The 461,373-nt window shown below is 29.2% G+C and carries 441 protein-coding genes, 3 tRNA genes, 9 rRNA genes, 1 other RNA gene, 1 pseudogene, 3 riboswitches and 5 other annotated features (2 of these 463 only partly in view); of the genes and pseudogenes, 43 read left to right on the plus strand and 412 right to left on the minus strand.

The features are described from left to right. The 58 genes from aroQ to KXZ80_RS12780 form a co-directional block, all read right to left on the minus strand. Positions 1–421, minus strand: partial view of a type II 3-dehydroquinate dehydratase gene (gene aroQ, locus KXZ80_RS12495; RefSeq protein WP_332840796.1) — the 5' portion only. 32 nt of this gene lie to the left of the window's left edge; the window shows 421 of its 453 coding nt (coding positions 1–421); the start codon lies at positions 419–421; its stop codon lies beyond the left edge, outside the window. A 49-nt stretch (positions 422–470) separates the two neighbouring features. After that, a complete protein-coding gene (locus KXZ80_RS12500) occupies positions 471–977 on the minus strand; it encodes a shikimate kinase (RefSeq protein WP_021433792.1) in 507 nt (168 codons plus the stop codon). Continuing rightward, complete coding sequence (locus tag KXZ80_RS12505; protein ID WP_021433793.1) at positions 974–1,501, minus strand: hypothetical protein; 528 nt, start codon at positions 1,499–1,501, stop codon at positions 974–976. The genes KXZ80_RS12500 and KXZ80_RS12505 overlap by 4 nt, the downstream gene beginning before the upstream one ends. After that, positions 1,491–1,913 carry a hypothetical protein gene (locus KXZ80_RS12510; RefSeq protein WP_021433794.1) on the minus strand — a complete coding sequence of 141 codons (423 nt, stop codon included), beginning with the start codon at positions 1,911–1,913 and terminating at the stop codon, positions 1,491–1,493. The genes KXZ80_RS12505 and KXZ80_RS12510 overlap by 11 nt, the downstream gene beginning before the upstream one ends. A gap of 21 nt (positions 1,914–1,934) precedes the next feature. Then, a complete protein-coding gene (locus tag KXZ80_RS12515) occupies positions 1,935–2,432 on the minus strand; it encodes a hypothetical protein (RefSeq protein WP_021433795.1) in 498 nt (165 codons plus the stop codon). Next, positions 2,429–2,797: a type II secretion system protein gene (locus KXZ80_RS12520; RefSeq protein ID WP_021433796.1), complete on the minus strand. Its 369-nt coding sequence runs from the start codon at positions 2,795–2,797 to the stop codon at positions 2,429–2,431. The genes KXZ80_RS12515 and KXZ80_RS12520 overlap by 4 nt, the downstream gene beginning before the upstream one ends. After that, positions 2,790–3,641: a shikimate dehydrogenase gene (aroE, locus tag KXZ80_RS12525; protein WP_021433797.1), complete on the minus strand. Its 852-nt coding sequence runs from the start codon at positions 3,639–3,641 to the stop codon at positions 2,790–2,792. The genes KXZ80_RS12520 and aroE overlap by 8 nt, the downstream gene beginning before the upstream one ends. A gap of 138 nt (positions 3,642–3,779) precedes the next feature. Continuing rightward, positions 3,780–6,062, minus strand: a complete 2,283-nt coding sequence (locus KXZ80_RS12530) for a sensor histidine kinase (RefSeq protein ID WP_021433798.1) — start codon at positions 6,060–6,062, stop codon at positions 3,780–3,782. Between the two features lie 31 nt (positions 6,063–6,093). After that, a complete protein-coding gene (locus KXZ80_RS12535) occupies positions 6,094–8,466 on the minus strand; it encodes a PAS domain-containing sensor histidine kinase (RefSeq protein WP_038285357.1) in 2,373 nt (790 codons plus the stop codon). Positions 8,467–8,589: 123 nt separating this feature from the next. Beyond that, the gene (gene sigK, locus KXZ80_RS12540) at positions 8,590–9,240 is read right to left on the minus strand and encodes an RNA polymerase sporulation sigma factor SigK (protein ID WP_021429616.1); all 651 of its coding nucleotides are present in this window, start codon (positions 9,238–9,240) and stop codon (positions 8,590–8,592) included. A gap of 79 nt (positions 9,241–9,319) precedes the next feature. Then, positions 9,320–11,017: a peptidoglycan D,D-transpeptidase FtsI family protein gene (locus tag KXZ80_RS12545; RefSeq protein WP_021433800.1), complete on the minus strand. Its 1,698-nt coding sequence runs from the start codon at positions 11,015–11,017 to the stop codon at positions 9,320–9,322. Between the two features lie 61 nt (positions 11,018–11,078). Further along, on the minus strand, positions 11,079–11,708 hold the full coding sequence (gene udk / locus KXZ80_RS12550; RefSeq protein ID WP_021429643.1) for a uridine kinase: 630 nt from the start codon (positions 11,706–11,708) through the stop codon (positions 11,079–11,081). Positions 11,709–11,737: 29 nt separating this feature from the next. Next, positions 11,738–12,673, minus strand: a complete 936-nt coding sequence (locus KXZ80_RS12555; protein WP_021433801.1) for a peptidase U32 family protein — start codon at positions 12,671–12,673, stop codon at positions 11,738–11,740. Continuing rightward, positions 12,666–13,334, minus strand: coding sequence for an O-methyltransferase (locus KXZ80_RS12560; RefSeq protein WP_021429657.1), 669 nt, complete (start codon positions 13,332–13,334; stop codon positions 12,666–12,668). Before KXZ80_RS12560 ends, KXZ80_RS12555 begins: the two co-directional genes overlap by 8 nt. A gap of 102 nt (positions 13,335–13,436) precedes the next feature. Next, entirely contained in the window at positions 13,437–14,492 is a 1,056-nt protein-coding gene (gene mltG, locus KXZ80_RS12565) for an endolytic transglycosylase MltG (protein WP_021433802.1), read from the minus strand. Between the two features lie 138 nt (positions 14,493–14,630). Further along, on the minus strand, positions 14,631–15,956 hold the full coding sequence (locus tag KXZ80_RS12570) for a pyrimidine-nucleoside phosphorylase (protein WP_021433803.1): 1,326 nt from the start codon (positions 15,954–15,956) through the stop codon (positions 14,631–14,633). Between the two features lie 51 nt (positions 15,957–16,007). Beyond that, positions 16,008–16,829, minus strand: a complete 822-nt coding sequence (locus KXZ80_RS12575; protein ID WP_021429593.1) for a purine-nucleoside phosphorylase — start codon at positions 16,827–16,829, stop codon at positions 16,008–16,010. 20 nt (positions 16,830–16,849) lie between these two features. Then, a complete protein-coding gene (locus tag KXZ80_RS12580) occupies positions 16,850–18,019 on the minus strand; it encodes a phosphopentomutase (protein WP_021433804.1) in 1,170 nt (389 codons plus the stop codon). Between the two features lie 25 nt (positions 18,020–18,044). Continuing rightward, positions 18,045–18,926 (minus strand): tyrosine-type recombinase/integrase, encoded by an 882-nt coding sequence (locus KXZ80_RS12585; protein WP_021433805.1) that lies wholly within the window; start codon positions 18,924–18,926, stop codon positions 18,045–18,047. 12 nt (positions 18,927–18,938) lie between these two features. After that, complete coding sequence (locus tag KXZ80_RS12590; protein ID WP_021433806.1) at positions 18,939–19,538, minus strand: hypothetical protein; 600 nt, start codon at positions 19,536–19,538, stop codon at positions 18,939–18,941. 65 nt (positions 19,539–19,603) lie between these two features. Beyond that, positions 19,604–20,134, minus strand: coding sequence for an NUDIX hydrolase (locus tag KXZ80_RS12595; protein ID WP_021429595.1), 531 nt, complete (start codon positions 20,132–20,134; stop codon positions 19,604–19,606). Continuing rightward, a complete protein-coding gene (locus KXZ80_RS12600; RefSeq protein WP_021433807.1) occupies positions 20,106–21,203 on the minus strand; it encodes a DUF3866 family protein in 1,098 nt (365 codons plus the stop codon). Before KXZ80_RS12600 ends, KXZ80_RS12595 begins: the two co-directional genes overlap by 29 nt. Before the next feature lie 4 nt (positions 21,204–21,207). After that, complete coding sequence (locus KXZ80_RS12605; protein ID WP_021433808.1) at positions 21,208–22,032, minus strand: glycosyl transferase 4 family protein; 825 nt, start codon at positions 22,030–22,032, stop codon at positions 21,208–21,210. Between the two features lie 5 nt (positions 22,033–22,037). Beyond that, positions 22,038–22,730 carry a glycosyltransferase family 2 protein gene (locus tag KXZ80_RS12610; RefSeq protein WP_021429728.1) on the minus strand — a complete coding sequence of 231 codons (693 nt, stop codon included), beginning with the start codon at positions 22,728–22,730 and terminating at the stop codon, positions 22,038–22,040. 19 nt (positions 22,731–22,749) lie between these two features. Further along, complete coding sequence (locus KXZ80_RS12615; RefSeq protein ID WP_021429594.1) at positions 22,750–23,619, minus strand: copper transporter; 870 nt, start codon at positions 23,617–23,619, stop codon at positions 22,750–22,752. A gap of 19 nt (positions 23,620–23,638) precedes the next feature. Next, entirely contained in the window at positions 23,639–24,760 is a 1,122-nt protein-coding gene (steA, locus tag KXZ80_RS12620) for a putative cytokinetic ring protein SteA (protein ID WP_021433809.1), read from the minus strand. Positions 24,761–24,850: 90 nt separating this feature from the next. Then, positions 24,851–26,053: a CCA tRNA nucleotidyltransferase gene (locus tag KXZ80_RS12625; protein ID WP_021433810.1), complete on the minus strand. Its 1,203-nt coding sequence runs from the start codon at positions 26,051–26,053 to the stop codon at positions 24,851–24,853. 96 nt (positions 26,054–26,149) lie between these two features. Further along, entirely contained in the window at positions 26,150–26,968 is an 819-nt protein-coding gene (gene spo0A / locus KXZ80_RS12630; protein WP_021433811.1) for a sporulation transcription factor Spo0A, read from the minus strand. Positions 26,969–27,088: 120 nt separating this feature from the next. Further along, the gene (locus KXZ80_RS12635) at positions 27,089–28,072 is read right to left on the minus strand and encodes a SpoIVB peptidase S55 domain-containing protein (protein WP_021433812.1); all 984 of its coding nucleotides are present in this window, start codon (positions 28,070–28,072) and stop codon (positions 27,089–27,091) included. A 102-nt stretch (positions 28,073–28,174) separates the two neighbouring features. After that, entirely contained in the window at positions 28,175–29,860 is a 1,686-nt protein-coding gene (recN, locus tag KXZ80_RS12640; RefSeq protein ID WP_038285359.1) for a DNA repair protein RecN, read from the minus strand. Positions 29,861–29,878: 18 nt separating this feature from the next. After that, positions 29,879–30,688, minus strand: coding sequence for a TlyA family RNA methyltransferase (locus KXZ80_RS12645; RefSeq protein ID WP_021433814.1), 810 nt, complete (start codon positions 30,686–30,688; stop codon positions 29,879–29,881). Positions 30,689–30,701: 13 nt separating this feature from the next. Further along, positions 30,702–32,564, minus strand: a complete 1,863-nt coding sequence (gene dxs / locus KXZ80_RS12650; protein ID WP_021433815.1) for a 1-deoxy-D-xylulose-5-phosphate synthase — start codon at positions 32,562–32,564, stop codon at positions 30,702–30,704. Positions 32,565–32,607: 43 nt separating this feature from the next. Then, entirely contained in the window at positions 32,608–33,045 is a 438-nt protein-coding gene (locus KXZ80_RS12655; RefSeq protein WP_021433816.1) for a divergent PAP2 family protein, read from the minus strand. 9 nt (positions 33,046–33,054) lie between these two features. Further along, complete coding sequence (locus KXZ80_RS12660; protein WP_021433817.1) at positions 33,055–33,942, minus strand: polyprenyl synthetase family protein; 888 nt, start codon at positions 33,940–33,942, stop codon at positions 33,055–33,057. A 2-nt stretch (positions 33,943–33,944) separates the two neighbouring features. Next, positions 33,945–34,160, minus strand: a complete 216-nt coding sequence (xseB, locus tag KXZ80_RS12665) for an exodeoxyribonuclease VII small subunit (protein WP_021433818.1) — start codon at positions 34,158–34,160, stop codon at positions 33,945–33,947. A gap of 12 nt (positions 34,161–34,172) precedes the next feature. After that, entirely contained in the window at positions 34,173–35,369 is a 1,197-nt protein-coding gene (gene xseA, locus KXZ80_RS12670; protein ID WP_021433819.1) for an exodeoxyribonuclease VII large subunit, read from the minus strand. 2 nt (positions 35,370–35,371) lie between these two features. Beyond that, a complete protein-coding gene (locus KXZ80_RS12675) occupies positions 35,372–36,337 on the minus strand; it encodes a Kae1-like domain-containing protein (protein ID WP_021433820.1) in 966 nt (321 codons plus the stop codon). Then, positions 36,318–36,824: a transcription antitermination factor NusB gene (nusB, locus tag KXZ80_RS12680; RefSeq protein WP_021433821.1), complete on the minus strand. Its 507-nt coding sequence runs from the start codon at positions 36,822–36,824 to the stop codon at positions 36,318–36,320. Before nusB ends, KXZ80_RS12675 begins: the two co-directional genes overlap by 20 nt. 93 nt (positions 36,825–36,917) lie before the next feature. Continuing rightward, positions 36,918–37,265: an Asp23/Gls24 family envelope stress response protein gene (locus tag KXZ80_RS12685; protein WP_021430087.1), complete on the minus strand. Its 348-nt coding sequence runs from the start codon at positions 37,263–37,265 to the stop codon at positions 36,918–36,920. 156 nt (positions 37,266–37,421) lie between these two features. Further along, entirely contained in the window at positions 37,422–38,066 is a 645-nt protein-coding gene (locus KXZ80_RS12690) for a SpoIIIAH-like family protein (RefSeq protein WP_021433822.1), read from the minus strand. A gap of 78 nt (positions 38,067–38,144) precedes the next feature. Beyond that, complete coding sequence (locus KXZ80_RS12695; RefSeq protein WP_021430047.1) at positions 38,145–38,693, minus strand: stage III sporulation protein AG; 549 nt, start codon at positions 38,691–38,693, stop codon at positions 38,145–38,147. 15 nt (positions 38,694–38,708) lie between these two features. Further along, positions 38,709–39,278 (minus strand): stage III sporulation protein AF, encoded by a 570-nt coding sequence (locus KXZ80_RS12700; RefSeq protein ID WP_021433823.1) that lies wholly within the window; start codon positions 39,276–39,278, stop codon positions 38,709–38,711. Between the two features lie 12 nt (positions 39,279–39,290). Then, a complete protein-coding gene (spoIIIAE, locus tag KXZ80_RS12705; RefSeq protein WP_021433824.1) occupies positions 39,291–40,463 on the minus strand; it encodes a stage III sporulation protein AE in 1,173 nt (390 codons plus the stop codon). A 14-nt stretch (positions 40,464–40,477) separates the two neighbouring features. Continuing rightward, on the minus strand, positions 40,478–40,855 hold the full coding sequence (gene spoIIIAD, locus KXZ80_RS12710) for a stage III sporulation protein AD (RefSeq protein ID WP_224170712.1): 378 nt from the start codon (positions 40,853–40,855) through the stop codon (positions 40,478–40,480). A gap of 21 nt (positions 40,856–40,876) precedes the next feature. Then, positions 40,877–41,074, minus strand: a complete 198-nt coding sequence (spoIIIAC, locus tag KXZ80_RS12715) for a stage III sporulation protein AC (RefSeq protein ID WP_021122904.1) — start codon at positions 41,072–41,074, stop codon at positions 40,877–40,879. Positions 41,075–41,084: 10 nt separating this feature from the next. After that, positions 41,085–41,606, minus strand: coding sequence for a stage III sporulation protein AB (locus tag KXZ80_RS12720; protein WP_038285362.1), 522 nt, complete (start codon positions 41,604–41,606; stop codon positions 41,085–41,087). After that, positions 41,596–42,564, minus strand: coding sequence for a stage III sporulation protein AA (spoIIIAA, locus tag KXZ80_RS12725; RefSeq protein WP_021433825.1), 969 nt, complete (start codon positions 42,562–42,564; stop codon positions 41,596–41,598). Before spoIIIAA ends, KXZ80_RS12720 begins: the two co-directional genes overlap by 11 nt. 246 nt (positions 42,565–42,810) lie before the next feature. Next, the gene (gene fabF, locus KXZ80_RS12730) at positions 42,811–44,049 is read right to left on the minus strand and encodes a beta-ketoacyl-ACP synthase II (RefSeq protein WP_021433826.1); all 1,239 of its coding nucleotides are present in this window, start codon (positions 44,047–44,049) and stop codon (positions 42,811–42,813) included. 13 nt (positions 44,050–44,062) lie between these two features. Beyond that, positions 44,063–44,287 carry an acyl carrier protein gene (gene acpP / locus KXZ80_RS12735; protein ID WP_021433827.1) on the minus strand — a complete coding sequence of 75 codons (225 nt, stop codon included), beginning with the start codon at positions 44,285–44,287 and terminating at the stop codon, positions 44,063–44,065. Positions 44,288–44,334: 47 nt separating this feature from the next. Beyond that, on the minus strand, positions 44,335–45,084 hold the full coding sequence (gene fabG, locus KXZ80_RS12740; protein ID WP_021433828.1) for a 3-oxoacyl-[acyl-carrier-protein] reductase: 750 nt from the start codon (positions 45,082–45,084) through the stop codon (positions 44,335–44,337). Then, positions 45,084–46,034, minus strand: a complete 951-nt coding sequence (gene fabD / locus KXZ80_RS12745; RefSeq protein ID WP_021433829.1) for an ACP S-malonyltransferase — start codon at positions 46,032–46,034, stop codon at positions 45,084–45,086. The genes fabG and fabD overlap by 1 nt, the downstream gene beginning before the upstream one ends. 1 nt (position 46,035) lies before the next feature. After that, on the minus strand, positions 46,036–46,977 hold the full coding sequence (gene fabK / locus KXZ80_RS12750) for an enoyl-[acyl-carrier-protein] reductase FabK (RefSeq protein ID WP_021433830.1): 942 nt from the start codon (positions 46,975–46,977) through the stop codon (positions 46,036–46,038). Positions 46,978–46,987: 10 nt separating this feature from the next. Then, positions 46,988–47,974, minus strand: coding sequence for a beta-ketoacyl-ACP synthase III (locus KXZ80_RS12755; protein ID WP_021433831.1), 987 nt, complete (start codon positions 47,972–47,974; stop codon positions 46,988–46,990). Between the two features lie 25 nt (positions 47,975–47,999). Continuing rightward, positions 48,000–49,013, minus strand: a complete 1,014-nt coding sequence (gene plsX, locus KXZ80_RS12760) for a phosphate acyltransferase PlsX (RefSeq protein WP_021433832.1) — start codon at positions 49,011–49,013, stop codon at positions 48,000–48,002. Between the two features lie 12 nt (positions 49,014–49,025). Further along, positions 49,026–49,583 carry a transcription factor FapR gene (fapR, locus tag KXZ80_RS12765; RefSeq protein WP_021430034.1) on the minus strand — a complete coding sequence of 186 codons (558 nt, stop codon included), beginning with the start codon at positions 49,581–49,583 and terminating at the stop codon, positions 49,026–49,028. 191 nt (positions 49,584–49,774) lie between these two features. Then, complete coding sequence (gene rpmF / locus KXZ80_RS12770; protein ID WP_021430121.1) at positions 49,775–49,951, minus strand: 50S ribosomal protein L32; 177 nt, start codon at positions 49,949–49,951, stop codon at positions 49,775–49,777. Between the two features lie 13 nt (positions 49,952–49,964). Next, positions 49,965–50,492 carry a YceD family protein gene (locus KXZ80_RS12775; protein WP_021433833.1) on the minus strand — a complete coding sequence of 176 codons (528 nt, stop codon included), beginning with the start codon at positions 50,490–50,492 and terminating at the stop codon, positions 49,965–49,967. Between the two features lie 144 nt (positions 50,493–50,636). Continuing rightward, positions 50,637–51,833 carry an acetate/propionate family kinase gene (locus KXZ80_RS12780; protein WP_021430090.1) on the minus strand — a complete coding sequence of 399 codons (1,197 nt, stop codon included), beginning with the start codon at positions 51,831–51,833 and terminating at the stop codon, positions 50,637–50,639. Between the two features lie 312 nt (positions 51,834–52,145). On the opposite strand from KXZ80_RS12780, the gene KXZ80_RS12785 reads away from it, so the two are divergent. Beyond that, the gene (locus tag KXZ80_RS12785; protein ID WP_021433834.1) at positions 52,146–53,414 is read left to right on the plus strand and encodes a nucleotidyltransferase; all 1,269 of its coding nucleotides are present in this window, start codon (positions 52,146–52,148) and stop codon (positions 53,412–53,414) included. Positions 53,415–53,581: 167 nt separating this feature from the next. After that, a complete protein-coding gene (locus KXZ80_RS12790; protein ID WP_021433835.1) occupies positions 53,582–54,772 on the plus strand; it encodes a nucleoside recognition domain-containing protein in 1,191 nt (396 codons plus the stop codon). A gap of 27 nt (positions 54,773–54,799) precedes the next feature. Here the strand turns inward: KXZ80_RS12790 and KXZ80_RS12795 are convergent, their stop codons facing one another. The 6 genes from KXZ80_RS12795 to KXZ80_RS12820 form a co-directional block, all read right to left on the minus strand. Beyond that, on the minus strand, positions 54,800–55,318 hold the full coding sequence (locus KXZ80_RS12795) for a hypothetical protein (protein WP_021433836.1): 519 nt from the start codon (positions 55,316–55,318) through the stop codon (positions 54,800–54,802). A 1-nt stretch (position 55,319) separates the two neighbouring features. After that, positions 55,320–55,817 (minus strand): pantetheine-phosphate adenylyltransferase, encoded by a 498-nt coding sequence (gene coaD / locus KXZ80_RS12800; protein WP_021433837.1) that lies wholly within the window; start codon positions 55,815–55,817, stop codon positions 55,320–55,322. Between the two features lie 2 nt (positions 55,818–55,819). After that, positions 55,820–56,374: a 16S rRNA (guanine(966)-N(2))-methyltransferase RsmD gene (gene rsmD, locus KXZ80_RS12805; RefSeq protein ID WP_021430067.1), complete on the minus strand. Its 555-nt coding sequence runs from the start codon at positions 56,372–56,374 to the stop codon at positions 55,820–55,822. A gap of 41 nt (positions 56,375–56,415) precedes the next feature. Beyond that, entirely contained in the window at positions 56,416–58,476 is a 2,061-nt protein-coding gene (gene recG / locus KXZ80_RS12810) for an ATP-dependent DNA helicase RecG (protein WP_021433838.1), read from the minus strand. Between the two features lie 73 nt (positions 58,477–58,549). Then, on the minus strand, positions 58,550–60,172 hold the full coding sequence (locus KXZ80_RS12815; RefSeq protein WP_021433839.1) for a DAK2 domain-containing protein: 1,623 nt from the start codon (positions 60,170–60,172) through the stop codon (positions 58,550–58,552). A gap of 15 nt (positions 60,173–60,187) precedes the next feature. Next, complete coding sequence (locus tag KXZ80_RS12820) at positions 60,188–60,538, minus strand: Asp23/Gls24 family envelope stress response protein (protein ID WP_021429975.1); 351 nt, start codon at positions 60,536–60,538, stop codon at positions 60,188–60,190. 208 nt (positions 60,539–60,746) lie between these two features. Here KXZ80_RS12820 and rpmB point away from each other — a divergent pair, with 208 nt between their 5' ends. Beyond that, a complete protein-coding gene (rpmB, locus tag KXZ80_RS12825) occupies positions 60,747–60,935 on the plus strand; it encodes a 50S ribosomal protein L28 (RefSeq protein ID WP_021122933.1) in 189 nt (62 codons plus the stop codon). Between the two features lie 155 nt (positions 60,936–61,090). Here the strand turns inward: rpmB and KXZ80_RS12830 are convergent, their stop codons facing one another. From KXZ80_RS12830 to dapF, 19 genes are all read right to left on the minus strand, one after another. Then, positions 61,091–61,237 (minus strand): hypothetical protein, encoded by a 147-nt coding sequence (locus tag KXZ80_RS12830; protein ID WP_021430102.1) that lies wholly within the window; start codon positions 61,235–61,237, stop codon positions 61,091–61,093. 129 nt (positions 61,238–61,366) lie between these two features. After that, positions 61,367–62,017 (minus strand): thiamine diphosphokinase, encoded by a 651-nt coding sequence (locus KXZ80_RS12835; RefSeq protein WP_021433840.1) that lies wholly within the window; start codon positions 62,015–62,017, stop codon positions 61,367–61,369. 9 nt (positions 62,018–62,026) lie between these two features. Then, positions 62,027–62,683, minus strand: coding sequence for a ribulose-phosphate 3-epimerase (gene rpe / locus KXZ80_RS12840; protein ID WP_021430069.1), 657 nt, complete (start codon positions 62,681–62,683; stop codon positions 62,027–62,029). Between the two features lie 2 nt (positions 62,684–62,685). Next, positions 62,686–63,570: a ribosome small subunit-dependent GTPase A gene (rsgA, locus tag KXZ80_RS12845; protein ID WP_021433841.1), complete on the minus strand. Its 885-nt coding sequence runs from the start codon at positions 63,568–63,570 to the stop codon at positions 62,686–62,688. Positions 63,571–63,711: 141 nt separating this feature from the next. After that, a complete protein-coding gene (gene pknB, locus KXZ80_RS12850; protein WP_021433842.1) occupies positions 63,712–65,553 on the minus strand; it encodes a Stk1 family PASTA domain-containing Ser/Thr kinase in 1,842 nt (613 codons plus the stop codon). A gap of 12 nt (positions 65,554–65,565) precedes the next feature. Then, positions 65,566–66,315, minus strand: coding sequence for a Stp1/IreP family PP2C-type Ser/Thr phosphatase (locus KXZ80_RS12855; RefSeq protein WP_021433843.1), 750 nt, complete (start codon positions 66,313–66,315; stop codon positions 65,566–65,568). Between the two features lie 16 nt (positions 66,316–66,331). Beyond that, positions 66,332–67,360, minus strand: a complete 1,029-nt coding sequence (gene rlmN, locus KXZ80_RS12860; protein ID WP_021433844.1) for a 23S rRNA (adenine(2503)-C(2))-methyltransferase RlmN — start codon at positions 67,358–67,360, stop codon at positions 66,332–66,334. Between the two features lie 8 nt (positions 67,361–67,368). Then, the gene (rsmB, locus tag KXZ80_RS12865) at positions 67,369–68,694 is read right to left on the minus strand and encodes a 16S rRNA (cytosine(967)-C(5))-methyltransferase RsmB (protein WP_021430006.1); all 1,326 of its coding nucleotides are present in this window, start codon (positions 68,692–68,694) and stop codon (positions 67,369–67,371) included. A gap of 58 nt (positions 68,695–68,752) precedes the next feature. Beyond that, on the minus strand, positions 68,753–69,451 hold the full coding sequence (locus tag KXZ80_RS12870; protein ID WP_021433845.1) for a zinc metallopeptidase: 699 nt from the start codon (positions 69,449–69,451) through the stop codon (positions 68,753–68,755). A 2-nt stretch (positions 69,452–69,453) separates the two neighbouring features. Next, on the minus strand, positions 69,454–70,188 hold the full coding sequence (locus tag KXZ80_RS12875) for a DUF116 domain-containing protein (RefSeq protein WP_021433846.1): 735 nt from the start codon (positions 70,186–70,188) through the stop codon (positions 69,454–69,456). Between the two features lie 4 nt (positions 70,189–70,192). Next, complete coding sequence (fmt, locus tag KXZ80_RS12880; protein WP_021433847.1) at positions 70,193–71,125, minus strand: methionyl-tRNA formyltransferase; 933 nt, start codon at positions 71,123–71,125, stop codon at positions 70,193–70,195. 15 nt (positions 71,126–71,140) lie between these two features. Then, on the minus strand, positions 71,141–71,581 hold the full coding sequence (gene def, locus KXZ80_RS12885; RefSeq protein ID WP_021430007.1) for a peptide deformylase: 441 nt from the start codon (positions 71,579–71,581) through the stop codon (positions 71,141–71,143). Between the two features lie 20 nt (positions 71,582–71,601). Continuing rightward, on the minus strand, positions 71,602–74,058 hold the full coding sequence (priA, locus tag KXZ80_RS12890) for a primosomal protein N' (RefSeq protein WP_021433848.1): 2,457 nt from the start codon (positions 74,056–74,058) through the stop codon (positions 71,602–71,604). 130 nt (positions 74,059–74,188) lie between these two features. Continuing rightward, positions 74,189–75,388, minus strand: coding sequence for a bifunctional phosphopantothenoylcysteine decarboxylase/phosphopantothenate--cysteine ligase CoaBC (coaBC, locus tag KXZ80_RS12895; RefSeq protein WP_021433849.1), 1,200 nt, complete (start codon positions 75,386–75,388; stop codon positions 74,189–74,191). A gap of 4 nt (positions 75,389–75,392) precedes the next feature. After that, complete coding sequence (gene rpoZ / locus KXZ80_RS12900; protein ID WP_021430086.1) at positions 75,393–75,662, minus strand: DNA-directed RNA polymerase subunit omega; 270 nt, start codon at positions 75,660–75,662, stop codon at positions 75,393–75,395. Between the two features lie 2 nt (positions 75,663–75,664). Next, on the minus strand, positions 75,665–76,279 hold the full coding sequence (gmk, locus tag KXZ80_RS12905; protein ID WP_021430076.1) for a guanylate kinase: 615 nt from the start codon (positions 76,277–76,279) through the stop codon (positions 75,665–75,667). Between the two features lie 14 nt (positions 76,280–76,293). Then, positions 76,294–76,554 (minus strand): extracellular matrix/biofilm regulator RemA, encoded by a 261-nt coding sequence (gene remA, locus KXZ80_RS12910; protein ID WP_021430041.1) that lies wholly within the window; start codon positions 76,552–76,554, stop codon positions 76,294–76,296. Between the two features lie 11 nt (positions 76,555–76,565). Then, positions 76,566–77,447, minus strand: a complete 882-nt coding sequence (locus tag KXZ80_RS12915) for a YicC/YloC family endoribonuclease (RefSeq protein ID WP_021430081.1) — start codon at positions 77,445–77,447, stop codon at positions 76,566–76,568. Positions 77,448–77,450: 3 nt separating this feature from the next. After that, on the minus strand, positions 77,451–78,281 hold the full coding sequence (gene dapF, locus KXZ80_RS12920) for a diaminopimelate epimerase (RefSeq protein WP_021433850.1): 831 nt from the start codon (positions 78,279–78,281) through the stop codon (positions 77,451–77,453). Positions 78,282–78,461: 180 nt separating this feature from the next. On the opposite strand from dapF, the gene KXZ80_RS12925 reads away from it, so the two are divergent. After that, positions 78,462–80,231 carry an Rqc2 family fibronectin-binding protein gene (locus KXZ80_RS12925; RefSeq protein WP_021433851.1) on the plus strand — a complete coding sequence of 590 codons (1,770 nt, stop codon included), beginning with the start codon at positions 78,462–78,464 and terminating at the stop codon, positions 80,229–80,231. A 28-nt stretch (positions 80,232–80,259) separates the two neighbouring features. Here the strand turns inward: KXZ80_RS12925 and KXZ80_RS12930 are convergent, their stop codons facing one another. From KXZ80_RS12930 to KXZ80_RS13205, 56 genes and pseudogenes are all read right to left on the minus strand, one after another. Continuing rightward, positions 80,260–81,507 (minus strand): uracil-xanthine permease family protein, encoded by a 1,248-nt coding sequence (locus KXZ80_RS12930; RefSeq protein WP_021433852.1) that lies wholly within the window; start codon positions 81,505–81,507, stop codon positions 80,260–80,262. A gap of 100 nt (positions 81,508–81,607) precedes the next feature. Beyond that, complete coding sequence (gene pyrR / locus KXZ80_RS12935) at positions 81,608–82,141, minus strand: bifunctional pyr operon transcriptional regulator/uracil phosphoribosyltransferase PyrR (RefSeq protein ID WP_021433853.1); 534 nt, start codon at positions 82,139–82,141, stop codon at positions 81,608–81,610. Positions 82,142–82,398: 257 nt separating this feature from the next. Beyond that, positions 82,399–83,310: an RluA family pseudouridine synthase gene (locus KXZ80_RS12940; RefSeq protein WP_021433854.1), complete on the minus strand. Its 912-nt coding sequence runs from the start codon at positions 83,308–83,310 to the stop codon at positions 82,399–82,401. 8 nt (positions 83,311–83,318) lie between these two features. After that, on the minus strand, positions 83,319–83,762 hold the full coding sequence (gene lspA / locus KXZ80_RS12945; RefSeq protein ID WP_021433855.1) for a signal peptidase II: 444 nt from the start codon (positions 83,760–83,762) through the stop codon (positions 83,319–83,321). Between the two features lie 111 nt (positions 83,763–83,873). Continuing rightward, on the minus strand, positions 83,874–84,608 hold the full coding sequence (locus KXZ80_RS12950) for a polysaccharide deacetylase family protein (RefSeq protein ID WP_021433856.1): 735 nt from the start codon (positions 84,606–84,608) through the stop codon (positions 83,874–83,876). 15 nt (positions 84,609–84,623) lie between these two features. Beyond that, positions 84,624–85,115 (minus strand): TraR/DksA C4-type zinc finger protein, encoded by a 492-nt coding sequence (locus KXZ80_RS12955; protein ID WP_021433857.1) that lies wholly within the window; start codon positions 85,113–85,115, stop codon positions 84,624–84,626. A gap of 9 nt (positions 85,116–85,124) precedes the next feature. After that, positions 85,125–85,526, minus strand: a complete 402-nt coding sequence (locus KXZ80_RS12960; protein ID WP_021433858.1) for a DUF5665 domain-containing protein — start codon at positions 85,524–85,526, stop codon at positions 85,125–85,127. A 155-nt stretch (positions 85,527–85,681) separates the two neighbouring features. Beyond that, entirely contained in the window at positions 85,682–86,686 is a 1,005-nt protein-coding gene (gene trpS / locus KXZ80_RS12965) for a tryptophan--tRNA ligase (RefSeq protein WP_021430009.1), read from the minus strand. A 12-nt stretch (positions 86,687–86,698) separates the two neighbouring features. Then, entirely contained in the window at positions 86,699–87,397 is a 699-nt protein-coding gene (locus KXZ80_RS12970) for a 5'-methylthioadenosine/adenosylhomocysteine nucleosidase (protein ID WP_021433859.1), read from the minus strand. A gap of 64 nt (positions 87,398–87,461) precedes the next feature. Next, positions 87,462–87,692, minus strand: a binding site (T-box leader). Between the two features lie 241 nt (positions 87,693–87,933). Then, the gene (gene ileS, locus KXZ80_RS12975; protein ID WP_021433860.1) at positions 87,934–90,585 is read right to left on the minus strand and encodes an isoleucine--tRNA ligase; all 2,652 of its coding nucleotides are present in this window, start codon (positions 90,583–90,585) and stop codon (positions 87,934–87,936) included. A 56-nt stretch (positions 90,586–90,641) separates the two neighbouring features. Next, the gene (gene ltrA, locus KXZ80_RS12980; protein ID WP_021433861.1) at positions 90,642–92,609 is read right to left on the minus strand and encodes a group II intron reverse transcriptase/maturase; all 1,968 of its coding nucleotides are present in this window, start codon (positions 92,607–92,609) and stop codon (positions 90,642–90,644) included. Positions 92,610–93,525: 916 nt separating this feature from the next. Further along, complete coding sequence (locus KXZ80_RS12985) at positions 93,526–93,741, minus strand: hypothetical protein (protein WP_021433862.1); 216 nt, start codon at positions 93,739–93,741, stop codon at positions 93,526–93,528. Positions 93,742–93,880: 139 nt separating this feature from the next. Beyond that, positions 93,881–94,369, minus strand: a pseudogene (locus KXZ80_RS12990) (class I tRNA ligase family protein); the annotation flags it as partial. Positions 94,370–94,421: 52 nt separating this feature from the next. Continuing rightward, positions 94,422–94,655, minus strand: a binding site (T-box leader). Between the two features lie 61 nt (positions 94,656–94,716). Then, complete coding sequence (locus tag KXZ80_RS12995) at positions 94,717–95,226, minus strand: DivIVA domain-containing protein (protein WP_021430014.1); 510 nt, start codon at positions 95,224–95,226, stop codon at positions 94,717–94,719. Positions 95,227–95,238: 12 nt separating this feature from the next. After that, positions 95,239–96,024 carry a YlmH family RNA-binding protein gene (locus tag KXZ80_RS13000; RefSeq protein WP_021433864.1) on the minus strand — a complete coding sequence of 262 codons (786 nt, stop codon included), beginning with the start codon at positions 96,022–96,024 and terminating at the stop codon, positions 95,239–95,241. A 22-nt stretch (positions 96,025–96,046) separates the two neighbouring features. Further along, complete coding sequence (locus KXZ80_RS13005) at positions 96,047–96,298, minus strand: YggT family protein (protein ID WP_021429989.1); 252 nt, start codon at positions 96,296–96,298, stop codon at positions 96,047–96,049. Positions 96,299–96,320: 22 nt separating this feature from the next. Further along, a complete protein-coding gene (locus KXZ80_RS13010) occupies positions 96,321–96,791 on the minus strand; it encodes a cell division protein SepF (RefSeq protein ID WP_021430031.1) in 471 nt (156 codons plus the stop codon). A 28-nt stretch (positions 96,792–96,819) separates the two neighbouring features. Further along, positions 96,820–97,524 carry a YggS family pyridoxal phosphate-dependent enzyme gene (locus KXZ80_RS13015; protein ID WP_021433865.1) on the minus strand — a complete coding sequence of 235 codons (705 nt, stop codon included), beginning with the start codon at positions 97,522–97,524 and terminating at the stop codon, positions 96,820–96,822. Positions 97,525–97,528: 4 nt separating this feature from the next. Beyond that, the gene (locus KXZ80_RS13020) at positions 97,529–98,752 is read right to left on the minus strand and encodes an HlyD family efflux transporter periplasmic adaptor subunit (protein ID WP_021433866.1); all 1,224 of its coding nucleotides are present in this window, start codon (positions 98,750–98,752) and stop codon (positions 97,529–97,531) included. Positions 98,753–98,870: 118 nt separating this feature from the next. Further along, positions 98,871–100,343 carry a stage IV sporulation protein A gene (spoIVA, locus tag KXZ80_RS13025; RefSeq protein ID WP_021433867.1) on the minus strand — a complete coding sequence of 491 codons (1,473 nt, stop codon included), beginning with the start codon at positions 100,341–100,343 and terminating at the stop codon, positions 98,871–98,873. Between the two features lie 91 nt (positions 100,344–100,434). Beyond that, entirely contained in the window at positions 100,435–101,448 is a 1,014-nt protein-coding gene (locus KXZ80_RS13030) for an NAD(P)H-dependent glycerol-3-phosphate dehydrogenase (RefSeq protein WP_021433868.1), read from the minus strand. 29 nt (positions 101,449–101,477) lie between these two features. Then, positions 101,478–102,083: a glycerol-3-phosphate 1-O-acyltransferase PlsY gene (plsY, locus tag KXZ80_RS13035; RefSeq protein WP_021433869.1), complete on the minus strand. Its 606-nt coding sequence runs from the start codon at positions 102,081–102,083 to the stop codon at positions 101,478–101,480. Between the two features lie 17 nt (positions 102,084–102,100). Beyond that, positions 102,101–103,423 carry a ribosome biogenesis GTPase Der gene (gene der / locus KXZ80_RS13040; protein ID WP_021433870.1) on the minus strand — a complete coding sequence of 441 codons (1,323 nt, stop codon included), beginning with the start codon at positions 103,421–103,423 and terminating at the stop codon, positions 102,101–102,103. Between the two features lie 14 nt (positions 103,424–103,437). Further along, complete coding sequence (locus KXZ80_RS13045) at positions 103,438–104,766, minus strand: DUF512 domain-containing protein (protein ID WP_021433871.1); 1,329 nt, start codon at positions 104,764–104,766, stop codon at positions 103,438–103,440. Positions 104,767–104,858: 92 nt separating this feature from the next. Next, on the minus strand, positions 104,859–105,050 hold the full coding sequence (locus KXZ80_RS13050) for a capping complex subunit for YIEGIA (RefSeq protein ID WP_021429980.1): 192 nt from the start codon (positions 105,048–105,050) through the stop codon (positions 104,859–104,861). Between the two features lie 3 nt (positions 105,051–105,053). Further along, a complete protein-coding gene (locus tag KXZ80_RS13055; RefSeq protein ID WP_021433872.1) occupies positions 105,054–105,980 on the minus strand; it encodes a YIEGIA domain-containing protein in 927 nt (308 codons plus the stop codon). Positions 105,981–105,991: 11 nt separating this feature from the next. Continuing rightward, entirely contained in the window at positions 105,992–106,924 is a 933-nt protein-coding gene (locus KXZ80_RS13060) for a YIEGIA domain-containing protein (protein ID WP_021433873.1), read from the minus strand. Positions 106,925–106,985: 61 nt separating this feature from the next. Then, positions 106,986–108,272 carry a HAMP domain-containing sensor histidine kinase gene (locus KXZ80_RS13065; RefSeq protein ID WP_021433874.1) on the minus strand — a complete coding sequence of 429 codons (1,287 nt, stop codon included), beginning with the start codon at positions 108,270–108,272 and terminating at the stop codon, positions 106,986–106,988. A gap of 13 nt (positions 108,273–108,285) precedes the next feature. Continuing rightward, positions 108,286–108,978, minus strand: coding sequence for a winged helix-turn-helix domain-containing protein (locus KXZ80_RS13070; RefSeq protein ID WP_021433875.1), 693 nt, complete (start codon positions 108,976–108,978; stop codon positions 108,286–108,288). A 17-nt stretch (positions 108,979–108,995) separates the two neighbouring features. Further along, positions 108,996–109,706, minus strand: a complete 711-nt coding sequence (gene pgeF, locus KXZ80_RS13075; protein WP_021433876.1) for a peptidoglycan editing factor PgeF — start codon at positions 109,704–109,706, stop codon at positions 108,996–108,998. Between the two features lie 6 nt (positions 109,707–109,712). After that, positions 109,713–110,168, minus strand: coding sequence for a transcriptional regulator NrdR (nrdR, locus tag KXZ80_RS13080; protein WP_021430012.1), 456 nt, complete (start codon positions 110,166–110,168; stop codon positions 109,713–109,715). A 29-nt stretch (positions 110,169–110,197) separates the two neighbouring features. Further along, the gene (locus KXZ80_RS13085; RefSeq protein ID WP_021430001.1) at positions 110,198–110,461 is read right to left on the minus strand and encodes a YlmC/YmxH family sporulation protein; all 264 of its coding nucleotides are present in this window, start codon (positions 110,459–110,461) and stop codon (positions 110,198–110,200) included. 73 nt (positions 110,462–110,534) lie between these two features. Next, positions 110,535–112,217 (minus strand): bifunctional diguanylate cyclase/phosphohydrolase, encoded by a 1,683-nt coding sequence (locus KXZ80_RS13090; RefSeq protein WP_021433877.1) that lies wholly within the window; start codon positions 112,215–112,217, stop codon positions 110,535–110,537. Between the two features lie 67 nt (positions 112,218–112,284). After that, positions 112,285–112,404, minus strand: coding sequence for a cyclic lactone autoinducer peptide (locus KXZ80_RS13095; protein WP_021433878.1), 120 nt, complete (start codon positions 112,402–112,404; stop codon positions 112,285–112,287). A 23-nt stretch (positions 112,405–112,427) separates the two neighbouring features. After that, positions 112,428–113,069 carry an accessory gene regulator ArgB-like protein gene (locus KXZ80_RS13100; RefSeq protein WP_021433879.1) on the minus strand — a complete coding sequence of 214 codons (642 nt, stop codon included), beginning with the start codon at positions 113,067–113,069 and terminating at the stop codon, positions 112,428–112,430. Between the two features lie 19 nt (positions 113,070–113,088). Next, positions 113,089–113,544 carry a hypothetical protein gene (locus KXZ80_RS13105; protein WP_021433880.1) on the minus strand — a complete coding sequence of 152 codons (456 nt, stop codon included), beginning with the start codon at positions 113,542–113,544 and terminating at the stop codon, positions 113,089–113,091. A 126-nt stretch (positions 113,545–113,670) separates the two neighbouring features. After that, positions 113,671–114,444 carry an RNA polymerase sporulation sigma factor SigG gene (sigG, locus tag KXZ80_RS13110; RefSeq protein WP_021430119.1) on the minus strand — a complete coding sequence of 258 codons (774 nt, stop codon included), beginning with the start codon at positions 114,442–114,444 and terminating at the stop codon, positions 113,671–113,673. Positions 114,445–114,534: 90 nt separating this feature from the next. Beyond that, on the minus strand, positions 114,535–115,266 hold the full coding sequence (gene sigE, locus KXZ80_RS13115; RefSeq protein ID WP_021433881.1) for an RNA polymerase sporulation sigma factor SigE: 732 nt from the start codon (positions 115,264–115,266) through the stop codon (positions 114,535–114,537). Positions 115,267–115,286: 20 nt separating this feature from the next. Next, positions 115,287–116,123: a sigma-E processing peptidase SpoIIGA gene (locus KXZ80_RS13120; RefSeq protein WP_021433882.1), complete on the minus strand. Its 837-nt coding sequence runs from the start codon at positions 116,121–116,123 to the stop codon at positions 115,287–115,289. 134 nt (positions 116,124–116,257) lie between these two features. Further along, a complete protein-coding gene (gene ftsZ, locus KXZ80_RS13125; protein WP_021433883.1) occupies positions 116,258–117,439 on the minus strand; it encodes a cell division protein FtsZ in 1,182 nt (393 codons plus the stop codon). A gap of 104 nt (positions 117,440–117,543) precedes the next feature. Continuing rightward, complete coding sequence (locus KXZ80_RS17925) at positions 117,544–117,726, minus strand: DUF1290 domain-containing protein (protein WP_114543618.1); 183 nt, start codon at positions 117,724–117,726, stop codon at positions 117,544–117,546. A gap of 281 nt (positions 117,727–118,007) precedes the next feature. After that, positions 118,008–118,742, minus strand: a complete 735-nt coding sequence (locus KXZ80_RS13135; RefSeq protein WP_021433884.1) for a cell division protein FtsQ/DivIB — start codon at positions 118,740–118,742, stop codon at positions 118,008–118,010. Positions 118,743–118,886: 144 nt separating this feature from the next. Then, positions 118,887–120,140 carry a UDP-N-acetylglucosamine 1-carboxyvinyltransferase gene (gene murA, locus KXZ80_RS13140; RefSeq protein ID WP_021433885.1) on the minus strand — a complete coding sequence of 418 codons (1,254 nt, stop codon included), beginning with the start codon at positions 120,138–120,140 and terminating at the stop codon, positions 118,887–118,889. Positions 120,141–120,224: 84 nt separating this feature from the next. After that, on the minus strand, positions 120,225–121,433 hold the full coding sequence (gene murG, locus KXZ80_RS13145; RefSeq protein WP_021429984.1) for an undecaprenyldiphospho-muramoylpentapeptide beta-N-acetylglucosaminyltransferase: 1,209 nt from the start codon (positions 121,431–121,433) through the stop codon (positions 120,225–120,227). Between the two features lie 17 nt (positions 121,434–121,450). Next, positions 121,451–122,581, minus strand: coding sequence for a putative lipid II flippase FtsW (gene ftsW / locus KXZ80_RS13150; protein ID WP_021430094.1), 1,131 nt, complete (start codon positions 122,579–122,581; stop codon positions 121,451–121,453). 33 nt (positions 122,582–122,614) lie between these two features. Beyond that, positions 122,615–123,973 carry a UDP-N-acetylmuramoyl-L-alanine--D-glutamate ligase gene (murD, locus tag KXZ80_RS13155; protein WP_021433886.1) on the minus strand — a complete coding sequence of 453 codons (1,359 nt, stop codon included), beginning with the start codon at positions 123,971–123,973 and terminating at the stop codon, positions 122,615–122,617. 18 nt (positions 123,974–123,991) lie between these two features. Then, positions 123,992–124,957, minus strand: a complete 966-nt coding sequence (gene mraY / locus KXZ80_RS13160) for a phospho-N-acetylmuramoyl-pentapeptide-transferase (RefSeq protein ID WP_025162704.1) — start codon at positions 124,955–124,957, stop codon at positions 123,992–123,994. A 39-nt stretch (positions 124,958–124,996) separates the two neighbouring features. After that, positions 124,997–126,370, minus strand: coding sequence for a UDP-N-acetylmuramoyl-tripeptide--D-alanyl-D-alanine ligase (locus KXZ80_RS13165; RefSeq protein ID WP_021433887.1), 1,374 nt, complete (start codon positions 126,368–126,370; stop codon positions 124,997–124,999). Between the two features lie 247 nt (positions 126,371–126,617). Next, positions 126,618–128,597: a stage V sporulation protein D gene (locus tag KXZ80_RS13170; RefSeq protein WP_021433888.1), complete on the minus strand. Its 1,980-nt coding sequence runs from the start codon at positions 128,595–128,597 to the stop codon at positions 126,618–126,620. 11 nt (positions 128,598–128,608) lie between these two features. After that, a complete protein-coding gene (locus KXZ80_RS13175) occupies positions 128,609–128,965 on the minus strand; it encodes an FtsB/FtsL family cell division protein (protein ID WP_021430038.1) in 357 nt (118 codons plus the stop codon). A gap of 133 nt (positions 128,966–129,098) precedes the next feature. After that, positions 129,099–130,034 (minus strand): 16S rRNA (cytosine(1402)-N(4))-methyltransferase RsmH, encoded by a 936-nt coding sequence (gene rsmH / locus KXZ80_RS13180; protein ID WP_021433889.1) that lies wholly within the window; start codon positions 130,032–130,034, stop codon positions 129,099–129,101. A gap of 3 nt (positions 130,035–130,037) precedes the next feature. Continuing rightward, a complete protein-coding gene (gene lgt / locus KXZ80_RS13185) occupies positions 130,038–130,793 on the minus strand; it encodes a prolipoprotein diacylglyceryl transferase (RefSeq protein WP_021433890.1) in 756 nt (251 codons plus the stop codon). A 10-nt stretch (positions 130,794–130,803) separates the two neighbouring features. Further along, a complete protein-coding gene (locus KXZ80_RS13190) occupies positions 130,804–131,583 on the minus strand; it encodes a tyrosine-protein phosphatase (RefSeq protein WP_021433891.1) in 780 nt (259 codons plus the stop codon). Positions 131,584–131,824: 241 nt separating this feature from the next. Next, complete coding sequence (yfmH, locus tag KXZ80_RS13195; protein WP_021433892.1) at positions 131,825–133,111, minus strand: EF-P 5-aminopentanol modification-associated protein YfmH; 1,287 nt, start codon at positions 133,109–133,111, stop codon at positions 131,825–131,827. A 9-nt stretch (positions 133,112–133,120) separates the two neighbouring features. Continuing rightward, a complete protein-coding gene (yfmF, locus tag KXZ80_RS13200; RefSeq protein ID WP_021433893.1) occupies positions 133,121–134,383 on the minus strand; it encodes an EF-P 5-aminopentanol modification-associated protein YfmF in 1,263 nt (420 codons plus the stop codon). A 9-nt stretch (positions 134,384–134,392) separates the two neighbouring features. Then, complete coding sequence (locus tag KXZ80_RS13205; RefSeq protein WP_021433894.1) at positions 134,393–135,499, minus strand: cbiX family protein; 1,107 nt, start codon at positions 135,497–135,499, stop codon at positions 134,393–134,395. Positions 135,500–135,612: 113 nt separating this feature from the next. Here KXZ80_RS13205 and ychF point away from each other — a divergent pair, with 113 nt between their 5' ends. Next, positions 135,613–136,710, plus strand: a complete 1,098-nt coding sequence (ychF, locus tag KXZ80_RS13210) for a redox-regulated ATPase YchF (RefSeq protein WP_021433895.1) — start codon at positions 135,613–135,615, stop codon at positions 136,708–136,710. Positions 136,711–137,055: 345 nt separating this feature from the next. Here ychF and KXZ80_RS13215 read toward each other — a convergent pair whose 3' ends face one another. From KXZ80_RS13215 to deoC, 3 genes are all read right to left on the minus strand, one after another. Further along, entirely contained in the window at positions 137,056–138,510 is a 1,455-nt protein-coding gene (locus KXZ80_RS13215) for a UDP-N-acetylmuramoyl-L-alanyl-D-glutamate--2,6-diaminopimelate ligase (protein ID WP_021433896.1), read from the minus strand. A gap of 197 nt (positions 138,511–138,707) precedes the next feature. Beyond that, entirely contained in the window at positions 138,708–142,247 is a 3,540-nt protein-coding gene (gene nifJ / locus KXZ80_RS13220) for a pyruvate:ferredoxin (flavodoxin) oxidoreductase (RefSeq protein WP_021433897.1), read from the minus strand. Positions 142,248–142,474: 227 nt separating this feature from the next. Beyond that, positions 142,475–143,149, minus strand: coding sequence for a deoxyribose-phosphate aldolase (deoC, locus tag KXZ80_RS13225; protein WP_021433898.1), 675 nt, complete (start codon positions 143,147–143,149; stop codon positions 142,475–142,477). 250 nt (positions 143,150–143,399) lie between these two features. Here deoC and KXZ80_RS13230 point away from each other — a divergent pair, with 250 nt between their 5' ends. Beyond that, positions 143,400–143,795: a winged helix-turn-helix transcriptional regulator gene (locus KXZ80_RS13230; RefSeq protein WP_021430030.1), complete on the plus strand. Its 396-nt coding sequence runs from the start codon at positions 143,400–143,402 to the stop codon at positions 143,793–143,795. Between the two features lie 139 nt (positions 143,796–143,934). On the opposite strand, the gene pduL is transcribed toward KXZ80_RS13230, so the two are convergent. The 7 genes from pduL to KXZ80_RS13265 form a co-directional block, all read right to left on the minus strand. Next, on the minus strand, positions 143,935–144,504 hold the full coding sequence (gene pduL / locus KXZ80_RS13235) for a phosphate propanoyltransferase (protein ID WP_021430061.1): 570 nt from the start codon (positions 144,502–144,504) through the stop codon (positions 143,935–143,937). Positions 144,505–144,587: 83 nt separating this feature from the next. Further along, on the minus strand, positions 144,588–145,850 hold the full coding sequence (gene aroA, locus KXZ80_RS13240; RefSeq protein WP_021433899.1) for a 3-phosphoshikimate 1-carboxyvinyltransferase: 1,263 nt from the start codon (positions 145,848–145,850) through the stop codon (positions 144,588–144,590). Further along, positions 145,843–146,871, minus strand: coding sequence for a 3-dehydroquinate synthase (aroB, locus tag KXZ80_RS13245; RefSeq protein WP_021433900.1), 1,029 nt, complete (start codon positions 146,869–146,871; stop codon positions 145,843–145,845). Before aroB ends, aroA begins: the two co-directional genes overlap by 8 nt. After that, a complete protein-coding gene (gene aroC / locus KXZ80_RS13250) occupies positions 146,856–148,028 on the minus strand; it encodes a chorismate synthase (protein ID WP_021433901.1) in 1,173 nt (390 codons plus the stop codon). The genes aroB and aroC overlap by 16 nt, the downstream gene beginning before the upstream one ends. A gap of 43 nt (positions 148,029–148,071) precedes the next feature. Continuing rightward, the gene (locus KXZ80_RS13255) at positions 148,072–148,662 is read right to left on the minus strand and encodes a flavodoxin family protein (protein ID WP_021433902.1); all 591 of its coding nucleotides are present in this window, start codon (positions 148,660–148,662) and stop codon (positions 148,072–148,074) included. A gap of 10 nt (positions 148,663–148,672) precedes the next feature. Continuing rightward, positions 148,673–150,442 (minus strand): GAF domain-containing SpoIIE family protein phosphatase, encoded by a 1,770-nt coding sequence (locus tag KXZ80_RS13260; protein ID WP_021433903.1) that lies wholly within the window; start codon positions 150,440–150,442, stop codon positions 148,673–148,675. A 32-nt stretch (positions 150,443–150,474) separates the two neighbouring features. After that, positions 150,475–150,963 carry a hypothetical protein gene (locus KXZ80_RS13265; RefSeq protein WP_021433904.1) on the minus strand — a complete coding sequence of 163 codons (489 nt, stop codon included), beginning with the start codon at positions 150,961–150,963 and terminating at the stop codon, positions 150,475–150,477. Between the two features lie 98 nt (positions 150,964–151,061). On the opposite strand from KXZ80_RS13265, the gene KXZ80_RS13270 reads away from it, so the two are divergent. After that, on the plus strand, positions 151,062–151,535 hold the full coding sequence (locus KXZ80_RS13270; RefSeq protein WP_021433905.1) for a hypothetical protein: 474 nt from the start codon (positions 151,062–151,064) through the stop codon (positions 151,533–151,535). A gap of 29 nt (positions 151,536–151,564) precedes the next feature. On the opposite strand, the gene KXZ80_RS13275 is transcribed toward KXZ80_RS13270, so the two are convergent. From KXZ80_RS13275 to hpt, 10 genes are all read right to left on the minus strand, one after another. After that, positions 151,565–151,762, minus strand: a complete 198-nt coding sequence (locus KXZ80_RS13275; RefSeq protein ID WP_119472409.1) for a hypothetical protein — start codon at positions 151,760–151,762, stop codon at positions 151,565–151,567. 126 nt (positions 151,763–151,888) lie between these two features. Beyond that, a complete protein-coding gene (locus KXZ80_RS13280) occupies positions 151,889–152,104 on the minus strand; it encodes an alpha/beta-type small acid-soluble spore protein (protein WP_021430022.1) in 216 nt (71 codons plus the stop codon). Positions 152,105–152,302: 198 nt separating this feature from the next. Continuing rightward, entirely contained in the window at positions 152,303–153,526 is a 1,224-nt protein-coding gene (locus KXZ80_RS13285) for a BaiN/RdsA family NAD(P)/FAD-dependent oxidoreductase (RefSeq protein WP_021433906.1), read from the minus strand. 5 nt (positions 153,527–153,531) lie between these two features. Continuing rightward, positions 153,532–154,377 carry a phosphatase PAP2 family protein gene (locus KXZ80_RS13290; protein WP_021433907.1) on the minus strand — a complete coding sequence of 282 codons (846 nt, stop codon included), beginning with the start codon at positions 154,375–154,377 and terminating at the stop codon, positions 153,532–153,534. Positions 154,378–154,453: 76 nt separating this feature from the next. Then, on the minus strand, positions 154,454–154,858 hold the full coding sequence (locus KXZ80_RS13295) for a PTS sugar transporter subunit IIA (protein ID WP_021433908.1): 405 nt from the start codon (positions 154,856–154,858) through the stop codon (positions 154,454–154,456). 12 nt (positions 154,859–154,870) lie between these two features. Continuing rightward, positions 154,871–155,710, minus strand: a complete 840-nt coding sequence (locus KXZ80_RS13300) for a PTS system mannose/fructose/sorbose family transporter subunit IID (protein ID WP_021433909.1) — start codon at positions 155,708–155,710, stop codon at positions 154,871–154,873. Further along, positions 155,700–156,467 carry a PTS mannose/fructose/sorbose/N-acetylgalactosamine transporter subunit IIC gene (locus KXZ80_RS13305; RefSeq protein ID WP_021433910.1) on the minus strand — a complete coding sequence of 256 codons (768 nt, stop codon included), beginning with the start codon at positions 156,465–156,467 and terminating at the stop codon, positions 155,700–155,702. The genes KXZ80_RS13300 and KXZ80_RS13305 overlap by 11 nt, the downstream gene beginning before the upstream one ends. A 15-nt stretch (positions 156,468–156,482) precedes the next feature. Continuing rightward, positions 156,483–156,959, minus strand: coding sequence for a PTS galactosamine transporter subunit IIB (agaB, locus tag KXZ80_RS13310; protein WP_021433911.1), 477 nt, complete (start codon positions 156,957–156,959; stop codon positions 156,483–156,485). Positions 156,960–157,135: 176 nt separating this feature from the next. Next, entirely contained in the window at positions 157,136–158,074 is a 939-nt protein-coding gene (locus KXZ80_RS13315) for an ROK family protein (protein ID WP_021433912.1), read from the minus strand. Positions 158,075–158,176: 102 nt separating this feature from the next. Beyond that, positions 158,177–158,698 (minus strand): hypoxanthine phosphoribosyltransferase, encoded by a 522-nt coding sequence (gene hpt / locus KXZ80_RS13320; protein ID WP_021433913.1) that lies wholly within the window; start codon positions 158,696–158,698, stop codon positions 158,177–158,179. A gap of 222 nt (positions 158,699–158,920) precedes the next feature. On the opposite strand from hpt, the gene KXZ80_RS13325 reads away from it, so the two are divergent. Beyond that, a complete protein-coding gene (locus KXZ80_RS13325) occupies positions 158,921–159,997 on the plus strand; it encodes a pyridoxal phosphate-dependent aminotransferase (RefSeq protein ID WP_021433914.1) in 1,077 nt (358 codons plus the stop codon). A gap of 50 nt (positions 159,998–160,047) precedes the next feature. On the opposite strand, the gene KXZ80_RS13330 is transcribed toward KXZ80_RS13325, so the two are convergent. The 15 genes from KXZ80_RS13330 to uppS all read right to left on the minus strand — a co-directional run bounded on the left by KXZ80_RS13330 (position 160,048) and on the right by uppS (position 174,716). After that, positions 160,048–161,649 carry an S-layer homology domain-containing protein gene (locus tag KXZ80_RS13330; RefSeq protein WP_021433915.1) on the minus strand — a complete coding sequence of 534 codons (1,602 nt, stop codon included), beginning with the start codon at positions 161,647–161,649 and terminating at the stop codon, positions 160,048–160,050. An 87-nt stretch (positions 161,650–161,736) separates the two neighbouring features. Beyond that, entirely contained in the window at positions 161,737–162,123 is a 387-nt protein-coding gene (locus KXZ80_RS13335) for a YkvA family protein (RefSeq protein ID WP_021433916.1), read from the minus strand. Positions 162,124–162,194: 71 nt separating this feature from the next. After that, on the minus strand, positions 162,195–163,199 hold the full coding sequence (asnA, locus tag KXZ80_RS13340) for an aspartate--ammonia ligase (RefSeq protein ID WP_021433917.1): 1,005 nt from the start codon (positions 163,197–163,199) through the stop codon (positions 162,195–162,197). A gap of 114 nt (positions 163,200–163,313) precedes the next feature. Next, positions 163,314–163,573 (minus strand) — a binding site (T-box leader). 197 nt (positions 163,574–163,770) lie between these two features. Then, entirely contained in the window at positions 163,771–164,340 is a 570-nt protein-coding gene (locus KXZ80_RS13345) for a COG2426 family protein (protein WP_052011337.1), read from the minus strand. Positions 164,341–164,418: 78 nt separating this feature from the next. After that, positions 164,419–165,747, minus strand: a complete 1,329-nt coding sequence (locus KXZ80_RS13350) for a glycosyltransferase family 39 protein (protein WP_021433919.1) — start codon at positions 165,745–165,747, stop codon at positions 164,419–164,421. Beyond that, on the minus strand, positions 165,725–166,111 hold the full coding sequence (locus KXZ80_RS13355; RefSeq protein ID WP_052011340.1) for a DUF2304 domain-containing protein: 387 nt from the start codon (positions 166,109–166,111) through the stop codon (positions 165,725–165,727). Before KXZ80_RS13355 ends, KXZ80_RS13350 begins: the two co-directional genes overlap by 23 nt. 2 nt (positions 166,112–166,113) lie before the next feature. Beyond that, on the minus strand, positions 166,114–166,833 hold the full coding sequence (locus KXZ80_RS13360; RefSeq protein WP_021433921.1) for a glycosyltransferase family 2 protein: 720 nt from the start codon (positions 166,831–166,833) through the stop codon (positions 166,114–166,116). Positions 166,834–166,838: 5 nt separating this feature from the next. Further along, complete coding sequence (locus KXZ80_RS13365; RefSeq protein ID WP_021433922.1) at positions 166,839–167,288, minus strand: GtrA family protein; 450 nt, start codon at positions 167,286–167,288, stop codon at positions 166,839–166,841. A 166-nt stretch (positions 167,289–167,454) separates the two neighbouring features. After that, entirely contained in the window at positions 167,455–169,167 is a 1,713-nt protein-coding gene (ptsP, locus tag KXZ80_RS13370; RefSeq protein ID WP_021433923.1) for a phosphoenolpyruvate--protein phosphotransferase, read from the minus strand. Between the two features lie 81 nt (positions 169,168–169,248). Next, positions 169,249–169,509: an HPr family phosphocarrier protein gene (locus KXZ80_RS13375; protein WP_021429993.1), complete on the minus strand. Its 261-nt coding sequence runs from the start codon at positions 169,507–169,509 to the stop codon at positions 169,249–169,251. A 59-nt stretch (positions 169,510–169,568) separates the two neighbouring features. Beyond that, positions 169,569–170,774: a patatin-like phospholipase family protein gene (locus KXZ80_RS13380; RefSeq protein ID WP_021433924.1), complete on the minus strand. Its 1,206-nt coding sequence runs from the start codon at positions 170,772–170,774 to the stop codon at positions 169,569–169,571. 199 nt (positions 170,775–170,973) lie between these two features. Then, entirely contained in the window at positions 170,974–171,318 is a 345-nt protein-coding gene (locus KXZ80_RS13385; RefSeq protein WP_021430017.1) for a hypothetical protein, read from the minus strand. A 48-nt stretch (positions 171,319–171,366) separates the two neighbouring features. Further along, positions 171,367–173,103 (minus strand): Eco57I restriction-modification methylase domain-containing protein, encoded by a 1,737-nt coding sequence (locus KXZ80_RS13390; RefSeq protein WP_021433925.1) that lies wholly within the window; start codon positions 173,101–173,103, stop codon positions 171,367–171,369. Between the two features lie 110 nt (positions 173,104–173,213). After that, positions 173,214–173,999, minus strand: a complete 786-nt coding sequence (locus KXZ80_RS13395; protein WP_021433926.1) for an N-acetylmuramoyl-L-alanine amidase family protein — start codon at positions 173,997–173,999, stop codon at positions 173,214–173,216. A 72-nt stretch (positions 174,000–174,071) separates the two neighbouring features. Beyond that, positions 174,072–174,716: a polyprenyl diphosphate synthase gene (uppS, locus tag KXZ80_RS13400; protein ID WP_021433927.1), complete on the minus strand. Its 645-nt coding sequence runs from the start codon at positions 174,714–174,716 to the stop codon at positions 174,072–174,074. Between the two features lie 154 nt (positions 174,717–174,870). Here uppS and KXZ80_RS13405 point away from each other — a divergent pair, with 154 nt between their 5' ends. Together KXZ80_RS13405 and manA are read left to right on the plus strand one after the other, a co-directional pair. Further along, the gene (locus tag KXZ80_RS13405; protein ID WP_021433928.1) at positions 174,871–175,338 is read left to right on the plus strand and encodes a DUF4358 domain-containing protein; all 468 of its coding nucleotides are present in this window, start codon (positions 174,871–174,873) and stop codon (positions 175,336–175,338) included. A gap of 132 nt (positions 175,339–175,470) precedes the next feature. Next, entirely contained in the window at positions 175,471–176,415 is a 945-nt protein-coding gene (gene manA / locus KXZ80_RS13410; RefSeq protein ID WP_021433929.1) for a mannose-6-phosphate isomerase, class I, read from the plus strand. Positions 176,416–176,515: 100 nt separating this feature from the next. Here the strand turns inward: manA and KXZ80_RS13415 are convergent, their stop codons facing one another. The 3 genes from KXZ80_RS13415 to KXZ80_RS13425 all read right to left on the minus strand — a co-directional run bounded on the left by KXZ80_RS13415 (position 176,516) and on the right by KXZ80_RS13425 (position 178,791). Next, complete coding sequence (locus KXZ80_RS13415) at positions 176,516–177,352, minus strand: class I SAM-dependent methyltransferase (protein ID WP_021433930.1); 837 nt, start codon at positions 177,350–177,352, stop codon at positions 176,516–176,518. Positions 177,353–177,731: 379 nt separating this feature from the next. Beyond that, entirely contained in the window at positions 177,732–178,253 is a 522-nt protein-coding gene (locus KXZ80_RS13420) for an amidase domain-containing protein (protein ID WP_021433931.1), read from the minus strand. Positions 178,254–178,257: 4 nt separating this feature from the next. Continuing rightward, positions 178,258–178,791: a PdaC/SigV domain-containing protein gene (locus KXZ80_RS13425; RefSeq protein WP_021433932.1), complete on the minus strand. Its 534-nt coding sequence runs from the start codon at positions 178,789–178,791 to the stop codon at positions 178,258–178,260. A 242-nt stretch (positions 178,792–179,033) separates the two neighbouring features. Here KXZ80_RS13425 and KXZ80_RS13430 point away from each other — a divergent pair, with 242 nt between their 5' ends. Next, on the plus strand, positions 179,034–180,008 hold the full coding sequence (locus KXZ80_RS13430) for an LCP family protein (RefSeq protein WP_021433933.1): 975 nt from the start codon (positions 179,034–179,036) through the stop codon (positions 180,006–180,008). A 115-nt stretch (positions 180,009–180,123) separates the two neighbouring features. On the opposite strand, the gene KXZ80_RS13435 is transcribed toward KXZ80_RS13430, so the two are convergent. The 23 genes from KXZ80_RS13435 to KXZ80_RS13545 form a co-directional block, all read right to left on the minus strand. After that, positions 180,124–181,065, minus strand: a complete 942-nt coding sequence (locus KXZ80_RS13435; RefSeq protein ID WP_021433934.1) for an SGNH/GDSL hydrolase family protein — start codon at positions 181,063–181,065, stop codon at positions 180,124–180,126. A gap of 14 nt (positions 181,066–181,079) precedes the next feature. Next, complete coding sequence (locus KXZ80_RS13440) at positions 181,080–182,567, minus strand: MBOAT family O-acyltransferase (RefSeq protein ID WP_021433935.1); 1,488 nt, start codon at positions 182,565–182,567, stop codon at positions 181,080–181,082. A gap of 18 nt (positions 182,568–182,585) precedes the next feature. Next, positions 182,586–183,692, minus strand: coding sequence for a non-hydrolyzing UDP-N-acetylglucosamine 2-epimerase (gene wecB, locus KXZ80_RS13445; protein ID WP_021433936.1), 1,107 nt, complete (start codon positions 183,690–183,692; stop codon positions 182,586–182,588). A gap of 29 nt (positions 183,693–183,721) precedes the next feature. Beyond that, the gene (locus KXZ80_RS13450) at positions 183,722–184,444 is read right to left on the minus strand and encodes a WecB/TagA/CpsF family glycosyltransferase (protein ID WP_021433937.1); all 723 of its coding nucleotides are present in this window, start codon (positions 184,442–184,444) and stop codon (positions 183,722–183,724) included. A 6-nt stretch (positions 184,445–184,450) separates the two neighbouring features. Beyond that, the gene (locus KXZ80_RS13455; protein ID WP_021433938.1) at positions 184,451–185,590 is read right to left on the minus strand and encodes a glycosyltransferase; all 1,140 of its coding nucleotides are present in this window, start codon (positions 185,588–185,590) and stop codon (positions 184,451–184,453) included. Positions 185,591–185,622: 32 nt separating this feature from the next. Further along, the gene (locus tag KXZ80_RS13460) at positions 185,623–186,336 is read right to left on the minus strand and encodes a glycosyltransferase family 32 protein (RefSeq protein ID WP_021433939.1); all 714 of its coding nucleotides are present in this window, start codon (positions 186,334–186,336) and stop codon (positions 185,623–185,625) included. 28 nt (positions 186,337–186,364) lie between these two features. Continuing rightward, the gene (locus KXZ80_RS13465; RefSeq protein WP_021433940.1) at positions 186,365–187,540 is read right to left on the minus strand and encodes a glycosyltransferase family 2 protein; all 1,176 of its coding nucleotides are present in this window, start codon (positions 187,538–187,540) and stop codon (positions 186,365–186,367) included. After that, positions 187,509–188,954 carry an O-antigen ligase family protein gene (locus tag KXZ80_RS13470; protein ID WP_021433941.1) on the minus strand — a complete coding sequence of 482 codons (1,446 nt, stop codon included), beginning with the start codon at positions 188,952–188,954 and terminating at the stop codon, positions 187,509–187,511. The genes KXZ80_RS13465 and KXZ80_RS13470 overlap by 32 nt, the downstream gene beginning before the upstream one ends. Then, positions 188,948–190,465, minus strand: coding sequence for an O-antigen ligase family protein (locus KXZ80_RS13475; RefSeq protein WP_021433942.1), 1,518 nt, complete (start codon positions 190,463–190,465; stop codon positions 188,948–188,950). The genes KXZ80_RS13470 and KXZ80_RS13475 overlap by 7 nt, the downstream gene beginning before the upstream one ends. Positions 190,466–190,651: 186 nt before the next feature. Further along, the gene (gene csaB / locus KXZ80_RS13480) at positions 190,652–191,716 is read right to left on the minus strand and encodes a polysaccharide pyruvyl transferase CsaB (RefSeq protein WP_021433943.1); all 1,065 of its coding nucleotides are present in this window, start codon (positions 191,714–191,716) and stop codon (positions 190,652–190,654) included. Positions 191,717–191,786: 70 nt separating this feature from the next. Beyond that, a complete protein-coding gene (locus KXZ80_RS13485; RefSeq protein WP_021433944.1) occupies positions 191,787–192,401 on the minus strand; it encodes a sugar transferase in 615 nt (204 codons plus the stop codon). Positions 192,402–192,617: 216 nt separating this feature from the next. Next, on the minus strand, positions 192,618–194,117 hold the full coding sequence (locus KXZ80_RS13490; protein WP_021433945.1) for an S-layer homology domain-containing protein: 1,500 nt from the start codon (positions 194,115–194,117) through the stop codon (positions 192,618–192,620). Between the two features lie 268 nt (positions 194,118–194,385). Then, positions 194,386–196,716 carry a preprotein translocase subunit SecA gene (secA, locus tag KXZ80_RS13495; RefSeq protein ID WP_021433946.1) on the minus strand — a complete coding sequence of 777 codons (2,331 nt, stop codon included), beginning with the start codon at positions 196,714–196,716 and terminating at the stop codon, positions 194,386–194,388. Positions 196,717–196,826: 110 nt separating this feature from the next. Further along, positions 196,827–198,506: a family 10 glycosylhydrolase gene (locus KXZ80_RS13500; RefSeq protein ID WP_021433947.1), complete on the minus strand. Its 1,680-nt coding sequence runs from the start codon at positions 198,504–198,506 to the stop codon at positions 196,827–196,829. Positions 198,507–198,610: 104 nt separating this feature from the next. Beyond that, positions 198,611–200,281, minus strand: coding sequence for an N-acetylmuramoyl-L-alanine amidase (locus tag KXZ80_RS17835; protein ID WP_021433948.1), 1,671 nt, complete (start codon positions 200,279–200,281; stop codon positions 198,611–198,613). A gap of 299 nt (positions 200,282–200,580) precedes the next feature. Then, positions 200,581–202,278, minus strand: a complete 1,698-nt coding sequence (locus KXZ80_RS13510; protein ID WP_021433949.1) for a phospho-sugar mutase — start codon at positions 202,276–202,278, stop codon at positions 200,581–200,583. A gap of 32 nt (positions 202,279–202,310) precedes the next feature. After that, positions 202,311–203,126 carry a polysaccharide deacetylase family protein gene (locus KXZ80_RS13515; protein ID WP_021433950.1) on the minus strand — a complete coding sequence of 272 codons (816 nt, stop codon included), beginning with the start codon at positions 203,124–203,126 and terminating at the stop codon, positions 202,311–202,313. 149 nt (positions 203,127–203,275) lie between these two features. After that, an RNA gene (gene rnpB / locus KXZ80_RS13520) (RNase P RNA component class A) lies at positions 203,276–203,613 on the minus strand. 161 nt (positions 203,614–203,774) lie between these two features. Further along, positions 203,775–204,653 carry a UTP--glucose-1-phosphate uridylyltransferase GalU gene (gene galU / locus KXZ80_RS13525; RefSeq protein WP_021433951.1) on the minus strand — a complete coding sequence of 293 codons (879 nt, stop codon included), beginning with the start codon at positions 204,651–204,653 and terminating at the stop codon, positions 203,775–203,777. 548 nt (positions 204,654–205,201) lie between these two features. After that, positions 205,202–205,318, minus strand: a 5S ribosomal RNA gene (rrf, locus tag KXZ80_RS13530). 126 nt (positions 205,319–205,444) lie between these two features. Continuing rightward, positions 205,445–208,359: ribosomal RNA gene (locus tag KXZ80_RS13535) — 23S ribosomal RNA — on the minus strand. Between the two features lie 144 nt (positions 208,360–208,503). Continuing rightward, positions 208,504–210,005 (minus strand): 16S ribosomal RNA (locus tag KXZ80_RS13540). Together the 16S, 23S and 5S rRNA genes form the textbook arrangement of a ribosomal RNA operon. A gap of 437 nt (positions 210,006–210,442) precedes the next feature. After that, positions 210,443–211,687, minus strand: coding sequence for a serine hydroxymethyltransferase (locus tag KXZ80_RS13545; RefSeq protein WP_021431790.1), 1,245 nt, complete (start codon positions 211,685–211,687; stop codon positions 210,443–210,445). A 259-nt stretch (positions 211,688–211,946) separates the two neighbouring features. Here KXZ80_RS13545 and KXZ80_RS13550 point away from each other — a divergent pair, with 259 nt between their 5' ends. Continuing rightward, on the plus strand, positions 211,947–212,732 hold the full coding sequence (locus KXZ80_RS13550; protein WP_038284816.1) for a threonine/serine exporter family protein: 786 nt from the start codon (positions 211,947–211,949) through the stop codon (positions 212,730–212,732). Further along, positions 212,732–213,322 carry a threonine/serine exporter family protein gene (locus KXZ80_RS13555; RefSeq protein WP_021431788.1) on the plus strand — a complete coding sequence of 197 codons (591 nt, stop codon included), beginning with the start codon at positions 212,732–212,734 and terminating at the stop codon, positions 213,320–213,322. The genes KXZ80_RS13550 and KXZ80_RS13555 overlap by 1 nt, the downstream gene beginning before the upstream one ends. A gap of 35 nt (positions 213,323–213,357) precedes the next feature. On the opposite strand, the gene KXZ80_RS13560 is transcribed toward KXZ80_RS13555, so the two are convergent. The 23 genes from KXZ80_RS13560 to KXZ80_RS13670 all read right to left on the minus strand — a co-directional run bounded on the left by KXZ80_RS13560 (position 213,358) and on the right by KXZ80_RS13670 (position 235,573). Next, positions 213,358–213,798, minus strand: coding sequence for a SoxR reducing system RseC family protein (locus KXZ80_RS13560; RefSeq protein ID WP_021431787.1), 441 nt, complete (start codon positions 213,796–213,798; stop codon positions 213,358–213,360). A 10-nt stretch (positions 213,799–213,808) separates the two neighbouring features. Then, positions 213,809–214,099, minus strand: a complete 291-nt coding sequence (locus tag KXZ80_RS13565; RefSeq protein ID WP_021428502.1) for a metal-sensitive transcriptional regulator — start codon at positions 214,097–214,099, stop codon at positions 213,809–213,811. A gap of 102 nt (positions 214,100–214,201) precedes the next feature. Then, positions 214,202–215,992, minus strand: coding sequence for an aspartate--tRNA ligase (gene aspS, locus KXZ80_RS13570; protein ID WP_021431786.1), 1,791 nt, complete (start codon positions 215,990–215,992; stop codon positions 214,202–214,204). A gap of 38 nt (positions 215,993–216,030) precedes the next feature. Further along, positions 216,031–217,293 (minus strand): histidine--tRNA ligase, encoded by a 1,263-nt coding sequence (gene hisS, locus KXZ80_RS13575; RefSeq protein ID WP_021431785.1) that lies wholly within the window; start codon positions 217,291–217,293, stop codon positions 216,031–216,033. Further along, positions 217,283–218,758, minus strand: coding sequence for a coproporphyrinogen dehydrogenase HemZ (hemZ, locus tag KXZ80_RS13580; protein ID WP_021431784.1), 1,476 nt, complete (start codon positions 218,756–218,758; stop codon positions 217,283–217,285). Before hemZ ends, hisS begins: the two co-directional genes overlap by 11 nt. 37 nt (positions 218,759–218,795) lie before the next feature. Next, on the minus strand, positions 218,796–219,413 hold the full coding sequence (locus tag KXZ80_RS13585; RefSeq protein ID WP_021431783.1) for an MBL fold metallo-hydrolase: 618 nt from the start codon (positions 219,411–219,413) through the stop codon (positions 218,796–218,798). A gap of 13 nt (positions 219,414–219,426) precedes the next feature. Beyond that, a complete protein-coding gene (gene dtd, locus KXZ80_RS13590; protein ID WP_021431782.1) occupies positions 219,427–219,876 on the minus strand; it encodes a D-aminoacyl-tRNA deacylase in 450 nt (149 codons plus the stop codon). 9 nt (positions 219,877–219,885) lie between these two features. Continuing rightward, on the minus strand, positions 219,886–222,093 hold the full coding sequence (locus tag KXZ80_RS13595; protein ID WP_021431781.1) for a RelA/SpoT family protein: 2,208 nt from the start codon (positions 222,091–222,093) through the stop codon (positions 219,886–219,888). 74 nt (positions 222,094–222,167) lie between these two features. Next, complete coding sequence (locus KXZ80_RS13600) at positions 222,168–222,680, minus strand: adenine phosphoribosyltransferase (RefSeq protein ID WP_021428377.1); 513 nt, start codon at positions 222,678–222,680, stop codon at positions 222,168–222,170. A gap of 10 nt (positions 222,681–222,690) precedes the next feature. Beyond that, positions 222,691–225,135, minus strand: a complete 2,445-nt coding sequence (gene recJ / locus KXZ80_RS13605; protein ID WP_021431780.1) for a single-stranded-DNA-specific exonuclease RecJ — start codon at positions 225,133–225,135, stop codon at positions 222,691–222,693. Between the two features lie 12 nt (positions 225,136–225,147). Beyond that, complete coding sequence (locus KXZ80_RS13610) at positions 225,148–226,812, minus strand: ABC1 kinase family protein (RefSeq protein WP_021431779.1); 1,665 nt, start codon at positions 226,810–226,812, stop codon at positions 225,148–225,150. A gap of 85 nt (positions 226,813–226,897) precedes the next feature. After that, a complete protein-coding gene (locus tag KXZ80_RS13615; RefSeq protein ID WP_021428394.1) occupies positions 226,898–227,398 on the minus strand; it encodes a gamma carbonic anhydrase family protein in 501 nt (166 codons plus the stop codon). A gap of 5 nt (positions 227,399–227,403) precedes the next feature. Further along, positions 227,404–228,777 (minus strand): thioether cross-link-forming SCIFF peptide maturase, encoded by a 1,374-nt coding sequence (scfB, locus tag KXZ80_RS13620; protein ID WP_082435263.1) that lies wholly within the window; start codon positions 228,775–228,777, stop codon positions 227,404–227,406. 143 nt (positions 228,778–228,920) lie between these two features. After that, positions 228,921–229,064: a six-cysteine ranthipeptide SCIFF gene (gene scfA, locus KXZ80_RS13625; RefSeq protein WP_021122491.1), complete on the minus strand. Its 144-nt coding sequence runs from the start codon at positions 229,062–229,064 to the stop codon at positions 228,921–228,923. 67 nt (positions 229,065–229,131) lie between these two features. Beyond that, a complete protein-coding gene (locus KXZ80_RS13630; RefSeq protein ID WP_021428396.1) occupies positions 229,132–229,494 on the minus strand; it encodes a TIGR04086 family membrane protein in 363 nt (120 codons plus the stop codon). Positions 229,495–229,558: 64 nt separating this feature from the next. After that, the gene (yajC, locus tag KXZ80_RS13635) at positions 229,559–229,831 is read right to left on the minus strand and encodes a preprotein translocase subunit YajC (protein ID WP_021428480.1); all 273 of its coding nucleotides are present in this window, start codon (positions 229,829–229,831) and stop codon (positions 229,559–229,561) included. 78 nt (positions 229,832–229,909) lie between these two features. Further along, entirely contained in the window at positions 229,910–231,031 is a 1,122-nt protein-coding gene (gene tgt / locus KXZ80_RS13640) for a tRNA guanosine(34) transglycosylase Tgt (protein ID WP_021431777.1), read from the minus strand. Between the two features lie 19 nt (positions 231,032–231,050). Further along, positions 231,051–231,551, minus strand: a complete 501-nt coding sequence (locus KXZ80_RS13645; RefSeq protein WP_021428403.1) for a phosphate-starvation-inducible PsiE family protein — start codon at positions 231,549–231,551, stop codon at positions 231,051–231,053. Between the two features lie 19 nt (positions 231,552–231,570). Beyond that, complete coding sequence (gene queA, locus KXZ80_RS13650) at positions 231,571–232,596, minus strand: tRNA preQ1(34) S-adenosylmethionine ribosyltransferase-isomerase QueA (RefSeq protein WP_021428515.1); 1,026 nt, start codon at positions 232,594–232,596, stop codon at positions 231,571–231,573. Positions 232,597–232,701: 105 nt separating this feature from the next. Beyond that, positions 232,702–233,715 carry a Holliday junction branch migration DNA helicase RuvB gene (ruvB, locus tag KXZ80_RS13655; RefSeq protein WP_021431776.1) on the minus strand — a complete coding sequence of 338 codons (1,014 nt, stop codon included), beginning with the start codon at positions 233,713–233,715 and terminating at the stop codon, positions 232,702–232,704. 17 nt (positions 233,716–233,732) lie between these two features. Further along, positions 233,733–234,335 (minus strand): Holliday junction branch migration protein RuvA, encoded by a 603-nt coding sequence (gene ruvA / locus KXZ80_RS13660; protein ID WP_021428368.1) that lies wholly within the window; start codon positions 234,333–234,335, stop codon positions 233,733–233,735. Next, the gene (gene ruvC / locus KXZ80_RS13665; protein WP_021428405.1) at positions 234,328–234,837 is read right to left on the minus strand and encodes a crossover junction endodeoxyribonuclease RuvC; all 510 of its coding nucleotides are present in this window, start codon (positions 234,835–234,837) and stop codon (positions 234,328–234,330) included. Before ruvC ends, ruvA begins: the two co-directional genes overlap by 8 nt. A 136-nt stretch (positions 234,838–234,973) precedes the next feature. Next, positions 234,974–235,573, minus strand: coding sequence for a hypothetical protein (locus KXZ80_RS13670; RefSeq protein WP_021431775.1), 600 nt, complete (start codon positions 235,571–235,573; stop codon positions 234,974–234,976). Positions 235,574–235,743: 170 nt separating this feature from the next. Between KXZ80_RS13670 and KXZ80_RS13675 the strand changes: the two genes are divergently transcribed. Continuing rightward, positions 235,744–236,061: a hypothetical protein gene (locus KXZ80_RS13675; protein ID WP_021428491.1), complete on the plus strand. Its 318-nt coding sequence runs from the start codon at positions 235,744–235,746 to the stop codon at positions 236,059–236,061. A gap of 100 nt (positions 236,062–236,161) precedes the next feature. Continuing rightward, a complete protein-coding gene (locus tag KXZ80_RS13680) occupies positions 236,162–236,485 on the plus strand; it encodes a DUF1540 domain-containing protein (RefSeq protein WP_021431774.1) in 324 nt (107 codons plus the stop codon). Between the two features lie 30 nt (positions 236,486–236,515). On the opposite strand, the gene KXZ80_RS13685 is transcribed toward KXZ80_RS13680, so the two are convergent. Beyond that, positions 236,516–237,238: a YebC/PmpR family DNA-binding transcriptional regulator gene (locus KXZ80_RS13685; RefSeq protein WP_021428503.1), complete on the minus strand. Its 723-nt coding sequence runs from the start codon at positions 237,236–237,238 to the stop codon at positions 236,516–236,518. Positions 237,239–237,395: 157 nt separating this feature from the next. Beyond that, complete coding sequence (gene nadE, locus KXZ80_RS13690) at positions 237,396–238,151, minus strand: NAD(+) synthase (RefSeq protein WP_021431773.1); 756 nt, start codon at positions 238,149–238,151, stop codon at positions 237,396–237,398. A 108-nt stretch (positions 238,152–238,259) separates the two neighbouring features. Here nadE and KXZ80_RS13695 point away from each other — a divergent pair, with 108 nt between their 5' ends. Together KXZ80_RS13695 and KXZ80_RS13700 are read left to right on the plus strand one after the other, a co-directional pair. Continuing rightward, the gene (locus KXZ80_RS13695; RefSeq protein ID WP_021428490.1) at positions 238,260–238,628 is read left to right on the plus strand and encodes a sulfite exporter TauE/SafE family protein; all 369 of its coding nucleotides are present in this window, start codon (positions 238,260–238,262) and stop codon (positions 238,626–238,628) included. After that, positions 238,628–239,005: a sulfite exporter TauE/SafE family protein gene (locus KXZ80_RS13700; protein ID WP_021428429.1), complete on the plus strand. Its 378-nt coding sequence runs from the start codon at positions 238,628–238,630 to the stop codon at positions 239,003–239,005. Before KXZ80_RS13695 ends, KXZ80_RS13700 begins: the two co-directional genes overlap by 1 nt. A gap of 49 nt (positions 239,006–239,054) precedes the next feature. On the opposite strand, the gene KXZ80_RS13705 is transcribed toward KXZ80_RS13700, so the two are convergent. From KXZ80_RS13705 to hflX, 4 genes are all read right to left on the minus strand, one after another. Further along, a complete protein-coding gene (locus tag KXZ80_RS13705) occupies positions 239,055–239,693 on the minus strand; it encodes a YigZ family protein (protein WP_021431772.1) in 639 nt (212 codons plus the stop codon). 98 nt (positions 239,694–239,791) lie between these two features. After that, complete coding sequence (locus KXZ80_RS13710; protein WP_021431771.1) at positions 239,792–240,220, minus strand: NUDIX domain-containing protein; 429 nt, start codon at positions 240,218–240,220, stop codon at positions 239,792–239,794. Positions 240,221–240,332: 112 nt separating this feature from the next. Continuing rightward, on the minus strand, positions 240,333–240,998 hold the full coding sequence (locus tag KXZ80_RS13715) for a HEAT repeat domain-containing protein (protein WP_021428486.1): 666 nt from the start codon (positions 240,996–240,998) through the stop codon (positions 240,333–240,335). An 8-nt stretch (positions 240,999–241,006) separates the two neighbouring features. Next, positions 241,007–242,290 (minus strand): GTPase HflX, encoded by a 1,284-nt coding sequence (gene hflX, locus KXZ80_RS13720; RefSeq protein WP_021431770.1) that lies wholly within the window; start codon positions 242,288–242,290, stop codon positions 241,007–241,009. A 97-nt stretch (positions 242,291–242,387) separates the two neighbouring features. Between hflX and KXZ80_RS13725 the strand changes: the two genes are divergently transcribed. Further along, positions 242,388–242,654, plus strand: a complete 267-nt coding sequence (locus tag KXZ80_RS13725; protein ID WP_021428445.1) for a cysteine-rich small domain-containing protein — start codon at positions 242,388–242,390, stop codon at positions 242,652–242,654. An 81-nt stretch (positions 242,655–242,735) separates the two neighbouring features. Here KXZ80_RS13725 and KXZ80_RS13730 read toward each other — a convergent pair whose 3' ends face one another. From KXZ80_RS13730 to KXZ80_RS13745, 4 genes are all read right to left on the minus strand, one after another. Then, the gene (locus tag KXZ80_RS13730) at positions 242,736–243,380 is read right to left on the minus strand and encodes a TIGR01906 family membrane protein (RefSeq protein WP_021431769.1); all 645 of its coding nucleotides are present in this window, start codon (positions 243,378–243,380) and stop codon (positions 242,736–242,738) included. 14 nt (positions 243,381–243,394) lie between these two features. After that, complete coding sequence (gene abc-f, locus KXZ80_RS13735) at positions 243,395–244,945, minus strand: ribosomal protection-like ABC-F family protein (protein WP_021428418.1); 1,551 nt, start codon at positions 244,943–244,945, stop codon at positions 243,395–243,397. Between the two features lie 133 nt (positions 244,946–245,078). After that, positions 245,079–245,789 (minus strand): zinc dependent phospholipase C family protein, encoded by a 711-nt coding sequence (locus KXZ80_RS13740; protein WP_021428398.1) that lies wholly within the window; start codon positions 245,787–245,789, stop codon positions 245,079–245,081. 96 nt (positions 245,790–245,885) lie between these two features. After that, complete coding sequence (locus KXZ80_RS13745) at positions 245,886–246,701, minus strand: N-acetylmuramoyl-L-alanine amidase (RefSeq protein ID WP_021431768.1); 816 nt, start codon at positions 246,699–246,701, stop codon at positions 245,886–245,888. 154 nt (positions 246,702–246,855) lie between these two features. Here KXZ80_RS13745 and KXZ80_RS13750 point away from each other — a divergent pair, with 154 nt between their 5' ends. Both KXZ80_RS13750 and KXZ80_RS13755 read left to right on the plus strand, forming a co-directional pair. Further along, positions 246,856–247,170: a hypothetical protein gene (locus KXZ80_RS13750; protein WP_021431767.1), complete on the plus strand. Its 315-nt coding sequence runs from the start codon at positions 246,856–246,858 to the stop codon at positions 247,168–247,170. A gap of 160 nt (positions 247,171–247,330) precedes the next feature. Beyond that, on the plus strand, positions 247,331–248,284 hold the full coding sequence (locus KXZ80_RS13755) for a SpoIVB peptidase S55 domain-containing protein (protein ID WP_021431766.1): 954 nt from the start codon (positions 247,331–247,333) through the stop codon (positions 248,282–248,284). 19 nt (positions 248,285–248,303) lie between these two features. Here KXZ80_RS13755 and yunB read toward each other — a convergent pair whose 3' ends face one another. Then, positions 248,304–249,002, minus strand: a complete 699-nt coding sequence (yunB, locus tag KXZ80_RS13760; protein WP_021431765.1) for a sporulation protein YunB — start codon at positions 249,000–249,002, stop codon at positions 248,304–248,306. A 41-nt stretch (positions 249,003–249,043) separates the two neighbouring features. Next, complete coding sequence (tyrS, locus tag KXZ80_RS13765; protein WP_021431764.1) at positions 249,044–250,264, minus strand: tyrosine--tRNA ligase; 1,221 nt, start codon at positions 250,262–250,264, stop codon at positions 249,044–249,046. A gap of 192 nt (positions 250,265–250,456) precedes the next feature. Here tyrS and KXZ80_RS13770 point away from each other — a divergent pair, with 192 nt between their 5' ends. Beyond that, complete coding sequence (locus KXZ80_RS13770; protein ID WP_021431763.1) at positions 250,457–253,204, plus strand: transglycosylase domain-containing protein; 2,748 nt, start codon at positions 250,457–250,459, stop codon at positions 253,202–253,204. Positions 253,205–253,247: 43 nt separating this feature from the next. On the opposite strand, the gene spoVAE is transcribed toward KXZ80_RS13770, so the two are convergent. From spoVAE to spoIIAA, 6 genes are all read right to left on the minus strand, one after another. After that, entirely contained in the window at positions 253,248–253,604 is a 357-nt protein-coding gene (gene spoVAE / locus KXZ80_RS13775; protein ID WP_038284810.1) for a stage V sporulation protein AE, read from the minus strand. A gap of 18 nt (positions 253,605–253,622) precedes the next feature. Next, complete coding sequence (gene spoVAD / locus KXZ80_RS13780; RefSeq protein WP_021431761.1) at positions 253,623–254,636, minus strand: stage V sporulation protein AD; 1,014 nt, start codon at positions 254,634–254,636, stop codon at positions 253,623–253,625. Positions 254,637–254,651: 15 nt separating this feature from the next. Then, positions 254,652–255,089 (minus strand): stage V sporulation protein AC, encoded by a 438-nt coding sequence (gene spoVAC, locus KXZ80_RS13785; protein WP_021431760.1) that lies wholly within the window; start codon positions 255,087–255,089, stop codon positions 254,652–254,654. A gap of 85 nt (positions 255,090–255,174) precedes the next feature. Further along, on the minus strand, positions 255,175–255,939 hold the full coding sequence (gene sigF / locus KXZ80_RS13790; RefSeq protein WP_021431759.1) for an RNA polymerase sporulation sigma factor SigF: 765 nt from the start codon (positions 255,937–255,939) through the stop codon (positions 255,175–255,177). A 10-nt stretch (positions 255,940–255,949) separates the two neighbouring features. Further along, on the minus strand, positions 255,950–256,384 hold the full coding sequence (gene spoIIAB, locus KXZ80_RS13795) for an anti-sigma F factor (protein WP_021428483.1): 435 nt from the start codon (positions 256,382–256,384) through the stop codon (positions 255,950–255,952). Continuing rightward, positions 256,377–256,733 (minus strand): anti-sigma F factor antagonist, encoded by a 357-nt coding sequence (spoIIAA, locus tag KXZ80_RS13800; RefSeq protein WP_021431758.1) that lies wholly within the window; start codon positions 256,731–256,733, stop codon positions 256,377–256,379. Before spoIIAA ends, spoIIAB begins: the two co-directional genes overlap by 8 nt. Positions 256,734–256,896: 163 nt before the next feature. On the opposite strand from spoIIAA, the gene KXZ80_RS13805 reads away from it, so the two are divergent. After that, positions 256,897–258,132, plus strand: coding sequence for an LL-diaminopimelate aminotransferase (locus KXZ80_RS13805; protein WP_021431757.1), 1,236 nt, complete (start codon positions 256,897–256,899; stop codon positions 258,130–258,132). A 56-nt stretch (positions 258,133–258,188) separates the two neighbouring features. Here KXZ80_RS13805 and KXZ80_RS13810 read toward each other — a convergent pair whose 3' ends face one another. Together KXZ80_RS13810 and KXZ80_RS13815 are read right to left on the minus strand one after the other, a co-directional pair. Further along, a complete protein-coding gene (locus tag KXZ80_RS13810; RefSeq protein ID WP_021431756.1) occupies positions 258,189–259,781 on the minus strand; it encodes a DEAD/DEAH box helicase in 1,593 nt (530 codons plus the stop codon). Positions 259,782–259,930: 149 nt separating this feature from the next. After that, entirely contained in the window at positions 259,931–260,887 is a 957-nt protein-coding gene (locus KXZ80_RS13815; RefSeq protein ID WP_021431755.1) for a calcium/sodium antiporter, read from the minus strand. A 279-nt stretch (positions 260,888–261,166) separates the two neighbouring features. On the opposite strand from KXZ80_RS13815, the gene pflB reads away from it, so the two are divergent. After that, the gene (pflB, locus tag KXZ80_RS13820) at positions 261,167–263,398 is read left to right on the plus strand and encodes a formate C-acetyltransferase (RefSeq protein ID WP_021431754.1); all 2,232 of its coding nucleotides are present in this window, start codon (positions 261,167–261,169) and stop codon (positions 263,396–263,398) included. Between the two features lie 264 nt (positions 263,399–263,662). Next, entirely contained in the window at positions 263,663–264,397 is a 735-nt protein-coding gene (pflA, locus tag KXZ80_RS13825; protein ID WP_021431753.1) for a pyruvate formate-lyase-activating protein, read from the plus strand. Between the two features lie 41 nt (positions 264,398–264,438). Here the strand turns inward: pflA and thiI are convergent, their stop codons facing one another. Both thiI and KXZ80_RS13835 read right to left on the minus strand, forming a co-directional pair. After that, entirely contained in the window at positions 264,439–265,617 is a 1,179-nt protein-coding gene (thiI, locus tag KXZ80_RS13830) for a tRNA uracil 4-sulfurtransferase ThiI (RefSeq protein ID WP_021431752.1), read from the minus strand. A gap of 16 nt (positions 265,618–265,633) precedes the next feature. Continuing rightward, complete coding sequence (locus KXZ80_RS13835) at positions 265,634–266,785, minus strand: cysteine desulfurase family protein (RefSeq protein WP_021431751.1); 1,152 nt, start codon at positions 266,783–266,785, stop codon at positions 265,634–265,636. Positions 266,786–267,472: 687 nt separating this feature from the next. On the opposite strand from KXZ80_RS13835, the gene KXZ80_RS13840 reads away from it, so the two are divergent. Next, positions 267,473–268,468, plus strand: a complete 996-nt coding sequence (locus KXZ80_RS13840) for an asparaginase (protein ID WP_021428513.1) — start codon at positions 267,473–267,475, stop codon at positions 268,466–268,468. Positions 268,469–268,511: 43 nt separating this feature from the next. Here KXZ80_RS13840 and KXZ80_RS13845 read toward each other — a convergent pair whose 3' ends face one another. Beyond that, positions 268,512–270,554, minus strand: coding sequence for an ATP-dependent helicase (locus tag KXZ80_RS13845; protein WP_021431750.1), 2,043 nt, complete (start codon positions 270,552–270,554; stop codon positions 268,512–268,514). 77 nt (positions 270,555–270,631) lie between these two features. Here KXZ80_RS13845 and KXZ80_RS13850 point away from each other — a divergent pair, with 77 nt between their 5' ends. Continuing rightward, positions 270,632–271,537, plus strand: a complete 906-nt coding sequence (locus KXZ80_RS13850; RefSeq protein WP_021431749.1) for a ribonuclease H-like domain-containing protein — start codon at positions 270,632–270,634, stop codon at positions 271,535–271,537. Between the two features lie 53 nt (positions 271,538–271,590). On the opposite strand, the gene KXZ80_RS13855 is transcribed toward KXZ80_RS13850, so the two are convergent. From KXZ80_RS13855 to KXZ80_RS13975, 25 genes are all read right to left on the minus strand, one after another. Then, a tRNA-Ser gene (locus KXZ80_RS13855) sits at positions 271,591–271,682 on the minus strand. A 112-nt stretch (positions 271,683–271,794) separates the two neighbouring features. Then, positions 271,795–272,082: a hypothetical protein gene (locus tag KXZ80_RS13860; RefSeq protein ID WP_021431748.1), complete on the minus strand. Its 288-nt coding sequence runs from the start codon at positions 272,080–272,082 to the stop codon at positions 271,795–271,797. A 12-nt stretch (positions 272,083–272,094) separates the two neighbouring features. Then, positions 272,095–272,511, minus strand: coding sequence for a DUF3842 family protein (locus KXZ80_RS13865; RefSeq protein ID WP_021428408.1), 417 nt, complete (start codon positions 272,509–272,511; stop codon positions 272,095–272,097). Positions 272,512–272,556: 45 nt separating this feature from the next. Next, a complete protein-coding gene (locus KXZ80_RS13870) occupies positions 272,557–272,748 on the minus strand; it encodes a CooT family nickel-binding protein (protein ID WP_021428376.1) in 192 nt (63 codons plus the stop codon). 162 nt (positions 272,749–272,910) lie between these two features. Continuing rightward, positions 272,911–273,726: a lipoate--protein ligase family protein gene (locus KXZ80_RS13875; protein WP_021431747.1), complete on the minus strand. Its 816-nt coding sequence runs from the start codon at positions 273,724–273,726 to the stop codon at positions 272,911–272,913. Then, the gene (locus KXZ80_RS13880) at positions 273,708–274,685 is read right to left on the minus strand and encodes a radical SAM protein (protein ID WP_021431746.1); all 978 of its coding nucleotides are present in this window, start codon (positions 274,683–274,685) and stop codon (positions 273,708–273,710) included. The genes KXZ80_RS13875 and KXZ80_RS13880 overlap by 19 nt, the downstream gene beginning before the upstream one ends. Continuing rightward, entirely contained in the window at positions 274,682–275,548 is an 867-nt protein-coding gene (locus tag KXZ80_RS13885) for a radical SAM superfamily protein (protein WP_021431745.1), read from the minus strand. Before KXZ80_RS13885 ends, KXZ80_RS13880 begins: the two co-directional genes overlap by 4 nt. Before the next feature lie 4 nt (positions 275,549–275,552). Further along, a complete protein-coding gene (gene acsV / locus KXZ80_RS13890; protein ID WP_021431744.1) occupies positions 275,553–277,481 on the minus strand; it encodes a corrinoid activation/regeneration protein AcsV in 1,929 nt (642 codons plus the stop codon). A gap of 171 nt (positions 277,482–277,652) precedes the next feature. After that, on the minus strand, positions 277,653–278,030 hold the full coding sequence (gene gcvH / locus KXZ80_RS13895) for a glycine cleavage system protein GcvH (RefSeq protein ID WP_021428363.1): 378 nt from the start codon (positions 278,028–278,030) through the stop codon (positions 277,653–277,655). Between the two features lie 31 nt (positions 278,031–278,061). Next, entirely contained in the window at positions 278,062–280,197 is a 2,136-nt protein-coding gene (gene acsB / locus KXZ80_RS13900) for an acetyl-CoA decarbonylase/synthase complex subunit alpha/beta (RefSeq protein ID WP_021431743.1), read from the minus strand. Between the two features lie 47 nt (positions 280,198–280,244). Then, the gene (acsE, locus tag KXZ80_RS13905; protein ID WP_021431742.1) at positions 280,245–281,057 is read right to left on the minus strand and encodes a carbon monoxide dehydrogenase/acetyl-CoA synthase methytransferase subunit; all 813 of its coding nucleotides are present in this window, start codon (positions 281,055–281,057) and stop codon (positions 280,245–280,247) included. A 37-nt stretch (positions 281,058–281,094) separates the two neighbouring features. After that, positions 281,095–282,465 carry an acetyl-CoA decarbonylase/synthase complex subunit gamma gene (gene acsC, locus KXZ80_RS13910; RefSeq protein ID WP_021431741.1) on the minus strand — a complete coding sequence of 457 codons (1,371 nt, stop codon included), beginning with the start codon at positions 282,463–282,465 and terminating at the stop codon, positions 281,095–281,097. A 28-nt stretch (positions 282,466–282,493) separates the two neighbouring features. Next, a complete protein-coding gene (acsD, locus tag KXZ80_RS13915) occupies positions 282,494–283,438 on the minus strand; it encodes an acetyl-CoA decarbonylase/synthase complex subunit delta (protein WP_021431740.1) in 945 nt (314 codons plus the stop codon). Positions 283,439–283,456: 18 nt separating this feature from the next. Next, entirely contained in the window at positions 283,457–284,227 is a 771-nt protein-coding gene (locus tag KXZ80_RS13920) for an ATP-binding protein (RefSeq protein WP_021431739.1), read from the minus strand. A 45-nt stretch (positions 284,228–284,272) separates the two neighbouring features. After that, entirely contained in the window at positions 284,273–285,667 is a 1,395-nt protein-coding gene (gene lpdA / locus KXZ80_RS13925) for a dihydrolipoyl dehydrogenase (RefSeq protein WP_021431738.1), read from the minus strand. A 21-nt stretch (positions 285,668–285,688) separates the two neighbouring features. Beyond that, positions 285,689–286,570 carry a methylenetetrahydrofolate reductase gene (locus KXZ80_RS13930; protein ID WP_021431737.1) on the minus strand — a complete coding sequence of 294 codons (882 nt, stop codon included), beginning with the start codon at positions 286,568–286,570 and terminating at the stop codon, positions 285,689–285,691. 31 nt (positions 286,571–286,601) lie between these two features. Next, complete coding sequence (locus KXZ80_RS13935; RefSeq protein ID WP_021431736.1) at positions 286,602–287,273, minus strand: methylenetetrahydrofolate reductase C-terminal domain-containing protein; 672 nt, start codon at positions 287,271–287,273, stop codon at positions 286,602–286,604. Positions 287,274–287,299: 26 nt separating this feature from the next. Further along, positions 287,300–288,172: a bifunctional 5,10-methylenetetrahydrofolate dehydrogenase/5,10-methenyltetrahydrofolate cyclohydrolase gene (locus KXZ80_RS13940; protein WP_021431735.1), complete on the minus strand. Its 873-nt coding sequence runs from the start codon at positions 288,170–288,172 to the stop codon at positions 287,300–287,302. Between the two features lie 59 nt (positions 288,173–288,231). Further along, positions 288,232–288,864, minus strand: coding sequence for a cyclodeaminase/cyclohydrolase family protein (locus KXZ80_RS13945; protein ID WP_021431734.1), 633 nt, complete (start codon positions 288,862–288,864; stop codon positions 288,232–288,234). A gap of 242 nt (positions 288,865–289,106) precedes the next feature. Continuing rightward, positions 289,107–290,786, minus strand: coding sequence for a formate--tetrahydrofolate ligase (locus tag KXZ80_RS13950; protein WP_021431733.1), 1,680 nt, complete (start codon positions 290,784–290,786; stop codon positions 289,107–289,109). 49 nt (positions 290,787–290,835) lie between these two features. Then, a complete protein-coding gene (locus KXZ80_RS13955; protein ID WP_021428422.1) occupies positions 290,836–291,609 on the minus strand; it encodes an ATP-binding protein in 774 nt (257 codons plus the stop codon). Between the two features lie 37 nt (positions 291,610–291,646). After that, positions 291,647–293,569 (minus strand): anaerobic carbon-monoxide dehydrogenase catalytic subunit, encoded by a 1,923-nt coding sequence (gene cooS, locus KXZ80_RS13960; RefSeq protein WP_021428464.1) that lies wholly within the window; start codon positions 293,567–293,569, stop codon positions 291,647–291,649. Positions 293,570–293,728: 159 nt separating this feature from the next. Next, a complete protein-coding gene (locus KXZ80_RS13965; protein ID WP_021431732.1) occupies positions 293,729–294,640 on the minus strand; it encodes a bifunctional enoyl-CoA hydratase/phosphate acetyltransferase in 912 nt (303 codons plus the stop codon). Between the two features lie 155 nt (positions 294,641–294,795). Continuing rightward, entirely contained in the window at positions 294,796–295,941 is a 1,146-nt protein-coding gene (locus tag KXZ80_RS13970) for a tetratricopeptide repeat protein (RefSeq protein ID WP_021431731.1), read from the minus strand. A gap of 9 nt (positions 295,942–295,950) precedes the next feature. Then, positions 295,951–297,711, minus strand: coding sequence for a B12-binding domain-containing radical SAM protein (locus KXZ80_RS13975; protein WP_021431730.1), 1,761 nt, complete (start codon positions 297,709–297,711; stop codon positions 295,951–295,953). Positions 297,712–297,888: 177 nt separating this feature from the next. On the opposite strand from KXZ80_RS13975, the gene KXZ80_RS13980 reads away from it, so the two are divergent. After that, positions 297,889–298,089: a hypothetical protein gene (locus KXZ80_RS13980; RefSeq protein ID WP_021428472.1), complete on the plus strand. Its 201-nt coding sequence runs from the start codon at positions 297,889–297,891 to the stop codon at positions 298,087–298,089. Here KXZ80_RS13980 and KXZ80_RS13985 read toward each other — a convergent pair. From KXZ80_RS13985 to KXZ80_RS14000, 4 genes are all read right to left on the minus strand, one after another. Continuing rightward, a complete protein-coding gene (locus KXZ80_RS13985) occupies positions 298,086–299,009 on the minus strand; it encodes a hypothetical protein (RefSeq protein ID WP_021431729.1) in 924 nt (307 codons plus the stop codon). The genes KXZ80_RS13980 and KXZ80_RS13985 overlap by 4 nt on opposite strands. Before the next feature lie 275 nt (positions 299,010–299,284). Then, positions 299,285–300,985 carry an arginine--tRNA ligase gene (gene argS / locus KXZ80_RS13990; RefSeq protein ID WP_021431728.1) on the minus strand — a complete coding sequence of 567 codons (1,701 nt, stop codon included), beginning with the start codon at positions 300,983–300,985 and terminating at the stop codon, positions 299,285–299,287. A gap of 70 nt (positions 300,986–301,055) precedes the next feature. Beyond that, positions 301,056–301,505, minus strand: a complete 450-nt coding sequence (locus KXZ80_RS13995; RefSeq protein WP_021431727.1) for a DUF523 domain-containing protein — start codon at positions 301,503–301,505, stop codon at positions 301,056–301,058. Positions 301,506–301,516: 11 nt separating this feature from the next. Beyond that, on the minus strand, positions 301,517–303,895 hold the full coding sequence (locus KXZ80_RS14000; protein WP_021431726.1) for an endonuclease MutS2: 2,379 nt from the start codon (positions 303,893–303,895) through the stop codon (positions 301,517–301,519). Between the two features lie 142 nt (positions 303,896–304,037). Between KXZ80_RS14000 and KXZ80_RS14005 the strand changes: the two genes are divergently transcribed. Then, positions 304,038–305,486 (plus strand): aminoacyl-histidine dipeptidase, encoded by a 1,449-nt coding sequence (locus tag KXZ80_RS14005; RefSeq protein WP_021431725.1) that lies wholly within the window; start codon positions 304,038–304,040, stop codon positions 305,484–305,486. A gap of 36 nt (positions 305,487–305,522) precedes the next feature. Here the strand turns inward: KXZ80_RS14005 and mprF are convergent, their stop codons facing one another. The 11 genes from mprF to infC form a co-directional block, all read right to left on the minus strand. After that, complete coding sequence (gene mprF, locus KXZ80_RS14010) at positions 305,523–308,057, minus strand: bifunctional lysylphosphatidylglycerol flippase/synthetase MprF (RefSeq protein ID WP_021431724.1); 2,535 nt, start codon at positions 308,055–308,057, stop codon at positions 305,523–305,525. Positions 308,058–308,378: 321 nt separating this feature from the next. Beyond that, positions 308,379–310,778 (minus strand): DUF3656 domain-containing U32 family peptidase, encoded by a 2,400-nt coding sequence (locus KXZ80_RS14015; RefSeq protein ID WP_021431722.1) that lies wholly within the window; start codon positions 310,776–310,778, stop codon positions 308,379–308,381. Between the two features lie 73 nt (positions 310,779–310,851). Beyond that, a complete protein-coding gene (zapA, locus tag KXZ80_RS14020; RefSeq protein ID WP_021431721.1) occupies positions 310,852–311,430 on the minus strand; it encodes a cell division protein ZapA in 579 nt (192 codons plus the stop codon). A 28-nt stretch (positions 311,431–311,458) separates the two neighbouring features. Continuing rightward, positions 311,459–313,849, minus strand: a complete 2,391-nt coding sequence (gene pheT / locus KXZ80_RS14025) for a phenylalanine--tRNA ligase subunit beta (RefSeq protein ID WP_021431720.1) — start codon at positions 313,847–313,849, stop codon at positions 311,459–311,461. Between the two features lie 15 nt (positions 313,850–313,864). Further along, entirely contained in the window at positions 313,865–314,884 is a 1,020-nt protein-coding gene (pheS, locus tag KXZ80_RS14030; RefSeq protein ID WP_021431719.1) for a phenylalanine--tRNA ligase subunit alpha, read from the minus strand. A 55-nt stretch (positions 314,885–314,939) separates the two neighbouring features. Further along, positions 314,940–315,171, minus strand: a binding site (T-box leader). Between the two features lie 60 nt (positions 315,172–315,231). Beyond that, positions 315,232–316,029: a TrmH family RNA methyltransferase gene (locus tag KXZ80_RS14035; RefSeq protein ID WP_021431718.1), complete on the minus strand. Its 798-nt coding sequence runs from the start codon at positions 316,027–316,029 to the stop codon at positions 315,232–315,234. A 3-nt stretch (positions 316,030–316,032) separates the two neighbouring features. Continuing rightward, the gene (locus KXZ80_RS14040; protein WP_021428431.1) at positions 316,033–316,704 is read right to left on the minus strand and encodes a potassium channel family protein; all 672 of its coding nucleotides are present in this window, start codon (positions 316,702–316,704) and stop codon (positions 316,033–316,035) included. A gap of 20 nt (positions 316,705–316,724) precedes the next feature. Continuing rightward, positions 316,725–318,101: a TrkH family potassium uptake protein gene (locus tag KXZ80_RS14045; protein ID WP_021431717.1), complete on the minus strand. Its 1,377-nt coding sequence runs from the start codon at positions 318,099–318,101 to the stop codon at positions 316,725–316,727. Positions 318,102–318,413: 312 nt separating this feature from the next. Then, positions 318,414–318,770 carry a 50S ribosomal protein L20 gene (gene rplT / locus KXZ80_RS14050; RefSeq protein ID WP_021431715.1) on the minus strand — a complete coding sequence of 119 codons (357 nt, stop codon included), beginning with the start codon at positions 318,768–318,770 and terminating at the stop codon, positions 318,414–318,416. Positions 318,771–318,828: 58 nt separating this feature from the next. Continuing rightward, a complete protein-coding gene (rpmI, locus tag KXZ80_RS14055; protein ID WP_021428430.1) occupies positions 318,829–319,026 on the minus strand; it encodes a 50S ribosomal protein L35 in 198 nt (65 codons plus the stop codon). Positions 319,027–319,053: 27 nt separating this feature from the next. Further along, complete coding sequence (gene infC / locus KXZ80_RS14060; RefSeq protein ID WP_082435262.1) at positions 319,054–319,563, minus strand: translation initiation factor IF-3; 510 nt, start codon at positions 319,561–319,563, stop codon at positions 319,054–319,056. Between the two features lie 353 nt (positions 319,564–319,916). Between infC and KXZ80_RS14065 the strand changes: the two genes are divergently transcribed. Beyond that, on the plus strand, positions 319,917–321,317 hold the full coding sequence (locus KXZ80_RS14065) for an ATP-dependent metallopeptidase FtsH/Yme1/Tma family protein (RefSeq protein WP_021431713.1): 1,401 nt from the start codon (positions 319,917–319,919) through the stop codon (positions 321,315–321,317). A gap of 39 nt (positions 321,318–321,356) precedes the next feature. On the opposite strand, the gene thrS is transcribed toward KXZ80_RS14065, so the two are convergent. From thrS to queG, 13 genes are all read right to left on the minus strand, one after another. Then, complete coding sequence (gene thrS / locus KXZ80_RS14070; protein WP_021431712.1) at positions 321,357–323,276, minus strand: threonine--tRNA ligase; 1,920 nt, start codon at positions 323,274–323,276, stop codon at positions 321,357–321,359. Between the two features lie 54 nt (positions 323,277–323,330). Beyond that, positions 323,331–323,551 (minus strand) — a binding site (T-box leader). Between the two features lie 90 nt (positions 323,552–323,641). Further along, positions 323,642–324,244: a DUF445 domain-containing protein gene (locus tag KXZ80_RS14075; RefSeq protein WP_021431711.1), complete on the minus strand. Its 603-nt coding sequence runs from the start codon at positions 324,242–324,244 to the stop codon at positions 323,642–323,644. Between the two features lie 81 nt (positions 324,245–324,325). Beyond that, a complete protein-coding gene (locus KXZ80_RS14080; protein WP_021431710.1) occupies positions 324,326–325,126 on the minus strand; it encodes a putative sporulation protein YtxC in 801 nt (266 codons plus the stop codon). Between the two features lie 5 nt (positions 325,127–325,131). Beyond that, positions 325,132–325,896, minus strand: coding sequence for a DUF6873 family GME fold protein (locus KXZ80_RS14085; protein WP_021431709.1), 765 nt, complete (start codon positions 325,894–325,896; stop codon positions 325,132–325,134). 144 nt (positions 325,897–326,040) lie between these two features. Beyond that, positions 326,041–326,976, minus strand: a complete 936-nt coding sequence (locus tag KXZ80_RS14090; protein ID WP_021431708.1) for an ABC transporter permease — start codon at positions 326,974–326,976, stop codon at positions 326,041–326,043. Beyond that, on the minus strand, positions 326,976–328,070 hold the full coding sequence (locus KXZ80_RS14095; RefSeq protein ID WP_021431707.1) for an ABC transporter permease: 1,095 nt from the start codon (positions 328,068–328,070) through the stop codon (positions 326,976–326,978). Before KXZ80_RS14095 ends, KXZ80_RS14090 begins: the two co-directional genes overlap by 1 nt. Beyond that, positions 328,063–329,631, minus strand: coding sequence for an ABC transporter ATP-binding protein (locus tag KXZ80_RS14100; protein WP_038284778.1), 1,569 nt, complete (start codon positions 329,629–329,631; stop codon positions 328,063–328,065). The genes KXZ80_RS14095 and KXZ80_RS14100 overlap by 8 nt, the downstream gene beginning before the upstream one ends. Positions 329,632–330,091: 460 nt before the next feature. Next, positions 330,092–331,120, minus strand: coding sequence for a BMP family lipoprotein (locus tag KXZ80_RS14105; RefSeq protein WP_021431705.1), 1,029 nt, complete (start codon positions 331,118–331,120; stop codon positions 330,092–330,094). 215 nt (positions 331,121–331,335) lie between these two features. Further along, on the minus strand, positions 331,336–331,806 hold the full coding sequence (gene trmL, locus KXZ80_RS14110; RefSeq protein WP_021431704.1) for a tRNA (uridine(34)/cytosine(34)/5-carboxymethylaminomethyluridine(34)-2'-O)-methyltransferase TrmL: 471 nt from the start codon (positions 331,804–331,806) through the stop codon (positions 331,336–331,338). A 105-nt stretch (positions 331,807–331,911) separates the two neighbouring features. After that, positions 331,912–333,279, minus strand: coding sequence for a VanW family protein (locus KXZ80_RS14115; protein ID WP_038284776.1), 1,368 nt, complete (start codon positions 333,277–333,279; stop codon positions 331,912–331,914). A 2-nt stretch (positions 333,280–333,281) separates the two neighbouring features. Next, on the minus strand, positions 333,282–333,935 hold the full coding sequence (gene nth, locus KXZ80_RS14120; RefSeq protein ID WP_021431702.1) for an endonuclease III: 654 nt from the start codon (positions 333,933–333,935) through the stop codon (positions 333,282–333,284). A 223-nt stretch (positions 333,936–334,158) separates the two neighbouring features. Continuing rightward, positions 334,159–336,372 carry a Lon protease family protein gene (locus KXZ80_RS14125; protein WP_021431701.1) on the minus strand — a complete coding sequence of 738 codons (2,214 nt, stop codon included), beginning with the start codon at positions 336,370–336,372 and terminating at the stop codon, positions 334,159–334,161. Between the two features lie 99 nt (positions 336,373–336,471). Then, the gene (gene queG, locus KXZ80_RS14130) at positions 336,472–337,365 is read right to left on the minus strand and encodes a tRNA epoxyqueuosine(34) reductase QueG (RefSeq protein WP_021431700.1); all 894 of its coding nucleotides are present in this window, start codon (positions 337,363–337,365) and stop codon (positions 336,472–336,474) included. Positions 337,366–337,430: 65 nt separating this feature from the next. Between queG and KXZ80_RS14135 the strand changes: the two genes are divergently transcribed. Continuing rightward, on the plus strand, positions 337,431–337,835 hold the full coding sequence (locus KXZ80_RS14135; protein WP_021431699.1) for a RusA family crossover junction endodeoxyribonuclease: 405 nt from the start codon (positions 337,431–337,433) through the stop codon (positions 337,833–337,835). A 27-nt stretch (positions 337,836–337,862) separates the two neighbouring features. Here KXZ80_RS14135 and KXZ80_RS14140 read toward each other — a convergent pair whose 3' ends face one another. The 9 genes from KXZ80_RS14140 to KXZ80_RS14180 all read right to left on the minus strand — a co-directional run bounded on the left by KXZ80_RS14140 (position 337,863) and on the right by KXZ80_RS14180 (position 346,099). Beyond that, positions 337,863–338,858 (minus strand): aldo/keto reductase, encoded by a 996-nt coding sequence (locus KXZ80_RS14140; protein WP_021431698.1) that lies wholly within the window; start codon positions 338,856–338,858, stop codon positions 337,863–337,865. Positions 338,859–338,976: 118 nt separating this feature from the next. Continuing rightward, a complete protein-coding gene (locus KXZ80_RS14145) occupies positions 338,977–339,816 on the minus strand; it encodes a deoxyribonuclease IV (protein WP_021428448.1) in 840 nt (279 codons plus the stop codon). A 75-nt stretch (positions 339,817–339,891) separates the two neighbouring features. Continuing rightward, the gene (locus KXZ80_RS14150) at positions 339,892–340,455 is read right to left on the minus strand and encodes a winged helix-turn-helix domain-containing protein (protein WP_024619966.1); all 564 of its coding nucleotides are present in this window, start codon (positions 340,453–340,455) and stop codon (positions 339,892–339,894) included. 80 nt (positions 340,456–340,535) lie between these two features. Continuing rightward, entirely contained in the window at positions 340,536–341,453 is a 918-nt protein-coding gene (glsA, locus tag KXZ80_RS14155) for a glutaminase A (RefSeq protein WP_021431697.1), read from the minus strand. 95 nt (positions 341,454–341,548) lie between these two features. After that, a complete protein-coding gene (locus KXZ80_RS14160; RefSeq protein ID WP_021431696.1) occupies positions 341,549–343,204 on the minus strand; it encodes a nucleoside kinase in 1,656 nt (551 codons plus the stop codon). Positions 343,205–343,258: 54 nt separating this feature from the next. Then, on the minus strand, positions 343,259–344,002 hold the full coding sequence (locus tag KXZ80_RS14165) for a TIM barrel protein (RefSeq protein WP_021431695.1): 744 nt from the start codon (positions 344,000–344,002) through the stop codon (positions 343,259–343,261). 9 nt (positions 344,003–344,011) lie between these two features. Continuing rightward, the gene (gene lepB / locus KXZ80_RS14170) at positions 344,012–344,554 is read right to left on the minus strand and encodes a signal peptidase I (RefSeq protein ID WP_174514606.1); all 543 of its coding nucleotides are present in this window, start codon (positions 344,552–344,554) and stop codon (positions 344,012–344,014) included. Further along, positions 344,529–345,359 carry a hypothetical protein gene (locus KXZ80_RS14175; RefSeq protein WP_021431693.1) on the minus strand — a complete coding sequence of 277 codons (831 nt, stop codon included), beginning with the start codon at positions 345,357–345,359 and terminating at the stop codon, positions 344,529–344,531. Before KXZ80_RS14175 ends, lepB begins: the two co-directional genes overlap by 26 nt. Positions 345,360–345,373: 14 nt before the next feature. Then, entirely contained in the window at positions 345,374–346,099 is a 726-nt protein-coding gene (locus KXZ80_RS14180) for a PrsW family intramembrane metalloprotease (protein WP_021431692.1), read from the minus strand. A gap of 123 nt (positions 346,100–346,222) precedes the next feature. On the opposite strand from KXZ80_RS14180, the gene sleC reads away from it, so the two are divergent. Next, positions 346,223–347,494 (plus strand): spore cortex-lytic germination protein SleC, encoded by a 1,272-nt coding sequence (gene sleC / locus KXZ80_RS14185; protein WP_021431691.1) that lies wholly within the window; start codon positions 346,223–346,225, stop codon positions 347,492–347,494. A gap of 35 nt (positions 347,495–347,529) precedes the next feature. Here sleC and KXZ80_RS14190 read toward each other — a convergent pair whose 3' ends face one another. From KXZ80_RS14190 to KXZ80_RS14200, 3 genes are all read right to left on the minus strand, one after another. Further along, positions 347,530–348,885: a DUF3298 domain-containing protein gene (locus KXZ80_RS14190; protein WP_021431690.1), complete on the minus strand. Its 1,356-nt coding sequence runs from the start codon at positions 348,883–348,885 to the stop codon at positions 347,530–347,532. A gap of 162 nt (positions 348,886–349,047) precedes the next feature. After that, positions 349,048–350,706 carry a PTS transporter subunit EIIC gene (locus tag KXZ80_RS14195; RefSeq protein WP_021431689.1) on the minus strand — a complete coding sequence of 553 codons (1,659 nt, stop codon included), beginning with the start codon at positions 350,704–350,706 and terminating at the stop codon, positions 349,048–349,050. 249 nt (positions 350,707–350,955) lie between these two features. Continuing rightward, positions 350,956–351,792 carry a PRD domain-containing protein gene (locus KXZ80_RS14200; protein WP_021431688.1) on the minus strand — a complete coding sequence of 279 codons (837 nt, stop codon included), beginning with the start codon at positions 351,790–351,792 and terminating at the stop codon, positions 350,956–350,958. Between the two features lie 292 nt (positions 351,793–352,084). Here KXZ80_RS14200 and fba point away from each other — a divergent pair, with 292 nt between their 5' ends. Continuing rightward, on the plus strand, positions 352,085–352,948 hold the full coding sequence (gene fba / locus KXZ80_RS14205) for a class II fructose-1,6-bisphosphate aldolase (RefSeq protein ID WP_021431687.1): 864 nt from the start codon (positions 352,085–352,087) through the stop codon (positions 352,946–352,948). 56 nt (positions 352,949–353,004) lie between these two features. Here the strand turns inward: fba and rlmD are convergent, their stop codons facing one another. The 10 genes from rlmD to KXZ80_RS14255 form a co-directional block, all read right to left on the minus strand. Further along, complete coding sequence (gene rlmD, locus KXZ80_RS14210) at positions 353,005–354,363, minus strand: 23S rRNA (uracil(1939)-C(5))-methyltransferase RlmD (protein WP_021431686.1); 1,359 nt, start codon at positions 354,361–354,363, stop codon at positions 353,005–353,007. A 23-nt stretch (positions 354,364–354,386) separates the two neighbouring features. After that, a complete protein-coding gene (locus KXZ80_RS14215; protein ID WP_021428518.1) occupies positions 354,387–355,109 on the minus strand; it encodes a pseudouridine synthase in 723 nt (240 codons plus the stop codon). Between the two features lie 15 nt (positions 355,110–355,124). Then, entirely contained in the window at positions 355,125–355,454 is a 330-nt protein-coding gene (locus KXZ80_RS14220; RefSeq protein ID WP_021431685.1) for a DUF1904 domain-containing protein, read from the minus strand. Positions 355,455–355,602: 148 nt separating this feature from the next. After that, a complete protein-coding gene (locus KXZ80_RS14225) occupies positions 355,603–356,088 on the minus strand; it encodes a hypothetical protein (RefSeq protein WP_021431684.1) in 486 nt (161 codons plus the stop codon). A gap of 23 nt (positions 356,089–356,111) precedes the next feature. Then, positions 356,112–356,672 (minus strand): 5' nucleotidase, NT5C type, encoded by a 561-nt coding sequence (locus tag KXZ80_RS14230; RefSeq protein WP_021428469.1) that lies wholly within the window; start codon positions 356,670–356,672, stop codon positions 356,112–356,114. Positions 356,673–357,077: 405 nt separating this feature from the next. Beyond that, positions 357,078–357,869 (minus strand): hypothetical protein, encoded by a 792-nt coding sequence (locus tag KXZ80_RS14235; protein ID WP_021431683.1) that lies wholly within the window; start codon positions 357,867–357,869, stop codon positions 357,078–357,080. A gap of 72 nt (positions 357,870–357,941) precedes the next feature. Then, complete coding sequence (locus tag KXZ80_RS14240) at positions 357,942–358,634, minus strand: metallophosphoesterase (RefSeq protein WP_021431682.1); 693 nt, start codon at positions 358,632–358,634, stop codon at positions 357,942–357,944. A 199-nt stretch (positions 358,635–358,833) separates the two neighbouring features. Continuing rightward, positions 358,834–359,628 carry a GTP pyrophosphokinase gene (locus KXZ80_RS14245; RefSeq protein ID WP_021428441.1) on the minus strand — a complete coding sequence of 265 codons (795 nt, stop codon included), beginning with the start codon at positions 359,626–359,628 and terminating at the stop codon, positions 358,834–358,836. A gap of 58 nt (positions 359,629–359,686) precedes the next feature. Further along, positions 359,687–360,592 (minus strand): MBL fold metallo-hydrolase, encoded by a 906-nt coding sequence (locus tag KXZ80_RS14250; protein WP_021431681.1) that lies wholly within the window; start codon positions 360,590–360,592, stop codon positions 359,687–359,689. 10 nt (positions 360,593–360,602) lie between these two features. Next, the gene (locus KXZ80_RS14255) at positions 360,603–361,331 is read right to left on the minus strand and encodes a YkgJ family cysteine cluster protein (RefSeq protein ID WP_021431680.1); all 729 of its coding nucleotides are present in this window, start codon (positions 361,329–361,331) and stop codon (positions 360,603–360,605) included. Positions 361,332–361,418: 87 nt separating this feature from the next. Between KXZ80_RS14255 and KXZ80_RS14260 the strand changes: the two genes are divergently transcribed. Together KXZ80_RS14260 and KXZ80_RS14265 are read left to right on the plus strand one after the other, a co-directional pair. Continuing rightward, complete coding sequence (locus tag KXZ80_RS14260; protein ID WP_021428389.1) at positions 361,419–361,667, plus strand: hypothetical protein; 249 nt, start codon at positions 361,419–361,421, stop codon at positions 361,665–361,667. A 222-nt stretch (positions 361,668–361,889) separates the two neighbouring features. Next, entirely contained in the window at positions 361,890–362,228 is a 339-nt protein-coding gene (locus KXZ80_RS14265) for a hypothetical protein (protein ID WP_021428442.1), read from the plus strand. A 109-nt stretch (positions 362,229–362,337) separates the two neighbouring features. On the opposite strand, the gene adhE is transcribed toward KXZ80_RS14265, so the two are convergent. Both adhE and KXZ80_RS14275 read right to left on the minus strand, forming a co-directional pair. Further along, positions 362,338–364,968, minus strand: a complete 2,631-nt coding sequence (adhE, locus tag KXZ80_RS14270) for a bifunctional acetaldehyde-CoA/alcohol dehydrogenase (protein ID WP_021431679.1) — start codon at positions 364,966–364,968, stop codon at positions 362,338–362,340. A gap of 233 nt (positions 364,969–365,201) precedes the next feature. After that, positions 365,202–365,804 (minus strand): DUF4230 domain-containing protein, encoded by a 603-nt coding sequence (locus KXZ80_RS14275; protein WP_021428438.1) that lies wholly within the window; start codon positions 365,802–365,804, stop codon positions 365,202–365,204. A gap of 108 nt (positions 365,805–365,912) precedes the next feature. Here KXZ80_RS14275 and KXZ80_RS14280 point away from each other — a divergent pair, with 108 nt between their 5' ends. After that, positions 365,913–366,860, plus strand: a complete 948-nt coding sequence (locus KXZ80_RS14280; RefSeq protein ID WP_021431678.1) for a manganese-dependent inorganic pyrophosphatase — start codon at positions 365,913–365,915, stop codon at positions 366,858–366,860. Positions 366,861–366,897: 37 nt separating this feature from the next. On the opposite strand, the gene KXZ80_RS14285 is transcribed toward KXZ80_RS14280, so the two are convergent. From KXZ80_RS14285 to KXZ80_RS14605, 65 genes are all read right to left on the minus strand, one after another. Beyond that, positions 366,898–367,746: a MurR/RpiR family transcriptional regulator gene (locus tag KXZ80_RS14285; RefSeq protein ID WP_021431677.1), complete on the minus strand. Its 849-nt coding sequence runs from the start codon at positions 367,744–367,746 to the stop codon at positions 366,898–366,900. Positions 367,747–367,765: 19 nt separating this feature from the next. Further along, positions 367,766–368,653: an ROK family protein gene (locus KXZ80_RS14290; protein WP_021431676.1), complete on the minus strand. Its 888-nt coding sequence runs from the start codon at positions 368,651–368,653 to the stop codon at positions 367,766–367,768. A 77-nt stretch (positions 368,654–368,730) separates the two neighbouring features. After that, complete coding sequence (locus KXZ80_RS14295; protein ID WP_021431675.1) at positions 368,731–369,183, minus strand: YhcH/YjgK/YiaL family protein; 453 nt, start codon at positions 369,181–369,183, stop codon at positions 368,731–368,733. 12 nt (positions 369,184–369,195) lie between these two features. Then, positions 369,196–370,701, minus strand: coding sequence for a sodium:solute symporter (locus KXZ80_RS14300; RefSeq protein ID WP_021431674.1), 1,506 nt, complete (start codon positions 370,699–370,701; stop codon positions 369,196–369,198). Between the two features lie 98 nt (positions 370,702–370,799). Continuing rightward, complete coding sequence (locus tag KXZ80_RS14305) at positions 370,800–371,669, minus strand: N-acetylneuraminate lyase (protein ID WP_021431673.1); 870 nt, start codon at positions 371,667–371,669, stop codon at positions 370,800–370,802. 31 nt (positions 371,670–371,700) lie between these two features. Next, positions 371,701–372,369 (minus strand): N-acetylmannosamine-6-phosphate 2-epimerase, encoded by a 669-nt coding sequence (locus KXZ80_RS14310; protein ID WP_021431672.1) that lies wholly within the window; start codon positions 372,367–372,369, stop codon positions 371,701–371,703. A gap of 249 nt (positions 372,370–372,618) precedes the next feature. Further along, on the minus strand, positions 372,619–373,692 hold the full coding sequence (locus KXZ80_RS14315) for a uroporphyrinogen decarboxylase family protein (protein ID WP_021431671.1): 1,074 nt from the start codon (positions 373,690–373,692) through the stop codon (positions 372,619–372,621). Positions 373,693–374,026: 334 nt separating this feature from the next. Next, the gene (locus KXZ80_RS14320; protein WP_021428410.1) at positions 374,027–374,551 is read right to left on the minus strand and encodes a peptidylprolyl isomerase; all 525 of its coding nucleotides are present in this window, start codon (positions 374,549–374,551) and stop codon (positions 374,027–374,029) included. 99 nt (positions 374,552–374,650) lie between these two features. Continuing rightward, on the minus strand, positions 374,651–375,247 hold the full coding sequence (locus tag KXZ80_RS14325) for an ATP/GTP-binding protein (RefSeq protein WP_021431670.1): 597 nt from the start codon (positions 375,245–375,247) through the stop codon (positions 374,651–374,653). Between the two features lie 104 nt (positions 375,248–375,351). Then, positions 375,352–376,095, minus strand: coding sequence for a patatin-like phospholipase family protein (locus KXZ80_RS14330; protein WP_021431669.1), 744 nt, complete (start codon positions 376,093–376,095; stop codon positions 375,352–375,354). Positions 376,096–376,202: 107 nt separating this feature from the next. Continuing rightward, positions 376,203–377,501 (minus strand): M18 family aminopeptidase, encoded by a 1,299-nt coding sequence (locus tag KXZ80_RS14335; RefSeq protein ID WP_021431668.1) that lies wholly within the window; start codon positions 377,499–377,501, stop codon positions 376,203–376,205. A gap of 26 nt (positions 377,502–377,527) precedes the next feature. Beyond that, a complete protein-coding gene (locus KXZ80_RS14340) occupies positions 377,528–379,750 on the minus strand; it encodes a DUF3553 domain-containing protein (protein ID WP_021431667.1) in 2,223 nt (740 codons plus the stop codon). A 207-nt stretch (positions 379,751–379,957) separates the two neighbouring features. After that, a complete protein-coding gene (locus KXZ80_RS14345) occupies positions 379,958–380,779 on the minus strand; it encodes an energy-coupling factor ABC transporter ATP-binding protein (protein ID WP_021431666.1) in 822 nt (273 codons plus the stop codon). A 9-nt stretch (positions 380,780–380,788) separates the two neighbouring features. Continuing rightward, entirely contained in the window at positions 380,789–381,469 is a 681-nt protein-coding gene (cbiQ, locus tag KXZ80_RS14350; RefSeq protein WP_021431665.1) for a cobalt ECF transporter T component CbiQ, read from the minus strand. Further along, positions 381,463–381,762: an energy-coupling factor ABC transporter substrate-binding protein gene (locus tag KXZ80_RS14355; RefSeq protein WP_021428421.1), complete on the minus strand. Its 300-nt coding sequence runs from the start codon at positions 381,760–381,762 to the stop codon at positions 381,463–381,465. The genes cbiQ and KXZ80_RS14355 overlap by 7 nt, the downstream gene beginning before the upstream one ends. Beyond that, positions 381,734–382,474, minus strand: coding sequence for an energy-coupling factor ABC transporter permease (locus KXZ80_RS14360; protein WP_021431664.1), 741 nt, complete (start codon positions 382,472–382,474; stop codon positions 381,734–381,736). Before KXZ80_RS14360 ends, KXZ80_RS14355 begins: the two co-directional genes overlap by 29 nt. A 330-nt stretch (positions 382,475–382,804) precedes the next feature. Beyond that, a riboswitch (cobalamin riboswitch) is annotated at positions 382,805–382,978 on the minus strand. A gap of 224 nt (positions 382,979–383,202) precedes the next feature. Beyond that, entirely contained in the window at positions 383,203–383,604 is a 402-nt protein-coding gene (locus KXZ80_RS14365; RefSeq protein WP_021428369.1) for a DUF1667 domain-containing protein, read from the minus strand. 2 nt (positions 383,605–383,606) lie between these two features. Next, the gene (locus KXZ80_RS14370) at positions 383,607–384,851 is read right to left on the minus strand and encodes an NAD(P)/FAD-dependent oxidoreductase (RefSeq protein WP_021428484.1); all 1,245 of its coding nucleotides are present in this window, start codon (positions 384,849–384,851) and stop codon (positions 383,607–383,609) included. Next, entirely contained in the window at positions 384,841–386,301 is a 1,461-nt protein-coding gene (locus tag KXZ80_RS14375) for an NAD(P)/FAD-dependent oxidoreductase (protein ID WP_021431663.1), read from the minus strand. The genes KXZ80_RS14370 and KXZ80_RS14375 overlap by 11 nt, the downstream gene beginning before the upstream one ends. Before the next feature lie 161 nt (positions 386,302–386,462). Continuing rightward, the gene (locus KXZ80_RS14380) at positions 386,463–387,233 is read right to left on the minus strand and encodes a glycerophosphodiester phosphodiesterase family protein (protein ID WP_021431662.1); all 771 of its coding nucleotides are present in this window, start codon (positions 387,231–387,233) and stop codon (positions 386,463–386,465) included. A 92-nt stretch (positions 387,234–387,325) separates the two neighbouring features. Continuing rightward, positions 387,326–388,861, minus strand: coding sequence for a glycerol kinase GlpK (gene glpK / locus KXZ80_RS14385; protein WP_021431661.1), 1,536 nt, complete (start codon positions 388,859–388,861; stop codon positions 387,326–387,328). 46 nt (positions 388,862–388,907) lie between these two features. Further along, positions 388,908–389,678 carry an MIP/aquaporin family protein gene (locus KXZ80_RS14390; RefSeq protein ID WP_021428400.1) on the minus strand — a complete coding sequence of 257 codons (771 nt, stop codon included), beginning with the start codon at positions 389,676–389,678 and terminating at the stop codon, positions 388,908–388,910. A 213-nt stretch (positions 389,679–389,891) separates the two neighbouring features. Continuing rightward, the gene (locus KXZ80_RS14395; protein WP_021431660.1) at positions 389,892–390,443 is read right to left on the minus strand and encodes a glycerol-3-phosphate responsive antiterminator; all 552 of its coding nucleotides are present in this window, start codon (positions 390,441–390,443) and stop codon (positions 389,892–389,894) included. A 354-nt stretch (positions 390,444–390,797) separates the two neighbouring features. Further along, positions 390,798–391,343, minus strand: a complete 546-nt coding sequence (locus KXZ80_RS14400; RefSeq protein ID WP_024619944.1) for an NADH peroxidase — start codon at positions 391,341–391,343, stop codon at positions 390,798–390,800. A 160-nt stretch (positions 391,344–391,503) separates the two neighbouring features. Then, a complete protein-coding gene (locus KXZ80_RS14405; protein ID WP_119472458.1) occupies positions 391,504–392,049 on the minus strand; it encodes an NADH peroxidase in 546 nt (181 codons plus the stop codon). Positions 392,050–392,430: 381 nt separating this feature from the next. Then, positions 392,431–392,880: a rhodanese-like domain-containing protein gene (locus KXZ80_RS14410; protein WP_021431657.1), complete on the minus strand. Its 450-nt coding sequence runs from the start codon at positions 392,878–392,880 to the stop codon at positions 392,431–392,433. A gap of 519 nt (positions 392,881–393,399) precedes the next feature. Beyond that, a 5S ribosomal RNA gene (rrf, locus tag KXZ80_RS14415) occupies positions 393,400–393,516 on the minus strand. A gap of 11 nt (positions 393,517–393,527) precedes the next feature. Beyond that, positions 393,528–393,601 (minus strand) — tRNA-Gly (locus tag KXZ80_RS14420). Positions 393,602–393,657: 56 nt separating this feature from the next. Further along, positions 393,658–396,572 (minus strand): 23S ribosomal RNA (locus KXZ80_RS14425). 163 nt (positions 396,573–396,735) lie between these two features. Further along, positions 396,736–398,237, minus strand: a 16S ribosomal RNA gene (locus KXZ80_RS14430). 270 nt (positions 398,238–398,507) lie between these two features. Continuing rightward, the gene (locus KXZ80_RS14435) at positions 398,508–399,086 is read right to left on the minus strand and encodes a precorrin-2 dehydrogenase/sirohydrochlorin ferrochelatase family protein (protein WP_021431547.1); all 579 of its coding nucleotides are present in this window, start codon (positions 399,084–399,086) and stop codon (positions 398,508–398,510) included. Positions 399,087–399,124: 38 nt separating this feature from the next. Further along, complete coding sequence (locus KXZ80_RS14440; RefSeq protein WP_021431546.1) at positions 399,125–399,574, minus strand: hypothetical protein; 450 nt, start codon at positions 399,572–399,574, stop codon at positions 399,125–399,127. Between the two features lie 134 nt (positions 399,575–399,708). Continuing rightward, positions 399,709–400,062, minus strand: coding sequence for a carboxymuconolactone decarboxylase family protein (locus KXZ80_RS14445; RefSeq protein ID WP_021428159.1), 354 nt, complete (start codon positions 400,060–400,062; stop codon positions 399,709–399,711). Between the two features lie 243 nt (positions 400,063–400,305). Then, entirely contained in the window at positions 400,306–401,604 is a 1,299-nt protein-coding gene (hemL, locus tag KXZ80_RS14450; protein ID WP_021428147.1) for a glutamate-1-semialdehyde 2,1-aminomutase, read from the minus strand. Between the two features lie 5 nt (positions 401,605–401,609). Then, complete coding sequence (hemB, locus tag KXZ80_RS14455) at positions 401,610–402,575, minus strand: porphobilinogen synthase (protein ID WP_021431545.1); 966 nt, start codon at positions 402,573–402,575, stop codon at positions 401,610–401,612. A 20-nt stretch (positions 402,576–402,595) separates the two neighbouring features. Further along, positions 402,596–404,098, minus strand: a complete 1,503-nt coding sequence (cobA, locus tag KXZ80_RS14460) for a uroporphyrinogen-III C-methyltransferase (protein WP_021431544.1) — start codon at positions 404,096–404,098, stop codon at positions 402,596–402,598. After that, the gene (hemC, locus tag KXZ80_RS14465; RefSeq protein ID WP_021431543.1) at positions 404,088–404,993 is read right to left on the minus strand and encodes a hydroxymethylbilane synthase; all 906 of its coding nucleotides are present in this window, start codon (positions 404,991–404,993) and stop codon (positions 404,088–404,090) included. The genes cobA and hemC overlap by 11 nt, the downstream gene beginning before the upstream one ends. Before the next feature lie 26 nt (positions 404,994–405,019). Further along, positions 405,020–406,255 carry a glutamyl-tRNA reductase gene (gene hemA / locus KXZ80_RS14470; protein WP_021431542.1) on the minus strand — a complete coding sequence of 412 codons (1,236 nt, stop codon included), beginning with the start codon at positions 406,253–406,255 and terminating at the stop codon, positions 405,020–405,022. A gap of 14 nt (positions 406,256–406,269) precedes the next feature. Beyond that, complete coding sequence (locus tag KXZ80_RS14475; RefSeq protein ID WP_021431541.1) at positions 406,270–406,980, minus strand: cobalt-factor II C(20)-methyltransferase; 711 nt, start codon at positions 406,978–406,980, stop codon at positions 406,270–406,272. Between the two features lies 1 nt (position 406,981). After that, positions 406,982–407,776 carry a sirohydrochlorin cobaltochelatase gene (locus tag KXZ80_RS14480; protein WP_021431540.1) on the minus strand — a complete coding sequence of 265 codons (795 nt, stop codon included), beginning with the start codon at positions 407,774–407,776 and terminating at the stop codon, positions 406,982–406,984. A 2-nt stretch (positions 407,777–407,778) separates the two neighbouring features. Then, on the minus strand, positions 407,779–408,534 hold the full coding sequence (locus tag KXZ80_RS14485; RefSeq protein ID WP_021431539.1) for a cobalt-precorrin-6A reductase: 756 nt from the start codon (positions 408,532–408,534) through the stop codon (positions 407,779–407,781). Then, positions 408,531–409,253, minus strand: coding sequence for a precorrin-3B C(17)-methyltransferase (gene cobJ / locus KXZ80_RS14490; protein WP_021431538.1), 723 nt, complete (start codon positions 409,251–409,253; stop codon positions 408,531–408,533). The genes KXZ80_RS14485 and cobJ overlap by 4 nt, the downstream gene beginning before the upstream one ends. Further along, complete coding sequence (gene cbiG / locus KXZ80_RS14495) at positions 409,250–410,335, minus strand: cobalt-precorrin 5A hydrolase (protein WP_226883741.1); 1,086 nt, start codon at positions 410,333–410,335, stop codon at positions 409,250–409,252. The genes cobJ and cbiG overlap by 4 nt, the downstream gene beginning before the upstream one ends. After that, positions 410,301–411,053: a cobalt-precorrin-4 methyltransferase gene (locus tag KXZ80_RS14500; protein WP_021431536.1), complete on the minus strand. Its 753-nt coding sequence runs from the start codon at positions 411,051–411,053 to the stop codon at positions 410,301–410,303. The genes cbiG and KXZ80_RS14500 overlap by 35 nt, the downstream gene beginning before the upstream one ends. Before the next feature lie 4 nt (positions 411,054–411,057). Further along, positions 411,058–411,615 (minus strand): decarboxylating cobalt-precorrin-6B (C(15))-methyltransferase, encoded by a 558-nt coding sequence (locus KXZ80_RS14505; RefSeq protein WP_021431535.1) that lies wholly within the window; start codon positions 411,613–411,615, stop codon positions 411,058–411,060. Further along, a complete protein-coding gene (locus KXZ80_RS14510; protein WP_021431534.1) occupies positions 411,605–412,213 on the minus strand; it encodes a cobalt-precorrin-7 (C(5))-methyltransferase in 609 nt (202 codons plus the stop codon). Before KXZ80_RS14510 ends, KXZ80_RS14505 begins: the two co-directional genes overlap by 11 nt. Then, complete coding sequence (gene cbiD / locus KXZ80_RS14515; protein WP_021431533.1) at positions 412,206–413,333, minus strand: cobalt-precorrin-5B (C(1))-methyltransferase CbiD; 1,128 nt, start codon at positions 413,331–413,333, stop codon at positions 412,206–412,208. Before cbiD ends, KXZ80_RS14510 begins: the two co-directional genes overlap by 8 nt. Positions 413,334–413,343: 10 nt before the next feature. Continuing rightward, positions 413,344–413,976: a cobalt-precorrin-8 methylmutase gene (locus KXZ80_RS14520; protein ID WP_021431532.1), complete on the minus strand. Its 633-nt coding sequence runs from the start codon at positions 413,974–413,976 to the stop codon at positions 413,344–413,346. A gap of 2 nt (positions 413,977–413,978) precedes the next feature. After that, positions 413,979–414,851: a GHMP family kinase ATP-binding protein gene (locus KXZ80_RS14525; protein WP_021431531.1), complete on the minus strand. Its 873-nt coding sequence runs from the start codon at positions 414,849–414,851 to the stop codon at positions 413,979–413,981. A 1-nt stretch (position 414,852) separates the two neighbouring features. After that, positions 414,853–415,923 carry a pyridoxal phosphate-dependent aminotransferase gene (locus tag KXZ80_RS14530; protein ID WP_021431530.1) on the minus strand — a complete coding sequence of 357 codons (1,071 nt, stop codon included), beginning with the start codon at positions 415,921–415,923 and terminating at the stop codon, positions 414,853–414,855. Between the two features lie 17 nt (positions 415,924–415,940). Next, entirely contained in the window at positions 415,941–416,897 is a 957-nt protein-coding gene (locus KXZ80_RS14535; RefSeq protein ID WP_021431529.1) for a cobalamin biosynthesis protein, read from the minus strand. Further along, positions 416,890–418,245 carry a cobyrinate a,c-diamide synthase gene (locus KXZ80_RS14540; protein WP_021431528.1) on the minus strand — a complete coding sequence of 452 codons (1,356 nt, stop codon included), beginning with the start codon at positions 418,243–418,245 and terminating at the stop codon, positions 416,890–416,892. The genes KXZ80_RS14535 and KXZ80_RS14540 overlap by 8 nt, the downstream gene beginning before the upstream one ends. 8 nt (positions 418,246–418,253) lie before the next feature. Then, on the minus strand, positions 418,254–419,765 hold the full coding sequence (locus KXZ80_RS14545; RefSeq protein WP_021431527.1) for a cobyric acid synthase: 1,512 nt from the start codon (positions 419,763–419,765) through the stop codon (positions 418,254–418,256). Positions 419,766–419,884: 119 nt separating this feature from the next. Beyond that, a riboswitch (cobalamin riboswitch) is annotated at positions 419,885–420,062 on the minus strand. Between the two features lie 19 nt (positions 420,063–420,081). Next, positions 420,082–420,687 (minus strand): histidine phosphatase family protein, encoded by a 606-nt coding sequence (locus KXZ80_RS14550; RefSeq protein ID WP_021431526.1) that lies wholly within the window; start codon positions 420,685–420,687, stop codon positions 420,082–420,084. A gap of 11 nt (positions 420,688–420,698) precedes the next feature. Beyond that, the gene (cobS, locus tag KXZ80_RS14555) at positions 420,699–421,469 is read right to left on the minus strand and encodes an adenosylcobinamide-GDP ribazoletransferase (protein ID WP_021431525.1); all 771 of its coding nucleotides are present in this window, start codon (positions 421,467–421,469) and stop codon (positions 420,699–420,701) included. Positions 421,470–421,473: 4 nt separating this feature from the next. Continuing rightward, a complete protein-coding gene (cobU, locus tag KXZ80_RS14560; RefSeq protein WP_021431524.1) occupies positions 421,474–422,034 on the minus strand; it encodes a bifunctional adenosylcobinamide kinase/adenosylcobinamide-phosphate guanylyltransferase in 561 nt (186 codons plus the stop codon). Positions 422,035–422,047: 13 nt separating this feature from the next. Then, on the minus strand, positions 422,048–423,094 hold the full coding sequence (gene cobT / locus KXZ80_RS14565; RefSeq protein WP_021428142.1) for a nicotinate-nucleotide--dimethylbenzimidazole phosphoribosyltransferase: 1,047 nt from the start codon (positions 423,092–423,094) through the stop codon (positions 422,048–422,050). 106 nt (positions 423,095–423,200) lie between these two features. Further along, positions 423,201–423,376: riboswitch (cobalamin riboswitch) on the minus strand. Positions 423,377–423,829: 453 nt separating this feature from the next. After that, complete coding sequence (locus KXZ80_RS14570) at positions 423,830–424,510, minus strand: ABC transporter ATP-binding protein (RefSeq protein ID WP_021431522.1); 681 nt, start codon at positions 424,508–424,510, stop codon at positions 423,830–423,832. 66 nt (positions 424,511–424,576) lie between these two features. Further along, positions 424,577–427,144, minus strand: coding sequence for an FtsX-like permease family protein (locus KXZ80_RS14575; RefSeq protein ID WP_021431521.1), 2,568 nt, complete (start codon positions 427,142–427,144; stop codon positions 424,577–424,579). Between the two features lie 42 nt (positions 427,145–427,186). Next, complete coding sequence (locus KXZ80_RS14580; RefSeq protein ID WP_021431520.1) at positions 427,187–427,390, minus strand: response regulator; 204 nt, start codon at positions 427,388–427,390, stop codon at positions 427,187–427,189. Then, positions 427,350–427,544: a response regulator gene (locus tag KXZ80_RS14585; protein WP_021431519.1), complete on the minus strand. Its 195-nt coding sequence runs from the start codon at positions 427,542–427,544 to the stop codon at positions 427,350–427,352. The genes KXZ80_RS14580 and KXZ80_RS14585 overlap by 41 nt, the downstream gene beginning before the upstream one ends. 406 nt (positions 427,545–427,950) lie before the next feature. Then, positions 427,951–428,067, minus strand: a 5S ribosomal RNA gene (gene rrf, locus KXZ80_RS14590). Between the two features lie 9 nt (positions 428,068–428,076). Beyond that, positions 428,077–428,151 (minus strand) — tRNA-Thr (locus tag KXZ80_RS14595). Between the two features lie 53 nt (positions 428,152–428,204). Beyond that, a 23S ribosomal RNA gene (locus KXZ80_RS14600) occupies positions 428,205–431,119 on the minus strand. A 144-nt stretch (positions 431,120–431,263) separates the two neighbouring features. Next, a 16S ribosomal RNA gene (locus KXZ80_RS14605) occupies positions 431,264–432,765 on the minus strand. Positions 432,766–433,108: 343 nt separating this feature from the next. Between KXZ80_RS14605 and trhA the strand changes: the two genes are divergently transcribed. Continuing rightward, positions 433,109–433,756, plus strand: a complete 648-nt coding sequence (trhA, locus tag KXZ80_RS14610; protein WP_038284723.1) for a PAQR family membrane homeostasis protein TrhA — start codon at positions 433,109–433,111, stop codon at positions 433,754–433,756. Positions 433,757–433,801: 45 nt separating this feature from the next. Here trhA and KXZ80_RS14615 read toward each other — a convergent pair whose 3' ends face one another. The 3 genes from KXZ80_RS14615 to KXZ80_RS14625 all read right to left on the minus strand — a co-directional run bounded on the left by KXZ80_RS14615 (position 433,802) and on the right by KXZ80_RS14625 (position 437,684). Beyond that, on the minus strand, positions 433,802–434,803 hold the full coding sequence (locus KXZ80_RS14615; RefSeq protein ID WP_038284720.1) for a catalase: 1,002 nt from the start codon (positions 434,801–434,803) through the stop codon (positions 433,802–433,804). A 111-nt stretch (positions 434,804–434,914) separates the two neighbouring features. Then, complete coding sequence (locus KXZ80_RS14620) at positions 434,915–437,281, minus strand: heavy metal translocating P-type ATPase (RefSeq protein WP_021431649.1); 2,367 nt, start codon at positions 437,279–437,281, stop codon at positions 434,915–434,917. Between the two features lie 25 nt (positions 437,282–437,306). Further along, positions 437,307–437,684 carry an ArsR/SmtB family transcription factor gene (locus KXZ80_RS14625; protein WP_021428286.1) on the minus strand — a complete coding sequence of 126 codons (378 nt, stop codon included), beginning with the start codon at positions 437,682–437,684 and terminating at the stop codon, positions 437,307–437,309. A 204-nt stretch (positions 437,685–437,888) separates the two neighbouring features. Between KXZ80_RS14625 and KXZ80_RS14630 the strand changes: the two genes are divergently transcribed. Further along, positions 437,889–438,392 carry a hypothetical protein gene (locus tag KXZ80_RS14630; RefSeq protein WP_021431648.1) on the plus strand — a complete coding sequence of 168 codons (504 nt, stop codon included), beginning with the start codon at positions 437,889–437,891 and terminating at the stop codon, positions 438,390–438,392. A gap of 149 nt (positions 438,393–438,541) precedes the next feature. Here KXZ80_RS14630 and KXZ80_RS14635 read toward each other — a convergent pair whose 3' ends face one another. From KXZ80_RS14635 to KXZ80_RS14645, 3 genes are all read right to left on the minus strand, one after another. Beyond that, entirely contained in the window at positions 438,542–438,874 is a 333-nt protein-coding gene (locus KXZ80_RS14635) for an ANIS5 family metal-binding protein (protein ID WP_021431647.1), read from the minus strand. Position 438,875: 1 nt separating this feature from the next. Beyond that, positions 438,876–439,262, minus strand: a complete 387-nt coding sequence (locus KXZ80_RS14640) for a YtxH domain-containing protein (RefSeq protein WP_021431646.1) — start codon at positions 439,260–439,262, stop codon at positions 438,876–438,878. An 82-nt stretch (positions 439,263–439,344) separates the two neighbouring features. Then, a complete protein-coding gene (locus KXZ80_RS14645; protein ID WP_021431645.1) occupies positions 439,345–440,427 on the minus strand; it encodes a hypothetical protein in 1,083 nt (360 codons plus the stop codon). A gap of 198 nt (positions 440,428–440,625) precedes the next feature. Here KXZ80_RS14645 and KXZ80_RS14650 point away from each other — a divergent pair, with 198 nt between their 5' ends. Both KXZ80_RS14650 and KXZ80_RS14655 read left to right on the plus strand, forming a co-directional pair. Further along, positions 440,626–441,354, plus strand: a complete 729-nt coding sequence (locus tag KXZ80_RS14650; protein ID WP_021428285.1) for an HAD family hydrolase — start codon at positions 440,626–440,628, stop codon at positions 441,352–441,354. Positions 441,355–441,369: 15 nt separating this feature from the next. Beyond that, positions 441,370–442,134 (plus strand): hypothetical protein, encoded by a 765-nt coding sequence (locus KXZ80_RS14655; protein WP_021431644.1) that lies wholly within the window; start codon positions 441,370–441,372, stop codon positions 442,132–442,134. A gap of 163 nt (positions 442,135–442,297) precedes the next feature. On the opposite strand, the gene KXZ80_RS14660 is transcribed toward KXZ80_RS14655, so the two are convergent. The 8 genes from KXZ80_RS14660 to msrB all read right to left on the minus strand — a co-directional run bounded on the left by KXZ80_RS14660 (position 442,298) and on the right by msrB (position 448,094). Further along, positions 442,298–442,789, minus strand: coding sequence for a hypothetical protein (locus KXZ80_RS14660; protein ID WP_021431643.1), 492 nt, complete (start codon positions 442,787–442,789; stop codon positions 442,298–442,300). 9 nt (positions 442,790–442,798) lie between these two features. Further along, on the minus strand, positions 442,799–443,245 hold the full coding sequence (locus KXZ80_RS14665) for a C2 domain-containing protein (RefSeq protein ID WP_021431642.1): 447 nt from the start codon (positions 443,243–443,245) through the stop codon (positions 442,799–442,801). Next, on the minus strand, positions 443,223–444,074 hold the full coding sequence (locus KXZ80_RS14670; protein ID WP_021431641.1) for a DUF5685 family protein: 852 nt from the start codon (positions 444,072–444,074) through the stop codon (positions 443,223–443,225). Before KXZ80_RS14670 ends, KXZ80_RS14665 begins: the two co-directional genes overlap by 23 nt. A 253-nt stretch (positions 444,075–444,327) precedes the next feature. After that, positions 444,328–445,419, minus strand: coding sequence for a putative NPN-dependent ornithine cyclodeaminase (locus KXZ80_RS14675; RefSeq protein ID WP_021431640.1), 1,092 nt, complete (start codon positions 445,417–445,419; stop codon positions 444,328–444,330). Positions 445,420–445,510: 91 nt separating this feature from the next. After that, positions 445,511–445,864, minus strand: coding sequence for a hypothetical protein (locus KXZ80_RS14680; RefSeq protein ID WP_021431639.1), 354 nt, complete (start codon positions 445,862–445,864; stop codon positions 445,511–445,513). Between the two features lie 15 nt (positions 445,865–445,879). After that, positions 445,880–446,356, minus strand: a complete 477-nt coding sequence (locus KXZ80_RS14685; protein ID WP_021431638.1) for a metallophosphoesterase family protein — start codon at positions 446,354–446,356, stop codon at positions 445,880–445,882. A 33-nt stretch (positions 446,357–446,389) separates the two neighbouring features. After that, complete coding sequence (locus tag KXZ80_RS14690) at positions 446,390–447,055, minus strand: Bax inhibitor-1/YccA family protein (RefSeq protein WP_021431637.1); 666 nt, start codon at positions 447,053–447,055, stop codon at positions 446,390–446,392. Positions 447,056–447,140: 85 nt separating this feature from the next. After that, entirely contained in the window at positions 447,141–448,094 is a 954-nt protein-coding gene (gene msrB / locus KXZ80_RS14695) for a peptide-methionine (R)-S-oxide reductase MsrB (RefSeq protein WP_021431636.1), read from the minus strand. A gap of 137 nt (positions 448,095–448,231) precedes the next feature. Between msrB and KXZ80_RS14700 the strand changes: the two genes are divergently transcribed. Then, the gene (locus KXZ80_RS14700) at positions 448,232–448,678 is read left to right on the plus strand and encodes a MarR family winged helix-turn-helix transcriptional regulator (RefSeq protein WP_021431635.1); all 447 of its coding nucleotides are present in this window, start codon (positions 448,232–448,234) and stop codon (positions 448,676–448,678) included. Positions 448,679–448,736: 58 nt separating this feature from the next. Here KXZ80_RS14700 and KXZ80_RS14705 read toward each other — a convergent pair whose 3' ends face one another. Further along, a complete protein-coding gene (locus KXZ80_RS14705; protein ID WP_021431634.1) occupies positions 448,737–450,647 on the minus strand; it encodes an FUSC family protein in 1,911 nt (636 codons plus the stop codon). A gap of 210 nt (positions 450,648–450,857) precedes the next feature. Here KXZ80_RS14705 and KXZ80_RS14710 point away from each other — a divergent pair, with 210 nt between their 5' ends. Further along, positions 450,858–451,436 (plus strand): beta-class carbonic anhydrase, encoded by a 579-nt coding sequence (locus KXZ80_RS14710; protein ID WP_021431633.1) that lies wholly within the window; start codon positions 450,858–450,860, stop codon positions 451,434–451,436. A 212-nt stretch (positions 451,437–451,648) separates the two neighbouring features. Here the strand turns inward: KXZ80_RS14710 and KXZ80_RS14715 are convergent, their stop codons facing one another. Further along, the gene (locus KXZ80_RS14715; RefSeq protein ID WP_021431632.1) at positions 451,649–451,912 is read right to left on the minus strand and encodes a hypothetical protein; all 264 of its coding nucleotides are present in this window, start codon (positions 451,910–451,912) and stop codon (positions 451,649–451,651) included. A 76-nt stretch (positions 451,913–451,988) separates the two neighbouring features. Next, positions 451,989–453,590, minus strand: a complete 1,602-nt coding sequence (locus KXZ80_RS14720; protein ID WP_021431631.1) for a GGDEF domain-containing protein — start codon at positions 453,588–453,590, stop codon at positions 451,989–451,991. Positions 453,591–453,817: 227 nt separating this feature from the next. Here KXZ80_RS14720 and KXZ80_RS14725 point away from each other — a divergent pair, with 227 nt between their 5' ends. Further along, positions 453,818–454,090, plus strand: coding sequence for a hypothetical protein (locus tag KXZ80_RS14725; RefSeq protein ID WP_021431630.1), 273 nt, complete (start codon positions 453,818–453,820; stop codon positions 454,088–454,090). Between the two features lie 62 nt (positions 454,091–454,152). On the opposite strand, the gene KXZ80_RS14730 is transcribed toward KXZ80_RS14725, so the two are convergent. Beyond that, on the minus strand, positions 454,153–454,323 hold the full coding sequence (locus KXZ80_RS14730) for a hypothetical protein (protein WP_021431629.1): 171 nt from the start codon (positions 454,321–454,323) through the stop codon (positions 454,153–454,155). Between the two features lie 105 nt (positions 454,324–454,428). Then, positions 454,429–455,352, minus strand: coding sequence for an ROK family protein (locus tag KXZ80_RS14735; protein ID WP_021431628.1), 924 nt, complete (start codon positions 455,350–455,352; stop codon positions 454,429–454,431). 148 nt (positions 455,353–455,500) lie between these two features. On the opposite strand from KXZ80_RS14735, the gene KXZ80_RS14740 reads away from it, so the two are divergent. Beyond that, entirely contained in the window at positions 455,501–456,634 is a 1,134-nt protein-coding gene (locus KXZ80_RS14740) for an AI-2E family transporter (protein WP_021431627.1), read from the plus strand. Positions 456,635–456,663: 29 nt separating this feature from the next. On the opposite strand, the gene KXZ80_RS14745 is transcribed toward KXZ80_RS14740, so the two are convergent. The 5 genes from KXZ80_RS14745 to KXZ80_RS14765 form a co-directional block, all read right to left on the minus strand. Next, the gene (locus KXZ80_RS14745; protein ID WP_021431626.1) at positions 456,664–457,026 is read right to left on the minus strand and encodes a C-GCAxxG-C-C family (seleno)protein; all 363 of its coding nucleotides are present in this window, start codon (positions 457,024–457,026) and stop codon (positions 456,664–456,666) included. A 190-nt stretch (positions 457,027–457,216) separates the two neighbouring features. After that, positions 457,217–458,056: an Mrp/NBP35 family ATP-binding protein gene (locus tag KXZ80_RS14750; RefSeq protein WP_021431625.1), complete on the minus strand. Its 840-nt coding sequence runs from the start codon at positions 458,054–458,056 to the stop codon at positions 457,217–457,219. A gap of 245 nt (positions 458,057–458,301) precedes the next feature. After that, positions 458,302–459,540 (minus strand): glycosyltransferase family 4 protein, encoded by a 1,239-nt coding sequence (locus KXZ80_RS14755; RefSeq protein ID WP_021431624.1) that lies wholly within the window; start codon positions 459,538–459,540, stop codon positions 458,302–458,304. Between the two features lie 17 nt (positions 459,541–459,557). Continuing rightward, the gene (locus KXZ80_RS14760; RefSeq protein WP_021431623.1) at positions 459,558–460,409 is read right to left on the minus strand and encodes a hypothetical protein; all 852 of its coding nucleotides are present in this window, start codon (positions 460,407–460,409) and stop codon (positions 459,558–459,560) included. Positions 460,410–460,753: 344 nt separating this feature from the next. After that, on the minus strand, positions 460,754–461,373 hold the end of the coding sequence (locus KXZ80_RS14765) for a phosphoribosylformylglycinamidine synthase (protein WP_038284714.1). Its footprint extends 3,202 nt past the window's final position; 620 of the gene's 3,822 nt are visible here — the last part of the coding sequence; the start codon falls outside the window, past its right edge; the stop codon is at positions 460,754–460,756.

A 461,373-nucleotide genomic window follows, 5' to 3' on the forward strand; every position in this document is an offset into this window, starting at 1 on the left:
TTATTGCATTTACCCCTAAAATATATCCATAAAATCCAAATCCTGTAATTTGTCCTATGCACGCACTAGCTGTTACGCTTTTTTGTCTAAATTCTTCTCTTTTGTGCACATTTGATATATGTACTTCTACTACTTTAGTACTAATAGATTTTATGGCATCTGCTATAGCATAGCTATAATGTGTAAACGCTCCAGGATTTATAATAATTCCATCAAAATTACAATTAGCCTCATGCAATTTATCTATTATACATCCTTCATGATTACTTTGAAAAAATTCAAAATCAATAGTATCTTTAAATGTTTGTTTTATGCTATATTCTAAATCTTCTAATGTATTTTTCCCATATACATCAGGTTCTCTTTTTCCTAACATATTTAAATTAGGACCATTAATTATCAATATTTTTATAGCATCCACCAACCTTTTGATAAAAACTCGTTTATACTCTATATAATAACATATTTTGTTAAATATAAACAAGTATCTCCCTAACTACTTGGGCTATATTTTTATCATCAATATTTATTTTGATATCTGAACATTTTCTATATTTTTCATATCTGTGATTTAATAGTTCTTGGATATAGTTTTTCAAATCATTTATATTTTTTAGTTTTGGTCTTTTGTCTATTTCATTTTCTAGATTATTAGATATAGTATTAACATTTCCATCTAACCATATTACGTTTTTTATATTTTTTAAAATCTCAGCATTACTTTCATTTTCTACAACTCCACCACCAGTAGATATTATAGTATTTTCTAAACAAGATATTTCTTTGAGTAACTCTGATTCTTTCTCTCTAAAATATACTTCTCCATGTTCTTTGAAAATTTGGTTTATTGTTTTCTTTTCTTTTTTTTCAAGCTCTAAATCCATATCTAAAAAATCCATATCTTTAATTCTAGCTAATTCCTTTCCAACTGTCGTCTTTCCAGTCCCCATAAATCCAATTAAGATTATATTTTTCATACAAGTTCTCCTATATCATCATTGTATATTGAAAATTCAATGCAATGTTTTTGTTTATTCTTAGATAGTTCTAATTTTATATTAACAATTCTACCATCTTTTTCTTTAGATATGTATATGTCATCTATATAATCTCCTACTTCATATCCTGATTTGTATCCCATTCTCTTTATAAAAAGCTTCTTAGTTTTTTTATTTAAAAATAGTTCATCACAGTCATTGCATTCAAAATTTGTTTTGGATTTATAGTAAATAGATTTTACTTTTGTAAGTTCAAACTCCTTACCAGTTAAAATCTGACTATTTTCTGTTTTTACATTAGTTATTTCTATATCTCCACTTAGCTCTTTTTCCATATGCTTTTGAATTTCTAAACCCTGCTGTTGTATTTCTATACTACTATAAATTCTTTTGTACATATTCATTGAAGTAAATAATAAACTGTACAGTATAATTAATACGATACTAGTTATTAACATAGATATTGAAATTTCTAATACAAGATAACCCTCTCTACGTTTCATATATATCCTCTTTTAATAAAACTCTTCCGCTAAATGGAATTATAGTTATTTTTATTTTTCTATCTTTTGAATCAATTATTATAGTTTCTCCTTTTGAACTAAGTGTCCCATCTGATTTGAATTTTATTGTTGATGATGGATATGATAAACTCGAATTTTTAGGCAGGTATACCATTTTTACTATGTCGGTGTTTTCTTTTATTACATATCTAGGATTATCTTGTGTACTAATATTTTCTAGAAAAACACTAAGATTTCCATTTGAATTCATACTTCTAACATATCTTATATCTCCTACTAGCTGTCTTGCAAAAGAATCAATTTCATATTTTTGTGATTTTTCTTTTGGAAAACTTATCATTAATATAGTCATAATTATTCCTATACCTATTACAACTTCAACTAAAGTCACATTCCTTCTCTTTTCATTTTTCTAAGTCTCCTTATAATTGTATTTGAATACTCTCTTTTCATTTTCTTCGGTTGATTTAATATTTATTTTTACTGAGCATATAGCAGTTTTTTTAAAGTTCCTATCTTCTTTTTTTGATTCTATATCTAATTTTATATAACCACCATCTAGGTAAATGTCATTATTTACAACTCTTATTTTTAATTGATTATCTCCCATAGATTCTATAGATTTTATTATATTTATTTTGTTATTTCCTAAAAAGTGATTTTTAAAATTGCATTCTAAATCATTCTCTTCTATATTATTTTCAATTAAATTATTAACTTCTTCTACAATTTTGCTACATCCTAAATTTATGCCTCCTTTTACCTCATATTCCATCTTCACTGACTTTTCCTTTGTAGAAACTATATCATTATTTGTTTTAACCAGTTCTATACATCCTAAGCATATGCAACTTAATATAAAGCAACATAATAATGTTACTATAATCACTGATCCATTTCTTTTTTTCATGTTCTCACCACATAACTATCTATAATCATTTCTTTCTCTTCACAACTAACACAAACAGAAACACGATAACAATTAAAGTAATCTCTTTCTTTTATCACTTCTGATTTTACATTGTATCCTTCAATATTTTTGCTAGTCCTTTTAAATAAATTTTCTTCTTTATTGTTTTGAATTACATCCTCTATGCTACACATTTCTTTTTTTGCCAAATTTATCATTTTACTTGTATTGTATGATTTTTCCAAATAAAAAACACTAGTTGAAAATATGCTTACAACTAGTGATGCCATTATTCCTATTAAGCTTAAAGATACAATGTTCTCTAAAATTAAATATCCGTTCCTCTTATGTTTATAGTTATACATTTTTTAGTATATCCTTTAACTTTTCATGCTCATTTGCATAAATACCGGTCCATATATTAAATCCTTCTACAGCTTGATTTATAAGCATATCTATTCCATATACAATATCAAATTTATTTTTTTTAGCCCAAGAAATAAATTTAGTTTCATGAGGATTATAAACAATGTCACATACAAGTATATCTTTATTAAGTAAATTGATGCTTTCATCTATTGGACAACTATCTTTATCTTTATCCATTCCAATAGGAGTAGTATTAATTATTATATTTATATTTTCTAAATCATCTTTAGTTATTTCATCTGTTGAACATTTTGAGTTTATACCAAAACTATCAATTAAAACATCAGATATTTCTTTAGCATTTTTTATAGTCCTATTTCTTAAATTTATTTCTTTAGCTCCATTTGATGCCATTTCTATAGCTATACTTCTAGCAGCTCCTCCCGCTCCTATTATTAAAACTTTTTTATTGTAAATATCATAGCCCTTGTCTGTTATTGATTTTACAAACCCAACACCATCAGTATTGTATCCAATTAACTTTCCGCCTTCATTTTTTACAGTATTTACAGCTCCAATCAATAGAGCATTCTTATCTACTGCATCTAAATGTTTAATTATTTCCACTTTATGAGGAATAGTTACATTGCATCCTTTAATACCTAAAGCTTTAATTCCTTTTATAGCATTTTCCAATTCATCACTTTTAACATTAAAGCACATGTATTTCATATTCAGATTATTTTTTTTTATTAAATAGTTATGTATATTAGGTGAAAAACTATGTTCAACAGGACTTCCTATTAAACATAATAAATTAGTCTTTGCATTTATATCCATAATTACCTCCTGTTAGCCTTTATTTCCATTTATTATATATATTATACAGCTTTGATTGTTCTTTTTTAAACTCAAAATAGGATATCTCAAATTAAAATTTGAGATATCCTATTTTAGTCGCTCAAGCAAAGCGATTTTTTATAAAGCATTTATCATAGAGTATTCAGCATATATGGATTCTTTATTTAGTGTGCAAATTTTCTTTTCATTATAGTCTAAACTTTCTTTAATATCGAGGTTTATATCTATCTCTATACTATTTTTATTTTCAACTATATTTATTTCACCTCCATAAATATTAATTATAGATTTTGCAACTTCTACATTCATATTTATATTATCTCTGGATTGATTATTTAGACATATATCTTTATCATATCGCCCTATATTTTTTATATATATATTTAAGCCTTTTATATTATCTAAAAGCTCAATATATATAGTACTATTTTGTTTTGACTGTTTTATCAATTTACTAAAAAGTAGTAATATTATTCTTTCTATATCATAAGGATCTACTCTTACTAGCTTTTCTTCTATATTTGTATCAAATATAAATTTTATTTTATCATCTATTGAATATTTATTAATTTCAATTATTATGTCTTCAACTAAACTTACAACATCATAACAATCTACTTCTGGTTTATAAAAATCAGCTTCTAATTTAGTTAATGTCATTATATTTTCTATAAGTCTTAGAGAAATATAACTTTGTTTTTTTACTGAATTCGTAACAGCCGCTATCAATCCACTTTCATTACTTAAGATCTCATCTTTGAAAACAGATTGAATCAATTGATTAGATGACATTATTAAATTTAATGGAGTTTTTAATTCATGCGACATATTTATAAAAAAATGATTTTTTTGTTTATATTCTAGTTTTTTCTTAGCTATTTCTCTTTCTATATTTTCAGCCTTAACTTTTTCAGTTATATCATTCATTATGCCTATACATGTCATTTTATTATTTATTTCCAGGGTAATTCCCCCTAGTTCTACATCTATATATTTTCCTTTCCTATTTTGTATCTTATGTCGCATAAATTTGACATCTTGTCCAAATTTATTTAAAACCCAAGAAATGTCTTTAATTATATGACTATCATTAAATTCATTTAAACTTTCAAAACCTGACATATTCAAAAGTACTTCATTTACATAAGTAGTTTTTTTATCTTCAAAATCATATATATATATTCCTTGAGGAATAGCATTAACTAAAGATATGTAGTTTTTGGCACTTTGTTCTATGCTTTTCAAAAGCACATTATACTCTGTAGTGTCCCTTATTATTGCTATATCTTTTTTTATATTATTTTCTTCAAAACTAGCTTTATTTATATTTAAGTATTTTTTAGTATCTTTATTTAAATATCCTTCAAAACTTCCTTTTGATTTTGTATTTAAAATAAAATCTTTTAATCTATCTTCGTATATATCAATTTCTAAATTATTATTATTGTTGTATGTAATTTCATTGTCCCTTGTTACCACAATAGTATGAGGTATAGTTTCTATAGTTTTTTTATACTTTATTTTGTTATAATCAATTATTTTCTGTGAATATTTTTTATATGTTATATCAGTCATTATACATATAACTCCAATTATTCGATTGTTCACTTTTAATGGAGTATACTCACAGTCAAAATATCTATTGTCTTTGCTAATTATCTCTCTATTTAGCTTAATCCCTATATCATATACCTTTTGCACATCTAATAATACATCCGTACTGTTTTCTATACTCTTATTTAAAAAATGTGAAAACTTTATTTTGTAATTGCAACATGAGTATTCTTTCCAAACATTTGAAAAACTGCTGTCTTCATTTGAAATATATCCGTACTTATCTATTAAAATTACACACTTGTTATTTTGTTCTAATATTATATTTAAAATTTCTTTTTTATTGTTTAATACATCCAATAGTTTTTTGGTTTCTTTTTTGCTAGCTTTTAGATTATCATTTTTACCTTTAATTTTATTTTTAAGAATCTTTAAATCAATTACTAGATGACTGTTCTTGTCCCTATCTTTTTTTGAATATCTTCTTAAAACTATAAAAAACAATCCTATACTTATAAATGCATTCATTACTATGTTAAATTGCAAAAAATTTTTATTTAAAAATATTATTAATAAAGATACTAAACACAAAGAGCCTATTTTAAGCTCTCTGTATTTGTATTTTTTAATATTAAAATTATAAATAGATTGTATAACCATAAAACTACTAACAGTAGCAGCCATATATAAATATGGTGATTGCTTTAAATTTATAAAATTCAAAACTATAGATATTATCAACATCGAACTAATAAAAACTTTATTTTTTCTAGCATACGAGGAAATATAAAATCCACTAGCTAGTAAAATTGATATATTTAATATATATATCAGCTTATATCCCATAATTTACGCCCCCTATGTATTTATGGCCTTATTAGAAATATATATCAGCAAACTCTATATGCATATTTTCAAATATAGAATCTTTTAATACATTTGTATCAACTAATTTTTTTTCATCTATATTTTCAAACTCTTTTAATGAGATTATAAACTCGCTACCTTTGCCTTCCTCACTATTTACATTTATATCCCCACCTTGTAATTTTAAAAATGCTTTTACTAAGGTTAATCCAACTCCACACCCTTCTGTATTTCTAGATAAGGTTTTATCAACTTGTCCAAACTTAGTGAATATAAATTTCAATCTATCTTTAGGTATCCCTACTCCATTGTCCTTAACAGCTATATTTATAAAATCATTTTCTTTGTATATATATACTTCTATCAAGCTCCCAATTTCACTAAATTTTATAGCATTAGAAATTAAATTTAAAATTATTTTTTGAACTTTCTCTAAATCTATTTTTAAAATACTATAATCTATATCACTATTAAATTTAATATATACACCTTTATCGTTTAAATAGCCATTCACACAATCTACGATATGTTTTGTAAGATTTATAATATCACAGTACACAAATTCAACGCCGCAAACTCCATTTTCTACATCTACAATTTCATTCATGTTGTTTATAACTCTTTGTAATCTATAACAGTTTTGTTTAACTAATTTTGTGTAATTTTCTATATGCTTGGAGTTAAATTCAGATTTATTTTGTTCTAATATCTTATTCATATTAGCTACATTATTTATAGGATCTTTTAGTAATTTAGATGTGTTTATTAAAAATTCATTTTTTACATGATGTTGAGCATTTACTAAATCGAGTTCTTTTATAGCTTCTAAAACTCTTTCTTCATTTTCTAGAAGTCTTACTATAGCTAATAACTGTTGTTCTTCTTTTCTATCTATTATAGTTATACTTGCAAAACAACTTTTACTTTTATCTATTTCATACCTTTTAGTTTCTCCATAGTATTCATTAGAAATATAATCATTTATAAATTTATTTATGCTATCCATTTTAACTTGCTTTAAAATCTTTATCATGGATTTATTTTGATATACATAGTCTTTACTGTTTTTATCTATAACTACAATCCCGTCTGGTAAATTTTGTGCTAATGCTCTATATGTTTTTTGATTTGCTTCTAATTGTTTAAGTGCTTCTTCCATTTCTGTTATGTCTACAATTATACTCAATAAAATATTTGAATCGTCAGTTTCTATTTTTGTAGTTATCAATTCTATAAAAATGTTATCTACAGTTTTAAATTTATTTATGCATTTGCTTACTTTTCCAAGTTTGACTTCTTCTAAACTTTCATTTAATTGATTTATTTCATTCATATGTATTTTACTTTTTAAATTTTCTAAGCTAATATTTTTTCTATTATTTTCTATTTTTAGTATTTTAAAAGCTGAGTCATTTATATACTTTATATCATTCATATCATGAATTATAACTCCATCAGTTAAAACATCCATAAGCTTCCTATATTTTTCTTCACTATCATTTAGTTGCTTTTGAATTAGAGTACTTTGTGTTATATCATTAAATATACATATTTTGATTTCTTTATTTTCTCTTATTTCTTTTGTACATATAAATCTATATACCTTTTCTTCTTTATCATACAAATTTATTGACTCAAAACTATTTATTCCTACTTTATTAATCATATCTATACACTCTTGCCCATTTTTAAAATTAGTGCATAAATAATTTAAAATATTAACCTTATTTAGATTAATATTTCTCCAAGAATTCTGATTACAGTAAATCATATTATTTTTTTCGTTTAACATAACTATAGGCATATCAGACTCTTCAATAGATTTGTTTATATTTTTTTCTATTTTTAACGTATCTTCTTTATATTCAAATTGTTTTACTTCTTCATTTTTTATATTTAAATTTAGTACACTTATGTTTTCATTTATTTTTTTTAGTTTTTGTATGTTTTCATCGAGTTTTTCTTTTTTAATTTTCATATTATCTAGTATAAAAAACTTGCATATAAGTAAATTCATTAAAATATTCAAAGATATATATATATTAAAGTTAATCCCTATATAAATTAAACTTATAATATTTAATATTACTATAGATATAAAATGTATGTTTTTAATCTTTAATTTGTGCCTTATAAAGCAAAAATACATAGATTTTATAAACGTGTATACAGCTAATATATACATATCTATTTTTGTAAATTTATAATTGTTAGAAATTATATATACATATATCAAAACTTCTACAAAATATATAAAGTTTATATATTTTGTATTTTTAATTTTTTCAAAAAAACCTATGTATATACCATTTACGAGTGCAGCTATCATAATGATTAAGTTTATATCCAAGATTCTCCCAAAATTACTTGTATAATTAATCATATATTCCCACCTTTTATCCCTTAATTTACTATTTACAATTATATTAGCAGATACTTTCCAAATATTTTGTCATTTCTTGAATAAGCAAAAAATAATTTTTATTTCTTAATAGCAAAAAAAGCCTTAATTAAGGCTTTTTTCACATTTTAATTCTTTTCTTAACTTTTTCAATGCTCGTTTTTCTATTCTAGAAACATACGATCTAGAAATATCCAACTTTTGAGCAATTTCTCTTTGTGTTTTATATCCAAGAGGAGTTAATCCATATCTTAACTTTACAATTTCTCTTTCTCTTGGACTTAATATATTTTCCAATTTTTCATAAAGCTTACTGATTTGAACCTTTAACTCTACTTGGTCTAAAATATGGTCTATATCAGTACCAAGTACATCAATTAAACTTATTTCATTACCTTCCTTGTCAGTGCCTATAGGATCTTGTAATGAAACTTGCACTTTATTTTTCTTATTAGTTCTTATGTTCATTAATATTTCATTTTCTATACATTTTGACGCATACGTAGCTAATCGAGTTCCTTTTTCCACGTTATAAGTTTCTATAGCTTTTATAAGACCTATTGTCCCTATAGAAATAAGATCATCTTGATCTTCAGTTGAGTTATTATATTTTTTTGCTATATGCGCTACTAATCTCATGTTTCTTTCAATTAATACTTCCTTAGCTGATTCATCTTTTTCTAATTTAAATTTAGTTAGATAATTATACTCTTCTTCAGGAGTTAAGGGTTTTTCAAAAGATTTTAATATAGTCAATCAGGCCACCCCTTTCTTCCTTCCATGTCATTTTAAATTATATGAAAGTGGCCTGATAAAATTGCTTGTATAAAAAAATTTATTTTAATATAGTTTCACAAATCTCTTTAAACAAAGGTGTTGCAGGCTTGCTAGAATCCTTCGTACCTTCAATTATTACAGTTATTGCATATTTAGGATTTTCTTTAGGATAAAATCCTGTTACCCATCCATGTGTTATTATTTTTTTGCCCATAGTTTTATCCGCATTTTCTACATTAATAGTTGCCTGAGTTGTTCCTGTTTTTACTCCACTTCCTTTTTCTAATGTAGCTAATTCTTTTGCTGTTCCTTCACTAGCTACGGACTTCATCATATTTTTTATTTTACTTACAATATATGGAGATATATCTCCTTTATCTTCCTTTGTGGACCTAAAGGCTTTTACGATTTCCTTTTTATTGTTTATTATACTATCATAAATTTGTAAAGGCTTGTATGTTCCATTGTTGGCAATCACTTGCGTCATTTGGTTAACTTGAAGCGGTGTAAACATCATTTGCCCTTGACCAATACATAAGTTAACTATATCTATTTCATCTTTTATAGTTCCGCTTTTTTCTCCATATATATCAATTCCTACTTCCTGATCTAAATGAAGTTTTTTAGCAGTATCCATTATCTTTTCTTTACCTACTTTAAGCGCTATATCTAAAAATGCAGTGTTACAAGAATTAGCAAATGCTTGTTCTAGAGTTAAGGTTCCATGTCCCTCCAATTTATTACATTTTAGAACTCTATTATGTACTTCTGAAGATCCGGTACATGTATAAGTGTAATTTTCATCTACTATCCCTTCTTCTAGTGCCGCATATAAAACCACTATCTTAAATACAGAACCAGGTGCATACATATATTTTATAGCTCTATTTTCTAATTCTCCATTACTCATCTTTAAATATTCACTTATAGAATCTCTGTCAAAATTAGGCCTAGATGTCATAGCTAATACTTCTCCACTTTTTACATCAGATATAACTACTGAGCTTGGATTTTGTTCTTTATCGACTAGCTTTTCTAATTTTTTTTGAATATCATAATCTATAGTTAACTTTAAATGTCTATCATCTTTGTTCTTTTCATTTACTTTTACACTACCATCTAGAACTCCAATTTTTTTGTTCTTACCTGCATTACCTGAACTTCCAGCTTTAAATACTTCTACATAGTCTAAATTTTTATCTTTTAATACGTCATCCTTACTTTTTTCAATACCACTTACTCCATTACTATCTTTATCTATGTATCCTATAGTATGAGCTAGTATATCTTCATCTGAATACCTATATGTCTTTTTGTCTATTATTATGTTTTCCTTTTCCAATCTACCTTTTAAGTTATCATTCATTTTGCTTACTTTTAATTCAACTATTGGTGAAACTGGATTTTCTTGTATTTTTTCATATATATGAGAGTTATCAAGTCCTGTAACTTCTTGTATTAATTCCATATATCCATCATCCACATTAATTTTATCTTTTTGAATTATTATTATATCTTCACTTTTAGTATCTGTTATTTTTTTATTGTTTCTATCATATATAGTACCTCTCCCTGAGCTTAAGTTTATGCTCGAGCTACTCTGATCTCTAACACACTTTTTATAAAAGTCAGAATGTGTAATTTGGATGTCTACCAATCTATATATTAAAAATCCATAAATTAATATAAACAATACAAATATAGAATACATTCTGTTTTTACTTGTATATTTTATTGAACTCTTTTTTCTAGACATAAAATCACCCCTTAGTAATTGTAATTCTTGACAATTTCTAAGGGGTTAATACTATTTATTATTAATGTAATTGTGTTTTTATTCTTGCTATCACCATATCTATTGCAACTTCGTTTTGTCCACCTTCTGGTATTATTATATCTGCATATTTTTTATATGGCTCTATAAATTGATCGTGTGCAGGTTTAACAGTTGTTAAGTATTGCTCTATAACAGAATCTACTGTTCTACCTCTCTCTTTTATATCTCTTTGAATTCTTCTTAAAATTCTTAGATCATCTTCTGTATCTACATATATTTTTATATCTAACTTATTTCTTAATTCTTCATCTTCAAGTATCATTATACCTTCAACAATTACTATATCCTTAGCCTCTGTAGTTACAGTATTCTCTAAGTCTCTAGTGTGAAGTTCATAGTCATATATAGGTTTTTCTATACTTTCTCCATTACATAACATATCTAAGTGCTTTATTAATAATTTATTATCAAAAGCTAATGGATGGTCATAGTTAGTCTTTAATCTATCTTCAAATGATAAATGAGCTTGATCTTTGTAGTACGCATCTTGTTCTATTATAGCTATGTTTTCCTCTGGTATACTTTCCTTTATTGATTTGCAAACTGTACTTTTTCCTGATCCTGTCCCACCTGTAATACCTATTATCAGTGTCTTTTTGTCCTTTGTCATCTTTGAATCTCTCCTTAAAAATTTTTTATTTATTCATAATCATCTGGCATAGCTTCGCCTGTGTAGAATCCATGTGTCAATGGTCTATGACTTTTTTCTTTTATTTGCTCTAACCAAATAGGATTGAATTCCCATTCATTAGGGTTTTTATAAAATTCATCTAGAGCTTTTCTATAGACTTTTATAACTGTTTCTAAGTATTCGTCGCTTTGTAATCTTGAATCTATCTTTAAACTAGTCACACCTGCTTTTACAAAGTCAGGTACAAAGTTTAACATACATAGGTCTTTTGAGTTAAATAAGAAAGTTCCTTTTTCATCTTCAAAAACTGGGTAGTATTCCCCTTGTCTTTTTTCTTCTAATAAGTTATACTTATTGTTTCCTTCTTTGTACTCTACATTATCTTTACTTCCTAAGTAGCTACTTAAAAGCCTTCTTCCTGAATAAGATATACATATAGGTCCATGGACAAAAGTTTCTATTTCCATATCTAATGGAGTTTTAGCTCTTATTGTACTTATTTCATCAAAAGATAATTCACTAGTGATAATTATTCTTCTAACTCCTTGATCATACCAAAAGTTAGCTGAATTAAAATTAGTTACGTTTGCTTGCTGTCCCATGTGAATTTTAACATTAGGTATAGTATTTTTAGCTATCGTTAAAACCCCAGGATCTGTTACTATTATTCCATCTATGTTTAACTTTTCAAGTTCTACTAAGTAATCCTTTAAACTTTCGAAGTCCTCATTGTGTGGCATAACATTAACAGCTACATAAACTTTTTTATTGTTGTGATGGGCAAATTCAACGCCTTGCTGTAATTCTTCTCTTGAGAAGTTTTTAGCTATAGCATCAATTCCAAATGAATCTCCACCTATATAAACAGCGTCTGCACCACTTTCAAACGCTAATTTCAAGCTATTTAAATCTTTAGCTGATGATAAAAGCTCAACTTTATGCATTAAAATCACCTCTTACTTTCTTTTTATAGCTAAGTGTGACTCCATCTCCAATAGGGATTATAGATGTATCTAAGTAATCACAATTGCATATATAATCTAGATAACTTCTCATTCTCTTAACTATAGTCTTTTTTCTTCTGATTACATAACTGTCATGAGCTACCATTCCTTTGTACAGAATATTATCAGATATTAAAAGTCCATCTACTTTTAATTTATCTATTATCATATCATAAAATAACTTATATTGTCCTTTAGCTGCATCTAGGAAAATCATGTCAAATTCACCTTCAACTTGTTTTAAAAGTTCTTCTGCATCTCCTTCTAATATAGTTATATTATTTTCTAATCCAGCTTTTTTGATATTTTCTTTTGCCTTTTCGATCATTTTTTCATTTCTCTCAACAGTTATTATTTCTACATCTTTATCTAAAACTGTTGCAAATAGTATAGATGAGTATCCTATTGCACAACCAACTTCTAAAATTCTCTTTGGTCTTTGAACTTTTAATAATACTTTTAAAAAATCTGAAACTTCTTTATGAACTATTGGAACATTATGCTCTTTAGCATACTCTTCCAATTCTTTTAGTAACCCTTCTTTATCCCTTAAAGTATTTCTTATATAATCTTCAACTAAATCATCAACTATATTACTCATATCTTCAACTCCTTGAGTTGCCCTAAAAAAAGACAAAGTTACGCCTTAAAACTTATATTAAGCTTTGCGATAATCCTTTGCCTTTTTGGACAAATATTTTATTTATTTTTCTGTTTTATCTTCTTTAACTTTATCTCTTTCTTGCTTGTAACTTTCTACGTGTTTTAAGTGCTCTTTATATGTTTTACTGTAATTATTTTTTCCTCCTACAGTTGCTACAAAATATAAATAATCCGTATTAGATGGATATAGTGCAGCTTCTATCGATTTAACTCCGGGACTACATATAGGAGTAGGTGGTAATCCTTTGTTTAAATAAGAATTATAAGGAGAATCGACTTTTAAATCCTTATACATTACTCTTTCTTTTCTTTTATCAAACGCATATTGTAGCGTAGCATCTGACTGAAGAGGCATTCCTATTTTTAACCTATTATAAAAAACACTAGCAATCATAGGTCTATCTTCATCTACAACAGCTTCCTTTTCTATTATAGAAGCTAAGTTTATAACTTGTTGAAGCGTTAATCCCATTTCCTTTTGCTTTTCTTTAAATTTATCATTATAAACTTGTTCAAATCTCTTTAACATTTCAGATAAAACTTCTTTTTCTGTACTTTCTTTATCAAAGTAATAAGTATCAGGATATAAAAATCCTTCTAAGTTCTTTATATCAGATTCTTTCAAAAATGCAAAATCAGTGTAGAATTCTTTAGGATTATTGATTAATTGCTCATATTTTTCAGCACTTCCTAATTTTTTATCTGTTAAAGATTTTATTACTTCCTTATAAGTTAATCCTTCCGGTATAGTTACCTTTGTTCCATCGTTATGAACTTTTCCATCAGTAAGTATACTTAAAATTTTAGAGTTTGAATAACTTTGACGTAATAAATACGTCCCCGCTTTGACTCCATGTTTATTAGGTTTTACCTTTTCTACAGCTTTAAATAAAACTTTATTTTTAATTAATTTATTTTCTTGTAAAATATCTGCTACATCAGTTAATGTTGCTCCATTAGGTATTTCAACTATTATTTCTTTTTTGCTGCTTTTATTGTATGGTCCTATTTGACTATATATATATCCAGCAAGTAAAGCCAATATAATTACTATTATAATAGCTACTATTTTCAAGTTTACCTTTCTAAAATTCATAGGGTTATCTACTCCTTATGTATATTTATATCCTTTATATTATAAATCTAAGAATAAAAATTTTCAATAAAATTGTCGAAACTAAATAAAAAGCCTAACGTTATTTTTTACACGTTAGGCTTTTTTTAATCATATCTATTAGAATTTTAAAGTTTTATCTTTAGTTACAACCCCATAAACTAGTTTTCCTGCTTCCACTTTTTCATCAGATATTGTATAAGCTTTTAAGAATCTATCTTTTGCTCCTTCAATTTTATCTAATTTATTGTAATGCATATATGCTATTGTTTCGCCTTCATTTACAAAGTCTGAAACTTTTTTAGTTAAAACTATACCTGCTGATAAATCTAATTCATCTTCTTTAGTTTCTCTTCCTGCCCCTAGCATCATAGCAGAAACTCCAACTTCTTCAGCTTCTATTTTTGCTATATAACCAGTTTTCGGAGCTTTTATTTCCATTATTTCTTTTGCTTGAGGTAAAAGAGAATAATCATCAACTATATTACTATTTCCACCTTGATTTTCTATAAATTCTTTTAATTTATCAAGTGCACTTCCTGTAGTTATAGCTTCTTGAATCTTCGCTTTACCATCTTCAAAGTTATCAACTACTTTTGCTAATAGTAACATATATGCACCTAATGTTTCGCATAACATTACGAAATCTTTAGGTCCTCTTCCTTTTAAAGTTTCTATAGCTTCTATAACTTCTAATGAGTTCCCTACTGCAAATCCTAGCGGTTCATCCATATCAGTTATAAGTGCTATAGTTTCTCTATTCATATTATCTCCGATATCAACCATTTCTTTTGCCAGTGCAAATGAATCGTCTATAGTTTTCATAAATGCACCGTCTCCAGTTTTGACATCTAACACTATAGCATCAGCTCCAGATGCTAATTTTTTACACATTATACTACTTGCAATTAATGATATATTATCAACTGTTGCTGTTACATCTCTAAGTGCATACATCTTTTTATCTGCCACAGCTATAGATGCAGTTTGTCCACATACAGCTATATTATGCTTATTAACTGATTGTATAAATTTTTCTGGTTCCATTTCTATAGAAAATCCAGGAATAGCTTCTAGTTTATCTAATGTTCCTCCAGTATGCCCTAGACCTCTTCCTGACATCTTAGCAACTGGTGCTTTACATGCAGCAACTAACGGTGCTAATGCTATTGTAGTTTTATCTCCTACCCCACCTGTACTATGCTTGTCCACTTTAATTCCATTTATAGCTGATAGGTCTATAACTTCACCTGAGTTCATCATAGCCTCTGTTAGAAACGCAGTTTCTTCTTTAGACATTTTATTTATATATATAGCCATTAAAAGAGCAGATGCCTGATAATCAGGAATCTCTTCTTTAGAGTACTTCTCTACGAAAAAGTTTATTTCTTCTTTAGTTAATACTTCTCCATCTCTTTTCTTTTTTATAATGTCATAAATTCTCATAACGAGTCTCCTTTGTATCATTATTTTATAGTTTTGTAGTACGTTAAATTCTTATAATTTGTTAACTATTGATTTAACTAAGTTTAAAAATTCTGATTTAACTTTTTGTGTTGTCTCTATAACTTCTTCATGATTTAAAGGTTGATTTAATATTCCTGCTGCCATATTTGTTATACAAGATATTCCTATAACATCTAAGTTTGAATGTCTAGCTACTATAACTTCTGGAACAGTTGACATTCCAACTGCATCTGATCCTAAAATTTGAGCTAATTTAACTTCTGCAGGTGTTTCATAAGTTGGGCCACTAAAGAAAGTGTATACGCCTTCTCTTACTTGTATTCCTAAATCTTTAGCACATTCCTTTGCTAATTCTACATACTTTGGAGTATATGCTGTTGACATATCTGGGAATCTTACTCCTAATCTATTATCATTAGATCCTATTAGCGGATGATGACCACTAAAGTTTATATGATCTCTTATTATCATTAAATCTCCTGGTTTGAAATCTTTATTTGCTCCACCAGCTGCATTAGTAACTATTACAGTTTTAACGCCTAAAGCTTTCATAACTCTTACCGGGAATGTTACGCTCTCCATTGAGTATCCTTCGTAAAAATGGAATCTTCCTTGCATAGCTATAACAGTTTTTCCTTGTAAAGTTCCTATTACTAATTGTCCATTATGTCCTTCTACTGTAGAAACTGGGAAATTTGGTATTTCATCATATTTTATTTTTACAGGATTTTCTATCTCATCACCTAAAACACCTAACCCCGAACCTAATATAAGTCCTACTTCTGGAGCTTGTTCTATTTTAGATTTTATATAATCTGTACTCTCTTGAATTTTATCATATAAATTTTTCATATTTTCCTCCAACTAGCTAATTATTTTATAATGTCATTTTTAAAACTTTTACCATGTTTAGGCATTTTTACATTTAATAGATCAGCAACTGTAGCTCCTATATCTGCAAAACTGCTTCTAGTTCCTAAATTTAATCCACTCTTAACATTTATACCGCAAATTAACATAGGTATATATTCTCTTGTATGATCAGTTCCTTTGTATGTAGGATCATTACCATGGTCTGAGTTTATAATTAATATATCATCATCTTCCATGTTTTCTAATATTTCAGGTATTCTAGCATCAAATTCTTCTAATGCTTCTTTATATCCTTTAACATCTCTTCTATGACCATATTTAGAGTCAAAATCAACTAAATTTGTGAATATAAGACCATTATTTTCTTTCTTCATGTAATTTATAGTTTGGTCTACTCCATCCATATTATCTTTAGTATGTATAGCCTCTGTTATACCTTGTTTATTAAATATATCTTCTATTTTTCCAACTCCTATAACATCTAGGTTTGAATTTTTTATATTATCTAAAACTGTATCTTCAAATGGACTTAAAGAGTAATCTCTTCTGTTAGAAGTTCTTTCAAATGCTCCTGGTTGTCCAACAAATGGTCTTGCTATTATTCTTGCAACTGCATTATCGCCCATCATTATTTCTCTTGCGATTTCACACATTTTATATAATTCATCTAAAGGAATTATTTCTTCATGTGCTGCAATTTGGAATACACTATCTGCAGAAGTATATACTATAACTTCTCCAGTTTTCATTTGTTGCTCTCCTAGTTCATCTAGTATAGCTGTTCCAGATGCAGGCTTATTACCTATAACTTTTCTATTTGTCTTTCTTTCAAATTCATCTATTATTTCTTTTGGGAATCCATTTTCATATGTTTTAAAAGGTGTTTCAACTAAAACTCCTGTCATCTCCCAGTGTCCAGTTGTTGTATCTTTACCCTTAGATACTTCACTAGCTCTACCAAATGCTCCTATAGGGCTTTTAACGCCTTCTAAGCTATCAATACCATCTATATTACCTAACCCTAATTTCAGCATATTAGGTAACTTTATATCTTTATAGTTTTTAACTATGTTACCCAAAGTGTTTACATTTACATCTCCAAATTTTTCTGAATCAGGAAGTGCGCCTATCCCAACACTATCAATTATCATCCATATAACTCTGCTCATAAAATTTTTCCTCCTAAATGTTAGTTTATTTTCTAGGATGTTTTTCCTTTAGTTCTTGTCTTATATTCTTATCTATACAATTTAAATAATATTGTAAACTTGATAAATTAGAATTTCCTAAAATTTTGCTGACTACAGCTATGTTTGCACCTTGATTTAATAAGTGTATAGCAAATGAATTTCTAAGAATAGTTGGATTTATACTTTTATTTATATTTGCTCTTTTTGCATGTTTTTTTATTAATTTCCAAAGACCTTGCCTTGTAAATCTAGTTCCATTAGAGTTTGTGAATAAAGCCTTTTCCTGAAAGTTAGTTTTTAAAATCTCACTTCTTGACTTAGTTAAATAGTTGTCTAAATATTTTTTTGTAGTTTTAGACATAGGTATTACTCTAGGATTTTTTCCTGATTCACAACAAATATAATCATATTCTAAATTAACATCATCTAAATCTAAATCTATTAACTCTGTTACTTTCATACCTGTCCCATATAAAATCTCAAATATAGCTTTGTCTCTTATATCTTTTGCATTTTTAGGTTCAGGAAAATCTAGTAAAGCCTCTATTTCTTTTAAACTTAAAATATCTATTTCTTTTTTTTCTATCTTAGGTTTTTTTATATTTTTAGATATATTACTTTCTATGTATCTATTTAAAAATAAATATTCATAAAAAGACTTTATAGATGATATACTCCTAGAAATCGTAGCTGTAGATACATTATTTTTTTCTAATTCTATTATATAACTTATTATATCATTTTCTGTTGATTCAAATAAGTTAATACTTTTATTTTCTATATATGTTAAATACTTTTTTATATCTATAAAGTAAGAGCTAACTGTATTTTCTGTCAACTTTCTTATAGATTTTATATATTCTATATATTCATTTAGTAGTTGCATATTGTAGTCCCTTTAAAATATTTTTAGTGTTATTGTAGATATAGCATTTAAAATAGTTTGTGCAGACACACTAATCATTATTATAAGAAATGAGTTTATTATATACCTTTTCATTAAATATGTACAGTTTGTTTTATTTTGTTTTCTTACATTTTTTATAAATTCTTCAAAGTACTTAAGTGATATTAATGCTAGTATTATCATACCTGGAAGTACTATCGAAAATTTAATAAGTGTCACACATAACATTTTAAATGAACTAGCCTTCATAGCTATTATGAAAGTATTTATAGTATACCCTATCGATAAGCCTTTTACCGCAAAAATAATTAAAGCTATAGGTGCTAAAATTATGCTTAATGTACATATCGACATACCTGCTAATAAACTTAAGTCCATTTTAAAATTTGACATTAAAACTTCTTTTATTTTCATTCCTGAATCATAGTAGCTATTTGTATAAGTTATGTTATTACTTATTACCTCTGTATATTGAGGAAACATTTTATTTAACAATGATCCTAAAATAACAAATAATATAAACAAACTAGATATAATTATCATATCCTTACTTATTTTATCCAATGTGGTTCTTCTATTTATTCTTCTCAAAAACTACAACCCCCTCTTTTGTTCTTACATAATTTTTATGCAAGAGAAGAGGAGGTTATTCCTAATTATAAAAGTTCTTTCGCAAGCAAAAGACCTATAGATGTTTTAGCATCTTCTATATCATTTTTATTAATCATTTCATATGCATCATTTAAATTAACTTCATGTAATTCTAAAAATTCATCTTCATCTAGACAACACTCACCCTTTTCTAGGTCTGTAGCTAGATAAACATATATTTTTTGATTAGAAAATCCTGATGATGTATAAAATTTATGTATTAATTTCATATTATTTGCACTATATCCAGTTTCTTCTTTTAGTTCTCTAATAGCACAGTCTTTTGGACTTTCTCCCTGTTCTAATTTTCCAGCAGGAATTTCCCATAAAACTTTTTCTATTGCTTTTCTAAACTGTCTAACTAATAAAACCTTATTATCATCAGTTATAGCTACTATTCCGACTGCCCCAGGATGTTCTATTATTTCTCTTTTTTGATAGCCTTTTTTAGGAACTTCGACAGTATCTACTTTCAGGCTTATAACCTTTCCAGTATATATCCTGTCACTACTTACTGTTTGCTCTTCTATTATCATAACAAACCTCCATTAAGTAATATGCTGCACTACTTGCAGCATCAAAGAATTCACTATCTTGTTCATAATTTCTACCCATACTCTTAACTTTCAATTCAAAATAGTTTAAATCGTCTAAAGTACTGCCTGGATTTACATATGCTATATTGTGCTTTTCAGCTAATTTATTTTCTTTTATTTGGTTATTTACATAATCTAGTTTTTCTTTATCTTTAAGCCCTATAGGTATATTAACTTCTACATTTACTATCTCGCTTAATACAGTTATACTATGATGACTTATACCTACATGTCTATCTCTTTTGTCTGCAAAACTCATTCTTGGAATTGCAATAGGAGTTCCTCCTAGCTTTTTAACAGCATCTAGTATTGGCCCTTGTTCTATACCTGTGAAACCATATTTAGTTCCTGTACCTGCTATTCCAGGCCCCATACTTACAAATACTGCATCAGCATTTAAAACTTCTTTTGCAGTTATTAATGCTGAATAAATGTTTATACATTCATAATCTCCGCCAAATGCATTACCTATTGTTATAGTATCATCTATCAATTTTTTATTTTTTAGATTTTCTACATTCTTACTTAAGTATATAGGTAGAGATGCTCCATCTGTCATTATATATACTAATTTTTTATCCGGATTATGTCTTTTGTATGATGCAACAAATGGAGTAAGCATACTATGTAATGTACCAACAACAACAGGTAGGTTGTCTAGGCTTTTAAACTCATTTATTTTATCATGTAGTTTACTATCTTGTTCCTCTACAGAATCTACTTTAACCTGTAACGGTGTATATCTCAATTTCATAATATGACCACCCGGAGTCATATCAGATTCTATTTTATTTAAATTAGTTATTACAAAATGATAACCACCTGTACCAAGACTTAATTCAACTGCAGTTGTATTTAATACAACTTCATCACCTATATCTACACTTCCCGTCATCTTAGGATAATTATAAGCTTTTTCTATATTACCATTAATATTTACAGTTATTTCTTCTAAGTTTTGTGACTTACTTTTTATAGATTCAACTACTCCAATTCTTTTACTTATCATAAGATTACCTTCCTAGTTTATCAATAAAATTTAAAACCTTATTATTTTCTATTATTTTTGTTAAAGAGTATTTTTCAGTAAGTGCATGTATAAATACTAAAAATACTAACCATCCAATTCTTATAGGTCTAGCGTATCCTATAGCAATTAAGATTCCTATAGATATACCTAATACATTAGATCCTGTATCTCCCATCATAGCTTTAGCTTTTAAATCATCAAAGAAGTATACGATTACACTCGGTAATAATATAAGAACTAAACCTTTAGGATAACCTACTAAAGTTAATAATAGCGTTATAATTATAACTATATATACTTTTATTGCTCTTCCTGGTCTTAAATCTAGTAAATTCATTAAATTAGTAGATAAAGCTATTATTAAAGTATTTATACATATATCAGCTATATTTTTAGATATTGCAACTGATATAGCAAGGCCTACAAATCCTCCAAATAATGCTTTAAATCCACCCGTTGTAAGATGTCCTTTTAATAAACTTTTAAAATGCCCCTTTAATCCACTTACATCTCTGTTGCCTACAATATCGTCTAAAATACCTACTAAGCACATAGATAATAGCCCAAATATATACATAAATGTATATACTAAGTCGCTATGGTTAGTTGTAAAGTATATTAAAATAATACTATTTATAACTATCGTAGGTAGAAAAACTAATCCCATACTTACAGGTATCATATCTTTTTTATAATTTGGTCTTATTACATTACTGGACACCAACATATTTCTAAAAAATGGCATAACAACATAAGTTGTTGCTACACCAACTAGTAGCATTATTATATACAGTATCATATTATTCAATAACACTACCTCCATTCTTTTCTCTTCTTATTAGCAATTTTCTTTATATGGTAGTATTGTTTTCCTCTGTGTATAAACCCTTTTAAATCTCTTCCTGTTTCATTATGTGTCATATTGACTAAAATTTCTTTTATAGAATAACCATACTTTAATATATCTATTGTCATTCCAACTTCAACTCCATAACCAAAAGGTATTTCATCAAATTTTTCTAAAACTTCTTTTTTGAATATTCTTTGCCCAGATATAGTAGCATCTAACTCTACTCCAGTCATCTCAAATACTGAATCTTTAGCTAATCTTTTTACAAATCCCATCCCACCCTTTTTCTTAGCAGGTGGGAATTTTGCTATTGTTACATCAACTTCATTATTTATTACAGGTTTTATAAGCTTAATAGTTTCACTTGATGAACTGCCTAAATCTCCATCTAAAAATCCTATTATGTCTGCATTTTCCATAGCTTTTTTTAATCCATAGTTTAATGCATAGCCTTTACCTCTATTTCTATCTAACTTAAAAACTTTTATTTTATCATTTACAATAGATTTAGCTGCTTTTTCAGTGTTATCACTTGAACCATCATCTACAACTATTATTTCATTTATTTCTTCAATATCTACTACTCCTAGTAAAGTATCTTTTATTTTATTTTCTTCATTGTATGCAGGTATTATTATACTTACATAAGGATTCATATTTACATCTCCTTTATTTTTACTTAAATGGTATTATAGAATCTACTTTATCTCCTATACCAAAGTTTCCTTTTTCTACAGAATCTCTAAGAGCGTAAACTAAAGATAGTTTACCTGTTCCTTGCTGAGAATTGTTTATAGTTGGTATTTTATCTTTTTTATAGTTTTCTAAATCAGAGAATTTAACATCACTTTTTTGAGTTCCTATTACATATTTACCATCTTCTTTTAATTTATCTATTATTATTTTATCTATATTCGTAAATTTATTAGAAGATTCATTTGTATCTCCACTTGCCATAACAACTTGTGAACAATCTAAATAGTTATCTGATAAATAATTTATTTTTATCATCTCTAATTTTTCTAATTGTTGTAGTTTATCCATAGCATTTTCTTCTTTTAAGCAGCTCATTATGTAATTAACTACATCTTTTTCAGTTTTTAACTGTAATTGTAATGCACTATCAAGTTCTTTTATTTTATCTTTATTAGTTAACCCTGATTTTAAAACAATATCATATGCTACACTTCCATTTGCATCTGTTATAGTCTTAGATATGTCTTGTGTATAATCATAATTTTCTGTTGTTGATATTATTCCTACATTTTTACCTTGTAATTGGTCTTTTATTAATACTAAATAATTTTGATTTAAATAATTTACTAGTTTTTTGTATTCACTTTCTTTTTTGTCTAGTTTACCTTCTAATTCATCATTTGTTGTTTTTATGTCTTCAAATTTAGCATCTAAATCATCTATTATAGCAGCTTGTTGCTTGCTAAGTTCTTGATCATAATTTAAGTTAAATCCTACTAGCATTCCTATTCCTAATGCAATAAATATAGCACCTATCGTTACTATATAATACTTCATATTTATATGCATGTTAATCCTCCTCAATTAATTACATCTGTAATAGTAGTCTCATTTTTAATTCCATCAAGTGCATAAATTGTTGAACACTTGGAGAGAATGATGCAAGTATTAAAACTGGGAATAAAGCAGTTGCTATAAGTGCCCATATATACTTTAATTTTAATTTACTTCTATATAATAAGTTTACACCTTTTGCATCTATTAGCTTCGATCCTATTTTTAGTCTTACTAAAAATGTACTAGCCATACCAGGTCTTCCTTTTTCTAAGAAGTCTATCATATTAGAATGTGTCCCTACAGCTACTATAAGTTCAGCCTTATACTCATAAGCAGTAAGCATAGCTATATCCTCACTTGTTCCAGGCGCAGGAAATACCACAGCTTCCAATCCTAAGTCTTGTACTCTCTTAAGTCCAGGTGCTCTTCCGTCTGTGTATGCATGAACAACTATTTCTTTTGCTTTTTGTAAAGCTTCATCACTTACACTATCCATATCTCCTACAATTACGTCTGGAGTATATCCAAACTCTATTAAAGCGTCAGCTCCACCATCTACACCTACTAGTATAGGTTTCATTTCTTCTATGTACGATAATATTGTGCTTAGGTCTTGCTTATAGTCTTGACCTCTAACAACTATCAATACATGTCTGTTCTTGTAATCTGTACTTACTTTTGGTATTTCAACTTCTCCAAGAATAAGTCCTTTTTCTTTTTTAGCATAATCTATAGTATTATCTATAAATCTATCCAACTCTACAGATAAGTTTTCATATGCCAATCTTATCTTGTTATCAACTTCGTCTTTATCTAATACTTCTCCTTGGCCTAATAATTCTCCATCTCTATAGATTTTTCCATCTATAACTTCTATTATTTGCCCCTCCTGTAAGTTGTTGAATAGTTCTTCACCTACATTATCTACAATAAGTATATTTTTATCTACAAGTATTCCAGGTCCTTTATTTGGGTATCTACCACTTATAGATTGAGATGCATTTATAACAAGTTTTATCTTTCCCTCTACTAATGAATTTGCAGCAACTTCATCTACATCTTTATGATTTATAACTGCTATTTCTCCGCCAGTAAGTCGCTTTGCAAGCCTTTTTGTTTTTCTGTCTACCTTAATAGGGGCTTCGACTCTCATACTTAAAACCTCCAATTTTCGTTTTTGAAATCACATTACATTATAGCATTATTTTACAACAATTTAAATAATTAAAATTACGCGCCCTTCTTATAAGCTATTTATAATATTAATTAAATCTGTTTTATTGTTTATATTAGGATTTTCAATCACATTATATAGTAAAAAGTTTAATTTTTCACCTATTTCCTTGCCTTTATAGCCTAAAGCATTTAAATCCCTTCCATTTAGTGCTAATTCTTTTAATGAATAACATTCTTTATTTAAATCAATTTCTTTAATTAAATTATTTATTTTGTCATAATATTTTTTTTCAAATTCTATATCTAATACTTTTTTTACATATAATAAATAATTTAGACTTTCATGTCCTATTTCCTTTAAATAAATCTTTATAGAAACTTTATCATCGATTATTTTACTATCTAGATTATCTAAAATTGTAATGCATTGACTTTTTATTTTGTTAGAATATCTTAATAATTCCAATATTTTTTTGCTTTCGTTAATGTCCCCTAGAATATATATAAATATACTTAATCTTATCACTAAATCTTTTTTACTCGACTTAAGTTTAGCTAAGTCATTTTTGTTCATTTTTATATTTTTCATTTCAAATATATCAAACATTTTTGCATCGTAAAGTATATATATTTTTTCAGGATAATTACTAAGTAAAATTTTATTTAATTCCTCTTGTATTCTTTCTGAGCTTATATTTTTTATTAATTTTATATTTTCATAAATACTTTCCAATGTTTTGCTATCTATTTTGAAATTAAGTTTAGAACTAAATCTAACAGCTCTTATTATCCTAAGCCCATCTTCTTTAAATCTTTCATCTGGATTTCCAACTGTTCTTATTATTTTTTTATTTATATCTTCTATCCCATCAAACGCATCAACTATACCTACTTTATGATTGTAGGCAATAGAGTTTATAGTAAAATCGCGTCTTTTTAAATCTTCTATTATATCCCTTGTAAACTCTACATATTCAGGTCTTCGGTTGTCAGCGTATGTTCCATCAATTCTATATGTTGTAATTTCATATTCATTTTTATTTTTTATTAAAGTTATTGTTCCATGCTTTATTCCAGTTTCAATTATTTTATAATTTTTAAATATACTTATTGTGTCTGTAGGTTTTGCATTTGTTGTTATATCGTAATCGTTAGGTTTTATTCCTACAATTGAGTCTCTTACACATCCGCCTACTATATAAGCCTCATATCCACTTTCATATATATCATCTATTATCTCTTTTACATCAGTTGGTATATTTATTTTCATTATTTCACCTCAGTTTAGTAAATTACTATATATTTTATACATTTACACAAAAAAATAAAGCCTTCAATTTATGAAGACTTTATTTTTCATAATTTATTATTTAACCATACTGTGTTCTAATCTTAATTTATCTGCAATCATTGCTATAAACTCTGAGTTTGTTGGTTTCCCTTTTGTATTATGAACTGTATATCCAAATAATTGATTTATAGTGTCAACCTTACCTCTGCTCCATGCAACTTCTATTGCATGTCTTATAGCTCTTTCAACCCTACTTGGAGTTGTGTTAAACTTTTTAGCTATACTTGGGTATAGTTCCTTTGTTACTGCTCCTAATAATTCAACATTGTCTATAACCATTTTTATAGCTTCTCTTAAATATAAATATCCTTTTATATGAGCTGGAACTCCTATTTCGTGTATTATATTTGTTATTTCAGTTTCTATATTTCCTACATTTTTAACGAAATCAGTTTTAGTCATTTTTATATCCATATTATTATTTAATCTTGAATTAGAATCTACTACTGTATTTTTATTTGAAACTAATCCTCTTATTCTATTTATAAATATTACAAAGTCAAAAGGTTTAACTATGTAATAGTCTGCTCCTAAGTTTATTGCACTTTGTGTTATTTTATCTTGACCTACTGCAGATAATACTATTATCTTAGGCATTTTAGGCAAGTTCATAGCATTTAGTTTTTCAATTACCCCTAAACCATCAAGATGTGGCATTATAACATCTAAAACTAATACATCTGGTTGTGTTCTTGAAACTAAATCTAAAGCTTCTATTCCATCCTTTGCAATTCCTAATATTTCAATATCATCCTCATTAGATAAATACTCTCTTAATACTTGACAAAAATCCCTGTTGTCATCTGCTAAAACTATTTTTATTTTTTCGCTCATTAAATTTTTCCCCCCATAGAATTATAAATTTATTTAAATATTTTCTAATTTTTCACTAATAACCTATTCGACATTTAATATTTATATTCCTTCTGTTTATTTTTATTTTTATATATATACTTATATTATCATCTTATCTATAAAAATTCCATATCCTATTTTAGAGTTATCTATAAAAACATGCGTAACAGCCCCAATTATTTTATCATTTTGTATGATAGGTGCTCCACTCATTCCTTGAACTATACCACCAGTATAATTTATCAATCTCTCATCTACTACTTCAATCACCATATCTTTATCATCTTTTTTGTTATTATATTTAATTTTTTTTATGTTTATTTGATATTGTCCGATTTTTCCATCTTTATTTTGAAATAAAATTATCGCTGGTCCAAGCTTTATATCTTTACTGTCACCAACTTCTAACATTTTTTCTTTTCCTTCATTATCATATGTCGTTAAATTGCCACTTATTCCAAAACTGTTATTTTTTTTAAAATTACCTATCGGTTTATCGCCATCAAATTCAGCTTTTATTTGCCCTACATGTTTAACTCTTCCCTTTTCAATCGAAATGTCTTCAGCATTGTATATATTTCCACTCTTAACTTTTATCAATTCATTTGTATCTACATCTTTTATCGGATGTCCTAATGCCGAAAATGTATTGTTTTGCGGATTATAAAATGTCATAGTTCCTATTCCAGAAATTTTATCTCTAATCCAAATTCCAAGTTTATATTCATTGTTTTCTTTTTTAACTGGAATTTGCTTTGATATTAGTTCTCCATCCCTGTCGATTATTATCTCAACTAAATCTTTATTATAGTTATGCAAAACTCTTTTTACATCTTTACTACTATATACATTAATTCCATTTATACTGATTATATTATCTCCAGCTTCCACTCCAGCTATATAATCAACACTCGTATCTTCATTTTCTAATACTAATATTCCATCTGTGTTAGCCCTTATACCTACAACATTTCCAAGTGGAACTAAATATCTTGTTTCTTTTTTATTTTCTGGTTTCGATATTCCCAATATAAATATAGGTATTATTAAGACTAAAGATAAAACTATATATATTTTTTTCATTTTATATCGTCCCTTCATAAATTTATATACATATAGTTCCATTTTTCATTTATTTTTATCCAGTTTAATCTAAATATAATTTTACGCAAAAAAAGCACCTAATTAATTAGGTACTTTTTTTGCAAGTTCTATTATTTCACTAGCATGCTCCATTGTTTTTTCAGTTATATTACTTCCTGCTATAAGTCTTGCTATTTCATCTTTTCTTTGATTATCGTCAAGTCTACTTATAACAGTAAATGTTCGTTCATTAGATGTCTTTTTCTCAATACAATAGTGAGTGTCTGCATTTGCTGCAATTTGAGGTAAATGCGTTATACAAATGATTTGCTTTTTCTTAGCTATCAATGATAATTTTTCTCCAACAATCTGAGCTGCTATACCACTTATACCTGTATCTATTTCATCAAACACAAGAGTATCTATTTCATCTATGTCCGCTAAAATCGTCTTAAACGCTAACATAAATCTAGACATCTCTCCTCCTGATGCTACCTTATATATAGGCTTTATATCTTCACCTAGATTGAATGAAATCATAAATTCTATATCATCTTGTCCTTTTGCATTAAATGTAGATTTACCAAATGAAACTTCAAAAACTACATTTTTCATGTTTAAGCTTTTAAGCTCATACAATAGTTTTTCTTGAAGGTTTCTTGCAACTTCTTTTCTTTTCTGAGTTAATTTTTCAGCTTTAATTACTAAAATGTCTTCTATTTTTTTAAGCTTTAATTTTAACTCTTCAACTTTTTCATCTCTATTTAATATTTCATCTAATCTTTCATTTATTTTATCTTTGTATGCTAAAATTTCTTCTATCGTATCTCCATATTTTCTTCTAAGAGTATTTATTTCATCTACTCTCTGCTCTATTTGTTCTAATTCATAAGGTGAAAAATCAATGTTTTCTTTATAACTTCTAATGTCTCTAGATATATCTTGAAGCTCATACATTATTCGCTCTATTGTATCATTAAAATCATTTAATTTTTCATCATATTGAGCTATGGCACCTAAATCACCTAGTGATTTAGATATAAGATCTACAGAATTTATACTTCCATCATATAAATTTAAATATGCATTATTTAAGTTAGTAAAAATCTTTTCACCATTTCTATAGACGTCTCTTTGTTTTAATAAATCTTCATATTCATTTTCATTTAAGTTTGCTGATTCTATTTCATTTATTTGAAATTTTATCAAGTCTATTTCTCTTTGAATTTGCATATCGTCTTTATTTTCTGTTAGTACATTTAAAGCTTTTTTCACTTCATTGTATTCAATATATGTCTTTTCATAATCACTTTTAGATTCATATAAGAGTTCTTCTCCAAATAAGTCTAAAAAATCAATATGTGTATCTTTATCAAATAAAACTTGATTTTGATGTTGTCCATGTATATCAATTAAGTAGTTAGAAATTTCTTTTAAAAATGATACTTTTACATTTCTTCCATTTATTCTTGATATACTTTTTCCGTCATCAAATATTTCTTTACTTATTATTATTTGATTATCCTCTTCTATATCTATTCCATTTTCTAGTAGCTTCTCTTTAAGCTTTTGATTATTAACATCAAATAAAGCTTCTACTAAACCTTTTTCTGTGCCTTTTCTTAAAAAGGATCTATCATATTTACCACCTAGACACAAACCTAAAGCTCCTATTATTATAGATTTACCTGATCCAGTTTCTCCAGTTAATATGTTTAGATTTTTGTCTATATCTAGCCTTAGTTCCTCTATTAATGCACAGTTTTTCATATATAATTCAAGGATCAATTTAAATCCCCCTCTTTATTACATTAAATTATGTGAATTGTCTACAACTTTATCTATAGTTATTTTAAACTCTTCTTTATTGTATTCATAACCTTCATTAGAGTTTTTTAAATGAATTAAATATTCAATATTTCCTTCAGGTCCTTTTATAGGAGAGTAATCTAATCCTAATATAGTAAACCCGATTTCTGCTGCAAAATCTGCTACTTTTTCTATAACTTCTATATGTGTAGATTTTTCTCTTACTACACCTTTTTTACCAACTTTTTCTCTTCCAGCTTCAAATTGAGGTTTTATTAATGCTACTACTTGTCCACTTGGATCTAATAATTCTTTTGCTTTTGGTAAAACTAATTTAAGTGATATAAAAGAAACATCTATAGATGCAAATTGTCCAAATTCTTTAGTATCTTCTATAGTTACATGTCTTATGTTTGTTCTCTCCATACATACAACTCTCTCATCTTGTCTAAGTTTCCAAGCAAGTTGTCCATACCCCACATCTATTGAAAATACTTTTTTTGCTCCATTTTGAAGCATACAATCTGTAAATCCACCTGTTGATGCTCCTATATCTAAACAAACTTTGTTCTCTAATGTTATATCAAAGTTTTTCATTGCCTTTTCAAGCTTTAGTCCACCTCTACTAACATATGGTATAGGATTCCCTTTTACTTCTATTTTACTTTCCTCTTTAACCTCTGAGCCAGCCTTATCACATCTTTGATTGTCTACAAATACTAGTCCAGCCATTATAGCTTTTTTAGCTCTTTCTCTACTGTCAAAATATCCTTGTTCTACAAGTAATACGTCTATTCTTTTTTTCATATAAATTACCTTTCTATCTTAATAAACTCTCAATTTGTTGAGCTATACCTGAAGGTGAGATTCCACATTGTTCATATAATACGTTAACATCCCCGTGAGGAATAAATTCATCTTTAATTCCAATATTAATAATCTCGTTATCAAGTTTATTGTCTATAATAAATTTGTTTATTCTACTTCCAAATCCACCTGTAAGTACATTGTCTTCTACAGTAACAATATATTTATGATTTTTAGCTAAATCCATTATCAATTTTTCATCTATAGGCTTTAAAAATCTTGCACTAACTAAAGTTGGATTAATACCTGATTTATTTAATATGTCTACTGCTTCAATTGACTGCTTAACCATATTACCTATTGCTAATATAGCAATGTCTTTACCTTCGCTTAATAGCTCATATGTACCAACTTTTATAGGCTTGTACTCACCCTTATCCACAAAGTAACTACTTCCTCTTGGATATCTAATAGCCATAGGTCCTTCTATTTCTAAAGATAAATCCATCATTAGCTCTAGTTCCTTTGTATCTTTAGGAGCCATCACAGTCATGTTAGGTATATTATTTAAATAGCTTAAATCAAATATTCCATGGTGTGTTTCTCCATCATTACCTACAAGTCCCGCTCTATCTATAAGTAAAGTTACATTCTTACTTGTTATAGCAATATCATGTATTATTTGATCATATGCTCTTTGTAAGAAAGATGAGTATACTGCAAAATATGGTTTCATTCCAGCTTTTGCTAGTCCTGAACTAAATGTAACTGCATGTTGTTCTGCAATACCAACGTCATAATATCTGTTTGGGTATATTTCAGAAAACTTATTTAAGCCTGTTCCTGATGGCATAGCAGCTGTTATAGCAACAACATTTTCATCCTTAGTTGCAAGGTCTATTAACTTTTCTCCTACTACTGAAGATATACTCTTTGATGAAGATGGCTTTAATCCAGTTTTTATATCAAATTTAGAAACTCCATGGTATTTATGTGGCTCATCTTCTGCAAACTTGTAGCCTTTACCTTTTTTAGTTATCACATGAAGTAATATTGGTCCATTTTGTTGTTTTGCTTTTTCTAATGTTTTTACTATTTCATCTATGTCATGTCCATCTATAGGCCCTAAGTATGTTATTCCTAAAGAATCAAAAAAAGCACATTCTTGTAATGTAAAGTTTCCTTTTATGCTATCTTTTACTTTGCTCGCCGTTTTAGATAGTATATTGCCTCCAGGAGTAACATTTAATATTTTTTCAACTTCATCTTTAACCTTATTGACAGTTGAGTTTTTTATAATAGATGATAAATGTTTAGACATCCCTCCAACATTTTCATCTATAGACATTTCATTGTCATTTAATATTACTATCATATTCGTATTTATATATCCTATATGGTTAAGAGCCTCTAAAGCCATTCCTCCTGTTATTGATCCATCTCCAATTATAGAAACTACAGAAAAATCTTCGCCTTTTATATCTCTAGCACATGCAATTCCACTTCCTACAGATATAGATGTACTACTGTGCCCTGTATCAAATATATCATGTTCACTTTCGCATTCTTTCGGGAATCCACTTAATCCATTAAATTGTCTTAATGTATCAAACTGATCTTTTCTTCCTGTAAGTATCTTGTGAACATAAGCCTGGTGTCCTACATCCCATATAAATTTATCTTTTGGACTATCAAATACCTTATGTAGTGCTAAAGTAAGCTCTACAACACCTAAATTAGATGCTAAATGTCCACCTGTCTTAGAAACTGATCTCACTAAAAATTTTCTTATGTCTTTAGCTAGTAAATCTAGCTCTTTAGTGCTCATTTTTTTTATATCTTTAGGAGAATTTACATTATTTAAATAATTATACATAACTTTCTCACCTTTTATCTAAGTAGTTTTTAGCATTAATACTTTAATTAAATACCAATGCTGTAATAATTCCTAAAATAGCGCCAAAAAAAACTTCTACTGGCGTATGTCCTACTAATTCCTTTAATTTTTTTTGTTCAATATGCTTTTTATGCTGTAAATCATCTACAATTTGATTTAATATTACTGCTTGCTTTCCAACTGCACGTCTTACTCCAGATGCATCATACATTATTATCATAGAAAACACTGCAACTACTGCGAATTCTGTTGAATTAAACCCACAATCCATTCCTACTAATGTAGATAAGGATGTAACAAAAGAACTATGAGAACTTGGCATACCCCCAGAAGTAAATATCCTAGATATTTGAATCTTTTTTTGATCTCCTGTAAAAATCTTAAAAAGTTGTGCCAAGAAACAAGCAAACATACTTATAAGCAACACTTTGTTGCTAAAAATTTCTGAAATAAAGCTCATCGTTCCTCCTTAATACTCTCTATCTACTATATAATCAGCTAAGTTGTTTAAAAACTCACTATCTTTATTTATATAATCAATACTCATTTTAGCTTCTGCTATTAATTTATTAGCAGTTTCTTTTGACTTTTCAAGTCCTATAAGTGATGGATAAGTAGATTTTTCATTATCTATATCGCTTCCTACTTTTTTACCAAGCTTAGCCTCATCTCCAACAATATCTAATATATCATCAACTATTTGGAATGATAATCCTATGTTTTTTGCATATTTAGTTACATTTTCTAACTCTTCTTCACTTGCTCCACCAATTATAGCTCCTGCTCTCATACATCCAATGATTATTGCTGCTGTTTTATTCATATGTATAAAGTCAAGTTTTTCCATATCTATTGATTTACCTTCACTTTCAATATCAACAACTTGTCCACCAATCATACCATATACCCCAGAAGCTTTAGCGATTTCATTTATAGCTTTTAAATATTTTTCTGGCTCGCCTTTACTTAAAGACTCTCTAAGCATTATTTCATAAGCATAATTTAAAAGCCCATCTCCAGCTAAAATAGCCATAGCTTCTCCATACACTTTATGATTAGTTTTTCTTCCTCTTCTAAGATCATCATTGTCAAGAGCTGGAAGATCATCATGTATCAAAGAATATGTATGTATCATTTCTATAGCTACAGCAAATGGATATGCATCTTTTTCATTTCCCCCAACTAGTTTACAAGCTTCTAATGTAAGTATTGGTCTTAGTCTTTTTCCTCCAGCTTTTAAACTATAATTCATTGAGTCAAATATAGTTTTTTGGTATCCTTCAACTTTAGGCATATACTCATTTAATAAATCTTCTATATTTACAACTCTATTTTTTAATTCTTCTTTAAAATTCATAACTACTCCTCCTCTATAGTAAAGGGTACCTCTTTCCCATCTTTGCTAAACTTATCTATTTTTAAATTTGCTTCATCTAATAATTTATTACAATGACTATAAAGTCTTATTCCCTCTTCATATAAATTAAGAGAGTCATCTAAACTTGTAGTTCCAGACTCCAATTTATTTAAAATTTCTTCCAGTCTTTGATAAGCTTCTTCATAAGATAAATTCATTTTTATACCTCTTTAATCTTTAATTTTTTCAATTATACAATCAGCTGTACCATCTTTAAATTTAATTGCTATACTATCCTTTTCTTTCAGGCTATTTATTGTATTTATAGTAGTTTTATCCTTTTGTACTATACTGTACCCTCTATCTAATGTAGCAAGTGGACTTAAGCTATGCAAAAGAGATCCACTACTATCTAAACTTCCTTTTTTAAGTTTTACTACATCATTAATCTCATTAGTTATTTTATCATATATTATATCGATTTGTATAATTTTATCTCTTATTATATAAGACTTAACAATAGTATTTAGTCTATCATAAACATTATTTAATTTATTTTTATCTAGCTTAGATTGATTTATAAGAGCCTTATCTAATCTGTCTTTAGAGTTTTTTAACTTGTATAATAGATCATCTAATTTTGGGGTTGCTATTTCTGCAGCTGCAGATGGTGTAGGTGCCCTCATATCAGCCACAAAATCAGCTATTGTAAAGTCTGTCTCATGTCCTACAGCTGAAATTATAGGTATGTGCGAACTAAATATCTCTCTTGCAACGCTCTCTTCATTAAAAGACCATAATTCCTCTATGGATCCCCCACCTCTTCCAAGTATTATTGTATCTACATTATTAGCATTATTAAAAAATTTAATTCCTTCACATATCTGTTCACAAGAGTTTTTTCCTTGAACTGAAACAGAATAAAGCTTTATATTTACTTTTGGATACCTACGCTTTACAACATTAATTATATCTTTTATAACAGCTCCTGTCTCAGATGTTATTATACCTATGTTTTTAGGCATTTTAGGTATAGGCTTTTTATGTATATAGTCAAACAAGCCTTCTTTTCCTAGCTTTTCTTTTAATTTTAGAAATTCTATATACAAATTCCCCAGTCCATCTAATTCCACGTTTTCTATATACAATTGATATGATCCATCTCTTTCGTACACAGATATATATCCTGTTGCTATAACCTTCATTCCATCCTCTAAATTTAGTGAACTATCATAATTATTTTTGAAAATTACACAGTTTATTTTAGATGATTTATCTTTCAGAGTCAGATATACATTTTTGCTGCTATGAACTTTAAAGTTTGAAATTTCACCTTTTACTTTTAAGTTATATAAAACTGCATCATTAGTTAAGATTCTTTTTACGTATGAATTAACTTCACTTACATCTAAAGCTCTTAATTTCATAGCTATTCTCCTATAAATTTATTTAATCCTATAAGTGCACAACCTAATGCATTATCTGTGCTATATTCAGGTTTTGCAAAAAAGCTTTTTACTTTATCTTTATATAGTTTTTGACTTAACCCCTCTTTTATATATTTGCTTGATGCAACCCCTCCAGCAAATACAACTTCGCTTATGTCATACTCTTTACATAAAAATCTAAGCGCTTTATATAAACTTCTCACTATCGAGTCCATTAGTGATTTAGATATATATTTTTCATCAAAATCATTTTTCAGCTTAGTGATTTGATTTTCTATTCCAGATAGGTTCATATACCCATCTTTTACAGATGTCTTTATTCCTACATCTATATTTTGATTACATTCTAAAGCATTTTTATCTATATATTTTCCACATGGAAACTCATACCCTAATTGAACACCTAATCTATCTATTAATTGTCCAAAACTTATATCTTTACTTCCACCTATTATTCTAATATTTGATACATCATTATGTTTTTCAACTAATAATATTTCTGTTGTTCCTCCCGACATATGAACAGAAATAAATTTATTACTTCTTAATTTTTTTTCATATAAGCTGGCTTCAATATGATTTTCTTGATGAGTTGTTGAATATAAATTAATATTATTCATACTGCTAAATAATTTTGCAAAATTATATCCTACTGTAAATGCAGGCATATACGAATCATTTATCGGCCTTGGTTTTTCAGATACACATATTGCACATATATTATATCCGCTCATTATATTTTTTAATTCTTCACTTATTTCCCCCAAATTATTTACGTGTTGAAACACCATTTCGCTTTGTCTTAGCCCTTTTGAATCTTTCTTTACTTTTAACATAATTTTTTTATTAAATACTATACTTTTTTCTAAAGATATAGCTGCTATAGAAGTTGTATAGCAGCTAGTATCTAATCCTATTATTATATTTTTATTTTTCTCCGATTTCACTTACAACACTTCCTAATATTCCATTTATAAACTTAGGAGATTTGTCATCACAGTAAAGTTTAGCTAATTCTATAGCTTCATTTATAGAAACTTTAGTAGGCATTTCTGACATGTATAGTATTTCACAAATAGCAAGTCTAAGTATTGCTAAGTCTACTTTAGCCATTCTATTTATAGTCCAGTTTTTAGCGTATTTATTTATTAAAGAATCTATGCTTTCTTTATTTGAGTTAAAGCTTTCAGCTAGTTCTTTGCTATATTTTAAATCAATAAATTGACTTAACTCTGTTTCTTCTAATTCAACGTCCGCTTCATCTGAAAATTGTAATTTTAATTCCTCATATCTATTCTTTATGTATTCAAAGTTATCGTTTAAGAAATTTTCTAATTTATCATTTAAATCAGTTAAATCCTCTTTATTCATGTCTATTTGGTATATAAACTTCATCATATACTCTCTCGTCGTTATCATTTTAGCTTTTCTCATTTGCTTATTCCTCCTTTGAATTTAGTATATACATATTTACTCATAAAAAAACCCTCTGATTTTCAGAGGGAAATATTAATTTATCGTAGATGATTACTTTGCTTCTGCCTTCTCAACTTTTTCCTTTTTAAAGTTGATTCCTTGAACATGTATATTAACTTGAGAAACTTTTAATCCAGTCATTGTTTCAACTGTATTTTTTACATTTTCCTGTACTTTAAAAGCTATATCAGGTATAGATATTCCATAATCAATTATTATCATAACATCTAAGATAACTTCGTCTTCCTCTATTTGTATCTTAACACCATTATTCTTTAGTAATTTATCTGTGAATGTCGATGTAGTTCCTACTCCTTCTACTTCAATAGCTGCTAATCCTGCTATAGTAGCGATGACATCATTTGATATCTTAACTTGTCCAAAGTTATTATTTTCCATCATATATCACATCCCTATATAAACTATTTTATTATATAATAATACCAAATAGAGCTTTAATTTGCAATAAAAAGTTCGATTTGCTTAATCTAGTATTTATGTAATCGACTTATTATTGTGCATAAAAAAGCCCCAGTATAACTGAGGCATTTATACTTATTTAGAATTACTGCTCATAAGTTTTATATTATCATAGTTAACTTTTGACTCATTTGCAACTAAATCGAATATTTTAGCTGCATCTTTTTGTTGTAATTCTTTGTTTACTACTACATTAACAGTTTCTTCACTTATGTACACTAATGAATCTTCAAATCCTTTTGCTCCTAATAAATCTTCTATTTTAATTTCTAATTCTTGATCTTTTACAAGTTGTAATTTCATATTAGATGCTTGCTTTCTAGTTTCTTCTGATGTAGATGGATTATTTATTATTTCATTTAAATCTTCTGTTAACTCATTTCTTTGTTTTTCTCTATTCATTTTCATATCTACTGCATATGATGCTTTTTTCATATTTTTATCAGAAGTCATTTTCTTTTCTATTTCTTTACTAGTTTCTTTAGCTTTTTCATTAACTACAGTATCTTTGCTATCTACAACTTTAATATCTTTTTTAGAGTCCTTTTTATCATCATTTTTTGATAGTTGAGCATCTTCATACATTTCCATTTCTTTAGATGCTTCTAATACAGATTTTTTGCTTAAATTATAATTTACTGTCCCAACCACCACTAACATAAGTGTTAATGACATTACGACAAACCCTCTACTTTTAAACATACTTTTGTTAAATTTCATTTATACTCCCCCTAATTAATAATTATATTCTTGTAATATTTATATGTACGAGCTTTTTTATTATGAATATTTTTTTATCTATTTAGAATAAATTTCAACTTGGTGTCCTGAAACCTGAAGTGATGTTTGAACTGCTGAGTATAGACTTTGTTTTACAGTTGGATCACTAGCCCCACTAGAAACTACTATAACCCCTTTTATTTCTGGCTCTGACGTTTTTATAACTACAGGTTTACTTTCTCCTGAAGTTATCATTGTTTTATTTTCACTTGATGTAGTAACTGTTCTCTCTCCACCTTGAGCATCTTTTTCAGTCGTCTCTTCCTTTGTAGCATTTGAGTTAAATGCTGGTTCTATTTGTTCACCAGATGAAAAAGTAATCATCACATCAACTTCTCCTGCTCCCTCTATTTGAGATAATATATTTTTAAGTTGACTTTCTAAATCATTATCTTTTTTTACTTCTACTTGTGCAGACTTTTGATCTTTATTTTCTTCAAAAGTTTCTTTATCTTTTTTGTCAACTGGATTTTTTGTAAATATAGCTAGTCCCATAATACACACAAACGACAGCGCGGCTAGAGTGTATATCTTTTTCTTATCATCTTCCTTTAAGTTTTTAAACATACCTATTCTCAACCCCTATTTATCAATTTCTATATTTTCAATGGATATATCAAGTATGTCTACTAAGCTCTTTTTAACTTCATCTTTTGATTTTTTATCTTCATTATTTGAGCTTTCTTTAAATACTTGTTTATCTTTTTCACCCTCACTAGATTGTATGTCCTTTTTTTCTTCTTTATTACTATTTTTTTCTTTAACCTTAACTTTACTTACATCAGATCCGTCTAACTCAATATCCTCAAGTTCATAACCATATTCATCTAGTTTTAATTCTAATATGCTTTTTAATCCATCTTCATACCCAGACTTTATGCTTTTCCCCCCTGTGTCTTTAGCTAGACTATTCATGCTATCAACATATTGTTGATTATATTTAGTATATGTTTTTAATAATTTGTCCTCTAAACTTGTTCCATCTGAAAAAAAATTAATGACTGGATTTATAGCAATGAATATAAATATAAAATTTAAAACTAGATTAATATATGACTTTAATTTTGAAGAAGGAAGAATCATATTAACTATGTTAACTATAAAGGCTGCAATTAAAATACTTATTATCCAAGCTTTAATACTCTCTAACATATATTCCTCCTTTTACTGTGCCACAACACTAATAGAAACTACGATTGCTATAGTAACAAAAAACATTATTGTTATAGCTATGATACATGCTAACATTATTGCCATAAGATTTGAAATCTCATTTAAAAAGTTCGAAATACTATCTTCTCCAACTGGTTCTACTATCATTGCTGATGTTTTATAAACTAATATTATTGAAATGATTTTTATTATAGGAATTAAGCATATTCCTACTAATATTATTAGTCCCACTCCTCCAAATAAGTTCTTTATAAGTTGAGACGAAGATAATATTATATCAAATGAGTCTGATACAAATCCTCCTACAACAGGTATAAAATTTCCTATCGCAAACTTAGTACTTTTAACTGCAAATCCATCTAAACTCTTAACGTACATCCCCTGCATAGATACTAATGCTAAATATATAGTAAATATGGCTCCAATTGTTATCAGATTTATTTGTTTTATAAAAGATGCCAACTTTTTAAGTTTTATACTATTAGATAAATTATTTATAACAAGTATTGCAAAACCTATTGTAATAGATACAAATAGGAAGTTTTTAAAAACTATATTTATAAATGTTACTCCTCCCATAAATATAGGGGTCATAACAGTAGATGTCATAGGAAATCCCATTACCACTAAAAATGTTATTAATATTGGCATTAGTATCTGCATCAAATTGATCATGCTATCAATGGTGGTGTTACATATATTTAAAACATCTTTAAATCCTACCAATGTTAAAGTTACCATTACTATAAATACAATATAGGTTGTTACTTGGCTTATCGCCCCAGATGAGAATGAATTGTCTAAACTTTTTAAAATAGATGATAAGAGCGCTAAGACAAATATTATTGATGCAACTTTTAAACTTGCTCTCAATTCATCGAATAAGAATAGTTTAAGACCCTCTTTATCAAATAAATCTAGCATTGTTTTCTTACCAGATATTAAATCTTTCATAAATGTTTTAAGATCTACATCTTCTATAAACTTTTCATCTTTTATTTGATTTTGAATTTCTTGTAAATTAATTTTATTTAATTGTTCACTTATATATGTATCTACACTTTCTTTTACTTTTTTATCATTTTCTTCTTGTGCAAATGAAACATTTGCAAATGTTAGCCCCATTAGTATACATAAAATTATACTAGTCACAATTTTTTTCATAAGTAATCATTCTCCTATGGAATCAAATTTAAAATCATATCAACAATAGATATTAATATAGGGAATGACATAGTCATAACTATAATTTTTCCTCCGAATTCAAGCTTAGCTGCAATATTTCCTTCCCCACAGTCTTTGCATATCTGAATAGCAAACTCCATTAAGTATGCTATTCCTATAAGTTTGATTATTAAAGATATATACATAGTAGGTATGTTAGCCTTATTTGCTAATTCATTTATACTTTCAATTATAAAATTGAATTTATAGGTTACAGAAAGTAAAATCATAATTCCTGTTAGTATTCCTATAAACATAGCCATTTCTGGTCTATCTTTTTTTATAATTAAGCATAATATAGTAGAGATAAGCGCAAGACCTACCAATTTCATTACATCCAAAAGATCTCCCCCTTAATATAACTGAAACATCGTTCTAACTGCATTAAATAGATCATTTATCTCAGTTATTACCATCGTAAGAACAATTATCACACCTGCAAGAGTTGTTAAGGTAGTCCAATCTTTTCTATCAGTCTTCTCAAGAACCATATTTAAAACAGATATCAATAACCCAATCCCTGCAACTTTAAAAATCAAAGTTATATCCATATTAACCCTCCTATATTAAAAGTATCCCTATAACTAACCCAATTATAGTAGATAGTTTTCTGTATACTATACCTTTTTTCTCTACGTCTTCTTTACTTTCTGTTGTGAGTTTTTTTAAATTTTCAATAGATAAATCAATCATCCTCTCTTGAGAATAAACATCTCCTTTTCCAAGAGTAAGTATTAATTTTTTTAATTCATCTACCTCCTTATCTTGAAAATAACTTTCTTTAATCATAAAATCAGCATTCTTTGATAATATAGTTTCTAATGTTTTGCTATTATCTTCTTTTAGATCTATACTCATATGTTTAAAGAAAGGTCCAAGTGAAAATTCTTTATTTTCTCCTATCCTATAAAATATTTCTTCCAATGTGTACAACCCAAATGATAAGTCCATTCGCATTACCTCTAATATCCTTATGAGCTCATTTAACTGTTTATGCCTTTTTGTATAAGCTTTGTATAAATACTCTCCAATCAGATAGCTACATGCTACTAAAATACTTATTAGAGCTATTTTAATTTGCAAAATACCACCTCTTTTCTTCTAAGTCATATATTTTTTCAATTGTCCCTGGTCCATTTTTAGCCGAAAGTATTATTACTTTTTTGAATAATTCTTTATCGAGTAATTTGCTTAATTCCTTTCTTTCCCTTATATCTTCTATGGAATTCCCATGTACTGTCGTTATTAAGCTAACTCCCCCATTTAAAGCCGTGTACAAAGCTTTTATTTCCTTTTCACTACCTATTTCATCCGTTACTATTAAGTTAGGTGACATAGCCCTAAGTAACATCATTATGCCTATATCTTTTGGGCATGTTTCTATTATGTCTGTTCTTATTCCAACATCCATCTGCGCTATTCCTAAATATGATCCTGAAATCTCATTCCTTTCGTCTATAAGAGCTACTTTAATTCCATTAAACCCTTTTTCTTTGTTCCCATTACTTAAATTTCTAACTATATCTCTAAGTAATGTTGTTTTACCACATTGTGGCGGTGAAATTATTAAAGTATTATTTACTTCGTTAGAACTCTTAATTATGTGATTTAATACTTTTTCAGAGCAATTTAATACCTCTCTAGAAATCCTTATATTTAAAGATGATATGTGCTTTATATTTTTAACTTGTCCATCTTCAATTATTACCTTTCCAACTATTCCAACTCTATGCCCACCTTTTAATGTTATAAAACCTTTTTTAATGTCATCTATAAATGAATGAATTGAATATTTGCACATAAGTTGAAATGTCTGTTCTATATCTTCTTTTTTTACAACATACGAATTTGAATTTTTTATATCTAGCCTGTTCATAGAGTTATTATAAAAATAGTCTCTATTATTAGAATTTATTATTAATGGTTTCTCTACTCTAAGTCTTATTTCTTCTATATTTAGATCTTCATATTGTACATTTATTATTTTTTCTCTTAGCTTAGGCGATAGAGAATTTAAAATTTCATCTGAAAGTTTATTCATATCCCTTGTCCTCCTTTGTTTATATAATTATATTTTCAAGATTAAATATTTATGACAAAAAACAAAAATTCACTTCGCTCATATCGCCAACGACTTCGTCCGTTGCTCAAAAATCTTTTTTACGCTCAAAGAATATAATATTAATACAACTAAGTTTCATAGATTATCCACATATTTTTAGTAATCATAATCTACTTAAGCATAAAAAAAGAGTTACCTATTTTAGGTAACTCTTTTAATAATTACTTATTCATATTTTTTAAATGCTAAAGTTGCATTGTGTCCACCAAATCCTAAAGAATTTGACAGTGCATATCTAACATCTCTTTTCTTACCTTCGTTTACAACGTAATCTAAATCTAACTCTTCATCTAAGTTTTCTACATTTATAGTAGGAGGAACATATCCATCACTTATAGCCATAGCGCATACGATAGCTTCAACTGCTCCTGCAGCTCCTAATAAATGGCCTGTCATAGACTTTGTAGATGATACGCAAAGTTCATATGCTTGGTCTTTAAAAACACTTTTGATTGCCATTGTTTCAAACTTATCATTATAGTAAGTAGATGTTCCATGAGCGTTTATATAATCAACTTCATCAAGAGGAATATTTCCATCTTTCATTGCCATGCTTATAGATCTAGCTGCTCCTTCTCCATTTTCTGCTGGAGTTGTCATATGATATGCATCTGCTGTTGCTCCATATCCAACTATTTCAGCATAAATTTTAGCGCCTCTTTTTATAGCATGATCTAAATCTTCTAGTATTAATATACCTGATCCTTCTCCCATTACAAATCCATCTCTATCTTTATCAAATGGTCTTGAAGCAGTTTTTGGGTCATCATTTCTAGTAGACATAGCCTTCATATTACAGAAACCAGCAAATGAAAGTGGTGTAACACCAGCTTCACTTCCTCCTGCTACCATTATATCTGCATCGCCTCTTTGTATAGCTTTAAATGCATCTCCTATAGCATGAGACCCTGATGCACAAGCAGTAGATACATTAGTATTTGGTCCTTTTGCACCTAATGCGATAGATACTTGGCCTGCTGCCATGTTAGAAATCATCATAGGAACGAAAAATGGACTAACTCTTCTATTTCCTTTTTCTAGTAAGATTTTGTGTTGCTCTTCTATTGTAGCAACTCCTCCTATACCAGAACCTATTATAACTCCCATTTTTTCGCTATCTACTTTATCTAAGTCAAGATTTGCATCTTTTACTGCCATTTGCGAAGATGCTATGGCAAAATGAGTAAATCTATCCATTCTTTTTAATTCTTTTTTATTTATATAATCTTCCGGATTAAAATCTTTTACTTCTCCAGCTATTTGTGTTTGAAATGAGGATGCGTCAAAGCTAGTTATTTTATCTATACCACAAACTCCATCTTTTATGTTGGTCCAAAATGTTTCTTTTCCTGTTCCAACTGGAGTAACACAACCTAATCCAGTTATAACAACTCTTCTTTTCATAACATTTCCTCCACTATTTGTTTGCTTCTATATATTTAACTATATCTCCTATGCATATGAACTTTTCTGCTTCTGTGTCTGGTATTTCTATTGAAAATTCATCTTCAAGAGCCATCATTATTTCAACAGCATCTAATGAATCTGCTTCTAAATCTTTCATTAATGAAGTCTCCATAGTTACTTCTTTATTGTCTATTCCTAATTGATCCTTTATTATTTCTACAACTTTTTCAAACATAATTTAATTCCTCCTAAATTTTATTTAAACTTATATTTTTTACTTTTTTATTGCATTACCATTCCACCATCTACATTTATAACCTGACCTGTTATATAACTTGCCATGTCACTTGCTAAAAACAATACTGCATTAGCTACATCATCAGGCTCTCCAAATCTATTTTGCGGAATGCTTTTTAACATATTAGATTTTAAATCTTCATTTAAAACACTAGTCATATCTGTATCTATAAATCCTGGAGCTATAGCATTTACACTTATGTTTCTTGATGCCAATTCTCTAGCACTTGATTTTGTAAGGCCTATTACACCTGCTTTAGATGCGCAGTAGTTTGCTTGCCCTGGATTTCCTATTATTCCAACTACAGATGATATATTTATTATTTTTCCATATCTTTTTTTCATCATATATTTAGTAGCTACTTTTGTGCAGTTGAAAACACCTTTTAGATTTATATCGATAACCTTGTCAAAGTCATCTTCTTTCATTCTCATTAAAAGTCCATCTTTTGTTATACCGGCATTGTTTACTAATATATCTACTTTTCCAAACTCTTTAACTACAGACTCTATCATATTGTCAACTTCACTACTTTTAGATACATCGCATTTTACTATCATACTTTTAACACCATATGATTCTATTTCTTCTTTAGTTTTTAAAGCATGTTCTTCATTTGATGTATAGTTTATTACAACATTTGCTTTTTGTGATGCTAGTTTTTTAGCTATAGCTTTACCTATACCTCTAGATCCTCCAGTTACAATTGCTACTTTATCTTGTAAGTTAACCATTATATTTCACCTCTTTTGTAAGCTTTTACAAAGTCATTCATAGATTCCATATTATCAATGTTATAAACTTTAGTATCAACTTTATTCTTTTTGGAAATTTTATTTATAAATCCTTTTAGCACTTTTCCTGGTCCGATTTCTATAAATGTATCAAACCCTTCATTTATTAGCTTTTCTATTGAATCTTCCCATAAAACAGATGAGCTCACTTGACTAACCAAAAGATCTTTGTAGTTATCTGTATAATAATCTGCTTTTACATTTGAAACTACAGATACCTTACATTTTCTTAGTTTAATATCATCTAATTCTTTTTTTAGCTTTAATCCAGCTGGTTCTAGCATAGATGAATGAAAAGGTGCACTTACATTTAATACAACAGCTTTTTTTGCTCCATTTTCTTTAAATAAGTTTATACTATCTTTTACCGTACCTGTCTCCCCTGATATTACAATTTGACCCGGAGAGTTATAGTTTGCAACCTCTATTATTCCATTATCAACTTGTTCTATAACCTCATTTACCTTTTCTCTATCTAACCCTAGTATAGCTGCCATAGTACCTTTACCTAAAGGTACACTTTCTTGCATATACTTACCTCTTTTTTTAACTACTGCTACAGCATCATTAAAATCCATTGCATCTGCTGCTACTAAAGCACTATATTCTCCTAGTGATAGTCCTAAGCATGCATCATATTTTAAATCTATCTTATCTTTTAAACTTTCAAATAACGCTATACTATGAGTAACTATAGCTGGTTGAGTATTTTCTGTTTTAGCTAGTTCTTCATCACTACCTTCAAACATTATCTTCTTTAAATTTATTCCAACTGATCTTTCTGCTTCATCAATAATTTTTTTAGCTATGTCATCATTGTTATATATATCACTTGCCATACCTACATATTGAGCTCCTTGACCAGGAAATACTAATGCAACCTTACCCATACTATACCTCCAATTTTTTATTTATTTTAGATAATATAGATTTTGATTCTTCCATTATATCTTCTATTATTTGTTTGCAAGGCTTCACATCATTTATATAAGATGCTATTTGACCTGCCATAAATGATCCATTATCTACATCTCCATTTACAACTGCCATTCTTAATGATCCTACACCTTTTTGATCTATATCTAAAGGATTAACTCCTTCTTTTTCCATATTTAATATTTCTTTAGCCAATTTATTTTTTAGTGTTCTAACCGGATGCCCTGTACTTCTTCCTGTAACTATTGCATCTCTATCTCTTGATTTTAATATAAGATTTTTATAGTTTTCATGAGCTATACATTCATCACTACAAATAAATCTTGTTCCTATTTGTACACCACTAGCCCCTAAGCATAGTGCTGCTGCCAATCCTTTACCATCAGCAATTCCTCCTGCTGCAATTACAGGAATATTTACATTGTCTACAACTTGAGGAGTTAGAACCATTGTTGTTAGCTCTCCTATATGTCCTCCTGCTTCTGTTCCTTCAACTATTACTGCATCTGCACCATGCTTTTCCATTCTTTTTGCTAGTGCAATAGTTGGAACTACGGGTATAATCTTTGTATTTACTTCTTTTAATCGCTCTATATATTTTGCTGGATTTCCAGCTCCTGTAGTTATTACTTCTACTCTTTCTTCTACTATTAAATCCATTATCTCATCTACAAATGGAGATAATAGCATAACATTAACTCCAAACGGTTTATCTGTTAATTTTCTGCACTTTTTTATTTGCTCTTTTATTACTTCTTTTGGTGCATTTCCTGCTGCAATTATTCCTAATCCTCCAGCATTTGATACTCCTGCTGCTAATTCAGCAGTTGCTACCCAAGCCATACCACCTTGGATGATAGGGTATTTTATATTTAATAATTCACATAAATCCTTCATAATTTCCTCCTTATATACTCCATCTAACTAAAGAAGCTCCCCATGTCAATCCGCCTCCGAATCCTACTAGAACTACATTATCGCCTTTTTTAATTTTTCCTTGTCTATAGGCTTCATCTAGAGCTACTGGAATTGATGCTGCCGACATGTTTCCATATCTATCTAAGTTCACATATACTTTATCCATACTTAAGTTTAATCTTTTTGCTGAAGCTTCTATTATTCTTATATTAGCTTGGTGTGGTATAAGGTAATCTACATCTTGTATACTCAAGTTAGCACTTTCTATACATTTAACAGATGCATCTTGCATTATTCTAACAGCAAATTTAAATACATCACTTCCTGCCATTTGTATGTAATGCAATCTATCTTTAACAGTTTCTTCACTAGCTGGCAACTTAGAACCTCCAGCTGGTACTTTAAGATAATCTTTACCATTTCCATCAGAGCCTAAATTTGTAGATAATACTCCGCCTTCTTCAACTGGTCCCATAACTACCGCCCCAGCTCCATCTCCAAATAATATTGCTGTAGATCTATCTTCATAATCTAATATTGTTGATAAAGCTTCTGCTCCTATTACTAGTACATGTTTATATGTTTTAGTTTCTATAAATTGTTTTGCTATTGTTATACCATATATAAATCCTGAACATGCTGCCTCAAGGTCAAAACCTGCTGCTTTAGTTGCATTTATGTTTGCTTGAACTAAGCATGCTGTAGATGGAAATACCATGTCTGGTGTAATTGTAGCTACTATAATTAAATCTATATCTTCTGGAGTCAAGTTTGCATTTTCTATTGCTTTTATAGCTGCTTTAGTTGCAAGATCTGATGTTGCTTCATTTTCATCTACTAATCGTCTTTCATTTATTCCTGTTCTTGTTCTTATCCATTCATCTGATGTATCCATTATCTTTTCAAGGTCGAAGTTAGTCATTACCTTTTTAGGAACATAACTTCCAACCCCTAATATACCAGCCTTTGTATTCATAAATTAACCTCCAAGTGGTACTTTTCTATTCTTCTTCGCTATTTTCTTCTATAGTCTTTACAAATTCTTTAATATCTTCGACTACATCTCCCTTTGCAAATTTTATTGCTTGGTTTATAGCATTTTTTACAGCTTTTGCATCAGAACTTCCATGAGCTTTTATAACTCCTCCATTAACACCTAAAAGAGGCGCTCCTCCATATTCTGAGTAATCCATCATAGTTTTTAATTTTCTTAAATCATCTTTTAACAGCATTGCTCCTAATTTACCTTTTGTACTAGCTAGGAAAGTTTCCTTTAAAAGGCCTAATATTGACATAGCAATACCTTCTGCTGATTTTAATAAAATATTTCCTGTAAATCCATCACACACAACTATATCTGTATATGAGTTTATTAATTCTCTTGCTTCTATATTTCCAATGAAGTTTAAATTTAATTTTTTAAGTTCTTCATATGATTTCTTTGCTAAGTCATTTCCCTTACCCTCTTCTATTCCTACATTCGCAAGAGCAACTCTAGGGTTTTGGATTCCTAATACTTTGTTTGCATAAATATTACTCATACCTGCAAATTCAACTAAGTTTATTGGTTTACAATCTGCATTAGCTCCTCCATCTGCAATAAGTGTCATTCCACCTTTTACATTTGGTATAGCTGGGCATAAACAAGGTCTGTCTATTCCTTTTATTCTACCTACCACAAATAAACCACCTGCTAATAATGCTCCTGTATTTCCTGCTGATACTATTGCATCTGCTTTATTTTCTTTTACCATTCTTAAAGCTACGACCATTGACGAATCTTTTTTAGATCTTATTGCTTTAACTGGTTTATCTTCATTCTCTATAATTTCAGTAGTATGAACTATCTCTAATTTACTTTTGTCAAATTCATGCTTTGCAAATTCATTTTCTAATATTTCTTTATCTCCAGTGATTATTATATCTACACCATATTCTTTTATAGCGTTAACTACACCTTCTACATTAGACTTTGGTGCATTATCTCCGCCCATTCCATCAATTACAATTTTCATATTATTCTCCTCCTAAACTAACTCTTCAAATATAAATTTTCCTCTGAAAATTTGCTCTTGCGCTTTATTGTTAACAACAACTTTTACATAATGTTTTTTATCTATGTTTTTATAAATCTCAGCTTTCGCTATAAGCCTATCTTTTTGTTGTATATGTTTTAGCGTTTTTATATTAGCAAATCTCATTATTACCTTAGGCGCATCTAAAATCGCCATAGCTAATGAATTAGCCATTGAAAATATATATTCATCCTTAAGAGTTCCAGTTTTGGAGTAGATCATATCTTCGGTAATATCCAACATGGATATGCCTAATTGACCTACAGATAAGTCAATTATCTCTCCTGTTATCTCTTTTATACCTAAAGTTTTAACTTTAGATGTTTCAGTTTCAGCTATTTGCTTAACTCTCTCCCTAAGTTCCGGGATATTTAATGCAAGTCTATCAAGTCTTATGGTTTGTATACTTACATCAAAGATGCTTGCTAATTCTTCATCTGTATAAAAAGGATCGTCTTTTAGCATTCCAACAAGTTCTTCTTGTCTTTGTGCTTTGCTCTTCTTTTTCATATTACCTCCAAGTTTTTATAGTTGGAATTAGTACCAACTACTAATAGTAGTATATAATATTAATTATAAATAATCAACCACTTATTTATTTTTTATTTATAATTTTTGCGTACACTTAAATATTATCACAATTTTTTTCATATTTAAGCAAAAAAAAACATGTAGAGTATTCTACATGTTTTTTAGAAGTATTACTTAGAAACAACTTCTTTACCTTTATAATATCCACAATCTGGACATACTCTATGTGGTAACTTTGGCTCATGACATTGTGGGCAACTTACGAATCCAGTTGCTACCATCTTTGAGTTAGCTGCTCTTCTCATTTTTGTATTTGATTTAGATGTTTTACGCTTTGGTACTGCCATTTACGCCACCTCCTTAGTCATTTTTAAACATTTCTTTTAATTTAGCAAAACGGGGATCTATTATCTCCTCGTCGTTCGCAGTTTCATCACAAGAACAAACTTTTTTATTTAAGTTTGTCCCACAAGTAGGGCATAGGCCTTTACAATCTTCATCACAAAGAACTCTTTGAGGCAGATTAAAATCTAATGTTTGTTCTATTAAATCTCTGAAATCAACTTCATCGTTTTTATAAGTATAAACATCAAACTCTTCTACTTCATTTTCATCCACTTCTTGTTTAACTAAAAATCCTTGAATAGGATAACTTAATTTTACTTCTACTTCACTTAAACATCTAGCGCAATTATCAACTATATTAAATTCAACATTGCAATCTAAAAATAAACCCTTATTAGTTTTACTTATTGTTCCGTTTAAATTAAGTGGAGAAGTTAATTTATAAGTATTATCACAATAATTAATACTATCAATTTTTTCGCAAAAATTCAAGTGTAAATTATCAGTTTCTTTTCTTATAATCTTATCTAAACTAATCTTCATTAAGTTCACCTCAATTTATTGCCAAATTTATTATACAAATATAAGCTTTGTTTGTCAAGTATTTTTACTTGATAGTTAATTTATTTCTTGGCAAAAATTAAGGTAGGTTTTAACCTACCTTAATTATATTATATCCAATTGCAATTATTTTACTAATGCAACAGTATCTCTTGCTATCATTAACTCTTCGTTAGTTGGAACTAATAATATCTTAACTTTTGAATCTGCAGTAGATATTACTGTTTCTTTTCCTCTAACTTTGTTAGCTTCTTTATCTAAGTTCATTCCTAAGAATTCCATGTTAGAAGCTATAGATTCTCTTATCTCTATACCATTTTCACCAACACCAGCAGTAAATACTACAGCATCTACACCGTTCATTTCTGCAACGTAAGCTCCTATGTATTTTTGAACTCTTTGAACATAAGCATCTAATGCAACTTGAGCTTTTTCATCTCCCTTTGCAGCAGCTCCTTCTATATCTCTGAAGTCACTTGATATACCAGTCATTCCGTATACCCCAGATTGTTTGTTCATTAAGTCAGATAATCCTTTAGCGTCTAATCCTTCTTTTTCCATTAAGAATGGTAGTATAGCAGCATCTATATCTCCACATCTAGTTCCCATTATTAATCCTTCTAATGGAGTGAATCCCATTGAAGTATCTACACATTTACCACCATCAACAGCAGCTACAGAAGCTCCGTTTCCTAAGTGACAAGTTATTATTTTTAAGTCTTCTACGTTCTTTCCTAACATTTCTGCAGCTCTTTGAGATACATACTTGTGAGAAGTTCCGTGGAATCCGTATCTTCTTACTCCATACTTAGTGTATAATTCATGAGGTAATCCATATAAGTATGACTTCTTAGGCATAGTTTGATGGAATGCAGTATCGAATACTCCAACCATTGGTACTCCTGGAAGTATAGCTTCACAAGCTTCTATTCCCATTATGTTAGCTGGGTTGTGAAGTGGTGCTAATTCAACACACTCTTCTAATGCTTTCATAACTTCATCATTTATCTTAACTGAACTAGCAAATTTCTCTCCACCGTGTACAACTCTGTGTCCTACAGCTTCAACTTCGCTTATATCCTTAACTCCACCGAATTTAGGATCAACTACACCTTCTAATACTAATTTTATAGCATCTTGGTGATTTTTCATTGGTTGCTCTACTACAAGCTTACCTTCTACTCCATCTTTTTCTTGCTTTAATATAGAACCTTCGATTCCTATTCTCTCAACTAATCCTATACATAAAACTTCTTCATTTGACATATCTATTAATTGATATTTTAATGAAGAACTACCACAGTTTAATACTAATACTTTCATTAGTATACCTCCTTAAATCTTTAACAATAATATGTAATTATTTTTAATTAACAATTTTAAAAATCGATATCATTACTTGTATACATTAAACAAATTTATCACTATTTACTATACCATTTTTTTTCATAAAAGTACATAGTTTATGATATTTTTTAAGTTATTTATATTTAACTCAAGAATTATTGTTCTCAATTTTGTTTAATATTATAATAGGATATAACTTATTTTTATAAAAAGCAAACAATAAATAATTCTATATATAAACAATAAATCCTTTGTTTTTGTATATATTTAATATAAAAGGAGGTTTTTATGAACATTTTAGGTCTTATAGTCGAGTATAATCCATTTCATAATGGTCACTTATATCATTTAAACGAATCTTTAGAAAAAACAAATGCTACTCATAGTATAGCGGTGATGAGCGGTAATTTTTTACAAAGAGGAGAACCTGCTCTATTTGATAAATATAAAAGAGCTGAAATTGCAGTTTCAAACGGAGTAGATTTAGTTGTAGAGCTTCCTACTCTTTTCGCGTGCCAAAGTGCAGAGTTCTTTGCTCATGGTGCTATAACTCTACTAAACTCATTAAATTGTATAGATTCTATATGTTTTGGTAGTGAAGAAGGTAATATAGATTTACTAACTGAGATATCAAAAGTACTAGTTTCTGAACCTGAGGATTTTAAGTTACTTTTAAAGAAAAACCTAGATGAAGGAATTTTATTTGCTACAGCGAGAAGCAAAGCTTTGTGTGATTATTTGATTACAAATAATATTATAGATAATGTAGATAATCAAAATTTAAATACAATATTAAATTCTTCTAATAATATCCTAGGAATAGAATACATAAAAAGTTTATTGAGACATGAAAGCGACATAAAGCCTTTTACAATAACTAGAGTACAGGCATCTTATAACTCTGAAGATATTAGTAGTGAAATTTGTTCTGCTACTGCAATTAGAAAATCACTTAAAGATTCAAAAAACATAAATGACATATACTCAGTTGTTCCCGAAAAAACTTTTAATCTAATATCTGATTCTATAAATACAGGATTTAATCCTATGTTTGATGAAGTTTATTTTGATACTATAAGAGAATTAGTTGTACGAGATTTTGATATATTAAGCAGCTATTTCGATGTTAATGAAGGTATAGAAAATAAAATATACAAATCAATTTTCACATGTAATAACTTATACGAACTTCAACAAAGTGTTAAATCAAAAAGATACACATTAACTAAAATAAAAAGAATATTGAATAATATATTACTTGGAATATCAAAGAAAGATATGGAGTTAGTAAAAGGTATAAACGAAATGCCTTATGTTAGGATTTTAGCCTTTAACGATAAAGGTAGAGAGATAATAAAACAGATAAAGTTAAACTCTGATATAAAAATTATAAATAAATTTTCAGATATAAATTTTGCTGAAAATGAAACTTTCAAAACACTAATCAAATATGATATAAAAGCTACAAATATGTATAATATTCCTTATTATAAAAATAATAAATCTTTACTTAAAGGCCCTATGGATTATTATATATCACCTAAATACATAAAGTAACTGATAAAAACCTTCCTTTCTTAGGTAGGTTTTTATCAGTTTCAAAGTGAATTTTTTACTATATAAAATGCTTCAAGAGTTTAACTACTAAAAGCCAATGAATTTTATCATAGTTCATAATTACTTTTAATATACTTATTAAAGAGTATAGCAAAGTAGGTGATATTTTGAAGAAAATAAAATTTTTAAAGTTTTTAACTCCATCTTTAATCGTTATGCTACTTATAATAGGTATAATTTTATTTCCTAAAGATTCTATTTTAGCAGCTAAAAATGGATTTTCAATATGGGTAAACACCTTAATACCATCCTTGTTGCCATTTATAATAGCTGCTAATTTAATAGTTAGACTTAAATTTGTAGATGTTTTAGGATTAATAATCAATCCAGTTACAAAAAAACTTTTTAATGTTTCTGGTAAAAGTTCTTTAGTTTTCGCTATATCTACAGTATCAGGATATCCAGTTGGAGCAAAGCTTGCTTCTGAACTTAGACAAAACAATGAAATTTCTAAATTTGAAGCTCAAAGGCTAGTTTCCTTTTGCTCTACCTCTGGCCCACTTTTTATAGTCGGTGCAGTTTCCATCGGAATGTTTAATAACCCTTCATTAGGATATTTAATGTTACTTTGCCATTACTTAGGATCTTTAACTGTTGGAATTTTATTTAAAAATTATGGCAAGGAAAGCGTAAAGAAGGATAACTTTAATTTTAAATTTGAAGTAAAAAAAATTATGGAATTTAGAAAAAAAGAAAATAAAGGATTTTTTGTTTTATTTGGAGATGCTGTTTTTAGTGGGGTAAATACAATACTTATGGTTGGCGGATTCGTTATAGTATTTTCAGTTGTATTTAAAGTTTTATCTATATTTAAGTTTATAAATTTAATTTCTTACATAATTTACATTCCATTATCTATATTTGGATTTTCTCTTGATTTATGTTCTTCTTTTATAAGCGGTTTATTTGAAATAACGATTGGATGTAATCAAATATCTAGCGTATCTAATATACCTGAAATAATACGAGCTTCATTATGTAGCTTCATAATAGCATTTAGTGGTCTTTCTATATTAGCTCAATGTTGTAGTTTTTTAGCTCAAACAGATATAAATACAGGTACATATATAATTTCTAAATTTTTACACGGAGTATTTGCAGCCGTTTTCACTTTTGCATTTTATCCATTAATAAATTCTAGTAATTTATTTATAAAACTATCTACTACATCTAATATATTTTATACTAGCTCAATTTGGAGCTTATACATAAATAACTATCATATAATTTTGCCTTTATTAATAATTATTTACTTTATATCCTCTTTTATTATTTTTAAAAAAATAAAAAATAGCTGACTCATATCATTTTGAGTCAGCTATTTTTTATTCACTTAGTTCGTTTCTATTTATTGATATTTCATCTATTATACTTTGAAGATTGTATTGTAATCCCTCTAAAACATCATCTGCATATCTTATAGATCCTAATTTAATCTCTTTTGCAGTGTATTCTGCTTTCTCCACTATAGATTTAGCTTTTTCTTCTGCTTCTACTACTAACCCATCTGAATCTATGTATGATTTTATTATTTCTTCGGAATTTTTTTTCATATCTTCACTTTCTTTATTTGCTTTTTCAATTATTTGGATAGCTTCTTTTTTTGCTTGCTCTATCAAAATTTCTGCATCTTGATTCGCATTATTAAGTATTTTTTGTCTTTCTTTATTTATCCATACAGCTTGTTTAACTTCTTCTGGAAGTATAACTTTTATGTCTGATATAATACTTAAAACTTCTTCTTTGTCTATTCCTGATTTATGCGAAAAGGGAATTGAACTTGCATTATTTATAGCACTTTCTAACTCCTCTAATAGTTCCATTATTTCTAAATCTATATTCATGTTATTTCCCCCTATTAGTTTTTCTTTTTAATTCTTCTAAAATCACCTTAGGCACTAAATTCTCTATATTTGCATCAAAATTTAACACTTCTTTTATAAGAGATGAACTTATGTATGAATACTTAGTAGTCGTAGGTAATATTACAGTCTCTATATTTGGATTTAATTCTTTATTCATATGAGCCATTTGAAGTTCATACTCTACATCCGCTCCATTTCTTATACCTCTTACTAGAGTCTGGATACCATTTTTTTCACAATAGTTGACTAAAAGCCCATCAAAACTAACTATTTTTATATTAGAAATATGGTTTGTGCATTCTTTTATTAACTTAACTCTTTCTTCAAATGTAAATAGTCCCTTTTTATTCGGATTATAAAGTACCCCTATTTGTAGTTCATCGAATAATTTAGAAGCTCTTTCTATTATGTCTAAGTGCCCATTTGTTATAGGGTCAAAGCTTCCTGCAAATATAGCTTTTCTAACTGTATTTTCCATTATTAATCCTCCATACTATAGAATGTAAGCGTAGTGTTTCCATATTTTTTATTTCTGTTCTTAACTAGGTTCCCAACATTCTCTGGAAATTCTTGTTTTGTATCATGTTCAACAACTATAATACCATCTTCTTTTAGTATGTTTGACTTATCAATTCTCTCTAATGCATCTTGGAACATATCTTTGTAATATGGAGGGTCCATAAATATAACATCAAACTTGTACGAATTATTTTTAACTCTTTCAATTGCCGACTTAAAATCAACATTCATAACTTCACTGTTTTCTTCTACCCTAGCTTTTTTTATATTACTTTTTACTATATCAATACTACTTCTATTTAAATCTACAAATACACATTTGTTAGCACCTCTTGATAAACACTCTATACCTAGAGACCCTGTACCTGCAAATAAATCTAAAATATCTCCATCCATTATGTATGGGTTAATTATATTAAATAAAGATTCTTTAACTCTATCAGTAGTTGGTCTAACATCTTCACTTTTAGGTGTATTTAATTTTAGTCCTCTGGCTTTTCCTGAAATTACTCTCAATATAATTTCTCCTTCCATTTTATTTTATCACAAATTATTTCCTAATTTAATGATATTTCTTCCAATCTATTTTCAAATTTCTTCAATATTTCTTTTTTTATTTTTTCATTTTCATAATTATTAAGTTTTGGATCTTCACTTATTATATATCTAGCCTCTTGTTGAGCTATTTTCAATATCTTCATATGCTTAAATATATTAGCCACCTTTAGCTCTGGCAACCCATGTTGTCTTGTTCCAAAAAATTCACCTGGGCCCCTAATCTCAAGGTCTTTTTCTGAGATTTTAAATCCATCTGTTGTTTCTTCCATGATGGACATTCTTTGAGAGCACACTTCTGATTTTGATGAATAAATCAATATACAATAAGACTTATGACTTCCTCTACCAACCCTACCTCTTAACTGATGTAGTTGAGCTAATCCAAATCGTTCTGCATTTTCAATTATCATAAGGGTTGCATTAGGTACATTTACTCCAACTTCAATAACAGTTGTCGATACTAGTATATCTAATTCTTTGTTCTTAAATTTTTTCATTGTTTCATCTTTTTCACTAGGTTTCATTTTACCATGCAAAAGACCTAATCTCAAGTCACTAAAAAATTCACTCTTTAGCTCCTCTACTAAATCTACAGCAGCCCTAGCCTCTATAGCTTCACTTTCTTCTACCAAAGGGCATACTATATAAACTTGTCTACCCTTTTGAACTTCAGACCTTACTAAACTATTATACGCTTTTTCCCTCTTATCCTTATAAACAGCTAAAGTTTCAATAGGTTGTCTTCCTGGCGGAAGTTCATCAATTATAGATATATCTAAATCTCCATACAAAATTAAAGCTAAAGTTCTAGGGATTGGAGTAGCTGTCATAACCAAAATATCAGGATTATATCCCTTTTCTGAAAGTTTATTTCTTTGTCTAACTCCAAATCTATGTTGTTCGTCGGTTATTACTATGCCTAAGTTGTTAAACTCCACCTTATCTTCTATAAGCGCATGAGTTCCAATTAAAATATCAATTTCATTGTCTTTTACTCTTTGTAATACATTCTCTTTTTGTTTTTTCGTTAAACTACCTACAAGCAATCCTACATTAATTCCAAACGGTGATAGCGTTTCATTTAAAGATATAAAGTGTTGTTCTGCTAATATCTCAGTAGGCGCCATTAAAGCCCCTTGATAGCCATTTAAAACACAATTTGCCAAGGCTAAAAGTGCTACTACTGTTTTACCACTTCCTACATCTCCTTGAACCAATCTATTCATTACTTTTCCACAGTTCATGTCATCAATAATTTCATTTAAAGCTCGATTTTGTGCGTTTGTAAGTTTAAATGGTAAAGAGTTTAATATTTTAACAAGATTTTGCTCTTTTTCGAACTTAACACCAGATTTTTCAGTAACACCATTTTTGAATAGGAATAGCCCTAGCTGAAGCATTAAAAACTCTTCAAAGACTAATCTGTATAGTGCTACTTTTAAACTTTCTTTATTAGTCGGCGAATGTATATTTTTAACTGCAAAATCAATACTACAAAGTTTATACTTTTGTATAATTTTATTTGGAAGATATTCCTTAATATAAATTTGCTCATTACTAAAAACAGTTTTTACTATGTTTATAAGCTCTTTATTTGTTAATCCATAGGTCAGTGGGTATATAGGCATTATTCCACATGTATTTTTAGGGTTGTTGCTCATTTGTTCAACTTCACAAGAACTCATCTCAATTCCATAAGAAGTTTTCTTAACCTTTCCAAATACAAACACAGTATCTCCTTTTTTCAAAGTAGAACTTATATACTCTTGGTTAAAAAATACTAATCTAGCGAACCCCGTTTCATCCCTTACGCCTACCTTAGTTATCACTAGGCCCTTTCTAACATTAGACGTCTCTATACTACTTACAATAGCTCTTATAGTTACTTTTTCTTCATCTTTCAGTTCGAATATTTTTCTTAGATTATTTCTATCTTCATATTGTCTTGGAAAATAAAAAAGCAAGTCAGATACAGTAAATATACCTAATTTACTTAATTTATTAGCACGTTTTGGACCAATTCCTTTTACATATTTAATTTCTTTATTTAAATTATTCATATTTATCACCCTAAAAAAAATCCTGTATAATTTAACTTACCTAATAGTAAGATTATACAGGATTTCTGAAATATTATTCAACAGATATTAAATAATAGTATATTGGCTGACCGCCATAATAAAGTTCTATATCTATATCTTCGTATTTTTCTTCTAATATCGATTTAAACTCGTTAGCTTCTTCTTCAGTTACTTCTTCTCCATAGAATAAAGTTATAATTGCGCTGTCTTCGTCTACTAATTTTTCTATTAATCCTAAAGTTATATCTTCTTTCTTTTCTCCTGCCGATAATAGCTTTCCTTCACCTATTCCTATGAAGTTTCCTTCTTTTACTTCTATATCATTCATAACAGTATCTCTAACTGCATAAGTAACTTGCCCTGATTTTACCATTGATAAAGCTTCTACCATTGTAGCTTCATTTTCTTCTACACTTGCATCAGCATTAAAACTTACAAGAGAAGTAAATCCTTGTGGTACGTTTTTACTTGGTATAACTATTATGTTTTTGTCACTTAATGCTTTAGCTTGGTTTGCAGCCATTATTATATTACTATTGTTTGGTAGTATTATAATATTTTCTGCATTTATAGACTCTATAGCTTTCATGAAATCCTCTGTACTAGGATTCATTGTTTGCCCACCTTCTATTATGTAGTCAACTCCAAAGTCTTTAAATATATCTGCTAATCCACTACCCATTGATGTAGCTATAAATCCATATTCCTTAGCAGGTTCTTCTGATACTGCTGTTTGATTTTCAACTAAAATATTTTCATGCTGAACTTTCATATTCTCTATTTTTATAGTAACTAATTGTCCATATTTTAAAGCCTCTTGAAGTACTGATCCAGGTTCATTAGTATGAACATGAACTTTTATTAATCCTTCATCTCCAACTACTGCTAAACTGTCTCCATAATCTAACATTATATCTCTTATTTTATCATAAGTTACTTTGTTGCTTTCTAATATAAATTCTGTACAATAAGCAAATTTTATATCATCAGTGTTTATCTCACCTTGCATAGCTTCCACTGAAGAAGAACTTGATGATCCTGGCCCATTAGCAGCAATCACATTGCCTTTTAATGCTTCATACATACCTTCATATATAAGTACTAGTCCTTTACCACCTGAATCCACAACTCCAGCATCTTTTAAGTTTTTAAGTAAATCTGGAGTTCTTTCTAAAGACTCATTAGCTTCTTTTATAACCAATTCTAAAAATTTCAGTATATCTTGCTCTTTCTTAGCAGCTTTTATAGCATACTCTCCACTTTCTCTAACTACAGTTAATATAGTTCCTTCTATTGGTTTTATAACAGCCTTATAAGCTGTGTCTGATCCATTTTTAAATGCTTGAGCTAAATCCATAGAACTTAGTTTTTCTTTGCCTTCTATAGATTTTGTGAAACCTCTTATTATTTGAGATAATATAACACCTGAGTTACCTCTAGCTCCCATTAAAGATCCTTTTGCTAAAGATTTACCTATATTAGTTATATCATCTTCACTAACTTTTGATAATTCTTTCATAGCATAAGATATCGTAAGAGACATATTTGTACCTGTGTCTCCATCGGGAACTGGGAACACGTTCAGTTTATCTACATAATCTTTACTATTTTGAAGATTATTTGCACCAGAGACAAACATGTCTCTTAAATTTTTCCCATCAATATATTGAATCATATTTTTCCTCCTAAATTACTTAACTCGTATACCTTGAACATTAACATCTATTTTACTTACTTTTAACGCAGTTATTTTCTCAATTGTATATTTTACTTTATCTATTATGTTATTTGCAACAGTTGATATGTTTGTTCCATATTGCATTATTACGTAAAGTTCTATAGCTATAGTTCCATCTTCTAGTTCTTGTACGCTAACACCTTTAGTAGCATTTTCTCCTTTTAATAATTCAACTATGCCTTTTGTCTTATATGCCAGTCCTACTAATCCATAACTTTCCATCGCAGATTGATATACTATTTGTGCTATAACATGCTTGTCTATTTCTATTGTTCCAAATTCGTTGTTTATTTTAGCGCTCATGGTTTGACCCCCTAAAATTATTTTTAATTTTATTTTTAACTTTAATATTTACTTTATATAGAATTATATATATAATTTTATATGATAACAAGAATTTCTTCAATATGTGTAAGACAAATATATATTTCTATTGCATTTTTTAGAGATTTATGTTAATATAAACTGTGTTTTCAGTGTTATAGTTATCATTTAAGGAGGTGTACGTAAAATGGCAAAGGTATGTAACGTATGTGGTAAAGGTAAAGTTTCAGGAAACCAAGTGAGCCACTCAAATAAACATAGCAGAAGAACTTGGTCTGCTAACTTAAGAAACGTTAGAGCGATAATAGATGGTACTCCAAAGAGAATAAAAGTTTGTACTAGATGTTTACGTTCTGGAAAAGTTGAAAGAGCTTAGTTTTAGTAAAAAAAGCCTACACTCAGTAGGCTTTTATTTTTTTGTCTCAAGACTATTTTTTTCTCATAAAAAAAACTATTATCTTAGATAAAAATTTTGGACATTTAACAGTTATTACCTTCATTCCAATATCCCCCTTAAAAATAATATTTATTTTACATAAATAACATTACTCCACACCCTATAAGGACAATAGCTAGTAGTATCATCCACATCCAATTTGGAAGTATCAACGCTAAAATTACAGTTAATCCCGTTGCTAAGCATAAAATTCCAAGTAAATTTCTGTATTGATTCCTCAAACTATTCCCTCCTATAAATAACTTCCTACAATATCATATTCATGATTTCTTTCCTTTAATACAAATTACTAAAAATAGACCAAGCTATACGATGTTTTATTAAAAAATATAGAGCCAGCATAGCTTAAACTATACTGGCTCTATGTTTTTAACTATCAACAAAGTTCCTTTCTCGACAGTTATTCTACATTTATCACTTTCCATTACATTTGATATACCTATCGGATCTCCATATTCTATAGTTGCATCTTTAAGTGGGTATTCAAGACCTTCAAGAGTTATACCTACCGAATCACCATTAACAGGTAAAACAGATATCGTGTCTCCTTTTTTACCGAATATATCGATATACTCACTTTCTATCATATGTAAATCTTCTTTATTGTTTTTTATTACAGGATTTAGTCCTAATTTTTTAATATAGTACATAAGGTTTATATTAGCGACAGTATGGTCTATACGCCCTCCTAATGCCCCTAAAAGGTCTATATCAACAATCCCTAACCCTTTAGCTAAATGTATACATAATTGCGTATCTGTTTCGTTTTTTCTTTCAGGGAATTTTTTAAAATTCACACCTTTTTCTTTAAAGTAGTTTTTAACTTTTAATTCCACAGAATCTAAATCTCCAAGTATATAATCTGGAACTACTTTTATTTTGTATAAAAAATTAGCTCCTCCATCTGCACAGATTATATAATCGTAATTTTCTTTATCAATCGTCTTTTTTAAAAAGTTTAAATCTTCTATTTTACCGTTTAATAAAATACACGCTTTCATAATATCCTCTTACTTAGATGCATTTAATCTGAATTCTTTAACAGTAGCTTCTATATCATCACTATTAAATATAGCTGAACCTGCTACTATAACATTAGCTCCCGCTTTTACAACTTCGCTCACGTTTGAAGGTTTTATTCCTCCATCAACTTGTATATCTACATCTAATCCTTTTTCATCTATTAATGCTTTTAACTCTTTTATTTTATCTATCATTGTTCCTATAAATGATTGTCCCCCAAACCCTGGATTAACTGTCATTATAAGCACCATGTCTATATCATTTAGTATATATTTAATATTTTCTATAGGAGTTGCTGGGTTTAATGCAACACCAGCTTTAACATTAAATGATTTAATATTTTGTATAGTTCTATGTAAATGAGTACAAGCCTCTTCATGAACTACTATCATATCACATCCAGCATCTACAAAATCCTTTATGTAGTTATCTGGATTCTCTATCATTAAATGAGCATCAAATACCATATTTACATCTTTTCTTAATGATTTAACAATAGCTGGCCCTAAAGTTATATTTGGAACAAAATGTCCATCCATAACATCTATATGTAAATATTCACAACCTGCTCTTTCCACTTTCTTAACATCCTCTAATAACCTTGCAAAATCTGCTGATAAAATCGATGGTGCCATCTTTATCATCTTTAATACCTCCTCTTTGATTGTCTCTTTTCTTTTAGCAATTGTAAGTAGCTTTCATATCTTTCTTTAGCTATTTTACTTTCATTTACCCCTTCTTTAACCCCACATATAGGCTCATTTTCATGCATACATCTTCCTCCGAATTTGCATCCATCTGAAAACTCATCAAATTCTATGAAGTATTCCTTTAGCTCATCTTCTTCTATATCATCTAAAGTTAATGAACTAAATCCAGGAGTATCTGCTACCATACCTCCACATTCTAGCTTTAAAAGCTCTGCATGTCTTGTTGTATGTTTTCCTCTTTTTATTTTATCACTAACTTCACCTGTTTGCAGTTGAAATTTACTATCTATATTATTTAATAAAGTTGATTTTCCTACTCCAGAAGGACCTGCAAATACAACTATATTGCCTTTTAATTCCTCTTTTACCTTATCTATATTTATTTTAGCTTCATTACTAACGGGTATTACTTTGTAACCACTCGTTTCATATATACTTTTTAATTTGTTTAGTTCTTCATCTGTAGCTAAATCAGCCTTTGTAAGTACTATAACAATATCTAAAGATTCTCTTTCTGCTAAAACTATGAATCTATCTAGTAATGATAAATTTGGATTTGGATTTTTTATAGCAAATACAATTATCGCTTTATTTACATTAGCTATTGGCGGTCTTACTAATTCTGTATCTCTATCATCTATTTCTTCAAGTACACCTTTTTTATTTTTCTCATCAATTATATTTATTTTTACATTATCTCCTACTAAAGGAGTAATTTTTTCTTTTCTAAATATACCTCTAGCTCTACATTCATATACCCCTTGATTTGTATCTATATAATAAAATCCCCCAATACCTTTTGTAATAATTCCTTCTATCATTTAATTCCTCCTATAAAATTTAGTTAAACTTCTAATTAATATTATCTATATTAATTTACATAAATATTACAAAAAAGTCCAATAATTATTAATCATTGGACTTTTTATAATTATTATTTATTACATGTTTAATTTAAACCACTAGTGTTTTGTTCCATTACTCGCACTTTGATGATCTGTAGCTTGATTGGCAGGTGTTGATGAACCTCCTGTTCCTTGGCCTCCTGTTCCTGAACTCCCACCTTGGTCTCCTGTTCCCGAACCTGACCCTCCTGTTCCTTGATCTCCTGTTCCTTGATCTCCTGTTCCTGGATCAGTTGTTCCTCCTTCATTCCCAGATCCACCTGTCCCTGGATCAGTTGGTTTTTCTGGTTCAGTTGGTTTTTCTGGCTCTGTTGGTTTCTCTGGTTCTTTTGGCTCTTCCGGTTTAGGTTCTGGCTTTTGTTGAGGTCCTTTACTAACTTCTACATTTACCTTATCTCCTGGCTTTATATTTCCAGAGTTTGGATTTTGAGCTACAACTATATCTTTAGCCTCATTACTATCTACATATTTTACATTTCCTAATTGTAGTTTATTTTCTTTTAAAATATTTCCAGCTTCTCCTAACGTCTTACCTACAACACTTGGTATAGATGTTTGACTTTGACCCTTACTTATAGTTAAAGTAATTGTATCTCCTGGATTAACAGGAGTTCCCTCATTTGGAGTTTGTGATATTACATGATTTTTTTCAACGCTATCACTATACTCCTCTATACTAACCCTTATATTCAGACCCAACTCATCAGCTTTCTTTTGGGCTTCATCCAGTTCCATGTTTATTAAATTCGGAGCAGTTCCTTCTGCTGTATCCTTATTTTTAAATCCTAAAGCAATTTTACCTATCACTACTATTTGTGTTATAAGCACTAAAGTTAAAACTATAGCTGCTATTTTCCATCTTTTTTTACTTTTAGGATTATCCGATTTTTTATTTTTTTTCTTATTTATTTTTGAAGAAGGTTTAGCAGGAACTGCATTGTCTAGTTCTTCTTCTACATCATCTTCTTCATATATATTTTGCGGTTTAGTCTCTGCTAACTTTAAAGCTTTATTTAGCTCAGCTTCATCTATTTTTTGAGTAGCATAATTATCATATTCTTTTATAAAATCTAAATCTATATTTTTTTCTATATACTCGATATCTTCTATTAATTCATCTGCACCTTGATATCTATCAGCGCTAGACTTTGAAGTTAATTTCTTTATTATATTCCTAACACTTTGAGGAATAGAAACTTTCTCTTCTTGAGTAAATTCTATCTCTTCATTTATATGTTGAAGAGCTATGGATATAGGGCTTTCTCCTGTAAAAGGAACTCTTCCTATTATCATCTCGTATAATACGATACCTAAAGAGTATAAGTCTGTTGTATTTGAAACAAATTTTCCTTTAGCTTGTTCTGGTGAAAAATAGTGTACCGAACCTATTACACTTCCAGTACTTGTTATAGTTGAACTAGATACAGCCTTAGCTATACCAAAGTCAGCAACTTTAACAAGTCTGCCTTCATTAGATATAAGTATATTATGAGGTTTTATATCTCTATGTATAATCCCTTTTCTATGTGCGGCACCTAACGCTTTAGCTATTTGCTTAGCTATATCTAATGCTGTATATTCATCTAAAGTACCTTCATTTTTTATTATATCCTTTAAATTTTGTCCTTCTATAAGCTCCATTACTATGTAATGAACTTTTCCATCTTCTCCTACATCATATACATTTACAATGTTAGGATGCGAAAGACTTGCAACGGCTTCGGCTTCTCTTTTAAATTTAGTTAAAAATTCTTCATCATCCACAAACTCTGGTCTTAAAACCTTTATGGCTACAGTTCTGTTTAAAAGCTTATCTCTAGCTTCATATACAAAAGCCATACCTCCATCGCCTATTTTTTTTATTATTTCATATCTATTTCCTAAAACTGTTTCTCCCACTATATCACCATCCTAATTATAATTAACTAATATAACCGATACATTGTCTTTCCCTGATAGTTCATTAGCCTTGTTTATTAAATTTTCAGCTATAACTTCTACTTCCTCATCTTTAGATATAATTTCATTTATTTCATTTTTATCTACAAACCCTGTTAATCCATCAGTAGCTAATAAAACTTTATCATCTTTATTAATATCTTTTTTATAAATATCAACTAATATAATTTGTTCCGTTCCCAGAGCTCTTGTTATAATATTTCTATTTGGGTGTGTTTTTGCTTCTTCTTCAGTTATAGCATGCTTTACTATAAGTTCTTCGACTAAAGAATGATCTCTTGTAATTTTTTCAAACTCTCCATCGTGTAACATATAACATCTGCTATCTCCTACATTTGCAATATATATTTTTCCTTTATGTATTATTACAGTTGTTAATGTAGTTCCCATTCCAGTGTATATTTCATCATCTTTAGATTTTTTGTATATTATAGAGTTTACGTTATTATAAGCTTGCTTAAGAATATCATCTATATAATTTATTTTTACAAATTCATTTTGAACTAAGTTATTTCTCAAAAACTTCACTATATTTTCTACAGCTAATTCACTTGCAACTTCACCCTTATTATGGCCACCCATACCGTCAGCTATTGCAAATATTCCTATATCTCCCGAATTTGTTGATATAATTTCACCTTTGCAATAGTCTTCGTTATTTTTTCTTATTCTTCCAATATGGGAAATACAACTATATTTCATAATTTTCCCCCTTCATCTATTTGTGTTTTCTTCTTAATTGACCACAAGCTCCATTTATATCCGCTCCCATTTCTCTTCTTATAGTAGCTGGTATATTTTTTTCATTTAACATATCTCTAAATTTATATACATAAGTTTTATCTGGTTTTTCATAATCTCTTTCTTCTACTTTGTTTATAGGTATTAAGTTAACATGACATAACATACCCTTTAAAATTTTAGACAATTGATTAGCATCATCTATAGAGTCATTCACACCTTTTATTAATGAATACTCAAACGTAACCCTTCTATTAGTACTTTCTATATAGTGTTTACACGCATCTATAACTTCTTTTATTGAATATGCATTTGCTATTGGCATTATCTCTTTTCTTGATTTATCAAAAGGAGAATGCAGTGACAACGCTAAATTTATAGGAATTTTCAAATCTGCTAATTCGTACATTTTAGGAACTACTCCACATGTTGATAATGTAATATGTCTATATCCTATATTAAGCCCATTCTTTTCATTTACTAGTTTTAAAAACTGCTTAGTATTATCAAAGTTATCAAGAGGTTCTCCACTTCCCATCAATACAATATTTGACACTCTTTTACCTATATCCTCTTGAATTTGTATTATTTGATCTAATATTTCCCAAGGTTCTAAATTTCTTAGTAATCCATCTATAGTAGATGCGCAAAATCTACATCCCATTCTACATCCAACTTGATTTGATATACATACGGTTACGCCATGTTCGTATTCCATCATTACACTTTCTATTATATTCCCATCATTAAGTAAAAATAAATACTTTCTAGTTCCATCAATTTTAGATTCTAATTTTAATTCAACATCTAAGCTGCCTATATATGAAACCTCATCTAATTTTTCTCTTAGAACTTTTGGTATATTATTCATATCATCAAAAGATTTTGCTCCTTTATAAATCCAGCTAAATATTTGAGATCCTCTAAAAGCTTTCTCTCCTATACTTTTTAAAAACTCTTTTATTTCTTCTTCAGTTAAATTTTTTAAACATGTCTTATTATCCATATAATTGCCTACCTTACTCTCTTAAGTTTTGCTATAAAAAATCCGTCCATACCATGTATATTTGGATAAATTTTTATATATCCTTTATCTTGATTATCTAAATCAATCTTAACTTCATCAATAGGTTCTAATTCAAATTTTTCATTATCTTGTAAGAATTTATTAATTATATCTATATTTTCTTCATCATGTATAGTACAAGTACTATATATTAAGTGACCACCCACTTTAACATACTTAGCTGCATTATTTAAAATAGCGCCTTGTATAACCGGTAAGTCTTTAAGTTCTTCTTCTTTTTTAAACTTTATTTCTGGTTTTCTTTTTATTATTCCCATTCCAGAACAAGGAACATCCGATACTACATAATCAAATTTATCTATACTACTTTCATCTATTTCTAATGCATCTAAATTTTCTACTTTTACATTTTTTAATCCTAATCTATTAACAGTATTATTTATAAGTTTTAATTTATGTTCAAATACATCTCTTGCTATAACTTGTCCACTATTATTCATTAAAGTTGCCAAATGTGTTGTTTTACCTCCTGGCGCACTACACATATCTAAAACTAAACTACCTTCTTTTGGATTTGTTACTTTTCCTACAAGCATAGAACTTATATCTTGAACTGTGAAAAGTCCATCTCTAAATAATTTATTACCTTCTATATTTTTAAGATTTTGTACCATTATAGCTTCATCAATTCCATTAACTTTACTGCATACAATTCCTTGAGCCTTTAACTTTTCGATTAATTCATCTTTAGTTATTTTAGTTGTATTTACTCTTATATATAAATTAGGTTTTTCAGAATTAGCTTCTAATAAATCCTCTGTAAATTCTTCTCCAAATACATTCATCCATTTTTGAATTATCCATGGACTATATGAATACTTTATAGATAAAGTATCTACCTTATTTTCTTTTTCTATATCCATTATAGTCTCTTTGTTTCTTAGTACATTTCTAAGTATAGCATTCACAAATCCAGATGACTTTTTATCATATTTTTTAATAAGAGAAACGCTCTCGTTTACTGCTGCATGCTCTTTTATGCTATCTAAAAATAGTATTTGATAAATTCCTAACCATAATGATATTTTAACATAGGTTGACATTTTTTTCGATTTTATCTTAGATAATTTATCTATTATATAATTTAAATAATATTTATTTTCTATAATTCCATAAATAAGTTCTGTTGCAAGACCTTTTTCCTGATCACTTATATTTACGTTTTTAAAATTTTTGTTAATAGATAAATTTGAATAATTTTTATTTCTTTCTATATCGTATAGTGTTTTAAATGCTAATTCTCTTGCGTTCATTAAATACCTCCATATATTTAAATAGAAAAAGTCCTAGAAACCCCTAGGACAATCTCTATTAATCATCACGTCTTTGTGATATTGCAATTAATCTTAATAATTGAAGCACTGATGCTAATGCTGCTGCAACGTATGTTAAGGCAGCTGCTGTTAGTACTTCTCTCCCTTGTTTTATCTCTTTTCCTTCTAATATACCTTCATTCCCAATTTGAACCATAGCTCTACTAGATGCATTGAATTCTACTGGTAAGGTAATTATTTGGAATATTACAGATGCTGAAAATAATAATATCCCAATTTTTAAAAAAGGACCTGTCATAAATAATCCTATGAATATTAAAAACCAAGATATATTAGACGCAAAGTTCACTACAGGAACCAAACTACTTCTCATTTGAAGAGGCGCATATCCCTTAGCATGTTGAATTGCATGCCCACATTCATGTGCTGCAACTGAAACAGAAGTAATAGATGTACCAGAATAAACATCTTGTGATAACCTAACTACATTACTTCTTGGGTCATAGTGGTCGCTAAGACTTCCTCTAACCATTTCAATATTAACATTGTAAAGTCCATTTGCATCTAATATTTTTCTAGCTGTTTGTTCTCCTGTATAACCTAATCTACTTTGAACTCTAAAGTATCTACTTGTTGTGCTACTTACTTTGAACTGAGCATACATAGTAAATAATATACCTGGTATTAAAATAAACAATGTCGGATCAAACATATATCCATAGCCATAGTGCATCATATTTAACACTCTCCTATAAAGAATTTTATTGCATTTTCAACTTCACTTGCATCAATTTTTGTATCTACGCAAGGCCCATTAGGTCTTTTGTTAAAGACTCCTAAAACTGGTACTTGTCTTATATCTTGTACTCCTGCAGTTAAATCTCTTTCGCAAGCTACAGCAACTACAGCCTTAGGTCTAGTTTCTTTTATTTTCTTTCTAGCTAATGTACCTCCAGTTGCTATAAATACATGTACATTGTACTTATCTTGTAAATCTATTAAATCTTTTACATTACAAAGTCCACAACTTTTGCAGTTTCTTACATTTGTAGTTATCTTTAATTTACATTCACTTTTTTGGATACAATGTGGTATTAAAATAAGTATGTCTTCAGGCTTTATCTTATACCTATTACTATATATATAATTATTATTTAATTTTATATATACTTTTCTTATTTCATTTTTAGGCACATTTAAAGTATTCCCTAAAACAATAAGTACAGGATATAAAAAGCTAACTATACTAAAGTTAAACTTCATTATATATTTATTTACTCTTTTATCATTTACAACCATATAGGTAACTAAAGTTGAAAATATAGTAATAATTAATAATAATATTATTACCCCATTTACTAATATAGAAAATATATTTTCAAGACTATTCATAAAAATATTTAATCCCACCAATAAAAATAGTAATATTCCTATTAAAAACACTGTAGTTGTCATGTATTTTTTAAAATTCATAATTTTAACTTCCTAATATAATGTCTGTGTTTATATTGTTTCCTTTTATATATTCAGGCACTTCCATTCTTTTCTTTCCAGCCATTTGGATTTCTTTAATCTGAACTATACCTTCACTTGTAGATACATTTATTCCTTCTTTATCTACACTAATTATAGTTCCAGGATCTTTATCACTGTTTTTATCTATGACTTTAGTTTTCCATATTTTCATAGTTTGACCTTCATAAGTTGTGTAAGCACTAGGCCATGGATTTATTCCTCTCACAAGGTTATGTATATCTATAGCTGATTTATTCCAATCTATATTTCCTAGTGACTTATTCATTATCGGTGAGTAACAAGTATTTTCATTCCTTTGTTTTTCTCTAGGAGCCTCACCTTTTTCTATTAAATCGATAGTTTCTTTTAAAACTTTAGCTCCATCTATCATCATTTTATCATGAAGCTCTCCTGCAGTTATTTCATCATCTAAAGGTATTTCACTTTTTAATATCATATCTCCAGTGTCAAGACCTTCATCCATATACATTGTAGTTACACCTGTTTTTTCTTCTCCGTTTATTATAACCCAGTTTAAAGGAGCTGCTCCTCTGTATCTTGGTAGTAAAGAAGCGTGTACATTAACACATCCATATTTAGGTATATCTAAAATACTCTTTGGAAGTATTTGTCCAAAAGCTACAACTACTATAAGTTCTGGGTTCATTTCTTTTAATGTATCAACAAATGATTCTTCCCTAGCTTTTAAAGGTTGGTATACTGGTATATCATACTTTAGAGCTAATTCCTTTACTGGCGGCATAGCTAATTTTTTACCTCTACCCTTAGGTTTATCTGGTTGAGTAACTACGGCTACAACTTCGTGGCCTTCATCTATTATTTTCTGTAAGCACGGAACTGCAAATTCTGGAGTTCCCATAAATACTATTTTCATATTTTTCAACTCCTACTACTTCTCAATTTTATCTACAAATAATATTCCATCTAAATGGTCTATCTCATGGCAAAATGCTCTTGCTAAAAGTTCTTCACCTTCTATTTCAAACATTTGCCCTTTTCTATTCATAGCTCTAACTTTTGCGTAGTATGGTCTTGTTACAGGCCCACACTCATTTACAACACTTAAACATCCTTCATCATCAGTTTGAGTTCCAGAAGTTTCTATTATCTCTGGATTTATTAGTTCTATAATCCCATCACCTACATCTATTACAGCTATTCTTTTTAATATTCCAACTTGAGGAGCTGCAAGTCCTACTCCATCAGCCTCATACATAGTGTCTGCCATATCATCTAATAATTGAATTATTTTTTCATCGATTTTTTCAACATGTTTACACTTTTTTCTTAATACCGGTTCTCCTATTTGAACTATTTGTCTTAACGCCATTTTATATTCCTCCTAAAATTTTATAATACACTATAAGGGTTTATATCTATTGATATGTTTGTATCCTTATCAAAAACTATATCGCGCTTAGTTATACATATATATTTTATTATACCCTTTAATAGATTAATTTCAATATCATCATCTTTAAATAGTATTTGCCATCTAAAATTTTGATTTATCTTGCTTATAGAACAAGGATTTGGCCCTAATATGAACTCTAAATTACTTATACCTCGTTCTCTTAGTAGATATACTAATGAATCATACATTTTTCTAGCATTTTTCTCTACTTTAGCATTATCTTTTCCACTAATTACAACACTAATCATATTATTAAAAGGAGCATATTCAAATGCTTTTCTTATTTTAATTTCATCTTCATAAAATCCTTTAAAATCATATTTTATAGCATGTCTAATTGCATAATGATCAGTATCGTATGTTTGTAATATAACTTTTCCTTCTTTTTCTGATCTCCCTGCTCTTCCTGCTACTTGAGTTATTAATTGGAATGTAGTTTCTGAACTTCTAAAGTCAGGGAATTTCAAAATCATATCTGCAGATAAAATTCCCACCAAAGTAACATTTTCAAAATCCAAACCTTTACTAAGCATTTGAGTACCTATTAACACATCTGCTTTTTTATTTTTAAAATCATTTAGTATGTTTTCGAATTCACCTTTTCTAGATGTTGTATCCTTATCTAACCTTAATACATTTATATTTGGAAAAATTAACTTTATTTCTTCTTCTATTTTTTGAGTTCCTATTCCAAATGGTTTTATATATTTACTTTTACACTCTGGACATTCTTTTGGAATTTCTTTTTCATATCCACAATAATGGCATTTTCCAGTATTATTTTTTTTATGATATGTAAGAGATATATCACAATTTTCACAAGTAAATACATATCCGCATTTTCTACAAGAAACAAAGTTCGAAAATCCTCTTCTGTTTAAAAATAATATAACTTGATTTCCATAATTTAAAGCGCTTTGTATTTCAACTTTTAACTTATTACTAAATATACTTTTATTACCTACCATCAGCTCTTCTTTCATATCTACAACTTCGATTTTAGGCATAGGCTTTTTATTTGCTCTTTGATTTATTTCTAATAATTTATATTCTCCATTTAATGCATTGAAATATTCCTCAACAGATGGAGTCGCTGACCCTAAAACTAAGGAAACATCTCTTTTATTAGCTATATATTTAGCAACATCTATAGAGTTAAACTTTGGATTCTTCTCAGACTTATACGCACCTTCATGGAATTCATCTATAATTATAACTCCAAGACTTGTAAATGGAGCAAATAAAGCCGATCTAGCCCCAATAAGTATCCTTATTTTCCCCTCTTTTATCTGTTTATACACATCATGTTTTTCACCTTCTGATAACTGACTATGAAAAACTCCAACTATGTCTCCAAATTTATTTTTAAATCTTGATATAGTCTGTGGTGTTAGTGAAATTTCTGGGACTAAAACAATACTATCTAACCCTTGACTTAAGGAATAGTCTATTATCTCCATATATACTTCTGTCTTTCCACTGCCAGTTACTCCGTGTATCATATATGGTTTTTTATTTTCTTCAAACATTTCGCTTTTTATAATATTTACTGTATTTAATTGTTCTTCATTTAAATTTATTTTTTTATCCTCTACAGAATATATCTCTTTAGGTTTTCTATATAAATCTATCTCTTCAATACATACAAGACCTTTTTCTTCTAATTTTAATATACTTTGTCTACATGAGGGGAATACGTCATTTATTTTACTTAATTCAATAGGTTTCTTTTCTTGTACAAACTTAATAAGTTCTTTTTGTTTACTTCCTAGCCTTACCTTATTTTCCAGTATATGTCTGTCTATGTTGTTTATTTGTTTAGATATATCTATAATATAATCTTTTTTCTCATTTTTATGGTTTTTGTATTCCCATTTTACATTTATAATATTTTTTTTCTGTAGTTTATATATTAAGTTATTTAAATTGGGTACTTTCTTTATTTTTTCAAGTTTTATACATCCATGATTTTCTTTAATTATTTTTATTAAATTCATTTCACTATCACTTAAATTATCTAGATCATCATTTATAAGTGTTAAAACTTTATAATTATTTAACTTATAGCCTTTTGGATACAATAAGTTTATGCAATCTATATAAGTACATAAGTATTTATTTCTCATCCATCCAATTAAGCTTATATCATCTTTTGAAAAAATCGGCTCTTCATCTAATATATCTACTACTTTTTTAGTTTTTATATCTTCATCTAATTCGCTCACAATATCAAATACAAATGCTTCTACTGGCTTATTATAAATTCCAAAAGGAACTAGTACTCTATGCCCAATTTTTATATTTTCACTTAAAAATTCTGGAATTTCATATGTAAATAAATTGTCAGTGTATATAGAGTTATTTCTCACTATCACTTTTGCAAATCGCTTCATAATTTAACCTCTATTTCAAATTTATATCGTTATTATCATTTACAGTAAGTTCATTCTTTATAAGTTCATATATTATATCTATTACATTTGCCTATAAATGAAAATTAAGCATCTATATAAATATAGATGCTTATTTGTTTAATAGAGTTTTTATTTTGTCTAAGATAACATCTGCTACCTCTTCTTTTTTCATTTTAGGATGTTCTTGTACAACACCCTCTCTATCTATAATCTTAACTATATTGGTATCAACACCAAATCCAGCACCATCTTGAGTTAAGTCATTTGCTACGATAAAATCTAAATTTTTCTTTTGAATTTTATTTTTAGCATTTTCTAATAAATCATTAGTTTCTGCTGCAAATCCAACTAAAATCTTATTATTTTTTATTTTTCCTAATTCTAAAGCAATATCTTTAGTTCTATCTAGTCTTATGCTTAAATCATCATCAGATTTTTTTATTTTATTATCTGAGTATTCCTTAGGTCTATAATCTGCAACTGCAGCGCTCTTTATAATAACTTGATTTTCATCCATATTTTCTAAAACAGCATTATACATATCTTCCGCTGATTCTATTTGAATAAATTTCTTTAAATTCTGAGGTGGAACTATATTTGTAGGCCCAGATACTAAAGTTACATCCGCTCCTCTTTCTATTGCCTTTTTAGCTATAGAGTATCCCATTTTTCCAGTTGATCTATTCGTTATGTATCTTACCGGATCAATACTTTCAACTGTAGGTCCAGCAGTTATTATCATGCTAGTTCCTTCTAAATCTTTCTTAATTTCTAAAAGTTCAATTATACTATTAAAAATAGTATCAACAGATGCAAGTTTTCCTGATCCTATATCTCCACAAGCTAATCTTCCGCTTTCTGGTTCTACAAACTTATAATCTAAATCTTTTAAAGTTTGTATATTCCTTTGTACAACAGGATTTTCATACATATTAGTATTCATAGCTGGAGCTATAAGAACTTTTGCTTTTGTAGCCATAATAGTCGTAGTCAACATATCATCTGCAATACCATTAGCTACTTTGCCTATAACATTTGCAGTAGCTGGAGCTAATACAAATACATCTGCTTTCTTAGCTAATGATATATGTTCTACATCCCAAGTTTTTGGAGATTCAAACATATCTTCAACTACATAGTTTTGACTTAATGTCTGAAATGTAAGCGGAGCTACAAATTCTGTTGCTGATTTAGTCATTATTACATGTACATTTACACCTGTTTTTTTCAACTTGCTAACTAAGTCACAAGCCTTATAAACAGCTATTCCTCCACATACGCCTATAACAACAGTCTTATCTTTTAGCATGATCTTACTCCTCTATTATATTTTGAGTTTGAGCTAATAAGTGCTTAGCTTCTTCTATTTCTATTTCTTCCTCAGTTAATTTTCTAAATGATATTTTTCTATCTGCAACTTCTTGAGTAGCTAAAGTAACAGGCTTTATTTCTTGATGCTTAGTAGTAGGAACGTATGGAGTAGCTCCATCTATTAATTCTCTAGATCTTTTAGCTACAGTTACTACTAAGTAGTATCTATTATCTATTTGGTTTAATACCTCGTTTATTGATGGTTTTATCATTTTTATAATTCCTCCTTGAATTTCTTTATTATATTATCTTTGTATCTATAAACTTTATTTTTTTCAGCTGATATTATATGTTCTAATTCTTGAGCTGAATTTTTCACATCTTTATTTACTATAAAGTAATCATAATTTTCTATTTGACATATTTCATCCATTGCACAACTAAATCTTTTATTTATTTGTTCTTCAGTTTCTGTTCCTCTTCCAACTATTCTATTTTTAAGTTCGTCAAGAGATGGAGGAAGTATAAATATGAATACCCCTTCTGGATAAACTTCTTTTATTTGTCTAGCTCCTTGCATTTCTATTTCTAAAACAACGTCATGTCCATTTTCTAGATTTTCTAAAATTGCAGCTTTAGGCGTACCATAAAAATTATCATATATTTGAGCATGCTCTAACAGTTCATTATTAACTATCATTGATTTAAACTTATCTTTAGTTACAAAGAAATAGTTAACTCCGTCTACTTCACCGTCTCTTGGATTTCTTGTAGTAGCTGAAACTGATAACTTTACATCCTCATTATTATTTAAAAATTCTTTACATATAGTTCCTTTTCCTGCTCCTGACGGTCCAGAAACAACTAGCAATAAACCTTTCCTCTTCATCTATATCTTCCTTTCTAATTCTCTATATTATCATCTTTGTCTGTGAATCTATGTGCTACGGTTTCTGGTTGTACCGATGATAATATTATATACTGACTATCAGTTATTATAACTGCTCTAGTCTTTCTACCATAAGTAGCATCAATTAATCTTCCATTTTCTTTGCTTTCTTGTATTAATCTTCTTATAGGAGCTGATTCTGGACTTACTATAGCAACTACCTTGTTAGCCATAACTACATTCCCATATCCTATATTTATAAGGTTCGTACTCATAAACGCATCTCCTATTCTATGTTTTGTATCTGTTCTCTTATTTTCTCTAGTTCGCTTTTTACTTCAACAACTAAATTAGTTATATTTAAATCAGATGATTTCGACCCTATAGTATTAGTTTCTCTGTTCATCTCTTGTATTAAAAAGTCTATTTTTCTTCCTATAGACTCATCTTTATGTATAGCTTTTTTAAGTTGTATTATATGGCTTTTAAATCTTACTATTTCTTCTGTTATACTGCATTTATCTGCATATATAGCAACTTCTTGAGCCAATCTATTTTCATCTACAAGACTTGGGTTTTCTAAAATATCAGCTATTCTGCCGTTTAATTTTTCTTTATATTCATTAACAACATTATATGAGTAGTTTTCTATTTGTTCAATATAATCTTTTAACAAATCGCATCTCATATCTATATCATTAGCAAGTTTTAAGCCTTCTTCAACCCTCATATCTTTTAACTTAACTAAACAGTCATTTAATGCATCCCTTAGCATTAACCATAATAAATCTTCATCTTCTTCTTTTTCTTCACTTTTTATTATATCAGGGAATTTTGCTATATTCATAACTGTTATATCATCTTGTAAGTTAAATGTGTCTTTTATATTATTTAATATATTTACATACTCAGAAGCTAACTTCTCATCAAATTTTAAGTTTACATCTTCACTACCTACTAAGTCAAGTTTTATATATAAATCAACTCTACCTCTTTTTATATAATCTTTGACTACATTTCTTATTTTATCCTCTAGAAAAGATATTTTTCTAGGAAGACGTGTGTTTATATCTACGTACTTATGGTTTATAGTTCTACATTCTACGGTAAAATGATAGTTATCATTTTTGTATTCGCCTCTTCCAAAACCTGTCATACTAATAGCCATATGCTATACCTCCAAAGTTCCTTCACATATTTTAACTGCATTTCCTATCATATATACATCATCAAGAAGCTCTATCCTTACGCTTCCGCCTTCTGATTTTACATTAACTATTTCATTAGTTTTACCTAAATAGTTAGCTAAAATTACAGAAGCTGTCATACCTGTCCCACATCCTAGAGTATATCCGCATCCTCTTTCCCATGTGTATACATGTATGTTATCTTTATCATCAATTTTAACAAAATTAACATTAGTTTTATTTGGGAAAATTTCATTTTCTTCTATAAGTTTTCCATATTTATATATATCTTCTTTTATAAGTTCATCTACGAATACAATAGTATGTGGCACTCCCATTAGAATTGAACTTACTTCTACTTCTTTATTATCTATTAATAGCTTTTCTTTTATAAAGACTTCTTTATTTGTATTTACTGGAATGTTTTTTGGATTGAAATTTGGTTTTCCCATATTTACGCTTATAGTATAATTTTTTTCACTTTCTATATTTAAAGATATTTTTTTTATTCCGTCAAGTGTGTATACACTAAATTCTGTATCTTTTACTATGTTATTGTCATACACAAACTTACAAAAACATCTTAATCCATTTCCACACATATTAGCTCTTGATCCATCAGAATTATAATATACCATTTCTACATCAGATATATCAGAGGTTTTAACTACTAGTAGTCCATCAGCTCCAACGCCAAATCTTCTATGACACACTTTTTTAGCTAAATCTGAGTAGTCGTTAGAATCTTTATTATCAAACCTACCGTCAATTGCTATAAAATCATTTCCGACTCCATGTAATTTCCAGAAGTTCATTTATATCCCCCCTATAAAATTGAATTCTTAGCTTATTATACAATATTTTGTTCATAAAAGGAAATTATATTGAGTGTAAACTCTATATTATTTTAGACTATATTCTCAATATTATATTCACATTATTATTTATATGTGTAATAATTTACTTACTTAATAAATTTTGAAAGGAATGATATTATGGCATTCGATGGTTTAGTTGTTCATTCAATTTGTGATGAACTGTCTTCTAAGTTAGTTGGAGGAAAAATAGATAAAATATATCAACCAGAAAACGATGAAATAGTTTTACATATACGAAACAATAAAGAGAATTTTAAGCTAGTACTTAGTGCAAGCTCATCTAATCCTAGAATTTACCTTTCTAGTTCTTATAAAAAGGAAAATCCTATGAATGCTCCTATGTTTTGTATGTTACTTAGAAAGTATATCCAAAGCGGAAACATAGTTAGCGTTTCTCAAATTGGATTTGAGAGAATTGTAAAAATTACGGTTGAATCTTTAGATGAATTAAAATCAAAAACTACTAAAGATTTAATAATAGAAATAATGGGAAGACACAGTAATATAATTTTGACTCATGAAGAAGATAAAATAGTCGATTCAATAAAAAGAATACCTCCTAGTATTAGTAGGGTTAGACAACTTCTTCCAGGTATAACATATACACTGCCTCCTGCTCAAGATAAGTTAGATCCACTTGAATTAATTTCTATAGATCAGTTTAAAGAATTACTTCAAGATTTTAATGGTCCTATATTAAAATCTATATATTCTAAATTTTTAGGTATAAGTCCGACTGTGTCTAAGGAAATATGCTTTAGATCAAATTTAGATAGCGCTATGCTAGCTTCTGATTTAAATGATGAAAGCTTTAACAGGCTACACAAAGAGTTTATAAATGTTATGCAGAGCGTCAAAGACGCAAATTATAACCCATGCTTAGCTTTAGATCCTTTTATTGATAAGCTTTTAGATTTTAGTTGTATAAATCTTTCTCTATTTAATGACTTAAAAGTTGTTCATAATGAAAGTATTTCATCAATAATAGAAAGCTTCTATTCAAATAAAGATGCTAAGGAAAGAATAAATCAACGTGCATCAGACTTTAAGAAAAGCATATCTATAAAACTAGATAGACTTTATAATAAATTAAAGAAACAAGAATTAGAACTTAAGGAATCTGATAATGCTATAATCTACAAAGTTAAGGGCGAACTTATAACTTCATATATTTATATGGTGGAAAAGGGAATGAAGTCTGTAGAGGTTCAAAATTTTTATGATGAAAACTGTTCTACAGTAAAAATCGATTTAAACCCAAACTTAACTCCATCTGAGAACGCTCAAAAATACTTTAAAAAGTATACTAAATTAAAACATGCAAAGAAAGAGATAAGTGCTCAAGTTGAACTTAGCTTAGAAGAAATTGATTATCTTGAAAATATAATGCTTAGTATAGATAACTGTGATAACCTAGCTGAACTTAACGATATAAAAGAAGAACTTCAAAAACTTGGATATATGCGTGGCAAGGTTAAATCAAAAAAAGAGAAAAATACTTTAACGACTAAACCAAATGAATTTTTATCTTCTGATGGGTTTACAATCTTGGTAGGTAAAAACAATAAGCAAAATGATTTTCTTACTCTTAGAGTCGCTAATAATGATGATTTATGGATGCATACTAAAAACATCCCAGGTTCTCACGTAATAATAAAATCAGATGGTAAGGAAATACCTGAATCAACTATTTTTGAAGGAGCAATGCTAGCTTCATTTTTTAGCAAATCTAAAATGTCAGCTCAAGTTCCAGTTGATTATACCTTAAAGAAAAATGTAAAAAAACCAAATGGTTCTAAACCAGGAATGGTTATATATGAAACAAATAGTACTATTTATGTAACTCCATCTGAAGAGTTAGTAGTTAAATTAAAAAAACAGGGTTAAACCCTGTTTTTTTTATTTATATTTATAATTATATAAGCTGAGAGTTAAGAACTGCTGATTCTTTCTCAACATCCTTTTTAAAGTCTTCTTTATTTAATACTCTATTTAGTATAATACCTACTATTGCAGCTAAACTTAGCCCTGTAATTGTAACAGTTTTAGTTACAGGTATTCCTATAACAATTCCTTTATTACTTAAGTAAGTAGTTCCTAAGCCGATTACCATTATAGTAGCTATTATTATTATATTCTTTTTACTTTCTACACATTTGCTATCGTTTATTGTTTTTAACCCTACATATGAAATCATTGAGAATAACATTATACTTATTCCACCCATAACTTCTGTAGGTATACTTTGTAAAAACCCTCCAAACTTACTTACACATGCTAGTAATATTGCACATATAGCAGTTCTTCTTAATATTGATGGGTCATAATTTTTAGTTATAGCAAGTACTGCTGTATTTTCTCCATAAGTCGTATTTGCTGGTCCTCCTAAAAATCCTGCCATAATAGTAGCCAATGCATCTCCCATTAACGTTCTGTGAAGCCCTGGTTCTTCTATGAAATTCTTTCCTACTACAGTTCCATTAGTAGTCATGTCTCCTATATGTTCCATGAATACCGCTAAAACTACAGGTGCAATTAAAACTATAGCTTGTAAACTAAATTTTGGTAGTGTAAATTGTGGTATTTGTAAAAGAGCCGTATTTGTACTCATAAATGAAACATCTACATTCCCTAGTATTAAAGATACTGTGTATCCTATAGCTACAGCTATTATTATATTTAATTGCTTTATAAATCCTTTACAAAATACATTTATTGCTATTGCTAATCCTAATGTCATAATTGCTATTAAAAAATTATTTGATGCCATATCAACTGCAGTTGGTAATAGGTTAAGTCCTATAACTGCTATCATTGCTCCAACCACTTGAGCTGGGAAATATTTTTTAATTTTATCTACACCTACTTTTTTTATAACTGCTGCCATTATTAAATATATAATTCCGGCTACTATTATTCCACCTTGAGCATATGCTAAATCTCCATTGTGAGCTTCTTTAGCAGCTATTATAACTGGTATAAATGCAAAACTTGAACCTAAGAAAACTGGAACTACTCCTTTTGTACATGCATGGAAAATTAATGTCCCTACTCCTGCACAGAAAATAGCAACCGCTGGATTAAATCCTGTTAATATCGGTACTAAAACTGTAGCTCCAAACATAGCTAATAAATGTTGTAATGATAACATTGTTTTTTTCATAAAAAAACCTCCCTATTTTTAGTTTGGGAGAAATAATTCTCCCTTTTTCAGTATCTCTGTACTGAATTAAAAGGTGTTAACCTTATATAATTTTATGCTTTTACTCGTTTATAGTTACTGAATCTTGTTCATCAGTTTCATTTAACATAACTGAAATTACCTCATGTTTTGATGTTGGAACATTTTTACCTACATAATCTGCTCTTACAGGTAACTCTCTATGCCCTCTATCAACTAACACAGCTAATTGAATAGACTTAGGTCTTCCTATATCCATAATTGCATCTAAAGCTGCTCTTACTGTTCTTCCTGTGTATAACACATCATCAACTAGTATTACAACCTTATCATTTATATCAAAGTTTATATTAGATCCATTTATAACCGGATCTGTATCTACTTTTTCTAAATCATCTCTATATAGAGTTATATCAATTTCACCAGTATTTACACATACATCTTCTATACTTTGTATTTTCTTTGCTATTCTATTTGCTATAGGAACTCCTCTTGTTTTTATTCCTACTAAAACAACATCTTCTACACCTTTATTTTTCTCTATAATTTCATGGCTTACTCTAGTTATAGCTCTTCCCATAGCTTTTTCATCCATTAATTGCGCCTTTTCTTTCATTAAAATCCTCCTTTGTCATAAGGTTAAGTTGTAAAAATTCGCTTAGCTCATATCGTCAACGTCCGCTCGGCAAGCTTACGTCCCGTTACTCAAAAAAGCTTCTTACCCTTAGGCAAGAAGCTATACTTATCAAATATAAAGAATCTTATATTTTCTATAAGTTCTCATTCTCTCGCCTTTTGATCTCTCTGGACCAATTAAAGGTAACATTCATTTTTTATAATTATATACTAATAAACTACTTTTAACAACCACTTTTATTTCATTTTAGATATTAAGTCACTGAAATATTTTGGAAGTTCTGAATTGAACTCAACATATTCATTAGTTGTAGGATGCATGAAACCTAACTTTCTAGCATGTAAGGTTTGTCCTTTTATCCCAAACTTATTATTTTTCGGACCATATAGAGGGTCCCCTAATAAAGGATGATTTAAAGATAATGCATGAACTCTTATTTGATGTGTTCTTCCAGTCTCTAAAGTTGCCTTAACATGAGTAAAGTTTTCATATCTATTTATGACTTCAAAGTGAGTAATTGCATTTTTTCCATCTTTAACGATACCCATCTTCAATCTATCTTTAGGATTTCTTCCAATAGGTTTATCAACAGTTATTTTATCTTCTTTCATAACTCCGTGGCATATAAACTCATATTCTCTAGTTATTGAATGATCTTTTAGCTGTTCTGCTAGCGAATTATGTGCTTTATTATTTTTTGCAATCATTAAAAGACCAGACGTATCTTTATCTATTCTGTGTACTATCCCAGGTCTTATCACTCCGTTTATAGAAGATAAATTCTCTCTACAATGATATAAAATTGCATTTACTAACGTATTATCATAGTTTCCAGGCGCTGGATGAACAACCATATCTTGAGGTTTATTAACTATTAATAAGTCGCCATCTTCATAAACAATATCAATCGGTATATCTTGTGGAGTCACTTCAAGAAGTTTTGGTGCTGGTATCTCAATAATTACATGATCATCTTCTTTTACCAAGTATTTTGCTTTTTCAATTTTATTATTAACCTTAACTTTTTTATCTTTTATAATCTTTTGTATATAACTCCTAGACATTTCACCTAACTGTCCAGACAAATACACATCTAGCCTATCGCCTTCTTCTTCATCTATAACTAAAAATTGTCTTACTTCTTCCATAATTTCACCTACTTGTCATTTTCAAAAAATATTATGTATATGCATAATAATATAGTTCCTATAACTACAAATACATCTGCTACATTAAATACATAGTTCCAAACTATTCTAAAATCAAAATAATCTACTACAAATCCTAATCTTACTCTATCTATAAGATTCCCTATAGCTCCTGCTATTATAAGAATTATAGCACTTTTACCAAGTAAGTTTAGTTGCTTTTTGTATAGATAATATAATCCAAATATGCATGCAGCCAAAGCAACCACTACAAAAATCATTTGGTTATTTTGAAACATTCCAAATGCTGCTCCTCTATTTTCTACATATGTTAAATGAAATATATCTTTAATTATAGGTATACTCCCTATATTAACTAAATACTTTACAGCTAAAAATTTAGATATTTGATCTAATCCTATTAAGCCTAATATAATAAGTATATATATCAAAAAAATATCCTCCTCAATTGTTTTAATCTATATATATTATATATATTAACATATATATGGGCAATACATGTTAATATCAAAAAAAGATAGCAATTGCTATCTCTCTTTGATTTATTCTTTAACAAGATCTGATATAGTTACAAATTCATATCCTTGTTTTTGTAACTCTGGAATTATACATTCTAAAGCTTTTATAGTTTGTGATTTATCATTTCTTATACTGTTGTAGTCATGAAGTAAAACTATACTACCATTTTTCGCATTTTTTTCTATTGTACTTATAATATTTCCAACTCCAGGATTACTCCAATCTCTAGCATCAAAATCAGACCACAACACAACTTTCATATCTTTTGATTTCATTAAGTTAAATAAGCTTTCATTTATTGCTCTATATGGAGGTCTAAACCAAGTTGGTTCTTTACCTGTAACTTTTTTTATAATTTCTTGAGTTTTTATAATTTCACTATTAAGCTTTTCAGGTGAATTATTGCATACATTTATATGCGTAAATGTATGATTCCCAATTTCATGCCCCTCATCAAATGCTCTTTTTACAATTTCAGGATTCCACCCAACTTTTTGACCTACTACAAAAAATGTGGCTTTTGCATTATTTTTTTTAAGTATGTCTAGTATTTGTGGTGTAAAATCTTCATCAGGACCATCATCAAAGGTTAAAGCTATAACTTTTTTCTGATCACTACCTCTTTTAATTATTATATCTTCATATTTTTTTGATATATTATTTTTATTATTAAAAACTTCAGTTTCATTTGACTTTGGCATATTAAATATACCTAATGCTAAAATCAAAAAAAATATAGGTATAATTAACTTCTTCATATTACCGCCTCTTTTCTAGTAGTCATCTCTCATATCTCTATTCATATCAACTAAATCTTTAACTTCTCGTGTAAATAAATTAGGTCCACTAAAATTATCTTTTATACTAACACTCTCTATATTATTTACTGGTCTTTCTTCTTTTTTAGCACAATCTACACATAATCTAGTTTCTGGAATAAAATCTAAGCGATCTTCCTCTATACCTTTTTTGCAACTTTCACAAATTCCATAAGATCCATTTTGTATTTTATATAGGGCATTATCAATTTCATTTAGCTTAAATTTTTCATGATTAGTTAAACTATTTTGCATCTCTTGCATATATACTTCACTTCCTATATCCGCAAGATGATTATCATAACTTGAAAGCTCACCTGATGTGTACTTCTCACTTGTATGTTCAGTAGTGTTTCCAAATACAGTGTTATCTTCCATTTCTGATACTAAATTTATTATATTATTTTTTTCTTCTAATAACATCTTTTCATATTTTTTATTATTCATAATAATCCTCTACCTTCCTCTAAAATTATCTACCATATCTAAAAATTCAGCTATATATTCTCCTATAATAGGTAAGTTAACCCATTTAGATACAATATATAAAACTAAACCTGTAAGAAAACTGAATCCAATAGCTTGCCCAAAACCTTTCCCAATTCCTGCTATAAAGTTAATTGCAAACATTCGTCTTCTACTATCTGTTAAAATCATATAATCCATAATTCTACTTCTTTCAAACATATATAACAGACTGTCTATTCTATTATTTGCAATTTCAAGTGCTTTTAATAGTGCACTAGATTCATCATTTCCATGGATTCTTTTATCAATCTCTTTCATACTCAATGCTTTAACTTCTTCTATATATATTTCTTTTTCATTTTTTCTATTTCCTAATCTATATCGCTTCAAAACTTAACACGTCCTCTTCACATAGAAAAACTTTTTACAATTTTATTATTCCAACTTTTATATTTTAAATACAAGAATTTGCTTTACTAATAGTACTTAATTAATGTTTTATTACACAAAAAAAGCCCTATTAAATAGGGCTTTCAATCTTAATTTTATAAAAATTTCTTTTCTATCAATCCAACTTTTTTATAAACTTTTCTTAGGGTTTTTCTAGCTTGATATTCTGCCTTTTGAGCACCTTTAGCATATATATCTTCTAGGTAATCCTTATTTGAAAGTAAGTATTCATATTGGTCTTTTATAGGTTTTAAAGTTTCTACTATTACTTCAGCAACGTCATTTTTAAAATCTCCATATCCTTTACCTTCATACATAGCAACTACATCTTCTATAGATTTATTGTCTAGTTTTGAGTATATATCTAAAAGATTTTTTATACCTGGTTGCTCATCACTATATCTAACTACTCCAACAGAATCTGTTACACTTCTTTTTATTTTTCTTCTTATTGTATCAGCATCATCAACTAATAATATATATCCATTTTCATTTTCATCTGATTTACTCATTTTTTTAGTTGGTTCTTGTAAGCTCATTACTCTAGCTCCAGCTTTTGGTATATATGGTTCTGGAACTTTAAATGTAGGGCTATATCTGTTGTTAAATCTATTTGCTAAATCTCTAGCTAACTCTAGATGTTGTTTTTGATCTTCTCCAACTGGCACTAAATCTGTTTGATATAATAATATATCTGCAGCCATTAGAACTGGATAAGTAAACAATCCTGCATTTAAATTGGCTTCGCTTTTTTGAGATTTATCTTTAAACTGAGTCATTCTACTTAACTCACCCATATATGTCATTGTATTTAAAATCCACATTAACTCTGTATGACAACTAACATGTGACTGTATGAATATAGTATTTTTTTCTGGATCTAAACCACTTGCCATGTATTGAGCTAATAACTGCATTGTATTTGCTCTTAAATTTTTAGCTTCTTGTGGAACTGTTATTGCATGTAAATCTACTACACTATAATAGCAGTTATAATCTTCTTGTAATTCTTTCCAATTTTTTATAGCTCCAAGATAATTTCCTAATGTTAATTTACCTGATGGTTGAGCCCCACTAAATATTATTTTCTTTTCACTCATATTTAATGCCTCCTATAAATTTTTTAACATTCTAAGTACTATATCTTTTGAGTTGTGAGCTGCTTGACCTACAAACTCTTCATATGTTACATCTGCACTTCCGTCTGCTTTATCTGACATAGCTCTTATAACTACAAATGGAGTATGATTCACATAGCATACATGTGCTATAGCAGCTCCTTCCATTTCTCCACAGTATCCGTTAAATTCTTTTACTAGTTCATCTTTTAATTCCTTGCTACTTATAAATATATCTCCACTTAAAACTCTACCTTTTAAAACTTTATGAGTTTTAACTTCTGCTTTTGATGATTCATAAGCCGCATTTATTAATTTTTCATCTGCTTTAAATATTGAATTATCCATTCTAGGTATCATACCTTTTTTATCACCAAATACAGTAGTGTCAAAGTCATGTTGTATCGCATCTGTAGATATAACTATATCATATACATCTAGTTCTTCATTTAATGCTCCTGCTACACCTGTATTAACAACTGCATCTACCTTAAATTCACTTATTAATATTTGGGCACATAATGCAGCATTTACTTTACCTATTCCACATCTAACTAAAACAATATCTTTATTTTCTAATTTTCCTACATAAAATTTTAAACTAGCTTTTTCTATAGTTTCTTCTATGTCCATTATATCTCTTAATATATCTACTTCCTCATCCATTGCACCTATTATTCCTATTTTGTTCATTTCTAAATTCCTCCTATATGTTATTAATCTTTATTTTTTTATAATTAAAAAATCCGCCCTAAATAAATAGGACGGATATATTTTCCGCGGTACCACCTAAATTATATACATTTTTATATGCATATCACTTAATAATTTCTGCTATAACGTGCAGTCACGATATCAGCTACTCTTTAAATTTCACCTAATTCCTCAAAGGTCCATTCATTAAATTTATTTATATTGAGTTCTCAGCTACCTCAATTCTCTGTATTAAATAAGAAATTTAATTACTAATCCTCTTCACTGGATTTTTATATTATATTTTTATATTTATTTTATATGATATGTTTTAATCTAAAAAAAGTCAACCATTTAAACTACATATTTTTTTCTACCACCTAATTCCCATAAAAAAGAAGCTGTCTCAAAATAGTTATTAAATAGTAAATATATAAGTTTTAGCGACCTTTAAAGCTTCTTTTTAGCTTTGGAAGCAAAACTTATATATTTATCCTATTCATACTACTATTTTGGTACAACTTCTTCAATTTAAACTATTTTCTTGTAACTTTTATACCTGTCATGTGGTCATTTAAGTTATGTTTTTCTATAGTTTCATCATCAACTCTATTTATGTTTAAAGCTAAAGTTTCTGATTTTATATATTCAGAGTATTCATTTATAGCATTTGCTATTTCATCATCTGAACAATAATCAATATCTATATTATCTAAAACATCAAAGTCACTAGATTTTCTTAATTGTTGAACTTTAGATATAAATTCTCTAGCATATCCTTCATTTATTAAAGTCTCATTTAAAGTTGTATCTAATATTACAAATAGGTTGTTTTCCATAGTAACATTAAACCCTTCTTTAGCTGATATATTTATTAATACATGATCTTTATTAAACTCAAATTCTTCTCCGTCTATATCTACACTTATAGACTCTCCAGCTTCTAGCTTAGGTACAACTTCACTTGCATCAAGTTTATTTAATGCTCCAGCAAAGAATTTCATCTTAGCTCCAAGCACAGGTCCTAAAACTTTGAAGTTTGGTTTTAATGTAAAGTTCATATATTCTCCTAAATCTTTAGCAAATACAACTTCTTTAACATTAAGTTCTTCTTTTATTAAGTCAACAACATCACTTATAGTACCTTCATATTTTCCATCTACTAATACTTTTTGTATAGGTTGACGAACTTTTATTCTAGTAGCTTCTCTTGATGCTCTTCCTAATGTAACTAAGTTTTTAACTAAATCCATTTTTTCTTCTAGGTTATTATCTATTAAATCTAAATTAGCTTTAGGATAAGTAGCTAAGTGAACTGAAGTTTCATTAGTTAAATTTCTATATATTTCTTCTGCTATAAATGGTGTAAATGGAGCTATTAACTTGCAAAGCTCTGTTAATATCTCGTAAGTTGTATTATAAACTGACTTTTTATCTTCTGTTAATTCAGTAGCCCAGAATCTTCTTCTTGAACGTCTTATATACCAGTTAGATAAATCTTCATTTATAAATTCTTGAACCATTCTAACAGTTTTATTTAATTCAAATATTTCTAAGTTTTCTTCTACTTCTTTCTTTAAGTTGTTAAACTTAGATAATATCCATCTGTCTAATTCTGGTCTATCTTTATATTCAACGAAGAACTCTGATGGATTTATATTATCTGTATTTGCATATAATGTGAAGAAGTTATATACATTTTTCATAGTTCCTAAGAATTTACTTTGAACTTCTTTTAATCCATCTACATCAAATCTTGTTGGAGTCCATGGTGGAGATACATATAGTAAATACCATCTTAATGCATCTGCTCCATATTGATCAAATAATTCAAAAGGATTTACTGTATTTCCTCTTGATTTACTCATTTTCTTACCTTCTTTATCAAGTACTAAGTCATTAACTAAAACTCTCTTATATGGAGCTTTACCTGTAACGAAAGTAGATATAGCAAGTAATGAGTAGAACCATCCTCTAGTTTGATCTATACCTTCACATATAAAATCTGCTGGGAATAAATCATCAAAGTTTTCTTTATTTTCAAATGGGTAGTGATGTTGTGCAAATGGCATAGAACCACTGTCAAACCAACAGTCTATAACTTCTGTTACTCTAGTCATAGTGCCTCCACACTTCTCGCACTTAAAGTGTATATCATCTACATATGGTCTGTGTAATTCTATAGTTTTTGGATCTATATCTTCTATAGCTTTATTAGCAAGCTCTTCTCTTGATCCTACAGATTCTTTATGACCGCATTCACACTTCCATACATTTAATGGTGTTCCCCAGTATCTACTTCTAGATATTGCCCAGTCATTTAAATTTTCTAACCAGTTACCAAATCTTCCTTCTCCTACGAAACCTGGATACCATTCAACAGTTTTATTATTTGCTATTAATTGATCTTTTAGCTTAGTCATTTCTATATACCAGCTTGGTTTTGCATAGTATAAAAGTGGAGTTTGGCATCTCCAGCAGTGAGGATAGTTATGAGCTACCTTTTCTTTGCTGAATAATTTATTTTCTCCGTGTAACCATTTTATAATTTCAACGTCTACACCATCTTCCATTACAAATTTGCCTTCCCATGGAGTAGTTGTAAACTTACCTGCTTCTGAAACTGGTTGTAACACTGGTAAATCGTATTTTCTTCCTAAATTGTAGTCATCTTCACCAAATGCTGGTGCTGTATGAACTATTCCTGTACCATCTTCTGTTGTTACATAGTCACCTAAAGTAACAAAGAATGCTTTTTTATCTGCTTCAACAAATGGCATTAATTGTTCATATTCAACGAACTCTAAATCCTTACCTTTTAATTCTTCTATAATTTCATAATCTTCTCCTAAAACTTTATTAGCTAAAGCTTTAGCAACATAGTATATTTCGTCATTTTGCTTAACTTTTATATAGTCTATTTCAGCACCTACTGTTAAAGCAACATTTGATGGTAATGTCCAAGGAGTTGTTGTCCATGCTAAGAAATATTCATCAGCATCTTTTCTCTTGAACTTAGCTATTACTGTATTATTTTTTATTTCTTTATATCCTTGTGCAACCTCATGAGATGCAAGACCTGTTCCACATCTTGGACAGTATGGAAGTATTTTATGACCTTCATATACGTATCCTTCTTTGTTGAACTTATCTAATAGTGATAGGTAAGACTTTGAAGTTATCTCCATCTTTTCCCCCACCCCACACCGTACGTGAGACTTTCACCTCATACGGCGTTCCATCATCAATTAATGTTAATCACAATCGAATTATTTCCGACATTCTCCCTGTATTTATTTAGTCTTTTTATGAAACTTCTAAAGCGTGATTCTTCTATTAACGGTAATATCTTATTAAGATATTTGTCTATTGTTTCTATTTTAGTTGCATGTATTAACTTATGTACATCTTTACTTACTAACATTAAGTTGGCAAATATATCCGTACCTCCTAAGTGTCTAGGTGTTTTGTGATGACATTCCATATCAGTCACATCCAATGGGTGTCCAGTTAAAGCACAAGCACCCCATTGAGCACTGAATAACGAGATTCTATTATCATTATATTCGGCACTCATTTTATCAATTGGATGTTCTATAATATACCTTAAGTCATTTGGATTGACACATTCTAGATTCTTATGAATTAGTTCTCTACCTCTTTCACTATAAGGGGTTATCTCATTTTGAAATCCCATAGGGTTTTTATGAGTAATTCCTCCAATAGGGAATATTGGCATTTTACATACAACAGTTGGTTTATAGTTATATTGTCCATACAACTTTTTATAAGTTTCATTGGCAACATACTCATATTTCTTAACTTTTCTACCGTTAATTTTCTTTTTCGTGTGCTTTTTCTTTGTTTTGAATCTATTGTATAGCATTTTAGATAATTTAAAGTGTATATCTGTCATATCGAGATTTACATGTGTCGCCATCTTATAGTATTCATGTCGACCAAGGATTTTGGAGTTTAGTAAATTTACGTTTTTAATCGTGGTGTTACGTTGTAACGTTTTGATTTGGTCTTTTAAATCCTTTATCATATTATCTTTCGCTTTAGCAGTCATCCATGAGTTTATTACCCACTTATTACCCTTTTGCTTTAGCTTAAATCTTAATCCTAAGAATTCCGAAGAGCCCACCTTTAAATCAGTTATTTTCGACTTATCTGGTGCATAATCTAAACCCAATCTTTCCTTTAGCCATTGTGTTACTGCATGATACCATCTAGTTGCTTCATCTTTAGTTTTACAGCAAATTTTAAAATCATCTGCGTATCTAACTAGGTATCCTTCTTTCAAGCCAGTGTTTCGTAAGGCTCTGAATTTATTAGACTGACCACCTGTTGGCGACAATTTGTAATTACGTTTGGTAGTGATGTTTTCCCATTGGTTTGTTATCCACCAATCTAATTCATTCAGTACAATATTAGATAGTAAGGGAGATAAAATCCCACCTTGTGGCGTTCCACTAGTAGGATATGTTATAGTAGTGTTATTCTGTTTGTCAGTTTCCGATATAGGAGCCTTTAAACATTTCTTTATAACTTCTATAAGGTTCTTATCTTGTATTCCAAGCGACCACATTTGTTTTATCAACTTTTCATGGTTCACATTGTCAAAGAATCCTTTTATATCCACATCTACTACGTAGTGATTTTTACCTAGGTTGGCATTACCCATGAAATCAACGATTGCATGTTCTGCTCTCCTATTTGGTCTAAATCCGTAACTATGTTTATTGAATTTTGCTTCACATATAGGCTCTAGTACTTGTTTTATACACTGTTGGACTAGTCTATCTTGAATGCATGGTATACCTAATGGTCTTAGTTTACCATTCGCTTTAGGAATATGTACTCTTCTTACCGACTTAGGTTGATAATTTTCTAACATCCTTTTGGTACGGTTAACTAATTCCTCAGTTTCCATTTCTTTTAGATAGTCAATTGTACGTCCATCAGTACCAGCAGTTGTACCCCCTGTATTAGCTTTTATACTTCTATAAGCTAAAAGTATATTTTCTCGACTTGATATAATATCCATTAAATTATTAAATTTCTTACCATTACCACTTTGGGCATATAACTTATCAAAAGTTTCTTGCATCCCATAGTACTCAGTGGCTCTGATTTTACGCTTTATCTTCAAAACATCTTTTTCATTAAAATCTAAATCTAACTTTTTACTCTTGTTTGAATTCGTCATTAGTCAGCGTCACGCCCTTTCCTATGATGTATTTAGCGAACTAAATAAATCACAGGGAGGAAGTTCATCTTCTCTTAGTCTTACTTGTATCTTAAGATACGAACCTAATGTCGTAATTAATTATAATAGTTAAATTACATAAATGATTGTGAGTTTCATCAATCAATGACTTGAGGCCGTCCCTCCATGGCTTGTTATCCCCACTTCACAGGTACCACGCCTCTACTTTCACCAATGTTAAGATATGTTATATATAAACACTTGATTGAAAATATTTATACTTTCCATATCACTAGTTCATAGGAATTAAGTCCTCCCTATCATTGGCTTCCCACGTTCCGATAAATCTATCATTATATAAGGTTAGGACACACCTTTGACCCTGCTCGTATGATAACCCCTGTAAGGTTAACAGGACATTCATGGGATACATGTAGAATGACCCACAAGCGATTTAATTAAATCACCTACATTTCTATAGGTTATGGTTCAAGAGTCGTACATTCGGCGTTTCGTCATATTTAATTTTATTAATTCTATCCATGCTTATATATCGTATAACCGTAGATTTACTCTATAACCCTCTATTGCATCATACGCCTATAACGTATCAAGGTTGTTCCTACACAACAATCGTAATTAACCTCACAATATTATTTATTTATGCACATTTCTATGCATTAAAAGTAAAGAGTTGTACATTCGAGTATTCGTCAGTAATTTCATACCATTCTAATCATAGTTATACATTGACCCCCGGCCTATCACAACTCGACCACCTCTGGTTCGCATTTCCGTTGCAGTTATAATAACTACAGTTAGGGTTGTTCTCAGCCGCCTTTAGTGGGCTTCAGACACTTCTGTGCTTAATCATTTCCATGCCTGCCACAAGTCTCAGGGGAAGCCCTTCGAGGCGTTACTCTCTCATTTGACTTCTCGATTTATCAGTTATCGTTAAATTTACTTTACGAAACTGTTGTTGTTTAGATATTTCGAATATTAATTTATTCTCTATATCCTCGAGTTTTCGCTCTGCTTCTGTAAGATGCCAGTCAAGGTATTCTCCAAGACTGTATTTCAATACATCACCTAAAGCTAAATCTCTCTGTTTCTTTAGTTCTTCTATTTCCATATTGTTCAACTCCTTTAGGGTGGTTTTATAACAATATGTTTCCTTAGAAGGAGATTATTTTATAATCTCAAAATTTAACGCTATAGACTTCGTGTTGTAATTTATTTACAACTTTTCACGTCTATAAACGTGTCACACATATCCACCATACAGACTCGATATAATTATTATCTAAAGTTATATATGGATTATCTAAGTCTATTTCATAAGCCATTCTTTCAGTCATGTCTCTCCATTGTTTTTCAAATGTGAAAACAGACTCTCTACATTTTTTATTGAATTTGTCTAATCCATAAGCCTCGATTTGTTGCTTATCAGATAAACCTAATTCTTTTTCTACTTGTATTTCTACTGGTAATCCATGTGTATCCCATCCAGCTTTTCTTTTTACTTGATATCCATTCATAGTTTTATATCTACAAACAGAGTCTTTTAAAGTTCTAGCTATAACGTGGTGTATTCCTGGGTTTCCATTTGCAGTTGGAGGCCCTTCATAGAATACAAAACTAGGATCATCTTTTCCTTTTTCTAAAGTTTTTTCTAACATATTTATGTCATTCCAGTAATCAGATACTTTAGCTTCAGCTTCTTTTACAGAAGAATCTACTAACGACTTAAATTTAGCCATTAAAATCCACCTTCCTTTGATTTTATTTTTTACACAAAAAAACCCGTCCCTGGAAAGGGACGAGTTATTACTCGCGTTACCACCCTAATTTTACAAATGTATATAATTAGACTACATTTGTAACACTCTTTCAATATAACGGTATTTAACCGGCTCAGCTTAATAGATTTAATCGTTCAGCCTGCAGCTTAGGAGTGATCTTCATTTTTATAAATTTATTGGTTCTCAGCTTCTCCAACTCTCTGTAAAACTATCTAAAAACTACTCTCTCCATCATAGCATTTATTATAATATTAGTTTATATGTATGAAATTTTATAATAAATTGTTCAAATAGTCAATATATTTTTACTCTAAAGCATCTGATAATTCTTTTTGAAGCTCAGCTATTCTTTGAACTCCATTTTCATCTATGTCTGAAAAAATATCATCAACACTTCTAATTTCATCTTCTAATAATGATTTAAATTTATTTCTAAATATCTTGAACTCTTTAACTATAGAATCATATTCTTTTCTTATTTCAATAACTCTATTATTAGCTTGTCCTATTATTTGTCTTGATCTAAGTTCAGCCTCTTCAACTATTATCTTAGCTTTTTTATTTGCAGCACTACATGTATCCTCAGCTGCAGTTTGAGCAGTTATAAGTGTTGCCTTTAATGTTTCTTCTATGTTTTCAAACTTACTTACTTGCTCTTGATACATTCTTATTTTGTCTTTTAATTCCAGGTTTTCTCTATATACGTTTTCGAAGTCTTCTTTTACTAAATCTAAAAATTCATCTACTTCATCTTCTCTATATCCACGTATACCTTTTTTAAATTCTTTATTTTCAATATCCACTGGAGTTAGCATGTATTCCCCTCCCTATATTATTAATTTTGCTTTTAATTTTATTTTTCCTTTTTTACTTATATCTCCTATATCGGCTATTATGACTCTACCTTTACCTCTTACTGATATAAGAGCATCCCGTTCTATTGTTTTTGATGTAGATATTATTTTTTCATAATCAACAAAAACTTTTTCTGTATTTATAAGCTTCAAACTTTCTTGTCTAGAAATATTGTATATCCCACTTATCAAACAATCCAATCTTTGTGATGATACAGTTAATGATATTTCTTTGTATTTAGGTTTGGAATATGCTATATCATCTTCGGGAATTTCCTTTACCTTAACACTATTTCTAGCAACTTTTTCTAAATTCATAATAATAAAATCTGAGATATCTTTACTTACAATAACCTGACAAAAGTTATCATGTATATTTATATCCCCTATTTTTTCTCTTTTTATACCTAGACCCAGTAAAGAACCTAAATAATCTTTATGCTTTATCTCTTTAAATTTAAAATTGCCCTCTATTTGTAACACTTTTATAGGTGATTGTACATCTTTATATTCCATATAATAAGGGAATATAGTAATAACTCTTCTTTCAGCTTCTTCAAAGCCTCCATCAACCCTATATTTTATATCGTCGAAACTATTTAATATTGATATAGAATTTTTTATTTCATAAGGATTTAGAAAATCAGTATACTTAATATCATAGCTTTTGATACAAGAATATGCTTTATCTATTACCTTAAACATCTTATTTTTTAAATCTATATCTTTAATATGATTTGTTAATGATACCTTGTCCATAATTTAACCTACTTCTAATATTTTAAAATATATTTATTATTAACATTCTTAAAAATTGAAGTACAAATAGCGCAATTATTGGAGAAAAATCTATTGGACCTTCAATATATCTAAACATAAAGTTTCTTATAGGCCCTTCTATAGGCTCTGTTAGCATACCTATAATATCATAGATTTTTGACTGTGTAGCTCCTGGAATCCATGACATTAATGCTCTTATTACAATCGCAAATTGAACTATGTCTGTTAAAACTAATAAAGAGTATTCTATCATTTCAATTCTTACTCCTTTTTATTTATTTATTTTGCCATGGGAAAAAAGCTTTACTTTCTAACTCTTTTTTCATGTTAGCATCTATATCTACATTATTAGGTGCTAATATAAATATTGCCTTAGATACTTTTTGTATACTTCCATCTAAAACATATACAGCTCCATTCATAAAGTCAAATATAGATTTACGAGTAACTGCATCATCTAAATTTTCTAAATTAACTATTACAGCTCTTCTTTGTTTTAATTGATCAGCTATAGATGTAACCTCTTCATATTTCTTTGGTTCTACTATTACAACTTTCATTTGTCCTGCTGTATGTATATTTACTATTTTATTGCTTTTAGGTTGAGCTATAGATCCAACTCCATTACTTAAATCTTCTGATATCTCTACTTCTTCCTCAATCTCTTCTATCTCTTCATCCATAAACTCATCTTCTACTTCATCTGTCATCCAATCTTTTATCTTACCTATGAAACCATTTCCCATTATTAACATCCTCCATTATATATATTGATTATTTTTTATTATAATTTCTTTGTCCAAATATAGAAGTTCCAACTCTAACAAATGTTGCTCCTTCTTCAATAGCTAGCTCAAAGTCATTGCTCATCCCCATAGATAGAGCTTCCATAGACACATTTTTTATATTTTCATCGTCTATTTTGTTAGCTAAATCTTTTAATCCCCTAAATACGGATTTTATTAAATCTTTATCATCTGTATTTGGAGCCATTGTCATAAGCCCCTTAACTCTTATATTTGGATAATTATTTGATATATTTTTTATAAAATCAATAGCATCTTCTTCAAGTATGCCGTGTTTACTTTCTTCCTTAGATATATTGACTTGTATTAAACAATTTATTTGTCTATCTATGCTTTGAGCTCGTTTTTGAATCTCATCACATAATGATAATCTATCTATAGAATGTATCATATATACTTTATCAATTATATATTTTACTTTATTGGTTTGCAAACTTCCAATAAGGTGCCATTTTACTCTATCACCTATTACTTCATATTTTCTAGATAATTCTTGTGGCTTATTTTCGCCTACGTCAGTTACTCCACATTCTATAGCTTCATTAACTGCATCTATATCTACAGTCTTTGTTACAGCTATTAATTTAACTTCATCATTACTTCTATCGGAAGTTTTACAAGAATCATTAATTCTTTTTTCTATATTAATTAAATTAGATTTTATAGAGTTCATTTTATCACCTGCTTTTACTAATTTTTTTACCTCTTGGGTTTAATATCACTTCATCATAAATACTAATACTTTTTATTCCATTTATATGATTTTTGTAATAGTCAATAACTATATATTCTTCACTCTCATAAAAAGTTCCTTGTAATTCTACAAATTTCTCTTCTCCTGTTTCAGAAATTACGTAGACACCTTTTTTACCATCTACTTCTACAAATGCATCTTTAGGAACCTTTAAGCCTTCTGTTGACTTATATATTATATCAAATTCTTTTACTCTTGTATCGCAAATTTCCATATTTTGTTCGCTTATAGCTAATATAGCAATGTAGTCATTTCCATCCTTATATATATCATATACATTTGTATTTATTTTTTCAACGTCACTAGATAGAATTATTTTTTGTCCTACATTTAATTTTTTTATTTCTTTTTCATTACAGCTTACAGCTACATATTGCTTTAGATTGTTTACTATTCTTGCAACAGGTTCACCTTTTTTTACTTCTCCATCTTTCTTTATATCTACATATTCTTCTTTTGCATTTTCTATATCTTCTTTTTTCACTTCTCCAATATTTTCTAAGTTAAATTTTTTCTCATTGTTATCAAATTTATATGAGATAATACCTGAATTTTTAGCCTTAAATAATTGTGAGTTATCTTCAATTAAATTTGAAACTTTTTCTGCTTCATTTTCTTTGTCTTGTAATGTCTTACTATTTAAATCACTTCCTATTATTTCATTTTTGTCTTTTAGAAGTTTAGATATTTTGTTTAAATCACTATCTATGTTTATATCTCCATCTAATAAATTGTTTTGTAAATTTAAACTCAGTTTTTTTATACCCTCATTTATGTTTTTTATATCCGATTTTACTATCTTTGTATTTCCTAACTCTATATCTGATATATCTTGTTTTAGATCTTTTAGCGTGCTTACCGTTTTTTCGTCTACATTACCATTGTAGATGTATGCTACTTCATCACCTTTTTTTATTTTATTACCTTCTTTAATACAATATTTTACTTTTCCATCCATACTACTTTCCAATAAATATTCATCTCTAATTACTAGTCCCTTTTTCTTGAAACTTTCTCGAACAACTTGATTTTCTAAAACCAAAGTATCTGCATTTTTTTTAATTATACCACTAAGTATATTTGATAATACGTATATACATATAAATATCAAAATCAACTTTGTATAATTAAATTTTAATTTTCTCAATATATATCCCCCTAAAAATAAATATAATACTATATTTATTTCTTCAATATAAATGCAACTCCTCTTACTTTTTCCAAAAACTTAAAAGGTACATACCTTAGTATGCACCTTTTTTTATTTATAAAATAATAGTTATTATGTTTGAACAACCATCATTTATTATTTTTTGTAAAGTTTTTTGTATCTTAACTCTTACATCGTCTGGCATCATATACAATTTACTTTGTAATTGATCTTTCACTAAGTCATGTAATGATTTTCCAAACATATTGTATTCCCATATTTCATTTGGATTTTCTTCAAAACCTTTTAGTAAACTTTCTAACATCTCTTTACCTTGTTGTTCTGTTCCTACACCAGGAGAAATTTCTGTAGATATGTCAGCTTTGATCATATGGATAGATCCAGCTTTAGCTCTTAATCTAACTCCATATTGTTTACCTTGCTTAACTATCTCAGGAACATCTAAAGTAAGCTCATCTATAGTAGGTGCTACTAACCCATAACCTTTCTCTCTTACATCAGTTAACGCTTGTTCTACCTTTTCATATTCTGTGTTAACTTTAGATAATCTAGTTACTAGGTTTAATAGTTCATATTCACCATCTATTTTAAATCCACTCTTCTCTTCTAAAACATTATAGAATAAGTCCTTTTTAGTTCCTAAATTTATACTTACTACACCTTCACCTAATTCTACATTGTCAACTTGAGTTTCATCTAAGAAATCTAAACTTTCAAATCCATCTATTATAGAATTCACATCTCTTATAACTCCAACCTCATTTATACTGTCTTTTATAGCACATATTATGTTATTTTTTATCCAATGATTTTTCTCTAATCCTTCTATCCATTTAGGGAAGTTTATATTTATTTCATTTATAGGGAAATCATATAATACATTTTCCATAACTTCTTCCACATCCTCTTCATCCATAGCCAAAACATTTAATGGTATTACAGGCTTATCATATTTTTCTTCTAATTCTCTTTTTAATTCTAGAGTTGACTCAGCATATGGATCTAATGTGTTTAATACTATTACAAATGGTTTTTTAAGTTCTTTTAACTCATTTATTACTCTTTCTTCAGGTATAGAATATGATTTTCTATCTATTTCAGTAATACTTCCATCTGTAGTCATAACTATTCCTATTGTAGAATGGTCTCTTATAACTTTTTTAGTTCCTATTTCTGCTGCTTTTTCAAAAGTCATAGCTTCATTAGACCATGGTGTAGATACTAATCTTTGTTTACCATCCTCTTCATGACCTAAAACTCCATCAACTATGTACCCAACGCAATCAACCATTCTAACTTTCATTGAAACATTTTCTCTAATCTTTATTTCTACACCATCAGCTGGAACAAATTTTGGTTCAACAGTCATAATTGTTTTTCCTGAACCACTTTGAGGTATTTCATCTTGTGTTCTTTCTCTTTTAAATTCATTTTCTATATTAGGTAAAACTAATAATTCCATGAATTTTCTTATAAATGTAGATTTACCTGTTCTAACAGGTCCAACTACACCTACATATATATCCCCTTGAGTTCTTCTTGCTATGTCCTCATATATATTATTCATCTATAACCCTCCTGCATACAAATTCTTAATAAAGTATATTTTAATCTGCAGGTTAATATTACAAAAATAAAAAAAAACTAGATTTAATAATCTAGTTTTCTTTTACTACCTCTTCAACTTCATGCGTTTTATTTCTCATCATTAGCTCATCTACAACTTCATCTGGGTTCGACCCATTGTGAAGAACTGAGTAAATAGCATTAGTTATAGGCATTTCTATGTTTATTTTTTTTGATACATCATAAGCAACTTCTGTTGCTGTAATTCCTTCTACTACCATTTTAACTTCTTTCAAAGTTTCTTCTAAACTTTTTCCTTGTCCTATAAGTATTCCAGCTCTTCTATTTCTACTATGCATACTCGTACATGTAACAATTAAATCTCCTATTCCTGACAATCCAGAAAAAGTAGGTGATTTAGCTCCCATAGCAATCCCTAATCTGCTTATTTCACGTATTCCACGTGTCATAAGAGCTGCCTTGGCATTGTCTCCATATCCTAATCCATCACATATACCTGCTCCAAATGCGATGATATTTTTCAATGCTCCACCTAATTCAACCCCAACAACATCAGGGTTTGTATATACTCTAAATTTAGGGCTCATGAACGTATCTTGGACCTTTTCCGCAGTACTTAATTTTTCAGATGCTACAACTACAGTTGTAGGTATATCTCTTGAAACTTCTTCTGCATGTGATGGTCCAGAAAGAACAACATATTCACATTCTGGTATTTCTTGTTCGCATACTTCAGAAAGTCTTAGCCCAGTTCCTTTCTCTAAACCTTTTGCAACATCAATTAATATCTGATTGATTTTTACAAATGGCTTAATTTGCTTACAAATACTTCTTATAGCTTGAGAAGGTACAGCTAAAACTATCATTGAGCTATCTGTTACTGATTCTTCTATATTTGTTGTAACTTTAATATTTGTTGGTATGTTTACGCCTGGAAGATAATCTCTATTTTCTCTAGTTTCATTAATTAAATTACATTGGCCTTCGTTTAAAGTCCACATAGAGACATCATATCCTTTTTTAGCTACTACTAATGCTAATGCTGTTCCCCAACTTCCAGCTCCTAATACACAAATTTTTTCCATACAAACACCACCTAAATATACTTAAAATATTATTTTTTTTCTCCTATTTTTCTTTCTGTTCCATTTAATAGTCTTTTAATATTTTCTCTATGTTTAAAAATTACTGATGCTGATAAAAACAAAGCAACTGCTAATCCTTTATAATTTCCTATAAAAAACATTATTATAGGAGACATACATATACTAAGTACTGACCCTAAAGAAACATATTTTGTCACGTATACAATTAGTATGAAAAATGCAAAACAACTTAAAGCTATCACAGGGTTTACAGCTATCATAGCTCCTAAAGAAGTAGCTACTCCTTTTCCACCCCTAAACCCTAGATATATAGGCCAGTTATGACCTATTACAACAAATACAACTGCTATGTAAGATGCTGTAGCTACATCTGTATGGGCTATAGTGGCTATCACCTTTGCTATTAATACAGCTATTACACCTTTTAACAAATCTCCTACAAATGTCAGTATTCCAGCTTTTTTTCCTAATGTCCTAAGAACATTTGTAGATCCTGCATTTCCTGAACCTTGGGTTCTTATATCCACACCCATCATTTTTTTTGCTATTATATATGATGTCGATATACTTCCTATAAAGTACGATACTAAAATAATAATTAGGTAACTAATCATTTCTTCCCCCCTAATACCTATTTTCTTTTTTCTCTATAGTCAAACCATACAGGTGTACCTTCAAATCCAAAGTTTTCTCTTATCTTGTTTTCAAGATATCTTTGATATGAGAAGTGAGTAAGTTGCTTATCATTTATAAATAATGTAAATTTAGGTGGTTGTGTTCCAGTTTGAGCTCCATAGTATATCTTAAGTCTCTTACCTTTATCTGAAGGTGGTTGGTTAAGAAGTACAGCTTCACCTATTACATCATTTAATGTTGATGTTGGAACTCTCTTAGCATGTTCTTCAGCTATATAAGTTACTGTTTCTAATATTTTGTTCATTCTTTGGTTTGTTTTAGCAGATACGAATACTATAGGTGCATACGCCATGAATGGGAATTTTTCTCTTATAGTTTTTGTATATACACTCATAGTTTTATCATTTTTTTCTATTAAGTCCCATTTATTTATTACAAATAAACAAGCCTTACCTTCATCATGTGCAATACCTGCTACTTTTGTATCTTGCTCTGTTACACCTTGTTCTGCATCTATTACAATAAGAACTACATCCGCTCTATCTACCGCACTCATAGCTCTTATTACACTGTATTTTTCTACATTTTCATATATCTTACTTTTTCTTCTAAGTCCTGCTGTATCTATTAAAAGGAATTTATTATCTCCTTTTTCTAAATAAGTATCTATAGCATCTCTAGTTGTTCCAGCTATAGGACTTACTATAACTCTTTCCTCTCCTAACATATTGTTTAATATAGAAGATTTTCCTGCATTAGGTTTACCTGTTATAGCAACTCTTATTATATCTTCGTCATACTCTGTATCTAATCCTTCTGGGAAGTTAGCTACAACTTCATCAAGTAAATCTCCAAGTCCCATACTATTTGCACTAGATATTGCAAATGGAACCCCTAATCCTAACTCATAAAAATCATATACATTGTCAAATTGAGTTTGACTATCTATTTTGTTTACTACTAATATTACAGGTGTCTTAGTTTTTCTAAGCATTTGTGCTACTTCTTTATCCGCTGCTGTAAGACCTGCTTTACCATCAACAACAAACATTATAACGTGAGCCATATCCATAGCAAGCATAGCTTGATTTCTCATTTGAGATAATATTATATCATCACTATTTGGCTCTATCCCTCCAGTATCTACAAGTGTAAAATATTTGTTTAACCATTCTACCTCTGTAAATATTCTATCTCTTGTTACTCCTGGAGTATCTTCAACTATTGATATTCTTTTTCCTGCTAACTTATTAAATAAAGTTGATTTACCAACATTAGGTCTTCCAACTACTGCAACTACCGGTCTATTATCGTTCATAATAACCTCCCTCTCTATTTCAAAATCTTATCAACAAAGTCTTTCCCTTCATTTAAGCAAGGTACAACTTCAATATTCATAGTATTTTGTAATTCTTCTAGTGTAATATTGTCTAAAAATATTTCTTCATCTGCTTTTAACATACTTCTTGGTATATATAAAGTTTGTCCTAAGTCCTTGTCCTTTAACTGATCTATTATATCTGTAGCTGTTATAAGCCCCGATACAGTTATAGTTTCTCCGAAGAATTTATTTACTATCTTGTAAACCTCTATCTCTACTCCTGGGCATTTATTCATTATGCAACTTGCCATATTTTTTATGAATTCATATGCAGAATGTCCTGTAGCTATAGAAATTTTCTTTTTAGCATTCATCTTTTCATCCGAAATAGTTTGTAGATAATCATGAATTTCTCTTTCTAACTTGCTTATCATACCTACTCCATTTTCGAATTGTATAAAGCCTTCATAAGCATCATAATCTAATAATTTTTTATTTGCCATTATATAAAACTCATCTGATAGGAATATAAATCTTGTTCCTAGTTCATTTAGATATTTTTCTTGTAATTCATGAACTAACTCTATAGTTTCTCCAGCACTTTGTTCATTAAATATTTCTAAGTTTGGTAGATGGTCTCTGTGTTTAGTTATTCCTACTGGCACTGCTGCTGCACTATTTACATATGGATATAGCTTTGTTAAATCAGATACAGTTCTTTCTAATTCTGCTTTGTCATTGTATCCTGGACATAAAACAATCTGACAATTCATTTGTATCTGAGCATCAGCCAATCTTTGCATTATTTCATAAAGCCTTCCAGCAAACTTATTTTTAATCATTTTTTGTCTAAGTTCTGGATTTGTAGTGTGCACAGATATATTAATAGGGCTTATTCTATATCTAATTATATTATCTATATCTTCCTCACTCATATTTGTTAAAGTGACAAAGTTTCCTTGTAAAAACGATAATCTTGAATCATCATCTTTAAAATAAAGTGTTTCTCTCATGCCTTTTGGTAATTGATCTATAAAACAAAATACACATTTATTTCTACAACTTTTAGCTTTATCTATTATAGGATTTGTAAATTCAATTCCTAAATCTTCATCATAATCTTTTTCTATTTCATACACATATATTTCATTGTTTTTCTTTTTTATTTCTACTTCTAAGTACTCATCACTTAGCAAGAATCTATATTCTATTATATCATGTATCGGTTGATCATTTATAGAAATTAACAAGTCTCCAACTTCTATTCCTAGTTCACAAGCGATGCTATCTTTGTATACTTTACTGATTATATTATTTGTATTTTTTACATTGACTTCCATAAATTTCACCACTTTTCCTTTATAAGTACATCACATTATATTACCACGTTTTCTTTAAAATAGTCAATAAAAAGGTACCTTTAAAGGTACCTTTAATGCTTCACTACTATTAGAGTTCCATGATATACATCATGAACCATACCTCCCATAGTTTTAGATATTATTAATCCTCTTTCTTGAAGTTCTTTTTCATCTTCTGCATAAAAAACAGGAATATTAGCCGATTTCATTTCTTTATTTGTAGTAATTATAGCTAATGTTACGTCAGTTATACCTACATTCATGTTCTACACTCCTTTTTGTTGTTTTATATTAAACCTCTTCAATGCCCAATTATTTCCTCTAGAGCTCTCAATTATAGGTGTACTTTTAACCGCTGCTATAAGCTGATTTATATCTTTCTCAATAGGTATATATGGCATTACTAAACTTTCATTTTTAGGATTTCTTCTCAAAAGAGGAACAAAGTCTGGTTCATCTGGAGTTCTCATTATCCCTAGTCTTGAGTAAGCTATGTTAGCTATTGTCTGTCTTTGTCCTGGACTTAATATGATGCCGCTATTTATGTAATTTCCATCTTTAGGTATGATTTCTACTGCTAGTCCATAATCTAAATATCGTTGTTTTGAAGAATCCAATCCTATATTGGAAATTACAACATCATTTACTTTTAATAGAGGTCCATCAAATGATATTTTAGCCGGAATAACCTCTGCTATAGCTCCTATACTTTCTCTTACAAACAACTTCTTAAATATCAATGCCAATGCAAGACCTGCTGATGCCCCTAAGAAGATGCTACCTCCTTCTCCTATATAAAGCTCCGTCTTAGATAAATGATACACCGCTGACGTCGTTAAAGCTGTAAGAATACAAGTATAACTTCTAACCTCATATGTTAGTGCAATTTCTTCAATAAACCCAGCTCCACGTTTTACTAATAAAGCATCTTCCATATCTGTCAAAGACTTTCTCTTACTATGTCTAACTTGTCTAAATTGACTAGCTGCAAGTGATAAAAATGTAATTGACGTATATGATTTTTGTATTAAAGCAGGAACTAGCATTGCTCCTAACGCTGATCCTATAATAGCTAAAACAAGTTGTGATACTAACATATTTGGTTCTGTCGGATATTGTTTTCGGTCTGTCTTTAAAGTTATAACCCTTGAAATAATCCCTATAACTATACCAATTATAAATATACTTTTCATTTACTCACCCCTTAATTTTGCTTGTTCTTATTTTTCTTTCTATATGCATTGTTATTTCCTTTTGAACTATCTAATATAGGCGCACTTTTTATAGCTTCTACTGTTAAATCCACATCTCTAACTAATGGAATATATCCAAAGTTAACTGAATTATCTTTGGGGTTTGTTCTTGCTATAGGTATGAACTCTGGCTCATCAACATCTCTATCTATTCCCATATGTAAATACACGTTATGTAGCATAGCTTGTTGTTGTGCTGGATCTCCTATTATACCTGCAGATACCATATCTTTCGGTATAACTTTAAGTCCTATACCCTTTTCTAAATATCTTTGTTTTGATGCTTCTAGACCTATATTTGTTAGAACAACTCCACCCACTTTTAGTAATGCTCCATCAAATTCTATAGGTACAACTTCTACGTCTACAATATCTTCTAAACTCTTATTTGCTAGTATTTTTTTAAATATGTACCCAACTATTCCAGTTGCTACTATTGATGATATAGTACACATAATAAAATTAACTTTAAATGTATTAAATATTGTTATAAATGCTATAGATGCTGCTAGTGATGAAAAAATACTAAGATAATTTCTGACTTCGTAGTTTTTGGACACATCGTGAATATAAGTCATACCTTTTCTAATTAATTCGCTATCATCTATATTTGATAATGTTATTTCTTCTTCGCTTGCTACTTCTTGAAATTGTTGTATACCTACTGCTAAAAAAGTAAGAGCTGCAAACTCTTTATCTAATAAAGCTGGGAATGCTACAGCTCCTAATGCCGATGCAATAAACGATAAAATAAGTTGTTCTATATAATCTTGAGGCTGCGTTGGCTGTTGTTTATTTACTATTCTTAATACTATAAGCCTTGATAAAACTCCAAGTACTAGAGCTACCCCAAATGCACGCCTAAATAATGTAGCGTCATCCATATATTTCCCTCCTTTTATTTTTCACTATACTTATTGTGTGCAAAAACAAAAAAAAATTTCCTTAATTAAGGAAATTTTTTTTTGGTATTGTAACTGTAAATTCAGTTCCTATATTTAATTCACTTTTTACACATATAGTTCCATTTAAAGATTTAACTATATGTTTTACTATAGCAAGCCCTAGTCCTGTACCACCTACATCTCGACTTCTAGCCTTGTCAACTCTATAAAATCGCTCAAATACCCTGTCTTTATCTTCTTTAGATATTCCAATCCCATTATCTGAAACTTTTATAAATACCTCTTCATTACTTTCATATACACTAGTTTCTACAAAACCTCCATCAGGAGTATATTTTATAGCATTGTCTATTAAATTTAAAAATATTTGTTTAATATAATCTCTATTAGAGTTTATAAAAATTTTCTCATCATCAAATTTATATTTTAATTCAATATTTTTTATCTTGGCGGAGTTAATCGTTAACTCGTAAACTTCTTTAAATACATTTAGTACCTCTACATTTTCAGATGTTATCGTGTCTTTATTTTCTATAAATGAAAGTAATAATATATCGTCTATAAGCCTTTTTAGTCTATCCGATTCTGTTTCAATTATTCCTAAGAATCTATCTCTCATATTTTTATCTATATTTTCATTTATTCTTAATGTTTCTACAAATCCACTTATAGATGTAAGAGGTGTCTTTAACTCATGAGTTACATTAGCAACAAAATCACTTCTCATATTTTCTAACTTAACTCTTTCAGTTATGTTTTCTATGTTTATTATAGAACCGATGATAACATTATTACTACTTTGAAGGTATATAGGGTCTAGCTTTATGTTATATACTATGTCTTCATCATTAGTAATTTCTTTCATTTCAGTTTTCTTAGATCCTATAAATTTAGCAATTTCATTTAATATCTTGTAGTCTTTTATAACGTGATGTATATTCTTACCTTCTATTATATCAATTCCATCACTTTTTATTATTTTTTTTGCTTCTTCATTTATCAATAAAACATTTCCATTTATATCAATAGCTAAAATACCATGTGATATACTTTTTACAATAGATTTTAATTGTAAGTTTTTGTATTGAACTTCTTGAATCGTAATATCTATTGTATCAATCATATCATTAAAATTATCAACTAGTTGCCCTAATTCACCTTTTGCTGATATGTTTATTTTGGCATGGAATTCTTTGTTACTTATTTTTTTTGAAACAGCTATAAATTCTTGTAAGTAATTTCTTAAATTTATAGCGTATCTTATTGAAATTATAGAAACTATAATTGATATTAAAACAATTAAAAAGTATATGCTTATATTATCCATGTTAAAACGCCCCTTAATCTATTTTATATCCTATTCCTCTAATAGTTTCTATATATTTTTCTTCTTCACTAGTTCCTTCTATTTTTTTTCTTAAATATCTTATATGAACATCTACAGTTCTAGTTTCTCCATAGTATTCATATCCCCATATTTTATCTAATAAATAGTTTCTAGATAGAACTTTCCCTTTATTTTCTAGTAAAAGTCTTAAAAGTTCAAATTCTTTAAGTGTTAAATCTATCTTTTCAGTGCCTTTAATTACCTCATGCTTTTGTAAATCTACTTTTAAATTTCCTATACTTAACACCGTCTTATCACTATTATCATTATTAACGTTATATCTTCTTAAAACAGAGTTACTTCTAGCTAATAACTCTTTTACACTAAATGGCTTTGTTATATAATCGTCAGCACCTGAATCTAATCCTTCTACTTTGTCGTTTTCAATATTTTTAGCTGTTAGCATTATTACAGGTATATTTTTTAAATCTTTATCACTTCTAATTTTCTTTAAAAGGTCTATTCCACTTATATTTGGAAGCATCCAATCCAATAATATTAAATCAGGCATTATCTCTTTTGCTTTTATAAATCCATCAAAACCATCGTATGAATAATGAACCTCATAATCCATAGTTTCTAGGTTAAATTTTAAAAGCTCTACAATATGCTTTTCATCATCTATAACTAACACTTTAGTTTTCATCTTAAGTTAGCCCCTCTCTACTTTACTTCAAGTATCATACCTAGCCTTTTTGTTGTTTGATTATGTTTTCTATATGAATGAAACTTATCACTATTACAACTAGTGCATATGTTTAAATTAACTATATTTTCTTTTTTCACACCACAACTTGTCAATATCAATTCATTTACTTTCCATAAATCTAGATAGTACTTGCTTTCTTTAATTATATAAAATTTTTCATCTCTATTTGTAATAATTGTGTTAAATTTTTCAATTAAATCTTTAGATACCTCATAACAACAAGGTCCAATTGAAGGTCCTAATACACAAACCAAATCTTCAGGGTTTGTTCCATACAGCTTTTCCATATTTTCAATAGATTTTTGAGTTATTTTTGAATATGTACCTCTCCACCCTGCATGACAAAGTGCTACAGCTTCCTTCTTAGGATCCACAATAGCCACAGGAACACAATCTGCAACAAAAACTAATAGTGGAGTTTTTTTCAAATTTGTAACTAAAGCATCCCCTTCTTTTATTTTTCCTATATCTTCTTTTTTTATTATGTTTACTATATCTGAGTGAGTTTGTTTATTATTTGTTAAGTTCTCAAAATTCATATTTAACTCTTTACAAAGATTTTCTTTATCAGACTTCGATGCCATATCAATATTTATATTGGAAAATGCTAAGTTTACAAAATCACACTTTTTATCAAATTCTTCAAATCTTATATAGTTTTTCATACTCAATCACCTTTTTTCTGTTAGTATATTTTTCAGCTCTTTAACAAATGTATTTATATCTTTAAATTGTCTATATACTGATGCAAATCTTACATACGCTACTTCATCTACATCTTTTAATTTATCCATTACCATCTCACCTATCTTTTTACTTTCTATTTCTGATAAGTAAGCCTTGTTTATTTCATTTTCTATGTAATGTATTATTTCTTCAACTTGCTCTATTGAAACAGGCCTTTTTTCAGAAGACTTCAATATACCATTTTTTATTTTATTTCTATCAAAATATTCTCTACTATTATCTTTTTTTATAACCATAATAGGAGTTAATTCTATTTTTTCGTATGTAGTAAATCTCTTTTTACAAGATTCACACTCTCTTCGTCTTCTTATAGATTGACCATCTGTATGTCTTGAGTCTATTACCTTTGATTCTTTATAATTGCAGTAAGGACATAACAAAGCCTATCCCTCCTTTTTTCTTATGTCTTTTATATATTAAATTCATCTAAACTATGATCTTGACCTTGGTTTACTATAATTGTATCACATCCTATTTTTATTATATCATTCCAAAAAACAACTTGCCCATCATAATTTCTTGAAAAAAAGTTCATGCCTCCATCACCTTCAATTGTGAATGATAAAATTTTTCCTTCATTCGTATCCATCTCTATATCTGTAATAAATCCCATTCTTTTACCATTTTTAACATTTATTACTTCTTTATCCATTATATCAGAAATTCTAATCATATTATAATCTACCTCCTCTTAAAAATAAATATGTACAAGAATAAAAAAAAATGACCATACTGGCCATTTTAAATTATTTTTTTAATTCTATCATACTTATAAATTTTTCAACTAATTCTGGATCAAACTGACTTCCCGAACATTTTCTAAGCTCTTTTATAGCTTCTTCATGACCTTTTCTATTATTGTAAGGTCTATGAGATGTCATTGCATCAAAACTATCTGCTATGGATATTATTCTAGCTAAATATGGGATTTCCTTTCCTTTTAAATGGTCTGGATACCCTCTTCCATCGTATCTTTCATGGTGATGTTTTATAGCTGGCAATAGTTCTTCAAATGCTTTTACATGCTTTATTAACTCTACTCCAAGTTCCGGATGTTTTTTTAACATATCATACTCTAGATCAGTTAGACTTCCTTTTTTATTTAATACTTCTTCTGGAATTTCAATTTTACCTATATCATGAAGATAAGCTGCTAGTTTTAAACGCAGTTTATCTTTTTCATTGAGATTTAAATAGTTTGAAAACCAACCTAGATATATGACTACTCTTTCTGTATGTCCATATGTATATCTGTCTTTTTTATTTATCATGTTTATAAGTCTTTTTAATGAATTAGCTGTTTCTTCATCTATGTATATATGATCTGAAATTTCTTCTAAAACACTATAATATACTTCTACCCTATTTTTATTAAGTGATTTAGCCCTATAAAGAGCATCATCTGCCGTATTTATAAACTGATGCTTATTACTTGCCCTTAGCGGATATGATGAAACTCCTATAGATATGGTCATGTTTTTATTTGGTTGATTTTCTTGCCCGTAAAAGTATGTGTTTTCTATATTTATTCTGATTCTCTCTCCAACTATTATAGCATCTTCTTCCACAGTATTTGGAAGAATTACAGCAAACTCTTCGCCTCCATATCTTGCTACAATATCATGTTCTCTTACACTTTCTTTTAAAATTTGACCTACATCTTTTAAAACAACATCCCCTGCCTGATGCCCATTTATATCGTTGTAATTTTTAAAATAATCAATATCCATAAACAACATCGAGATTGAGGTATTTTCACTATCAGCACACTCCATTAGTGTTTCTAATGATTCTTGAAAATATCTATGATTATATAAACCCGTAAGTTCATCTACATTAGCTAGATTTTGAAGCTCTTTACTATGCTCTTTTTCTATATTAACGTACATTCCTAGTATCCATGACGTTACAAAAAAAGCACTTACTATAACTATATCAATTTGAAAGTAATTTGTTATTAATTCTTTAGCTGGTTCTTGAAGATGAGCTCCAAATTGTATTGATAGTACATCCACTCCACAAACTAATATAGAACAAATTATAGAAACAAAAATAGCATAATTTCGCCCAAATTGTATTGCAGATATTATAATTATAAAAATATATAGAAATTTATAAGGACTCTCTTCTTTACCTGTTGACATTATTATTATTGTACAAATTAGCATTAATAAAATTGTTTCTATATTATCCCTAGATTTCGCTGGATTTTCCACAAGATTATACTGTATTTTCGATAACCATATAAAGTAAACTATTAGGAGTATTATTATTGCTACTATATATATATATAACAGTATATAATTATAGCTTTTTATTGTTGTGTAAGAACTTATCATAGCTACCATTCCCAAAAGCATATATATAACTTTTATTATTGCTAATATTTCAAATACCTTTTTATTCCTTATATTTTCAAACTCATTCATGCTTTTCTCCTAAATTTCCTTTTTAATTAATAAACCATAAGGATATATCCTTATGGTTTATTTAAAATTACTCTTCTCTTAAAGATTTTGGCATTTCTGGTTCAAAAAATACAAATGTACACATTGTTGATGCACTATTTCCTAAATTCATTGCAAAATCTGAGAATAAATTTGCTAAAAAGTTCATAGCTAATCCCCCTTAAACATCTTTTATTTAAGAAAACAATCTAATTTTAATATAATTGTTTCTCCTAGCTTAGTTATTGCTATAGTCTGTAAAATTATGCCTAATTCTATACAATATACAAACATAGCTAAGTTGTAATTTAAAATTCTAGTAAAATTTAAAATTAAAATCAAAATTATAGTACTAATATAAATATTAAGCCTTTTAAATAATTTTTTTCTAAGCTTTGCTCTAGTTTCTTCCTTCTTTAATGGTTTATTTTTTGTTCCAACTGGAGCCTTTTTATAAAAAATATAATAACATGGTGCTATACTTACTAAACTAATAATATATATATAATCATAACTACAATATTTATTCAAAAAAACATAAATATAAGTAAAAATTAATGTAGTTATAATACTTATTATCAAACATCTATTTGGAGATGTTGCATGTACTCCTCCTGAAAACTTTTTCAAACTAGATGCAACAATAGAAATTAATAAAGCTTCTATTGCTTTCCCTATTATTATTCCTATTAAAATTGTAACTATATAAGCTAATATAGTATGAATCCAAATGAATAATCCATAATTCATAACTTCTATTTCTTCATTACTCTTATTTGCTCTCTTCCCCATTTTATTTGAAATATTATATGAAATACTTTCTATAATAGTCATAATTTTACCCCTATATATTTTAACTTATTTTTTTAGTTACTATATTTAATCCAATAATCAATAAAATAAATATTAGTAATGATGGAAGTGATAATATAGCACTATTAATACTAGTATTACTTGTTAATATTTTTGCAGATATTTTTAATACTTTACTTGCAATAATCATATAAATACCTTCACTAATTGCTAAACATATATATATTTTCGATATATTTATTATAGTTGGTATTATTTGTTGATTCTCTATTTTATAAAAAATCATTCCTATCACAAACATACTTAAAATAGTATGTATACCAAAACTTATAGGTAACATTCTAATACATGTTAATATTAATAAGTAAAACAAAGAGTTTTTAACAATGTTTTTTAAGTTAAAGTTTAAATTAAATAAAATGTATCCAGATAAAACTAAAAAAATACTTTCTGGAAAACTTCTAATTATTACATATGATAATGATGAATTTAACATTCAATTCTCCTCTTCATTAATATTATACACTACGAATTATATCATATTTTACATATTTTTACAATTAATCCACAACTATGCAAATTAAAAAAAATATGCAAAAGTAATAGTACTTTTGCATATTTTTTATATATATTTTCTCATGTTTTTCAAAGCATTTTTCTCTATCCTAGAAACTTGCGCTTGAGAAATACCAATCTCATCAGCTACTTCAATCTGAGTTCTCCCTTTATAAAATCTTAAATCTAAAACCAATCGTTCTCTTCCATTTAATTTTTTTATAGCTTCTTTAAGAGCTATTTCTTGTAACCAATTTTCATCCGTATCTTTTTTATCTTGAACTTGGTCCATTACAAATATAGCATCTCCATTGTCCTGATATACCGGATCAAATAATGATATAGGATCTTGAATAGCATCTAAAGCCATTACTACATCTTCAACATCTAGTTCAAGCTCTTTAGCTATCTCAGAAACAGTTGGTTCCTTAGAATTAGACCTTACTAGCCTCTCTCTCACTTGAAGAGCTTTATATGCAATGTCTTTTAAGGACCTACTCACCCTTATAGGATTATTATCTCTTAGATACCTCCTTATCTCTCCTATAATCATAGGGACTGCATAAGTTGAAAATCTTACATTTTGACTTAAGTCAAAATTATCAATTGCCTTTATAAGTCCTATACAACCTATTTGAAATAAATCGTCAATATTTTCCCCTCTGTTATTAAACTTTTGAATTACACTCAGAACCAATCTTAGATTTCCTCTTACAAATTCTTGTCTAGCTACTTCATCTCCATTTTTAATTTTTATAAGGAGTTCTGTCATTTGATTATTTTTAAGAACTGGTAACTCAGAGGTATTTACTCCACAGATTTCAACTTTATTTATTTGCATTACAACTCAGTCCTCTCTTAAAAAGTATTTCTTATACAATTATTTACATCTAGTATATTTTTATACTGTTTAAGAGTAATTATTTATTCTCTAAACAAATTTTTTCATCTCTTTTTTTAGTCTAGATATTATCTTTTTCTCCAATCTAGATATGTACGATTGTGATATGCCTAACATCGTAGCAACTTCCTTTTGAGTTCTTTCATTTCCTTTGCTAGCTAGCCCAAATCTTAACTCCATAATTTGTTTTTCTCTATCTGAAAGTCTATCAAGAGCCATAACTAAAAGATCTTTATCTATCTCCTCTTCTATTAACTTGTATATTTCGTCATTTTCTGTTCCTAATATATCAGATAATAAAAGTTCATTCCCATCTAAGTCAACATTAAGAGGCTCATCAAATGATACCTCTGTTTTCTTTTTATTGTTTTTTCTTAAATACATAAGTATTTCATTTTCTATACATCTAGATGCATAAGTAGCTAGCTTTATATTTTTATTTAACTTAAATGTATTCACAGCTTTTATTAAACCTATTGTCCCTATTGATATAAGATCTTCCACATCAATCCCTGTATTTTCAAATTTTCTAGATATATATACTACCAATCTTAAATTTCTTTCAATTAAGATAGATTTTATACTTTCATCATGTTCTAAGTTTTTTAAAAGCTCTTGCTCTTCCTCAGTAGAAAGCGGTGGAGGCAATATATTTACGCCTCCCAAGTAATATAGACTCTTTGGATTTAAAAGACCTAATCTTTTTAATATTTTATAAAAATAACCTATACACTTTGACTTTAATTTTATAAAATTTTTCATAAAACTATCCCCCTTAAATTTTATATACTCATTAATAGTTGTGGATTTAATATAGCGTTATAACCATCTTCATTAAAATTGGAAAGCCCTAATATTACATTAGGTATTTTTTGTCCATCAACTTTTATGTAATCTGATTTTATGCCTATTACCAAGTTGCTATCATTTATCTGCTTTACAGGTATCATTCTAATCCTATAAGATATATTTTTATCAACTTTATCTATAACATTATCAATTGAACTTATATTTATATTTTTAAGATCTAGTTTTTGGAATTCTTCAGGTAAAATTCCATATAATTTATTAGCACTTATAATAACAACTTCACTTTTACTTATCGGATCTTTCAATAAGTTCCCTGTATCTATTAAAGCCTTAAGTTCCACCTCTTTTTCATCTATACATACCGTCATATCCTTTTTCATACTTGCTATATGCTTTAATTCTTTTATGTCATTATAAATATATTTAAGAACTACTCCACTTATATATGTAATTAAGATTATAAAAGATATAGTTAAATGTGTGATGCCTGTACAATATATAATAAAAAACGAACTTCCAGCAATAAAAATATTAACAAAATAAAATATGGTCAAAGTCCTTAAATATCCCTTTAACGATTCATTATTAAATGCTATTTTCGTTACAATTAAAATTAATAATACTTTCATAGGAATTGAAAAAAACAAATTAAAATTATCAAATAAATACAAAATTGAATATATCATTCCAATTGTAGCACCTGTCCATTTTTTCTTCATAGAACTATTATTTTTTGAAATTATAGCAGTGCAACTTATTATTATATAATTTACTAATAAGTTTTCAATTGCATAATATTCTACGTACACCTCCATCCCCCCCTTGAAACATTTACCTATATTATAGTTTAGGTTTAATGAGTTTTATGTCATAATTGATAGTCGAACCAAATTTAATTTATTCTTAAATAAAACAAAAAAACGCAAAAAAAAAGAAGATAGTACTATCTTCTTCTTCTTAGGAATGTTGGAATCTCCATATCATCACTTTCTATGTATGTTGAACTTGTATTTTGTTTAACAACAGTTTCATCTTCTTGTTTTTGTTCTGGCATTACTGGTCTTTGAGGCTCTCGTGCCGGATTATGATTTAAACTGCTTTGTTGAAAGTTTTGATGTTGTCCTTGATTCATTGCGTTGTTTCTATTTATTAAATCTAAATCCATATCTTGTCCATCTTCAAATCCTGTAGCTATAACAGTTATAACAAGATCATCTTTTAAATCTTCTTTTATTGTAGCTCCAAATATTATATTAGCTTCAGAATCACAAGATTCTTGAACTAATGTAGAAGCTTCATTTATTTCAAATAGTCCTAAGTTTGCTCCACCTGTTATATTAAGTAAAACACCCTTAGCTCCTTTTATAGACGTTTCTAGTAATGGTGATTGTATAGCTTGTCTTGCTGCTTCTATAGCTCTGTTTTCGCCTTGAGCTCTTCCCATACCCATATGCGCTAGGCCTTTTTCCTTCATTATAGATTGAACGTCAGCAAAGTCTAGGTTTATTAAACCTGGTGCTGCAATTAAGTCTGATATAGATTCTATACCTTGTTTTAATACATCATCTGCTATTGAAAATGCTTCTAACATAGATGTATTCTTTTGAACTATTTGTAACAATCTATCATTAGGTATAGTTATTAAAGTATCAACTTTTGTCTTTAACTCTTTTATACCTTGTTCTGCATTTTTCATTCTTACTTTACCTTCAAAAGCAAAAGGTTTTGTTACTACTCCTACTGTAAGTATACCCATCTCTTTTGCTAATTGAGCAACTACAGGTGCAGCTCCTGTTCCTGTTCCTCCGCCCATTCCTGCAGTTACAAATACCATATCCGCACCTTCAAGAACTTTGAGTATTTCATCCTTACTTTCTTCTGCAGACTTTTTCCCAACTTCTGGGTTTGCTCCTGCTCCTAAACCTCTAGTAAGTTTCTCTCCAACTTGAATTTTATGCTCAGCTTTAGATGTATATAAAGCTTGTTTATCAGTATTTACAGCTATAAATTCAACACCTTTTAGTTGTGCTTCAACCATTCTGTTGACAGCGTTGTTACCACCGCCACCTACGCCTATTACTTTGATTTTTGCAAAGTTATCCATTTCTACGTCAAAGTTTAGCATCTACAAACCTCCTTATTTAATATTCAAAGTAAATCTATGTATTAATTATATCATTTTATATTAGCATTTTGTTAATATTTAACTAACTTATTCCACAAAAAAGTTCATTTTCCTCTTTTTTTATTGCATAAATTAGATACAATCTGTCTTCTTATAATTGATAAATTATTAAATAACCTTGTCCCAAATACCAATATATCTACATAATACATAGGAACTCCTATTATATATCCTATGTAAGTAAATTTTTTAAAGCCTAATTTAATTTTTAATTTACTTATATCCAGAGTACTCTATTGTATAATGTCATTTAAATATAATACCCAGTTATTATAATAAGCGAACTACCATTAATTACCTATATTATAAATATTCACCTTCTATATTTTACTTTGAAATACCTCCATTATTCAAGTTTTTTATTCATGTTTTTTACAAGAATTTGTAAATATACATAAATTTCGTTATTAATTTGTAAAATTTAATAAACAAAAATTAATTTTCAAAATAATTTGTTGCTTATATTTTAGTAAATATAAGCATTTTGAAATTATAATAAAGTTTAACATCATGGAGAGTATATAGCTTGTTCTTTAGAGGTCAAATCTATATTACCACCTTTTTTATTGTTAGATTTTAAATCAACTAGTATAGCCTTTAATCGATTGATATTATACTCTATATCTTCATCTATCTTCAAAACAATATTTGTGTTATCATCTGTTTTCATGTACATTTTATTTTTATTTATTTTTATGCTTTCAACTTTCCTTGACATATTGTTCTTTTTCAATGTATCTATAGCTAAAATTATGTCATTTGATTTATCTGAATTAATTTGAATCTTTGTGTTTAATTTTTTATTTTTTATTTCAATACCACTTACTAAGGGGATATTCTTGTTCTTTATATTTTTTTGTTCTGATAAAACCAATCCATTTTCACCTATATAAATATAAATTGCTCCTTCTTTTATTATTGCATATTCACTATTTTCTTTAATTGTTATTACTAACTTATCGGGAAACTTCCTACTAACTTTAATATATTTTATGTATGGGTTTGCCAATAATTTTTTTTCTACATCATTTAAATTATATTTAAAAATATTTTTGCCAGTTTCAATATCTCCTATTTTAATTATGTCGCTTTTAGTTATTTTACTATTTCCGTCCACATCGATTTGTTTAAGTTCAAAAATACTACTACTTATACATATATAAATAAATAATATAACTAGCAAAATAAAAGCATATATAGCAAATTTACCCCTCTTATTTAACTTGCATTTATTTTTTTTCATAATAACCCACCTTTAGTATTTTATATATTATAAAATACTACATAACAATAGCTTATCCTTTGTTATTTGATTATTTAATATTTTAAAATTACAAAAAAAGAAATCGTAATAGTGCATAAAACTAATTCGATTTCTTTTTTTATACTAAATTTTTTTTATATTTGCGCCTAGACTTTTCAATGTTTTTTCAATATGCTCATAACCTCGTTCTACATGGCTAATATTAGTAACTTCAGTTATTCCTTCTGCAGCTATACCTGCCAATATCAAGGCTGCTCCTCCTCTTAAATCCGAAGCTTCCACTTTAGCCCCAACAAGTTTATTTACACCCTTCACCATGCAAATATTTTCAGTTATTTTTATTATGTTTGCTCCCATTTTAGAAAGTTCTCCGCAATGCATAAATCGATTTTCAAATATTGATTCATGGAAAATACTAGTGCCTTCACTTAAACATAATAAAGTCATAAGCTGAGATTGCATGTCAGTAGGAAATCCAGGATGAGGCGATGTTTTTATTATATCTATAGGTAAAATTTTACTTGGAGCTTTAAGTTCTAATCCAGTTCCTTTATATTCAATATTACATCCCAATTCTTCTAATCTGCTAACTATAGGGTTCATATGGCTACTTATAACTCTATCAACTTGTAAATACCCTCCAGTTATAGCACTAGCAATCATATAAGTCCCTATTGCAATCCTATCAGGAATTATTGTATGTTCTACAGAATGTAATTTATCTACACCCTCAATTTGAATACAACTAGTTCCTGCTCCACTTACTTTTGCTCCCATTAAATTCAAAAAATTTTGCAAATCTTCTATCTCTGGTTCTCTTGCAGCATTATTTATTATTGTTATTCCCTTTGCTTTTACAGCTGCCAACATCGCATTTTCTGTAGCACCTACACTTGGAAATGTTAAGTTTATAGTATTTCCTACCAAATACTCTCTATTACAATATATATATCCTCTGTCTTCAGTTATTTTTACACCTAATTTATCCAAAGCATATAAATGAAGATCTATCGGTCTAGAACCTATAGAACATCCTCCTGGATAACTTATGCTTATATTGTTAAATCTTCCTATCATTGCCCCCATTACTATAATGGATGATCTTAATTTTTTCATATACTCTTCTTTAACACTGTTTACATTAACATTTTTACTATCTATATATAAAGTATACTCATTGTATTCAACTTTACATCCTATGCTTTTCAATATATCAATCATTACATGTACATCTGATATATCCGGAATGTTTTTTATTATATTTTCAGATTCATTTAGTATAGACGCAGCCATTATAGGCAATACAGAGTTTTTTGCTCCTCTTATATCCAGCCTACCTTCTACTTTGTTGCCTCCACTAATTATATACTTTGACAAAAGTATCCCCCCTAGTAGCAAGTATTTTTAGCCTAAAATATAACTTCTTATATTTTTAATACTATGTACTAGAGGGGAAATATGTTACTTTTTATTTTTTATACCGATTGTCTTAACTTCTTTTACTTCATTTTCACTTATTTTTTCATCTTTACTTTCAACTTTAGCCTCTTTTTTCGGCTTTTTATTGTTTCTATTATAAACTTCCATAACTTCTTTATATATTATGTCTATAGCTTCTGGTTTTCCTATTTCTTTACTCGCATTTGACATGTCTATTAAAAGATCTCTGTCTCCTAATAATTTAAATACTGTATCATTTAAAGTTTCAGCTGTAAGATTTTTTTCTAAAATAGCTATTCCAGCACCTTTGCTTTCTATACTTTTAGCATTGTATTCCTGATGATTTTCTGCTGTATAGGCTTTAGGTATTATTATAGATGGTTTACCAAGAGCTGTTATCTCAGCTAAAGATATAGCCCCTGCACTTCCTATAACTATATCACAAGCGGCTAATGCACTTGCCATATCTTCTAAATATGGTACTACCTTTTGATATGGCTTTAACTGTAAGTCACTTATATCACTCATAAAACCATCATAGAAGTTCTTACCTGTAGCATATATAAACGCTACATCTTCATTAACAAGATTTCTTATTACTACCTTCATAGAATCATTGATTTTTCTTGATCCTCCACTACCTCCGTAGCATAAAACCATTTTTTTATCTTCTTGTATTCCTAACTTTCTTCTTGAATTACTTTTTTTAGATATAAGAATCTCTTTTCTAACCGGATTTCCTGTAAGTACTAATTTATTTCTAGTTTCTTCAGGGAATCTCACATGAGAATCCTCAAAGCTAGTTAAAACTTTAGTTACCATTTTAGCTAAAATTTTATTAGTAACTCCAGGGAAAGAATTTTGCTCATGAATTATAGCTGGAACTTTACCCATAGATGCATTGAATAATACAGGTCCACTAACATATCCTCCAGTTCCTATAACAACATCTGGCTTAAATTTCTTAACAATCCTTCTTGACTGCTCTAATCCTTTAAATAATTTAAATACTCTTTTAACATTATCAAAATCTATTTTTCTTTTAAACCCTTGTACTGTAACAGTTCTTAGTTCATAACCATATTTAGGAACTATTTCAGATTCTATTCCTTTTTCTGTTCCTACAAATACTATTTCAGCATCTGGGTTCTCTTCTTTTATCTTATTTGCTATAGCGATGGCAGGATATACATGTCCTCCCGTTCCTCCACCAGATAATAAAACTTTCATTAACTTTCATCTCCTGTCTAATTCATTTTTACATGTTTAGAGACGTTAAGCACAATCCCTACTGCTGCCATAAATATTATAAGAGAGGTTCCTCCATAACTTATAAATGGTAAGGCGACTCCTGTAACAGGCATTGATGATGTTGCAACAGCTATATTTAAAGCTGCCTGAATACCAATTTGGCCCCCTATACCTACAACAAGCATACATGAAAATACATCAGGACATTTTATTGCAATTCTTATACATCTATATACTAAAAATACAAATAACATTATTACTATTGCACATCCTACAAGGCCAAGTTCTTCTCCTATGATGGCAAATATAAAATCATTTTGAGGTTCGGGTATGTAAAAATACTTTTGTCTACTTTTTCCTAGTCCAAGCCCAAACAGACCACCTGATCCAAGTGCATATAAACCTTGTATAACTTGGTATCCTGCTCCTAGAGGGTCTTTAAATGGATCTATAAATGAAGTAACACGTGCAAGTCTATACGGAGCTGCTAATACCATTACTGCAAATAATCCAACCCCTGCGCCAAACATAGCATAAACAATTTTCATATCCATACCTGCTACAAATATCATTACAAAAGTAACTAATATTACTGTTCCTGCAGTAGATAAATTTGGTTGTAATATTATTAGAGCAAAGAAAATACTAGGTATTATAAGAAGTGGTATAACTCCTTTTGTTAAAGATTTTATTTTATCGTATTTCAATTCTATTAATTTAGCAGTTATTATTATTGTTGCAAATTTAGCTAACTCTGCTGGTTGTATTGTCAACCCTCCAAAACCTAACCATCTTTGAGCTCCATTTAATGAAGTCCCAAGAGGTGAAAGTACTAATAGAAGTAATATAACTACTACTATTCCTAATATTTTTGCATTTTTGTACCAAAATCTGTATTCTATCCTAGATGTAAAAATCATAGCAATAAATCCTATGGTTGCATAAATTACATTTCTCTTTAAAAAATAATAGGAATCATCTAGTTTAAATGTAGATTGTATAAAACTAGCACTAAAAACCATTATGATCCCTATAAATACTAATAACATTGTTGTATAAAATACTACATTGTCAAAATCAGTTTTTATCCCCCTACTAACACGTTTCTTTACTATCTCTTTAGGCATTAATTAGACCTACCTCCATTCCCGGTTATATATCTATAATTTATATATATTCTCTTTGAAGTCTAATCCTCTTGCCTCGAAGTTTGGATACATATCCCAACTTGCACAAGCTGGTGATAATAAAACTACATCCCCTGATTCAGCTATTTCATAAGCTTTTTTTACTGCAGCTTCCATGTCTTCAACTTTTGATATATTATTAATTCCATGTTCTTTTGCAGTTGTTTCTATTTTTTCTGCAGTCTGTCCTAATAGGACTAGAGCCTTTACATTTTTTGTTGCATATTCAATCATTTCTGTAAAGTCACTTTGCTTTTCATATCCTCCAGCTATTAAAACTATAGGTCTCTCATATGAAGTTATAGCTTTTATAGTTGAATCTGGGTTCGTTCCTTTAGAGTCATTTACAAACATAATACCATCTTTATTTGTAACAAACTCTAATCTATGCTCTACACCTTTAAATGTTCTTAATGTGTCTATTATAACGTCAGTATCGATATTTAATACGTATGCCATTAAAATAGCCGACATCGCATTTTCTAAATTGTGGTTTCCTGGTAAGCTCAATTCAGATTTATTCATAAGAACTAATTCTTTACCATCTACCTTTATAACTATATTGTTATTTTTATCTAGATATGCACCTTGCTTTACTTCTTCTTTTATTGAGAAGTATAAAACATTTCCATTGCTGTTTTTACCTAAATCTCTAACAATAGAATCATCATAGTTTAGTATAGTAAAATCCGTCTTGTCTTGATTCTTAAACACTCTAGCTTTAGCATTTATATAATTTTCCATAGTATGGTGTCTATTTAAATGATCTTCTGTAATATTTATTATAGTACTTACTTTAGGTTTAAAGTCTTCTATACTTTCTAATTGGAAACTACTTAACTCTGTTACAAGATATGAGTTTTCATTAGTTAAATCAACAGTGTCTATAACTGGATTACCTATATTTCCAACTATATATGTATCTTTATTTGCTTTTTTAAACATCTCTCCTACTAAGCTAGTAGTAGTAGTTTTTCCATTTGTTCCTGTTATTCCTATGAATGTAGGATTTTTAGATAGTTTATATGCTAATTCAACTTCTCCTATTATTTTAATGCCTTCAGATTTTATTTTTTCTATAAAAGGCAAGTCTAAAGGAACTCCAGGAGATACTATAGTTAAATCTATGTTTTCTATACTTTCAAGGTGTTTACCTAAAACATATTCTATATTATCTAAATTATCTATTTCTTCTATTATTCCTTCTAATTTTTCCTTAGGTTTTATATCATTTACTATGATATTTGCACCTAATTTATTTAATTTTTTTATAGTTGATACGCCAGTTTTTGCTAGTCCTACAAGTAAGACATTTTTATTTTTTAAATCCATTGCTCTAACCCCCGTAAATTAGAATACTGCTATTATACCTATCCAAGCTAACACTATAGATGTTATCCAGAATACAAATATAACTTTTGTTTCAGGCCATCCACATTGCTCAAAGTGATGATGTATAGGTGCCATTTTGAATATTCTTTTCTTTCTTAGTTTATAAGAACCTACTTGAAGTATAACAGATATAGCTTCTGCGAAATAAATACCTCCAACTATGGGTATTATAAGGACATTATTTGTAAGTACTGCAAATGAAATAACAGCCCCTCCTAATGCCATAGATCCTGTATCACCCATAAATACTCTTGCAGGATATGAGTTGAATCCTAAGAATCCTATACATGCACCTACTGTAGCTGCTGCTAGTATAGCTACATCTGTATATCCATAATTAGCTGCAAGTAACATAAAGAATCCAGATACTATAACAGTTATTCCAGATGCTAATCCATCTAATCCATCTGTTAAGTTTACTGCATTTACAGTTCCAAGTATTACAAATACCATAACAGGTACATATAAAGGCCCTAAATTAATCGTAAAGCTTGTAAATGGTATTAATAATTGAGCAGCACTTGGTGAATTAGTATATTGATAATATGCTAAAAGTGTTGCTAATGCAATTTGTAGTAAAATCTTTTGATATGCTTTTAATCCTAATGATCTTTTAAATTTAATTTTTAAAAAGTCATCTACAAATCCTACAAAACCAAATCCTGTTATGCATAAAAGCCCCATTGTCATATCTGAGCTTACTTTTGTTCTTGTAAGAACTGTAACTAGTATTGCTACTATCATCATTATACCACCCATTGTAGGTGTTCCATTTTTTTGTAAATGTGTCTGTGGTCCATCATCTCTTACAGTTTGACCGAACTTAAACTTAGTTAACATAGGTATAAAAATCGGTCCTAGTATAATCACTATTAGAAATGAAATCATCGCTGTATACGTAAGTTGTGTTATTCCTAACATAATATAACTCCTCTCCCTTGCTGGCTATTTCTTAATTATTGTCTACCTGCTTAAATATTGTACTATATTTTCTAATTGCATACCTCTAGACGCCTTAACTAAAACTACGTCATCCTTATTTATTATATCACTTAATTTCTCGATTGCTATTTCTTTATTGTAAAAATGGTACACATTAGAGCCATTTAAACCTAGTTTAATTGATTCATCACTTATAAACTTTGAGCTTTCTCCTATAGTTATTAAAACATCTGCATTTTCTATTGCATATCCTCCTACAAGTCTATGGCCATACTCTGAATGTTCTCCCATCTCAAACATATCTCCAAGTATTGCTACTCTTCTTTTTTCATACCTTCCTAATATTTCCAATGCAGCTTTCATAGAATCTGGGCTTGCATTATATGCATCATTTATTATTGTTAAATCATCTTTTTTAATAATATCCAATCTCATTTTACTTGCTTTGAAGTTTTTAAGACCTTCTTTTATATCTTTTAAATCCATTTCTAAGCTTAATCCTACAAGTATAGCTGCCATTGCATTATATGTATTGTGTTTTCCAACTGTAGGTATATATATTTCTTCTTTATTATTATCTATCATACATGTAAATCTTAATTCTTCTTCTCCTATAGAGTACTCTGTACAATATATATCATTATTGTGGTCAAATCCAAAAGTTTTTAAATCATAATTTAATTCATCTTTGCATATTTTTTTTAGATATTCATCGTCACCGTTTACTATAAGTGTGTTAGATTCATCAAAGTTTGAAGTGATTTCTAGTTTAGCTTTTAATATACCTTCTTGAGATCCTAAATTTTCTATATGAGATAGCCCTATGTTTGATATTACTCCTATCTTAGGATTAACCATGTTTGCTAAATACTCTATTTCTTCAAAATGAGACATTCCCATTTCTATTATTGCACAATCATGACTGGAATTTAAGTTGAATAATGTAAGCGGAACTCCTATATGATTATTGAAATTACCTTCATTCTTCAAAGTATTAAATTTTGTTGATATAGCTGCATATATCATATCTTTTGTTGTAGTTTTTCCGACACTACCTGTAACTCCGATATATGGTATTTCAAATTTGCACTTATAAAAATTTGCTATATCTCCAAGAGCCTTTGTTGTGTCTTCTACTTCTATTAAATTTATATCCGAACTTTCAAATTTTATGCTATTACTTCTATTTTTTATAAAAGTTTTACATCCATTTTCATATGCTGACTGCATAAACTTATGTCCGTCTAGGCTTTCACCTATTATAGCTATAAATGCATCTGTAGATTTTGCTTTTCTACTATCTATAGCTATATTTTGTATTTCGTCTGATTCATTACCTTTTACCAACGTACCTTTAGTTGCTATAACTAGTTCTTTTATAGATAAAGATTCCATACTAAACCTCCTTAATAAAGTAAATCTCTTTAAATATTATAAATCTTTTTATATTCATCATCTATACTTATAATATTTTAATATATAATTTTATAGAATACTAATTATTTTACACTTTTGTAAACCTTTAGAAATCCTAATAAAGAGCAATGTATATAAATTATATACATTGCTCTTTAAATTATTAACTCATTAATTATATACTATATATTAATATTTTTGAAGATGTTTATTCCTATATTGTCTTTTAATTATCTGTGTAAATTACTATTCCAGAATCTTGTGGTACTTCTGATCCTGCAGGAGGGAAAATTTCTTTAACCTTTGCACTTCCATCAACCTCTGTATCTGTATCTTGTATCGGTTTTAATTTATTTTCTTCTAATACCTTTAAAGCATCTTCTATACTTAAGTCAATAATATTTGGTACCTTTACCTTAGGTTTTTCATATTCTTGCTTTTCTTCATCCGTATATTTAGGTTCAACCCCTAAATATTTTAATGAATCATTCATAATTTCTTTTACTATAGGTCCTGCTGTTGTACTACCAAATGCGCTAACTCCAGTTGGTTCATCTACTATAGCTAATACTACTATTTGTGGATCATCACAAGGAGCTATCCCTACAAAGGAGCATATATATTTACCTTGTGCATACTTACCATCTATAACCTTTTGTGCTGTTCCTGTTTTACCACCTATTTTAAACCCAGGTATATATGCAGCTTTACCAGATCCTTCACTTACAACAGATTCAGCTATTTCTAACATTTTTTTAGATGTATCTTCTGATATTACTTGTCTAACTACCTTTGGTTTTATATTTTCTGTTACGTTTCCTTGATTATCAACCTTTGATTTAACTACTCTCGGTTCCATAAGTTTTCCATCATTTGCTATTGAACCTATTGCACTTATTAATTGCATAGGAGTAACAGATATAGATTGACCAAATGATATAGTTGCTAACTCTACAGGTCCTACATTTTTTTCATTATATAAAATACCTTTAGCTTCTCCAGGTAAATCTATATTAGTTTTATCCATGAATCCAAATCCTTCTATATAATCATACATCTTAGACACCCCTAATCTTTGCCCTAACTCAACAAAAACTGGATTACAAGAATTTTGGACTGCCTGTTTAAATTCTTGGGCTCCATGCGGTCTATAATGTCTCCAACATTTCAATTTTCTTCCACCTACAGTAACACTACCTGTACATACAAATTTTTCTCCATCTTTTATAACACCCTCTTCTACAGATGCGGATGATGTTATAAGTTTGAAAGTAGATCCCGGTTCATACGTATCACTAACTGCAGGATTTCTCCACATTGAGAAATATCCTTTTATTTTATCTTTATCACTATATTTTTCAAGCTCTTCTTCGTAGTATGGATATATCGGTGTTCTTGAATCATTTGGATCATAGTCAGGTTTTGATGCCATAGATAAAATGTCGCCAGTTTTTGGGTCTAAAGCTATTGCTGTAACTCTTTTAGCATTATTTATTTCATAAGCTTTTTGAACTGCTTTTTCAGTGTAATGTTGAATTACTTCATCTATACTAAGAACTAATCCATTTCCTTGCACTGGCTCATAATATTTTTCCATACCATGAGGAATTTCTCTTCCTGATGCATCAGTACTAACAATAAGTCTTCCTGGTTTTCCTTTTAAGTGTTTGTCATATTGCATTTCTATACCAGCAATTCCTGTTGCATCGTCTGATGTATGTCCGATTACGTATGGAGCAAAATTCCCATATGGATAATATCTTTGATTATCCTCAGCTACCCATATACCTGGTAATTTAGAGTCTCTTATTTTCTCTGCTGTTTTATCATCTATCCATCTTTTTACTTTTACCAAAGCCATATTTTTCTTTTTCAACAATTTTAAAACATCATCATAGTCTTCACCTATCATTTCAGATATTACCTTAGCTGATTTTTCTTTGTCTTTAACTTCAACCGGTTTAGCCCAAACAGTATACTTAGTAACACTTACAGCAAGCTCTTTCATATTTCTATCATATATAGTACCTCTTTTAGGTTCTATTGGTATATCTCTTGTTTGCTGATCTAAAGCTTTTTCTGTAAGCCAATCCCCTTTAATTATTTGTAAGTATCCAGTCCTAAATATAAGCATCGTAAAAACAAAGCATGCTAGTATTAAAACAATTACTAACCTTTTTTTACTCAATCTCTTTATTTTACTCAAGCAAATCCCCCCTAATTAGGTACTTCTATGTACTTCATCTGACTTTCTTTAGGATAGTCCATCCCTAATTTCTCATTAGCTTTCTTTTCTATATCTCTACTTCTAGTTAATAGATCTACATCTACTTGTAAATTTTCTTTTTCTATAGTTTTATTATGTAACTCAGACTCTAAATCCCCGATTTTATATTTTAATTTTGCAACTTCACTATATCCATACATACACGCAAAAATTATACAACAAACACTTGCTACAGCTCCTAACTTTATAACCCACTTTGTAATTTTTTTTACCATTCTTCTTTTATAGATATTCTTTTTATTTGCTCTATATTCATTTATATCTTTTATTTTATTTTTTCTTTTCATACATATCCCCTTACTTTTTTATAAATAAATAGATATATATTATATTTAACTTTCTATATACTCCTTCCTTTTTAGTCTTAATACAAAATTAAAACAATAAAAAACAAAAAAGTCTAAGCTTTCGCTTAGACTTCTATATTCTTTCAGCAACCCTTAATTTTGCACTTCTAGATCTTGGGTTTTCTTCGATTTCTTTGTCTGTTGGTAATATTGGTTTTCTAGTTATAACTTTTACTAAAGCCTCTTTATCACACTGACATATAGGAATATGTGGTGGACATATACAATCTGTCGCTAAATCTCTAAATGCATTCTTTACAATTCTATCCTCTAAAGAGTGGAAAGTTATTATGCATATTCTTCCGCCCTCATTCATAATAGAAGCTGCATCATCTATCATCTCAGTTATAACACCTAATTCATTGTTTACTTCTATTCTTATAGCCTGGAAAGTTCTTTTAGCTGGATGAGGACCATCCATTCTAGCTTTCTTAGGTATAGCTTTTTTTATAATTTCAACTAGTTCACCTGTAGTTTCTATGTTCTTTTCTTTACGTCCTTCTACTATGAACTTAGCTATACGTTTAGCCCAATTATCTTCTCCATAATCTTTTATTATTTTTGATAATTCCGCTTCACTATATGTGTTTACAACATCATAAGCTGAAAAACTGCATCTTATATCCATTCTCATATCTAAAGGTGCATCTTGCATATATGAAAATCCTCTATCAGCCTCATCTAATTGATGCGATGAAACCCCTAAATCTGCTAGAACCCCGTCAACTTTATATACACCTATTTTTTCTAATTCATTTTTTAAATTTTGAAAATTGCTGTGCACAAACTTTACTCTATCACTATATTCACTCAATCTTTCTTTTGCTGTATTTATAGCGTTTATATCTTGGTCAAATCCTATAAAAAGTCCATCCTTAGAAAGTCTTTTTACTATTTCTTTGGAGTGGCCTGCACCACCCATTGTACAATCAACATATACTCCATCTGGTTTTATGTTTAAATTATCAATACACTCATCTAAAAGTACCGATACGTGATGAAATTCCATATTTTATCGCTCCTTAGTATCATCTATTTCTTTTTTATTTTTCTTTGATAAATATAGGTGGACTATTATTCCGCCTATTACGCCTGCTAAGCTTATAACTTGAGCCATTCTAAGAGGTCCTATCATAAGGCTATCAGTTCTAAGCCCTTCTATAAAAAATCTTCCTAAAGAATATAGTATAGCATATAAAACTATAATTTGACCCTCATAAGATTTCTTTTTTCTAAATATACATAGGAATATAAATATACAAAAATCCCATATAGATTCATATAGAAAAGTTGGATGTACTTTTACTCCATCTACCATTATTCCCCATGGCAAATTGGTTGGACCTCCATGAGCTTCTTTATTTATAAAATTGCCCCATCTTCCTATAGCTTGAGCTAAAGGCATTCCAAGTATAACAGTATCTGCTAATTTTAGAAAATTAATCTTTTTATATCTTGAGAATATATATCCTGCTAATATTCCACCTATTAAAGCTCCATGTATTGCCATTCCACCGCCTCTAAAATTGAATATTTGAGATGGGTTATTAGAATAATATTCCCAATTAAATATTACGTAATACAATCTGGCACTTATTAGTCCTACCGGAATTGCAATAATTGCTAAATCTAATATATCATCTTCTTTGATTCCAACTCTTTTAGCCTCTTTCAATGCTATTAATGTACCTAAAATCATACCTGTTGCCATAAGTATTCCATACCACATTACATCTATTCCAAATATAGTAAATGCAATTCTATCCATAAACTAATCCCTACCTTTTAAATAGTCTTTTAAATAAATTTTTCTTTTCTATGTATTTTGTTGGTTCTAAAATGCATATATCTTTATTTTCTAAAATACATTTTTGATTTTCTTCAAATATATTTTTTGCATTTTCTTCTCCATATTGCTTACTTATGTAATCATATACTTCTTTAATTAGTGGTCTTCTCTTTGTACTACTATGTGCATCTGTCGCTATAAAGTGAACCATATTATTTTCTAGTAAAATTTTACTAGTCTTCTCTGCCTCTTTCCCATTTTTCCCTATTACACTAGCTCCATTCAATTGAATTAAAGCTCCCTCATTTATACAATCATATATAATATTTGGATTTTCTTGTACCTTAGGATATCTTTCTACATGCGCTAGTATAGGTATGTATTTTTTTAACTTTAATTCATACACTATATCTGCTAAATTATTAGGAAAATTATTAGGCGAAAACTCAACTAATACATATTTACTGCTATTTAAGCTATGAAACTCTAATTTTTCAAAATCACATAATAAATCATCTGTAAAATAAAGCTCATTTCCTAAAAGAACTTCTATATCTATATTTTCATCTTTTAATTTCTTGTTAAAGCTTTTTAATATTGTTTTTAACTCTTCTCCACTTTTATATTTAAAATCTGGATGATAGTGGGATGTATTAATTATCTTTTTAATTCCTTCGTTTTGTGCTATTTTTGCCATTTCTATAGATTCTTCTAAGCTTTTTGACCCATCATCTACTTGCGGCAATATATGGCAATGTATATCTATCATTTAGCTCTCCCTCCTTTTATAAACTAAATAATACCATATTACCTATAAACCATCAATTTTCTTTAACTATTTAACTTTAAAACAAAGCTTGTTTGAGCTTAAAACATATAAAACTGATACAACTAATTTTCATAGATTGTCCATAATTTTTTCATAGGTATACTAAAAATTCGCTTCGCTCATGTAGCCAACAACTTCGTCTGTTGCGTAAAAAAAGTGCTATAATTAGCACTTTTTAAATTTACTTAGGTTCTACTATTGAGATTACGCAATACTCTTCTTTTAAATGATTTTTTAATCTTTCTTCTACTTCTTTAAACTCTACTTCCTTAATAACATCTAAATAATCTAATAAGTTTATATCTTTAAACTTATATGCTATAAAATTATTAGCTATAAAGTTTACTGAATCAAAGTATTTTATAAACTGACCCATTTTTTTCTTTTTTATTCTATTGAAATCTTCTTCACATAATCCTTCTTTTTGATACTTAGTTATATACTTTAATATGACATCCTTTACTTTCATAGGACTTTCAGATTCTCCTCCTACTAAAGTAAATGCATAATCAACTTGAGATGTAAATCCACATCCAAAATTATCATTTATCAGTCCACTCATATATAATTCATCAAATACTTCGCTACCTCTTTTAAAAATCATATCTAACAGAATTTCTGTAACAACCTCTTTACGAAGCAGTTCTCTCCCTTTAATTCCTACGTTATCATCTTTAAATCCTATATTAAACATAGGCATTGATATAGGGAAATTTGCAACTATTTCTTTTTTATTTATTTCTTTAGATTCTTGAGGATAAAATCTTTTTATACTATGGTCTAGTTTTTCTATATTACTGTGATTACTTTTTTTGATACTTTCCATAACCTTGTCAACTTCGACATCCCCTACTACAAATAAGGCCATATTTCCCGGGTTATAAAATGTATTATAACATTTATAAAGTTCATCTTTTGTAATTTTATATATACTTTCCACAGTTCCTGCTATATCAACATTTACAGGATAATCTTTGTACATCGCTCTTAAGCAATTGAAATATACATTCCAGTCAGGATCATCATTATACATTTTTATTTCCTGCTCAATTATCCCTTTTTCTTTCTCTACATTCTCATCTGTAAAATATGGAGTTTGTACATAATCTATAAGGTGTTCTAAGCTTTCATAAAAGTTATCTGTACAAGAAAATAAATATGCAGTCATAGTGAAATTAGTATATGCATTTGCACTAGCTCCTAACTTAGAAAATTTATCAAATGCATTTCCACCATCTGGTTGCTCGAACATTTTATGTTCTAAAAAGTGTGCTATACCTTCATTTACTCTAAATTTTTCATTTTCATTTATAGGAATGAATTCTAACTCATTAGATCCATAATTAGTAGCTAACACTGCAAATTTTTTCATAAACCCTTTTTTAGGCATAAAATATACATCAAGTCCATTGTCTAATTTTTCATAATAAAGTTCTTCTTTTAATATATCGTTAACTATCTTTTCCATATACTCCTCCTAATTTCTTAAGAAATAAATAGTATCTAATTGTAATTTTTTAAACACACTAATAATTTCTTCTTTATTCACTTTTTCTACATAATTAATAATATCTTCTATACTTAAATTTGTTTTACTTATATCTTGAGAAAATTTAAAATCAGATAATCCACCTATACTATCTTTTAAAGATCTCATAGAACTTATAAGTGATATTTTACTATTTTCAAGTTCTTCGTCACTTATATCTCCATTTATAATGTTTTCTATTTGTTGTCTAACTAAATCTGTTGTTTTTTCATAATTTTGAGTTTCTATACCTGAAGATATGAATAGTATTCCTTTATATTTTTCTATAGATGAATATATATAGTAGCATAAGCTTTCTTTTTCTCTTATATTTATAAACATTTTAGATTGTGGTCCTCCACCTAAAATATTACATCCTACAACTAGAGGGTAATAATTTTTCGCATCTGCAAAATCTGTATTCGTTCTATATCCCATAACTAATTTACCCTGCGTTATATCCATTTTATCAACTATATTTTTAACAGATTTAACATTCTTTTCATATTTTTCTCTAGGTATTTCTATAACTTTTTCTCTTTCAAATTTAAATTTATTTTTTATAATATCTACAACTTTTTCTTCATCAAATTCACCTTCTATAACAATATCTATAGGAGATGTTTTTAAAATATCTTTATAGTGATTGTATAGATCTTTACCATTTATTTTATCAATTTCTTCTATATATCCGTATTCACTTATACTAAATTTTTCATCTTTGCACATTTCTTCAAAACATCTTTCTAGCGCATATCTTCCTTTATCATTTATCTTAGCTTTTATTCTTTCAGCTAAATTTTGTTTTTCTAATTTAAGATATTCCTCTTTAAAACCACCATTCTCTGTTAGTGGATTATTTATTATTTCATTTAAAAACTCTATCGCATCTGTAAATATAGGTTCTTCTAGATATTGTTCATTAGTTGTTACTAATTTTATATTTAAAACCTGTCTTTCACCTCGCTTACTTACATCAGCTAAAATAGACGCACCATACAAATCTTCCAATTTATTAGATATATCTTTTAATGTTTTATATTTGTTACTTGCATTAGTTATCATATTTGGAATTAACGCATTTTTTGTAGTCTCGTTTTTGTCTAAAATTCTTTGTATGTATACGCTAACTAAATTTGTTTTAAATTTTTTAGACTGTATTAAAGTTAAATTTATATTCTCATCTAAATTTATTTTTTTTATATTCTCCATATAATCCTCCTATTTTTCTATTAACAATATTTGAGCATACATTTCATCAATAAGTATCTTTACTTTATCTTTTGGTTCTATATAATGAAATCTAACTTCAGAAGTATCTAATTCTTTTAAAATACTTTCAACTAAATTTTTATTGTACATGTTATCAATTGTACATGTAGGAATAACTACATGCAATACATCAATTCCATATTCTAGAAGTTGCTCGCCTGATTTTATTATATCGTCTTTATTATTTTCTAAAAGTGGTAATTTTATTTGAATTTTTGTATTTTTTTCTTTTTCTATGTAATATTTTATTTTTTCTCTAAAAATAATATCTTGTTCTAAATTATTTTCATCTTCTAATCCTATCAAAAGAACACCTGAGTCTACATCTTCATTTTTTATATTTCCCAAAATCTCATTGGTATATGACTTTGCTAAATTGTTGGATTTATAAAAAACATCAGTAAGTTTAATATTCACTCCATATTTATTAAGATTCATATTGTCTAACCTTTTATTAAATATATCAAAGTCTTTCCCCTCTGTTATAAACATCGGACATATTATTATATTTTTGTATCCTAGTTCTACAACCTCTTGTACCATATTTTCAAAATATGGTTTAGTGTACATATATGCATCAACAACTTTGTATTTAGATCCTAATTTAGATCTTATCCCAGATGAAATTTTATGTGCAGTGTCTTTAAATTCACTAGTGCCTAGATTTTCATAGTACCCTTTATACTTATGCAAGTTATATATACTAGATATGTATGCCTCGTATCCCTTATCAAAGTAAATTTCATTTGCACGTTCTCTAATATTATATTTTTTAGATTCTCCATCATATACAAGCATTACTAAAGTTTCATCTTGAATATCTCCATGTTCTATAGATTTAACTTTTATATCGTCCTTTATAAAAACTACAATTGATAAATTTATTATTAAAAACGAAACTATAAAACCTGCAAATAATTTTTTATAATCTTTTTCATAATATATAAAATATGTATATACAGACATTGTCGCAGCTATAATAAATATATTCTCCATATACCCATCAAATATAATGCTCAATCCAAATAAAATACCTAAACAAATTGGCATAACCATTGAATCAACTCCATTAAAAGTATAGTTTGCATGACTAATATATATGATGTATAATTAGAATGTATGTCTAAATTAAAATAAATATAAGACTTAAGAAGAGAGGAAGATACAATATGAAATTAGGTATAGTTGGTTTACCAAACGTAGGTAAAAGTACACTATTTAATGCGATAACTCAAGCAGGTGCTGAATCTGCTAACTACCCTTTCTGTACAATAGAGCCAAACGTAGGTGTTGTGGCTGTGCCAGACGAAAGACTAGAAAAATTAAAAGAACTATATGATTCTAAAAAAGTTGTGCCTACAGCTATAGAATTTTGTGATATAGCTGGTTTAGTTAGAGGTGCATCTAAAGGTGAAGGTCTTGGAAATAAATTCCTATCTCACATAAGAGAGGTTGATGCAATAGTACATGTTGTTAGATGCTTCGAAGATCCTAACGTTGTTCACGTTGATGGTTCAGTGGATCCTTTAAGAGATATAGAAACTATAAACTTAGAATTAATATTCTCTGATATAGAAATATTAGAAAGAAGAATTCAAAAGACTCAAAAAGCTGCTAAATCAGATAAATCTTTAGCTTCAGAGCTTGAGTTCTTAAAAGAAATAATGGCTACTTTAGAAGATAGTAAATGTGTTAGAACTATGGAGTTTACTGAAGATCAACAAACATTTGTTAACTCATTAAACTTACTTACTTCTAAACCAGTTATATATGCTACTAACGTAAGTGAAGATGATTTAGCTGATGAAGCTCAAAACAATGAGTATGTAAATAGAGTTAGAGAATTCGCATCAACTGAAGATGCTGAAGTTGTTGTTGTATGTGCTCAAATAGAAGCTGAAATAGCAGAACTTGACACTGACGAAGAAAAGAAAGAGTTCTTAGAAACATTAGGTCTTGAGCAGTCTGGACTTGATAAACTTATAAAATCTTCATATGCTTTACTTGGACTTGTTTCTTATTTAACTGCTGGACCTCAAGAGGTTAGAGCTTGGACTATAAAAGTAGGAACTAAGGCTCCTCAAGCTGGTGGTAAGATACACTCTGATATAGAGAGAGGGTTCATAAGAGCGGAAACTATAGCATTTGATGATTTAGTTAATGTAGGAACAATGACAGCTGCTAAAGATAAAGGTTTAGTTAGACTTGAAGGTAAAGAATATATAGTTAAAGATGGAGATGTTATACTATTCAGATTTAACGTATAATAAAATGTAAAAAGAGTGAATATATTTTGCTACACAAGCTAAAAAATGCTTGAAATGTAGCTAAAATATACTCACTCTTTTTATTTTGTTCAAATTTAACTAATTTTCTATTTATTCATTATGTCTTTGTATAATTTCAAGTAGATATTAATACAAAAATATAAAAAGAACAATTTTTAATTTAATTGCTCTTTTTAGTAATTACAAACCCCTTAAGTTAAAACTAAGTTTTTAAAACAGATTAGCGAAGATTGAATATATAAGATTTAGCGACTTTTAAAGCATCTTTCCATCTTTAGGAGCAAAACTTATATATTCGCCTGAGCGCCCCACTATTTTAAACTATTATTTATTTTGTAAAAATTCGTTAGCTATTTCTTTATCATCAAAATGATGTTTAACTTTACCGATTACTTGATAGTTTTCATGTCCTTTACCAGCAATTAGTATTACATCACCTTTTTGTGCCATTTCTATAGCTTCTTTTATAGCTTCTTTTCTATCTATAACAACTTTATAATTTTCTTTAGATTTATCTAATCCTTCTAATATATCATTTATTATAAGTTCTGGATCTTCTGTCCTTGGATTATCTGATGTTACTATACATATATCTGAAAGTTTTTGAGCAATATCTCCCATTAAAGGTCTTTTAGTTGTATCTCTATCTCCTCCACATCCAAATACTGTTATTATTCTATTTTTAACAAACTCTCTAGCTGTTTTGATTACATTTTCTAATGCATCCGGAGTGTGTGCATAGTCTACTATTACACTTATTCCAGTTTCATTAGATATAGCTTCAAATCTTCCTGCTACTCCACCTGTATTTTTTAATCCATTTAGAACTATTTCTTTAGGAATTTCAAGTGCATAACATGTAGCTATAACTGCTAGAGTATTATAAACTGTGAATTTACCAGGAACCGGAACAAATATATCTTCTTCATAAGTTGGAGTTACAAGTTTATATGATACTCCTCTAGCTTCTATTTTTATGTCTTTAGCCATAAAATCAGCCTCGTGATCTATAGCATAAGTGTAACATTTTGTATCTAATTTTTTTATATTTTCATATATAACTTTTCCGCCTTCATCATCTATATTTATAACATTAGCATTCGTTGTCATATAGAATAATTTTTCTTTAGCATTTCTGTAATCTTCTAAATCCTTGTGGAAGTCTAAGTGGTCTGGAGTTAAGTTAGTGAATACACCAACCTTATACTTAGTTTGCGCCACTCTGTTTAATGCTAATGCATGAGATGAAACTTCCATAGCACAATACTTACATCCATTATTTATCATTTGATCGAAGTAATCTTGTAAATCTCTGCTTTCTGGAGTTGTTGAATTCGATTCAATTTCTTTGTCTCCATCAGATATTTTTATAGTTCCTATTAATCCTACTTTATTATCAGCTGATGTTAGTATTTCATTTAAAAATGTAGTTATGCTAGTTTTTCCATTAGTTCCCGTAACTCCTATAACATCAAATCTTTGACTTGGATGATTGTAGAAATTATCTGCAACTTTAGCCATATCTTCTCTAGTGTTTTTAACTTTTATAAAAGTCACACCATCTCTTTGAATATCTTCTTGAACTAAAAATGCCTTTGCACCTTTTTCTATAGCCATATCTATAAATTTGTGTCCATCAACTGTAAATCCTTTAACACATATAAATAGGTCATTTTCTCCTACTTTTCTAGAATCATATTGTATATTATCTATTTCAATATCTAAACTTCCTTTAGTATCTAAAATATCTAAGCCTTTTATTACTTCTTTTAGTAACATAAATTTAACCTTCCTTCAATAAAAAATTCGCTATGCTTGAATACTTAACTTATTAATCAAGTTTAGCAGTTAGAATTTATAACTATATTATTATATAACAATATCATAAAAATAGAAATTGTCTAGTATGCTATTTTTATTGCAAAAAATGCAAAATAAAATAGAGAGGATGAAATCCTCTCTATTTATATACTAGATTAGTTTTGTTCAGCTAATCTCTTATAACTTTCGTATCTCTCTTTTGCATTTTCTTCTGCCATTTCAAATAATTCATCAGCTATATCTGGGAATTGTTTAGCTATAGCAGAATATCTTACTTGTTTCATTAAGAAATCTCTGAAGCTTTCAGTTGCTTCTTTAGAGTCTAATGTAAATGGATTCTTACCTTCAGCTTTTAAAGTTGGGTTGAATCTGTATAAATGCCAGTATCCACACTTAACAGCTTGCTCTATGTTTGCTTGAGCTCTTCCCATACCTTCTTTTAATCCATGAGATATACATGGTGAGTAAGCTATTATTAATGATGGTCCATCATATTTTTCAGCTTCTACTACAGCTTTTATTAATTGGTTCTTATCTGCACCCATACCAACTTGTGCTACATATACGTTTCCGTAAGACATAGCCATCATACCTAAATCTTTCTTTTTAGATCTCTTACCTGCTGCTGCAAATTTAGCCATTGCTGCAACTGGAGTTGATTTAGAAGCTTGACCTCCTGTATTAGAATATATCTCTGTATCGAATACTAATACATTTACATTTTCACCAGAAGCAAGTACGTGATCTAATCCACCGTAACCGATGTCATAAGCCCATCCATCTCCTCCTAGTATCCATTGAGATCTCTTAGCTAAGTAATCTTTTCTAGCTTCTATTTCAGCTACTAAAGCTTTTATTTCAGCATTTTCTATATTATGAGCATTTGCTAATACTGCAAGTACTTCTTCAGCTGCTTTAGCTGATGCTTCACTATCTTCTCTATTTTCTAACCAGTTAGTGAATGCTGTTCTTGCTGCATCACATATATCCATAGATATTAATTGTTCCATAGTCTCAACTAACTTAGCTCTCATTTGTTTAACACCTAAGAACATACCAAATCCGTACTCTGCATTATCCTCGAATAATGAGTTTGCCCAAGATGGACCTTTACCTTCATGGTTTACAGTGTATGGAGTTGATGGAGCTGATCCTCCCCATATAGAAGAACATCCAGTAGCATTAGCTATCATCATTCTATCTCCAAATAATTGAGTTACTAACTTAAGATATGGAGTTTCTCCACATCCAGCACAAGCTCCTGAGAACTCCATAAGTGGTTGTCTAAATTGACTTCCTTTAACTGTTGTTGGAGCCATTATATCTCCTTTTGGAGCTACTTTCTTAGTATCAACTGCAAATGCCCAGTTTTCAACTTCAACTTCTTGAGTATCAAGAGGTTTCATAACTAAAGCTTTTTCTTTAGCTGGACATACGTCAGCACAGTTTCCACATCCAGTACAGTCCATTGGACTTACTTGCATTCTGTATTGTAATCCTTCAAATCCTTTACCTATAGCTTTCTTAGTATCGAATTTTTCTGGAGCATTTTTCATTTCTTCTTCATTAACTAATACTGGTCTTATACATGCATGAGGACAGATATAAGCACATTGGTTACATTGGATACAGTTATCAACTATCCACTCAGGAACGTTTACTGCTACCCCTCTCTTCTCATATGCAGCAAGTCCAGCTGGGAATGTACCATCTTCTATTCCATTGAATGTACTTACAGGTAAATTATCTCCTTCTTGTGCATTCATAGGTCTTACTATGTCTTTTACGAAAGCTGGTTCGTTAACTTCTTCTTTAACAGCATCTTTAGCATCTGCCCAGTTAGCTGGTATATTAACTTTAACTAAAGCATTCATACCTGCATCAACAGCTTTGTAGTTCATATTAACTATTTTTTCACCTTTTTTACCGTAAGCTTTCTTTATAGAGTCTTTTAAGTACTCTACAGCATCAGCTTCTGGTATTATTTGAGCTAACTTGAAGAATGCAGATTGCATTATCATGTTTATTCTGTTTCCAAGTCCTATTTCTTGTCCTAATTTAGTACCGTTTACTGTATAGAATTGGATATCATTTTTAGCCATGTAATTTTTCATAGCTGCAGGTAAATGTTCGTTTAACTCATCTTCATTCCATATAGTGTTAAGAACGAATATTCCACCTTTCTTTAATCCTTTTAATAGATCATATTGATATACATATGATTGATTATGACAAGCAATGTAATCAGCTTCATCTATTAAGTAAGTTGATCTTATAGGGTCATCTCCAAATCTTAAGTGAGACATTGTTATACCACCAGATTTTTTAGAGTCATATGCAAAGTAAGCTTGAGCATACTTTTCAGTGTTATCTCCTATTATTTTTATAGCTTGTTTGTTAGCTCCAACTGTACCATCAGATCCTAATCCCCAGAACTTACATCTTACAGTTCCTTTTTGAGCTATTTTTAATTCATCAGATAATTCTAAAGAAGTGTTAGTAACATCATCAACTATACCTAATGTAAATTGATCTTTAGGATTTTCTAATTTTAAGTTATCATAAACTGTTTTTATATGAGTAGGAACAGTATCTTTTGATCCTAATCCGTATCTTCCGCCTATTATCATAGGAGCATTTTCTTTTCCATAGTATACTGATTTAACATCTAAGTATAATGGCTCTCCAGTTGCTCCTGGCTCTTTAGTTCTATCTAATACACATATTCTTTCAACTGTTGATGGCATAGCATCTACAAAGTGTTGCATTGAGAATGGTCTGTATAAGTGAACTTTAACTAAACCGTACTTTTCTCCTTGTGCATTTAATACATCTATTGTTTCTTCTATAGCTTCTGTTACAGATCCCATAGCTACTATTACATATTTAGCATCTTCTGCTCCATAGTAATCAAATAGTCCATGTTTTCTTCCAGTTAACTCAGACATTTGGTTCATGTATTTGTCAACTATTCCAACTATATCATTGTAATATTTATTTGAAGCTTCTCTTGTTTGGAAGTATATATCAGGGTTTTGTGCTGTACCACGAGTTACAGGGTGATTTGGTGATAAAGCTCTGTTTCTGAACTCTTGAACAGCTTCCATATTTAATAATTTAGCATAATCTTCATTTTCTAATAATTCAACTTTTTGTATTTCGTGAGATGTTCTGAATCCATCAAAGAAATGTATAAATGGTAATCTACCTTCTATTGCAGCTAAATGTGCAACTGGTGCTATATCAGCAACCTCTTGAACTGATCCAGAAGCTAATAATACACATCCTGTTTGTCTAGCAGCCATAACGTCTTGGTGGTCACCGAATATTGATAAAGCTTGTGATGCTAAAGCACGAGCACTTACGTGGAATACTCCAGGTAATAACTCTCCAGCTACTTTATACATATTTGGTATCATAAGTAATAAACCTTGTGATGCAGTGAATGTTGATGTTAATGCTCCAGCTTGTAAAGAACCGTGGAATGCTCCTGCAGCTCCTGCTTCTGATTGCATTTCTACAACACTAACCTTTTGTCCAAATACGTTCTTTCTTCCTTGTGCAGCCCATTCGTCTACAACTTCTGCCATCGTAGATGATGGAGTTATTGGATATATTGCAGCTACATCTGTAAATGCATATGCAACGTGAGCAGCAGCAGTGTTACCATCTACTGTTTTCATAAATTTTGCCATAGTATGTATCCTCCTTGTATATTCCTCCCAAAATAGTCCTTTGTATTCTATATTGAGTAAATATTTTGAATAGTTTAAGATATTCTTAAGTAATAAATTCTACATTAACTTACAAATTCCTTCTATTCAATATATGTTTTTGTTTTTTGTATACTTTAAAAGTTCAATATTACATATATACCCTATTTTGTATACTTAAAACATTTTTCTGCATTTTTTTATTTTTTTTAATATCCTTGTGTTTCAGAATCTTCACCTTTAGCAATTGCAATTGATGCACTTGCTCCTATTCTAGAGCATCCAGCCTCAATTACAGCTTTTGCATCTTTTTGATTTCTTACTCCACCTGAAGCTTTTACCCCTATATTAGGTCCAACAACATCTCTCATAAGTTTTATATCTTCAGGAGTAGATCCTCCTGTTCCAAAACCAGTTGATGTTTTTACATAATCAGCTCCAGCTTTAACTGATAATTCACAAGCTATTTTCTTTTCTTCATCATTTAAATAGCATGTTTCTATTATTACTTTCACTAATGCTCTTTTATTAGAAGCATCTACAACAGCTTTTATATCATTTAGTACATAATCGTACTTTTTATCTTTTAATGCTGCTATGTTTATAACCATATCAACTTCATCTGCACCTTTTTTAATAGCATCGTCTGTTTCAAAAGCTTTTACTTCTGATGTATTTGCCCCTAGAGGGAATCCTATAACAGTACATACCTTTACATTAGATCCATCTAATTCTTTCTTTGCAAGTTCTACATTTGCTGGGTTTATACATACTGAAAAGAAATTATATTCTTTAGCTTCCTTACATAATTGTTTTACATCATTTTCTGTGGCAAAAGCCTTTAAAATAGTATGATCAATCATTTTTGCTATATTTTTATCCATAAATATGTCTCCTTTTTATTTTTATAATGTTCTTTTATTATAGCAAATATATACATTTTTTGTATATATCACTTACTTATTATAATTTACAGAGTATCATATTTTTATTAAAAAATTTTAAGGTATCAACGAATAGATAGCTTGCGAAATTCATGATATAATAGTACCAATTAAGTTTTTTTATAACAAGTAGGTACTTTTTTGTTTTATAGTACCCAAAAGTATACTATTATAATTCAAGGTGGTTATTATGAAAATTCAACTCGAGGTACAAGATCATTCTAAATGTCACATGAATGAAAGATGTAATAAGTATGAAATGTGTCCTATAAACTTAGTTCATAAAATCATTTCGGGAAAATGGAAAATATTAATTCTTTGGTATTTAATGCCTAATCCTCTTAGATTTAGTGATTTAAGACGCAAACTTCCTGATGTAACTCAAAAAATGTTAACACAACAGTTGAGAAGTTTAGAGTCTCATAACTTAGTCTATAGAAAAGTATATCCTGTAGTTCCTCCGAAGGTAGAATATGGACTTACAGAATGTGGGGAGAAACTTATTCCAGTTTTAGAAAGTATGTATAGTTATGGAGTAGATTATCTTCAGGACAATAGTTTGGATAGCTTAAAATTAGATAAGTAGTTTTTGTGTGAATAGAGCCTTTATTGTATGTATAGGATTTGATTTAGTTTTTTATTTACATATATCTATAATTCAATCTTAAATAATTTCATATAAACAAAAAAAGTATGTGAAAAATCACATACTTTTTTTATATATATTACTCAGCTATTAACTCTACCATATCTCCGTTTCTAACAGCTGCTGCATTTCCTTCTTCAACGTCAACATGCATTTCTAAAGCAAAGTTAGCATTAGCTCTTACTAATACATTTTCGAAAACTATAGATCTAGGTCCGAAAGTTCTAACTTTTACTATTTGCTTGTCTTTTACTCCAAATTTAGCTGCGTCATCTAAGCTCATATGTATATGTCTTGATGCAACTATAACACCTTCTGTTAATTCTACTTCACCTGCTGGCCCAACTAATTTAACTCCTGGAGTTCCTTCTATATCTCCAGATTCCTTTATTGGAGCTTTAACTCCTAAAGTAAATCCGTCTGCTAAAGATATTTCAACTTGTGTGTTAGGTCTAGCTGGTCCTAAAACTCTAACTCCTTTTATAGTTCCTTTAGGTCCTACTAAATCAACTTTCTCTTCACAAGCATATTGCCCTGGTTGGCTTAATGGCTTGAATTCTACTAATTGATGACCTGCTCCAAATAATGTCTCTATATCTGCTTGACTTAAATGAACGTGTTTATTTGATAATGCTATTGGTAATTTCATTTATAAAGTCCTCCTAAGTTTTTTAAAATATTGCAATACAATTATACATAATATTCCTAATAAAATCAAATTTTATTCTAATTTTACTTTAATAAATTATTTATTAAATCGAAATATCCCGGAAAAGATATATCTATGCAAGCTGTATTATCTAAGTTTAATTTACCTTCTGAGATCAGTGAAGCTACTGAAAATGCCATAGCTATCCTATGATCATTAAAAGTTTTTATATCTGCTCCTTTTAATTTTGTTTTACCTTTTATTACCATGCCATCTTCTAGTTCTTCTATTTCTGCTCCCATGTTTTTTAAATTATCAACAACAGCTTTTATTCTATTACTTTCTTTTACTTTAAGTTCTTTTGCATCTTTTATTACTGTTGTTCCATTAGCTTGAGTTGCTAAAATTGCAATTACAGGTATTTCATCTATTAATCTAGGTATTAAATTTGAATCTATAGTTGTGGCTGTTAAGTTATCACTGTATCTTACAATTAAATCTCCTACAACTTCTCCGCTTTCAACTCTTTTATCTATAATTTCAAAATTTCCATTCATAGCTTCTAATACATCTATTATGCCTGTTCTAGTTTCATTTAATCCAACATTTTTTATAAGAACTTCTGAACCTTCAACTATACTAGCAGCTGCAATTATAAACGCCGCTGATGAAATATCTCCTGCTACATTTATATTTCCTACTGAAAAAAGCTCCTTTACAGGTTGTACATCTATTTTTAAGTCAGTAGATTTTATATCAGCTCCAAATGACTTTAACATTATCTCTGTATGATTTCTACTTTTTAATTTTTCAATTATAGTACTACTACTATCTGCATATAAAGATGCTAATATTATAGATGATTTTACTTGAGCAGATGCAACTGGCATTTTATAATTAATTCCATTTAAATTTCCACCATATATAGTTAGAGGAGTAAAATTTGCATCATCATTTCCTTTTATACTACATCCCATTAATCTTAGCGGGTCAGTTACTCTTTTCATAGGCCTTTTACCAATAGATTCATCCCCTATTACAGTGGACTCAAATTCATTTCCAGCAAGTATGCCCATCATAAGCCTTATCGTCGTCCCTGAGTTTCCAACATTTAAAATTTCATTAGGCTTTTTTAGCCCTCTCAATCCAACACCCTTTACGATAACTTCCTTATCATTTATATCTATATTTACACCCATTTTTCTAAAACAATCAATGGTACTTAAACAATCCTGACCCATTAAAAAATTTTTTATTCTTGTAGTCCCTTTCGCTATAGATGAAAACATTATAGCTCTATGAGATATAGATTTATCTCCAATTAACTCTACAGTTCCTTTAAGCATCAGTGCACCTCTTTATTACTTCTAATATTTCACTTTCTTTTATATTATCAAAAACTTCTACTTTTCCTCTTCCAACTGGTATAACTAGATTTATACTTCCAAAACTGTTTTTCTTATCACTTTTCATCAAGTCTAGTATTTCTTCTGGATTATGGTATTTAATAGAAATAGGTATATTTAATAATTTAGATACGTATAAAAATTGTTGGTAGTATTCAACGTCTATAAATCCTTTATCTAAGGCTAAATTAAATGCCATGTTTGTACCTATGTTAACCGCAAACCCATGGCTTAATCCACAAAGTTTTTCAATTCCATGACCAAATGTATGACCTAAATTCAAAATTTTTCTTAACCCATTTTCTTTTTCATCTTTACTTACTACTTCATATTTTATAGACGTACATTTACTTATAATGTAAGACAATACGTCTTGATTTTTTAGTAATATACCATCACTATTATCAATTATGTAATTTAAAAATTCATAATCATATATAAATGAGTATTTAAGGGCTTCTGCCATCCCGCTTAAAAACTCACTTTCATTTAAAGTTTTTAGTGCATTTACATTTATATATGTAAATTTAGGTTGATAAAATGCTCCTATTATATTTTTTATATTACCTATATTTATACCTGTTTTTCCTCCAACCGATGAATCAACTTGAGCTAATAATGTTGTAGGCACTTGAATTAAATCAATTCCTCTCATATACGTAGCTGCAATAAATCCAGCTAAATCGCCTACAACTCCTCCACCTAATGCAATTATAGCTGATTTTCTAGTTATCCCAACAGTTATGCAAAATTCCATTATATTTTCATAAACAGCCAAAGTTTTAGATTGCTCTCCCCTTTTAACTATAAACACTTCTATAAACTCATGATTTAATACCTTTACAAATTCATCAAACTGATATCTATTTACATTTTCATCAGTTATTATAAGTAACTTATCGTATCTACAGTTTAATTCAAATTCATTATAATCATATTCAATTTTTATAGATTTTTCCATCCTCTATCACCTAGCCTATTCATATACGAATTATAGTTATTCATTACATCTCCTATATTATCTTTTCCAAATTTATCTAGCATAAATTGTAAAATTACAAACGCAACTACATTTTCGCATACAACACTGCATGCTGGAACTGCGCAAGTGTCTGATCTTTCAACAGTAGCTTGGAAACTTTCTAATGTTTTCATATTTATAGAGTTTAGAGGCTTATATAGTGTAGGTATTGGTTTCATTGCACACCTTACTACAATTTCATCACCTGTAGTCATTCCACCCTCTATTCCGCCTAATCTATTACTTTCTCTGTATATACCTTTTTCATCGTTATAGAAAATTTCATCCATAACGTTTGATCCTCTATTGTTTGCAACGTCAAATCCTATTCCTATTTCTACCCCTTTTATAGCTTGAATACTCATTACATTCATAGCTATGTGAGCATCTATTTTTTTATCATAATGGACATACGATCCTAATCCAGGAGGTACGTTTTTTACCCTTATCTCAATTATTCCTCCTAATGTATCCTTTTCAGATTTAGCCATATCAATTTCTGATATCATTAATTCTTCTATATCTTTATCAATACATCTAACTTCACTTATATCCACATTGTCTTTTATAAAATCAAAGCTATATATTTTATCAACCTTTGTGTTTCCAATTTGAACTACATGTGATGCAAATTCTATGCCAAATGTTTTTAAAACCTGTTTACAAATTGCCCCTACTGCAACTCTACTAGCAGTTTCTCTCGCACTCGATCTCTCCAAAACATTTCTAGCATCATCAAAATTGTACTTTAAAGATCCGATTAAATCTGCATGACCTGGTCTTACTTGTTCAACTTTTCTAGTTTCTCTATCAATATCTTCAACTGGATTCATATATTTAATCCAATTTTCATAATCTTTATTTTTTATTTGTATAGCTATCGGTCCTCCGATAGTAGTTTTTCCTCTAACCCCACTAAGTATATCTACAGTATCACTTTCAATTTTCATACGCCCACCTCTTCCATATCCAGATTGGCGCTTTTTCATCTCTAGGTTTATTTCATCTATATTTAAGCTAACATTAGCTGGAATTCCGTCTATTATTGATGTCAAACATTTACCATGCGACTCTCCACTTGTTATATATCTAAGCATAAATTTCTCCTTTCATTGTGATAGGCGTAAAAAAAGCTTGTATTTAACCAAGCTTTTTTATATCTTTCACATAATTTTCAATTTTCTCTTCTAAATTTTGTTTTTCAATTTCATTTTCTATAAAAGCTACTTTATCACTGCTATTTATATAATGATTATAAGATAGCTTAGTATTTATACTTTTAAAGAAAAAATCCATGACTATCTGTCCACCTTTAAATTGAGATGGATATGGATCACTACCTCCGACGGCAATATACATCCCAATTCTTTTCTTACTTCTATCAATAGATGACTTTTTTAATATATATTTACTTGCATATATTGCTTGTGTTCTATCAACCAAAGTTTTAACCTTTGCAGATATGCAATCAAAGTGAACAGGACTGACTACTATAGTACCTTTAGCTTTATCAAACATGTCATACATAGGAGTCATATCATCCTTAAATTTGCAAAACCCTGTTCTTTCGCAAAATCCACAAGCCGTACAATATTCTATATTCATATCGTATATATAAAAAACTTTATAGGTTATTTCATTTTCATCCAAATTTTCAATTATTGATTTTACTACAGCTGAACAATTTTTATTTTTTCTTGGGCTTCCATTTATTATTAGAACCTCACTCATATTAATCTCCTTATCTCTCCTTAAGAGTAACAATTAATATATCATCTTCAAAATTGCTTTTTCTTGAAAACTCCCATAACTTAGATTTCAATCTAGTTTCCATATCATCTTGCTCCGAAAAACTAGTTTCTTCTAAAAATGTTTTTAACCTTTCAACTCCAAACTCTTCTTTGTTGTGGTCTTTTATTTCTAATACCCCGTCTGTATATAAAGAAACAGTTTTATATTTAGATATATCAATTTCTTTATCTGAATATTCTACTTCTTCTAATATTCCTATCGGTATCCCCTTGCTGCACTTTAAAAATGAAGCCTTATGATTTTTATCCACTCCAATTGGATAGTAATGCCCTGCATTTGATACAATCATTTTATTTTCATTACTTTTTATTACACCAATTATACAAGTTGTAAAAACTCCCATTTTATCAAATTCATCAAATAAGAATTGATTTATATTTTCCATTATTTCGCTAGGTGTATCATATTGTTTTGCTAATACTTTAAATGCTCCCTTTATCATAGCAACCATATAGTTTGATACAATACCATGTCCCATTACATCAGCTAATATAGTTACAACAGTACCATCCTCTTTTTTTATAGTGTGATAGAAATCTCCACCTACTACTTTTGCTGGTTTATGGAAATATCGCAATTCTCTGTTATTATCTAATACTTTATTTCCTTTATTCATTATAAGTTTTTGTTGTTGATTTAAAACTTTAAGTTCATTTTCTAAAACTTGATGCTTTACCTCACTTTTACTGTACTCATACAACTGCATGGCAACAGCAACTTGCTTAGCAAGTATACTAAGTATATTTAAATCGTCTTTAGTGTAGTTTTTAGCGTTAGTACAAGCTATATATCCTACTATATCATTTTTATTTATTAACTTATGATATATATAAGTCTGAATTTCTTGTAAGTCCACATCCCCATGTATTTCATTTGAGTACGAACCTACAGTTTGGCTATCAATTATTTTATCTAATGTATAATAAACATCTGGTTTAATTTTATCTAAGGTAAAAAAGCTTGATAGCTCTTTTTTCTTTCCATTTATATTTGCTCCATGTATTACTATAACAGCTTCTCTACTTTTTGTTATATTACAAGCTTGTTTACTTAGATGATCTAAGAAACTCTTTATATCTTTGTTTAAATATAGTTTCTTTGTTGCATCATTTATAGAAGATATAGCTCCTCTTAATTTATGTATAAGATTTTGTATATCATTATTTTTACTTGTTATCTCTATAGATAAACTTATTAAAGATGCTACTGACGAAATAAAGTCCATATCATCATCTGTAATTTTATCATCTTCAGTTAAAAAGCATGTCATAAATCCAGTTACTTTGTCATGAACTATAAGTGGAAATACGATTCTTCCTATATATCCTTCATTTGTAGCTAAATCCCTCTCATCAAGAGCTCTTTCATCTAAAAATACATTTTTAACATAAACTACTTTTTGCTCTTTTACAGCCTCATGAATATACTTAGGATACTGATTAAAATCTATTTTAACTCCTATTGGCTTCTCTATAGGAAACACCTTAGATATATAGTTTAGAGTTTGTGAACACACTAAATAAGCATGTTCATAATTATTTTTATAAAATAAATTTACACATGCTTTTGCTGGATGAACTACATCTAACATTTTTTCAACTATTTTATCTTTTATTTCAAAGAAATTATCTGACTCCGTTACTAAGGTTGATATTTCTACTACACGCTTAAGTCTGTCATTTTCATTGTAGTAATTCATATAGGTGTTTTCTCTCCCCTCTTTATAAAAGTCTATTTATTAATATTACTATATATATCTTTTATAGTAAACATAAAAACTATTATAAAGCACCCTATGATTATGTAGTTAAAGTTCGAAAATATACCTATAAACAATAAACATACTAATGCATTTATTTTTTGCTTAATTTTATCTGTAACTACACTTTGACTACTAGATTCTAAATTTATTTTTATATTTTCCATTCCATCTTTAACCTGATCTGTTATTTGATTTGTAATATGAAGTTTACTAATTCCATATAAAATTAGTATCAATGTACTACCTACTCCAAATAATATATTAATACTTAATGATATTACTATTATAGTTAACCCTATTATTAATTTGAATGCTATTAAAAAAAAGCTATCTACCTTCATAGCTATATTACTTATATCTTTAAATTCATCTCTAATATCATATTCTTTACTTGGCATACTTTTCATTTTTGATTTAACTATTTCAGAATAAAAAAGCTTAATAATACCATTTATCATAAATTCATCCTCCTTTATATATATTTGTAATATTTACAATTATATTATTTCCTATACTTGTTAATACTGTTAATATAACGTAATTAAGGAGTGATTTAATGCTTATTGAAGATTTAGACTTGGAAACCAGAAGTAAAATATATAGTTTTACTAAAAAAATTTTAAGAAAATATCAAAAAGGTATAACTACAGGAAAATTAACTGCTGCTAAATTTGCTGAAAATATACTATCTAACGAAGAAATAACAGATATTATAAATTCTAATTTACTTGATGACGAGGATTTTAAAAATTCCTATACAAGTTATATTCAAACACTTATTAAGGATCAAAATGAAACTATTAGTAATTCAAAAAAGAAAAAAATTAAAAAAACAGTGTTAAAACCATCAATTACTCAACAACTTCAATTAAAAAAACTTTTACACGAAACTGGTTTTGAACTTAATATACCTCAACAATATTTAAATGAAAATGACGTTAGTAATATTTCAAAGTACATTTCCACTGGTCAAATAGATTTAGGTAATGAAAAAATTTATAATTATGTTCATAAAATACAAAAGCACTAAGGTATATAATTTCCTTAGTGCTTTTATATTTATCCTAAAGCTTTTTCTAACTTAGAAAGATGTTGAATTGGATAATACTTAAGTAATTCTCTAAATTGTTCAACTGAAAGTCCTTCAGTTGTAGTATATATTCTTATTTTTTCATCTAAATCTCCATTTATAAATTTAGTTTTTACTTCTTCAAAGTTTATTGCCATAACAACTATTCCTCCTTTTATGTATTTCATTTATATTTTGTCCATCTCTTCTATTTTTACTCTAAAATTAAAACAAATAAATTTAACTTTAATAATTTGTACACATTTTTATTTTTGAATATAAAAAAAGGAAGGTTTTACCCTTCCTTTCTTTAATTATCTTTGTTGTCCACTTAATTGTTGTTCTGCCATTTCAACTAATTTTTTAGTCATGTATCCACCAACATATCCATTTTGTCTTGCTGTCATATTTCCTTTGTCAGCAGTGTCATAATTAGATATACCTAATTCATTTGCTATTTCTAATTTCATTTGTTTTAAAGCTGCTTTAGCTTCTGGTACTGCTTTAGTGTTATTATTGTTTGTTGTCATGTTGATTACCTCTCTTTATATTAGTTTATTTGTAGTATTTATGGAGTTTTATTTATAAGTGGCAAATTTACCATGAACAACTTTTACTCCATTTACTTTGTTCGTTGTTCATGTTCTTATTATGCCAATCTTAGTTTTTTATATACTAAATTTTATAAATTTTTTATTTTTTTTTAACTACAACTGTTAAAAGAGAATTTAACAACTTATTCCCGCTAAATATCCTGTTGAAAATGCAATTTGTAAATTGAACCCACCTGTATATCCATCTACATCTATTACTTCTCCTGCAAAAAATAGACCACTAACGATCTTTGATTCCATCGTTGATGAATTTATTTCATTTGTCTTAACGCCTCCAGATGTTACTATAGCTTCATCTATAGGTCTATATCTTTTTATAGTGAATTCCATATTTTTTAATAAATTAACTAAATGTTTTCTTTGTTCTTTTGAAATCTGATGAACTGCTAAATCTTTATCTATACCACTTTGTTTAATAACATAAGGTATTAGTTTTTTAGGTAGTAAATCATCTAAACTATTTTCAAATTTTTTATTAGTATATTTTTTAAAGTCCTTTTGAATTCTCTTATCTAAAGTTTCTTCACTTAAAGCTGGCTTTAAATCTAAATAAATCTTATATGTTTCATTTTCAAAAGATTTCATTCTGCAACTTGCTGATTTTATTATAGGCCCATCTATTCCAAATTCATTAAATTCCATTTCTCCAAAATCTTCAAAGATACTTTTCCCTCTCTTATCCATTACTTTTATAGCAACATTTCTAAGAGATAGCTTATTTAACTCATAAACATCTTCCATAGTTTCAAGTCCAATTAAAGATGGTATAGGTTTCACGATAGTATGTCCTAAATTTTTAGCAAATTTATATCCATCACCTGTTGAACCTGTTCTTGGGTAACTCATTCCTCCAGTTGAAACTATTACACAATCACAGTTTATAATCTTTTTATCTTTTAAAACAACACCTTTGACGTTTCCATCTTTTACTTCTATCTTATCAACCGATGCATTCATAACAATTTTCACATTATTTTGCTTTAATTGTTTTTCTAGTGCAACAACAACATCCTTAGCTTTATCACTCTCTGGAAAAACTCTTTTTCCTCTTTCAGTCTTAGTTTTTACTCCAAGAGAATTAAACATATCTATAACTTGATCATTTGTAAATGTATAAAATGAACTATATAAAAATTTTCCATTAGTAGGGATATTTTCAATAAGCTCTTCAATATCACAATCATTAGTTATATTGCATCTTCCTTTTCCTGTTATAAGCAATTTTTTGCCTAATCTATCATTTTTCTCTAGTAAAGTAACATCGTGCCCCATACTAGACGCAGTTGATGCTGCTATCATCCCTGCTGCTCCTCCACCTATTACAACTACTTTTTTCAAATTTATCATTCCTTCCAAATTTTATCGAATAAATATGGCGCTCCTGCCATTGCATATACCATCAATATAAAATATCTTAAATAACTACCTACATAGTTTTGAGGCATAATTAATTTTAAAATAGCATATACAGCTCCTAAACTTAATAATCCAAATATATACCTAAATATTTTGGATTTTAAACTAACATCTACTTTAAAATTTATACATTGTCTTTCTATTATATAACCAACAATAAATCCACTTAATAGTCCTGCCATCTTTATGTACTCTATGCTATTTACAATAAATAGACCTAATATCATAGGAATTACTATTATCATAAAATAACTATACTTTTGACTTTCTTCAATTTTCATTATTATACAATTGCATATAATAGTGAAAAATATTCCGAAAAACCATCCAAATAATACGTCAACAGGCCAATGGACACCTAAATATAATCTTGATAATCCTATTAATATAAATATTATTGTTCCAAATAAATACATATATTTATTTTTTAATATATTCATTATACTAACCCAAAAAGTAGTTCCTATTTGAGTATGTCCACTTGGAAATGAATATCCTGTTGCAGTTGATGTTCTCATAGATTTAATTCCTTCAACACCTATTGGTCTTGGAGATTTAAAATACTCTTTTACTCCAGTGTTTAATGCTATATTTCCTGTTAATGCAAAAAGTAATCTTGCTCCATACTTTTTATTTATACACCAGTATAAAATTGAAGCTAATACTAAAATAACAGGTACCTCTGTACTCATAGTTATTATTAAAAATATCGTATCTAATATTGGATTATTAAAAGATTGTACATATTTTAATATTTCAACTTCCATATTCATTTTTAATATCACCCTCCTTTTAAAAATAAATATAATTATTATTATATAGAAAAAGAGTAGCCTAAGCTACTCTTTATTATATCCCGTCTTCGCAAAACTCAATTATTTTCTTTTTTGGTTTTATGCTATTTATTCCTGTTTCTTTTATTAAATCAATGTCTATTTCGCAACCTAACGACTCCATCATAGTAGATTCAACTACCATAGGCAAATTAGTTCCGCAAAACACTTCTATATTTTTATTTTCTAATTTTAACTCACTACTAACCTTAAATGGCGTCCCCCCTGCTAAATCTGTAAATATATATGTTTTTGCTTCAGTATTTTCATTAACTAAACACTGTATTTCTTGTTTTAAATCTCTTGGAGTCTTTTCCTCAGTAAAATCAACTATTTTTAAAAAATTATAATCCCCTAATATTAAATCCAAACTACTTTTTATTCCAGATGCAAACTTTCCATGCCCTGTTATTATAATCAATTCAACTTCCCCCTAAAATAATCCTATATACGCTCCTAATATACCTATAGCTACCATTATTAATATATTTACAAGTGGGCTTACATTTTTCTTAACCAATCCGTACATTCCAAAAGTCAATCCAAGAGGTAATATTTTAGGCATTATTCCATCTAGTATTTCTTGTACTTTTAAAGTAGTTTCTCCTATTGGAATCTCAGTTACTATATTTATATTTACATAAGAAGCTATAAGTGCACCTACAACAATCATACCTAATATTGTTGCAGCTCTTGTAAATTCTTTTGCATTTTTCGTTAACCTTGTAATACCATCAACACCAGCTTTATACGACCAATGCATTAGCCAAAATCTTAATCCTAAATGCACGACATTAAACATTAATAAGAAAACTATAGGACCTGCTATACTTCCTTGAAGTGCTAAGTTTGCTCCAACTCCTGCCGCAATTGGGAGTAATGTAAACCAGAATATCGCATCTCCTATTCCACCTAAAGGTCCCATTGCCGCAACTCTTAAGGATCTTATAGTTTGAACATCTGATTTTTTTTGCTCTAAAGATAATATAATTCCCATAACAAAAGTTATTAAAAATGGATGACAATTAAAAAACTCTAAATTATGTTTCATAGAAGTTGCTAAGTCGTCTTTATTTTTGTGTATCTTTTTAAGCCCTGGTAATATAGAGTATAACCATCCTCCAGCTTGCATTCTTTCATAGTTAAATGATGCCTGTAAAAACATAGATCTAAAAGCCATTTTATTTAAAGTCTTCTTATCTAATGTTTCTCCTTCGCTTCTGTCTATATACTCAGTATGAATTATTGATTTTTGTTCTATATTAGATGCCATCACTCATACCTCCTCCGACATTTTTAGTTTTTACACTAATATTAAAGTCGTATATAGCAACTACTAACCCTACTATAGCTAATGCTAAAAGTGGTAAGTTTAAATATGCAACTAATACAAACCCTAACATCATAAATATAGCATAATCTTTACTTAACATAACTTTAAGTAGCATTGCAAATCCTAGTGCAGGCATCATTTTTCCTGCTGCAGTTAATCCAGTCCAAACTTGTTCTGGTAAAACTCTTGTCAATGTGTCTCCTATCGCTTGCCCTGCTAATAATCCAGCTAAAACAATTAATGCAAATGATATTCCTAATATTGCCATAGCCATATAGTTTACTTTATCTATTCCCTTTGGATTAGCTTCATTAGCTGCCTTATCGCATAATCCCATTAACGGAGACATAACTGTAAATAGTGCTGTTACTGCATATTGACCTAATAATGCAAATGGTATTGCAAGTGGTAATGCTGCACTAGTGTCTAGTCCTGATGTAATTGCAAATACAGTAGCCATAATTCCGCCTATAACCGCATTTGGAGGTTGAGCTCCTCCAACTGGCATAGCCCCTATCATCATAAGTTCATATGATCCACCAACTATAAGTCCTGTGTTTAAATCTCCCATTATAGCTCCAACTATCGGTCCCATAACTATAGGTCTATATAAAGACTCTAAAAAGTTAAATTGGTCAATAGCAGCTATAAAGGTTACAATTAGTATTAAGACAATCTGCATAAAACCTAATTCCATAATTCTACCCCTTTCTTATTTAAATAATTCATCTATACTTTCAGCAGATTCACTAGGAACTCTCCTGATTTCTAGCTCTACACCTAATGCTTTAAGTTTTTTAAATGCATCTACATCACTATCATCCACACAAACAGCTTTAGAAACTTGTCTTTTACCTTGAGCCATATGCATATTTCCTATATTTACTTTTTTTATAGGAACTCCACCTTCAACAAGTTTTAAAACATCTTGTGGAGTTTCACAAATTATAGCAATATGTTGCGATTCACTAGCTCTATTTATTATATTTATTGTTTTTTCTATAGAAAAATATCTTGTTTGGGCAAAACTTGGAGCTGCCATATCCATTAATCCCTGTCTAAATTCATTTTTTGATACTTCATCATTTGCTACTAATAATAAATTAGCCCCCACACTAGAAGACCACATAGTAGCTACTTGACCGTGAATAAGTCTATTATCAATTCTCGTTAAAACTATATTTGGCATAATATCATCCCCCTTAGATTTTTTATGTAATTGTTTAAATACTTGTGTTTATACTTAATTTTACGTAGGTAACTTGTCCTTTATTATATTTTTTTGTGTAATTTAAATATATTTGAGCAAAAAAAAAAGAGAAGTACTAAACTTCTCAAAATCATTAATATATTTATTATAAAATTTTAGCTTAAAAATGCTGCTCCAACTATCCCTGCATCTGCACCTAACGTTGCTATTACAATATCTGCGAAGTCTTCATTTTTATAAATTATATACTTTCTAACTAATTCATCTAATCCATCTAATATTATATCCCCAGCTCTTGATACTCCTCCACCTAAAGATATAACTTCTGGATCTAATGTATTTATCATACCTGCAATAGCTTTCGCTAAATACTCTTTGAATCTGTTTATAGTTTCAATAGCAACTTTATCATTTAATCTATATGCATCAAATACATTTTTAGCATTTATGTTCTCTATATTATTATTAGCTAATTCTAGTATTTTACTATCATTGCCTTCTTCTATTAATTTTTTAGCATATTTTATAATAGCTGTCGCTGAACAAAAAGTTTCTAAGCATCCATTGTTCCCACAGTTACAATCAAAATAATTAGTGTCTACTATAACATGACCAATTTCAGACCCCATATTATGTGCTCCATTGAAAACTTTCCCATTTATTATTATTCCTCCACCTACTCCAGTTCCTAAAGTATACATAACACCTACATCGCAACCTTTCATACTTCCCGCTTTAGCTTCTGCCAAAGCTGCAACTGTAGCATCATTTTCAGCGTATACATTTGTTTCTGGAAACTTAGACTTTAAAGTATTTATAAAATCTTCTTCCTTCCAACCTAAGTTAACACATGTGACTTGCCCCTTTTTATTTATAAAACTAGGAACTCCAAATCCAATTGACTTAATCTCCGAAATTCGAACACCGTTTTCCTCTAACATGGTTCTTACAAGTTGATTAATATCTTCCATTATTTTTTCAAATCCACTCAAAACATCCGTTGGACATTCTTTTCTAAAAAGAATTTGCCCATTTTCATCTACTACACCAGCTTGTACTCCTGTACCACCTATGTCTACACCTATATAGTACATATTCATATCCCCCTTATTCTATAATTAAGTTCTATTTATAATTTTATTATACAATCAATCTTAATTATTTAAAATATGTTTTAAAAAAATAATAGTAGAAGATTACTCTCCTACTATTCCTATATATGGTAAGTTTCTATATTTTTCTGCATAGTCAATTCCATATCCAACTATGAACTTGTCTTCTATAACAAATCCCACATAGTCAACATGCATATCAACTTTTCTTCTTTGTGGCTTGTCTAATAACGTACATAATTTTAAAGATTTTGGATTTCTAGTTTTTAATGCTGCTACTAAATTGCTTAATGTTAATCCGCTATCTATTATATCTTCAACTATTAAAACATTTTTACCCTCTATATCTACATCTAAGTCTTTTAATATTTTAACTGTTCCTGAAGATTCTGTTGAGCTTCCATAGCTTGATACACTCATAAAATCTATGTTAACATCTAAGTTTATATTTCTTATTAAATCAGCAACAAATACACTCGCACCTTTAAGTATACCTACTACTAATAATTCTTGTCCTCTAAAGTCTTCCTCTATTCTTTTTCCTAGTTCTTTAACTTTTGTTAATATCTCTTCTTCACTTATCATTACACCTGTAACCTTGTACATAATTGTACCTCCAATTTACCGTATATTAATATATATCATTATAACATATACTTTAAATAATTTGTGAATATTTTTTTATTTTATTTAATAATAATTCGTGTTTATTTCTTATCCTTCTTATTCCCTTCATATATTTTTATTTTTTACGTATTAGTTATATATTATATGCAAATTATTATATATAATTATTATTGTAATCAATATTTTAGGAGGACTATTAAAATGAGTACAAATCATGGTGCTAACTTATACGACCTATCAAATAAACTAGGTTTTAAAAAAAATGAATTAAAAGATTTTAGTTCAAATATAAATCCATTAGGCTCTTCTAGTTTAGGTAAAAAAGCTATTTTAGATAATATAGATATGGTATCTATATATCCTGACCCAAACTACTATAACCTAAAGAATTCAATATCAGAGTATTGTAATTGTAATATAAAAAATATAGTATTAGGAAGTGGTGCAACTGAACTTATTTCATCATTTATAGAAATAGTTAATCCAAAAAAATCAGTTTTATTATCTCCATCATATTCTGAGTATGAGAAAGAGTTAAACAAAGTAAATTGTGAGATATATAAATTCTTTTCAAAAAAAGAAAATAAGTTCAAAGTAGAAGTAGATGAGTTTATAGATTACATAAACATAAATAAGTGTGATTTGGTTGTTATTTGTAACCCAAATAACCCAACTGGATTTGCATTTACTAAAAGTGAAATAAAAAAAATATTAGAAAATACAAATGCATTTTTAATGGTTGATGAAACATATATTGAATTTACAGATACACAAACTTATTCTTCTACACATTTAGTTGATAATTTTAGTAAGTTATTTGTAATAAGAGGTACCTCTAAATTTTTTGGTACACCTGGTATAAGACTTGGCTATGGACTTACATGTAATTCTCAAGTACAAGATTCAATTGCAAACCATATAGACCTTTGGAACATAAATACATTAGCATCTGTTATGGGTGAGGTCATGTTTACTGACACAGACTTTATAGATAATTCTAGTTCTATATTAAAATGCGAACGAGAATTTTTGTTGAGAGAACTTTCTTCAATTGAAGACTTAGAAGTGTATCATAGCGACGGTAATTTTATACTTAGCCAAATTAAAACAAAAAAAATAACAGCATCAAAATTGAGAGAAATTCTAATTGAAAAGAAATTTATAATAAGAGACTGTAATTCTTTTGAAGGGTTAGATGAATACTTCTTTAGAATTTGTACTTTAAATCATGATGATAATGTTTTATTGATAGAGTCTTTAAAAGATATATTCAAATAAATAAAATGTGGATTTAAAATAATATACTATTTTAAATCCACATTTTTTATTTACTTGATTCTACTCAACGTAGCTACAGCTTCGGCTCTCGTTATATCATTTTTAGGTCTGAATGTATTGTCTTCATATCCTTGCATATACTTATTCTCCAAAATTCCTTCAACCTCTTTTGTTGCCCATAAAGATACTTGATTATAATCTTTAAATTTATTTAATTTATCAAAATTGCTATCACTTATTTTTTTATAGCTAGCTATCATTTTAGCTGCTTCTTCTCTTGTAATAGGTTCATCTGGATTAAACAATTCATTAGAAACCCCATTTGCAACTCCATTAGTAAAGGCTATATCTATTTGAGTTCTGGCCCAATGATTTTTTGTATCATTAAATACCTTTCCACTACTTTTAGCCAATCCAAAATAACTATTGAAAATTTTAACAAACTCAGCCCTTGTTATTGAGTTATCAGGTCTGAATGTATTGTCTTCATATCCATCTATATATCCATCTTTATAAAATTTTTCAATTTCATTAATTGCCCAATGATTTTTTACATCCTTAAAACCATCACTAGATTCATCTACGCTAGAATCATTTACAAATACTTTATCTATGTTTCCTGTATATACATTTTTATAATATAAATATCCATTTTTTATATACATTGGATTTCCATATATATTAAGTAGTTTCACTTTATTTGACCCATCTTTATTTATTTTGTATATATATCCATTGTTGCTAGTATTAGAATAATATATGAAATTGCTACTTTTTACTACATAATCCATCTCTCTCATATATCTATATTTATCACTATTGCATTCTGGATACTTGCTCTTATCCCATACATGATCTTTCCCCATCTCACTATCACTTAATGCAAGATACGAATACCTAATTACACCTTCTCTATCTGGAAGAGGATCATCCCATGTACAATCTAATTGATACTTATAGCCATCAATATCAACAATATTCCACATATGATTCATCTTTTCACTAGTAACATATATACTATCTATGTCTACTTTGTTTAAAAGTAGTTTCATACTCATTGCATATCCTTGACAAACTCCTTTTCCTTTTATAAGTATTCCATAAACATCGAAGGCTGAATTATCTTCTGATGAATACTTTGTATTTAAAATTAAATAATCGTGTATAGCCATAACTTTTTCTATGTCTGTCATTGATTTTGACATATTTTTTCCCAAAATATTTTCAACTTTTTTATTCAATTGATTTATCATATCTTTTATTTTATCTTTTGAATCTATGTATTTAAATTCTAACTTACCATTACTCCAGTAGACAGAGTCTTCATATTTAAAATAAAAGATTTCAGGATGATCATCTAAAACCTTTTTTCTAATATTAAAAACTTCTAAACTGTCTGGAACTCCATACTTTGAAAGATTTACAGAATCTTCTAAATTAATAAGCGCATTATATATAGAATTATATAAATAGCTGTTTTTACTATCTTCAGTTTCTAGATTAGAGTTATCAAAATACTTTTTAGATTCTTTTGAATATGGATCCTCCGTAAATTTCAAATTATTATTTGCATAAATTTTTCCTGATGATACTATAACTAATATTGTTGTTAGCAATATTAAATTTTTCAAAAAACTTTTTTTATTTTTCATGTTTTTCCCCCATATTATTCCATTTTATGTCAATTATATATTATCATAATGTATCTCTATAAAAAATAAAAAGATGAAAAGTAAATACTACTCTTCATCTTTTATTGAAAAATCTACTCCCTCAATTATATTTGGGTCATAGCTTTCTTTTTTAAATTTTTTATATTTTTCTATTTCTTCACTAATTATACCTAAACTCCATAACAGTACAAATAAATCATCTACAAAACCAAATATTCCAGTTATCATCTCTGGGATAAAGTCTATCCCCGATACAAGATATGTTATAGCTATAAAAATTGCAGATGTAACTTTAGCTTTACTTATTATATTAACCTCTTTATCTGTAAAAAAGTCAGGTAATTTAAATAGATTAATTATAAACATTATTCCAAACTTAGCATCTTTAAATCTTACTAAAACTTTTTTTAATATATCTAAAAGTGTATCTAAAATTCTCATTAATACTTTCATAATTACCACCCCTAAAGTTATAACTTAAAACTATTATAACTCATAGAGCATTTTTCTTAAACATACAATTTTTACAATAAATTAATACCAGATTGCTCACATTTTTTTATCATATCTTTCGACCATATACCTACTTGAACTTCACCTATATGGGCTTTATTTAGAAAATACATACAAATTCTAGATTGACCAATTCCTCCACCTATAGTGTATGGCAATTCTCCTTTTAATAAAGACTTATGATAATCTAATTCTTTTCTATCTTCACACTTAGATAACTTTAATTGCTTTTCTAAGCTTTTTTCGTCTACTCTTATACCCATAGATGAAAGTTCTATCGCATTATCTAATACTGGGTTATAAAATAATATATCTCCATTTAATTCCCAATCGTCATAATCTGGACTTCTTCCATCATGTTTGTCTCCGGTAGATAATATTTTACCTATTTGCATTAAAAACACAGCGCCTTTTTCTTTTACAATTTTATTTTCTCTTTCTTTTGGCGTTAAACTTGGATACATATCTAAAAGTTCTTGAGATGTTATAAATGTAATCTCTTTAGGTAAAGTTTTTTGTATTTCTGGATATATACTACTTACATGTTCTTCAGTTTCTTTGAAAACTGAATAAATATTTTTTACAATACCTTTTAAAGTATCTATGTTTCTTTCTTTTTTATCTATTATTAATTCCCAGTCCCATTGATCAACATATATTGAATGAATGTTATCTAATTCTTCATCTTTTCTAATAGCATTCATATCTGTATATAAGCCTCTTCCTGTTGAAAATCCATATTTTTTTAAAGCCATTCTCTTCCATTTAGCTAAAGAGTGAACTATTTCTGCATTTTTCTTTATATCCGGAACTTCAAAGCTTACAGCCTTTTCAGTTCCATTTAAGTTGTCATTTGTTCCTGTCTCCGGTAGAACAAATAATGGTGATGATACTCTTGTAAGTTTTAATGTTTCTCCTAGCCTACTTTCAAAAAAATCTTTTAAATCTTTTATAGCTTGTTGTGTTTGAATTACTTCTAATTTTGATTCATATCCTTTTGGTATTATTAAACTCATATTAATACTCTCCTTTATATTTTTTATTTTAGAGAGTATGACGTCATACATTTTTAACTTATAGTGTGGCCATCACTATTTATTGCATAAAAAAAACTCTCATCTCTATATAAATATAGGGACGAAAGTTTATATTTCCGCGGTGCCACCCTGATTAACCTGAATATATTATCAAGTTCTCTCAAATAACGCAACAAGACAAATCTTAGTGCGTTCCAACTTGATAACGGTTTGGTTCCGTCTAAGCCTACTCTTTAAAATTTCGGTTAGCAACTCCAGGATGTTCTTCAATATAGGCTTCGTGTTGGACTCACACCATAACCAACTCGCTCTTGACTACTTCCTATATATACTCTTCCTTTCAACGTCTTTTTAAAAGATTTGAAATTGTTTAAACTTATTTTAGTTGAATTTTTTACTTATGTCAACTAAAATAAAATCCCTCAATTTTTTTATACTTTATCTAAACTAGTTTTTATCTCTAAATACATTTATTTAAAAATGTAAATTTAATTTATAGGTTTAATTTTTAATGTTCATTTATATATTTCATAAAATTTTTAATTTTTTATTAATTATTAGTAATTTCATTTGCTTTTTGATTTTTTTGAGCACTTATTTTTTTCTTTTTATAAAAATAATAAATAATTATCGCCGTAATAATAACCACTGATAAAATTATGGCAGATGTTATTTTAAAATTATCAGCTAAATGCAATGATATTGCACACATTATAATTCCTGCGATTGAATTTCCAATAAATATTCCAATCAATGCATCTCTAATTCTCATTTTAAAAATAGAAGCAAGAGCCGCCGCACTCCATGAACCAGTTGTTGGAAGTGGAACACCTACAAATAATATAATCCCTATAATGCTTACTGCTTTTAATTTTTTAGCCTTTCCCTCTATTTGTATATCTATCCATCTTATTATTTTATTAAAATATTTTTTATGTCTTAAGTAATCTATTACATTTCTAAACAATATTACTATTGGTATTGCTATAAGTGTTGATCCTATCAACGAAAAAATATATACATACACAGGATTCAGCTTCATCGCTATACCTAAAGGTATAGCTCCTCTTAACTCTATGATAGGTACCATAGATAAAAACATCAATTTAATATATTCCAACATTTACCCTCCATAAATAACTTTTTATTGTATAAATTATTATAAAAAGGTAGTCACACAAGTTGACTACCTTTTTAATCACCTAAATAAATTTCTTTTATTACATTTTACTAAATCATATAATTGATATACTAAATAAATTCCAATTCCTATAAAAATAAAACGTAACGTCGTAAAAGGTGCTGCATATCTGTCAAACGAAAAAGTTGTAGCATAAATTAATATATTTCCTAAGTATACCGATATCAATAGAAACATTTCTGCAAGCCTTCTCTTTAAAATTATACCTGTGTATAAGCATAGTATACATGCTATCCAATTTATTGAATTTGTGATTTGTAAAATCAGTTTGTTTATTGAAAAAACTTCATTCCAATAAAACACACTCTTCATCATATCTAAAGGTTTTAATATTAAATATGACAATATAAAGCTAATAGGATTACTTTTCCACCACTCACTTTGTCTATATTTAGCTTTAATTCCATCTGTTTCTAAACTTATATATCTTTTTATATACGGTTTTTCTGAACTTCCATTATCATAATACTTCTTAAATTTTTCTTTTGCTACATCATCTACATTAGTTTTATAATCTAATTCTTCATCAGATGGGTATCCTATTCCTTGATAAGTACCTAGAAGCTTTGGATTTCCAGCTCCATATGTAAGAGGTATAAAAGTATTATATATTTTATAGTTCCTTATACTCCAAGGTATAATAAAGCATAATAAAACTATGCCTATTATAACACCTTGCTTAATCAATGTTTTAAAGTCGTATCCAACTAATATCAAATATATAAACGCAAAAACAGGGTATATTCCAATATTTGCTTTAAACATAAGTGCAAACATATACATACTTAAACAAATCCAAAAATATTTTTTTTCTTGCGTCTTTCCCATCATTAAAGTTGAATAAATCATCCCAACCAAACATAATGTAAACGGAGTCTCTGTTAGTATAAGATTATCCATCCATATAAAATCTGGGCTAAAAAATAATAGTAAAGTTATAACTCCACACCATTTTGGGGCAAATACTCTAACACATTTATAAGCTAAAAATGCAGTTATACAACCCATAGTTATCCAAACCAATTTTAATACTAGCCAAAGTAAATTACCATCCCCAAATATAAATGATAAAATTCCTATTAAAATTGTCATTCCTGGCATTATCTGCGCACTTATAACTCCATGCATAGTTATTGTTCCTGTTTTTTGAAATTCAATACCACTAAGTACATAACTTAAATCATCACTATTTAAACTGTATTTAACTCCTAAATCAGCCATTGCTAAAGCTCTAATCAAAAACAATGAAATCATAATCAGTATAACAATTTTATTTTCTTTTATAAACTCAGTAATTTTATTTCTAGATTTTATACTCATTGTCATTATAATTCTCCTCCTGAGTTTGTATTTCATGATCTTTCATATAATTTTCTATAGATACCATTTGGACTAATGTTTTTATTTTATTTGCCTGACTTGAAATTATAATTGAATGTAAAAATGCAACTATAAGCAACCCTATTATTCCTATCAAATAAACTAAATTAGATGGTGTTTCAATTTTCACAATATAACATAACCATTCAATTAAACCTGGAAAAATAGATACAATTATTAAACTGCATGAAACTAAAATCCAGACTAATGAATGTTGTAACCATAACCTTTTTTTGTTAACAGCTCTAAATACTACAATTAAAAAAATTATAGAAAATAGAATAAGTTCAATTCTTAAAATACTAGACATAATTAACACCTAACCCTTTTTTCAAAACTTGCACATACTATAGCTAAAGATACCTTTATCATATAATATATAGATTTCCAAGAACTAATAGATGATACTCCACTCTCTCTACTAAACATATTTGCATGTACCTCTTTTATTTTAAGATTAGCCTTTGTTAAAGATATTATAGATTCTGGTTCGGGATAATCAACAGGATAATTAGTTGATAAATACTCTATAGCATTCTTATTTCCTGCCCTATATCCAGATGTACAATCCCTTACTACTACTTTTGAACATAATTTGATTATAAATGATAAGTATTTTATCCCAATACGTCTTAAAAGTGTAGATTTAAACCCTTCATTATCTTCTATAAACCTTGATCCTATTGTAAAGTCAGCTTCTTTATTCAAAATGGGTTTAATTACATCATCTAAAGAGTTTATATCATGTTGCCCATCTCCATCAAATTGTACTGCAATATCATAGTTGTTTATTTTAGCAAATATATATCCGGTTTGGACAGCTCCACCTATACCTAGATTATTTATAAGGTTTATACATTTTATATTATTTTTTTTGCAAATATACTTAGTGTTATCTGTTGATCCATCATTAATAACAATATAATCTAGAATATATTGTTCACATTGTTTTGAATATTTTTCAATATTGTTAACAACTCTTACTATATTATCTTCTTCATTATATGCAGGTATAATCAATAAAACTTTCATTTAAATCACTCCTTAATTTTATCTTTAAAAATAAAAAATTTACTAACTACATAGTTCAATATAACTACTATAAAAGATAATATAACTTTAGATATCATTATCCCGCTTATACTAAATATGTAGTAATTTCCTACATTGAATATACTTATGCATATTAATAGTCCTAATTGTTCAAATAAAAATGATATTATACGCGCACCTAAAAAAGATATTATTTCAGATTTTAATATCTCTATATCCCATGATTTACTATTAAATACCCATATTTTATTTGTTATGTAAGCAAATATTGTAGCTACTATAAAAGCTATTGTATTTACAGTTAGTGTGTTTTTTTCTCCAAATATAATAATTCCAATTACAAATGTTGTGTAATTAACTAATGTGGTTAAAACACCAAAAAATAAATAACTTAAAGTTTCCTTATTTAAAACTGATTTTATACTATCTTTCACATAATTCTCCTTTTTATCTTTTTATACTATTAATATATCAAAATTCCTTATCAAATGTCAATTTTTACCTAATTTTCAATCTTATTGACTAAGTATGCAAGTTTATTGTTTAAATAAAATAAAAAAGTTGCTATAATATAGCAACTTTTTTATTTTATTTAATATATTACATATTGAAAGTTTTATCTACGTAAGCTTTTATCTCTTCTGCTGTTCCCATAGTTAATACTTCATTAGCAAATTTTTTCATATCTTCATAGTTAACAGAAGTTATGAACTTTCTAGCTGGAAGTATAGATATTGGAGACATAGAGAATTCATCAAGTCCCATTCCTAAAAGAATAGGTATCATTCTTTGATCTCCTGCAGACTCTCCGCACATACCTACCCATTTACCTTCTTTATGAGCGTTATCTATTACCATTTTTATAAGTCTTAATACAGCTGGATTAAATTGATTATATAAATAACTTATTTTTTGGTTCATTCTATCTACTGCACAAGTATATTGAATTAAGTCATTAGTTCCTATAGAGAAGAAATCCACATGTTTAGCTAATATATCTGATATAACTGCTGCAGATGGTATTTCTATCATCATTCCAACTTCTACATCCTTAGAATATTCGATTCCTTTAACATCCATTTCAGCTAAAACTTCTTTTATTATAGCCTTAGCTTTTAATAGTTCTTCTAAAGAAGATATCATAGGGAACATTATTCTTAATTTTCCATGTACACTAGCTCTATATAAAGCTCTTAATTGAGTTTTAAATATATCTGTTCTATCTAAGCATAGTCTTATAGCTCTATATCCTAAGAACGGATTCATTTCCTCGTCCATTTTGAAATATTTTAATTCTTTATCTCCACCTATATCTAAAGTTCTTATTACTATAGGCTTTCCATTCATACCTTCAAGAACTGCTTTATATGCTTCATATTGTTCTTCTTCACTTGGGAAATCATCTTCCTTGTCCATGTATAAGAACTCAGTTCTATATAGTCCTACACCTTCTGCATCATTTTTTAGTAATCCTTCTAAATCATTAGGGCTTCCGATATTCCCTGCAAGCTCTACATGTCTACCATCAAGAGTTATAGAAGTTTTTCCTATTAATTGTTTTAATGCTTCTTTTTCTTCATCAAACTTAGCCTTTAAATCTCTATACTCATTTATAACTTTTTCATCTGGGTTAACTATAACTTGTCCTGTTTCGCCATTGAATACTATAAAATCTCCATCCTTAACATTTTCAGTTACATCACTAAGTCCAACTACTGCAGCTATTTCTAATGTTCTAGCCATTATAGCAGTATGAGAAGTTCTACCACCTATATTAGTTAAGAATCCTAAAACCATTTTTTTATTCATTGTTGCAGTATCTGATGGTGTTAAGTCGTGAGCTATTAATATAACTTCTTCAGATAAAGCTGATAAATCTACAACTTTTATCCCTAATATATGTCTTAAAACTCTGTTTGTAACATCCTTGATATCTGCTGCTCTTTCTCTCATATATTCATTGTCCATTGACTCAAATATACTTACAAACATTTCTTTAACTTCGTTTAACGCAAAGTCAGCATTTACCTTTTCATCTCTTATTTTAGCTATAGTCTGATCTATTAATTCTGGATCTTGTAAAACTAATAGGTGAGCTTCAAATATTTCAGCTTCATGTTCCCCTAATTCAACTTTAGCTCTTTCTTTTACTTGCTCTAACTCTTTTTTTGACTCTTCTACTGCAGCTTGTAACTTTTCAACTTCAGTCTCAACATTTTCTATGTTTTTTTTCTCTATATTAAGTTCGCTATGTTCTATAACCAAAGCTTTTCCTAAAGCTACTCCTGGCGATGCTCCTGTTCCTTTATACATATATGCGTCCTCCCATTGTCTTGTGTATACATTATATATATTCAACAAACCTCGGTTTTCACCGAGGCTTTTTATTTTTTATTATTCACCAAATCCGCTTTCTATTAACTCAACTAATGCGTTAACTGCTGATTCTTGATCTTCTCCATTAGCAACTACAACAACTTCATCTCCTTGAGCTAATCCTAAACTCATTATTCCCATTATTGATTTAGCATTTACAACTTTATCTTTTGCCTTTATCTCTACTGTTGATTTGAACTCAGATGCTTTCTTTACAAACATTCCTGCTGGTCTAGCATGTAATCCACTTGCATTTTTGATAGTTACTATTTTTTCCATTGTAATACCTCCATAGATTTCATTTGTTATATTTTGATATAAATATTTGCAATATTAATTTATGCCTTTATATCATTTATTATTATATTTGTTAAAAGTTTAGTAAACCTATTCCTATGAATTGTAATTATAGGTCTAGTTTCAAAACTAGCTTCCCAATTCACATTAGAATTCATATTAGTATTTACTACTTCTACTACCTTATTAAAATCATATAAGTTTGTTCTATTTATATTATTTTCCTCAAGCTTTTTCTCATATATACAATAAAATAAATCTTTATACGAGAAGTCTTTTGGTAAATTTAAACACTCTCCTAATTTTGGAATTATGTTTTCTAAAAGTGTTCTTTTACTTATATCTCTTTTTATGTTCAATGCCTTTGTTAATGATTCTATAGTTTCTTTGCTCAAGTTGCTTAACTTGTAAAAACAATAATCATCATCATATTTATATTCCTTGTTGAAATAATATCTTAGACCATCATATCTGTCAAAGGTTTTCATAGCATCAAAATACCCTAGCTTAATGTTTTTACTTACATTGTCTGGATCTAAGTTTAGACACCCTCCTAGAGATTCTGACGGCACAATTATCTTCATGTTCACATCTTGATGGTGATTTAAATTTATCTTTCCAAATAAATCATCAACTAGTCTTATAACAACAATATCTTCATATCCTTTTTCACTTAATAAACTTACAGGTATATTATTATGAAATAAACCATCTAAAAATAATTTATCGTCTAATTTATCTAGTTTAAATATAGGCAAACTAGCACTTGCAATTAGATAGTCTAGTAATTTTCCTTTTTCAATATTTTCTAAGAACATAGGACTTGGAATTATTTTTCCATCCCATACAACTGTTACTAATCCAAAATCTTTGTTGGAATTTCTTATAATGTCTTCATCTATGGTCTTTTCTAATAAACTTCTAAATGGACTTATATCTATTCCTTTATTTTTTCTAGCTTTATTTATAAGAGATATCACTCTATTTATATTTTTAGGAGTAAAGTCAACATTTTTTATATTGTGATATGTTTCCTCATCCACATCCATAAAATGAGTGTAGTCATACTTAGTCCATATCTCTTCTAGTACCTCTAGGTTATTTTGGACTATATACGCTCCATTCAAGGCTCCTATAGAAGTTCCTGCAACACCTTTAAATTCTATACCTAACTCTCTTAACGCCTTATATGCACCTAACTGGTAAGCACCCTTTGTGCCTCCACCTTCAAGTACTAATCCTTTCATAAATATCACCTTATATAAGTTATAAAGATATATCTTCCTAAAAACAAATATATTACAAGTTTCTCCCTATTTCAAGTAAAAATTATATTTTTTTATAATATTTATTCAATTTTAATTTTATGTTAGATTCTAAAAACAACATGGAAGCTTGTATTTTTAGCATTTCATTAAATTAAATATGCAAAATTTACTATTTTTACTATTTCACATCTAAATCACTATTTACTATTTTTACTACTTTTAAGAACATCTTTTTCTCTATGGGATTTAGCTTTATATTTGACATTATATAGTTATTAGGATCTATTAAATATATCTTTTTATAACCAGTTTTATAAAACATCATACAAACATTTTTAATATCAGAAAAATTATCTGCATCAAATGGATCTACATCTATTATTAAATTATACTTAGATGTTTTTATTCCCTTTATTTTATCTTTATAATCATTTACAAACGTTTTTATTTCATTGCTATTTAAATATCCATTAACTTTTATATACACTTTACTATTTTCACCTAAAACCTGAGTATATATCATAATTTCCCCCCTGTAAAATACATTTACTATGAATATATGTATATATACTTAATTTAGTGAATTTAGATTTAATGATTTTTTTATTAGCTCTTCTATTTCTTGTTGTAAATAATTTATCTCTTCATTTACTTTATTATCAAATTTAATATTTTTTATAATTTGTTTTGATAATTTTTCTATTTCTAAGTAATTTTCATCTTTAAAAATACTTATTTCCATAACTTTGTTCGGATAATAATCATACAAATTTTTACCCATCTTTTTTGCAAACACCTTAAAATAATTATCATATATCTTTGAATTTAATAATCCTAATAAATATTCATATGAAAATTCTTCTTCATACTCTTTTTTTATACAAAACGAATATACATCAGCACTGCAAAAACTATTATTTTCATCAATAGCAAATTTATTTTCATTTGACTTATATGGGTACATTATCTTTTTTCTTTCAAACATTAATTTATCTCTACCCCATTGTAACTGATACCATTTGCGAGTATTTTTCTTACATTCTCTTCTATTTTGCAATTTATTTTTATAATTTTGTATGTATTTTACAGATTGTATATAATCATTTATATCATTTATATCATCACTATATATAAGTTTTAAGTCACTTTTTTCTATATAATATTTCTTAATATTTTTATTTTTAATCCAATTTTTCACTATATCTTTTTCTATATTATTACATTGTATTTCATTATTTTTTATAACAAATGCTTTGTCACATCCAGTTATAATTCCCTGAAAACTTATACATATATCTTTTAGCTTATATTTACAGCTTTTTTCTATAACGTTATATAAGTTTACATTTTCTTTTTTATCTATAATCCACTTTTCACTCATATCACTTTGATTCATATCTATTTTAGTAAAATAGTCACTAAACTTTAGAGTTGATTTGATATCATCTATATATTTTAACTTAATACTATAGTTGGTAATCCTATAAAAATCAAAACTCGAATTTATATATTTTGACTTTTCCATTGTAAATATACAACTTGCTACATTTGCATTTTTAAATACATTAAATCCATTGAAATCTATAATTTCTTTAATTTTAACATTATTAATGATATAGTTTCTTAAATTTTCTCCACTTGTGCTTTCCAAAAAATATCTTGGAGTTATTATACTTGCAACTCCATTTTTTTTAAGTAAGTCAATTATCCGTTTATAAAAACAAAAATAGATGTCTGCCTTATCCTTATATACGTCACCATAATTTTTTATTAATTGCTTTTTATATTTCATAGTCAAATTTTTATGTCCTATATAAGGAGGATTTCCTATTATATAGTCAAACTTCTCACCCCAGAATGTTTCTTTCAAAGTATCATCTATTCCTTCATACATCAAACTATCAAAACAGTATATATTAAATTTATCAGTAGATGAATCTATCTCTTTATTCCTCAAAGAATATTTCAAAACATTTACTGCATTTTGATCTATATCTATACCATATATACAATTTTTAATTATATGTTCATGTATATTTTCAATATTAAGATCATTTTTAATAACTTCAAACTTTTTATACAAAACATCATATACCTCTAGTAAAAAATTTCCACACCCACAAGACATGTCCAATATCTTAGGAGATGGATTCTTGTTAAAATCATGTTCTGTCAAAATTTTATTAACAATATAATCTATTACATATTTAGGAGTATAATAAATCCCCAAAGCTTTTTTTTCATTTTCACTTAAACTATTTTCATATAAATCAGATAAATAGTAGTTATTACAATTTAGAATCTCCATATAACTTCCCCCTAGAAAATACACTTTCTAGCTACCATTATATCAAAGTTTGAATTAATTAATATATAATTAAATACAAATAAAAAGAAGTATATATTATATACTTCTTTTTATTTGTATTTGGAATCTATATATCTTAGTACTCCTTGAGCTATACCCTCTGCCATTTTATCTTGATATGCTTCGTTATTAAGTTTTTTTTCTTCTTCTTTATTAGTTATAAATCCAGCTTCTACTAGAACTGTTGGAATTTCTGTCTCTCTTAATATTTCTAAGTTTGAAGGATAAATCCCTCTATTTCTAGTATTTAAATATAAGCAGATTGTATCTTGTATTGATTTAGCTAACTGCTCTGAACCTTCAATATTATTTGCTTGATAGTATGTTTCTGTTCCAGACGCAGACCTTCCTCCACTTTCTGAGTTAAGATGTATTGAAACAACCATGTCTACACCTTGCTCATTAGCAATATTACTTCTTTCATCTAAAGAAGCATATGTATCTTCAGTTCTTGTCAAAACAATTTCTAAATCTTCATATTGAGATAAATTTCCTGCTACTTTTTTTGCAATTCCTAAAGATATATTTTTTTCTAGGGTCCCATTAACACCTTTCGATCCAACATCATTTCCTCCATGTCCAGGGTCTATTAAAATTTTTATTTTTTTCTTTGATTTATCATTATCTAAATTTAGATGCTCAATTCCAGCATTTTCCTGGGTATTTTCATCAGTTTTATTTGAGTCTATTTTAGGCTTATCAGATTTTATTGACCCAGTTAAACTTTTAAATCCAAATATTATCGAAAATATAACTGCCAATATTAAAAATACTAAAATTAATAGTCTTGATTTTTTTATTCTTTTTCTTTTTACAGTTTTTTTCTTATTTGCCATATATCCACCTTTCTACTATATAATTCAGGTTAATTTTAGCATTTTTTGATTATATTTTCAATACAACTAAGGTTATCCTCCTAAAGTAATATCTTGTTTGCTATACCAATTTATCGCTTCATGTATATGGTTGTGTTTAAAGTCTGGCCAGTAATCATCTAAAACATAAAAATCTGCATATATAGATTGTACAGGTAAAAAACCACTTAGCCTTCTTCTTCCCCCCCATCTTATTATTAAATCCAATCTAGATATATCAAAAGACTGTATGTATTCATGTATATTATTTTTATTATTTCCTTTAGCCGTAGATAATGTGTTTAAGTCCCAATGCCATCCATAGTTAACTAACAAATTAGCTTTTATTTGCCCATCCTTAGCCTCTGTACGACTAGTGTATGGAATTAATTCCTTTGGGAACATCGGCGAACTCGTATTTCCTATAACCAGTAAAGATGCTCCTTCGTCTACTAACATCTTAGCTGCATTTACACACGCATCAGTAAAAGCTTTGGTCTGGGGTGCAGGTCTCTTTGTATTATCCGTAGTAAATCCATAAAATGTAACTTCATCTACACCTATATCTCTGCATACCCTGTATGCTTCAAGCCCTGGGTCTAGTCCATTATCATACCCTTTGTCTTTAGTAAGCCCATTAGATTCAGCCCACCTTCTATTTCCATCTGGTATTATTCCTACATGTTTTGGAATTCTCATTTTAATCACCTCTTGATGTGAATTATTGACACATATAGAAATTTTACACAATTTAAAGCATTTTATTAAAATTTTTTAAATTTTCAATAAAATAACTCCATTATTTACTGTATTTATAGTAAACTATAAATATATTTTTATTCGGAGGTATTATATGAGGAAAAATTTGTTTTTAGTTTTTTTACTTTTTACTTTTTTACTTGTAGGTTGCTCTTCTAAATCAGATATTAAAGATGTACCTGTAAGTGAAATTAAAGATGCTATATTAAAAAATAATCTTTTAGACGTAGATCCTTTAAATGATATTCCCGCTTCAGAATTCCATGCTCTTAGTTCTGTAAAAAATGATATTAACGAAGGCTTTATGCTAAGTGCTATGATAAATGTTAAATTAAGAGATGTCATAGTTATTAAAACTGATAATCCTGAAGTTATAATTAAAGCTTTAGAAAAATATAAAAATAATTCACTAAAACTATTTGCTGACGGATATGGTGGAGAAGATAATATGGAAAGTGTATCAAATTCAATATTGAAAACAATAGGTAACTATGTATATTTTATAGCTACTCCAAACGCTGATGAGATTGAAAATGTAATTTTAAATACTATTCAGCAGTAATGCTTAATGTATCTAACTTATTCTATTAGTTAGTTTTTATTCATTTGTGTAAATCTAAGTCTTGTTGTTTTTTTTATTAAATATGTTATATAATCACTTTAGATATATTATTTTAATTTTAGGAGGGTATTCATGGAACCGTTATTTTTAAAACCATTATTTATGCACAGAATATGGGGAGGAACTACATTAAGAGATAAGTTTAACTATGAAATCCCCTCTGAAAATACAGGCGAGTGTTGGGCTATAAGTTCTCATGAAAATGGAGATTGCGAGATTACAAATGGAAAGTTTAAGGGGATGACTTTATCTATCTTATGGTCTAATCACAAAGAACTATTTGGAAATATGCCTGGAGATAAATTTCCATTACTTACAAAAATATTAGATGCTAATGATAATTTATCAGTTCAAGTCCATCCTGATAATGAATATGCTAATAAAAACGAAAATGGAGAATTGGGTAAAACTGAATGCTGGTACATAATAGATTGCGATGATGATGCTGAAATGATATTTGGACACAATGCTAAATCTAAAGAAGAATTGGAATACATGGTTTCAAATAATAAATGGAGTGATTTACTTAGAAGAGTTAGAGTTAACAAAGGAGACTTTTTCTATGTTCCAAGCGGAACAATCCATGCTTTATGCAAAGGAACTCTAGTGTTAGAAACTCAACAAAATTCTGATACTACTTATAGGGTTTATGATTATGATAGAATTGACTCTAATGGGAATAAAAGAGATCTTCATGTTGATAAGTCTATAACTGTTACTACAGTCCCTCATATTGAAAACAAATCTAATTATAAGGTTCTTGAAAACGATAACTTTAAACTTACAACATTTGTAAGCAATGAGTTTTTTAGTGTTCATAAATTGGATGTTTTTAATGAATATAGTTCCACTCAAGATAATCCATTCGAATTATATAGTGTAATAGATGGTGACGGAAAACTAGTATCAAACTCAAATGAATATAGTTTAAATAAAGGCGATAACTTTATATTACCTAATAACTTTGGGGAATTTAAACTAATAGGTAATCTACAATTAATAATTTCTCATATGTAGTTAAAAAGGGATGCATATTTATTTTAATACATATGCATCCCTTTTTTAAATTATAAGTTCTGATTCAATATACAAAGTAAAGTAAATTAAACTTAACTTTCTATTTCCCCAAAATACAAACTACCATCTTAACTAAATATTCTTTACATATAGGAACTCTTGAAATATTTTTAAATATCTTCCTCAAGGGTTCTTCTTTATAATATTCTACATTAAATCTACTGTTTTTTATTATATTATTAAATCTCTTTATTGTCATTTTATTTATATACGAAAAATATTCAGTTTCATCTGTTTTTTTACTTATTCTGAATTCAATTCGCTCATTCCCATCAGGTAAATCTTTTACTAATTCTTTATATGTATTTATAAGAGTTTTCTCACTAAAAAATAAATGAACCCATGGTATAGCTATAGCATCGCTTAAATGCGCCCCATACGGGTGATTATACGGAGGAAAGTTTAAATATAATTTACCACCTTTTTTTAAAATTCTATAGCATTCATCTAAAACCTTTTCAGGATTTCCTACATGCTCCATAGCATCATTCATAATTATTGTATCAAAACTTTCATCTGGAAATGGTGTTTTAGATGCATCACAACAAATAAATTTAAACTTTTGGCTTACACCATATTTTTCAGATAAATCTCTAGCATCTTTTTCATATTTATTCAATATCTCTAATCCAACAATACTCTCAACTTCTTTAGATGCATAGAAAACAGTTTTTCCTCCAGCTCCACACCCTATATCTAGTACCTTTTTATCTTTAAACATTTTATCAATAGTTGTGCTCTTTAAATAAAATTTTAATGTATCTAGTCCTTTTTCATATTGCCATTCTTGATATGTTTTTTCTCCATTGTTACTTAAATTAAATGGATGACTTGGTAACTTAAAGAATTTATTCAATTTAATACATGTGTTAATCATAAAAATCTCCTTGTTTATTTACTTAACATATTTCTATTATTTTCCCTAATACTTAAGTACTATTATAGTATATAATTAACTTTTTTGTTAATTATTTCCATATAGTTCTTATAAAAATAAGCTAATTTTTTCATAGGTCCATACATACTAAGTTTTAAATATACAATTTGATTTTTTAAATTTCTAAAGTCAAAAGTATCAACAAATGTAGATATAAATCAATAGTTCATACATATTAAATCTAAGTTATACTTTAAATAACTACAAACCTATATTTGAAAATAAAAATAATTAATAGTTAAGTTTTTGCATATTAAATATAATTATCTTCAAAACAAGGTTCATAATTCTTATTTAAATTTTTATTATCTCAATTTGATTATTTATAATATCCAAGTATTTTTATATATCTTCTCTCTCCTTCTTTTTCGCTTAAAGGAAAATCTATCAAATCTTCTGTATGCTGACAAATTAAATAATCTAATAAATAGTTTCTATCATCTAATATTACTTCACTTATTATCATTGTGTGATATGCACTACCTTGATATATTAATTGAACTAAATCTCCTTTTTCTAATTCATCATAATCTGCTAAAACTGCATATATACCGTAATTCTCGGTTTTATATTTATTGTTATTTAAAACATACCTACCAAATGCATCCGCAGACGTCCAAGTTGGAGTTCTACTAAAATCACTATACCAATACCATTGGTGCATTATATCCTTACCCTCATGATCAAAAGGTATATCCCCTGCATGTATACACTGAGATATATAGTTTGTGCAATCTCCTCCCCATGGGTCATAGTCTTTATATTTAGGGTTTCTGTATAAAGCCCACGTTCTAGCATAATCAACTGCTGATTCTCTATCATATTCATTTAGAAATCTCATATTGTCACTCCATTATATAACTTTTAATGTAATTTGATATGTCACTTTCATTATCTTTAAAATTAATTTTAATTTCATCTATATCGCATGTATCTTTATTTTCATATGAAGAGAATACTATAGATGCGTAGTCCTTTGTTATATAAAATTTTTGGTCTATATTCTTATTTATAAGCTCTGCTTTATTGAAAATATCTTCTATTAATAATTCTCTCTTTCTTTTAAGATCAAAATTATAAGTATTTATATAATTTATTATTTTGTTAGAATTGTATAGTTCCGAAAATATTATAGATATACTAATTATATTGTTTTTATTAAGATGTACTTTAAAATCTACAAGAATAATTGTATTATAGCTAGAATACATATATTCTTCTTCTGAAACTTCCTTAAAAATTAATATATCATCGTATATTTTCTTATTTATATATTCTATGAATGAATTATTATTTAAATTTGTTATTACAGGATATTCTATTATGCAGTTTAAATTTTCGTACTCCTCATCTATATATGATTTTTCTATTTTTAGCATCAAAATAGCCTCCTGTCTTTTAAGTATATTATTATGTATGCTCATTTTCTAAATTGTGTTATATTTTTCTGATATTTTAGTATTAAAATTATGTTTATCGTTTAATATAATCATATATATTTTTATATATTAATTTTTTGTCAAATTTATTATATATTTTGTAATATTTATAGTATTGAATATCTGTTTATAGTTTAATATAATTAGTTGTACGCTAAAAAAAGTAGAAAGAAGGGATTATTTTGTCGAATTTAAAAAAATTCGTTATTGCACTTTTGTTACTAGTTATACTATTGCCAGCTGGTGCTTTTGGGTACTTATACTTTAAGTTAGATAGCATGTATGATAATTCTGCTGATACAAAAATGCTTAATAAGACAAATTATAAGTCAGAAGATGGTATAACTAATATTTTATTAGTTGGAACTGATGGAAGAACTACTAAGGAGGCTTCTAGATCTGATTCTATGATGATTCTTACTATAGATAATAAGCATAAAAGTTTAAAGCTTACTTCTCTAGCTAGAGATACATATGTTAGCATTCCTGGTCATGGCGATGCTAAATTAAATGCAGCATTTGCATACGGTGGAATTGGATTGCTAATAGACACAATAGAAAGTAATTTCAAACTAGATATTCAAAATTATGCTATTGTCGACTTCTTCTCATTCATGGATATAGTTGACACTTTAGGAGGAGTTGTTGTCGATGTTAAATCTAGTGAAATTTCAGAATTAAATAAATTTATTCCTGAATGCTACGAGTTTAACACAAACCCTAAAAAAGGTGAAATAAAGTATGTAAATAATTCTGGTAATCAAAAGTTAAATGGATACCAAGCTCTAGCTTATGGACGTATTAGAAAAAATGATAGCGCTTTAGAGAGAGATAGAAGACAAAGATCTCTTATTGAAGGTATGATGTCTGGAGTTAAAAACTTATCAGTAACTAAATATCCTGAGTTACTTAACTCTATATTACCTTATATAAAAACAAATATGAAGCCGACCGAGATGCTTGCAATTGGAACTACAGTCTTAGGTATAGGCATTTCAAATGTAAAATCATTAGAATTTCCAATGGAACAATATAGTACTGGTGGTAGCTATGGCCATGCTGGTTGGGTTTGGAGATATGATGAAGATAAATGCTTACCTATACTGCATGATTTTATATTTAATGATGTTGAGTTTAAACCAAGCATAAGTGAATAGATATAAAAAAGAAAGCTTATTCCTTAGATGAATAAGCCTTCTTTTTTATTAATTAATTTTTTTAATTCAATTTATATAACTTTAATGCTATCCGATATATAATTCTATAAATTTTTTATAAATTATAATTTTCCTTTAGATATTTAGCTAAATGATTTGAAAGTTTTTTAGCTCCTATGTAGTTTAAATGTCTTGGGTCATAAAAATCTTTTTCTTCATCAAGTCTCAATTCTCTATACATTTTATTATAGTTTATAAAAGAAACACCACTTCGTTTTGCAATATTCTCTACTGTATTTAATCTTTCCACATATTCTTGATTCGGGTTATTAGGAGCTTTTATTAATAAAAGCTTTATATTATTTTCATTTGCTAATTTAATAATTTTATTTAAATATAATTCTGTTTTTTTAGGCAGAAGTCTAGCTTTTTTTGTATTTGGATACTTATAATCTTTAATAGGCTTTGTTCCATCTAAAAAAATCATACCCTTATCTTTATTTTTTTTATTTTTATAACTTAAATCAAAGTCATCTTTAGAAAGATTTTTCCACCTTGAGTGATATTTAAACAAATCAAAATAATAATAAACTCTATCTTTTTTAGGAGCACTAGCTCGTATTGCATCAACTTTGTTTTTTGAAAACTTCATTTCATTAAGTGCAGTATAATTCATAGCTTCAGTTCCATACTCCTTATCATAATCTACAATCATATGCACATCTAATATCATAACTTTAGGTTTTTGAAATTTCAAAGCTTCTTTCATATAATAATAAGTTATCCATATAGGCTGATTTGACGTAGCTAAAACGTATGATTGAATACCTGTTTTATCCCATATCTCTATAGGATTTATAGATGCATACGCATGACTTGATCCAAACGCTAAAACATCTAGTGTATTTCTTTTTTCATTATAAAAACCACTTGTAGTCATGCTAAAATCCCATGGTTTACTTAATTGTTTAGATCTTAATATATTAGAACTATATACAAATATAAGGCTAAATATAACAAAAAAAATAATACTTTTCATTAAAAATTTATTTTTCATTAAATTCCGTCTCCCTAAAATTGAAAATAAATAAACTGTTGAGCACTAAATCCAGGACCATACACACCTAATATAAGTATAGAAAATATAGCAACATAATATATTATCCATCTAAATAAAATACCTTGTCTATTTATTTTTTCTCTTATGTTAAAGCTTCTTTTCATTAAGCCTACTAAAAATAAAATTAGTAATGAAATTATAACTATTTTAATTTCATTTTGATCTAATCCTAAATTATATATACTTCCATCGATTAAAATCCATGGATCAAAATAAAACATTTTTTTTATTATACCCATAGAGTCTCTAAGCGTTGGGGCTCTAAAAAATATCCAAGCAAAATCTACTAAAATAAAAGTAACAATAACCTTGTATAGTCTGTGACCAAAACTACTTCTATCAATACTCAAAATTTCCACAGCTCGATCTCTAAATGGCTTCATTATTTTACCTATAACTTGATATATACCATGTAAAAATCCCCATATTACAAAATTCCAACTAGCCCCATGCCATAATCCACTAGCTAGGAAAACTATCATTATATTTCTATAATTTTTTAGTTTTCCTTTTCTGTTTCCACCTAATGGTATATATAAATAATCTTTAAACCAAGTTCCTAAAGATATGTGCCACCTTCTCCAAAATTCAGCAATAGATTGAGAGAAGTATGGAGTATCAAAGTTCTTCATTAGCTTGAATCCTAAAACCTGAGCACTTCCTATAGCAATATCTGAGTATGATGAAAAATCGCAATATATTTGAATTGCAAACAAAACTACTGCAATTATAATTTCAAGTCCATTGTATTGTTTGTAGTTATTAAATACATTATTAACTATAATAGCTAGTCTATCTGCTATAACCATTTTTTGAAACATTCCCCATATCATTAACTGCAATCCGTTTTTTACTCTTTCATAGTCAAATGAATAATCTTTATTAAATTGATTTAATAATGTTCTAGACCTCTCTATAGGTCCTGCTACTAACTGAGGAAAAAATGAAACAAACAATGCATATTTTCCTAAATTATGTTCTACCTCTACATCTCCTCTATAAACATCCATAGTGTAACTTAATGCTTGAAATGTATAAAATGATATTCCCACAGGTAATAATACATCAAATTGAGGTACTATCATACTAATATTAATCTTCTCTAAAACAAAATTAATATTGTCTAGTATGAAATTAAAATATTTAAAAAATACTAATATTCCTAAATTCAATGTGAAACTTAATCCTACACAAATTTTTTTATTTTTCTTTCTCTTATCCACATTCTCAATGCAGTTAGCCTTTTCTATTAATATGCCACTAAAGTACGTTATAACTGTTGATATCAAGATTAATATCGCAAACCTTGGATCCCAACTCATATAAAAATAGTAACTTGTGATTAACAACCATATCCATTTTAATTTACTAGGTATTATAAAGTATATTAATGTAACTATAGGAAAAAACACTATAAATTGAAATGAGTTAAATACCATAGTTTCCTCCCCAAAGTACTATCCTAGTTTCGCTATTATCGCATCAACAATATATTTACTTGCATTCCCATCTCCATATGGATTCGATGCCTTACTCATAGCTTCATACGCAGTTTTACTTGTTAATAATTCTTTTGTAAGGTTATATATAACTTCTTCATCAGTTCCCGCTAGTTTTAATGTTCCTGCTTTTACCCCTTCCGGTCTTTCTGTCGTATCTCTTAAAACTAATACTGGTTTACCTAAAGAAGGAGCCTCTTCTTGTATTCCTCCACTATCAGTCATAATTATATACGATTTATTTAAAAAGTTGTGGAAATCAAATACTTCAAGTGGCTCTATAAGATGTACTTTCTTATTATCTCCTAAAACCTCATCTGCAGCTTGTCTTACTAAAGGATTTAAATGTATAGGATATACAACTTGAACATCATCAAATTCTTCTGTTATTCTTTTTATTGCTCTAAACATATTTTTCATAGGTTCACCTAAATTTTCTCTTCTATGTGCAGTTAGCATTATCATTCTATCTGAACCTATTTTTTCAAATATATCATTATTGTAATCTGATTTTACTGTAGTTTTTAGAGCATCAATTGCTGTATTCCCAGTTACGTATATATTTTTTTCTGATTTTCCTTCTCTTAGTAAGTTCTCTTTTGATATTTCAGTTGGTGCAAAATGCATATCTGCTATTACACCTGTTACTTGTCTATTTACCTCTTCTGGATATGGTGAGTATTTATCATATGTTCTAAGTCCCGCTTCAACATGTCCAACTAAAGTTTTATTATAAAACGCAGCTAAACTTCCTGATAATGTAGTCGTAGTATCTCCATGAACTAAAACTATATCAGGTTGGACATTAGCTATTACATCACTTAAACTTTGTAATGCTCTTGTAGTTATATCGACCAATGTCTGCCCTTGCTTCATTATATTTAAATCATAATTTGGTGTTATTTCAAACGTTTCTAAAACTTGATCTAACATCTGTCTATGTTGAGCAGTTACACATACTATACTTTCAATTTCTTCTCTTGATTCTAGTTCTTTTACTAGTGGAGCCATTTTTATAGCTTCTGGTCTAGTTCCAAATATAGTCATTACTTTGATTTTTTTCATATCGTCACTCTTTCTAATAATATTTTATATTATTTATTTTGTTTAGCCATTTTTTTTATTTCAAAAATGAATTTAACATTACTATCATAAAATCTCTTCATTCTTTTTCTATCCCCTGCGATTCTATATAGCCACTCTATATTTAACTTTTGAAATATTTGTGGTGCTCTTTTTACAGTACCACTCATAACGTCAAAAGTTCCACCTACACCTATAAATATACCTTTAGAAAAATCTTCAATATGCTTACCTATAAGCAGCTCTTGAGCAGGCACACCTAATGCTACTAAAGTTATATCAGGAGATAATTTTTTTATATTTTCAAAAACTAAATCTTTATCTTCTACATATCCATCACTGTAACCTAAAAGATTTATATTTGGATATAAATCTTTTATTTTTTTTACAGTAAGCTCCATTACTTCTTTACTTGCCCCAAATAAATATAAAGATTTATTATGTCTATTTGCATATTCTAAAATTCCATAGCTTATTTCTACTCCAGGAATTCGTTCTTTTATATTTACATCTAAAATTTTCGCAGCTTTTACAACCCCAATTCCATCAGCTACTATCGTAGTATTTTTGTTTTTAAGAATTTGGTCAAAATCTGAATTTTCTCTAGCTTTCATAAAAGTTTCTGGATTAGCTGTAACTATAAAAGTTTTTTTATCATTTAATAAGTTTTCTTTTATTTCGCTTAAAAAATCTTCTGTTGTTCCTCTATACGTTTTTTTTATATAATCTATCATAAATTCCTAAAACCTTTCTAATAAATCAAACCATTTTTTTGATATATTTTCTTTTGAATACTTAAAAGAATTAGATTTACTTGATTTTCCCATAGCTTCCCTCATATCTGAATCATCTATAAGTTTAATTATCTTATTTGCCATATCATTCTTATCTCTATTTTTTATTAAGTATCCATTTACACCTTCTTCAATTATTTCACAAGCACCTTTCGCACTATCAAATGCAATACAAGGCACTCCATATGACTGAGCTTCTATCAAAACTATTCCAAATGATTCTTCATACGATGCCATTGCATATATAGATGAATCTAATAATATCTTTCCTATATATTCTTTACTTTGATATCCATGCAATATAATATTTTGAGAAATATTGTATCTTTCTATTTTTTCTTCTATCGATCTTTTTTCTTCTCCATCTCCAATTATATTAAGAATCCAATTTTTTCTTTCTTTTACTACAATTTTAAATACATCTATTAAATCCTCAAATCCTTTTTCTTTTGACAACCTTCCTACAGATACTATGTTTTTACTTTCAAGATTTGAAGAGTTTGTAGGTATATAATCTAAACTATGAGGTATATATACACATTTGATAGTTTTCCCTTCAAAGCACTTTGAATAAAACTTTGTCAGCTCTTCAGATACTGGCATGAAATAATCTATATTTTCACATGATTTAACTAATTTTTTTATATATTCATCGTTATATTTATGATGTGTATGTTCCTGTGCTATTTTTATTAATTTTTCACTTCCAAATCTAGATAATATTTCATTATGTTCTACTCTTGTAGATATCACAATCCCTGACTGAATATTTTTAACAGCTTCTATCATCTTTATTTTTTTTAGTCTCAGAATTTTACTACTTTTAAAACCTTCTTTTAGTATATTTACTATATTTTTTGAATGTATAGCTTCTTTAAATTCTTTTTTGTTTGGAGACAACGATTCATCCAGTAAATAAGTTATTTTTACTCTTTCATCTATATAAAAAGCAGGCTTATCATATAACTTATATACAGATATTATTTCAACTGGATATTTTTCTATTAATATATTGCTCAGAGATGATATAGCTTTTTCTACACCACCATATCCTAAATGTAATGCTAGAATAGTTATTTTTTTCAATATGCCACCTCCCCCATAAGGTTTTTTATTTATTATTTAGATTTTAAATTCCTGTATTTTTCATACATCTTTAGTCTATTTTTATTAGTCAATCTTAGTTTTATGAACCTATTTAAATTTTTAACTAAATTACTTTGTCCTTCAAGCCAAGTTCCCGTAAATATGTGTATAGTTTTAGACTCTTTAGATGGATTGCATAAAATATTATCTTTATATACCTTTATCCCATCTGCTAAAATTTGTTCTTTATTTCCTAGTTTACAATTATAATCTTCTATTAATATATCAGATACTGTTTTTGTATTAACTGCTTTATATTGATCATTTACATCAAATTCAAAAGACATATTATCATAATAGTCTAGCATTTTTTTTATAAATGGATGATTTTTTTCAGCTCCAAATACTGCCGTAAATGGGTAATCCGGATTTTCATACCCTACGAATGCTTTATTATCTAACAACTCTTCTAAGTTGTCTACTACCAATACATCTGTATCTAAATAGATTCCTCCATAATTATATATTGCATATGCTCTTATATAGTCACTTACATATGCCCATTTCTTAGCTTCATAAGCTTCTTTCACAAATCTATTTGATTCTATATCAAAATTGTCCTCATTCCACTCTATTATCTCGTAATCTTTTAAGTGTTCTTTCCATGTTCTCATACATCTTTGTATATCTTTTGATTTAGGATTCCCGCCTACCCAAACATAATGAATTTTTTTTGGTATTGACATATATTCCACCTCTTTTTCTATTGTAAAATTACTTGTTTACTTCTATTTCTACATATGGATATATACATAAAAACTTAATTATATCTATAACTTTTGCTTTATCCTCTTCATCTTTAACTATTATCTTATCAAATCCAACAGACATTTCCTTTATTATATTTAAATATAAATCAGATAAGTTATCGTCTAGTAATCTTTTATTAAACAACCTCATATCTTTACCTTTATATATAAATTCGGATTCATCTATCTTTTCTATATATATAGGTCTTTTGTTTTTATGCATATAAAAATTCACAATTCCATTTAAATAGGAATTGTTTTTATATTCATTATCAAACCTTTTTTCAACTACAAATTTTATTATATTTCCTTTTTTATTTTCTTCCTTTTTAAAATATACAGGATTGAATGCTTGTCCAAATTTTAATTTATTTGCAATTCTGTATATATAAAATTGAGCTTTATAAAAAGGAATTTTATAATATTTCATTAATCTAGTTAAAGTTCTTAATTCTCCATTTATAACATTAAGCTTTCCGATTTCATTATTTATATAATTACCACCATGAACTCTGTATTTTAAAATTGGGAAATCTACATTTTTAACATTTAAAACTTCATCTTTATCAAATCCTAATCTTGTCCAAAATGGTATATTCCAAGTTAAGTAAGATTCTTTTACATTAGTTATAAAAACCTCTTTTTTAGCAAACATAACATCAACATATAAATTTCTTCCTAACCATAGCATCAACTTAGATAATGATTTATCTGCATTTTTGTATTTATTCACCGATTGAGTTCCACTTATATTGCTCTCTTCATCTATTATTGTTAAATCACCTATAAAGGCATCAATATCTGGGTTAGCCTTAGCTTCTTTTACCATTTTCTCGAAGAAATCATTACTTGGTAATAAGTCATCTGAATGAAGTATGTAAACATAATCCCCTTTTATATATTTTAACACATTCGATATTGCATTTAACTGGTCTTGGTTATTTTGATAATAATATTCTATCTTATCTCCATCTCCACTATTTAATTTATATGAATTAATTACTGACTCTACATTATCTGTAGAGCCATCATTTATAATTATTAGTTGCCAATTTTTATAAGTTTGTCCAGATATACTTTCTAAAGTTTCCTTTATACTCTCTGCATCATTATAAGTTGGCATTATTATTGAAATATTCATTTTTATCATCTCCATAATAGACTTTATTGTATAACATTATCATAGGTATTATTATATAAATACTTACTCCAGGTGCAGTTAAGACATGTCCTGCAAAACTTGCTATACCTAATCCAAGTAAAAGTGATACTATACATACAAAAGTATCTATATCCTTTAAATTTTTAATATTTATAATTAATCCTCTAATGATGATACCCATTATTATTAAAAACGGTGCAAAGTATAATGAACTACCAATTATACCATGTCTATAAAATATGTCTTGGAAGTCTAATTCTATTGTTTTGTCCGTATGCATTTCACCTTGTATGTTTATTATAACATGTCCTATTCCAATTAATTTTTCGGTAATAGTTCCATTTTTAAATCTAGTTTTAACTTCTTGTGCAAATGCATCTCTATTGCTTAACAATGCATCTAATCCGCTTTCTGTTACATGTGGATTACCTTCTGGAATAACTTCTTCAGGTTCATCTTCAACTAATACCTCTTGAGATGATTCATTATTTGTTTTTTCTATTGATTTATTTTTACTTGTAAATTTTTCAATATATTGGTGAATTATAGGTCCATAGTTAAATTCTATATTTTGGTATACAGGTGATTTGTAAAATATAATACAAAATGCTAATCCCATACCTACTAGTGAAACTACAACTTTCTTATAATTTATACTATTAGGCGTTTTTACATTCCTGTTTATTATGCACTGTATTACACTGTAAATAAACACTAAACCTATGCTACCTACAAATCCTAAAAATGGCACTTTTGTTCCTATATATAACGAAACGAATATACATAAAAGTATTGACATTAAATTTACAATATTAAATTTATTTTGGATAAAATTAACTATAGTAAATGGAATTAATATAGCTATTACTGATCCAATTTCATTTGCTGCAAAGAACCAACCTATAGATCCAGCACCATATAAATAATCATTATAACTTCTATAGTATGTTCCTGTTATAGTTGCAATAAATATCACACCAGTGTACATAATAAGGATATAAGTTAAAAATTTATTTGAAATTTTTATTTTATTTTGTTTGTTATATATAAACAATCCCATAAGTACTATAGGAAAATAAAATAACTTAACTACGCCTTTAGCCTCAGTTATTACAAATCTAATTTCTTTTGTTGCAAAGTTAAATCCAATAAAAATTACTAAGTAAATAAATGTAATAATGAAAATAGCTCTAAATATTTTATATAGGGTTTCTTTTGGTCTATATACAAATAATCCATAAATGAACATGTATCCCATAAACAAACTTCGTGATATTATACCCACTGTTAGTGGTAATGTCATACTTCTAGACATCATAGATGTTATTAAGTCTAGTACTGGTTGTAAAAATATAAAAGCATAAATAATTCTTATGTCAAAAAATCTTAACATACATTTCCTCCTTTTTTAAATACAATATTAATTAAATTTCCTAAAACAAATCCCATTATAATAGTTACAGTTAATGAATCTAAAACATTTCCACTATAATAAGATACACCTAATGCAAATAATGTAGCAAAACATATCATAGTATTTTCAATACTTATTCTTTTTTTTATTTTCATTAAAATAAATATTATACTACTTAGTGTAACTCCAATGTATGGACCTAAAAATATAATTACTCCTATAATTCCTAGAGAATAGTACTGTGAAACAAAATCTCTTTCTAAATTATAAATGTTTTGAGTTCTAGAAAAAGTTAATCCTAAATATTTATCTTTTGGATTATCATTTATGTCCATAACTCTTTGCAACATTTTTTGCTCTAAATTTCTCCAGTCTAGTCGCTCAAAAACCGGTAAATTTATTACTTCAACCCAAAATTCTGGATCATATTTATAAGGATATGATTTTGTTATAAAATATTTGTTTACCATAAGATCTCTATAATTAGCTTCAATATATTTTATCATAGAATCCTTATTGTCCATTACAGACTCATCAAATTCTAATTTTCTTTCTACTTTTGCATTGTTTATTCTTATATTGTAAGATGTTTTCTCCCTATTTATAGATGGTGCCTTTGTTATTAATAAACCTAATACACATATACTAATACCGACCATAATAAGTATTTTTTTATTTATTATGTTTTTCCTTCTTATTAAGCCAACTATTATTAAAAACATCACAAAAACAGATAAATCTATAATAACTCCATAAAGTGCAACCTTTGTACCTAGCATAACCATTGCAAATATTGTAACTATTATTATTACTAGATTGGTTAGAGTGCTTTTATTTACATAAATAACCAGCATTATAGGTAATAAAAATACAAGCAATGCCGCTATCTGATTTGCAAAATTAAATATTCCTTTAGATGCTAACGCTGAATAGTTATATTTGTCATATGCTCCAGTGAACCATCCAATTACATTATCTTTGATTATCTTGTTGTTGTATGATCCTAGCGATATTTTTAGTATATTTGTTATAAATATAGTTCCTGATATTAAAAACAATGTCCACTTTGTAGTAATTTCAAAGTATTCTTTTTTCATATTAGATTTATACGTAATAAAAATTATAGATATCGGTATTGACATTCTTGCTAAATATGAAAGTTCATTTTTAACTGAGTATCCGAAATTTCCAGGAACTAAAGAATTAAAATCACTAGCATTTAAAATATGAGCTCCCGAGTAAACAAAAATCATGGATAAATATATGCAAATAAAAATCCATTTTTTTTTATCTTTCAATGTGATTAATGTTAATATAAGCAGTATACCTGTTATAGCTACTCTAGCTATAGTAGCTGGAGAGAATCCAAACATATTTACTACTTTATCCGTATAAAGATAATATATATCTAATACTGGTTGAATTAAAATAAAAGCTATTAATAAATAGCACTTTATTTTATTAATTTTAAAAATTTGTTCTGTATTCATACCATTCTCCTTTGATATATCTACATATATTACTTTTTTATTTTAACATAAATGTAAATATCTTACTAACATAAATATAACCCCTATTATTTTATATAGAGGTTATATTTTTCATTTTATAAACTAATAATTTTTATTGATTCCATGTTAAATTTATTGTTTATTTAATATTAATTGGAATCAATGTTATTTATATTCTTTAAACGTATTTATAGCTTTATTTGCAGTTAATTTTGCAGTTGCTTTTAAATACCTTGTATTGCTTTCTAGCTTAGCTTTTACAGATTCATAATTACTCACTATATATAAAGCTTCTTTTGTTAAATCTTCTACTTTTATTCCTTCTTCTACATTTCCTATACACGGCTGATTTACAAGTTTCAAATATGAGTCAACTTTAGGGTCATAAGAAATCCCTATCATAGGTGTTCCTACATTACCCGCAAATATAAGAGCATGCAACCTCATCCCTATCATCAATTTAGATTCTCTTATGTACTTTAATTTTTTTTCTATATTCATTTTATATGGAAGAATTTCAACTTTACAATTTATCATGCTAGCCAATTTTATAGAGGTTTCTTCATCTAATTTTCCATGCATAGGAAGTAATTTTATTTCAATTCCTTCTTTATGGATATTCCCACAAAATAATGCAATATCTTTTAGATAATTTTCTTTATTATTCCAATCTCTGACACTTATAATTATATAGTCATTTACTTTTGATTTTATATCCGTGCTTTTAAAGTCCAGTCCCATAACTGGATCGGGCACTATATCTACTCTATTTTTTACTCCGATAGATTTTATAAGTTCAAATGAATCTTTATCTCTTAGCGAAATATATTCTACTTTATTTAAAAAATGTTTTACGATTTTTTTATTTATTTTCTTATTTATAGGTCCTACCCCTTGAGCATATACAAATACAGGTTTATTAATTAAATTTGCAAGCCCCATTATAAATGTATAATATAATATACTTCTTGAACTAGTAATATCCTGTAATAGGCTTCCTCCTCCGCTTATAAGTCCATCACTATTTTGAAGTTCTTTATATATAGTTTTTATACTCCACCTATTTATAGCATTTACATTGTAATTTTTTTGAGTTTCTGATGGATTACTCGATAAAACAGTTATCTCTATGTCTTTATCCTGTTCTTTTAATGCCATTATTATAGATTTTAATATAGCTTCATCACCTATATTATCAAATCCATAATATCCAGAAATCACTACTTTCATTTTTGCCTCCCTAATAGCTTTTATAAATATTAAAACCTATTGTTCAAAACAATAGGTTATAATATAATTTCTAAGATTTTATATCGGATCTTTTTATAACTTTGAAAATTGTCATTAAAATTATATATATATCTAACCTGAAACTTCTTTTAGTTAAATATTCATAATCATATTTAACTTTTTCTTCATCCCCTATGTTGTCTCTTCCATTAATTTGAGCCCATCCAGTTATCCCTGGTAACAAAGAATCTACATTGTATTCTTTTCTTAACTGTATAAGTCCTAGTTCATTTAATATTACAGGTCTTGGACCAACTATACTCATATCGCCCTTTAATATATTAAATAGCTGTGGAAGTTCATCTATACTGGTTTTTCTTATGAATTTACCTATTCTGGTTATAAATGCATCAGCATCTTTAAAATCATTGGTACTTTTGTTTGGCGCATCTATTCTCATACTTCTAAACTTATATATATAAAATGGTTCACTTTCTCTTCCTGCCCTCATTTGCTTAAATATCACTGGACCTTTAGATTCGATTTTTATAAGTATTGCTGTTATTAAAAATACAGGAGATAATATTATAATTCCTATTAAAGACATAAAAATATCTATAAGTCTCTTTGACATAGCGTACCTACTCTTTTTATTGTAATCTTCTACAATAACTTTATTTTCCACAAATACCCTCCTTAATAAAAAATATTTGTTATCTTTCGTTGTTTTTTAACATTATTCTTCACTTTATTTTATCATTTTAATCATAATTTGTATATATTTTTGATTACATTTTAATGTCATTTTTTACCATTTTAAAATCTTTAAATTAATATATAATAAAAAAGAGTTTACTTTATAAAGTAAACTCTTTTTTATCATATGTTAATTATATATTTATTATTTTTCAATAGCTACAGTTGTACGCGCATTTGAATTAGTTAACATAACTATAGATTCAGCTCTAGTTATATTGTTTTCAGGTCTAAATGTATTATCTTCATATCCATTTATAACCTTATCATTTTTATCTTTAGCTGATTCTTTAGATAAAGTGTTAACAGCTCCATCTGCCCAAACTGCTATAGTTTTATCATCTTTAAATGCTGTTTTTGTATCTATTGGTTTTCCTGTATTAGAATAGAACTTATCTACATCCTTACCACCATTAATAGCTTTAGCTATCATTACAGCAGCTTCTTGTCTTGTTATAGTATCATCTGGTCTGAAAGTTCCATTTCCATCACCTTTTACTATTCCTAATGATGCTAATGTAGCTACATCTTTATAGAACCAATCTGAAGGATTTACGTCTGAGAAGTTTTCTTTTAAATCTGCTTCTTTAACTGATTCTCCTCTTAATTGAACTAACATTCTTGCGAATTCAGCTCTTGTTACATTCCCATTTAATTTTAAAGTATGGTCTTCATATCCTTTTAATTGTCCATTGTATAAAGCATTCATTACTGCAGGTTCAGCCCAAGATAATTCTGGTTGTTTTAATGAATTTAAATCTTTAATTTCTGATATATTTACAAAACCTTCAAATTTATTCGCCTTGAATACATCATAATTTTGTAATACAACATCACCTAATTTTTCTTTACTTTCTTTATCATATACAGTTATAGTTCTATCTATATGATCATTTCCATTATATTTTTCTGATGATTTAGTGTATGTATTATTATCATTATATGTTTTGCTTAAATCATATGCAACTTTATTTAATTCTACTATATCTTCTTTTTTAATTACATCAAATGTTTTAGTTTCAAAAGTTGGTAATTTAGCTGCATCTTGTTCTAGTTTCATATTTGTAAATGTATATGAAATTGGAGAAGCATACTCTGCTGGCGCTCCGTCTACTCTTGTTAAAGTTACTGTTACTTTAGTTTGAGCAGATGATTTCGTTTCTTCTTTTTTTACATCATAAACATTAACTTGTTTACCGTCTTTGTTGAATGTAAGTTTTGAAAATTGTTCTATAGCTTCATTAGCATCTGTTAAAGCTTTTTTAGCAGCTTCTATTTTAGTCTTGCTTTCGCTTAATTCTTTTTCATCCATTTTTGTAGCTACAAGGTATGTTGCTGTTGTAGATTTTACATCATCTCCAACTTTTCCATCCATATATAATATCTCTTGGTTATCATTTAATTTTGAAGTATCATCTTTAGTAACTGTAGTTCCATTCATATTGTAAACTTCAGTATACTTCATAGTTGCAACATTTTTTCCATCAGCTAAAGCCATATTTATCTCGTTGATATTTTTTTGATTTTGTACTGCCTCTTGAGTTTGTTGTGCATCAGTTTTCTCATCTGCATGAGCTACTACTGGAGCTACTCCCCCAAACATCATAGCAGCTGCCATAGCTGTTGCTAAATTTTTCTTTTTCATAATAAATTCCCTCCATAATTCCTAAATAATTTATCTCTCTAATCAATTATTTGATATTTCCATCATATTTCTCACAATTTTATATTACCTTATTTTTCCAATTTTATCAATGATTATTTTCCTTTTTTTTCCAGTTATTTTTTTATTCCTTTAGGTTTATTTTTTTTTCATTTTAAGTTATAATAAAATGTACATTAGAAAATATCTCTCTAATGTATTTCTCACAAAAAAGCTACGAGCATTGCTCGTAGCTTTTTTAATTTATATACTAGTAAAAAATATATCTGATAGTATCTATACAAATATTTTTATTCATAAAATCAAACATTTCTGATGCTTGAATAGTATATTCTTTCACAGGATCCTTTTGACCTACTGACATAAGTCCAATACCTTTTTTCAATTGGTCAAGTGCATCTATATGATCTACCCAATAGCTATCCACTACATTCAATAAAACCTCTCTTTCTCTTTCTCTCATCGCGTCACTACCTATAGATTCTTCTTTCAAAGAATATATATTTAAAATTTTATTCTTTGTTTCCTTTTTCATTTCATCTATATCATTTATATTTTCAATTACAAATTCAATTCCCTTTTTATCTAAACTAAATAAATCTGTAACGTCTGACTCAAACTTTTCTTTGTTCTTATCTAGTATAAATCTACTTACTATTTCATTTATACATTCTTCTATCATAACTATAATTTGTTCTTTTACAGACTCTTTATTTAAAACTTTGTTTCTATCAGAGTAAATAACTTTACGTTGTTGATTTGTTACATCATCATATTTAATTACATTTTTTCTAATTTCATAATTTTTTGATTCTATATTTTTTTGAGCTCCTTCGATAGACTTTGTAAGTAGTTTATGTTCTATAGCTTGATTATCTTCTATTGATTTTGCTACTTTCTGAACTTTAGAATTGGCAAATAATTTCATCAAATCATCTTCTAAACTCACGTAAAATCTACTTGTTCCTGGGTCTCCTTGTCTTCCAGAGCGGCCTCTTAACTGATTATCTATCCTTCTATTTTCATGTTTTTCTGTTCCTATTACATATAATCCCCCTAATTCTTTTACTTTTTTTTCTTCGCTTTTATCTCCTGATCCTAAAGCTATGTCAGTTCCCCTTCCTGCCATATTGGTAGCTATAGTTATAGAGTTTAACTTACCTGCTTTTGCTATAATTTCAGCTTCTTTTTCATGATTTTTAGCATTTAAAACTTCATGTTTTAAACCTTTATGAGTTAACATACTTGATAATATCTGTGATTTTTCTATAGATACAGTACCTACAAGAATAGGCTGGCCTGTTTTATGAATTTCCTCTATATTTTTTATAATTGCATCAAATTTAGAACTCTCTGTCTTAAATAACAAATCATCTAAATCCTTTCTTATTACACGCTTATTTGTAGGTATTGTTACAACATTAATCTTATATATATCTTGAAATTCTTTTTCTTCTGTTTTTGCCGTTCCCGTCATACCTGAAAGCTTTTTATACATTCTAAAATAATTTTGATATGTTATAGTTGCAAGTGTTATTGACTCTTCTTTTATTTCAACTCTTTCTTTAGCCTCTATAGCTTGATGAAGACCTTCTGAGTATCTTCTTCCTTCCATAACTCTTCCAGTAAATTCATCTACAATTTCAACTTTTCCATCTCTAACAACATAGTCTACATCTCGCTCCATTAAGTAGTATGCTCTTAAAGCTTGGTTTATACGATGATATAATTGTATATTTTCTATATCCATTAGGTTTTTCAAATTGAAAAACATTTCTGCTTGCTGTATTCCTCTTTCAGTTAATGCTATAGCTTTCTCTTTTCTATCTATAGTAAAGTCCCAAGGTAAAAGCATTTTCATAAATACATTAACTAATCTAAATTCAGATTCATCTTTATCTCCTTGTCCTGATATTATAAGCGGAGTTCTAGCTTCATCTATAAGTATTGAATCTATTTCATCAACTATTACAAAGTTTAACTCTCTTTGAACCTTATCTTCTTTTCTCTTTACCATGTTGTCTTTTAGATAGTCAAATCCAAATTCATTATTTGTTCCATATGTTATATCACATTCGTATTGTTTTTTTCTGTCCATTAAATCTTGACCATGAAGAATAACACCTACGCTCAGTCCTAAAAATTCATATACAGATTCCATAAGCTCCTTATCACGCTTTGCTAAGTAATCATTTACTGTTACAACATGAACTCCTTGCCCTGTTAATGCATTTAAATATACTGGTGCTACCCCAACAAGTGTTTTACCTTCTCCTGTTTTCATTTCCGCTATCTTTCCTTGATGAAGAACTATCCCTCCAATTAATTGGACTCTATATTGTCTCATCCCCAAAATTCTTTTTGATGCTTCTCTTGCTACTGCAAAAGCTTCTACCAAAATATCATCTACTGTTTCTCCGTTAGCTAATCTGTCTTTAAATTCAATAGTTTTATTTTTTAATTCTACATCTGTTAACTTCTCTATTTGAGTTTCTATTTTATCTATTTTATCTACTATTTTTTCCATAGATTGTATTTCTATTTTATCTGCTCTACTAAACATTTTGTCAAAATCTATCATATTTTACCTCCAATTTTTATTTCTACCCGTCATAATTATACAATATTTACCAAATATTATATAGCTTTTACAATGAAAAAAGCATACTCAAATTAAGAGTATGCTTATAATTAACCTATATTTCTTAACATAGTTACAGCTTCCGCTCTTGTTAAGTTTCCTTTTGGATTTAAATTATTTTTCTCGTCACCCATTATATAACCAGCTTCTACCGCACCTTCTACATACGATTTTGCCCATTCATCAATATTTTTATAGTCATTAAATTTATATATCTTGTCTAGGTTATCATCTTTGTTACCTTTTACACTAGTTATTATTTTCATAGCTTCCTGTCTAGTTATTGCATCATTCGGTCTAAATATATAATTTCCATTACTATTCAACTCTCCTGATATATACCCTGAATTAAATGCTATTTTTATATCTTCATAATACCAATCTGATGAATTTACATCTACAAAATGCTCTTCCTTTTTATCTTTTAAATTAAAAACTTGATTTATTATTCTAACAAATTCAGCTCTTGTAATTTGATTATCGGGTCTAAACGTATTATCTTCATATCCACTTATAAATCCTTTATCTACAAATGCATCTATATAATCTTTAGCCCAATGTCCGCTTATGTCACTAAACGTTGAAGAGTTTAATATATTTTTAATTTTATCTCTACATCCTTCTCTATTTGCAATAATGTCTGATGTAGAATAAAAAACACTACCTTTTATTTCTGAGTACTGTTTGTTTAAATTTAATTGTTTATCTATCTCTCTTGCTACATTTTCACCGTTATATCCTTCTTGACCATATTTATATATTCCTTGCCCAATATATAAATTTACATTACTTCCTTTAACTTGATTTGACCACCAACTTACTAACTTTGAGTAATCTGCAATTTCATAACCTATTTGCCAATATAGTTGTGGTACTATATAATCTACATAATTATTTTTTATCCAACCTACAGTATCTGCATAATCTGAATAATAACTTTCTTTTCCTCTTGTATCTGACCCATTTACATCACTAGATTTATTTTTCCATATTCCGCTTGGACTTACTCCAAATTCAACTTGAGGTTTTATGCCTTTTATTGTATTTTTTACACCCAATACCATTTCATTTATATTATTTCTTCTTGAATTTGCAACATTTCCATCTCTACCTTCACCTTCTGGTAATGGATAGTTTGCAGGATAAAAATAATCATCAAAATGTATTCCATCTACGTTATAATTTTTTACTATTTCTCCAACTGTATCATATATAAGTTGCTTTACTTGGGGTAACTCAGGATTAAAATATATCCTACCATTATGAGTTAATGTCCAGTCAGGGTGTTGTCTAGCTGGGTTACTTTCTGATAAAACACCTAAATCAGTCCCTGAAGTTGTAACTCTATATGGGTTTAACCAGGCATGTACTTTCATTCCTCTTTTATGAGCTTCCTCTATAACAAATGCTAGTGGGTCATAACCTGGATTTTTTCCTTGTTCTCCTGTTAATATTTCTGACCAAGGATTTATATTAGAGTTATATAAAGCATCCCCTTTGGGTCTAGCTTGGAACATAACTGTATTTATTCCTGTATCTTTTAAATTATCTAGTATGTCTCGCATTTGTTGTTTTTGTGCTTCTGGATTATTTTTTTTACTTGGCCAATCTGAATTATAAACAGTTGTAATCCATGCTGCATTCATTCCTTTTTGATCTGCATATGCAATATTGACTCCCCCTACTGAAACCAATAAGCACACCAATAATAAAATTGATATTTTTTTCATTAATTAATCTCCCTTTTATGTTAAAAAATCTAATCTATAATTGTATAAGCTTTAAAAAAGCTCCTCTAAATTAATAGAGGCGCTTTTTATTACACGTACTTATATTACTTTTGAACTCTACTTAATAAGCTAACTGATTCAGCTCTAGTAATATTATTATTTGGTCTAAATGTATTATCTTCGTATCCACTTATCATTCCATTATCACTTAAAGCATCAACTGCATCTTTAGCCCAGTCAGATATTTTATTACTATCTGTAAATCCTAATTTACCATCACCTTTTAAGTTAAGTACTGTTGCCAATATTTTTGATGCTTCTTCTCTTGTTATAGGACTGTTAGGTCTAAATGTACCATCTTCATATCCTTTTATGTATCCAGCTTTAGCACCTATGCATACATCGTTATAATACCAATCTGAATTATTTACATCTGTGAAGTTTTCGCCTTCTTTTTCCTCAAACTTAAATACTTGATTTAAAACTCTAACAAATTCAGCCCTTGTTATAGAATTCTCAGGTCTAAATGTATTATCTTCATATCCAGCTACATATCCTTTTGATACAAAATCAAGTATTTGATTTTTTGCCCAATGTCCGTCTATATCAGTTAAATTTCCATTTTTATAAATATTTATATAACTTCCTGATACACATCCGTATACACCATTGTATTTTATTTTATACCAATTGTTTTTGCTTTCTACAATTTCTACTTTAGCACCTTTTGGTAGCGTACCTATAATTGAATAACTTGTTCCATAACCAGCTCTTACGTTTAATGAGTCTGTATTAACTACTACTCCTGTATTTATTACAGGTAAATCTCCTAATTGAACTGTATTTTTTAAATATTCTTCAATACCAGTAGCTATACCAGTAGCTAGTTTATCTTGATATGAAGGATCTACTAATTTGTTGTATTCAGCTCTATTAGATATAAATCCACTTTCAAATAAAGCTGATGGCATATTAGTTTCTCTTAATACAGATAAATTTGAATATTTTACCTCTCTATTTCTTGCTCCCGTTTGAGCTATTGCATTGTTTTGAATCTCTAATGCTAAAGGTTTATACATTTTTTTATCTGGATGACAATATGTTTCTATTCCATTTGCACTTTCATCGTCTGCTGAGTTTTGATGAATTGATACAAATACATCTGGATTATAATTATTTGCAAGTCTTGATCTATCACCTAACTCTATGAATTCGTTAGTTTCTCTACTCATTTTTACTTGTATATTTTTTTCTTCAAGTTTTTTCTCTACTCTTTTTGCTACCTCTAAATTAAGTTCAGCTTCGTTTTTTCCAAAACCAGTTGCTCCAGAATCTTTGCCTCCATGACCTGCATCCACAAAAACTTTGTAATAATCTCTTTTAGGGCTTCCTTCAGCTGAGTAGAATCTAGAAGCTTTTTGTTCCATAGCAGGTACATAAATTTCAATTATATGAACTTTATCACCAATTTTTTGACTCAAAAATACAGTTCCACTCCCAATAGCTTTTAATTGCCCACTTTCACTCAGTGAAACGACTCCTTCTTTTGAAAGTTTCCAATTAGGGTTTTTAGAAAAATCCGCTATTTCTCCTATATGTAATGATATTCCATCTTCTACATCTAATTTGCTATCCCCATAGCTTTGAATTACAGAGTTCAATTCACTTTCTGTAGATTCATTTGCATTAGATATTTTTGAACTCCCTATAATAGATAAAGTACATATCAATCCTATCGATAGCACGTTTTTAAGTATTTTATTCCTTTTTCTCATTTATTCTCCTTCTTTCCTAATTTTATATATATTTACACCATTTTTATCCATATTTATATTAACATAAAATGTCATACAAACAAAGATTTTATATAAAATTGAATCCTATTGACTCAATACATAAAATATTAATTTATATAAATAAATCCTTTACATATATTATAAATTCCCTTATATTAAGAGCTCAATCCATTGATATTTCTAGATTTTTGATATTAATAAAAACATAGTAATTACTACATTTTTGTTAATATCAAAAAAATAAAGAGCTTTTCTAAAAAATAGAAAAGCCCTTTATTTTAAATAAGTTTATTTAGTTGTTTATTTAATTTTATTTTCAAATCATTTATCTTCGTTTTGCATAATTCAAAATTATTGCCACATACACCTATATATAATTTTAATTTAGGTTCTGTTCCTGACGGTCTAGCTGCAATCCAAGATCCATCCTCTAATATAAACTTTAGAACATTTGACTTTGGCAGTCCATCTATCCCCTCATTGTAATCCTTACTTTCTATTACTTTTATTCCATCTACTCCATTTAATCCATTTTTTCTGAAGTATTCCATAACTTCTTTAATTTTTTCAAGTCCCGCTATTCCGCTTAATGTAAGAGATATCATATCTTCTTTAAAGAATCCTACTTTATTGTAAAGTTCCATAAGCCCATCGTATAAACTCATACCTTTATCATAATAATATGCGGCCATATCAGAAATTAACATTGATGCCACAACACCATCTTTATCCCTTGCATGTGTTCCAACTAAGTATCCATAACTTTCTTCATATCCCATAATAAATGTTTTTTCATTTGTCTGTTCAAATGTTTTTATCTTATCTCCAATAAACTTAAATCCAGTTAATACATTTAGGCAATCTACTCCATAGCTTTCTGCAACTTTAGCTCCAAATTCAGAAGTAACTATAGTTTTTATTATCGTTGAGTTTTCTGGTAAGTTGTTTTTTTCTTTTAAATTATCTAAAACATAATTAACAAGTAAAGCACCTATTTGATTTCCTGTAAGTAACTCATATTCACAATTTTTAGTTTTCACAGCTAATCCAACTCTATCACAGTCTGGATCTGTAGCTATTACTAAGTCAGCTCCTTCTTCTTTAGCTAATTCTATACCTCTTTCCAATGCCTTTTTATCTTCTGGATTTGGATAATCAATACCCGCAAAATTAGGGTCTGGTAATTCTTCTTCTTTTACAACAAGCACTTTTTCAAATCCAACTTCATTCAATACTCTTTGTATCGGAACATTTCCAGTTCCACAAAGTGGTGTATACACTATTTTAAAAGTTTGACCAACTCTTTCTACTATATTTCTGCCTATAAATTGTTGCTTAACAGCTTCTATAAATTCTGTATCTTGTTCCTCTCTCAGCATAATCACTAAGCTTTTTTGCTCTTCTTTTATTGTTGGTATTTTACTGTAATCATTTATACTATTAACTTCTTTTGTTATTTCATCAGCTATATCAGGCATAACTTGAGCTCCATCCTCCCAATATACTTTGTATCCATTATATTCAGGTGGATTATGGCTAGCTGTTATAACAACTCCTGCTATACAGTTTAAGTATCTTACTGTAAACGAAAGTTCTGGAGTTGTTCTTAAATCATCAAATATATATGCTTTTATTCCACATGCTGCTAAAGTGTTAGCCGTTTGCAAACAAAATTCTCTTGATTTAAATCTGCTATCATGAGCTATAGCTACACCTCTCTGTTTTCCTTCTTCTCCAACATTTTTAATTATATAGTTAGCTAGTCCAAAAGTAGCTCTTGCTACAGTATAATAATTCATTCTATTTGTTCCTGACCCTATAATACCTCTTAATCCAGCTGTCCCAAACTCTAAATTCTTATAGAATCTTTCTTTTATTTCATTTTCATCATTTTTTATAACTTCTAATTCCTTCCTCGTGTCTTTATCAAAGTATTCATCTGTTAACCACTGTTTATATATTACCTTATAGTTCATATTATTCCCCCTTTTTTATCTTAAATTAGACTCTAATTTACTTTTTTTTGAAAGTCATTTATATTGTCATTCCCATTAATAGGTATTCTTTTTAATAAATACGATTTTCCAACGTTTTTTTCCTTCCCACCTTCTGCTAAAAAAGTAAATTTTATTCCATTTTTTTTCAATACTTTTTCAGATGCTGAGCTATAGTCTCCAAATGGATACGCAAATCCAATAGGTTTATATCCTAGATTTTCTTGAATTACAGATATATTTTTATTTATGTCTTCATTTATTCGATTTTCAAATTCATCTTTACTTTCATTAACTAAAGGACTTGAAAAAATACCTCTATCTCCATCTACTGTTTTTCCTTTTTCATGACTGTTATATGTATGACATTCAAAATCTATTATTCCGCTATCATACATCTCTTTTGCTTCTTTCCAATTAAATTTAGGAATTGCATTCGATGGTTTATCCGCATCATCTATTCTTTCTCCTATTACAAATATGGTTGCCTTCATCCCATATTTTTTAATTATTGGATACATTATTTCATAATTACTTTTATAACCATCGTCTGCAGCTATAAGTATAGGTTTTTTTGGCAAACTCTTTTTTTTCTCTGTAAAATCAACTAAATCTTGCAAAGTTATAGCTGTATATCCACTATCTTTTAAATACTTTATTTGCTTTTCAAATTCTGATTTTTTAACCGTTACGTCATTTATATTCTTTTCATCAGTATCAAAGTGGTGATACATAAGTATAGGTACTTCTACATGATTTCTACTAGTCACAAAATAGCATCCTAATAAAAGAATTGCTATCGCTATTATAGTATATAATATTTTTTTCATTTTCCATTCTCCTTTTTCTAACTTCCTTAATATGGTAAAATATAATATATATTATATACTATATAAATTTAATTTTATATAATATTTTATTTCATAATTCTAAAAACAAAAAAACACTGAGTTCTATCAGTGTTTCTATTTCTTAAATTAAATTGAGCAAATCTATAAGCGGAGTTCTGTATTAGACAATCATCTTTCTAGGCTTATTGTCACCAATAAGCTCAAGCGGCCTACCAACCGGAGAGTACGAGCAATACTCTTTTTATCCTAACTTGGCCTTGCTCCGAGTGGGGTTTACACAGCCGACTAGTCACCTAGCCGCTGGTGAGCTCTTACCTCACCTTTTCATCCTTACCACAAATGGCGGTTATTTTCTGTTGCACTTTCCTTAAGATCACTCTCACTAGGCGTTACCTAGCACCCTGCTCTATGGAGCTCCGACTTTCCTCGTGTAGCTAATGCTACCCGCGATTATCTGACCTACTCAATATTCATTTTAACAGTGTAACCATATTATCATAATATAGTTTATATGTCAATTACTTGTTATATTAATTTTTAATATTTAAATTAACATAAAAATATTTTTATACACAAATATAATTTCTAAAAACATATTATTTATGCTTATCCTAATATATAAATTTTTTATATATTTGATTCAACTATATTTTTCATATAATTCATTAATCCATCTCTTAAATTTTCTTTTTTTAATGCAAAATCTATAGTCGCTTCTAAAAATCCTAGCTTATCTCCTACATCATATCTTCTTCCCTCAAAGTTATATGCATATATGGCTTCATGCTGAGCTAGAGTTTTTAAAGCGTCTGTAAGTTGAATTTCTCCTCCTTTACCAGGAGCTTGATTTTCTAAAATTTCAAATATAGCAGGAGTTATTATATATCTTCCTAATATAGCTATATTAGAAGGAGCTTCTTCTACATTTGGTTTTTCAATCATATCTTTCACTTTATATACTCTATCTTCTATATATTTACAGTTTAATATTCCATATTTATTTGCATCTTCTTTAGCAACTTCTTGAACACCGAGAATGCTTGTCTTATATTCATCATAAGTATCTATTAATTGCTTAAGACACGGAATATCAGAATCTACTATGTCATCTCCTAAAAGTACTGCAAATGGTTCATCTCCTATAAAACTTTTAGCACAATGTATAGCATGACCTAATCCTTTCGGCTCTTTTTGTCTTATATAATGTATATTTACCATGTTAGATATTTCTTGAATCATTTCTAACATTTCAGTTTTTCCTTTTTGTTTAAGTTCTAATTCTAGTTCTACAGACTTATCAAAATGATCTTCTATTGATTTCTTATTTCTTCCTGTTATTATAAGTATTTCTTCTATACCTGAGTTTATAGCTTCTTCTATTATATATTGTAGCGTTGGCTTATCTACTATCGGAAGCATTTCCTTTGGCTGAGACTTTGTAGCCGGCAAAAACCTTGTTCCTAATCCAGCAGCTGGTATTATTGCTTTTTTTACAGTTTTTTTCATTTAGCTACCTCTTTCTGATTCATTTATATATAATAATTATTTTTATCCAAATATTTTACGTAACTATAATAGTTTACACTATTTTCATTTTTTTGTCTGTCGTATTTTGTCGTACATGTTTGTCTATAATTAATATAAAATTTCATATATTTATTTAACTTTAATCTAAAATATATTAGGATTTCCTTTTTTAAGTTGTATTTAAAACAAGATATCTTATTCATTATAAATTTTTCACAATTTGAAGTATAATCTACCTTTAATTTTATATAAAAAAGTTATTATTGTTAAGTTACAATATTGAAGCTAATTTTAAATATATCCTTAATTATCATTATCCAACAAATTATTAGTGCTTAAATTTCATCGCAATATACTCTTTATCTCATACCGTACAAGCGTAATTCTTCTTTATTTTACACATCAAAAAAAGTGGTTAGTATTAAGTTACAATGCAGATGTCATTCAAAGCATCTTCTCAGCTTTATGACTTCAAATGTAACTTAATACTAATCCACCACTTAAATCCACGTAAAATAAAAAAGATTAAGCGGCTACGTCCTACTCTCCCAGGCAGCTTCCCACCAAGTACCATCGGCGCTAAAGAGCTTAACTTCTGTGTTCGGAATGGGAACAGGTGTATCCTCTTTGCTGTAATAACCGCATAATCTTTATTTAGAGTTAGTACTCTAAAAACTGAATAACATTTGTAGATTAAAATTCACCGTGATCATTTCGCCAACGTCTAAATATTCATATACATTCATATTTATCCCGTTGCTCAAATAATCTTGGTCAAGTCCTCGATCTATTAGTATCGGTAAGCTACATACATTGCTGCACTTACACCTCCGACCTATCAACCAGGTAGTCTTCCTGGGATCTTACCCTTACGGTGGGAAATCTTATCTTGAAGTTGGCTTCGCGCTTAGATGCTTTCAGCGCTTATCCATTCCGTACATAGCTACCCAGCCATGCCCTTGGCAGAACAACTGGTACACCAGAGGTACGTCCATCCCGGTCCTCTCGTACTAAGGACAGGTCTCCTCAAATTTCCTACGCCTGCGACGGATAGGGACCGAACTGTCTCACGACGTTCTGAACCCAGCTCGCGTACCACTTTAATGGGCGAACAGCCCAACCCTTGGGACCTACTACAGCCCCAGGATGTGATGAGCCGACATCGAGGTGCCAAACCTCCCCGTCGATGTGGACTCTTGGGGGAGATAAGCCTGTTATCCCCAGGGTAGCTTTTATCCGTTGAGCGATGGCCCTTCCATGCGGAACCACCGGATCACTAAGTCCGACTTTCGTCCTTGCTCGACCTGTATGTCTTGCAATCAAGCTCTCTTCTGCCTTTACACTCTACGCACGATTTCCGACCGTGCTGAGAGAACCTTTGAGCGCCTCCGTTACTCTTTGGGAGGCGACCGCCCCAGTCAAACTGCCCACCTGACAGTGTCCCAATACCTGATTCAAGGTATCTGGTTAGAATCTCAGTACTACAAGGGTGGTATCCCAAGGATAGCTCCACCGAGACTGGCGTCCCGATTTCATAGCCTCCCACCTATCCTGTACATGTAGCACCAAAATTCAATGTCAAGCTACAGTAAAGCTCCATGGGGTCTTTCCGTCCTGTCGCAGGTACCCGGCATCTTCACCGGGATTACAATTTCACCGAGTCTGTTGTTGAGACAGTGCCCAAATCGTTACGCCTTTCGTGCGGGTCGGAACTTACCCGACAAGGAATTTCGCTACCTTAGGACCGTTATAGTTACGGCCGCCGTTTACTGGGGCTTAAGTTCACTGCTTCGGATAAATCCTAACAGATCCCCTTAACCTTCCAGCACCGGGCAGGCGTCAGCTCCTATACATCGTCTTGCGACTTAGCAGAAACCTGTGTTTTTGGTAAACAGTCGCTTGGGCCTATTCTCTGCGGCCACCTCGGGCGTTAACCCTAACGTGGCACCCCTTCTCCCTAAGTTACGGGGTCATTTTGCCGAGTTCCTTAACAACAGTTCTCTCGCTGGCCTTAGGATACTCTCCTCACCCACCTGTGTCGGTTTGCGGTACGGGCACCTTTAATCTCGATAGAAACTTTTCTCGACAGTGTGAAATCAGCTACTTCGCTACTTAATTTCGCTCCCCATCGTACCCCAGCATTATCATGGCGGATTTGCCTGCCTTGACTGCCTCAGTACTTAGCCACACATAACCAACAGTGTGGTTAGCTTATCCTACTGTGTCATTCCATCTCTCAAACGATTATCGGTGGTACAGGAATCTCAACCTGTTGTCCATCACCTACGCCTTTCGGCCTCGGCTTAGGTCCCGACTAACCCAGGGCGGACGAACCTTCCCCTGGAAACCTTGGGTTTACGGCCCGTGGGATTCTCACCCACGTCTCGCTACTCATGCCAACATTCTCACTCCTATACTGTCCACACGTCCTTACGGTCATGCTTCAGCCTGCATAGGAAGCTCCCCTACCTATCATAAATGATATCGTAGCTTCGGTAGTAAGTTTTAGCCCCGGTAATCTTCGGCGCAGGATCACTCGACCAGTGAGCTATTACGCACTCTTTAAATGAGTGGCTGCTTCTAAGCCAACATCCTGGTTGTCTATGCAATCCCACATCCTTTACCACTTAACTTACATTTAGGGACCTTAGCTGACGATCTGGGCTGTTGCCCTCTCGACTATGAATCTTATTACCCACAGTCTGACTCCCAAGTATAAAATAACGGCATTCGGAGTTTGATAATCTTCGGTAAGCGCAATGCCCCCTAGGATATTCAGTGCTCTACCTCCGTATTTCTCAACCTTGAGGCTAGCCCTAAAGCTATTTCGGGGAGAACCAGCTATCTCCGAGCTCGATTGGAATTTCACCGCTATCCACAAGTCATCCCCGAGCTTTTCAACGCTCGTGGGTTCGGACCTCCACGAAATTTTACTTTCGCTTCATCCTGCTCATGGATAGGTCGCTCGGTTTCGGGTCTACGACAGCAAACTTAACGCCCATTTAAGACTCGCTTTCACTACGGCTCCATACCTTAAGTACTTAACCTAGCTTACTATCGTAACTCGTTGGCCCGTTCTACAAAAAGTACGCGGTCACACATATAAAGTGCTTCCACAGCTTGTAAGCGCAGGGTTTCAGGTTCTATTTCACTCCCCTCCCGGGGTTCTTTTCACCTTTCCCTCACGGTACTATGCGCTATCGGTCACTAAGTAGTATTTAGCCTTGGAGGATGGTCCCTCCTGCTTCCCACAGGGTTTCACGTGTCCCGTGGTACTCTGGATCACATCTAAAGTCTTCTCGTTTCAACTACGTGGCTATTACACTTTATAGCGGAGCTTTCCAACTCTCTTCGTTTACGATACCTCTTTGTTGATGATGTGTCCGCAACCCCAGCGAAGAAAACTTCACTGGTTTGGGCTATTCCGCGTTCGCTCGCCGCTACTTACGGAATCGAATTTCTTTCTTTTCCTCCGGGTACTTAGATGTTTCAGTTCCCCGGGTTCCCCTCACTAAGCTATGTATTCACTTAATGATACTTAGACATTACTCTAAGTGAGTTTCCTCATTCGGAAATCTTCGGATCAAAGTTTACGTGCAACTCCCCGAAGCTTATCGCAGCTTATCGCGTCCTTCATCGGCTCTTAGTGCCAAGGCATCCGCCCTGCGCCCTTAATAACTTGACCAGTTATTAAAAGTGTTATTTTTTAAAGAGTTTTCTTCTCTTATATTGGTTTATTTAATCATCACTAAATGTTATGCAGTTTTCAAAGTACTAATTTTGAGAACAATAAGCTCTCAAAATTAAACAGTAGGCAATTACTCCTTAGAAAGGAGGTGATCCAGCCGCACCTTCCGATACGGCTACCTTGTTACGACTTCACCCCAGTCATTGGTTTCACCTTCGACGGCCGCTTCCTAAAAGGTTAGCTAACCGGCTTCGGGCGCCCCCAACTTCCATGGTGTGACGGGCGGTGTGTACAAGACCCGGGAACGCATTCACCGCAGCATTCTGATCTGCGATTACTAGTAACTCCAGCTTCATGTAGGCGAGTTTCAGCCTACAATCCGAACTGAGAATGGCTTTAAGGGATTAGCTCCACCTCGCGGCTTGGCAACCCTCTGTACCACCCATTGTAGCACGTGTGTAGCCCTAAGCATAAGGGGCATGATGATTTGACGTCATCCCCACCTTCCTCCGAGTTATCCTCGGCAGTCCCTCTAGAGTGCCCAACTTAATGCTGGCAACTAAAGGCAAGGGTTGCGCTCGTTGCGGGACTTAACCCAACATCTCACGACACGAGCTGACGACAACCATGCACCACCTGTCACCACTGTCCCCGAAGGGAAATCTCCGATTAGGGAGAGGTCAGTGGGATGTCAAGCTTAGGTAAGGTTCTTCGCGTTGCTTCGAATTAAACCACATGCTCCGCTACTTGTGCGGGTCCCCGTCAATTCCTTTGAGTTTCACTCTTGCGAGCGTACTTCCCAGGCGGAGTACTTAATGCGTTAGCTGCGGCACCGAGGGGGGTAACCCCCGACACCTAGTACTCATCGTTTACGGCGTGGACTACCAGGGTATCTAATCCTGTTTGCTCCCCACGCTTTCGTGCCTCAGTGTCAGTTACAGTCCAGAGAGCCGCCTTCGCTACTGGTATTCCTCCTAATATCTACGCATTTCACCGCTACACTAGGAATTCTACTCTCCTCTCCTGCACTCAAGTTCTCTAGTTTCAAAAGCTTACTACGGTTGAGCCGTAGCCTTTCACTTCTGACTTAAAAAACCACCTACGCACCCTTTACGCCCAGTAATTCCGGATAACGCTAGCCCCCTACGTATTACCGCGGCTGCTGGCACGTAGTTAGCCGGGGCTTCCTCCTCAAGTACCGTCATTATCTTCCTTGAGGACAGAGCTTTACGACCCGAAGGCCTTCATCGCTCACGCGGCGTTGCTGCATCAGGCTTTCGCCCATTGTGCAATATTCCCCACTGCTGCCTCCCGTAGGAGTCTGGACCGTGTCTCAGTTCCAGTGTGGCCGATCACCCTCTCAGGTCGGCTACTGATCGTTGCCTTGGTAAGCCATTACCTTACCAACTAGCTAATCAGACGCGGGTCCATCCTGTACCGCCGGAGCTTTGATACAAAAGCCATGCGACTTTCATATGTTATCCCGTATTAGTATACCTTTCGGTATGTTATCCGTGTGTACAGGGCAGGTTACCCACGCGTTACTCACCCGTCCGCCGCTCTCTCCGAAGAGATCGCTCGACTTGCATGTGTTAGGCACGCCGCCAGCGTTCATCCTGAGCCAGGATCAAACTCTCAAATATAATTTAAAAAGTTGTCCATCGCTCAGCTAATCATTATCTGAATATCTGGCTTGGTTGTTTGTGTTTAATTCTTTAAAAAAGAATTTTTATAATTAACCTACTGTTTAATTTTCAAAGTTCATTTTCTCTTTTGTGTTTCGTCCGTTTCTTAAGGACAAGTAATACTATATCATCTTAATTTAATACCGTCAACACTTTTTTAAAATTTAATTTTATTTTTTTAATTTCATGTAAAAAAAACTTCGAATTTCAGTGCTTTACCTACCCTAGCTCCTCGCAAGTTAATATAAAAAATATAGTATGTGAAAGTTAACGAAGTATAAATATAAAATCTGCAGCGACATTTCAAAGCATCTTCTCAGCTTTGTGTCGCAAAGCTTTTATATTTACACTTCGTGATCTATTACTTTACATACTATATTTTTTTAATCCTACTTCTATTCAAATATTTTATATTCATTATATAAAGGATATTTATTTGTTAAAGCTACTACTTTTTCTCTAGCTTCTTCTTCTTTATTATAAGTTAAACATAAGTCTATAGCCTCTGCTATATCTTTCATATCTTCTTCTTTCATCCCTCTTGTTGTTACAGCTGGAGTTCCCAATCTTATACCACTAGTAACAAAAGCTCCATTTGGATCAAAAGGTATTGTATTTTTATTAGCTGTTATATATGCTTCATCTAATCTTTTTTCAGCTTCTTTTCCAGTTATATTTTTATTAGTTAAGTCTAGTAAAATTAGATGATTATCAGTTCCACCTGTTACTAACTCAAATCCTCTATTCATTAATTCTTCCGCTAGTTTCTTAGCATTTTTTACAACTTGAGATTGATATTCTTTAAACTCAGGATCTAAAGCTTCTTTAAACGCTACAGCTTTAGAAGCTATTACATGTTCTAATGGACCACCTTGAGTTCCTGGGAAAATAGCTTTATCTATAGATTTTGCATATTTTTCTTTACAAAGAATAACTCCTCCTCTAGGTCCTCTTAAAGTTTTATGTGTAGTAGTAGTTACAAAATCTGCAACCTCACATGGATTTTGATGAAGTCCGGCTGCTACAAGCCCAGCTATATGAGCCATATCTACCATAAGCATAGCCCCTACTTCATCTGCTATTTCTTTAAACTTTTTAAAATCTATTTCTCTAGGATATGCACTAGCTCCTGCTACTATTAACGTAGGCTTTATTTCGTGTGCCTTCGTTCTTATATCATCATAATCTATCCTTCCATCTTTAAGATTTACACCGTACTCTGTAAATTCAAAGTATTGTCCTGATATATTCGCAGGAGACCCATGAGTTAAATGACCCCCTTGAGATAAATTCATTCCCATAACTTTATCTCCAGGTTTTAAAATTGAGAAATAAACACCCATGTTTGCATTAGCACCAGAATGAGGTTGAACATTAGCATGTTCTGCTCCAAATATTTTTTTCAATCTTTCAATAGCTAATTTTTCCACTTCATCTATATGCTCGCACCCTCCATAATATCTTTTTTCTGGATAACCTTCTGCATATTTATTAGTTAAATGACTTCCCATAGTTTCCATAACCGCCATAGATACTATATTTTCTGATGCTATCAATTCTATGTTTCTTTGTTGTCTTCCTAATTCTCGTTGCATACTTTCATAAATTTCTTTATCAACCTTCTTTAAATTCTCAAACATTTAATCCACCCTTTCTTTATATATAAATATGTATTATTAAAAGCTACTTTAATTGTAAAAATCCTAATAATTATATATTCGCTTGTACACTTTTATATACCCAATTTTCATAACTTTTTAATTATTAATATTATTTAATTTTAATGCAATTTTCAAATTAAATTAAATCTGCTTTTATAGTGAATAAATGTGTGTAATATAGTGCAATAATTTGATATAATCTTTATGTTATATTTATTTAGGAGGTGTAATTTTGGATATAGAGAATAACATTGACCAACATGGAAAAAAAAATATCTTCAGACTAGCACTTTTCACAGGAGAGCTGATGCTTAGAAATGGTGCTGAAACTTATCGAGTAGAGGACACCATACTTAGAATTTGCAACTCTAGAGGTTTTAAGCATGTAAACGTATTTACATCCCCTACTGTAATAATTATTTCCGATGAAAGATTCGATGGTATAACGTTTATGAAAACTATAAAAAATAGAGGTATAAACATAAACAAAATCGATCTTTTAAATGCATTTTCAAGGGAATTTGTCTCTAACAAAGATTTGTCAATCGAAGATGCAATAGTTCAGCTTAAAGAAATCGAAAAAGTTAAGTCTTATAATCAATGGGTAGTATATATAGGAACTGGGCTTGGATCTGCATGTTTCTCAGTTTTGTTAGGTTGTACCGTAGTAGATTTTTTATTTACATACATAACATCAATTTTCGCTGTTATAATATTTGATAAAATATTCAGTATTAGTTCTATACCTTCTTTTTCTACACTTGCAGCTTCAATTTTTATAGCAGTTGTAGGTGTTAGTTTATCGAGCTTAGGACTTTTGAGTCAACCGAATACGCTAATTGTAGGATCTATAATGCCACTTCTGCCTGGAGTTTCATTAATTAAAGGGTTAAGAGACCTTATTTCCGGCGATTTAATTTCAGGGGTAGCTAGAGCTTTTGATGCTGCTTTAACCGCAACTGCTATAGCTGTTGGAGTAGGATTCGTTCTTGAAGTATGGCTTAGATTAGGAGGTATATTATAATGAGTAGCATGCCTTTATATTTGCACTTTATATTTAGTTTTTTGTCTACAATAGGATTTGCTATATTTTTAAGTGCTCCTAAAAGATCCCTTTATGTATCTGGATTAATAGGAGCTATAGGGTGGGTTTTATATGTATACCTATTTAAAGCTACAAACAACCCAATTTTATCAAACTTTGTTCCAGCAACTATAATAGGTATTGCTAGTGAAGTTTGTGCTAGAAAATTAAAACAACCAGCTATAGTCTTTGTAATACCTGGCATAATTCCTTTAGTCCCTGGACTTGGAATGTATAACACAATGCTTTATTTAGTCCAAGAAAACTATGAACTAGCTGCATCTACAGGTGCAACTGCACTTTTAGTTGGAGGTGCTATATCTCTTGGTGTATTACTGGTTACTTCATTTGTTAAAACTATAAATACAGTAAAATTAAATAAAGCTACATTTGGATTTAACCACGTTATAACAAAAAAAGATTCTAACTATGAAAATAATATAATGACAGAAGATAGTGATTTAGATATAGATTTAGCAATAGATAAAGATAAAAATGTACAAGAAGATGAGAGAAAAGATTTAGAATAGATAATAAAAGAGGAAGTTGTATAACTTCCTCTTTTTTATATATTTATTTTATCTATAACCTTAGTTATTACTGGTATATACTGTCTACTTTCTCTAAGCTTTGAATCTTTCTTTTTTATAAATAAATAAGCTAATCCAGTTAAAAGTAGACCTATTACAGCACTTAATATTTCTTTATTAACAGAAATATTAATAAGATTTAATATACTATATGAAATTACGGTGCCCCCTAAAAGTGCTACTAAAGGAATCATATATACTATAGATGCAGCTTTTATTACATTTATAGAGTCCATATTTAATTCTACATAGTCACCTACTTTAGCTCCTATAGTATTGTCAACTTCAACAACTATATCTTTTTTATCAGTAGATGATGCACACTTACCACAAGATGCACAAGCTGAATGCTGTTGCATTTTTATTTTAGCGGTTATACTATCTACTATTTCTACTACATACCCATGTTGATTCATAGCGCTCCCCCTATTTTGTAAATTTGTTTATAGTTTCCATCAATTCAGAAATTAATTCCTCTGATTCTTGTGTCTCACCCTCTTTTATAGAGTTTGATACACATCCTTTTATATGATTTTCAAGTATTATATTCCCAACTCTATTTATAGCTGATCTTATTGCTGATATTTGAACTAAAATATCAACGCAATATCTTTCATCCTCTACCATTTTTTGAATACCCTTTACTTGACCTTCAATTCTATTTAATCTCTTTATAATGGCTTCTTTATCATTATTTTTAGCTAATTTTTTCTCCATATTATTACCTCTTTTTCATTCATATAATATATTATATATTATTTTCTCCAAAAAAAAATAAATACTGCTGAATTTTCTTCAACAGTATTTATTTTAAACGTGCTATTCTTTATCTTTTATATCAACTTTTATATTTAATTCATCTAATTGAGCTTCTTCTGCAATTGCAGGAGCATTAGTCATAGGACAAACAGCACTTTGATTTTTAGGGAATGCTATTACATCTTTTATATTAGTAGTTCCAGCTAATATCATTATAAGTCTATCAAGACCAAATGCCATACCAGCATGAGGTGGAGTACCATATTTAAATGCATCTAATAGGAATCCGAATTTTTCTTGAGCTTCTTCTTCAGTGAAACCTAATGCTTTGAACATTTTTTGTTGCACATCAGCATTAAATATTCTAACACTTCCTCCTCCTACTTCATAACCATTTATAACCATATCATAAGCTTTAGCTCTTAAAGAAGATTTATCATCACTCTCTAATCTTTCTAAATCTTCATCTAATGGAGAAGTGAACGGGTGATGTTTAGCTATCATTCTTCCAGTTTCTTCATCTTCTTCAAATACCGGGAATTCAGTAACCCATAACATTTCATAAGTATTACTGTCTAATAAGTCTAATCTTCTAGCTACTTCTAATCTTACTTGACCTAAAGCATCAAATACTACACTGTCCTTATCTGCAACAAATAATAATAAGTCTCCAGATTGAGCATCCATTTTATTTAATATAGCATTTATTTCTTCTTCTGTGAAGAACTTAGCTATAGGAGATGTTACTTCATTATTTTCTCCAACTTTCATCCAAGCAAGGCCTTTTGCTTTATAAGTTTTAGCATGATCTTCTAATTTCCCAATTTGTTTCTTAGAGAAATCTTCTGCTTTACCTTTTACATTTATACCTCTAACACTCATCCCATCTTTAGTAGCATTAGCAAAAACACCAAATCCGCAATTTGCAACTACATCAGATATATTAGTTAATTCATACCCAAATCTAGTATCAGGCTTATCTGATCCATATCTTTCCATAGCTTCAGCATAAGTCATCGCCTTAAGAGGTAAGTTAACCTCTACATTCAATACTTCTTTGAATATTCTTTGTACCATTTTTTCCATTATAGCCATAACATCTTCTTGTTCAACAAAAGACATTTCGCAGTCTATTTGAGTAAACTCTGGTTGTCTATCAGCTCTTAAGTCCTCATCTCTGAAACACTTAACTATTTGGAAGTATCTATCCATTCCACTTACCATTAATAATTGTTTAAATAATTGAGGTGATTGTGGTAGTGCATAGAATTTCCCTTCATTTACTCTACTTGGTACTAAATAATCTCTAGCTCCTTCTGGAGTTGGTTTTATTAAAAATGGTGTTTCTATTTCAAAGAAATTATTTTCTGTTAAGTAATTTCTAACTATACTAGCAACTCTACTTCTTAATATTAAGTTCTTTTGCATAGATGGTTTTCTTAAATCTAAATATCTATATTTAAGTCTTAATTCTTCAGATACATTATCGTCATCTTTTATATATATAGGTGGTGTCTCTGATTTATTTAGTAATTTTAATTCTGTAGCAAATACTTCTATATCACCTGTTGGTAAATTAGGATTTTTAGAAGATCTTTCTGCAACCTTACCCTTTATTGCTATTACATACTCAGATCCTAATTTTTCAGCTTTTGCAAAAGCTTCTGCATTTACATCTGTATCAAATATTATTTGGCAAATTCCACTTCTATCTCTTAAGTCTACAAATACTAATCCACCTAAGTTTCTTTTCTTTTGTACCCATCCCATAAGTACAACTTCTTCATCTATATTAGATTCTCTTAAGTCTCCACAATAGTGAGTTCTCTTTAATCCGTTTAGAGTCTCCATGTCTTTCCTCCAATATGTTATTAATTATTAAGAATTATCTATAATCTATTTTTTAATTCTTTAACTATTTCACTTAATTTTATAGTAGTTTGTTGTGATGTTGACATATCTTTTAATTTAACTTCATCATTTGATAATTCATCATCACCTATTACTATAGTATATTTTGCATTTAATTTATCTGAATATTTAAATTGAGCTTTTAAACTTCTATCTAAATGATCTTTGTCTGCACTTATATGATTTTCTCTTAAATCTTTTAATATTTTAAAACTCTTAGTTTGAGCATTTTCACCTATTGTAGCTATGAATATATCTGTAGCTTTAGGGTTAGGTATTTCTATATTATTATTTTCAAGAGTTAATAATAATCTTTCAACACCAAGAGCAAATCCAATTCCACTAACGCCTTTAGGCCCTCCTAGTTGTTCTACTAGTCCATCATATCTACCACCACCACAAACTGTACTTTGTGCTCCTATATCATTTGATATTATTTCAAAAGCAGTCTTTTTGTAGTAGTCAAGTCCTCTAACTATAGTTTTATCAACCTTGAAATTTATACCCATTTCAGTTAAATACTCTTGAACCTTTGCAAAATGATCTTTGCAGTCATCACATAAGTGATCTATCATATATGGAATGTCTGCTAAATTTTCTTTGCAAACTGGGTTTTTGCAGTCTATAACTCTCATTGGATTTTTTTCTTTTCTTTCGTTACAAGTCTCACATAAAACATCACTTTTTGCATCTAGATACTCTTTTAAAATATTATTATATTTTTCTCTACAAGTAGGGCAACCTACTGAATTTATACAAGTTTCTAAATTATTTAATCCCACTTCATTGAAAAATTGAACAGCTAAAGCTATAACTTCAGCATCTATAGATGGTTTATCACTACCTAATGTTTCTATTCCAAATTGATGGAATTGTCTTTGTCTTCCAGCTTGAGGTCTTTCGTATCTAAAGCATGGAGTTTGGTAGAATAATTTAGTTGGTTGAGTATCTGCATACATTTTATTTTCAATGAATGCTCTTACTGCACCAGCTGTACCTTCTGGTTTTAGTGTTATGCTTCTTTTTCCTTTATCTTCAAAAGTATACATTTCCTTTTGAACGACATCTGTTGTTTCTCCGACACCTCTTTGGAACAACTCTGTATGTTCAAATATAGGAGTTCTTATTTCCTCATATCCAAATAATGCGCATACTTCTCTAAATTTATTTTCAACATAATTCCATTTATATGCATCTTTTGGAGTTATATCTTTAGTTCCTCTTGGAGCTTTAGTTAACATTTTTATATACCTCCTTTTCCTTTCTTTCTATCATTTCATCAACTCTATCTATGTAAATTTCTACATTTTTAACATTGTCAGTTCTTTCAATTCTATCTTCATCTACATATACATATTTGCTGATAGCACCTGCCCCTACAGCAAGATTACTTTGCTTTTCTTCCATAATTTGAATATTATATATACATTCAAATCCTTCTTTAGCATATCCTATGTTTTCAAGGTTTCCAAGCATATGTTTTTGTCTGTACATATAGTAAGGATTAAGGCCCATAGATTTTGCATACTCCATAGATAAATTTATCATACTTACCATCTCTTCATATCTTGTAAGTTCATACTTATCTAGATTTTCTTTTAGTGTAGATGCTCTTTTTATTGCTAATGTATGTACAGTTAAACTCTCTGGAGAAAGTTCTTTTATTCTCTCTAAAGTATTCCTAACCATTTCCACATTTTCATCTACTAAACCTAGTATAATATCCATGTTTATATTATTAAATCCAAGATCTCTAGCCATATTAAAACATCTTACTATATCATCTACGTTATGATCTCTACCTATTTTGACTAAAGTTTCATTATTCATAGTTTGAGGATTTATACTTATCCTAGTAACATTATGCTTTTTCATAACTTCTAACTTTTCTCTAGTTATAGTATCTGGTCTTCCAGCTTCAACTGTAAACTCTTTTATTTTTGTTAAGTCAAGTTCCATAAATAGAGCTTTAATTAAATTATCTAGTTGTTCAGCCTCTAATGTTGTTGGTGTACCTCCACCTATATATAAAGTTTCGATTTCTTTATTAGTCTCTTTTAATAGTTTCGCTAATCCTTTTATTTCCTTTACAATAGCTTTTACGTAATTCTCTCTTAAATGTCCAAATTGTTTCATAGGATTAGAAGGGAATGAGCAATACACACATCTTGTAGGGCAAAAAGGAATACTTACATATAAAGATATTTTGTTTTTATCAATAGGATATATAAATACACGCTCTCTTTTTGCTATATCTAAAGCTAAATCTATTTTTTCATCTTTTATTAAATAATTATCTTTAAGATTTTGTCTTATTTCAACTTCACTCAGTCCTTCATCTAACAAACTATGGACTATTTTAACAGGTCTTATCCCTGTCAAAATCCCCCATGGAACGTAAGTGTCGTACAATTCACTTAAAACCTTAAATATACTTCTTTTTATAATAGTTTTAGATTTCTTTTTTATCTCTTCTTCATTTAAAGAATTTATATTAAAAACTTCTTCTTTGCAAAGCTTTAAATCATTATTTTCATAGTATTTAGTTGTACTCTTTATATAATTTTCACCTTTAATAAACTCATTTATCAAAGCTTTTTCAAATTTTTCATCTTCTTTTATAAATTTAAATTGAGTAGTAAATAACTTGAATAATTCTGCAATTTCATATTTGTAGTCATGTCCTTTTAACTCAATACCTAACATTTAAACTACTCCTTTATTGTTATTCTAAGCAAATACCTTATACTAAATATGGATTAGTTGCTTTTTCTATTCCCATTGTAGTATTCGGACCATGCCCTGGATATACTATTATATCGTCTTCATATTTTTTTAATCTATTTAATGATTTTTTCATTTGGTTGTCATCTCCACTGTATAAGTCAGTTCTTCCCATACTTCCAGCAAATAATGTATCTCCTGTAAACATGTGATTGCCAACTTTTATACACATACAACCTTTTGTGTGTCCTGGAGTGTGTATAAATTTAAGTTTTAATTCTCCTAATTTTATACTATCTCCCTCATTTACATATTTGTCTGCATCAAATTCAGTTGCCCCACAATGCATTCTATAACTTAAGTTTTTCTTTTTATCTAAAAGCAGCTCTTTTTCTTCACTATCAGCTATTATACATGCATTTGTAGTTTCTTTTAACTTAGGTACACAACCAATATGGTCTCCATGCCCATGAGTAAGTATTATATATTTAACATCTATAAAATTATCTTTTATAAATCTCATTAAGTCATCTACTTCTCCACCTGGATCTATAACTGCACCCTCTCTAGTGTTTTTATCTGCTATTAAGTATGTGTTTTCTCCAAATAAATGATCTGTAAATTTCTCTATTATCATAACTAAATCCCCCTTAAAAATTTTTTTCAGAATCTATAAGTATTGTAACTGGTCCATCATTTATTAGCTCAACCATCATATGTGCTCCAAATTTTCCAGTACCAACATTTATATTTTGCTTTTTAGCTTTTTCTATGAATTCTTCATATAAATTATTAGCTAAATCTGGCTTAGCCGCTCTTGTAAAGTTAGGCCTTCTACCTTTTTTGCAGTCTCCGTATAATGTAAATTGTGAGACAACAATCAATTCTCCATTTATATCTTTAAGAGATAAATTCATTTTTTCATCTTCATCTTCAAATATCCTTAAGTTAACTATTTTTTCAATTAAATAATCAACATCCTTACTAGTGTCTTCATGTGTCACTCCTAAAAGTACTAATAATCCTTTTTCAATATTTGAAATTTTTTGTTCATCCACAGTGACACTAGATGATGCTACCCTCTGAACTACAGCTCTCATAATGCCTCCTTAATTTATAACTCTATAAATATCTTCTACTCCCGGTATTGCTCTTACTTTTTTCATTAAAAGAGTTAATGTTTCTATACTATCAACTTCTACAAGTAAGTTTACACTTACAATATTTAGCTTTCCTTTTCTTGCATTAATTCCATTTAATGATACTTTTTCTATAGCCACAATATGTGTTATGTCATTTATAATTCCACGTCTGTCTTCTGCTTGTATTTGAATTTCAGCTTCAAATTTAGCATTATTAGAGTTTTCCCAAGAAACTTCTACTAATCTGTTTTTAAAGTAGTCATTATCTAAGTTAGAGTTAGGACAATCTTTTCTATGTACAGCAACTCCTCTTCCCTTTGTTATATATCCTATAATTTCATCTCCAGGTATTGGATTGCAACACTTAGCAAATCTAACAAGTATATTGTCTACGCCCTTTACTATAATGCCTTGAGGTGATGATTTTTTTCTTTTTTTAGTATACTCTTGTTCACCTATACTATGTTTATTTATATCATCTACGACCTTTATCTCAGAAGATTTCTTTACGTAATCTTTTTCATAAAGTTCTTTTACTTTAGGAACTATCTGAGATGGCATTATGCCTCCATATCCTATAGTTGCTACTAAATCACCTACAGTGGGTTGGTTAAACTTTCTTGCCATTTGAAGCATATACTTTTCAATTATTGGATCTTTTGTTGGTATGCTATATTTTTTGAATTCTTTCTCTAAAATCAAGCTACCTCTTTCTATATTTTCTTCTCGTCTTTCTTTTTTAAACCATTGTCTTATTTTAGACTTAGCATTAGGAGTTTGTACTATATTTATCCAATCTCTACTTGGACCACTTGAATTTGCTGAAGTTAAAATTTCAACAATATTACCATTTTGTAGTTTATAGTCCAATGTAACTATTCTTCCATTTATCTTAGCTCCTACGCATTTGTTTCCTACATTGGTATGAACCCTGTATGCAAAATCAATCGGTGTTGATCCAGCCGGCAATTCTATTACATCCCCTTTTGGAGTAAATACATACACCTGACTATTAAATACATCATCTTTTAATGCATCCATAAATTCTTGTGGGTCTTTTAAATCTTTTTCCCACTCCATCATCTGTCTTAACCATTGTAGTTTTTCTTCTAGTTTACTTTCTTTAACAGTGGTTTTTCCTTCTTTATACTTCCAATGTGCAGCAATTCCGTACTCTGCTATGTTATGCATTTCATTAGTTCTTATTTGAATTTCTAACGGCTCTCCATCTGGTCCTACAACTATAGTGTGTAAAGATTGGTACATATTAGGCTTTGGCATAGCTATATAGTCTTTAAATCTTCCTGGTATTGGCTTCCATAGGGTATGTACCATACCTAAAACTGCATAACAATCTTTTACTGAATTTACGATTATTCTAACTGCCATTAAATCATATATTTCTTCAAAATCTTTATGCTTGTTTTTCATTTTTCTATATATACTGTAGAAATGCTTAGGTCTTCCATATATATCACAATTTATATTAACTTCATCAAATTTTTCTTTAAGAATATGTACTATTCTTTCTATATAAGCTTCTCTTTGGCTTCTTTTCTTAGCTACTTTTTCCACCAAATCATAATATCCATCACTATCTATATATCTAAGTGCGATATCTTCTAGTTCCCATTTTACTTTGTATATCCCTAATCTACTTGCAATTCCACCGTATATTTCTAGCGTTTCTGTCGCTTTAGCTTTAGCTTTTTCAGGCGGCATGAACTTTAGAGTCCTCATATTATGTAACCTATCGGCTAATTTTATAAGTATTACTCTTATATCTTTTGACATAGCTAAAAACATTTTTCTTAAATTTTCAGCTTGCGTCTCTTCCTTAGACTTATACTTTATCTGTCCAAGTTTAGTTACTCCATCAACAAGGTCTGCGATTTCTTCCCCAAAATCATTTTTAATATCTTCATATGTAAATTCGGTATCTTCAACTACATCATGTAATAATCCCGCTGCTATAGTTTGCATATCTAATTCCATATCACAAAGTATATTAGCAACAGCTATTGGATGTATAAAATATGGTTCCCCAGATTTTCTTAATTGTCCTTCATGAGCTTTTTTACCATAGTAATAGGCTTTCTCAATTAAGTCTAAATCACCATTAGGGGCATATCTTTTTATTTTTTCTATTAGTTCTTGTAATTGCTTATCTTGCATAGTACCACCTATTTTATAGTATAAATTTTGATATATATGAAAATAGTTGGCTTTTTACCAACTATTGAACACTATTAATATTTTACAAGTGAGTTTACATGATATTGAGAGACTTTATCTCTACCATTTAACTCTTCTAATTCTATTAAAAATTGCATAGAAACAACTTCTCCACCTAATTTTTCTATAAGTTTAGCTGCAGCTTCCATAGTTCCACCTGTAGCTAATAAGTCATCTACTATTGCAACTCTTTGCCCTGGTTTTATTGAATCTTTATGGATTTCTAAAGTGTCTGTTCCGTATTCTAATCCATATTCAAACTTTTCAGTTTCTCCTGGTAACTTACCTGGCTTTCTTACTGGTACAAATCCTATACCCATTCCATAAGCAACTGGTGTTCCCATTAAGAAACCTCTAGCTTCTGGTCCAACTATTATATCGACATTCTTATCTTTTAGATCTGCTATTATTTCATCTACCGCAAACTTAAATGCTTCTCCGTTGCTTAATAAAGTTGTTATGTCTTTGAATCCTATACCTGGTTTTGGGAAATCTTTAATCTCTCTTATTGAATCTTTTAAGTTCATTTAAATCCTCCTAATAGCTTTGCTTGTATTTATCCTTAAGTTGATTAAGTCCTTGTAGTACTTTACTTGAAGCTAAATCAATCTTAGTACTTGGTTTTGGCATAATTTCCATTGTTAAAGTACTATTTTCATCTTCCACATGAAAATTAATTAAATCTAATTCTTTAAACACATTTAACATAGCAAATAATTTTATTGGTGCTATGTTTAACTTAGATTTAATGTCTAGTATATTAATTTTTATTTCTTTATATTTAGACATTATTTTATATAAAGTTATAAATTCTTCTCTCTCTGGAATTATACTTCTAATAATATTATTTATATATATTAAATCATTCTTATCATAATATTTTATAATTTCACATTCATTGTCACTTTCTTCAAATAGACATGAATATTCCTCAATATCATATAAATAATCATAAAGAATAATATTATTATATCTTTTTAAATCTATTTTATCAATATAAGGAAAGAATATAAGTTGAACTTTGTTGTTTATATTCTCTATAATATTGTAATTTATGTCAAATTCATATTCAGTAAGTGATATATCTGATAATGCTTTAAAAAATCCATTTACTGAATTTGCAATTACTAAACTTTTTTCATTTATATAGTCAAATACATTTATATGTTTGCATCCATCTATATTAACTTTTCCATAATTTGAAATTTTATTATTTGAATCTAAACAAGGTTTAATATTTCTAAATAGATTTATACTATCTAAGTTTTTGCCAATATCCTTTGGATATGCCATTCTTATATCTTTTAGTAAAAATTGTATTTTTCTATTTCCCATGTAGTTATTTTCATCTAATTGGAATAATACATCAACTTTATCCCCTATCTCAAATTGCTCAGACATATATGCCATGTTAAATCCTATACATTCATATACGTTATTTTTTTCTAAGTTTAATTTTAAGTGATTTTTATCTTTTCCTAGCCTAAAAATACCTCTTATTTCTAATTCCCTCATTATAAATCTAGGACTTGGATTACTCATTCCAAAAGGCTCTAAACTATGAAGTTCTTCTATTAAATTAAAATCTATAGAACCTTCATTTAATTCAAACTCTACAGATATATTTTCTACCATATCATCTTCTGTAAGCTGATAGTTTGCAATTTCATTAACTTTTCTTCTTAAGGTTTCTATTTTTTTAGAATCCATGGATAGTCCTGCTGCTTGTTCATGTCCACCAAATTTATTTAGTAATTCTGAACAATTAACTAAATTATCAAATATACTGAACCCTTTTATAGATCTAGCAGACCCAGTAGCTTCTCCATCTTCAATAGTTAAAAGTATTGTTGGCTTATAATACTTTTCTGTCAATTTAGATGCAACTATACCTATAACCCCATGTTGCCATCCTTCTTTTGCTATTACTAGTACTTTATCTGAATTATAGCTTTTGTCATTTAAAATTATACCTTCTGCTTCTTGATACATTTTAGCTTCTATCATTTGTCGTTCATTATTCTTTTCTTCTAAGAGACTAGCTATTTCCATAGCTTCTTCTTTTGATTTAGTTGTAAATAATTCAACACCTAAATATGAATACCCTAATCTACCAGAAGCATTAATTCTAGGACCTATAGAAAATCCTATATGCGATGATCCTATTTTATCAGTTTCAATTCCACAAACATTTATAAGTTCTCTTAGACCTATATTTTTCCCATCTTTCATAAGCCTTAAGCCATTTTTCACAATTATTCTATTTTCATCTACTAAAGGCACTATATCACAGATAGTCGCTAAAGTTACTATTTCTAAGTAGTTGTACATAGAAGCTTTAAACTCGTCTTCAGGCGTTAATGCTTGTATAATTTTGAATGCTACTCCACAACCACATAACATGTCAAATGGATAGTTACAATCTTTTTGCTTAGGATTTATAACTGCATACGCATCTGGTATTTTATCTTGTACCTCATGGTGATCTGTTATTATAATATCTATACCCAACTCATTCGCCAATTCAACTTCTTTTACAGATGTTATTCCACAATCTACACTTATTATTAAATCGCACTCTTGTTCCTTCAATACTCTTATTGCATCTTCATTTATACCATATCCTTCTTCTAATCTATTTGGTATATAGTATTTAACTGGGTATCCTATAGAGTCGAAATATATACATAATATAGATGTAGATGATACTCCATCAACGTCGTAATCTCCATATACCCATATATTTTGATTGTTTTCTATAGCATCTTTTATTCTATCTACAGCTTTTTTCATATCTTTCATTAAAAATGGGTCTCTTAAGTAATCTAATGACGGATTTATAAAAATTTCAGCATCTTCTTTATCTTTAACACCTCTATTTTTTAAAATTTGCCCTATTTCCGGGGAAATCTTCATTTTTTTACCTAAATCATATTCTTTTATGCTACCTTTGTACTTAAGTGTCCATTTTTTGTTAAACATGTATATCTCCCCCTATTTTTTTATATATTGTGATCTTATTATCTTCACAACTAAAAGTATTCCTACTAAAAAAGAAACTACAAACCCTGAAAATGCAAGTACTTTAACCCACCAATTGCTATTTACATTTGGCGAAGCTATTATTAAAGAGGATCCAACTAACAATGCAGCTAGCACTAAACTTAATGATAGTTGAGTTGCTAAATCTGTTATTATTTTTTCTAATTTAGAGAATTTAACATCTTCAATGTGAATTTTAATATTGTTTTTTTCTATATTTCTTAAAATAGATTTTACTTGTCTAGGAATTATCCTTATATCTGCAATAGCTTCTTGAGCGCTTTGTTTTGATTCTTTTATTAAATTTTCAGGATTTAACCTGTTTAGGTAGTAATACTTCATAAATGATTTCCCTGCAACAGTTATTGAAAAATTAGGATTTAATTCTCTAGCTGTACCCTCTAAGGTAATAAGAGCTTTTCCTAATAATACTAATTGTGGCGGAAGCGCTGCCTTATATGTTCTACAAAATCTAAATACTTCATTTAATATATCTCCCAAGCTTAATTTATCTATCGGAACATCATAGTAATAATGCATTAAATAAAGTAAATCTTGTCTTAGACCAGTTAAGTTAGTATCATAAGATATTACATCTAACTCCATCAGTAAGTATATTATTCTATCTATATTTCTATCCACAGCTGCAAGTGTTATTGAATTTAATGTATTTAACATTTTCTTATCAATAATTCCAATCATTCCAAAATCTATATACGCTATACAATTTTCATTTATAACAAATATATTTCCTGGATGTGGATCTGCATGGAAAAATCCATATTCAAAAATTTGTTTAAATAAAGATCTAATTCCTATTTCACTTATTTTCTCCGTATCCCACCCTAGTTTTTTCATTTTATTTACGTCACTAAGCTTAACTCCAACTATTTTTTCTAGTACTAATACTTTTTGAGTAGTATAATCCATAAATACTTTAGGTATATAAACTTCATTTATATTAGAAAACATATTTTGGAACTTAACAGCATTTATAGCTTCGAAGTTATAATCTAACTCTCTTAAAATCTGAGTTTCAAAATCTTCAACTATACCTTGTACATCTATATTTAAATCTTTTTTTATATCCGTTAGAGCAGACGCAATAGACTTTAAAATTTCTATATCCGATTTTATCAACTGCTCAACATTAGGCCTTTGGATTTTTACTATTACATTTTCTCCACTAATTAACTTTGCTTCATAAACTTGCCCTAGAGATGCGGCTGCTATAGGTGTCTCATTAAACTCTTCGAAAATTTTATCTATAGGCGTACTAATCTCTTCTTTTAATATGCTCATAGCAATTTCAGTATCAAACACTTCCACATTATCTCTTAGCTTTACCAATTCACTTATAATGCTTTGATCTAGTAAATCTTTTCTCGTGCTTAATATCTGTCCTAATTTTACATACGTAGGCCCTAATTCTTCAAATGCTTTTCTAAGCCTTTCACCTGTAGTCATATTCTTTATCTCTGCTGGTGGATTTGTTATAGGAATTTTATAAGCTACTCCTTCTATATTAAGTTTTTCAACAATAATACTGAATCCATATTTTAAAAGTATATGGACTATTTCTTTATATCTTTTTAAATGTCTATAACTTACCTTCATTTTTCACACCCTAGTCTCAGTTTAAGTAGTTTTATTTTATAAGAGAAGAAAGGACAATATTATTATATTGCCCCTTTTTTCATCTCTACTTATAATTATTTGCAGTTTCTACATATTTTAATGCAGAATTAACAAGATTTTGTTTTTCTTCTTCTGTTAGTTCTCTTACAACTTGTGCTGGAGCTCCTTTTACAAGCACTCCAGATGGTATTTTTTTATTAGGAGGAATCAGACTTCCAGCAGCTACTAAAGTGTATTCTCCGATTTCAACACCACCTAGTATTATAGATCCCATGCCTATTAAAGTATTATCTCCTATTGTACATCCGTGTATAAGAGCTTTGTGACCAACAGTTACGTTATTTCCTATTACAGTATCTTTATTATACTCTATATGTATAACAGTTCCATCCTGTATATTAGTATTTTCACCTATAACTATATTATTCTCGTCACCTCTTATAACTACGTTATACCATACATTAGAATTTTTTCCTATAGTAACATTTCCTATTATATCTGCTGATTCAGCTATAAAAACACTACTATCGATTACAGGATTATTTCCTTTATACCCCTTAATCATTTAAACTATTTCCCTTCTATCATTAATCTTGCTTGTATCATTATAGAACATTCTGTACGTTTCTTTTGCATTTCACAACCTAATTCATAAGGTTTCATTACATCGCCATTAAAGTTCATAGCATTTGCATGACATCCGCCTGAACAGTAGAATTTATTCCAACACTTCTTACAATCTTCCTTACTGTACACATGAGAATTTTTGAATTTATCTGTTAATTCTCTAGGTATTACTATTTCTTCATCATTTATATTAGCTAATTTAAACTCTTCTTTTCCAACAAACTGATGACATGGATACATATCTCCCTCAGGAGTTATAGCTAAATATTCATTACCTGCTCCACATCCAGTTATTCTCTTTATTACACAAGGTCCTTGATTTAAATCTATCATAAAGTGGAAGAACTTGAACTTGTCTCCATTTAATAATCTATCAGAGTATTTAACTGCTAATTTTTCATATTCATTAAATACTGTCTCTAAATCTTCTTCTCTAAGTGCAAATGGATTGCTTTCATCATCCACAACAGGCTCTACAGATGTTAATTCAAATCCCTCATCAGCAAAATGAAGCACATCTTCTGAGAAATCTAAATTGTCTCTAGTGAAAGTTCCTCTTATGTAGTAATATTTGTCTTTAGGTCTACTTTCAACTAATTTTTTAAACTTAGGCATTATTATATCATAACTACCTTTGTCATTTAATGTAGGTCTCATTCTATCATTAACATCTTTTCTTCCATCTAAACTTAAAACTACATTATGCATATGTTCATTTATGTACTCTATTTTTTCATCATCTAATAATATTCCATTTGTAGTTATTGTAAATCTTATATTTTTATTATTTTCTTTTTCTATACTTCTTCCGTATTCAACAAGTTGTTTTACAACTTCAAAATTCATTAGAGGCTCTCCACCAAAGAAGTCTATCTCTAAGTTTCTTCTATTTCCAGAATTAGCTATTAAGTAATCTATTGCTTTTTTACCTACTTCATAACTCATTAATTCTTTAGCTCCACCAAAATCTCCTTGCGCAGCAAAACAGTACTTACATTTTAAGTTACAATCATGAGCCACATGTAAGCATAAGGCTTTGACTACTTTTTTTCTATCTATAAAATTAGGGTGATGATTGTATGTGTCTTCTGTATACAACAAACCTTCTTCTTCTAATGTTTTTACTTCATTATAAGCTTCTTTTATTTGATCTTCTGTATAAGTTTCACTTAATAAACTTATTATCTCATCTAGAGATTTCTCTTTATAGTGGTCTAATAGGTTATATGCAACTTCATCAACAACATGAACAGCTCCACCGTTTACATCTAAAACTATATTATACCCGTGCATTGAAAATTTATGTATCATATCCATTGTGGTCCCTCCTAGTTTGTTTATATCTATATATTATCATATAAATGTAATTATGTACTATTTATCTTTTCTATCAAATCGATTCAATTTCACTCAAAAAAAGCAGCTAAATTAGCTGCTTTTTCTTTTTTAAAATATATTTACTATCTTTCGCACTCTTGATTTGCAACTGTACAAGAAGTTTTACAAGCAGATTGACAAGATGTTTGACATTCTCCACATCCACCTTTTGCCGCACTTTCTTTTAAAGTAGCTTTAGATAAAGTTTTTATATGCTTCTTTTCCATTGAAACTACCTCCTATCCTTATATAAACCTTTATTGATTATATCATAAATTTTACATAAGTGGAAATTTATTTAAAGTTTACCCCTAAAACTCCACCTATTCCACCTGCAAGTGATGTCAATAATACTTTATATATAGATGTAATCTCAAACACAAAAGAATCTTTAGCTAAAAATACAACTACCATTAAACACACTATGTAAAGTAGTCCAACTAATATACCATATAAAAGACCTTTTTCTTTTATTTTTTTAGATGCATAAAATCCTCCAAATGCAGCAGAAGCTGTAGTTATAACAGAAGCAGCCATAGCTATACTATCTCCTGACATATTAGTAAAAGTAAGTAGTCCATTGTAAGTTAGTAAACAAATTAATGTTATTATGTACGCATATCCGAGTCCTTTAAATATGCTATTTGATTTTTCCATAAAAAAACCTCCCCTCTAATATAAAATATATTCAAGGAAAGGCTTTGTAATTACTAATATCGTTTTATTTTTCTTTTGATTCTGTAGAAGCTATAGCCCATTTTTCAAATGGTACTTTTGTTCTACTAGGCCCTATTTCTAATATAACAACATCTTCTTCAACCTTAGCTACATTAGCTACTATACCACCTATTGTGACAACTTTAGCACCTACATCTAAGCTTTCTCTCATTTCTTTAAGTTGCTTGTCTTTTTTCTTTTGTGGTCTTATTAAGAAGAAATAAAAAATTGCAAAAAATACAACCCACATAAGTATTCCTACTACTGCTTGAGGCATTTATCCCACTCCTTTTATAATATATTCTTAAAACTCTTCAATTTAGTTTTATATAATAATTATTATAACTTAAAATAATTATAATTCATAGCCATATTTTTGGAAAAATTCTTTTCTGAAATCTAATAATCTATCTTCCATTATCGCTTGTCTTACTTGCTTCATTAAATCTAGTAAGAAATGTAAGTTATGAGTAGTTATAAGTCTAGCCGCTAAAATTTCATTAGCTTTAACTAAATGTCTTATATATGCTCTTGTATAATTTCTACAACAATAACAATCACAATTTGGATCTAATGGTCCAAAATCTCTTGCATATTTTGCATTTCTAACAACTACTTTACCTTCACTTGTCATAGCTGTACCATTTCTAGCTATACGAGTAGGTAATACACAGTCAAACATATCTATTCCTCTTATAACACCTTCTATTAAGTCATCAGGACTTCCTACTCCCATTAAATATCTAGGTTTATCTTCAGGCATTAAAGGTACTGTATAATCTAACACTTCATACATAAGATCTTTTGGCTCTCCAACACTTAATCCTCCAACAGCATATCCTGGTAAGTCTAAAGCTAGAACTTCTCTTGCTGATTGTTCTCTTAAATCTTTGTACATTCCTCCTTGGATTATTCCAAATAGAGCTTGATTTTCTGTATTTTTATGAGCTTCTTTACATCTTTCTAACCATCTAGTAGTTCTTTCTAAAGAATTTTTTACATAGTCTCTATCAGCTGGGTATGGAGCACACTCATCAAATGCCATCATTATATCTGACCCTAATGCATTTTGTATTTCCATAGCTTTTTCTGGACTTATAAAGTGCTTTGATCCATCTATATGAGATCTAAAGTGAACTCCTTCTTCAGTTATTTTTCTAAGTGGCCCTAAGCTAAATACTTGGAATCCTCCACTATCTGTAAGTATAGGCTTATCCCAGTTCATAAATTTATGAAGCCCTCCAGCTTCTTTAACTAAATCATGACCTGGTCTCATATATAAATGATACGTATTACTTAAAATAATTTGAGACCCTATTTCTTTTAATTCTTCTGGTGTCATAGATTTTACAGTTGCTTGAGTACCAACTGGCATAAATATTGGTGTTTCTATTACTCCGTGAGGAGTGTGTAATCTTCCTAATCTTGCTCCACTTTGCTTACAAGTTTTTATAAGTTCATATCTTACTGCACTCATTATAACTCTCCTTATTTATCTATTGTTTATTTTCATTTTTCAATGCTTTTTCTAAATTTCGCTTATGGCAATCACAATCTTCATCTTCACATTCTTCATAATGAATACTGGTTACATTCATTGTGCTATTGTCATCAGTTAACAAATACTTTCTTATTGCAAATAGACCGGCTATAGCCATAATTCCAAGTAATAACTCTAACATACCCTCACTCTTAGGCAATAATAGTAACTTTCTAGCTATTGCATACAATAGTACTTCAATTAGCGCCCCTGGAATATGTAATGAAAGCATTACTACTAACTCTACACCTATGACTAACAGTAATATTTGTCCTAACAAATCATTAAACTGAGCATATTGTACCGGAGTTCTATATTCAACAATATACGAATGCCATATCATTCTTAATACATCTATTGTTCCTAAAAATACCGCAAGCAGCACAACCATAGCTAACAGTGATTCAAATATATATGCAATTTTAAGTGCTAAACTTTTTTCAGCTAGTTTTTTCATATTATTCCCCCTTGATAATTTATTTAATTATCATTGCATCTCCAAAACTAAAGAATCTATATTTTTCTTTAACTGCTGTATTATATGCATTTAAAACAGCATCTTTTGAAACTAATGCACTTACTAACATTATTAAAGTAGATTCTGGTAAGTGGAAATTCGTTATTAGTCTATCTACTACCTTAAACTTATACCCTGGATATATAAATATATTCGTCCATCCACTAGACTCTACAATTTCTCCATTTTCGTTACTTGCTGATTCTACAGTTCTACAACTAGTAGTCCCAACACATATAACTTTATTTCCATTCTTTTTCGCTCTATTAATTTTCTCAGCAGCTTCTTTATCAACCATATAGTATTCAGAGTGCATTTCATGTGCTAATACATCATCAACTTTTACAGGTCTAAAAGTTCCAAGCCCTACATGTAATGTTACAAAAGCTATATCGATTCCTTTTGCTTTTATACTTTCTAGTAATTCATTGGTGAAATGAAGTCCTGCTGTAGGCGCAGCTGCAGATCCATTATGTTTTGAATATACAGTTTGGTATCTTTCTCTTTCTTCTAATCTTTCTGTTATATATGGAGGTAGCGGCATATTTCCTAATTCATCTAGTACTTCTTCAAATATTCCTTCATAGTAAAATTTAACTAATCTAGAACCTTCTTCTGCAAGCCCTACAACCTCACCTATAAGTTTTCCATTTCCGAAAGAAAATTTTGTTCCTATTTTAGCTCTTTTTCCCGGTTTTACTAAAGCTTGCCATACATCTTTTTCTGTTCTTTTTAATAAAAGAAATTCTATTTTCCCTCCAGTATCAACTTTTTCTCCTATAAGTCTAGCTGGTATAACTCTTGTATTATTAAGAACTAAACAATCTCCTGGATTCAGATAATCTATAACATCTTTAAATATTTTGTGCTCAACATCTCCCGTTTTTCTATCTAAAACCATAAGTCTAGAGTTAGATCTATCCTCTAGCGGTGTTTGAGCTATTAATTCTTCTGGTAGGTCAAAGTAAAAATCACTAGTTTTCAATTTAAACGTCCTTTCTATTTTTTAGTACAAATTACATCATAACAAAAAAAATAATTTTTTTCTATCATTAATCCTATTATTAAATGCTATATAAATTAATTTTTCCTATTTTTCTTTTGGATAAAGAATATTCAAATGTTCATATGCAAGAGGCATAGCAATCCTTCCTCTAGGCCCTCTATTTATAAATCCTAATTGAAGTAAATATGGTTCATACACATCCTCTATAGTATTTCTATCTTCACCAATAGATGCTGCCAATGTATCTAATCCTACTGGCCCACCCTTAAACTTTTCAATTATTGTAACTAGCAATTTTTCATCAACATAGTCAAGTCCTAAGCTATCTACTCCTAACAATTCTAAAGCATCATTTGCAACTTCATCAGTTATATTTCCATCAGCTCTAACTTGTGCATAGTCTCTAACTCTTTTTAGTAATCTATTTGCAATTCTTGGAGTACCTCTAGACCTTCTTGCAATCTCGGTTGCCCCTCCTATTTGAATTTCAGCTCCTAAAATGGCAGAGGATCTTATTACGATTTGAGCAAGTTCTTCAACTGTATAGTAATCTAGTTTACATATAACTCCAAATCTATCTCTTAACGGGTTTGTTAGCATACCTGCTTTTGTAGTTGCTCCAATTAATGTAAATTTAGGTAAATCAAGTCGTATACTTCTCGCAGATGGTCCTTTACCTATAATTATATCTAAACAGTAATCTTCCATTGCAGAGTATAAAACTTCTTCAACTGTTCTACTTATTCTATGAACCTCATCTATAAATAAAACATCATTTTCATTTAAGTTTGTAAGTATAGCTGCTAAGTCTCCAGCTCTTTCTATAGCAGGCCCTGATGTTATTCTAAGATTAACTCCCATCTCACTAGCTATTATAGATGCAAGTGTTGTTTTTCCAAGCCCTGGTGGCCCATATAGTAAAACATGGTCTAACTGTTCATTTCTAGCTTTTGCTGCCTCTATAAATATTTTCAATAACTCTTTTGCTTTATTTTGTCCTAAATAATCATCTAGACTCTTTGGCCTTAAATTATTTTCTATATCTACATCTTCATTTTGCATAGATGATGTTATAATTCTATTTTCATCTTCAAACATATTTCAATTTTCCCCCTCTATCTAAGAGATTTGCTCATTATATAACTTAATGATTTTTTAATTATATCCTCTGTGTTCATTCCATCTTTTTTACACTTATCAACTGCTTCTTTAGATTCTTGAGATGAATATCCTAATGCAATAAGTGCATCAACCGCTTCATCTTGTGATATAGCTATTGGCATTTGGCTAAGAAGTGTAGGTTCAAACTCTATATTATTTTTATCAATTTTATCTTTTAGTTCTAATATAATTCTTTCAGCAGTTTTTTTCCCAACCCCTGGTGCTTTTGACATTTTTGCTACATCTTCACTGACTATATATGCACCTATTTGCTTAGGTGTAGCAAAAGATAAAATTCCTAAAGCTACCTTAGGTCCTATTTTAGAAACTGAATTTAATAATTCAAACATTTTTAGCTCTTCTTTTGTGGAAAATCCACATAGACTCATGTCATCTTCTCTCACTATTAGCTTAGTATGAATTTTACATTCTTTCCCTAATTTTACGTCTGCTAAAGTATTTGCTGATACATTTACTTTATATCCAATATTATTTGCCTCTATTACTAAACTATCTAAGTTTATTTCTTCAATTTTACCTTTTATATAACTATACATATTGCCCCCCTATGTTCTTTAGTGTTTTTTCTAATTTATTTGAATGACAATGACATATTGCAACTGCTAATGCATCTGCTACATCATCTGGTTTTGGTATCGCCTTTAAATTTAAAAATGACTTAACCATTTGTTGAACTTGAGCTTTCTGAGCTCTACCATATCCAACTACTCCTTGTTTAACTTGAAGAGGTGTATATTCATATACAGGTATGTTATTATGTGCACATGCAAGCATTGTAACTCCTCTCGCTTGTGCTACAGTTATAGCTGTTTTTACATTTTTATTAAAGAACAACTCTTCAATTCCAACTTCGTCAATATTATAATTTTTTATAAGCATGTCTATTCCTTTATATACAAGCTCTAATCTTCTTAATATATCCATGTGTGCTGGAGTAGTAACCGCTCCATAATCAATAACTCTGAACTTATTATTTTTATATTCTATAATTCCATAACCAACAATAGCAATTCCTGGATCTATACCTAAAATAATCATATTTTGAAATAACTCCTTTTTACGAAACTTACGTTCTATATTAATATATAATAACATATTTAGCTATAAACTATAAAGAGATGAAAAGTTTCCCTTTCATCTCTTTCAATAGTATTGGTTATGAGTTTATATTTTTTCAACTTCCAAAGTCTTCTAATTTTGAATAAATTTCATCTTGTGATTTTGCAAATATTCCAGATTTAACTTCTTCTTGAACTTTTTTAGGTAAAGACTCCGTTTCAATTTCTGTATTTTCTATAAATTCTCTATCGCCTTTTTCATTGTACTTGTAAACATTTAATAAACCTTTGTTATCAACTATAGCAAATTGATTAGCCTTACTAGTATCATTAAATGTTTCTCGTTCTTGTAAAGTAATTTCATATGTATCTAGTTTTTTTATGCTTCTATTAGGATATTTAGTCGATAAGTACTTAGTTATGTCTTCTTTTGATTTCCCAACCAAATCTTTCGGTATCGTACCGATCATTGTTGGAGCTTCTTTGCTAGGTGTGCCATCTTCAAGTGTCTTTTCTACCCAAATTTCACAGTCTTCACTCAAATTAAAAATTTCTTTTGCTGTTGTTTCTTCTTTCTTTTGCTCTGAATTGGTCTTTTTAGAAATATTTTCATTTGTTGATTTAAATCCTACATAAATCCCTCCAGCGAGAACTACTATGCCTAAAATTATAACAATTGGTATTCGCCAAGGAAATTCTTTTTTCTTTTCGAACATTAAAAACAACCTCCTTATATCGGATATTTTTTCCAATTGTTTATTTTTTATACAGTTTTTACATTTATTATAATATTTTATTTTAAATATTTTTCTATCCTTAGTCCCATTTATTGATAAATTTTCATATTATACTTTATAAATATGATTTTTTGATGGAGGTGAAAATATTGAGTATCGATAATGAATTACTATCAAGAGTTGAATTTATTGAGTTTAAACAACAAGTTTTACTCTTAAAACACCCTTCTCATAAAGTTACTATATTTGCAGAGCTAACTTTATACGAATTTTTATCTATTAGAGATTATGTGAAAAATTTTGAATATTATTTAGAAAATGGATACAATTTTGATTTCAAGAGTTTTGAATCAGGCTTATACGATTTAATCCCTAAACTAAAAACTTACCCAGAAAGTTCAATTTTAATTGCAAAAATACTAATGAATATATCAAACTTCAATAAATTATTTAATTCAAATAATTAGTGATATGACTTTGAAAGTTCATATTGCCTTTTTTTATAAAGTATATCTATAAATCCTTTTGGAAATAATTTTAATAAATACTATTTTAGGAGGATTTATTATGGATAAAATTAAATGTAGCGTTAACAACTGTTCTCACAATAGTAAAGGTTTATGTTATGCGGATAGAGTTAATATTCAAGGAAGTTCAGCTCAAACAAAAGAACATACAGCATGCGCATCATTTTTAGAAAATGCAGTTTATAGTGAGCTTACTAACAATACTAACGATAAAGGAGCTTGCTCTTGCCTTTTCTGTAAAGTAAATACTTGTTCACATAATTCTAACAACCTGTGTACTTTAGAATCTATCGATGTCTGTCCTGACACTGGTAGACCTAACCTTTACTCTGAAACAAGTTGTTCAAGTTTTAAATGTAAATAATAAAAAAGGAGATATAAATATCTCCTTTTTTTATTCTTCTATTTCCCAGTTATGAGCTATAGATTGAACATCATCATCATCTTCTAGCATGTCTACTAATCTATTCATGAACTTTAATTGTTCTTCTTCTGTTAATTTAGTAGTTGTTTGTGGTAATAATTTAACTTCTGCAGATATAAAGTTATATCCTTTACCTTCTAATTCGTCTCTAACAGCTTGGAAATCTTCTGGAGAAGTTACTACTTCAAATCCATCTTCTTCAACTATTAAATCTTCAGCTCCAGCTTCTAATGCTATATCCATTAACTCTTCTTCAGATACATCATCAGTTGCTTCTATTAATATTTGACCTTTTTTATCAAACATAAATGAAACGCATCCACTAGTTCCTAAGTTTCCACCATTTTTATCGAAATAGTATCTAACATTTCCTGCTGTTCTGTTTTTATTGTCAGTTAAAGTTTCTACTATTACTGCAACTCCTCCTGGTCCGTACCCTTCATAAACTATAGTTTCAAAGTTTTCGTTGGCTCCACCACCAGCACCTTTAGCTATAGCTCTATCTATATTATCATTAGGCATATTGTCTGCTTTAGCTTTATCTATTGCTGCTTTTAGTGTTGCATTGTATTCTGGATTTCCTCCACCTTCTTTAGCTGCAACTGCTATAGCTCTTGCATGTTTTGTAAATATTTTTGCTCTCTTAGCGTCTTGTTTACCTTTTTTGTTGATTATGTTTCCTATACGTCCCATAATTCCACTCCTTGCTATGTAAATTAAAATAAAGTTGCGTTATGCTTATATTTTATATAAGGATATTTAATACGTAATATAACTTTACTATATAAATTTTTTGTAAGTTATACTATATATACACCGTAATTTTAGCATAAAACATTAATTTAGTAAATTAGAACTTAGGCGGTGCTGCTGCCGTATGTCTTTTATGTTCACTAATTCTATGAAGTCTTGCTATTATATCTTGGTCTTTTTGAGGAACTTTTTCTATTTCACCTTTTACGACAGCATCTATCATATCATAGCTTGTACCCATTTCATTTTCATCAGTTTGACCTTCCCAAAGCCCAGCTGATGGAGCTTTATTTATAACATCATCATGAACACCTAAAGCTTTAGCCCATTCATATACTTCTCTTTTTGTTAAGTTTGCTAGAGGAACTAAATCAACTCCTCCATCTCCATACTTAGTAAAATACCCTGTATGAATTTCTGCTGCGTTATCAGTTCCTACAACTAAATACCCTAAATTATTTGCAACTGTATATACTGTACTCATTCTTATTCTAGCTCTTAAGTTAGCATCACTCATTCTATCATTATTTTCTTTATAAAGTCCCTTGTTTTTTAAACCATCAGTAACTTTATTATATATTCCAACTTGTTCATCCGTTAAATCTAAGTCTAAATACTCTATTTCGCAACCATCTATTACTTTAAGTGCATCTAATCTATCTTGTGGATTACTTTTTATGCTCATAATTACACCCATTGAATCTTTTGGAAAAGCTTTTTTTATAAGGTAAGCGACTACTGCCGAGTCTATACCCCCAGACACACCTACTATTAAACCATTAGTATTTGATTCTTTTACTTTTTCTCTTAACCAATCTATTGTTTTATCTATTTTAAAATTTATATCTGTCATTATACTTCCTCCTTACATTTTATGGATAACCCAATTATATCAGATATTTTTATTTTAATTAAATATAATTTATGCTTTATGTTAAAAATAATTCAAGAAGGTGATATTATGGAAAAAAAATTTTTAAATTTTAATATTAAAAATTCATTTATAGGTTTAATAACAGGCTTTATAAACGGTGTTTTTGGGTCTGGTGGTGGAACACTTCTAGTTCCTATTTTAAATAATATTTTAAAAGTAGAAGAACATAAGTCTCATGCTACAGCACTTGCAATAATATTATTTTTAACAACTACAAGTTCATTTATATATGTTTCTCAAGGTACCTATGATTTAAATACAACTCTTAAAGTTGCTGTAGGAAGTATCGTTGGAGGTATTGTTGGCGCTAAAATACTTTGTAAGTTAACTGGAAGATTCTTAAGAATATCTTTTGGATCTATAATGATTATAGCGGCATTAAGGATGGTGTTTTAATGTTTCTTGTTTTACTTGGGTTTTTTTCTGGAATAATAGGTGGTATGGGTATGGGTGGCGGTACAATATTGATTCCTGCATTAATATTATTTGCAAATATTGATCCTAAAATAGCTCAAAGTATAAATTTACTTTCATCCATACCTATGACTATATTCGCTTTATTGATACATATAAAAAATAAAAAGGTTATTTTAAAATTAGTAATACCAATAGCCTCATTTGGTATTTTAGGAGCCATATTTGGATCTTTTTTAGCAACATACCTATCATCAGAAGTTTTAAAAAAAGTTTTTGGAGTTTTTTTACTTGTAATAGGCGTTTTGGAAGTTAAAAAAGGCATTTTTAATCCAAATAAAAATAAATGTGAAAAGTAACAAAAATACCCAAAGTTTAATTTTTCTAAAATTAACTTTGGGCATTTGTTTATAGTATCACTTGTCCATCTTTTTCTGATAAGTAGAATTCTTCTCCTATCGTTATCTGTGCTGTAGCACTTGTTATATCATTAATTCTTTCTATAATAGCTTCTTTTTCATTTGCCCTTGAATATACTATTATCTCTACATTATCTTCGTAAATAGTATCTTTTATAAAGTAACCCATATTCATTACTTCATTTTGAACTTTTCCAAGTTGATTGTAATCTATTTTTACTTTAACTTCTTGATACATTATTTTTTCTATTATTTTTCCTGCTTCAAGACCTATTTTAGCTCCTTTTGTATATGCCCTAACAAGTCCTCCTGCACCTAACTTTATTCCTCCAAAATATCTAGTAACAACAACTACTACATCTCTTAAATCTTCTTTTTTTATAACTTCTAACGTAGGTATACCTGCTGTTCCCTGTGGCTCACCATCATCGCTATATCTTTGTATATTCATACTTTTTCCTACAGTATATGCCCAAACATTATGTCTTGCATCTTTATGCTTTTTCTTTATTTCATTTATAAATTCAACAGCTTCTTCTTCTGTTTTTATAGGTTTAGCGTATCCAATAAATGTAGACTTTTCTATTGTAATTTCATCCGTCCCAAATTCATGCAGTGTTTTATACATCTAGTTCCTCCTTAGCTTGTTTATATACTAATTATAGTATAAATAAATAGAACAAGGCAAATGCCTTGTTCTATAATTTAAGTACGAATAATTAAACCTTAATTATTCATACTATTCTTTTTTAAATCTTTAAATTTTCTGTAAGAAATTTCTACAAGAGATTTTTCTTTATTATGAGCTAACATATCTAAAGCATCCTTAACCTTAAAAAAACCAGCTTCTGTAATATCTTCATCATTAATGTTATACTCAGTGTTGTCGCTCTCCATTATGTACCACATTATAGCGTTACATACTTTTTGATGTCTAGTTTTTGAGTAAAATTCATACATAGTATCTCCTGCCATATCTAGAACTTTAGCCTCAACCTCAACTTCGTCTTTAACCTTTTGTGGAGCTACTTCACTAGCGATATCATTCTCGCTTATTTTTCCTTTAGGAATAGTCCATTCACCTTTGTCGTTTTTTACTATTAATACTTTGTTTGCATAAAATACTATACCACCTGCACAACGTCTTAGTATCATAATTAGACTCCCCCTACTAAACCATATTTTCACACCAAGATGTGGAGTTACACTACTTTAGTAATTTCTTTTGTTACTCCATTATATGTTAAATTTATATTGTTTATGTTATCTATTGAGGAGTTTTTTCTAATTGATTTATAGTCTCTTCATACGCCCTAATAACATAATTTTTTTCAAAATTATTTTTATTTTTAAGCTTTTGTAATATAACTAAACTATCTTTATTCCCTATATTTGCAAGTGCCTTAGCGCAGTATTGTCTAGTTTGAGCATTTGAATCGTAAAGCCCTTTATGAAAAATTTCCCTACTTTCTACAGATGATATTTTTCTAAGAGCTGAGTATGTTATTCTTCTTACATCTGAGTGTCTATGATTTGTAAGCTGATGTAGAATTTTTAAAAATCTATCATCATTTAATTCCCCAGTTGCCCATATTAAAATCATAAGATCTTCTGCATTTTTCTCTATCATAATTCTTTTGTATATTTTTCTTTTAAAATCCAATAATTTTTCGTCATTTAAAGAATTCATCAAATCTATTCTTTCATCTTTGCCTAACTCTAAAAACTTATCTAGAATATCTTTAGATGATTCTATTTTACTTTTCATTAAAGATTTTATTTCTATTTTAGCTTTTATTAATTGTTCATTTATTTCTTGAACTTCAATATTTCTTATTTTACTTATTTGAGATACTGTCTTAGACTCTTTGTACAGAAGATATGTTATAAAATGATCTTCTAGATTTTCTATATTATCCCAAGATATATTCATTTAACTACCTACTCATTTATTATATAGCTTTTATACATATTATAATCTTCTTCATCTAGGTCGACAGTTAACTCTATTCCATTTTCTACATACTCAAATTTTTCAATATTGTATTTGTTTTTCAACTTATTAAATACATCACCTTTATCATATGGAAGTAGTAAATTTACTTTATACGTATTTTCCATTAGTGCATTTTGTATCATATCTATTAATTTATCCATATTAATACCTTGTTTAGCAGATATATATACTGTATTTTCTTGGTTTTTAGGATAAATATCAAGGTCTAGTCTATCAATTTTGTTGTAAGCCATTATTGTTGGCTTATCATTTGCATCTAGTTCTTTTAAAACATTTTTAGTCGTATTTTCCTGGATTTCAAAACTATCATTAGTCGCATCTACTACATGAACTATTAAATCTGCATAATGTACTTCTTCTAATGTAGCTTTAAACGCCTCAACTAAATCATGTGGCAATTTACTTACAAATCCTACTGTATCTACAACTAAAAACTCTCTTTTATTAGGAAGTAATGCTTTTCTTAGAGTTACATCTAAAGTTGCAAATAGCATATCTTTTGATAAAACTTCTTTTTCAACACTATAATCTTTGTGTGTTTTGATAAGCTCATTCAACAGTGTGGATTTCCCTGCATTTGTATATCCTACTAATGCAACAATAGGTATATTAGACTTTAATCTTTGTGCTCTTTGCGTATCTCTGTTTTTCTTAACATCTCTAAGTTCTTGTCTTATATCTGCCATTTTATTCAAGATATGTCTTTTATCAACTTCTAACTTTTGTTCTCCTGGTCCTCTTGTTCCAATACCTGCCCCAGTTCTACTCATTTCTCCACCCATACCATACAGTCTAGGCATTCTGTATTTTAACTGAGCCAACTCAACTTGTAATTTACCTTCTTTGCTTAAAGCTCTTTGTGCAAATATATCTAATATTAAAGTTGTTCTGTCTATTACTTTTCTCTGAACTAATTCTTCTATATTTCTTATTTGGGCTCCAGATAATTCATCATTGAATATAACAACTGTAGCATCTAGAGATTCACAATAAGCTCTTATCTCTTCTACTTTTCCTTTTCCTATATAAAAAGCAGCCTCTCTGGCTGGTCTATTTTGAATTATGCTTCCTACAACTTCTGCTCCAGCAGCTTTTGCAAGTTCTTTTAATTCTGCCATAGATTCATTAATATCTATATCATCAACTTTCTTTACATTAGTAGTTATATTTAATCCTACTAACAATGCTTTTTCTACTATTTTATCCATTGAAACACCTCATTTAATATACTTTTTTTTATTATACCACTATTGTAATTTTTTAGTATAATTATATTAAAACTCTAAATAATTAGGAGGTACAAGTATGTCTGAGAATTATAAATTTTTTAGAAATGATAAATGTGAATACTTTCCTTGTCATAAAGTAAGTAACCCCGATAATTTCAATTGTCTATTTTGCTATTGTCCTTTATACGCTTTAAAAGATGAATGTGGTGGTAACTTTAAATACACAGATGATGGAATAAAGGATTGTTCTTCTTGTCTAGTTCCTCACAACAAGAAAAGTCATGATTACATAATGAGCAAAATAGGAGATATACTAAACCTAGGTAAAAAACAACCTAAGTAAATATATTTTTAAAAGGAGTGGTAACTACCACTCCTTTTTACACTTAAGAAGTACTTTATTAATATACTTTCTATAAGATTTTTAGCGACATGAGCGACGCAAATTTTTTATTGTTTTTTTATAAATAAATAACATTAATATACTTATAGAAAATATAATCCCTAATATCAAAATTCCTTCATGAAGGAAAAATTCTGCAGGCAACATATTTATTACGGGATCTATTGTCGGGTCAAATATCCAATAATCATTATTGAAAAATAATTTATGAAACATCTCAAAACTTTTTTCAAAATTTATAATAATTGGGATAGCTATTAAAATAGGCAGTGTTATCAATGTCCATGCACTATATTTTAATACATCTAAGTTTTTGCATTTAAAACATATATATGCGCCTATCACAACTAATATTAAAGTTATTTTATTTATTATAGCTAAGTTTTGAAATATATTTCGAACTTCTTCAAAGTGAATTGCACCTTGTGTCGATGACTCTAATGTCGGCAATTTAAAATCCATTTTTTCATTACTAGTATTATAGTCTATTAAGTAATCATAATTTAGCTTTATTTCTTCTTCATTCATATCAATTAATATAGGTATTTTCAAATAGCTTATATCAAAATAATATATTTGTTTAAATTTAACAGTAAAGCTAACAACCGAAGTTATTATAAATAAACTTAATGCTAATGATATTAAAAAACTTAAAATTCTATTCATATTATTATCCTATATTATACTATTTTAGTTGTGAAATCCTCTATATTCCATACATCATCCACTATATCTTCATAGAATTCAGGCTCATGTGATACTAAAAGTACAGTTCCTTTAAATTCTCTTATAGCTTTTTTTAGTTCATCTTTGGCTTCTACATCTAAATGGTTTGTAGGCTCATCTAAAACTAAAAAGTTTATTTGTTTTAACATTAATTTACATAATCTTACTTTAGCAGCTTCTCCTCCACTTAAAACTCTCATTTGGCTTGTTATATGATCGTTTGTAAGTCCACACTTAGATAATGATTGTCTTACTTCAAAATTAGTAAGACCTGGGTATTCTGCCCATATTTCATCCATTGGAGTGTTGCTGTTTTCTCTTGAACTTTCTTGTTCAAAATATCCTACTTCTAGATAATCACCTAACTCAACTTTTCCATCAAAAGGCTTTATTATTCCTAAAAGAGTTTTTAAAAGAGTAGACTTTCCTATCCCATTCATACCTCTTAAAGCAATCTTTTGATTTCTCTCTAATGTAAAGTTAAGAGGTTTTGTTAGTGCTTCATCATATCCTAATACTAAATCTTCAGTTGTGAATACGAATCGACTAGAAGCTCTTGATTCCGTAAATTTGAATGTAGGCTTTATCTTTTCCTTTGGTCTTTCTAAAATTTCCATTTTATCAAGTTGTTTTTGTCTACTGTTTGCCATACCACGAGTTGCAACTCTAGCCTTGTTTCTAGCAACAAAGTCTTCTAATCTCTTTCTTTCTTCTATTTGCTTGTCATAAGCTTGTTCTTCTTGTCTTTTCTTTATATCTCTAAGTCTTTCAAATTCATCATAGTTTCCTTTATATCTATTAAGTTCTCCGTTTTCCATATGGTAAATTACATTACATGTATCATTTATGAACGGTACATCATGTGATACTAATATAAAACTATTTTCATATTCTTGTAGATATCTTGTTAACCAAGCTATATGTTCTACGTCTAAATAGTTAGTAGGCTCATCTAATATAAGTATTACAGGGTTTTCTAAAAGTAGCTTTGTCAGTAAAACCTTAGTTCTTTGACCTCCACTTAAATCCGTTACATCTTTATCCAGACCTATTTCTCCAAGACCTAATCCATTAGCAATTTCTTGTATTTTTGCATCAATCATATAAAAACCACTATTTTCTAAAATAGTTTGAATTTCTGCAGTACCTTCCATTAACTTTGTCATTTCATCTTCGTCAGCTTCACCCATTTTATCGTACATAGATATCATTTCTTGTTCTAAGTCAAACATAGGTTTAAAAGCATCTCTTAAAACTTCTCTTATTGATTTTCCTTTTGTTAATACTGTATGTTGGTCTAAGTATCCTACCGTTACTCTCGATGACCACTTTATATTTCCAGCATCTGGCATAAGTTTTTTTGTTATTATATTTAAAAATGTAGATTTTCCTTCTCCATTTGCTCCGATAAGAGCAATATGTTCGCCCTTTCTAAGTCTAAACGACACATTTTCAAGTATAGTTCTTCCACCAAATCCATGGCTAACATTTTCAACAACTAGCATCTAAACACCTCTTCTAATTTTATTATCTATAACATAATATCTTCTTTTTTTAATCTAATCAAGTAATACAAATATTTTCATGTATTTTACCATATATTTAGTAATGAATAAAGCCCTCTTGTTAGAGAGGGCTTTATTCATTACTAAATATATCATCAAAAAACATTGTCAAAAATCCAGCTGTTGTTTTTTGTGCTAATGGTAAACATTTAGTTGATAACATATAAAACTTATTTTTTAAATCATTTACATTTTCATACATTTTATCATAATTCATAGCTTGAGTTGCATTATAATTAATATATTCTTCTACACTATTTTTTTGAATCATTCCATCTTTTGCTCTTAATCTTGGTATAGACATGTAATTATTTTTTATATACACTTCAAATTGCCTATGATTGTCTAAAAGCTTTCCTTTAGCATGTTGAGGTATAGTTAAATCTTGAAGTACATGGCATGCTGCTCCAAAGTAAAATAAACTGAGTTCAAACTTATCTAATGCAAAAAACTTTAAAGCTTTATTATAATACTTATTTATTAAAGTAAATGCATTCTCTTCATATCCAAACTTTCCTCTTTTTACATATGGATTATAAAAGTGATGATAACTTTTAAAATCCTGATCTGCCCATATTAACCCTTTGTTTATTTGAGGCAAATATGCTTTAAAAAACTTATATTGTGTCATGTATCCTTCATTTTTCAATATTTCTAATGCATTTGCTTGTATAAAAATATGAACTTCACAATCTGTAGTTATTATACTTTTTTTTACTGGATTTACTACTTTAAAAGTTCCTGTTAAAGCTTTTCCATAAACATTTTCTATTCTTTTTCTCATCATAATCACCTGATAGTTGAATTTACAACCTAAATTTTATTTCGATATTAACAATATATTACTTTTTTTAATATTTGTTAACCTTTATATTTATTTTTAATTCCTATTTTCTGTATCTTTTAAGTATGTTTCTAATCCATCTGCTACACTTTGCATCATTTTTCTTTGATATTCAGGGTTAGACATCATCAGGTCTTCATTATAATTACTCATAAACCCCATTTCTATTAGAACTACAGGAACTTTAGACCAATTAAATCCAGTTAAATCATTTCTTTCAAATATTCCATTTAATTGTATGTTTTCTTTTATTAATGCATCTTTTATATTCAATGCACACTTATTACTTTCTTCAAAAATTTTAGATGTATATTGTCCATCTTTTTGAGGAATCAAAATAGATGCACCAGTTTTTCCGGAATTATCTAAACTATCCGCGTGAACTCGTATAACCATATCTGCATTTTTGTCGTTAGCTAATATAGCTCTTTCTGCATTACTTATATTTATATCATGACGCTCTCTTGTCATTACAACATTATAACCTTTATTTTCTAAAATATGCTTCAAAACGATTGATGCCTCAAGGTTTAGCTTGTATTCAGGTTTTTTAGTTGCTACTCCAGTTGCTCCAGATGAAACTCTAGCTTTTTTAGAACTTGATCCAGGAGCCACTGGCTCTAAATTAGGATCTCCTTTTTCTTGATGCCCTGGGTCTATACATATTGTGTATTCACTATTATTTTTAACTCGTTTATTATCATCATCTTTTTTATTTTCTTCTTCTTCAGTTATATTGTTTTTGCTTATAAAATTGGTAGATTTATATAAATTTTTTGCTGGGTTTGATGTTCCTATAAATATAACGCCTATAGCTATTATAGCAACTATAAAAAGTCTATAATTTTTCATGTCTATCTCCTCTCTCTAGTAAAGTATATATATAATTTAAACAATAGGCTTTGTTTTTATGTAAGTTAATGCTAATTACAATTAATTTATTTTATAGTTGTTTGTATTTAAATAGTCTCATATACATTTTATATACACGATTTTGGAGGTTAATATGTCTAAAGTAAATAGAAGCAACAATGATAAGTCTAGACTTTGCCGCTTTGGGTATGTAGATTATATAGTTTTAGCATCTAGTTTAGCTATAGCTGTTGCTGAAGAAGTAAATGCAACTGATTTAAATATACTCGCCAGTTTTTTTGCTACTTTTTCAGATGAGCTTGCTTTAATAGCTTCAGTTAAACAAGGTTGTTCTCCAGATTCAGACTCTGATAATGATGAAACTACCTTTGTCCCTCCAATACCTGCTACAAGTGGTTCTAGATCTAAACCTAAGATAAAAAAAAGAAAAAAATATAAAAAAGTTTAAATCACCTAAAATACTTAATTTTAGGTGATTATTTTTATATTTTGAAAACAATGGTTTTATTGTGTCTGTTTTCTACGGATTAAAATTTTTATCCTGCACAATCTAATATTAAAGAAGCACCATTAATCATCACAGACTCTATCAGAAAGAAGGTGTTTTAATGAATCTAAAAAAGTGTTTTTTAACAACATTTTTAATATATTTTCTGTCAATAGGATTTATTTATTCAGAACCTACAACAAAAAATGATTCTAATTATTTAATACCTATTGGTAACATAACGCAAATAGATGCTGAATTACAATATCTTATGGTTAGAAATAATTTTACTGATTCTTCATTTAAAGTAGGAGATTCATTAATATCAATAAATAATAATGAGATAAATAATTATTCAGATTTTTCTAGTTTGTTAAATACATTATCAGAAAATGAAAATGTTAAGGTCAAAGTATTAAGAAATAACGAAAAGTTAGATATTGATACTAGTAAAGAAATTTTGGAAAAAATAAATTTCAATAATATAGTATCTGGATTTGCTACTTTGACATATGTAAATCCACAGAACAATAATTTTGGAGCAGTTGCTCATCCTATAAGTGTCGGATTTAATAAAAATTTACCTATTAAAAATGGATATATATCTTCAACCTCTAATTTAACAATAGATAAATCATACAAAGGGACTGTAGGATGTATAAATGGCGAAAAAAATGAATTTATAGGAGATTTTAAAGATAACTCTAATTTCGGAATAAAAGGAACTGTTCATAAGCTAGATTTATCAAAATTTAAACAATATAAAGTTGCTCAATTAGGAGAAGTTAAAACTGGAAAAGCTTCAATTCTTTTACAAACTTCAAATGGAGAGCCTACAGAATATGAAATTAATATATTAAATATAAAGAAACAAAGAAGTCCTGAATCAAAAACTTTTAAAATAGAAATTGTAGATAAAGAACTATTACAATTAACTGGAGGTATAGTTCAAGGTATGAGTGGTACCCCAATAATACAAGATGATAAAATTATAGGTGCCGTATCTCATGCAATTGAAAATAACCCGTCTACTGGATATGGAGTATATATAGGTTGGATGTTAGAGGGAGAATAATCTCCCTCTTTTAATTTAATTAATTTGATTTATTTATGTTTTTATTAGGCATTACATTAACTATATCTTTCTCTGGAACATTTACATAGCTTTGTGGAACATCTCCTACAATTACAGTTTCGCATATAGGAATTTGAGTTTTAACTTCTTTAGTAGATGTTGTAAGCGGTACTACTACTTTTACTTGTGTTTTTGCTTTTAAGTATATTCTATGCCTTGTTTGATTTATTCCTGAAGACTCAAAATCAGTTCCAAAGTCTACATATACATTTCCTATAGGTTCTATAGATACTTTTATTTTAGGACCATACTTTGCTAAAAGCGGACTTCCAAGAGCAGTTCCTATAGGTATATACGTGGACGTTGTTTTAATTTTTTTCATTTCTGATTGTATTTCTAGTGCAACTTGTGAAGCTATTTCATTCATAGCTATAGAATTAGCTTGCATCATTGTTATTTTACCATTTTCTCCAGTCTTTACATTTATTAAATCTTCATACTTAACGCTATTATCTATAACACTTGCAACAGCTTTATTTATAGATTTATTAGCAAGTTCTTCTGCTTTTGTTTCTGCTATAACCGTAATAGTTGGTCTCAATTTATTATCTATGTATACAAATGTTCCTATTAATGTAGATATTAAAAATATTATTATAAACATTATTATATTCTTTTTAATTTTTTGTTTTCTTCTTTGAACTAATATTTTTTTCATAAAAAGCCCCCCTTACTATATTATGTAAGGAGGGCTTATAATTACTTGTTAATTATTATTTTTGCAAATTTTCTTTTTCCTACTTGTATTATATCTCCAGTTTGTAAAGCTATTTTGTCATTTTCAACTTTTTCACCATTAAGCTTTATTCCACCTTGCTTTAATAATCTTCTAGATTCACTTGTAGATGGAGAAAGCTTTAATCCTGTAACTATCTTTGGTATAAAGAATAAACCTTCTTCAGCCTCTTCCATAGAAACTCCCATTTCAGCTATATCATCTGGAATATTCTTTTTTTGGAATACAGATTTAAAATATTGCTCTGCTTCTAATGCTTTTTCTTCTCCATGGTATAGTTTTACAACTTCTTTAGCTAATTTCATTTTTAAGTCTCTTGGATTTACTTTATCTTGTTCTATATCAGACTTCATAGCTTCTATTGAGTCAGGATGTTCATCTGTAACTAACTCAAAATATCTTATTATTAATTCATCTGGAATAGACATTGTTTTTCCATACATATCATTAGGAGCTTCGCTTATACCAATATAATTGCCTAGTGATTTGCTCATCTTCTTAACTCCATCAGTACCTTCTATTATAGGCATTAATAAAGCAATCTGAGGCTGTTGATCATACTCTTTTTGAAGAGTTCGTCCCATTAATATATTAAACTTTTGGTCTGTTCCTCCCATTTCTATATCAGCTTTTATTGCTACTGAATCATATCCTTGCATTAATGGATAGAAAAATTCATGTATTGATATAGATTGATTTGAAGCAAATCTTTTCTTGAAATCATCTCTTTCTAACATTCTCGCAACAGTATACTTAGATGCTAAGTTAGCAACATCCATGAAATTCATAGTTTGTAACCACTCGCTATTGAATTTTACTATTGTTTTTTCTCTGTCTAATATTTTAAATATTTGCTCTTGATATGTTCTTGCATTTTCTAAAACTTGGTCATGAGATAGTTGCTTTCTAACAGCTGACTTTCCAGTTGGATCTCCTATCATACCTGTTGCATCACCTATTATTATAACTACTTGATGTCCTAAATCTTGGAATGCTTTCATTTTTCTTAAAACAACAGTATGTCCTAAGTGAATATCTGGCGCAGAAGGATCTAATCCTAACTTTATTGTTAATGGCTTATTTTCTTTTGCCGATTTTTCTAACTTTTTAACAATATCTTCTTCAGAGATTATTTCAGCTGCCCCTTTTTTAATTATCTTCAATTGCTCATTTATTTCAATCATATGTACACCTCACACATATTTTTTTTATACTTAGTTAAAAATAATTAATATTGTATCATAGTTAAATGTTAAATTCAAATAGCCAACTAACACCACGACTAATTAATTACATAATATTCATTTTTATCTATAAAATACAAAATTATTCGCATATATGATATAATATATTCTTATAGTAAGGAGGTTAATTTCATGGGAAATGATAACAATGACAAAAACAAAATACGTAGAAAAAAAGTTAGCTCCTCTAGTACTAAACCTACTGCCTCGTCGAGGAAATCGACTAAAAACAGTAGTCAAAAAACTAAAAGTATTTCTAAATCTTCAAAAAAGGATAAGTTTAAAATATTTAGAACTGTAGGTGTTACACTTTTAGTTATGTTGGTATTAGGAGTTGCAGTTTCAACTGCACTAGTATTTGTAGCCTTAAAAGACGTAGAGCCTGTGACAAAAGCTGCTCTTGATAAAAAAGTTAATACAGTTACAGAACTTTTATATAGTGATGGATCTTTAATGGGAAATCCTCCGACAGATAATAAAAAGATTCCTATATCTATAAAAGATATGCCAGCTCATCTTCAACATGCACTTGTATCTATAGAAGATGAAAGATTTTATGATCATAATGGTGTAGATTTTAAAGGGCTTGCTAAAGCCACTCTTATAAATATATTTACATCTTCTTCTCCTGGAGGAAGTACTCTAGATATGCAGGTTTCTAAAAACTTACTTACTTCTAGTGAAGTGTCTGTTGTCCGTAAAATTAAAGATATTTACTATGCTTTAGAAATGGATAAGACACTTAACAAGAATGAAGTTTTAGAACTTTATTTAAATAGTGCATACTTTGGAAGAGGTGCTATAGGTGTTGAAGCTGCTGCAAATGCATACTTTAATAAACATGCTAAAGATCTTTCAGTTGCGGAATCAGCTATGATTGTTGGTATAACTCAAAATCCTAATAAATATGCAGCTTATAACACTGCAAAATTAACAGGTAATGAAACTAAAGACGAATTAAAAGGAAAATTAAAATTCTATTTAAAGAGTGATGGTTTTGATGAACCTACTAAAGTAGAATCAGATATGGTTAATAAACTTTATGACTGGGGTCTTATACCTGATGATGATACTTTTAGAGAATTAAAAAAAGGTAATATGGTTTGCAGAAAAGTCGAGTTAAACCCTAATGCTAAAAAAAGACAAGAAACAGTTTTAATGAAAATGTTAGAACTTGGTTACTTAACTCAAGAAGAACATGACAAAGCTGTTGCAGAGCAAATAAATATACAATTACCTAAACCATCTAAAAAACCAGCTTCGTCAGTTGAAGACCTTATAGAAACTGATGTTATAAATAGTCTTATAACTCAAGGATATACTGAAACTGAAGCTAATACATTGTACTTTAATGGTGGTCTAAAAATACGTACTACTATAGATAAAAATATGCAAAGTGACTTAGAAACTGAATTTAATAATAGAGGTAACTTCCCAGGTACTGAAATTGGACCTGATGGAATTCCTCAACCTCAAGCTGCCATGGTAGTTTTAGATTATAGAACAGGTAAAATAAAAGCTTTAATTGGTGGTAGAGAAATCAAAGCTAGAAAAGTTTTAAATAGAGCTACTGAACCACATCAACCTGGTTCTACTATAAAACCATTATCAGTTTATACTCCAGCCATTGATAACGGAATGAATCAAGCAGACACATTTAGCGATGCACGTGGCGGATATAAATTCAAAGAAAATAATAAATGGAACCCTAAAACTACTACATCTGGATCTGGTGATATGACAATGCGTAAAGCTTTAGCTTATTCATCAAATACAATAGCAATAAAAGTAGCTGAACAACTTGGTTCAACTTACAATGAAAGTGTTGACGTTATGCTTGATTACCTAAAGAACTTCGGATTATCTGATTTAAAAGATGGTCCTGGTGGAGCTGATAGAACATTCCCTGCTCTTACTCTAGGCGGTATGACAAAAGGAGCTTCTCCACTTGATATGGCTGCGGCTTATGGAACTTTAGCTAATGGGGGAACTTATGTTGAACCTATAACATTTACAACAGTTGAATCATCAGATGGTCAAGTGTTAATACAAAACACTCCAGAAGAACATAAAGTTGTAGACCCTGAAGTTGCATATGTTCTTACAGATATGCTTAAAGCTGTTATTACAGAAGGTATTGGTGGAGCTGCTAAATTTGGTGATATGCCTGTAGCTGGTAAAACTGGTACAACTAATGATAACAAAGATGCTTGGTTTGTTGGATACACACCTTATTATGTAGGTGCTACTTATATAGGTGATGACTATAGAATTGATCCAACTACAAAAGAAACTATCCCTCGTAGAGGTGTATCACACGGAAGTGGAACTTCTGCTAAATTATGGTCTAAAGTAATGGATAAAGTACATGATGGCCTTGACCCAATTGATTTTAAAAAAGCAAGTAATATAGAATTTTACAATATAAACTTATTGAATGGTAGTATAGTTCCTAAAGGAGCTTATAACGCTGGTATGGCTGCTTTCATAAAAGGACACATACCTACTACTCATTCTTCTTATACACCGCCACCAGAGACTACAACGCCTCCTGCAGAAGAAGAGAATAAACCTGAAACGGAAACTCCTTCTCCAGAAAATCCAACTCCAGAAAACCCTAATCCTGGAGATAATGGAAATAATGGCAACAATACTGGTGGTAACGAAAATAATAATCCAGGTACTGGTACTAACCCAGGAGCTGGCGGTGGAAATACAGGTGGTGGTACTGGAACTAATCCAGGTACAGGTACCGGTGGAGGAACAACAGGTGGTGGTACTGAGGTAACTCCTACTCCGCCTCAACAAGGTAATAACAACCAAACTTCACCTACTCAAACCACTCAAAAACCTAATACAGCAGCTAAACCAGCTGCATAAAAAAAGAACTATATGAGTTAAATCTCATATAGTTCTTTTTATTTTATGGCTTAGCCTTTGGGGTAAATACAACGGCCATTATATATCCAAAAAATATAGCTGCTGTTATGCCTCCTGCAGTTGCAGTTATACCACCTGTAAAAATACCCATAAATCCATCTTGTTCTATTGCTTTAACAACTCCATTATATAAAGAATATCCAAACCCTATTATAGGAACAGTTGCTCCAGAACCTCCAAACTCTACAATAGGCTGATATACACCTAAAAAGCTTAATATTACTCCACTTGTTACATAAGTAACCATTACATATGGTGTTTGTAATTTAAAGTAGTCCATTAATACCTGAGCAATTAAACATATAGTTCCGCCTACTAAAAACACTTTAAGATACTCTATAAGCACTTCTTACACCTCCTATTCATTTTCTATAACTACAGCATGAGCTACACTAGGTATGCTCTCTTTTTGCAATGTACTTGTGGGTGATAATAATGCCCCTGTTGAAACTAACATAACCTTATTAAATTTTTTAGATTTTAACATTTTATAAATATATCCATTGAAAACAGATGCTGAACATCCACATCCACTTCCACCACAATGAACATCTTGATCATCTAAATTAAAAATTTCTACTCCACAATCAGTATAAACTTTAGATATATCTAATCCTTTTTCTTTTAATAAGTCTATAGTTATTTGCATACCTAATTTACCTAAATCACCTGTTGCAATCATGTCAAAACTATTTGGATCATCTTTTGTATCTACAAAGTAAGAGTATATCGTGTCTATAGCAGCTGGAGCCATAGCTGCACCCATGTTATTTGCGTCACTTATCCCTTTATCAATTACCTTTCCTATTGTTATATACTTAACCTTTGGTCCTTCTCCATTGCTAGATATCAAAGAGCAACCAGATCCTGTAACTGTCCATTGTGCCGTCATCGGTTTTTGATTTCCTAATTCTAATGGAAATCTAAATTGTCTTTCGGCAGTACAGTAATGACTTGATGTCGCTGCAACTACTAAGTCAGCAAATCCTCCATCAACTAACATCGACCCTAATGATAAAGACAGCGCCATTGTAGAACATGCTCCATAAACTCCTAAAAATGGTATGTTTACTTCCCTAGCTGCAAATGATGTTGATAAAAGCTGATTTAATAAATCACCAGCAATCATATAATCTATATCATCTACAGACTTATTTCCATTTTTTATGGCGTTTTCTATAACTGTTTGAACCATCTTGCTTTCTGCAAATTCCCAACTTTTTTCTCCAAACAAATCATCGTCTAGCTTCATATCAAAATATTCTTTAAGAGGCCCATTCGCTTCTTTAGGTCCCACTATTGATGATGTAGATATTATAGTTGGTCCATTCTCTAATTTAATAGTCCTTTTTCCTATCCTATTTCTAGCCACCTATATATCCCCTTTCTATATGACAAATTTTATTATGTAGTATATTAACCCACATAACACAGATGAACCTATTCCATAAACTAAAACAGGCCCTGCAATCTTAAATAAATTTGCTCCAACACCCATTACATATCCTTCTCTTTTGTACTCCATAGCGGGTGATACTATAGAATTTGCAAATCCAGTTATTGGAATAATAGATCCAGCTCCTGCTCTTTTGCCAATTAAGTCATACACTCCTAACCCTGTTAAAAATGCACCTACAAAAATCAAAGTCATAGATGTTGCTCCAGCTGCTTTCAATTTATCTAGTCCAAAATTCATATAAACATCATTTATAGCCTGTCCAATTACACAAATTACTCCACCTACTATAAATGCTAATATATAATTTTTTGCATATGTAGGTTTAGGACTTATTTTATCAACATATTCTTTGTAATTTTTATCCATATTCTGACCTCCTATTTAATCAAGCTATATATTGTTATTATTTAACAAAACAAAAAAAATAAACCCTTAATTTAAGGGTTTATTTTTATCCTATATAAGTCTTTAGTTTTGATAATACTTTTTTCTCTATTCTAGAAACTTGTACTTGAGATATATTTAAAAGTTCTCCTATTTCACTTTGAGTCTTATCTTCAAAGTACCTAAGCATTATAATCTGTCTTTCTCTTTTATCTAATTTTCCCAATACCTCTTTTAATAAAAGATTATCTATAACTTTATCTTCTTCATCTTCACCTTTTAGACTTATTTTATCAATTAGGCATATAGGTGCTCCTTCTTCTTCATGTATTACTCCATGTAAATATTCCACAGAGAAATTTGATTCTAATGCCATAACCAATTCTTCTTTATCTACTCCTACAACTTTTGCTACTTCCTCTATAGTAGGTTCTCTTCCTAATTTTTTAGTCAGAACTTCAGTCTGAGTTTTAGCTTTTATTGCTACTTGTTTTAAAGATCTCGAGACTTTTATCATTCCATCATCTCTTAAATATCTTTTTATTTCTCCTAAAATCATAGGTACTGCATATGTAGAGAATTTAACATTAAATTTAGGATCAAATTTATAAATTGATTTTATAAGTCCTATTGACCCTAATTGAAATAAATCATCTCTTTCATACCCTATATTTAAAAATTTAGATACAACACTTCTAACTAACCCTAAATTACTCTCTATCAGTATTTCTTTTGCTTCTTCATCCCCATTTTGTACAAGATGTATTAATCTTAAAGTCTCCTCATGACTAAGCAATCCCTTTCTTTCTTCTTTATTGGCAGTTATCCCCATAACAAAACCTCTATTCTATATTAGATGAATCTATTTTCTTTTTCATAATAACTTTAGTTCCCTCGCCCTTTTTAGAAGAAACAGTTACTTTATCCATGAAACTTTCCATAACGGTAAATCCCATACCAGATCTTTCTAATTCAGGTTTCGATGTATACAATGGCTGCATGGCCATATCTAAATCTTCTATACCATTTCCAGTGTCTTCTACTGTGATAGTTATTTCTCTATCTTCTATTTCACATCTTATATTAACAAATTTAGTTTCATCTTCATCATATCCATGTATTATTGAATTAGTTACAGCTTCAGATACCGCAGTTTTTATATCTGCAATTTCATCTAATGTAGGATCTAACTTAGCTGCAAATGATGCAACTATTACCCTTGCAAAACTTTCATTTTCTGATCTTGCCGAAAATTTTACTTCCACAATATTATTCATTTGCAACGCCTCCTAAAAAAGAACTTAAAGCATCTTCATAAGTGTCATGAATTTGTATGATCTTATTCATTCCAGATAAATCAAAAATCTTTTTTACTCTTGAATTTAAATTAATTACAGCTACCTTTCCACCCTCACTAGATATTTTTTTGTATCTACCAATAACTACTCCAATACCTGAAGAATCCATAAAATTCATATTTTTAAAATCAAAAACTATATTCTTGATTTGCTTATCTTGTATAACATAATCAATCTCTTCTCTTACTTCATTTGCAATATGATGGTCTAACTCTTTACTTAAAAACTCAACTTTTAAGTTTTTATTGTCTAAAGAAAAATTTATCATTAGCTTCCCCCTCCTATCGAATTTAAAAATGATACTTTTTATTCAATTCTATAAATCAGATTATTATCCTTCAACGAAATTTAAATAGTTTTGTTTTATTGTATCAAAAAACTATTTATTAAAATATTATATATTATACTAAATTAGTTTTGGAGGAATAATAATGGATTTTATTGACAACAAAGTTTCTGCCCGACTTGGTGGTTCATCATTTTTTGAAAGCAATGATAAACTCTATAAATTCGAGAAAATAAAAAAAATAACAAAAGATGTTAAATCTAAATTTCCTGATGTAAAACTTATCGATATGGGAGTTGGAGAACCTGATAAAATGGCTGATAGTTCTATTGTTGATATATTGTGTGTTGAGGCTGGAAAACCTGAAAATAGGTTTTACTCAGACAATGGAATTATTGAATTTCAAGAAGCTGCTTGTAGATATTTAAACAGTCTGTATGATTTGAAAAATATAACCCCTGAAAATATAGTTCATGGAATAGGCTCTAAACCAGTACTTGCTATGATTCCACTATGTTTCATAAATCCTGGGGATATATGTCTAATGCCCTCTCCTGCATACCAAGTACTTGGAACATATTCAAAATTTTTAGGTGGTGAAATTTATAAACTTCCTTTATGTCCCGAAAATAATTTTTATCCAGATTTAGACAGCATACCTGAAGATATAAAGAAAAGATCAAAACTTTTATATTTAAATTACCCAAATAACCCTACTGGTCAAATCGCAACGAAAGAATTTTATGAGCATGCAGTTAAATTTGCAAAAGAAAATGATATTATGATTGTTTCTGATTTAGCATATGGAGCTTTAACTTATGGAGACGCTACTCCTCTTAGCATATTGAGTGTCGATGGTGCCCTTGATGTCTGTATAGAGATTCATTCTCTTTCAAAATCATTTAATATGACTGGATGGAGGTTGGCATTTGTTGTCGGTTCTAAAAAAGCTATGCAACTATATTGTGCTATAAAAGGCCATACTGACTCTGGTCAATTTAGAGCTATTCAAAAATCAGGTGCTTATGCACTCGACAACTATCATAGCTTAATAAATTTAAATAAAGAAAGATATTCAAGAAGATTTGACTTGCTAGTTGATGTTTTAAATCAAGTGGGATTTAAAACAAATAGGCCTGAGGCTGGATTTTATTCTTATGTTAAAATACCTAAAGGAATTAAAAATGGAGTTAGATTCAACAGCGCTGAAGAAGCAAGTCTTTATATCCTTTCTCATGCTTTAGTGTCTACTGTTCCTTGGGATGATTGTGGAAGTTTTTTAAGATTTTCAGTTACCTATGATGCTAATTCTTTAACTGATGAAATTAATGTTATGAATGAACTTAAAAGAAGACTTTTATCTTTAAATCTAGAGTTCTAAATCCAATATAATTAAAGGGTACCTCAATTATGAGATACCCTTTTAATATCTATATATTATTTACTTTTTCTCTTATTATTTGCTTTTTCTATATTAACTTTGTTTCCTTTTATTTTTATGTTCTTCATTTTATCAAGAACTTTTCTAGTATGTTTCTTTGGTATCTCAACAAAAGTATATTTATCATATATATCTATAGTCCCAACTAATTTACCTGGTATTCCAACTTCTCCAGCTATAGCCCCAACTATATCTTTAGCTTGAACTTTTTGTGTTCTACCTATATTGATAAATAATCTAGTCATTCCAGACTCAGCACCTGTACTATGACTTTCTTCTATTATTTCTTCTTTTGCTTGATCACCTAGAGCTAATTTAACTAAAGCAGCAGCTATATCTAAAGTATCATAATCTTCTTCTTTGCAGAAGTTTTCTAACCATTGTACTTGCTTTGTTAAATGACCTTCTTCTATAGTAGATTTTACTTGATCAAAGAATAAGCTTACTTTTTTCTCTTCAACATCTGATATTGAAGGTATGCTATGTTTTTCTAATTTAGATTTAGTGTATCTTTCTATATCTTTCATCTTTCTCATTGATTTTCCGAAAACAAAAGTGAATGATACTCCATTTCTACCAGCTCTTCCTGTTCTTCCGATTCTGTGTACATAGTACTCTTCATCTTGTGGTAAATCATAGTTAAATACAGCTTCTACATCATCAACATCTATTCCTCTAGCAGCAACATCTGTAGCAACTAAGATATCGATAGTTCCATTTCTAAACTTATCCATAACTATATCTCTTTGAGTTTGCTTTAAATCTCCATGTAGCGCATCTGCAAAATACCCTCTTGCTTGTAAATCACTAACTAATTCATCAGCACCTCTTTTTGTGTTACAAAATACTACTGATAATTTAGGGTTGTATACATCTACTAATCTGCATAATACTTCTAACTTATTAGCAGCTTTAGTTTCTATATAATATTGTTTTATATTAGGAACTGTAAGTTCTTTTCTAACTATTCTTACATGCTCAGGATTCTTTTGGAATCTCTTTGTTAAATCTAATATACCCTTAGGCATAGTAGCTGAGAAGAAAGTCGTTTGTCTATTTTCAGGAGTTTCATTTAAAATCATCTCAATGTCTTCTCTGAATCCCATATCTAGCATTTCATCCGCTTCATCTAATATAACCATTTTTACTTTATCTAACTTTAAAGTCTTACGATTTATATGGTCTATTATACGACCTGGAGTTCCTATAACGATTTGAACGCCACTCTTAAGAGACTTTATTTGTCTGTCTATAGGTTGTCCTCCATATACAGGTAAAGTTTTTATCCCGTGCATGTACTTACCTATTTTTCTTATTTCACTTGAAACTTGTATTGCTAATTCTCTTGTTGGACATAAAACTACCGCTTGTAGACTCTTGTCCTCTGGGTCTACCATATCTAATATAGGTATACTAAATGCTGCTGTTTTCCCCGTACCTGTTTGTGCTTGCCCTATAATATCTACTCCAGTAATTATTTTTGGTATTGCTTGAACTTGTATTGGAGATGGTTCCTCGAATCCCATTTCTAATACAGCTTTTTTTATGTTCTCATTTATTGGTAAATCATCGAATTTAACTATATTCATATATTATTTCCTTTCCGTTATCAATTTATATTAACTTTATCAATTATATATTTTTTTTTAATATTATGCAATTAATATTTTATCCTAATAGTAAAGATCATATTCAATTTAAAGCAAAATAGAGGGTATTTTCTAACCCTCTATTTTTTTTATTTTATATATGTAAAATATAAAACAAATAAATATAATAAATATGTAAGTATCATTAAAATCCCTTGAAGTCGATAAATTTTTTCCTTTATAATTGTAGGAACTGTTAAAATTAAAACTAATACTATCATAAATGGAAAATCTATAATTGATGTTTGTTTAAGTATGGGCGTATCATTTATAAAAGATGATATAGATATTACTGAAACTATATTTAAAATATTAGCCCCCAATATATTACCTACAGATATAGCATTATGCTTCTTTTTTATAGCCGTCAAACAAGATACTAATTCAGGAAGTGAAGTGCCTAATGCAATTACAGTTAAACTTATAACTCCTTGTGGAACTCCTATATATTCAGCTATTATTATCCCATTATCAACCAATAGTCTAGAACCTATTATCATCATAATTATCCCAGCTATAAATAAAAATCCTATTTTCAATACGTTAATTGATTTTATCTCTTTCCTCGTACTCGTATCTGATACTGATCTCATTTTAGTTTTGGGTATACTCTTATAATTGTTAATCATATAAATAAATAACATTCCCAAGAGAGCCATAGCATCTTTTCTATCTATAACTTTATCCAAACCTAATACAATTAAAATAATTATAGATATGATTAATAATGTAGCTTTTGAATTAAATGCTTTTTTATCTACTTTAAAAGGCCTTATAATTGCAACTAATCCAAGCGCTAATCCCGTATTACAAATTATAGAACCTACTGCATTTCCTAAACTCATTGTAGTATGACCTTTTATTGATGCACATACTGACACTGTCAATTCAGGAAATGTAGTTGCTAAACTAACTATAGTTGCTCCTAAAACAATTTCAGGTATATTAGTTTTTTTTCCTACAGATATAGTAGAGTCTATAAATATATCCGCACCCTTTGTTATAAGTATAAACCCTATTAAAAATAGTCCTATTGTAAATATCATTATATCCCCCCTTATTAAATAGATATTCAATCAGCTTAATTCTATATGTATAAAAAATTTTTAAATTATTCTTAAAATTTATGTTTATTCGACATTTTAACCGGGTATCATATGAACATAAGAAAATAACAGAAAAATCTATCAAAAAAGAAAAGATAGTGTAAAATTCTGTATACAAAATACTAATTCTATGTTATGATTATATTGTTTAAAAAATATCTAGCTAGATTTTATAAAATAAATATACTCAACACATATAAACTTAAGGAGGCTATCAACATGAATGCATGGCAAGGATTCAAAACTGGTAGATGGACTAAAGAAATAAACGTAAGAGAGTTCATACAATTAAACTACAAACCATATGAGGGAGATGATTCTTTCTTAGCTGGAGCAACTGAGAACACTAAAAAATTATGGAATGAAGCTATGGATCTTTTCAAAAAGGAAAGAGACAATGGTGGAACATTAGACGTAGATACTGATACTGTATCTTTAATAGATGCTTACGGTCCTGGTTATATAGACAAGGATTTAGAAACAGTAGTAGGTGTTCAAACTGACGCTCCTTTAAAGAGAGCTGCAATGCCTTTCGGTGGAATAAGAATGGTTGAAACTTCTTGTGAAGCTTACGGATACAAATTAAATCCAGAAATAAGTGAAATATTCACTAAATACAGAAAAACTCATAACCAAGGTGTATTCGATGCTTATACTCCTGACATGAGAGCTGCTAGAAGTGCTGGTATAATAACTGGTTTACCAGATGCTTACGGTAGAGGTAGAATAATAGGTGACTACAGAAGAGTTGCTCTATACGGTGTTGATAAATTAATACAAGATAAATTAGATCAAAAAGCTTCTTTAGAAGTTAGATGTATAGATGAAGAAGTTATAAGATTAAGAGAAGAATTATCTGATCAAATAAAAGCATTAGAAGCATTAAAGAGAATGGCTGCATCTTACGGATTCGACATAGCTCAACCTGCTACTAACGCAAAAGAAGCTGTTCAATGGACATACTTCGGATACTTAGGAGCTGTTAAAGATCAAAACGGAGCTGCAATGTCTTTAGGTAGAGTATCATCTTTCTTAGACATATACTTCGAAAGAGATTTAGCTGCTGGTGTATTAACTGAAGAAGAAGCTCAAGAAATAATGGACCACTTCGTTATGAAGTTAAGAATGGTTAGATTCTTAAGAACTCCTGAATACAACGATTTATTCTCTGGAGACCCAACTTGGGTAACTGAGTCTATAGGTGGTATGGGATTAGATGGTAGAACATTAGTAACTAAAAACTCATTCAGAATGTTAAATACTTTATATACTCTTGGACCATCTCCAGAGCCAAACTTAACAGTATTATGGTCTACTCAATTACCTCAAGGATTCAAAAACTTCTGTTCTAAAGTATCAATAGACACAAGTTCTGTTCAATACGAGAACGATGATTTAATGAAGCCTTACTGGGGAGATGACTACGGTATAGCTTGTTGTGTATCTGCAATGAGAATAGGTAAGCAAATGCAATTCTTCGGAGCTAGAGTTAACTTAGCTAAGACTTTACTATACGCTATAAACGGTGGTGTAGATGAGAAGAAATTCAAGCAAGTTGGACCTAGATTTGAGCCTATAACTTCTGAATACTTAGAGTACGATGAAGTTATGCAAAAATTCGATATGTTTACAGATTGGTTAGCTAACTTATATGTAAATACATTAAACGTAATACATTTCATGCATGATAAGTATTCTTATGAAGCATTAGAAATGGCTCTACATGATAGAGACGTATTCAGAACTATGGCTTGTGGTATAGCTGGTTTATCAGTATGTGCTGACTCATTATCTGCTATAAAATACGCTAAAGTTAAAACTATAAGAAATGAAGAAGGAATAGTTGTTGACTTCGCAATTGAAGGAGATTTCCCTAAATACGGAAACAACGATGACAGAGTTGACGATATAGCTGTTGAATTAGTTGAAAGCTTCATGAACAAGATAAGAAAGAACAAGACTTACAGAAATTCTTATCATACTCAATCTATACTTACTATAACTTCAAACGTTGTTTATGGTAAGAAAACTGGTAACACTCCTGACGGAAGAAGAGCTGGTGAGCCATTCGCTCCAGGAGCTAACCCAATGCACGGAAGAGATAATAGCGGTGCTTTAGCATCATTATCATCAGTTGCTAAATTACCATACGAGCATGCTCAAGATGGTATATCTAATACTTTCTCTATAGTACCAGGTGCTTTAGGAAAAGATATGGATGAAAGAGTAAACAACTTATCTTCAATGATGGATGGATACTTTGCTCAAAATGCTCATCACTTAAACGTAAACGTATTTGATAGAGCTACTTTAGAAGATGCTATGGAGCATCCAGAAAAGTACCCTCAATTAACTATAAGAGTTTCAGGATACGCTGTAAACTTCATCAAGTTAACTAGAGAGCAACAATTAGACGTTATAAACAGAACATTCCACGGAAAAATGTGCTAATTATAACTTAATATATATAAATGTAAACATATTATAACAATCAATTATCAAAGTATATTCAGAGTGCAAACCTCATCAGTTTGCACTCTTTTTTTCTAAGCACTAAATAAATTAATTAAGTATAAATTCCCATGAATTAAAAAAACTATTTAATAGACTTTATACGTTTAATGTTTTATAATAATGGGTAGAAAGTATAATGTATACAATTATTTCAGATGATAAATTTTATTAGTATAATATATAATTAACGAGGTGGATAAAATGGTAAAAGGTAGAGTTCATTCAATAGAAACATTTGGGACTGTAGATGGCCCTGGAATTAGATTTATATTATTCATGCAAGGTTGTCCTTTAAGATGTAAGTACTGTCATAATAGAGATACTTGGGATGTTAAAGGTGGAACTGAATACACTACTGATGAAATAATAGAACAAGTTAAAAAATACTCTTCTTATATGAAATTCTCTGGAGGAGGTTTAACAGTTTCTGGTGGTGAAGCTACTCTTCAACCTGAATTTTTAAAAGATTTATTTAAGAAAGCTCAAGAAAATGAAATTCATACATGCTTAGATACATCTGGTTTTGTAAATATAGATGTCATAGATCCAGTACTTGATTATACAAATTTAGTTTTACTTGATTTAAAGCATATGGTACCTGAAAAATGTAAGGATTTAGTAGGTGTTAGCATAGATAAGACATTAGAATTCGCTAAACATTTAAGCGATAGAAATATACCTGTTTGGATAAGACACGTTCTTGTTCCTGGAATAACAGATGATAGAGAAAACTTAGAACTTATGGGTAAATTCATATCAACTCTAAAAAATGTTGATAGGGTTGAATTACTTCCTTACCATACTCTAGGTGTTCATAAATGGGAAAACATGGGATTTGAATATGAGTTAAAAGATGTTCCAGATGCTACTAACGAAGATATAGAAAAAGCATCTAAAATACTAGCTGAGTTCGGTGTAATAACTCATAATAAATAATAAAAAAGGATCTATACAAAATTGTATAGATCCTTTTTTTATTAAAATTCAAATACTTCAACTTCCATATTATCGATCGCATCTTGTATTAGTTTTTCTACATCTAAAGATGATTCTGATTTCTCTATTCTATCTAATTTAGGTTTTGTTACAGGACTTTTCGGAGAAAATACTGTACAACAATCCTCTTCTGGTATAACTGATGTTTCAAATGTTCCTATTTTTTGAGCTATTTTTATTATCTCTGATTTATCCATTGCTATAAGAGGTCTAAATACAGGTAATGATACAGAAGCATTTGTACAAGTTAATCCTTGTATAGTTTGAGATGCAACTTGTCCTATACTTTCTCCTGTAACTAATGCATCACAGAATCTCATTTCTCCTACTCTTTGAGCTATTTTCATCATAAATCTTCTAGATATTATAGTCATTTCTTCTTCTTTACATGATACACCTATTGCCTTTTGTATTTCTAATATATTTACTTTATGAAGTCTAACTTTACTACAATATTTTGCTAGTATCTGAGCTAAGTCCCTTACTTTTTCTTGTGATTTTTCACTAGTAAATGGATAACTGTGGAAATGTATAGCTTCAATTTCTACTCCTCTTTTTGCAACCATCCAAGAAGCAACTGGGCTGTCTATTCCTCCAGATAATAAAGACATAGCTCTACCATTTGTTCCAACTGGAAGACCTCCATAACCTGGAACTGTATCACTATATACCATTACATGATTTTGTCTATATTCGCAGTGTATAGTTGTCTCTGGGTTTCTAACATCAACTTTTATTCTATCTTTTACATTATAAACTAAAAATCCAGCTATATCTTTACTCATTTCTTGAGAAGTTAATTCTAAACTCTTATCTCCTCTTCTTGAAGTAACTTTAAACGATTCTGAACCTGCTTCTATCTTTTCTTCTAAAAGTTGTAGTGCTAGTTGCTTTAATTTATCATAGTCTTTTTCTGCTCTTATACCTGGGCAAACTCCTACAACTCCAAATACTTTTTTGATTTCTTCTAATACTTCTTCATAGTCTTCTGCATATTCTCCTAAATCAACATATATTCTTCCATATTCTTTATATACATTAAACTTTCCTATATGCGTTAACATATTTTTCACATTTTTTATTAATTTATTTTCAAATATATATCTATTTTTTCCTTTTACACCGATTTCTCCGTACTTAACTATAGCTATATTATACAAATTTATCACCTCTTAATTATCGTCTTCTTATTATAAATCTAAGTTCTTCTACTGATTTTTTTATTATTTCACAAGCTTCATTTATTTCTTCTTCTGTTGTCATATCCGATAAGCTAAATCTTATAGCTCCGTCAATTTCTTGTGGAGTAAGCCCTATTGCATTTAAAACATGGCTTCCCTTTTTCTTTGATGAACAAGCTGATCCTGTAGATACAAATACACCCTGCTGTGCTAAATGATGAAGTAGTACCTCTCCTTTAACATCTTTAAATGATATATTTAATATGTGACATACGCCGTCCTCAGGAGAATTCACTTTAATATCATCTATATTTTCAACTATAAAATCTTTTAGTAAAACTTTTAGTTTTTCTATTTTCTCTATTTTTGAATTTAAATCTGACATTATTATATCTATAGCTTCTCCTAGTCCATATATACCAGCTACATTTTCAGTTCCAGATCTTATACCTATTTCTTGTCCTCCACCAGTTAACATAGGTTTTATTTTGTTATTTTCCTTTACGTACATAAATCCAATACCTTTTGGACCGTGTAGTTTATGTCCACTAACACTCATAAAGTCTATGTTATATCTAGATGGTTTAAAATTGATTTTAGCAAATGACTGAACTGCATCTACATGTAAATATACTTTTTCCTTTAACGTACTTAGATACTTACCCACTTCTTTTATAGGTTGTATACTTCCAATTTCATTATTTACATGCATCATACTAATTAATATAGTATTCTCTTTTATTGCATTTTTTACATCATCTATATTTACTGTTCCTTTGTCATTTACTTTTAGATAAGTAACTTCAAATCCTTGTTCTTCTAAATCTTCCATTGTTCTTAAAACCGATGGATGTTCTATGTTTGTAGTTATTATATGATTTTTTCTCTTTTTGTGAAGATTTGCAATACCTCTTATGATTGTATTATTAGCTTCTGTTCCTCCTGATGTAAATATTATTTCTTTATCTTTACATCCTATACTTCTAGCTATTTCTTGTCTTATTTTTTTTATATTTTTTTCAACTTCAACACCTTTTTTATGTACAGCTGAAGGATTTGCATAATCTGTAGTAAGTGCATATACCATTTTTTCTACTACTTTTTCATATGGCTTAGTTGTTGCACTATTATCTAAGTATATTTCCATACTAATACACCAACTTTCTTTGTATTTAATCATACTATTTATACTCTATATTATTGTCCCAATTAACTATGTAAATTATCATATAATTTTAGTGAAACTTTTACTATTATACCACTATTTTCTCTTTTTTTATATAGCAAAGCGCTATAATTACACACTTCTATTGCTCTTATTCTTTTTTTATATCTATTTTTATCGTAAATTAATGTTTTTTAAATTTTTTTGTCAAAACTATTGATTTTTCTGTCGAATCTTGGTATTATGTATACATGGTTATCCCCCTGATAACCTTAATTAAAATCTCTATTCCCAATACCCCTTTTAAATGGATGTATACATTCATTTAAATCCTACTTCTTAACGGAAAAGAAGTAGGTTTTTTTTATGTTTAAAATCAATTTTCAATTTTAATTAAATATATTTTCAAAAACTATTGATTTTTCTGTCGAATCTTGGTATTATATATACATGGTTATCCCCCTGATAACCTTAATTAAAATCTCTATTCCCAATACCCCTTTTGAACGGATAGACTTTATATCCAATGTTAAACTGACAACGGAAGTTAGTTTAACGTAAAAAGAGCTTCCCCAAGCTCTTTTTTTTATGCTCAATTCTATATTTATCTCGCTTTTTTTGGTATAATTTAATGTATATATATAATAAAAATTTTAGGGGGTCGATACTATGCAAAACAAGAAAAAAGTAGCTATAGTATTTACAGGTGGAACTATTTCCATGACTGTAGATGAAAAAATAGGCGCTGCTATACCATCTCTATCTGGGGAGCAAATAATGTCTATGGTAACTAACATAGATAAAGTTGCTGATATAGAGATATACAACTTCGATGAGATTCCAGGACCTCATATGACACCTGAGAAAATGCTTAGTTTAAGAAATTATATAAACGATATAATTTCAAAAGACGAATTTTCTGGTGTTGTTGTTACTCATGGTACAGATAGTTTAGAAGAAACTGCCTATTTCCTAGATTTAACATTAGATACACCTAAACCAGTTATAGTTACAGGTGCAATGAGAAGTAGTGATGAACTTGGATATGATGGTCCAAGCAATCTTGCTGCAGCTGTTTGTACTGCTATTTCTGATGAAGCTTATAATAAAGGTGTTTTAGTTGTTCTAAGTAATGAAGTTTTATTAGCATCTGAAGCTACTAAGACTAACACACTTACATTAAATACTTTTAAATCTTTAACTTGTGGTCCTTTAGGAATAATTGACTGTGATAAACTTGTATTATCTAGAGATATAGTTGATAGACAAACAATCTTAGTAGATAAAGTTGAGTCTGATGTTGCTCTTATAAAATCAGGTGTTGGCATGGATGATTCTTTTATAAAGTTTGCAGCTGATAAAGGATGTAAAGGTATAGTTATAGAAGCTATGGGTAGAGGAAATATACCTCCAGAAATGTTAAAAGGTGTAGAATATGCTAGAAGCAAAGATATACCTGTTGTTATAGCATCTAGATGCCATTCTGGTAGAGTTTTTGATAGCTATGGATATTTAGGTTCTGGTAGGGATTTAAGAAATCTAGGATGTATATTTGCTGGTGATTTACCTGGGCAAAAGGCTAGAATAAAGCTTATAGTTGCTTTAGGAAAAACAAATAATCTAAATGAATTAAAAGATATGTTTGAAGAAGGAATATACTATTAAATAAATAATAAAAAAGGTTATTCATATGAATAACCTTTTTTTATTATTTTCTCTCTATAATTCCATTTTTTAGGCATATTGAGTAATCTAAGTCTTTCACCCCAACCTTAAATTTAACCTCTATCATTTTGCCATCTTTCCCTATTACATTTCCTTCTCCAAATTTACTATGTAAAATCTTATCCCCAATTTTGATTGCATTTATATCTTCTTTTGTTGGCGACTTTATATTATCAATAAACCTTGAGGCAAAAACTTTTTTACCATATTTCATTTTTGGTGAGCTTATATGTAGTTCATCTTGAGCTCTAGTTATTCCTACATAAAACAATCTTCTTTCTTCCTCTATAGCTGATTTTCGTTTTTCTTCATCTTCTATATCATAAGATTTTTCATGAGGTATAGTTCCTTCATTTACGCCTATTATATATACATATGGGAATTCTAAGCCCTTTGCACTATGCATAGTCGTAAATATTACTCCCTCTGAGTTTTTGTTATTTCTATTTTCAACTATCTCAGATTTAACCTTTTCTATATGCTCTAAGTATTCATTTATAGTTTTAAAGTTGCTTGAAGAACTTTCTAGTTCATTTAAAATTTCTATTAACCCATTTGGTTTAATCTTCCTATTACTACAATAATCTAATACATATCTATCATAATCTAAACTAGTACGTATATATGAAATTGCATTCTTAGGAGATAATGTCTTTAAATAGCTTAAATCTATTTCTAAATCATTTAATGTCTTTACTTGTTTTGGATGTAATCCACCCTTATTTATTAATGCACCTATGAAGTCTCTATCCTCACTTGCAAGCTTTATACTATCTTTAGATATATATCTAAATGGTTTATTAATAATTCTTATCCAATCTTCACTCAATGTTGTATCTATCCCTAATCTTAAATACGCTAATAAATCTTTCGCAACCCAATGGTCATATATAGTTACAATTGAGTCTCTAACAACAAATGGTATATGCATATCCATAAATACATCAACTAGTGCTCTAGACTGTATATTTGTTCTATATATAACTGCAAAGTCATCATAGTTAACACAATTATCTTCACATTTGCTAATTATATCTCTAGCTATAAATTTTGCTTCTTCTTCTGAGTCTTCAGTTTTTATATAATTTACACTTCCTTTTTCTTCTCTATCACACTTAATTACTTTTTCGTATCTATTTTCATTAAATTGAATAAGCTTATTTGCAGTATCTGTTATACCTTGTTTTGATCTATAATTTATATCAAGAACATATTTCTTACTATTTTCAAAGTATCTTTCAAACTCTAATAAAAAGTCTGGTCTCGATCCTCTAAATCCATATATACTTTGATCTTCATCACCTACAACAAATATATTGTTGTTTGGACTTGCTATTAACTTTATAACTTCAAATTGCACTTTATTTATATCTTGGAATTCATCCACTAAAATATATCTATACGCATTTCTGACTCTTTCTAACACTCTTTTATTATTTTTTAATAAGTGATAAGTCTTTATAAGCATATCATCAAAATCTATCTTTTTAATACTTTCCTTATAATCCTCGTACATATTATAAGCTTTTATAAATTCATCCTTTGAAAGTATTTCTGGATCAAAATCTAATTTATCCATTAACTCGTTTTTGACATAAGAAATTTCATTTATAACATTTAAGATTGTATCATCATCTTCTGCATTTTCTATATTTAAATTTTTTAAGATTCCTCTTATAGCAAATTTTTTATTCTTTTCATCTAATATACAATCCAGCTCGTACTTTTCAAAGAATCTAAGTATTCTAAAGAAAACTGAATGAAATGTACCATAACTAACTTTATTTAATCTAACATCATGACTTAAGCTTAGCGCTCTATTTTTCATTTCTGTTGATGAAGCTTTTGTAAAACTAATAGCTAAAATATTTTTAGGATTTATATTATTATTTAAAACCATATTAACTATTCTATACGTTATAACTCTTGTCTTACCTGAACCTGGACCAGCTAAAACCATACAAGGTCCATCTATATGCATTACTGCGTTTTTTTGATTACTATTTAATCCATTTATATCTATCATCATTTATCACCTTGAACTATCTTTATATTATTTTATAATTAATATTATATACTATATTCACAAAAAGGAGTAAACCTATGGAAGTTATTACTAAGACTATAGATAATTTAATTGATATACCAAAAAATCATTTCGTATTCGATATAGAAACCACAGGACTTAGTCCTAAATACTGTAAAGTAATATTAATAGGGGTTTTATACAATTTAAATAACAAAACTATAATTAAACAATATTTTGCTGAATCTGAAGAAGAAGAAAAAGATTTACTTTTAAAATTTATTAATGATATAAAAACTTTTGATCATCACATAACATTTAATGGAGTATCTTTTGATATCCCTTTTTTAAACTCAAGATTTAATTCTAATGATATTGATTTTTCCATAGATAAATGTGATGATATTGATATTTTAAGAATTGTAAAACCATTTAAAGAAAAACTATCTTTATCTGATTGTAAACTAAAAACAATAGAAAAATACATGGGCATACAACGAGAAGATACTATATGTGGAAAAGAAAGTGTTGAGTTATATAAAAATTTTGTAATTAGTAAAGATGTTAGTTTAAAAGAAAAAATACTATTACATAATTACGAAGATATTTATTACTTAGGAAAAATATATAACATAAAAAACATAATAGATGAAAATTTGGATTACATAGATATAAATATAAACAATTTAAATTATAAAGTTCTTTTGAGTAAATATAAAATTACAAAGTCTGTTTTGCATTTAGATTTTATATCTAGAAAAAAATTTGAACTTCCATTAAATATATTTAGAGATACTTATACTATTTCTACGAAAGAAAATATATTGAACATATTTATAAATCTTAATAAGGGCATCGATAGCAATGGAAATACAATATTTTTTTATAAATTAGGGTCTATAATTCCCATAAAGTTTAATAATGATTTTATAGTCGACAATATTAACGCCTTATCTAAATTTTTAATTTCTAAAGAATTATAAATATCATCTTTGTTGGTAAAAAAAAGAACTGTTGAAATATCAACAGTTCTTACTGGCGGAGAAGGAGGGATTCGAACCCTCGCACCGGTTAACCCAGCCTAATCCCTTAGCAGGGGATCCTCTTGAGCCACTTGAGTACTTCTCCGTATTCATTTTTACTATACTATGATTATATAAGGTTTTTTTTTTGATGTCAACGTTTTTTACAAATTTTTTTGATTTGATATAAAAATAAGGAGATTAACTCCTTATTTTGCTTACATATTCTTTTTAGCTTCTAATAGCATTTCATTTGATTTTTTTAAGTAATCAATTGCTTGTTCAATATTTTTAGCAGTTTCTTCTTTTCCCATTTCTCTAGCTTTTTCTGCCCACTCTCTAAATCCTTCTTCATGAGATTCATTGTGATTTACCCAATGAACAAGAAGTATGTTAAGAGTTTTTTCATCTTTATTTTCAGCTACAGCTGCACCTGAATGTTCTATATGCTCATGATCATGGTCGTGACCATGGTGGTTTCTTACACTAGTTTTATTAAATAGCATTTATAATCCCCCTTATTTTATATTAAATTCTTTTTTTATCACTTTCACTGCATCCTTTATCAACAGTGATAATGGTTTTCCTTCTAATCCCACCATTTCTACATCTTCTGGCATTATAGGAAGTAATATTTTTAAAGCTTCACTATCTGATATCGCTTCACTAATTCTAGCGGTTACTTCACCCATCATTGCATTTGGTATAACTGCAGATACTGGCGCAACTACTATACTAGCTTTTTTTGTTGAAACTATTATAGCGTTCTCTCCTGTAGCACCTTTATTAGCGTGTGCTTTCATCATTGAACTTGTTGCTATTGAGTTTGTCCCTAGTGCGTATATTTCTATGTACGATGGAAGTTCATCTCTAAGAGCTGACACAACTTGAGCTCCTATTCCGCCTCCCATTCCATCTATAACTGCTATTATCATATTTTCTTCCCCTCAATTACATTTTTATGTAAATTAAAATTTGATTTATACTGATTCTTTGATTATTATTTTATGATCCATAAGTCTTATTTCTTTTATTTCCCCATCGATTATTTTTTGCTCTCCTAGTAAATCTGTTAAATATACTTTTCCTTCGTATGGGTCTACACTAACCACATTATCCATTACTCTTTCAAGATTGTTGTTTTTTAACACATAAGCTGCTGATTCACACATAACATAATCCCCCTTAGTATATTAATTTTATACTCAATCAAAAAAAGATTCCTCCAAGGTATTTCAAAACCCTTAAAGAAATCTTCATGATTTCAAATAACTTTGTATATTTTGAGTATAACACCAAATTTTGGTTAAAGTCAATTCCTTTACTTATATAAATTATCTTTTATTTGTATACTCATCTGAAGCGTATTTACTATATAAACGCTTGGCTAAATCTAATTCATACTCCGTTAGCTCTCCTTCTTCGAACTCAACGTTAAAAGTCTTTGCCATTCCTCTTACAATGGATTTTTCGAGACTGTTTATATCTATTTTTCTTCTTATTTCATTTTCAATACCACTTGCCTTACTTAACGTAAATTTCTTTGCTCTTTCTTTTATTTCTGGAGATTTTGTTTTTATAATTTCATACAAATCATCTATATTGAAATCCAATACAATAGACCCGTGTTGTAATATAACTCCATCGTGTCTATGTTGTGCGCTTCCTACAACTTTTTTATCATTTATAGTTATTTCATATGAAGCATGAGCATTAAAACACGCAGCTGAAAGCTTCTCTCTACTGATTCTTTCTCCCTTGCTTAAATTATCAACATCTATACCTTCAAGCTTTAGACCATTTGCTATTCCTTCACTTATAAACTTATATGAACTATTTATACTCTTATCCATCAGTTCATTGTCTTCTCCTACAATTATAGAATAAGTTAACTCATTTTGATGTAATACAGCTCTTCCACCTGTAGCTCTTCTTACACAGTCTATATTTAATTTTTTGCATTTTTCTATATCTACTTCACTTTCAAGCTTTTGAAAATATCCTATAGTTAAACAACTAGGATTCCAAGAATAAAATCTTAGTGTAGGCTTACATTTTCCTTCTTTATATGAAATAGTAATAGCTTCGTCTATAGCCATATTCATTGCGCCATCATAAGTTTTGTTTTTTATTACTCTCCACTTTTGCATAATTTTGATTCCCCTATATCTAAGTTAATTTCTTTAATTGCTAGTTTAATTTCTTCTTTGCTTAATTTTCTTGAATAATTATATATTGTATGTCCTGGTCTCTCATTATAATATGGTCTATTACAATTCTTACATCCTTTTATTTCAAATGGCTTTCCTTTTAATATATCCATCTTTATATATTCATCCATTTCTATCTCTTCTAGATACCCATCTAATCCAAATTTAAAGTAATCTCCATTATATCCTTTATCCATCATATACGTCATAAGTTGAACTCTTCTATAACTCTCTATACTAGGTTGTCTTACATCTTCCATTTTAGTTCCCTTTACAGGTGTAAATGCAAATAAACTAATTGTTATATTGTAACCTTTCAGAGTTTTATATAAATCATATATATCTTTGTGGCTCTCCCCTAATCCTACAATTATATGTGTACTAATTCTATTTGGATATATAAGTCCTGCTTCTTTTATAAACTCTATTTTTTTATCAAAGTTAGTTCCTTTTATCTTCTCATACAATTCCTTATTTGCAGCATCTATAGCTATACCTATTTTTTCAACTCCTAGTTCAAAGAACTTTTCAATTTCATCCATATCTTCTAACTTAGCTGATAAGGATATAGGTATATTTAAATTAGCATTAACATATTTGATAAATTTACTTACTTCATTAAGAGATTCTTCACTATCCATGGATTGTAAGCATATTCTTTTTATATTTTCTCCTTCATAGTTTTTAAAAGCATCTAAAATTTCTTCTTTTGTATATTCTGGCCATAAAACCCTAGACAGCTTATCTTTTCTACTATTACTTTCAATGGACTGTGAACAAAATGAACATCGATTATTGCATTGATTTCCTATCATTATATAAGCAGTAGTAGGAGGTATGTCGCTTTGGCCTCTTTTTATACCAAGTTCTATTGCAGTTCCAATAGACAATCTAATCATAATATGCAACACTCCTTACTCTCTTTAATATCTAACTTCATTTCAAGTGCTAAGTTTTTACATGATCTTGATGGTAATACAATTTTATTTATTCCACATTCTATCGCTAATTTATCTAAGTCGCTTCTATATTTACCCCTAGGTCTCATACACCCTAAATTTATTTTAGTTTGTGGAAGCCTTATTCTCGCTTCACACAATACATCTATAACTTCATCTAAATTAGGGGGATCTACATTTTCATAATCAGTATTTTTTGTAGGTATCAAAACTATAAAAGTTAACTGATCTGGCTGATTTTTCTCAAGATAGTCTATAATCTCATATTCCCCTTTTACTTTTCCACCCTTTAACCCTATACATATATGCGGAGCTACCTTTGTGTATTTTTTTATATATTCATATGTAGCTATGTATTCTTCTCTACTTTTATTAATTTTGTATACTTCTTTTATAGTATCCTCATCAAATACAAGGTCAAATGATACATAGTCTAAAAAACTGCAGACCAAGTCTATATTTTCTTTATTCATAAGTCCTATATGTGAGTTTAATTTATATCCATTTTGTTTTAACTCTTTTATAGTTTCTATATGAGTATCTATAGGAACATCTCCATCTTGGCTACATCCACCACTTAATAATATGCTGGTTATATTTCTCTTTTTTATATCTTTTTCATATTCATCTATAGGTGTCATGTTTTTTAAATAGTGACCATTGCAATGAGCACATCCTAGACTACAGTTTGTATCTGTTATGCTCACTGCTAAGGTTTGGATTGGATATGCAAACTCAATATTATTTCCGAAGTTTTTAACTTTTGTATCATATGCTAAATTAATTTTTCGATTTAAATTCATAGATTTATTCTCCTAATATATTTTTAACTGAAGGAAATTGTTCTATATTTGTATGAGGTAAAAAACAAGCAGATATAAATTCGTCCATATATGTAGGATATACACTTAACTCCACATATGTTAATTGATCTCCTATTTCTTCTAACTTATCTTTCGCATCATTACTTATTAAGGTTAAGTAAGAACCTATAAGAGAGCTATTACCTATGTAGGCAAATTTATCTCTGTCTATGTCTGGTAATAGACCTATCATAATAGAATTTTCTATATCTAAGCTATTTCCTATACCTCCTGCAATTAAAACTTTATCTATTTCGATAAAATCCATGCCTAAACTTTCTATAAGTATAGATGCCCCTGAATATATAGCTCCTTTTGCCCTTATAAAGTTATCTATATCTACTTCATTTACACTTATATCATTTTCTATATTGTACTCTTCCTTAAATGCAAGTACATATTCTCCTATATCATGTTCATTAAATCTTATACGTTTATTTTTTAGTTCTTTATTAATCTTACCTCTTCTATCAACAATTCCACTTATCATCATTTTGCATATAATATCTATTATTCCTGAACCACAAACGCCAACTGGATTACAATCTCCAATAATTTTCAACTTAGGATCTAAAGTGTTTTTATCTATATCAACTTTCTCTATAGCTCCATTTGAAGCTCTCATACCACAACTTATTCCTCCACCTTCAAACGCAGGACCTGCTGAGCATGCACAAGTCATCATATAGTCTTTATTTCCAAATACAATCTCTCCATTAGTTCCTAAGTCTATAAACAATACATTTTCTTCGCTAGCCCATATTCCAGCAGATAACACACCTGCTGTTATATCTCCACCAACATAACTAGCTACAGATGGTGCTAGATATACAGTAACATCTTTATTTATATTTAATCCTATATCATGAGCACTTAAATTTGGAGATTTTACAAATGGAGGTATATAAGGTTCTTGTCTTAAAAAATCCGCATGTACTCCTAAAAATAAGCTACTCATTGTCGTATTCCCTGCAACTACAAAATAGCTTATATACTCTTTATCAATTTTATTTTTATTACATAATTTTTCTATTAGTGGATTTATAGTTTCTTCTACTATTGCATGTTGTAAAAGTTTAATTCCATCCTTTTTAGTTGAATATATTATCCTATTTATTACATCTGCTCCATATTTAATTTGCGCATTTCCTGATGACTCTTTTCCTATAATCTCATTATTTTTTAAATTAACTAAACAAACTACAACTGATGTAGTTCCTATATCAACAGCTATTCCATAAAATTCATCTTCTGTATTTCCAGTATTAATATCAATCAAATAAACAATGTTATTTTTAAGTTCATAAGTTATAGTTACCTTAAAATTATTATTTCTAATTACTAAAGGGATTTTCCTAAGTAAATTCAAACTAAACTCTATATTTTCATATCCAAAATTATTTCTAATATGTCTTTGAATTCTATCTATATCACTTATATTATCATCTAAATTTGGCTCATCTAACTCTATATATTTTTTAAATGTTTTTTTATTAAAATCTAATGAATTATCCTTTAATATGTTGATTGCTTTATCAAATATTTTTTTATCTTTATTGTTATCACTGCCTTCAATTTTCATTTCATTCATAGATGTTGAAAGTTTTGAAGGAACTTCAATTTCTATATCTTCAATGACCTTACTTGCACACGAAAGAATATACCCTTGCTTCTTTTCTTCTTCATTTATATGTATATTCATTTTAGAATCTACTTTACCATTTTTTAGTTTTACTTTACACTTTCCACATACCATACTTCCATTGCAAGGAGCATCGATAAATATATTATTTTCTCTAAGAACCTCTAGCAAATTATCCTCTTTGTTACATTCAATCTCTTTTTTATGAGACAATATTTTTACTTTAACCATGCTAATCCCCCTTATTTAAAGTCACTAAGTTACAAAGTTATCCCCTAAATATATATTCTATGTAAACAATCATATTACCTTGATTTTTGTTTTATTTTTATCAAATTTTAAAATCAAAAAAGCTGTTCCAAGATCAATTGATTTTACAATTTCACTTGAAACAGCTTTTTGTTATTCCTCTATACTAGCTTCATATCCATCAGAGTTTATTAAACTATCTAACTCTTCTGGATCTGACATTTTTATTTTTATTATCCATGCATCATAAGCATCTTCATTTATAGCTTCTGGCTCATCTTCTAAATCTTCATTTATTTGTACAACTTCTCCAGATATAGGAGCTATTAAATCAGAAGCAACTTTTGATGATTCTACAACTCCAAAGTCACTACCTTTAGTTAATTCATCCTCTACTTCAGGCATCTCAACAAATAATATTTCACCTAATTGATCTTGAGCATAATCTGTTATTCCTATATAAGCATATTCTCCATCTACTTTTACCCATGTATGCTCTTTACAGTATTTTAAACTTGGTATAACTTTCATTGTTTCACTCCTCAAATTTTATAAGATAATATTACATCACACATTCCATGCTTAAAGCTGGATGACCTTTTTCTTCTAGGTATGCTAATACACCTTCAGAATCTGTAGATATAGTTTCATCACAAATCATATCTGTGAAGTTTTCTATTCCATGTAATTCCATCATTGCAGCATTTAACTTATCTGCAACATAGTCTTTTAATTCTTTAGGCATCCATACTATTCTAGATGGTCCGCCTTCTGCATAAGCAAATTTCTTAGAAGATATAAATTGTCTTCCGTGACCCATAAATCCTGGAGTTTGAACTCCTCCACCTGTCATTGAAGCAAGTTCTCCAAATGTCATACCAACAGGAGTCATTCCTGCAAATTCTCTATTTACTATAACAAATCCGTTAGCTTCTGGCATTATACCGCATATACATTCAAAACATCCACATGAAGTCATTGGATCTTCTAATATAGAGTATAATGTAACACTTTCAACCGCACCTTGAGATATAGCACTTACTTCATCATTTACTGATTGCCATACACCTTTTAAGTCATCTAAGCATTCACCTTTTATTATAGGTTGGCATGGTCCTGTTTTATCAAGTTCTTTTGTTGCTTTTGCATCTAGCCAACTAACAGCTCCACAAAGACCTAGTCTTTCAGGTGTTACAACACAAACATGTGCAGGTGCAAATGACTGACATAAATTACAAGTATAGAATTCATCAACACTTTCATCTACTAGAGAAGCTAATCTTTCATCTCTAGCAGTATATCTAGGAGTTGCATACTCTGATTTTAATTTAGCTACTTCTTCCGCATCTGTTATTAAAGTAACTTGACACTTATCAACTACTGATTCAAACTCATCTAGCATCTTAGCATATATAACTTCTCCTATATGCTTTAGTCTAAATCCTTTTTCAACAGCATCTTTAGAGATTCTTACCCAAGTTATATCTCTTTGCCCAACATGCATTACACCTTCTATATAGTTTAAGAAGTAGTGTAATCTTCTTTCTAAAACTGGTTCAAAGTCTTCTTGCATATTCTTACCAGCTATATCAACTATAACTGCAAGAGGCAATCTTACAACTCCATTTACAGCTTCAACTTGATCTATATCACTACCTATAATTTCTATCTTGTGATCCTCAACTTCAGATAGCTCTTTCTTTCTAACTAACTCCCAAGCTTCTGTTCTGTTTCCACCAAATTCAGCAAGCATATCATTTTTTCTTATTCTTTCACCTTCAAATGCTGCTGCAAAAGAAACTGGTATTGGTATTTCAGTTATTTTTATTTTTATTCCTCTAGCTTCTAGAGATGTTGCTACAAACTTATCGTAATCTTTTTGAGTTAATAAGTTCATTGGAACTTCTAACACATCTTGATCTGTTATAACTGGGAACCCTAAAGCTATTGCTCCTGCTCCACAAGATACAACTAAATCAGTCAATGGTCCAAATGCATTTACAAATGCGGGAACTCTCTTAGCTGTATATTCTAGTAATCCAGTTAAATCGCCAGGAGCTAATCCTCCAAATATTAGTGCCGCTCTTATAGCAACTGATACAACATGTATTACGCTTGTTACATCATATCCTAGAGGTATAACTCTAAGCTCTAGACCCATTTTCACTCCAGCCTCAATAGCCTGATCTATAACTTTACCAACTAAGAATGTCAATAATCCTTTAGATTGATAGTCTTTTATTATCTTAGCTGCAGTTTCTGCATCTGGACATTCTCCAAGTACAACCGCAACCCCTGGTATATCTCCTGTAACTAATGGCACTCCAAGAGATCTTATTATAGGGTCTGTTATATGCCCTGCACATGGCTCACTATATGGAGCATCACTCATTGAGTATTTTATAGCTTCTATTACTTCTGCTGCTAAAGCTGTTGCTAATCCTGAATTAAATACATGTTCTAATAAATGAGTTTTATTTATTAAACTTTCAATAATTTCTAGTGCAGCTTCTAAATCTCCTAAATTATTAATTTTCTTTCCTGTTGCAGCATATATGCAAGGAAGCGAATATGCCGTATCTGGGAATTCAACTTTATGGTCTTTACCATGTTTTTCTATAGCTTCATTAAGCAATCCTTTTGCAGCTTCTAATGCCTGCTCGGATCCATTAAAAACAGTACTGTACAAATTTTTCACTCTATTTCCCCCTTTTATATCTATACTATATATAAAATAAATGCTTACTATACGTTATATGCAAATCCACCTTCATTTAATTCTAAATATGAGTCTGCATAAAGACTAGAATTTCTTATTATGTCACAAGATTTTATAGTTCTCATTAATTCTTCATCACATGGGTTTACTATAGCAGAGCTAAATCCATTTGCCATAGCCATAGCTGCGAATGCACTATCTAATATAGGTCTTACATGTTTAGGACATCCATTTGAAACATTTGATAACCCTCCAGTTGTTAAAAGTCCCATTTCAGTCATCATTTTTATAGCTTCTAAAACTTCCATTTGTTTGTCTTGCATTCCTTTTATAACTAAGCATAGTGGGTCAAATAACATATCTTCTGGCTCTAATCCTGCCATTAATCCTCTTTCTAATAATTCTTGGCAGTATGCCATACGCTCATCATTATCTCTAGGTATACCTTCTTTGGCACATAAAGCTATAACTTTAGCTTGATATTCCCCTGCTAAATCTATTAGCTCTATTCTTCCACCAGCATCAGCTGAGTTTATTATAGGTTTACCATTATCTCTGTTATAAACTTTAAGTCCGGCTTCTATAGCGTTTCTATTTGCAGTATCTAAAGCTAATGGTACATTGTTAAATTCTGATTGAAGTAGTTGAACACCCCAAGTCATTATATCTGCTCCATCTCTTTCAGCTGGCCCTATATTGAAATCTATGTAATGAGCTCCAGCGTCTAATTGTTCTTTAGCTCTTTTTAGTATTGGAGCTGGGTCTCTCTCTTCTAAAGCTTTTCTTATTGATGGCGATATACAGTGTATTCTTTCTCCTATTATCATAAATTTTTCCATGTGATTTGTTCCCCCTATTAACTATAGTTTATTGAATTTAAGCCATAGCAGTTTCTTTATTGGCTTTATATTCTCTTAAGAATTTTGGTAATTCCATTGATTCCTCTGTTCCAATTACTACATTCCATCCTGGTAAATTATCTTCTATATCTCCTTTTAATACTGCTACTTTACCTGGTATTATTAAATCTCTATTCTTAGTTTTTTCAGCTACTCCTATTTCTTTTATAAAGTTAGCTATAGAACTTCCTCCAAACTTACCTGCCGCCCATGCAGTTAAAACTGAATATCCTCCTGCATCTGGTATCGCTAACCATACAGGTACTTTAGATCTTTCTATTTCTCCTGCTATTATGAAGTAAGTTAATGCAAAGTCAACTGTAACTAAAACTGGTGAATTTTCATCTGGATTGTTTATAGGATATAGTTTAGTTTCTACTCTCATTGGTCTTTGTGGATCTGTGTATATATTTTGTCTAAGTGCAAATAAAGGTAAAGCTTTTGCATAATTTATATCATCTAATACTATTATAGATCCATATTTAACCGTGAATATTGAAGATATAGCAACTTCCATATTAGGATCATTTTTAGCTAATTTATTTGCAAATACTAGTGATGGGTATCCAAATGTTCTATCTTGTTCTTTTAAAGATATTCTTCTTATTTGAACTACATTTGTAAATGTGTCTTTCATTGTTTCTCCTGTTGCATCTAATAACAATTCTTTATATCCTAAAGCTTGTATAGCTTCTGTTGTAGCATATAATTCTTCTAAATTGGATGCATTTACACCTAATACTAACTTATCATTTTTAACTACTTCAACCATCTCTTTGTAGTTATCTTTATTTGCTCCATAAACTACTGGATTTTCGCCTTTTAATAATTCTACAGCTTCCTTAGCTACTTGAGCATCTTCACATATTATCATGTATGCTAAAGTTAAATTACTTTGTTTAACTTTGTTTATTAAATTTAAATATGATTCTTTATTTGAATTATATCTTAAAGCCGCTATCTCTACTTTCATTTCTTCGCCTATTCTTATGTAGTTTACAGCTTTTATATTTTCTAATTTAGAATTTATTTCATCTTCTGTCATGCAGTCACAAAATTCTACTGCAAATCTATTTTTATTTAAGAAAGTTTTTTCATGTCTAAATAATACAGTTTCTCCACCTAAATCATATTGAGCTTCTCCTGCTCCAATTTTTAAACTTTTCATAAGTGGAGCAGTAGCTTCTGATAATTTATCTAAAGCTTCCTGAGCCATATGAGGGCATTTTCCTATTTCACACGCCCCTGATGCAACCTTCATACAAAACGCCATACAAGTTGGAAAACCACAATCTTTACAATTTTTCTTTGGTGTTAATTTAAATATATCTAAAGCTTTTAAAGCCATATTATTCTCCCCCTAACCTTTTAACTTATTATGCTAATTCGCTAATTAAAGTTTTTATAGTTTCTACAGATTTTGGATGACGAAGCACTACTGCATTTGATCCTCCAGCTAAAGCACTTGACGCTGTTGAAATTTCCATAGATATTCCTCTTTCTTCTGGGCAACCCCATGCTGGTTCATCTTCTATACTTGCAACAGACTCTTTTACATTCCAACTTTCAAAACAAACCGGTGTTATTATTGGCATTTGTAATGTTTTATCATTTTGACCAAGTGCCGCAAGTCTAATTCTATCCATTGTAGATGCAACATATTCATATCCATATCCAGCTGCTGAACATCCAACGTTCATAACTATATTTTCTTGCTTAACTCCTAATTGAGTTAGTAAAACATTTAATTGTTTAGCTAAGTTTATATCAACTGAAGATTCAGCTCCTACTTTATGACCATAAGCCATTCCAGCTGCAGCCCCTACTCCTTTATAGTTTTCTTCTGTAGCTGACATAAATAAGCAATTATATCCATCTACAGCTTGAGCTACTTTTTCAAATACCTTTGCATCTTTTTCATGATTTCCACATCCTGCTATTACTATTGGCAATGCTACATTTTCTAAAACTTTTTTAGCAACTTCTGCACATTCTTCAGGAGTTTTGTCTAATCCATTAGGATCTGCACCCTCTAATCTTAAACATATAAAATCAGGTTCTATTTTTTCTTCTATATACTTAGCCCATTTAACACTATCATTAGCTACATCTTCATATAAGTTTTTAATTTCACTAGTCCAGTTTTCTGGATATACATCTAGCATTTCTACACCAATTTTTTGTGTATTTGCTTGATCTCCATCAAAGTTATAAAAAGGAAGTATGTTTTCTCCTCCTATTTTTATAGCTCTTTCCCCTGAACCTATTTCAACCTCTGATATTTTCCCAGAGTATTTTTGAACAGACATCTTAAATGCCATATTTTTTTCCCCCTTAGTCTAATTTAATTCTAATTTAGATATAATATCTTTAATAGCGATTTTTGACTTAGCATCTTCAGGTAAATTTATTAAAGGTATACCTGAAGAATCATATTCATATATCATATCATCTAAAGGTACAACACCTAAAAGATCTAATTTATGTTTCTCTATTTCCTCTTTTACACCATCATTTAAAATTCCATTTGGAACCTTATTTACTACTAACTGCATATCTCCTACATTTAAGTTTAACTCTCTAGCTAAATCTCTTATTCTTGCAACTGCTTGAATACTACGTCTTGAACAGTCACTAACTAAAAGTAATTTATCTATATGTTTAGTAGTTTTTCTACTTAAATGTTCCATACCAGCTTCATTATCTATAACTAGGTAATCGTAGCTATCTGAAAGTTTATCTGTTTGCTCTCTTAAAATTCCATTTACATAACAGTAGCAACCTTCACCTTCAGACCTTCCCATAACTATCAAATCATATCCTGGTCCTTCTGCTACAGAAGTATTCAGTCTATATTGTAAGTATTGAGCTTTAGTCATACCTCCTGGAAATGCATTCCCTTGTTTTTCTCTTTGGTTTATTTCTTCTCTTATTTGACCTAATGTTACATCTATATCTAATCCTAGTACTTCATTTATATTAGCATTTGCATCTGCATCAACTACTAATATTGGCCCCTTATTTTCTTTTACTAAGCAGTTTATTAGAAGACCTGTAAGACTCGTCTTTCCAGTTCCACCTTTCCCTGCCACTGCAATATTAAATCCCATAAGATTTCCCCCTTTGTTCGTCTAAATAGAACTTATTTATTCTACTTATGCTTTTGCTAATTTAGGAGCTGCATGCACACATTCACCATGAACATCATGAAGTGCTTCCATTATTCCTTCTGATAATGTAGGATGTGCATGTATAACATCCCCTACTTCTTCAACTGTTAATCCTAAGTGAACTGCTAAAGATAGTTCTGTTAATAAATCAGTTGCATGAGGTCCTACTATAGACGCTCCTATTATTTTGTCATTTTTATCTGCTAATATTTTAATGAAACCTTGGAAATGTCCTATTGCCTGAGCTTTTCCTAGTGCTCTAAAATCGAATTGTCCTGTATTATACTCTATACCATTTTCTTGAAGCTCTTTTTCAGTTTTCCCTACTCCTGCAACTTCTGGTTCAGTATATACACATCTTGGAACTGCTGCATAATTTACAGTCTTTGAATTGCCACAAACAGCATTTTGTGCTGCTACTAATCCTTCCTTTGATGCTACATGCGCTAAAAATGGTGTGTTTATTATATCACCAATTGCATATATACCTTTAACATTAGTTTCTAAATTTTCATTCACTATAATCTTGCCTCTCTCTAGTTGTATTCCTATATCTTCTATTCCCGAATTATCAAGATAAGGTTTTCTTCCTATAGATAGTAAGGCTTTTTCAGCTTTAACTTCTTTACCATTAGACAGAGTTGCTACGACCTCATTGTCAACTATTTCACATTTTTCGATCTTAACCCCTGTCATCACCTTAATTTTATCTTTTTTAAATTGTCTTTGCAACTGTTTAGCAACATCTTTATCTTCAAGTGGAAGTAATTGATCAAACATTTCTACAATAGTTACTTCCGTTCCTAAAGCTCTAAAAAATTGACCAAATTCACATCCTATAACTCCTCCGCCAACGATTAACAATGACTTAGGAATATCCTTTAGATTTAACGCTTCATCACTAGTTATAATCTTATCTCCATCATAAGGAAACATAGGTAGTATAACTGGCTGAGATCCATTTGCAAGTATTATTTTATCAGCCTCTACTAATTCTTTACTTCCATCTTCTTTATTAACTTCTATTTTATTTGTATCTACTAATTTTCCAAATCCATTAACTAATTTAATTCCTCTTTTTTCAAATAAAAATTCTATTCCGCTAATTAATTGACTTACTACTTTATTTTTTCTATTCATTATGTCATCAAAGTTGGCTTCTACTTCTCCATTTATATGTATTCCAAAATCTTTAGCTTCTTTTATAGATGATATCAATGATGATGATGCTAATAATGCTTTTGTCGGTATACATCCTACGTTTAAGCAAGTTCCTCCAACTTTTCTTTTTTCTATAACTGTAACTTCAGCCCCAAGCATAGCAGCTTTTATAGCAGCTACATAACCACCTGGTCCTCCTCCGATTACTGCTACTTTCATTTCTCAATCCCCCTATGAAATTTATAATTTTGCTGCGTCTAAAATTGCTGGAACATTTTCTTCTGCTCCAATTGCCATTATATGCACTCCATCACATAAATCTTCATCTCTTAATTGTTGAATTAATTCTCCTGCTATTTTTATTCCTTCACTTGCCCAGTTTTCTTTTCCTACCGATCTTAATCTATCTATAAGCTCATCTGGAACATATATACCTGGAACATTTTCATTCATAAATTTAGCCATTCCTGGAGATTTCAATGGAATTATACCTGCCAAAATCTTAGTATTCATTTCCTTTGTATGCTCTTTAAATTCTCTCATTGTATCTATATCATATACAGCTTGAGTTTGAAAAAACTTAGCCCCTGCATTTATTTTCTTTTTCATTTTTAATAATTGTATTTCAATAGGTGTGTATCGAGGTGTCACTGATGCTCCCAAATAAAACTCCGGGGATCCTTTTAATTGATTGCCTACCATATCTGTTCCTTGTGAAAGTTTCTGTGCTGTTTGTAATATTCCAACACAATCTAAGTCAAATACAGGTTTAGCTTGAGGATGATCTCCTACTATGGTGTGGTCTCCTGTTAATGCCAGCATGTTTTCTATTCCAAACACACCAGCTGATAATAATTCTCCTTGAATTGCAATTCTATTTCTATCTCTTCCAGTTACTTGTAAAACCGGTTCTAATCCTTCATCTTTTAACAATTTACATGTAGTAAGTGAAGTTGTTCTCATTACTGCAGATTGAAAATCAGTTACATTAACGGCATGCACTCTTCCTTTAACAGCTTTTGCACACTCTACTAAGTGTGATAAGTCTATTCCCTTTGGAGGAGCCATTTCAGCAGTTATTGCAAACTTACCGCTTTCTAAAGCTTCCCTTAATAAGCTCATTGTTTATCCCCCTTCAACCTTTTAAAACTATTTAAGCATTTGCCATAGCTTCTTTTTTCTTTAAACTTAAGCTACGTGGGTTACACGCTTTTGAATAATCTTTTGGTTCTTTTACTTCTAATAGGTTATCAAGCTGATTTATTGCCTTTAATCTATTATATATAAGAACCCAAGCACAATCATTTTCAGGATTTACTTCACATTTTCCATCTCGTGCTCCACCGCAAGCTCCATTTAATAATCCTTTAGCACACATAGTAACCGGGCATATTCCTCCAGTCCATGCAAGTTCACAAGAACCACATGCTTTACATGCTTCCTCAAACTCTCCAACTCTTTTAACTTCGCCTATAAATAAAGTGTCATTTGCTGGATATACTGGTTTATCTTTTATATTTTTAACCACTGTTTGAGTTCCATCTCCGCATGCTAAGGACAATATAGCATCAGCTTCTTTTATCTCAGATTTCAACTCTTTCAAATCTTTCTTTGATTTTAAAAGATTACATGCAGGGTCTAATACTTTGTATCCTAAAACTTCTTTTCCTTCAGCCTCTAACAATTCTTTCATCTTTAAAATTTCTGTTTCTCCACCACTTTTGCAAGTAGATGCGCATAGATTACAACCTACTAAAACTAGTTTTTTAGCATCTTTAACATAACCTAAAATCTCTTCAAATGGCTTATTTTCAGAAATTATCATCTCTATTCCCCCTTGAAAATCCCCATTTATTTTTTATTTTGTAACTTACAAGCTTTAACTATATTAGTAGCTAATATAGAAGTTGTTACAGCTCCTACGCCTCCTGGTACTGGTGTTATCATAGAAACTTTGTCTAATACATCTTCCATATCAACATCTCCACATAAATTACCTTGATCGTCTACATTTACACCTACATCTATTACTATTGCTCCATCTTTTACATAGTCTTTTTTAACCATCTTAGCTCTTCCAACTGCTGCTACTAATATATCAGCTTGAGATGCTATTTCTGGTAAATTTCTAGTTTTAGAGTGGCATATATTAACAGTTGCATTTTCATTTAATAAAAGCATTGATAGTGGCTTTCCAACTACCATAGATCTTCCTAAAACAACAATGTTTGCACCAGTTAAATTTATATCGTAGTGCTTTAATATCTCTATAACTGCCGTTGGTGTACATGGTGGATATCCAGTTTTATCATTTTCTACTATCTTAGCTGTATTTATAGGATTAAAACAATCTATATCTTTTTTAGGACTTATCTCATATTTTATTTCATCTTCACTTAAATGCTTTGGAAGTGGTCTAAATGTTAAAATCCCATTAACTTTATCATCTTCATTTAATTTATGTACAGCCTTTATAAATTCCTCTTGGCTTATATTCTCATCTAACTCTACTACTTCTGTTTCAATTCCTATGTTTTGGCATCTTTTAAGTGCTCCTCTTTCATAGGCTAAATCATCAGGTCTTTCACCTACTCTAACTATTGCTAACTTAGGGTTTATACCCATTTCATTTAAATTTTTAACTTCTTTTTTTAAATCTTCAGTTATCTTATCTGCCACAGGCTTACCTTTTATTATCTGTGATTTTACATTAGTTTCGTTCATATTTTTGTTGCCCCCTATATCTTATTTCATAAAAATTTCAAATTAAAAATACATAAAGTTTATTTGTTTAAAGCTAATTCAACCTTTTTATAAACTTCGTCACAAATTCTAACTCCATCTTCAACAAGCTTATTGACTTCATTTCTAACAGTCTCAACATATTGTCCATCTTTTATAGAATTTATATTTATAAAAACATTTAATTGTCCACTAAGAATTGCAGCTCTTAGACATTGTACACCAACACCAACATCACTTATTGCTAGCCTTGATCCTTTGTCTACCAAATCTTCGTGTAGTTTTATAGCTTCATAACATACCTTTACTATCTTTATTGGTACTTCACATGCTGTCTTAAGGGCACTTTCCATAGTTTCATCTTTTACCTTTTTCTCTTCTTCTGTAGAACTAGGTAACCCGTAAGCTTTTGATAAAGGAAGAAAACACTCTGCATCTTCATCTATCATATCTAGTAATTCTTTTTCTAAAGTTCTAGCTTTTTCTAATATACATTTTACACTTTCTTCATACTCAGCATATTTTTTCTTTCCTATAGTTAAATTGCATACCATACTACCTAATGCAATTCCTATAGATCCAGTTAAAGCTGCTGCTCCACCTCCACCTGGAACTGCTGATTTTGAAGCTAGTACATCTACAAACTCTATACAACTTTTTTGTGCTATCTTCATACTTATCTCCCTATAAAAATTAATTTATTAAAAAATTATACTAGGTAGCTAAATAAGAAATATAGTTTCTGCCGTAGCACTTTAAAGCATATCTTTTCAGTGCTTTATTCGTAGGAATTAACTATATTTCCTACAAGCCCCTTTATAAATTTTAAGCTAATCAAAAATATTTCATATAGTAGGGAAGTAGTAAATATAGTTTTTTTGTATAAAAATCAACTATATTTACTACACCTATCTATCTAGAATAATCCTGATATTACTCCATTTTCATCAACATCTATTCTTTCTGCTGCTGGAACTTTTGGAAGTCCTGGCATCTTCATTATTTCACCAGTAAGAGCAACTATAAATCCAGCACCTGCAGATACTGTTAATTGTCTAACTGTTATTCTAAATCCAGTAGGTCTTCCTAATTTTGTTTGATCATCTGTTAAAGAATATTGAGTTTTAGCCATGCATATTGGTAATTTACTAAAACCTAGCTTTTCTAAATTTGCTATCTCTTTTTCTGCTGCTGGCGCAAAGTCTACTCCATCAGCTCCATATATTTTAGTAGCTATTGCTTCTATTTTTTCTTTTATAGATAAATCATCTTCATAACAGAATTTAAAGTTATTTTCTTCTTCATCTAATAATCTTAAAACTTCTTTAGCTACCTCAATTCCACCTTCTCCACCTTTTGCCCAAACTTCAGAAAGTGCAACATTAACACCTAACTCTTTACACTTATCTTCTACTAATTTAAGCTCTGCTTCAGTATCAAGTGGGAATCTATTTATAGCTACAACTGCAGGAAGACCATAAACTTTTGTTATATTCTCAACATGTTTTAATAAGTTTGGTAAACCTGCTTCTAAAGCTTCTAAGTTTTCTTCATTTAATTTATCTTTTGCTACACCGCCATTGTATTTCAATGCTCTGACTGTAGCAACTATTATAACTGCATCTGGTTTTAAGTCTGCCATTCTACATTTTATATCTAAGAATTTTTCAGCTCCTAAATCAGCTCCAAATCCAGCCTCTGTTACAACATAATCTGCAAAATGCATAGCCATTTTAGTTGCTATTACAGAGTTACATCCATGAGCTATATTTGCAAATGGACCTCCATGCACAAATGAAGGAGTTCCTTCTAATGTTTGAACTAAATTTGGTTTTAATGCATCTTTTAGTAATGCTGCCATTGCACCATTTGCATTTAATTGTCTAGCTGTTACTGGCTCATTATTGTATGTGTATCCAACTATAATATTTCCTAATCTTTCTTTTAAATCTATTATGTCATTTGCTAAACAAAATGCTGCCATTATTTCAGATGCAACAGTTATATCAAATCCATCTTCTCTAGGAACACCATGTGCTTTTCCGCCTAATCCATCAGTTATGTTTCTTAACTGTCTGTCATTCATATCAACACATCTTCTCCAAGTTATTCTTCTTGGATCTATGCCTAGAGCATTTCCTTGATGTATATGGTTATCTAACATAGCTGCTAGTAAATTATTTGCAGCTCCTATAGCGTGGAAATCTCCAGTAAAGTGTAGATTTATATCTTCCATAGGTATAACTTGAGCATACCCACCCCCAGCAGCTCCACCTTTAACTCCAAATACTGGACCTAAAGACGGTTCTCTTAAAGCAACTAAAACATTTTTATCTAATTTAGCAAATGCGTCTGCTACTCCTATAGTAGTTGTAGTTTTTCCTTCTCCAGCTGGAGTAGGGTTTATAGCAGTAGTTAATATTAACTTAGATTTTTTACTTTTACTATCTTTCTTTAATAAGTTATAATCAACCTTTGCTTTGTATTTTCCATAAAGCTCTACTTCATCATCAGTTAAACCTAATTTTTTAGCTATTTCCCTTATATCTTGAGGTTTTGCCTCTTGAGCAATTTCTATATCTGACTTAAATCCCATAACTAAATCTCCTCTCACTTTACTTCATTATATTTATTATACTAATATCTTAAGAATTCGTCATTAATCTATTTTTTATTTTGACGATTTGATCTTTAGTATCTAAGCTAACATCGTATGGAGATTTGCTTGCTCTATCAGAGTCTATAACATCTTGATTGTAGTAAATAAAGCCTAGCAATTCGCCATCCTGTAAATTACTAGTCACAAAGTCTTCATCTGACTTATTTCTAATTTTATTCCCTACTACAAAAACTTTTTTTACACCTATATCGTTACCTAGTTTTTTTACTTTTCTATAAGTTTGTAAACTTCTTTCTCCTGGTTCAACAACAACTATAAAGGCATCCACTCCTTGTGCTGTTCCTCTTCCTAAATGTTCTATGCCAGCTTCCATATCCATTATTACTACATCTTTATTTTGTAGTATCAAATGAGAACATAATCTTTTTAATAAAACATGTTCTGGACATACACATCCCGATCCTCCAGAATCAACAGTTCCTAAAGTAAGTAACCTTACATTGTTGTATTCCTTACAGTATAAGTCTGGAATATCATCTACCTTAGGATTCATTTTAAACATTTTTCCAAAGCTTTGAGCTTCAGCTCCTGTTCTTTCAGAAACTAATTTTTTCATTTCTGAAATAGGAGTTATCGATTCTGAAATTTCAGTTGGAAAACCTAATGCTAAACCTAAGTTTGCATCTGGATCTGCATCAACTGCTACAACTCTATATCCTTCATCAGCAAATGTTCTTGATAACATTGAAGAAAAAGTTGTTTTTCCTACTCCACCTTTACCTGTTATTGCTATTTTCATATCTCTCTCCCTCTGTCATTAGTTTATTTTTTATTTTTTAAGCTTCTGCTGTAACTTTTTTATTATTTTTCTCGTATACTACCTCTTCAAAATGAGGACGTTTAGATTCTATATTGTTTACTATTGCACTTGCTAACTCTTGTGGATTTTCATGTACTGCAAACTTAGCTCCTACATGCTCAGTAATTGTATTAGTTAATTTTTCTACCATATTAGCAGAACCACCAACAGGAGGCATAACACCTAAGAATGTATCTATTCCTGAAGATACAACGTAGCATGCTATTGCAACAGCTTTTTCTGACATCCACTCTGGTGCAACCCCAGCTACTGGAAGATCATTCATATCTAAATCTAAATAGCTAGCACAAGCTGCTACAACTTCTAATATACGACTTATATCTACACATGAACCCATGTGTAGCACTGGTGGTATATCTGCTAATTCACAAACTGTAGCTAATCCTTTACCTGCTAATTTTCTAGCATCTTTGCTTAATAAACCATGTTTAGCTGCTGCTTGAGCTGCACATCCTGTTGCAACTACTATTATGTCATTTTTTATTAATTCCTTCATTACAGTTATGTGACCTTCATCACCTACTGTTTTAGGGTTATTACATCCTACTATACCAACTGCCCCTCTTAAAACTCCAGATTTTAGACAGTCTACTAATGGTTTTATAGTTCCTGGTTCATCTATTTGTGAGTTCACAACTCTATCTAATTGAGATAATATAGCTTCTATACTATATCCAACCGTTGCGAACGATTTCCCCTCTGGTATAAATACTTTTTCTGCTTTTCTATTTTTATAGTTTAATATAGCTTCTTTTACTATACCTTTTGCTGATTCTAATGCTTCTTCTTCGTTGAATTCTATGTGAGTTGCTCCTGTGATTTTTGCTTTTGGTGATGTTGTTATGAATTTAGTGTGATAGCAATCTGATAATGATGCTAGTGCTGGGAATATACATTGAACGTCTACTATAACAGCTTCAACTGCTCCAGTTAAAATTGCCAATTCTTGTTGATGGAAGTTTCCAGCCATCTTAACCCCATGTCTCATAGTAACCTCATTAGCTGTACAGCACATTCCCGCTAAGTTAATACCTTCAGCTCCAACCTCTTTTGCTAAAGCTATCATTTCTGGATCTTCTGCAGCTAATACTACCATCTCTGATAGTGAAGGTTCATGACCATGTAATATTATATTTACTTTATTATTTTCTAATACTCCTAAGTTTGCTTCTGTTTCTCTTGGTATAGGTGTTCCAAATAAGATATCACTAAAACGTGTTCCTATCATAGATCCGCCCCAACCATCTGCTAAAGATGTTCTCATACTCATATGTATTAAACTATCTAGGTCTGATGTACAGCCTATATGAGTAGAGTGCATTATTGTTACAATCTCTCTATCTATAGCTCTTGGTTTAATTTTATATTTTTCCCAAACTTCTTGTCTTTGTTTAGGTGCTCTTTCTAAGAATCTTAATGTTCCATGAGGTTTCCCAAATTCCATTAAAGCTACATCTGCTACCTCATGAGCTATATCATATATATCCCTATCTTCTGTAGCAACTCCCCATTCTGTTGCTAAATCTAATAGTTTTTTTTCATCTCTTATTTTATAATTTCCATCTGGACTAGCAAGTGCCATTGTATGTGCTATATCTCTTGCATGGTCAGAGTGAGCTGCTGCCCCTCCAGCTACCATTCTTGCAAAGTTTCTTCCAACTATAGTATCTGCATCTGCTCCACATATACCTCTTGGTGTTTTGGGAGTTATTCTACATGGTCCCATTGCACATATTCTACAACAATTTCCTTGTAATCCAAATCCACAGGCAGCTTTCATAGCAGCCTTTCTATCAAACGCTGTTTCTACCCCATCTTTTTTAGCCTTCTCCAACATAAGCTGAGTATTCAAATCAATTGACCATATTTTTTCACTCATATATCTATCCCCTTTTTATAAATTTAATTAAGAGAAGTATTTTGTTTTGTATAAGCTACATTCATTGCCGCATTTTATATTTATTAATTACCTAAATTATAGCAATTAAATAGCACACTTTCACTATAATTTAGGTAATTTTTTAACAAAATTTACATATTACTTAGCTTTCATAGCTATTAATGCTCCATATGCTATAGAGTATAACTTTGATTCATGGCTGTCAGCCCTTGAAACGAGTACAATTGGACTTTTAGCCCCCATTATAACTCCTGCAGATTTTGCATTTGAAAAATATGTTAAAGATTTCCCTATTCCATTTCCAACTTCTATCGTAGGTACTAAAATTACATCTACATCTCCTGAAATTTTACTTTTAAAACCTTTTACTTTAGATGCTTCTTGTGATACAGCTAAGTCAAATGCCAAAGGCCCTTCTAATGTAACATTTGATCCAAAGATTCCAGCTTCACTTGCATCTTGTAACTTTTTAGCATCTATAGTTGCCTGCATTTTTTCATTTACTTTTTCTTTAGCCGCTAAAGCTGCAATTTTTATATTATCAATATTAAGCGACTCACAAGCTTTTATTGCATTTAAAACTATTTTTTCTTTTTGCTCATAATTAGGGCTTATGTTCATGCCTCCGTCAGTTAGTATTAATAATTTATGATAATTTGGTACTTCATATATCATTACATGACTTAGTAAACTATCAGTTCTTAATCCATACTCTTTATTTAAAACCTGTTTTAATAGTATAGATGTATCTAATAATCCTTTCATTAAAAAATCTGCTTTTTTACTACTTACTAATTTAACTGCAATTTCTGCACATTCTTCGTAGCTTTGAGCTTCAATCATTTCAGTTTTTTCCAAATTTAAACCTAGATCTTTAGCTATTAACTTTATTTTTTCTAAATTTCCTATTAAAATCGGATCTATTATATTCATATTCATTGCATCTAAAACAGCATGTAAAACTTCTTCATCTTGTGCTGCTGCTACTGCTAATTTAACTTTTTTGTTTACCTTTAATTCCTTTATTATGTCTTCTAAGCTGTTGATCATTGTAACTCCTCCTTATATCTTTACTTTTGCCCTATTCTAAATATGTGTATAAATTTTTAAAGCTACATTTAATCTATTTGACATAGCTTTATTTACTCCTTTTAATAATAAAAAAAACTATAAAGATTTAATCTTTATAGCCTTTTTTATTTATATTATCTAAAGTTATTTAACTCTCTTAAACAAGCAAGTGTAACTTCGTCTTGTGGATCTATTTCATATGCTCTTTCTATATAGTAAGTAGCATTATCTAAATCTCCATCATTTAGATATGCCATACCTAAATTGCAAAGTATTTCTGGATCTTCTTTCTTTAATTTTGCTGCCTTTTCAAAGTATTCTATAGCACCTTTCATATTATAACTAGATGCTTCGCAAAGCCCTAATTCAACTAAAGTATCTACTTGATTTGGTCTTATTATAAGTATTTTTTCAAAATATTTCTTAGCTTGTCCTACATCATTCATATTTCTATAAGCTAACCCTATCATGAATAATAAGTTCCACCAATCACCATGCTCATCAGCTAATGGTAATAATTTTTCTAAGGCTTCTTCATTTTTACCTTGGAATACTAGATTATATCCTTCTTCATACTGAACTTTAAAATCCATTTTCCCTAAAATTTCTTGTATCTCAGCCATAAAGTCTTCAGGTAATCCTAATTTTATAGCTTCTTCCCAAGTAACCTTAGTTTTTATATATTGATTTTGGTTGTAATAATGATAACCTAAATGATAATGAGCAAGTGCAAATGATTCATCTAAATCTCTAACTTTTTCTAAAGCTTCTATTGCATCTAATAAGAATGCTTCCATAGGCTTCTCATCGCCATTTTTTTGATGCTGCTTAGCTAATTCTTGGCATACTATTGCATAATGGTACAGTGAATTAATATCATCTGGATATAATGTCACACTACATTTTAAATATATTAGAGAATCTGTATAATCTCCAACTTCAAAATACTTTCTAGACATATAACCCATATATGCTTTTAAATCTAGGTCTAAATTTTCTTCAATAGCTTTAAGAAATTTTTTATATTCATCATTGTATTTAAAATTTCTATCAATTCCCATGATGTATATCATTGCATCTGCAATAGACATAGAACTTAACCCATCTTGAGCTGTATTAGTTTTTATACCTTTAACTAATACATCATTTTTTATAGGAACATCTAACCCCTCTTTCGGGAATGTGTATCCTTTTAAATTAAAGTCTGCTCCATTTTTAATTTTTAAAAATGCTAATTCTTCAGCTTTTTTTAATATATATTTTTCAACTCTAAACTTCATATTGACCTCCTATATCTCTACTGTGTATGATTTAGATTTCTCAAACACCTTTTTATCATCATAAACAAATAACACTATACTCTCTTTTTTATCTAAGTCAGCCTTTATATTTTCTTTTAGTTTTAATATATCATACTTAAAAGGCTCAAAATGTACATGCTTTATTATTTGCTTAGCAGGAGTATTTTCAAATCTAGGTATATATTTTAATATATTTTCTTCGTTTTGTAAAAATAAATGACATCTATTTTTAAAATCTTCAACTTCTATCTTACTCATAAACCCTGGTACGTTCGATGTTTTTCCTAAAGATATATAGTCATATTTTATAATTTCAGTAAATAGTTCTATATTTTTATTGATTTGTTCAGTGTAAAAATCTAATAGTATTTTGTATAATTGATTTTTACCTTGAGACATATTAAAGTATCCATTTTTATTAAAGTAAGTTGCAAAATCTTCAAAGAACTTAAATGGACTTTCTTTGTAGTAATTATGAATTATATATCTCATCGAAAGAACAAAGTTCTTTGAGTTAAAATATCTTTCCAGTATTTCTTCTATATCTTTTAACTTTAAAATCTCATTATATGTTATATATTTGTTATATAACACTTCATAAGGTGGATAATCTTTATATCTAAATTCATGTTCATCTGCATTGTTTCTTATTCCCGTTCCTTTTATCATCTTTAAGAAACCTAATTGCAGATGCTCTATACCTAAGTTAAAAACATCATTAAATGAGTTTTCAAAACTATTATAATCCTCATACGGTAAGCCAGCTATTAAATCTAAGTGTTGATGTATATTTCTATATGAAGCTATTTTTTGAACTACGTATGAAAGTTTACTGAAGTCATCTCTTCTTCCTACCGCTTCTAATACTTTTTCATTTGTAGTTTGTACTCCAATCTCAAATTGGAATAGCCCTTCTTTACATCCCTTTAAAAACTCTAGCATGTCTTCAGTTAATAAATGAGCTGTAACTTCAAAATGATATGTTGTATAGTCATTATCATTTTCCATTAAAAACTGCATTATTTCCATTGCAAATTTTTTATTTGCATTGAAAGTTCTATCTATAAATTTTATTTGAGATACTCTAGCGTCTATAAGTGCCTTTAAATCGCTTTTTACTCTATCTATACTAAAATATCTAAGCCCTTGTAATGTAGAAGATAAGCAATATTGACAATTAAAAGGACATCCTCTAGATGTTTCATAATACACAATTCTATTTTCATATTCTGCTTTATTTAAATCTACATAAGGACTAGGTATTATGTCTAAGTTTTCTATATCTTTCATAGGCTTGTTTCTTACTATCTCTCCATTATTTCTATAAACAAGACCATCTACATCCTTTATATCAATCTCTCCTTTTATAGATTTTACAAAGTCTCTAAATACAAGCTCTCCTTCTCCATAAAGTATGTAATCTACAAAATCATATTTTTTCATAGACTCTTCGCTATCATAAGTTACTTCAGGTCCACCTAATGCAATTTTAATGTTTTTATTAACCTTTTTTAAGTTATTACATATTTTTACTATATCATTTACATTCCATATATAAGTTGAGAATAATATCACATCATAATTATTAGCATATATATCTTTTAATATGAAATCTAATTCATTATTTATTGTATATTCTCTTATATCTACATCTATATCTTCAATATCTTTAACCATTTGGTTTAAATATCTTATCGCTAAGTTTGTATGTATAAATTTTGAATTTAATGTTGTTAAAAGTATTTTCAACTAAATCACCTCTTTTTTAATTTTATTAGCTATAATTACCTATTTTTTGTTAAAATATTACATGTACTATTTTTTCTAACATTATGTATAAAAAGAAGGTTTTTTTATATTATTGTAGAATTATATCATATTATAAATTTCTTAAATCACTAAATTATATATGAAAGGAAGTATTGTATGAAATTGTTTGACAAAGTATCCATTGATGCACTATCTAAAAGAGATTTATTGCTTGTTATTAAAGCATTAGAATATACTTATGAAAATACCAATTTAGAAGATTTCATCGACCTTAGAAATAGTCTTATAAAAGAACTTTGCTTTTTAACAAATACTGATGAACAAGTTTTTGTTGATTATTTAGAAACTAATGACTAAGCTCTTTTAAATTTAAAATTATAATCACCCGTTTTAGAAACCAATCCTATATTTAAAACATTATTTGAAAAGTTTCTAGATATAACCTTAATATTATTTAATATTGGATCTGATTTTGTATCTCCAATTTCTAAATTTATTAAATATCTCGGGTCAGATTTTATATTATATTCTTTTTTATTTATTTTATATTTTCTAAGTTTAATAATATATTCTGCCATAGAGTTTATAAAATCTATGTTATCTATCTTCTCATTTATATCAAAGCCTAAAATAGATAATATAGATTTTTTTATGCTCTTTATTCCTTGTATTTTAGTATCTCTATCGCTTATATATATATCATGTATTACATTTAGTAAATTATTTATTATATCATTATCTTCATAATCTTTTATCTTTAAATCTATATATCTGTCTATACTTTGAATTACTTGTATTCTCTTCATTTCAAACTTAATAACTTCTGTTTTTTCCATCTCATATGTAAATTCAATTATTGTTGATTTAATTTTTTGCATCAATTCTTCATACTCTATGTCTTTATTTTCTATAATGGAATGAATTAATGTATTGTAAATTAAACTAGAAATTAAAAAATCATTCATATATTCATTTTTCTTATTATACAATACATAATATTTTATAACTTTTACAACTTCTTCTTCACTTTTTTTCATGTTTGTATTGGATATTATAACTGGTAATAAAATGTTTACTATATTTATATCCGATAGCTTTTCACCATAAAATCTATAATAAAGTAATTCATCTCTTAATCTATTTTTATCTATTTTTACATATCTCTGAGCTAAATCATCAATTAAAGACTTAGTATTCAAGATAATCATATTTTTTATATATTTATCCTCAATGCTAAATGCATTTATATATGCTTTTTTTAATAACTCTTCTTTCATAGATACTACCTTCCTAACCCTCAAACTATTTTATAGTTTTATCAATTAATTAACTTGATATACTTTTATAATATAATAGCTTTGATTTTTAAAAAAAATAGGCAGCTATTAGCTGCCGTAAATGTAGGGGGGGAGTAGAATAGTGTTTATATACTCTACTTCCATATATATCTTTTGATTCTAATAAACTCATATTTCAGAGCCATTTCTTAATTTAATTATACAATACCCCAAATTTAGATGTAAAGTATTATTTTTCGACAAACGTGTATTTACTACATTCTTTCAGGCGCACCCATACCTAATATAGAAAGAGCATTTTCTATAGTTTGTTTTGTAGCTGCAACTAATGCTACTCTAGCTTTTTTAACTTCTATATCATCTACTAATATAGGATTATCATGATAGAACTTATTAAATGCTTGTGCTAAGTCTAATACAAATCTTGTTACTATATGTGGTTCATTTTTTCTCATTGCTGCTAATATACTATTGTTAAATGATGCTATTAACTTTAAAACTTCCGAACTGTCAGCATCACTTAATAAACTATAGTCTACATCTGCAGTTACATCCATGTTAGCTTTTCTTAAAACAGAACAGCATCTAGCATGAGTATATTGTACATATGGACCTGTCTCACCTTCGAAACTTAATGTTCTTTCCCATGAGAACGTATAGTCTTTTATTCTACTATTAGATAGTTCTTGGAATACTACAGCTCCAACTCCAACTTGTTTAGCTATTTCATCTACATTTTCAGCATTTGGGTTTTTAGCTAACATAGTTTCCTTTGTTTTCTCTATAGCTTGTCTTAATACAGACTCTAAAAATACTACTCTTCCTTTTCTAGTTGACATTGTACCTTCTTCTAATGCTACCATTCCAAATGGAACGTGAACCATATCTTTAGCCCATTCAAATCCTATTAACTCTAAGACTTTAAATAGTTGTTGGAAGTGTAAACTTTGTTGTGATCCAACTACGTATATACACTTTTCAAAATCATAATTTTCTTTTCTGTAAAGTGCAGCAGCTAAGTCTCTAGTCATGTATAATGTTGACCCATCTTTTTTAGTTATAAGCGCTGGTGTCATATTATATTCTTCTAGATTTACTATGTTTGTTCCCTCAGATTCTTCTAATAATCCTTTATCTTTTATTATATCTATTACTCTATCCATTTTATCTGAATAGAAACTTTCTCCTGCATATGAGTCAAATTCTATATCTAATAAGTCATATACTCTTGAGAATTCTTTTAAACTTTCATCTCTAAACCATTGCCATAAATCTTTAGCTTCTTTATCGTCATTTTCTAATTTCGTAAACCAAGCTCTAGCTTCATCTTCCATTTCTGGATGTTTTTCAGCCTCATCATGGAATTGTATGTACAGTTTTAATAGTTCTGGTATTGGGTTAGATTCAACCGCTTCCTTATTTCCCCATTTTTTGAAAGCTACTATAAGCTTACCAAATTGAGTTCCATAATCTCCAAGGTGATTTACTCTTACTGTGTTGTATCCTTGAGAATCATATATTTTATATAAAGCATTTCCTATAACTGTTGTTCTTATATGTCCTATATGGAAAGGCTTAGCTATATTAGGAGATGAGAAGTCTATAACTACTGTCTTATCTTGTCCTAATTCACTATGTCCATATTTTTTTCCTTGAGTTAATACATCATTTATAACATTTTTAGCTAATTGAGATTTATTAACGAAAAAGTTAACATATCCTCCCGCTGGTTCAACTTTTGATATAGCATCTTTTGCTTCTATACTTTCAGCTAAATCTGAAGCTATCATATTTGGAGCTTTTCTAAATACCTTTGCTAATCTAAAGCATGGAAATGCGTAATCTCCCATCTCACTATTAGGTGGTGTTTCTATTAACCCAACTATTTCTTCTAAAGATAAATCTTCTATTTTTTCTTTTAACGATTTGGCTACTTCTATTTTAAAATCTTGCATATCAGTACTCCTTCCTTATTCTTATAACACTTTATGATAAAACAAATTATACTTTTTTTCAAGTATCTGTCTACTTTTCCAAATCTTTCTCATTGATAATGTGTATTCCTTGATTTTTTAGGATTGCAGCTGTAACACCTGCCCCATTAATTTTTTTTCCTGTAAATGTTCCATCATATATTTTATTACTTCCACAAGACGGACTTCCTTCCTTTAAAATCGCTTCACTACAATTATATAATTGTGCTATCTTTAAAGTTTCTTTAGCACCTTTTATAAAATTTTCTGTTGTATCTATTCCATCTTTATTTTTAACTTTACATTTACCTGATAAAACATCAAATCCATTTCCATTTTCAATTTCACATGGAATTCTTGGTGTACTTAATCCCCCTAATTGTTCAGGGCAAACTAAAACAAATTGTTTGCCCTTTAAATATTTCTTAACTATTTCATGGTTGTTATTATCGCCATCATATTTACAGTTTATTCCTAATAAACACGCTGATACTAATATCATTTTTTATCTCCTTATTTTAAAGTTACTATTGTAACTCCCATTCCACCTTCACCATATTGTCCTGGTCTTTGAGATTTTACATGTTTATGTTTTTTTAACATTTCAGTTATTCCACTTTTTAATACTCCTGTTCCTATACCATGTATAACTGTTACTTTTTCAAGACCTGCTAAACATGCATCATCAAGGTATTTATCTACTTCTTCTCTAGCTTCTTCTAAAGTCATACCTCTTAAATCCACATCATTTTTTACTCTTCCAGATTTAGATTTTATAACATTTCTAGTAGCTTTTGTAACTGTAGATTTCGGATCTTTTTTAGCTTTTTCTAAAGATTTAAACGGTAGGTTCATTTTCATTATTCCAATTTGTACTACAGCTTCCTTTTTATTATTATCTACTGTAACTACAGATCCTTGTTGATTTAAAGTTATTACTTTAACTTCATCTCCAGGATTTAATTCCTTTATTTCCTTTGAAGATGTTTTTGGAACTATCATGCTTTTTACACTTGGCTGTAATGCTCCCATAGAATTTGAAATTTCTTTTCTTAATTCTTCAATTTTTCTATTTTTATCTTTAGACATACTTTCTTGTTCTAATCTTCTAAGTTCTTTTATAACGGCTTCTGTTTCTTCTTTAGCTTGTCTCGTAATTCTAAAGGCTTCTTGTCTAGCTTCTTCTAATAATCTCTCTCTTTGAGCTGCTATTTTATCTAACTTAGATTCATATTCTTCTTTTAGTTCTTGAATTTCTTTTCTTAATCTAGCAGCTTCTTCTCTTTCTTCTACAGCTTCTACTCTTGATTTTTCTAAGCTATGAATTACATCTTCAACAGCTATAGTGTCTGTATCTATAAATTCTTTAGCTCTATTAATTACATAATCACTTAATCCTAATCTTTTAGATATTGCAAATGCATTAGATTTTCCTGGAACTCCAATAAATAATCTATATGTTGGTCTTAAGTTTTCTAAATCAAATTCTACTGCTGCATTTTCTACTCCATCTTTAGTAAGTGCATAGTGCTTTATCTCACTATAGTGAGTAGTAGCTATACATTTAGCTCCTGCCATATTTACATCTTCAAGTATAGCTATAGCAAGTCCAGCTCCTTCAACAGGGTCTGTTCCAGCTCCTAACTCATCAAATATTACCAATGAGTTTTCAGTTACTTCATTTAATATAGATACTATATTAGTCATATGAGATGAAAATGTAGATAAACTTTGTTCTATACTTTGCTCATCTCCTATATCTGCAAATACATTGTCATAAACGCACATACTCGTTCCATAGTCTGCAGGTATGTGTAACCCACTTTGTACCATAAGTGCAAATAGTCCTACAGTTTTAATCGTAACAGTTTTACCTCCTGTGTTAGGTCCTGTTATAACTAATGTATGGAACTCCTCACCTAGTCTTATGTCGTTTCCTACCACGCTTTTTCTATCTAATAAAGGATGTCTTCCATTTTTTATATTTATATAATTTTCTTTATTTAGCTTTGGTTCTATACCTTTTAATGCTAATGATAATTTACCTTTTGCAAATGCGAAATCTATCTTTCCTAGAATTTCTTGATTACTTAATATATCATCACTTATATCTCCAACCATAGCTGATAATTCACTTAGTATTCTTTCTATTTCTTCTTTTTCTTTTAATCTAAATTGTCTAAGTTCATTGTTCATTTCAACTATGCTCATAGGTTCTATAAATAAGGTTGCTCCTGACGATGATTGATCGTGAACTATACCTGATACTTGACTTCTATATTCAGCTTTTACAGGTACTACAAATCTATCTCCTCTTATTGATATGATTGCATCTTGTAAATACTTTTGATAAGTTGATGAACTGATTATTCCATTTAGTTTAGAACGTATAGATTGATTCTTTTGTATTATTTTTCTTCTTAAAGATCTTAACTCGCTCGAAGCACTATCTGAAATTTCTACTTCACTAACTATAGCATTGTATATTTTTTCTTCTACTTCCCTATAAGTATATAGCCCACTTGATAATGCTTGTATTATTGGGTAGTTGAAATCTTCTTCTTCACTTGAAGATAAATTGTTGTTTAAAAGTCTCGCTACCCTCAAAGTATCTGCTATCATTAATAAACTTCCAGGATCTATAGACGCTCCAACTTTTGCTCTTTTAACTTTATCTTCTACATCATGTAGACCTTGTAGGTTTATTCCACCTTTTTTTATAAGTATCGATTGAGCTTCGCTAGTTTCTTCTAGCATATATTTGACTTCTTCATAGTCTGAACTAGGTACTAATTCATTGATGTATTTTAACCCTAAAGAAGACGAAGCTTTTTCTTTTAATAATGATGTTATCTTATCAAACTCTAAAATTTTCAACGATTTTTTATTCATGCTTCCTCCTAAAGAAATTTTTATGTAAATTTTAAGTGTATTTTATGTAATTTTGTACTATACTATTTATATATTATACATAATCAAATCTATTTTGTGATATATATAATTTAATTTAATTTTTAGCAAGGAGATGTTTTTTATGAACAGTGTTTTAAAAGATTTACAACCTAGTTTAGTTTTTAAGTATTTTGAAGAGATATCTCAAATACCAAGAGGATCAAAAAATGAAAAAGCTATAAGTGACTACTTACGTAATTTTGGTGAAAGCTTAGGGTTAGAAACTATTCAAGATGAGAGTCTAAATATAATAATAAGAAAGCCAGCAACTCCTGGATATGAAAATGCGCCTGGCGTAGTACTTCAAGGTCATATGGATATGGTTTGTGAGAAGAATAAAAGTACTAATCACGATTTTATGAAAGACCCAATCAAATTAAGAATAGATGGAGATTATATATATGCAACTGATACAACTTTAGGTGCTGATAACGGTATAGCTGTTGCTATGGGACTTGCTATACTTGCTTCTAATGATATAGCTCACCCAGCTTTAGAGGTTCTTGTAACTGTTGATGAAGAAGCTGGTATGACTGGTGCAATGGCACTTGATGGTGGTTTAGTAAAAGGAAAATACATATTAAACTTAGACTCAGAAGAAGAGGGTCATCTATTAGTAAGTTGTGCAGGTGGAGTAACTGCTTTATCAACTTTACCAGTAGAATTTGTTAATGCTGATGCTGCTAAGACTGCTTACTTATTAGAAGTAAAAGGTTTACTTGGTGGACACTCAGGTATGGATATAATAAAACAAAGAGGAAATGCTAATAAATTATTAGGAAGACTTTTAAACTTATTAGATGTTGACTTTGATTTAGCTAAAGTTGAAGGTGGTTCTAAAAACAATGCTATACCACGTGAAGCTGATTGTGTAATAATGATAAACAATGATCAAAAAGATAAATTTAAAGCTTGTGTAGATGCAATAACAGCTACATTTAAGCATGAATTAAGCACTTCTGATCCAGGTCTTGAAATAGTATGTTCTGAAACTACTATGCCTGCATCAGTACTTAACGCAGATTCTAAAGATAAAGTTGTTAAGATGCTTAACTTAATACCAAACGCTATCCAAACTATGAGTATGGATATAGAAAACCTAGTTGAAAGTTCTACAAACTTAGGTGTTGTTAGAACTACAGACTCTACAGTTACTTTCGAATGTGCTGTTAGAAGTTCTGTTAAGTCTCTTAAAGAAGATATAACAGCTAGAATGAATCTTTTAATATCTGAACTTGGTGGAAGTATGGAATTAATAAGTGACTATCCAGCTTGGGAATATGCTAAAGGTTCTGAATTAGAAAAAATATGTGTTGAAGCATTTAAAAATCTTACAGGTAAAGATCCTATAATAATGGCTTTACATGCTGGTTTAGAGTGTGGTTTATTACTTGATAAGATACCTCATGCTGAAGCTATATCATTTGGACCTAATATGCACGATGTTCATACTCCAAATGAGCACTTAAGCATATCTTCAACTGAAAATACATGGAACTACTTAGTAGCAATATTAAAATCTATGAAGTAGTAAAATAAAAAACTCCTCTAAATTAGAGGAGTTTTTTTATTTCAATTTATCTATTGGCTTTTCAGCCACAATTATTATTTGTAATGCAGTTGTAAGTAATGAAGTTTTCTTTCTATACGCCATATATTTACTTTCCCATATATCACAATACTTTTCTTTAAATTTTTTCAATCCTTTAAATGAATAGAAGTTTTGTCCATGAGAATATATTTGTGCAGCTATTTTTTCTGATAAAAATGAGTATTTTGATCTACCTACGTTAGATAAAGGAGCCATTCCCATATTAAATCTTTCATAACCTTGCTCTTTTCCCCATTTAAATAAGTTTACAAATATGAAATCCATTATTCCATTGCATGTATCATGTGAGAAACGCATTAAATCTATTGATAATGTTTTATTGTTATCATACATAGGCATTAAATTGCTGAAGCCTTTTATTTCATATTCACTATTTCTAACTATAGCTATAGGTTGCTTATTTAAATAATCCTTATCAAAGAACCCTATATAGAATCCCTTCTCTTGTCTTCCTCCTAACCATTCATCTGAAACTTCTTTTAATTGATCAAACATTTCATCTGAAAATGGTGGATGTATAATCTCAAATGTATAAGCTTCTTTTTCTACTCTAGAAAGTGCATTTCTTACACTTTTCATTTTTCTACCTTCTAGTGTAAAGTTTTTTAAGTCTACCAATCCATCCTCACCTAGTTTCATAAACTCATAGCCAGTTTCATGTAGGTCAGGCATCATAGTTTTATCTATAGCACAGAATACTGGTGAGTATCCATATAAATCAGCTAGATTGTAAAATTTTTCAATAGTATCAAGTACTTTTTCTTTGTTTCCTACTGGATTCCCAAGTATTACTATTTTATCAGCTGATATTTGATATTGAAGTAAAACATCTTTAGTTTCATTTATATATACAAATTTATCTTTTAAATAAATATAGTGTATTAATGGAGATCCTGAAAACTTCTCAATTATATTTTTAACATCGTCTTCACATTCATCTATATGTCTGCGAGGAAAATCATTATCTTTATTTATTTTGTAAATCATCCATAATAAAAATATAGCAATTATAAGTCCACTTATACTTAATCCTAGTAAAGATAATCCATAATGTTTTATAGATTGTATCTTATAGTTTGCAATAGGTAATTTACCTATTTTACCATTTAAGTTTGCATAAACTGTGTAAATGTATAAACCTTGGAAAGATAATAGCAAGATTATATCTTGTATAAATACTCCCCATCTCATTACGAAGCTTTCTCTATAAAATTGTTTTTTACCAACCCATAATAAGATTGCAACTATTGCTAGGTAAGCACTTCTATAATACCACGGATCCCTTATAAGAGTAATTACAACTGCTCCAATTATTAATGTTAGTGTTAGTTTATAAATTCCTTTTGATTTATAAATCATTACTCTAGACATTGCAATTAATAAGAATCCTATAACTATAGATATTCTTTGTGGTATATGAACTATCGAAAAACTAGATACTTTATTTAATATAAAAAATTTCCGAGCTAAATCAGGAGTTGCTTCAGTTATTAGCAAACTAACACCTGATAATAATACAAGCAATACTAGCCCTATATGTGCAATTTTTGATAAAGTTGTCATTATTATATCTTTTACATCATCATTTAAGTTTGCAAAGTAGTCTTGAGCATATAATAAAAGTCCTATAAGTAAAGGAATTATATAATATGAAACACGATATAAAAACATTGCTAATAATACCTTTTCTGATGGTACATTTAAAGTTTCTAGACCAAGTATCATCGTTATATCAAATGATCCTATTCCACCTGGAGCCATACTTACAATTGCTGCAACAATTGCAACTACAAATATTGGCAAGAATTTTGCAGCAGGAACTGGTTCTCCTAGAATTCTTATAGTGCTGTATATTAAGAATATCGTAGTAACCCACTCTAAAGCAGATATAATCATTATAATAACAGCATCTTTTATATCTGTTTTTTGATCTGCTGTTGATTTTAAAAATTTAAATACTAAATATATTGATAATATAGGAAAGTAAGTACTTATTAATACTGTCATTATACTTACAAATTGATTTAGTTTTATTTCTCCAAAATTTGTTATTACATAAACAAAGCAAACCATAGAAAATCCAGTAAGATTTAAAGCAACTATTTTGGATATTTCTTTTACTAATAGCTTTGTATCTTTAACATGATCTTTATAGAAATTAGTTTTTAGCGCTATTGCTGTACTTCCTCCAAATCCAGCTATACTAGCAATAGAACTTGCTATCCATGAATACTTATATAGTTTAAGGTTGTTTAATTTTATTCCAACTCTTTTTTTAAGTATAAAATCATATAAACTTAATGGTAAATACGATATTATTCCTAATAAAACTATTATTAGCATGTTTGACACTGTTAACTTATCTGCATACCTTTTAAATACATCCATATTAAAGGATTCAAATACATTTTTAAATTCTTTAATTACTACAATGAAAATTGCCAATGCAAAAATTATTTTTAGCCATTTAAACAATTTGTGCTTGTTCATTTATCAAATCCCTCCCTTAGTTTCTATATCAACAGTAATAAACTTGTACATATTTATATATTTTTTTACAAAATTCACACAAGCAATACACTATATTATAACTTATCTTACTAGTTGTATAAATTAAATTTATAAAATACACTTACACAATTGTAAATTATACCCTAATTTACATAATTTAACAAAAAACTCTTCAAATTTCAATATTTGTGTACATTTTGTGACTTCGTTTTATATATTTTCACACAAAAACTTTCTTATGTGATTAGTTGCATAAAAAAGGATAATATGTAATATTAGTATACATATTATCCTTTTTTATTATTCAACACCTTTATAGTAATGACCGGATGTTAATCCAGTATTTTCAAACTCTTTATATAATTTTTTAGATTTCATACCTATATTAAAATCATTTTCTATACACTCTTCAAAAGCTTCAATTATAGACTTTATTTCTTCATTAGATTCAAATGTTAAATCTATTCTAAATACATTTATTCCAGCTTTATTTAATTCACTTAAATCTTCTAATACACATAGTGGTTTAGAATTGTATATACTAGTTCTACAGAAAATATCTTGAGATAATCTATAAGTCCCATCTTTAGCATCTTTTAGTGCATATAAACTCTTGTTGCAAATAGAACTTCTTTTATCTTTTTTACAGTTTCTAACTAAAACTCCCATTGGACAGTATTCACTAATCATAAGAGGTGTATATCCATAAACTATGCTTTCTATTTCACTATCAGTGTACTTTAACATATCTTTTATCTCTGTTAAATTTAACTCTTGAGATAAACAAATCGTATTTGCTCCTTCTGATTTATAGTGATTTATAGTTTCACTATTAAAAGAATTTAAGTAGCTATCTATATATATATCTTTTCCCTTATATAAATTTACACAACCTAAATTTCCAGCTTGTACAGGCACTTTTTCAACCTTATTTAAAATAGCATAATCTTTATTTCTAAGAATTCTAGGAGGAGAGTAGATAAGCTTTATATTATTGTAACAAACTTCTTTAGCTTCTTCTAATGTGTTTATGTCTTCATAATATACTGCATCTATATCATATAATAATACAGTTTTTAATTGTTCTATATTCTTAACTTTAACTCTTAGTTTTATATCTTTATCCTCTTTTATAACTTTTGGTGAGTACTTTATAAAAGAATCTTTGAAGTTTCTATTTTTTATAATGACTCTTTCATTGCTTAATTTATCTATAGCATCTCTTCTAAGTTGATTTAGTATACTTATTGGTAAACTTATGTCTTCATCTATATCAACATCTATATTTCTCAATACATATGCGGTATTTCCTAGTTTCTTTATTTGAGATACTATTTTTTCCTCACCTAGAGCAACCTTCATGGCTTTCTCTACAAGCTTTTCATTTGTAACAGTTATCTCATTTTCATATCCATCTTTTAGTCTAAGTTTTGGAGTTTGTCCAAGCTTTAATTCAATAGTCGCATCTATAGGAATTTTTATATTTTCAACATCTTCTTCAAATGATTTCTTAATAGTATTTAATAAATCACTATCTGATGTTTTATATACTATTTGTCCTTTTTTAGCTTCTCCTATAAAATCTAATTCTATAAGTTCTCCAGCTTCTCCTATATCACTTATTGTATTATTTTGCTTAATAATTCTTCCTATAGTTCCTCCACCTAAATTAATTCCATCACCTTTTTTAAGTGTATTCTCTAATTTAATTTTTAAGCGTTTAGCTTTTTTATTGTAATCAATTACTTTTCCAATATAAAGTCCTACATTATTAGGTCGGTTCGAGTTCATGACATCTTCTCCAACCTCTCCTAGTAAATATCCTTTTGTAAACTTTCTATTAAATATAGTATATAAATTATTCATAGTTTCATTTGATACATTTACTTTATTTTTTTCTATATATGTATCTATAGTTTCTCTATAACTACTTATTACAGTTGCTACATATTCTGGACGTTTCATTCTTCCTTCGATTTTTAAAGAGTGCACTCCAGCTTCTATAACTCTATCTATTTCTTCTATTGTATTTAAATCTCTAGGACTTAATAAATACTCACCTTCTGTATCTATAACTTTGCCTGAATTTATATCTATTAACTCATATTTTTGTCTACATGGTTGAGCGCATCTTCCTCTGTTTCCAGATCTATTTCCTATCATACTACTCATTAAACACTGGCCTGAGTAGCATACACATAATGCTCCATGTACAAATATTTCAATATCAACATCAGTATTTTTACATATATACTCAATTTCGTCTATATTAAGTTCTCTAGCTAAAACAACTCTATCAAACCCAAGGTTTTGTAAATACAAAGTATCTTCTAAAGAATGTGCTACCATTTGTGTACTTGCATGTAATTCAAAATCTGGAAGTAAACTTTTTATTAGTTTAGCCATTCCTATATCTTGAAGTATAACTGCATCAACATCTATATCATATAAATATTTTATATAATTAAGAAAATCATCTATTTCATATTGTTTTATAAGTGTATTTGCCGTTACAAATACTTTTACATTTCTTATATGCGCATACTTTACAGCTTCTTTTAATTCTTCTCTATCAAAGTTATTTGCTGAGGCTCTAGCACTAAATTCTTTTCCACCTAAATAAACTGCATTTGCTCCATTTTGCACAGCTGCTTTTAACGCATCAAAACTACCTACAGGTGCTAGTAATTCTGTATTCATAACTACCTCCTTATTGTCATTAAAAACTAAAACCTTCAGGTTATTTTTCCTGAAGGTTTCTAAAAGTATTCTATTATTTTAAAAGTTTTCCAGATGCTTTTATATAATTTAGCTCTTGTTCTAACTCTATGTTTTTCAACTGTAAATCATATAATTTGTTTTGGAAATCTGAAGCTAACTTTTCAGCTATTTCAGTTTTCTCATTAGCTTCATCTAAATTCTTTTTAAGTTCTTCAATTTCTTCTTTAAGAGGATTCATTCCCTCTAAGTCATTAGCTTTATTTTTTAGTTCTTCATTTAGAGAATCTATTTCATCTTGTTTTTTACCAAGCTCTTCAACTTTATTATCAAGTTCTAACTTTATTTTTTTCATCTCTAGTTGAACTTCTTGGTTAGGTTTTTCTGCTTTTTTAACTAATTCTTTATTCTCTTTAGTTAGCTTATCATTTTCTTCTGAACATTCAAATAGCAAATCAGTAATAGTTAATGCTGATAATATAGCCACTTGAGATGTACTAAGAATTGAATTAGCTTCTGCTATTCTACTCATTTCCTCATCAACATAATGAGCTATTTTTATCATATAATCTTTAGATTTTTCAGATACCATAGGATATTCAGATCCATGTATCTTTACTGTAACTTTGTTCATCCTAACCCCCCCTACATTTGTTTCTCAATTAATTTGATCTTAAATTCGCATTTAGTTTTTCACTTAGCTCACTTACTATATTATCATGAACTTTTGCTACGTCTTCATCAGTTAAAGTCTTATCTTTACTTCTGTAAGTTATTGAGTATGCTATAGATTTATGCCCTTCTTCTATTTGAGCTCCCTTGTAAACATCAAATAATTGATAGCTTTCTAATATATCTGATCCATTAGCTTTTATTATATCTTCTATTTGTTTTACAAACACTTCATCCTTAACTAATAAAGCTATATCTCTAGTAGTTGCTGGATATTTAGGTAATGGATTATAAACTTTAGAATTATTTAAGTTCTCAAATACTAAGTCAATATCTATCTCTGCAACATATACTCTTTGATTTAAATCATAGTTTTCTAGTACATCTGGATGTAGCTCTCCGAATGTCCCTATACATATATTATTATACACTAATTTAGCACATCTTCCAGGGTGGAATGTTAAATTTTTAGTTTCTGGTTCAACTTCGTATCCATCAAATCCAACATTTGTTAATATAGTTTCTACTGCACCTTTTATAGAAAAGAAATCTACTTCTTTTCCGTACATTCCTATAGATAATTTCTTCGTTTCTACAGGTAATCCTTCTTGTGGTCTAAATGTATTTCCACATTCAAAAGCATAAACTTCTTCAACTTTATGAGATAAGTTTGTTGATATTACATCTAGCATATTAGGTATTAAAGTAGTTCTCATAACAGAAGTTTCTTCACCTAAAGGATTTATTATTTTAACAAATTCTCTTCTCTCATCATCTTCAGCTAAGTTTAGCTTATCTACTCCTCTTGGACTTACAAATGAATATGTTAAAATTTCATTTAATCCAACAGCTATAGAATTAGATTTTACATTATCCATAAATTTTTGTTTATTTGTTTTTACTCCTGCTGTAGCATTACCTTCTAAAGTTGCAGATGGTATGTTTTCATATCCATAAATTCTTGCAACCTCTTCTAATATATCCGCATCTTCACATATATCTAATCTAAAACTTGGTACTTCTAATTCCAACTTATCAGATGAAATTAAATTACACTTAAACTCTAAACTTTCAAGTATATTTATAAATTGATCCATAGGCACATTAACACCTAATAGTTTATTTATTCTCTCTGGGTTAGCAGTTATTTTTTGTACTTCTTCCTTTTCAGGATAATAATCAAGCATACCATTAAGAACTGTACCACAACCTAATTCTTCTATTAATTGACAAGCTCTATTTACAGCAGCTTCTGTTAGATTTACATCTATTCCTTTTTCAAATCTTGATGAAGCTTCTGTTCTTAATCCTAATTTTTTAGATGTTGCTCTTATATTTTCCTTTGCAAAACTTGCTCCTTCAAGGAATATAGATGTAGTGTTATCTTTTACTTCAGAGTTTTCTCCTCCCATGATACCAGCTAAATCTAAAGTCTTGTCTTGATTTCCTATAACTAACATATCTGATGTTAATGTTCTTTGGGCACCATCTAGTGTAGTAAATTTCTCACCTTCTTGTGCAAGTTTTACTATCATCTTATCATATTTTATATCTTCTAAGTCAAATGCATGAAGTGGTTGCCCAAGTTCTAACATAACATAGTTAGTTATATCTACTATATTATTTATAGGTCTCATACCTGCTTCTATAAGTCTTCTTTGCATCCAATATGGAGAAGGTCCTACTTTAACATCTTTAATAACCTTACCACAGTATCTTTTGCATAATTCTGTTTGAACATCTATTTCAAACTTCATATCTTCATTAGATCCATTTACAGTTATTTGTGGGTATTTTAATTCTTTCCCTAAAGTTACTGCAGCTTCTCTAGCTATTCCTATTATTGATCTACAATCAGGTCTATTTGATGTTATTTCAAATTCTATTAAAGCATCATTTATTCCTAATGCTTCTCTTACGTCCATACCTAGTTCAAATGAATCTTGGTGGTCTAATATATATATTCCATCTTTTTTATGTTCTTCTACATATTGAGAAGGTATAGTTAATTCTTCTGCTCCACAGAACATTCCCTCTGAAAGAACTCCTCTTAATTTACCTTTTTTTATTTTAAAATCACCTGGTAGAACAGCTCCTATTCTTGCAACTGGAACATAATCTCCAACATTTATATTTGTAGCATTAGTTACTATTTGAAGTATTTGACCATCAGCCACTTCAACTTTTGTAACCTTTAATCTATCTGCATCTGGATGTTGTTCTATTTCAAGTATTTTACATACTTCAACTCCATTAGTTTCTTTTCCGAAGAACTCTACTTTTTCAACCTTTGAACCTGTCATAGTCATCATATCAGCGAATTCTTGAGTTTCTCTATCTATATCAACGTAGTCTCTAAGCCATTTTAAAGGTACTAACATATCAAATCCTCCTAATTAAAATTGATTTAAAAATCTCATATCATTTTCGAATAATAGTCTTATGTCATCTATTTCATACTTAAGCATTGTTATTCTATCAAGACCCATACCAAAAGCAAATCCACTATAAACTTCAGGGTCTATTCCACAGTTTCTTAATACATTTGGATGTACCATACCAGCTCCTAATATTTCTATCCAACCTTCACCTTTACACATCTGACATCCTGCACCTTGACACTTAAAGCAAGTAACATCTACTTCTGCACTTGGCTCTGTGAATGGGAAGTTGTGTGGTCTAAATTTAGTTTTAGTATGTTCTCCAAATAACTTCTTAACAAACATATCTAATGTTCCTTTTAATTGAGCCATTGTAACATCTTTTCCGACTACAAGCCCTTCTATTTGATGGAACATTGGCGAATGTGTTGCATCTGGAGCATCAAATCTAAAACATCTACCTGGAGATATTATTTTTATTGGTAACTCTTCATTTTTCATTGTTCTAACTTGAACTGGAGATGTTTGAGTTCTAAGTAATAATTCATCATTTATATAGAATGTATCACTCATATCTCTAGATGGATGGTCTTTTGGTGCATTTAATGCATCAAAGTTATTTTCAACTGTTTCAACTTCTGGTCCTTCTGCTATCGAGAATCCCATCCCTATAAATATTTCATTTACTTCATCTATAATTTGAGATATAGGATGTTTTTTACCTACTTTAAATTCTTTAGCTGGCATAGTTACATCTAAAACTTCTTCAGCTAATTTTATTTGCTTTTCAATATTTTTTAATTCATCTTTTTTAGTACTTATAGCAGTATCTATCGCTTCTCTAACTTCGTTAGCAACCTTTCCTATTACAGGTCTTTCTTCAGCTGATAATTTACCCATTTCTTTTAATATAGATGTTATTTCACCTTTTTTTCCTAAGTACTTAACTCTTAAAGACTCTACTTGCTCTATATCTTGCATGTCTTTTATTTCACTTAATGCTGCTTGTTGTAAATTAAGTAGTTTTTCTTGCACTATATTCACCCTTTCACTTTAATTTTTATACATCAAAAAAAGCCCTTCATCCCTATCTAGGGACGAAAGGCTATTGTTTCGCGGTACCACCCTAGTAGCTTGATTTATTAAAAATAATTCAAACCACTCGAAAAACGTAACGTGTTTTTAACGTCATAGCCTACTTAAATTTCAGCCATGATACTCCAGAGGGAACTTCTTTTAATAACTTAGAAAGTACTTTCAGCCTAGGTACTTATCTCTGCGCTAAGGACTATTAAAATACTTTTCTCTTTCATAGTATTTTAAATATTAAACTTTGATTGTAAATTATATCATATATAGTGTGAATTTTCAATACAACTCTATTATATCATATATTTTTTGATTTCATACATAAGTATAGCTGAGCTTATAGCTGCATTTAAAGATTCAGCTTTTCCGTATATAGGTATTTTAACTAGTATATCTGATTTTTCTATAAGTTCATCATTAACACCATTAGCTTCATTACCTATAACAAGAGCTGTTTTATAGTTATATTCTACTCCATCATAAAAGTTATTTGTATTTAAATAACTTGATACAATATCAAATTTCCTATCTTTTAGTTCTTTTAATGCTTCCTCTTGAGTCATATTTATTATTTTCATATCAAATATTGACCCCATTGTAGATCTCGTAACTTTACTATTATATATATCTACACAACCTTTTAAGTTTATTATAGCATCTACACCTGCTGCATCTGCTGTTCTTATTATAGTCCCCATATTCCCTGGGTCTTGTATTCTATCTAAAATTAATACAAATCTGCAATTTTCATCTAAAATATCTTGAATATTATTTTTTTGTATACCAACAACTCCAACTATACCTTGAGTGCTTTCTGTATCTATAAACTCATTAAATATCTTATTTGTAGTTTTGTATACTTTTATATTTTTACTTTCTAAAACTTTTAAGAATTCAACATGTTCTTCTTTAGTCTCAAAATTTTCATTTATAAATACATATTGTAAATCTGCATTACAATCTATAGCTTGAGTTAAAATTCTAAATCCTTCTATTAAAAATTTAGACTCTTTTAATCTATTTTTGCTTTTTAAAAGAGATTTAGTTAATTTAACTTTTTCATTATCCTTACTACTTATCGATACTATCATTTTTTATTTTCTCCTAAATGAAAAGTCACTATCTGCTGTTATTGTACTTATTTTGCTGTTTTGACCTATAACAACTAATATACTTCCTGCATTTAATTTTTCTTCTGGAGATGGTGTAACATTTATAGTTTTATCACACTTTATAGCTAATACTGTTATTTCATATTTAGCTCTTAAATCTAATTCTATTAATGTCTTACCTTCCCATTCTCTAGGTGTAACAATTTCAACTATAGAATAGTCTGGATCTAACTCTATATGGTCTAATATATTATTTGAAACTAAATTGTGTGCTACTCTAACTCCCATATCTCTTTCAGGGAATACAACTCTATCAGCACCTATTTTATATAAAACTTTAGCTTGTAGTTCATCTTTTGCTTTACATACTATTTGCTCTACACCCATTTCCTTAGCTATTAACGTAGCCATTATAGAAGCTCTTATATCTGAACCTATCGCAATTATTGCTACATCAAAATTCCCCATACCTAAAGCTCTTAGTGCTTGTTCATCCGTAACATCTACAATCGCTGCATGTGTAACTTTTTCAGATATAGCTTGTACTGCATCATCACTTTTATCTATTGCCATTACTTGATGTCCTAGTAAATGCATTGTAGTTGCTACTGACGATCCAAATCTTCCACAACCTATAACTATATATTGTTTCATACCTGTTCTCTCCTAACTTTCTATCCTACTATAATTTTGCCTTCAGGGAATCTTATAACTTGTTTTTTAACAGAATTTTTAGCTACTAAAGCTATAAATATAGTTAAAAATCCTACTCTTCCCATAAACATATACATCATTATTACTATTTTACCAAATACATTTAAATTAGGACTTCCACCTATACTCGAACCTACTGTCGCAAATGCAGATGCAACCTCAAATGCAGATTCTATTAAATCAAATGATTCTTGTGTTAAATTTATAATCAAAATACCTACAAATACAACTAATATTCCTATAAAAAATATTGCTATAGACTTTCTTACTGCATTAATTCCGACTCTTCTTTCAAATACTTCTATATCTTCTCTTTCAAATATAAAGCTTCTTACAGCAAGTACTATAGTTGCAATAGTTGTAGTTTTCACACCTCCACCTGTAGAACAAGGTGATGCTCCTATAAACATTAAAATAATCATTATAAATAAACTGCCTTGATGCATAGATGCCAAGTCTATAGTATTAAATCCAGCAGTTCTCGGTGTAATTGATTGGAATAATGATCCTAATAATTTACCTTTTAATGAAAGATCTCCTAGTGTTTTAGGATTTGAATATTCTATAAATAATATAAATACCATACCAGTAATTATTAATGTTGCCGTTGTTATTAATACTACTTTTGAATGTATATTTAATTTAGATGGTTTTTTATTTTTTACTACATCTAAAATTACCGGGAACCCTATACCTCCAAGCACTATAAGCGCTGAGATAGTAAGACTTACCGTTATATTATTTACATATTTTGTAATTGAAGTAAATGGTCCGCTTATATTTCCCATAAGATCAAATCCAGCATTACAGAATGCTGAAATAGCATGGAAAATACTAAACCATATACCTTTAACTAAACCAAATTCCGGTATAAATACTGTTGATAATATTAACGCTCCAAATCCTTCTATAACAAAAGTCATCAATAATACATATCTAGTTAGTTTAACTAATCCAGATAGGTCAATTTGATTTAATGCCTCTTGTATAAGAAGTCTTTCTTTCAGATTTATCCTTTTTTTAGTTATCAATGCAAATAAAGTTGTTATTGTCATAAATCCTAAACCACCGACTTGAATTAATGCAATTATTACAATTTGTCCAAATAAGTTCCAATGTGTAGCTGTATCTACTACTACTAAACCTGTTACACAGACCGCAGACGTAGACGTAAATAAAGCATCTACAAATGGAGTAGATTCTCCCGTGTTTGTAGCAATAGGAAGTGTAAGTAGTATCGCTCCTATTAATATAACAGTAGCAAAACCAATTACCATTATTTGAGGTGGATTTAATTTATTAATCGGCTTTTTAATCTTTAAAATAAACTCTTTCACCTACTTTATCTCCTCCTGTATATATTATAATTAAATCTTCATTTTGTATAACTATATTATTGTGCTTATAACAATAATAAAATACATTATATACTTAGTTTTTAAATATATCTATACCTAAATGGAAATTTGTAATTTTAAAAATATTTATTATATCTTTACATAAATTTAACATATATAATTTTTTTAATTTGATAAAAATTTCACCTTGTTTTATATGCAAGTTCAATTAATTTTTCAGCAATTTTTTGTTTAATCTAATGTTTAAACGCATAAAAAAAACTCTGAGATTTAACCCAGAGTTTTATATAATTAAGCTAATTTTGATTTAGCAACTTCTACTAATTTAGCGAATCCTTGAGGATCGTTTATAGCCATTTCAGATAACATTTTTCTGTTAACTTCAACACCTGCTAATTTTAATCCGTTCATAAATCTTGAATAAGACATTCCGTTAGCTCTAGTACCTGCATTTATTCTTTGTATCCAAAGTTTTCTGAAATCTCTCTTCTTTAATTTTCTACCAACATAAGCATGCTTTAATGCTTTCATTACAAACTCGTTAGCTGGTCTGTATAATTTACTTCTTGATCCTCTGTAACCTTTTGCAAGTTTTAATACTTTCTTATGCTTCTTACGAGCGTTCATAGCTTTTTTAACTCTTGCCATCGTCGTAACCTCCTTCGTTTCTCTGTTCTAAATAATTTTTATCTATTTGTATTCGATCTTATAAGTATGGTAATAATTGTGCTATTCTTCTAGCATCACCTTCACTAACTACTCCAGACTTTCTTAATTGCATTTTAGTCTTAGCATCTTTCTTAGTTAGTATATGTCTTCTGAAAGCTTTACCTCTCTTTAATTTTCCACTAGCAGTTTTTTTGAATCTCTTAGCTGCTCCTCTATGAGTTTTCATTTTAGGCATATTAATATCCTCCTCTCAAATGTATATCTATTTTTTTGGATCTATCATTACAACCATGTTATTACCCTCAAATGCAGGGGCTTTTGTTGGTTCTCCAAACTCTTTTACTAGGTCTATAAACTTAAGCATTACTTTTTTTCCTAAATCCTTATGCCCTAGTTCTCTACCTCTAAATCTAAGTTCAACCTTAACTTTATCACCTTTTTGAAGAAACTTAATAGCATTATTTGCTTTTGTATTTATGTCGTTTTCTTCTATACCTGGTCTTAACCTAACTTCTTTTACAGTTACGACCTTTTGCTTTTTCTTAGATTCTTTTTCTTTTCTAGATTGTTCATATTTATGTTTACCATAATCCATTAATTTGCATACTGGTGGGTTCGCATTAGGTGATATTTTTACTAAATCTAAATTCTTCTCATTTGCCATTAATTGTGCATCTCTAGAAGTCATTATTCCAAGTTGCTCACCAGTTTCTGAAAGAACTCTTATTTCCTTATCTCTTATCTCATCATTGATTGCTAATTCCTTACTAATAGTAGGACACCTCCAATTTTATATTAAAAAAGGCGAATGATATCATCATCCGCCATATAAGTTACTACAATTAATAAAACACTAAATCTTAACTTATATTTACCTTACTAACTTTATCGTCGTAAGGTGAGAAGCGGACTTCTTCTTGTTTTTTATTACTCTATATACTATACCATCAGTTTAAATAAGTGTCAATTATTTTTTAAATTTTATAATTAATTATTTGATTTATGGACATACTTTTAATGAATTAAATATTTTTAATTTGAAAAATATAAAAATTTAATAATATTAATTTGAAAATCGGCAAATATATGTAATAACAACAATTTTTATAACTGAGGTGTTTGACTATGAAAATGTTAAATAATTTTTTTAAGAAAATCAACAACCCTGCGCCTGCGTTTAATCAGACCAAAATGGAAAAAGAAACTTCTAATGATAATTCTGATTCAACTAAGCCTAAAACAACATTCAATGATGTAGCTGGATTAGAAGAGGTCAAAGAAGAACTATTTGAAATAGTTGATTTTATGAAAAACCCAACAAAGTATCAAAAAATGGGTGCTAAAATTCCTAAGGGTGTTTTATTCTATGGACCTCCTGGTACAGGTAAAACATTGCTTGCGTCAGCTATGGCTGGTGAAACAAACGCATCATTTTTCAATGTAACAGGATCTGAATTCGTTGAAAAATATGTTGGTGTAGGGGCAAAAAGAGTTAGAACATTGTTTGAAAAGGCTAGAAAAGAAGCCCCTAGTATAATATTTATAGATGAAATTGACGCAATAGGAGCCAAAAGACATCTAGAAAGTAATAATGAAAAGGATCAAACATTAAACCAACTTCTTGTTGAGATGGATGGATTTAATAAAGATTCTAACATACTTATAGTAGGTTCAACTAATAGACTAGACTTATTAGATGATGCACTACTTAGACCAGGTAGATTTGACAGACATGTCCATATAGGAGAACCTAATTATCACACTAGATTAGAAATACTAAAAGTTCATACTAAAAACAAACCAATTGATAACTCCGTAGACTTAAACTTATTAGCTAAAAAAACTCACGGATTCAATGGTGCACACTTAGCAAATATAGCAAACGAAGCTGCCATATTTGCAGTAAGAGAAAGCAGCGAAAATATCAATAGTATTCATTTTGACAAAGCTATTGAAAGAGTTATCGCTGGACTTGAATCTAAAAGTTCAAAACTTATTGAAAAAGAAAAACGTATAGTGTCTTACCACGAAGCTGGTCATGCTCTAGTTAGTGATACATTAGGTATAAACCCTATACAAAAAATATCTATAATACCTAGAGGCCAAGCACTAGGATATGTGCTTCAACTTCCAGATGAAGATAGATATATTTATACTAAAGATGAACTTTTAGGAAAAATTAAAATCTTACTTGCAGGTAAAGCTGCTGAAGAAATAATATTTGGTCATAAATCTACAGGAGCTAAGGATGACTTGAAAAAAGTAACTGATATAGCAACTCAAATGGTTTGTGACTATGGTATGAGTAATCTTGGAGCTATGACTATAGATCAAAATCAAAAAAGCTTTTTATCAAAACAAATCCAAGAAGAAACTACTAGTATAATAGATTCTTGTTATAAAGAAACTCTTAATCTTCTAAACTCAAGTTTAAATGACCTTCATTTAGTTTCTCAACATCTATTTGACAAAGAAACTATGACTCACGAAGAGTTAAAAAATATAATAAGAAAAGAATGTGTATAAAAAAAAGTTAGCCTTAAAGGCTAACTTTTTTATTATTTATTATGCTTGAATTACATTAGTTCTTTCTTCTACTTCTTTTAATACATTTGCAATAAATGCATCTACATCCATTGCACCCATTTCTCCATTATCTCTTGATCTTACAGAAACTTTCTTTTCATTAACTTCTTTTTCTCCAACTACTAACATGTAAGGAACTTTTTGAAGTTGAGCCTCTCTTATTTTATATCCGATTTTTTCAGCTCTATCATCAAGCTCTACTCTTATACCTTTATCAAATAATGCATTTTTAACTTCTTCTGCATATTCTTTAAATCTATCAGATACTAGTAATATTTTAGCTTGAACTGGAGATATCCAAGTTGGGAATTTACCAGCATAATGTTCTATTAATATACCTATAAATCTTTCTATACTTCCTAATGCAACTCTATGGATCATAACAGGTCTATGTTTTTCCCCATCTTCACCTACATAACTAATATCAAATCTTTGTGGTAATTGCATATCTAATTGTATAGTTCCACATTGCCAAGTTCTTCCTAAACAATCTTTTAAGTGGAAGTCTATCTTAGGACCATAGAATGCTCCATCTCCTTCATTTATTACATAAGGTAGATTCAATTCTTCTAAAGCTTCTCTTAATCCATTTTCAGCTGATTCCCACTCTTCATCTGTTCCCATTGAATCTTCTGGTCTAGTTGATAACTCTAAGTGATATTCAAATCCAAATGCAGAATACACCTTATCTATTAATGAAACAACACCTTTTATTTCATCTTTTATTTGTTCTGGTAGCATGAATATATGTGCATCATCTTGAGTAAATGCTCTAACTCTCTTAAGACCATTTAAAGCTCCAGATAACTCATGTCTATGAACTCTTCCTAACTCAGCCACTCTCATAGGGAAATCTTTGTATGAATGTTGCTTAAAGTTATAGTATAACATCCCACCTGGGCAGTTCATTGGTTTTATAGCAAATTGCATATCATCTATATCTACAGTGTACATGTTTTCTTTATAGTGATACCAGTGTCCTGAAGTTTCCCATAATTTTTGGTTTAATATTATAGGAGTTTCTATTTCTACATATCCGTCTTTTCTGTGTAATTCTCTCCAGAATTTTAATAATTCATTTTTAAGTTCCATACCTTTTGGTAAGAATAATGGGAATCCTGGCCCTTCTTCTGGTATGAAGAATAATTCTAATTCTCTACCTAATTTTCTATGGTCTCTTTTCTTAGCTTCTTCTACTAAGTGTAAGTATGCTTCTAAATCTTTATTCTTTTCAAAAGATGTTCCATATATTCTTTGTAACATCTTATTTTTTTCATCTCCACGCCAGTAAGCCCCTGTTACGTTTTGAAGTCTTATAGCTTTAACCTTTTTAGTAGAAGATAAATGCGGCCCTCTACATAAATCTGTAAAATCTCCTTGTTTATAGAAAGATATAATTTCTCCTTCAGGTAGTTCTGATATAAGTTCTACCTTATAGTTTTCCCCTTGTTCTTCCATTAACTTTATAGCATCTTCTCTACTTAATTCAAATCTCTCTATAGCTAAATCTTCTTTAGCTATTTTTTTCATTTCAGCTTCTATCTTTTCTAAATCCTCTGGAGTTAATCTGTACTCTAAGTCTATATCATAGTAGAATCCATTTTCAATACTTGGCCCTATAGCTAATTTAGCTTCAGGGTATATTCTTTTTATAGCTTGTGCTAGCATGTGAGCAGATGTATGTCTGAACACATCTTTTCCTTCTTCATCATCAAATTTAAATAAATTTAATTCGCAATCTTCATTAACTTCGAAATCTAACCCAACAACCTCTTCATTAACAGATGCAGCTACTATACTTCTAGCTAATCCTTCGCTTATCGATTTAGCAATATCCATAACTGTAGTACCTTTAGAATACTCCTTTACAGATCCATCTTTTAAAGTAACTTTTATCATGACCTTACCTCCTTAATTTTTTTTGTATAAAATAAAAAACTCGGCCCATGAAAATCATGGGACGAGTAACATTCGCGGTTCCACCCAAGTTGGCATGTTATAAACATTGCCCTCTTGATGACTATAAGGTTGTCAACCGAGTACTTTTACTTATAAGCTACTAAACTCTGCTCCAAGGTAGTTTTCAAATAGTCATTTTTAGATATACTTTCAGCCTATGATATATCCTCTCTGAAAATTGTTTCTATTTTACTCTTCCTTTTCATAGCAACTATATTAATATTAATACAAATTATATCAAATCAAGCGATATATATCAACTCTAAATATTATATAAATTTAAATATTTTTTTGTTACATAAAATTTATATAAAAATTGTTATTATACCTTGTATTATTCCTATAACAAAACCTAGTATTAATCCCAATAATTCTATATGCTTTAACTCATTGCTTGCTATACTAAGTATTATATCTTCTAATTCAAGTAAATCTAAGCTATCCACTTTTTCCTCTACTATTTGTTGTATATTTACTCTTTCATGCGCTTTTGATACAACTTCACTTCCTAGTTCGTCAATAGAAGCACTAACTTCTTTTTCTATTATATCCTCTATATAGTTTTTTATAACAGATTTTATATAACTAGGTATAAGAGTCGCTTTTTCCTCTATTATAGAATTAACTTTAGACTTTATATATTCAGTAGCTTTTACTTTATCTTCTTCTGTTATTAAATTTTCTAATATATCATCTAAAGATACAAACTCATCTTGGATAACTTCTCCTATTTTTATAGCTATTTCTTTTCTTCGCTTCGGGATAAGCCCTATTATTTCAAAATTTGTAAGAGGTATTTTTATAGGATTTATAGGCCTAAATATAAGCTTTATAGCTAATTTATTAGTTACATACCCGATAATACCTCCAATAATTGCCATTATCAAAATTATATATATATTGTTCATCTCAAATCTCCTTATTATTTTAATTAGAAACAATATATATTTTATACTTTAATGATTTTTTTTCAATACATTTTTTAAATTTTAAGATTTATTTTTTTCTTCTACCTTTTCTTCAAATATCGCTTTTATAGTATCTATAATTTCTCTAGATGAGTTAGTCTGTAAAGAATCGTATATAATTATATGATTTGGGCACAAAGAAAGCAATGTACTAATTAAGAAATCTTCATAATTTAAATTTTCTTTTATAAACATATTTATTAACTCTTCATCATTTTCATTTTCTATTATGTTATCATTTTTATCATATAATATAAACGAGTTATCTTTCCTTATGTATACTTTCAATGTGTCAATTTTAGTTTCTTGTACATTTATAAAATATCTTAATACACTAATAAATTCGTCATAGTCTTTCTCTATTAAATATTCTTCTAGTGCATCTTCACAGATATTAGCTATATATCCCATTAGTTCTTTCATTCTAAACTTTACAAAACCATCCACATCTATATGGTCATTATTTAATATGTAATTATTCATTCTACAAAATATTATTTCTCTTAATAATAAGTCTTTACTTTTGAATACTTCTAATGATTTTAGATATATTTTTTCTATTTCCTGATTATATTTATCCCCATATGATTTTTGTATATATTCCTTCAATATAACCTCTTTTATTACTTGCATCAAAATATCTGTTATCTCTCTTGATATTTCTAGAACTGTTTCATCCGTTCTATCTTTAGTGCTTATTTTTATTTCTATAACATCATCATTGTAATTTATAATATTGCTAAACTTAGTTTGTTTTACAAATTGATTTACAGCTAATTCATATTTAGGCAATAAGCTCAGATAAATCTCTTTGTTGTCCATAGTCATCACTCCTTTCTAGTCATCAAAGGAATTATAGAACCTAAATCTAATAATTGTTCTTTGCTTAAACTTACTATTTCCTTATTTTTTGATTTTATAAATTTTTTTATAAGTTCATAATCTGGATGCTTTTTTACATCTCCTAAAAAAGCTATTTTATTTTCACTTATAAACCCTGTACACCCACCTATAAATCCATAATCTAATTGAAATAAATTTATATTTCCAGGTCTTATAAGAAGGCAATCTATACCGTATTGTTTTACAGATTTATATATACCTTTATCAGAAGTTATAATTGAATTTTCATCAACTATACAAATCGAGCATTTGGAATATCCCTGTTTTACATTTATCTTTATAAGATTTTTTTTGTTTATGTAGTCTAAAATTTTTTCATCTGTATAATTAAAATTATGTATTGCAAATCTTCCCATCATAGTTACATTATATTGAATATTGTTAGGATATTTTTTTTCTATATAGCGACTTCCTTTAATTACATTAAATCCTAATGGAATTAATATCTCTGAATAAAACTCATATACATTTGGCGCTACAACTATATTTCCTTCACCTAAGTTGCATACACATATATCTGGATGATATTTTATAGCATCATAACATTCTTTACATTCTATAGTTTTTATTATTTGTATTTTTCTTCTTTTTAATTCTAGTTCTATATCGCAAGTAATTCTTTTATCTACCAACGCTAGACATAAATCACCATCAATTACAAAAGATTGTCTACTATGTACTGCTTTCATTTCACCGTTCCTTCTATATCGATTTTACTTTTATAATGCAACTAATATTTTATATACTTATTTTCATTTTTAATAGACTAATAATAATTTTTTTATATTTATTTTAGACATAAAAAAAAGATGATAGCAATGCTATCATCTTTTTTATCTTTCACCTTTTTTATATGGGTTTCCTAATGCTGCCGGAGCTTTAGAAGATTTTATAAATAACACTAACACCACTAATGTTATTACATATGGTATCATAGATAATAAATTCTCATTTATTCTAAATGGAAGTTCTGGATTCCCAAAGAATACAGATAAAGCAGTTGAGAAACCAAATAGTAAACAAGCTGCCATAGCTCCTTGCGGCTTCCACTTACCGAATATAACAGCCGCCATAGCTATGTATCCTTGTCCAGAGATCAATGTTGGTCTAAACGAAGAAACAATAGCTAAGCTCATAGATGCTCCTCCCAAACCAGCTAATATACCAGATGAAATTACCGCAATATATCTAACTCGATTTACATTAATACCTAAAGTATCTGCTGCTCCTGGATGTTCTCCAACAGATCTTATTCTAAGTCCTAGCTTTGTTTTATATAAAACGTACCAAACTACAGCTACAAGTATAAATGCTATAAATACTGTCGCATAAGTATTGAAAACTGTATTTAATATACTACCTTCTGCAAATAAACCATTTAAAGGTCTTGGTATTTTATCTTCCATAGCTATAGTTGGAGTCATAGTTGCTCCATCAAATAATATTTTTGAAGAAAACAATGCTACTCCAGGTGCAAGTAAATTTATAGCAACACCTGATATAGTATGATCTGCATTAAAGCTTACAGTTGCAACAGCATGTATTAATGCAAATAACCCGCCGGCTAACCCACCTATTAAAAATGCTATCCACGGATCACCTACTAAATAACCTGCTGCTGCCCCTGCAAAAGCACCTATAGTCATCATACCTTCTAATCCTATATTAACTATACCTGAATTTTCTGATAATACTCCACCTAATGCTGTAAATATAAGGGGCGTAGAGTACATTAAAGTCGTACTTAAAATTAAAGCTATATCTTCCATTATTCAAGTCCCCCTTGTTTCTTTTTATTCTTATATTTTATAAATAACATTCTTATTACACTACTTAGTGCTATAAAGTAAACAATAGATCCTATAACTATATTGATTACTTCTGATGGAGCTTGTATAGTTTGCATCTTTGTTCCACCGTATTTAAGTGCTCCGAATAATAACCCTGAGAAAATTACACCTATAGGATTGCTGTTAGCAATAAGTGCTACAGCTATACCATCAAATCCATTTCCTTCTGGTGCTGCAAGTACTGTTATGTTTTGTGCTACACCCATAACTTGTACTGCTCCTGCTAATGCTGCAAGCATACCAGCTATAGCCATAGATTTAAATATAGATGAATTTATATTTATTCCTCCATATTCAGCTCCAAATTTATTGTATCCAACTCCTCTAAGTTCGTATCCTAAAGTTGTTTTAGATAATATAAAGGCTATTATTAAAACTAATATAATTGCTATTATTATACCCCAGTTAGCCTTTGTGGCTGGTCCTACTAGTCCCGTTAACCAATCTATACTTATGCTTGCACTCTCATTTATCATATGAGATGCTTCACTATTGCCTTCTCTTAACCATGGTTGCATTATCATATAGTTATTTAAATAAAATGCAACCCAGTTTAACATTATGGTAGATATAACTTCATTAACTCCAAATTTGGATTTTAAAAACCCTGCAAATCCTCCCCAACAGGCTCCCGCTAGTGCAGCTACAGCTAAAGTAAGAGGTATATGTATTATTGCTGGTAAATGAACTGTGTATCCTACTATAGTTGCTGCTAAAGCCCCTATAATAAACTGACCTTCTGCACCTATATTGAATAATCCTGTTTTAAACGCAAAAGCTATTGATAAACCTGTTAAAATTAACGGCGTAGCCTTTATAATAGTCCATGCTATATACTTAGGTTTACCGATTATTCCTTCAATCATTACTGAATAAGCTTCTATTGGATTAAATCCCGCTATAGTTAAAGCTATTGCTCCTACTAACAATCCTAAAAATATAGATATAATAGAAAATACTATCGTATTATTAGCAAAAGAAATTTTCTTTTTTGCCTTAACATCATTACTCATTATCTACACCTCCTGCCATCATAAATCCTAAAGTATTTTCATCTGCATTCTTAGCATCCACAATGCCAACTATTTTTCCTTCATAAATTACAGCTATTCTATCTGATAAATTCATAACTTCATCAAGTTCTAAAGATACTAATAAAACTGCATTACCTGCGTCTCTTTGTTCAACTATTGCCTTATGAACAAATTCAATTGCTCCAACATCTAACCCTCTAGTAGGTTGCGTTGCTATTAATACCTGAGGTTGCCCTGTAGCAGCTCTATCTACTCTTATGTTGTCAACCTCTCTACCAATTATAACCTTTTGTTGATTCCCTCCAGATAAAGATCTAGCCTTTAATGTAAAATCAGTTGGCCTAACATCAAATTCTTCTATTATTTCGTTTGCATGTTTTTCAATTTCTTTATTATTTAAAACTCCATTTTTAGCAAATCTTTTTTCTTTATATCTTTGTAAAACTGTATTTTCAGCAACTGTAAAATCTAGTATAAGCCCTCTTTTATGTCTATCCTCTGGTATATTTTTTATACCTTTTTTGAATATATTAATTGGCTTTTCATTTATAAGTTCAGATCCATTAACCTTTACACTTCCTGAATCTGCTTTTTTCAAACCAGTCAAGATTTCAACAAGTTCAGATTGCCCATTTCCATCTACACCTGCTATTCCTAAAATTTCTCCAGCTCTTACCTCTAAAGATAAATCATTTAATACTTGTACTTTTCTATTGTCTTTAGCACTTATATTTTTAACTTCAAGGATTATATCTCCTACTTTAGAATCTTCTTTATCAACCTTAAAGCTTACTTCTCTACCTACCATCATTGCTGCCAATTCATCTTCTGTTGTATCACTTACCTTTACAGTTCCTATATCTTTACCTCTTCTTATGATAGTACAGTAATCGGCTGCTGCCTTTATTTCTTTTAATTTATGAGTTATTATTATTACTGATTTTCCTTGCTTAGTTAAGTTCTTTATAATATTCATAAGCTCATTTATTTCTTGTGGAGTTAAAACTGCAGTAGGTTCATCCAATATTAGTATATCTGCACCTCTGTATAAAGCTTTCAGTATTTCAACTCTTTGTTGCATCCCCACACTTATATCTTCTACTTTTGAATTAGGATCTACATGTAATCCATATTTTTTTGAAAGATCACTAACATCTTCTATCGCTTTTTTCATGTCTATTGCTCCGATACCTTTTGTAGGTTCTGTACCTAGTATTATATTCTGAGCAACTGTAAATGGCTGTACTAACATGAAATGTTGGTGAACCATACCTATCCCATGAGATATCGCTACATTAGGGTTTTCCATTCTAACGTTTTCCCCTTTTATAAATATCTCCCCTGAAGTCGGATGGTATAGCCCATAAAGAATATTCATTAATGTTGACTTTCCTGCTCCATTTTCACCTAATAAAGCATGTACCTCACCTTTATGTACAGTCAAATTTATATTATCGTTAGCTGTGAAATTTCCAAACTTTTTAGTTATACTTTTCATTTCTACAACTTTTAGACTGTGGTCTACATTGCTATTAATCATAGTTTATAATAACCCTCCTTATTTACTTATCGCCAATTTTATTATACTAAAAAATAAGTATTATAACAATTTAATTTCAACAAATAGTAGGTAATATTTTATTAATTGTACATACTTTTTGTTATTTTTTGTCATATTTATAATTTAATTTTATATTTATTATAATTTAAATTTAAATTATAAGTTATAATACATTAGATTTCTTACAAATAACCATATTATTTATTTTTTATGTTATTCTAAATATTTATGTTATTTTTGGATAAATCCTCTTTATTTATAAAATTTTTTTTAATATTTTTTTATCGTTTAATTTACCTACCTATATAAAAAATTTATTTTAAACCTAACTTAAATTTATTTACCTCAAACAATTTATTTTAATTTTTATCATAGTTAATTTGGACGAAAAAAAAAGACTAGCCTGGCTAGTCTTTTTTATTAAATTAAATTAATTTAATTATTTTACATCTTTCATTGTAGATGGAACTTTTATTTCTCCACTCTTAATTTTATCCCCTTGTTTATTAACAAATTCTAATACATCTGGAGATACATCTTCTTTTGTAGTATCTGCTACTCCAACTCCATCTTCATTTAAGCCATAAACAGTTACTTTTCCACCATTAAACTTACCATCAACTAAGTTTTTAACAGTATCATAAACCCCAACATCAACTCTCTTTATAGCTGAAGTTATAACAGTTTCTGGAGCAACACTATTTTGGTCTCTATCAACACCTATAGCTTTTTTACCAGCTTCTTTAGCTGCTTCTATAACTCCATTACCAGTATCACCTGATGCATGGAATATTATATCTACACCATTAGATATCATTTGATTAGTTATAGATTTACCTTTTGCTGGATCAGCAAAACTGTTTGCATATTGAGATATTACTTCAGCATCTGGTTTTGCAGCTTTAACTCCTGCTGTAAATCCAGCTTGGAAAGTTTCAATTACTGGACCTTCCATTCCTCCAACAAATCCTACTTTATTAGTTTCTGTAAGTTTACCTGCTACTAATCCTACTAAGTATGATGATTCTTCTGCTTTAAACATTATACTTTCTACATTTTTAGGTGGTTTTCCACCGAAATCAGCATCTATTAATGCAAATTTTTGATCTGGATAAGATTTTGAAGCATCACCTATAGCCTTTTCCATCTTAAATCCAACACCAATTACTAAGTTTGCTCCATCGTCTATCGCTGTTTCTATATTGTTAGCGTAATCTGATTCTTGCTTAGACTCTATGTACTTAACATCTACTCCTAAGTCTTTCTTAGCTTTTTCTAAACCTTCCCATGCACTTTGGTTAAAAGATTGGTCATTTACTCCACCAACGTCAGTTATCATAGTTACTTTTACTTTGTCATCCCCACCTGAATTGCTGTCTTTTGAATCTTTAGAAGGACTACATCCTACTAACATCGATCCTGCTAATACAGTAACAAGACCTATAGACAATAACTTTTTAAGTTTCATAATTACCTCCTATGAACATCTTTCTTATAATTTCTTACCATAAATTTTACACTATATGTAAAATATTTTCTACATTTAATTTTAATTTTATTCACTTTTTTTAATATTTAGTGTATACAATTTAAAAAAATAAGAAGATAAGAAATCTTTTTCATAATCATAATAAGATTTCTTACCTTCTTTTTGAACCTATTTTTCAGTATATAGTATACACTTTATCTTAAATTAGGATATCCTATTTGTCTTAACGCTTCAAATAATACTATAGCCACAGAATTTGATAAATTTAAAGATCTAGCTTTTTCTATATCAACCATAGGTATTCTTATTGCAGTTTCTAAATTATCCATTATTAAACTTTCAGGTAATCCTTTAGTTTCTTTTCCAAACACTATAAATGAATTTTCTTCATATTTTACATCTGAGTGTGTTTGTTTAGCTTTAGTTGTTGAGTAAAAGAATTTAGCATCTGGGTTTTGTTCTCTTACTTCATCAAAACTATCATAATATTTTATTTCAACTAAATCCCAATAATCTAAACCTGCTCTTTTTAGATATTTGTCATCCATACAAAAACCTAATGGTCTAACTAAGTGAAGAGTTGTACCAGTTGCAGCACAACTTCTTATTATATTTCCTGTATTTTGTGGTATTTCAGGTTCTACCAATACGATATTTAAAGACATACGTAATCCTCCTTAATATTTTATAAGTCTAATTATATCAAAAGTTTTCATTTCTAAAAACTTATAAAAAAATAAAATAATATAAATCTCCTTATATTAGGAGATTTATATTATTTCAGAGTTCAAATTTTTGGTTGTATCCACCTTTTTCTTTGTTCCCTTTATTAAAACTTTATTTTTAGGAGGGTAGTAGCTTTCATTAATTAATTCTTCATTTATAGAAGATCCGTCTTCATTCTTATAAACCCTGTATGTTTTTACTTTATATCCATTTCTGCCTTTGCTTTCTATTCTAGTTTCTCCTTCATATAAAGCTTTACTTTCTTTTTCTATAATTTTAGGCTTTATAATTCCTGATATATCAGTTCTTATATCTACTATTTTTTTATCATTTTCATTTCCATATATCGTAGTTATTATTTTGTTATCTCTTACCTCATTTTTTATTAGAATAGGACTTTTATAATTATTTTTAAATATTAAATCAATATTTCCATAAGATACAGTAGCATCTCTTCCTTTTTCTATATATCCACTAGGTATACTATGATTTCTAGCTTGTACGATTTCAAGTCCTGAGTATAGTGCCGCATTATATACAGTACTAGATACCTGACATATTCCTCCACCCATTCCTAATTGCATTTCTCCATTCACTATTATAGGGGCGCTCTTAAATCCTTGTTCTGTGCTTCTTTTACCTATAATATTATTAAATGAAAACTCTTCATTATAGTCTATTAATACATTATTTATTTTATTTATAGCTAATTTTATGTTACTAACTCTATTTTGATTTTTCGAGTTAAATTTTGTTTCATATTGACCTAATAATGTATTTATATTTGCCAACTTTTCATAAGTATATTTTGGATTTATCGTTTCTGTATATATATTAATATTTTCAAACTTTTTATTTTTTATATTTTTATCAATTTGACTGAGTAAAGCTTCTTTCTTTAAATGAACTCCATATATCTCTTTACTAATATTAAAATTGTTATTTTCTACTGTTATAGTAGCATCGACTGGTGTAATATCTATTTCTTTGGATAAATTATTGATATATTCATTTAATTTTGCTTTATCATATTCAGTATCAACATTTAATTTTATACTTTTACCTATACTTAAATTAAATTTTGTTTTTATATTATTAAAAAAGTCACTATCTCTACCTATATTAATAGCTGTATTTACAGCATCCTCTACTTTAAATTTAAAGTTAATTTCGTTTAAAGATAAATTATATTTCTTATCTCCATAAAATAATTCTATAGAATCTTGCTTATATAGAGAATTATTTAGTTTTTTTATCGCATCACTTTCTGTCAGTCCCGAGACATCAATATTTTCAATATATATATTTTTATAGATTTTACTTTCTTTGCTCATACAATAAGATTTATACGTCAATCCAAAACAATATAGCATAACTAATGTTACTAAGAAAAATATTTTCTGTCTCTTCAATTTTAGTCATTCCCTTCTTTATAATAGTCACAGTATTCAACTAATGGACATATATTACATTCTGGTTTTCTTGCTTTACAAATTCTCCTTCCATGAAAAATTATTAAATGATGTGCTTTTGACCATCTTTTTTTCGGTAAAACTTTCATAAGTTCAAATTCTGTTTTTTCAGGAGTATCAGTTTTTACTAACCCAATTCTATTAGATACTCTAAATACATGAGTATCTACAGCAATTGCATCAACTCCAAAAGCATTACTTAGTACTACATTTGCAGTTTTTCTTCCCACTCCGGGAAGCTTTGTCAATTCTTCCATATTATCAGGCACTTGACCACCATAATTAGAACAAAGCAATACTGATGTTTCTTTTATTTTTTGAGCTTTACTTTTATATAGCCCACAACTTTTTATTTCTTCACTAATTTCAAATGTATTAAGTTCAGCAAATTCTTCAGCTGTATTATACTTTTTAAATAGTTCAGCTGTAACTTTATTAACCCTAACGTCAGTGCATTGAGCAGATAATATAGTTGCAATTAGAAGTTCAAATGGAGTTGTATAATTTAATTCACACTCTGCATTTGGGTATGTTTCTTCTAATATATCTAATATTTTTTTTGTATTTTCTCTATTTTTCTTTTTTGCTTTTGCCATCTTTAATTCCCCCTTGTTGTAATTTTACATATATAATATATAACAATTTTAAACATAATTTAAACATATATAAAATTATAATTATTAAGTTTTCTATCTATTTACTTATATTATTTATCAAAACAAAATAATATATATACTATAATTATATTTATTATCTTGTAATATTTTGTTATTTGCCCAAAATAAAGGAACTGCAGTAAAAATGCAGTTCCTTTATTTTTTATTTATCTAATTCACTATATTTTTTTAATTTTTCAATAGCTAAACTTTTAACTTCTTCAAAAGTTTTATCTGTCAAAATTTCTATAGCCTCTTCAATTCTATCTATAGGATATATATGAAATCTACCTTCATTTATAGCATTTCTTACTTCTTCAACAAGAACTAGATTTCTAAGGTTATTCCTTGGTAATATTACACCTTCACTTCCTGTTAAACCTTTTTTCTTGCATGCATAATAAAATCCTTCTACTTTTTCAGTAACTCCACCTACAACTTGTATATCTCCTTTTTGATTTATAGAGCCAGTTGCTCCAATATTTTGTTTTATAGGAACACCACTCAATGATGATAACATAGCATAAAGCTCCGCTCCAGATGCACTATCTCCATCTACACCACCATAGTTTTGTTCAAAACATATATTTGCATTAAGTGATAAAGGAAATTCTTGTGCTAAATTTTCTAGCAAAAATCCATTTAATATAAGAACTCCCTTACTGTGTATAGGTCCACTCATTTCAACTTCTCTTTCTATATTTACAATCCCAGAGCTTCCAGGTGCAGTAGTAACTGTTATTCTACAAGGTCTTCCAAATGAATACTCACCCATATTTAAAACAGATAATCCATTTATAACCCCAACTTTAGATCCAGTTGTTGATATTAATGTAAATCCATTTTCTATAGATTCATCCATTTTCTTTTCTATTTTACTAAATCTTTCTCTTCTCTCTTTGATCGCTTTTAATACATCTTCTTTATCTACATATTTAGATCCTCTTATTTTTGAATAAGCATCTCCTTCTACTAAAATTTCTACGATTTTATTAAATTTAGTTGATAATTTTTCTCTATCACCTGTTATCCTAGTACTATACCTAACAACTTGCTCTACACCTTCATAAGTAAAATGATTTAAATTGTTACTATTACAATACGAAGCTATGAAATTTGCCAATCTAGTTTCATTGAAATCATTTTTTTTCATTTCATTGTCAAAGTCTACAAATATTTTAAAATATTTATTAAACTCAGGATCATAGTTATACAGTAAATTATACATATAGTTATTTCCTATAAGTACTACTTTTATATTAACAGGTATATTTTCTGGCTTTATAGCTGTTTGTGTATCTAAAGTTATTTCACCTTGTTGTATTGTTTTTTTAAGTATATCCCAAGATAAATTGTATCTCAGAAGTTGATCCACATACAGTACTAAGTAACCTCCATTAGCTTTATGCACTGCACCTGGTAACAACTTAGTGAAATCTGTTTTTACAGTACCATTATAGTACTCGTATTCCGCCTTCCCGAATAAGTTTGCCGGACTCGGGTTTATTTCCACAACTACAGGCGCCCCGCATCTATCTAATCCATTATCTACCAACAAGTTCACTTTATATCTTGTAAAGTGTTCTTTATCGTACTTTTCTTTCAAATCTTCTTCATCCATATAGAATAGGTACACATATTCTAAGATATCATTTTTAGTATCATCTAAATACTTTCTTACTTTTTCAAAGTCTCCATATCTTTCAATTAAACTATCTATATGTGGATCTACTATATATTTCCCTACTTCATATTCTAAATCTAAAAGAGCTTCTTTTGCATCTTCTTCTATATCTTTAATTTTATATGCAATTTGTATAGCTGCATTTTCTAATTCCTTTTTAACTTTATAAAATTCTTCAGAAGTTGTATCTACATCTTCATCTTGTGGCGTGAAAATCATACCTACCTTACTATTTTTTAATTTAAAGCCTTTTTCTTCTCCATACTTCTTAATTTTTTGGAGTAAGTTTTCTTTTTCAATTTCAAAATCATCTAATAATTCATTTTTACTTATTTCAAATTCTTCACTTTCGAATGCATCCTTCAGTTCATCCAATAAACTTTCTATTAACTTTTCCATGTCTTTCTTAAATAATTTACCCATACCTTTATCTAGTGCAATAGCTATAGGCTCTCTGCTATTTTCAAAGTTATATACATAGCACCAGTCTTTATGGTCATTTTTATTTTCTGCATGCATTTTTAAAGCACTAAGTACATAAGTAGTTTTCCCTGTACCACTATCCCCAGCTACAAAGATATTATATGCAGGATTATCTATTTTAAGTCCAAGCTCCATAGCTTTTGTTGCATTTTCTTGCCCTATTATCTCATTTAAGCCCTCTAGTTGAGAGGTATTAGCATATCTAGCCATATCCATCCCCCTTTAAAATTCCTTTTTATATAATATGTTTCTAGCTACTAAATGTTAAGTAAAAAAATAAAAAACTTCTAACTGTACAAGTTAAAAGTTTTATCTTTCTATTATTTCAATATTTCTTTGTATTATCTTTTTTCCTCTCCAACTAAAAGCTTTTTCTTTATATCTTCTTCTAAATTCTTTGTTTGATATATTATTTATTTCTTCTTCTTTTAAATTGTATATCAATTCTTCTTTGAATTCTTTAATATTTGTTTTTGAGATACTTATGTTATGTGGGCATACATCTTGGCATATATCACATCCAAATATTTTTTTATTATTTTTCAATGCAATTTTTTCATCTTCACTTAAATCTTCTTTTTTCTGAGTTATATATGATAAACATTTTTTAGGATTCATTTCAAAATCACCTAATATAGCTTTTCCAGGACAAGATGTTATACATTTACCACATTTAACACACGATTTTTCGCTTTTTTTATCTGATTCAAAATAATAGTTATTTATTATATATCCTATAAACACAAAAGAACCATACTCATCAGTTATTATATTGTTATTTATTCCATAATATCCTATTCCACTTATACTTGCTAAATATCTATCCACTAATGGCCCATTATCTGCAAATATCATATATTGAAATCCTTCAATTTCACTATCTATATAATCTGCAATTTGTTGTAATTTTTCTTTTACAACTATATGATAATCCATTCCATAACAATACTTTGATAAATTAGAATCTACTATATCTTCAACGAAGTACGGGAAAGCACATACTATTATACTCTCTGCACTTTCCATGCTAGCTCTCGGATTAATTCTTTTCTCAATAGATGTTTCTTCCATTCCTGTTATAAAATCTTTTTTTGTTCTATCTTTTATAATATTTTCTAAGTCGTGATAAGGTCCAACTCCTGCTATTCCTACACAATTAATTCCTATACTTTTACAAAATTCTTTTAATTTATTCTTATTCATAAATTTCCCTTTCATTAATTTCTATTTACATTTATAATAACTAAGGTATAAAGGATGTGGTATATATGATAAAGTTGACAATTCCAGGTAGACCAATAAGTAAATCCAATTTTAAACTTCACAATATTCACGGTCAATCTTGGATGCCCTCTAAAGGCAAACACTCTAAGTACTTAGCATATGAAAATATGATTGCTGGATATATAAATACACAATACGATGGCCCTTGTATAGAAGAGGACCTTATAACTGTGTTGAAACTATATTTTCCAAATAAAAAAATGGGCGATTTACATAACTATCCTAAAAGTATATGTGATGGAATAGAAAAAAGCGGTATTATAAAAAATGATAAACAGTTAAAGCCAGTTCTTTTGTTTGATTTTATAGATAAGGAAAACCCAAGGGTAGAAATAGAGTTATATCCTTTGTCTGAGTACAAAGTTGATTATACTATTACTAAGAAATAGCAAATCCCCCTTTATAGGGGGATTTTTTTACCCTAAAATATTCGATACATCTTTTAGCATTTCTCTGATAGGTAATTCATATGGACACTTACTTTCGCACTTCCCACATTCTATACAATTAGAAGCATTTACATCTAAACTTTTATATCTATCTTTTGACCACTCTTTTAAGTTGTATCTACTATAATATCCTTCCAGTAAAAAATTCATAGGTATATTTATCCCTACAGGGCAAGGCATACAGTATTCGCAACGTCTACAAAATCTATTCCCTAATTTTTTTATAATATCTTTTATCTCTAAATTTTCTTCATCAGTTATATTAAGATTGTTTAAGACTGATGTATTTTCAATAACTTGATTTACACTATCCATACCTGGGATAACTACATCTATATAGTCTTTAGATAATATATATTTTATAGCTAATTTTGCATTATCAATGGCTCCTCCAGCAAGAGGCTTCATTACTATTACCCCTATCCCATTTTTATTAGCTTCTTTAAATATTTCATCAGCTTGATCTTCTACTATATTATATGGAAACTGAATTGTATCAAACTTACCACTATTTACTGCTTTTTTTATTGTATCTATACTGTGACTCGTTATTCCTATATGCTTTATTTTTCCTTCTTCTTTACATTTTAAAAGAGCTGCATAAGCCATATCATCATCAAATATTCCATCATATTCATCTGGCTTTAAATTATGAAGCTGATATAAATCTATATATTCAGTTTTAAAATTATTTAAACTTATATTTACATCTCTTATCATATCATCATAACTTCTAGACATACTTTTAGTAGCTAATATAAATTTATCCCTTTTGCCTTCAATTGCATTCCCTATGTACTCTTCACTTATAGTATATCCTCTGGCTGAATCTATAAAATTTATTCCTTGATTTATAAGCTCATTTATAACTAGATTTGTATCTTCTTGAGTTATTCTTTGTATTGGAATCCCTCCAAACCCAACTCTATTTAATTCAATATTAGTGCTTCCTAATTTTCTCATAAATCATCCCCCAATTTTATTTCATTTTTTTGATTTTCCTAAATAATTAATTTCCATTTTTATAAATTAAGACGATACTTTCTAAATATCGTCTCTTATTTTTATATTATATATGATTTTATTGTATTTGTTTTATAATATCTTTTATCATTTCAATTTCTCTTTTATGACCCTCATCTTCTAATGGAGTTTCTAAGAAAAATGGTAAATGTTTTAACTTAGGATGAGTAATAAATCTTATTATTGCATCTAATCCTATCTCACCTTCTCCAATACAAGCATGTCTATCTTTTTTCGCTCCAAAAGGCATCATGCTATCATTAAGGTGAACTGCCTTTAATTTATCTAAACCTATAATATTATCAAAATCATCTAAAACAGAATCTAAATCATTAACAATATCATATCCAGCTGAAAATACATGACAAGTATCTAAGCATACACCTAGCCTTTCATTATGATCAACCTTATCAATTATAGCCTTTACCTGATCAAAACTAAACCCTATTTCAGTTCCCTTTCCAGACATCGTTTCAAGTAGTACCATTATATTTTCATTTCCAGTTATAGCTTCATTAAGCGCATTAGCTATTTTATCTATACCTGTATCTACTCCAGACCCAACATGGCTACCTGGATGAAAACACATATATTCAATTCCTAAAGAATCCATTCTTTGAATGTCTTCTTTTATAACCATTCTTCCAAATTCATAAACTTCTTCCTTTGCACCAGCTAAGTTCATTGTATATGGAGCATGTGCTAATAGTGGGCCAAATTTATTGTCTTTTCTTATTTGTTGAAATTTCATTATATCTTTTTCATCAAAAGATTTAGCATTGCCACCTCTTGGATTTCTACTAAAAAATTGGAATGTATTTGCTCCTATACTTACAGCTGTTTCTGCAGCTTTTGCAAAACCTTTTGCTATCGAAATATGTGGTCCTATTACTATCACTATGTTCCCTCCTAAATTTTATATTCGTTTATAATATACCCAAAAAAATAAGTATCAACAAATTTTGTTGATACTTTATGCTTTGCATTTTTCTTCTAATGGTATCGTTATCAATGCTAAGTCGTATTTCATCTCAGCTTCATTATGTTTTCTATTTAATACAATTTCATTAATTTTTTCTTCTATTGTATTGGATAACTCTTTTATTTCACTTTTACTTAAGCAAACTTGATTATAATTAGCTATGTACTCACTATCTATATCATTTTCCTCTATAGCTTTATAAAATAAGTTACTCATATTCTCAAACTTCGATATACATATATCCCCTATATCTTTATCTTCTGTATTACTGTTAAAATTTAGAGCATTCTTACCTATAACAATATGCTTAGCTGTAGGATAATAATACTTTTCAACAATTCCAGATTTAACCTTCTCTTCTACTAAATCTAATACTCCAACCTTATACAAAGTCTTTATGTGGTAATTTATTTTTGCATGCGGTTCATCTAGCAATTGAGATAATTGTTTTGCTGACAACGGAATTGATTTAAACGCATTTAAAATATCTATTCTTCTTGGATGTGCAATTGCTTTTATGCACTCTAAATCTCTTAGTACTAAAACTTCTTTCATTCCCCCACCACCCATAAAAATATTTAATTATATAAATAATTATATATTATCAAGTAGTAATTGTCAAAAAATTCTCTATTTTAGAATATATTTATTTTATACTGTTCACTTAAAGATTCTAATATCTTTATACCCGCAATACTATTACCTTTTTTATCAAGGGCAGGTCCATATATTCCAATTCCCATCTTTTTAGGAACTGAAGCTAATATACCACCTCCAACACCTGATTTTGCAGGAATTCCAACTTTTATTGCAAATTCTCCAGATGCATCATACATTCCACACGTTACCATAAATGTCTTAACTATACGCGATATTCTTTCATCTATAAGTCTTTCTCCCGTTTCAACATCCACTCCATAAGATGCTAAGTTAACTCCTATTCTAGCTAAGTCTATACAATCAATTTCTATAGAGCATTGTTTGAAGTATAAGTCTAAAACTTCTTCTACATCGCCATCTATAAACCCATCATTTTTCAAAAGATAAGCCATAGCTCTATTTCTATCTCCTGTTAATTTCTCCGATTCATATATATCATAATTTATTTTCAAATTATCATTTTTAGCTAGTGTTTTAAAAAAGTTTAACATTTTTTCTTCTTTTTCTTTAAGGTCTTTCCCTTTTATCATGGAAGTTGTAACTATAGCTCCTGCATTTATCATAGGGTTACAAGGCTTCTTACATTCTTTCGTTTCTAATTTCATAATAGAGTTAAATGGGTCTCCACTAGGCTCCATCCCAACTTTAGAAAATACATGCTCCCAATCATTTTCACTAAGCACTAAAGCTAATATTATAGGCTTAGATATGCTCTGAATTGTGAACTTTTTATCAAAATTTCCAGCCGTATGAATTTCATTATTCATATCAATCATGCATATACCTAAATCATCTTGTCTTGCATTTTTTAATTCTGGTATATAAGTTGCTACATGTCCATAATTTGTATATTTTCTGTTGTCTTCAAGTATTTGTTCTAATACATTTTCCATACACATTCCTCCTTATTTTTTAATAACGTCACAAGATTATAAATAATATAATACAAAAAATCCTGGGTTTATGTCAACTTCCCAGGATTCCAAGTTTAATCAACAATTCTACTACCACCAATAAATTCTCTAATTATAGATGTCGGAGGTATATCTAATTCATCGTCTAACTCTACAAAATATTGTAAAAACTTTAATATTCTATTAGACTCTATAAATGCTTCGTTGTCATCTTCAATTTGTTCTAAAAGTGGCTTTGCATATTTCTTTAAAACCGCTAACTCATATAAACAAGCTGAGTTAAACATTATATCAGCTTCTTCTTGATAAGGGAATATATTTTTATCTTCTCCTCTTCTTACTGACCACCAATTTAAAATAGTTTTTTCAGCACTGTATCCTCTAAAATTGTAGTCTCTCACTATTCTTCTTATAAGTCTTAAGTCTGTTGTTGGTATTCTATTATGGTTATCTAAATTTATTTGAGTAAGAACACTTATATATATTTTAAATTTATCCTTATCATCTATACTCTGTGTTAGCATTGGATTTAATGCATGTATACCTTCTAGAATAATAGGTTGGTCTTTTTCAATTTTTAAAGTTTTTCCACTAAATTCTCTTTTTCCTGTTTTAAAATTAAATTTTGGAAGTTTAATTTCTTCACCTTTTAATAATTTTTCTAAATCACTGTTAAATAATTCTAAGTCTATTGCATATATAGATTCAAAATCAAAATTACCAAATTCATCTAAAGGAGTATCTTCTCTATCAACAAAATAGTCATCTAAAGAAATAGGCACCGGATGTAAGTTATTAACTTTTAATTGTATAGATAATCTGTGTGCAAAACTTGTTTTTCCAGATGAAGATGGCGCAGCTATTAATATAACTCTTTTATTATTTTCTTTTATTATGTCTGCAATTTGTGATATCTTTTTTTCATGCAATGCTTCAACTATACTGATTATTTCTCCGTATTTTTTACTTTCTATAGCTTCATTTAAGCTAGCAACCTTATCTATTCCAATAAGTTCAGACCAAATCTCTGACTCTTTATATATATTAGAAAGCTTTGGCTGAGCTACAAAATTTTGAGGTTCATTTTTATTTTCTTTACTTGGTCCTAATATAACTACTCCTGATTGCCATTTTTTTATATCGAAAGTTTTAACATAACTAGTAGACGGTAACATATGACCATAAAAATGATTTATATATCCACCGCATTTATATAATTTCACATCTTCATATTCTTTATACTTTAATAATTCTGCCTTTGCATTTTTATTATTATTTTTAAGTATTTTTATTGCTTCCGATTTATCTGTAACAATTTTTTCTATTTTTAAATCAGATTCTATTATACTTTTTACTTTTGCCTTTATTTTTTCTATATCTTCTTCTGTAACTTCACTTTTATTATTTTTTATTTCACAGTATAATCCATTTGATAATGAGTGTTCTATTGTAACCTTACACCCATTAAAAATTTCTTCACATGCTTTTATAAAAATCAAAGACAAAGTTCTCATATAAACTCTCATTCCATCTGGTTGAGTTGTGTCAATTAATTCTAAATCACAATTTTTATCTAAAGTACTGTTTAAATCCTTTAATTTATTTTTTATTTTACCTATTGTTACTATACCCTTATATTCATTACTTAAATCTTTCGCTATTATATCTAAAGCTACATTTTTAGGATATTCATAATTTTTATTATTAATTTTTATATTTATATTTTCCATAAATCTTTCTCCTATCCTTTAATATGTCTATTTATAAAGTTAGAACGATTTATTTTACATAAACCGTTCTAACACTTTTATAGATTCATCTATATCTTCATATTTAATTTCCAAAACTGCATATTGAATCTTCATAGACATTAAATCTTTTAAACTTTCTAAATCTAAAATTCCTTTTCCAATCCCAACATGCAAGTCTTTTTTCCCATCATTATCACTTAAATGTATCAAATTTATTTTGGAATTTAATATATCTACAAAACAGTCCTCATTGATTAAGTTATGACCTGTGTCGTAACAAAATTCAATATTGTCTATATTATTTAATATATATTCAAATTCATTTACTGTTGTTCCTATATTGCATATATCTCCACCATTTGTATATGTATTTTCTATAAAAACATGCTTATTTTCTAAGTTTATTAACTCAAGAAATTTTATAGAATTATCTAAATACTTTTGCTTATTTCTCTCAAATCTAGACTTTATTACATATCCTAAATGCATATTAAAATATTTTATATCAAGTTCTTTTAATTCTGAATTCATTTCATATATAAACTTTACCCATGAATTCCTTATATATTCTACATTTTCACAAGTGTTTAATTCCATAGGTAAATGAATCCCTATACTTATGTTATTTCTTTTAAATTCATCTTTATATAATAGAACTTTTTTACACTCAATTAAATTATCTATACCTATTTCTATATGATTTATATTTTTATTTGTTTTACATATACAAATAGCTCGATCTATTTCATGAACCAAAGCAGATATTCCTAATTTCATTTTAAACTCCTATGAAACTTTACCAATTTTATTGAAAGGTAATAGTCTAATCACAACTTTCCCCATTATATCACTTTCTTTTACTATTCCGACCTCAGGATCTCTACTATCCATGCTGTTACCTCTGTTGTCTCCCATTGCAAATATATATCCCTTTGGAATAGTTGTGTCTATTTCACCTTCAGTTTTTTGACCATGTATATAAGGTTCATTTTGAAGCTTTCCATTTATATACACATCTCCATTTGTAATCTTAAGTTGGTCCCCAGGAACACCTATAACTCTTTTTACTAAATCTTTTTCTTTTCCATTAGCTTGTACTAAATCAGATTTAAAAACTATAATATCTCCTCTTTGAGGCTCTTTATGATTATAGGCAACTCTATTTATTATTAAATAGTCTTTTTCCTCAAGTGTTGGGTACATTGATGAGCCTTGTACTAATGTAGGTCTAACAAAGTGAGTTATTACAAGTGCTATGACTAGTGAGGTAACTATTATTTTTATCCATTCTATTATTTCCTTTTTAACATTTGCGCTCAAATTCACCATCTCCTCCATGTTCTACATACTTAGATAAAAGTTCTATAACTATATCATTTATATGTTCATACTTTTTAGTATTTATTCCCAAATCTAAAAGTTCACACGCCTTTATCAAGTCATAAACAACTTCCATAGGACTTCCATAAATGTTTTCAATATCTTCCTTACTTACACCTCTAAATCCATGGCCTACAGGGCTTTCATTTCTAAGTCTTATTAAATTTTCAAGCTTTTCACTATTTAGTATTTCAAGAACTCGGTCCATCCTTTTAGTTTGTTTTAGATATCTTTTTATATACTGAGTTACACCATGTATAAGATTACCATTATATATATTATACTTCTTTTTTAGTGTATATAGTATATTTTTCTTAGATACCATATTGCCATGCATTGATACCGTATACCTTTTACCTTCTTTGGTATTAACAAATATATATTTAAATAAAGCTTCTTTTAATCTATACAGTCTTCCTAAAAAATCTATATATTCTTCATTAACAATTTGAATTTTTATATTTTCAATTAACTCTGATAGTATATCTTCAGGTTCTCCTTTATTTAAATTTTCTAAATTAGTTATAAGATTTTTAATTTCTTTTCTCTCCAGCATTTGTTCACTTAAATTTTTAGTAAGTTTAAGTGCCGTTTTAAAATCAAAATTAGTAGCATATTTACATGATTTTAATAAATAATATAAATCTCCACTCTCTATTCCGCATTCAATTAATATATCTAAAACACCATCGTAATCATATCTTTGCAAAAACTTAGATATTACTAACTCTTGACTTTTGTTTATATAACTCATAAAATCACTCCTATTTATTTTTTATGTTTATGTTTCCTTTTCTTTAATCTTAAAAAACGTCTTCTAGCATAATCTGTGTATTCATCTAACTTATCTAAGCTTATTTTCCATAAATAAATTAAGTAAATAACAAAACATATAGAAGCCCATGTCGTTTTTATCATAGCTAAAACATCAAATACTCCATGTAAAACTATCGGTATTAAAATCAGCTTAGCTAAAAATACTTTTCTCACTTTAGGCTTATCCAAATTAAACTTATACATAGATAAGTAATATCCCATATTTATTGCAAATAAAACATGTGCAGGAATAGATATTACAGCTCTAGCTAATCCAATTTGCAATAAGTTTAATTGGTTGCCATGAAAAATATAAATAAGATTTTCTATTGTAGCAAATCCAAGAGTCGTAAATATACTGTAAACTATTCCATCTAATTTTTCTGTATAATGCCTACTTCTTAAAGTATAAGGAATTAAAATCATAATTTTTAAAATTTCTTCTGTTGCAGCTGCTACTACAAATGCAGTGTAAATTAAATTTAAATGTGAATTATCAATCTTAGCTTTAAGTAATATATCTTCAATAGCTATTGCAGGTATACTTATCAATGTACCTATAAAAAATAATCTTATAAGTACCTTTATAGGTTCTTTATCATATTTATCTTTTATATATATCCATATTAAAATCGCTATTGTAGGCGCTAGAGATATTATTAACAAGTCTAATTTCATTTTTTGTATTACCTTTCTTTTTTATCATTCATATTATATTATTTCCAAATATCTTAACAAAATAATACCTTTATTCATACTATGTATAGATAAGTTGATTTTATATAAGAAAGGAGTTTTTTTATGCAAGATGGTTTTTTAACTGTTAGCGTGGTAGATAGCACTACTAACTTTCCAGTTGTAGGTGCAAACGTAAATGTATACTCCGTCGGAGATGACAATAAAGCCTCGACAGTAATTTATCAAAATTTAAAAACTGATATCTCCGGTCAGGTTGTTGGCTTAAATCTAGCTGCTCCAGATTTAATATATTCTCAACAACCAAGTGATGTAAGACCTTACAGTCAATATATAGTAGAGGTTATCAAAGATGGATACGAAACAATTATAATTAATGGTACACAAGTTTTAGCAACGGTTATAGCTCAACAAGGTATCCAAATGATACCTCGTCAAAGAAGTAAACGCTTATATAGTAGACAAAACGAAATAGTAGTTGATATAGGCGCTCATACATTATGGGGTACTTATCCTCCTAAGATTCCTGAAAGTGACCTAAAACCTATCCCACCTCCAACAGGGTTCGTTGTTTTAGATAATCCAGTAGTCCCAGAATTTGTAGTTGTTCATGATGGCTTGCCTGAAAATAAAAATGCTCCTGACTATTGGGTGTATTTTAAAGACTATGTAAAAAATGTTGCTTCTTCAGAGATTTATTCTACATGGCCAACAGAAACAATACTAGCTAATGTAATAGCGATTGTTTCATTTACATTAAATAGAGTTTTTACTGAATGGTATAGAAGTAAAGGTTACTCATTTACCATTACTTCAACTACAGCTTATGACCACAAATATATTCACGAAAGAAATGTATTCGATACTATAAGCATTGCTGTAGACGAAGTTTTCAACACTTTTATAAAAAGACCTCCAACCGCTAGACAGCCTTTGTTAGCACAATATTGTGATGGAAATAAAACTCAATGTCCTGGTCAAATGACTCAATGGGGAAGTAAAAATTTAGGAGATCAAGGCCTTAGTTATGAAGAAATTTTAAGAAAGTTTTATGGTGAAAGTATAGTCCTTGAAAAAGCTCCTGTAGTAAGTGGAGTTCCTGTATCATTCCCTGGCGAAGCTCTAAAAGTAGGCTCTTCAGGTAAAGATGTTAGAACAATTCAAAATCAATTGAATGCTATTTCTAAGGGATATCCTGCAATTCCTAAAGTTAAAGAAGATGGAGTATTTGGTCAAGATACTGCAGACTCTGTTAAAGTATTTCAAGGTATATTTGGATTACCTCAAAGCGGAATTGTAGACTTTAAAACATGGTATGAACTTTCTAGAGTTTATGTTGCAGTTACAAAAATAGCTTCTTTAAATCCAACAATTTAATCGAAAAATTTAAATAGTGTAGTAATATTACTACACTATTTAAATATATTTATATATTTTTCATTTAAAATGTGATTTATTTTATCTGCACTTATTCTAAACTCTGGAATTCCACCTGCAAAAGGAGCTATCTCATACAAATCAAAATATATAACTAACTTATCATCTTGAATGTAAAATTTTTGATTTTCAGAAATTGATTTAAAACTATACTCTTGTTTATTCTCTTTTATTTCATCCCTTATTAAACCATTTATAACCTTCTTATAATCTGAGTTTTCTTTAAATAAATCTTTTAAATTTAAGTTTTGTCCGTTTTCTATAAATATATTATAGGACCTATTCTCATAGTATCCATGAGCCCCTCCACTATATTGGTAAATTTTAATTAAAATACTTAGCATTGAATCACTATTTTTTTTAACATCAAAATCTACATTATATATATACGGAGTTATATATTCTTTAGGTGTATTTTTTAAAAAGTCTTTAGCTTCTTCTTCTACTTCAAAATATCCATTCATTATGTCATTTTTTATAAGTTCATTTATATTTTTTTCAATATTTTTATTTTCAGTTATTACGATTGGTACGTTTATTATGCTATTTATATACTCATTGTTTTTAGTTATAGTTTGAGTATCTATTTGTGCTACTATAGGATTTGTGTTTATATCTTTTATTTTATTATTAAATACTGTAACTGGAATTTTAAAATCATAAATGTTTTTCCTATTACTAATTTGGTATGGATTAAAATATACACATATACCTTCATTAGTTATATAGTAATTTGTATATTTATCTATTTTAATTTTATTTTTATCTATTTTAATATTTTTTTTATTAGCATCATTAATAATATAATTTTCTATTGTATCTTTATAATCTTGATTATTTTTCAAGAAGTTGTCTAGATATATTCTTTGTCCTGTTTTTAAATCAAATACATAACTATCTTTTATTCTTTCATATTTTTTATTTTTAATATATACATCTTTATATATAAGAATATTTAATACATTTTTATCTTCAAATACCACATGATAATTTATGTCTATTTTCTCGCCTCTATAATTTTTAGAAACATCTTTTTTTTGTTTTTTTAAATTAATAAATTCATTTATATTTTTTCTTATATATGTATTTATATATCTTTCTATATCTTTATCCTCATAGTCTACAACTGGCATATTTACATTAAATTTAAGTCCTCCATAATCAATACTACTTTTATCTGCTATTATCTTTACAGTTTTAAAACCTTGTATTATTGATGTTTTTATTTCATTGATACTCATATTTTCATTTAATTTTAAATTTATAAAAATAGCAGAAATTGATACAATTGTAATTATAATTAAGGATATAATCTTTTTTATATTTACCATAGTATATATTCCTCCTGTTGCATAATATATAGTATGTGATTTATAAGTAAAAAATATTATACCTATATTTTGTAATACAATTTATTTTTCTTAATTTACTAACAAACATATACTTTTTTAAGCATAAAAAAAGCCTTAAAGTTAAACTTTAAGGCTTTTTATTTATCTTCCTAATATTTTATTAATTTGTTGTTTGTATGCGTCAGCTTTAGCTCCGTATATAACTTGGATTCCTTTACCAACTTCCATAACCCCAACAGCACCAAGTTCTTTAAATCTAGTTTTTTGAACTTTAGAAGTATCTTTTACTTCAACTCTTAGTCTAGTTATACATGCATCTACAGAAACTATATTTTCAGCTCCTCCTAATGCCTCTAAAACATATGGTGCATTTTCTTCTATTTCACTATTAGCTGATTTCCCACCTTTTTCTGCTTGATAATCAGCTTTTGTATATAATTTTGTTTCTTCTTCATTTTCATCTCTACCTGGAGTTTTTAAGTTTAATTTAAGTATTAAAGTCTTGAATAAGAAGTAGTAAACTACTGCATATACAGCTCCTACCATTATAACTCTTAACCAGTTAGTTGGAACTCCTGCTCCTGCTGGAAGTATTCCGAATAATGCGAAGTCTATAAATCCTCCAGAGAATGTCATTCCTATAAATACATTTAATACATCCATTAATAAGAATGAAATACCTGCAAGTATACAGTGAACTCCATATAAAACTGGTGCAACAAATAAGAATGTAAATTCTAATGGTTCAGTTATACCTGTTAAGAAAGATGTAACTGCTGCTGATAATAATAAACTTCCAACAACTTTTTTCTTACTTGGAGCAGCTGTATGATACATTGCTAATGCTGCTGCAGGTAATCCAAACATCATGAATGGGAATTTACCAGCCATAAATCTTGTTGTTCCTGCTACTATTCTTGACATAGTTTCTGGTGAAGCTCCTACTAAATCCTGCATACTTCCTAATTGTGCAAAGTATGCATAGTTTGCACCTTGAACTGTTTGCCAAGCTCCATCTATTAAAACGTGACCATCAACAAAAGAACCAAACCAGAATGGTGTATAGAATACATGGTGTAATCCAAATGGTATTAATGATCTTTCTATAACTCCGTAGAAGAATGTTCCTACTGCACCTGCATTGTTAACTCCTAATGCTATAAATGCTATTCCATCTTGAACAAATGGCCAAACAAATGCAAGTATTCCACCTACAATTGCCATAGCTATTGAAACTACTATTGGAACAAATCTTGATCCTGAGAAGAATCCTATAACTTGTGGTAATTGTATATTGTAATATTTATTGTGTAAAGTAGATGTAACTATACCAGTTATAATACCACCAAATACAGACATATTAAGTGTGTATATACCTAATGTTGTAGTTACATATGTTGCATACTGAGCTGGAGTGCTATCTGGAGTTATAACTCCTAATTGTGTAACTCCTAATCCAAGTAATACACCTATAACTTTATTCATTATTAAGAATCCAAATACTGAAGCAAGTGCTGATGTACCTTTATCCTCTTTTGCAAGTCCTACTGCTGTACCAACTGCAAATAATAGAGGTAAGTTTCCAAATACTATATCTCCTACACCTTGCATTATCTGTAAAATTACTGTTACTGCAGGTATAGATACAAATGCTATTAGTGGTTGGTATATAGCTGGCGCATTTTGTAATGCTGCTATATTAAGAAGTGCTCCACCAACTCCTAATAATATCCCTGCAACAGGTAATGCTGCTATTGGAAGCATTATTGCTTTACCTATTCTTTGTAAAAATTGAAGCATATTATAATTCCTCCTTAATTTTTTAGTATGACTAATCAAATTAAATTTAAATTAACATTTTATACATATTACTATGATAAATAAAAAAGAGCTAAAATATTCATATTTTTACGTATTATAAAATAATCGTATAAATACAAATATATTAGCTCTTGCCTGCTTTACCAGTAACACGCTCATTTATTAAGTATATGTTAATTATAGCATCTAATTTAAACTTTGTAAACAGTTTCCCGACTTTTTTCTACATTATTTTTTTGTTTTTGTTATTAGTCTATCAATGTGTAGTGTAATGAATCCTATTTCATTTTCACTTAGCTTTATATCATAATTTTCATTTAAATAATTGCATAATGTTTCAGATATATTGTATGAGTTCTTTAACTTTTCCTTTATATGATCTAATAACATATTTTCTTCTGAAATTCCTTTTACAGCTCTATTTATAGCTAGCCTTAAATGTATTATCAGCCTATTATAATATATAGAATCTTTGCATATATTTATACCTAATTCTTTTTCTAAAAAATCAATAGCTTCTTTAATTATTATAGCTTGCTTAGCACTATCAACAACTTTTGTTTTATTTAATATTCCATTTATATGCATCGTTACAAACGCAACTTCATCTTCTGTTAAATTTATACCTAGTGCTCTATTTATAAAATCAATTATATCTTTAGCTAAATCCCACTCATATTCATATAGAGTTTTTAATTCTGCCTTAAATTGATTTTCTAAATATATATTGTCAAAGTATCTTTCTATAGCAAATACTAAGTGGTCTAACAATGCCATATGAGATTTATCATTCATATCCACATTTATACTATTATCTAATATAGATAAACTTTCTGTGGCAACACCAATATAGGTTGGATTTATAGAGTTATATAATTCTTCTATATTTTTATATCTATCTTCATTTATAACAAATATTTTTTCAATTTTATTAGTATCTTTAAAAATTGAATTTACAGTTGCCTTAAATCCAATTCCACTTCCTACTAAAATGTACTCTTTATTTTGATTTTCTTCTACGCATAAGATAACATTATTATTGAAGCTCTTTATAATTTTGTACATATATGCCCTCCTAACTATAGACTATGTGAGAGTTGAATTAAATATGGTTTTCCCATATATAAATATACAATATTTCATACTTTAAGTATACCTGTTTATTTATAATTAATCGCTAAATTTACATAATATTAAATATTTTTATAAAACTTTTTTTATCCAAAACAAAAATCTAATTTAATATTTTATTTTCATTTTTGTCCTTTTAGGGTATAATATGCATTAGGTATATACATAACTTTTTAACAATCTTGTTATTGTTATTAAAGTTAATTTTCTTATGGAGGTTTTTAATATGTTAGTTTCAGCTAAAGAAATGTTAAACAAAGCTAGAGAAGGTAAATATGCTGTTGGTCAATTCAACATAAATAACTTAGAGTGGACTAAAGCAGTATTACTTACAGCTCAGGAAAACAATTCTCCAGTTATACTAGGGGTATCTGAAGGTGCTGGTAAGTACATGGGTGGATATAAAACTATAGTTGGTATGGTTAATGGAATGTTAGAAGAATTAAATATAACAGTTCCAGTAGCTCTACATTTAGATCATGGTAGTTATGAAGGAGCATTAAAAGTAATAGAAGCAGGATTCTCTTCTGTAATGTTTGATGGTTCTCATTATTCTATTGAAGAAAATATAGAAAAAACAAAAGAAGTAATAAAAATAGCAAATGCTAAGGGGATATCTGTAGAAGCAGAAGTTGGTTCTATAGGTGGAGAAGAAGATGGTGTTGTTGGTGCTGGTGAAATAGCTGACCCTAATGAATGTAAGTTAATAGCTGATTTAGGTGTTGATATGTTAGCAGCTGGTATAGGAAACATACATGGTCAATATCCAGAAAATTGGGCTGGATTAAACTTTGATGCTTTAGAAGCTATAAACAATGTTACAGGAGACATGCCATTAGTTTTACATGGTGGAACAGGTATACCTGCTGATATGATAAAAAAAGCTATATCTTTAGGTGTTTCTAAAATAAACGTTAATACAGAGTGTCAATTAGCTTTCGCTGCTGCTACTCGTAAATATATAGAAGAAGGAAAAGACCTACAAGGTAAAGGTTTTGACCCTCGTAAAGTTTTAGCTCCAGGATTTGAAGCTATAAAAGCTACTGTTAAAGAGAAAATGGAATTATTCGGTTCTATAAACAAAGCTTAATATATAAATTGAAAGCTATCTCACAAATTGAGATAGCTTTTTTTATTTATATTATTTTAATTTTTCTTATATAATTTTACAATTGTTTCAACATGAGGAGTATTTGGGAACATGTCCATGCATTTAACCTTTTCTACCTCATATCCATATTTTTTAAACTCTACTAAGTCTAATACTAAAGTTTTTGGATTACAAGATATATAAACTATTTCTTTAGAATCAAATTTTGATATATCTCTTATAGCATCTTTATGAACTCCTGGTCTTGGTGGATCTACTATTATTATATCTGGCTTAGCTTTTAATTTATTAACTGTTTTAGCTACATCACCTGCTATAAATTCACAATTTGTTAAGTTGTTTAACTTTGCATTTTTATTTGCAGCTTCAACAGCTTCCTCTATAATCTCTATACCATAAACTTTTTTAGCTTTCTCAGCCATAACTTGTCCTATTGTTCCAGTCCCACTATATAAGTCAAATACTACTTTATCATTATGTTCCCCGACAAACTCTCTAGCTATTTTGTATAATTCTTCAGCACCTTTAGTGTTTGTTTGGAAGAATGAGAATGGAGATATTTTAAATTTAAGACCTAAAAGTTCCTCTTGTATATAATCTCTTCCATGTAAAACTATTAGTTCATCGCAATTAACTGCATCTGCTAACCCGTCATTTATTGTGTGTAATATACTTACTAAATCAGCTTTTAAGTCTAAGTTTAGAAGCATATCTTTATATTCTGTCATGTCGAAATCTTCTTGAGATGATGTAACGATGTTAACCATCATTTCATTTGTGTTTATACCTTTTCTTACTACAAGATTTCTTAAATAACCTTTATGACTCATGTTTCTGTAATAAGGTGTATTCTTTTCGTTAAAATATTCTACTGTAGATGTTAAAACATTTATAAAGTCATTGTCTACTAAAAAACATCCATCAACAGTTAAAATATCAATATGCTTTCCTTTTTTGTGTAATCCTAAAGTTAATGGTCCATCTTTCATTTCATCCCCGAAAGTATACTCCATTTTGTTTCTATATTCTTTAGTTTGAGGGCTTTGCTCGATACCTTGGAAGTTAAATCCAAATATATCTTGCTCTAAAAATAAATCCATTACTTGTCTTTCTTTTATTTCTAATTGTTTTTCATAAGGTACAGATAAAATACTACATCCACCACATACGTTAAAATGCTTGCATGGTGTTTCAGTCTCTAGTGGTGAACTTTCTAAAAGTTCCATCATTTTTACTTCCGCTTTTCCACTTTTAGTTTTTTTAACTGAAGCCTTAACTTTTTGTCCAGTTATGCCGCCTTTCATATATATGTCTCTATTTCCTAAACGACTTACTGACGTTCCTCCAAATTCCATTTTATCTATCTCAAATTCTATGATATCTCTTCTTTTCACTCTTTAATCCTCCGTATACAAAATTATCTTTCTTCTATTAATTTAACTTCTTCTTCTGTTAATTCTCTATATTCTCCCAACTCTAAACTTTCATCTAAATTTAGTTTTCCCATAGAAAGTCTCTTTAAGTACGTAACTTTTTTGTCTACACTTTCAAACATCCTTTTTACTTGATGAAACTTGCCTTCATGTATAGTAAGTTCTATTTTAGATACGTCTCCGCTTTCAAGAATAATAAGTTCTGCTGGCATAGTTTTATAGCCATCATCTAATATTACGCCTTCTTTAAAAGCTTTTATATCATCTTCTGTTACAACTCCATCAATTTCTGCAAAGTAAGTTTTAGGAACATGACTCTTTGGTGATAAAACCCTATGTGATAATTGTCCATCATTAGTTAATACTAATAACCCCTCAGTATCCTTGTCTAACCTTCCTACTGGAAACGGTTCAAATGCTAATGATTTCTTATCTATTAAATCTAAAACTATAGGATCATGTTTATCAAAAGTAGCTGATATATATCCATCTGGTTTGTTTAACATTAAGTATATAAATTCTTTATATTCTATAGTTTCTCCATCAAAATTTATGATATCTTTATCCGTATCAACTTGAAGACCCGGGTTATTTTCTATTTTACCATTTACTTTAACTAGTCCGTTTTTGCAATCTCTCTTTATTTCAGCTCTACTTCCATAGCCTAGGTTAGAAAGTACTTTATCTAATCGTTGTTTTTTAGCCATAATCTGTACCTTCCTTTAAAAATGTTCTCCATTTTCATAATACTTTTCTTTCTCAAAAACTGTAAAAGCTAAATCCATACTTTCTACATCTAAATTATTTCTTATACTATCAGTTATAATTTTAGCAACTACATCTTGAACTTCCTGTCCTCTATCAAACCATGCAACTTCTACAAAAGGGTATATATCTGCAATCTTCCCATCTCTTATAGCAACTGACTTTATACACTCTATTTCAAAATAATCTCTTGGACATTTAACTGCTTCAACTAATTTATCTATCATATTCTCGCTTATTTTACATACATCAGTTTCATTTATTCCTCTTATTTTTATTTGTGGCATCCCATTTCCATCCTTTCTTTTATTTTTATTCATCTTATTTTATAGGTATTATTATACTTTTAATTTTTCATTATTACAATTTATATTCTTTTACATTAAAATGGGGGTGTCTTAAATGTTTTTATTTAAGGCATCCCCAAAACTATTTTTAGCTATAAAATTTAGAATCTCCATTTAATTGTTTTTTTCCTATTAAATCAGTCAAGCTAGTAAGTGATGCAATGCTTATATCTTTAAAGCTTATTACAAACACCAACTTAAAATCTGTAAATGTTTCATCTATACTATACACATTAAAAAAGCATCTTATATCATCATTTAAATACTGTTCTCTTAAATCCGACTCAATTTCATCTGTAATATCTTTTACAAAAGCTCTTACATCTTCAAATAATATTTGAAATTCTTCTACAGTAGCTTCTTCACCTAGCTCTTCAAGTAGTTCATTAATCTCTTCTACTGAAAACATACTATCATCTAACTGACAATCAAATGCCATTATGCTGTCTTCTTTTATATCTTTAGATATATCTTGAACACTAATAAAGTCTTCACGTTCACTTAACATGTGTTTTATATCTTTACTTTTTATACTTATTGTTTGTTTTTTATTATTTATTTTAACTTCTAACAACTATCTAGCCCCCCACTTTAAGTTTATTGGAGACTTAATATAAATGCCTTTATATCATCCCAATTTTTTACTCTTATTATATTTTCATTTTCAATATTCTTGTTATAATTATTGTCTAATAATAATACAGTTAATCCTTCAGATGCCAATTGTTCAGCATTACTTGGATTATCTTCTATAAATATATTACATTCTAATTCTTTTGCTTTACTAACTTTGTAATCACTTCCTAATAAGTGTACATCTATATATCCTAAATCATTATCAGATAGCCATCCTGTAGTTATATCCTTCAATATCTCACTTCTAGCTGTAACAAAGTACAAATTATGATTTTCATTTAATTCCTTTATAACTTCTTTAGCTCCATCTACAACATTAGCTTCTTTGTAAGCATGTATGAAATCAGTGTGGAATGATTGTAATAAATCATCTAGTTCAACTTGATATAATTCTTCTAACTTATGTGTTACACAATCTTCTTCTGTTATTTTTTTATTGTACATATCATTTAAGTACGGAATAAAATGATATGGATTAGTTATCGTTCCATCTATATCTATGCATATATTTAACTTTCCCATTTTTACCTCCAAATAAAACTTTATATTATTGTAGTTAACACATTATAACATACTAGATATTATAAATCAAAATAACACTATTTAGTATATGTTTGTGTTTTAAAAAAATTCACTTTGGTTACTTATATGTCTAAATAATCTATACTTCTAAGCGTAAAAAATTCACTTCGTTCATATCGCTCAAATTCCATGTCGTCAACGTCCACTCGGTAAACTCGTGTCCCGTTACTCAAACGACTTCGTCCGTTGCTCAAAAAGCTTTTTTACGCTCAAAGTATATAATCTTGGTATAAATAACTTTTATAGGTTATCTACACTTTTTAGTAAGTATCCTCTTCTTAAGCGTAAAAAAAGCTTGTACAATACAAGCTTTTTATGTTCTACGTTAAACATTATATCAAATTTCTATAAACTTTTTATTGTATCTACAAAATTTTTAATTTCCTTATCAGATAAGCTAAGATATTCTTTTATCTGACTTATATACTTTAAGTTTTTTGTTTTTAACATTGTTTGTGCACATTCCATAGCTTTGCCCCTTAAAATATAAGCCTTTTGTACACATATTTTAGAATATTCTAATTGGTTAGTAGCATCTTCATTAGAAAGTTTAGGCACTTCCATGTCTTCATAAGTTTGCACTACTTCATCACACATTTCTTTAGCATATTCAACATCTTTTTTAGCTTTGTTTATAGTGTTAACATTTATATCTAAATTTTTAGTATTTGGAAGGCATTCCCTCATAGGTACTAATGCTTTTCTTTCTATTTTATATATTTCACTTTTAAAGTTTTGTACTGTCTCTTTATCACTTTTTTGCATAGATACACTATCTACTTCATTTGTATTAGATTCTTCTTTCTTAGAATCATTTTCTGTATTTGATGATTGCTTTTCACTATTTTCAACTTTCTTAGTTTCTTTTAACTCCGATTGTTTAGCTTCTATTTTTTCATTTCTATATTTGCTTTCTTGGTTATCTTCATACTGTTCATTAAAAGCATAACTTCTATATTCTAAAATTTCTTCTATTTTATTTATCGTACTTATATATATGTTACAGATTACTATAACAGTGGCAACTACTACATACATACCTCCATATATACTCGCCCTTTTAAAATCTTCTTTGTTTTTAAATAAGATCCATAAAGGCAATATATATAAAAGTAAAATTACTAATGCCCATCTCACATTAACAACTCCTTTACCTAAAGTTTATATTTCAGGTTTGATATATTAATAGTATTTACCATATTTTATTAATTAATCCATAATTTTTATCAAATTAAAATCTACATAATCACAAGATACCAAATTATATTCAACTTCATTTCTAATTCCCTTTAATCCCATTTTAAATGATTCTTTTCCATGTAAATGCCCATATACCACTTTTGCAACTCCGTAAGACTCATATATTTCTGTAAATAAAGATGGATCTAATTTATCATTAGTCGGTGGGTAATGTGTTATAACTATTATCTTTTTAAATCCAGCCTTCTTAGCTGCATCTAAAGAAAGTTTTAGTCTATGAGCTTCTCTTTTATAAATTTTTTCATCATCTTCTGTAAATTTAACATCATTAGGGCATATCCATCCTCTAGTTCCACAAATTGCATATTCTTCATATTGATAAAAGTTATTTTGTAAGAAACTCATATCATCATATAATTTATTTAATTTTGCTACTGTCGTCCACCAATAATCATGGTTTCCTTTTACATATATCTTTTTTCCAGGAAGATTATGTATTATATTTAAATCTTCTTCTGCCTCGTTCATATTTATAGCCCAAGATGTATCTCCAACAATTAATACTGTATCTTCTTCATTAACTTTACTTTTCCAACTATTAATTATCTTCTCTTCGTGATTGTCCCAGTTATCTCCAAATATGTTCATAGGCTTATTAACAGCAGTTGAAAAATGTAAATCTCCTATTGCATATAAACTCATGTTAATGTCCTTTCTAAATTATATTTGATTTTCTTAAGCGTAAAATTCGCTTTGCTCATGTCGCTAACGACTTCGTCCGTTGCTCAAAAACTTTTTTACGCTCAAAACATATAATATTGATATAAATAAGTGTTATAGATTTTCCATATATTTTTAATAATCATAATTTTCTTAAGCGTAAAAAAAAGAAGCGAGATTACTACCCTCTTCTTTTTTTATTATACCCTTCTAAAAGGGTATCTATCTCATTTTTTAAAGCTAGTATTTCAGTTATATCTCTTTCCGTATCAATCCTATCTAATCTTCTTTGATATACTATAGCTTTATGAGTTTCACCTAAATCGTAAAGCTCTTGTATTTTTCCTAAAACATCTCTAACCGTTATAGATTTAACTTGATACATAACTTGAGCTTTCATTATATGCTCTCTAATTTCGCTCATCTCTTGATCTAGTAAAAATGCTGCATCAGCCGCTCTTCTCAATCTCATAGCTAAATCCTCTGGTATATAGTGTTCATATTTATATTTTAAAGAATGCTCTATCGTAGCCCAAAAGTTCATAGCTAGAGTTCTTATTTGAATTTCACATAGAATTTCTTTATATCCTAACGCAGTGTTTATAGGATATCTTATTATTACGTGGTAACTTCTATATCCACTATCTTTAAAGTTTTCAATATAATCCTTTTCGTAGACTATCTCCATATCATTTCTTGATTTTATAAGATCTACTATAGTATATATATCTTCAACGAATTGGCACATTATCCTTATTCCAGCTATATCTTCCATATCTTCCAAATTAGCAATATCTAGCCTCTTTGCTTTTGATATTATAGATGAAATTTTTTTAGTTCTTCCTGTTACAAACTCTATAGGAGAATACTCTCCTCTTTTTAGAAACTCTTTTCTTGTATTTTTAAATTTAACTTTCAGTTCTTCCACAGCGTGTTCATAAGGAACAAGTATCTTATCCCACTTTTCGTATTCCATTATTTCTCACCCTTTATTTTCAGATTTGTCAACTTCTATATTTTAACATAAATTATATTCATTTTGTATAATAAAGAACATCTCCATCTTCTATAAAATATTTAATTTCACCTAATTTATTTAGGTAACTTATCATTCCAACCAACGTTGACTTAAAGAAGTGATATTCCTTGTAATTATAACTTAAATTATTTTCATTCAATATAATTTTCAAAATAGACTCTAAGCTTGTAGGCTCTTTCATTATATTTCTTATTTGATTTAAATATTTATTTACTGACTCTCTATGTTTATTTAATAAGTCTAATGTTTCAAATTTATCTAACTCTTTTTTACAATGACCCAACACAGCATATTCAAAGTCTATTGTCTGTAATAAATCCAATGAATTTAAATATGCTTCTACATCAAATATGAATAATAAATCAAACTTATATAAAAGTTCCTCGCCTACCAGCATGTCTCCTAAAAAAAGTACCTTGTCTTTAGTTAGCACTCCTATTGAACCAGCTGTATGGCCTTTTAAATCAATTATTTCTATATATTCGCCATTTATATGTAATTTTCCTGGTTTTATGGTCCTATCTATACTTACATTTTTCATATTTTTACTCATTAATATATTATCAAAAAATTCATTAGTATTTCCACCCATTATATATGTAGAAAATAAGATAGGATTATCTATATACAACTTTGAATAGAAACTAGACATATTTACTAAATTAGGGTATTTTTCTTTAAATTGATATCCCGCTCCATAGTGATCATTGTGTTCATGCGTATTTATCATCCATTTTATGGTTATTCCTTCTTTTTCTAAATCTCTAATTATATTTCTAGGTCTAACACCTGGAAGCCCTGGATCTATAATCAAAGCACTTTTGTCACTAAACACATAAACCCCAGTGTTTGTTCCTCCTCTTATGTAAAAAGAGTTTCCTTTTATATTTTTAAATCTCATTAGAATCACCTTACAATACTATTGTTTTTAATCTATCTAAAGCACACTTTCTTACGCTCTCATCTTTTGATACTCTTATTTTTATATTATAAGCTGTATCTTCGTATAATAATGATTCTATAAAATACTCTACGATACCTCTATCCTTGAATTCTATATTCATTATTCCTTTTGAATAAATTTTCGAATCTAATACCATCATAGAATCTGCAAAGTTAAGTCTTTCATCTTTTCTCAAATATCTATTGTTTGGTTTAAATGATTCACAGTAATTTATTTTAAAATTCACAACATCATTATTAATTTCAAATTTATATTTATCTTTTATTAAAGATGCATACTCTTTATTTCTATTACTTATATTTTCTAAGTTTGAGTTATAGTCTTCTTTTGTCCAGTGTCCATATATTCTGCAATTTAAAGGTCTCACTTCATAAATTAAGCATCTATTATTTTCATCTTTAAATGGACAAGGACTCTTTTTTAAATATTCTAAGAAATAATAATCTATAACCTTACTCAAACATTTTTTTCTTAAATCTTCATCAAGGCTTAAATAATGGTATATATTTATAAATTCAATTAAATTTATACCTACTGATTCCATACAACAATTACCACACCCTGTACAATTTCCATTAGGTACAGATTCATATACTTTATTTAACTCATCTATTAACTTATTTTCTTTTGCAAAATTTATGCTTTTCTCTATATCAATCTTTTTTAGGCTAGCCATTATTAATACTCCTTGTTATAATTATTAGGTTAATACAAACACTTATTATAACATATTTTTTCGAAACTTATTAGGAGGTACTTTTATATGAATAGATATACAAAAGTTATAAATATGATGGAAAGTTACTATACAAAAGATTATGAAAAGAAGAAAAAAAACGTAACTAAAGTTAGGGAAGTAAGAGAAGATACTGTTAGAAAATTCTTCTTACAAGGTGATTGCGAAGTTTTAGTAATATTAGAAGATAGCGGCAGAGAAATACTATTAGATGACTTTTCTTCAGAAGAAGATATAAAGAAATACTTAGGCCCTAAATTTATAAATAAAAAATAATTCTTTCTCCCTAAAATTTTAGGGAGTTTTTTTGATTTTTGTGTTATAAAACTCAAAATTGAGGTAATAATATAATATATAAATATTTAAACAATATTTAACTCAATCTCCCCAATTGTGAGCTTTCGTTCCCCCGATGAAAGCTCTTTTTTATTATAATATTGATATTTAAAATTTTTGGAGTATAATAGTTTATTAATAACTATTAAGGAGTTGTTGTTTATGATTAAAATAGGAAATTTAAATTTAGATACAGAATTTGACTATAGAATTATAAGAGAGGAAGATAACGATATAGACTTATTTATTGATATTAATTATAGAAGCTTAGATATAGATTGTGGAGATAGTAGCATTTTCTTTGCATCAAGGTTACAATTTCCATTCGTTAGATCAATAATACTTAGATTCAATAAATTAAATAATTTAATGACAGTACATCTTATGAGAGATATTGATTTATTCTCTGCATTCGCAAACTTTGAAATTGATTACTCAAATTCAAGTATATCTATTAAAAACGATAAAGAAAAAGTAATTTTTACTAAACAAGCACTATAATTGTAAATAAATAAGGGGGCCTTAATAGGCCCCTTTATTTATTACTTATACTCAAAGTATAGTATACCATTCTCTACTAGTCAATTTGTTTTCTGAAAATTCTCATTTCTTATTTTTTATCAACTTTTCCAAATGCAGTTAAGTATATATCTTTTAATTCTGATACAAGTGGATATCTTGGATTAGCTGGTGTGCATTGATCATCAAATGCATCTAAAGCTAACTTATCAACTGCAGCTTCAAAATCTTTTCCACTTACTCCACATTCAGCAATTGTTCTTGGTATATTAAGTTCAACTAATAATTTATTTACAGCATCTATTAAACTAGCAACGCCCTCTTCTGTAGTTTTAGCTTTTAACCCTACGTATCTTGCTATTTCAGCATACTTCTTATCAGCTACAAATGATTTATATTTAGGGAATGCTGAGAACTTAGTTGGTTTAGTTGCATTATATCTTATAACATATGGTAATAATATTGCATTAGATCTACCATGTGATATATGGAATTCTGATCCTAATTTATGAGCTAATGAGTGATTTATTCCTAAGAATGCATTTGCAAATGCCATACCTGCCATACATGATGCATTGTGCATTTTTTCTCTTGCCTCTTTGTCACCACCATCTTTATATGCTCTTGGAAGATATTCAAATACCATTTGTATAGCTTTTATAGCTAATGCATCTGTATAGTCTGTAGCCATTACTGACACATACGCTTCTATTGCATGAGTTAATACGTCTACTCCTGTATCTGCTGTAACAGCTTTAGGAACTGTCATAACAAAGTTAGGATCTATTATTGCTATATCTGGAGTTAGCTCATAATCTGCTAAAGGATATTTTACGTTATTAACTTTATCTGTTACTACTGCAAAAGATGTAACTTCTGAACCTGTTCCTGAAGTTGTAGGTATAGCTACCATTTTTGCCTGTCTTCCTAATTTAGGGAACTTAAATACTCTTTTTCTTATATCCATAAATCTTAGTCTTAAATCATCAAAGTTCACTTCAGAATTTTCATAGAATAACCACATACCTTTAGCTGCATCCATTGATGATCCTCCACCTAAAGCTATTATAGTATCCGGTTTAAATTGTCTCATAACATTTGCCCCATTTAATACTGTATCTACTGATGGATCTGGTTCTACATCTGAAAATACTTCTATCATAACTGGGTTGTTTCTCTTTCTTAAATGATAAGTTAATTTATCTACATATCCTAATTGAACCATCATTCTATCTGTAACTATCATTACTCTATTAGTATCTGCCATTTTCTCTAAATAGCTAACTGATCCAAATTCATGGTAAACTCTCTCTGGTATTCTAAACCATTGCATATTATTTCTTCTCATAGTAACTTTTTTAATGTTTATTAAGTTTACTGCTGATACATTGTCTGTTGTTGAGTTATTACCCATAGATCCACATCCTAACGTTAATGATGGCATATTTACATTATATATATCACCTATTGCTCCATGAGTTGAAGGTGCATTTACAAGTAATCTACCTGTTCTAACCTTTTTCCCAAACTCTAGTATTATATCGTCGCTATTTGAATGTATAACTGCAGAGTGTCCAAGACCACCAAATTCTGTCATTTCTACACATTTTTGTATTCCTTCTTTATATCCTTTTACTTTATAACAAGCTAAGACTGGACTTAATTTTTCTTTAGATAATGGATAATCATATCCAACTCCTTCAAGTTCAGCAACTAATATTTTTGCATTTTTAGGTGCATTCTTTATATCTGCCATTTGAGCTATTTTATAAGCACTTTGTCCTACTATGTCAGCATTTATTGTGCAACTCTCTTTGTTTATAACTAATCCTTCTAATAATTCTTTTTCTTCTTTATTTACGAAATAGCAATCATAAGATTTCATTAATCCTACCACTTCATCATAAATTTCTTCATCTATTATTACAGCTTGTTCTGATGCACATATCATTCCGTTATCAAATGTTTTTGACAATATTAAATCATTTACTGCTTGTTTTGCATCAGCTGTTTTTTCTATATAACATGGTACGTTCCCTGCTCCTACTCCTAAAGCTGGTTTTCCAGAAGAGTATGCAGCTTTAACCATACCTGGTCCCCCTGTTGCTAATATTAATGACACTCCATCATTTTTCATTAAAGCGTTTGAAGCTTCAATTGATGGCTCTTCTATCCATTGAATACAATCTTTTGGTGCTCCTGCTGCTATAGCTGCATCTCTAACTATTTTAGCAGCTTCAGATGAAGACTTTTGAGCTGATGGATGGAAGCTAAATATAATTGGATTTCTACTTTTCATAGCTATTATAGATTTAAACATAGTTGTTGAAGTTGGGTTTGTTACAGGAGTAACTCCTGCTATAACACCTATAGGTTCTGCTATTAACTTATAATTTTCTTCTTCATTTTCCTCTATAACACCAACTGTTTTTTTGTACTTTATACTATTATAAACGTACTCAGTTGCAAATATGTTTTTAGTTACTTTATCTTCAAAAACTCCCCTTTTAGTTTCGTCTACAGCAAGTTGAGCAAGTTCTATATGTTTATCAAGACCTTTCATTGCCATTTCTTTAACAATCTTATCTACAGCTTCTTGATCTAATTTCAGCATCTCAGCTTTAGCTATATTAGCTTTTTTAACTAAATCATTAACCTTTTCAGTTGCTGTGATTTCTTTTGAACCATTCATATTCACTACCTTTTTAGCTTCTTTAGTCATTTTAAAATCCTCCCAAGATATTAGTTGATTTATATCAATGTTAGTTAATTAACAAACTTTATGTTTATATAATATATCCTAAGAAAACAATTGTCAATAATTTTTCGTTAATTTTTTATCTATTCGTTAAAATATTTTTTAAAATGAATTTTAAAAGTCTATTTTCATGTAATTTTTTGTATAAAAAAAGCTATTGATTATTAAATCGACAGCTTTTTTATAGATCCCAATTACTATTCTTTAAAATTTATAATAACTTCTTTATATCCTAAATTTTTTAGATTGCCTTCTAAATTTTTCTTTATACTAATTTTAACTTCCTCTAAAAACCCTTCATCTATAACTTTCTTTTCATATTCTTTCTTGCTATTAGATAGTTCTTTTAAAACCTCATTTACCTCAACTCTATTGAATAGTGCATTTTTCACATCATATATATATACATTTTCTTCATCTATATAGTGTTCTATTATCCCCCACTTATTAATGTTTATAGTTATTGAATTTCTTGTGTTGTTTGCAATTGTTATGTCTTTTAAGTTTACTCCACCCTTTACTATACCATTGTACTTTATAATAAAAGATTTTTCTGTGAATGGGATTTTAATATTTTTAAAGCTTTTATCCTTAGTAATAGTAACTATATTGCTATAATTGTACTTAGAAGTTGAAAGTTCTGCTACTTTTTCTATTGTATTTAATACCTTAGATGTGTCCTGTGGTGGTTTTTCGGAAAAAATTAGTCTTGATGAAATTATCCCTCCTATTAAAATACCTATAAATATAAACAGTATTAAAAGTTTATTCTTATTAATTTTTTTGTGTTTTTGTAGCAAATTTTTCCCTCCTTTTGATATAATATAAGCTACGATTAAAGTTTTTAATTTTGTTAACTTAAGAAAAATTAATCCATAAATTTTTTTAAATATGAAAGGAGATTTAAAATGACTTTATTAGTTTTCGGTCATAAAAACCCAGATACAGATTCTATCTGTTCATCAATATCATTAACATACTTAAAAAATCAATTAGGAAATACAGCTAAAGCTTACGCTTTAGGTGAAGTAAGAAAAGAAGCTCAGTACGTTTTAGACTACTTCAAAGTTGAGGCTCCAACTGTATTATCTTCTATATCAAATATATGCAAGGATGATGCTAACTTAGTACTAGAAGGTAAGCCTCAAGTTGTACTAGTAGACCATAATGAGTACGGACAAAGCATAGATGGTTTAGAAGATGCTGAATTAGTTGAAGTAGTTGATCATCATAAATTAGGAGGAATGCAAACTTCTACTCCTTTATCAATGAGATTAATGCCAGTTGGATGTACTTGTACAATAATAACTCAAATGTTTAAGGAAAATAATATAGAAGTACCTTATGAGATAGCTGGATTATTAATGTCTGCTATACTATCAGATACTTTATTATTCAAATCTCCAACAACTACAGATATGGACAAAAAAGCTGTTGAAGAATTAAATAAAATAGTTAAAGTAGATGTTGAAAAATATGCTATGGATATGTTTAAAGCTGGTTCTTCATTAGATGGATTTACAGTTGAAGAAATAGTAAATATGGATTTCAAACCTTTTGATATGGAAGGTAAAAAAGTTGGTATAGGACAAGTATTTACTTTAGATATAGATGCTGTTCTTAATAAGCAAGATGAATTCTTAAACTATATAAACAGTACTGATTTTGATATGTTAGTATTGGCTGTTACAGATATAATAAAAGAAGGATCTTATCTAATATACAAAGCTGAAGATAAAATAATATCTGATGCATTTGGTGTTAATGCTTCTCAAGGAGTATTTGTTGAAGGAGCTGTTTCTAGAAAGAAACAATTAGTTCCAAATTTAACAGAAGCTGTTAAGAAAAACATATAATAAAAAAGGAGTATCCTTAGATACTCCTTTTTTATTATTATTTTTTTAAAGATTTTATTGCATTAGTAGTTTTAATTTTCATGTCTATTGCTTCATTAAACTTTTCCTTAACAACTTGAGTATAAATTAAATCTATTAAAAATATTTGAGCAAGCTTAGATGATATAGATCCTGTTTCTAACAATGTTTCTTCTGATATATACTCAAGATGAATATCTGAAGTACTCTTTAAACTTGATTCTTTCTTTTTAGTAATAGATATTATATCTACTTCATTTTGTTTTGCCATTTCAACAGTCTTTATAATTTCTTCAGTTTCTCCTGAATGCGATATAGCTATTACCAAATCCCCTTTTTGCATTATAGATGCCATCATTATCATAGTATGACTACTATCAAAACTTAAACAGTTTAATCCTATTCTCATAAATTTATAATTAGAATCTTGAGCTATTATTCCAGAGTACCCTATTCCTATAAAATAAATTCTTTTTGCATTTATTATTAATTGGGCACTTTTATGAATCTCAGAACCATTTATAATATCTACTGTACTTTCTAATGTACTTATGTTTGTAGCTAATAGTTTTTTCGCAGTGTCAATTACAGGTTCATTATTTTCTATATTGCTATTTATTATATTTCTACTTTTACTTAAACTTGATATTTCTTGTGCTAAAGTAACTTTGAAATCTTGTAACCCACTAAATCCCATTTTTTTTGAAAATCTAGTTATTGTAGCTTCCCCTATATTGCTTTCTTTTGCAATTTGAGAAATAGGTTTATAAAAAACATCTTCTATATTATTTTTAATATACTCTATAAGTATTTTATCTGATTTTGTAACTTTAAAATTAGGTGCCTCTAAGTTTTCTAAAATTCCCATAAGTAAAACCTCTGTTCATTTATTTTTTATTTAAAAAATTATATAATGCTCCTATCATACCTGCATCATTTTGTCTTTTAGCAAATTCGATTCTAGTATTTTCATATATAGTTTTTATAAGTTCTTTTCTTAACGCCTCTTTTATCTTAGGCTTTAAAAACTGTTCTTGAGCCATTATTCCGCCTCCTAAAATTATTACTTCAGGATTTATTACATATGATAAATTTGCTATTCCAATTGCTAATGATTTTATCATATAATCAATTTCTTTTAAACAATCTTGATCTTTATTTTTCGCCATATCAAATATCATTTTGCCATTTATATTTTCTTCTGCAATATTTTTTAACCTTGCAACTCTTTTAACCAAGCTTGTTGTAGATGCTACATTTTGAAAATCCTCTCCATTTATTTTCATATAGCCTATTTCCCCTGCACTATTGCTAAAACCATGAATTAGTTCGTTATTAATAATTATGCAGCCTCCAATACCTGTTCCTATAGTTAAACAAACCGAAGAAGATGCTCCTTTTCCAGCCCCTAACCACATCTCACCTAAGCCTGCACAATTGACATCATTCTCTACTTCACACCTTATATTAAACTCTCTTTCAACTTCTTTTTTAATTTCCATACCTGTATATCCAGGTATTAAGTGCTCTAAAGCAAATAAAATCTTACCATCTTTTGGATCTACCATACCTGCGGTAGATATACAAACAGCTTCTACTTCATAATTTTTTAAATATTTACTAATTATGTATTTTATTTTTTCAAATATACCTTGACCTCCTTCTTTCAATGCATTGGTATCCATGTTTCCTTTTTCTATTATAATTCCAGTCTCTCTTAAAATACCATATTTTATAGATGTTCCACCTATATCTATACAAATAAATTTTTTCATGCCTATACTCCTATATAAATATAATTTTTAAAATAAAGCACATTAGGGAGGGTATTAAGCTACCCTCCCTCTTCAAACTACTTTAAACGAACTTTAAATATAGCTTTTTTTATACTACTTTTTTTATTGACCTTTATAGCTGTCATATGAGCATCTTCCTGATAGCAAACTAAAAAATCTCCTTCTTCTAATTTTATAGACCCCGTTGGCTCCCCTTCTAACGGTAAAAAGTCTTCTTTTTCTTGATAATCTTTTTGAACTAAATTTTCAATAAAACCAACATCTATTATTTCGCTTCCTTCAAGCATAAGATGTATATCTATATATTTTTTATGAGCTTCCCAAAATCTTTGCTCTTTTCCACAAGTTTCATATTCTACTATATTTACAAATATATTATCACCATCTAATTGATAACTCCCTTTATCAAATTCAGATAATGCATTTTTTTTAGCATATTCAAAACAAACCTTTAGATCGTCTTCAATTTTTGAATACGTTTTCTCATGTTTTATATTTCCAAATATCATTATAAAGTCCTCCTAATTAGATTCATAGTAAACTGTTGACTCAGACTTAACATCATTAGATTTATTAGTTACTTTCAATTGTATCATACTAGATATTTGACCTACTACAACTGAAGTTGTTATTGTTATAAGAGAATATGCCCAAGAACTAACTTCTGGAACATTATATTTTAAGTAAACAACTATTATAGCTGATACTACAAACCCAGCATATGCTCCAAACTTTGTAGCATTTTTACAAAATGCTCCTAGTACGAATATACCTGCTAATACACCTAATACTAATCCCATAAAACTATTAAACCATTCATATGCTGACTTTATTTCTCCATTTGCTAATACTATAGAGATCCCTATTGATAGTATTCCTACTCCAAGAGATATGTATTGTGCAATTTTTGTTTGCTTTTCAAAACTCATGTCTTTGCTAATTAGAGTTTGTATATCTAATGTCCAACTTGTTGCAACTGAGTTAAGACCAGTTGATAAAGTAGATTGACTCGCTGCATAAATTGCCGCTAATAATATTCCCGTTACTCCAACTGGCAATTGATATGCTATATATGAAGCAAAAATTTGATCTTGCTTAACTGTTTGTGCAAGTTCTGGATTTTGATTATAGAATATAAATAAACAAGTTCCAATTAAGAAAAATACCGTTGCTAAACCTATTGATAATACACCATTTCCGTAAGTCATCTTTTTTAATTGCTTCAAGTCTGTTGTAGTTGTAAATCTCTGTACTATATCTTGACTTGATACATAAGATGAGAATGTATTAAGCCCTGCTCCTACAAATATTATAAAAACACTCGTCTTTAATATGTTAGGATCAAATAAAACATCGTTTTGACCTAAGAATTTTTCTCCTGTTGCTAATGTATCAACAACAGTTCCAAATCCACCTTGTATATTCGATATTAAGAAAAATAGAGTACCTGTTACTCCGACTATAAGTACTACCCCTTGTATAAAATCTGTCCATAAAACTGACTTTAACCCACCTGTGTATGAATAAATAATCGCTATTACACCCATAACTATTATAAGTACATTTACTGATATACCAGTAAGATCTGCTAGTACTATTGATGGTAAGTACATAATTATAGACATTCTTCCTATTTGATATACGATAAACATTAATGCTCCTAAAACTCTAAGACCTTTACTTTGATATCTGATTTCTAAGTATTGGTATGCTGTATCTAAATCCAACCTACTATATAACGGTAAGAAAAATTTTATTGTTAGTGGTATTGCAATAAATATACCTAATTGTGCAAACCAAAGTATCCAAGTTCCTCCATAAGAATTACCCGCTAATGATAAGAATGAAATTGGACTTAATAATGTTGCGAAAATCGAAACTGAAGTAACCCACCAAGGAATAGTTCCATCACCTTTGAAGAATTCTTTTCCTTTCATCTCTTTTTTTGAAAAATGAAGTCCAGCTAGTAATACTGCCAATAAGTAAACTACTAGTATTGCAAAATCTATCATTGTAAAACCAACCATAGTATTGTGCCCTCCTTATAATTTCAGTTATATAAATTAAATTTTAAGGGATTGCAAGTTATTAGCTTATAATCCCTTATTTATTTTAAATTTTAACTTTATTTAAAGTATTTATTGTTAATCTCTTTTGCCTTTGCTATCATTTCATTTGTAGCTTCTTTCATAGGTTGTCTACAATATCCAGCTTCCACACCTTGTTCCTCAAGTATAGCTTTTATTGTCTGATATAATCCATTGTTTAATATATCTGTTATTAAATCATTAGTTATATGTTGTATCTCTAGAGCTTCTGCTACTTTTCCTTCTTTAGCTAACTCAAATATTTGTCTTGCTCTAACTCCATTTACATTAAATGTAGAACCTATAGCTCCATCAACTCCAAGTACAGTAGCTGGTAACATCATTTCATCAAATCCAGCATATATTAGTTTGTCTGGGAATCTTTTTCTCATTCTTTCTAATAAGTAAAAGTCTGCTGCTGTAAATTTAACTCCTATTATTTTTTCATTTTCAAATAATTCACCAAATTGGTCTAAACTCATATTAACACCAGTTAAAAATGGTATTGAATATATTATTAATTTATTATCTACTGAATTTATTATTGTTTCATAATAATGTTTTATTTCTTGGAAATCAAATTTGTAATAAAATGGTGTAACAGCGCTTATTGCATCATATCCCAAATCAGTAGTAAATTTAGCAAGCTCTACAGCTTCTTTTAAATTAACAGATCCTACTTGAGCTATTAATTTTACATCATTCTTAGCTTCATCTTTAGCTATCTCAAAGATTCTCTTTTTCTCATCCGTAGATAACATAAAGTTCTCTCCTGTAGATCCCCCTACATAAAGTCCATCTATTTTACAATTATCTATATTGTGTCTTACTATTTGTCTTAAGCCCTTTTCATTTATATTTCCTTCTTTATCAAATGATACTAATAATGCTGAGTATATTCCTTTCATTATGCTTTCCTCCAGTATTTTAATAATATTTTTATATGTTTATTGCATTTGCAAATTTTGCTGTAATAATTTGAGGTCTTGTAATTGCGGACCCTACAACTGCTGAATATACACCTGTTTTATAAGCTTCCTGTAAATCTTGAGGAGTATTTATCCTTCCTTCGGCAACAATAGGTATATGTAAATTCTCAACAAGTGTTCTCATCAATTCAAAATCAGGTCCATCTATACTTTTGGTGTACGAAGTATAACCTGACAATGTAGTGGATATACAATCTACACCTAACTCTTGAGCATTTACTCCCTCCTCGTAATTGGATATATCCGCCATAATTAAAATATTTTTACTTTTTATATAATCGATAAGATCTTTTAAATTTTCATTATTAGGCCTTTTACGATTAGTTGCATCTATTGCTATCATTTCACATCCACTTGTTAAAAGTTCATCTATTTCCTTCTTTGTAGGAGTTATATATATTTCTGAATCTTTATAGTTCCTCTTTATAATTCCTACAACAGGAAGCGATGTTGCTTTTTTAATTTCTTTTATATCTTCAACCCCTTGAGCTCTAATTGCTACAGCTCCACCTTCTTTAGCTGCACTAGCCATTTTACCCATTACAAATGGGCTATGTAGCGGTTCATCTTCTAAAGCTTGGCATGATACTATCAGTTTATTTTTAATAATATCTAACATTTCTACATCTCCATTTTGAAATTTATTTTCTTTTTATGTTTTAATAATACCATGCAAACTTTTTCCTTGCAATATTTTTTCATATTTTCCTAATATTTTTTTGTTATCAAGCTGTTTCAAACTAATCCCATTGCATTTTTGAAAATAAATTTCATTTCAAAGAAATTTATTTTCAAAACTATCAATTTAATGTAAATAGACAAAATAAAAAAAGGTAGAAAATTTTCTACCTTTTTTTATTTTATATATTTAATTTATACTTTCTCCCATTTTTATTCCCCTACTATATTTCTTAGTAGCTTCTGTAACGGCTTTTATATTTTCAATTGGAGCTCCTGCAGGTATATCACAGCCAGAAGCTACTATATATCCATTAGGACTATCACTAGCTTTTCCTATACATTCCTTAACACTTGAGTATACATCATCTATAGATCCATTTCTTACTATTGATACAGGATCTATATTTCCTATTATACACATTTTATCTCCAATTACATTTTTAAGAAGCTCTATATCTTCACAATTATCTACACTGAATGCAGATAAATTCATATCTGCAATATCTTTCCAAATACCTTTTGTTTTTCCACAAATATGTAATGTTGTTTTCTGTCCAGTAATTTTATAAATTCCATTTATAGTTTTTTCAAGATATGGTTTTGCAAATTCTCGAAACTGTTTCGGACTTATTAAATCAGCTGAAGATATTGGATCTCCAATTCCACAAACTAGTCCATAACGTTCATATACTTCTTTTGCATAAGCTAAATTGCACTCTGTCATTAAATCTAATAATTTATGTAAGTTTTCTTTATCCTTAATCATATCTCTAACTAAATTTGTAGTACCTCTAACAGCTGAAGCTGCACTAATCGGACCTGATACCCCACTTCCGATACTTACTTCTTTTCCTAATTCTTTTTTTATTTTTCCTAAAGAATCCAGTATTATTGGTAATCTTCCATCCTTTAATGGATTTACTATATCCATGTGCTGTAACATTTTGTAATCCTTTAATGCTGGTTCGATTAAATGTGATGCCCTATCTGAATTATATCCCATTTTACTTCCAAACGCTTCACCCATACCTCTTAGCGTAACATTGATTCCAGCACTCTCTACTCCAAGTTCCCTTACTATATATTTTTCAGCTTCTAACATTTTGTCAGAATCAAAATAATATTCTTCTACATCTATACCTGCATAAACCGCTGCAGTTTCCTCAAACATTAAACTACACGGTAATCTATCTACCCTTTCCCCTCTAAAGTACGCAGCTTTTCTTTCAATTGCATTCATTTCATCTTTATAATCGCTCATAATCAGTTCCCCTTTATCTGAATTTAATTGAAAACAATGTATTATAAATCATTCTTTTACAATTTATGTCGCTTTAATTCTACTACACTTATTTTGTATTTTCTATAAATATAGAAAATACAAATAATAAGCTATATAATTATGTTTTTTAACTATAAAATAATCAACAAAAACTAAAAAGAGAGATTCTTAAAATTTAAGAATCTCTCTTCCTTTATATTCTTCACTCTTCTCATCCAAAAAGCGAAGTAGGATTGTATATTGATTGACGAAACACTTACAAACGCAGTTTGTCGTGTGAAGAAAATCAATATACAATCCTACAAACTGTCTACTACATTTTTTCTACGTCTGAATAGTCTTTTCCAAATGTCTCAACAGTAACTTTTTTCATTACTTGTGGAGTTTGAGGCTTGTCCATTCTATCTGTTCTTACAGAAGCTATTTCATCTACAACTTCTATACCTTCAATTATTCTACCAAATGATGCATATTGTCCATCTAAGTGTGGAGAATTAGCATGCATTAAGAAAAATTGTGATCCAGCTGAGTTTGGAGCCATTGTTCTAGCCATTGATATAACTCCTCTATCATGCTTTAAGTTGTTAGTATGTCCATTTTGAGTGAATTCTCCTCTTATTGAGTATCCTGGTCCACCCATTCCATTTCCATCAGGGCATCCACCTTGTATCATAAATCCAGGTATAACTCTGTGGAATGTAACTCCATCATAGTATCCTGATTCTACTAAAGATACAAAGTTTTTAACAGTATTAGGAGCTATATGTGGATATAACTCAACTTTTATTTGCTTTCCATTTTCCATTTCTATAGTTACTATAGGGTTTTTATTTTCCATTTTATGTACTTCCTTTCTTATGAGTTTTTTTATTCTCATTTTATATTATATACCAATAATAATAAAAAATCACAAAAATAAGCTACTTATTTAAGCAGCTTATTTTTCATCAGTTGAATCTAACAATTCAGTTTCTTCGTATTTAATATCTAATAAATCTAAAATTTGTTTTGCTCTATCTTTAGTAGATCCTGATACTTCTACATAATTTATATTCTCAGACTTTAAGAAACTTAATATAGCTTCATCTATTTGTATAGCAATACTTTCATCTTGCCATCTAACTCCATCTTTAACATATCCAAATTGTCTTGGAACATAAACTATCATATCATAGTTTTGTATATCTTCTATAGCTAGACAATATAAGTCTTTTAAAATTTGAATTTCTTTATTAGTTCTTTTTCTGTCACCTAACATAAATCTTCCATATACATATGGTACAAATGTAGCATAATCAGTTAGTGCATATTCAAACCCTGATAAATCATCTTCTATTTTCTTTTGACCTAAGTATATACCATATTGTTCAGATATAGTTTCTATCATACCTTTGTCTCTTAAATAGTCTGTTGAGTACTCTAACGCATAACCTACATCTAAGCCTGCTATTTTCATTTCAACGTATAAATGTTGTATTAATGTTGTCTTTCCACATCTAGGTCCACCTAGTACAGCAATTCTTTTAGTTGCCATAGTTTATATCAACTCCATTTTTATATTTCAAATTCAGAACCTTTTTATTATACTAGCATACGCAGATTTATTCAACATTTTGAGCCTAATTCCCATTTATTAGGCTAGAATATTAAAGATTTAGATATTTCATATCCTTCATTAAAAATTTGTTTACAAAATTCTCCTTCAAAATTTAAAGTAGCATTTTTACTAAATTCTATATTAGGTTTTACTACAATTATATTTTCTTCCTTATACGACTGCTTTACATAATCTGGTACTTCAAAATCTTTCTTCATAGTTATTAATACAATTTTATCAACTTTTTCATCTATCAATGGTTTTAATAACGTATTATTTATCATTCCTCCATCTAATTTATATCCATTATATATTCCATCCATTAAATCTTTTTTAAATTGCTCCGATGGACTTAAATCTTTTGAAGGTCTAAAAGGAAGTAGTGAACTATACTTTATACTGTCTAGGCCTTGCTCATAACTTTCTTTTGATATATCTACTACAACTTCATTCATTCTTGAATTATCAATTTGCACATAATTTACATAGAAGTTTTTCTTAATTTTAGAGTTATCCTCAAGTTTGCTTAATAAATCAATTGCTAAAGAGTTATCCACAGTATTATCAACTATTTTGACACCGTTTTCACCAATTGTCTGAATATTTATCCACATTTCTTTCAACTTGTTAACATTTTTTGTGTATATGTAATAACCATTTATTGCTCCTATTGAAGTTCCTGATATTACATCAAAGTCTAAACCTCTTTCACATAATCCATATATCACACCTGCTTGAAAGGCTCCTTTAGCTCCACCACCAGCTAAACATAATCCTATTTTCATACTAATTCACTCCTAACCTAAGTTTTTATTTATATAATAAATTTAGGGGGTGTATAAAGGTAAAAGCCTTTTATACATCCCCCCTTTTTAATTTATCTATTTAAATCTTATAATTCATAAAACTTTTTAAAAGTTTTATATATATCCATATGATCTTCTACGCATCCTAATTCTCTTATAGAGTGCATAGCTAATATTGGACTTCCAACATCAACAGATGGTATATCTATATGAGTAGATGATATAGGTCCAATTGTGCTTCCACCTCTTACATCAGATCTATTAACAAATTCTTGGCAGTTTACTCCTGCTTCTTTGCATATAGTTTTATACACAGCTATAGATTGGCTATCACTAGTATAAGCTTGGTTTGCATTTATTTTTATAACAGGCCCTTTCCCCATAACAGGTCTATTTGTTGGGTCATGCTTCTCTCCTACATTAGGATGAACTGCATGTGCAAGGTCTGCAGATATTATAAATGAAGAATATAAACTTCTAAAAAATTCTTCTCTATTTTGACCTAAACATAAAGATATTCTTTCTAATACATTTAATAGCATATTAGAATCAGCACCTTGCTTAGTTGAACTTCCAACTTCTTCATTATCAAATACAGCAACTACATTCACTCCATTTAATGATTTAGCATCTATAAGTGCATGTAAACTAGCATGCGCCATTGATAGGTTATCTAATCTTCCACAAGATATCATTTCTTCATTAGGCCCTATTAACATGCCTTTTTCATATTCGTATAAAAATAAATCAAAATCAATAATTTCTTCTATTTTTCTTCCTAATTCTTTAGCTATAGTTTTTAAAAGGAAGTTATCTTTTTCTAGAGAATCATTTAATAATCCCACTAATGGTAACATGTCTTTTTGCTTGTTAAGAGCTACACCTTCATTAACTTCTCTATTCATGTGTATTGCTAAATTAGGAATTATACATATAGGTTTATTTATATTTACTAAAGTTTCTTCAGGTCTTAATACACTTTCTCCTTTAAGTACAACTCTTCCTGCTATTGCTAACGGTCTATCTAACCATGTATTTAGTATAGGACCTCCATAGCATTCTGTATTTAATTTTAAGTAAGTTTTTTCAGCTTCCATTTCTGGATTTGGCTTAACTCTAAAAGATGGAGAATCTGAATGTGATCCTATTATTCTAAATCCATCTTCTTTTAAATTGTTAGTGTTTATGGTAAATGCAACTATTGCTGATGAGTTTTTAGTTGTATAGTATTTTCCATCTTGCTCTAGTTTCCATTCTTCTCTTGAGTCAAGTTTTTTAAACCCATTTAATTTTAATAACTCTTCAGATGTTTCTACTGAGTGAAAAGCTGTAGGGCTTTTCTCTATAAACCCTATTAAGTTTCTTGCAAATTCTTTTGAATTCATTACAAATCCCCCTTAAAACTTTTATTTTATAATAAATCAAGTGTCGTATATTCTTTATTTATCTTCTTTATACCTTGATTATTAAAAGCTATTGTTAAGTCAGATCCAACAGCTGCTACTACAGTTCCTACCCCAAATTTAGGATGATAAACCTTTGAACCTAATTTTATATCATCAGATGTAGGTTCTGGCTTATTTTCTTTTATAGTGGCATGTACCTTATTTGCTACACTAGCCTTATTCATAGATTTCATATATTTTTGCTTATATTTATCTAATATATTGTAATTAGCTTTAGAATAGCTTAATTCATGTTCTTCTTTATTTAATTTTTCTATACACTCCTCTGGAAGTTCTTCCATAAATCTAGATTGTATAGATGGATTAGTTTTTCCATAAAGAGTTCTTTTCTTTGTAAGTGTCATGAAAAGTTCTTTTTTAGCTCTTGTTATTCCAACATAACAAAGTCTTCTTTCTTCCTCTATATCAGATTCACTCATAGATCTTACTGCTCTAGATATAGGGAATAATCCTTCTTCCATACCAACTAAATGAACAACTGGAAACTCAAGTCCCTTAGATGTATGGATTGTCATAAGTGATACTCTGTCATTTTCTTCATCATCACTTTCTGTTGAAGTAAGAGCTACATTAGTTAAAAATGTTTCTAAATCTTTTTCTTCACTAGTATTTTCAAATTCAATAGCAATTGATATAAACTCTTTTAAGTTGTCTATTCTGTCTTGAGCGTCTTCATTTTTATCTTTTTCAAGTTCATCTAAATATCCAGTAACATCTAAAACTTTCTCTATAAGTTTACTTACTGAATAAGCATCCTTTATTACTCTAAGAGTTCCTACTAAATCTACAAATCCATTTATATTTGCTCTAGCTTTTGTAGATATATCAGAGTTAGTATCTACATCTAAAAGAACGGAGAATATACTCTCTTGCTTTAAGCTAGCTCTATCCTCTATTTTTTCTATTGTTCTAAGTCCAATTCCTCTTTTAGGAACATTTATTATTCTCTTTAAAGATATATCATCTTGGACATTTTGAAGAACTCTTAAGTATGCAACTAAATCTTTTATTTCTTTTCTTTCATAGAATTTAGTTCCTCCATATATATTATATGGTATTTGACTTCTATTTAAAGCATCCTCTATAGCACGAGCTTGTGCATTCGCTCTGTATAATACAGCAAAGTCTTTAAAAGGTTTGTTTTGCTTTCTATGAATTCTCCATATATTATCAGCAACAAAATCTGCTTCTTCTATCTCGTCTGATGTTACCTGTATCTTAATCTTTTCGCCTTCTTTTTGCTCACTCCAAAGTTTTTTTCTCTTTCTTTCTATATTATTAGAGATAACTGTATTAGCTGCATCTAATATAACTTGAGTTGATCTATAATTTTGTTCTAATTTTACTACATGAACATCATCATAGTCTCTTTCAAATTCAAGTATATTTCTTATATCTGCACCTCTCCATCCATATATACTTTGGTCATCATCTCCAACAACACATATGTTTTGATGCTCTTTAGCTAGCAACTTTATAAATTCATATTGAGCTTTACTTGTATCTTGATACTCATCTACCATTATATATCTAAATTTATTTATATAGTATGCTAGTACACTTTCTTCCGTTTTTAGTAACTCAACAGTTTTTATTATTAAATCATCAAAGTCTAGTGCACTATTTCTTTTTAAACGGTCTTGGTATAAAGTATATACATCTGCAATTTTACTCATTCTCGCATCATTTCTATGCATATCTTTATATTCTTTAGGACTTAATAATTTATCTTTTGCTCCAGAAATATAACTTATAACTACTTTAGGTTCAAAAGATTTATCACTTAAGTTTAATTCCTTTAAACAATCTTTAACTAAAGTAACTTGGTCTGAGCTATCATATATAACGAAAGATCTATTATATCCGATTCTATTTATATCTTTTCTAAGAATTCTAACACAGCATGAATGGAAAGTTGTTATCCACATATCTTTGACATCCGAATCTATAGTTTCTTCAACTCTTTCCTTCATTTCATTTGCAGCTTTATTTGTAAATGTTATTGCTAATATATTACTAGGATGTACTCCTTTATTTTTCATAAGATGAGCTATTCTTGTTGTTAAAACTCTCGTTTTTCCTGAACCAGCTCCTGCTAATATAAGCACTGGCCCTTCTGTTTTTAATACCGCTTCTTTTTGGGCGGGGTTTAGTGAATCTATATCCATCATTACCTCCTGATTGTATATGTTATATGTATATTTTAATCTATTATCTATATTTATTCAAATTTATTAAAAGCCCATATTAATCATATCCATTTTTTTAATTTTTTCTACAAAGAAAAAATCCTCAGATATATATCCAAGGATTAAATTTAGACTAAAGGTATTTATTTATTATATATATTAATCTTAACTTAATAAGATTAGGGGCTAATTATTAACAGAATTTATACATGTTTTATTAAAATAATCGTATAAATCCTCTTCTTTTTTAAATAAAGGTAAATTCATGTTTTTGTGTATTTTTACAAGCCATGGACTATTTAATCCTGCCTCTTTAATTTTCAAATCATCTTTAAAAACGTCATTAGAATTTCCTTCAATTGTTATCTTACCTTTATTTAAAACATATATATAGTCGCAAAGGTCATATATTAAATCCATATCATGACTCGATATAACTACCTTTACGCCCTTTTCACATAATTCTTTTAATATTTTTATAATAGCTTTTGTACTTATTGGGTCTAATCCAGCTGTTGGCTCATCTAATAAAACAACTTTGTTTTCCATAGCTATAACAGATGCTATAGCTACTCTTTTTTTCTGCCCATAGCTTAAAAAATGTACTGGCTTATCTATTAAATCTATCGCATTAACCAATTCTAATGCTCTATAAACTTTTTTATTTATTTCACTTTCTTCTAACCCTATATTTCTTAAAGAAAATGCAATGTCATCATATACTCTTGAATAAAATATCTGCTTATCTGGATCTTGAAATACTATACCTACATCTCTTCTTAAGTTATACAAGTCTTTCTTTTTATAACTTAATTCTTTACTATCATAAATAATTTTTCCTGATGAAGGTTTCAATATCCCCATTAAGTTCATAAATAAAGTTGACTTACCTGACCCATTTGAACCTATTATCCCAATCATATTCCCATTTGAAAAATCTAAACTTATATTGTCTAATGCTTTATTATTTTTTTCATATTTATATGTTAAGTTTTCTACTTTAAACATTTTAGTCTCCTATACGTGAAATTTACCATCATACAACTTTATATCTAAAGATATACTCATATCTTCATATCTTCTCATCATTCTAAAAAACAATGTTTTTATAAGCAATGACATTGAATTATATGATGTCATTAAATTCGTATACCCAAATTTTAGTTGTTGTGATTTATATATTTCTTCTGCTTCTTCTATAAATATAAATATAAATCTATAAATTAAAATCATCAATTCTATAAGTGTATGTGGAATATGTAGTTTTTTTAATACTATTATTAATTGATTAAATGGAGTCGTAAGTATTAAGAAATAAATTGATATAATACAACTCATAGCTCTAAGTAATATGTTTACTGAGCTTTTTACAGCAAATTCAGTAGTTCCTATGTATAATCCTAATATATTTACATTGAATATATAATCTTTATTTTCAAATGATATATTAATCAAATTTAATCCAATACCTATAATTAAAAAAATTATAGGTATTTTTAAACATTTAATGTATAGTTTCATATCTACTCTTGCTATAAATAGTATTAAAGCTGTCATAAATAGCATTATAAGTATATGTATATTTGCATTTTGGGTAAGCATAGAAGCTATAACTCCTATAAATGTAATTCCTAATTTTATCAATGGATTTACATCTTTTATATTATTTAAATATGCACAGTTGTCAATTTCTAACATTTATCTTTTTTTCCTTTTTTATATCCTAAAAAATATCCAATTATTCCTGCCCCTATAGCTGCTTGAGTAGAGAAAAGTAAACTTTCAATCTCACCACTAGGTGGTTCATATAAACTATTAAACCAAGGTTTATAATTAGGATTTATTTCACTAATTAAAGATTCTGCTTCTCCATCAGCACCTCCGTATTCAGCAGTTGAGTTTAATATTAACGGAGTTATTATTAAGATTACTGTTAAAATTAATAATAGTATATTTTTATTTCTAGTTTTGACTTTCGAATTTGTACTCATCTTCTACAACTCCTTCTTCATTTTGTGTTATTAAATTGTATACTAATGTAGTTAATAATCCTTCTGCAATTGCTATAGGTATTTGAGTTATAAAGAATACACCTAAAAATTTTACTAATGACCCTAATATACCTCCTGCTGGATCAGGAAATGCTAATGCTAATTGAGTTGCAGTTACAGTATATGTAGCTAAATCTCCTAATGCTGCTGAAAAAAATACACTTTTTCCTGTACTAATGTTTCTTTTTTTACAGAATTTAAATATTAAAAACGATACTATAGGACCTACTATAGCCATAGAAAAAGCATTTGCTCCTAAAGTTGTAAGTCCTCCATGCGCAAGAAGTATAGCTTGAAATAGTAAAGCTATACTTCCAACTACTGCCATTACAGATGGCCCAAACAATATTGCTCCTAGACCTACACCAGTAGGATGTGAACAACTACCTGTTAAAGATGGTATTTTTAAAGCTGATAGTACGAATACAAATGCACCTGCTAGAGCTAACAGTACTTTCTTTTTAGGATCAGCTTTTACTATTTTATTTATTGATTTTAACCCGTATATGAAAAATGGTATAAATACGACAGTCCATAATATAGACCATTGCATAGGTAAGAATCCTTCCATGATGTGCATTGCATGTGAAGTCACAGGATTTAAGATTACAAGTAGTAATCCTGCTATAACTGATAATTTTAAATAATTCATTTTAAATCCCTCTCTTTTTTTATTTAGTACATTATTGTTTCATGTGATAAAATGACTAAATCAACTCTAAGTTTTAAAGGGCATACATAAAAATTCGCTTTGCTCATGTCGCCAACGACTTCGTCCGTTGCTCAAAAAAATTTTTTTACGCCTAAAACCTAGTATTTTAATATAACTAAATTTTATAGAATACTATAGTTTTTTGTAAGCATACTTTACTTAAGCGTAAAAAAATCCCAATCTTTGGATTAGGATTTAATAACATGACAAAGTGGACATAGTACTTTTAAACTATGATACTTTCAATTATTTTCCTTCACCCCGAAGAACTTAATTTTTCAATTATAGGCAGGTCTCCTGGCTTAGCTTCTCTTTACTCCTTTTCCTTCCCGTAAAATTTACAGTGGTTTTAAAAGTTTCATCAGCTTTACAGTAGCGGGGGCTGCAGAGGATTTTAACCTCTTTCCCTATTAATTTTAAAAAACCTATAATCTCTAATATTTAATTATAATTTATCACATACTCTATCTATTATATATAATTCTATAAAAATTTCTATATTCCTCTAAAATTTTTATTTTTATTTTTTATACTTAAGTATATTTAACCAACTATATAGTTATTACTAAAATAAGTTATATACTTTAATAATTCTAACAATAAAAGTAACCTCCTTTAAATATATTTATATCTAAAGAAGGTTATTTTTATTGTCCATTAATTTTTTATTATATACAATCTCTTAATTCATGATCACTATTTTTATCACTTGTATTCATACTTTCCATACTCTTAGAACTTACAATATCAACACCTGTTCCTAATATGTCTTTAACTATAATATCTCCCACATTAACAGGTGCACATACGCATACTTTATCTAAAACTTTCATAATATCAAACATTAACTCTTTAGGCACAGAGTCATTAGTTTTAACTGGAAGTAAGTTTAAATAAGAACCGCTAAGTTTAACTGTAGTAGTTATAACTCTTCTTGGATTTGTAACTTCCTCAACTCCATATTTTGCTCCTCTTTTACATGTGTTTCCTTCTACTTTATATTCTCCATCAACTTTACTTACAACTAATGAACATCCCATTGGACATACTGTACAAGTAACATTTTTCATAATTATGCCTCCTCTACACTAACTATTATATTTCCTTTAATATCTTTGAATAAATCTTTACTAATTTTTATATTTTCCATCTCTGAAGGTATCATATGAGGTCTCTTTTTCTCTAGAATAATTTCATCGTTACTTCTAACAACTAACTTTTTATTTTTGCAAATTTCTCTTACTCTCATAAATAAGTTTACATCTTCATCACTGCTAACATCTATATTTTGAGGAACTATATATATAATTCCATTATCTGCAACTGTGTTAACTTCTTTATTTTTATTTAACTTATTTAAACAGTATAAAGCTGCATTCTTTCCAGCTATTTTACTTTCTTTTGTAACAAAATCAACTAAGTCATGAACATGAACAACATTCCCACATGCAAACACTCCATCTACATTTGTAGACATTGAATTATTTACAATAGGTCCACTAGTTTTATTGTCTAATACAACTCCAGCTTCAACACTTAATTCATTCTCAGGTATAAGCCCTACAGATAAAAGAAGAGTATCACAGCTTATATATTCTTCTGTTCCTTTTATAGGTCTTCTATTTTCATCTAGCTTGCTAATTGTAACCCCTTTTACTCTTTCTTTTCCATCTATATGTGTTATTCCTGTACTTAACATTAAAGGTATGTCAAAATCATCTAAACATTGAACAATATTTCTAGTTAATCCACTTGAATGTGGGTTTATTTCAACTACTGCCTTTACTTTAGCTCCTTCTAATGTCATACGTCTTGCCATTATAAGTCCTATATCACCAGACCCATATATAACAATTTCTTTTCCTACCATATATCCTTCCATATTAGAAAGTCTTTGAGCAGCTCCAGCATTATAAACTCCTGCTGGTCTATATCCAGGTATATCTATCGCTCCTCTTGTTCTTTCTCTACATCCCATTGCTAAAACTATAGCGTCTGCTTTTATATTTATTATTCCATCTTCACCTAAAGCTTCTATAGTCTTATCTTCACTTATATTTAAAACCATCGTATCTAGCATATATTCAATATTTTCTTGTTTAACCATTTCTATGAATTTATGAGCATACTCCGGTCCTGTTAATTCTTCTTTAAACTCATGTAATCCAAAACCATTGTGTATACATTGATTAAGTATTCCACCTAGTTCTCTATCTCTTTCTATTATAAGTACATCTTTTGCACCATTTCTTTTAGCTTCAACTGCTGCACCTAAACCTGCAGGTCCTCCTCCAACAACTACAACATTATATTTCAACTAACTCACCCCTTAATTCTTTTGATTTTCCTAATACAGTATTAGAGTTTTCGTAGTCTTTTAAAACATCTTCCACATCTATTTTAAGCTCTCTTGCTAATATTTCTATAACTTTAGGTCCGCAAAATCCACCTTGACATCTTCCCATACCTGGTCTTACTCTTCTTTTAACCCCATCTAGTGTTCTAGCTCCACATAGTGAATTTATTGCATCTACAATTTCACCTTCTGTTATACTTTCGCATCTACAAACTATTTTTTTGTATCTTGGATCCTTCTTCATAATTTCTTCTTTTTCTTCTTGAGTCATTTTTATGAAAGGTTTATTCTTATGTCTTTTAGACTCAAACTTTTTATTTTCACTTAACATTAATCCTTCTTCTTTAAGAATTTCTACAACATATTTTGCAACTGCTGGTGCTGATGCAAGGCCTGGTGATTCTATTCCTCCAACATTTATAAAGTTTTTACATTTCTTTGATGCAAATATCATAAAGTCTCCTGTATTTGGAGTTGCTCTAAGCCCTGCAAAACTAGTTATTGTTTTTCTGAAATCTATATTTTCTATAGTCTTTTTAGAGCTATTTACGATTTCACTAATTCCGTCTTTTGATGTAGATACATCTTCTTTTTCATCTACAGCAGTAGCATTTGGCCCTACTAATAAATTGCCATGCACTGTTTGTGTAACCAATACTCCTTTTCCTTTTTCAGTTGGACATTGGAATAAAACATGATTAGCAATTTTACCTTCGCTTTTATCTAATATTTTATATTCTCCTTTTCTAGGTATTATAAAATATTCGTCTCCACCTATCATGTTGTTTATCTTATCAGCGAAAACTCCAGCTGCATTTACAACATATTTAGCTTTTATATCATTTTTATTTTTTATTTTTATATTGAAGCAATCGTCTTCTTTAACTATGTCTGAAACTTCAGATTCTAGTTTTAAGTCTACTCCATTAAACATAGCATTTTCCATAAGTGCTATATTTAAGTTAAATGGACAAACAATTCCTGCACTCTCACAAAGTAATGCTCCAACTACATTTTCATTAACATTTGGTTCTAGTTCTAATACTTCTTCTTTATTTAATACTTTTAATCCAGTCGCTTTATTTTCTAATCCTCTTTCGTATAAACCTCTAACGTGTTTCATTTCTTCTTCATCAAATGCTAAAACTAACGATCCTGTTTGTTTAAAGTCTACGTTTAAATCTTTACATAAATCTTTATATAATTTATTACCTTCTATATTTAACTTAGCTTTTAAGCTTCCAACCTTTGCATCATATCCACCATGCACTATAGCACTATTTGACTTAGTAGTTCCTTGGCAAACTTCTATTCCTTTTTCTATAACTACTGTTTTTAAATTATACTTTGATAATTCTCTAGCTATGGCACTTCCACTTATCCCTGCTCCTATTATTGCTATATCATACATAATTTTGCCTCCTTGAAAAAAAATAGAGAGCCCCCCTATACAATGTATAGAAGGCTCTCTTATCTCTTCGCCATAATATTTCATTTTTTAAAATCGTTTTCCTTTTATAATTCTATATTATCATAGATTATTTTAACTGTCACTACCCTAAATTATTTGGATTATATATTTGCTTCACAAACTATATCCTCTTTGTACTTATATGATTTAGGGAATCTATCCGCTATATCTGTAAATATACCTGTAACCCCCCAATTAAATAGTTGATTAGCTCTTGCTAGGTCATTTACAGTCCAAACATTAATTTTATATCCATAACTTCTAAATTTTTCTACCATTTCTTTAGTTAATCCTTTATTTTGTGGATGTATATACTCAGCTCTACACATTTCCATTATAGAAGACCAATCATCGTGTAAATTGTATGTTTCAAATAAACATCCCACAGGAGTATTCGGGCTTAGATCTTTAAATTTAGACAACATTAATGGGTTAAAACTCGAAACGATAACTCTTACATCATCATCTAATTTATTTAAAGCTTTTACAAATCCCTCTATAAGATCTTGCGTTAATTCTTTACCTCCACAACATGACTTCAATTCAAAATTGACATTTAATTTATATTTATTTATCAATTCAATCAACTCATCTAAAGTTGGTATTCTTTCTCCAATATAATCATCACCAAACCAACTTCCTGCATCTATATCATTTAAATCTTCTTTACAAATATCATATAAAGACCCTGTTTTATTGCTACATCTATCTAATGTATCATCATGATTTATTACTAGAGTTTTATCTTTTAAAATATCAATGTCACATTCAAACCATTTTATTCCTTTATCCTTGCATAATGAAAACGCTGATAAAGTGTTTTCTGGTGCTAATGTAGACATTCCTCTATGAGCAAATAGTATTCTTTCCATTTTATCTCCTTTATTACTTAACACCAATATCTATATTTTTTAATTTTTTTACTACTTACTTCAATTATATAACTTTTATTAGTAATTTATCATTAATTTTTTACACTAGCTAACTCTTTTTCGAATTCTTCATCTTCTTTTGCCCATAAAAGAGATCTATTTACTGCTCTTTTCCATCCTTTGTATAATAAATTTCTTTTTTCTTCACTCATGTTTGGCTCAAATTCTTTTTCTAATGACACAGACTTTTTAATATCCTCTTTATTTTCATAGAATCCTACTGCTAACCCAGCAAGGTATGCTGCTCCTAACGCTGTAGTTTCAAGTACTTTAGGTCTATTTATGCTTACATTTAATATATCTGATTGGAACTGCATTAAGAAATTGTTAGCACTGGCTCCACCATCAACTTTAAGATTTTTAAGCTCTAAGCCTGAGTCTTCTTTCATAGCATTTAACACATCTTTTACTTGATATGCTATTGATTCAAGTGTAGCACGAACTAAGTGAGCTCTGTTAGCTCCACGAGTAAGCCCCATAACAGATCCTCTTGCATACATATCCCAATACGGTGCTCCAAGTCCTGCAAAAGCTGGAACTACATATACACCATTAGTATCTTTTACACTTTCAGCATAGAATTCACTTTGCTTAGCATCATATAATATTCTTAATTCATCTCTTAACCATTGTATAGATGCTCCACCTATAAATATACTTCCTTCTAGCGCATACTCTACTTTGCCATCAACACCCCAAGCTATAGTTGTAAGTAATCCATTTTTTGATTCAACCATCTTCTCTCCAGTGTTCATAAGCATAAAACAACCTGTTCCATAAGTATTTTTAGCGCATCCTTCTTCAAAACAAGTCTGACCAAATAATGCTGCTTGTTGGTCTCCTGCACATCCAGCTATAGGAATTTCTGCTCCACCTAACATATACTCATCAGTGTTTCCGTATATATAGCTAGATGGTTTAACATCTGGTAACATACTTTTTGGTATATCCAGTATTTCTAATATTTCATCATCCCATTTTAAATCTTTTATATTATATAACATTGTTCTTGCTGCATTTGAGTAATCTGTAACATGCACCTTACCTCTAGTTAAGTTCCATATTAACCATGTATCTACTGTTCCGAATAATAATTCTCCATTTTCAGCTTTCTCTCTAGCACCCTCAACATTATCAAGTATCCATTTTATCTTAGTTGCTGAGAAATATGCATCAAGAATCAATCCTGTTTTATCTTTTATTTTATCTTTATATCCTTTAGCTTCTAATTCATCACATATCTGAGATGTTCTTCTACATTGCCATACAATTGCGTTATATACCGGCTTACCTGTATTCTTATCCCAAACTATAGTAGTTTCTCTTTGATTTGTTATACCAATACCACAAACTTGTTCTGGTTTAATGCCATTAGTTTCTAACACTTCTCTCATTACACCACTTTGACTTCCCCATATTTCCATAGGATTGTGCTCTACCCATCCTGGCTTTGGATAAAATTGAGTAAATTCTTTTTGTGACGTAGCTACTAAATTTCCTTCTTTATCAAATAATATAGCTCTTGAACTTGTAGTTCCTTGGTCTAATGCCATCATATATTTTTTCATATCGCTTTGCCTCCAATGATTATTTATTTTAAATCCTTGATGTATTTTAATTCATGTACTTTTTAACGCCTTTATCGAATACAAATCCTGCAAGAATAGCTCCTATTATAGGTCCTACTATAGGTACCCAAAAATACATGTCAGGTCCTAGTGCTCCGCTTCCCCAACCTGCTAAAACAGCAAACATCTTAGGTCCAAAATCTCTTGCTGGATTCATTGCAAAGCCTGTTAATACTCCAAAACTAGCTCCTATTATAGCTATTGTTATCCCTATAAAAACTGGTGCTAAATTTGACATAGGTTTGTTTGAATTTTTTTCTTCGCCTACTGCTAATATCACTATGACTAACAACATAGTTATGAAAGTTTCTACAAGTAATGCATCAAATGAGTTTAATGCAGCATTTGGATAAGTAGAAAATATACCTGCTGTAGTAAGTCCGTTTGAACCAGCTCTTACTATATTATTTGCATTCTCAAATGATAAGAATAGCTTATTAAATAATAAGTAAACTGTTGCTGCTCCTGCAAAACATCCTAGTATTTGAGCAATAATATATGGCAATACTTTTTTCTTTGGAAAATCTCTGTGTACCATTAATGCAATTGTTACAGCTGGATTTATATGAGTACCTGACACTGCTCCAGTTACATATATTGCAATTGTTACAGCTAACCCCCATATTATTCCTATTTCCCATTGAGAAACATCTGCTCCACTTAATACCATAGATGCTACAGCTCCACACCCTATAAAAATCAATATCCATGATCCAATAAATTCAGATATGCACTCTCCTAATAAAGTCTTTTTCAACTCAATACCTCCCTTGATATTTTATGTAATTAGTCAAATAAGGCAAAAAAACAGAGAGCTCCTATCATTTTTATAGGGGGCTCTCTCATCTCCAGCCAGTTATTAATTTAATTAAATGCTATCACGAAAACATTTTCCAGTCAATAAAATACTTTGTTAGATATTTAATAAACTAAACTGCTATATCAATTGAAAAAGCTACTTTTTTGTTAATTACCACATCTCAATATCCGTAGTAGATATAGCCATAGCTCCAGCTGATAATCCACCAATTATTTCTTCTTTTCTATCTATTAATCCTCCACATATAATAGGTACGTTAGGATAAGTTTTGTTCATTTTTTTTATTACCTTTTGAATTACACCTGGCATAATCTCTATTGCATCTGGTTTTACTCTCTTTAAACTTTCAATTGCATTCTCAAGAGACATAGAATCTATAAAGAAAAATCTTTGAACAACTTTTAAATCTAACTCTATAGCTCTTTTAACTATATTAGTTTTAGTTGTTATTATCCCATCCAAATTGAATTCTTTTTTCATATAATCTACAGCTATAGGACTAGATGAAAGCCCTGTTATCATATCAATATGAACAAATACTTTCTTATTGTGTTCATGTAAAATTTGTATTTTTTCTTTTAAAGTAAGGATATCTTCATTTAATAAAAAAACAATATCTCCGTCTGAATTTGCAGCATCTTCTAAATGTGCATCACCCTTTATCGCACAAATTATTGGGTTTAATTCTAATAATTCTTTCATATATGCCTCCTCGCTTTTGCTCCAATCTATTATTTATTTAAATTTAAAACAATAAATTATGTGTAGCAAAACCTTTGCCTTTTATAAAATTTATTATATCACTTTTTTTAAAATAAGATATTATTGTTTTTTAATTTTAAATTTTATTATAAAACATTTCTTTATAAAATATTTTATAAAGTATGTGTTTTTTGTTAGTATTTTATCATTCAGTGTAAAACTTCCAAAAATTTTTCATAAATAGTACATACTATATATTCATTTTTTATATAAATTTTATTTTAAATCACAAAATAAGCCCTCATATTAGTAAATTAATTTACTAATATGAGGGCTTATTTATATATCTAATTATTATTTTCCAAAATGTCTATTTAATAATCCTAAGAATGCTTTTCCATGTCTAGCTTCATCTTTACACATTTCATGTACTGTATCATGTATAGCATCTAATCCTAATTCTTTAGCTTTTTTAGCTAATTTTAATTTTCCATCAGTTGCTCCGTATTCAGCTTCTACTCTTGCTTTTAAGTTAGCTTGTGTATCTGCTACTACTACTTCTCCTAATAACTCTGCAAATTTAGCTGCATGTTCTGCTTCTTCAAATGCTATTCTCTTATATGCTTCTGCTACTTCTGGATATCCTTCTCTGTCTGCTTGACGACTCATTGCTAGGTACATTCCTACTTCTGTACATTCACCTGTGAAGTTAGCTCTTAATCCTTCTATTACTTCTGGATCTATTCCTTGAGCTACCCCTATTCTATGCTCGTCTGCCCAAACCATTTCACCTTTCATTTCTTCGAACTTATCAGCTCCTACTTTACATACTGGACAAATCTCTGGTGCTGTTTCTCCTTCATGTATATATCCGCATACTGTACAAACAAATTTTTTCATGTTTAAAATCCTCCCTGTATTTAATGTAATTTTTAATTTTCCACGTTAATTATCAGTAATTTGTTAACGTTTTTCCTAGTGCCTAAATATATACCCAAAATATGTTGCTTTAAACACATTTTTAGATATATATTTAAGCTATTTATCCAATCTCTATATATTATTTCCCAAAATGTCTATTTAATAATCCTAAGAATGCTTTTCCATGTCTAGCTTCATCTTTACACATTTCATGTACTGTATCATGTATAGCATCTAATCCTAATTCTTTAGCTCTTTTAGCTAATTTTAATTTTCCATCAGTTGCTCCATATTCAGCTTCTACTCTTGCTTTTAAGTTAGCTTGTGTATCTGCTACTACTACTTCTCCTAATAACTCTGCAAATTTAGCTGCATGTTCTGCTTCTTCAAATGCTATTCTCTTATATGCTTCTGCTACTTCTGGGAATCCTTCTCTGTCTGCTTGACGACTCATTGCTAAGTACATTCCTACTTCTGTACATTCACCTGTGAAGTTAGCTCTTAATCCTTCTATTACTTCTGGATCTATTCCTTGAGCTACTCCTATTCTATGCTCGTCTGCCCAAACCATTTCACCTTTCATTTCTTCGAACTTATCAGCTCCTACTTTACATACTGGACAAATCTCTGGTGCTGTTTCTCCTTCATGTATATATCCGCATACTGTACAAACAAATTTTTTCATATTAAAATCCTCCCTTTAACCTTATATATATTAATTTAATTAGTTTCTAAATTGTTGTTAACTTGTTATAGTATATATATACCCGTCGACTATCTTACTAAACATAAATTTTAAATAAATCTTATAAAATTTTTAATTATCATAATTATTATAAAATTTTAACTAAAATAACCAATTCTATTAAATGTTGCTTATATTTAATATACCAATCTATGTGTTTCTTAAAACTTATTTAATTTAATTTTTAATAAATTAAATCTACTTCACACTAAAAACATATTGTATTGCTAAAAGTAAATTTTATGTATTATTAACAAGCCTTCAATAAGTATAACTCAGTTAAGCGCAAAAAAGCTACCTATAATATAGATAGCTTTAAATTTATTTTTCTAATAATTCTTTGTAAGGCCAACCTTTTTGTCCATTTTCTAATATAAACATTCTGTCTGATTTTATTCCTTTAGATTCTAAATAGTTTATTGTATTTTTAGCTCCACCGCCACCACCTGGGCATACAACTACTATAGGATTATTATTTTCTTCTAACTTAGGTAAAACTGTATCTATCTTAGCTTTTTCTTCATCCTTTTCTGCTGGATAAGCATAAGTAGGTATAGTTCCCTCTATATGATGCTTATCATAGTCTTCTTTAGGTTGTATATCTACAAGTGTAATATCTTTTTTACTTTCTATTGCTTCTTTTAATTGATCTGCTGTATAGTAGTTATATTTCTTTTCACCTTCAGCAGATTCTTTATCTTTGCTACCACATCCAACTAGAGATAACGTTATCACTAGAAGCATACTACATAATAATAATATTTTCTTCATAATTCCCCTCCTGATTTGTTATACTATTAAATTTTAACATTATTAGACAATTCATTTCCAATAGTTTTTATCTATTTTAAACTTAAATTCAATAGTTTTTACCTATATTACCCATTTATATTTGTTTATCTTTTATTATCTCTTTATTTCATACCATAGCTACATAATTCTTTTTTTATTTTATACAACAAAATTGGTTAAGATTTAGTTTGCAGCGTAGCGGTCATTCAAAGCATCTTCCCTTATTTCTTCATATCTTACTGTACAAGCGTGATCTTTTTTATTTTATACATCAAAAAATGGTTAGTATTAAGTTACAATGCAGAAGTCATTTTAAAGCATCTTCTCTTATCCTTTAACTCATACCGTACAAGCGTAATCCTTCTTTATTTTGCACAACAAAAAGTGGTTAAGGTTTAGTTTGCAACGCAGAGGTCATTCAAAGCATCTTCTCAGCTTTATGACCCAAGTGCAAACTAAATCTTAACCACCGCAAATCCACGTAAAATAAAAAAGATTACGCGGCTACGTCCTACTCTCCCAGGCAGCTTCCCACCAAGTACCATCGGCGCTAAAGAGCTTAACTTCTGTGTTCGGAATGGGAACAGGTGTATCCTCTTTGCTATAATAACCACATAATCTTTATTTGGAGCGGGTGAAGGGGATCGAACCCTCACAGCCGGCTTGGAAGGCCGGAACTCTACCATTGAGCTACACCCGCATATATTTTGAATTAGTACTCTAAAAACTGAATAACATTTATAAGATTAAATAATCTTGGTCAAGTCCTCGATCTATTAGTATCGGTAAGCTACATACATTGCTGCACTTACACCTCCGACCTATCAACCAGGTAGTCTTCCTGGGATCTTACCCTTACGGTGGGAAATCTTATCTTGAAGTTGGCTTCGCGCTTAGATGCTTTCAGCGCTTATCCATTCCGTACATAGCTACCCAGCCATGCCCTTGGCAGAACAACTGGTACACCAGAGGTACGTCCATCCCGGTCCTCTCGTACTAAGGACAGGTCTCCTCAAATTTCCTACGCCTGCGACGGATAGGGACCGAACTGTCTCACGACGTTCTGAACCCAGCTCGCGTACCACTTTAATGGGCGAACAGCCCAACCCTTGGGACCTACTACAGCCCCAGGATGTGATGAGCCGACATCGAGGTGCCAAACCTCCCCGTCGATGTGGACTCTTGGGGGAGATAAGCCTGTTATCCCCAGGGTAGCTTTTATCCGTTGAGCGATGGCCCTTCCATGCGGAACCACCGGATCACTAAGTCCGACTTTCGTCCTTGCTCGACCTGTATGTCTTGCAATCAAGCTCTCTTCTGCCTTTACACTCTACGCACGATTTCCGACCGTGCTGAGAGAACCTTTGAGCGCCTCCGTTACTCTTTGGGAGGCGACCGCCCCAGTCAAACTGCCCACCTGACAGTGTCCCAATACCTGATTCAAGGTATCTGGTTAGAATCTCAGTACTACAAGGGTGGTATCCCAAGGATAGCTCCACCGAGACTGGCGTCCCGATTTCATAGCCTCCCACCTATCCTGTACATGTAGCACCAAAATTCAATGTCAAGCTACAGTAAAGCTCCATGGGGTCTTTCCGTCCTGTCGCAGGTACCCGGCATCTTCACCGGGATTACAATTTCACCGAGTCTGTTGTTGAGACAGTGCCCAAATCGTTACGCCTTTCGTGCGGGTCGGAACTTACCCGACAAGGAATTTCGCTACCTTAGGACCGTTATAGTTACGGCCGCCGTTTACTGGGGCTTAAGTTCACTGCTTCGGATAAATCCTAACAGATCCCCTTAACCTTCCAGCACCGGGCAGGCGTCAGCTCCTATACATCGTCTTGCGACTTAGCAGAAACCTGTGTTTTTGGTAAACAGTCGCTTGGGCCTATTCTCTGCGGCCACCTCGGGCGTTAACCCTAACGTGGCACCCCTTCTCCCTAAGTTACGGGGTCATTTTGCCGAGTTCCTTAACAACAGTTCTCTCGCTGGCCTTAGGATACTCTCCTCACCCACCTGTGTCGGTTTGCGGTACGGGCACCTTTAATCTCGATAGAAACTTTTCTCGACAGTGTGAAATCAGCTACTTCGCTACTTAATTTCGCTCCCCATCGTACCCCAGCATTATCATGGCGGATTTGCCTGCCTTGACTGCCTCAGTACTTAGCCACACATAACCAACAGTGTGGTTAGCTTATCCTACTGTGTCATTCCATCTCTCAAACGATTATCGGTGGTACAGGAATCTCAACCTGTTGTCCATCACCTACGCCTTTCGGCCTCGGCTTAGGTCCCGACTAACCCAGGGCGGACGAACCTTCCCCTGGAAACCTTGGGTTTACGGCCCGTGGGATTCTCACCCACGTCTCGCTACTCATGCCAACATTCTCACTCCTATACTGTCCACACGTCCTTACGGTCATGCTTCAGCCTGCATAGGAAGCTCCCCTACCTATCATAAATGATATCGTAGCTTCGGTAGTAAGTTTTAGCCCCGGTAATCTTCGGCGCAGGATCACTCGACCAGTGAGCTATTACGCACTCTTTAAATGAGTGGCTGCTTCTAAGCCAACATCCTGGTTGTCTATGCAATCCCACATCCTTTACCACTTAACTTACATTTAGGGACCTTAGCTGACGATCTGGGCTGTTGCCCTCTCGACTATGAATCTTATTACCCACAGTCTGACTCCCAAGTATAAAATAACGGCATTCGGAGTTTGATAATCTTCGGTAAGCGCAATGCCCCCTAGGATATTCAGTGCTCTACCTCCGTATTTCTCAACCTTGAGGCTAGCCCTAAAGCTATTTCGGGGAGAACCAGCTATCTCCGAGCTCGATTGGAATTTCACCGCTATCCACAAGTCATCCCCGAGCTTTTCAACGCTCGTGGGTTCGGACCTCCACGAAATTTTACTTTCGCTTCATCCTGCTCATGGATAGGTCGCTCGGTTTCGGGTCTACGACAGCAAACTTAACGCCCATTTAAGACTCGCTTTCACTACGGCTCCATACCTTAAGTACTTAACCTAGCTTACTATCGTAACTCGTTGGCCCGTTCTACAAAAAGTACGCGGTCACACATATAAAGTGCTTCCACAGCTTGTAAGCGCAGGGTTTCAGGTTCTATTTCACTCCCCTCCCGGGGTTCTTTTCACCTTTCCCTCACGGTACTATGCGCTATCGGTCACTAAGTAGTATTTAGCCTTGGAGGATGGTCCCTCCTGCTTCCCACAGGGTTTCACGTGTCCCGTGGTACTCTGGATCACATCTAAAGTCTTCTCGTTTCAACTACGTGGCTATTACACTTTATAGCGGAGCTTTCCAACTCTCTTCGTTTACGATACCTCTTTGTTGATGATGTGTCCGCAACCCCAGCGAAGAAAACTTCACTGGTTTGGGCTATTCCGCGTTCGCTCGCCGCTACTTACGGAATCGAATTTCTTTCTTTTCCTCCGGGTACTTAGATGTTTCAGTTCCCCGGGTTCCCCTCACTAAGCTATGTATTCACTTAATGATACTTAGACATTACTCTAAGTGAGTTTCCTCATTCGGAAATCTTCGGATCAAAGTTTACGTGCAACTCCCCGAAGCTTATCGCAGCTTATCGCGTCCTTCATCGGCTCTTAGTGCCAAGGCATCCGCCCTGCGCCCTTAATAACTTGACCAGTTATTAAAAGTGTTATTTTTTGAAGAGTTTTCTTCTCTTATAATTGGTTTATTTAATCATCACTAAATGTTATGCAGTTTTCAAAGTACTAAAGTACAATTAAGTACTAATTTTGAGAACAATAAGCTCTCAAAATTAAACAGTAGGCAATTACTCCTTAGAAAGGAGGTGATCCAGCCGCACCTTCCGATACGGCTACCTTGTTACGACTTCACCCCAGTCATTGGTTTCACCTTCGACGGCCGCTTCCTAAAAGGTTAGCTAACCGGCTTCGGGCGCCCCCAACTTCCATGGTGTGACGGGCGGTGTGTACAAGACCCGGGAACGCATTCACCGCAGCATTCTGATCTGCGATTACTAGTAACTCCAGCTTCATGTAGGCGAGTTTCAGCCTACAATCCGAACTGAGAATGGCTTTAAGGGATTAGCTCCACCTCGCGGCTTGGCAACCCTCTGTACCACCCATTGTAGCACGTGTGTAGCCCTAAGCATAAGGGGCATGATGATTTGACGTCATCCCCACCTTCCTCCGAGTTATCCTCGGCAGTCCCTCTAGAGTGCCCAACTTAATGCTGGCAACTAAAGGCAAGGGTTGCGCTCGTTGCGGGACTTAACCCAACATCTCACGACACGAGCTGACGACAACCATGCACCACCTGTCACCACTGTCCCCGAAGGGAAATCTCCGATTAGGGAGAGGTCAGTGGGATGTCAAGCTTAGGTAAGGTTCTTCGCGTTGCTTCGAATTAAACCACATGCTCCGCTACTTGTGCGGGTCCCCGTCAATTCCTTTGAGTTTCACTCTTGCGAGCGTACTTCCCAGGCGGAGTACTTAATGCGTTAGCTGCGGCACCGAGGGGGGTAACCCCCGACACCTAGTACTCATCGTTTACGGCGTGGACTACCAGGGTATCTAATCCTGTTTGCTCCCCACGCTTTCGTGCCTCAGTGTCAGTTACAGTCCAGAGAGCCGCCTTCGCTACTGGTATTCCTCCTAATATCTACGCATTTCACCGCTACACTAGGAATTCTACTCTCCTCTCCTGCACTCAAGTTCTCTAGTTTCAAAAGCTTACTACGGTTGAGCCGTAGCCTTTCACTTCTGACTTAAAAAACCACCTACGCACCCTTTACGCCCAGTAATTCCGGATAACGCTAGCCCCCTACGTATTACCGCGGCTGCTGGCACGTAGTTAGCCGGGGCTTCCTCCTCAAGTACCGTCATTATCTTCCTTGAGGACAGAGCTTTACGACCCGAAGGCCTTCATCGCTCACGCGGCGTTGCTGCATCAGGCTTTCGCCCATTGTGCAATATTCCCCACTGCTGCCTCCCGTAGGAGTCTGGACCGTGTCTCAGTTCCAGTGTGGCCGATCACCCTCTCAGGTCGGCTACTGATCGTTGCCTTGGTAAGCCATTACCTTACCAACTAGCTAATCAGACGCGGGTCCATCCTGTACCGCCGGAGCTTTGATACAAAAGCCATGCGACTTTCATATGTTATCCCGTATTAGTATACCTTTCGGTATGTTATCCGTGTGTACAGGGCAGGTTACCCACGCGTTACTCACCCGTCCGCCGCTCTCTCCGAAGAGATCGCTCGACTTGCATGTGTTAGGCACGCCGCCAGCGTTCATCCTGAGCCAGGATCAAACTCTCAAATATAATTTAAAAAGTTGTCCATCGCTCAGCTAATCATTATCTGAATATCTGGCTTGGTTGTTTGTGTTTAATTCTTTAAAAAAGAATTTTTATAATTAACCTACTGTTTAATTTTCAAAGTTCATTTTCTCTTTTGTGTTTCGTCCGTTTCTTAAGGACAAGTAATACTTTACCATCATTTGAAAATAACGTCAATACTTTTTAAAAACTTTTTTCTATATTTTTATTTATTTTATATGAAATTACCTCTTCTTCCTTCAAATTTCAACATTTTTAAACTGTATATTTTTTTAGTTCTTCAATGTTTAAATTTATAATTTCATTTAGTAATTGCTTTTTTCTAACTGGATCATCATATTTTTTTAAGATTTTACATCTTAATTCCCCTAGTAATTGTATATATTCTTCATAACTATCATCATAAACTCTTTCTAAATCTTTTTTTATCTTCGATGCTAATGATGGACTTTTTCCTGAAGTGGATACTCCTATAATAAGATCTCCTCTTTTAATGGTAGCTGGCACTATATAGCTAGATAATGTTGGATCATCTACTACATTTACAAGTTTATTTTTTTCAGCACAATACATGCCTATAGACTTATTTACATCTCTATTATTAGTAGCTGCAACAACAATAAAACTATTTTCTATATATTCTTCTTTATATTCATCTCTTATTAGTTCAGTTTTATTTTCTATATCTTTAAATCTTTCATCGAAGTCTAAAGATATAACCTTAACCTTATATCCAAAATCAATAAAGTTCTTTGCTTTCCTATAAGCTATTTTCCCACCTCCGATAATTGTTATCTCTTTACAATCTAAGTTCACCATGATAGGATAGTTCATTTTATAATTCCTTTCTATTCTTTTAATGTCTATTACTATTATATACCACCTACTTCTTTTTCTACCTCTTTTTGAACTCTTCCAAACGATATTTCTTTATCTTCTGCCCCTGTATATACGTACGCTTTAGTTAAGTCTTCAACCGTACTCTCTAGTTCTTGCATAAATTGAGTATATGCAAATTCAAATTTAGGATCACTTTCATCTTTTCCAAAAACACTATAAACTAGCGATTCTATCATTTGATCCATACCCCATAATTTAAGATGTATGAGCTCGTGAATTACTAAAGCTTCTAAGTTAGTATGTTTTCTGTTGAAATTATTTATCATAAGAACAGCTTGTTTTACATCTCTATCTATCTTTATATCTCCACTTTTTCTCCATTCTTTATCAACTAACTCAATTTTAATATCCCAATCTCTAATTCTAAGAATATCTTGCCACTTATTCAAATATTGTTCTACTAAATCTTTCTTTAATTCCATAAATACTTCTCCTTTTTAATTACAAAAATAAATAACTTTAATATGTTTATTTCTACAATCAAAAAGGAGTACCTCTATTTTTATTATAGAAATACGCCTAACTAGTAACTATTTATTATATTAATATATTTATATTAAATAAAATCTTTTTCAAACTCATCTATACAATCTTTTAGTAAAGTAGCACTATACGCCATAGAAGGTCCTCCTCCAAACCCAACTGCAACCATAGCTGCTTCCATTATTTCCTCTCTTGTAGCTCCAAGCTCTAATGCTGCATATGTATGGCAAACTATACAATACTCGCAACGATTATATATACCTATCGCTACACTTATAAGCTCTTTTGTTTTAGTAGTTAAAGCTCCTTCTTTATAGCCAGAGTTTAAAAGCCCCATAAATGCTTCTACATTTTCTTGGTTTGTTTCACTTATAGCCCCTAATCCTTCTTTAAATGAATTTAATATTCCTCTTACGTCTTTTTTCATGTTAAATCCCCCTTATGTTATAAGCCCTTAAAAATAGTTAGTATACTAACTTTATTTGTAAATTATACTATTTTAAAATATCACATGTAAAGGATATACATTTTTACTCCTATTTTTATTGATTAGACATATAGAAAAAAACTATAAACTTAACTATGTGTGTAAACAATATTGCTATGAAGTTATAAAAGTTTATAAATTAAAAAAAGTGTTGAATAGAAAATTTCTATTCAACACTTTTGATTATAAGTTATGAGCAGCCTTTAAAGCTTCATAACTAGCTTTTATAGTTTCATCTATTATCTCATCTGTATGAGCATTAGATAAGAACATTGCCTCAAATTGAGTAGGAGCAAGTAAAATCCCTCTATTTAATAGCTCCTCGAAGTATTTATTAAACATAGGTACATTACACTTAGTAACATCATCATAGTTATTTATTGGTCCTTCTGCAAAGAATAAACAAACTAAAGACCCAGCTCTATTTACAGTGTAATTTAATCCAAGTTTTTCAACATTTGATCTTAAACCTTCTTCTAGTTTTATAGCTTTTCTTTCTAATTCACTATAAACTTCTGGTCTATCTCTTAGTATTTCTAAGTTCTTTTTACCCATGTACATAGCTAATGGGTTACCTGATAAAGTACCCGCTTGATATACAGGTCCTACAGGAGAAACCATATCCATAATTTCTTTTTTACCACCATATGCACCTACAGGAAGTCCAGCTCCTATTATTTTCCCGAAGCATGCCATATCAGGTTCTATTCCATAATATCCAACTGAACTGTTGTAAGCTAATCTAAATCCAGTTATAACTTCATCAAAGATTAAAACTGTTCCGTATTCTTTAGTTATATCTCTTAAAAATTGTATAAATTCTTTTTTACCTGGAACAACTCCCATATTTCCTGCTACAGTCTCTAGTATAACAGCAGCTATTTCATTACCATGCTCTTCAAACATAGCTTTAGTAGCTTCTATATCATTATATCTAGTTACTAAAGTATCTTTTACAACATCCTCTGGTACTCCAGGGCTTGTTGGCACTCCATATGTTATAGTTCCTGATCCAGATTTAACTAAAAGCGCATCTGAATGTCCATGGTAACATCCTTCAAACTTTAATATTTTATTTCTATTAGTATAAGCTCTTGCTACTCTTAGTGCACTCATAGTAGCTTCTGTTCCAGAGTTTACCATACGAACTTGGTCTATTGCAGGGTAAGCTTCAACTATAAGCTTAGCCATATCAACTTCTATAGCTGTTGGAACCCCATAACTTGTACCTTTTTTTACAATTTCTTCAATTCCATCTACTATTTCTTTTGGGCTGTGACCTAACATAAGTGGTCCCCATGAACATATGTAATCTATATATTCATTTCCATCTACATCATATATTTTACATCCTTCTGCTCTATCTATAAAAACAGGGTCTAATCCTACTGATTTAAATGCTCTAACTGGGCTGTTTACGCCACCTGGGATGTACTTAGTTGCTTCTTCATATATTTTTAGTGACTTTTCATTTTTTCTCATTGGTGTTACCCCCTAATTAATTTAGCTATATCTTTTGCAAAGTAAGTGATTATTATATCTGCTCCAGCTCTCTTTATAGACATAACAGCCTCATATATAGCTGATTCGTTTAATAACCCTTCTTTAACTGCAAGTTTTAACATAGAGTATTCTCCACTTACATTGTATGCTACTAATGGTAAATCAAAGTTATCTTTAACTCTTCTTATTACATCTAAGTATGATAATGCTGGCTTAACCATTAACATATCTGCTCCTTCTAATACATCAAGTTCAGCTTCTATTAACGCTTCATTTGAATTAGCTGGATCCATTTGATAAGTTTTTCTATCTCCAAATGATGGAGCTGATCCTGCTGCATCTCTAAATGGTCCATAGAAACTAGACGCATACTTAACGCTATATGACATTATAGCTACAGTCTCGAACCCTTGTGCATCTAATCCTTCTCTCATAGCTTGAATTCTTCCATCCATCATATCAGATGGAGCTACCATGTCAGCTCCAGCTTTTGCATGACTTACAGCTATTTTAGTTAAATATTCTAAAGTTTGATCATTGTCTACATATCCTTTTTCAGTTAATATACCACAATGACCATGACTAGTGTATTGGCACATACAAACATCTGTAGTTACACACATATCAGGATCTATTTCTTTTATTTTTCTTATAGCCTTTTGAACTATTCCATTATCATTATATGCTTCTTTTCCAAACGGATCTTTTTCATCTGGTATACCGAATAATATAACATGTTGAATTCCTAAGTCTTTTATCTCTTTTATTTCTTCTTCTAGTTTATCTAAAGAAAAATGATATACTTCTGGTAAAGATGGTATTTCTTCTTTTATATTTTCTCCTTCTACTACGAATAAAGGATATATTAAATCATTTACATTTAATACCGTTTCTCTCACTAAATCTCTTATTGCAGCGCTTTTTCTTAATCTTCTTGGTCTTCTTAACATTGTAAATTCCCCCTAATTAATTATTTGTCTTCTATAATACAATTTATTAAATCATTTATAGTATAGTTAGTCGGCTCTTTATAAACCTTAAGTCCTAACTCTTTAGCTGTATTACTAGTTATAGGTCCTATAGATATTACTTTAGTATTTTTTAGTTTATCTATATTATCCACTCCTATTATATCAATAAAATTAGAAACTGTAGACGAACTTGTAAATGTAATATAATCTACATTATTTTCATTTAACAAAGCTATTATTTCTTCTTTATACTTATCTTCTATTTCAGTTTTATAAGTATGTACTTCTTTTACTGTACATATTTCACTTAATTTATCTATTAAAAAGTCTCTTGAATTCGCACCTCTTGGTATTAAAATACTATCATTACTGTTTAGTTTATTTTTTAATTCCTCATACATAGCTTCTGCTACAAATTTTTCAGGCACTATATCTGCTATTATCCCTCTATTTTTTAATTCTTTAGCTGTAGCCGGGCCAATAGCACATATTTTTATATTAGCTAACTTTCTTAAATCTAAATTCATTTCAGCCAGCTTATCAAAAAATATATTAACTCCATTTTGACTTGTTAAAATTAAGTAATTATAATTAGAAATATTGTTTATTTCATTTTCTAATTCTTTGTTGTCATCTACTTTTTCTATTCTTATTGTCGGTATTTCAATTGGATTACCTCCTAAATCCATTATCTTAGCAACTAAACTACTACTTTGAGTTCTAGCTCTCGTTACTAAAATATTTTTTCCAAATAGAGGTTTTTTCTCAAAGAAGTTTAGTTTTTCTCTTAAACTTACAACATCACCTACAACAATAAGAGTTGGAGGTTTAACTCCTTCTTTCATAGCTACATCATATATATTTTCTAGGCTTCCAGTAACTACTCTTTGATTATATCTAGTAGCCCAACTTATAAGCGCTACAGGAGTATCCTTTGACTTCCCTTCTTTGATTAATTTGTTGCTTATCTTTTTTAAATTGGAAATTCCCATTAAAAATACTAATGTTCCTTCATTATTAGCTAATGCATTCCAATTAAGTTCATCATTTTCATCATCTTTTAAATGACCTGTTATAACATGAAAAGAAGATGCATAATCTCTGTGAGTTATAGGTATACCTGCGTAACAAAGACCTCCTATTGCAGATGTTATCCCTGGAACTACTTCAAATTCAATTCCATTATCTAAAAGGAATTCAGCTTCTTCTCCACCTCTACCAAACACATATGGATCTCCACCTTTTAGTCTAGTTACAGTTTTACCTTCTTTAGCTTTATTTGTTATAACTTCATTAATTTTATCTTGCGGTAAAGCATGATTGCTAGATGCTTTTCCTACATATATAAATTCGCAATTTTCATTTGCTTCTTTTAAATATTTTTCATTTGCCAACCTATCATAAACTATTACATCAGCTTTTTTTATACATTCCATTCCTTTTAATGTCATAAGTTTATAATCTCCAGGTCCTGCTCCAACTAAGTATACTTTACCTTTCATAAGACTTAAACTCCTTCGAAATTAATTTTGCTAGCTCAATTCCTACTTCTCTAGCTTGAGACACTTTACCATTTATAGTTTTCGTTATAATTTTATTTCCTTCTTCATCTCCATATAATCCAGTTAAGACTATGTCCTCACCATCTACTTTACAGTGTGCTCCAACTGGAATATGACAGCTTCCATTTATTCCATCTAAGAATCCTCTTTCTGCTTCAACTTGTATCTCAGAAGTCTTGTCTGCTATACAACTTAATATATCTTCTATCGATGAGTCTCCTTTTCTTATTTCAATTCCTAATGCTCCTTGAGCTGGCGCTGGTATAACTATATCTTCATCTAAGTAGCAAGTAATTTTTTCTTCTAGACCTGCTCTTATAAGCCCTGCTGCTGCAAGTATTACACCACAAAGATTTTCAACTTCAATCTTTCTCATTCTTGTCTCTATATTTCCTCTTATAGGAACTATTTCTAAGTCTGGTCTATGATTTAAAAGCTGATATTTTCTTCTCTTGCTTCCGCTACCTATTTTAGCTCCTTTAGGCAAATCATCTAAAGATTTGTATCCTTCTTTTAAAATTAGGACATCCCTTATATCTTCTCTCTTAGGTACTCCTGCAAATTTTAATCCTTCAGGTAAGCTTGAAGGCATATCTTTCATACTGTGAACAGCTATATCGATTGACTTATCTAATAACTGTTGTTCTATTTCTTTAACAAATAAGCCCTTATCGCCTATTTTATCTAGAGATACATTTTGAATTAAGTCTCCCTTAGTTTTTATTATCTTAACTTCAAACTCTATATTCGGATGAAATTTTTTCAATTCATTTATAACCCAATTAGTTTGAGTAAGAGCTAAGTTGCTACCTCTGCTTCCTACTATAACTTTCATACCTAATCTCCTTTTGCCCATATTTATTATAAGTCAAACAGCTCTTCTACTATTTTTATATATTCCTCTTGCTTTCCACTATCTTTTATTTGCTTTAAATTTATTATTGGTTCTCTTACAAGTCTTTTAAGTGCAGAAGTTAACATCTTATCTATTATTTTTTTCTCTCTGCAATTTAAATCAAGTTTTCTATAGATATAATCTAATGTATCCTCTCTAATATCTGAACATTTATCATTTAAAGATTGTATTGTTGGATCTATTTTTATAGTATCTAACCATTCATTAAATTCTTCTATCTTTTCATCAATAATTAATTCTCCAATAGATGCTAATTCTCTTCTTTTTTTGTCATTTGCTTCACTTATTTTTTTTAAATCGTCAATATCATAAACTTCAATATTTTCAAATTCATTTAAGTTTTTATCTATATCTCTTGGTAACGCAATATCCATCATTATTAACTTATTTGAAGTTTTCGGCATTTCATACTTCTTTAACACTGTATGAGGAGATGCCGTAGCACTGATAACTATATCTACTTTGTCCATGACTTCATATCTATCTTCATACTTAATAGGAATTAAATTTTTATATTCATCTTGTATGTTTTTTAATTTTTCATAACTTCTGTTAGTCACATATATGTTATTTAGTTGCTCTTCTTCTAAGTGTTTCATCGCTAACTTACTCATTTTTCCAAGTCCAATTACTAAAGCATTTTTATTTTCTAAAGATCCCATCTTTTCTTTCAAACATTTGATTCCAATATAACTTATAGATAATGGTTGATGTGAAATCTTTGTTGTAGTTTTTATATCTTTTGAAACTGTTACAGCTTCTCTAAATAATTTATTAAATACTTTTTTACTTGAACCTAATTGTCTTGCAAAATCATGTGCATCTTTAACTTGTCCTAAAATTTGATCTTCACCTAAAACTAGTGAATCTAGGCCTGCTGAAACATTAAATACATGCTTAATGGCTTCTTCTCCAGTTTTATTAAATAAAAATTTTTCTATATTTTCTACATCGAAAAAGTCTTGGTAGAAGTTTTTTACAACTTCTACCTTATCTAAAATATTATTTGAGTATATATATACTTCACTTCTATTGCATGTAGATAATATAATAGCTTCTTCTATTCCATTGTCTAGTAAAAAATTTATACCTTCAATTTTTTGTGTATCTGTAAAAGATACATTTTCTCTTATGTTTATAGGAGTATTATTGTGATTAACTCCCACTACTGCAAAATCCATAAAATCCTCCAGATTTATCCTACCTTAGTATTCTCCTTGTTTACTAAAATCGTGGAAAAATAAGATATTTTATTTTCTAAATCAATCTCTTTTAAATCATTATACACCACTTCATTTTCTTGAGATGAATTACTAACTAATATAGAATATTCTAATAAATTGTTCTTTTCTAACTTATCAACTATATTTTTAAAGTTTTTATACACTTTCATTAAAACTATTGAACTGTAGTTTTCTAAAGCGTAATCTATCTTTTCTTCATCTATAGTGCATGGTACTATTATTAATGGCTCTTTATCCATGACTAACGGGAAATTTTGATTTGATGCAATATTTGAAAATGATGAAATACCAGGTATAGTCTCAACATCAATTTTGTCTATAAGTCTTTCCATTATATATACGTATGTGCTGTATATCATAGGATCCCCTAAAGTTACAAACCCAACATTTTTGCCATTTTTAACATCTTCTACAATTTCATCCGCTACTCTATTCCAAGCAATTACTTTTTCACCATCATTAAAATTCATAGGAAAATGCCTTTGCTTGATTTTAAGCTGTTCTGGCAAATACTGTTCTACTATGCTTAATGCTAAACTGCTTCCTTCTCTCTTTGACTCTGGTGTGTATAATATATCCAGTTTTTTCATTGTATTTACTGCTTTTACTGTAACTAATTCACTATCTCCAGGTCCTGTTCCGATTCCATAAAACTTAGCCATTTTAATTTCCTCCCCCATTTAAAGCCTCTACACAATCTAATGCATGCTTTACAAATTTATTTTGAATTGCTTCATTTTCTCCTAATCCCTTTAAATGTATTTCTGTTTTAAATCCATTTTTTATTAATATTGAATTCCAAGAGTCATCTTCATCTCCGGCCATATCATTTATTGCATGATCTCCTGCAACCAACATAAAGGGCATTAGCCTTACTTTTGAAACTTTATCTTTTTTAAGATTAACTATGACTTCATCTATTTCAGGGTAACCTTCAACAGTCCCAACATATGCTTTAATGTTTTCTTGCTTTAGCATATAATCTAATGCTGGATAAGCACTATGAGCTTCATGTTCTGTTCCATGTCCCATAAGAACAATAGCTTCATCTTCTTCTAATTTTGGTATTTGTAACTTTAAAGCTTCTACTGTTTCCTTATAATCGTCAATTTGACTTAAAAGTGGTCTTCCTAATGTTATTTTTTCAAACTTATCATCATATTCACTTATTTGTTTTTTTAACTTTGTATATTCCTCACCACAAATTATGTGTAAAGTTTGAACTATTACTTCTTCATATCCCTCAGCATACAATCTATCCAGTGCTTCTATTGGGTTTTCTATGTGTATGTTGTCTCTATTTTTTAATTTTCTTATTATCATATTTGATGTAAACGCTCTAAAAAAGTCATATTCTTTAAATGCCTCTTTTATCTTACGTTCACATACCTCTATAGTTTTTTCTCTTGTTTCTTTGTAACTTGTCCCAAAACTAACAACTAAAATTGCTTTTTTCACTTTTAATCCTCCACTATGAAATTCGTTATATTTTCTATTTCATTAACTACTGTCTTATAATTTACCTTTTCTCTTACTATAACTACTACCGGTATATTTAAATTCTTAGCTGCATTCACTTTTTCTAAAAATCCACCTTCTATACCACTTTCTTTTGTTATAACTAAGTCTATATCGTAGTGTTTATACATTTGCTCGTTTATAGCTTCACTAAAAGGTCCCTTCATAGCTATTATATTATCTGCATTCAACCCTACATCTTCACACATCTTAATTACATCACTTGTTGGCAAAACTCTTGCTACTATATTTTTATTTTTAAGATTTTTTACAAACTCGCCTATAGTTTTACTTCCCGTTCCTAAAAATATATTACTACCTAATTCATTTGCTTTTTGATAAGCCTCTTCAACACTTTTTACTTCTACTACCTTTTCATAATTTAAATTATCTAAAAGAGATTTTCTTTCATATCTCAAATATTTTATTCCTAAAAAATCTGAAACTTCGATAGCATTTTTTGATACTTCTATTGCATATGGATGCGTTGAATCTATCACTAAACTTATTTTGTTATCTTTCATAAACTTAGTCATATAGTCTCTATCCATTCTCTTAATTACTATATTTTCAGCACACTTACTAGCTAAGTCAGCTCCATAGTTAGTAGTTACAGAAACTATATAATCTTTTTTTAGACTATTTAGTAGATTACAAACTTTTATGCTATCAGATGTTCCTCCTAAAACTAAAATCATATATTATAACCTCTAGGCGTTATCATTAAGTCTTCATGTATAAAAGTAGATTTGTTTCCTATAATAACCATAGTAGTCATATCAACTCTTTCAAAATCCATAGTTTCGAATGTACATACAAATTTTTCTTCTTTTTCTCTTCCTACATCTTTTACAATTCCAACTGGAGTTTTTCCATCTTTAAATTCACTCATTATTTTAAATGCTTTATTTAAATGTTCACTTCTTCCTTTACTTCTTGGATTATATAGACAAATTACAAAATCAGCTTCTGCAGCTAATCTTAACCTTTTTTCTATAACTTCCCAAGGAGTTAATAAGTCACTTAAACTTATATGGCAAAAATCATGCATTATCGGTGCTCCTAATATTGCTGCTGCACCTATACTAGCAGTCACTCCTGGAACAACCTTTACTTTTATATCTTCTTCTTGTGTTGTTAATTCTAATATTAACCCTGCCATACCATATATTCCTGCATCTCCACTACTTATTACAGCAACATTTTTTCCTTGTTTAGCAATTTCTACTGCTTGTTTACATCTATCTATTTCTTGTCTCATTCCATTTTGTACTACTTCTTTATCTTTAATAAATTCAGTAACTAAATTTATATACGTTTTGTATCCAACTACAACATCACTGCTTTTCATAGCTTCTATAGCTTCAACAGTCATCATATCTTTACTTCCAGGTCCTATACCTATTACATAAATCATACGCTCAATCTCCCTATCGAAAAAGTTATTCCCTTATATTTATGTTTTTCAACTATAAGGTTTTTATTGCTTAATATATAGGCTACTGGTTCCGCTACACAGTAAACACCTATGCTCTTTTTTACAAAATCTGATTTCTGAAATTTATGTTCAATCTCTTTAATTTCTTCTATAGTAATAATTTCAAAAGGTATATTTAATTGCTTAGCTAACTCAATAATTCCTTTTTCATCTTTCTTAACTTCTACGCTTCCGATTTTTGCTATAGATTTTTTATCTAAATTAAATTTATTTAATAAATCTTCTAATGCAGTCTTTATATCATCATAAGCTGTATCTCTTCTACATCCCATTCCTATTACAATATCTCTAGGAACAACCTTTATAATTCGTTCATCTTCAATTTCCGTTGCACTTTTATTAGTTATATAAATAATTTTATCTAATTTATCATGCCTATGGAATCCATTAATATTTTTAATGGTTATTAATCCTCTAGTATCAACGTTATAATCTCCATCTATAAAGAGTCCAACGCTTCCATCATTTACTAATAATGAATTAACTTGTTTTACATTTTCTCTAAAATTATCTATATGTGCATTTAATTTTTTAGCTATCATATCTAATGAAGTTTTTCCATTTATATCGGTTGCTGTAGTTATAACTGGATTTGCTCCTATAAGGCTGCTTATATAGTTTGTCATTTCATTTGCTCCACCCATATGGCCACTAAGTAAACTTATTACATTTTTACCTTTATCATCTATTACTAGTATTGCTGGGTCATCAAATTTACTTTTTATTTCATTTGCTATAGACCTCACTACTATACCTGTAGCCATTATAAATATTAAAACTTCATAATTTCTAAAAAGCTTTGGCATAAAATCGGATAGCTTACCTTCTATAACATTTAATGATTGTGTATTTTTATCTAAATTATATAAAAGCTTTTCTGTTATATAGACATCTCCATCTTCCATAATATTTCTTATATTAACAGCTAAATTCATAGCATTTTTTGTAACACATATAAAAGCAATTTTACTTTCTATATTCATGTTTAAAATCCTTGTCATATAACTTAGAGTTTTTATATTCTTCACCCAAGAATCTACCTACTAATATTAATGCTGTTTTACTTATTTCATTTTCTTTAACTTTTTGTGCTATAGTTTCTAAAGTTCCTTTTACAATTTTTTCTTCTGGCCAAGTAGCTTTATAAACAACAGCTATAGGTGTATCCATTGGATACCCTCCTTCATTCAATCTTTCTACTACTTTTTCTATATCATGAACTGATAAAAATATAGCCATCGATGTTTGGTGCTTAGCAAAAGATTCTATACTCTCTTTTTCTGGAACCGGAGTTCTTCCTTCCATTCTTGTAATAACTACACTTTGCGATATTTCTGGAACAGTATACTCTACTCCTAGTGCAGATGCCGCTCCTAAGAAAGAACTAACTCCAGGTGTACAATCATACTCTATTTCTAAGTTTGCTAATTCTTCAACTTGCTCTCTTATAGAACCATATATTGAAAAATCTCCAGTTTGAAGTCTTACTACCTTTTTATTACTTTGTATTCCATCTTTCATAACATTTATTATTTGATTTAAATCCATTGATGCACTATTATGAATTTCACAACCTTCTTTACAATATTCTAGTAAAGCTGGATTTACTAATGATCCTGCATATATAACTACATCAGCTTCACTTAATAACTTGTATCCTTTTAATGTTATTAAATCCTTATCTCCTGGTCCTGCTCCTACAAAATGTACTTTATTCATAATCTTACTCTCCCTTTTTACAAGATATTATATATATTGGATTTAAAGGTTTGAAATACTCACCTTTTCCTAGCGGTTCTAATTTTGCTACATTTAGCATAGTAGCTTCTATATCTTCAAAACCTAATTCTTTTAACATATTTAAAGTTTTATAAAAAGTATCAATTATTATGAAGTTAGCTACTAAAGTTCCTTTTTCATTTAGATTTTCTTTAGCCCAATTTAAAATTTCATTTAAGTTAGGTCCGCTGCCTCCAATAAATATTGAATCTACTTTTTTACCTATATCTATAGGTGCATATCCTTTTATAACTTCTACATTATTTAGATTAAATTTCTCTATATTTTGATTTATTAATTCAATAGCTTTATCTTTGCATTCTATGGATATTACATCAATATTTGGGTAGTTATAAGCTACCTCTACACTTACACTCCCTGTTCCTGCCCCAATATCTAAAAATGTATGCTTATTTTTTAAATCAAGCTTGTTTATAGAAATTGCTCTTACTTCTTCCTTTGTTATTGGGACATTTCCTGTTATAAATTCACTATTTTTCATCGAGTATCACCACTACATTCATATCAAATTTTTCTATCTTTAAAATTTCCTCTGGAGGTGCTGTAGTAATTCTTTCATTTTCATATGATAAATTTTCACCTACAACCATAATCTTTTTTAAATTCCTTTGTAGTATTTCTTTAGCGATTTCATTTGGACCTATTTTATTATCAGTTACCATACATACTTTTTTATGTTGTAATATATAGTCAAAGTTAGGAATTTTCCCATGACTACTAGTTATATATAAATCATTCATATCAGTATGTATCCTTGAAAATATATATTGCATAGAACTTATACCCGACACAATATTTAAATTTTTATTATCTATATTTTTAGATAAGTACTTTCCTATACCATATATAGATGGATCTCCTGATGCTATAATAGATATATTTTTATCCTTATTTGCTTTTAGATAATCTACAATTTCTTTCAAGTTACTCCCTAGTTCAATCTTAGTTCCTTCAAAATCGTTTACACTATCTAAATTTCTTTTTCCACCTATCAATATCTCTGAGTTATATATTAACTTTTCTCCTAATTTGGTGCAGTATCCTATGTTACCAGGCCCTAGACCTATAATATTAATCATAAAATACCTCCTTTAAATCGCCAGCTTTTTTCGACTCTCCTAACAGTTTTTTCTCCATAGAAAAAATCATTACATCAATATCTATTTCATCATCATTCATATATATATCAATTCTTTTTTTACATTTTTCAGAAAGTATGTTATAAATTTCTTTATATTTTTTATACTTATCATCTTCTAATATCTCTATAAATTCTTCTGTTGTTAAACATTCATTTACCTTATTTATCAATTCAAAAGGCGCATTCATTAAAGCTAAATTTGCTATTAAAATTTCATTTCTAGCATCTGCAACTTTGCTATGTGTATTAAATATTCCGCCAGCTATCTTTACATATTTGCCTAAATGTCCAGCCATTAGAATTTTTTTAAATCCAATACGTTGAGCTTCTTTCAACATATATCCAATAAAATTACTGGTCCTAACTATATACTTTGAATCAATACCTAAGCTTTCTTTTATAAACATTTCTCCATGGTTACCTGGTACCAAAATAACTTTATCCATTCCCTGAGCTTTTTTCATCTCTAGTTCTATTGATAAAGATTTCTTCCATCCTTCATCACTCATTGGCTCAACTATACCCGTTGTTCCTATTATAGATATACCTCCTACAATTCCAAGTCTTGGATTAAAAGTTTTTTTAGCAATAGTTTCTCCCTCTGGGGCAAATATAGTTATTTTAACTCCCTTTGTATCTCCTATTACTTTTCTAACCTCACTTTGTATCATGGATATAGGCGTTTTATTTATTGCAGCTTTTCCAATTTCTATTCCTAAGCCTTTTTTAGTTACCCTTCCAATCCCAATTCCACCATCTATTATTATTTCATTCGAATCAATAAGTTCAGCTTTAGCATATATATGCATTTTATGAGTTGCATCTATATCATCGCCTCCATCTTTTTGAATGGAACATTGTGCAAAATCATTATTTATATCTACATTCTCCACTTTTAAATTTAATGGAATTCCCTTAGGGGTATCTATATTTACAGTTTCTAATGTTTCCTTAGTTAAAATCATATATGTGGCCGCTTTAGCTGCACCTGTTGCACATGATCCAGTAGTATATCCTCGTTTGTATTTTTTCCCATCTATATAAACATATTCTTCCATAATATCGTCCTTACATAGAGTATAGTATTGCATTTATTATTGCTGCTGCTAAGTTGCTTCCACCTTTTCTACCTTTTGATATTATGTAAGGAATATCTGTTTTTTCTAACTCATCTTTAGATTCAGCTGCTCCTACAAATCCTACAGGTACTCCCACTACAGCTTCAACATTCAATTCTTTTGAATTATGCATTTCTATAACTTTATATAAAGCAGTTGGCGCATTTCCAAGTACAAATATTTTTTTACCTTCTTCTTTTGCTGCAACTTCCACTGCTGCCATAGATCTTGTTATACCTTTTTGTTTTGCAAAATCCGCTACTTTTTCATCACTTACAAAACATTTGTACTTACAACCTAATGCCTCTAATCTTTTTTTATTTATGCCACTTAAAGCCATGTTAGTATCAGTGTATATAGTTGCATTTTCTTTCAAAGCACTTATAATATTTTCGACTACATCTTCAGATATTTTTAATATATCTAAATACTCGAAGTCAGCAGTTGTATGTATAGCTCTTTTTATTATTTTTTCTTCTAGCTCATTTTTAAATTCGTATTCAGGTCGTATCTCATCAATTATGCCTTGAATTATTTCAAAACTCTTAGTCTCTATCATCATAGGATTTTTAATGTATTCCATAGTTATTCACTCCTAAGTCCCCCAGCTATTATATTTGCTGTGTATATTTTTTTGTATTTTTTATCTATTTTCTTCTCTACTATTTTCTCTACTATTTTACTTTCATCCATATCACATTCAAGCAATATACCTATAACTGTTCCACTGTGAGCTATATTAACCCCACAAGCCCCATACTCTTTTGAAATATCCATTATTTCACTTAAGTATTTTTTCTTATGAATATTTTCATTTGCAACACTACTTATATTGCATGCTTGTCCTATTAAATTTAAATCATTATTCTTTATTCCTTGTTCCAGTAGTTTAAAGGCATATTCAATTATGTACTTATTTTGTCTTTTAAGTTTTGTGTAATTTTCCTTTTTTCTTATGTGCTTAGTGCTTAATTTATCATTGGGCTCTAATATCAATACTTTTCCAGTATTGAAACATCCCAATTTTTTTACAACACTTGCATCTAACGGATTAAATATAGTGTTTTCTTTTAGATATATAGAATCTGTAGGTTCAATTTTTGTTGCAAGCTTTGATATATCATACTCACTTAAATCTCTTCCTATAAGGTTTAGTGTTGCTCTTATGGTAGCTCCTATATCTGCAGTAGAACTTGCCATACCTTTGCTTATAGGTATCTCGCTTTTTATATCTATAGATATATTTTTCAAGTCATTCTTAGGCAAATTAAAATATCTAAATACCTCTTCCATAGCTTTTCTTGCTTTTAATGGTCCTCTATTTACATCACTAATTTTTTCTTCTAATGTCACTTTAGAAAATCGATTAATTGCATAAGATGATAAGTATTCTTTTTCTTTTATCATACCTTGCACAAACTCTCCACAAGATGCTGGGCATATTCCATATGATTTCATCCTATTCTCCTAGAATTTTATTTAATTGGCTTAATATTTTTTTATTTTCTGAATGACTTTTTATCGCTATCCTAATATAACTTTCATCTAAATTTCTAAAATTAGATGCATCTCTAATGAGTATGTTTCCTTCTAGAAATAATTTTTCTTTTAATTTACTTGCTGTTGTATTTAGCAATTTTATTAAAATAAAATTTGTATTTGTATCATACGCCTTAATTGCTTTTATATCTCGTAATTCTTTTAAAACATATGCTCTTTCTTTTATAAAAAATCCTTTGCTATTTTTGATATATTCTTCATCTTTAAATATATAATTTGAAATAATATCTGCAAAAGAGTTTATAGTCCATGGTTCTTTAATTTCATACATCTTATCTAAAATGTTTTGATTGCTACATACTCCATATCCTAGCCTTATACCTGGAATTCCAAAAAACTTAGTTATAGCCTTTATTATAAAAATATTTTCATTTTCTTTAATATGTTTTATGAGACTATAATTTTCTTCATTTTCTGCAAATTCCATAAAAGTTTCATCTACTATAAGCAATTTATTGTGCTTTTTTAGAAGTTCTACTAGTGAACTTAAATCATATGTTTTTCCAATAGGATTTGATGGATTACATATAAATAAACTATCAAATTTATCTATGTTTTCATTTATATAATTTAAATCAAGTTCAAAATTGGTATCCTTATTTAGATATAAATTTAAAACTTCTAGCCCACTTAAATTTGCGCTTCTCTCATATTCTGAGAAAGTTGGGTTCAAAATAGCTATCCTTTTACCTATACTTTTCATTAACAGATATATTATTTCAGTAGCTCCATTTCCTGGTATTATATTATAGCTATCTACATTTAAATATCTAGCTATATTTTCTCTCAGGCTTTTATAGCTTATATCAGGATATTTATTGCATACGCTTAGCCCTTCTAATATATATTTATCTAAATTTGGTATTAAATATGGATTTATATTAGAACTAAAATCTATAATATCTTTTGGATTTTTTTTATAAGCTCTACACATATCTTCTACGTTTGCTCCATGTCCAAGGTCTTTCATGATTTCCACCCTCTATCTTAAAGTACTATATAAGTAATTATTGAAAATATAACTAAAGCTATAAATGACGTCAAATACATTATTTTATTTGTTCTTAATATATCTTCAGCTTCTAACTCTCTATCTTTATCCCCTATAGTAGGTTTATAAACCTTTTCTCCAAAGTACATGTTTGTTCCTCCTAGTTGTACTTCTAAAGCACCTGCTACTGCACCTTCTGCATATGCACAATTTGGACTTTTGTGGTTTTTTCTATCTCTCATAGCTATTTTGATACTTTTTTTAGAGTTAAATCCTAATATAAAACTTGCTATCATCATGAAAAATGGTGTTATTCTAGCGGGTATAAAGTTTGCTATATCATCAATCTTTGCAGACGCAAATCCTATGTCTCCATACTTTTCATTTTTATATCCAACCATTGAGTCTAATGTATTTATAGCTTTATAAGCCATTGCAAGAACAGGTCCTCCGATAAAGCCATACATCATAGGTGAAATTATTCCATCTACTGTATTTTCAGCTACAGTTTCAACAGTCGCTCTTATTATTTCATTTTCACTTAAACTGGTTGTATCTCTTCCAACTATATAAGATAGTTGTTTTCTAGATTTTTCAATATCTCCAGTTTTTAAAACTTCATATATTTTTTTTGCTTCATCCGCTAAACACTTTGTTGATAATGTTGTATATAATATTATTGATGCTATAATCACATAAAAAATATTATTTATACAAAGTAAATTTAAAATTAAACCTGTTACTAATGCTGTAAATCCTACTGTTATAATCCAAAGTAGGAATCCCCCTATTTTCAATTGATTTTTTGATTTAAAAATTTTTCTTATTTTTCCTTCTGTAAACCTTATAAGATTTCCAATAAATCTAACCGGATGTGGAAAAGAATATGGATCTCCTATAATCAAATCCAGTAGATAAGCTATAACCATTACTAAAATTATTAATTTACTCATTTCTATCACCTCTAAATTTTATTATTGAATCTAAATTATTATAAAAATGAGTATGTAAATATGTAGCTAAGGTATTACCTTTTGAATATCCTCCATCCCATTCATCTACAATTTTATTGCCTCTTTTTTTAATCATTTTATAGGCACAGTTTTCATCACTTTTAAATTCTGAGTGATGGAATTCATGTCCTTTTATAATTTCTCCTTCATTGGAAAGAATTGTATCTTCCTTAGCTATCCCATCACAATATCCAAACCTTTTAAGCGAAGTTGTCATTTCGCTAGTTCCTTTAAATATTCCTACCATATTATAAATATTTTCATCTGAATCTTTCAGCTTTTCCCCTAAATACATAAGCCCACCACATTCAGCATATATAGGTATATTTTTTTCATGTGCATTTTTTATAGATAATCTCATACTTTCATTTAAATGCAACTCTTTTGCAAATATTTCTGGAAACCCACCTCCAATGTATATACAGTCTGCTTCAGGAACCTTCTTATCATTAAGAGGACTAAATTTAACAATTTCACACCCCATATGTTCTAATAGTTCTATGTTTTCTTTATAATAAAAATTAAATGCTTTATCATAAGCTATAGCTACTTTTTTATTTTCAAACCTTGGTAAATCTTTTAAATCAAAATTGCTTTTTACTGATTCACTTTCTGAAATTTCAATTAGTCTATCTATATCTATGTATTTTTCTATCTCATCTCCTAAATCACTAAATTTTTCTTTTAAAGATTCCATTTCAACACTTGGAATTAAACCTAAGTGCCTAGACTCTAAAGAAAATTTTTCATTAGGTGGAAAATAACCTAATACTTCAGTATTACAATATTTCTCTATAGCTCCTTTTATAAGTTCATAGTGACCTTTTGTTTTTACATTGTTTACTACTACACCTTTTATATTTACATTTTTATCTAATTCTTTATATCCAAGAACCATAGCTGCTGCTGAAGAAGACATAGCCTTTCCGTTTATAACCAATATAACTGGAGCCTTTAATAATTTAGAAGTATATGAACTTGTACATGCATCTAAATCTATACCAAATCCATCATACAATCCCATAACCCCTTCTATTACCGATATATCAGCTTCCTCTGATGCTTCATTTACTATATATTTAATTTTTTCATCTTCCAACATATATGAATCTAAATTTCTTGAGTCTCTCCCAGTTATGAATGTGTGATACGATGGGTCTATATAATCTGGTCCCACTTTATACGGTTGAACTTTTAAGCCTCTTTTAGTTAGAGCTTGCATTATTCCCAGTGAAATAGTAGTTTTTCCAACTCCACTATTTGTTCCTGCTATCAATATTTTTTTCATATTATCACCTAACCATTTATAATCTCATATATTTTTTTCATATCTAAACATTCTCTTAGTATTTTTGCTAACTTGTCATACTCTTTATTTTTAAATTCTTCAAATGAAGTTATAGAACTTTTATTTTCTTCTAATCCTTTATTTTTCCTTATTGAATTTAATATTTCTCTTGTAAAACTAGCATCATCAAAAATACCGTGAATGTACGTTCCAACTACATTTCCTTCTTCATTTATACATCCCTCTTGATATGAAACATTATCTTCTAATTTTTTAGTTATTGTTAGTAGTGATTTTCCTTTTATATCTGTTTCACCCATATGTATTTCATATCCATTTACACTAATATCGCTTAATGAATTTAAGTATCCATTTAAATCTTTATTTATAATAGCTTCAACTTGAGTTGTAACTTTTTCTTTTTCAAACTTAGTTTCTATATCTAAAAGTCCGATTCCATCAATCTCTTTTATAGATCCCTCTATACCTTCCGGGTCATATAATTTATTACCTAAAAGCTGATATCCTCCACAAATTCCAAATATCAATTTTCCTTGTTTTTGTAAATCTTTTATTTGTTTTTCTAATCCACTTTCTCTTATATAAATTAAATCTTCTATTGTATTTTTACTCCCCGGTATTATTACCATATCTGGATCTGATAAAGACTCTCCTTTTTCTATATATCTAATACTTACATCTTCTTGTATCTCTAGCATATGCATGTCTGTAAAATTAGACATGTACGGTGTTCTTATTATCTCTATATTCACATCATTCTTTTTAAATTGTTTTTTAAATCTATCTGTTACACTGTCTTCATCTTCTATATTTAAATCACTATATGGAACTACTCCTATGACAGGAACTTTTATAATATCTTCTAGCATATCTATTCCTGATTGTAAAAGCTCTACAGTACCTCTAAATTTATTAATAATAACACCTTTAACTCTTTCTCGTTCTTTTTCTTCTAGTAAAATCATTGTTCCAGCTATAGATGCAAACACTCCACCTCTATCTATATCAGCAACTAATACTACCGGTGCATCTGCAATTTCGGCCATTCCCATATTAGCAATATCTCTATCTTTCAAATTGATTTCTGCGCAACTTCCTGCACCTTCTAAAACAATTACATCATACTCATCGCTTAAGTCTTTATAAGTTTTTTTTAACATTAAGGCTAAGTCTTCTTTATAATCGTGGTATATACTAGAACTTACGTTATCAAGAACTTTTCCATTTACTATTACCTGACATCTATTTTTACCTGATGGTTTTAATAAAATTGGATTCATTCTAACATCAGGTTCAATTCCAGCCGCTTCAGCTTGAGTAACTTGTGCTCTCCCCATTTCTAACCCATCTTTTGTTATGTATGAATTTAATGCCATATTTTGAGATTTAAAAGGTGCTACACTATATCCATCTTGTTTTAGTATTCTGCATAACCCAGCAGCCAAAGTACTTTTACCTACATTAGAAGCTGTTCCTAAAAACATTAATGATTTACTCATAATAAAAGTTTCCTTTCCAATTTATATTGTTTTTTAATTGCAAAAAAGACCTATCCACGATGGATAGGTCTTAAAAAAGTATATACTTAACCAATTTTAAAATCCTTCACCCCGAAGACTTTATTTCCATAAACTAGGCAGGTCTCCTGACTCAGCTTCATCCTAGTCCTATTCCTTCCCGTAAAATCACAGTGGTGTCTAATAGTTTCGTCAGCATTACAGTAGCGGGGGCTGCAAAGGATTCTAACCTTTTTCCCTATTAATCTTTAATGAAGAACCTAATTTATGTCTATTTTTATGATATTTTCATATGTATTTATGTTAAATATAAAGTATTATTTAGTGTATGAATTACAGAAAATCCATCTACTATGTCTATAATACTAACTGATGCATTGTCTATTTTAAAATTCCAATGATACTCATGTGTATTCCCAATTAAATAAGAAATAATATTTCTTATTGTTCCTGCATGAGCACATATCAAAATAGTTTTGTTTTTGTTACAATCCAGTATATGATTTATTTCTTTACAGACTCTATTATAAGAATCTACTAAACTTTCCCCATTTGGATATTTGTATTCGAATCCATTTTTAATTATTTTTTCAAATTCTTTAGGAAAATTACTTTTTATATATTCAAAATTCATTCCTTCAAAATCCCCAAAACTAATTTCTTTAAGATTCTCACTCTCAACAATTTCTAAATTTTTAAATTTAGCTATATCCTTTATCGTATTCTTAGTTCTAGTAGATGTAGTTGTATATATGCAATCAACATTCTCTTTTTCTAAGAATTTATTTAGTTTAAGTATTTGTTTTTTTCCAAAATCACTTAACTCACTATCTATATGCCCAGATAAATTTCCATCTATATTATCAGTTGTCGTTGCATGCCTTACTAATATAAGCTTTGACATAATCTCACCTCTTATTTTAATCCAAATGTCAAATATATAAATATTAAATATACAACCTCAACAAGTTCGGATGTACATCCAAGTATGTCTCCTGTTATTCCATCTATTTTTGAATATATATATTTAACAAAACCTCTAGTAAATATAATCATAACTGGTATAAATGTTATTACTTTAATTATACTTATTACATCTAAATTAAATAATACTGAACCTATAAATGCTACTAATATTGCTGTATATGATATCCCAATTAAAATCATATTTAAAGTTGGCTTTCCTATAAAAACATTCCCCATACCATTTTTTCTTGGTGTTACACTTTTATAAGAAGCTATTACAATAGCCATTCTTGCAAATACAGGCATAAATATTAAGTTATATAAATTTCCTGATTCTACAATAGAATACACCAACCCAAGTTTCATAAGAATCAAAAACAATACTGATAACATTGCATTAGTTCCCAATCTTGAATCTTTCATTATTTCTAATATTTTTTCTTTATCTCTGTAGCTATATATTCCATCAAATGTATCCCCTACTCCATCTAAATGCAATCCTCCTGTTAATACAACAGTTGCTATTAATATATTTACAGATGTTATATAACTATCAAATACTAAACTTGATACTAGTCCAACTATAAAGTATAAAATTCCAAGCACAAATCCTACTAAAGGAAAGTAGTACATAGTTTTATGAAACTCATCATCAAATCCTATATCGACTCTAATTGGAATTCTAGTTAAAAACTGTAATATTCCTATAAATCTTTTCATATTACTACTCCTTAATTTTCATAGGTATACCACTTACAACAAAGTAAACTTCATCAGCACATTTAGCTATATACTGATTTATCCTACCTACTATATCAGAATATACTCTACAAAGTTTATTATCAGGCACTAAACTCATACCTAACTCATTAGTTACTATTACAAAGTATAAATCTGTTTTTTTAATTTCATTTATTAGCATTTCAATTTGTTGTTTTATATACTTTTCCATCTCATTAGTTTCTTCTGGTGTGCATTTATCAAAATCTATTCCATAGTCAAATATCAAATTATTAACTAATAGTGTTACACAATCCAAAATAACAGTTTGATGTTTATTACCTAAATTATCTATTATCGAATATATATCTTTAAAAACTTCATAAGTTTCCCAATTACTCGGTCTACTTTCTTTATGTTTTTTAACTCTATCTTTCATCTCCTCATCAAAAGGAGTAGAAGTTGCTATATATGCTGTTGAATTTTCTCTACTTATACATAAACTTTCTGCAAAACTACTTTTTCCAGATCTAGATCCACCAGTAACTAAAATTAACTTGCTCATAAATTTCACCTTCTTATTTTCCTATATCTACTTCATCAGTTGTTGCCATATTTTTATATGCGTAATTTGCAGCTTCTATAATATTGAAGGCTAATGCTGAACCACTTCCTTCACCTAATCTCATATCCATATTAAGCATAGGATTTAACTTTAATATTTCTAAGGCCTTAGCTGCCCCTGCTTCTGCTGATGTATGTGATGCTATCATATACTCTTTAACCATAGGATTTATAGTGTATGCTATTAAAGCTGCTGCATATGATATAAATCCATCAATAACTATTGGAGTTCTATTAGCAGCACAAGCTAAAATCACGCCTGCCATTCCACCTATTTCAAAACCTCCAACTTTAGATAATATATCAACTCCATCTAATTTATCTGGCTTATTTAATTCAATTGCTTTTCTTATCGTGTTAGCTTTATGAGCTACTCTATCTTTTTTAAGTCCTGCTCCTATTCCTGTAACATCTATAGGATCACAATCAGCTATAACAGAAACTATAGCGCTACTTGGAGTAGTATTACAAATTCCCATTTCTCCTATTCCTATAAGGTTATATCCTTTTTCTATACTCTCATTTGCTACTTTTATACCTATTTCTAAACATCTAATGGCTTCTTCCCTAGTCATAGCTGGCCCTTTTGCCATATTAGAAGTTCCTTTTCTAATCTTATAATCTATAACTCCATCTAATTTTTCATCTGTATTTATTCCTAAGTCAATTGCAATAACATCAGAATTTACAAATTTAGATATAGCTCCTACTCCACATACCCCTTTAGTAAAGTTCGGAAATTGAAGTCTAGTTATTTTCTGAGGGTCTGGTGCTACACCTTCTTCATATACTCCATGATCTCCTGCAAAAGCAATCACTATTTTTTTATCTGTATCAAAATATTTTTTTTCAGTTATTCCTGCTATTTGTATACATATATCTTCTAATTTTCCTAAGCTCCCCACAGGTTTAATTAATTTATCTAATCTATCTTTCGCTGCATTCATATGTAATTCACTTAATGGCTTTATGTTATTTATCGTCTGTTCTAAAGTTTTCATGACTACCTCCTTAAATTACAATAAAAAAAGACTTAACTCAAGAGTTAAGTCTTTAAATATGTCATAAAAATATTTTAAGATTTAAATTCTTCACCCCGAGAACCTAGTTATATAATATACTAGGCAGGTCTCCTGACTTAGCTTCTTCCTTGCTCTAACCTTCCCGTAATTTTAACAGTGGTAAATAGAGTTCGTCTGCATCACAGTAGCGGGGACTGTAGAGGGATTACACCTCTTTCCCTATTAATCTTAAATGTAAGAACCTATATATATTTAAGTTATTTAATTTTGTTTTATTGATATTATATATAAAAAATCTCCCCACATACAACTAATTCTACATTAGTGTACATAAATCCTTTAATTTTTTCCATTGTAATTATTTACTTATCTATTTGAGTATATATAATAATACCATAAAAATGATTAATTAGATAGAGTTCGTTGGAATATATTATAATATACACCTTTTTTACTTAAAAGTTCTTCATGTGATCCTGACTCAACAACCTGCCCTTTATTTAAGACATAGATTTTGTCAGGATTCATTATTGCAAATAATCTATGTGCTATAACTATAACAGTTTTATTTTTTAATAATTCACTTATATTTTCTAATATAAACTTTTGAGATATATTATCTAGTGCTGATGTTGCTTCAACTTATACACGTACCAATTAAAATTCCTGTATATTATTGAAATACAATAAGTTCCCCTATACTCATATTTCCTTTTAACCTTGCCTTATTTCTATTAGTTTACCATCACTTATAGTAATCATTATATCTGCCATTTTTGCTATTTTTTCATCATGAGTTATCATAACTAAAGTCTGATTAAATTGTTTAACACAGCTCTTTAATATATCCATAACTTCGTCACTAGTTTTACTATCTAAATTTCCAGTGGGTTCATCTGCAAATATTATAGATGGTTGATTTGATAAAGCTCTTGCTATTGCAACCCTTTGTTGTTGTCCCCCCGATAGCTCATTTGGAAATTTTTTTATTTGATCTTTTAATCCTAATCTTTCGATAGTACTATCAATATACTTTTTATCTACTGGTTTTGAGTCAAGAGATATTGGTAAAATTATATTTTCATATACATTAATAACTGGTATTAGGTTAAAACTTTGGAAAACAAATCCGTATTCTTGTACCCTAATTTTAGATAATTTATCATCATTTAATGTATATATATCCTGATCTCCTAAATATACATTTCCTGATGTAGGTTTGTCCAATCCTGCCATACAATGAAGCAAGGTACTTTTACCACTTCCGCTTTCTCCAACAATAGCAGTAAACTTACCACTTTCTATTTCTAAAGTAATACCATCAACAGCGTTTACCCCGCTATCTCCTTTTCCATATATCTTTTTTAAATCTTTTGTTTTTATACTTTTTTTCATATATTATCAATTCCTTATTTTATTATAGTTTGTCTATATACAGACTTATTAAAAATATAAATTATTTTAGTATTTATTTATACCCTCACTTATATCTATATTGTCTATTAACTTTGACTTGAAATACCCTATTAAAAAAGCAAATAAAATTGTTATTGACATAAATATAAGAACCTCTTTTGGAGGTATGTATATATCACTCATGTTCAAATTATGTCCTAATTTTGCATGTATTTGTTTACTTTTGGTGAAAAATATAAGCTCATCTATTGAAACTGCAACCCCCGCTAATACACTACCTATAAGGCTATAAACTAAAGCTTCATATATAACTAACTTTTTTAAATATTTCTTTTTAAGCCCTATAGCCCTTAATATAGAAAACTCTCTTATATTGTTATTAATATTTATACTAACTGTTGTATATATATTAAATAATGCAGCTATCAATAGTATAGACCCTATCATCAACCTAGACTTTAAGTAACTATTTGAGTCAGTTGAACTTTTATATTTGTTATTTGGAGTAATAATATTCAAGGAATTATACTTTTTATTTATATTATCTACTAATTTATCTGCTTGTTTATTACCCTCCCCATCTATATTAAAGTTTACTTCCTGTATATAAGTGTCATTTGTTATATTCTTGAATGATTCTAAATTCATGTATATACCCATATTTACAGCATAATTTTGCATTCCGTTATTATATTGGAATGATTGATCTAGTATAGCATTAACTCTACATTTATATGTTTTGTAACCAAATTCTTTATTATCTTTTTTGTTTAGCACTTTAAACTCAAATATATCTCCTATTTTTAAATTTTTAATAGCATCTTCCATCTTACCGTTATATATGTTGCTAAATTTATTGCATATTGCAACATCTATAAATTTATTATTTTGTTCATTAATTTTTTGTATATTTCCTTCTTTTACATATTTATTTAATTTATTATAATCATCAACTCCACTTATCAAAGCCATTACTTCTAAATTTTCTTTTTTATTATCTTTTATCCCCTCCATTTTAATATAAGATTTATTTAAATTATCTTTTGATATTGTTACATATCCACATGTATGACTTAATAAATTAAAATCTTTTACTCCTTTAATCTTCTTTATATTTGACGTCTCTTCCATACTTATCTTATCTATGCTCTCATCAACATTTTCATAAGGCTTTATCATGTAACTATATTCATCTTTAAGTCCTACTGAATATTTCTGTGTTTTATTAAAATAGTTTTTCATATTCGTAGATGTACATGATATAAACACAAATCCACTAAATGCAATTATGACAATTGAAATTATTGACTTAAATTTGCTTCTTAATAAATTGTTTTTTAGAAGTGTTTTTAGAATTTTCTTATTCTTTTTTGCTTTATACTTAACCTTGTCACTTTTATTTATAAGATCCATTGGGTATTTTTTTAATGATTTTAATATAGGTAAACATATTGCTATTAATAATGCACCTATAGTTATTAAAAAAGCTTTACCTACTATAAGATGTGAAATATTTAACTTAACTTTGCTAAAATCACTTATATTAAATAAGTTGGATCCTACAAATATACTCATAGCATATCTTGCAAAAATAATAGAAGAGATAAACCCTATAAATCCACCTATAATAAATAATATACTCATTTGAAATAAATAAAATCTAATAACCTTTTTATTAGACATGCCCACTGTTCTTAAGTCTCCAATTTGATTCATCATTTTACTAAGAATTATATTAAAATAATTAAAAATTGTAAGAGATGCAGTTATTGCTACAAGGATTTTTACCTCTTTTTGATTCTCCTGTTGGAAAGCTCCATATAATCTAAGTGCCGCATCCAAGTATTGATTACTAGATACGTCTGATTGTCCATCTTTTCTAATATCTGTTGTATAGTCAGATGATGGATCGTATTTTTTTCTTATTTCATTAAATTTCTGATCTATATTATGTTCATTAATCCCTTTAACATTATAAATCGTACTATAAGTTATAAATTTATCTGGTATTATATTTTTACTATCTCCAACAAAGCTATCTAGTTCTATATCTTCAAGGTTATAATAGTCTTCAACTTTACTTATAACCCCAACAACCTTATAATTATCTTTTTTACTATAAATTTCATTAGTTTCATCTAATTTATAATTAATTTTATTTACTCCTGAAATACTTTTATTTAAAATATTTTCCTTATCATATTTACCTAATAACTTTGAATCTATAATAATTTCATGTTCATTTTTAGGATATCTTCCTGAAATAAGGTCATAGTTTAAATCCTTTAAATAATTTTTATCAAATGAATATAGTTTACTTTTTAATCCATCTTGTAAAATAAATTCACCTAAATTTTTAACTGTAGATAAATTATAAACTTCATCTACCTTTTTTAATTTTTCTATATTTTCTTTATTATTACTTATAAATGTTCCATCATAATATCCTGCAATTTCTTTAGCCTGGTTTATTTGATTGATAGACATACTATCTCCTATTATGTCTACTCCCAGTATTAATGTGATTGCAACTACTATAGAAGCTATTATAGTAATTGACTCTTTTCTATTTTTTCGTAAATACATTAAGGCTAGCTTTAGCTCAAATAACATTTTTTCTCTCCCTATAAAAAATATTAAATTAAATTGTAATAATTAACTTTCAAAAACTTCCTTTATAGACGAAATAGTATGCTTTTTTAAATCTACAAATTTAATTGGCTTTAATAAATATCTATATACTCTAAATTCATATCCGTCTTGTAGATAATCTATTACCCCTGTTATAAATATGATTTCACAACTTTTGTCTTTTTCTCTAATTTTTTTTGCGACTTCCATACTTATTAACTTTTTCATATGCATCTTCAGGGTAATTATTTATTAAATCCTCCCCACAATTAAATACTATTATTTCAAATTGATTAGTTAATTTATTCAATATAATTTCTAAATTTTCTTTTAATTTTTCTCTACATGAAAAATTATCTTCACAAATAACAATCTTAATCATAAACCCTCCATATATGCTAAATTTATATTTAATCCGTCAAATATAATATTTCTTTTTTTCCCCTTATTTCGCTATATAAATATATTAACACAATATACTTTAATGGTAAATTTTTACAATTATTTAATCTTTTATTTATCCATATCGTACAAACACAGTTCTTTTTTATTTTGATGTACGAAAAAGGTGGTTAGTATTAAGTTACAATGCAGAAATCATTTTAAATCATCTTCTCTTATATTTATCTCCTACCGTACAAGCGTAATCTTTATTTATTTTTGCACAACAAAAAGTGGTTAGTATTAAGTTACAATGCAGAAGTCATTTTAAAGCATCTTTTCAGCTTTATGACTTCAAATGTAACTTAATACTAACCACTACAAATCCACGTAAAATAAAAAAAATTACGTGGCTACATCCTACTCTCCCAGGCAGCTTCCCACCAAGTACCATCGGCGCTAAAGAGCTTAACTTCTGTGTTCGGAATGGGAACAGGTGTATCCTCTTTGCTATAATAACCACATAATCTTTATGGAGCTAGTGATAGGAATCGAACCTACAACCTGCTGATTACAAGTCAGCTGCTCTACCGTTGAGCCACACTAGCAACTAAGTTTTAATGCTTTGAAAACTGAATAACATTTATAAGATTAAATAATCTTGGTCAAGTCCTCGATCTATTAGTATCGGTAAGCTACATACATTGCTGCACTTACACCTCCGACCTATCAACCAGGTAGTCTTCCTGGGATCTTACCCTTACGGTGGGAAATCTTATCTTGAAGTTGGCTTCGCGCTTAGATGCTTTCAGCGCTTATCCATTCCGTACATAGCTACCCAGCCATGCCCTTGGCAGAACAACTGGTACACCAGAGGTACGTCCATCCCGGTCCTCTCGTACTAAGGACAGGTCTCCTCAAATTTCCTACGCCTGCGACGGATAGGGACCGAACTGTCTCACGACGTTCTGAACCCAGCTCGCGTACCACTTTAATGGGCGAACAGCCCAACCCTTGGGACCTACTACAGCCCCAGGATGTGATGAGCCGACATCGAGGTGCCAAACCTCCCCGTCGATGTGGACTCTTGGGGGAGATAAGCCTGTTATCCCCAGGGTAGCTTTTATCCGTTGAGCGATGGCCCTTCCATGCGGAACCACCGGATCACTAAGTCCGACTTTCGTCCTTGCTCGACCTGTATGTCTTGCAATCAAGCTCTCTTCTGCCTTTACACTCTACGCACGATTTCCGACCGTGCTGAGAGAACCTTTGAGCGCCTCCGTTACTCTTTGGGAGGCGACCGCCCCAGTCAAACTGCCCACCTGACAGTGTCCCAATACCTGATTCAAGGTATCTGGTTAGAATCTCAGTACTACAAGGGTGGTATCCCAAGGATAGCTCCACCGAGACTGGCGTCCCGATTTCATAGCCTCCCACCTATCCTGTACATGTAGCACCAAAATTCAATGTCAAGCTACAGTAAAGCTCCATGGGGTCTTTCCGTCCTGTCGCAGGTACCCGGCATCTTCACCGGGATTACAATTTCACCGAGTCTGTTGTTGAGACAGTGCCCAAATCGTTACGCCTTTCGTGCGGGTCGGAACTTACCCGACAAGGAATTTCGCTACCTTAGGACCGTTATAGTTACGGCCGCCGTTTACTGGGGCTTAAGTTCACTGCTTCGGATAAATCCTAACAGATCCCCTTAACCTTCCAGCACCGGGCAGGCGTCAGCTCCTATACATCGTCTTGCGACTTAGCAGAAACCTGTGTTTTTGGTAAACAGTCGCTTGGGCCTATTCTCTGCGGCCACCTCGGGCGTTAACCCTAACGTGGCACCCCTTCTCCCTAAGTTACGGGGTCATTTTGCCGAGTTCCTTAACAACAGTTCTCTCGCTGGCCTTAGGATACTCTCCTCACCCACCTGTGTCGGTTTGCGGTACGGGCACCTTTAATCTCGATAGAAACTTTTCTCGACAGTGTGAAATCAGCTACTTCGCTACTTAATTTCGCTCCCCATCGTACCCCAGCATTATCATGGCGGATTTGCCTGCCTTGACTGCCTCAGTACTTAGCCACACATAACCAACAGTGTGGTTAGCTTATCCTACTGTGTCATTCCATCTCTCAAACGATTATCGGTGGTACAGGAATCTCAACCTGTTGTCCATCACCTACGCCTTTCGGCCTCGGCTTAGGTCCCGACTAACCCAGGGCGGACGAACCTTCCCCTGGAAACCTTGGGTTTACGGCCCGTGGGATTCTCACCCACGTCTCGCTACTCATGCCAACATTCTCACTCCTATACTGTCCACACGTCCTTACGGTCATGCTTCAGCCTGCATAGGAAGCTCCCCTACCTATCATAAATGATATCGTAGCTTCGGTAGTAAGTTTTAGCCCCGGTAATCTTCGGCGCAGGATCACTCGACCAGTGAGCTATTACGCACTCTTTAAATGAGTGGCTGCTTCTAAGCCAACATCCTGGTTGTCTATGCAATCCCACATCCTTTACCACTTAACTTACATTTAGGGACCTTAGCTGACGATCTGGGCTGTTGCCCTCTCGACTATGAATCTTATTACCCACAGTCTGACTCCCAAGTATAAAATAACGGCATTCGGAGTTTGATAATCTTCGGTAAGCGCAATGCCCCCTAGGATATTCAGTGCTCTACCTCCGTATTTCTCAACCTTGAGGCTAGCCCTAAAGCTATTTCGGGGAGAACCAGCTATCTCCGAGCTCGATTGGAATTTCACCGCTATCCACAAGTCATCCCCGAGCTTTTCAACGCTCGTGGGTTCGGACCTCCACGAAATTTTACTTTCGCTTCATCCTGCTCATGGATAGGTCGCTCGGTTTCGGGTCTACGACAGCAAACTTAACGCCCATTTAAGACTCGCTTTCACTACGGCTCCATACCTTAAGTACTTAACCTAGCTTACTATCGTAACTCGTTGGCCCGTTCTACAAAAAGTACGCGGTCACACATATAAAGTGCTTCCACAGCTTGTAAGCGCAGGGTTTCAGGTTCTATTTCACTCCCCTCCCGGGGTTCTTTTCACCTTTCCCTCACGGTACTATGCGCTATCGGTCACTAAGTAGTATTTAGCCTTGGAGGATGGTCCCTCCTGCTTCCCACAGGGTTTCACGTGTCCCGTGGTACTCTGGATCACATCTAAAGTCTTCTCGTTTCAACTACGTGGCTATTACACTTTATAGCGGAGCTTTCCAACTCTCTTCGTTTACGATACCTCTTTGTTGATGATGTGTCCGCAACCCCAGCGAAGAAAACTTCACTGGTTTGGGCTATTCCGCGTTCGCTCGCCGCTACTTACGGAATCGAATTTCTTTCTTTTCCTCCGGGTACTTAGATGTTTCAGTTCCCCGGGTTCCCCTCACTAAGCTATGTATTCACTTAATGATACTTAGACATTACTCTAAGTGAGTTTCCTCATTCGGAAATCTTCGGATCAAAGTTTACGTGCAACTCCCCGAAGCTTATCGCAGCTTATCGCGTCCTTCATCGGCTCTTAGTGCCAAGGCATCCGCCCTGCGCCCTTAATAACTTGACCAGTTATTAAAAGTGTTATTTTTTAAAGAGTTTTCTTCTCTTATATTGGTTTATTTAATCATCACTAAATGTTATGCAGTTTTCAAAGTACTAATTTTGAGAACAATAAGCTCTCAAAATTAAACAGTAGGCAATTACTCCTTAGAAAGGAGGTGATCCAGCCGCACCTTCCGATACGGCTACCTTGTTACGACTTCACCCCAGTCATTGGTTTCACCTTCGACGGCCGCTTCCTAAAAGGTTAGCTAACCGGCTTCGGGCGCCCCCAACTTCCATGGTGTGACGGGCGGTGTGTACAAGACCCGGGAACGCATTCACCGCAGCATTCTGATCTGCGATTACTAGTAACTCCAGCTTCATGTAGGCGAGTTTCAGCCTACAATCCGAACTGAGAATGGCTTTAAGGGATTAGCTCCACCTCGCGGCTTGGCAACCCTCTGTACCACCCATTGTAGCACGTGTGTAGCCCTAAGCATAAGGGGCATGATGATTTGACGTCATCCCCACCTTCCTCCGAGTTATCCTCGGCAGTCCCTCTAGAGTGCCCAACTTAATGCTGGCAACTAAAGGCAAGGGTTGCGCTCGTTGCGGGACTTAACCCAACATCTCACGACACGAGCTGACGACAACCATGCACCACCTGTCACCACTGTCCCCGAAGGGAAATCTCCGATTAGGGAGAGGTCAGTGGGATGTCAAGCTTAGGTAAGGTTCTTCGCGTTGCTTCGAATTAAACCACATGCTCCGCTACTTGTGCGGGTCCCCGTCAATTCCTTTGAGTTTCACTCTTGCGAGCGTACTTCCCAGGCGGAGTACTTAATGCGTTAGCTGCGGCACCGAGGGGGGTAACCCCCGACACCTAGTACTCATCGTTTACGGCGTGGACTACCAGGGTATCTAATCCTGTTTGCTCCCCACGCTTTCGTGCCTCAGTGTCAGTTACAGTCCAGAGAGCCGCCTTCGCTACTGGTATTCCTCCTAATATCTACGCATTTCACCGCTACACTAGGAATTCTACTCTCCTCTCCTGCACTCAAGTTCTCTAGTTTCAAAAGCTTACTACGGTTGAGCCGTAGCCTTTCACTTCTGACTTAAAAAACCACCTACGCACCCTTTACGCCCAGTAATTCCGGATAACGCTAGCCCCCTACGTATTACCGCGGCTGCTGGCACGTAGTTAGCCGGGGCTTCCTCCTCAAGTACCGTCATTATCTTCCTTGAGGACAGAGCTTTACGACCCGAAGGCCTTCATCGCTCACGCGGCGTTGCTGCATCAGGCTTTCGCCCATTGTGCAATATTCCCCACTGCTGCCTCCCGTAGGAGTCTGGACCGTGTCTCAGTTCCAGTGTGGCCGATCACCCTCTCAGGTCGGCTACTGATCGTTGCCTTGGTAAGCCATTACCTTACCAACTAGCTAATCAGACGCGGGTCCATCCTGTACCGCCGGAGCTTTGATATAAAAGCCATGCGACTTTCATATATTATCCCGTATTAGTATACCTTTCGGTATGTTATCCGTGTGTACAGGGCAGGTTACCCACGCGTTACTCACCCGTCCGCCGCTCTCTCCGAAGAGATCGCTCGACTTGCATGTGTTAGGCACGCCGCCAGCGTTCATCCTGAGCCAGGATCAAACTCTCAAATATAATTTAAAAAGTTGTCCATCGCTCAGCTAATCATTATCTGAATATCTGGCTTGGTTGTTTGTGTTTAATTCTTTTAAAAAGAATTTTTATAATTAACCTACTGTTTAATTTTCAAAGTTCATTTTCTCTTTTGTGTTTCGTCCGTTTCTTAAGGACAAGTAATACTTTATCACCATTTTGAAATAACGTCAACAGTTTTTTTAAACTTTTTTATTTTTTTATTTAATATTCAGCAGATTTAACATAAAATTCAGAATAAATATGTTAAAATATTTTAAACAGATATATATTGGACATAATTATGAATACAATAATGTATCATTCTAATTAAGGAGGGATTGCGTTGGGTACGTACCTTAGAGAACCCGTAAGTGGTTTTACTCATTTAGCAGGAGCTATACTTTCATTTGTTGGATTACTAGCATTAGTTATAAAAACAACAATTACTAGCCCTACTATAGTAAATCTAACTGCGGTTATAATATTCGGTATAAGTATGATGCTTTTATACTCTGCATCTGCGACATACCATTTGGTAGTTTCATCTGAAAAAGTGATTAAGTTTTTAAGAAAGCTTGATCACTCTATGATTTTCATTTTAATAGCAGGTTCATATACGCCATTTTGCTTAATTGCTTTAAACGGATCTAAAGGATTCACTTTTTTCGGTGTAGTATCTGGAATAGCCGTTGCTGGTGTTTTATTTAAAATGCTTTGGTTTAATTGCCCTAGATGGCTATCTACTTCTATATATATAGGAATGGGATGGATATCTATTTTTATAATAGGACCTTTATCTAAAGCAATATCACCTCAAGGAGTTTTTTATTTAGCTCTTGGTGGAGTTTTCTACACTATAGGTGGAATAATATATGGAGTTAAACCTAAATATCTTGATTTTAAATATTTAGGTTTTCATGATATTTTCCATATATTCGTTATGTTAGGAAGCCTAACTCATTTTTATTGTGTATTTAAATATGTAATATAAGTAAAAAGCCCTGCTTACATTTTAGTAAGCAGGGCTTTTTAAATTTTATTTTAAATTTTTAAAATCTTCTATCGTTGGTTCTATACATTCTCTATAATTTCTTTTGTGCCTAAATTCACTAAGTTCTCTGTATATTTTTACACGAGCTAAGTTTATATCTCCTAAGGGTCTATGTTCCACACTGCAATGCCCTGGCGAAAAAGATAATTTTTCTCCCATTTCACTTCTAGTATCTGTTATAAACCATTGTCTTGGAATTATTATTTTACCAATTTTAATAAGAGGTGACTCTTCTTCATCCCATTCAATAGATGAATCATTTATAGGCATCGATTTAGAGTTGTTTTGAATTTGGATATAAAATTCAAAACTAGCTTCATTATCAATTAAATGTTTTTGCATATTTTCTGAAAGATAGTTGTATGTAAGTCTTTTAGGTAATTCGCTTTTATATTTCGAATTTGGTTTCACACAAAACTTAACTATTTTATTTTTATAAGCATATGGAGTTGTACTAAAATAACTTACATCTAGCGGACTTGTTTGGTTTGATCTTCCTTCTATAAGATCTTTAATTATATTTAATTTATCTGATTTGTATAAACTATACATTAAAGCAATTGGATTCTTTTTTTTAACCATATAATATATAGAATCTCTGAATAGAGGTAATGTTCCTATAGGCATAGTTGGTATAGTAAGCATCACAAAATCCTGAGTCATTTTTTCATCATCTATTAATTTATCACCACTTACTCCAATTAATTTAATAGCCATGCCTCTAATATCTTTGCTCTTATCACTTTTAACCTTATTTCCACCACTAGAAAATCTTATAAAACAATTATATTTTTTTCCAGATTGAAAAACTTCTGTTTCTAAATCTTTATTTAAATCATCATCTACAATAAATGTTCCTTTTAATATCCCTAGCCCTTTTGGATGTGCATCTCTTTTTGTAAATCCCTTTTCATAATCCTTAACTAACTTTGCCTTTAAAATTTCAATAATTTCATTTGTCATTTCATTATTATCCCGACTTCCCATCGCTAACCCCTCCAGTCCTTTTAAACTATCTATTATCCTGTCCAAATATTAAAGATAATAAAACAACAGGCATAAATTTATAAATTTATGCCTGTTCACTATTATCTAAATTTATTTCATAACTCTCATTGCATTTAGTACAGCTATTAAAGCAACACCTACATCTGCAAATATAGCTTCCCACATAGTTGCTACTCCACCTGCTCCTAATATTAACACTATTACTTTGACCCCTAAAGCAAATACAATATTTTGCCATACTATTTTATTAGTCTTCTTAGCAATTTTGATGGCTTTAACAATATTGCTAGGTTCATCTGTCATAAGAACAACATCTGCAGCTTCAATTGCTGCATCAGATCCTAATCCTCCCATTGCAATACCTACATCTGCTCTAGCAAGAACAGGAGCATCATTTATACCATCTCCAACAAATGCAATTTTTTCATTTTCTTGTCTTCCATCATATAATTCTTCTAACTTATCAACTTTGTCTGTTGGTAGTAAATTCGAATAAACCTTGTCTAAGCCTAATTTTTCAGATATATCATTAGCTACTGCCAGATTATCCCCTGTTAACATAACAGTTTCTTTAATTCCTATATTTTTAAGTCCTTCTATACAAGCTTTAGAATCATCCTTAACTGTATCAGATATTACTATATATCCTCTATATCTTTTATTAACAGCTATATATACAACTGTACCTACTTCCTTAGCTTTTGAAAAGAATATATTTTCACTTAACATTAATTTTTCATTTCCAGCTAATATATGCTCTCCTTCATAATCTACTTTAATCCCATGTGCCGCTATTTCTTCATAGTTATTTACCTTATCTAGATCTACTTTTTCTTTATAATGTTTAACTATAGATTTAGCTATAGGATGATTTGAGTTTATTTCTGCAATAGCTGCATATTTTAGTAATTCACATTCACTTATACCTACAGGTTTTATATAAGTTACATCAAATACACCTTTTGTAAGAGTTCCTGTTTTATCAAACACAACTGTATCTACATTTCTTAAAGCTTCTAAATAACTGCTTCCTTTTATAAGTATTCCTTGTTTTGATGCGTATCCAATTCCACTGAAGAAACTTAATGGTATAGATAAAACAAGTGCACAAGGACAAGAAACAACTAAGAATATAAGCCCTCTATAGAACCAATCATTAAATGATGCTCCGGGTATAATAACCGGTGGAACTATAGCAATTAAAAGAGCTGATATAACAACTACCGGCGTATAATATTTAGAGAATCTAGTTATAAAGTTTTCTGTTTTAGATTTTTTAGCACTTGCATTTTCTACTAAGTCTAAAATTTTAGAAACCGTAGACTCTTCAAACTCTTTTTGAACAGATATAGTTAAAACTGCATTTTTATTTATAAAACCAGATAAAACATCTTCTCCCTTACCAACCTCTCTAAGTAAAGATTCTCCAGTTAATGCAGATGTGTCTACCATACTAAATCCGTCAACTATAACACCATCTAGAGGTATTTTTTCACCTGGTTTAACTACTATTATATCTCCGACTTCTACATCGTAAGGAGATACCTCTTTTATTTCAGAACCTATTTTTAGGTTAGCATAATCTGGTCTAATCTCCATAAGAGAAGCTATAGACTTTCTAGATTTACCAACAGCTTTAGCTTGCAAGAACTCTCCTAATTTATAAAACACCATAACTCCTACTGCTTCTGCTGACTCTCCTATAGCTAATGCACCTACTGTAGCTATTGACATTAAAAAGTTTTCATCAAAGATTTGTCCTTTGCCTATATTTTTAATGGCTTTTAATAATACATCTGACCCAACTATTAAATATGCAACTATGAAAACTACTGTACTAAAACTTGACTCGCTTCCTGTAGCAATTTCATATATTCCAAATATATAAACTAAAACTCCAATTACAAGTTTAATCAAATCTTTTTTATCATTTTCTACTGGTTTTTCTTCTTTTTTACTTACAGTAGCTTTTTTCTCTTTGTATTGAATGTCTAATCCTGGCTCTGTTGAATTTATAATATCTATTACCTTATCCATAGTTTCTTTTGAATTAGATGTAGCTACTAAATTAACTGTTAAAACCTTGTTGATAAAGTTAAGATTAGCACTTTCTACATCAGTTAACTTATCCACTTTTTCACAGATTACCTCTGCACAATGTGCACAATTTAATCCATTTAGAATTAACTCTTTCTTTTTTTCCTTAGTCTTTTGTTCTTTCACCTTTATATTTAAACCTGGCTCTGTATCATCTATTATTTTTATTATTTGGTTTATTACTTCCTCTTGATTAAAGTCAGAATCTATATTTACTGTTAGTACTTTGTTTATAAAGTTTAAATTTGCTGAATCTACTTCTTGTAATTTATTAACCTTTTCATTTATAACTTCTGCGCAATGTGCACAATTTAAACCATCTAGTACTATTTCTCTTTTTTTGATAGCACTTGTACTCATAATATCCCCTTCCTTTTTAATTGATTTATTTATTGTAAGTCTCTTGAATATGAGATAATCCACAGTTAAATATCTGACTTATATGGTTATCATCTAGAGAGTAGTAAACTACCTTACCTTCTTTTCTAAATTTAACTAATCTTGCTTGTTTTAAAACTCTTAATTGATGTGATATTGCAGAGTGTGTCATTCCTAATAAATCAGCTATATCACATACACACATTTCACTTGAAAATAAAGCGTATAAAATTTTTATTCTTGTTGTATCTCCAAATACTTTAAAAAGTTCTGCTAAATCATATAAAGTTTCTTCTTGGGGCATATGATCCTTAGCTTTACATATTAGTTCTTCATGTATCTCTTCACAAGAACAGTCTTTAATTTCTTCTATGTCATATTTCATTTATATTTCCTCCTCAATATTATATATACAAACGTATGAATAATTGTTCATATATAATATTATAGAACTCCAATTATTTTTTTGCAACAATTATATAAATTTATTTTTTAATGCACATAATAATAGTTTTTTTATTATATATATATAATAAAGTGTTTTCAGAAATAAGATTCGAAAGTCTTTTATTTAGGAGGTTATTAACTTATGAATTTCGATGGTTATATGAACCCTATGTTTTCTGACATGGATAATAAATATATATATCCTATGCCTTATGTTAATCCTATGATATATATGAACCCTTACATGATGAATCAACCTAATTGTCAAAATGCTAAAAAACAACCTAGTACTGATAATCAAGCTGATCAGTTACAAAATCCTTATCAAAATAATACTATGATGTATATGAACCCTTATATGATGAATCCTATGATGAGTGGTGGTATAGATCCTAATATGCTTATGCAAATGTACATGCAAATGATGCAGATGATGCAAATGATGGGTTGTATGCCAAATATGAATCCTATGGGGAATCCTAGTATGGATAACTTAATGCAGGATTCTATGGGAGGAGGCTATCCAGACCCTTCAAAACAACAAATGGGTGGTATGCCTATGATGATGCCTATGATGGGTTGTATGCCTGGTATGCCCGGCATGCCTAATATAAACATAGAAGAATTCGATGAAGAGGAAATGTAAATTTATAATAAGGGAAATTTTTTTAAATTTTATGTATAAAGTTTAAAGATTGAGCTAATACTATTAATGTATTCCTCATAATATTCCCCCAATATTATAAATACAAGAAAAAAGCCCTAGTGTTTACTAGGGCTTTTTTTATGTTTATTCTATTTGCTAACAACACCTTTTACAATCTTTAATATATCTGTCGCAATTTCAACGTTAGATTTTACACTTTCTTTCGCTACTATAAAGTCTGCAGTTGTATCTGTTATAACTTCTGTAACATCTTTTAAATTATCACTTATCTCAGTAAAATTATCTGCTACTTCCGGTAATCTATTAATTGTAGTAGTTATGTTTTGAGAATTAGAAGAAATTAAATTCTTTATATTCTTTATAAATTCATTTAAATTCTTTAATGTAAATATCAAGTATAAAATTGCTATACATCCTAATACAGCTAATACAAAATATATTGCATTTATATCTATATACATATTAAGCTCCTTGTGTTTCGCTTTGTTCTAGCTTAATAACATCTTCATTTTCTATCTCTTCATTTTCATTTAAATTTTTCTTACTTTGTAAGTACTCTTTAATTTTATTCTTAGATTCTTGGAAATTTGCTTTTCCATTGTTTAATTTATCATTTACTTTAATTTTTGCCTGTTGAGATTTTTCATTTACAGTAGTTGCAACTTTTTGAGATTTATCTTTTAAATCTAATCTAGTTTCTTTCCCTGACTTAGGTGCTAATAATATTCCACCTAGTGCTCCAGCTGTAACACCTGCTGCTACTCCTACTGTAGCTATTTTCATTTTTTTATTTCTTTCTGCTACTTTTTTTGCTCTTCTTTTTTGTTCTATTTTTTTTGCTAAACTCATCTTAACCCCTCCTATAACTTTTAATAATCACTTTATACCCAAATTATAAGATTTATAACCTTTCTTGTCAATTTTTGCCAAATTAATCTAAAAAATCATAAAAATCTTCAGATTCCGACTCAACAAAATCATATAGAACATTTTGTTCAAAAAATATTTCTTCTTCTAATGTTACATAATTTTTAAAGTTACATTGTATTAATTTATTTATATACAGTCTATCTTTTTCATTATATGTAGCAACAAAAAATTTATCGTTCATTTGATAATATAATGCACTTAAATCATTGTTTATTACATAAGTTTCTTTTTTTACATGATTATTATCAAAATTAAATCTTGTAAATAACATTCCTAAATCAAGTTCACTTTTTAATACAAATGGATTTAATTTATAAAATTTATCTAAGAATTCTGTTTTATCTTGTAAATCATAAATCGCTATATATTCTGGCTTTGATATTTCGTCAAACACTTCAAAATCATAAATATCTGCTTTATCAGTAAACATTAGAGAGTCTATTTTGTATTCATCGTTTTTGTAAGTTATATGGAAAGCTAACTTGCAAGTGTAATATCCGTCACTATCTTCATATAAAACATCACATAAATACATACCATCATCTTTTTTAGTAACTTTATTTTTTAAAAGAGCCCCATTAATATTTGTTATATGCATTTCTGAAATTTTTTCATTATTAGAAAAGTATTTTAAACTATCTTTATCCCATGCAATAAATCTCATAGTCATGTAATTGATAAATTCTATATCATTATCAACTTTTTTACATATTTTTGGATACAGATCAAATATATTAACTTTCGATTCATATTTATCTATAAAGTCTATATATTCCTCAATATTGCCAGGTAATTCTTTTTCCCAATAATATGTTTTTTTACCATAGTAATTGACTAAACTAAGAGCTTCTTCTTCTGTAAGTTGGATTCTGTCAGCTCCTAGTCCTCCCATTAATCGCTCTTGCTCTCTATTTAATTCTTCATACGAAGCGTTTCTTAAACTTACATAGTCCGCTATTCCTAACCCTTCTGCATCTATTAAAAAATACTGATACACAATGTCATCATTATCTTCCCATCCAATTATAAGTCCCATACTTCCCATAAGTCTTGAATTCGTAACCTTTGCAAAAATGAAATCCATTTTATCAAACATCCTTCCTTGAACCTGTTTATTTTCAATCCAAATCTATAATAAACCCTATTGATATATTCAGTTTATATAATAACAATATACCCATTTAAAAATTAATTTTAAATTATTTCTTATATTTTTACAACTATATGCTAAATTTATAATATAATAGATAAAAGAAAAATCGCATTAATTGAGGTGATATATATGAAAAAAACTGCAGCTTTCTTTGATATAGATGGGACTCTGTATAGAGATTCTCTAATGGTTGAGCACTTCAAGAAACTAATACGCTATGAAATCGTAGATGAAAAGGTATGGTTAACTAATGCTAGAGATACATTTGTTAACTGGGACAAGAGACAGGGGAACTATGATGATTATTTATTTGAGGTTTGTGATATATATGTTGAATCTCTAAAAGGTTTAGACTTATGTTCTATACACTTTACTAGTAATCAAGTTATAAAGTTAAAATCTGATAGAGTTTATAAATATACTCGTTCTCAAATAAAATGGCATTTAGACCAAGGTCACATTGTAATATTCATTTCTGGAAGTCCGGATTTCTTAGTTTCTAAAATGGCAACTAAATATAATGCTACTGATTTCATAGGTAGTACTTATGTCTTTGAAGACGGTAAATTTAATGGAGAAGTAATTCCTATGTGGGACTCAGCTAGTAAAAATGTAGCTATTAATGACTTTGTTGAAAAGTATAATATTGATTTATCTAAATCATATGCATATGGAGATACAAATGGAGATATTAATATGCTTAGAAGAGTAGGTAATCCTGTTGCTATAAACCCTACTAAAGAACTTCTTCACCAAATAAGTAATGATGAAAATATAAAGGATATATCTAAAATAATAATAGAGAGAAAAGATTTAGTTTACCAACTACCTGCATCTGTCGATGTTCTAGATATATAATTTTAGGAGGTATTAATGACTTTTACAAATGATAGAGATTTTATGAAAAGATTAGAAGATGATATAGAACATTTAAGTAAAACACTATACTTAGATAATCCTGATTTATGGTTAGATTTTTTAGAAAAATCAACAGATAAAGACTTTGATGAAATGTCTTTATTTTTCGCAGCTAAATATAATTATGTTTCGATTATAAAATTTGCTGTGGAGATAAATAATTTTAATTTAAATTCTAAATCTAAAAACATGTCATTTAATTGTGTTAAAAACCATTTAATAGATATCGCTCGCTCTGAAAATTCAATAGACGTATTAGCTTATCTATCTGATGAGGAAGTATCTGATATAGTAGATTCAGTCGATGAACCTAATACTTTACATGAAAGTTCAAAATTAACTATTTCGTATAACTGTCCTCATTGTAATTCTAATATATATGAGACGGGATACAAAGTTCTAATTTCTTCAAATTGCACATATTCAGCATATGATAGAAAAATCATTAGATCAAATCCAGAAGAATTAGATTACGTAACTTGCATTAACTGTAATAACAAAATAAATGATATTACACCTAAACAATTAGAAACTTTAACAACAGTGGAAAACTGTGGTACATGTGGATCTCACATACCTACAATAGGAATTTTAAAAGAAGTAAATTCAAACTTTAATAAATCAACTGGTATTTTTGAGGATGCAAATTCTACATTTTGTTGCAAATCTTGTAGAAAACCTTTAGAAGATATACAGTTAAGACATTTTAATCTAATTTAATTTAAAATTTCCCAGGAAATTTTAAAAACCCACTCTTTATCTGCTAAAGAGTGGGTTTTTTTACGCTTAAGCAAATCATGATTATCGAAAAAACTGTTAATAAACCCTCAAACTTAATTATATAAATATACTATAATTTGAGCGACATGAGCGAAGCGAATTTTTATTTAAACTTAATTATTTTCTTAATCTTAACATCATAGTATTCAATAAATAGAGTATATACATAGTCATATACAATAAAACCTATTTCAAATCCAATTACAGTAAATAAGTTCATCGGTATGAATATAAACGCTTTGAGAATTATATATAGCAACACTGCAATTAGATTAGCAAAAGCTATTTTAAAAACTAGTTCTATATATACTCTTTGATTTTTTTCTATCAAACATTTTACTAATCCATAAATTCCAAATGTAAATACATAAAAAATCCACTGTGCTTTATTTTGTATAATAAAGAAACTCAATAGAATCGATGCTATAGAAAATATTGCTCCATATTTTCCTCCATACTCTATTATTACTATAGAAACTATAAAAGAAGCTGCCCCCATAAAAAACAAAGTATTAATGGGAATTATGTTTGATAAAATTAATAAAATTATGTTTAAAGACAGCAAAATCCCAGTATATGCTATTTTTTTACTCATATCCATATCCTAACAACACTCTATAAAGTCACCACCAAAGCATTCGCATATACTATCTAGGCACCATAACTTCGTACAAACTTCACAGAAATCGTCTCCGCAGCAACAACAATCATCACAACAGCAACAACAACAGCATCCATCTAAGCCATTATGTCTTCTTCTATTGTAATTATGAGCTCTCCTATTATAGTTGTCATAGTTATTGTTATATCTTGTAATTGCATCTTCATAAACTTTATTTTCAGGTTCTATGCTTATAGCTTTTTTTAAGTATGATTCTCCTTGATCGTAATAACCTAAATTTAAAGATGCTATACCTATAAGATAATTCCAGCTAGCACTACTTTTATCAACTATAGATATTAATATGTCATATCCATTTTGAAATTCTTTATTGCTTATAAATTCTTTTGCCAAGTTGAACTTTTCATTATAAGTAGGATTGTTGTACATTAACTTCACACCCTTTATTTAAAATATTTTTATATCTAAGATAAACACCTGAATAAATTATATTATCTATAATGTTTATATTAGCTTTTATATGTAGATTATCTATAGACTGTGCTAAATATCCTAAGCTTATAGATATAAGTCTATCCACCTTTTGTTTTAGTTCTTCTTTTTTATCTATGTATTCAATAAAAGGATTATATCTTCCTTTTTTTACGTCTTTATCTAAATCTTCATAAGCGTCTAATGTATATATATATTTACCTATATTAAATCCAATATTTCTTAAATCATCTCTATATTGATCGTCCTTGTAAGAAAAAATTTCCCCCATAAGATTTCCAAATGTATTAGAAACTGCATCTATGTTGGTACTCCTTTCATCTTCTAAGTCTTTTAGATTTTGTAATTGTTGTTTTATATAATCTGCTTTTTCAGGATATTTATCGTAAGCTTTTTTCAGCTTTCCTTTGTATATATTATAAGCTAATATATCTTTTATTCCTTTATCATCATTTAAATTATCTTCTAACTTATAATAAGTTAAGAGTACATTCATGCTAGCAGCGTATTCTGTTATCTCATTAACTATTCTCATTTTTTTATTTATAGGGTTAGCTATACACACTTCTTTAGTTATAGTAGCTTTAGGCCTATAAACAGAAGTTAAAAGTAAAATTAAAAAAGTTATATCATAATTTAGAGACAGTCTAGATATCTCTCCATGATTTTCCTTTAAATACTTGCACAACCCACAATAATATCCCTTATATGTGTCAAACTCTCTAAATGTTAAATCCATCTTATTTATTCTAACATATCCAAACATTATTATCCTTTCTATATCTATGAATTTAAATTCTATAAATATATTATCTTTTTCTTTATATAATATACATTTTTTTGCATTATATCAATTTATATAAATTTAATCATATAGCTCTATTTTTATCACATATTGTAATCATATACAAATAAATACGCTTTATACTATATAATATTAGTTATATTAAAAATAAAAAGCTATAAGAATTATATAATTCTTATAGCTTTTTTAATGCAAATTTACTTATTTTCAAGTATTAGTCAACTAAGTTTTTAGCTAATTTTTCTAATAAATCTTGTACATTTGTAACCATAGTTATAACTTCTAAGCTACCTCTATCTCTTAACTTATTAACTGCAAATTCAGATATATCTATAGTGTAGAAATGAACAGGTCTTACTTTTCCATCTACAACCCTATAAGAAGGAGTCATGTTTCCTACAGCTATAGTATGAAGTTGAGTAGCTAAACAAATTACTGTTGTAGCTTTTTTTACATGACTTCTCATAGCATCTTGTGCTTGATAAACGTCCCCATAAACTATTGGTAATGGTCCATCATCTCTTATAGATCCTCCAAGAACTATAGGTACATTATTTTTAACACAAGCATGGATTATTCCATCTTGTATATTTTCATTTTCTATTAATTTTTCTATAGATCCTGCTCCTCTAGCTTTATTTAATAAATCTAGATGGTGATAGTGTCCATTTTGTATAGATTCTTGTGTGTATACATGTTGCCCTAGTGCAGTTCCAAATACTCCTGCCTCTAAGTCATGAGTTGCAACTGCATTTCCACCTAAAAATGCATCAACATAACCATTATCTATTAATGATGCCATAGAATCTCTAGCTCCTTTAGCAAATACAGCTGCAGGCCCTAGAACCCATACTATGTATCCATGTTCTTTTTCATATTTTAATAATTCATATAAATTTTCATAATCTTTAGTGTAAGAAGTTTCTCTTGATCTTCCTGATCTAAATGCGAAAACATCTCCCTGAGCTTCTTCTTCTGTTTGGAATCCATTCGGATATAAGTAGATTCCATCTTTTGCATTTTCTGTTCTTCCTACTATAACTTTGTCCCCAACTTTAAGTCTTCTAAACTCTACTACATCTATTTTATCATCGTTAGTTATTATAGGTACGCAGTCCATTCTAGTTTCCTCAGCTAACACCCATTTCCCATTTACTTTAAAATATTCTGGGTAAATCGACATTGCATGATAATTTTCTGGTGCTACACCATCTTTTTCTACAACTCCATAGCTTGCATCAGGAGCATTGACAAATACATCTTGTGTAAAATCTGGTTCTCTATATTCCCTTAATTTAAAAGACATCTTAAAACCCTCCATAATAAATTTTTATGCTTAAAAATTTCCCTTTGATATAATTATAACACTAAAATCCTATAATTTGGTGAAATAACACCTACTTTAGTGAAAACGTTCTTTCATCATCATTGTATTCTAATTGATTTGCTTCATTTAATTCATTCAAAATAATAATCATTAAATCTGAGTTTAAAAATATATTACCATTTAAATCTTTAATTTTTAAATTGTATTTGCTATATTTTTCTTCTGCGTATTTGCTTATTTTGTCTTCAACTATTATATTAAAATTCTTATCTAAATAAACTTTAAATAACCATGGCATGGCTTTATCACTTAAATTATTTACAAAATAATCAAGTGATAAATAAGTTTCATTATTTTCCTCGATAGTTAAAAAATCTGGTGAATTATTTATAATTTTATCTATAAACTTATTGTATTTGTTCATTTTCAACATACTCCTTTATAATTCTATTAAATTTATTTCAGCATCTTTATCTTTTGTTATGTTAAGTATCGCAATTGTTGTAGGTAATTTGAATCTCTTAGGTCCTGCTGAACCTGGGTTTATATATAATATATTATCTTTTATATAGTTTTCACTTTTATGAGAATGTCCATATATAACTATATCTACGCCAATTTTATTTAAATTCTTCTCAATAGACTTTATATCATGTACTACATATATTTTGATACTATCAAATTGTATCAAAATATCTTCTCGAATACTTTCAAATTCAGCTTTTTTATCACAATTCCCTTTTATAAATTTAACATCAGAAATTTTTCTTAGTTCCTCTATAACTTCCATACTCCCAACATCACCTGCATGTATAATTAAATCACATCCTTCAAAGTGATTTAAAACTTCTTTTCTTATCATACTATGCGTATCAGATATTAATCCTATCTTCACATTAACACCTTCTTTCTGCAAAACTATACCCCCTAAAAAATTAGGGGGTATTTATTATTCTTTAAAATCATAAATTAAATTTAATATATCTAAAAATATATTTATAAAGTCTAAGTATAGGTTTAAAACATGTATAGATAAGTCTTTACTATCATTGATATTTCCATTTTCTATTTCATATTTAACTAAACTTACATCATATAGTATATATCCACTGAATATAATTATACTAAATACAGTAACCGTTATATTAAATGCTCCAAATCCTATAAATGAAGCTATTATTGTAAATGGAATTAAAATTATTAATCCTATAAATAATGTGTTTCCTAGCTTTAGATATTTATCGCTTTTTTCTCTTCTTGCTATTGTTGATAATATAAGAAATATTAAAGCTGTAACAAATAATACGCTTATTACAATTTCTTTGCCTAAGCTACCTACATACATCTGAATTATAGGGTATAGAATTATACCATCTATAAAGGTAAATAAATATACCCAGTTCATGCTAAATCTATCCGGTATAATTCCTTTTCTAGAAACTAAACACAGTATTAAAAGTGCCACTACCATAACTACAACAATAATATTTGCAATCATAGCTACACTTTCCGGTACAAATGCTACTCCAAATCCATATCCTAAAAAACAAAATAGTATTGATATAGCTAAATATTTAAACACATCCGCTATCGGGTTTTGAATTACTTTATTCATTTCTTTTCACTTCCTATTTAAAATTATAATATAATTATAACCTCACACTATACATTATTTGGTTAAATTATAGTTACAAAATAGTTTACTCAATAAGCTTTATATAATCATCATATCCCATTTCTTTCATTTTACTTTTAGGTATAAATTTAAGAGCTGCTGAGTTTATACAATATCTAAGTCCTCCATGTTCTTTTGGTCCGTCATCAAAAACATGACCTAAGTGAGAGTTTGCTTTTTCACTTCTTACTTCGGTCCTAACCATTCCATGAGAAAAGTCCCTTTTTTCAACTATAACGTCCTCTTTTACTGGCTTTGTAAAACTTGGCCAACCACAGCCTGAGTCAAACTTTTCTTTTGATGTAAATAATACCTCTCCACTGACAACATCTACATATATACCTTCTTCTTTATTGTCCCAGTATTCATTATCAAATGGAGGTTCTGTCTGATCATTTTGAGTTACCTCAAACTGAATAGGCGTTAATTTATTTTTTAGTTCTTCTCTTTTTTTATTGTTTTTATCCCAGAAATTTTTTATAAAATCATATCTTCCTGATACCTTAAAATACATTTCATAATGTATTGGGTTTTTTTTATAATAATCCTGGTGATATTCTTCTGCTGTATAAAAAGTTTCTGCCGGAAGTATCTTAGTTGCTATTTCTTCTTTAAAAATCCCACTTTCTTGTAATTCTTGTTTTGATTTTATTGCTGCTTCTTTTTGTTTATCATCGTGATAAAAAATTGCAGTTTTATATCTATTGCCTCTATCATTAAATTGTCCTCCACCATCAGTTGGATCTATTTGTCTCCAATATATTTTTAATAATTCATCATATTTAACTAATTCATCATCATATGTTAACTGTATTGCTTCTAAATGTCCTGTATTTTCTGAACATACTTCTTCATATGTAGGATTTTTTGCATATCCTCCTGTGTAACCAGCTACAATTTTTTCAATTCCTTCATACTTACTAAAAGGTTTAAACATACACCAAAAACATCCACCTGCAAAAGTCGCTAATTTTTTCATGTTACTACCTCCAACTTATTTATTTATATATATATTCCCTGTTTTTACAAATCATAATCGCTTATAGATTTGTATCCCTACCAAACTTTGTATTATAATAAATAAATATAAACTCAACTTAATTTGGAGGTGAGATTTTGAAAGATAAGTACATCATATATTTTATAAGTCGTACTAAAGATAATATGATTAAATTTATAGATAAAAATTTGAAACTTAATAATTTAAATGACTTAATTCCCACTCACGGAAATATATTAACTGCACTTTATGAAAGTAATGGACAGCTAACAATGAAAGAAATTTCAAAAAAAATAGGAAAAGATAAGTCTACAGTTACATCATTGGTAAATAAATTAATCATTTTAGGATATGTAAAAAAGGATAAATGTTTAATAGATAAAAGAGTAACTTATATAAGCTTAACTGAAAAAGCATTAAGTATAAAAGACCGCTTTGATTTAATTTCTTCCCAAGTAAAAGAAACTGCATATAAAGATTTTACTAATGAAGAAAAAGAAGAATTTTTACGATTATTAAAAAAAATGAGCAAAAACTTCAAAGATGCAAATGAAAATTTATAGTTAAAAAAATAATAGATAGAGCTAATCTCTATCTATTATTTTTGTGATATATATAAATTTATTGTTTTTTATTTTTAATAACTGAATCTCCTAAAGAACTAATTTCTTTCATATCTAGATATATTCTATATAAACTTATCATTATTGCTTTTTCTAAATCGCTTTTTCTTGAATTAAAAAATACTTTATAAAATTCATATAAACTCTGACCTTTATATGTAGTTTCTTTCAGTTCTTTATATAGTTTATTTACTAATTTAACTTCACTTTCTATTCCTCCACTTAAAAGTATAGAGAAACTTATATTTGTAAAAAAGTCATTTTGTTTTTTTAAAATTTCCTCGATATTTTCTTCTTTTAGCTTATTATTTATAAAATTAAGTCTCATCCAATAATAATTATTTTTCACAATTGCTTTTTCAATGTCTATATCACCTATACCTTCTGAAGATATAAAGTTACATATTTCTTTATTAAAATTTATGTAACTATTTATTGTACTTTTCATATCATTATTAATTTTATATGGAAATACTAAATTTGTTATAACTACAGCAGACATAGATGCAAATAATATTAATATTACTCTGTATTCCAATAGAGTAAAAATTGTTGTATTTGGATAAATCAACTTAACTGCCGTTATAGCTGTCATAGTTATAAATATACATCTTATATTATATTTTCTAATAGATATATTTAAATATAGTGATATCATAAATATAAATATCATTAATGTTGAATTTCCATTAATTACTTTATATATTATTCCAAGTACTATAGCTCCTAAAATAGTTCCTATTGCTCTGTCTATAGATTTTTTTGTACTTTCCTCTGCATATGGAAGTAATACAACTGCCAGTGTATAAACTACCCATTTCCCTTCATAGATATTAAAATAATCTACTATAAAAACTGCTATAGATATTAATATTGAAGCTTTTATAGCTAAGTTAAATCTTAAAGAATCCATACTAAAATTATTGGTTATTATATTAATATCATTTTTTAATTTTTTTCTTATATTTATTTTTTTAGATATAGTTTCTATCTTTTGTTCATCATCTAAACAATTGTACAGCTCTTTAATAGCTATTCTTAAGCTATAATAATTATATTTATCTATATTTTCTCCCATATTTTTTATATCTATTGATTCATCATATTTGCAAAAACTGTTTTTTAATTCGGATAAATTTATATCGCCTAAAATATATAAACTTATATCTTCTAAAACATAATTTAAATTTCTAAATAAATCTTCTCTATAACTATTACTTTCTACGTAGTTCAAACCTGTATTTATTTTTTTTAACAAAATAACAATAATTTGTTTGTTATATATATCTTTTTTAATTTTATTTGATTTTTCTATAGAGTCATATAAGTCCAGTTCTAAATTTTTCAATAAAATATTTACATTCTTATTTTCGTCCTCTATAGGCTTATCTTCTTTAATTAAATTTAACTGAGTTGTTATTCGTTGTATTGTTTCATTAAGTTTTTTATCTGTAATTTTCTTAAAATTATATCTAGTAAAAACAAAATATAAAAATAGTATCACAACTGCTGAAAATACTAATGCTAATATTCTTTTAGGCATTTGTTCTATAGATACAGGTGCATAAAGTAATAACACATAAAGCATCATAAAAGCATTACTTTTAGATCCCCTTACTTCACTACTTCCTATGTAATAAACTAAAAAACTTAATACAAATGTAGTAATTACTGCATAAATTGAGTTGTAATTTGCAACATAAGCACAGCACCCTATGATTATCTGTGCTACACTCAATTTTAAAAATGTACGAGGTATATTATTTGTGTGATTTTCACGAAGCATAGTTATAGCTATCGTAATCGAACCAATACCAATTAGTACATTATCTTTACCAAACATATAAAATGACATTATTAATATTATAGCTATTAAAAATACAGCTATATTCATTAATTGTTTTTTCATCTTAAATTCCATCCTATATTTTAAATTTTTATAAAATATTACTTATTCTATGTATTTTTGAATTTATATTCATTTATACCCATTGTGTGTAATAATCATTCTAAATTATTTACACAATAATAAGTATATATTACTTTGTTGCTTGTAAAACTATTTTATATGCTATAAAATTAGTAAAAATAAATTTAGTAAATAAGGGAGTATATGAATATGAGTATAGAAAATAGAAAATTAGATAAAATACTGGATTTTAACAGATCTTTTATTCAAAATAAAGAATATGAGAAATATGAAACATCTAAAGATCCCGATAAAAAAATAGTTATATTATCTTGTATGGACACAAGACTTACAGATTTGCTTCCAAAGGCTATGAACTTAAAAAATGGAGATGCTAAAATAATAAAAAATGCAGGTGCTACTGTTTTACATCCTTTTGGAAGTATAATGAGAAGTATTATAGTTGCTATTTACGAATTTGAAGTCGATGAAGTTCTTATAGTAGGTCATGAAGGATGTGGCATGTGTAATCTAAATACAGAAAATCTTATAAATAAAATTATAAATAAGGGTGTATCAATTGAGACAATAAATACTCTTTCTAACTCAGGAATTGACGTAAAAAAATGGCTTCATGGATTTGAGTCTGTAGAAGACTCTATAATAGATAGTGTTAAAATGGTTAAAAAGCATCCTTTAACACCTAAAGACATGATAGTTCATGGTTTAGTTATGTCTCCTAGTACAGGTGAACTATCGATAGTTGTAGATGGTTATAAAAACAAATAGTATATCAGATTATTAGATTTTTTACCATTTACAAATTTTAACATTAGGAATATAATAAAAGTGTTCATTATATTTTTAATACATGAACATTGTGTGATATGTAAAATATCATACTCCTGACTTTGTTTTATTTTATTTGTTTGTTAAAAATATCTTATATAGGTCTTTCTATATAAGAAAAAAAGAAGACATCTTTTAGGTGTCTTCTTTTTTTAAAGTATTACTTGAGTTATGTTTCCACTACTATCTTCAACACTTATTATATCTAAATCTTTAAAGTTTCTTGAAAGCCACTTAATTTCCTTCATAGCTAAACTCACCTCTTGTGATGACAAATTTCCTATAAAGTACTCTTCTCTTTCTTTTTCATATTGTTTGTCTGAAAGCCAATTTCTAATAAATGTAAATGTAAAAGTATTAGGTATATTACTCATACTTGCTCTTTTTGATTTTGCAGGCTTTGAAACTATCCTCATATATACCTCCATATTAAATAAAGCTTTTAATAAATTATATTTATTAAAAGCTATTAATATCACTTTATTATTTTAATTATATATCTTCTATATGAGTATATTTACCTCTACCATTTTCCTTTGATATATATAATGCTTTATCTGCTAAATTTATAGCATTTCTTATATCTTTATTTGAATATATTGTTGAAATACCTATACTTAGACTAATATAATTACTTACTTTTGAATATTCATGCTTTATCTTTTTATCTGAAATATTTTTAAGTATTCTTTCTGCAAAAAATGTAGATTCTTTTTTTACAGTATTTTTAAGAACAATGCAAAATTCTTCGCCTCCATATCTAAATATCATATCGCTTTTTCTACAACTGCTTTTTAAAACTTCTGATATAGATTTTAAAACTTCATCTCCACGCTGATGACCATAGTTATCATTATATAATTTAAAATAGTCTACATCTATCATAAATACTGATATTGGAACATCTTTAATTTTTACATTTTTTTTATATAGTTCTAAATACCGTCTATTATAAACATTGCACAACGGGTCTTTCATCGATTCATATCTAGATTTTTTCATCTTTTTATATACTAGTATAATAATTCCAATTAAAAACAAATTGCTTATTATTATTAATGTGCTAGTTTTTTTCATAATACTTATGTCTTCTTCTTCTTTTATCTTGTTATTCAAATGAAATTCATATTGCTTATTATTTATTTTTGACATGTCCAATTCATTTTTATAAAATTTTTGTACTAATTTATCATATTCATAATGGTTTTTTAACTTTTTATAAATTTCTATCCTTTCCTTTATAGAAAATTGGCATATATATATATCCCCTTCTTTTTTACCATACTCCTCTAATTGCTCAAAGTACTCAATAGTTTTACCAATATCTCTAGTTTTCTTAAAATACAATGCATATGCCCTAGTCTTTAACATTTTACTCTCAGTGTATTGGACAACTTTATTTCCCTTTTCTAATTTATCTATTTTCTTAAAATAAAAATCAATTTTACTAAAATCTTTTTTATTTAATTCTTTTATTATTAAATCTGAATAATACATTATTAATAAATCATCTTTGTGAGATTCAGGTAAATATTCAATAAATGGTTCAATTTTAGATAAAATTATACTATATTCATCCATACTACCTACTTGAAAGTAAATTTCTGCTAAATTTAACAATGCATAGGTTTTTATTCTAGCATTTTCAGTTTTATTTTTATTAAATGAATTTATTATTTTTATAAGAGATTCAGCACTTTTTATGTATTCTCCCATGTGCCTATATGCTATAGAGGAATTTATCTCAACTTTATACTTATTTTCTTTACTCACATATTTTTCGGCCTTTTCATACATAAGTATTGCACTTACAGTTTCACCTTGAAATGTGTTTATAATTCCTAGATAATTATATAAATTAAACTTATCTGATTTATCCAACTTGTTAAATATTTTTTTGTTTTTTTCAATTTGTTCTAATTTTTTTTCAGCTAAATCATAATCTACATCTTGTATAAGGGCATTTGCATCTTGAATTTTCATTTTTTCTTCTTGTTTAAAATTATTTAAATTATTTAATTTTAATATAAAAATCAATAGAACCACTGCAGATGCAAATACTATTATATAATTTTTCTTAATTTTAAAATTCATAAATCACCCCATAGATCCTTTATTTGATCACTTTTATTCATATAAAATTTTTATATCTATAGTATATATATTTATAATTACCTATAACTGTATTATGTTAAAGTTGGCATATATTATTATATCTTATTAATTTACGCTATATTTGTAAATTTACGAATATATTAAATTTATTTTAAATATTATTTAATATAGTTTTTAAGCTATAAAAAAATTTTAGGGGGAAACTTATGTTAGAAGTATTTAAAAGAGATTTAAGTCAAAATAATAAAAAACTAAGAAAATCAGGTTATATTTTAGGCTTAATTTATGGTCCTAATCTTGATCAAGACATCCCTATTCAAATACCTAAAACTCCTTTTTTAAGATTTGCAGAAGATAATAATGACCTTAGTGTTGATTTACTATTAGATGGTCAAATAAAAAAATGTATAATAACTGAAATCCAATCGCAACCTGCATTTGAAGGCTATACACATATAAATTTTAAATGTATCGAATAAAATAAAAAAGACTATCTGTAAGATAGTCTTTTTTATTTTATTCGATACATTTAAGTAATAAATTACATTAGTGACTGCTCTTTTCCACAAGCTTTACATCTTCTCATTTCAACTATGCACTCTTCGTTATTTTCATTGATATTTTGGTATGTTACTATAGTATGCTTTCTTTCTTTTTCACAGTTATCACAAAAAACTGATTCTTTTAACTTTCTAGTTTTTAAAATTTCCATCTAAATAAACACCCTTTCCTCAATAAATTTAACTCTATCTACCATTATTGTTATAAGTGTGTTTATTTATACATAATAAGTAAAATTCATATAAGCATGTATTTTCTAATTTTCATTTCTAACTATATAATTGTATATAGCTCCTATCTGACCAGAATCATTAAAAAACTTACAAGGTCCAATATTCCATTTTTTATATAAATTTTCAATTTTTCCGGTTTCTTTTATAAGCTCTATAGAAAGCCTTTTCATTTCAGATTTCAAATCTTCTATAAAAATAGGTTGATTGCTTATTCCGCCTCCAATAAGAATTTTTTCTGGATCAACTATAAACCCCACATTATAAATACAAATTGCTACTCTTCTTATCCACATTTTATATAATTCTAAAACTTCATCATCCTTATTTTGAATCATATCAAATACGGAAACTCCGTCTAAACTTCTAGAATTCACGCCCTTTTTATTAGCTATTTCTCTGACAAATGATACAGTTGAGCTAGTTTTATTCAAAGTTTTTAGTCTATATTTTTCATGTATATTATCTAGAATCATATATCCAAATTCTCCTGAAAAATAATTATTCCCACTTACTAATCCATTGTTTATATACAAAGCTCCACCTATTCCTGTCCCAAGCGTAATACATACAAAATTGCTACATTCAGTTGCATTTCCAATCCATTTTTCAGCTAATAATGCACAATTTGCATCATTTTCTACTTCTACTTTTATTCCTAACTCTTTTTCTAAAATATACTTTATATTTACTTTATCTAATATTCGTATAGATCCTCCATCTTGTATGTATCCACTATTAGGATTTACACATCCTGGAACGCTAAGTCCTACTCCATCTACAGGTCCACATTCATCCATTATTAATTTTATTGATTTTATAAACTTTGACATATCATACTTAGGTGTTCTTATTTTATCTTTCCCTTTTTTTACTTCATTTCCATATTTATCGTAAACTCCATACTTTATAGAAGTTCCTCCAACATCTATTCCTAAATAAGTGTTCAACTGCATCACCTCCTAATTAAAATAATCTTTTTATATTATTAATTTTATCATAAATTTTTCCCAATATATGTAATATGATTTTTAAAAAATACTTTTATACTGTATACTGATTGTATAATTATAAATTTATGAAAGGAGTTGTAATTTTATGAAAAATCTCAAATTTAAAAATCAAATTTTACTCTCAACTTATATAATAATTTTATCTTTTTTACTTTTAAATATAAAATCTGTTGCAAATATGTTTCTTCACCTAATTTCTATATCGAAACCTTTTATAATAGGTATAGCAATAGCATTTTTAATAAATATTCCTATGAAGTTTTTTGAAAAGAAAGTTATAGAACCATATTTAAAAAAGACAAAATTAAAAAATCCAAAAACTTTAGCCAGAGCATTATCTCTTTTAGTTACTTTACTTATTTTATTTGTATTAGTGAACTCATTTGTAAACTTTGTGATTCCTCAATTAGGTAAAAGTACTTCTAGTTTAATAAGTGCGGTTCCTCAGTATATAGATTCACTAGAATCTTATGTTACAAATTATTTTTCACATATAAATATTCCAGATAGTATCCATGCTAATATCTTATCTGGTTTAGATAAAGTTTCAAGTTTTGTAATAAAATTTGCAAACTATTTTATCTCAAATATATTAGGATTTACAGTTGGTGTTACATCTGCGATAACTAATTTTGTTATAGGATTTATAATTGCAATTTATATACTTTTAAGTAAAGAAAAACTTTTACTTCAATGTAAAAAATTTACTTTCGCTTTTTTAGACGAAAAATATGCAAATAAGTTAGTAGAAATTTCTCATTTAGTAGAATTTAAATTCTCAAAATTTATAGCTGGGCAATGTATGGATGGTGCTATATTAGGTATTTTATGTTTCATAGGTATGACTATATTTAGTATGCCTTATGCATTGCTTGTTAGTACTATAGTGGCGATAGCTGCGTTAATACCTATATTCGGAACATTTATAGGAACTGCACTTTCAGTTTTTATTATATTTATGGTTAAGCCTATAACGGCATTATATTATTTAATAATGATGCTTGTAATTCAGCAAATTGAAGGTAACTTAATATATCCATTTGTTGTGGGTAACTCTATAGGACTATCCTCATTTTGGATATTAGTACCTATATTTGTAGGTTCTTCTATGTTCGGTGTTTTAGGTATTTTAATAGGAGTTCCTCTTTTTAGTGTAATTTACACGCTATTATCTAGATATGTAAATAAAAGAATAAAAGAAAAAAATATTAATCTATAAAAAAAAAGATGACTAAATGTCATCTTTTTTTATGCTGCTAAAATTTCTTTTAATGCATCATATGAAAAATCTATTATCTCTGAACAGCTAACTTTATTTTTCTTTAGATCTAAACATATCTCACTGTTATATTTATCTCTAACTCTATTCATTAATTCTCTTGAGTAAGCTCTGGCATCGTTTGATTGAGAGCTATCTTCTCTACCCTTTATATATCCTAATACTAATACAGCCGCATTTACAGCTCCACATAAACTTCCAACTGTAACTCCTGTTCCCATTCCGCTTCCTAACGCAACTGGGATATCAGTGTTATGTTCTTCATTATATGATTTTATTATAGCTTCTGCACATGTATATCCTTGTTTATGATATTCTGATGGTTTTGTCATTTTATTATCCTCCAATTTCATCTATTATTTAAATAATCAATGTTATAATCTTTTCAAATTAACTTTTCTTAAATAATATTACCCTATTTAAAATAAATTATATGTGATAATATCACATTAATAGTTTATATCCGAATAATAATTTTACCATATTTTAGATAAATTGTCTTTTCTAACATACATTAGATTTCTACTTTTGAATAGTTTCCAACTTACCTATTATCTTATTTACTATAGGCTCAAACACTAATTTAAGATTATTTTCTTCATCCACTGTATTTCCATCACTTAAATTACTTACGCTATTTAGCATAGGTAATTCTGCTAACAAGTTTAAATTCATTTCCTCTAAAAATTTATCAGTATTTTCTCCATTGAATAATCTTATTTTTTTATCACAATCAGGACAAGTTATATAACTCATATTCTCGATAACACCTAATATATTAATATCCATTTTTCTAGCCATATTTACAGCCTTTGAAACTATCATAGAAACAAGATTTTGTGGTACTGAAACCATTACTATTCCACTTATCGGAATTGAATTCATTACAGTTAAAGCAACATCTCCTGTACCTGGCGGCATATCGATTACTAGATAATCAAGTTCGCCCCAAAGAACATCTTTCCAAAATTGTTCAACAACCCCTGAAATCATAGGTCCTCTCCATATAACAGGATCACCTTCATTTTCCATAAGAAAATTTAATGACATAACTTTTATCCCATCATTTGTGTTAACTGGTAAAATCATATCTTCTGACATAATTGCTTTTTTTCCACTAACTCCAAGTAATCTAGGAATACTAGGCCCTGTTATATCTGCATCTAAAACCCCTACTTTATATCCTAATTGATTTAACTGTTTTGCTATAATTGCTGAAATAGAAGACTTTCCTACACCTCCTTTTCCACTCATAACCCCAATAATTTTTTTCACATTATTCAAATTATTATTTTTAACTCCACAATTGTTTTTGTCTTTTGTACATCCGTTATTAGATGGACATGTTTTGCACATTGACATAATCTCATCCCCTTAAATATAATTGGCATTTGCTAATTTAATTTTACTTATATTTTTATTTATTGTCAAATGCCAATTATAATACATTCCTTATACACAAAAAGGAAAAATACAAATTTTAAATTTTTATATTTTCCCTTTTCAGATTTTTATATTTTATATTTAATTTTTCTAAACTTTATATTTTAATACTGTTATTAACTAATATAAAATAAATTGTTACACAATAAACATTTAAAATAATTCTAGTTATTGTTTTTCGCTATTCTCCATTTCTTCGATATTGCATTTTCTAATCTTAGGCATAGACCAGTCCATGTTTTGTCTTCCATATTTAAATGTTTGTTTCTAACGTTAAATTCAAGTATGTTATTTATCATTTTATCTATTTCAATACCCAAATTCTTCTCAAATTCAGGAAGTTCATCCTCAAAAGGTTCAGCAATTTTTCGCATTTTAGGCAAATTTATATATTTAATTTTACCTGATGTATTTATATATTCTCCAATCCATTCACTAACCCCGGGTATATCAGTTGTTATAACAGTACACCCACTTGCTAAAGCTTCTATAACTACTAAAGGTAATCCTTCAAAAAATGATGGGAGCATAAATATATGAGTTTTTCTAAGTATTTCTGCTAATTCATTTTGTTTTACTTTTCCTAAAAACTTTATATCAAATTCACTTTCTTCACTAAGTTTTTTAATAGAATTAAATTCTTTTTCATTGCTTCCATCCCCAACTATATTTATTTTTATAATATCTTTTTTATGTTTTATATAGTTTAGTGATTTTATTAAAGACTCAACACCTTTTAACCTACAAATTTTGCCTGCAAAAGTAATATTAATAATATCATTATCTATTTTTTTATCAAAAAATAGATTTTCATCATATCCACTTCCAAGAGAATATACTTTATCATCACTTAGATCAAATATATCTTCAATCTCTTTTTTTTGCTCATTATGCAACGAAAATATCATATCTAAGTTACATATATTATTCTTTATATAACTACTTTTTAATTCATTGCTTTGAAATTGCTTTAAACATGTTCCATGACAAATTCCTACTACAGGTGTATTCTTGATAATTTCCCTTACAAATGCAGTTATTAAATATAAATGATGACATATTACTAAATCAGGTTTTATATCTTTAATAGCTTCGTCTATCCTTTTTTTAAACGCATCCTTTAATTTAAATACCATATCTTCGCTCATATTTTTATATAAAGTACTATTATATGGCATAACATCACTCATCCCTACAACGTTAAAAGGAACCTCTTTTGTATTATAAGTCACAGGGTAAAATTTTATATCTCCATCAAAGCATTCTTTTGGGTCATCAGCATCTATTCCTGCTATTACCCCTTGATTATACCCCATCTTTTTAAACCCTTTTATCATTCCACTCATGTAAATACCACTACCTGTGCTATTTGGTTTTTGTGTTATTATATGTAGTATTTTCATAGTTCTCCCTTCAATTGTCAGCTAAAATCTATATCTAAATATACACAAGAGGAATCATCATTTACTTTAAATCTTGGAAATTTAGTTGTTGAAAAATCTTCCAACTCTATATTTCTAAGTCTAGAGTAGATTTCTCCTGCTCCATATTTTTCTACCTCATTTATTAAATTTTCTTCTTCTATTGTTTTATATCTATCACTAATGCATGAAAATCCATCACTTGTAAGCATTATTTTTATATTATCATTTATATCTATAAATCCATTTATAGCGTTGTTTATAGCATTTTCATCAAAATCTAATATCCAATATCCATCTTTTGTATTTTTTTTCAATCTATTGCTTATTATTGTGCTCATCACACTATCTTTTATTTCTTCAAATGTAAGCCTGTCTAAATTAGGTAGTTTTTCCATTTCATCGTAAACCAATTTATCTAAAACACATAAAGTTCTATCTTTTATTACAGATTTTTCATTTCCTAATTTAAAATAAAATGTACAATCTCCAAGTAAAAAATACTCTAGTTTATTATTATAAAATTTTATAACTGCAATAGAACTGGATGGAGTATCTAACCTCTCAATATCATTCTTATCAACTTTTTTATAATATTCATCGCTTATCAATTTAACTCCATTAAACATCAATTCTTTTAAAGTCATTTCATTATGTATATTTTTGTGTAAATAATTATTCCACCAGCTTACATACCAATTTGCATCGCTTTTGCATGAAATTAGGTTTTTTCTATTTAGCCCAGTAGCTCCATCTAAAACCCACGCTCCAAATGGATTAAATCCTATTATATCTTCATTGTATTTTGCACTTCCTTGATAACATAAAGTGTCACAAACCTTTATTTCCATATCATACCCTCCGCGTATAGCATATATATATTACCATATTAATTTTGAAAAACTTGTCGAAAATTATATAAAAATTCCACTTTATATGTGTATATACAATAATACCCAAATATCTTGCTTTACTTAAGTTTATTCTCCATTAATCGATAAATTCCCTCTATATATTTTTCACACACTTTTTTGGTATTCAAAACATACTGTACTTACTTATCTAAACTTAATGTATATTAAATCGATTTTTAGTAATAAGACTTTAAGTAAACGTAAAAAAGGCACCTCAAGATAAGTATTGTAATATTTATTAATAATCTAAATATTTTATCCTTGAGATACCTTATATGTTTTTATTTAAAATATTTAACTCCACATTCAAAAATCTTTTGATCTTTTTCGCCTATAATATTTTTAACAACTTGATCTCCAATTCTTTCTGAATGACCCATTTTCCCAAATACTCTTCCATCTAAACTTGTTATACCTTCAACTGCATATGTTGATCCATTTGGATTAAACTCTATATCATAAGTTGCTTTTCCTTCAAAATCTACATACTGAGTTGCAATTTGTCCATTTTGTATTAATTTTCTCATTACATCTTCACTCGCTACAAATCTTCCTTCACCGTGTGAGATTGCTATACTGTGAATGTCACCAACTTCTGTATCATACAACCAAGGAGATTTATTAGATGCAATTCTTGTATTAACCATTTTAGCTTGGTGTCTTCCTATCTTATTATAAGTTAGAGTTGGGCAGCTTTCATCTATATCTCTTATTTCTCCATAAGGCACTAGTCCTAATTTTATAAGAGCTTGGAATCCATTACATATACCTAGCATTAATCCATTTTGATTGTTTAAAAATTCATTTATAGCTTCAGCAATTTTAGGATTTCTAAATACAGTTGCAATAAATTTACCTGATCCATCTGGCTCATCTCCTGCACTAAATCCCCCTGGTAACA

The organism is Paraclostridium bifermentans, assembly GCF_019916025.1.
Classification (GTDB): Bacteria; Bacillota; Clostridia; order Peptostreptococcales; family Peptostreptococcaceae; genus Paraclostridium; species Paraclostridium bifermentans.

Excerpts from the sequence above, each read along its gene's own strand:
- KXZ80_RS12500 (WP_021433792.1), bottom strand. The coding sequence starts at position 977 with ATGAAAAATATAATCTTAATTGGATTTATGGGGACTGGAAAGACGACA.
- KXZ80_RS12505 (WP_021433793.1), bottom strand. The coding sequence starts at position 1,501 with ATGAAACGTAGAGAGGGTTATCTTGTATTAGAAATTTCAATATCTATG.
- KXZ80_RS12515 (WP_021433795.1), bottom strand. The coding sequence starts at position 2,432 with ATGAAAAAAAGAAATGGATCAGTGATTATAGTAACATTATTATGTTGC.
- KXZ80_RS12520 (WP_021433796.1), bottom strand. The coding sequence starts at position 2,797 with ATGTATAACTATAAACATAAGAGGAACGGATATTTAATTTTAGAGAAC.
- aroE (WP_021433797.1), bottom strand. The coding sequence starts at position 3,641 with ATGGATATAAATGCAAAGACTAATTTATTATGTTTAATAGGAAGTCCT.
- KXZ80_RS12530 (WP_021433798.1), bottom strand. The coding sequence starts at position 6,062 with ATGGGATATAAGCTGATATATATATTAAATATATCAATTTTACTAGCT.
- KXZ80_RS12535 (WP_038285357.1), bottom strand. The coding sequence starts at position 8,466 with ATGATTAATTATACAAGTAATTTTGGGAGAATCTTGGATATAAACTTA.
- KXZ80_RS12545 (WP_021433800.1), bottom strand. The coding sequence starts at position 11,017 with ATGTCTAGAAAAAAGAGTTCAATAAAATATACAAGTAAAAACAGAATG.
- udk (WP_021429643.1), bottom strand. The coding sequence starts at position 11,708 with ATGACAAAGGACAAAAAGACACTGATAATAGGTATTACAGGTGGGACA.
- KXZ80_RS12555 (WP_021433801.1), bottom strand. The coding sequence starts at position 12,673 with ATGCATAAAGTTGAGCTTTTATCATCAGCTAAAGATTTAAATAGCTTG.
- KXZ80_RS12560 (WP_021429657.1), bottom strand. The coding sequence starts at position 13,334 with ATGAGTAATATAGTTGATGATTTAGTTGAAGATTATATAAGAAATACT.
- mltG (WP_021433802.1), bottom strand. The coding sequence starts at position 14,492 with ATGAATTTTAGAAAGGTAAACTTGAAAATAGTAGCTATTATAATAGTA.
- KXZ80_RS12570 (WP_021433803.1), bottom strand. The coding sequence starts at position 15,956 with ATGAGAATTTATGACATTATAAAAAAGAAAAGAGATGGAGAAGTATTA.
- KXZ80_RS12575 (WP_021429593.1), bottom strand. The coding sequence starts at position 16,829 with ATGAAAAATTTATATGATAAAATTCAAGAGAGTACAGATTATATAAAA.
- KXZ80_RS12580 (WP_021433804.1), bottom strand. The coding sequence starts at position 18,019 with ATGAGCAGAGTTATATGGATGATAATTGATAGTGTTGGGATAGGCGCA.
- KXZ80_RS12585 (WP_021433805.1), bottom strand. The coding sequence starts at position 18,926 with ATGCAACTACTAAATGAATATATAGAATATATAAAATCTATAAGAAAG.
- KXZ80_RS12595 (WP_021429595.1), bottom strand. The coding sequence starts at position 20,134 with ATGATAATAGAAGAGCAAACAGTAAGTAGTGACAGGATATATACTGGA.
- KXZ80_RS12600 (WP_021433807.1), bottom strand. The coding sequence starts at position 21,203 with ATGATAAGTAAAAGAATTGGAGTAGTTGAATCTATAAAAAGTAAGTCA.
- KXZ80_RS12610 (WP_021429728.1), bottom strand. The coding sequence starts at position 22,730 with ATGAATCCTTATGTAAGTATAATAATACCTGCATACAATGAAGAAAAT.
- KXZ80_RS12615 (WP_021429594.1), bottom strand. The coding sequence starts at position 23,619 with ATGCATATAAATATGAAGTATTATATAGTAACGATAGGTGCTATATTT.
- steA (WP_021433809.1), bottom strand. The coding sequence starts at position 24,760 with ATGAGAGTCGAAGCCCCTATTAAGGTAGACAGAAAAACAAAAAGGCTT.
- KXZ80_RS12625 (WP_021433810.1), bottom strand. The coding sequence starts at position 26,053 with ATGAAAATAAATATACCAACTGATGTAAAAGAGATAATAGATGATATA.
- spo0A (WP_021433811.1), bottom strand. The coding sequence starts at position 26,968 with ATGAGCGAAAAAATAAAAATAGTTTTAGCAGATGACAACAGGGATTTT.
- KXZ80_RS12635 (WP_021433812.1), bottom strand. The coding sequence starts at position 28,072 with ATGAAAAAAATATATATAGTTTTATCTTTAGTCTTAATAATACCTATA.
- KXZ80_RS12645 (WP_021433814.1), bottom strand. The coding sequence starts at position 30,688 with ATGAAAAAAAGAATAGACGTATTACTTGTAGAACAAGGATATTTTGAC.
- dxs (WP_021433815.1), bottom strand. The coding sequence starts at position 32,564 with ATGTATAATTATTTAAATAATGTAAATTCTCCTAAAGATATAAAAAAA.
- KXZ80_RS12655 (WP_021433816.1), bottom strand. The coding sequence starts at position 33,045 with ATGAGCTTTATTTCAGAAATTTTTAGCAACAAAGTGTTGCTTATAAGT.
- KXZ80_RS12660 (WP_021433817.1), bottom strand. The coding sequence starts at position 33,942 with ATGAATTTTAAAGAAGAATTAAAAAATAGAGTTGTAAATATAGAAGAT.
- xseB (WP_021433818.1), bottom strand. The coding sequence starts at position 34,160 with ATGAATTTATCTTATGAAGAAGCTTATCAAAGACTGGAAGAAATTTTA.
- xseA (WP_021433819.1), bottom strand. The coding sequence starts at position 35,369 with ATGAAATTAAGAGCTTTAGATGTAAGTGAAGTTAATTCATACGTAAAA.
- nusB (WP_021433821.1), bottom strand. The coding sequence starts at position 36,824 with ATGAGAAAAGCTAAAATGATAACGACGAGAGAGTATATGATGAAGTTT.
- KXZ80_RS12685 (WP_021430087.1), bottom strand. The coding sequence starts at position 37,265 with ATGGAAAATAATAACTTTGGACAAGTTAAGATATCAAATGATGTCATC.
- KXZ80_RS12690 (WP_021433822.1), bottom strand. The coding sequence starts at position 38,066 with ATGAAATTTAACAAAAGTATGTTTAAAAGTAGAGGGTTTGTCGTAATG.
- KXZ80_RS12695 (WP_021430047.1), bottom strand. The coding sequence starts at position 38,693 with ATGTTTAAAAACTTAAAGGAAGATGATAAGAAAAAGATATACACTCTA.
- KXZ80_RS12700 (WP_021433823.1), bottom strand. The coding sequence starts at position 39,278 with ATGTTAGAGAGTATTAAAGCTTGGATAATAAGTATTTTAATTGCAGCC.
- spoIIIAE (WP_021433824.1), bottom strand. The coding sequence starts at position 40,463 with ATGAAAAAAATTGTGACTAGTATAATTTTATGTATACTAATGGGGCTA.
- spoIIIAD (WP_224170712.1), bottom strand. The coding sequence starts at position 40,855 with ATGAAATTGGTAGGTCTTGCGCTTATCTCTACTATATTATGCTTAATT.
- spoIIIAC (WP_021122904.1), bottom strand. The coding sequence starts at position 41,074 with ATGGATATAACTTTGATTTTTAAAGTTGCAGGGATTGGGTTATTGATA.
- spoIIIAA (WP_021433825.1), bottom strand. The coding sequence starts at position 42,564 with ATGAATAAACTTTCAGATGAAATTTTAAATTCTCTATCGCCTAAGCTA.
- fabF (WP_021433826.1), bottom strand. The coding sequence starts at position 44,049 with ATGAAAAGAAGAGTTGTTATAACTGGATTAGGTTGTGTTACTCCAGTT.
- acpP (WP_021433827.1), bottom strand. The coding sequence starts at position 44,287 with ATGTTTGAAAAAGTTGTAGAAATAATAAAGGATCAATTAGGAATAGAC.
- fabG (WP_021433828.1), bottom strand. The coding sequence starts at position 45,084 with ATGGTTAACTTACAAGATAAAGTAGCAATTGTAACTGGAGGATCTAGA.
- fabD (WP_021433829.1), bottom strand. The coding sequence starts at position 46,034 with ATGGGTAAGGTTGCATTAGTATTTCCTGGTCAAGGAGCTCAATATGTA.
- fabK (WP_021433830.1), bottom strand. The coding sequence starts at position 46,977 with ATGAAGGATTTATGTGAATTATTAAATATAAAATACCCTATCATCCAA.
- KXZ80_RS12755 (WP_021433831.1), bottom strand. The coding sequence starts at position 47,974 with ATGAATACAAAGGCTGGTATATTAGGGGTTGGAAGTTATGTTCCTAAA.
- plsX (WP_021433832.1), bottom strand. The coding sequence starts at position 49,013 with ATGAAAATTGTAATTGATGGAATGGGCGGAGATAATGCACCAAAGTCT.
- fapR (WP_021430034.1), bottom strand. The coding sequence starts at position 49,583 with ATGAAAAAGAAGAGCAAAGCACAAAGACAAGAAGAACTTGTTGGAATG.
- rpmF (WP_021430121.1), bottom strand. The coding sequence starts at position 49,951 with ATGGCAGTACCAAAGCGTAAAACATCTAAATCAAATACAAAAATGAGA.
- KXZ80_RS12775 (WP_021433833.1), bottom strand. The coding sequence starts at position 50,492 with ATGAAGATTAGTTTAGATAAGATTATAAGAAAAGAAACTGATAATTTA.
- KXZ80_RS12780 (WP_021430090.1), bottom strand. The coding sequence starts at position 51,833 with ATGAAAGTATTAGTATTAAACTGTGGTAGTTCTTCATTAAAATATCAA.
- KXZ80_RS12785 (WP_021433834.1), top strand. The coding sequence starts at position 52,146 with ATGAACATTTTAGGTCTTATAGTCGAGTATAATCCATTTCATAATGGT.
- KXZ80_RS12795 (WP_021433836.1), bottom strand. The coding sequence starts at position 55,318 with ATGAATATAGATTTAGAAATAATGGAACTATTAGAGGAGTTAGAAAGT.
- coaD (WP_021433837.1), bottom strand. The coding sequence starts at position 55,817 with ATGGAAAATACAGTTAGAAAAGCTATATTTGCAGGAAGCTTTGACCCT.
- recG (WP_021433838.1), bottom strand. The coding sequence starts at position 58,476 with ATGAATAATTTAAATAAAGAAATTAAATATGTAAAAGGAATTGGTCCA.
- KXZ80_RS12815 (WP_021433839.1), bottom strand. The coding sequence starts at position 60,172 with ATGATTCAATATATTGATGGGAAAAATTTAAGAGACATGTTTGTCTCT.
- KXZ80_RS12820 (WP_021429975.1), bottom strand. The coding sequence starts at position 60,538 with ATGAGCGCTAAAATAAACAACGAATTTGGAACAATAGAAATAGACAAG.
- rpmB (WP_021122933.1), top strand. The coding sequence starts at position 60,747 with ATGGCAAAGGTATGTAACGTATGTGGTAAAGGTAAAGTTTCAGGAAAC.
- KXZ80_RS12835 (WP_021433840.1), bottom strand. The coding sequence starts at position 62,017 with ATGAAAGCGTGTATTTTATTAAACGGTAAAATAGAAGATTTAAACTTT.
- rpe (WP_021430069.1), bottom strand. The coding sequence starts at position 62,683 with ATGATAAAGATGGCACCATCGATTTTATCAGCAGATTTTGCAAGGTTA.
- rsgA (WP_021433841.1), bottom strand. The coding sequence starts at position 63,570 with ATGATAGAAGGAATTATTACAAAAGGTATTGGGGGATTTTATTATATA.
- KXZ80_RS12855 (WP_021433843.1), bottom strand. The coding sequence starts at position 66,315 with ATGAAATATAGTTGTATTTCCCATATTGGAAGAATAAGAAAAAATAAC.
- rlmN (WP_021433844.1), bottom strand. The coding sequence starts at position 67,360 with ATGGATAATAAGACATGTTTAAAAAATTTAACTGAAGAAGAAATAAAA.
- rsmB (WP_021430006.1), bottom strand. The coding sequence starts at position 68,694 with ATGAACGCAAGAGAATTAGCATTTAAAACACTATACGATATAGAAAGA.
- KXZ80_RS12870 (WP_021433845.1), bottom strand. The coding sequence starts at position 69,451 with ATGATGCACTATGGCTATGGATATATGTTTGATCCGACATTGTTTATT.
- KXZ80_RS12875 (WP_021433846.1), bottom strand. The coding sequence starts at position 70,188 with ATGAATTTTAAAAAATACATGACAACTACAGTGTTTTTAATAGGAATA.
- fmt (WP_021433847.1), bottom strand. The coding sequence starts at position 71,125 with ATGAAAATAGTATTTATGGGAACTCCAGAATTTGCAGTTCCGTGCTTA.
- def (WP_021430007.1), bottom strand. The coding sequence starts at position 71,581 with ATGGCGTTAAGACAAATAGTTCAAATAGGAGAACCGGTATTAAGAAAA.
- priA (WP_021433848.1), bottom strand. The coding sequence starts at position 74,058 with ATGAAGCGATTTGCAAAAGTGATAGTGAGAAATAACTCTATATACACT.
- coaBC (WP_021433849.1), bottom strand. The coding sequence starts at position 75,388 with ATGCTAAAAGATAAGACTGTTGTTATAGGCGTATGTGGAGGAATAGCT.
- rpoZ (WP_021430086.1), bottom strand. The coding sequence starts at position 75,662 with ATGATAAAACCATCAATAAACGAGGTATTAAACCAAATAGATAATAGA.
- gmk (WP_021430076.1), bottom strand. The coding sequence starts at position 76,279 with ATGAAGAGGAAAGGTTTATTGCTAGTTGTTTCTGGACCGTCAGGAGCA.
- remA (WP_021430041.1), bottom strand. The coding sequence starts at position 76,554 with ATGAGTACGAACCTTATAAATATAGGATATGGGAATGTAGTTATGGCT.
- KXZ80_RS12915 (WP_021430081.1), bottom strand. The coding sequence starts at position 77,447 with ATGGCTATTAGTATGACAGGTTTTGGAAGAGGCGAATACAAAAATGAT.
- dapF (WP_021433850.1), bottom strand. The coding sequence starts at position 78,281 with ATGAACTTCTGGAAATTACATGGAGTCGGAAATGATTTTATAGCAATT.
- KXZ80_RS12925 (WP_021433851.1), top strand. The coding sequence starts at position 78,462 with ATGGCATTCGATGGTTTAGTTGTTCATTCAATTTGTGATGAACTGTCT.
- KXZ80_RS12930 (WP_021433852.1), bottom strand. The coding sequence starts at position 81,507 with ATGAAAAAAACAATGTTATCATTACAACATTTATTAGCTATGTTTGGA.
- pyrR (WP_021433853.1), bottom strand. The coding sequence starts at position 82,141 with ATGAAAGAAAAGGCGCAATTAATGGATGAAAAAGCTATGGGAAGAGCT.
- KXZ80_RS12940 (WP_021433854.1), bottom strand. The coding sequence starts at position 83,310 with ATGGAAGAAGTAAGACAATTTTTAGTTATAGATGAAGAAGAAGGCGAT.
- KXZ80_RS12950 (WP_021433856.1), bottom strand. The coding sequence starts at position 84,608 with ATGAAGAAGTTAATTATACCTATATTTTTTTTGATTTTAGCATTAGGT.
- KXZ80_RS12955 (WP_021433857.1), bottom strand. The coding sequence starts at position 85,115 with ATGAATAATAAAAAATATGAAAAGATGTTATTAGAAGAAAAAAATAAT.
- trpS (WP_021430009.1), bottom strand. The coding sequence starts at position 86,686 with ATGAGTGAAAAGAAAATAATATTTAGTGGGGCTCAACCATCAGGTAAA.
- KXZ80_RS12970 (WP_021433859.1), bottom strand. The coding sequence starts at position 87,397 with ATGAACAAAATAGGAATAATAGGTGCAATGGATGAGGAAGTAGATATA.
- ileS (WP_021433860.1), bottom strand. The coding sequence starts at position 90,585 with ATGGAGATAACTTCAAAGTCTTACCTATCACTATTAGATAAGTTCAAC.
- ltrA (WP_021433861.1), bottom strand. The coding sequence starts at position 92,609 with ATGACGAATTCAAACAAGAGTAAAAAGTTAGATTTAGATTTTAATGAA.
- KXZ80_RS12985 (WP_021433862.1), bottom strand. The coding sequence starts at position 93,741 with ATGGAAATAGAAGAACTAAAGAAACAGAGAGATTTAGCTTTAGGTGAT.
- KXZ80_RS12995 (WP_021430014.1), bottom strand. The coding sequence starts at position 95,226 with ATGCTAACTCCAGTGGATATTGAAAATAAAGAATTTAAAAAAGGTATA.
- KXZ80_RS13000 (WP_021433864.1), bottom strand. The coding sequence starts at position 96,024 with ATGGACAAGGTATCATTAACAAATCATATTAAAGATATAGATTTAAAA.
- KXZ80_RS13005 (WP_021429989.1), bottom strand. The coding sequence starts at position 96,298 with ATGATAGAATACTCTTTATTAGTTTTAACAGACATAGTTCAATTTGCG.
- KXZ80_RS13010 (WP_021430031.1), bottom strand. The coding sequence starts at position 96,791 with ATGGGAAATGGTTTCATAGGTAAGATAAAAGATTGGATGACAGATGAA.
- KXZ80_RS13015 (WP_021433865.1), bottom strand. The coding sequence starts at position 97,524 with ATGAACTCTATAAAATCTAATTTAATTAATATAGAAAAAAGAATTAAT.
- spoIVA (WP_021433867.1), bottom strand. The coding sequence starts at position 100,343 with ATGAATAATATATATGAGGACATAGCAAGAAGAACTCAAGGGGATATA.
- KXZ80_RS13030 (WP_021433868.1), bottom strand. The coding sequence starts at position 101,448 with ATGGAAAAAATTTGTGTATTAGGAGCTGGAAGTTGGGGAACAGCATTA.
- plsY (WP_021433869.1), bottom strand. The coding sequence starts at position 102,083 with ATGATTAGTTACCTAATTATTATTTTAGTATCGTACTTTATAGGAAGT.
- der (WP_021433870.1), bottom strand. The coding sequence starts at position 103,423 with ATGAACGATAATAGACCGGTAGTTGCAGTAGTTGGAAGACCTAATGTT.
- KXZ80_RS13045 (WP_021433871.1), bottom strand. The coding sequence starts at position 104,766 with ATGGAAGTCAATGTAAAAAATACAAATAATATAATCAGTAAAGTATAC.
- KXZ80_RS13050 (WP_021429980.1), bottom strand. The coding sequence starts at position 105,050 with ATGAATGTAGGTATAACTGACGTAACATTAGCTATAATTACTACAAAT.
- KXZ80_RS13055 (WP_021433872.1), bottom strand. The coding sequence starts at position 105,980 with ATGAAAAGTATATTTATAATTGGTATAGTTATAGGGATTATTTCAAGG.
- KXZ80_RS13060 (WP_021433873.1), bottom strand. The coding sequence starts at position 106,924 with ATGGATGACGCTACATTATTTAGGCGTGCATTTGGGGTAGCTCTAGTA.
- KXZ80_RS13065 (WP_021433874.1), bottom strand. The coding sequence starts at position 108,272 with ATGGATAATATAAGCATATACTTTTTAATTGTTTTAATATCAATTATA.
- KXZ80_RS13070 (WP_021433875.1), bottom strand. The coding sequence starts at position 108,978 with ATGAAAACTAAAGTGTTAGTTATAGATGATGAAAAGCATATTGTAGAG.
- pgeF (WP_021433876.1), bottom strand. The coding sequence starts at position 109,706 with ATGAAAAACTATATAAGATTTGAAGAATTTGATAAAAAGTGTGATTTT.
- KXZ80_RS13085 (WP_021430001.1), bottom strand. The coding sequence starts at position 110,461 with ATGATTAGAATTTCTGATATAATGGATAAAGAAGTAATAAATGTTAAA.
- KXZ80_RS13090 (WP_021433877.1), bottom strand. The coding sequence starts at position 112,217 with ATGAATGAGTTTGAAAATATAAGGAATAAAAAGGTATTTGAAATATTA.
- KXZ80_RS13095 (WP_021433878.1), bottom strand. The coding sequence starts at position 112,404 with ATGAACTTTTTAGCAAATTTATTCTCAGATTTTGCAATGAATTTAGGA.
- KXZ80_RS13100 (WP_021433879.1), bottom strand. The coding sequence starts at position 113,069 with ATGACTATTATAGAAAGTATTTCATATAATATTTCAAATAAAATGGGG.
- KXZ80_RS13105 (WP_021433880.1), bottom strand. The coding sequence starts at position 113,544 with ATGTTAAATTCATCATTATCATATGTAATAATTAGAAGTTTTCCAGAA.
- sigG (WP_021430119.1), bottom strand. The coding sequence starts at position 114,444 with ATGCAAATAAATAAAGTTGAAATCTGTGGAGTAAATACCTCTGAGTTA.
- sigE (WP_021433881.1), bottom strand. The coding sequence starts at position 115,266 with ATGAAAAATTTTATAAAATTAAAGTCAAAGTGTATAGGTTATTTTTAT.
- ftsZ (WP_021433883.1), bottom strand. The coding sequence starts at position 117,439 with ATGCTAAACTTTGACGTAGAAATGGATAACTTTGCAAAAATCAAAGTA.
- KXZ80_RS13135 (WP_021433884.1), bottom strand. The coding sequence starts at position 118,742 with ATGAAAAAAAATAAATGCAAGTTAAATAAGAGGGGTAAATTTGCTATA.
- murG (WP_021429984.1), bottom strand. The coding sequence starts at position 121,433 with ATGAAAGTTTTATTATCTGGTGGAGGAACGGGAGGACATGTATATCCT.
- ftsW (WP_021430094.1), bottom strand. The coding sequence starts at position 122,581 with ATGCCTAAAGAGATAGTAAAGAAACGTGTTAGTAGGGGGATAAAAACT.
- murD (WP_021433886.1), bottom strand. The coding sequence starts at position 123,973 with ATGGATTTAAAAAATAAAAATGTCTTACTTGTAGGACTAGCAAAAACT.
- KXZ80_RS13165 (WP_021433887.1), bottom strand. The coding sequence starts at position 126,370 with ATGGAATCTTTATCTATAAAAGAACTAGTTATAGCAACTAAAGGTACG.
- KXZ80_RS13175 (WP_021430038.1), bottom strand. The coding sequence starts at position 128,965 with ATGAAAAGAAAAAATAAAATAAAAGATATAAATGAATATAGAGCAAAT.
- rsmH (WP_021433889.1), bottom strand. The coding sequence starts at position 130,034 with ATGGAATTTCATCACGTATCGGTACTTTTAGATGAGTGTATTGATAAT.
- lgt (WP_021433890.1), bottom strand. The coding sequence starts at position 130,793 with ATGGATAGAATTGCATTTACTATATTTGGAATAGATGTAATGTGGTAT.
- KXZ80_RS13190 (WP_021433891.1), bottom strand. The coding sequence starts at position 131,583 with ATGATAGATATACATTGCCATATATTGCCGCAAGTAGATGATGGGTCA.
- yfmH (WP_021433892.1), bottom strand. The coding sequence starts at position 133,111 with ATGGAAAAGATAGTTAACGATATATTAAAAGAAGAACTTTATTATGAA.
- yfmF (WP_021433893.1), bottom strand. The coding sequence starts at position 134,383 with ATGGAGAATATAAAAAAAATAAATTTAGATGAGAATATAAATTTAACT.
- KXZ80_RS13205 (WP_021433894.1), bottom strand. The coding sequence starts at position 135,499 with ATGGTTATGCCAATTTGTTTAGGTATTTTATTTGGATTGAGCATTATA.
- ychF (WP_021433895.1), top strand. The coding sequence starts at position 135,613 with ATGAAATTAGGTATAGTTGGTTTACCAAACGTAGGTAAAAGTACACTA.
- KXZ80_RS13215 (WP_021433896.1), bottom strand. The coding sequence starts at position 138,510 with ATGTTACTAAAAGAAGTAATAAAAGGCTTAGATATTTTAGATACTAAA.
- nifJ (WP_021433897.1), bottom strand. The coding sequence starts at position 142,247 with ATGGCAAAATTTATGAAAACAGTAGATGGTAACACTGCTGCTGCTCAC.
- deoC (WP_021433898.1), bottom strand. The coding sequence starts at position 143,149 with ATGGATAAAAATATAGCAAAAATGATTGATCATACTATTTTAAAGGCT.
- KXZ80_RS13230 (WP_021430030.1), top strand. The coding sequence starts at position 143,400 with ATGAAAATTCAACTCGAGGTACAAGATCATTCTAAATGTCACATGAAT.
- pduL (WP_021430061.1), bottom strand. The coding sequence starts at position 144,504 with ATGAAATTACCAATAGCATTATCAAATAAACACGTTCATTTAAGTCAA.
- aroA (WP_021433899.1), bottom strand. The coding sequence starts at position 145,850 with ATGCTTAAAGGAACTGTAGAGTTAATTGGAGATAAATCTATATCTCAT.
- aroB (WP_021433900.1), bottom strand. The coding sequence starts at position 146,871 with ATGGAAAAATCTATAAAAATTGAATATGATTATAATGAATTTGAATTA.
- aroC (WP_021433901.1), bottom strand. The coding sequence starts at position 148,028 with ATGCTTAGATATATAACAAGTGGAGAGTCGCATGGTAAATGTTTGACA.
- KXZ80_RS13255 (WP_021433902.1), bottom strand. The coding sequence starts at position 148,662 with ATGAGTGAGGTTCTAATAATAAATGGAAGCCCAAGAAAAAATAAAAAT.
- KXZ80_RS13260 (WP_021433903.1), bottom strand. The coding sequence starts at position 150,442 with ATGAATTACTACAATGAAAATGACAGACTTAAGCGTGTAGTAGAAATA.
- KXZ80_RS13265 (WP_021433904.1), bottom strand. The coding sequence starts at position 150,963 with ATGATAAATGGTATTATTAAGCTTTTTTATTCTGAAATAGTTAAATCA.
- KXZ80_RS13270 (WP_021433905.1), top strand. The coding sequence starts at position 151,062 with ATGCTTATTGAAGATTTAGACTTGGAAACCAGAAGTAAAATATATAGT.
- KXZ80_RS13275 (WP_119472409.1), bottom strand. The coding sequence starts at position 151,762 with ATGAAATACATAAAAGGAGGAATAGTTGTTATGGCAATAAACTTTGAA.
- KXZ80_RS13280 (WP_021430022.1), bottom strand. The coding sequence starts at position 152,104 with ATGACAACAAACAATAATAACACTAAAGCAGTACCAGAAGCTAAAGCA.
- KXZ80_RS13290 (WP_021433907.1), bottom strand. The coding sequence starts at position 154,377 with ATGAATATGGAAGTTGAAATATTAAAATATGTACAATCTTTTAATAAT.
- KXZ80_RS13300 (WP_021433909.1), bottom strand. The coding sequence starts at position 155,710 with ATGGCATCTAATATAGAACAAAAATCAATAATTCATACTGAGTATATA.
- KXZ80_RS13305 (WP_021433910.1), bottom strand. The coding sequence starts at position 156,467 with ATGGAATTAGGTTTTATGCAGATTGTCTTAATACTAATTGTAACCTTT.
- agaB (WP_021433911.1), bottom strand. The coding sequence starts at position 156,959 with ATGCCAAATATAGTTTTAACGAGAATTGATAATAGACTTATTCACGGT.
- KXZ80_RS13315 (WP_021433912.1), bottom strand. The coding sequence starts at position 158,074 with ATGTACTATATAGGTGTAGACATAGGTGGTACAGGAGTACAAGCTGGT.
- hpt (WP_021433913.1), bottom strand. The coding sequence starts at position 158,698 with ATGTACAAGGTTACAGGTGTAATGATAAGTGAAGAAGAGATATTAACA.
- KXZ80_RS13325 (WP_021433914.1), top strand. The coding sequence starts at position 158,921 with ATGAGTACAAATCATGGTGCTAACTTATACGACCTATCAAATAAACTA.
- KXZ80_RS13330 (WP_021433915.1), bottom strand. The coding sequence starts at position 161,649 with ATGAAAAATAAAAAAAGTTTTTTGAAAAATTTAATATTGCTAACAACA.
- KXZ80_RS13335 (WP_021433916.1), bottom strand. The coding sequence starts at position 162,123 with ATGAAAGTATTAATGAGAATTTTAGATACACTTTTAGATATATTAAAA.
- asnA (WP_021433917.1), bottom strand. The coding sequence starts at position 163,199 with ATGAGTTTAATAATACCAAAAGGATATGAATCAAAATTAGAAGTAATT.
- KXZ80_RS13350 (WP_021433919.1), bottom strand. The coding sequence starts at position 165,747 with ATGACAATGAGTATAAAATCTAGAAATAAAATTACTGAGTTTATAAAA.
- KXZ80_RS13355 (WP_052011340.1), bottom strand. The coding sequence starts at position 166,111 with ATGTCTAGTATTTTAAGAATTGAACTTATTCTATTTTCTATAATTTTT.
- KXZ80_RS13360 (WP_021433921.1), bottom strand. The coding sequence starts at position 166,833 with ATGAAAGTTTTATTGATTATACCTGCATATAATGAAGAAGATAATATA.
- ptsP (WP_021433923.1), bottom strand. The coding sequence starts at position 169,167 with ATGTATAAAGGAACAGGAGCATCGCCAGGAGTAGCTTTAGGAAAAGCT.
- KXZ80_RS13375 (WP_021429993.1), bottom strand. The coding sequence starts at position 169,509 with ATGGAAAAAATAGTAACTATCAAAAATGCAAGTGGATTACATGCTAGA.
- KXZ80_RS13380 (WP_021433924.1), bottom strand. The coding sequence starts at position 170,774 with ATGAAAGGATTAGTACTTGAAGGTGGAGGCACAAAGGGTGCTTACCAG.
- KXZ80_RS13385 (WP_021430017.1), bottom strand. The coding sequence starts at position 171,318 with ATGATATATACTCAGGTTTTAGGTGAAAATAGTAAAGTGTATATAAAA.
- KXZ80_RS13390 (WP_021433925.1), bottom strand. The coding sequence starts at position 173,103 with ATGGAGATTCTAAATTGTAATAACTACTATTTATCTGATTTATATGAA.
- KXZ80_RS13395 (WP_021433926.1), bottom strand. The coding sequence starts at position 173,999 with ATGGCAAATAAGAAAAAAACTGTAAAAAGAAAAAGAATAAAAAAATCA.
- uppS (WP_021433927.1), bottom strand. The coding sequence starts at position 174,716 with ATGAGAATTCCAAAACATGTAGGAATAATACCAGATGGAAATAGAAGG.
- KXZ80_RS13405 (WP_021433928.1), top strand. The coding sequence starts at position 174,871 with ATGAGGAAAAATTTGTTTTTAGTTTTTTTACTTTTTACTTTTTTACTT.
- manA (WP_021433929.1), top strand. The coding sequence starts at position 175,471 with ATGGAACCGTTATTTTTAAAACCATTATTTATGCACAGAATATGGGGA.
- KXZ80_RS13415 (WP_021433930.1), bottom strand. The coding sequence starts at position 177,352 with ATGATTAACACATGTATTAAATTGAATAAATTCTTTAAGTTACCAAGT.
- KXZ80_RS13420 (WP_021433931.1), bottom strand. The coding sequence starts at position 178,253 with ATGAGATTTCTAAATGAATATGATAGAGAATCAGCAGTTGATTATGCT.
- KXZ80_RS13425 (WP_021433932.1), bottom strand. The coding sequence starts at position 178,791 with ATGCTAAAAATAGAAAAATCATATATAGATGAGGAGTACGAAAATTTA.
- KXZ80_RS13435 (WP_021433934.1), bottom strand. The coding sequence starts at position 181,065 with ATGAAAAATAAATTTTTAATGAAAAGTATTATTTTTTTTGTTATATTT.
- KXZ80_RS13440 (WP_021433935.1), bottom strand. The coding sequence starts at position 182,567 with ATGGTATTTAACTCATTTCAATTTATAGTGTTTTTTCCTATAGTTACA.
- wecB (WP_021433936.1), bottom strand. The coding sequence starts at position 183,692 with ATGAAAAAAATCAAAGTAATGACTATATTTGGAACTAGACCAGAAGCT.
- KXZ80_RS13450 (WP_021433937.1), bottom strand. The coding sequence starts at position 184,444 with ATGATAGATTATATAAAAAAAACGTATAGAGGAACAACAGAAGATTTT.
- KXZ80_RS13460 (WP_021433939.1), bottom strand. The coding sequence starts at position 186,336 with ATGTCAATACCAAAAAAAATTCATTATGTTTGGGTAGGCGGGAATCCT.
- KXZ80_RS13465 (WP_021433940.1), bottom strand. The coding sequence starts at position 187,540 with ATGAATATTTCAATAATAATGCCAACTTATAATGATGCAGAGAGTATA.
- KXZ80_RS13470 (WP_021433941.1), bottom strand. The coding sequence starts at position 188,954 with ATGTTAAGATTTTTTGACATAAGAATTATTTATGCTTTTATATTTTTA.
- KXZ80_RS13475 (WP_021433942.1), bottom strand. The coding sequence starts at position 190,465 with ATGAATACAGAACAAATTTTTAAAATTAATAAAATAAAGTGCTATTTA.
- csaB (WP_021433943.1), bottom strand. The coding sequence starts at position 191,716 with ATGAAAGTAGTGATTTCTGGATATTATGGATTTGATAATATAGGTGAT.
- KXZ80_RS13490 (WP_021433945.1), bottom strand. The coding sequence starts at position 194,117 with ATGAAAAAGAAAAATTTAGCAACAGCTATGGCAGCTGCTATGATGTTT.
- secA (WP_021433946.1), bottom strand. The coding sequence starts at position 196,716 with ATGATAGATTTTGACAAAATGTTTAGTAGAGCAGATAAAATAGAAATA.
- KXZ80_RS13500 (WP_021433947.1), bottom strand. The coding sequence starts at position 198,506 with ATGAAAAAAATATCAATTTTATTATTGGTGTGCTTATTGGTTTCAGTA.
- KXZ80_RS17835 (WP_021433948.1), bottom strand. The coding sequence starts at position 200,281 with ATGAGAAAAAGGAATAAAATACTTAAAAACGTGCTATCGATAGGATTG.
- KXZ80_RS13510 (WP_021433949.1), bottom strand. The coding sequence starts at position 202,278 with ATGAACTATAAGGTAATATATAAACAGTGGTTAACAGATGAATACTTT.
- KXZ80_RS13515 (WP_021433950.1), bottom strand. The coding sequence starts at position 203,126 with ATGAAAAAAATATTATATACTATAATAGCGATAGCAATTCTTTTATTA.
- galU (WP_021433951.1), bottom strand. The coding sequence starts at position 204,653 with ATGAAAAAAACTGTAAAAAAAGCAATAATACCAGCTGCTGGATTAGGA.
- KXZ80_RS13545 (WP_021431790.1), bottom strand. The coding sequence starts at position 211,687 with ATGTTTGAGAATTTAAAGAAGGTTGATAAAGAAATTTATGAAAGTATG.
- KXZ80_RS13555 (WP_021431788.1), top strand. The coding sequence starts at position 212,732 with ATGAGTAGCATGCCTTTATATTTGCACTTTATATTTAGTTTTTTGTCT.
- KXZ80_RS13560 (WP_021431787.1), bottom strand. The coding sequence starts at position 213,798 with ATGAATCAACATGGGTATGTAGTAGAAATAGTAGATAGTATAACCGCT.
- KXZ80_RS13565 (WP_021428502.1), bottom strand. The coding sequence starts at position 214,099 with ATGGAGAAAAAATTAGCTAAAAATAATGATAAAGAAGCCATTATAAAG.
- aspS (WP_021431786.1), bottom strand. The coding sequence starts at position 215,992 with ATGGAGACTCTAAACGGATTAAAGAGAACTCACTATTGTGGAGACTTA.
- hisS (WP_021431785.1), bottom strand. The coding sequence starts at position 217,293 with ATGTTAACTAAAGCTCCAAGAGGAACTAAAGATATAACTCCAAAAGAT.
- hemZ (WP_021431784.1), bottom strand. The coding sequence starts at position 218,758 with ATGTTAGGTATTGAGTTAAAAGGACATGACTACAAATATGAAATTGCA.
- KXZ80_RS13585 (WP_021431783.1), bottom strand. The coding sequence starts at position 219,413 with ATGATAATAGAGAAATTTACAGATCATTTATTTGGAGAAAACACATAC.
- dtd (WP_021431782.1), bottom strand. The coding sequence starts at position 219,876 with ATGAGAGCTGTAGTTCAGAGGGTAGCATCATCTAGTGTCACTGTGGAT.
- KXZ80_RS13595 (WP_021431781.1), bottom strand. The coding sequence starts at position 222,093 with ATGCAAGATAAGCAATTACAAGAACTAATAGAAAAAATAAAAAGATAT.
- KXZ80_RS13600 (WP_021428377.1), bottom strand. The coding sequence starts at position 222,680 with ATGAACTTAAAAGATTCAATAAGAGAGATTAAAGATTTCCCAAAACCA.
- recJ (WP_021431780.1), bottom strand. The coding sequence starts at position 225,135 with ATGTTTAACAAAAAATGGACACTTAAGTACAAAGGTAGCATAAAAGAA.
- KXZ80_RS13610 (WP_021431779.1), bottom strand. The coding sequence starts at position 226,812 with ATGAAGGTAAGTTATAGACATTTAAAAAGATATAAAGAAATAGTCCAT.
- KXZ80_RS13615 (WP_021428394.1), bottom strand. The coding sequence starts at position 227,398 with ATGATTAAGGGGTATAAAGGAAATAATCCTGTAATCGATAGTAGTGTT.
- scfB (WP_082435263.1), bottom strand. The coding sequence starts at position 228,777 with ATGGATATGATACATAAATTTTCAATGCACGGGTATAATATAGTTTTA.
- scfA (WP_021122491.1), bottom strand. The coding sequence starts at position 229,064 with ATGGAAAAGAAGCATATAAAAACTTTATCTAAAGCTACTTTAAAAGAA.
- KXZ80_RS13630 (WP_021428396.1), bottom strand. The coding sequence starts at position 229,494 with ATGGAAAAATCAAATAGCATATTTAAAGGACTCGGATATGCGTACATA.
- yajC (WP_021428480.1), bottom strand. The coding sequence starts at position 229,831 with ATGCCTCAAGCAGTAGTAGGAATACTTATGTGGGTTGTATTTTTTGCA.
- tgt (WP_021431777.1), bottom strand. The coding sequence starts at position 231,031 with ATGAGTGCAGTAAGATATGAACTTATAAAAACTTGTAAGCAAAGTGGA.
- KXZ80_RS13645 (WP_021428403.1), bottom strand. The coding sequence starts at position 231,551 with ATGAAAAAACTAGCTGAAAAAAGTTTAGCACTTAAAATTGCATATATA.
- ruvB (WP_021431776.1), bottom strand. The coding sequence starts at position 233,715 with ATGTTTGAAGATGAAAATAGAATTATAACATCATCTATGCAAAATGAA.
- ruvA (WP_021428368.1), bottom strand. The coding sequence starts at position 234,335 with ATGTATAGTTATATAAAAGGTAAAATTGAAGAAATAAACTTAGATAGT.
- ruvC (WP_021428405.1), bottom strand. The coding sequence starts at position 234,837 with ATGATTATTTTAGGTATAGATCCAGGAATTGCTATTGTTGGTTATGGA.
- KXZ80_RS13670 (WP_021431775.1), bottom strand. The coding sequence starts at position 235,573 with ATGTTCGAAAAGAAAAAAGAATTTCCTTGGCGAATACCAATTGTTATA.
- KXZ80_RS13680 (WP_021431774.1), top strand. The coding sequence starts at position 236,162 with ATGGATAAAATTAAATGTAGCGTTAACAACTGTTCTCACAATAGTAAA.
- KXZ80_RS13685 (WP_021428503.1), bottom strand. The coding sequence starts at position 237,238 with ATGGGACGTATAGGAAACATAATCAACAAAAAAGGTAAACAAGACGCT.
- nadE (WP_021431773.1), bottom strand. The coding sequence starts at position 238,151 with ATGACAGATATAAATTTTAAAATAGATAAAACAATAGATTGGTTAAGA.
- KXZ80_RS13695 (WP_021428490.1), top strand. The coding sequence starts at position 238,260 with ATGGAAAAAAAATTTTTAAATTTTAATATTAAAAATTCATTTATAGGT.
- KXZ80_RS13700 (WP_021428429.1), top strand. The coding sequence starts at position 238,628 with ATGTTTCTTGTTTTACTTGGGTTTTTTTCTGGAATAATAGGTGGTATG.
- KXZ80_RS13705 (WP_021431772.1), bottom strand. The coding sequence starts at position 239,693 with ATGTATAAAACACTGCATGAATTTGGGACGGATGAAATTACAATAGAA.
- KXZ80_RS13710 (WP_021431771.1), bottom strand. The coding sequence starts at position 240,220 with ATGATACTAAGACGTTGTGCAGGTGGTATAGTATTTTATGCAAACAAA.
- KXZ80_RS13715 (WP_021428486.1), bottom strand. The coding sequence starts at position 240,998 with ATGAATATATCTTGGGATAATATAGAAAATCTAGAAGATCATTTTATA.
- hflX (WP_021431770.1), bottom strand. The coding sequence starts at position 242,290 with ATGGATAAAATAGTAGAAAAAGCATTGTTAGTAGGATTAAATATAACT.
- KXZ80_RS13725 (WP_021428445.1), top strand. The coding sequence starts at position 242,388 with ATGTCTGAGAATTATAAATTTTTTAGAAATGATAAATGTGAATACTTT.
- KXZ80_RS13730 (WP_021431769.1), bottom strand. The coding sequence starts at position 243,380 with ATGAATAGAATTTTAAGTTTTTTAATATCATTAGCATTAAGTTTATTT.
- abc-f (WP_021428418.1), bottom strand. The coding sequence starts at position 244,945 with ATGCTAGTTGTTGAAAATGTTAGCCATGGATTTGGTGGAAGAACTATA.
- KXZ80_RS13740 (WP_021428398.1), bottom strand. The coding sequence starts at position 245,789 with ATGAGAAAAAGAATAGAAAATGTTTATGGAAAAGCTTTAACAGGAACT.
- KXZ80_RS13745 (WP_021431768.1), bottom strand. The coding sequence starts at position 246,701 with ATGAAAAATTATAGACTTTTTATAGTTGCTATAATAGCTATAGGCGTT.
- KXZ80_RS13750 (WP_021431767.1), top strand. The coding sequence starts at position 246,856 with ATGTCTAAAGTAAATAGAAGCAACAATGATAAGTCTAGACTTTGCCGC.
- KXZ80_RS13755 (WP_021431766.1), top strand. The coding sequence starts at position 247,331 with ATGAATCTAAAAAAGTGTTTTTTAACAACATTTTTAATATATTTTCTG.
- yunB (WP_021431765.1), bottom strand. The coding sequence starts at position 249,002 with ATGAAAAAAATATTAGTTCAAAGAAGAAAACAAAAAATTAAAAAGAAT.
- tyrS (WP_021431764.1), bottom strand. The coding sequence starts at position 250,264 with ATGATTGAAATAAATGAGCAATTGAAGATAATTAAAAAAGGGGCAGCT.
- KXZ80_RS13770 (WP_021431763.1), top strand. The coding sequence starts at position 250,457 with ATGGGAAATGATAACAATGACAAAAACAAAATACGTAGAAAAAAAGTT.
- spoVAC (WP_021431760.1), bottom strand. The coding sequence starts at position 255,089 with ATGGATAAAAATTACAAAGAATATGTTGATAAAATAAGTCCTAAACCT.
- sigF (WP_021431759.1), bottom strand. The coding sequence starts at position 255,939 with ATGGGGATAACTGCCAATAAAGAAGAAAGAAAGGGATTGCTTAGTCAT.
- spoIIAB (WP_021428483.1), bottom strand. The coding sequence starts at position 256,384 with ATGAATAATATTGTGGAAGTAAAATTTTCGGCAAGATCAGAAAATGAA.
- spoIIAA (WP_021431758.1), bottom strand. The coding sequence starts at position 256,733 with ATGATAAATTTTTCTTTAGACAATAAAAACTTAAAAGTTGAGTTTTTA.
- KXZ80_RS13805 (WP_021431757.1), top strand. The coding sequence starts at position 256,897 with ATGGATTTTATTGACAACAAAGTTTCTGCCCGACTTGGTGGTTCATCA.
- KXZ80_RS13810 (WP_021431756.1), bottom strand. The coding sequence starts at position 259,781 with ATGAATATAGTTAAATTCGATGATTTACCAATAAATGAGAACATAAAA.
- KXZ80_RS13815 (WP_021431755.1), bottom strand. The coding sequence starts at position 260,887 with ATGATATTTACAATAGGACTATTTTTAATAGGGTTTATACTTATAACA.
- pflB (WP_021431754.1), top strand. The coding sequence starts at position 261,167 with ATGAATGCATGGCAAGGATTCAAAACTGGTAGATGGACTAAAGAAATA.
- pflA (WP_021431753.1), top strand. The coding sequence starts at position 263,663 with ATGGTAAAAGGTAGAGTTCATTCAATAGAAACATTTGGGACTGTAGAT.
- KXZ80_RS13835 (WP_021431751.1), bottom strand. The coding sequence starts at position 266,785 with ATGGAAATATACTTAGATAATAGTGCAACAACTAAGCCATATGAAAAA.
- KXZ80_RS13840 (WP_021428513.1), top strand. The coding sequence starts at position 267,473 with ATGCAAAACAAGAAAAAAGTAGCTATAGTATTTACAGGTGGAACTATT.
- KXZ80_RS13845 (WP_021431750.1), bottom strand. The coding sequence starts at position 270,554 with ATGATAGATATAAATGGATTAAATAGTAATCAAAAAAACGCAGTAATG.
- KXZ80_RS13850 (WP_021431749.1), top strand. The coding sequence starts at position 270,632 with ATGGAAGTTATTACTAAGACTATAGATAATTTAATTGATATACCAAAA.
- KXZ80_RS13860 (WP_021431748.1), bottom strand. The coding sequence starts at position 272,082 with ATGCTATTTAATAAAACTAGTGTAAGAAACCACCATGGTCACGACCAT.
- KXZ80_RS13865 (WP_021428408.1), bottom strand. The coding sequence starts at position 272,511 with ATGATAATAGCAGTTATAGATGGAATGGGAGGCGGAATAGGAGCTCAA.
- KXZ80_RS13870 (WP_021428376.1), bottom strand. The coding sequence starts at position 272,748 with ATGTGTGAATCAGCAGCTTATGTGTTAAAAAACAACAATCTTGAAAGA.
- KXZ80_RS13875 (WP_021431747.1), bottom strand. The coding sequence starts at position 273,726 with ATGCAAAAGTGGAGAGTAATAAAAAACAAAACTTATGATGGCGCAATG.
- KXZ80_RS13880 (WP_021431746.1), bottom strand. The coding sequence starts at position 274,685 with ATGATTAGATTGTCTATTGGAACTGCAATAGAACTTGGTATAAAAAGA.
- KXZ80_RS13885 (WP_021431745.1), bottom strand. The coding sequence starts at position 275,548 with ATGAATTTAAATCGAAAAATTAATTTAGCATATGATACAAAAGTTAAA.
- acsV (WP_021431744.1), bottom strand. The coding sequence starts at position 277,481 with ATGGTTAAAGTAAAAATATTGTCTCATAAAAAAGAGATTGAATGTAAC.
- gcvH (WP_021428363.1), bottom strand. The coding sequence starts at position 278,030 with ATGAAAGTTATACCAAGTTTAAAATACTGTAAAGAGCATACATGGGTA.
- acsE (WP_021431742.1), bottom strand. The coding sequence starts at position 281,057 with ATGGAAAAATTTATGATAATAGGAGAAAGAATACACTGTATATCGCCA.
- acsC (WP_021431741.1), bottom strand. The coding sequence starts at position 282,465 with ATGGCTTTAAAAGCTTTAGATATATTTAAATTAACACCAAAGAAAAAT.
- acsD (WP_021431740.1), bottom strand. The coding sequence starts at position 283,438 with ATGGCATTTAAGATGTCTGTTCAAAAATACTCTGGGAAAATATCAGAG.
- KXZ80_RS13920 (WP_021431739.1), bottom strand. The coding sequence starts at position 284,227 with ATGGGATTTAATATTGCAGTGGCAGGGAAAGGTGGAACTGGAAAGACG.
- lpdA (WP_021431738.1), bottom strand. The coding sequence starts at position 285,667 with ATGAAAGTAGCAGTAATCGGAGGAGGACCAGGTGGTTATGTAGCTGCT.
- KXZ80_RS13930 (WP_021431737.1), bottom strand. The coding sequence starts at position 286,570 with ATGAGCTTATTAAGGGAAGCTTTAGAAAGCGGTAAGTTTGCAATAACT.
- KXZ80_RS13935 (WP_021431736.1), bottom strand. The coding sequence starts at position 287,273 with ATGATAATTTCTGAAAATAAGCCATTTGAAGAGATTTTAGGTTATGTT.
- KXZ80_RS13940 (WP_021431735.1), bottom strand. The coding sequence starts at position 288,172 with ATGAACGAAACTAATGTAAAATCACAGATAATAAAAGGTAAGCCTGTG.
- KXZ80_RS13945 (WP_021431734.1), bottom strand. The coding sequence starts at position 288,864 with ATGAAGATAGCACAAAAAAGTTGTATAGAGTTTGTAGATGTACTAGCT.
- KXZ80_RS13950 (WP_021431733.1), bottom strand. The coding sequence starts at position 290,786 with ATGGGATTTAAGTCAGATATAGAAATTGCTCAAGAGGCAAAACCTCAA.
- KXZ80_RS13955 (WP_021428422.1), bottom strand. The coding sequence starts at position 291,609 with ATGAAAATAGCAATAACAGGTAAAGGTGGAGTAGGAAAAACAACTTTT.
- cooS (WP_021428464.1), bottom strand. The coding sequence starts at position 293,569 with ATGAGTGAAAAAATATGGTCAATTGATTTGAATACTCAGCTTATGTTG.
- KXZ80_RS13965 (WP_021431732.1), bottom strand. The coding sequence starts at position 294,640 with ATGATCAACAGCTTAGAAGACATAATAAAGGAATTAAAGGTAAACAAA.
- KXZ80_RS13970 (WP_021431731.1), bottom strand. The coding sequence starts at position 295,941 with ATGAAGTTTAGAGTTGAAAAATATATATTAAAAAAAGCTGAAGAATTA.
- KXZ80_RS13980 (WP_021428472.1), top strand. The coding sequence starts at position 297,889 with ATGAAATTGTTTGACAAAGTATCCATTGATGCACTATCTAAAAGAGAT.
- KXZ80_RS13985 (WP_021431729.1), bottom strand. The coding sequence starts at position 299,009 with ATGAAAGAAGAGTTATTAAAAAAAGCATATATAAATGCATTTAGCATT.
- argS (WP_021431728.1), bottom strand. The coding sequence starts at position 300,985 with ATGCAAGATTTTAAAATAGAAGTAGCCAAATCGTTAAAAGAAAAAATA.
- KXZ80_RS13995 (WP_021431727.1), bottom strand. The coding sequence starts at position 301,505 with ATGATATTAGTATCAGCGTGTTTATTAGGAATAAACTGTAAATATGAT.
- KXZ80_RS14000 (WP_021431726.1), bottom strand. The coding sequence starts at position 303,895 with ATGAATAAAAAATCGTTGAAAATTTTAGAGTTTGATAAGATAACATCA.
- KXZ80_RS14005 (WP_021431725.1), top strand. The coding sequence starts at position 304,038 with ATGAACAGTGTTTTAAAAGATTTACAACCTAGTTTAGTTTTTAAGTAT.
- mprF (WP_021431724.1), bottom strand. The coding sequence starts at position 308,057 with ATGAACAAGCACAAATTGTTTAAATGGCTAAAAATAATTTTTGCATTG.
- KXZ80_RS14015 (WP_021431722.1), bottom strand. The coding sequence starts at position 310,778 with ATGAATACAGAATTACTAGCACCTGTAGGTAGTTTTGATGCGTTAAAA.
- zapA (WP_021431721.1), bottom strand. The coding sequence starts at position 311,430 with ATGAACAAAGTTACAGTAAAGATACATGGATCTGAATATCCTATGGTA.
- pheT (WP_021431720.1), bottom strand. The coding sequence starts at position 313,849 with ATGTTAGTACCTTTAAAATGGCTTAGAGACTACGTTGATATAGATAGA.
- KXZ80_RS14035 (WP_021431718.1), bottom strand. The coding sequence starts at position 316,029 with ATGATAGTATCGATAAGTAGTAAGGATAATGAAAAAGTTAAATTAACT.
- KXZ80_RS14040 (WP_021428431.1), bottom strand. The coding sequence starts at position 316,704 with ATGAAACAATATATAGTTATAGGTTGTGGAAGATTTGGATCGTCAGTA.
- rplT (WP_021431715.1), bottom strand. The coding sequence starts at position 318,770 with ATGGCAAGAGTTAAAAAAGCTATGAACGCTCGTAAGAAGCATAAGAAA.
- rpmI (WP_021428430.1), bottom strand. The coding sequence starts at position 319,026 with ATGCCTAAAATGAAAACTCATAGAGGAGCAGCTAAGAGATTCAAAAAA.
- KXZ80_RS14065 (WP_021431713.1), top strand. The coding sequence starts at position 319,917 with ATGAAAATGTTAAATAATTTTTTTAAGAAAATCAACAACCCTGCGCCT.
- thrS (WP_021431712.1), bottom strand. The coding sequence starts at position 323,276 with ATGATAAAAGTTACTTTAAAAGATGGATCTGTAAAGGAGTATTCTAAA.
- KXZ80_RS14075 (WP_021431711.1), bottom strand. The coding sequence starts at position 324,244 with ATGAACAATATATATATAATTTTGATAATGGCAATTATTGGAGGTATT.
- KXZ80_RS14080 (WP_021431710.1), bottom strand. The coding sequence starts at position 325,126 with ATGGACAACAAAGAGATTTATCTGAGCTTATTGCCTAAATATGAATTA.
- KXZ80_RS14085 (WP_021431709.1), bottom strand. The coding sequence starts at position 325,896 with ATGAAAGCAGTACATAGTAGACAATCTTTTGTAATTGATGGTGATTTA.
- KXZ80_RS14090 (WP_021431708.1), bottom strand. The coding sequence starts at position 326,976 with ATGGAAGATATAGCTTTAATTTTAAGTACGACTTTAATGTACTCTACG.
- KXZ80_RS14095 (WP_021431707.1), bottom strand. The coding sequence starts at position 328,070 with ATGAGTAATGATGTTAAGGCAAAAAAGAAAATTTCTTTTGCTAATAAT.
- KXZ80_RS14100 (WP_038284778.1), bottom strand. The coding sequence starts at position 329,631 with ATGATTAATAGCAATGTAGACCACAGTCTAAAAGTTGTAGAAATGAAA.
- KXZ80_RS14105 (WP_021431705.1), bottom strand. The coding sequence starts at position 331,120 with ATGAAACTTAAAAAGTTATTGTCTATAGGTCTTGTTACTGTATTAGCA.
- trmL (WP_021431704.1), bottom strand. The coding sequence starts at position 331,806 with ATGTCTTTAAATATCGTATTGGTAGAACCTGAAATACCACAAAATACA.
- nth (WP_021431702.1), bottom strand. The coding sequence starts at position 333,935 with ATGGCAAAAGCAAAAAAGAAAAATAGAGAAAATACAAAAAAAATATTA.
- KXZ80_RS14125 (WP_021431701.1), bottom strand. The coding sequence starts at position 336,372 with ATGGCTAGATATGCTAATACCTCTCAACTAGAGGGCTTAAATGAGATA.
- queG (WP_021431700.1), bottom strand. The coding sequence starts at position 337,365 with ATGAATAAGAATAAATTAAAAGAATTTTGTAAAAGTATAGGAATTAAT.
- KXZ80_RS14135 (WP_021431699.1), top strand. The coding sequence starts at position 337,431 with ATGATAAAGTTGACAATTCCAGGTAGACCAATAAGTAAATCCAATTTT.
- KXZ80_RS14140 (WP_021431698.1), bottom strand. The coding sequence starts at position 338,858 with ATGAGAAAATTAGGAAGCACTAATATTGAATTAAATAGAGTTGGGTTT.
- KXZ80_RS14150 (WP_024619966.1), bottom strand. The coding sequence starts at position 340,455 with ATGAAAGAAGTTTTAGTACTAAGAGATTTAGAGTGCATAAAAGCAATT.
- glsA (WP_021431697.1), bottom strand. The coding sequence starts at position 341,453 with ATGGAAAATGTATTAGAACAAATACTTGAAGACAACAGAAAATATACA.
- KXZ80_RS14160 (WP_021431696.1), bottom strand. The coding sequence starts at position 343,204 with ATGGAAAATATAAATATAAAAATTAATAATAAAAATTATGAATATCCT.
- KXZ80_RS14165 (WP_021431695.1), bottom strand. The coding sequence starts at position 344,002 with ATGAAATTAGGAATATCTGCTTTGGTTCATGAAATAGATCGAGCTATT.
- lepB (WP_174514606.1), bottom strand. The coding sequence starts at position 344,554 with ATGGTGAATTTGAGCGCAAATGTTAAAAAGGAAATAATAGAATGGATA.
- KXZ80_RS14175 (WP_021431693.1), bottom strand. The coding sequence starts at position 345,359 with ATGAGTTATATAAACAAAAGTCAAGAGTTAGTAATATCTAAGTTTTTG.
- KXZ80_RS14180 (WP_021431692.1), bottom strand. The coding sequence starts at position 346,099 with ATGAAATTAGACTTGTTAATAATATCTCTAGCGCCTACAATAGCGATT.
- sleC (WP_021431691.1), top strand. The coding sequence starts at position 346,223 with ATGCAAGATGGTTTTTTAACTGTTAGCGTGGTAGATAGCACTACTAAC.
- KXZ80_RS14190 (WP_021431690.1), bottom strand. The coding sequence starts at position 348,885 with ATGGTAAATATAAAAAAGATTATATCCTTAATTATAATTACAATTGTA.
- KXZ80_RS14195 (WP_021431689.1), bottom strand. The coding sequence starts at position 350,706 with ATGCTTCAATTTTTACAAAGAATAGGTAAAGCAATAATGCTTCCAATA.
- KXZ80_RS14200 (WP_021431688.1), bottom strand. The coding sequence starts at position 351,792 with ATGTACAAAATTATAAAGAGCTTCAATAATAATGTTATCTTATGCGTA.
- fba (WP_021431687.1), top strand. The coding sequence starts at position 352,085 with ATGTTAGTTTCAGCTAAAGAAATGTTAAACAAAGCTAGAGAAGGTAAA.
- KXZ80_RS14215 (WP_021428518.1), bottom strand. The coding sequence starts at position 355,109 with ATGGCTAAAAAACAACGATTAGATAAAGTACTTTCTAACCTAGGCTAT.
- KXZ80_RS14220 (WP_021431685.1), bottom strand. The coding sequence starts at position 355,454 with ATGCCACAAATAAAAATAAGAGGAATAAATGAAACTGATGTATGTAAA.
- KXZ80_RS14230 (WP_021428469.1), bottom strand. The coding sequence starts at position 356,672 with ATGGGAAAGTTAAATATATGCATAGATATAGATGGAACGATAACTAAT.
- KXZ80_RS14240 (WP_021431682.1), bottom strand. The coding sequence starts at position 358,634 with ATGAGTTTATATGCAATAGGAGATTTACATTTTTCAACTGCTGTTAAT.
- KXZ80_RS14245 (WP_021428441.1), bottom strand. The coding sequence starts at position 359,628 with ATGGAATACGAAAAGTGGGATAAGATACTTGTTCCTTATGAACACGCT.
- KXZ80_RS14250 (WP_021431681.1), bottom strand. The coding sequence starts at position 360,592 with ATGAGATTTAAAAATATAAAAGGAAACTCTTTTTACATAAGAGGAGGA.
- KXZ80_RS14255 (WP_021431680.1), bottom strand. The coding sequence starts at position 361,331 with ATGGCTAGCCTAAAAAAGATTGATATAGAGAAAAGCATAAATTTTGCA.
- KXZ80_RS14260 (WP_021428389.1), top strand. The coding sequence starts at position 361,419 with ATGAATAGATATACAAAAGTTATAAATATGATGGAAAGTTACTATACA.
- KXZ80_RS14265 (WP_021428442.1), top strand. The coding sequence starts at position 361,890 with ATGATTAAAATAGGAAATTTAAATTTAGATACAGAATTTGACTATAGA.
- adhE (WP_021431679.1), bottom strand. The coding sequence starts at position 364,968 with ATGACTAAAGAAGCTAAAAAGGTAGTGAATATGAATGGTTCAAAAGAA.
- KXZ80_RS14280 (WP_021431678.1), top strand. The coding sequence starts at position 365,913 with ATGACTTTATTAGTTTTCGGTCATAAAAACCCAGATACAGATTCTATC.
- KXZ80_RS14285 (WP_021431677.1), bottom strand. The coding sequence starts at position 367,746 with ATGGGAATTTTAGAAAACTTAGAGGCACCTAATTTTAAAGTTACAAAA.
- KXZ80_RS14290 (WP_021431676.1), bottom strand. The coding sequence starts at position 368,653 with ATGAAAAAATTTATTTGTATAGATATAGGTGGAACATCTATAAAATAT.
- KXZ80_RS14295 (WP_021431675.1), bottom strand. The coding sequence starts at position 369,183 with ATGATATTTGGAAATATAAAACATGAGAAAACGTATTCAAAAATTGAA.
- KXZ80_RS14300 (WP_021431674.1), bottom strand. The coding sequence starts at position 370,701 with ATGGTTGGTTTTACAATGATAGATTTTGCAATACTAGTAGTTTACTTA.
- KXZ80_RS14305 (WP_021431673.1), bottom strand. The coding sequence starts at position 371,669 with ATGAAAGGAATATACTCAGCATTATTAGTATCATTTGATAAAGAAGGA.
- KXZ80_RS14310 (WP_021431672.1), bottom strand. The coding sequence starts at position 372,369 with ATGTTAGATATTATTAAAAATAAACTGATAGTATCATGCCAAGCTTTA.
- KXZ80_RS14315 (WP_021431671.1), bottom strand. The coding sequence starts at position 373,692 with ATGAGCGATTATAAAGATGAAATGAATGCAATTGAAAGAAAAGCTGCG.
- KXZ80_RS14320 (WP_021428410.1), bottom strand. The coding sequence starts at position 374,551 with ATGGAAAATAAAAACCCTATAGTAACTATAGAAATGGAAAATGGAAAG.
- KXZ80_RS14325 (WP_021431670.1), bottom strand. The coding sequence starts at position 375,247 with ATGGCAACTAAAAGAATTGCTGTACTAGGTGGACCTAGATGTGGAAAG.
- KXZ80_RS14330 (WP_021431669.1), bottom strand. The coding sequence starts at position 376,095 with ATGAAAATAGGATTATGTTTAGCTGGTGGTGGAGCTAAAGGAGCCTTT.
- KXZ80_RS14335 (WP_021431668.1), bottom strand. The coding sequence starts at position 377,501 with ATGAATTCAAAAGAATTTGCAAGAAACTTAATAGGGTTTATAGAGAAA.
- KXZ80_RS14340 (WP_021431667.1), bottom strand. The coding sequence starts at position 379,750 with ATGGATATAGATTCACTAAACCCCGCCCAAAAAGAAGCGGTATTAAAA.
- KXZ80_RS14345 (WP_021431666.1), bottom strand. The coding sequence starts at position 380,779 with ATGTTTAAAGTAGAAAACTTAACATATAAATATGAAAAAAATAATAAA.
- cbiQ (WP_021431665.1), bottom strand. The coding sequence starts at position 381,469 with ATGTTAGAAATTGACAACTGTGCATATTTAAATAATATAAAAGATGTA.
- KXZ80_RS14355 (WP_021428421.1), bottom strand. The coding sequence starts at position 381,762 with ATGAGTACAAATTCGAAAGTCAAAACTAGAAATAAAAATATACTATTA.
- KXZ80_RS14360 (WP_021431664.1), bottom strand. The coding sequence starts at position 382,474 with ATGAATTATTTAAAATTATCAGTTATAGCAGGATTACTACTTGTAATC.
- KXZ80_RS14365 (WP_021428369.1), bottom strand. The coding sequence starts at position 383,604 with ATGAAAAATGTTACTTGTACAGTATGTCCAATGGGATGTTCATTAGTT.
- KXZ80_RS14375 (WP_021431663.1), bottom strand. The coding sequence starts at position 386,301 with ATGTATGATATAGCAATAATAGGAGCAGGGATAAGTGGAAGTGCCATA.
- KXZ80_RS14380 (WP_021431662.1), bottom strand. The coding sequence starts at position 387,233 with ATGGAAAGAATACTATTTGCTCATAGAGGAATGTCTACATTAGCACCA.
- glpK (WP_021431661.1), bottom strand. The coding sequence starts at position 388,861 with ATGAAAAAATATATGATGGCATTAGACCAAGGAACTACAAGTTCAAGA.
- KXZ80_RS14395 (WP_021431660.1), bottom strand. The coding sequence starts at position 390,443 with ATGAAAGAATTATTAGAATTAAACCCAATAATTTGTGCGATAAAGGGT.
- KXZ80_RS14400 (WP_024619944.1), bottom strand. The coding sequence starts at position 391,343 with ATGAAAAAATTTGTTTGTACAGTATGCGGATATATACATGAAGGAGAA.
- KXZ80_RS14405 (WP_119472458.1), bottom strand. The coding sequence starts at position 392,049 with ATGAAAAAATTTGTTTGTACAGTATGCGGATATATACATGAAGGAGAA.
- KXZ80_RS14410 (WP_021431657.1), bottom strand. The coding sequence starts at position 392,880 with ATGAAGAAAATATTATTATTATGTAGTATGCTTCTAGTGATAACGTTA.
- KXZ80_RS14435 (WP_021431547.1), bottom strand. The coding sequence starts at position 399,086 with ATGAACTATCCTATCATGGTGAACTTAGATTGTAAAGAGATAACAATT.
- KXZ80_RS14440 (WP_021431546.1), bottom strand. The coding sequence starts at position 399,574 with ATGGAATTAAAGAAAGATTTAGTAGAACAATATTTGAATAAGTGGCAA.
- KXZ80_RS14445 (WP_021428159.1), bottom strand. The coding sequence starts at position 400,062 with ATGAAAAAAGACGTAAGAGGAATATTAAATTCATTTAAAGAAGGATTA.
- hemL (WP_021428147.1), bottom strand. The coding sequence starts at position 401,604 with ATGAGAAAAAATGAAAAGTCACTAAAAATATATGAAGAAGCAACTAAG.
- hemB (WP_021431545.1), bottom strand. The coding sequence starts at position 402,575 with ATGTTAAGAAGACCAAGAAGATTAAGAAAAAGCGCTGCAATAAGAGAT.
- cobA (WP_021431544.1), bottom strand. The coding sequence starts at position 404,098 with ATGAAAGGTAAAGTATACTTAGTTGGAGCAGGACCTGGAGATTATAAA.
- hemC (WP_021431543.1), bottom strand. The coding sequence starts at position 404,993 with ATGAAAGTTATAGTAGGAAGCAGAGGTAGCAACTTAGCTCTTACTCAA.
- hemA (WP_021431542.1), bottom strand. The coding sequence starts at position 406,255 with ATGGATTTTGCAGTAGTGGGAGTTAATCACAATAATACTCCTATAAAC.
- KXZ80_RS14475 (WP_021431541.1), bottom strand. The coding sequence starts at position 406,980 with ATGGCTAAGTTTTATGGAATCGGAACAGGACCTGGAGATAGTGAATTA.
- KXZ80_RS14485 (WP_021431539.1), bottom strand. The coding sequence starts at position 408,534 with ATGATTTTAGTTTTAGGAGGAACATCTGATAGCATAAAAGTTTGTAAT.
- cobJ (WP_021431538.1), bottom strand. The coding sequence starts at position 409,253 with ATGATTTATGTAATAGGTATAGGACCTGGAAGTAAAGATATGATGACT.
- cbiG (WP_226883741.1), bottom strand. The coding sequence starts at position 410,335 with ATGACAAGGATTTTAAACATGAATATAGAAAGTAAAATTGCTTTTATA.
- KXZ80_RS14500 (WP_021431536.1), bottom strand. The coding sequence starts at position 411,053 with ATGAATAAAGTACATTTTGTAGGAGCAGGACCAGGAGATAAGGATTTA.
- KXZ80_RS14505 (WP_021431535.1), bottom strand. The coding sequence starts at position 411,615 with ATGAAAAATAGTGAATTTATAACAGGAAATGTCCCAATAACAAAGGAA.
- KXZ80_RS14510 (WP_021431534.1), bottom strand. The coding sequence starts at position 412,213 with ATGATTAATATTATAGGTCTAGGGCCTGGTAACATAGGATACTGCACC.
- cbiD (WP_021431533.1), bottom strand. The coding sequence starts at position 413,333 with ATGGAAGAATATGTTTATATAGATGGGAAAAAATACAAACGAGGATAT.
- KXZ80_RS14520 (WP_021431532.1), bottom strand. The coding sequence starts at position 413,976 with ATGGAATACATTAAAAATCCTATGATGATAGAGACTAAGAGTTTTGAA.
- KXZ80_RS14525 (WP_021431531.1), bottom strand. The coding sequence starts at position 414,851 with ATGAAATCATATGGAATATGCCCAGCATCTTGTGGAGAGTTTGTGCAA.
- KXZ80_RS14530 (WP_021431530.1), bottom strand. The coding sequence starts at position 415,923 with ATGAAAGACCTTGGACATGGAGCAAACGTAGAAGATATGTGTAGAGCT.
- KXZ80_RS14535 (WP_021431529.1), bottom strand. The coding sequence starts at position 416,897 with ATGAGTAAATTAATAATTTTAGTAATGGTTATAGCTTATCTACTGGAT.
- KXZ80_RS14540 (WP_021431528.1), bottom strand. The coding sequence starts at position 418,245 with ATGAAAAAAATATTGATAGCAGGAACAAATAGTGGAGTTGGAAAAACT.
- KXZ80_RS14545 (WP_021431527.1), bottom strand. The coding sequence starts at position 419,765 with ATGAGTAAATCATTAATGTTTTTAGGAACAGCTTCTAATGTAGGTAAA.
- KXZ80_RS14550 (WP_021431526.1), bottom strand. The coding sequence starts at position 420,687 with ATGTCAAAGCTTATATTAGTAAGGCATGCAACGACAACTGATAATATA.
- cobS (WP_021431525.1), bottom strand. The coding sequence starts at position 421,469 with ATGAAAAGATTTATAGGAATATTACAGTTTTTAACTAGAATTCCAATT.
- cobU (WP_021431524.1), bottom strand. The coding sequence starts at position 422,034 with ATGAGCAAGTTAATTTTAGTTACTGGTGGATCTAGATCTGGAAAAAGT.
- cobT (WP_021428142.1), bottom strand. The coding sequence starts at position 423,094 with ATGAAAACTTTAGAACAGACGATAAATAACATAAAGCCATTAAGTGAA.
- KXZ80_RS14570 (WP_021431522.1), bottom strand. The coding sequence starts at position 424,510 with ATGAAAAAAAGTATAAAAACAAAAGATTTAAAAAAGATATATGGAAAA.
- KXZ80_RS14575 (WP_021431521.1), bottom strand. The coding sequence starts at position 427,144 with ATGTTATTTGAGCTAAAGCTAGCCTTAATGTATTTACGAAAAAATAGA.
- KXZ80_RS14580 (WP_021431520.1), bottom strand. The coding sequence starts at position 427,390 with ATGAAAAAGTTAATAAGTATGGAAGTCGCAAAAAAAATTAGAGAAAAA.
- KXZ80_RS14585 (WP_021431519.1), bottom strand. The coding sequence starts at position 427,544 with ATGATTAAGATTGTTATTTGTGAAGATAATTTTTCATGTAGAGAAAAA.
- KXZ80_RS14615 (WP_038284720.1), bottom strand. The coding sequence starts at position 434,803 with ATGGGAAGTCGGGATAATAATGAAATGACAAATGAAATTATTGAAATT.
- KXZ80_RS14620 (WP_021431649.1), bottom strand. The coding sequence starts at position 437,281 with ATGAGTACAAGTGCTATCAAAAAAAGAGAAATAGTACTAGATGGTTTA.
- KXZ80_RS14625 (WP_021428286.1), bottom strand. The coding sequence starts at position 437,684 with ATGAAATATGACATAGAAGAAATTAAAGACTGTTCTTGTGAAGAGATA.
- KXZ80_RS14630 (WP_021431648.1), top strand. The coding sequence starts at position 437,889 with ATGAATTTCGATGGTTATATGAACCCTATGTTTTCTGACATGGATAAT.
- KXZ80_RS14635 (WP_021431647.1), bottom strand. The coding sequence starts at position 438,874 with ATGTATATAGATATAAATGCAATATATTTTGTATTAGCTGTATTAGGA.
- KXZ80_RS14640 (WP_021431646.1), bottom strand. The coding sequence starts at position 439,262 with ATGAGTTTAGCAAAAAAAATAGAACAAAAAAGAAGAGCAAAAAAAGTA.
- KXZ80_RS14645 (WP_021431645.1), bottom strand. The coding sequence starts at position 440,427 with ATGGATTTCATTTTTGCAAAGGTTACGAATTCAAGACTTATGGGAAGT.
- KXZ80_RS14650 (WP_021428285.1), top strand. The coding sequence starts at position 440,626 with ATGAAAAAAACTGCAGCTTTCTTTGATATAGATGGGACTCTGTATAGA.
- KXZ80_RS14655 (WP_021431644.1), top strand. The coding sequence starts at position 441,370 with ATGACTTTTACAAATGATAGAGATTTTATGAAAAGATTAGAAGATGAT.
- KXZ80_RS14660 (WP_021431643.1), bottom strand. The coding sequence starts at position 442,789 with ATGAGTAAAAAAATAGCATATACTGGGATTTTGCTGTCTTTAAACATA.
- KXZ80_RS14665 (WP_021431642.1), bottom strand. The coding sequence starts at position 443,245 with ATGTACAACAATCCTACTTATAATGAAAAGTTCAACTTGGCAAAAGAA.
- KXZ80_RS14670 (WP_021431641.1), bottom strand. The coding sequence starts at position 444,074 with ATGTTTGGATATGTTAGAATAAATAAGATGGATTTAACATTTAGAGAG.
- KXZ80_RS14675 (WP_021431640.1), bottom strand. The coding sequence starts at position 445,419 with ATGTCTTTTAAATTAAGGGAATATAGAGAACCAGATTTTACACAAGAT.
- KXZ80_RS14680 (WP_021431639.1), bottom strand. The coding sequence starts at position 445,864 with ATGAACAAATACAATAAGTTTATAGATAAAATTATAAATAATTCACCA.
- KXZ80_RS14690 (WP_021431637.1), bottom strand. The coding sequence starts at position 447,055 with ATGAATAAAGTAATTCAAAACCCGATAGCGGATGTGTTTAAATATTTA.
- msrB (WP_021431636.1), bottom strand. The coding sequence starts at position 448,094 with ATGAAAAAATTAGCGACTTTTGCAGGTGGATGTTTTTGGTGTATGTTT.
- KXZ80_RS14705 (WP_021431634.1), bottom strand. The coding sequence starts at position 450,647 with ATGAAAAAACAATTAATGAATATAGCTGTATTTTTAATAGCTATAATA.
- KXZ80_RS14710 (WP_021431633.1), top strand. The coding sequence starts at position 450,858 with ATGAGTATAGAAAATAGAAAATTAGATAAAATACTGGATTTTAACAGA.
- KXZ80_RS14715 (WP_021431632.1), bottom strand. The coding sequence starts at position 451,912 with ATGAGGATAGTTTCAAAGCCTGCAAAATCAAAAAGAGCAAGTATGAGT.
- KXZ80_RS14720 (WP_021431631.1), bottom strand. The coding sequence starts at position 453,590 with ATGAATTTTAAAATTAAGAAAAATTATATAATAGTATTTGCATCTGCA.
- KXZ80_RS14725 (WP_021431630.1), top strand. The coding sequence starts at position 453,818 with ATGTTAGAAGTATTTAAAAGAGATTTAAGTCAAAATAATAAAAAACTA.
- KXZ80_RS14730 (WP_021431629.1), bottom strand. The coding sequence starts at position 454,323 with ATGGAAATTTTAAAAACTAGAAAGTTAAAAGAATCAGTTTTTTGTGAT.
- KXZ80_RS14740 (WP_021431627.1), top strand. The coding sequence starts at position 455,501 with ATGAAAAATCTCAAATTTAAAAATCAAATTTTACTCTCAACTTATATA.
- KXZ80_RS14745 (WP_021431626.1), bottom strand. The coding sequence starts at position 457,026 with ATGACAAAACCATCAGAATATCATAAACAAGGATATACATGTGCAGAA.
- KXZ80_RS14750 (WP_021431625.1), bottom strand. The coding sequence starts at position 458,056 with ATGTCAATGTGCAAAACATGTCCATCTAATAACGGATGTACAAAAGAC.
- KXZ80_RS14755 (WP_021431624.1), bottom strand. The coding sequence starts at position 459,540 with ATGAAAATACTACATATAATAACACAAAAACCAAATAGCACAGGTAGT.
- KXZ80_RS14760 (WP_021431623.1), bottom strand. The coding sequence starts at position 460,409 with ATGGAAATAAAGGTTTGTGACACTTTATGTTATCAAGGAAGTGCAAAA.